The organism is Arcobacter siniprincipis (SeqCode), from assembly GCF_048571125.1.
Lineage (GTDB): Bacteria > Campylobacterota > Campylobacteria > Campylobacterales > Arcobacteraceae > Arcobacter > Arcobacter siniprincipis.
The window spans coordinates 57,672-519,044 of record NZ_CP182343.1; the positions used below are offsets into that span (position 1 = coordinate 57,672).

The window sequence follows — 461,373 nt, forward strand, 5'->3', positions numbered from 1 at the left end:
CTAAAAGTACGAAAAAAGAGGATGAAAGGATGATTGCTAGGGCTTTATTGATAATTTTTTGTTCAATTGTTCTTTTAAAAATACTTGGTTGTTGGTTACTCTCTTTTAAGATATAAATTACTGTAATAATTAAAATAGCAACAGTAGTTATTTTCATACCACCTGCTGTACTTCCTTGCCCTGCTCCTGTCATCATAAACAAAGTAGAGAAGAAAAGAGAAGACTCTTTTAATCCTGCTAAATCAATACTATTAAACCCACTGGTTCTAAAGTTAATGGAGAGAAAAAAGGCATTTAGTAATTTATCATAAACAGATAAGCCTCCAAAAGTTTTTGGGTTGTTCCACTCAATAGATAAAAATAAAACCATTCCCATAACAATTAAAATAATAGTTCCGTAAATCATGATTCTTGTATGAATAGTAAATCTTTTTGCAAATCTTCTATTTTCATAAATTTCAATTAAAACAAAATATCCCATTCCTCCTAATACTACTAAAATACAAATAGTAACTAAAGAAATAGTGTCACTTTGATATCCCATCAAACTGTTTGTAAATAAAGAGAAACCTGCATTATTAAAAGCACTTACACTATGAAATATTCCATACCAAAGGGAGTCTAAAAAATCATACTTTTTAAGAAATTGTGTAGTTAAAACAATCGCACCTAAAAGCTCAATAACTAATACAACTGCAAAAATCTTCTTTAAGAATCTTCTAACATGCATATTTGGTAAATCCAATGATTGCCTCATGGCTCTTTTTTCATCTATATCTAATCTTTGTCTAAGTGATAAAAAGAAAATGATTACCAATGACATATATCCTATCCCACCAATTTGGACTAGAATCAAGATAATGACTTCACCTAAAAAAGTAAAATTTTCAGAAGTACTTGTAACAATAAGCCCTGTTACACATGTAGCACTAGTAGCAGTAAAAATTGCATCAATAAAGGCTAAGTGACCTTTATGACAAATTGGTAAGGCTAGTACTAAGGCTCCAAAAAATATAACCAGTACATATCCTAAAAATATAGATCTTACATATTTATGTTCCACTAATTATTAATCCTAATTCTCACTATAAGAAAATCTATAGCCAATACCAGACTCAGTTTTTATATATTTGGGTCTAGTACTGTTTTGTTCTATCTTTTTTCTTAAAGTATTTACATAAGTTCTTAAATATTGCATTTCAGTTTGATAACCTGTTCCCCATACTTCATTTAAAATTTGTTTGTGGGTTAGGGTCTTGTTTGCATTTATCATAAAATATTTTAATAACTCATATTCAATAGGGGTTAATTTAAGAACTTCTTGTTTAAATTTTATAGTTCTTGAACTTATATCTAGTTCTAAGTCATTGCAAATGAATTTATTATCAATCTCTTCTTTTGCAATATTTCTTCTTAAATTTGCCCTTATTCTTGCCAATAGCTCATTTACAGAAAATGGTTTCGTAATATAATCATCTGCTCCAACATCTAAAGCTGCCACAATTTCTTTTTCATCATGTCTTGCTGTTAAAACGATAATAGGTACTTTTGATATTTCTCTAATTTGTTTTATTAAATCTTTTCCATCACCATCTGGTAGTCCTAAATCAACTATGAGAAGACTTGGGTTATGACTTAAAAACATCATTATAGCATTTTTCTTGCTTTCACTTGAAATAAAATTAAAAGCATACTCTTTAAATGTTATTTCTAATAATCTTTTTACAGAAGAATCATCTTCAATTATGTGTATTAACTCTTTCATATTAGTTTTGCTCTTTTTAATACTGGTAGGTTTATTTCTATTAGTATGCCATTATTTTGTGAAATAGCTTTTATCTCTCCACTATGAAGTTTAACTATACTTTTACAAATAGCCAAACCAATACCACTTCCTGAGATATCATTGGTATCTTCTACCCTATAAAATTTATCAAATATATTTTTTAGTTTTTCTTCATCTATAAATTCTGTTTCATTAAATACTTGAATTTTTATGTAATTATTACAATCTAAGACTTCAAAATCTATTTTTGCATTGGTAGATGAATACTTAAATGCATTATCAAGTAAATTTACTACTAATTGAGTAAGTAAAGTATTATCTCCCCAAAAGAGACCAGTCTCTTCAATATTTACTATTACTTTTTCGTCACTTTGTTTTTGAGAAAATTCATCTAAAGCAACTCCCACAATATCTTCGAAATCACACCATTGAAGTTTTAAATTAATATTGCCACTTGATAATCTAGTACTATCAAGAATATTTGTAATAAGTCTTTCCATTCTAATAGAAGCATAATTTATATCTTCTAGTAGGTTATTTTTATTTGTTTCAGTTAACTCATTGTTTGATAATATTAAATTAATACTTCCATGAATAGTTGATAAGGGAGTTCTTAAATCATGGGAAATAATATGTAATAAACTCTCTCTTAATTCATTTTGTTTCATTTGATTGCTTATGCTTTTTGCTTGATAAGTAATTATCCACCCAACAATTCCAAAAATCAAAAAACTCCAAATATAGAGTTCATTGTGCACAGAAAAGCTATATATTGGGGGAATGTATAAAAAATTTAGAAGAACTACACAAAGAATTGTCATAAAAAAAGTAGCTTTACCTTTTCCATGAATAGCTACTCCAATAACAGGAATAATATGTATAAGTGCTATGTTTATGATGTCTAAAGAGTTTCTAAACATGTGACTAATAATAGTAATGATTAATAAAATTCCTAAGGCTTTTAGTATGTAATTATATTTTCTATATGGGAAAAGTAGATTCATCATTTTAAGCTTTAAATAGTTTTATTATTAACAAAAATATTAAAAAAGATAAAATAGAAAGCATAATAATATTTGGTGTAGTCATATTTTTTTCTTTAAAATAGGTGTGACTACTATTATATGTTGTATTATCTAAAGAAAAAATCAAAAAACAAATTTAAATATCAAAATTTTATAAAGATGTTTTTTATTAATTAATATAAAAGCTTAAGCACATATATTTTCAAAGATACTTTCTTTTCCTTCAAAAGTTTTTTTACTTGTCTCTTCAACAATAGTATTTGCAATATTTGATGTTTCAGTTGCAATTTTATTTGATTTAGAAGATATTTCTGAGTTTGTATAAATTTGTTTTTCTAAAACTTTTACGGAATTGTTAATTTGAACTATACCTTCTTGTTGTTTTTTAGAAGTAATTGCTACTTCACTAATGAGTTCTATAGTTTTATCAATATCAATGTTTAAATTCGAATATCCCTCTATCATCTCATTTGCGATAGCTTTTCCTTCATTGGCTTTTTGATTTGCAGCTTCAACTAGTTTTTTTATATCTCTTGCAGCTTCTGTACTTTTATTTGCAAGATTTCTTACTTCTTGAGCAACTACTGCAAAGCCTTTTCCAGCTTCTCCTGCAGTTGCAGCTTCAACGGCAGCATTTAATGACAAAATGTTAGTTTGAAACGCTATTTGATCAATGATACTTATTGCTTCATTTATAGAATTTACTTCTTCATTAATTTCATCCATGGAAATATTGGTTTTATTTGCAAGGGTTTCTCCCTCATTTGCAGATTTTATAACTGCGTTTGCAAATTCTGACATTTGAATTGTTTTTTCATAAGTTTTACTAACATTTTGTGTGATTTCTTCTAATACAAGCGTTGTCTCTTTTAAACTTGTAGATGCTTCCGTTGAAGAACTATTTAGTTTAAAAGCATTATCTAATAAAATTTTAGATGATTTTTGTAATGTAGTACCATTTTTTTTATTTTCCAATAACATATAAGTAATAGCATTTTTAAGTTCATTAATTGAAGTTGATAGATTTATAAACTCTCCATCATCTGAAATATTTTCTAAAATTAAATCATTTGTATAGTTGTAATTAGTATATTCATTAAGAATATTATTAATAATCTCAAAATGTTTTTTTGTATTTATTATCATGTCATTAACAACTATTTTAAATTCTTCAAGTACTTTAGTTGAAGTCTTTACTTGAATAATATTATTATATGTACCATTTTTGACCTGTTCTAAGATATCTTTTGCCTCTGTAATAAATAAGAATTCTTCTTGTTCTTTGATTTTTTGTTTTTTATCTCTAGTATCAATAATATTTTTTATTTCAGAGTATTCACTTGCAAAAGAAGTATTTATTTTAAGTTTTGCATCTTTATTATCCATATTTTTAAGAAAATTTACTAATTCTTTTGATAATTTTTTACCATTTTTTCTTTCATCTAGTTCATGAAAAATTAAAGCTATTGCAATAACAATTTGAATTGTTTGTGAAGTTGTATTTGTTGTAAAAAAGAGTGCATTAATAGGTAATAATAACATTCCAAGATAATGAATTATTGTCATTCTAAAATATAATGATTTTATATTAAACATATGTGGTCCTTTTTTTAGAATATTATCTAAATAGGACAAAAACAGTATTGATTAAAATCAATACTATTCAAAAGGAGTATGTAGAGTTTTATTTATTGTTTTAAGAGGGGAAAGCGTTTAAATCTTTCCCTTTATTTTCTGTTGTTTACAGTGTTATAATTTTTTTGGAGTTATTATTTATTTAGCACTTTGATTCATCTCTTTTGCTTTAACATCATTTTTACCAATAAACTCTTTTTCATTTGCTTCTGAAACGATAAGTTTAGCAATAGTATCTGTTGTTGTTGCTATATCATGGGTTTGAGATGCAACCATTGCATTTTGTTGAGTTTGTTGATCAAGTTGGTTTACTGCTGAATTTATTTGTTCTATCCCTGTTTGTTGTTCTTTACTTGACATTTCAATATCTGAAATTAGATTTATAGTTTCTTGAATATTTTGATTTAACTCTTTATATCCTTTTATCATATTTCCAGCTATATTTTTGCCTTCATTTGCTTTTGAAGTAGCATTTTCCACTAATGTTTTTATCTCTTTTGCAGCTTCTGCAGAACGAGAAGCTAGGTTTCTTACTTCTTGTGCAACTACGGCAAAGCCTTTACCTGCTTCCCCCGCAGTTGCAGCTTCTACTGCTGCATTTAGAGATAAAATATTTGTTTGAAATGCAATTTGGTCAATTACACTAATTGCCTCATTGATAGATTTAACTTGCTCATTTATTTCATCCATTGCAACTGTTGTTTGATTTGCAAGCTTTTCCCCATTTGACACAGAAGTTGTAACATTAGTTGAATTACTTGCCATTTTTGCAATATTTTGAGTGTTGTTTCTAATATTTGCAGTTATCTCTTCTAAGGCTGCTGCTGTTTCTTCTAAACTTGCTGCTGCTTCATTTGAACTTTGATTTAATTTATCAACATTTGCTAAAAGTAAATTTGAACCCTTATCGAGCGTTAATCCATTTGCTTTATTTTCTACTAACATTTCATTTATAACATTGGCAAGATTATTTAGGCCATTAGCTGCTTCTCCTAAATTGTTTCCTTCTATTCTATGTGTAAAGTTTAACTTTTGAAAAGACAATAAAGCATCAGATATTTTATTTAAATCACCATCTACTTTAGTAGATACAATTTGAAATAAGTCATTAATACCATTTTTAAGATTTTCTATACCTTCATTTTGTGTTTTTTCTTGTATAGTTTGTTTCATAATACCTGTTTTTGCTATATCAATTGCCTTATTAGCAGCTTTTATTACATTTTTTGCATCAGTAATATCTTGCGCGAACTTAACAACACGAGTCACTTTCCCACTTTTATTTTTTACAGGAGTATATGAAGCTTGAATCCAAACAGAAGTACCATCTTTTCTAATTCTTTCAAATTCATTTATTTGAGATAACCCTTTATTTAAACTCTCCCAAAATTCAGTATACTCTTTTGTAGTTACATATGTTTTATCACAAAACATTCTATGATGCTTACCAGCTGTTTCTTCTAATTTATAACCCAAAACATTTAGAAAATTATTATTTGCATGTATTATTGTTCCATCTGGTTTAAATGAAATAATTGCATAGTTTTCATCCATTGCAGTTAATCTGGCAGATTCTTCTTCTGTTTTGCCTAAATTAAACATTATATTCCTTCTTTATTAAAATTATTTTATGTTATTCTAAATTATTTTTCTAATATACTTTAAAAATAATATCTTATGTTATCTTAAAAACAAACTATTTAGTAGTTAGTTTATGTTATTTGATATGAGATAATGAGCTTTATTAGTGTAGAATAAAGCTATAGATTTTCTACTTTGTAAAGCTTTTTTCTCTCTTTTGAAGAGGGAACATCCAACATCTTTCTGTATTTCGTAATAGTTCTTCTTACCATTTCTAGGTTAAATTTATCTTGAATAGCATCTAAAATATCTTGGTCTGTTAGTGGGGTTTCTTTATCTTCATATTCAACGAGACTTTTTATATAATTTTTTATCTCTGAAGATGATAAATCTTTATTGTTAACTGCATTTGAAAAGAAATGTTTTAAAGGAAATGTTCCCAAAGAACACTCAATATACTTATTTGCCACAGCTCTTGAAATTGTTGATTCTGCAAAACCAATTTCATTTGCTAATTCTTGCATAGAGTAGGGTTTTAGTTCACCACCCACAAAAAATGAAATTTGTTTTTCTACAATCAAAAGAACTATTTTGTATAAAGTTGATTTTCTCAAACCTAATAAGTTTACTAAATCTCTTGCTTCTTTTAATTTCTCTTTTATTCCCTCATTTTTAGAATTAAAAGCATCTTTTACTTCTAAATCTGGGTAATAAGCATGATTTATTTTGATATTGATATCTTCGCCAATATCCACAAAAAAATCAGGAATTATTTGTACATTGTCATTCATATAATTTATAGCAGGAGGATTATTAAAGTATTTTATTACCTCTTTTGCATCTTCAAACCTATGGTGTGCTGCATATTTATCCAAATGAGAAATATCTTTAATAATCTTTTTTATGAAGTTATATAATTCATCATCAATTTTTTTATCACAGGCATCTAATTGAAAAAGAAATGACTCTGATAAATCTTTTGCTCCAATTCCGCTTGGTTCTAGAAGTGAAAATCTTTGTCTTATAGACTCAACATACTCTTTATATACATTACAAGTTTGAGCTATTTTTTCTATATCTCCTTCAAAATATCCCTCTTCATTTATGTCACAAATGATTTCCATAGCTACTTTTTGAGAGTTTGGAGTCGAAAAATTTGGGGCACATATTTGTTCACTTATTACATCATTTAAAGATTCATTATAAATTGCCAAAGATTCGATAAACTCCCCACTAGTTCCTTGTGGCATAAAGTTTGCATAAAACTCTTTTGGTTTTTTTATTTCCAAAAATGGATTTTCATAAGAGACATTTTTTAGATGTTTCTCTAGGTCTTGAAGTGAAGATTGTAGCATTGGTAGCCACAATTTCAAAGATAAGTTAAGATTTTGCTTTTGTGAAGCCGAGGTTGATAATGTTTGTGCCATTATGATATTTTGCCCAAATTCAAAAAGAATTTGGACATTTCCTTGTATATTTTTTAATACTTAATTCTAATAACACCATTAGGCTTAACTATTTTCATTTGGCAAGACAATCTTGTTTTATCAGTTGCTGTACCTGCACAATTCTCTTTGATTACTTTAACTTCTTTGTCATTTATTGGAGAAATAAACTCCATACCTTGTTCAATTTCAACTACACATGTTCCACATTCTCCATCTCTACATCCAAAAGGTAAAGCTGAACCTGATGCTTCAACAACATCTTGAATTGTACTCCCTGGTTTAACATTAATTGCTAAAAAATCGTTTATAATTTCTACTCTAGTTGTCATTTATTTTCCTTTTAAATTGTCCCAATTTTAAAGGGACCTTCATTTTTTATCTACTTTTTAACAGGATTTATAAAAAATCCTTAAAAGTAGCAAAATCCTAAAGAGCGAATGAATTCGCTTTTTTATACTGATTAACTTATTGTTATTTTAATTTGTATGGTTTTACTAAAATATCACCTTTGATTAACATCATTGGTGCAATTCTAACTTTTGGACTGATTGTAAATTGTTGACATTGCAAAGCTTCATCAGAAGTGATTGCTCCCAATTTAACTAATACATCTAACTCTTCATCTTCCATATAACTTGTTGGTTCTTCATCTGCAAGATTTTCAACATAGATTAAACTTTTTGCATAATCTTTTGAATCAGAGATAAGTGGAACACCCTTTTCCTTAGCCAATCTTGAAATTGGTTCACCAATTTTTGCATTATAAATACCATCAGTAACAGTATCAAAATGCATAAAAATAACTTTTGCCATATTTTGTCTCCTTTTTTAGCTTGTTTTCTTCATACAAACCAAGCCATATGATAAAGTTCAAAAAAACTCTTTCATCTGACTTGGTTAAGAGTTTAATCTTTTGAGTAATATTTTTCTCTATGCTTACGCATAAATTCTAACTCTTCTTCAACTTCATCTCTATAATCTTCCATAGCTTCAAGTTCATGTTCTCTACACCCTACTATTTCTACTGGGACATCCAAAAGACCTAAAAAGTGAACTTCATATACACGAATTACTTGCAAGAATTCACCCATTGATTTTATATATCCAATTGCACCTGCTGGCATCAACTGTGTACCAATTGGTGCATGGGGATAGGTTCCATCATTCACTATCTCTTTTAGAAGTTTAACTTTTTGACCTATTCCAAACTTTGGTTTGTCTTCATCTTTTCCTGAACGACCTGCTGTTACACTATCATGAAGAGGTGTATTCGCATCTACGATATCTTTATGTGTAAATCCATCTTTAGCACCCACAACTTCCTCCTGTACCTGTTGGACTTGGACTACAAGAAGAACAACCTTCTAATTTCCCAGTCTCATACATATTCCAAACATCAGCTGCACTTGGAGCATGACCATTTTTATAATCACCATAAACTCTTAGTAATGAAAATTTTAAAAACTCTAAAAGTTTACTCTCATCTGATATTTCTGCTAAACCTTTTTTTATAAGTGTTCCATACTCTTTCATCATATGAAATCTTTTTACATTGATTAATTTTTGGTCAAAATCTATATCAAAAAATTTAAAAAAATCTTCTGTATCTCTTAATTTATAAAATTCTTCTACTGTTTTCATTTTATATCCTTTAAAATATTCCATTTTAAGCTGGAATTTCTTCTTTTAAAGAGTCAATCCATTTTGATACTCTTATTTCTGTTTTATCTTTTTCATTGTGTTCATCAATTGCTAAACCACAAAGTTTTCCATCTATTTCTGCTTGTGAGTATTCATACTTATAATCACTGGCATCTACAAAACCAACAACATTTGCTCCAGCACCTGTAAAGGTTTTATATAATTTCCCTAAAGCTGAACAGAAGTGTTCACCATGTTTTACACTATCTCCTGCACCAAATAAGGCAATAGTTTTTCCAGAAAAATCTATGCCGTCTGATTCAATTTCAAGTAAAGGATCAACCCATTCAAAATATACATCACCTTGTCCCCAAGTTGAACTTCCAATAAAAAGAACATCATGTTCAAGCATTTGATCTATATCATCAAAATCTTCTTCCATATTAATCACTTCTTCTACTTCAAAAGCTTCTGCTAAAGCTTGGGCAACAATCATAGATGTTCCACCTGCTGTTCCACAAAAAATTCCAATATTTGCCATACTTATGTCTCCTTTTAATCTATACGTTTTTATATTTGTTATAAGTCTCTTCTGCTTTTAGAAGATATTTTTCACCCTCAATTAGTAAGTCATCGTAAGTTCTAAAAGAGAATCTATGAGCATCTTTAAAAAATTTCTCACATAAAACAATTTTCCCTGCAAATACTACAACTCTTCCAAAACCTTCATGACTCATTTCCATTACAACTGAACACATAACCCCTGTCATTTTTTCAAAGGCTAAAGCAACAGCTTGAAATACTAGTCTTATATCTTTGATTTGCATTTCATCTATATCTGCAATAATAGGAATATTTTTTAAATCCTCTTTTGTTCTTACATATTTCTCAACTAGTAAGTCTTCATCACTTTTATTAACCCATGTTCCAAACTGATCAAGCGCTCTTACTTGTCCAATTAGTGTTATTTTGAAAAGTTCTTTTTTATCCATTATGAAGCCTTTTTTTCTATAATTTTTTTGATAAAAGGAGGAGGATTTGTATTTAACATATCCTTTAGTTTTTTTACTTCTTCATCTATTGATACAACTTCTTTATACTTAATAGTGAAGATTCCATTATTGATAAGTTTTGCAGCTGCTATTGCTCCCACATTTGTAAAATATACAATGTCAACACCTTCTAAAAGCGCTACTGTTTTATCCGTATCTTTTTCAAGTACTTTTTTTATCTCACACATTGTTGATTGCTCTTTACTTATTTCATAAATAGCAAACTGTTTTGCACTACCAAAGTGAGAATCAATGTTCTCTAAATCAGTAGTTGCAAAAGCAACTTTTATAGTACCTTCTTGAGAGTCATTTGTTGTGATTTTAATACTGCTCATTTTTTTGTCCTAAAATAAATTTAAATAGATATATGCAAATAGTGTTCCACAAAAAATTAAGTAGTTTTTTTACTTCTAATTAGTGCCAGAAAATCTATAAGGTCACTTAGGAAAAATGCCCTATTTGTGAGCTCTGCAAAGTAAACATTTGTAAAAGTATTTTGAGATGTAAATGATTTTGCGCTTTGTACAAACTCTTTTGGTAATTGATTATTTATAGGAAGTGGTTTTATTAGTTCATCACAAACTTCTTCAAAAAGAAATAAAATTTCAGCAGGTTTTTCTTCACACAACATATAAATATCACTTCTATAAAGATCATATTTTTTATATAGTTGATGATAAGTCTCTTTACTCATTTTCCTACCGCCATTAAATATAAGATATTGTTTGAAGTGATTAAAGTATTTTGTATTTCATCATCAAAATAAGCTCCAATTCCAGTGGAGTTTATTTGCAGATTTGTTGCTCTTAAAGATATGATATGTGCTAAAAAACCACTAAGTATAAGAGCTAAAGAGTAGTTTGTTCTTATTTTTGAAGTGAAAAAAATAGTAACACTTGAAGTTCCCCCTATTTTTTGATTAAAGGCTAAAGTTGTTGAAATATCATTAAAATTACCCTCTTCTTGTAATTGAAATTCTTTATAAATCCCTTTTTTCAGTCCAATTATTAGATTGTTTATAAAAAAGATTTCTATATTATATTTTCTTGCAATTATGAAAACATCTTTTAATACAGTCTCAAATTCTTCTTTAGTGATAGCTTCTTGTTTAAAGGCTCTCACTGATCTTCTATTATTTATAGCACTTTGTAGATTCTCTTTTGATAACTCTTTTAAAAAATTTATTTTTAAGTTATCAAAACTTTTATGATAAGAGTGTGAATAAAACTCTTCAATAAATGGTTCTTTTATATAATAATCACAAGGGGGCACAAAAGGTATATTATCTCTTAGTTTGTTTGTTTCTATGTCTTTATACTCACTTGAATAAATAGAAGCTACAAAATGTTCATACTTATCAAATGAGAAGGCTTTATTTAATTGTTTCTTTTTAAACTTAAAGTTAAAAAGATGTTCCATATCTTCTAATACAAGTGAAGCATAAATAGAACCTAATTGGTGACCAGTATCAAGTAATAGATACCTTATAGCTCTTTTCTCATACTTCCATGAAGTTCTGAAATAAACATTACTAAGTAAGAAGATAAATTTTTGTTGTTTTATATTCATATAACTTTCTAAGCCATCATTACTTAATTCATGAATTAAAGTTAAAGAATCTTCAAGTGGTTCATAGTGATAAATTCCATTTAAGAATTTTTTTATCCCTCTTATTTGGATATAAATTTCACAAGGGTAAAGTCCACCAGCACTTGGATTAACTCTTAACTTTACCTCATCTTTTCCATACTTTTTTGAGTAAGTGACTTTTCCAAAGTTCTTTATAAATCTTAATTCTTCATAATCATCGAGATTATATCGTCTATAAAATTTTGGATAAGTTTTATATGCTTTTGCTTGGGTCTGCCAATTTATAAATTGGGTTTGAGTGAAAGCATTCTTTTTTGTTATGTCTGTTTGGTTATGAAACTCTTGCATTTCTTAACATTTTTACGATTTTTGGAGTTACTGCTAAATCAATAGCCTTAAAACCATCAAGGTTTTCAAAAGAACTATTGGCTCCTTTTTCTAAAAGAAGTTGTACAAAATCTTCTTTTCCTGCACTTGCACAATACATTAAAGCTGTTACATCATTTACATTTTTTGAATCAATTTCTATTCCTGCATTTACTAATAACTCAAAACACTCATAAGATGAAGCAAAACAGGCATTCCAAAGTGCAGAATTACCATCTACATTTTTCATATTTAAATCAACATCTAACTCTAGTAACTCACTTACAAGTTTATTTTTTCCTTCTCTTGCTGCTTTCATTACAGCAGAATTCCCATACTTGCCTGCTTGATTTAAATCATTCTCATCATAGTTATTCTCTTTTAACCATAGTTTTAACTCACTAGATAAGTTTTTCATACTCCCATCCAGTTCTCATGAGTATGACCTTTTACTTTGAAGTTAATAACTTCTTCCAATGCTGTTTCAAACTCATCTAAATCGAGTTTATGTTCAGCATTTGAAGGTATCTCTTTGTATTTTATTACACCCTCTTTATCTATAATGAATACGGATTTTGCAATTAAACTTTCATTTAAATTTATTCCAAATTTCAAAGAAAATTTATTAAAGTCATTTGAGAGAGTACTTTCCTCTAATCCAAATACAGATGCAACTTTTTTTATATCACTAATAGGGCTATTTGTTATCATATAAACTAAGATTTTTGATTCAAATTTTTTTAAAATGTCATGTAAACCATTGTTATAATCTTTTATATTAGGAGAGCTAAGCATTACTTGAATTTTAGGTGCCATCATTCCTATAACTTTTGATTCACCATCTAACATTTCAACTCTAACAGCTGGTGCTTCAGAGTCAATTTTTCTCTCTTTTTGCTTTAAAATATAAAACTCTTTTTTATACTTAACTTCCATTTATAATATCTCCTTATGTGTTATTTGACAATTTGTATCAATTATCATTAAAGACTTTTTTAGTTGATTTTTTTCATCTTTTATACTAAAAGTTTTTGAAAACTCTTTGTATTCCCTTGAGATTAGGCTATCTTTTAGTTCGAACTCTTTTATTATTTCTTCACATTCATCAATGCTACTCATTGTGATAACAAAAGTTTCAGCTCTATTTTTAAAAAAGCTTATTGCATCATCTAATTGTTCATTAAAGTTTTTAATATCAGGCAATGAAATTACAACTTGTATTCTGTCTTTTGGAATTCCTAATAATCTTGTACTTCCATTTATCATCTCTAAACCTAATGCTTTTACTATTGGTCTTTGTAAATTAATGCCCATGAAATGCCCCTTGATTATGATGATTTATTAGATTTGCTAACTCAAAAAGTAAGTAAGTACTTCCTTCATATAAAACATCATTTTTTAGTTGATTACCAACTCCTTCAAAATCAGGAAACCCTCTTAACATAAGAGCTTTTTTATGTCTCATTGTGTATCTTTCTCCATGAAAGTTTGATATTAATACATCACTATCTTTTAGATATTTTTCAACATCTTCAAAATCACCAATTAATATATTTTCACACTCTATATTATCTAGTAAATCATTTTTGTGGGTAGTTATTATTGCTTTTATATTTGCCCCTGCTTCAATAATTGTATTTGCAACGCTTATACACTGGTCAGGCTCAAGGGCTAATACAACAGAAGCACTTCCAATTGCAAAGTGAGAATCAAGCATGGCATCTTGTAATCTTTTTCTCCATCTAACAATACTTGGATGGGGAGTTGAGATATTTTTGATTTGGCAAAGGGCTTTGAAAAACTTATCACTATCTTCTAAGCCACCTAAAGAATCAAAATGTAGTAATTTCATATTTTCATTTTTTGCTTTTAATTTATCTCCAGCTTTTTTTACACTACTTCCTATACTAATAGCTAGTGAACAAGTTCCTAATTTCTCTATATCTTCTACGGTTATTCCTCCACTACTTAAAGCACCTTGCTTTAATCCTAAGTGACCATCTAATGAATCACTTAAATCAGGAAGAGATAAAACTTCATAACCAAATAATGCGATTGTGTCTTTGATTTTTTCTATCTCTATTGGTTTTAGATTTACATTTGGAATAATTACTGCTTTATTCACATCAACTTCACTTGCACTTGCAACAAGTTGGTCAATGATTGCTTCAATAGATTTTGCAAAACCACTTTCAATAGAACCTTCAAAATCAGGAGTATTTACATAGACCATTTTTTGTTGGTCTTGGACAAGTAAACAAGCTCCTTTTATATCATCCCCTTTTGTCTCCGTAAGACCTGTTGTAAAAAGACCTACAAGATCAGGTTGTACTTTTTTAGTGATATTTTTAATTGATTCTGAAATGGCATAATCTCCTCCATCAATTACAGCTGTTATATCATTTACAGCTGTTGTTTGAACTGCTATTGGGTCATTGAAATGTCTTGTGAAAAACACCTTTGTAAATGAAGCACAACCTTGCGCTCCATGCATAAGTGGCATACAGTTTTTTATCCCTAAAAAACAAAGCATCGCTCCCATAGGTTGAGATAGTTTGATAGGGTTTAGTTGTAGAGGTTTTGCACTTATACTTTCCATGATATTTCCTATATTATTTTTAGTATATATGCAAATAGTGTTCCTAAAATTAAAATAACCAAATAATCTCTAAAATAATCATTTTAATCTAATTTTAAGGTAAGTGTTCTTATAATTTTGTATTATTTAAATAATAATTTTGTAATTAAGGAGTAACTATGTCTGGAATTAATGATGTTGTGGATAGTTTTAATGTTGGATTTTTTCAAACAACTAATACTAACAAAAATCCGATTGATTTAAATATTCCAGAAAACACTCAATTTGGTGATTTTAGTGAAAAACTTAAAGTTATAAGCTCTGAAGCTACTTATCGCCCTCCTGAAACTGTCTATCTTGATGGATTTGATGGTTCTGATCCAAAAAATCCCATACCTATAAAAATTCCACTTACAGGTTATTTCCAACATCCTTTTTTGGATAAGGATGGAAATTGGGATGAGGAAGCAGAATATAAATCCTATGCAGAAAATGAATTGAAGTATAAAAAAGAAGTAGTAGCTAACTGGATGGAAGAGCGAGGTTATGATTTGCAAAAAAATGCAGAGTTAATGAAAGCTTTATTGGAAAAAGAAGGATAAAGATTTTATTCTTTTTAAATATTTAACATAAATTATAAGGAGTTACTTATGGCAACAATTGGGGAAATAACTGGTGGTTTTAGTTCTGGTATTTTTAAAACAGATACTAATGGTGAATTTAATATTCCAAAGGATTCTGAATTTGATGACCTAATGAAAGGAGAATTTACAGACGTAGGTTCAAGTAATCTAGAGCCTGTACCTTATGAACAAGCTCCTTTGGAGTATGATAATAATACTGAATTAACTAATAATGCAACTTTAATGAAAGCTGTATTAGGAAATCAAGGATAATTATTTTTATCCTTCTTTTACACTTGACATAAGTAGGGATATCCATTTAGTAGTTTTATTTGAATCAAAGGCAATTTTTAATGTCATTGTAATAGGTACTGCTAAAAACATCCCTACTATTCCCAATACCCAACCCCATAAAATCAATGAGAAAAATATAACTAAAGGAGAAAGACCAAGCTCTTTTCCCATAAATTTCGGTTCAATAATATTACTTATAAAAATATTTATTGCAAGATATAATACTATTAATATCAAAGTAGTATTTAAATCACTTGTTAAAAAAGATAAAAGTATTGCTGGAACTGCTGCTATTATAGACCCAACTACTGGAATAAAATTAAATAGCATTGCAATTACTCCCCAAAGTATGGGGTAGCTAATATCAAAAAAGATTAAAGTTATAGCCACTAAAAATCCTGTTAAAAAACTAGTTGCTGTTTTTACTAAAAAATATTTTTGTATATTATTTGAAAAAAGGTTGAAATGCTCTATTTTATCACTCTCTTTTCTAAAAAGTATTTTTAACTTTTTTTCAAAAGATTTTGATTCGGCTAAAATAAATCCTATACCAATGATAATAAGTAAAAATTTTGATAAAAATGTACCAATACTTCCAATTAGGTTTGTAGTAATTCCAAAAAATGAGTTTAGATTTAAAGCATCTAAAATAGTCTTTTTATCAATTGAGTAGCCATAGTTTTCTGCTAATGAAATAATATTTACAATAGTTTGTTGTAATTTCTCTTCATAAGTTGGAAGATTTGTTATAAAGTCTTTTAATGAGATATTTACAATGTAAGCTAAAAGTAATGAAATAAGTGTAAAAAACCCAAGTACTAATAAATAAGAGATGAGTTTAGGAATATGTCTTTTATCTAAAATTTTTATTAAAGTCGATATTATAGATGAGATAAAGATTGCTAAAAATAAGACAATTACAATTTCACTGGCTATTTTTACTCCGGCAATAATAACTACTATACAAGCCAAATAAAAAAAATAGTTCCTTATTTTCTCTTCATCCATATTTTCCCTTTATTTTATAAAAGTAATTATAACGGCTTTTTATATAAATCTAAGAAAATAGATTATTTTTGATCTCATTGTATTGAGAAATAAAATTTGAATATGCCTCTATAATATTTTTGTTATAGGTTTTTGGGGGTGTTTGACCTGCATTTTTAGCTGATTTTTCTACAATAGCTATAATAGAATCAAGATTTAAGGGGTTTGCATCCATTTGCTGTGTATTTGGAGAATTTTTATCTTCTTTTTGATTTTCAGCATTATCTTTGTTATCTTCATTTTTTTGAATATCACTTGGATAGAATAATAACCCATCAATTATGATGGAATCAAGATTTCCATTTTGAAGGTTTTCTATATTTTCATTAATAGCTAAATTACTCCATACTGCCACTTTAGGATCTTCTATATTTTGAAGTTTATTGTATATTGTTTCGTTTAAAGTATCATCTTTTAAGTAAGCTACTTTTTCTAATTGGGCTTTAAAAGCAAGTAGATTATCGGTATCTTTTTTATTAAGACTAGAAATATTTTTTAAAGAGTCATCTAAAATTTTTTTTAAATCTTCATAATTTTTTTTAGCTTCATCAAAAGTTATCTGTCTTAATTGAGCAGCTGAATAGGTATTATAATCTGGTTTAGTATCTTCATTTTTTATTTCTTCTGTTTTTGAATCTACTTCTGTATTCTCTTTAATTTGATTATTCTCATTTTTTGAATAATCATTATTTACACTTTTTTTGACTTCATAGAGGCTAAATGTTTTATTAGAAATTGTTATTTCTTTTCCTGAAATCATAAAGCCATGATTATAACCATATTGACTATCAAATTGTTTATCAGATGATATAAATCCATGAGCATCCATAAATTCAGTTGCATCTTCAATTGATTGTACAATTTGTTTAAGATCTGTACCTTGGATAGAGTAAGAACTTCCTGCAAAAAAACCATCAGAACCATCTAAGTCAGCAGGATCGGAATAGTCATAGAAAACTTGAGCATTATCCTCATAATTAGAATATATCGCTCTATTTATTTCGTCATTATCAAAATAATTAACAATTTTAAATTTATCATTAAAGTTAAGTAAGTCTTGTGTCTCTTTATTTACTCTTGTTACTTCTCCGTATTGCTTATCAAGCATATTATCAGTGATTTTATCTTCATTCATAAACTTTGATGTAACTTCATTCAAATATACTTCATGGTCTTTAGAACCACCTCTTATCTCAGAGGGATTACTAATAAGAGATCTTTTTTGATAATTTTTAAAAGATTCAGAATTTAGAATATCTTGAGATTCTTTCATCCTAGATTCTAATTCCTTTTTAATCTCTTCATAATTTTTCTTTATTTCATTATAAGAGAGTTCACTTAATTCTGCTGCACTATATGTAGAATAATCACCTTCAACTTTTTTAGTAAAAGCAGTAATTTGTACATTAACTTCATCTTTTTCTATTTCTAAAGTTGAACTTTTAGGATTGGTATTAAGTGTATTTGATATATTAGCAAAGGCATTGAAATTATTTATATTTGTCATATTAATCATATTTATCCTTTAACAAAGTCATAATAACATTATATTAATACTTTCTTAATATTAGATAAAATACAATTAATTAAGTGATTTTTTTTAATTCCAAGGTTCTGGACTTCCGACTACTTTAAATACCTTGTTATTAACTGCATTAGAGACATCTTTTGCTAAATTTATAAGTCCACTATATGCCCCATAACTTACTTTTTTCTCTTGATTTACATCCACAAAGGCTACTTTTTTCTTAATAGCTGTATATAAACTTCGTCCACCTGCTAATAAAATATCTATATTATGTTCATCTATTAATTTTGCTTGTTCAGTTCCTGGGTCATTCATAAGTATTTTTACATATGTTGCACAAATCTCTTTATCCTCTAAGGTTGCTTTTTTTACACTTGTTGCAACCACATCTATACCTATATCTTGTAAGGCAGATGCTATAGACCAAGTTTTATTCCCACCTGTATTTAAAATAGCTTTTTTCCCTTCAAGTATTTTTCTATATGGAATTAGTGCTTTTTCAAGTTTTGTCTCTTCCTCTTCTATGACTTCTTTTGCTCTTTTGATAAGTTTTTCATCTCCAAAGGCATTTACTATACTCATAATTGCATTTGTTGTATCACGTTTTCCATAAAATGAGATACTTATATATGGTATATTGTATCTCTCTTGCATCTTTCTTGTTAGAGAGATAAGTGATTTAGCACAAACAATTACATTAAGTTTTGCCCTATGTGCCATTTGGATATTTTCTATTCTTCCATCACCTGCTAGGGTTGAAACTACTTTTATCCCTATTTTTTCTAATATTGGAGTGTATTGCCACATGTCACCTGTAACATTGTATTCACCAATTAAATTTATTCCAAAAGGGTGAATCTCTTCAGGCTCTTTTGTTCCTATTAGTTGGTGTAAAACTGATTCTCCTCCAAGTCTTGAGCCTAAGTTTTTACCACCAACAAACCCAGGAGAGTGAATAACAACTATAGGAATACCATGTTTCTCTTCCATCCTATTACAAGTATTATCCATATCATCACCAATCATTGCAGTTACACAAGTTTCGTATACAAAAATTCCTTTTGGATTTTTATTTTCCACTATGTAATTAATAGCATCTTCTAGTTTTTTATCTCCACCAAAAATTACATCATTTGTATTTACATCTGTTGTATATCCAGTAATTGTATTATTTTCCCCATGGTGTGAAGTTAGAGTTTGTCTAGTTTCCCATGAAGCTCCTATACATGTGGCTGGTGAATGAACTAAATGTACTACATCAGCAAAAGGGAAAAGCGCGATTTGAGCCCCTTCAAAAGCGCATCCACCACTAGTAGCCCCTGGTTTTGGTTTATCACATGATGATTTTTTTTCTTTATTATGAGAGCAGGCACTTTCGCTTAATAACTCTTGTATTAGTTTTTTATTTACCATTTTAGTTCCTTTGTTATCTACTTTTGTAGGAAAACACTAAAGAGGATAATCTCTTACCCTGACATTTAATTATTATAGATGCAATAAGCGTTCCTTTTTTTATTGTGGAATGGATTTTGCATGGTAAAAATATAATGATTTAAAGGATTTAAAATGATTGCTATACCCTTAAGTAAAGAAGACTCAACGGTAATTTCTGATTTATATGGAAATGCTCCATATTTTGCCTTACTAGATTTAAGTTCTGGATATTTTAATGTAAAAGAAAATATTGGATGTGGAAATGGGCTTGAAACAGCAAAATGTGTAGAAGAGTTAGGTGCAAAAAGTACTATTTTTTATCATATGGGTGAAGGTGTTTTTAATCATCTAAATGAAAATAAAGTAAAAGTTTATAGTGCAGCAAAAACTTACTTAACAATAGAAGATATATATAGAAATATTTTAAGCAAGTCGTGCAAAGTTGTTACAAAAGACAATTGTGAGAGTTTATTGGACTCTGGAACTACATCTTGCTCATGTGAGTGTGATAAAAACTAATTGAGTTGAATATGGAAAAGAATTTAGAATATTATCTATCTTTAGATTATCCCTTTGAAACATATAGTGGAGAAAATGAAGTTGGAGATGCTTTTTTAGTAGAATTTTTTGATTTTGATATAAAAGCTTCAAGCGAAGATTTTGATGAGGCAGTTGAACTTGCACATACATATTTAGAAGAACATATAAAAAGAGAATTAGAAGCAAACAGAGAAATTCCAAAGCCAAATGAAGGAAGAAGATTTATGAAACATAGGGAAGCATTAACTGCATACAAAAACAAAGATTTTGAAAAAGCCTATAGTATTTGGGAAGAAGAAGCAAAACTAAAAAATGACCAAGCTATGACAAATCTAGGTTTGATGTACTTAAAAGGTGAAGGTGTAGAGAAGGATTATTCTATAGCCAAAGATTGGTTTGAAAAAGCTAGTTCTTATGATAATGATTCTGCAAATTTTAATTTGGCACTTATGTATCAAACAAAAATTGGTGTTGAAGAAGATATAGAAAAAGCAAAAGAGTATTTTAGAAAAGCAGTTAGAAAAAATCATACCCAAGCAGCCTTTAGATTGGCTCTTGTTTTACTTCAAGATAGACAAAATTTAGATGGGGTAAGAGAAGGTTTTGACTGTATGTTAAAAGCTGCAAAAAACGGTCATGCAATGGCAAGTATTCAATTAACAGGTATAGATAAAGATCTAGCAACCAATGTGGAATTAAATGAGCATTTTAGAGCTCAAAGCATGGAAAAACAACTAGAAATCATCAATGATACTTTAGATAGATTTATTAGACCAATTTTATTAAAAGATGGTGGGAATATTTTACTAATAGATTATGTAAATGAACCAGAAATAGAACTAAGACTTGCCTATCAAGGTGCCTGTGTTGGATGTTCGATTGCAAGTACGGGAACCTATGAAATGATAAAAGGTACTTTAGAAAAGGTAATTGACCCAAGAGTTAGGTTATATATATTATGAGAATTGCATTTGCTTCTAAAGATAATATTCATGTAAACCAACATTTTGGTTGGGCAAAAGAGTTTTATATTTATGAAATAAAAGATGATAATTATACTTTTGTAAAATCAGTTGATTCTTCAATTGAGATTGAAGATGAAATAGAGAAACTTAATTACAAAATTGAATGTTGTGAAGGTTGTGATATTTTATATGTTCAACAAATCGGACCAAAAGCCTCTTTGATGGTAAAAGCTTCAAAAATATTTCCAATGCAAGCAAGTGCTGAAAATGAAAAGATAGAAGAAATTCTACAAAAATTAATTAAAATGAAAGAGAACCCTCCCATTTGGATGAGAAGGTTGATAGGTTAATAACATGTATTCAAATAAACCTATAGAAATTGCACCAAATATTTATTTTATAGGATCATTTGATCCAGATATCAGAACTTTTGATATTATTATGAAAACAGCCAATGGCTCATCATATAATGCTTATTTAATCAAAACAGATGAAGGTGTGATTATTCTAGATACTGTAAAACTGGAGTTTCAAGATGAATTTTTCAAAAAGATTGAAGCTTTGTGTTCTTATGAAGAGATTAAATATGTCATCTCTCATCACCTAGAACCAGACCATGCAGGAGCAATTCCTGAATTAATAAATAGAGCTCCAAGGGCAAAAGTTTTAATCTCTCCCCAAGCAACACCTATGTTAAAAGCAATAACAAGAAACGAAAATATTGATTTTGAGACAGTCTGGACAAATAAAAGTTTGACCTTAGGTAATAAAACAATCAAATTTCTTACAACGCCATATTTACATTGGCCAGAAACTATGAGTTCATATGTGGTAGAGGATAAATTACTATTTTCAGGTGATGTTTTTGGAAGTCATTATCACGATAGAAGACTGTTTGATGATTTAGTTGGAGATTTTTTCTACGCTTTTAAATACTATTATGACCATATTATGAGACCCTTTAAATCTTATGCTTTAAATGCAATCAAACTTTATGACAAACTTGAAATTGATATGATAGCAACCCTTCATGGACCAATATTAAGGAATAATCCAAAACAATATATTGATTATTATAGAAAGTGGAGCCAAGATAATTATAAAGATAGTGCACATGGTAAAAAAATCTTGTCTATTTTTTATCTAACAAGTTACAAAAATACTAAAGATATGGCCGAAGCTATATTTGAAGGTGCGGAAAGTGTTGATGGAATCATCACCAATGTGTATGATTTAGCCTCTATTGAAGAATCAAATATGATAAATATACTTGAAGAGAGTGATGGTGTTTTAATAGGAACACCAACAATTAATGCAGATGCCCCAAAACCTGTTTGGGATCTGCTCTCATGTATGATGTTGTTGGAAAAAAAGGGAAAAACAGGAGGTGCTTTTGGTTCTTATGGTTGGAGTGGTGAAGCTATTGATATGATTTTACATAGATTAAAATCCCTAAACTTTAGAGTTCCTCCAATGGATTCTTTAAAAATAAAACTAATACCCACAACAGAAGAACTTGCCCAATGTTATGATTATGGAGTAGAGTTTGCAGAAATTATAAATGGAAAAATGTTAGAAATGACCATGAACTAATATGAATGAATAAGTGATGAGTATGAATTAATTGACTAAAACTAATACTCATCACCTATTTGTTTATGATAGGTCACTAAGTGTTGATACCTTATAAACTACATCTTTGAGTTCATTTAACTTTTTAATTATATCTTCATCACAGTGTTTATCCATATCAAATCTTGTCTCCATAAAATCATATATATTATCTATATTTGAAAATACTTCTTGGAGAAGTTGCTCTTTTATACTATCTTGTATACTCATCTTAACTCCCTTAGTTTAAAATCTAAAATTTTATTTAAATCAAATCCACAAAATTTATTTGTACCAATTGTTATAAGAGGTCTTTTTATTAAAATAGGATTTGAAATCATAAGATTTAGTAACTCCTCATCAGAAGTATTATCTAAATCTATCTCCTTGTTTTTTACAAGTGGGGCATTTGGATTTATGCACTCTTTTATACTTTTATTCTCAAAAAAGTTAAGTAGTTGGTTTTTTGAAAAGTTTGTTTTCAATAAATCTGTACTAATAACATTGAAGCCAAAGTCTTTTAATCTCTTCTTTTGTTTGGTGTTATTTACACATCCAACTTTTTCATAAAAAATTACTGGAATCATTTTTTCTCCTTAATAAAGAGTATAGATGCATATTTCATTCCTAATAATTTTATGGAACGCTATATGCATAAAGTAAAACAGAAATAAAAAAAGGAGATACTATGAGTTGTTCTTGTACATCTAGTAGTACACAAGAGGAATTACAACAAGAAGTTATGGATAAGATTAACAACCATCCATGTTATTCTGAGGGTGCTCACCAACACTATGCGAGAATTCACGTAGCTGTTGCACCTGCTTGTAATATCCAATGTAACTACTGTAATAGAAAATTTGATTGTTCAAATGAGAGTCGTCCTGGTGTTACTTCAGCAAAATTAAGTCCTGAAGATGCAGTTAAAAAGGTTTTATATGTTGGTGGTGATATTCAACAACTTTCAGTTGTAGGAATAGCAGGACCTGGAGATGCACTAGCAAATCCTAAAAAAACATTTGATACTTTTAGAATGCTTCATGAAAAAGCACCTGACCAAAAACTATGTTTATCAACAAATGGACTTAGACTTCCTGATTATGTTGATGAGATGGTTAAATACAATGTTGATCATGTAACAGTAACTATTAATTCAGTTGATCCAACTGGAGAAATTGGTGCTAAGATTTATCCATGGGTTCACTGGAATCATGAAAAAGTATTTGGGGCAGAAGGTGCAAAAATTCTTTTAGAACAACAACTAAAAGGTATTAAAATGCTAACTGAGCGAGGCATTTTAGTAAAAGCAAACTCTGTTTTAATCCCTGGGGTTAATGATAAAGAGTTAGTAAATGTTGCTAAAAAACTAAAAGAGCTAAATGTATTTTTACACAACATTATGCCACTTCTTTCAAAAGAAGAGTATGGTACATATTATGGACTAAATGGACAAGCAAGTGCAACTGACCAAGAAGTAATGGCAGCTCAAGAAGCATGTGGTATGGATATGAAACTAATGTCTCACTGTAGACAATGTCGAGCAGATGCTGTTGGACTGATTGGTGAAGATAGAGGAGAAGAGTTTACTCCTGATGTTTTCCAAAACATGTCTTGGGAAGAGTTACAAGATCAATATAATATGGAAGCAAGAGCTAAAAAACATGAAGTTATTGAAAACTGGAGAGCTGCACTTGATGCTGCAAATGATAGAATCAAAATAGAACAAGCAAGTAAAGAAGAATTAAGTTCTACTGGTGAGACTAAACTTGTAGCTGTTACAACAGCAGGTGAAGGAACAGTAAATTTACACTTTGGTAATGCTACAGAGTTCCTAATTTACGAAGTTGGTGACAAAGCTATCAAATTTGTAATGCATAGAAAAGTTGAAAATGCGTACTGTAAAGGTCCTGAAGATTGTGATGGTTCATATCCAATTGAAGAGATCAAAAATACTTTAAAAGATGTTGATATTTTATTAACAGAAAAAATTGGAGGATGTCCTCAAGATGAATTGGCACAAATCAATCTGATTTCTGATGATTCTTATGCTCTTCAACCAATAGAAAAATCAGTTTTTGCAGCAGCGCAAAAATATTTCTTCGCTGTTGATACAAAATCAGAGAAAGAGTTAGGATAATTCCTAACTTATTCTATGAAAAATAATCCTAAAATAATCCTTTTAAAAGGAAATGGACCCATTTCTATAAATAATGAATTACTGGAGCTTTATCCAGTAACTACTTGTCATGGAGCTATTGGTTTCCCTTTAAAATCATTGCGAGCTGATAATGTTTATATTGTAAATTCCCTTGATGAATTTTGGCAAATAGAAAAAACTATCAAAGAAAAACCTTGCTGTTTTGTATATGCTTATGAAAATCTTGAGAAAGAGGATTTATCAAAAATTCATGCACTTGATATGATAAGTGTATAAAGTAATGGAATAGATTTTGCATCTATACTTTTAATCCAACAAAAGGCAAAATAATGTTTCTTATAAATGACACAACATTAAGAGATGGCGAACAAGCACCTTATGTAGCATTTAATACAAAAGAAAAATTAGATATTGCCCAAAAACTTTATGAAGCGGGCGCAGATGAACTTGAAGTTGGAATTCCTGCAATGGGAAAAAAAGAACAAGAAGACCTAAAAGAGATTTTAGCTTTAAATCTTCCTATTCCAATCATGAGTTGGAATAGAGCAACAATGAGCGATTTGGAAGCTTCTTTAGAGTGTGGGCTCAAATCAGTTGATTTATCAATTCCTGTTTCAGATATCTTAATTGATGTGAAATTTGGTGGAGATAAACAAAAAGTCTTATCTCAACTTGAAAAGGTGATTCTACATGCAAAAAAAGAAGGCTTATTTGTTTGCATTGGAGGAGAAGATTCAAGTAGAGCTGATTTGAACTTTTTAAAAGAGATTTTGGCATTAGGAAAAAGTCTTGGTGTAAATAGATTTAGATATTGTGATACAGTTGGAATATTAACTCCTACAAAAACTTATCAAAATATTAGTGAGCTTACAAAGTTAGATTTACTTGATATTGAAATGCATACCCATAATGATTTTGGTATGGCGACAGCAAATGCTATTTCGGGTTATGAAGCAGGAGCAAAAAGTGCTAATACTACCGTTATTGGGTTAGGTGAACGCGCGGGAAATGCCTCTTTTGAACAAGTATTGATGACTTTGGCAAGACTTCTTGGAAAAGATACACAAATAAAATCTGATAAATTAAAAGCACTTATTCAAACAGTAGGATTAGCATCAAATAGAAGAATAGATACTAATTTACCTATTGTTGGAGAGTATATTTTCTCCCATGAATCTGGTATTCATGTAAATGGAATGATGAAATCAAAAAGTGCTTATGAGCCGTTTACTCCAATGGAAGTTGGATTAGAGAGATATTTCCCTATAGGAAAACACTCTGGAACATCTACTTTACTTTTTCACTTACAAACTTTAGGAATCACTCCTACAAAAGAGAGCCTACAAAAGTTATTGCCATTGGTTAGAGAAATGGTTACAAATAGAAAAAAAGTGTTAGAAATAAAAGAATTGGAAGAGTTATACTTATGTTCGTTGGATATTTAAGAAATGATTTTGAGGAAGAACTTTCTAGTATATTAGAAAGTGATACTCTTTTTGACTTGGAATTGTTAAAACAAACATATGAGATATTCCCTCAATACTGTTTTGCTGCCTATGAAGATGGTAAAATTGTGGGGGTAGTTAGTGCTTATGCTTTTAGTAAACATGTATTTATAAATGTAATTAAAGCTTTGGATACACACAAAGATGTACTTACACGACTTATTAAGTTATTAGTGCAAAATGTGTCAAGTATGAATATATATGTACTAATAGAAGATAAGTTAGCTTCATATTTTACCGCTTTTAATTTTCAAGAACATTCAAAGTTTTTAAGATATTTACATAGTGGTGAAGCTGTTGCTTTTAACTTTTCAAATTCAACTGCGAAACAAGTAAGTGGAGAAAACTATGACGATATCTCTAGAAAAATAGATAGGGAAGTCTTTTTAGATGACAGAGAAGAGTACATAAAAAAAGATTGCGTATTTACAAACTCTTTGAAACTTTCAACAACAAGTGGTTTTATGCACTCATATGTAGTAAATAAAAGATATATAAAAATCTCACCTTGGCTTATGCAAAATGAATCTTACTTAGATGCTGAAAAGCTTTTAAGAGGAGTTTTGTATTATCGAGGGTTAAAGAAAATATTTGCTTTTATCCCAAAAGACATAAAAGAGATAAGTGAACTCTATGAGAGTTATAAGTTTAAAAAAGATGGAAAATTTTCTTTGCTTTATTTAGGTGAAAAGCCTGAGCTAAAGTTAGAGAATTTATATGCACTTTAATAAACAGAAAAGGAGACTAGAAGATGGCAGATTTAACAGAAGAGCAAAAAGAGAAGAAAAAAGAGTTAGCAAAATATAAAAGAAAAGTTATAGAAAAAGCTGGTGTCGTACATGATATAGTTGAAGATACAATTTGGACAGAATATGATAAGTTGCCAAAACTTAGTGAAGAGATAGGCTTGGCTATGAAAGATGTGGAGAGTTTTTTAGAAGAACATCCTTATTTAAAGTGATATAACATGGAAGATTTAAAAAATAAACTTATTTGTGAGTGTGGACAGAAATCGATTCTTGATGCAGTAAAAATATTTGAAAATACGGATCTTCCATATAAAAAAGCTAAAAAGCTAGTAACAGGATGTAATAAAACCTGTTGTAGAAAACCTCTTATGGCATTGTTTAATATGGTCGATTTTGGTTTTGTTGATTATGAAGAGATTTCATTTTTAATAGATGCTATGAATGATAGATTAAAGGGATAAAATGAGAAGTGAAATAGAAGACTTTATTAAATGGGTAAATGTTAATGGTTTAAACTCTTATATCTCTACACATATTGATGATATAAATGGTATGACACACTTAGATTTATCAAAAAAGAAAATAAGAGAACTTCCTGAATCCTTTGGTGTATTACAAAATCTTACAGTATTGAAATTATCAAATAATAGATTAAAGAAACTACCTAATTGTATTGGTGAATTTAAATACTTAAAAAATTTACAATGTGAAAATAATCTTTTAAGTGAGATACCAAGCAGTATTGGCAAGCTTTCAAAATTGTTGATTTTAAATCTAAATGGTAATAGATTAGAAGAATTGCCAAAAGAGTTATATGATTTAAAAAGCCTGACAAGGCTAACTTTAGCAGCAAATAAGATAAAAAGACTTGATGTTGAATTAGGAAAATTATCAAAACTTTTATATTTTTCTTTAGATACAAATGAATTAGACGAATTACCTGATAGTTTTTCTAAGATGAAATCTTTGTATTATCTTGATGTTTCATTTAACAATTTAACAAAGTTACCTAAATCTATTTCCCAAATAGATGAGTTACAAACATTATTGTTAGAGGGAAATCAAATAGATGATTTACCATCTTTAGAATCCCATGATATGCTCATAAAACTTGATTTAAGTGATAATTCTCTAAAATCTTTAGATTTTAATGTAAGTAAATTAGAAGATTTAAAAATACTTATTTTGGATAATAATTTTCTAGTAAAACTTCCCGATGAGGTATGTGATTTAACTAATCTAACTAACTTAAGTGTTAGTTCAAATTCTTTGATTGAACTTCCTAAAAACATAGGAAAACTGCAAAATCTTGAAGAGTTGGATATAGAAGATAATAGTGTAGAAAAGCTACCAGACTCTTTTTTTGAATTAAAAAAGTTAAAAAACTTATATTTAGCAGATAATGAGGGATTAAAAAGACCAGAGGGAATGGATTTTGAATATTGTGATATATAAGAAAAGATATTAGAAACTTATAAAGGAGTTTGATATGAGAGATTTAGAACTTATGGAAAAAGAGGTTTTAGACCTTTTAAGTAAACATGCCAATACTGAACAAATAAAAGCTACTTTAGCTCCACTTATAGCAAAAACTTCTATAGAGATGGGACATCTTTATTCTGATTTAGGATTACCAACTAGGGAAGAGATGGGAAAACTTATGAGTGCAAATTTTAGCTCACTAGCAAAACTAAAACCCTCAGATGTAAGATGGAAAAAGTACCTATATGACTGTATTGGTAAAACTGCACCTGCTTGTGCAAAGTGCAATGATATATCTAACTGTTTTAATTGTTCTTTAGCCTCATAAAATCAGTTATCTTCTAAAAACTGCTCATAAAGATCTTTGTTTTGAGAGTAGATTTTATATAAAACGTTTTCGTAATTAAACTCCAAGTAGTTTGCATGAAGCCATAATCTATGTGAACCACTAACTTCTTCTCTTCTTTTGTCATCTAAAAGTCTATCTAAATAAGCATCTGCAAAATCATCATCAACACCATATATTGGATCACCAAAGATTGGATGACCTATTGAATAAAGATGCACTCTTATTTGGTGTTGTCTTCCAGTTACGGGAATAGCTTCTATTAAAGTCAAATCTTTTTTTTCATTATATTTTATTGGATTGATTATTGTTTTAGATTTTTTTCCTTCAGCCCCTGCCGCCATTCTTACTCCTATATTTTTTCCCTCTTTTTGTATAGAAGTATCAATAATAACGGACTCTTTTATATGACCTCTTACTATGGCTAAATATGATTTTTGATATTTTTTCTCTTCAAACATTAATTTTAGCTTAGATTCTATGTCCCTATCTTTGGCACACATGATTAATCCAGAAGTTTCTGCATCAATTCTATGTACCAAATTGGCATCAGGCCCGAAGTGATAGCGAACTTCATCTAATAAACAGTATTCAGTATTTTTACTGATTGGATGAACAACAATTCCAGAGGGCTTTTCAAAAATAGCAAAGTAATTGGTTTGAAATAGGGGTTTTAAGCCTCTTGTATGACCTTCAAATTGAGCCATATATATCAAATCAGAATCAATGATGTCTCCGTACTTTAAAGTATTGAAAGCTTCATCAAAAACTCTTCCTTTACTAATTGACTTTTGCGCGGTAGAGGTCTTTATCTTTAAATTCTTGACTAAATGCACTTGGATTTTTTCTCCAGAAAGTGCGGGGTATTCTTTTAGTATAAACGGCAAAACTATATCCTTAAATTAAGTAAAAATTAACCAAAAATTAATAAGATTCTTTGACTAAAGTAGATAACATATCATATTAAAAAAAATCGAAATTTATGATAAAAATGTAGAAAATGCTATAAGGAATTTATTAATGGTTGAAAGATACGCAAGAGAAGAGATGAGTTCAAAGTGGACTCAACAGGCAAGATATGCAGCTTGGCTTGAAGTAGAAAAAGCAGCTGTAAAAGCTTGGAATAGAATAGGACTTATACCTGATGAAGATTGTGAAAAGATAGTTAAAAATGCTACTTTTTCTGTTGAGAGAATAGAAGAAATCGAAGCTGTTACAAAGCATGATTTAATTGCATTTAATACAAGCATATCTGAATCACTTGGTTCTGAGTCAAGATGGTTTCACTATGGTATGACTTCTTCAGATGCTGTTGATACTGGTGTCGCAATTCAAATGAGAGATTCTTTAAAAATCATTATTGAAGATGTGAAGATGTTAATGGAGTCTATTAAAAAAAGAGCCGAAGAGCACAAATTTACTTTAATGGTAGGAAGAAGTCATGGTATTCATGGTGAACCTATTACTTTTGGTTTGACTTTAGCTGTTTGGTATGATGAAGTATCAAGACATCTTAAAAATCTTGAAGAGACTATGGAAGTGATTTCTGTGGGTCAAATCTCTGGAGCTATGGGTAACTTTGCCCACGCACCACTTGAACTTGAAGAGTATGCAATGGAAGAACTTGGACTTAAACCAGAGCCTTGTTCAAATCAAGTAATTCATAGGGACAGATATGCAAGACTTGCAACTGCTTTAGCATTACTTGCAAGTTCTGTTGAAAAGTTTGCAGTACAAGTAAGACACCTACAAAGAACAGAAGTTTATGAAGCTGAAGAGTATTTTGCAAAAGGGCAAAAAGGTTCTTCTGCTATGCCACACAAAAGAAATCCTATTTTAACAGAAAATATAACTGGACTTGCAAGAATGATTAGATCATATGCAGCTCCTGCTATGGAAAATGTTGCTTTATGGCATGAAAGAGATATCTCACACTCATCAACTGAGAGATTTTGGTTACCAGATGCATTTATCACAAGTGATTTTATGCTTCATAGAATGAACAGTGTAATTGCTAACTTATCAGTTATGCCAGAAAATATGATGAAGAATTTAAATTTAACTGGCGGATTAGTATTTTCACAAAGAGTATTATTAGAACTTCCAAAAGCTGGAGTTTCAAGAGAAGATGCTTATAGAATAGTTCAAAGAAATGCAATGAAAGTATGGGAAGAGATACAACAAGGTAAACCTAGCACAAATGAAAAAGGTGAATCTTTATATTTACAATATTTATTAGGAGATGAAGAGTTAAGAAATTCTTTATCAGAAGAGCAAATAAGAGAGTGTTTTAATTTTGACTACTACACTAAAAATGTAGATGCAATTTTTAAAAGAGTTTTTAAATAAGAAAATATAACTATCAAAGGTAATACGATGGCTTTAATGATCCAAAAAAGAAATGGAAGAAAAGAGGTTTTAGATATAACTAAAATCCAAAAGATGTCAATAGCAGCAACTGAAGGTTTAGAAGGGGTTTCTCAAAGTGAATTAGAACTAGATGCTCAAATTAAATTCATAGATGGAATGAGTTCATCTGATATTCAAGATGCTTTAATAAAAACAGCTATTGAAAAAATTGATATTGATGTTCCTAACTGGACTTTTGTGGCAGCTAGACTATTTATATTTAATTTATATCACAGAGTTGGTAGAACAACAAATAGTGTAAAAGGTGAAGCTTATTCTCATATGAGTGATTATATAAAAACTGCACAAGATGCAGGAAGAATGATTCCTGGACTTGAAAGAGGATATGATTTAGAAGATTTAAATAACTATTTAAAACCAGAGAGAGATTTACAATTTAATTATCTTGGTATTAAAACTTTATATGATAGATATCTAATCAAAGATAAAAATTCTGACCCAATAGAGTTACCACAACATATGTTTATGGGTATTGCTATGTTCTTAGCACAAGATGAAGATGATAAACAAGCAAGAGCAAAAGAGTTTTATGATGTTGTTTCTAAATTTGAAGTTATGTTAGCAACTCCAACATTAAGTAATGCAAGAACAAATAGACATCAATTATCATCTTGTTATATAGGTTCAAGTCCTGATAATATTGAAGGTATTTTTGATGGTTATAAAGAGATGGCACTATTATCTAAATATGGTGGTGGTATTGGTTGGGATTGGAACCAAATTAGATCATTAGGTGGAGCAATTGATGGACATAAAAGTGCTGCTGGTGGTACAGTTCCATTCTTAAAAATCACAAATGATATTGCAATTGCAGTTGACCAATTAGGTACTAGAAAAGGTGCAATCGCAGTTTATTTAGAGCCTTGGCACATGGATATTTCTGATTTTCTTGACTTGAAGAAAAATTCAGGTGAAGAGAGAAGAAGAGCACATGATTTATTCCCATCTCTTTGGATTTGTGACCTTTTCATGCAAAGAATTATGGAAGATTCACATTGGACACTATTTGATCCAAATGATGTAAAAGATTTAAGTGAACTTCATGGGGATGCTTTTGAAAAAAGATATATCGAATATGAACATGATGACTCAATAGTAAAAGATAGAATAAAAGCAAAAGATTTATGGAAGAAAATTTTAACTTCATATTTTGAATCAGGTTCTCCATTTTTATGTTTCAAAGATAATGCAAATAGAGCAAATCCAAATGCTCATGTTGGACATATCAGAAGCTCAAATTTATGTACAGAGATATTCCAAAATACAAACCCAAATAAATACAAGATAAAGCTAGAGTTTGAAGATGGTACAATAGAAGTACATGATGAAGAAGATACATTAACAGTAGATTCAGGAATCGTAAAAAAAGCTAATAAAATAACAGCTCTTGATTCTATTGGTGGTAAAAAAATCTTTATAGTTGAAAAAGAAAAAACAGATGGTGATACAGCTGTTTGTAATCTGGCATCTGTAAACTTAAGTAAAATTCATACAAAAGAAGATATTGAAAGAGTAGTACCAACTGCTATTAGAATGTTAGATAATGTTATTGATTTAAATTTCTACCCTCTTAGAAAAGTAAAAGCTACAAATTTAAAATCAAGAAGTATAGGTCTTGGTGTTATGGGTGAAGCTCAAATGTTAGCGGAAGAAAAACTTGTTTGGGGAAGTGTTGACCACTTGAAAAAAATAGATAAAGTTATGGAAGCAATTTCATATAATGCTATCAAATCAAGTGCAGAACTTGCAGTTGAAAAAGGTAAATACCCTACTTTTGATGGTTCAAATTGGTCAAAAGGTATTATGCCACATGACCATGCACCACAAGCTGTTAATGCATTAGTAGAAAAAGATTTATTTGATACAGGTTATGATTGGGATGCACTAAGAGCACAAGTTAAAAAAGATGGTATGAGAAATGGTTATTTAATGGCAGTTGCTCCAACATCATCTATTTCTATTTTAGTTGGAACTACTCAAGCTATTGAGCCAGTTTATAAAAGAAAATGGTATGAAGAGAACTTATCAGGACTTATTCCAGTAGTTGTTCCAAAACTTAGCCCTGAAACTTGGTCTTATTATACACCAGCTTATGAAGTAGATCAATTGGATATAATCAAAGCAGCAGCAGTAAGACAAAAATGGATAGATCAAGGTCAAAGTACAAATATTTTCCTTTCTTTAGATAAAGCAAGTGGAAAATATATGCATCAGATTTATACTTTAGCTTGGCAGTTAGGTTTAAAATCAACTTATTACCTAAGAAGTCAATCACCTGAAGCTTCAAATGATGTAGAAGATAGAAGTATGGAGTGTGCAGGTTGTCAATAAGATAACCTGATTTTCCTATTGAATGATAAAAATAATATAAGGTAAAAAAGTGGCTAGAAAAACAATATATAATCCAGAATCAAAAGAGAGTTTAAGCGATAGAAGAATTTTTGGTGGTAATCCAGATGGTATGATAAACTTCACAAAAATGAAGTACCAATGGGCTCTAAATCTTTGGGATACTATGGAAGCAAATACTTGGTTCCCAAGAGAAGTTCAGATGACAGGAGATGCAAAGGACTATAAGTACCTAACACCTGCTGAAAAGAGAATGTATGATTTAGTATTATCCCAGCTAATTTTTATGGATTCGTTACAAACAAATAATTTGATGGATAATATCAATCCTTATATAACAGTACCAGAAATCAATGCTTGTCTTTCAAGACAATCATACGAAGAAGCAAATCACTCAAAATCATATGCAGTTATGGTTGAGTCAATTTCTGATAATACAGATGAGATTTATGACAAATGGAAAACTGATACTCAATTAAGAGAAAAAAATAACTACATAGCAGCTGTTTATGATAACTTATCTGATGATATTACAGATGAAAAAATGGTTTTAGCAATGTTTGCAAATCAAATCTTAGAGGGATTATACTTCTATGCAGGTTTTGCAGCTATATATGCCCTTGGTAAATCAGGAAAGATGCTAGGAAGCTCACAAATGATTAAATTCATCCAAAGAGATGAAGTAACACATTTATTACTTTTCCAAAACATGATTAACTCTACAAGAAAAGAAAGACCTGATTTATTTACTCCTGAATTAGAAGTAAAAGTAAGAGGTATGTTTAGAAAAGCTGTAGAACTAGAAGCTGCATGGGGATCATATATTACTCAAGGTCAAATCCTAGGTTTCACAGATGCAATCATCACACAATATATCCAATACCTAGCAGATAAAAGATTAGATGCAGTAGGATATAAACCAGAATACAATGTAAAACACCCTATTCCATGGGTAGATGGTTATAGTAGTTTCAATGACCAAAGAACGAACTTCTTCGAAGGAAATGTTCTGAACTATTCTAAGGGTTCTATCGATTTCGACGATTTCTAAAAAGGAGATTTTCTAATCTTTCTTTTTGCCAATCTCTGCGTTGGCATTTGGATTTTATAGACTCACTTACTCTAGTAAGCTCCTCCATAAAATCCAAACACCGCCTTGACCTTAACAAAAATAAAAATCATAAAATCTCTTTAAAAACAATAAAATATCTATAATTTACACAATAAATTTAAAATTAGTTACAAAAAGTATCATTTTACTATTGTGAATGAATAAGAATTTTGCTATAATAATTAATAAGTTTATTAAATAGACTTAAAATAAAAGAGTTGGAGGTTAAAGTGGAAAAGTTAAGTAGAAAGTAAAACACACAATTAAAAAGATATTGAATGAATTTAATTGTGTGATTAATTTGTTTTGCCAAATGAATTATAACTCACAATCCTTTCAATATTCTTTAAATTAACTAAATCTTATTTGTATATAGGTGATTATTTAATAAATAATTTAAATTAAAAGTAAATTCTTAAGGAGAATTTGTTATGGAACGAAATAACTCAAAGATTATAAGAAATGATGAGACTAATGTTTTAAAAGTGTTAACAGAATATGCAAAAAATCAAGGAAGTAAAAGCCCTGAAAAATTGTATATGGTGTATACTAAATTAGTATATAAAATATTAAATATAGAAAGTGGATTAAGAGATAAATTTAATTCTTCTCAATTGTCATTGATTGCTACTAGTGAAATAATGATAAGGCAAACAGTATTAGAATTAATGAAAAAAAACATACATTACAAACTTATTTATCAAAGCGTAAAAGATAAATTACAAAAGTTTATATGTTTAATTGCAGTTGAAGATGTTTATAAAAGTAATAAAGAACAATATCAATTAAATCTTGTTTCCTAGTATAATCTAAGACACCAAAGGAATCCCAGCCTTTGTCAAAGCCGAGTAGTTTTAAATTTTTTTCGGAAAAAGTCGAGGACTGTTTGAGTGAAAAAGAGTGATAAACTCACTCTTTTTTGCGAGTTCCGCAGACTAGAAAACAAATTTAGAACTGGGAGGGAAGCTTTGCCTTTGACAATTCGGCGGGTGGCTTTTTGTCTTACTTTTTGCCACGAAAAAGTGAGAAAGCGAAGAATTTATTCTTCAAGACAAATATCCCTATCAACTACAATATTTCTCCCATTATTTTTAGCCATATAAAGTCTTTTATCAGCCCTTGCAATAATGTCATCAAGGTTTTTATCTTCTTTTTTTAAAGAAGAGACTCCACAACTAACAGTAAAATAAATATTAAGATTCTCTATTTGCACTTGCAAAGTTTCCACTTCTTGCCTTATCTCTTCAGCTATTATAGAAGCATCTTTATGTTTTGTTGATGGAAGTAAGATTACAAACTCTTCTCCACCTATTCTTGCAACTATATCCGAATCTCTTCTCTCTTTTTTGAGGATTTTTGAAAAAGCTTTTATAACTTCATCTCCTTCTTTATGTCCATAAGTATCGTTTATATCTTTAAATTTATCTATATCAAAAAGTAAGACACTTATAATCGTATTATCTCTTTTGGCAAGGCTTATTAGTCTATTACTCATCTCAAAAAGTGGGCGTCTATTTAAAAGGCCTGATAGGAAGTCTTTATTTGCAAGTATTTCTAATTTCTTTTTTGATTCTTCTAGTTCTTTTGTTCTTCTTTTTACATTTATTTCCAAGGTATCTTTTGCTTTTTGCATGATAATAAATTTTTCTTTTTCTAATATTTTGATTCTATATGCTAAAGCTAAAGAGAATAGAATCATTTCTATAAAAGAACCCGCCATTATTCCATGTCTTGAATAAAAGCTATATTCAAAGAATCCAAAAGATGATAGGGAAAAAAGTGTGCTCATGGATAAAAATCCCACTTGAGCTAAAAGATAAAAAATAGCTATTTTATTTCCACTTTTGTAACTTATATATCCCATATAAAGAAGAAAAGGTAAGACAAAAGTTGTAGTTGCATTCATAACTAAAATTGAAGGTTCAAATGCAAAAATACTACAAATAGCTAGAATTATATAAAAACCTCCTATAAAATTTAAAGTATGATAATATTTTTTAGACATAGTTTTTATATCTAAGATATGGTTTGTAAAAAAAATTAAAAATGCAACCAAAAGAGGAATACTAACACCTATAAAATAATAAGATTGAGTATCTGAAAATGTATCAAAGGGATATATTCCACTCATTGAAGTTTGCCATGATATAAAAGACAAAGAATATAAAACATAAAAAATATATGAGATGTCTTTAGTATAAAAAAATATCATTAAGTTATATAAAGCAAGTGAAAGTAATGATCCAATCAAAAATGCATAAATAGTTGTATATTCTCGTTCAAATTTATCAAGTTCATTTTTATCATAAATTTGAAATGAATTAAACATTGGATACAAAGAACTTATTTTGATATACATTATTTTTGTTTCATCTTTTTTTAAATCAAACTCTATAACTGGTCTTTCTAAATAATTCTTTTGACCCTCTTTAAAATATCCCACACCCTCTTTTTTGTGTTTAATCATTTTGTTATTTGAGTATATGTAAAAGTCAATTTTATCCATAATACTTTCTGTTAGTTTTAAATATCTTTGGATAGTTTGAGAACTTCTGTTTTTTATAGTAAGTTTGTACCAAAAGGTAGAATTTGTAAATCCATTACTTACATTGTTTCCAACTTCTTTAAACTCTTTTATGGATGTTATATCTTTAATAGTCAAACTTGAAGTTTTATCTTCATATGTAGAGATTTTAAATTTTTCTATTGTTGAATTATTATCTATTAATATAGTTTGCTCTGCAAATAAAGTAGTAAAGAACAAGGTAAGTAATAAAAGATATTTAATCAACTTTAATCCTAAGCTTTTATAGTAAGATTAGATTTTATCTAAAAAATAATATTATTTGGTTTCAATTATGATTATAATTTAGTTAAGTAATGTATTTTAATGAGAAATACTTTAAAGTTTAAAATTAAACAAATCCTAAACACATTTAGTTAAACTACTCGACTATATTTAATTAAGAGGTACAAAATGTTCACAGAACTAATAAGACCAAGATTTTTAGAAACAGATGCTTTAGGGCACATAAATAATAACACTTATGGAGTATGGTTCGAATCAGCTCGTGACCCTATTTTCCATATCTTTATGCCAAAAGTGGATATCAAAAAATGGAATCTAGTCATGGCACATAGCTCTTTTGATTTTTTAAAAGAGGTATTTTGGGGTAAGCCAGTTATTATTAAAACTGCTATTACAAAAATAGGCAATTCATCTTTAGAGATGGCTCATGCAGTTTATCAAGAGGGCAAATTATGTACAACAGGAAAAGGTGTACTTATTCATTATAATTTTGAGACAAAAGAGGCAGTTAGAATTCCAGATGACATAAGAGCTGAACTTGAAACTCATTTGTTTACTTTGCCTTGGATGCAAACACTAAAAGAGATACAAGAGTTTGAGATTAGTAACGAGGCATAAGCCTTATTACTAGTATTCAATTATAACAGGAAGAACTGATAAAACTAAAAGTATCGCCATGATTAGATTAAATTTTCTTACATGGCTATCATCTTTTATAAATCTTTTTAAAGCAACTCCACCTATTGCCCAAGCATTACAAGATATAACTCCTGCAAGTAAAAAGATAAAAGCTATGATAATCACTTGACCTATACTATTGTCTTTTGAAGTTACAAAAATAGACATTGCAGTCATCGACATAATCCAACCTTTTGGATTAACCCATTGAAAAAGTGCTGCTTGTGTGAAAGTAAAAGGTTTATGTTTCTCTTTTATTTTCATATGACCTTTACTACTTCCTATTTTATATGCCATCCAAAAAAGATAAAGTATTCCTACTATTTTTAGTATTTTAAGTACTATTGGAAATCTCTCAAAAACAATACCAATACCTAAGCCTACAAGTAAAACCATTAACCCAAAACCTAAAAATACTCCAAATACATGTGGAAGTGTTCTTTTATATCCAAAGGTTAAACCAGAAGATAAAAGCAAGACATTATTAGGCCCTGGTGTTATTGCAGCTGTTAGTGCAAAAGCTGCGATTGAAATTAATAGTGAAACTGTATATAACTCTTCCATTTAAACTCCTTTGTATTTTTTTAGAAATACTCTTTTCCCAAAAGTATTAATTAATAAGGCTAATATAATTAGCCCTGATGCTACTATTTTTATAAGTCCAATCTTTTCATCAAAAATAAAATATGACCCAGCTATTCCAAATATAGGAATGAGCAAACTAAGAGGTGCCACACTTGATACTGGATACTTGTGTAAGAGTGTATTCCATATCCAATAACCTAAAAGTGTAGTTGGATAGACTTGAAACATTATCGAAAAAATTGCCATATTGCTAAGATTATCAAAAAAGTTTGTAAACACTATTTGTCCATGGGTAATAAAAGCTAAAACAAACAATGGAATAGGTGAAAACAGACTTGCCCAAACCATAAATGAAAATAGATTTTTAGTACCAGCTTTTTTTATAATGATATTTGTAAAACTAAGTGATACAGCAGCTATTAACACAAATATCAAACCAAATGCTGTAACAGAACCATCTGTTACACTAATAATCAATAACAATCCAAATAATGATATAGCAAAAGCTATCTTTTTTGTTATATCAATAGTCTCATCTAATAATACAGCTCCTAGGATTACAGTTAAAAATGCACTCATTTGAAGTACAAGGGAAGCCATTCCCGCTGACATTCCAAAATAGATTCCTAAAGAGACCATTCCCCAAAGTCCTACTCCAAAAAGTAAACCATAAGAAATAAGCCATTTTATATGAACTTTTGGCTTTTTTACAAAAAATACTAAAGGTAAAGCGCACAATAAAAATCTCATAGCAGATAAGATGAAAGGATCAAGAGACATAAGTCCTAGTTTAATTACTGAAAAATTTACACCCCAAATGAAGGTAACCAAAACTGCTAATAATAAATCATTTTGTTTCATTAAACTACTCCTTATAAATTTTATGAAGATTTTAGCTTTTAAATCTTTTTTATTCTTTACATATATTGGTTATAAAGTTATCTATTTTTGTTCAAAATATGTGCATAATATGTTAAGATTATAAAAGATAAGGAAAAAGATGCAAAAAAGAAGTACTTATAACAAGAATGTTCAAATAGCAAATGATGCGATGTATTACATATATGAGTATATTGATACAGATATCAATATTGATGATTTAGCATTAAACTTTGGTATTAGTAAATTTCACTTGCATAAATTATTTAAAGAGGTTATGGGTATAAATATATATGAAACCATAAAATCAATAAGATTGCAAAAGGCTTCAAGTCTACTTCTTACAAATAAATACTCAACTATAACTCAAGTGGCTTCTATGTGTGGGTATTCTTCTCAAACTTCTTTTATACGAGCTTTTAAAGAGAGATTTCATCAAACACCAAAGGCATGGAGAAGTGGTGGAAGTGAAGAGTATTCTACCAACATATTAAAAAACTCTACAATGCTTTTGTATGAAAAGAAAGATTTTGAAAATATTGAACCCAAAATAGTAAAATCAAAGGCTTTAAAAACTTACTATATAAGACAAAGGGGATATTTAAAAGAAGATGTCATAAAAATCTGGCAGAAACTTCAAGCTTGGGTCTATACAAATAATATAACAAAATATGATGAAATAGGAATCTATCATGATAATCCTACAATTACTCCTCACAATGAGTGTTTTTATGTGGCAGGGATTATTCCAAAAGGTGAAGTAGATTTATCAAATACCAGTCTTCCTATATTTTATACTCCTGAGGCTTTATATGCAAGCTTTGAGATAAAAGGGAAGATGGGAGATATTCTAAGATTTATACAATGGGCTTATCAGGAGTGGCTTCCAAAAAGTGGTTTTGAAACAACAACAAATCCACCCTATGTAATATTTAAAAAGAATCATTTCCTAAATGAAGATAGACTTTTTGAAGCAACTTATTATTTACCTATTCAATATGTGTAAATGCCTTTAAAATTAAGATATATAATATTTCTATTTTATTAAAACCTTTTAGTTATATTAAGTTTCATTATTAGTTTATATGGTAATATACATAAAATTTTAATATAACTAAATTATATTAAACAAACAGGAGAAATAATGAAAAATAAATTTAAATTAATGGGACAAATTACAATAGTTTTAACTATTATTTTTTCTTTTCAAGCTTGTACTTTAAAAGTATCATTAAAAACTGTTTCAGAATCTGAAAATGTTTATGTACCTTCTTTAGAAAAAAAAGACAATATTAATGTTAGTTTTAAGGATGGGCTAGGGGAAACACCTCAAATAGTAACGGGAATCTTTGAAAAAGCAATATTTTTGGAAAAAGACGATAAAAGCCTTGAGTCATATATTTTTATGTCAAATGCAATAAAAAGTGAACTTCAAGCAAGAAAATTACCAATTAACTTTAATGATAAATCAAAAGAATCACTGATTTTAAAGAAGTTTGAAATATTTACTCATAGAAGTTCTGGATTTTCTCCTATTGTTACAATCTCTATGTTGAAAGTAACAGCAAATATAGGTAATGAAGAAAAAGTATTTACATCTGTAGTAAAAAGAGGGAAAGTACCAATTTGGGCAGCAGAAGAGATTATTGATCCTTGTTTTAATGAACCTATTATGCTTATGGTAAAAGAAGTTGTAGCAAAAATTAATAAGGCGTATTTCAATTACCAATTAAGTGATGAAAAAGTTACAGAGATAGTAAATAAAATAGAAACTGGTATAAATACAAAAGATAGTTTAAATTATATAAATATGTATGAATTAGGTTTTTCAAATAATGAAAAAGCACTTGATTTCGTAAAATCTTATAATAATAATTCTGATGAATATTTGAGATTAGCATCTATTGCAGTAGTAGGTTTATTAGGTGGAGAAAAAGAATTTTTATATTTAACAAGTATTTATAGAAATGCAAAACTTTGGCAAGATAGAGCTATGGCCTTAAAAGCTATTGCTGACATAGGAACAGAAGAGAGTAAAAAGTTTATTGAACTAGAAAATAATCTTTGGCAAACACAAGATACAAAAGAAGGAAAATGGAATAATATGATTTTAAAGTTATATGAAAAAAATTAATTTTTCATATAACTTATACTAGTAAATTAACTTATTTTGCTATAATTTTTTATGATAAAAATAAACCACTTAGACCATTTTGTACTAACTGTCAAAAATATAGATGTCACTGTAAAATTTTATACTCAAATTTTAGGCATGGAAAAAGAAGTTTTCAAAGGCTCACGAATTGCTTTAAAATTTGGAAAGTCAAAGATAAATCTTCATGAATTAGGTCATGAGTTTGAGCCAAAAGCTTTTAATGTAAAAGAAGGAAGTGCTGATTTGTGTTTTGTAGTGGATACTCCGGTTGAAGAAGTAAAAGAGTTCTTAGAATCAAAGGATATAGAAATCATAGAAGGAATAGTTTCTCGAACAGGTGCAATGGGAAATATAAAGTCTATTTATATAAGAGATCCTGATAAGAATTTAATAGAATTATCAAATTATAATAATATTTCTTTTTAAATTAAATACTAAATTAATTATTTATTATAAGAATTAGTTTATTTTGTTATTAATATTATTATTTTTTGTTGAAAAATATAATTTTTTTAGATACAATTAATAGATTTAACTAAAGAGAGTTGCATGAGTATTCTAAAACAAATAATTTTTTTGTCATTTCTTCTAATAGCAATTATGGTTGCTTGTGTATATTTATATATAAATCAAGATAAATTTGGAACAAATACTTTTTACACTCCTTCCAATATAGAAAAAATAATTCCTTTGGAAAAAATAGATAACAATAAACATGAATTTGTAGAAGAAAAACAAAAAGAAGTTGAACCTATAATAAATGAAGAGCAAAAAGATGATGCTGTTATTGAAGAAGATACAAATGAAGACCAAAAGAAAGTCGATGAATTAGAAAAACCTGAAATAGAAAATGGTGATGTTCTAATAGATGAAAAAAAAGAAGTTTCAGATACACCAAAAGTAATAATACCAGAAGATAAAAAAATAGAAGAACTTTCTCGGAAAATTCAACCTAAAAAAACAGAAGAAAAAATAATTGAACCTAAAATAAATAAAAATATAAAAACTCAAGAAGAGATAAATCAAGTCGTATCTAAAGATAAAATATATTTTAAAAGATTGGGTACAGATATAACAGATGAAAGTTTTAAAGTTGTTCAGCAAATAGCAAAGATCTTATTAAATAATAAAGATGTTAAGATAGAAGTAGGTGGACACACTGATGCTAAAGGTGAAGCTGAAGTTAATCAGTGGATATCTTTAGAAAGAGCAAAAAGTGTAAAAAAAGAGTTAGAAAAACTGGGTGTTCCTAAAGATAGAATAAGTGCTAAAGGTTATGGAGAATCTCAACCTTTAGTACCAAATAATAAAAATGGTTACTCTTCTGAGAATAGAAGAGTTGAATTTAAGATAATAGAGGAATAAGTATGTTGATAATCGCTTCAAAAATAGTTTTTTGGTTACTATCTGTTGCTATACTTGCAATGTATATAGGATTCTTAATAGGAAAACTAAGATACAAAAAAAGACAAGTCTCTTATGAGATAAATCCTATTTTGAGAAAACCAGGAAATATATATAATAAACCTTTTATTTTAGGAAACCCAAGACCTACAGGGAAAGATGATTTAAAAGCAATTGAAGGAATCGACCATCAAATGGAAAATAAACTAAATGCTTTGGGAATCTTTCATATAGAACAAATTGCTAAGTGGAGCGAAAAGAATATTGACTGGATAGAAGAATACTTTTCTATTGATAATAGAGTTATAGAAGAACAATGGGTAGAAAAAGCAAAAGAAATTATAAAAAGATAGAGCTTACTTTTCTATCTTTTCTTTTATTAGATTCTTAATACAAGTTTCAATCATCTCAAAAACTTTATCAAAACCTTCAAACCCATCAAAAAAATAAGGGTCAGGAACATCTTTTCCTTCATATCCAAAGTCACCTATTAAGAGTGGATTTTTACATCCTAATTCTCTTAACGAAGCGATATTTTTAGAATCAAGCCCTACTATTAAATCAAACTTTTTAAAGTCTTCTTTTTTTACTTGTCTGGCTTTATAATTTGAGATATCAAGACCTTTTATTTTTGCTATTTTTTGAGAATCAGGACAAGGTGCTTCCCCTATATGCCAAGAACCTGTTCCACAAGAATCAACTTCTATGTTATAATCATTTTTTTTGGCATACTCTTTTGCAATAGCTTCTGCAAGTGGTGATCTACATATATTTCCTAAACATACAAATAAAACCTTCATATTATTTTATGCCCACATCTAAATATTTTCTCATGAGTTTTATCTCTTTTAGGTCAATATTCTTAGAGATAAGTTCTTTGTTATCATCTATCGTTACATCTCCAAAAGGAGTGATAATAGCTGAACTTTTAGCACAAGAGTCATCAGAACTATCACTAGCTATTACAAAACATTGATTTGCAACAGCTAGGGCTCTACATAAAGTTTCATAATTTTCTTTTCTTTTTGAACCCCACATAGCTGGCACAAGGATAATATCAGCACCTTGCAGTTTTTGCCAATAGTCTAAAAATCTAAGTTCAAAACAGATAAGAACACCTATTTTTAAACCATCAATTTCAAATATCTTTATGTCTTCTTCTCTTCCACTTTCAAAATATTTATTTTCATCATTTATCGCAAAAAGTTTTATTTTTGACTGCTTATGTATTATTTTACCTTTATGAAAAATATAAAAAGTGTTGAAGTACTCTTCACACTCTTTATTTGTCATAGTAAGACTTATAGTTCTGTCTTTTGAGAGTTGGGTTAGCTTATCTATTGCTGTTCTTGTAAACTTTCCTGCTTCTATTATTCGTCCATAGGCATATCCTGTAAGACATAACTCAGGAGCTAAAATAAAAGAGTCCTTTGGTGTTTGTAAAATAAGTTCTTCAAGATGATTCAAATTATCTTGAAAGTTTGTACTAGGTTTAGTTTGAAGAGTTACTAAGTTCATTTTTACTTCTTATTATTAATTCATTTAGTTTTGTTTCATAAAGTTTTGCAACTTCTAGGTCTGTTGATTCAAATCTTGTAACAAGTACGGGTGTTGTATTTGATGCTCTTATTAGTCCCCAACCTTGTTCAAATATTACTCTTACTCCATCAACTTCTATGATATCTAAGATTTTAGGAAAATCATCTCCTACTGTTATTAGATTTTTTTTGATTTGGTGCATTAAATCAAATTTTTCTTCGTCTGTTGTCTCTACTTTTATCTCTTCTGTTGAATATACCTTTGGTAATGAGTCTATCTCTTTATCTATATCCATGCCATTAAAAATAAGTTCTAAAAGTCTAAATGTAGCATAAATAGCATCATCAAAACCATAATATCTATCATTGAAAAAGATATGTCCAGATACTTCTGCTGCCATATCTGCATTTAGCTCTTTTAGTTTTACTTTTAGGTTTGAATGCCCTGTTTTATACATAACAGCAGTGCCACTTTCATTGATTCTATCATACATGATTTGAGTACATTTAACTTCACCAATGATTACTGGGTTTTTCATGGTTTTTGCAAAAAGCAGTGCCATGATGTCACCTTTTACATTATGATTTTTAGTTAAAAATGCAATTCTATCAGCATCTCCATCATAAGCAAAACCATACTCATAATCACCTTTTAGTTTTTCAATTACATCTTTTAGATTTTTTTCTTCACTTGGATCTGGATGATGATTTGGAAAAGTTCCATCTGGTTCACAATATAGTGCATCATAATTTAATTCTAAGGCATCTAAAATATCTGTTAAAACAGTATCCGCAACACCATTTCCGCAATCAATAATTAGCTTTTGTTTCATACCTTTTAAGTGGGCAAATTCTGCTATCATATAGTTTTTATAGATACTTTTTACATCTATTTCTTTATATGTATTAGCATTTTCGATAATCATATTTTCATTGTTTGTGATTTCTTCACCCATAGAATAAATATCTTCACCAAAAAATGGTGCATTGTTAATAGTTATTTTAAAGCCATTATAAGGACTTGGATTGTGGCTACCTGTTATCATCACAGAAGCATTTGGTTTCTCTCCATCAAACTCTTGAAAAGAAGCAAAATAATTAACTCCTGTTGCAACCATTCCCATACCTAAAACTTTGCAACCAGCTTTGTTAAATCCAGATGTTAAATAATTAAATAGTTCAGGTGAGTGAGTTCTTGCATCATAACCAATAACTACCACTGGCTCTTGTACATTGGTTCTTTTTATAGTTTCTAATCCCAAAAAATAACCTATAAGTTTTGAACTTTGTTCATTTAGTTCAGCTCCTACAATTCCTCTAATGTCATACTCTCTAAAAATACTTTTATTTATCATTTTCTTCGCTTTTTTATTGTGATTATATCAAAAAAGTATTTATATTACATTTGCTAGTGTTTGTATTTGTTAAAGCTAAGAGTAGTTATAATTTAAAAAAGGAAATTAATGATAGAACTTACAAATCTTTACATGTTTATATTTGCTTCATTTTTATTGTGTTTGGCTCCTGGTCCTGATAATATCTATGTTTTAACCCAAGGTATGACAAAAAGTAAAAAAGCAGCTATTGTTACCACTTTAGGCTTATGCTCAGGTCTTATTATTCATACAAGTGCAGCAGCTTTTGGTATATCTGTGATTTTTAAAACTTCAGAAATAGCTTTCAATATTGTAAAATTTGCAGGTGCTGCTTATTTATTGTATATTGCTTTTCAAGCTTTCAAGTATAGAAATGAACCCCTTGATTTATCAGTGCAAAACTCATCAAATGAGCTAAAAAAACTCTATTTAAAAGGCTTCTTTATGAATATTTTAAATCCAAAGGTTTCTATATTTTTCTTGGCTTTTTTACCACAATTTGTTAGTCCTCAAAATGGAAGTGTTCCTATGCAAATGATAATTTTAGGTTTAGTTTTTATGGCTTTGACTATTATTGTCTTTTCATCTATTGGAATCGCGGGAAATCTTTTAAGTGCAAAATTAGTACAAAAACCAAGTATCGTAAAGTATATGAATATCTTGACTTCTTTTGTGTTAGGTGGATTGGCTGTAAAGTTAGCTTTATCACAAAGATAGGAGCGTTCCTATCTTATTTGTCCGTTCCCATAAACTTTAAATTTGAAAGTTGTGAGATCATTTATCCCCATTGGTCCTCTTGAGTGAAGTTTATTTGTAGAAATACCAACTTCAGCTCCTAGTCCAAAAGCTCCACCATCTGTAAATCTAGTACTTGCATTTGCATATACACAAGCAGAATCTACTTCATCTAAAAACTTATTTATACTACTGTAGTTTTCACTTATTATTGCTTCTGAGTGACCCGAACCATGTTTTGCAATATGCGTTATTGCCTCATCTATATCTTTTACAACTTTTATAGATAAGATGTTTGCTAGGTATTCTGTATCATAGTCATTTTCACTTGCACTATGTATATCAATAAAATTTCTTGTAACCGCACAACCTCTTAGTTCCGTACCATTTTGCATAAATGCCTCATGTAATGGTGGCAAAATATATGCAGCTACATCTTTATGAATTAGAAGTGTTTCTAAAGCATTACATGCACTTGGTCTTGAGCATTTTGCATTTACAGATATTGCTATTGCTTTTTCATGGTTTGCATCTTTATCAATATATGTATGGCAAACTCCCTTATCATGTTTTACAACAGGAACAGTAGCATTTTCACTTACATATTTTATTAAGGCTTCTCCACCTCTTGGAACTATTAAGTCCACATATTTATCTTGTTTTATTAAAAAAGCTACACCTTCTCTTGAAGAATCAGGAAGTAATGAAATGGCATTTTGTGGAAGAGCATTGTCATCTAATACCTTTCGTAAAATTGTTGCTATTGCTTTATTTGAATGTTCTGCTTCTTTTCCACCTTTTAGAACACAAACATTTCCACTTTTAAAACAAAGTGCTGCTGTGTCACTTGTAACATTTGGTCTGCTTTCATAAATGATACCTATAACTCCAATTGGAATAGAGACTTTTTGAATATTTAAACCATCTTCTGTAACCCAACCATCTAGTGTTCTTCCTACTGGTTCTTTTAGTGCTGCTATTTCTTTTATAGCTTTTGCCATAGCCATTACTCTATCACCTGTTAGAAGTAGTCTATCTTTTAATGCTTCATCTAGGTTGTTTACTCTTGCATTTTCCATATCTTTTTCATTGTGGCTAATTATATAATCGCAGTGTTCAATAATAGCTTCAGCCATTTGATTTAGAACTTTGTTTTTTATTTCACCACTAAGTGTAGAGATATGTCTGCTTGTTTTTTTTGCTTCTACTAAAAATTGTTGCATGAAACTCTCTTTTTTATATGTTATATATTTTGATTATTTTACCTAAAAAATCTTTAACTATTTTTCTCAATACTTAAAATTGTATTTTTTAAAGTACTAATAACATTACTTTTATCAATCTCATTTAAATCTAAAATCAGATTGAATCCACTTTGCTCTTCTATAATTGTACTATTACTACTATTTGAAAGTACTTCATAGGTTTGTATAGGATGAGATATTCCTTTTACATTTAATTCTTCTTTCTTAGTACATTTTACACTATCTTTAATAAACATGTATGTTTCTTTTGAGATCAAAATCTCATCGGGGCTTGCATTTGCTTCTAGCCTTGAAGCTAAATTTACAACTCCTCCTATAATCGTATAGTCAAGTCTATTTTTAGAACCAAAATTTCCAACTGTACAATAACCACTATTTATTCCCATTCTTATGTGAAAGGGTTTAGTTATTCCATCTTTTTGCCATTTAATTCTCAATCGTCCCATCTCTTCTTTCATCTCAATAGCCATATTTATACAAGAAACTGCATCTTCCACTTTACCATTTGAAAGTGGGTCTCCAAAGAAAATCATAATAGAATCACCTATATACTTATCTATGGTTCCTCCATGTTTTATGGCAATACTTGACATAATATCCAAGTACTCATTTAAAAGTTGAGTTAAGGATTCTGTTTCTATTGTATCTGTTAAGTCAGTAAATCCTTTGATGTCTGAGAAGAATACTGTTAGGTATTTTCTTTTTGATTCTAATTGTACATCTTGTTTTCCACTAAAAATAGATTCAAATATTTGAGGAGAGAGATATTTTGCAAGTTTATTTGATAAATTTTCTAAAATATCTTTTTGATTTTGAATATTTATTAAAGCGGTTTGTAGTTCATTTGTTCTTATTTTTATCTTTTCTTCTAGTGTATCTTGGTTCTCTTTAATATTTTTAGACATATTATTAAATGTTTTAGCTATTTCATTAAACTCTTTATCTTCATTTATGACTATGTTTACATTATAGTCTCCATTTTTCAATTTTTGTACACCAATTTTTAGCTTTTTGATTATTAATGTAAGTCTTGAAGTAATATACAAGGTCAAAATAAATGTAATTAAAATAATACTCATCACTAAAATAAACTCTAATGTTGATACTTTATTTAAGAATTGACTAGTAATCTCTTCTATTTTTGTTTCAATAGAAATAGAGACTTGTTTATTTTCTTTTAGTATAGAAATAAGTTTTTGTATTAATGTTTTTTCTTGATTTTCTATAAGGTTTATATTTATAGCTACTGTACCAACTTCTTTTACTGTCTTTTTGTAGTTATTAAATAAGTTTAATAAATCTTCTTCATCTTTATTTAATTCTTGCATGATTTTATTTATAGAATTTAGCCATTTTTTGAATCTTACTTCATCTTTGTGTTGGTAAAGAGTCTCTTTACTATAATATTTCAAGTTACCAAACTCTTGGATTAATGAAAGATTATTTGTTTGAAAGATAAGGTCTTGTAATGTATTTCGTGTATCATTTTCTTTTGGATAGATATTTTTGAATAAATTATTATTGAAAATATGTTTTTTTTGAAAATTATATACTTCATCAAAAATTAATTCAATAGTATGTTCATTTACAAATAGTTTATTTAAATAGTTTGTAATATATTTATTTTGACGAATATTAGTTAGAATACTATCTACAAAATCTTTTTCATTTTTTTTAAGAATTTCACTTTTTAAATGTTCAAAGTTTTTTTCATAAGCGTTGAAATTCTTTTTTATTTCATTTAAATTATTGCTGGAGTTTTCTACTGTTGCTAAATTAATAAGTTCATTCATATCTTCTTGGATAATGATTAATTTTGAAACTTCCTTTGCAAAACTAGAGTTCTCTTTCATGTGATATGTTGTTATTAAACTAAGAGAACTAATAGAAAGAATAAATAGGATTAAAACTATAAAACTATAAATTACTTTTTTTCTTATATTCATAGAGTCTCTTTATTTTGGAATAATTAGACTCTATAATATTATATTTTTACTAAAAATCTCCCTGAAGCTTTACCCGCAAGTAATGCATCATATGCATCTTTTATCTCATCCAAAGATATTTCATTTGTAAGTTGTGCTAAATTTTCTATTTTAAAATCACTTGCAATTTTTTCCCAAGCAGCAATTTTTTTCTCAATTTTGCATTCAACTGAATCAATACCAATAAGTCTAACACCTCTTAAAATAAATGGAAATACATTTGTATTTAATGCAAAAGAAGAAGTTAATCCACAACAAGTAACCACTCCATCATATCTAACTATTTTTAATGCTTCTGCTAAAATATTTCCACCAACTGTATCAATTACTCCATCAAACTTTTCACTTCCCATTGGTCTTTTATTTTCAACATCAAAGTCACCTCTTAGGATAACTTCACTTGCACCTAAATCTTTTAAGAATGGTATTTTATCCTCTTTACCACTAATCGCAGTTGTATTAAATCCAAGTTTATGTAATATACTTATTGCAATACTCCCAACTCCACCTGTAGCTCCTGTAACTAAAATATTTCCTTCTGTAATTCCATTATTAAGTAATTCATTTACACTTAAAGCAGCTGTTAATCCAGCTGTTCCATAAGTCATGATTTCCTTGTCTGTTATATTATCTGGAATCTTAACTACCCAAGAATCTGGAACTTTAACAAACTCTTGATGACCACCATCTGTATTCATACCAAGGTCATAACCAGTTACTAAAACTTTTTCTCCTACAGAAAATTTATTTGAGTTTGACTCTTCAACTACACCTGCAACATCAATACCTGTTACGTGAGGAAAATTTCTAGTTACTCCTGGGTTTCCAACTGAACTTAATGCATCTTTGTAATTAAGTGAAGAGTATGTCGCTTTTATTAAAACTTCATTTTCTCCAATTGAAGGGATGTCTATTTCTTTTAATCCTGATTGAAATTTTTTATCTTCTAATTTTTCTACTATATATGCTTTCATAATTATCCTTTGTTTTTTTTAGTTTATCATAAATATTATCTTCTAGCAAGAACTTACAAAAAAGAAATGTACTATCTAAAAAGATACTATTACCATTTTGTGTGTGTTAATTCACATTGAATCATCTCGCCTCTTTTCGCAGGTGTATTAGGATTTTTTGCTGATTCACACAATAATGTTGTTCCATAATCATTTCTTTTATCATTGGCATTACTTCTTGCCCAAACCGATACTATTGCTCTTTCTTCTGGTTTTGCTTCACAATTTCCATCAACTTCAAAAGCATGTATTGTATTTTGGTGAAAATACATAAGTGGATCTTTTTTATAACTACTATCTAGCCACATATCATGCTCATGTGCTTGTCCTGAATCAAATTGAACTTTTCTCATTTTGTCAGTTACTTCTACAGTTTTTAATAAAGGTGAGTCTTCTCTTATTGCAAAACTTTTAAACTCTTTTACACAAGCTGGAACTCTCATATTATAATAAATCTCTGAAATAGCATGGTTGTGATATGGGTAAAAAGTATTAACAGATTGAACTGTCATACCCACTTCTGCACCTACTTCTTGTCCATTTATTTTTTCAACTCTTAGTAAACCCCATGGTCCAAATACTTCCCCATATGCATAACCTCCTCGTATATTTAAGAAGTTTTTTTCATTTCGTTTGCTCTCTTCTGCATACATTGGAAACCAACCAACCGATGCCCAAAGATTTGGAAGTGAGTTAGCACTAATATCATAAGGGAAAACTAAAGGCATTTTTACTTCATCTCCTGTTACCATTTTATAGAAGTTCTTTGTAAATTCAAGTCCTAATTTTTTTACTTCTTTATTCTTCACTTTTTTGTTAAAAAACTCTTCATAAGTAGTTCTTTTTAGCCATTTTGCAACTGGAGATTTTTCTTCTAACTCTCCTCCTGGACTATATATCCAATTTACATCTTCCCTTGCACTAAAGCAGGCTTTTGCTTTATCTGGATTATTTATAACTTGATAAATATTTTTTACCATTAACTTCATATCTCTTCTATCCATAATACACATTTTTTTGATACCTGCACTTGTGTCATACATTGCTTCATCGGAATTTCGGCAATTATTCTCCTTAGAATTAGTTAAGGCAATTGCATAAGCATTTAAATACTTTAATGTTTCATCCCAAAGGATGTCTACATATTTTTGTTCTTCTTTCGAATACTTAGTTGTTGTTCCAAGACATTCAAAGTTTGCGTTTAAAATATCTTTTTTATCCAAGAAAGTTGGTAAATCACCTGCTTTTGCATTTGTCATTAATACAAAAGAAACTAGTATCATACTTCCCCATTTGATACAGTTGTCTTTTAAAATCTTTACATGTCCCATTTTTACTCCTTTAAAGTTAACATTTAGAAAGTTTAGTTAAAATGTGTTAAAAGGTCAAGAACTTACTAAAAGTAAATGTACTTACTAAAAAGATACTATGGAGTGAACAATGACTAAAAGAATTGATAAAGATTTTCAAGAAATTATTGAAAAATGTCCTGTAGAAACAGCACTTGATGCTTTAGCTGGAAAGTGGAAAATACTAATTTTATGGTATTTAAAAAGTGAAACAAAAAGATTTAGTGAATTACAAAGACTTCTTCCAAGAACGACACAAAAGATGTTGATACAAAAGTTAAGAGAGTTAGAAGAAGATGGAATAGTTCATCGTGAAGTTTATCCTGTCGTTCCACCAAAGGTTGAATATTCCTTGACTGATTATGGGAAAACATTAAAACCAATATTAAAACAACTATATTTGTGGGGTGAAATTCATAAAAACAAGGATTTATAAATTAGATATCTTTTCTTTTTAGTGTGAAGTATATTATTGCACTAATCCCTGCACTTGATAAAACCATAGTCATAATCATGATTTGATATCTAACCGCAATCAAAGGGTCAATACCAGAGAGTATTTGCCCTGTCATCATTCCAGGTAGGGAAACCAGTCCAACTGCAAGTAAAGAGTTTATTTGGGGTATTAAACAGGCATTAAAGGCTACTTCTCTTGCTTTCTCAAAAGAAACATCTCTACTTAGTTCTTTTTCATACCTTTCAATTGCTAAAGATAGTGCATTCATTGTATTTGCAAATATCATTCCTGCTATTGGTATTACATATCTTGGTTCATAAAGAGTATGTAAGTCAAGTACAAAAGCTATGATTAAAATAAGATGTATTATTCCAGATATTGCAATTGATAAAAATATTTTGCTGTAGTGATTAAGTGATTTATCTTGGGTATTTCTTAAAGCAATCCAAGTTGATACTGTAATCATAAAAATTATGATTAATAAACCAACAAAATCATTTTTTTCTTTAAACAAATAAATTAAGAAATACCCTATTATTAGAAGTTGTATTACCATTCTAATAGTGGAGGTGATTATCTCATATTTTTCATTTGTCCATTTTTTATAATAATACCACACAATAAAAAGGGGTAAAATTGAATAGGCTAAATGAGTAAAAGGGATTATTTGCATTTTAACTTTTTAATAAGTCTTTTAAACTATCTATTGGTTCTTTGCCATCAAGTATTTTTTTTACTTCATTTGCTATTGGCGTATAGATATTGTATTGTTTGGATAGTCTATATATAGCTTCTGCTGTTTTAACACCTTCTGCTACTTCTCCCAACTCTTCTAAAATCTCTTCAAGTTTTTTATTTTGTGCTAAGCCTAGCCCTACTCTATAGTTTCTACTCATAGTAGAACTAGCTGTTAAAAATAGATCACCTGCTCCACTTAATCCTAAAAAAGTAGATTTTTTTGCCCCAAACTCTTTACCAAATCTTGCCATTTCTACTAAGCCTCTAGAAATCAAAGAGGCTCTTGCATTATTTCCAAGTTTTAAGCCATCACAAATACCACTTGCTATAGCTAATACATTTTTATAAGCACCTGCTATTTCTGCACCAATTATATCTTTTGAGTGGTAAGTTTTTAAATATTCTGGAAAAAATTGGCTAAATTCATCATATAATTTTTTTGATTTTGAGTTTATAACTATTGCTGCTGGTAAGGCTTTTATAACTTCTGCTGCAAAAGAAGGACCTGAAATAAAACCAATATTTTTGTTTGGTACAAACTTTTCATATATTTCATTAAGAAATTTTCCACTTGATGCTTCAATCCCTTTGGATGCTACAAGTACTTTTTGTCCTTTATAAATAAAGTTTTCTTTTAACCAATTTTTTATCTCTTGGGCTGGAATAGCTATTATTAGGTATTCACATTCCATTGCAGTTTTTAAATCAACAAAGTTTTTAATATCCTTTTTTGTTCTTGATGTTATATAAACTTCTTGTTTTAAACTAAGAGCAAAATGTAAGGCTTGCCCCCATTTCCCTGCTCCTATTACTGCGATTCTTTTCATAAAATACCTTCAATAAAATTAAATAATATAGAAATAATAGCTAAATATTGCTTTTAAATATTTTTGCTTTATTTTTTAGATTAAAAAAAAATATTTAAGGTAAGTATAAAGTTGTATACGCAACTATTATGCAAGGAGTTTTAATGAAAGATATAAAAAAGGTATCTCTTCCTCACAAAGTAACACAAACTGCATATAAAATTAACCAATCTTTATCAAACGATTTAAAAGAATTTGATATTGCACCTGAACAAAGAGCAATTCTTGAAGTTATTGATAACAACAATAAAGTTTCTCAAAATGAACTTAGTCAATATCTTAAAAAAGATAAAACAACCGTATCTCGGACTTTAGATGTTATAGAAAGAAAAGGTTATATTACAAGAAAATATACGAAAGAGGACAAAAGAATAAAGTTTATTACTTTAACTTCTTTTGGAAAAGATGTTTTAAATAAAACAGAAGAAATACTTAATTTATTTAGGAAAAAGACTATAGCAAATCTCTCAGAAGAAGAGATAACTATTTTTTATGATTTATTAGAAAAACTTTTGTTAAATATTGAAAGAAGTGATGATAAATAATTTTTTTATTAGGTATTTAAATAAAATTTACAAAGTAGAGATTCCCTACTTTGTTTATGCTAATCTTTGTTTCAAAAGTTCACTTACTTTTTGAGGGTTTGCAGTACCTTTACTAGCTTTCATAGTTTGACCTACAAAGAAGGCAAACATTTTTTCTTTTCCTGCTTTGTATTCTTCAACTTTATCTTGGTTATTAGATAAAATTTCATCAATCATAGCAAGTAAAGCACCATCATCAGATACTTGTTTTAATCCTAGCTTTTCAATAACACTATCAACATTTGTATCATTTTCCATTAGATAATCAAGTACTTCTTTAGCTGCTTTTCCCGAGATAGTATTGTCTTCAATTCTTTTAACTATTGTTGCTAGTTTTTTAGCATCAACTGGTGAAGTTGTAAGTGAATCGTTTAATCTTCCTTGTAGTTCAACTGTTAACCAAGTAACTGCATTTTTACCACTAATTCCTTCTTCTAACATCTCTTCAAAAAAGTGAGCCATCTCAAGTTGACTTGTAATAACACTTGCGTCATAGTCTTTGATTCCATACTCTTTTACAAATCTAGCTTTTTTCTCATCTGGAAGTTCTGGGATTTGAGAATATTTTCCCATCATTTCATCTGTAATAATTACAGGTCTTAAATCTGGGTCTGGAAAATATCTATAATCAGCAGCATCTTCTTTACCTCTCATAGATCTAGTTTCACCCTTTTCTGGATCAAATAGTCTTGTTTCTTGTACAATCTCAGTATCATGAATTCCATCTTCCCAAGCTTCAATATGTCTATTTACTTCATAAGCAATTGCTTTTTCAATAAACTTGAATGAGTTCATATTTTTAATTTCACATCTTGTATAAAGATTTGTATCACCTTTTGGTCTAATAGAAACATTAACATCACATCTAAAGCTTCCCTCTTGCATATTAGCATCACTAATTCCAAGGTATCTTACTATTGAGTGAAGTTTTTTAAGATATAAAATTGCCTCTTGTGCAGTTCTCATATCTGGTTCACTTACTATTTCAAGTAAAGGTGTTCCAGCTCTATTTAAATCCACATGAGATTCACTTCCTGCATGAATACTTTTACCCGCATCATTTTCTAGGTGAGCTCTTGTTACTCCAATAGTTTTTTGGCTTCCATCAGGAAAATCAATAACTAATTCTCCAAGCCCTACAACTGGAACTTCAAATTGAGATATTTGGTAACCAGATGGTAAGTCGGGATAGAAGTAATTTTTTCTATTGAAAATAGATTTTTGGTTAATTTTTGATTTTAATGCAGTTCCTAGCATAATTGCTTTATGCACTGCTTCTTTATTTAAGACAGGAAGAGCACCTGGAAGACCTAAACAAGTAGGACATACATTTGTATTTGGATCTTCTCCAAAACTAGTTGCACATGAACAAAAAAGTTTACTATTTGTGTTCAGTTGTACATGTACCTCAAGACCTATTATTACTTCAAACATCTATTTCCTTTATCTTATCACTTTTATATCAGCTGTTAATTTTAATTTTTCAAAATATTCTTTTAAGAATTTTTGTTCTCTTTCACCCATTAGTGCATTAAAAATTTTCTCTTTTACTTCATCAAATTTTAGAGTTGTAACTCCACTTTTGTTTTTTACAAAAAACATTACAAAGGTTCTATCTGCTGTAAAAATTGGTGTAAAAGTACCATCTTGTGTATCATTTAAAAGGAATTTTAATTGTGGGTTTAATTTATCTTGTTCTAAAGTAAAGTCTTTTTTTACAACATCATTTAAAATTGCCATTGGGTTTTGAGATATTGTTATTAAAGATCTTTTATTCTTACTAGCATATTGTGTTACATTTATCTTTGATGCAGTCGTAAACATTGCTTGGTTATTGTCATAATAAATCTTTAAATCTTCTTCTGTAGCAACTGGAATATTCCCTCTTACTAGCTTTGCTGCAAGTTTTTTCTTCATAATCTCTTTTTTTATGTTCTCTTCAAACTTATCAAAGTCTTTATTCTTTTGTCTAAGGATTGATTTGAATGTATATAAATCCATACCATTAGATGCAGCTAATTTTTCCAAATAATCATTAACTTCAAAAATATCAACTGTTATATTTTGTTTTTCAAGCTCTTGATTATACAAAATTTCATCAATCAATTCACTAACAGCATCTGCTTTTTTCAATTTAGTTTCTGCCATTTTTTCATTTATATCATTTGTAGTTATTGGTTCATCGTTTACTGTTAAAGCTAAGGCATCTATCATTTGTGCATTTGAAAATGTAAATGTTGCCATCAAAGTAAAAAGAACTCTTTTAGCAAAAAGTTTAATTTGCTTATCTTTCATCGTTTAATCCTTTTTTATAAAGCAAATATTCTACCACAAAGTTGGTAAAATATTTGTTTGATGAAAGTTGTGTTTTTAAACTTTTGTAGAACTACATCTATTTACTAAATATAAAATCGAATTATAGTCAAGCCCTGAATGCTCACTTAAACCTATTTCACAAGTTTTTGATGTAGAAAATGCAAGTTTTGCTCTTGATGTTTGCTCTTTTAGTTTGTTAAGTGCTGAATCATTTAGTTCAGGGAAATTAAATCCTCTATCCCCTGCAAATCCACAACATTTTACATCTGTTGGAACTATTACTTCATTTGCACATAATTTTGCAAGATCAATAAATTTTTCATGTATACCCATTTTTCTTGAACTACAAGTTGAATGAATTGTTATTGGTTCATCTATTTTTGTAAGTTCTAATTCATTTACTACATAGTCTAAACAAAATTCAATAGGTTCATAAATCTTGATATCGCTAATAAAACTTTCGTGCATCTTTTTAGTACAAGGACTAGTATCACAAAGAATAGGATATTCACCGTTAGCGCTTGCATCTATTAAAGCTTGTTCTAGTTGTATTGATTTATGTTCAGCTTGTTTTTTAAATCCTTTTGAAGAAAAAGGCATTCCACAACATAACTCTTCAAGCTCTTTTGGTAATATAATTTCAAAACCTGCTTTTTGAAGAACTTCAACTGTTGTATCATATAGGTTTTTCTCTTCTTGAGAAAAACTACTTTGTCCCATAGTTCTACTTAGACAAGAAGGGAAATAGACTACTTTTTTATCACTTGCTTTATTTACAAATTTTTTATTTATACTTAAACCACTTGGTAATGTTGCACTCCATTTTGGTATTCCTAGAAGTCTTCTAAAGCTACTTGTCATTCCACTCATTAAAGAAGTACCTACTAAATTGTGAACAAGATTTGCACCTTTTAACCCTACTCTCATAGCACTTAATGTTGTAGAAAAGTTATTTGCAATAAATGTTGCAATCTTATCTTGAGTTGGAGTTATTCTTTCATGTCTTAGATACTTCGTAAGAGCTCCAGTATCAATTCCAACTGGACAAGCAGTTGAACATAAGCTACATGTTGCACAGGTTTCTAAGCCATCATATACATATGCTTCTTTTAATTCATCAGCTTCTTTTTGTTCACCAATTGATTTTAATCTACTTATTTCTCTATTTGCTACAATTCTATGTCTAGGAGTAAAAGTAATGGCATTTGAAGGACACATCGGCTCACAGAATCCACACTCAATACATGTATCAACTAAATCATTTGTTTGTGGCAATGGTTTTAGGTTTTTTAAATGGGCTTGTTTATCATGATTTATAATTACACCTGGATTTAAAATACCACTTGGGTCAAATATATTTTTAATACTTTCCATCATATTAAATGCAGCTTTCCCCCATTCTAACTCTATAAATGCAGCCATGTTTCTACCTGTACCATGCTCTGCTTTTAAGCTACCTTGGTATTTTAGGGCAACAGAATTTGTAACATCATTCATAAATTCATCGTATCTTTTAATCTCTTTTTCGTCATTGAAATCTTGTGTAAATACAAAGTGAAAATTTCCATCTAATGCATGTCCAAAAATAAGTGCTTCGTGGTAACCATGTTTTTCAAACATAGATTGAAGTTCTAATGTTGCTTCTGACAAAGATTCTATTGGATAAGCAACATCTTCAATAATAACTGTTGTTCCTATTTTTCGTACAGCTCCTACAGCTGGAAAAAGACCTTTTCTTATTTTCCAAAAAAGTGTATATTCTTCTACTTTTGAAGTGAATTCTATCTCTCTTACAGTTGTAAATTCACTTAAAAGAGTCTCTATCTCTTTTGTTTGTTGAGTTAAGTTTGTTTTTTTACTAGCTCTTGTTTCCACTAATAAAGCTGTTACTTCATTATTGAACTCTTTTAAATACTCTGGCATACCCTCTTTATCTTGTACAGATTTTAAAGCCTTATTATCCATAAGTTCAACAGCATCTACAACTATTTTTTTATCATCTTTTGCTAGTTTAAGTTTTGCTACTGCATCACAGGCATCTTTGATATTTTCAAAAAATATTAAAGCACTTGCTTTATTTGGATAATCTTCAACTGTGTTATAAGTTACCTCTTCAATAAAGGCTAAAGTACCTTCACTTCCAATTATTAAATGAGACAAAATATCAAATTCATCTTCATAATCAATAAGGGCATTTAAAGAGTAACCACAGGTATTTTTTATCTTATATTTTTTTTCAATAAGTTTACTTAACTCTTTATTATCTTTAGTGATTTTTGATAATTCTTTTAAATCATTTAAAAGTTTTCCATGCTCTTTTTTAAACTCTTTCTTTGATTTTTCACTGGCTGTATCAAGTCTTGTCCCATCTGCCATAATAAGTTTTATTGATTTTAGTGTTTTATATGAGTTTTGTGCAGTTCCACAACACATACCTGAAGCATTATTTGCAGCAATTCCACCTATCATAGCGGCATTTATACTTGCTGGATCTGGACCTATTTTTTTATTAAATTCTTTTAATATATTATTTGCTTGTTCCCCTGTAATTGCTGGTTCTAAGCTTATATAACTTTTATCTTCTGCCAATTTAAAATTAGTAAATTTTCTTGATGTAATTATCAAAATAGAATCACTAATTGCTTGTCCTGATAAAGAGGTTCCCCCTGCTCTAAAAGTGATTGGTAACTCTCTTTTATATGCTTCTTTTATGATAACTTGTACTTCATCTGAATTGTCTGCTTTTATTACAATTTTTGGAAGTAGTCTATAAAATGATGCATCAGTCCCATAAACTAAAGTATGTAGTTTATCTGTAAAAATCCTATTATGTTCAATATTTTTAGAAATGCTTTCTAAAAAATCTTTGTATTTCCCCTCTAACATTCGAAATCCTTTTTAATTTTTTATAACTTTAATAAATCAAAAAGAGTTATCTACTCTAGTCTGGGTACTGTGTATATTCTTTGTTGTGGGTCATTAATAAATGAGTGCATTATGTCACGATGCTTTAAAATTATATTTAATAACAGTTCTAAAAATTGTGACATAATCCCTCTTTGTTAGTTTGTAATACTCATTCCAAATATTTGTGGATAGAATGCAACTAGTGCTAATACAACTATTTGTATTAAAATAAATGGTAAAACACCTTTATAAATATCTATTGTCCTCACTCCATCTGGGGCACAACCTTTTAAATAAAAGAGTGCAAACCCAAACGGTGGGGTTAAGAAAGATGTCTGTAAATTCATAGCTATCAAAATAGCAAACCATACTGGGTCAATTCCTAATGTTTGTGAAACAGGAATTAATATTGGTACTATTATATATGAAATTTCTATAAAATCAATAAAAAAACCTAAAAATAATATAGCTAACATTGTAAATATTATAAATGACCATTTTCCATCACCACCTGGTAAGTTCAACATAAAGTCATGAACAATATCTTCTCCACCTGTATATGAAAATACCATAGAAAACGCTGTTGCTCCAATTAAAATAGCAAATACCATTGATGTGATTTTAACAGATTCTAAAGCGGCTTCTTTTACCATAGCAGTTGTAAAAGTTCTATACATAAAAGATAGAAAGATTGCTCCTAAACATCCAACTGCAGCAGATTCTGTTGGTGTTGCAACACCTTCAAAAATAGAACCTAAAACTAAAACAATAAGAGTAAGTGAAGGAATAATAGCAATAAGTGCCTGTATTATTTGTTGTTTTTTTGTTCCCATATCTGCATGTTTTGGAATAGCTGGTGCCATATCTTTTTTAAAATATGAAACAATTAATATAAAAAGAATATAAGCCCCAACAAGAGCAAGTCCTGGCCAAACAGCAGATGAAAACAGATCACCAACAGGAACTTGGAATACATCACCTAATATGATTAATACTAAAGAAGGAGGAATAATTTGTCCTAATGTTCCAGAAGCACATATTGTTCCAGCAGCAAGAGGAATATTATATTTATATTTCATCATAACTGGAAGTGAAATAACTCCCATAGCCACAACAGAAGCCCCAACAACACCAGTAGAAGCAGCAAGTAGTGTTCCTACAAGTACAGTAGAGATTGCAACTCCACCTCTAATCTCTCCAAATAAAAATCCCATAGATTCAAGTAATTTTTCAGCAAGACCAGTTTTTTGTAAAACAATACCCATAAAAATAAACATAGGAATAGCCATTAAAATAGTATTTTGTTGAATTGCAAAAATTCTAAAAGGCATATAATCAAACATCAAGATACCTTCATGAACACCTTCAATCAAGCTATGTAAACTACCATCAAAACCTATTTCTACTATTCCTGCTATTATTCCAAAAAATACTGAAACAGCAGCAAATGTAAAAGCAACGGGAAATCCAATCAACAGCATAAATAATGCTGTAAAAAACATGATTACACCAATCATTTAGAATCTCCTCTTTCATCGATATCAATAGTGTGAAATTTATGTTGTTCTAAATCACATTTTAGGTTTGATATTTCACCTTTTAGGTTATAGTCATCTGATGGGTGAAGTCCTTTGTAGATGTTTAAATTTTTAATAAAGTATCCAATTGATGTTATTATTAAAAGTAAGAATGATAAAGGAATTAAAGATTTAACAATCCATCTATAAGGTAATCCCCCTGGATCGCCACTTTGCTCCATTGACAAGTATGCTTCATGGGCATTATTAATTGAACTTAATCCTACAAGTATTGCGATTGGTAATATAAAAGCAATAACACCAGTCATATTAATCATAGCTTTTTTTCTATCAGTTAATCTATCATAGATTAAGTCTACTCTTACATGACCATCTTCTTTTAAAGTATATGACATTCCTAAAAGTATAACTACAGAGAATAGATGCCACTCCATCTCCTGCATTGCAATACTTCCATCTCTAAAAAAGTATCTCATGACAACATCATAAAAGACATTTAAAATCATAAGTACCATAGCAATAGAAGTAATAGTTCCAATTAAATCAGCAAATTTATCGAAACCTTTTTCTAGTTTTAACAGCATAAAATTCCTTTGGGTTTTTTAAATAAGTCAGATAAATATACTTTATAAGTACATTTATCTAAATATATAAAAGGTTTAATCCCTTAAAAAAGGGATTAAACAAACTTCTTATAAATTATCTTTTAAGTATAAGTAGTCTGACATTTTTGTCCATTCTCTAACTTTCTTTTGATAAGCATCTTGAGAATCTAAAACTTCTTTTAATAAAGGATGTCCTTTAACCATTTCTTCTCTTAATTCTTTGTTTGCTTTTTTCATAGCATCCATAACTGGTTTTGGAAAAGTTTTAATTTGAATATTTGGGTAATCTTTTTTCATTTCTTCCCAAGCTGTTGCACTCATATCATAGTTTTGGATATACATATCATATGAACTTAATTTCATTGCTGTTACTAAAATCTCTTGTAAATCTTTTGGAAGTTTATCATATGCTCTTTTATTTACTAAAAATTGTAATTCAGTTGCTGGTTCATGCCAACCTGTATAGTAATAAGGTGCAATTTTATGGAATCCCATTTTTATATCCATTCCAGGTCCAACCCATTCTAATGCATCAATTGTTCCTCTTTCAAGTGAAGTATATAGTTCACCTGGAGCAATGTTAGTAACTGTAAGACCTAGTTTTGCCATAATTTCCCCTGCAAAACCTGGGATTCTCATTTTAAGACCTTTTAGGTCATCAAGAGATTTGATTTCTTTTCTAAACCATCCACCCATTTGGTTTCCTGAATTTCCCCCAGGAAAAGATAGCATTTTATGTGGTGCATAAGCTTTTTCCATTAATTCCATTCCCCCACCGTAATAGAACCATGCATATTGCTCAGGTGCAGTCATACCAAATGGCATTGTTGTAAATGGTAAAAGATTGATATCTTTACCTTTCCAATAATATGATGCAGAGTGCCCCATCTCATATTGACCCCCTTTAACCATATCTAAAATACCAAGAGCGGCTTTATGTTTATTGGCAGCATCTACTCTAATTTGTAGTCTCCCATTAGACATTTTTTCTACCAACTCTGCCATTTTTGTAGGCGAGTCAATAAATGGATGTAGCGTTGGTCCCCAAGTTGTCGCTAATTTCCACTTATATACTTTATCAGCAGCTAATGAAGCAGTACTCATCCCCGCAAGTAGTACTGAAGCCACTATTAACTTCGTTGTTTTTCCAAACATTTTCATATATTCTCCTTTTTTATTTGTTCATATAAATTGTAACTTGTGAATATGATAATGAAATGATATTTTAAGTTTAATTTTTTAAAGTAGGCTAAAATTTATATTTTAAATATATAGCCTGTATCGACTACTGTATGGATATAATCTTTTATTAATATTTTTCTAAGTCGTCTTATCAAGCTTCTTATTGATTCAAGTGAAACAAAGTTTCCTTCCCAAACATAGTTTTCTATCGCAGCATAGGTAATTACTTCATTTTTTTTAGTTAAAAAAAGATTTAATAGAAGTCTCTCTTTTTTTGTAAGTCTTACTTCTTCTTTATCTATTTTTAATAAAGAGGATTTAAAATCAAAATAATACTCTTCATCAAACATAATAATATTATTTGTAATTTTACATAATTTTTCAATCTTTATTTCTAATTCATCTATAAAAAAAGGCTTTTTTAAATAGTCATTACATCCATAATCATATGCTTCTTTAATAATATCAAGTTCTACAGTTGAACTAATTATTATAATAGGTACTTCTATATAATATTCTCTAATTTTTTTGAGAATTTTTATTCCATCTATATTTGGAACATTTATATCTAATAAAAAACAATTATAACCATTTGATATTGAATCATATGCTTTTTGTCCATCAGAAAATGAATCAACTCTATATCCTTTTAGTCCTAGTCTTTTAGATATGGTTTGACTAAGTTTTGTATTATCTTCTAGAAGTAAGATTTTCATTGTAAAACCTTTTTCATTTTGGGAATTTTTATTGTAAATATAACTTTGTTTTCATCATTTTTGACAAACATTTGTCCTTTCATTTTATCTTCAATAATTACTTTTGCCATGTATAATCCAATCCCTGTACCATCTTTTTTTGTAGTGAAATAGGGGTCAAAAATAGAGTGTATTATTTTTTCATCTATTCCACCTGCATCATCTATTACTTCTATTATAGTGTAATTATTATTTGTGTAAACATTAACTATTATTTTGCATTTATTTTCTAAAGAATTGTCTGATATTTTATTTTTTGCATTATTTAAAAGGTTTAATAATACTTGTTTAAATTCATTTTTATATCCATATACTAGAAAATCATTATTATTTTCTTGGTAACTTATTTCAATGTTAATATTCAAATAGAAGAGTTGTTTTCCTACAATTTCTAATATATCTTCAAAAGATTGTTTTACAGAAAAATTTGTTTTTTTAGTTGAGGGTTTTAAAAAGTTTCTAAAATCACTTAAAGTTTGTGACATGTATTGAATTTGAACCATTGAATCTTTTACAAAACTTTGCACATCCTGCGTTTGCAGTTCTTCAAGCATGTGTGAAGTTTGTATATCTTGAACTAAGGCTGAGAGTTCAACTAGTGGTTCATTCCATTGATGTGCAATGGCTGCTACCATATCTCCCATTTCTGCTAATTTTGTTTGTTGTATTAAGAATTGTTTTTGTTGAACTCTCTCTGTAATATCATCCATAATACAAACAATACCCCCAACTTCTCCATTTATATTTTCATATGGAGCTTTATTTAAAATAAAATATTTCATTTGTAAGTTTGCAAAGTGTAAGACTATCTCAGAGGTATCTGTTTCTTGACTTTTTTGAATCTTTTCATCTATTTCTATGTTTTTTATAGCTATATCTTTTGGAAAAAAGTCAAAGGCAGTTTTTCCAATAACTTCTTGTTTTGTGATGTTAAATAATTTTGCAAAAGCTAAGTTTGAACCAATAAACTTACCATCTTTATTTTTATAGTATATTGCATTAGGTAGGGTGTCTAATAGAACTTTCTCAAACTTTAGTCGATTTGAAAGGTCATTTTCAAGTTTTTTTCTTCTTTGTATATTGGCTCTCATACTAATAACCATGATTGAAAGAATAAAAATTATAGAAAAAACAATAACTATAAATTTTGTATATTTTTTATAAAATGAGCTTGGTTCATTTAAAATTGTATATTTTTCATGGATATTATTCAATGAAATATCAAATTTCTTTAGTTCGTTATAATCAAAAATATATCGATTGGGAGATTTTTCTAAAATAGGAATATCTTTTATATCTTTTCCATTTAAAACTTGTAAAGCCATATTTGCAACACTATTACCTTGTGCGGTTGCTGATGTTACTAATCCACCTACAATTCCATAATTTAGATAAAAATCCCACAGTCCATAAATAGGGTTATTACTTATTTCTTTTATTTGTTTTAAACCCTCTTTATAAGTAAAGTTTTTCCCTGCTTTATCTTTAAAAAGAAGCAAAAAAAGTAAAACATCATCTTTATTTAAATTTTTAACTTTATTTTTTAAAGTCTCCATATCTAATTGATCTATGTATTCTATGTTAAATTGATCTTTGTATTTTTTTATTATAAGTCTTAAATCTCTTTTTATTGCATAACCTGTTTTTGACTTATCATTTATAATAACAAGATTCTTCATCTTAGGGTGAAGTTCATGTATCAATTTAAAGTTATTCTCTAAATCAACTTGTTCTACTACTCCTGACATATACTCTTTTATATTCTTTTTTTCTAAAAGAGTTTTATCAAAGTTATTGATACCACAAAAGAGTACAGGAGTATTAGGAAAGAGATAATCATGATACTTTATAATAAATTCAAAGGCATTATTATCGCTTACAAGGATTAAATCAAATTTTCTATTTTCAAATTGTTTTTTGTAGAGTTCAGCAAGTTCATTTAGATATATGCCTCCAACAACTCTTTTGGTATCCATATATCTAGTTGTAAGTTCTATATTACCATATGAGGCAAATTTATCTTCGATTGCTTTTGATATATCATCACTCCATTTATACCCTTTATGATACGAATGGAGTAATAAAACTTCTTTATTATTGTTCGCAAAAGAAGATGTAAGAAAGATTATAAAGTATAGTAATAAAAGTTTTTTCATATTGTTCTGATTATATCATTAATCTACAAAAATGATATATCCAGATTTTGGACCATGTGCTCCTATTACAAGTGATTGTTCTATGTCTGCTGTTTTTGAAGGCCCTGAAACAAATACACCATATCCACTATTTTCAAACTCTATTTTTGTATAAGCTTCATGCATATTATTTACAATATCATTTTTATTTACTACTATTATGATATTTTGAGCTATGAAATAAAGACTTCTATGTCTATTATTCTCATCTTTTAACCAAACTGCACCATTTTCAGCAACTGCAAAATTTCCTTTAACTATTGCTAAATCTATATCTTTTAAGTTGTGAGCATCATCTTGTGCATTTGCATCAAAATTACTTAATGAACAAAATTCCACATTTGAATAAACTTGCCCTAACTCATCTTTATATAGATCTTTTATAGTTTCATCAAGTTTCTCTTTTGTTGTTATAATAGATTCTCCGCCTACAGTTTTTATGACTTGGGCATATTTTTCTAATTTATTTTCAAAAGTTATTCCAAAATGATCATATTCAGGAAGGATTTCATCTTTTACTACATTATTTGATTTAATAGCATTTAATATCTCATCTCTACTTGACATTATGAATCCTTTCTTTGTTTATATAACTCTTTGAAAGAGTTTTTTGGCATCTTTGGAATATCCCTTTGTTTTCCCCAAACATTTGCTTTTGAGTAAATAATAGAATCAGGTAACATTGGAATTACTTTTCTCATGATTTTCCCACCTATATTAAATAGTGTAGGGTGATCCATTACCCATGAAGTTATCTTCATAGCTACTGCTTTTTTTGTGTCTATTAAATGCTTTTTAGCAAGGTCTTGTCTATGGGCGTAAAGTTGTGAATCCAAGTCAATTTTTACAGGACATACATTTGTACATGAAGCACAAAGGGTACAAGCAAAAGGTAAGGACTTGTGTTCTTTAGGATTTCTAAATGCTCCTAAATTTGAACCAATAGGTCCTGGAATTACATATTTATAAGAGTGACCACCACTTCTTCTATAGATTGGACAAGTATTCATACAAGCACCACATCTAATACAATTAAGTGATTTTTGATAAGTGGCATCTGCTAATATTGGAGTTCTTTTATTATCTACTATTACAATATGCATCTCTCCACCTTCCACTGGACCATGGTAATGTGATGTATAAGATGTAATAGCTTGACCAGTTGCACTTCGTGCTAATAATCTTGTAAATACTGATAAGTCTTTAAGTCTCGGAATAGTTTTTTCTATACCCATAGAAGCAATATGAAGTTTAGGAACACTTGCCCCCATATCTGCATTTCCTTCATTTGTACAAACAACTATTCCACCTGTTTCACTTATGGCAAAGTTTACACCCGTAAGTCCTGCTTGTGCTGTCAGGAAATCTTCTCTTAAACTAGCTCTTGCCGCCCTTGTTAAATAAGTAGGATCATCGTTTCCTTTTTCAGTTCCCAAGTGTTCATGAAAAGTATCACTTACATCAGATTTTTTAAGGTGAATCGCTGGTAGTACTATATGTGAAGGTGGTTCATTTCTAAGTTGAACAATTCTTTCACCTAAATCTGTATCAATAACTTCAATTCCTTTACTTTCTAGATAAGGATTTAAATGACACTCTTCTGTTAGCATTGATTTTGATTTTACAAGTTTTGTTACATTGTGTGAAGCTAAGATTTCATGAACTATTTTATTATGTTCTTGGGCATCTTTTGCCCAATGAACTTTTATACCTTTTTTTATTGCATTTTTTTCAAACTCTTCTAGGTAAAAATCAAGTTTATGCATAGTATGTGTTTTTATATTATTTGCATATTCTCTTAATTTTTCCCATTCAGGTATTCCTTTACTTGAGACATCTCTTTTTTCTCTTACAAACCATAATGCTTTGTCATGCCAATGCATTCTCTCATCATTGGCTACAAATTTTGCTGCTTCTTCTGGATGACTCATATCGTTTCTCCTAAAAGTATTTCACTTATATGCATAACTTTGATAGGATTTTTGTCCCTATTCATTATTCCTTGCATATGCATCAAACATGACATATCTGCACCTGTCATAATTTGAACATTTGAATCCATATGGTCTTTTATTCTATCTTTTCCCATTGCAACAGATATTGCTTCTTCTGTTACACAAAAAGTTCCACCAAAACCACAGCACTCATCTTCTCTATTTAATTTAACTAGTTCTATTCCCTCAACAAGTGATAAAAGATTTTCTAGTTTATTAAAATGTGGGATGTTAAGTTCACTTGCACTTCCAAGTTTTAAAACTCTATGTCCATGACATGAATTATGAACTCCAACTTTGTAATTAAATTTTGAATCTAATTTATCAATTTTTGCAATGTCGTGTAGAAATTCTGTTATTTCATATATTGATGTTTTGATTTTATTATAATCTTTATTGTCATTAAAAAATGGCTCATAATGCTCTTTTACCATGGTTACACATGAACCACTAGGTGCTACTACATAGTCATATTTTTTAAAAGTATTTACAAATCTGTGTGCTAATTTTTCAATATCTTGGCTACAACCTGAGTTTGCCATTGGTTGTCCACAGCAAGTTTGCTCCATTGGATATTCTACATTAAATTTTAATTTTTCTAAAAGCTTTAAAGTTGCCATACAGCTTTGCGGATAAAGCTCATTCATAAAGCAAGGTATAAATAGTCCTATAGTCATAAAAACTCCTCTTTTGATGGTAAATTATATAAAATTGGTATAACAATAATATGATATTTCTATTTTTTCATAAAAATTGAAAAGTCATTGTCTAAATAATTATCCTTTATTGTTATATCTTCTGTTAGTGTTTTGATGTGTGATAATATATCTTTTGGTTTAATATTAGTCAAGGAATCATTTTTTAAAAAGTTAAAAATAAATCCTTTTTTTGATGAATTAAAGCACTTCTTAATAAATGTTTTAATTTCATTTTTTGTTAGAATACTTAAAGCTCCACTACATACATAATAATCTGCTTCTTCTAATTCATCTAAAAGAATGTCTACAAGATAGAATTTAACATTCAAAAATCTTTTACTAGCTAACTCTATCATTTGTTTTTCACAATCAATACCAATGTAAGATTTTGGTTTTAAATTATTATCAAATAAATAGTTATAATACTCTCCAAAACCACATCCTGCATCTATTATAGTTGAGTCTTTAATTTCATCTTTTATAAACTCTGTTAAAATCTCAAACCTTTTATATTGGGAAAATTCAGAATTCCAGTGAACTCCCCTTGCACTTATGCCATATTTTTTAATGGTTTTATTATAAAATGTATTGTTGTCTTTGTGAGCCATTTAATTTATTTGTTCTATTACTACTTTGTTGTCTTTTAAGAATTTTGAAACAATATCTGAAGCTGTATGCTCATATGCTTTTTGGAAAACAATTCTTTTAATTCCTGCTGCGATTAAGTTTTTTGAGCACTCACTACAAGGCTCTAAAGTCACATAAATAGTTGCTCCTTCTATGCTTATACCTTTTCTTGCAGCCCAAATTAGTGCATTCATTTCTGCATGTATTTCATAGGTTTTTGACCAATCATGATGGTCCTTTGTATATTCATCATTCCAATGTTCTTTACAATTTATATATCCAGCTGGTGTTCCATTATAACCTGTTGATAAAATTCTTCCATCTTTTACTATTACTGCACCTACTTGTTTTGATACACATTTTGAAGCACTTGCTATCTCATGTGCAATATTTATAAAGTTTTTATCACTTATCATTTTTTATCCTAAAGCATTTTTTATTTTTCTAAAAAATCAACAATTTTTCTAAAAAATCAGTAGTTTTCTTAAAATTTTCATTAAAAATGTACAAATTATGTTAAAAATTGTCAAATTTTATAAATTTTTAATTTATTACATTTTTATAGTTATTTGTGTATTATACCCTAAAATTTTCAAAATAAAGGCTAGAGATGGAATTCAAAGATATAAAAGAATTAATTAGAGTTTTTGATAAAAGTGATTTAAATAAATTAAAAATCAAAGATGGCGAATTTGAAATTAGTATGCAAACTGGTTTTGATGGAGGATCAATTGTAACAACTACTGCACCTGCAGTTCAAGTAGCTCAAGCACCTGCACCTATTGCTGCAAGTACTTCTGTTACTAATGAAACAGCAGCACCTATTACAGGAGATACAATTAATTCTCCAATGATTGGAACTTTTTATGCTTCACCATCTCCTGAGTCTGCTGCATTTGTAAAAGTAGGGGATACTGTAAAAGCTGGACAAACTTTATGTATTTTAGAAGCTATGAAAATCATGAATGAAGTTGAAGCAGAATTTGATTGTAAAATTGTGAAAGTATTAGTTGAAGATTCTAATCCAGTAGAATATGATATGCCACTATTTGTTGTAGAAAAATTATAAGAAAGATTAAATATGGCAGAAATTAAAAAAATCTTAATAGCTAATAGGGGAGAAATTGTTCAAAGAGCAGTTCGAACTATTAGAGAAATGGGTAAGAAATCAGTTGCAGTTTATAGTGCAGGGGATAAAGAAGCTTCATATTTAAAACATGCTGATGAAGCAGTTTGTATTGGTGGTGCAAAATCAAGTGAATCATACTTAAATATTCCTGCAATTATTACAGCAGCTGAAATGACTGGCTGTGATGCAATTTTCCCAGGATATGGGTTTTTATCTGAAAATCAAGATTTTGTAGAAATTTGTAGATTGCACAATATTAAATTTATAGGTCCTTCTGTTGAAGTAATGGAAAAAATGGCTGATAAATCTAAAGCAAAAGAAGAGATGGTAAGAGCAGGGGTTCCTGTTGTTCCTGGATCTACTGGTGCTGTTCATAATGTGGAAGAAGGAAGAAAAGTAGCTCGTGAAATAGGTTATCCAATCATGGCAAAAGCATCAGCTGGTGGTGGTGGTAGAGGTATGAGACTTATTGAATCAGAAGATAAATTTGACCAACTATTTACAGCAGCTTCTAGTGAAGCTTTAGCAGCTTTTGGTGATGGTACTATGTATTTAGAGAGATTTATTAATAATCCAAGACATATTGAAGTTCAAGTAGTAGGGGACTCTCATGGAAATGCCATTCATATAGGTGAAAGAGATTGTTCACTACAAAGAAGACATCAAAAAGTTATTGAAGAATCACCAGCTATTTTATTAAATGATGAAACTAGAGCGAAACTTCATGATGTTGCAGTTAAAGCTACTAAATATTTAAAATATGAAGGTGCTGGAACTTTTGAGTTTTTAGCTGATGATAAACAAAATATTTATTTTATGGAGATGAATACTAGACTTCAAGTTGAACATCCAGTTTCTGAAATGGTTTCAGGAATTGATATTGTTGAGCTTATGATTAAAGTTGCAGAAGGAGAAGAAGTTCCTCCTCAGGAAACAATTAAATTTAGAGGTCATGCAATAGAGTGTAGAATTACAGCAGAAGATCCAAATACATTTTTACCAAGTCCTGGAAAAATCACTCAATGGATGGTTCCTGGTGGAAGAAATGTAAGAGTTGATTCTCACATTTATACAAATTATGTAGTGCCTCCTTATTATGACTCTATGATTGGGAAACTAATCGTTTGGGGAAGAGATAGAGAAAAAGCTATCAAAATTATGAAAAGAGCTTTAAATGAGTTTGAAGTATATGGAATCAAGACAACTATTCCTTTTCACATTAAGATGATGGGAAATAAAGATTTCAATGATAATAATTACGATACAAAATACTTAGAACACTACAAAGGTTTAGGTGATATTTAACAAAAGAGCATAAAACTCTTTTGTTAAAGCTTAAACTAATACAAATTTATGTATAATCCAGCAAATATACACAATTATACTTATTACTCACTCATTTAGTTACTGTACACTTTTATAACTAAACTGTTTTATCAAGTTTCAAACTTTTAGTTTTAAATATATACGTGTATATAAAATACACAAAGGTAATTAATGAATTTCTCAGATTTCAATTTTAAACAAGAACTACAAAAGGCTATTGATGACGCAGGTTTTATACAACCAAGTCCTATTCAAGAAGATGCTATTCCTGTAGTTTTAAGTGGTAAAGATATGGTTGGTCAAGCGCAAACTGGTACTGGTAAAACAGCTGCATTTGGTCTTCCAATGATTAATATGATGAAAGGTAACTCTGGTGTTGAAGCTGTAGTTATTGTTCCAACAAGAGAACTTGCAATGCAAGTTTCTGACGAATTATTTAGATTCGGTAAAAGTTCAGGAATGAACACAGCAACTGTTTATGGTGGTCAATCTTACTCTATGCAGTTAAAAAATATAGATAGAGCATCAATTATTGTTGCTACTCCTGGTAGATTAATTGATTTATTAAAAGGTAAAAAGATTGATATTAAACCATCTTTCGTAGTTTTAGATGAAGCTGATGAGATGTTAGATATGGGATTTCTTGATGATATTAAAGAAATCTTTACTTATTTACCAAAAGATAGACAAACTCTTCTTTTCTCAGCAACAATGCCTCCTGCAATTAAAAAACTTGCACAAAACATTTTAAAAGAACCAGAGTTTATTACTGTTACAAAAGCAGAAATGACTAACTCTAAAATTACTCAATTATTTTATGTAGTTGATGAATATGAGAGAGATGATGCATTAATCAGACTTTTTGATTTCAAAAATCCTGAAAAATCTATCATATTCTGTCGCACTAAAAAGGAAGTTGATAGATTATCAACTTACCTAGTATCTCAAGGACATATGGCTAAAGGTCTTCATGGAGATATGGAACAAAGACAAAGAGAAGAAGTAATTAGATCTTTCAAAAAAGGTGCTTTAGATGTACTTATTGCTACAGATGTGGCGGCAAGAGGATTAGATGTAAATGATGTATCTCATGTATTTAATTATCATTTACCATTTGATTCTGAATCTTATGTACATAGAATTGGTAGAACAGGGAGAGCTGGAAAAGAGGGTGTTGCTATTTCAATTGTAACTCCACATGAGTTTAGAATGATTCAAAAGATTCAAAAAACTACTGGTGGAAAAATGGAAGCGAAAGTTATTCCTAATATTGACTCTGTTAAAGAGAAAAAAACTAGTACTTTACGAGGTAAAATTTCTGAACAAAAAGTTTATGATTCTGGTATTTCACTAGTAGAAAGTTTAAAAGAAGAATTTGATTTATCAACTATTGCTTTTAAATTAGCGTCAATTTTATCTGATGCAACTATTGTAAAAGGTAACAATTATATTGGTAAATCAGAAATTGATATTAAAAAACTTTTCGAAAGATTAAAAGACGACAGAGGCGATGATTCAAGAGGTCGAGGTGGTCAAAGAAGAGGAAGATTTGGTGGAGGTAATCGAAACCGAAATGGTGGCGGTGGAAACCGAAACAGAAGTGGCGGTGGAGATAGAAACGGTGGAGGAAGAAGAAGAGATTAATCTCTTCTCTTCTCTTTATAGTATCTTTTAACAACTTTTGTTGCTTTCTTATAAGCTTCTTGAGTATTTCTACCAAATGCTCTAAACACTCCATTTTTACCAAAAAACTCAACACTTTCTAATTCTCCATTTTTTATACCTACAACGCTAAAAATATTAAATTTTTTTTTCATTTTAGATACTTCTGGAAATTCATTTTCTGTAATAATTCTTATAGTCATATTCTTTCCTTTATCTATAATTTATTACTATTATATATAAAAGCACTTAAATAGTACTTAAGTAAATTTTTTATTAACAATTTATTAATATAGATTTATTTTAGAATAATTTATATACTTTAATTATAAGTTAATACTAAAAGGTATAAAAATTTAAGTTTAGTTTAAGTTTTATGTAACTAGAGAGTGGGTAATATTTTAACTACTAAAAATTACAAAATGGTTACAAAAGGATATCTTTGGATTTTAATACCATAAAAAAAATGGATGATGCAAGAGACAAGTCTCTTCCTAGTTTTGCAAAACTTTCTCTTGCATTATTGTTTATAGTTATTGTATTTTTGTGGAGTTATTCTTCACATGAGGAACTACCTAATAACAGCTTTTTGATTATTGGTGCTGTATTTGGTGCTTACATGGCAATGAATATTGGTGCAAATGATGTTGCTAATAATGTGGGGCCAGCTGTTGGTGCCAAAGCTATGACACTTATGTGGGCTATTGTTATTGCAGCTATTTTTGAAGCTCTGGGTGCTTTAGTTGCTGGTGGTGATGTTGTTAATACTATAAAAAAAGGAATTATTAATCCAGCTCTAATCTCTAATCCACAAATTTTTGTTTGGGCTATGACAGCTGCTTTATTATCTGCTGCTTTGTGGCTTAATTTTGCGACATCAATTGGTGCTCCTGTTTCTACTACTCACTCAATTGTTGGTGGAGTTATGGGTGCTGGTATTGCAGCTGCTGGTTTTGACATTGTTTCATGGGAAACAATGGGTAAGATTGCCGCATCTTGGGTTATTTCACCGATTTTAGGTGGTGTTATCGCTGCACTGTTTTTATATTTTATTAAAAAAAATATTATGTTTAAAGATGAGAAATTAGATTCAGCAAAGAAATTTGTTCCTTTATTAATTGCCTTTATGACATGGGCTTTTTCTACATATATTATTTTAAAAGGTTTAAAACATCTTATTAAAGTAGATTTTGTTACTGCTTTAATTCTTGGTCTTATTATTTCAATTGTTGTTTTTATTCTTGTTAAACCTTTGATTGCAAAAAAATCATTAAAATTAACAGATAATAGAATAAGTGTAAATAGTTTGTTTAATATTCCTTTGATTTTTGCTGCTGCTTTATTATCTTTTGCCCATGGTGCAAATGATGTTGCAAATGCTATTGGTCCATTGGCTGCTATTAATGATGCTGTAATGAATGCTACAATTTCATCAAAAGTTGGTATTCCATTATGGGTTATGGCTGTTGGTGCTATTGGTATTGCTATTGGTTTAGCACTTTATGGTCCTAGACTTATAAAAACAGTTGGTTCAGAAATTACTGAGCTTGATCAAGTAAGAGCTTTTTCTATTGCAATGGCAGCTGCAATTACTGTTATTATTGCTTCTCAACTAGGACTTCCAGTCTCTTCTACTCATATTGCTGTTGGTGGTGTATTTGGAGTTGGTTTTTTAAGGGAATGGTTAGATTCATCTGAAGAAAAATTCTTAAAAGAAATCAGAGGTAAGTTTAAAAAAGATAAAAATCAACTTGATAAATATCAATTGGAATTAAATCAACTTGCTGCTAAAGATTCTAAGTCAAAAATTGATTATAAAAGAATAGTTGAATTATACAATTTGATTGATGAAAAAGATGAAAAAGTTAAACTAGAGAGAAAAGAGTTCAAATCAGCTAAACGAATAAAATATGTTAAAAGAGATGCAATTAAAAAAATTATTGCAGCTTGGATAATTACTGTTCCTGCTGCTGCTTTTGTATCTGCTACCATCTTTTTTATGATAAAAGGTATGATGCTTTAAATTTTAAATTTTCTTAATTAATGTTCCTTATGATAACATTTCATAAATTATCATGAGGAATATTTCATTCAAGCTTTAATCTCAGTTGCTACTATTTATTTGTTTATTTTAATTGGTTTTGTTTTTAAAAAATCTTTTAAAGGTGAAGTAAATGAAAGAACTTTAGTATTATTAAATTTATATTTTCTTCAGCCTTTACTTGTGTTTTGGGGATTAACTAGAGCTCCTATTAGTAAAGATTTTCTTCTTACACCTGTAGTTAGTGGAATATCTCTTTTACTTGTTTTAGTTATTGTATATTTTTATTCTTTGAAGTTTTTTAAAAAAGATGTTCAAGATAAATCTATTTTTTTGGCTTCATCTTTAGTTGGTAATACTGGTAATTTAGGTATTCCATTAGGAATAGCTATTTTTGGTTTACAAAGTGTTCCTTATACTTCTATTATTAATATTGTTAATATATTTTATATGTATATATTTTCTGTTTATTTTTTTACAGGAGAAAAATTTAATATAAAATCTTCTCTAAAAGCAATTTTTAAAATGCCTGCAATTCATGTAACTTTTATTGCCATACTATTCAATTATTATGATTTACATATTAATGCAGACTTTGAAAAATTTTTCACAATGGGAGCATATACAGCTATTGTTATGCAGTTAGTAATATTTGGAATCTTTATGTCCGACGTTAAAATCAAATCGGCTAATTGGCATTTGGCACTTAATATCTCTTTGTTTAAACACTTTATTTTACCTTCTGTTGGTCTTTGTGTTATCTTTTTATTTGATTTACCAGCTATGGTTAGTGCGATTATATTTATGGAATTACTTGTTCCCCTTGCTGTTAATAATGTAAATCTTGCTTCTTTATATAAGTGTAAACCCATTGATGCAACTTTTTCTGTTTTAGTTAGTTCCCTTATCTTTGTGATTTTAACTTATGTTTATATACTTTTAATCAATTCTTTTTTTGGATTATAATATGTGTGGAATATTAGGCTCTAATTTTATTTCAAACAATTTTGACTCAGCCTTAACTATTATGAATAATAGAGGGCCAGATTATTCTAAGGTTTTCAATCATAAGAATTATCAATTTGGTCATACAAGATTGTCTATTATTGATGTTGATGATGAAGCCAATCAGCCTATGATATTTGATGATATTTTGATTGTTTTTAATGGTGAAATTTATAATTACAAAGAGTTAATAAAAGTTGAAAATCTTATTTGTAAAACATCCTCTGATACGGAAGTGATTATTAGGTTATATCAAAAGTATGGAATTGAGTTTTTAAATAAATTAAATGGTATGTTTTCCTTCGCAATTTTTGATTTAAAACTAGAAAAGTATTTTTGTGCTAGGGATAGATATGGGAAGAAACCATTTTTTTATTATTTCAAAGATAATAAATTTATCTTCTCTTCTTCTATTAAATCTATAATAGAAATATTGGGTTTTACTCCAAAATTAAATAAAGTTGCTTTATCTCAATATTTACAATATTTTGTTTCATTAAATGATTTAACTTTTTATAATGATATTAATAAATTAGAAGCCTCTTCTTATATGCTTGTGTCTAATAATGAGTTATTTATCAAAAAATATTATAAAATCAATACTTACAAAAAAGTTGTTGATGAAAAGCAAGCTTTAAATGATATAGAAGAGCTTTTATTTAAAAGTGTTGAGTCTAGACTTGTAGGAGATGTGGAAGTAGGGAGCTTATTAAGTGGAGGAATTGACAGTTCACTTATATCTTCTTTGTATACAAATATTACAGGAAAGCGTATCAACACTTTCTCTGTAGGATATAGTGACCATATAAGCTATTCTGAGCTTGATTATGCTTCTTTAGTATCAAAAGATATTAATTCTATACATCATCCCTTAGAGGTATCTAGAAATGACTTTATTGATGTCTTTGATGAAGTTATTGATGCCCTAGAAGAACCCCATGCTGATAGTGCTGCTTTCCCTTTATATTGTCTTACAAAACTAATTAATAAAAAAGGAATAAAAGTTGTTTTGAGTGGTGAGGGTAGTGATGAACTTTTTTTAGGATATGACAATTATTCAAAATTTCTAAAATACTATAAGTTTAAAGAATCTTTATCAGCTGATCAAGATGGATTTTTAAAAGACATCATCTCTGCTTTGCAAAATAATACTAAAGAGAGTGAATACTTACGTAGAGTGGTTACTGATGAAAATATTTACAACTCTTTTGGTGAAATATATACTACTATACAAAAAAAACGTTTATTTAAACGACTTCCTACTTTCAAACAAGAAAAAGCAAAAAAAGATCCTGTTGATTGGATGAGTTATATTGATCTCAAAATTTGGTTAGGTCAGTCATTACTTTCTAAAGTTGATAGAATTTCCATGGCAAACTCTATTGAGGTAAGAACACCGTTTTTAGATTTTAGGTTAGTTGATTATTTATTTAGTGTTGATACTAAATTAAAAACTGGAGATACAAATAAATATTTGTTAAAAAAGATTGCTAGTAAATATATTCCAGAAAAAATTATCAATAGAACTAAAAAAGGATTTAACTCTCCATATAATGAATGGATTTTTAATAGTCATGGTGAAGACTTATTAAAAACTATTCTTAATGTTAATTATCAAACAAATTTATTCAATGAAGATTATGTTATTATGATTTATAATCTTGCTAAAAATAATAAATTCAAACAACATTTTTGGTCTTTGTATATTTTTTCTTACTGGTTCAACAAAAATTATCTTATTTAAAAGGTTATAAATGACACTACTTATTCCAACTGATTCTAATAATAGACATGAATGTATTATTTCAAGTATTGAAGAAAATAACTCATGGGCTTATGTAATTTTAAATGATGGACAAATAATTTCATGTGATTTTTTTGATAGAAAAGAAGATGTAATTGAATGGATTGATTATGTAATTGTTTTAAATGATAAAGAATATATTTGGCCTTTTCTTAATGAAAAAACTAAAGTTCTTATATCAAATAACGAAAAAAGTATTGATGAATTAATTGAATCTTTTCTTCTAAACAAACTTACTCTTTATACTCAAAATTAATAGCTAATATTTTATGTTTTTTAGTAAAAATTCATCAAAATATCCTATTTTTTAATTATGTCTAGATTAATTTAGATATATCTAGATATAATTATCTAGATACTATTATATAAGGTCTGTATGATGGAAAAAAGAAAAGTTGGAAGACCAATTCAAAAAATTGGTCGTGTAAAGATAGGAATGTCAATTGATGGTAAAACTAATGAATATTTGACAGAATTAAGTGTAAATAGTGGCAAAACTAAAAGCAAAATTATAGAAGAATCTATTGCTTTGTATTATGAAAATAATAAAGAATTACAAGATAAAATTATATTAGCTAATAAGATGAAAGATGATCCTTATTTCCATTTTAGAGATGTTTTAAAAAAATCTTTAGACAAATAATTAAAAAGAATTTGGATTAAATCCAGTATCAAAATCATTATAATTATTGAACTCATTTAAGAAATCATTACTTTGAATTGTTGGATCTGAATATCCATTTTGAATCGACTTCATTCTTAGATTCATAATGTCAGTTTTAGAATCTATAAATTGAGGACAAGAAATTGTACAATTTCCACATAAGGTACAATCCCATATTCCATTTACTTGAATAGCATCGAGTTTTTGGGCTTTGTTCGCTTCTTTTTTATCATTTACATATCTAAGTACTCTTGTAAGGGCAAATGGACCTAGAAAGTCCTTATTTACACTATATACTGGACAAGTACTATAACAACTTTGACATAAAATACAGGTACTTTGTAAATCTATTAGTTTTTCATCTTCTTTTTTTATATTAATATCTTGAAATTTTTCAATAAATGCCTTACTTTTATATAAAAGTTTTGCTGTTTGTTCTAAATCTACAACTAAATCCTTTATAATAGTGCCATTTTTTAGAGGTTTTATTGTGATATCATCATTTAATTTGCATTTACAGGCTAAAACTTCTTTATCATTTACCAAAATACTACATGAACCACAAATTCCACTTTTACATCCACTTCTGTAAGTTAAGGTAGAATCTATGTTTTCTTTTATATATTCTAGGGCTTCAAGAGTAGAAATATTCTCTTTATCAATTTTATATTGTTTCATATAATTTTCTTTATCATTTCTTCTCTTTATACTTATTATCATAATGCTTCTTCAAGCTTATATTCAAATCTCTCTTTAATATTTTGAAAAGTTGATATCTTTTGATATTCTTTATTTATTTGTTTATAGTCTTTTCTAAAATGTGAACCTCTTGATTCTCTTCTTTTTAGTGCAGATTGGCATACAAGTTTTGATAAAATTAATAAATTACCTAATTCAATATAATCAACGATATTTTTATTATATTTTTTGCTTTTATTTTCTATTCCAGTATTTTTATATTCTTCTTCAAATTTTTTAATCAAAAGATGAAGTTTTTTTAAATCATTATCTGTTCTATATAATCCTGCATAATTAAACATTGCTTCACTTAAATCATTTTTTATTTTATAAATAGACTTTCCAAGCTTTTTTTCTAGTATGAGATTTATTACATTGAATTCTATTTTATTAGGAATATTTGTCTCTTTTTTTAAGGATATTTCAGCAGCATTATTTCCCGCTATTTTGCCAAAAGTTATAATTTCTAATAGGGAATTTCCTCCTAGTCTATTTGCACCATGTGTATTATTCTGCGCGACTTCTCCACAGGCATAGATATCTTTTATTGATGTTTCACATGAAACATCAGTTAAAATGCCACCCATTGTATAATGCACTGCAGGAACAATAGGAATCAAATCCTTATGAACATCTAGATTCATAATGTCTTTTATAAGTTTATGTTCTTGGGGCATTTTCTCTTTTATTATATTAGCATTAATATGTCGCATATCTAAATATACATTTTCCCCATTATCTATTTTTATCTTAATAGCTCTTGCTACTTCATCTCTTGTAGTTAATTCATCTACAAATCTATTTCCTTCATCATCAATCAAAAAAGCACCTTCTGCTCTAGCACTTTCACTAATTAAAGTATTAGTACCTTTAAGTGCAGTAGGGTGAAATTGTATGAATTCTAGATTTGATAGTGTAATTCCATGTTTAAAAGCAATTACAAGCCCATCACCTGTAGTTGAGACACTATTTGTTGTATGGGTCGAATATATATTCCCATAGCCTCCTGTTGCAACTATAAGAGTTTTGGAATATAAATCAATTACTTCACCACTTAGTAGATTAAAAACCTTTATTCCTAAGTATTTATTTTCATTTATAATTAGATCAATTAAAGTGTGTTCATTTAAAAATTCTATATTATTTTTAATACAATTATCATATAAAGTATGAATAATTTTAAGACCAGTATAATCAGAAGAATAACAAGTTCTTTTGGCCTTTGTTCCACCAAAATATCTTTGCGCTACTTTCCCACTATTATCTCTTGAAAATGGTACTCCTAATTCATCTAACCAAGTTATAGTTTTTTGAGCACTTTCACACATTTTTTTTATAGTATTAATATTGCCTAATTCTTTTGAAGATTTGTAAGTATCATTTATATGATTAGAAATAGAATCATTTTCATAGTCTAAAACACAATTTATTCCACCTTGTGCTTGAACTGTTTGTGAGTGAGTAGGGTAGGTTTTTGATATAACAAGTACTTTATTTGTTTTTTCTTTAGCACTTAATGCTGCACTTAATCCAGCACCACCAGAACCTACAATTATTACGTCATACATGTTATTCCCAAAAGTCTTTTAAATTCTCTTGTACATCTGTTTTATCGTTGATTATTATTCCCTCAATGCTATCAAGTTTTTCTAACAGAGATGATTTTTTTTCTTCTTTTACTTTATTAAAAGATTTATTAACTTCTTTAGGTAAATTTATCTCTTTATTTACAGTTGTGATTTCTTCTAACATATCTAGTTCATTATCAATACTTATATTATTATTTAAAAAGTAATTAACAATTTCTTCATATTTTTTAAAGTCCATTAAAATAAAAGATGGTTTCCCATCTCTTAATATAACAGCTTTTTCTATCTTATCATTGTGTATAGAATCAAATACTAGTTTGCTTTTTCTTATTAATTGTGTTGAAGGAATCATTTCATTTGACTTATATTGTAACAATGATTTTAAAGTATCTTTATTCATCAATAAATCCTTTTATATTATTATAAATACCTTCTATAAGTTTTTTTCTTGATTCAATAGAAGACCAAGCAATATGTGGTGTAATAATTACATTATCATTTTCAAGAACTTCATTAAGAGGAGAATCTTCTTCTATTGGTTCAGTTGTAACCGTATCTATTGCAAAGTAAATATTTTTTTCCTTTAATATTTTTACTATGTCATATTCATTTATTATTCCACCACGGGCAACATTTATAACAATTGCATCATTTTTTAATAATTTCATGTTTTCATAGTTTAACAAATCTTTTGTTTTTTCATTTAATGGTGAGTGAATTGAAATAATATCTGATTCTGATATTAATGTTGTGAGATTAGTTGCATCATAATTCGCATTATAATTCATACCAGAAGTTGAGTAATATTTTATGTTACAGCCAAATGCACTTGCAATCTGTGCGACTTTTTCACCAATATTTCCTAAACCAATAACTCCCCAAGTTTTTCCATCAAGTTCCATGAATGGGTTATCTATATGAGTAAAAATCTTTGATTTATGCCAATTACCATCTTTTACATAAGAAGAATAATAATCCATTTTTTGTATAAAGTTAAGTGCAAAAGATATTGTTAATTGTGCAACACTTGACGTTGAATACCCAGCTACATTTTTAACTTCTATACCTTTATGTTTAGCGTACTCTACATCAACATTATTCATACCAGTTGCACTTATGCAAATCAATTTTAACTCAGTAGCATCAATAACTTCTTTTGTTATAAGAACTTTATTGGTAATTGCAATATCACAATCCTTCAATCGTGCTATTGTTTCTTCTTCATTTGTGTAATCGTAGCAAACGAGTTCCCCAAATTGATTTAAAACACTTAAGTCCATATCTGAACCTAAAGTAGATCTATCTAAAATTACAACTTTCATTTTGTATACCTTTACATATTATAGTATGTAAAGGTATCAAAATTAAGCTAAAAATTTGATTATTTATTTTTAGTAGAAAATATGTTTTCAGCCCATTCAGTAATAGGACCTCTAAGTACTTTTTGTAACTCAATAGCAAATATATTTACTAATGAAGATTCTGTTTTTGTAGACTTTAAAAGTGTAGTTAGTGAGTTGGTATATTTATTTACATAAAAGTTATCTATTTGTTTGTTACTTCCAAGTATTACAACTTTGCAAGTATTGTCTATTCTTGAAAGAACCATTTGCATTGTTTTATTTGACATGTTTTGTGCTTCATCAATAATTACAAATGCATTTGATAATGTTCTTCCTCTCATTTCTCCTACCCACATAGTTTCAATAAAATAGTTTTGTATCATTTGATCAACTCTAGTTTTTAGTTCTTGCTCATCTATTTCTTGCTCTTCTTTACTTTTAGTTGCTCTTCTTTTTTTGTATTCAGAACGAACTATATGATCAATACTATCCATTAGTGGATGATTGTAAATTTTGAACTTTTCTTCAAGCCCTGGTAAGTATCCAACATCTTCACCTTTGTCTAATGATTCAATTGAATTTCTTATATAGATGATTCTTTGGTATTGTTTATTTTTTACTAATTTTAATGCTCCACTTAATGCTAAAAGTGTTTTACCAGAACCAGCTTTGGCTTCTATAATTAAAACATTAAAGTAGTGTTGAATAATTGCATTTGAAAAAAATAGTTGCTCTTTATTTAATGGAGCTATTATTTGATTTCTTACTTCATCTTCATTTAATACTCTTATCTTTTCATTTTGAATTGATGCAAGTACAACTTGATCTGAACCTTTAACTTTAAAGCAATAAGAGAAATTTGAAACTTTATATTCATTATCAAGTTCTTTGATATCTCTATTTTCTATAGTCTCTAAATCTTCAAATTTTATTTGAATAGTTTTTATAAATTCATGAATAAATTCATCTTTATTTGAACCAATTAATGATTCAGCTTTTATATCTAAAGATATTGCTCTAGTTCTTGCCATGATATCCATAGAGAGAAATGTTGAATTTTTATTATAAAATTTTGTAGTAAACTTTGCTATTTCTAATATTCTTCTATCATTTGCAATATTAGGAGCTGTTGTTTTTGTAACAAATTGATATTCAAGTTTTGAAATTACATCTATAGAAATAGGAGATTCGTTATCTATTCTTAATCTTACAATTTTGAAGTCATCTTCACTTTTTGTAAAAAGAATAGTTGAGTTTTCTAAGATTCTTGCAAACTCTCTAGCTTGAAAATTTATCTCGTCAAAACCACTTTTTTTAGCATCAATTTCGTCCAAAACTGTTTCAGGAAGGATAATAAGATTTTTATTATCATCAGATAATTTAAATATATTATTTGCATCTTCTAATAATATATTTGTATCAAGTACATAATATTTATCAAAGTTGTCATTATGCATTTTTTACTCTTTTTGGTTTCATTATCATATAAATTATAAATGAAAATAAAAGTATCATAGCTAGTGTAAATGTAATTGAAACAACTTTTACAATTACATAAGTTACAATAAGTATTGATAATAAAGTTGGTATTTCATTGTAAGCTCTAAAAAATTTACCACTTCTTTTACACTTGTTTTCTTCTAATTGTTTTCTAAAATACTCTAAAGAAAATGAGTACATAATAAGTAAAAATACGACAGTTAATTTAGCATGTAACCAAGGACCTGATTTAAAAAGTTCTGGAGCTAAATATATCATTGCAGCACCACTTATAATAGTTGTCCACATTGCTGGCATACCAATATATTTATATATTTTATATTCTTGAATTTTTACTACATCAACAAAGTCTTTTTTTTCACTGTTTTCAACATGGTAAACAAAAAGCCTAGGTAGATAAAACAACATTGCCATCCAAGACAAAACTGATATAACATGAAACGCCAATATCCAACTATAATATTCCAATTACTTATCCTTTATTTTTTTTATCCAATCATCAAGGGTTTTTTCAAAACCTATACCTTTTGATTCATATAAGCTCAAAGGTTCACTTAAATACTTTTGTTCAACATAACCACCAAAGTTATGGGGATACAAATAATCTTTGTGAAAAGAGTCTATATTTTTTGGTATATCTAAGATTTTACCATTTTTAACTTCACTTATTCCTTTATTTATTGCTTCATATGCTGAATTTGATTTTGGGGATGAAGTTAAATAAATAATACATTGAGACAATATAATTTTACTTTCTGGATAACCAATTTTTGAAGTTGCAAGCATAGTGCTAACAGCAAGATTTAGTGCATTTGGATTTGCATTTCCAATATCTTCACTGGCATGTATGACCAATCTCCTTGTGATGAACTCTACACTTTCTCCACCCTCTATTAGTCGTGATAGATAATAAAGCGCTGCATCAACATCTGAACCACGAATTGATTTAATCATTGCACTTGCTAAGTCATAATGTGTATTTGAAGATGATACTCCATCTCCTATTACATTCTGTCTTAATTCTTTTAATGTTTCACATGAAACACTAGTATCAACTTTAAAAGCAAATTCAAGAAGATTTAGCATAGCTCTTGCATCACCTGATGAACTATTTATTAAATACTCTTTTGTTTCATCATTAAGTTTTGTATCTAGTTTTATTTGTGCAACTTCTAATATTTTTGTTAAATCTTCTCTTGAGTGAGGTAAAAATTCAAATAAGAAACTTCTGGACCTTATTGCACTTGTTAAAGTGAAAAATGGGTTTTCTGTACTAGCTCCTATAATTATTGCTTGATAACTTTCCATAATTGGAAGTAAGACTTCTTGTTGATTTTTTGATAATCTATGTACTTCATCTATAAATACAATTGGTTTAATAAGACTATTATCATATTTACTAAATACTTTTCTTAAGTCTTCAATTTTTAAAGATGTTGCATTGAAATAGAAGTAATCTGTGTTGATAGTTTTTGCGATAATTTTTGCTAAAGTAGTTTTTCCAGTTCCAGGTTTACCATAAAAAAAAAGGTGAGGAATCTCACCTTTTATGATTAGTTTATATAAGACTTTATTTTTTGATATTATATGATCTTGTCCTACAAAGTCTTGAAGAGTATTTGGACGAAGAATAGAACTTAGATTAGTCATTATCTTTTGAATGCAAATAATCTTTTAAGTTTTTGTACTCTTCTCTTGTAAGATATCTGCTTTTACCAGTGGGTAAATTATTTAAACTAATTCCACCGTACTCAACTCTTTTTAAATCCATTACATCAAGTCCAAAGTGAGCAAAGAATCTTCTCAATTCTCTATTTTTACCTTCTGTAATTGCAACTTTCAATTTAGAAAAAGTATCTTTAACCGAATCAATTTTATATCCTAAGAAAGGTGCAAAGTTCATTGATTTTACTTTACTATCTTTCCAAGCACCTTTAGTTGCATCTTCAAGTTCAAGGCCATGTAACATCGCATCTTCAACTTGTTTATTTATAGGACCACTTACTTTTATTTTATATACTCTTTGTAAGTCAGAATGCATAAGCCCATTTGCAACGTCTACGCTGTCCGTGAGAAGCAGAACTCCCTCACTTGTATAGTCAAGTCTACCTATTGGTAAAAAGTGTTTATATTTAGCTCCTAGAGTATCAAATATAATTCTTCTACCTTGGGGATCATTTTTAGTTACAAGTTCACCTTTTGGTTTGTTATAAACTAGAACAGTATACATCTTGTTTTTTTCAAATTTGATAGGTTTATTATCTATTGCAACAATATCAGTATCTAATACTTTTGTTGATAAGTCAGTAATTGTTTTCTTATTAACCTTTACTCTACCTTCTGCAATAATTGCATCAGCTTCTCTTCTTGAGTATTTACTATTGTGTGATATAAATTTGTTTAATCTCGTATTGTCTTCTTTTATTTCTGTTTGATTTTTCATGGTACCTACTTTATTCCTGCTTCTATTAAATCATGAATATGTAATACACCAACAAGTTTATTACTATCATCAACAACAACTAAAAGTTGTATCTTATAATCTTCTATAATTTTCAATGCATCGCTAGCCAATAAATCTTTATTGTTTAAAACTTTTGGATTTATAGTTGCAATCTCTTCAACTTTGCACTCTAATGAAAAATTATCATTCATTAAAGCTCTTCTTAAATCTCCGTCACTTAACACACCAATGACTTTATTATCATCTGTAATTATAACATTTCCAAGTCTACCTTCACTCATTTTTATAATAGCATCTTTTAATAGAGTTCCACGTGAAACAATTGGTAATTCTTCTGTTCTAATTAAATCAGAAACTTTAATAAATAGTTTTTTCCCTAAACTTCCACCTGGGTGAAATGAAGCAAAATCACTTTTCTGAAAATTTCTTTTTTTCATCAAACAAACAGCTAATGCATCACCCATAGCCATTGTTAAAGTTGTAGAAGAAGTTGGAGCTGTGTCTAATGGACAAGCCTCTTTTGTAACATTTATATCAAAAAATATGTCAGCATATTTAGCTAAAGTAGAGTTTGGATTTTTTGCCATAGCAATCATTGGTATATCAAATCTTTTTAGATGAGGAAGAATTTGAATTAATTCTTCACTCTCCCCAGAGTATGATATAGCTAAAACTGTATCATCTTTGCCAATCATTCCTAAATCACCATGCATAGCTTCTGTAGGATGTAAGAAAAAAGAACTAGTTCCTGTGCTTGCTAGTGTTGCAGCTATTTTTGTACCAACTAATCCAGATTTACCAACACCTGTAACGATTAGTTTACCTTTTGTATTATAAACAAGTTCAACTGCAGCATTCATATCAAAAGAATTATCCCTAGAGGCTCTTTCTAACTCCTTCGCTTCAGTTAGTAAAACCTCTTTTGCAATCTCGTTATAATTCATTTTATTTCCTTAATAAACAAAAATAGTAGGAACAATCATAGGGTATTTTTTGAACTTTCTAACACAATGTTTTCTCACAACTTTTCTAATCTCATCTTCCAAATATTTATTATTTTTAAAGATGCCTTCTTTTGCATTAGTAAAGAAAGTTTCTAATAAGTCTTCAATCTCTTTTGCAAAGAATCTATCCTGATTATCTGGAACTAAACCAAATGATGTAACTCTAGTTTTATCTGAAAGTTTTCTATCATTTTCATTGATTTGTGCAACAATCATAACAACACCTTCGTTTGCCATTGTTTGTCTATCAAGAATAATGTCATCTGCAATTTTATTGTTAAGTTGATTATCTATATAAGTTTTACCACTTTTTACAGTTTTAACTTTTTTAAGATATTTTGGAGTAACTTCTATTTGTTCACCATCACTCATAATATAAGTATTTCTCTCTAAAACACCACATGAAATACCTGTTTGCTGATGTTTAACAGCATGATTATATTCACCATGAATTGGCATAAAGAACTTAGGTTTAACAAGTCTTAGCATAAGTTTTTGTTCTTCTTGAGCAGCATGTCCTGAAACATGTATTTCTGAGAAGTTTTGATATGCAACTTCAGCACCAGCTTTTAACAGATGATTAATGATTTGAGAAACACTTGCTTCATTTCCAGGAATTGCTTTTGCAGAAAGTATAATTTGATCACCTGGCTTAATTTTAATATGTCTATGTTCATGTATTGACATTCTATAAAGAGCACTCATAGATTCACCTTGAGAACCAGTTGTTACAATTAAAATTTGGTTGTCATCATATTTATGAACTTCATGTGGCTCAATAAATTGATCTCTTGGGAATTTGATATATCCTAATGCCATTGCTAACTCTAAGTTTTTCTCCATAGATCTTCCAATAACACATACTTTTCTACCATATTTTAATCCATGTTCAATTGCTTGTGCAACTCTGTGTGTATTCGAAGAGAAAGTAGACATAATAACTCTACCTTTTGCTTTTGAAAATAGAGTATCAAAAGTTGGACCAACAGTTGATTCAGATTTTGTAAAACCAGCTGTGTGTGAGTTTGTAGAATCAGACATTAAAAGTAAAACACCTTTTTCACCATAATGTGCAAATCTATGTAAGTCTGATGGGAAACCATCAATTGGAGTATGGTCAATTTTAAAATCACCCGTATGGATAATTGTACCAGCATCAGTAGTAATTGCTAAAGATGAAGCATCAATAATTGAGTGAGTTATATGCATCCATTCTATTTCAAAATCACCAATTTTTATAGGAGTTCTTTTTTGAATTGCATGGAAATAACCTCTATGTTGTCTCATTTTATGCTCATCAAATTTTGAACCAATCATTTCTAATGGAAGTGATGTTCCATAAATAGGAAATTGCATCTCTTTAAATAAATAAGGCATTGCACCAATATGATCTTCGTGTCCGTGAGTGATAATAACAGCTGCAATTTTATCTTTGATTTCTCTAATATAAGTGAAATCAGGAATTAAAATATCAACTCCATGCATATCTTCATCAGGAAAACTCATACCAACATCAACAATAATTGCACTTTTTTCAGTTTCAATTACCATCATATTTCCACCAATTTCACCTAATCCACCAAGTGGAGTGATTCTAACTTTTTGAGTAGAAGAAAGGTTTAATTTATTATGTGGATTTAATCTTTCTTTATGAATTCTTTCATTGATAACGTGAGCTTTTCTAAGGTCTGTTATCCAACCTTCACCTGATTTATCTTCCATTTTAGGAACAACTGTTTTTTTTCTTTTATTAACTGGTCTTTTTGGTTTTGGCTTTTTAGGGCTAGGTCCTGTAGTTTCTTGTTTTGCAGTAGTATTATTATTTGCTTCTGGAGCAGTTTTTTCTACAACTTGAGTATCATTCTGTACTGTTTTGTTCTCTTCCATCTATTATTGCCTTTGTATATATTTGGCTATACAAAGATGCACTAAGCTCATGAGGTCGAATGTTATCATTAATTTCAAGCTCTTCAAATAAAGAAGAAATAGTCTCTTTAGGAACAATAGATGAGACATTTTTAGATAGTTTTTTTCTTGGCTGTTGAAAACAAGCCTTTAGAAAACTATTAAAGTTCTTATCCATTGTTTTTGACATATCCTTTTTTATATAAAGAATAGAAGATGTAACTTTAGGAGGTGGATCAAAAGATTCTGGTGGAACATCAAATAAAATCTTTGACTCTATTGAGCAAAGTTTTGATATCACACCCAATGCAGAGAACTCTTTATCCCCTTCATTGGCAGAAAACTTTTCAGCTACCTCTTTTTGAACCATTACAATAATGTGTTCACAAGCTTCATCTTCAAATGCTCTTAGTATTATATTTGTCGCAATATAATACGGTAAATTAGCGATAAGATCATATTTACTATTATGTAAACTTTTTTGCTTTGTCCATGACTCTAAAACATCAGCGTGGATGAGTGTTAGAGAACCATTATCTATCGGGATAGCAAATTTAGTTTTTAGTATAGCAAATAGATCTGTATCAACTTCATAGGCCGTTACATCTTTGCATTTGACTAAATTTTTTGTCAAATCACCTAATCCAGGCCCAATTTCTACAATATGATTATTGTTGTTGGGCATCGATTGGATGATCATTGATAAGACTGTGTCATCTTTTAAAAAGTTTTGACCATATTTTTTTTTAGCTTTTATTTTTTCCATAAGAGCAAAGATTATATATGAACTTAACTTACATTTAGATAAGATAAAAACTTAATAATGAATAAGGACAAAAAGTGAGCAATTTTGCAAAGAGAATAATTCCATGTTTAGATGTAAAAGATGGAAGAGTTGTAAAAGGTGTTAATTTCGTAGGATTAAAAGATGCAGGTGACCCTGTAGAAGTTGCAAAACGATATAACAATGAAGGTGCAGATGAAATTACTTTTTTAGATATAACAGCTAGTCATGAAAATAGAGATACAATAGTTCATATAGTAAAAGATGTGGCAAAAGAAGTCTTTATACCCTTAACTGTAGGTGGTGGAATAAGAACTTTAGATGATATTTATAAACTTCTAAATGTAGGTTGTGATAAAGTTTCTGTAAACTCAAGTGCAGTTGTAAATCCAGGATTTATAGATGAGAGTTCTAAAAGATTCGGTAGTCAATGTATAGTTGTGGCAATTGATGTTAAAAAAGTTTCTGATGGCTCTTACCATGTCTTTGTAAAAGGTGGTAGAGAAGATACAGGACTTGATGCACTTGCTTGGGCAAAAGAGGTTTACAATAGAGGAGCAGGAGAAATACTTCTAACTTCTATGGACACAGATGGTGCAAAAAGTGGATTTGAATTAAATATTACACAACAAATTTCAAGCATAGTTGATATCCCAGTTATTGCAAGTGGCGGTGCTGGGACTATGAAGCACATGAAAGAAGCCTTTGAACATGGAGCAAGTGCTGCCTTAGCTGCTTCAATTTTCCACTTTAAAGAAATAGATATTATGGATTTAAAACACTATTTAAGAGATAATAATATACCAGTAAGGATTTAATATGAGAAAGATTTTATTTTTATTTTTACCATTTTTTCTTTATGCATTTGAAGTTGATTTTAGTAAAGAATTTACAAAAGATTTGATTCCCAATGTTTTGAGTGCAGATATTTCAATAATAATTGAAGATGAAAAAGAAAAAAATGTTATAGAAAGATTAGAAGTTTTTAACAAAGAGATAAAAGCTTACAATAAAGTTGAAAAGCAACTAGGAACATTTAATGTAAGACCTTTATACCAAAAAGCTAGTAATACACCAAAAATATATGGATATAGTGGAGAACTTAGTTATAAAATAGAAACAGATGATGCTTTTTCTATGGGAGAATTCATCTCTATGATAACTAATATGAAAGAGAATAGAGATACTTCTGTTACTTTGAATAATTTATCGTGGAGAGTTAAAGATGATAGTTATAATGTAATTTTAGACTTAGTAAGACTTGAAGCAATTAATTGGGTAGAAAATTATGTAAAAGTCCTTTCAAATGATTTACACAAGGACTGTGAAATAAAAACTATAAGTTTAGAAAATAATATTATGCATACTTATAGAGCCCAAATGACCTCAATGAAACTTAGCTCATCTTTAAAAAAAGAAGATGTACCCGTCCCTGAAGTATCACATCAAAAGCTTTCTATAATTACAAATTACAAATTGGAGTGTAAATGATTATTTGTGCTGGAAACATCGAAAGTTTCAAATTCGCAGAACCTATGGGAATAGGGCTAGTTGATATGGCTATAAATCTTACTAGAAGATGTCTGTTTAATAAGCCAGAATTTATTTTATTTATAGGAACAGCAGGTAGTTATGGTAATCATAATATTTTAGATATTCTCGAATCAAAGCGTGCTGCAAATTTAGAATTGTCTTTTTTGGAAAACAACTCTTATACTCCACTTGATAATGTATTAGAGTCAGAAAACAAGATGACTAGAAATGACACTATAGTAAATAGTTCAAACTATATTACTACAAATGAAGAAATAGCGAAAAAGTATAATGAATATGGAATAGGAATTGAAAACATGGAGTTCTTCTCTGCTGTAAAAGTTGCTCGTGAGTTTGAAATACCAGTTGCAGGGATATTTGCTGTGACAAACTATACAAATAAAAATGCCCATGAAGATTTTAAACAAAATCACCAAAAAGCAATGGAAACAATCACGAAGTATTTATTAGAGAAAAATATAATTAAATAAAAAATGTTTCATGTTTCATGTGAAACATTACAAAAAAGGAAAAATTTGCAATCAATATATGACTTTACTTTAGATGAATTAAAAGAGAAACTTAAACCATCATTTAGAGCAAAACAGGTTTATAATTGGATATATAAAAAATATGCTACATCTTATGATGAGATGAGAAACATACCAAATGACTTAAAAGAAGATTTAAAAGAAAACTATGCAATTGATATATTAAAAATTATAAAAAAAGAGAAAAGTAGTGATGGAAGTATAAAATATCTTTTTAAACTTCATGATGGACATACTGTAGAAACAGTATTTTTACTAATGCGTGAAAAACAAATTGGTGATGATGGTGTTGTTGAAAAAGGTGAAAAGCATACAGTTTGTATATCTACTCAAGTTGGCTGTAAAGTTGGCTGTACTTTTTGTTTAACAGCAAAAGGTGGATTTGTTAGAAATCTTACAGTTGGTGAGATAGTAGCTCAAATTGTAAATATGAAAAGAGATAATAATATTGATGAAAACAAATCACTAAATATAGTTTTCATGGGGATGGGTGAACCATTAGACAATTATAAAAATTTTGTCCATTCTGTAAAAGTGTTCTCAGAAGAAGAAGGTCTATATATAAATAGAAGAAGACAAACAGTTTCTACTTCAGGAATCTCTTCAAAAATAGAGAAACTAGGAAATGAAAATCTAGGAATACAACTTGCAATTTCATTGCATGCAGTTGATGATGAACTAAGAAGTGAATTAATTCCTATGAATAAAGCTTACAATATAAAATCAATTATTGATGCTGTTAAAAAGTTCCCAGTAGATGCAAGAAAAAAAGTGATGTTTGAATATCTTGTTATAAAAGATAAAAATGATGACATAGCAAGTGCTAAGAAACTTTTATCACTACTTGATGGAATAAAAGCTAAAGTAAATCTTATATACTTTAATCCATATCCAGGTACTACATATCAAAGACCAGAAAGCAAAAAAATGGTAGAATTCCAAAACTACTTAATAAGTAAAGGTTTGCTTTGCACAATACGAGAATCAAAAGGCTTAGATATCTCAGCTGCATGTGGACAACTCAAAGAAAAGGACTCAAATGAGAGTAGCTGATTATGCAATGGTTATATTTTTGGCAGTATTTGTTATCGCATCAGGAATATTTTTTTTAAAAAATTTTAAATAAGTAAGGAATAGATTAATGACAGTTACAAGATTTGCCCCAAGTCCAACAGGATATTTACATATTGGTGGATTAAGAACAGCTTTATATAGCTATTTATGGGCAAGAAGAAATAAAGGTGAATTTAGACTAAGAATTGAAGATACAGATACAGCAAGAAATAATGAAGATGCCTTAAGTGCTATTATGGAAGCTTTTGAATGGGTTGGTTTAGATTATGATGGAACAGTAGAATATCAATCAAAAAGAAATGATATTTACAAAAAATATATAGATCAACTATTAGATGAAGGTAAGGCATACCTTTGTTATATGAGTAAAGAAGAATTAGAAACTTTACGAGAAACTCAAATGGCAAATAAACAAACTCCTAGATATGATGGAACTTGGCGACCAGAAGATGGAAAAGTTTTACCTCCTATTCCTGAAGGCATAGAGCCAGTTGTTAGAATAAAAGCACCAAAAGATGGAATTATTACTTTCATTGATGGAGTTAGATCTATTATGAATTTTAGCAGTAATGAAGTTGATGATTTCGTTATAGCTAGAAGTAATGGAGTTCCTACATATAATTTTGTTGTTGCAATTGATGATGCACTAATGGGAATGACTGATGTAATTAGAGGTGATGACCACTTAAGTAATACACCAAAACAAATAGTTATCTATGAGGCATTAGGATGGAAACCACCAAAGTTTTACCATATCCCTATGATAAATAATCCATCAGGTAAAAAACTATCTAAAAGAGATGGTGCTATGGATGTAATGCAATACAAAAGAGATGGTTTTCTTCCAGAAGCACTTCTAAACTTCTTAGTAAGACTTGGTTGGTCAAATAAAGATCAAGAGATCTTTTCTATGGAAGAGATGCTAGAACTGTTTGATCCAACGCATATCAACAAATCTGCTTCTGCATTTAATGAAGAGAAACTTTTATGGCTAAATTCACACTATATAAAGAATGTATCAAATGAAAGATTAGCAAAAGAGTTAGAATTTTTTGATTGCCATATTAGTGGACATGATAAAAAAGAGATAATCTTAGACTTGACAAAAGAGAGAGCCCAAACTTTAGTTGAATTAAAAAATGCAATTGGAGCTATCTTAGATGCACCAAGTGAGTATGAAGCAAAGGGTGTTAAAAAGTTTATCAAAGATGAAACTATTTTAAAAATTTTAGATAATTATGTAAAATTACTTGAAGAAAATGCGGATAATTTAAATATTAGCATTGATTATGAAGGAGTTACAAAACCATTTATTGAAGAGTTTGAATTAAAATTCCCACAACTTTTTCAACCAATAAGATTGGCACTAACTGGTTCTACTCAAGCTCCATCAGTATACGATATTATGGGTGTACTTGGTGTTGAGGTTGTTTGTGAAAGAATTAAAATAGCATGCGAGAAAAACTTTAACAAAGAGTAAGATACTCTTTGTTAAATATCTACTACACACTGTTTCCATACTTTGATGTTAAAATATAACAAAAAGGATATAAAATGAAAAAAACATATAAATCAGACAAAATAAATTGTGCAAAATGTGAAAATCTAATAAAAGTTTCTTTAGAAGATGACTTTGGAACAATAGATGTTGATTTAACAAAAACTCCAAAAGAAGTAACAGTAGAGATAACTTCTGATGAACAAGAGAATAATTTTAAAGAAGAGATGAAAGACTTAGGATTTGATATATTAGATTAAAGGCTAAATTATGGCAAAGGAAAAAATTAATTTAAATATATCAGGTATGACTTGTGTTAACTGTTCAGGTGGGATAGAAAAATTTTTAAACAAAAAAAAGGGAGTAATCTCTGCTAACGTAAGCTTTGCTTCAAGTGAAGGGGAGTTTATTATTGATGATTCCCTTTATTCAAAAGAAAAACTAACTAGTGATATACAAAAATTAGGTTATAAGCCAGAAGAAGATCTAAAAGCTCTAGAAGAAGAGCAATTACTCTCTTTTAAAAGACTAAGAAAGATATTTTTCACTTCTATTACTTTAACTCTTATTATGTTTTGTCTAATGTTTCTGAATATATTTAATGAACAAATGACAAAATATTTAGTATTTTTAATAGCTTCAATTGTTCAGTTCTATTGTGGACTACGATTTTATAAACTTGGAATAAAGTCAGTTATAAATAGAAACTATGATATGAATGTTTTAGTTGCTCTAGGAACTAGTGCTGCATACTTTTATTCAACTGTTGTAGTCTTTTTTCCACACTTATTCCCTGAGAATTTAAGATTTCTATATTTTGATGGGGCCTCTGTAATTATTACCTTTGTACTTTTAGGAAGATACTTAGAAGAAAACTCAAAACTAAAAGCGAGTGATTTTTTAAAAAAACTTATGAATTTAGCCCCTGTAAATGCTAATTTGATAGATGAAAACAAAAATATAAAAACTGTGCTAGCAAGTAGTTTAAAACCAAAAGATATAGTACTTGTAAAAAGTGGAGAGAAAATACCAACAGATGGTATTATCATCGAAGGAAATGCCGATATTGATACTTCAATGATAACAGGTGAATCAATGCCTGTTTTTAAAAAACTTGCTGATGAGGTATTATCTGGAACTTTAAATAGCAATGGAACTATAAAAATAGAAGTTAGCAAAGAATCCTCTGATACAACACTATCTAAGATAATTACACTTCTAAAAACTGCACAAAGTAAACAAATACCAATTAGTAGATTTGCAGATAAAGTAGCAAATATCTTTGTACCTTCTGTTATTTTTATCTCTATTTTAGCATTTTTAGTTTGGGGTTTTGTATTTGGAGATTTCCAAAAAGCAATAATAGCCTCAATTAGTGTTTTGATTATCTCATGCCCTTGTGCTTTAGGACTAGCAACGCCAATTGCAATAGTAAGTTCTGTTAGTCGTGGTGCAAAAGAGGGGATTTTGATTAAAAATCCAGAAATACTAGAAGAGATAAAAGAGATAAAATATGCAGTATTTGATAAAACAGGTACCTTAACTAAAGGTGAAATAACTGTTTCAAAAACAAATATTGATGAAAAATATTTTGAACTAATAGGTTCAATTGAAAACTATAGTGAACATCCTATTTCAAAAGCAATAGTGAGTTTTATCAAAGATAAAAAGTATGATATAAACAAAGAGATAAAAGATATAGATATTATCCCTGGAAAAGGTATAAAAGTATCTTTTGATAGTGATGAGATAGTTTTAGGTAATAAAAAGTTATTAGATGAAAACAGTGTTCAAATAGACAAAAACCATGAAGAGTTCTATTTAGAAGAGTTAGAAAAATCAAATGGGCTAATTTATGTAGCCATAAATAAAAAAACAATAGGTTCTTTTTCTTTAGAAGATAAATTAAAAGAAGATGCGGTAAGTGTTATAAAAGAGCTAAAACAGCTAAATATAGAGCCTATTTTATTAACAGGTGATAATAAAATCACAGCTGCTAAAATAGCTGATAAATTAGGGATCAAAAAGATTTATAGTGAAGTTTTACCAACTGAAAAATATGAAGTGATAAAAGAGCTACAAAAGAAGTCAAAAGTGATGTTTATAGGCGATGGAATAAATGATGCTCCTTCTATAAAACAAGCAAATATTGGGATTACTTTAAACTCTGGTTCTGATATCACTAAAGATGCTGGAGATATAATTTTAGTACATAATGAACTAAGTTCTATTATTAAAAGTATTAATTTATCTATTGAGACGATGAAAATCGTGAAACAAAATCTATTTTGGGCATTTACTTATAATATATTAGGAATACCACTTGCAGCAGGGATTTTATACCCAATCTTTGGACTTATGTTAAATCCAATGTATGCAGGTATTGCTATGAGTTTTTCTTCTGTGAGTGTTGTTTTAAATTCATTGAGATTAAAAATTAAAAAGTTGTAAATTATATTTACAACTTTTTTTAATGTTTTTCATAAATTCCTTGCGAACCATCTTTTTTTACATAAATAATATTGTAGTGTTGTTTAATATTATCTTGTTCCATACCTGGACTTCCCAATGGCATCCCCGGAGTAGAAATTCCTAAAATATCAGGTTTCTCAGCCAACATTTTTTTAATAGCAGAGTAATCAACATGCCCTTCAATAAAGTAACCATCTACAAAGGCTGTGTGACATGAAGTTTGTCCAGCTTGAAGACCTGCTTTCTTCTTGATTTCATTCATATTGTTTGTTTGGTGGACTTTTATATCAAAGCCTTTTGTTTTCATAATATTAATCCAATTCTCGCAACACTCACAATAAGGTGATTTATAAACAGTCATTGTTTTATTTCCATTTGCAAAAGTAGATATGGCAATAAATATTAAAGATAATATTGCTTTTTTCATTCATTCTCCTCCAGTATTTTTTTTCTTGATTTATACTCTTCTTCTGATATGTCACCTCTTGCAAACTTTTTCTTTAAGATATCAATGGGAGTATCATTTTCACTTTTTGTATCTTTATTACTAAAAATTGAAAATATCAAAAAAACAATAATTGCCCAAAAAATAAGCATTCCAAAGCCATGAAATAGTGTCATATTCATATTCATAAATCCAAACATAATATATCCTTTCTTTGTAAAAGTTTATCAAGACTATGTGTAAAAAGTGTGCAGGAGAGATAAGAGAAATAAAATGCAAAAAAATATATTATGCTACAATTACTTTTGTAAAAGGAACTAGATGAAAATACTTTTGATGGAAGATGATTTGATTTTAAATGAAATTATAGAAGAGCATTTATTAGAAAAAGGACATGAAGTTGTAAGTACTTTTGCCGGTAATGAAGCAGAAGAGTTATTATATTCTCAAAAATTCGATTTACTACTTTTAGATGTAAATGTACCAGAAATAAGAGGTTTCGATTTACTTTCTGATTTGAGAAAAAACAATATTAAAACTCCTGCAATCTTCCTGACATCACTTAACTTAACAGATGACATAGAAAGAGGTTTTCAAAGTGGCTGTGATGACTATATAAAAAAACCTTTTGAACTAAAAGAGCTTGATTTACGAATTAATAATATTAAAAGGATTTTTAATATCTCTTCTTCAAATCAAATTGAGTTATCAACTACTATGGTACTAGATGCAGATAATTTACTAGTGATAAAAGAGAGTGAAGAGATTCATTTATCAAAAAAAGAGATAGAAGTTCTGTTGTATTTTATAAGAAATAAAAATAAAATAATAAGTGTAGAAGAGTTGTCTTCAAATGTTTGGGTATATGAAGAGAGCCCAAATGCTTCCACTATAAGAACATATATAAAAAATCTTAGAAAAATTCTAGAAGAAAATATGATTACAAATATAAGAGGAGTAGGTTATAGATTTAACAGTAAATGAGAAAAATACTTTTTATAAGTTTTTATCTTTATATCTAGGCTCATCTTTTATATTAATGGCTTTAATAGCATTTTTGTATTTTGAAAATCAACAAAAACTCTATTTTGATTTGACAAAATCAAGAATGCAAAATATTGCTTCAAAAATTGCTTCAAAAATAATAGTTGCACATATGAATGGAACAAAAATAGATATATCAGGAGACTTTGAAGCAAAAGATTATAAATTGGCTTTTTATGATAATAGTGGGAAAAAAGTTTATGGCAATATTGATGAAAAAATAGATTTAAAGAAAGATATTATAGAGGAACATAATAGTTTTATATTAGTTGACAAGTCTACTTTTGGGCACTTAGGAATATATGCTATTGCCATAAAAGAGCATTTTTATTCAAAACAAATAAAAGAGTTAGAAATAAACATAATAGTGCTTTTTTTTCTTATATATTCAATTATTGCTTTTATTGGATTTTATTTAGCAAAACTTTTTATTAAGCCAATAAAAGAAGAAAGAGATAAGTTAAATAACTTTATAAAAGATACAACCCATGAATTAAATACTCCAATTAGTGCAATACTAATGTCTACAGAAGGTAAAGATTTAAACCCAAAACAAATTGAGCGTGTAAGATTAAGCGCAAAAAGAGTCTCTGAGATTTACAAAGACTTGACATATGTTTTTTTACAAAAAGATTTTGAAAAAGAAGATTTAAAAGAGATATCTCTTGGTGAAGTTATAAAGGAACAACTACTGTATTTTGAACCTTTAGCAAATAAAAAGAAGATAAAAATCAATTTAGATATCCAAGAATATAGTTATAAAATACTCAAAGAAGACTTTATTAGAGTATTTAATAATTTAGTTTCAAATGCAATAAAATATAATAAAATAAATGGAACAATCTTTATTACTCTAAAGAATAATAAACTTATTATAAAAGATACTGGTATAGGTATAAAACAAACAAAGATAAATGATATATTTAAACGATACTATAGAGCAACAAGCTACCAAGGTGGCTTTGGTATTGGATTAAGTATAGTTAGTGAAATAAGTAAAAAATACAATATAAAAATAGATATTAATTCTATTTATGATGAAAGTACAACAATAACTCTAAACTTCTAATCTCCACACATACTCCACACTATATAGCTAGAATTCCCAAACTTAAAATTTAGGAGTTCAAAAATGAAAAATATCTTTAAACTATTCGCTGGTTTGATAGTAGCATTTAATTTAGTTCATGCAAATCCACTACTTCAAGAAGGAAGTAAAGATGGGTATGATGTAAAACTAAGTAGTGAGAAATCACTGGTAATGGGAAGCAATGAAATCATCATAGAGTTATCAAAAGATGGTGCAAAGTTATCAAATACAAAAGTAAAAATAAAGTTCTTTATGCCAGAGATGCCTGGAATGCCATATATGGAGAGTGAAGTAAAAGGAAAAATTGTTGATGGTAAATTTAAAGCAAGTGTAAATTTTGCTATGGGTGGAACTTGGCAGTACCAACTAAAATTTAAAACAGAAGATGGGAAAGTTCATACTGTAAGAGGGAGCGTAAACATCTAATGTTAAGAAATAGCTTTATTCTAACTTGTTTGATAATTACAAGCTCATTTTCTACAAGCTTAGAAAATATAATAAATAGTGCAATAGTAAATAATAAAAACCTACAAGCTATTGAAAAATCTATACAAATAGCAAATGAGCAAATTAAGCTATCAAATAAGTGGGATAATCCTATTTTGACCATTGGTGCCAACGACTTGCAGTTTGACACTTCTCGAAGAGATTTGGAGCCTATGCAAGGACAATATATAGGTTTCTCACAGAATATACCTATAAATGGGAAAATCAAGCTACAAGAAGAGATAGCTATGAAAGATAAAGCTATCTCAAATCTAAATTACGAAGATGCAAAACTAAAATTAAAATCAAAACTTATAGAGTATTTATATAGTATAAAAATACTAGAAAACAAATATTTACTACTTAATCAATATCAAAAAAATATAAAAAGCCTAGAAGATTTAACTACTTCTTTATATGAAAGTAATAAATCAAATCAAAGCATGATTATAAATCTAAAAACAGATTATTTAAAAATAGAGATTCAAAAAGAGAATTTACAAAATATTATCAAAAACAATTACTTAAAATTAGAAGAGATAACATATAAAAAAATCACAAGTATAGATGTCTCTTTAGATGTAAAAGAGCTTATTCTTTCAAAGGATATTTCTACACACCCAATAATAAAGATACTAGAACAGAATAATGAAAAATTTAATAAACAAGCCCAACTTGAAGATGCAAAAAAACTATCAGATATAAAAGTAAGTGCTGTATATTTTCAAAGGGATGACAAGTATAAAGATTATGCAAATGTATCACTTAGTATTCCCCTTGCTTTTTATGGAAAAGAGAATATAAAGATATTACAAGCAAAGATTAAAGCAAGAGAATTTAAAGATAAACTTGATGATAGTAAAAAGAGATTTGAGATAAAAATTGCTTCTTTGCAAAATGACTTAGATAGCTCAATCAAGAAATATAAACTTTTAAAAGATCTAATTATACCTTTACAAGAAGAAAATCAAAAAACAATAGAAAAATACAATAGTCTAGAACTTATAAAATCAGATGAAATACTAAAAAATCTAAACAAAATCATACAAAACAAAATTGCTCAATATGACGAGGTAAAAAACTACTTTGATGCTTATTCGCAAGCTTATTATTATACTCAAGGAAAAATTAGATGAAAAATATATTTAAATTACTTTTATTATTGTTATTCATAAGTTCACTAGATGCGAAGATTTTAGATGCAAATCAACTATTCAATAAAAAGATTGTTAAAGTAAAAGATGAGAGTGTTTATGAGACAAAAAGCTTTTATGGGGAAACTTTATTTGCAGAAGAGAGTATAAAGGACATAGTTCTTAGATTTGATGGTTATATCACAAAGCTAGATGCAAATAAAAATCTTATGGAAGTGAAAAAAGCAGATAAACTTTTTTCTTTGTACTCAGATAAAATCCAAAGCATAAAAAAAGAGATAGAAGTCACAAAATCTATAAATAAAGCTATGTATAAAAGTTCCCTTGAAAAGCTTGATTCTTTAGATGTCAACCTTTCTCAACTAAAAAGTAAAGATATATCTTTTTATGCTCCTTTTGATGGAATAATCTTAAATAAGAAGATAAATGAAGGCTCTTATGTCAAAACAGGCTCACTTATTATGCAAATTGCAAATATAAATAAACTCTGGTTTATCTCAAAAGTTTATCAAAGTGATTTGGCATTTTTAACTAATAATATGGATGCTAAAATCAAAATTGATGGAAGAGATATGACCTTTAAAACAAAAGTTGACTATATCTATCCTTATGCAAATAAAGAGAGTAAAACTATAGATGTACGATTTGTAATAGAAAACAAAGATAAAACACTTTTTCCTAATATGTTTGGTAAAGCTATAATTAAAACAAGTTCTAAAAAGGTATTAACACTTCCTAAAACGGCGGTTTTAAGAAAGGGTGCAAAGTATTATGTATTCAAATACATATCAAAAGATGAATTTGAACCAGTATTAATAGACGCAAAACAAATAAGTTCTGGAAAATATGAGATAGAAGATGGCCTAAAAGTTGGTGATGAGGTAATAGATAATGCCTTATTTTTACTAGATTCAGATGCTGTGACAAATAATTTGTATGAAGATGAAGACAATGATTGGTAAAAAATAATGGTTGAATATATAATAAATAAAAGCGTACAAAATAAGTTTTTAGTTCTTTTTTCTGTGCTAATTTTAACAGTTGCTTCTTTTTGGGCAGTAAAAAATAGTTCTTTAGATGCTTTACCTGATCTTTCACCTCCTCAGGTAATTGTACAAGTAAAATGGGCAGGACAAAGTCCAAAGACAATAGAAGAGCAAGTATCTTATCCTCTAATATCAAATTTGATGAGTTTACCAAATATTGATACAGTAAGAGCTATGAGTTCATTTCAAAATGCTCTTATTTATATCATATTTAAAGATGGTACGGATATTTATGATTCTAGAAATAGAATATTAGAGCAGTTGTCTCAGCTTCAAGGAACTTTTCCTGATGGTGTTAATGTGGCAATTGGTCCTGATGCAACAGGTGTTGGTTGGGCTTATGAATATGCTTTAAAATCAAAAACTAAGTCATTGGATGAATTAAAAACACTTCAAGATTATTATTATAAATATGCTCTTTTAGGAGTAGATGGAGTATCTGAAATAGCTTCAGTTGGTGGATTTATCAAAAACTATGAAATAACACTAAATCAAGATAAATTAGTGCAATATAATTTAAGTATAAATGATGTAAAAAAGGCTTTGACCTCTAATAATGATGAAAAAGGTGGTCGAATCATTTTAGAAAATGGTTATGAACACATGATTCAAGCAAGGGGTTATTTAAAAAGTGTAGTTGATATAGAAAATATTACAGTTAAAACTTTTGGTTCAACTCCTTTAAAAATAAAAGATATAGCAGATGTAAATATTACTTCATCAAACAGACGAGGAATGGCTGATTTAAATGGTGAAGGTGAAACTGTTGGTGGAATCGTAGTTGTAAGATTTGGCGAAAATCCATACAAGGTTATAAAAGCAGTAAAAGAGAAGTTAAAAACACTTCATGTGGATGATGTTGAAGTAGTTGAGACTTATGATAGAAGTTCATTAATAGATAAAGCTATAGATACATTAAAACACACTTTACTGGAAGAATCAATTATTGTCATAGTGGTTACTGCTTTATTTTTATTTCATTTTAGAAGCGCCTTGATTATAATTATAACTTTGCCAATAACTGTGCTATTTACTTTTCTTTGCATGAAGTTTTTTGGAATGGGTTCAAATATTATGAGTCTAGGGGGAATTGCCATTGCAATTGGTGCGATGGTTGATGCAACTATTGTGATGGTAGAAAATGCCCATAAATATCTACAAGGCAAAGAAAATATTAGTAATAAACAAAGAATAGAAATAATTATAAAATCAGCAAAACAAGTAGGTCGACCAATCTTTTTTGCCTTGCTTTTAGTTGTAGTTTCATTTTTACCAATTTTTGCTTTAACAGGACAAGAGGGAAGATTATTCTCTCCCTTAGCTTTTACTAAATCCTTTGCTATGATTTCAGGTGCCATTTTATCTATTACACTGGTACCTATTCTTATGATATTCTTCATACGCGGAAAAATTATGGATGAAAGAAAGAATTATTTAAATAAATTTTTTATAGCTCTATATTCTCCCTTGTTAAAACTTTCACTTAGATTTAGATATATAGTAGTTGCCTTATTTATAGGAACCCTGATTTTAGCATATCCAGTTTATAAAAAACAGAATTGGGAATTTATGCCAATGATGAATGAACAAACTTTTATGTATATGCCAGTAACTCCTTATGGTATTGGTATTGATTTAGCAAAAGAGCTTACACAAAAGACAGACAAGATTTTAAAATCATTTCCAGAAGTACAAACAGTATTTGGGAAAGCAGGGCGAGCAGATAGTGCAACAGATCCTGCACCACTAGCTATGATAGAGACAATAGTACAGTTTAAACCTCAAGACCAATGGCGAGAGGGAATGACTTATAAAAAATTAATGCAAGAGATGGATGACAAGTTAAGAGTTACAGGATTAGTTAATTCCTGGACATATCCAATTAGAGGAAGAATTGATATGCTTTTAACTGGTATTAGAACTCCTTTAGGAATAAAACTATATGGAAACGATCATCAAGAATTAGAATCTGTAGCTTTAAAAATAGAACAAAGGCTTAAAAAGTTTGATAAAACACTCTCTGTATCTTCTGATAAAATAAATTCAGGATACTATTTAAATATAGATTTAGATGAAGAGATGTTATCAAGATATGGAATTACAAAAAATGATATTTTGTCAACAGTCTCTTTAGGTGTTGCAGGAGCTAAAATATCTACATATTTTGATGCCTTAGAGAGATATCCTATTAGCTTGAGATATGAAACAACTCAACGGGAAGATATAACTTCTTTAGAGAATCTTCAAGTAAAAACAAAACTAGGTTTTCAACCCTTAAGAATGTTTGCAAAGCTTCAATATGAAGAAGGACCATCTGTGATAAAATCAGAAAAGGGATTAAATGTAAACTTTATATATATTACTCCTAAAAATGATGTATCAGTTAAAGAGTATAAAGATAAAGCTCAAGAATTACTAAAAGAGATAAAATTACCAAGTGGTTTTTATTATGAGTGGGCAGGTCAAAGTGAGTATTTGGAATCAGCAATGAAGAAGTTAAGTTATATTATTCCTTTAACTTTTGTGATTATATTTATACTTATCTTTTTTGCACTAAGAAATATCACATATACAGCAATAATATTTTTTACACTTCCTTTTGCCCTAACAGGTGGGATATTTTATTTGGATTATTTAAATTTTAATATTTCTATTGCTGTAATTGTTGGATTTTTAGCTTTACTTGGAGTTGCAGCAGAAACTTCAATTGTGATGCTTGTATATTTACATGAAGCAATGCTTGAGTTAAAAGATAAATGTATTTCTTTGGATGATGATAAACATATCTTTCATGCCATATATAAAGGGGCAGTATTGAGACTTCGTCCAAAGCTTATGACTTTATTTGCTATTTTAGGAGGCTTAGTTCCTATTATGTATATAGATGGTGTAGGAAGTGAAGTTATGCAAAGAATTGCAGCACCTATGATAGGAGGAATGATAAGTTCAGCCTTTCTTACACTTATAATTATTCCATCTGTATTTTTTATATTAGCATTAAAAAAAAGAGATAAAATATTAGAACAAGAGTTGTCACATTAAAATAGATAACTCTACACATAAATTACACAAAGATTTTATAAAATAAAAAAACAATAAAGGATTTAAGAATGAAAAATATTATTATGTTAGTAGCTGGACTACTATTTACAGCTGGTGTATCTTTTGCAGATGGTAAAACTGGTTCTTGTGGGGCGGGTAAATGTGGAGACTCTAACAAAACTATGATGAAAAAAGGCATGAGCTCAGAAGAGATGAAAAAAGTTGGTTCTTGTGGAACTGGTAAATGTGGTGATTCTAAAAAACAGATGATGAAAAAAGATCATATGAATAATGATATGATGAAGAAATCTGGAAATAAAGCTACAGGTTCATGTGGAGCAGGTAAATGTGGTGGTGAAGATATGAAAGGTATGAAGAAAAAAGAGATGAAATAATAAATTCTATTTTTTTTAAAGAGTGTAGTCTTCTACACTCTTATATTACATAATACTCTTAACTTATACATAGTATAAAAATAAGCAAATATAGCTGCACTATAAATCATAAGTAACATACCCACAAACAAATAAATATAATCAAGTTTAAAATAGCTTACAATGATATATGAAACTATTGCTTTAGCTATAAGTTGTCTATATATTCCTATATAAAATATCATCTTAGGTTGTTTTATAGCTTGAAGAGTTGATACACAAATAAATAAAATAATATAAGCATAAAATATCCATACTTCAACAAGTAAGTAATTAAAGCCATATTCTATAACTGTTATATCATCATCAAATTGAGCAACTATAATTTTCCCAAAAATGTATAAAAATATAATCCCAAATGTTGATATCATAAAGCCATATTTTAATGACAACATAACAATCTCTTTTACTCTATTAAATTGTTTTGCTCCATAATTATTTGATACAAGTGAAAGAACAGCAGTACTAAGTCCAAGTGCTGGTAGTAACATAAGTTGTTCAACTCTAAATCCAATTCCATATCCTGCAACTGCTTTATACCCGTATTGTGTTACAAAGTAAGTCAGAATAATAGAACCAAAAGCCATGGTTAGCATATTTAAACTAGAAGGTATTCCTTGCTTAAAAAAAGCCTTATAAACTCTTAAATTTGGTAAATAGTACTCTAACCTGTCAAAATGGATTATTTTTGTTTGTAGAACTTTGTAGAGCATATAAAACATGTTTATGAATTGAACTAAAACAGTTGCGAAGGCAATACCTGCTATTCCCATTTCTGGAATAATCCAAAAACCATACATAAACAAAGGATTTAATATTAAGTTTGCAAAAAAACCAAAAATCAAAGAGTTTCTATATGTTTTTGTATCTCCTTTTGATACAAGTATTGCATTAAGTGCAAAATTGGCCATAAAAAAAATAGTACCAAAAAGTATTACATTGATATATTGTAAACAAATATCAAGATAAGCATCTGTTGCTCCAAGTAGTTTAAATAACATAGGAGAAGCAAAATATCCAAGTATAGAGAATATAACTCCTAGAATAACTAAGAAACCAATTCCTTTATGGGCATAGATTGATGCAAGGTGATTTTTCTTTTTTCCAAAAGAGTTACCAATTAGTGCGCTAATTGCTGATGAAAAACCATATCCAAAACCTGTAATTAAAAAATATATCATAAATGATAGGGATAATGCAGCAATTGCTTCTGTAGAAATTAAACCTGCGTAAAATGTATCTACTACATTGTACATAGTATTAAAAAACATACCAGTACTTGCAGGTATTGCTAATTCTTTTATAAGTTTTGGAATAGGTTCTTCAATCAAATATTGAGGTTTATTCAATTGAAGCCTTTAATTTAAATTTTATTAATCTTCTATTCTGATCATAACTGGTTTAGTAGTTGCAACACCAGAATTTTCTATTTCTTTTAATGCTTTATTTATATTTTTCTCTATACAAACATGAGTAGAAAGTAAAAGATGGGCACAAGTTGTATTGTATGGTTTTTGAATCATTTTTTCAATAGAAATCTCATGTTCACCTAATATTTTAGTAACTTTTGCTAAAACACCTACTTTATCTTCAATTCTAAGTCTTAAATAGTATTTTGTCTCAATTTCATCTTTTGGCATGATTGTTAGGTTTGCTTTATAATCAAACTCAAATCCTAACATTGGTGCACCTTTACCTCTTCTTGCAATATCTACAATATTTGCAATAACGGCACTTGCAGTTGCATTTCCACCAGCTCCTGGTCCATAATACATAGTTTCACCAACTTTATCACCAATTACAGATATACCATTCATTACTCCATCAACTTTTGCAATCATTTCACTTTTTGGAATAAATGCAGGATGAACTCTTAGTTCTATTTGTTTACCAACTCTTTTTGCAATAGCTAATAGTTTGATAGAATAGTTAAACTCATTGGCAAAATCAATATCTGGAGTATCAATATCTTGAATTCCTTCTATTAATATATCTTCAGGTTTAGCATCAACATCATAAGCAATTGAAGCTAAGATTAGAAGTTTATGGGCTGCATCAAATCCACCAACATCAAAAGTTGGATCAGCTTCTGCATAACCTAACTCTTGAGACTCTTTTAATATAGAATCATAATCAACACCATCATTTATCATTCTAGTTAGCATATAATTACAAGTACCGTTTAGAATACCTCTAATTGATTCTATATTATTTGCAGATAATCCATCTCTTAAGGCATTAATTATAGGAATTCCCCCAGCAACTGCTGCTTCATATTCAAATGGAATATCACCAGCTAGTTTTTCTAAATCATATCTATGATATGCAAGAAGAGCTTTATTAGCTGTAACTACTGGTTTTCCTTTTAATAGTGCTCTTTTAATGATTTCATATGGTCTTTCAACCCCACCCATAAGTTCAACAATAATATCAATAGAATCATCATTTAAAGCTCTATCTAAATCATCTGTTAATTCAATAGTTACATTTCTTTTTTTGCTTAAATCATTTACAACACCAATAGTAGGAACAATTTCAATTCCAGCACGCGAAGTAATAATATCTTTATTATCTTTTAATATGTTTGCTACACTTGCTCCAACAGTTCCTACACCAATAATTGCGATTTTTAACATTTCTTATCCTATAAACTATTTAAATATTTCTTTATATTTTTTGCTGCTTGTCTAATTCTTTTTTCATTTTCAATTAAAGCAATTCTTACATATTGGTCTCCATACTGACCAAATCCAATACCAGGGCTTACTGCCACTTTCGCTTCTGTAAGAAGTTGTTTAGAAAACTCCATACTTCCCAGATGTGCAGCTTTTTCTGGGATTTTTGCCCAAATAAACATAGAAGCATTTGGCACATCCATATTCCAACCTGCATCTTTAAAGGCTTCAATCATTACATCTCTTCTATAATGATACTTTTCAATATGTTGTGCAACACATTCTTGTGGTCCATCAAGTGCAATAGTTGCAGCTACTTGAATAGGTGTAAACATACCATAGTCAAGCCATGATTTGATTCTTTTTAAAGCACCTACTAGTTTTTCATTTCCAACAATAAAACCAACTCTCCATCCTGCCATATTGTATGATTTACTTAAAGTAAATGACTCAACAGCAACATCTAAAGCACCTTCAGCTTGGAAGATTGACGGTGTAACATATCCATCAAAAGTAATATCAGCATAAGCAATATCAGAGATAATATAAAATCTCTCTTTTTTAGCAAGGTCAACCAATTTTTGGTAAAATTCAGGTGTAACGGTTGCACAAGTTGGATTATGTGGGAAATTTACCACCACATATTTAACTTTTGGAATTGATTCTCTTAATGTTTTATTTAATCTTGCAAAAAACTCATCTTCATCAACTTTAAAGTCTCTACCAAATGGTAATTCAAAATTATGAATACATCCACCTGCAAGCATAAAAGCATATGAGTGAATAGGATATGTAGGATCTGGAACAACTGCTACATCTCCTACATTTACAATAGCTTGCACTAAATGAACATATCCCTCTTTACTTCCCATTGTTGCAACGGCATGTTTATTTGGGTCTAAATAATCAACCCCATATTTTCTTTTATACCAATTACAAATAGCAAGTCTTAGTTTATAAATACCTGCACTTGCGCTATAACCATGGTTTTTTGGTTTATCTGCTGTCTCTTTTAACTTGTCAATAATATGTTGTGGTGCTGGACCATCAGGATTTCCCATAGAAAAATCTATGATATCCTCACCTTTTCTTCTAGCTTCCATTTTTATATTATTTACTTCTGCAAACACATAGTTTGGAAGTCTTTTCATTCTTTCAAATTCAATTTCTGGGAACACGACTACTCCTTGATTAGTACGGTTAATCCACGCTTTATGTTAAATAGCGTGTACAAATCTGTTATTTTAATATATCTTGTATTTTCTGGTATAGAAAGTGTTAAATTTCTATATACTTTTTCTTCTTTTGAAACCTTTAGTATATTCAAATGTTCATCATAAAATACCACATAAGGAAGCCAACTATTAAGTGTTTTACTTGCTATGAATATTGTACTTGCTTTATCAATTTTTATAAAATATGGAGATAAAGGTTTAGAAAAAGATACTTTTTCATTTGTTGATACATATGTCGCATCATATAAAGATGCATTTGTTGTATCTAATTCATATACCCATTTATCATTTTCTTCTTTTGTTATATTTAATACTTTACAATCATGTTGAAATAGCTCATTTGATAAGACTAAAGGATCAATGGCGGCTTCTGTTTTTAACTTTATTGTCCAAGTTAAAGTTTCAGTTCCATCATAAACCGTATGCTTTGTAAAATAGTAGTAGTATCCAAGTGACTTTAATGTATCTTTTAAAATTTTTAAAGATTTAGTTGGGCTACTATTTATTTTAAAAGTAACTTCTATATCTTTAGGTGCATTAAATGCAAGAGTTAATAAACCATTTTCTTTTAAAGTTTTTAAAATAGTTTGATAGTTAAGTCCATCAACTGTAGTAAACAAGTACTCTTTTTTAAAAATAAAATTTACTAAATTTTTATGTGTAAGATAGCTATGAGTACCAATGAAGTTTTCAATTTTTTGATTTAACAATTCATTTGCATTAAGACTTATCACTAAAAAAACAGAAATTAAAATTTTTTTTATCATCAGTTTACTCTTTTACTTTATTTCATTAAATTATATATTAAAATACCAGCTGCAACAGATACATTTAAAGAATCAAAATTATTTTCCATACCAATTGATACTTTTAAATCCAATTTACTAATAATTTTATTAGATAAACCTTCCCCTTCACTTCCTAAGAAAAGAGCAACTTTATCTTCTTTTGTTATCGTTCCATATTTTTTTAAATCTGTCCCATTCATAGTTGCACCAATAAGTGCGTAACCACATTGCTTTAGCTCATTTGCAAGATCCAAAGAGTTGGGATACAAAGAAAAGGGCATGTCAAGCATAGCACCAGAACTAGTTCGTATAACCCCTGATTCATTAAGAGATTTTACTCCAGCTGCAACTATTCCATCTACTCCAAGTGCATAAGCAGTTCTTGTAATTGCTCCTATGTTACCTACATCCGTAAGACCATCAAGTACTACTATAAAATTATTTTGCTTCATTTCGTTTATAGGTGTGTAATCGAATTCTTCTTTAAGTTTTAGAAAAAATCCTTGATGATTCCCACCTTTTGCCAAAGATTGGGCTTTTTTGTTATCAAGTCTGATTATTTTTTTACCAAGTTTTAAAAACTTTGAAAAAATCTTTTTATCTAATTCTTTAGAAAACATAACCTCTTCAATGATTGAAGGGTGATTGTCTAAAACGTATAAAACTATTTGTTTGCCATATATTATCATAGGGGGATTTTATCTAAAATATGTTAATAAATATCTTTTGTAAAATTATTTTAACATTTTGTTCCAATCAGGCCATATAATTAGGGTAAAGTTGAAATAAATAATGAAGACAAAAAATGGAAAAAGAAAAGAAGAATTTTATAAAAAGATTTTAAACTTAATTTTCATCTAAAAGTTTTTGATAGATATCTTTGATTTTTTCACCAGTTAATTTAGATAAAAGTTTTGCTTTTACTTTTGGTGCTAAATCAAGCTCTTTTATATCTTCTAAACTTAGATTTTTTCCAGTAGTTGAAATGGGTTCAATGATTACTACCCATTCACCTTTTATAGTTGTTTCTTTAATTTTAGTATAAAGATTTATTGCACTATCTTTAAAAGTTGTTTGGTATTGTTTTGTTAACTCTTTTGCTAAAAAAATAGTTCTATTTTCATCAATATCTTTTAACTCTTCTAAAAGTTTCAAAAGTCTATGTGGTGATTCATATAAAATTGGTAGAATTTCACTATTCATTACTTTTTGTAGTTTCTCTTTTCTCTCAACACCTTTATGGGCTAAGAAACCAAAAAAAGTAAATTCTGTATGTTCAAATCCACTCATGGCAAAGGCTGTTAAAACTGCATTGGCTCCTGGGATAACATCATATTTTATATCATTTTGTATGGCATATTCTACTAAAGTTGCTCCTGGGTCTGAAACACAAGGCATACCAGCATCACTTACATATACAATATTTTTTTCAAAGATATCTTTTGATAATGTTTTTAAAACTTGTTGTTCATTATGTGAATGAAATGATTTAAAATCAGTACAAGGAAAATCTAGATTGTATTTTGAAGCAAAAAGTGTTAGAAGTTTTTTTGTTACTCTTGTATCTTCACAAAAAATAAGTTCCGCTTCCAATAGGGCATCAAGTGCACGCTTAGAAATATCTTCTAAGTTTCCTATTGGAGTTGGAACTAAAGTTAGCATTATAAGACTTGTTGTCTTATTTTTGTGCGTATTTAGCTTTGAATTTCTCTACTCTACCCGCAGCATCAACGATTTTTTGCTCACCTGTAAAGAATGGGTGACAAGCTGAACAAATATCGATTCTCATTGTTTCAACATTTGATTTTGTTTCGAAAGTATTTCCACAAGAACAAGTTACAACACAAGCTTTGTAGTCTGGGTGAATTTCTTTTCTCACTTTGTTTCCTTTTAATTATGTAATATTTAACAAAAGGTCGAGTCTCGTTTGTCGCCCTTTATTAGATATTTAAAATAAGATTGGGATTATACTGTAAAATACTTAAGAATATCTGAATTTAAGTTCTCTATAATATTTGTCTCTTGTAATTGATTAAATTGTGATTTGTTAAAAGTATTTTGTCTTTTTGCTAGTTTTGAAGTATTTAAGGATATCTTTTCTTCTAGTTGTTCTTTTGTAAGTTTACCATCAATGAATTCTAATGTCTCAAGAATACCAATAGAACTCATCGCATTTGGTTTTCTTGTATATTTTTTTTCTAAAAAAAGAACTTCATCTATTACTCCATCTTTTATCATCTGTTTTGTACGAAGAGCTATTCTTTTTTTTAACTCTTCTCTATCCCAATATATCTCAAAAAGTTTAAGCTTTGGGGAAATTGGTTTTTTTGGATTTTCTATGAAATATTGGCTAGGAGTCAAGCCACTTTTTTTATAAATAGAATAAGCTTTTTGTATACGATATTTATCATTAGAAGCTATTTTTTCCATATATGTTTTATCTAAGTCAAAAAGCATTTTATAAATATTTTCATGGGGCATATCAAGTTTTACATCTTCTCCTACACCTTCACTTATACCTTCAATTAATATTTTAAGGTAAAAGCCTGTTCCACCTACGATAATAAGATTTTTGCCCTTTTGTCTGGCGAATTCTTTAGCTTTTTTATAACATTGCAAAAATTCAACCACATCAAAACTTTCATTTACAAAAACTTCATCTATGCCAAAATGGATGATTCCATCTCTCTCTTTAAGTGTAGGTTTTGCAGAGGCTATATCTATTTCTTTATAAACAGAAAGTGAATCTAAAGATAAGATTATAGAGTTTGTTTTGTGGGCCATATCTATTGATAAGCCCGTTTTACCTGAAGCTGTTGCTCCTATGATTGCTATTTCTTTCATAAAACTCAAATTTCCTAGTTTTTTTCTACTTTTATAACATCATAAATATCTGTTCTTCTATCTTTTAGATTATTTACACTTCCTACACTATGAAGTTCTGTTAAAAGCTCTAAATCCACATCAGCTATAAGTATCATCTCAGTATTTGGTGTTGATTCAGCTTTTACACCATTTGCAGGAAATGCAAAATCACAAGGAGTGAATACTGCTGATTGGGCATATTGAATATCCATGTTCTCAACTTTTGGTAAGTTTCCTACACAACCTGCAATTGCTACATAACACTCATTTTCTATAGCTCTTGCTTGGGCACAAATTTTAACTCTTGAGTAACCATTTTGAGTATCCGTTAAAAATGGTACAAATAGTATATCCATCCCTTCTTTTGCAAGAAGTCTACTTAACTCTGGGAACTCACTATCATAACAAATTAGTACTCCAATTTTTCCACAATCTGTATCAAAGGCTTTGATTTTATCAGAGCCTTTTAGTCCCCAAACTTTTTGTTCATCTGGAGTTACATGTATTTTGGCATATTTTTCTATCTCACCATCTCTTTTACACACAAAACCTACATTGTTTAGTGTTCCATCAACAAGTTCTGGCATACTTCCCGTGATAATATTTATGTTATAAGCAATGGCAAGTCTTGAAAAGTCTTCTTTAAATCTTTCTGTATATTTTGCAAGTTCTCGTATAGCATCTGCTTCACTTAAGTGATTAAACTCAGCCATTAAAGGAGCATTGAAAAACTCTGGGAAAAGTGCAAAATCACTTCTATATCCAGATACTGCATCAATAAAGTATTCAGCTTGTTCGATTACTTCTTCATAGTTTTTATAAAGTCTCATTTGCCATTGAATAAGTCCTAATCTTATGACTTTTTTTTGTGCCATTGGTTTTATGGTTGGTTTTGCATAATATATGTTGTTCCAAGCTAGTAAACAAGCATACTCTTTACTATCAATATCACCCTCGAGATAATTTTTTATTACTCTTTTTACAAAAAAGTCATTTGATAGTTGAAAATTAAGTACGGGATCATAAATCTCTCGCTCTTTTACTTTTTGTATATACTCTTTTGGTGTGATTTTGTCTGCATATTTAGAATAATTTGGGATTCTTCCTCCAAAAATTATTCCTTTTAGATTAAGCTCTTCACAAAGCTCTTTTCTAAAGTCATATAATCTTCGACCAAGTCTTAGTCCTCTGAAATTTTTATTAATAAAAACATCTACACCATAAAGCATATTCCCATTATCATTATGTGTGTCAAAGGTATAGTTACCAGTAATATCTTTATAACTGTGAGTATCATCAAATTTTGTATAATCAACTATAATACTAAGTGCAAAACCTGCAAACTCACCATCAATTTTTATTGCAACTTGTCCATTTGGAAATTTCTCAATTAAAGCTTCAAACTCCTCTTTACTCCAAGATGATTCATCAAGATGACGATATTCATCTTCCATCAAAGAGCAGATAGAGTTGTGGTCTTCTTTTTTTAAATATACTAATTCAATTTTATCTATATGTTTTGGATCCATTATTATTTCCGTCCTTTTATTATGAAAAGATTATATTATAATATTTGATTGTTACTCATAAAACAATTAAATATAAAATATCTTTCAAATAATTTATTTGATAAAATACGCCACATGAATAATATAATGAAAAAACTTAATGATTTTAGTGAACTGGTTATGTTCAAACACTCGATTTTCTCACTACCTTTTATATTTATAGCGATGGTTGTAGCAGCAAATGGGTGGTTTGGATGGAGATTGTTTTTTTTAGGAATTTTAGCAGCAGTTACAGCTAGAAATTTTGCAATGGCATTTAATAGATATCTAGATAGAGATATTGATTCTTTAAATCCAAGAACAGAAAATAGACCAAATGTTGATGGAAGATTATCTGCTAAGTCAATTTTGACTTTTACTCTTCTTAATGCAGCAGGATTTATAATTGTTGCAGCTTTTGTAAATAAACTTGCTTTAATCTTATCTGTTCCTATTTTACTAGTGATTGGTTCATACTCATATTTTAAAAGATTCTCTTACTTTGCTCACCTTATTTTAGGGGTTTCTTTAGGACTTGCTCCCATAGCTGGGGTTGTAGCCGTTAGTGAAACTATTACATTATGGTCAGTTTGTCTAAGTATTGGGGTGATGTTTTGGGTTGCTGGTTTTGATTTACTTTACTCACTTCAAGATATAGATGTGGATAAAAAGCTAGGACTTCATTCTGTTCCAAGTGTTTTTGGTGCAAAAAATACAATGCTATTTTCAAAGATAGCACATAGTTTTACAGTTTTATTTTGGCTTTTATTTGTAATAAACTCTAATAGTGGGGCTTTTGCATACTTAGCAGTAATAGTTAGTGCAGTGATGTTAAGTTATGAACATTACTTAGTAAATAAAGATTTTAGAAAAATAGATAAGGCATTTTTTACTGTAAATGGTTATTTAGGTATAATATTCTTTATATTAATAATAATCGATACTATCACAAAATAGGCTTATAATTATTTTATAAAACAATTATAAGCTAAGCTGTGATACTATTCCAATCCATTTTTAAATGCGTCTGTGGCTCAACTGGATAGAGCTCCCGGTTTCGGCCCGGGTGGTTGTGGGTTCGAATCCTACCAGGCGTGCCATAAAGAAGCCCGATATAATCACTTATTTGAGTGTTTATATCGGGCTTTTTTTATTTCTTTAAAAATTAACTTCACACTTATTTCTCGATTTTGCTGTTTATCTTCATTAAATAATAGATATCCTTCTTGCAGTTTTTGATTGATTTAAATTTTACTATCATTTTAACAACTCCTTTGAGTTATTAAAAAAACTCAAAAAATTTTAGAATCTTAATCTAAATGAAAATTGAATTTCATTCTACTTGTAAAAGGAGACTGTGCCCCTGTTGAATCCTATAATTTTTTTATATACTTTTTGTTATGATAATGTAATTAATATAATGGAGAAAAGTATTGCGAAAAGCAGTCCCTTATTATCTTTTACTTACTTATTCCATAAGTGCATTTTTTATGTTTAGTAGTTGGAATTCTGAAATTATAGATTGTTACTTATTTACTTGTCTACAAATTCTTGTGTCAATTATATTTTTTGCTTTATTCATTTTTATAAAAGTAAATCTTTTTAAAAATAATCGGGTAATGTATTTGAAACGAAATCAACCATTATATTTAGAAATAAATAGAGAAGACAATTTGTATATTATAAGTATAATTGTATTTACAATTATTGGATTTTCTTTGCCAAAATATTTAAATAAAAATTATGATAGCAATATAATAAGTAAACAAATATATAAAGTATCGTCAAAAGGTGTTCATGATTTTACATCAACTGCAAGAGGAGATTATCTTATTTTAGTTAATTTAAAAACTAAAAAAACTAAGAGATACTATACTGAAACATCAAAATTTAAAGTAAATGATGAACTAAAACTTATAAAGAAATCAGGTTTTTTGGGTTTTGATTATTTTGAAATGATCAAACTAGAAACTAATGATAATATATAATTATTCTATAAATACTTTTTGAGATTCATTTTTTTATTTTTCTTACATTTTGTAATATTTCCAAGAATCCATTTTTATTTTTGTTAATATTTATCATCAAAAAATTTATTTGGAAAAAGGATATAAGATGATAAATATATTAGGTAGTTCCTTGTTTATTATATGTATAGTAGGAATATATTTTTATGCGAAGAATAAATCAGAGCAAAGTAAAAAAATACCTTTTAAAATACGATATGAAAAAAATAGAAAGCTTTAATTCTCACAAACTCTTTTAAAATAAATTCCTCTTCAAAAAATCTTTAAATAAACAATTTCAGAAATAAAATCAATTTTATAATGGCATAATTATTTTGAGTATTTTCAACAATATAAAAAATTATTTATTATTTCTTGATTTAACATTGCTAAGTAATTAATGCTTTTAAATGTATAAAATTAGTATCATTTAAAGATGTAACAAAAACATTAAAAATATTTTATTGAACATTTTATTGTAAATTTATTGAATATTATAAAATATTAAACCCCTTAAATAAGGGATTTTACAAAAATAAAATAAAATAAAATATTAGTTTAAGTATAGTTTTATTTATATGATTTTTAATTATATTTAAATAACTTAAATGTAATTAAATTCTTATATTGTATAAAAAATATACAGTATAAAATTATTATTTTATTATAAATAATGATAGGATTTCTCAGTTTAAATTATCTATTGTTTGAATGATTTATGTTGTTTCGAGGACATAAGTATTTTTATCATAAACAATATCTACTAGAAGTCTCGATTAAAATTTATATAAATTAAGGAAAAAGAATGACTAAGAATAGAAGAGATTTTATTAAAAAAACTGGTTTAGCAGGAATTACAGCAGCAGTAGCAATTCCATCAGTTGCTAGTGCAGATTCTTCAAAAAAGTTTAGATGGAAAATGACAAATTGTTATGGAGCAGGGGCTCCTTTTTATTCTACTGGACCTGGAAGTGCAAGTTATTTTTGTAAAAGAGTTGAAGAGTTAACTAATGGAAGATTGAGAATCAAACATTATCCAGCTGGTGAATTAATTCCTGCAATGGAAGGTTTTGATGCTGTATCAAAAGGTACGATTGAGATGAACTGGGGTAACTCATTTTTCTGGGCAGGTAAAACATTTGCAGCTCAATATTTCACGGCAGTTCCTTTTGGTATGACTTTTGAAGGTACAAATGCTTGGTTACAATTTGGTGGTGGACAAGAGCTTTGGGATGAGGTTTATAAACCATTTAATGTGATTGGTTTAGCAGCTGGAAATACAGGTACTCAAATGACTGGTTGGTTCAAAAAAGAGATAAATGGTGTTAAAGACTTAGATGGTTTAAGAATGCGTGTTCCAGGACTTGCTGGAAAAGTTCTTGAGCAATTAGGTGTTAGTGTTAAGTTATTACCAGGTGGAGAGATTTTCCCCGCCTTAGAAAGAGGTGTAATTGATGCAGCAGAATTTGTTGGACCGTTCCAAGATAGAAGAATGGAATTCCAAAAAGCTGCTAAATATTACTATACAACAGGATGGGGAGAACCAAGTAATACAACTGAGTGTTTGATTAATAAAGATGCTTGGGCAACACTACCAAAAGATATTCAAGCAATAGTAAAAACAGTTGCAGCTGAGTGTAATCTTATGGGACTTTCTTGGTCTGAAGCAAATAACTCAGAAGCATTAGATGATTTGGTAAAAAATCAAGGTGTTATTGTAAAAACATTACCAAATGAAGTTATTAAAAAACTAAGAGAAGTTACTTTTTCAACTTATGACAAGCTTACTGCAAAAGATCCTTTGGTTAAAAAAGTTCATGAGAGTTACTTTAACTTTAAAACTATTCATGATGGTTGGCAAGATAAAAGTGAATTAGTGGTTATGACTAAGTTGAAATAATGAAAGAGTTAGCACTTTTAGCAAATAGACTTGATACGCTTATAATGCGTATCGGTCAAATAACTTCTTGGCTAATTTTTATTTTAGTTTTATTAGTTGCTGGGGATGTTCTTTTTAGATATTTTTTTCATATAAGTTCTATTGCCGAACAAGAGTTTCAATGGCATCTTTTAGCAGCAATTGCAATATTTGGTTCTGCTTATACTTTCCAACAAAAAGAACATGTAAGAGTTGACCTTTTTTATCACAGTTATAGTAAAAATGTAAAAAGATGGATGAATATTTTAATTCCTTTAATAATAATTCTTCCTTTTTCTGCTTTTATAATTTATTTATCAAGTGATTATGTATTGCAATCTTATGCAAATAATGAAGTCTCACCTGATCCTGGGGGATTACCTTATAGATACTTAGTAAAAGGACTTATACCTTTAGGTTTTATACTTATTTTTATTCAAGGATTAGCAGTTTTATTAAAAGCCATAACAAAAACAGAAAGCGAGTTATAATTTATGGATCCACAAATATTAGCAATTTTAATGGTTGTATCTCTTTTTACATTGATTTTAGCAGGAGTTCCAGTTGCTTTTGCAATAGCAGGTGCTGGTTTGTTTTTTGGAGCAATTGGGGTAGATATGAATCTATTTAATTTACTTCCTGCAAGAATCTTTGGAGTTTTGACTAACTATACACTTTTGGCAGTACCTTTATTTGTTTTTATGGGAATACTTTTAGAAAAATCCCGTATAGCAGAAAAGATGCTTGATGTATTAGGACTTTTATCTGGTAAAAAGCCTGGAGGAATGGCTATCGCAATTATTGTTGTGGGTATTCTTATGGGTGCATCAACAGGAATTGTAGGGGCAACAGTTGTTACTCTAACAATGATTTCACTTCCTACACTTTTACGAAGAAATTATAGTCATAGTGTTTCATGTGGTACGATTTGTGCTTCAGGAACATTGGGACAAATTTTACCTCCTAGTTTAGTTCTTATATTATTGGCAGATATTAGTGGAGAAGCCATAGGGCCTCTTTTTGCTGCTGCTTTAATCCCAGGATTACTTTTAGCTTGCATGTATATTTTATATATTGTTTTTTTGAGTTGGTTTTTCCCTCAACATGTGCCACCAATTGATATTGAAGAGAGAGAATCTTATTCAAGAAAAGAGTTATGGATAGAGTTTATAAAATCAGTTGCACCACCTTTTCTTTTGATATTTGCAGTTTTAGGTTCTATCATTGGAGGACTTGCAGCTCCTACTGAAGCTGCTTCAATGGGAGCAATAGGTTCACTTGTGATAGTTTTCTTGAGTAAAAGACTTAGCATGGATGTATTAAAAGAAACCTTATACGAAACTATGAAAGTAACTGGTATGATTATGTTCGTTTTATTGGCTTCTCAAATATTTGGGCTGAGCTTTAGAGGATTAGAGGGAGATTATTTAGTAGAAGATCTTTTCGCCGCAATTCCAGGGGGAATGTGGGGTTCTATTATTTTTATGATGTTTGTACTTTTTGTATTAGGTTTCTTTTTAGAATGGATTGAAATATCTTATATTGTATTGCCATTGGTTTTACCTATATTTCATGCTTTGGATATAAATATGATATGGCTAGGTATTTTAGTTGCACTAAATTTACAAACTTCATTTTTAACTCCACCTTTTGGTTGGTCTTTATTTTTCTTAAAAGGGGTTGCTCCTAAAGAGATAAAGACTATGGAGATATATAAAGGTGTTTTACCTTTTATTGGAATTCAGATTTTTGTTATTGGGCTAGTGATGCTTTTCCCAGATATTGCTTTATGGTTACCAAAAGCAATTGGATGGATGTAAGAAAAATATAAACTAATTATAATAAAATTCTAAAAAGGATATTTAAATAAATATGAATAAATTACTTAAAACACAAACTTCACAAAAAGGCATGGTAGTATCACCCCACCATGCAGCTTCAGATGCAGGACTTGAGATACTAAAAAAAGGGGGCAATGCAATTGAAGCTTCAATTGCTGTTGCTTCTTCTTTAGCAATACATTATCCTCACATGACAGGTATTGGAGGAGATGCCTTTTGGTTAGTTTATGACCCAAAAGAGGGTGTTTCTTTTATAGAAGCCTCTGGGTATTCTGGATTTGATGTAAAAAAAGAGTTATATGAAGGATTAAATGAAATACCTTTTAGGGGAAAATTAGCTGCAAATACAGCAGCTGGTGCTGTTTCTGCTTGGGATTTAGCTTTTGAAAAAAGTAAAACTTGGGGTGGGAAAATGACCCCTTCAAATCTTCTTAGTGAAGCTATAAATTCTGCAAATAGTGGTATTAAAGTAACTAAATCATTAAGTGATACATTAAATGAAAAACAAGCTGAACTTCAAGCTGATAGTTTTTTTGCAGATGTTTATTATCCAAATAAAGAAGTTCCAAAAGAGGGTGAGATTTTAGTTCAAAAATCATTGGGTGAAACATTAAAAAGGATTTCCCAAGAAGGCTTTGACACTTTTTATAGGGGCTCTTTATCAAAAGATATTGCAAATGACTTTTTAAAAAGGGAAGGATTTATAACTCTTAATGATTTAAATAATCATCAGGCAAGTTGGAATAAGGCACTAGAATTGCAAACTTCTCAAGCAAAATTATTTAATGCTTCAGCTCCTACACAAGGGGTCGCTTCTTTGATGATATTGGGATTATTTGATCGTTGGGTAGAAAAGTTACCCCAATTGGATTCTTCTAATCATGTACACTTGTTAGTAGAAGCTACAAAAATAGCTTTTTCTCATAGGGCAAAAATGGACACTTCAGCAAGTCCAGAAAAACTACAAGCTTGGTTGGAACCAGAATATTTAGATAAATTAAGTGAAAAAATTGATTTACAAAAAGCTAAAGCTTGGAGTAAAGAAACAGCGCCTGGTGATACTACTTGGTTTGGAGCTGTTGATTCCCAAGGTAGAGTTGTAAGTGCTATTCAAAGTATTTATCATGAGTTTGGTAGTGGTTTGATGTTACCTAAGACTGGTATCGTTTGGCAAAATAGAGGTTGCAGTTTTTCTTTGGATTCTTCACATATTCAAACTTTGATGCCACATAAAAAACCTTTTCATACTTTAAATCCTGCTATTGCTTTATTTAATGATGGAAGAGTAATGGCGTATGGAACAATGGGCGGAGATGGACAACCTCAAACCCAAGCCGCTGTATATTCAAGATATGCATACTATAATGATGATTTACAAACTACTATTAATAAACCAAGATGGTTATTAGGTAGAACTTGGGGAAATTCATCTGAAAGTTTAAAATTAGAATCTCGTTTTCCACTTGATTGTCAAGAAGATTTGATAAAAAAAGGACATGATGTAGAAATCTTATCATCTCTTGATTCTGCTGTTGGGCATGCAGGTGCAATAGTATGGCATCCTAATGGAAAAATAGAGGGTGCAAGTGACCCTCGAAGTGATGGAAAAGCATCAAATTTATAAAAATAAATAAGGATAAAAATTAATGAATGAATTATTAGTTCTGTTGCCGATTCTTTTAGCATCTGGTGTAATAGCAGGTTTGTTAGCAGGTTTATTAGGAGTTGGTGGCGGTATTGTTATAGTGCCAATGCTTTATCATATATTTATTTATTTAAATATTGATATTACAGTTGCAATTCCACTATCAATTGGTACTTCACTATCTACAATTGTAGTAACTTCTATTATGTCTGCAAGATCACACCATAAAAAAGGTGGAATAGATTGGGATTTGACTAAGAGATGGGTACCTCTTGTTATCATTGGAGTACTTATAGGTTCTTTTTCTTCTAAATATATTGATGCTTCAACTTTGAAATTTATGTTTGGCATCTTATTATTGGTAGTTTCTATTCATATGATAATAAGTAGTTTCAAAAGTATAATTATAGCTAAGCAGTTACCTGGTAATTTTGGGCAATCAACTTTTGGATTATTATTAGGTGGTTTTGCTTCACTTTTGGGTATAGGAGGAGGAACTCTTATGGTTCCTCTACTTACTCTTTTTTCTTATCCCATACATAGAGCTGTAAGTACAGCTTCAATATTTGGTTTGGTTATTAGTATTCCAGCAACTATTGGTTATATAATTGTTGGTTGGGGTGCTCCAAATCTACCTGTAGGATCTACTGGATATGTGAATTGGATTGGATTTATCGCACTTGTTCCTATGACTATGTTATTTGCTCCTTTAGGAGTAAAATTAGCATATAGACTTAATGTAAAGCAATTAAAAGTAGCTTTTGCTGTTTTTTTAGCTTGCGTTGGAGTAAAAATGCTTTTAGTTTAAGTATTTAAATAAAGATAAAGAAGAGAGTTCTCTTATTTATCTTTATTTTCAATTCTTTGCTTATAATACCCAAAAGCAATTATTGCAATTGCAACAAATACAAATCCAATAATCTCATTTTGTAAATCTGACATCAATAAATCCTAAATAAAAATTTAATCTTTTGTAAAAATAAAGGCAAAATAACCAAATGCCATCTCCCCTAAACTAACTATTCCCCACATGGGAGCGTAAAAAATACCAATTGCAATAGAGATAATTAAAGCAATTAAAAAAGCCACTTTAGGTTTCTTTATAAATTTTGCAAGGACAAATCCAAGAATAACAAAGATAATAAGATAAATTAACATAATAAACTCACTTTTTTAGATATCACAAAAATTATTGAATGTAATTTGAAAATATGCACCGGTGTATTGTTTTTTGTTATAAGTATAAGTGCTATTAAAGACTTCTATAGAGGCATCATGATATTCTGTAATTATTTGGTGTGACATAGATAATCCAATACCTGTACCTATACTTTTATGTTTGGTTGTAAAATATGGTTCAAAAACTTTATGCATGATAGTATCATCTATTCCCCCTGCATTATCTTTAATTACTAATATAAGTTGATTATTTATTTTCTGTGTTTCAATAAAAATAAGCTTCTCTTCATTGTCTTTTAGTCTTTCTTTTATCGCATCTTTTGCATTATTGATAATATTAATAAATGCTTGAATAATTTGATTTTGAAACCCTTCAATTTTACAATCATCTTTAAAATTTGTAATCAAATTTATATGATTGTTATTTATCGATGGTTTTAAAATAGTTAATGCTTTTTCAAGTGTTTCTACAATTGAGATTTTTTCTTTTTGATTTGTATTTTTTATAAAATTCCTAAAATCATCTATTGTTTGAGATAAATAATTAGTTTGTCCCATAATTTTTTCCATATCAGAAACTATTTGGGGAGAAATCTTTTCAACTAATTCATTTCTTACTAGTATCCCACTTGCAATTGTTGAAATCATACTAAGTGGTTGTCTCCATTGATGGGCGATATTTCCTATCATTTCACCCATTGAAGCTAGTTTTGATTGAGATTCTAATAATTTTCGTTGGGATATATCTTGACAAATTCCTATGTATCCATAGGTTTCATTATCTTTATTTTTTAAAGCAGTAATTGTTATAAGTACTGGAATATGTTCTCCGTTTTTAGAGATAACTGTCCATTCATTTTCATTCTTTAATCCCAAATCTGTTTTGGCTGAAAATACTTCAAAACTTGATGTTATATTAATGTTTAACTCTTTTGATAGATATGTTTTTCTTTGTTTAATTTCTGATTTTAGATGAAAAAGTAAGGGAGTATGAATATTTACAACTTCTTTTGCCTTATATCCTAAAATTCTTTCAGCTTCTTTATTAAACTGTTGAATAACTCCATCTATATTTGTACTTATTATCATATATCCAGAGTTATCAAAAATAGTAGTTTGTAATTCTAATGCTTTGTGCAAGTTTGCTTCATTTTCTTTTTCATTTGTTATATCATAAAACCACCCAATAATTGCATTTTCACCATCATATTCAATATTCATATAAGAAGCTAGTACATAAACTTGTTTATTGTTTATTTTTACTTCCATTGTCATATTATAAATACTATTTCCATTGAGTAGTTCTTTTTCAATATTTTCATAAGCAGTTTTATTTATATAATAATCTTTTGGATTCATTCCATAAACATTGTCTTTATTTACTTGTAATAGTTTAGAATAGGCATCATTAGCAAAAATTACATAATCTTTATTTTTTTTAGTTTTTTTTGTAATTCTTATGGAAATAGGACTAAGATCAAGTAGATATTCAAGGCGATGTTGACTTTTTTCTAAAACAGTTCTAGAATCTTTTATAGATAAAATCATTTTATTAATACTTGAAGAGAGTTCATTTATTTCTGTACTCTTAGAATAAGGAATAGGCTTATTTGGTATTCCATGACTATTATCATTATTAATTGCATCAATAATATTTGAAATAGGTTTTAATATATAGTATTTTATACTTAGATATAAAAATAAAATCAATAATATAGATAAGAAGATAGTATTTATAATAGTATCATATATTATTGCATCTAGCTCTTCATTTAAAGCTGAATCACTAAGGTAAATGGTAATGGTACCAAGGAGATTATTTGAAGAGTCAGTAATGTTTGAACTATTAGAAAAAAATGAATTTGCTAATTGTTTATTTTGTTCTTCATCTTTATCATCATAGTCCTCGATAATAGAGTTTTTGTCTTTTATTCTTCCACTTATATAAACATTTTTACCTAATACTTTTCCTAAATTATAATCTTTTATCACAATTGCAAAAATATTTTTATCTTTAAGTTCATTAGTTACAATTTTTTCATATTCATTTGGAGAATAAGACGCAAGTAGTATTGAAATATTGTTTTTTAATGAAAGCATAGACTCTTTTGAGTCATCTTTCATCTCTTTTAAAATAGAATTTTTTGTTTTTTGATAGTTATATGTTGAATTAATTAGCATAATACTTACTACAAGAGTAATAATTATTAATCCAAGTTTTGTTAATAATGAATATTCTGTATTTTTCATCTTTTAGTTACTTTCAATGCCCAAAACATTGTGTTCAATAAAATAAGTTTTTTGTTTTATGTTATCAGCTGTAATTATATTCACTGGAAGTTGTATCTCTTTTTGAACTTTTTTTCCTTTTATATAATTATTTATTTGTTCTAAGGCTAACTTCCCCATAATAAAAGGTTGCTGTACTGCTGCTGCTAATATTATATTTTTAGGGATTAATTCTAAAAATTCAGGTTCTAAATCAAAAGTAATTAGTGATATTTCATTTTGTTTATTAAAATCATTTATTGCTTTAATAGCTGCTCTATAAGTTTTTGAAGATTGCAACCAAATTGCATGTAAATCTGGATAACTTTTTATCATATCTTTTACCAAAATGTAAGTTTCTTCTTCTGTTCTTGTCTTAACTTGTTTTAAATCAGCACTTTTAAATGGAGATTCTTCTAATGCTTCTATAAAACCAGCTGTTCTGGCTTGGGTAATGAGCTTTTTTTGTGGAAGAGCTATAATTCCAACTTTTGCATTTTTGTAACCTTTTTTAGATAATTCATTTGTAAGATATATACCAAGATTATATGCTCCAAGTTTATTATCTGAAGAGATATAAGATACATAGCTCTTATTTTTTGTTCCGGCATCAGAAACTACAACTGGAATATTTGCTTCTTTTGCAAGTTTTAGAATTATTTCTGCAGAGTATGAATTTATGGGAGAAAGTATAATTCCATCAACTTTATCTGTTATAGCTTTTACAGTATTTTCTAATTCTTTTTTATGATTATTATGAGAATCAAGTACACTTAATTTGTAACCCAAGTCTTCACAACTATTTTTAATTCCCTTTTCCATGATTTGCCAAAAAGGAATTTCTAGATTATCAACTATATATACTATTCTTTTGGTTTGAGTGTTTTTTTCATATGCATTTGCCCATGATATGAAAGTAAATAAAAAGACAATTAAAAATTTTTTCATATGCATTTGTTTGGTTCTTTTTCTAATTAAAATAATAGTAGCAAATTCTATCATAACATTTAAAAAAGTAATATTTTATTAATTATTGTAGAATATAAATAAATTTTTTTTGTATAATTATAGATTGTATAAAATTTATACAGACAAAACTTTAAATTAAATATAAGGATAAGATATACTAAAGTAATGTTACAAAAAGACACTAAAACGGACTATTTAATTTTTACAGATTTAGATGGAACACTTTTGGATCATAAAACTTATGAGTTCAATGAAGCTAAAGAGATGCTTGATTTTATAAGAGAGCAAAAAATACCATTAATAATCGTCACAAGTAAAACAAAAGATGAGGTTGTTGAATTACAAAAGAAATTAGATATTTCTTTTCCTTTTGTTATAGAAAATGGTGCTGGAATATTTATTCCAAAAGAAAAAACTTATGAGCTTATTTCTTTAGGGAAAAATTACGATACTACAATTAGTGCATTTAAAGAATACTCAAAAAAGTTTCCCATCCAAGGGTTTCATGAAATGAATGATGAAGAGGTTTCTTTATATACGGGACTTCCCAAAAATAAAGCAAAAAAAGCAAGAAAAAGAACTTTTAGTGAGCCTTTTATTTTAAAAGATGAAACAAAAGCTAAACAGTTGAAACAATTGGTTTTAACTGATGGTTTTGATGTGGTAAAAGGGGGAAGATTTTATCATTTAATTACTTTTGGACAAGATAAAGCAAAAGCTGTATTGGAGATGAAAAAGTATTATGATAACTTATATAATAAAAATTTTAAAACAATTGCTTTAGGTGATGGCGAAAATGATATCACTATGTTAAAATGTGTAGATATTCCAATTTTAATAAAAAAATATGATGGTTCATTTATCAAGTGTGAAATAAATAATCTCACCAAATCAAGATTTATTGGGCCAAAAGGCTGGAATAATAGTTTAAAAAGGATTTTAAATGTTAAATAAAGAACAACTAGAAAATATATTTTCATCAATACTAGAAGAGATTCATCCAAAAAAACTTATTAAAAAACAATGTAAGTTTGTAAATGATAAGTTTTATGTGAATAGTGAATTCTTTGAGATACCAAAAAATAAAAAAATTCATATCTTTGGTTCTGGAAAAGCAGTTCTTAGTATGGCTGAAGCATTATATGAAATCATGGAAGAAAAAATAGATAAAGCACTCTTAGTAGGAGCTTATGAAAATAATTTCAAAAAACAAAATCTCACATATATAAAAAGTACCCATCCTCTACCAAGTCAAAAGAGTGTAAAAGGTGCAAAGGCTTTAATAAAAGAGTTTGAATCCCTAGATGAAGATGATTTTTTTATATATTTATTATCAGGTGGAAACTCTGCTTTAGTAGAACTCCCTGCAGATGAAATAAGTCTTGAAGAATTTCAAGAAACAACAAAACTTATGTTAGAAAATTCAATGCCAATAGAATCAATAAATTGTGTAAGAAAACATATTTCTCAAGTAAAAGGTGGAAGATTAGCTAGATTTACAAAAGCAAAAGGAGTAGTTTTAACTCTGAGTGATGTTTTAGGGGATAATTTAGAAGCTATTGGTTCTGCACCACTTTATTTTGATAGTACAACTTTTCAAGATGCTTTTGATGATTTGAAAAAATATAATATATTTGAAAAAGTACCAAATTCTGTGCAAAACTATCTTCAAAAAGCTATTAAATCAAAAGATTTAGAAACCCCTAAAAGTGAATCTTCAAATATAAAACATTATTTAATAGGTTCAAATGATATTTTGCTAAATGAGGCAAAAAATATTTTAGAAAAGAAAAATCTAAATCCAATCATAGTAGATGAAAAAATAGATGATGATGTTGAACTTGTATGTAAAAATCTTTTGCAATTTTGTAAAGAAAAAAAAGAGGGTTGTTTTATTTTTGGAGGAGAAGCAACTGTAAATGTTAGTGGAAATGGTAAAGGTGGAAGAAATCAACACTTAGTTTTATCTTTTCTAAACTCTTATCCAAAAGATGAAAATATAATATTTTTAAGTGGTGCAAGTGATGGGATAGATGGAAATTCTGATGCTTGTGGTGCAATAATTGATAAAGATACAGTAAAAAAAGTGCAAGAGTTAAATTTAGATATAAAAAAATACATGGAAGATTTTGATTCAAATATCTTTTTTGATAAATTAAATCAACTTTTAAAACCAGGTCCCACCCATAATAATATGCTTGATATTGTGATTATATTAAAAAATTAAGGAGATAAAGATGTCTGATTTTTTTCAAAATGGTGTAATAACTACTTTACAAAAGTTAGGTAATAGAACACTTGAAGATATGGAAAAAGAGCTTTTAAAATTTAGTCAAAGAAGAAGAATGGTTCTTTTATTGCCTGCTTTATATTCAGAGTTTCAAACTCCAGCTATGCATAGAATCATAGAAGAATTAAAAAGTGTGAAATATCTTTATAAGATTATTTTAGGACTTGATCAAGCTACAAAAGAGCAGTTTGAAGAGGTCAAAGAACTTATGTCAAAACTTCCTTGTGAAGTTGATATTTTATGGAATGATGGGCCAAAGATAAAAGAGCTTTATTCTGATTTGACAAAAGAGGGATTTCCTGGACTTGAAACACCGGGAAAAGGAAGAAATGTCTGGACAATGATGGGTTATGGATTAGCAGACAAAGATGCCTATGCTTTTGCTCTTCATGATTGTGATATTGTAAATTATAATAGAGAAATTCCAGCAAGACTTTTTTTCCCAATAGTTCATCCAGCACTTGATTTTGAATTTAATAAAGGTTTTTACTCAAGGGTTACAAATAAGCTTCATGGTAGAGCTACAAGGTTGCTTTATACTCCTTTGATAAATTCACTTAAAAAGGTTTATGGAGGCAATAGGTATTTGGATTATATGGAGAGTTTTAGGTACTCTTTATCAGGTGAGTTTTCATTTATAAGATCTCTTGGTCGAGGTATTGGTATTTCTCCCACTTGGGGGTTAGAAGTTTCTACATTAAGTGAAGTATATAAAAATACTTCAAATAAAAGAATCTGTCAAACAGAGATAATGGAAACTTATGAACATAAGCATCAAGAACTAAGTAGTCAAGAAGAGGGTGGTGGTATTTATAAGATGGCAAATGATATTGCTAAGACCCTTTTTAGAGTTATGGCTCAAGAAGGAGTGGTTTTTTCTTCTAGTTCTTTTAAAACTCTACTTGCAACATATTTTCAAGAATCAAGATTTGAAATATCAAAATTCAATGCTTTGAGTAAATTAAACGCACTAGATTATAATAGGGAAAAAGAAATAGAGGCTGTAAAGACCTTTCAAGATGCTATAAAAGCTGCAGCAGATGAGTTTTATGAGGATCCCATGGGAATTCCATCTTTATCTCCTTGGATTACAGTTCGTTCTGTTATGCCTGATTTTTCTGCAAAATTTAATAAATATGTAAAGGAGGATAATGAATGAAAGGTCCAAAACATATATCAGATCCTAAACATACAATAAATAAAAGACTTCATAAACTTTATCCAGAAGAGATTGCCCAAAGGGCTGTTAATGATATCATTGATTTGATTTTTAAATATAAACAAAGAATTAAATCAACAGATTATCGTTTAAGTCAAAAAGATATTATTTTAATAACCTATGGCGACCAAGTATCAAAACTTCATCAGCCATCATTAGAGACTTTGAATAACTTTATGAATGACCATCTAAAAGGTGTAATAAATTCTATTCATATTTTACCTTTTTACCCATATTCAAGTGATGATGGATTTTCTGTTGTAAATTATAATGCAGTTGATCCTCATATGGGTTCATGGAGAGAAATAGAATCAATAAGTAAAGATTATAGACTAATGGTAGATGGGGTTATAAATCACATCTCACAATTTTCTGATTGGTTTAAAGCATATTTAGCAGGTGATCCATATTTTCAAGACTTTTTTATCAATGTTGATCCTTCAATTGATTTAAGTAAGGTTGTTCGTCCTAGAGCAACGCCGCTATTAAGTGAATTTATTGATGATGAGGGAAAGATAAAAAATATCTGGACAACCTTTAGTAAAGACCAAGTTGATTTAAATTATAAAAGTCATAGGGTTTTACGAAATGTTTTAGATGCTCTTTTTTATTATATTGAAAAGGGAGCTACTTTAATAAGGTTTGATGCCATAGCTTTTATTTGGAAAGAGATAGGAACCTCATGCGTTCATCTTCCTCAAACCCATGAGTTAATACAACTAATGAGAGAAGTTCTTCATGAAGTTGCACCCGAGGTTATAATTATCACAGAAACAAATGTTCCACATAATGAAAATATTTCATATTTTGGAAGTGGTGACGATGAGGCTCAGATGGTATATAATTTTGCTTTACCTCCTTTATTACTTCACTCAATATTAAACTCAAATACTACAAAATTAACAGCATGGGCTAAGACCTTGACCTTACCAAATGATAAGGTTTGTTTTTTCAATTTTACAGCAAGTCATGATGGAATAGGAATGCGTCCAGTAAAAGGGATTCTAGAAGATGAAGAGATTGAGTATCTAGTAAAAACTGTAAAAGAGCATGGAGGATTAGTATCTTATAGGGCAGAAGAAGATGGAAGTGAAACGCCATATGAACTAAATTGTTCTTATATTGATGCTTTGACAAACCCTAATGAAGATCAATATTTAAGTATAAAAAGAATGTTAGTAACCCAAGCAGCTGTTTTATCAATGCCTGGTGTTCCGGGTATTTATTTCCACTCTCTTGTTGGTTCTAGGAATTATCATGATGGAGTTAAACATACAGGAGTAAATCGTACAATAAATAGAGAAAAATATAATATTGATTGGTTAGAGAATGAACTTTCAACTCAAGGAACTCTTGCAAAAACTATGTTTGATTCCTATAAAAGACTTATTTCTATAAGAATAAGTGAAGAAGCATTTAATCCATTTGGAGAGTTTGAAATTTTAGATTTAGATGATAGACTTTTTGTTATAGACCAATCATGTTGTGGCAATGAAAATAGAATAGTTGCAGTGCACAATTTCTCAAATGAAGAAGTTATATGTAAGTTACCTGATTCTATTTCCTTACCACTTTGTGATATACTTTCTTCAAACTGTATGCCAAATAATGAAGAAAAAGCAGAAAAAATAAAAGAAATAAAATTAGAGCCATACCAAATTATGTGGCTAAAAGGCAAAATTTAAAAAAGAAAAAAGGATAAATAAATGAACAATAAAGATAAAACAATAACAACTTGTCTATTTCCAGCAGCTGGATATGGGACAAGATTCCTTCCAGCAACAAAAGCTATGCCAAAAGAGATGTTACCAGTTCTTACAAAACCACTTATTCAGTATGGAGTTGAAGAGGCTATGGAAGCTGGTTGTAATATCATGTCTGTTATTACAGGACGAGGTAAAAGAGCTATAACAGACCATTTTGATATTTCTTATGAGTTAGAACATCAAATACAAGGTTCATCAAAAGAGAAAATGTTAGCTGATATTAGAAATATTATTGATAAATGTACATTTACTTATACTAGACAAAATGAGATGAAAGGTTTAGGAGATGCTATTTATAAGGGTAAAGTTTTAGTAGGAGACATTAATCCTTTTGCAGTAATTTTAGCAGATGACCTTTGTGTAAATCCAAAGGGTGATGGTATTTTAGCTCAAATGGTAAAACTTTATAATAAATATAAGTGTTGTATCGTAGCTTGTATGGAAGTACCCAAAGAAGATGTACATAAATATGGGGTAATAGAAGGTAATCAAATAGAAGATGGTGTTTTTATGGTATCAAATATGGTTGAAAAGCCTGATAATGATAAAGCTCCATCAAACTTGGCAGTTATAGGAAGATATATTTTAACACCAGATATTTTTGAAGTAATTCAAAATACAAAACCTGGTAAAAATGGAGAGTTACAAATTACTGATGCTTTATGTACACAAGCAAAAAAAGGCATGGTAATGGCTTATAAATTCCAAGGAAAAAGATTTGATTGTGGTAGTGTTGATGGTTTTGTTGAAGCTACAAACTATTTTTATAATTTAGAGAATAAAAAGAAATAAAATGAATACAAAAAATAATCTATGTGATTTTATACTTTTTGGTGGACATGGTGATTTAGCATTTAGAAAACTTATGCCTGCACTTTATCATCTATGTAAAGATAACTATATCTCAAGTGAAAGTAGAATAATAACAGTCTCAAGAAAAGAGATAAGCATAGATGAACACATAAAGCTTATAGAAGATAAATTAAATGAATTTTTAAGTGAAGAAAAGATTGATGAAGAGTTTTTCAAAATCTTTAAAAAACAACTTCTTATGGTAACTATAGACTTTGCAGATGAAAAATCATATGAAAAATTGCAAACTATTTTAAATGAACATAGTGATAGAGAGAGAATAAATTATCTATCAACTTCACCTGATTTTTTTGGAACTATTTGTAAGTCATTAAATCACTGGAATTTAATAAGTCAACAAACAAGAGTTGTACTAGAAAAACCTTTAGGTAGGGATTTAAAATCATCACAAGAGATAAATAAAGAGGTTTTAAAATATTTTGAAGAGGACCAAATATATAGAATTGACCACTATTTAGGTAAAGACACCGTTCAAAATATCATGGCTTTGAGATTTTCAAATAGACTTTTTGTTCCACTTTGGAACTCTAACCACATAGACCATGTACAAATAACAGTTGCAGAAAGTGTTGGTGTTGAGAATCGTTGGGGTTATTATAATGAGTATGGAGCCTTGAGGGATATGATTCAAAATCACCTTATGCAACTACTTTGTTTAATCGCTATGGAGCCTCCTTGTTCACTTGAAGCAAATAGTGTAAGGGATGAAAAAGTAAAAGTATTGCGTTCTTTTAGAAATATAAATGATGAAGATATCAAAACAAAAACGGTAAGAGCTCAATATAAAGCTGGTTCTTCAGATGGGAAAACAGTTCCAGGGTATCTTGATGGAAAAGAGGAGGGGAGTAATACAGAAACTTTTGCAGCTATTAGAGTTGATATAGATAATTGGAGATGGAATGGAGTACCTTTTTATATAAGAAGTGGAAAAAGACTTCAAAAAAGAAATTCTGAGATTGTAATTCAGTTTAAAACTATTCCACACTCTATATTTGGTGAAGATGAGACTTCAATAAATGCAAATAGATTAGTAATAACTTTGCAACCAAAAGAGAGTATTGAGTTAAAGCTTATGAATAAAATCCCAGGATTAAGTGATAGTATGAAACTTCAACAAGTGGATTTAGAACTAAATTCACCCCATAATAGTGATAGAAAACCTGATGCTTATGAAAGACTTATTTTAGATGTGGTTCGCTCTAATCCTACGCTTTTTATGAGACTTGATGAGGTAGAAACTGCTTGGAAATGGGCAGATAAGATTATAGAGGGTTGGGAAAAGAATCTCTCACCTATGAAAACATATACAGCTGGAAGTGATGGACCAAGTGCCGCTATTCAATTAATCGCAAAAGATGGAAGAAGTTGGAACGATGAATGAATTTAAAGAATTTTTTTCAAGTGAAGAGTTAGCTCAAAATCTAGCTTCTGATATTGCTTTAATATTAAAAAATAGTATAGAAACTGAGGGGAAAGCGACGCTTTTAGTATCAGGGGGAAATACTCCAAAACTATTTTTTCAAAAACTTTCAAATATAAATATTCAATGGGAAAAGGTAACCATAGGATTAGTAGATGAAAGATGGGTTGAAAATGATTCTAAAGATAGTAATGAGGTTTTAGTAAAAGAAAACTTACTTAAGAATCTTGCTAGAAAAGCCCATTTTATTGGACTTTATGTAAAAGGAATAAGTGCAGAGTCTGCCCAAAATATCTCTTCAAAAATATATGAAAATGAGTTTGAAAAAGTAGATGTTTTGGTTTTAGGTATGGGTACTGATGGACACACTGCCTCATTATTTCCTAATAATGAAAGGTTAAAAGAGGCTTATGATTTAACAAATGAAAATTTTTGTATTTCAATTGAACCAACAACAGTTCCTTATACAAGAATGAGTTTAATATTAAAGAAAATTTTAGAAGCTAAAAATATAATATTACATATAGAAGGAAAAGAAAAACTTGAAGTATATAATAGTGCTATAAATACAAATGATATTTATAAATATCCAATTAGTTCAGTTTTAAATCAAACTGATAAAAAAATAAAGGTTTATTACTCATGAATAAAATAATAGAAGAAGTAACAAACAAAATAATAAAAAAATCACAAAAAAGTAGAAAGATTTATCTATCTAGAATAAATGAAGCTAAAAAAAATAGTGTAAATAGAGCAACTTTAGATTGTGCCAATTTAGCCCATGCTATTGCTCCAATGACCAATGAAGAAAAAGCTTATTTAAGCGATATGAAATCTTTTAATATGGGAATTGTAACTGCTTATAATGATATGTTATCAGCCCATGAACCCTATGCTGCATATCCTGATATCTTAAAAAAAGAGCTTTTAAAGCATAGTTCGACTGCTCAAGTTGCAGGTGGAGTTCCAGCAATGTGTGATGGAGTAACTCAAGGACAAGCAGGCATGGAATTATCACTTTTTTCTAGGGATAATATAGCTATGGGAACTGCAATTGCCCTGAGCCATAATACTTATGATGGAGCATTTTATTTGGGAATTTGTGACAAGATAGTACCTGGATTAATGATTGGAGCTTTGAGTTTTGGACATTTACCAGCTATTTTTGTACCATCAGGTCCTATGCCTTCTGGTATTTCAAATAAAGAAAAAGCAAAAGTGAGACAAGAGTTTGCCCAAAACAAAATAGATGAAAAAGCACTTTTTGAAGTGGAAAAGGCATCTTATCATAGCTGTGGAACCTGTACTTTTTTTGGAACAGCAAATTCAAATCAAATGCTTTTGGAGATGATGGGGTTACAACTTCCTAATGGCTCTTTTGTAAATGCAAATACACCTTTAAGATATGCTTTGACAAAAAAATCAGCCCAAACTCTTATAAACCTATGTAAGAAAAAAATATCAATATCAGATATTGTAAATGAAAAAACTTTTGTAAATGCAATTATTGGACTTATGGCAACAGGAGGTTCAACAAATCATACCATTCACTTAATTGCCATGGCAAAAGCAGCTGGGATAGTTCTTACTTGGGAAGATTTTGATGATATTTCAAAAGTTACGCCATTACTTTGTAAAATGTATCCAAATGGAAGTGCAGATGTAAATCACTTTAGAGATGCGGGTGGAATGAGTGTAGTTATAGCCCAACTTCTTGACTTAGACTTAGTTCATAATGATGTTCAAACAGTTGTTGGATATGGTTTAGATAATTTTATAAAAGAGCCAATTTTACAAAATGATGAACTGATTTTTAATGATGGAAATAAAACTTCTAAGAATATAGAAGTAATCTCAAGTGCTAAAACTCCTTTTTCAAAAGAGGGTGGATTAAAACTTTTAGTGGGAAATCTTGGTAAAAGTGTTATAAAAACTTCAGCTTTAAAAGAAGAGTATCTTTATATAAAAGCACCAGCAGTTGTATTTAATTCACAAGAAGAGTTACAAAAAGAGTTTGTACAAGGAAAATTAGAAAAAGATTTTATTGCAGTTATAAGATATCAAGGGCCAAAGGCAAATGGAATGCCAGAACTTCATAAACTAATGCCTCCCCTTGGAGCCTTACAAGATAAAGGTTTTAAAGTAGCAATTATAACAGATGGTAGAATGTCAGGTGCTTCTGGAAAAGTTGCCTCTGCAATACATCTTTATCCTGAGGCTATTGAAGGTGGACTTATAGCAAAAATTGAAAATGGTGATATGATAGAGATGGATGTAAAAAATGGCACAATAAAACTTCTAATTGATAAAGAAGTTTTAGAAAAAAGAGAAGTTAAACAGATAAATTTAGAAAAAAACAGACATGGTTTCGGACGAGAACTATTTTCAAGTATTAGAGAAAATGTAAGTTCAAGTGAAACCGGAGCAACTATTTTTAAACTTGTAGGAGAAGAAAACTTATGAATGCAAATGATGTAATGAAAATATCACCAATAGTACCAGTTATTGCCCTTGATGATATAAAAGATGCATTGCCTTTAGCAAAAGCTTTAAGTGAGGGTGGAATAAATATTATGGAGATAACTTTAAGAACAAAAGCTGGACTTAAAGCTATTAATCTTATCTCAAAAGAGATGCCATCTATGAATGTGGGAGCTGGAACAGTTTGCAATAATGTTGATTTGATGGAAGCAAAAGCAGTGGGTGCAAAATTTGTATTTTCTCCTGGAATTTCTCAAGAGTTAATAGATAGTGCAAAAAAATATAAGATGACAATTATTCCAGGAATTGCAACTGCTTCAGAAGTTATGCTTGCTCAAAATAATGGTATTTATAATTGTAAATTATTCCCTGCAACAATAAGTGGAGGAGTTGATATTTTAAAAGCTTTTCAAGGACCTTTCCCAAAAATGAAGTTTTGTCCCACAGGTGGAGTAAATCTAGAAAATCTAAATGACTTTTTATCTTTAAAAAATGTTTTATGTGTTGGTGGAACATGGATTATTCCAAAAGATATTATAAAAAGTGGTGATTTTGATAAGATTACTAAGTTATGTATTGAGGCACTGGCAAAAATAAAATAAAAGGAGATTATTTTGGCGAATGAATTAGCAGGAAAAAAAGCACCCAAAGAGATATTAGAGGATATCCCAAAACTACTTTCATCTTATTATGAAAATAAGCCAAATATAAATGAGGTAAGTCAAAAAGTTAGTTTTGGTACATCTGGACATAGGGGAAGTTCTTTAAAAAAGAGTTTCAATGAAGACCATATTTTAGCTATTTCTCAAGCCTTATGTGAATATAGAAAAAATGCAAAAATAACTGGAACTTTATATATAGGAATAGATACTCATGCCCTCTCAACTCCTGCTCAAACAACAGCATTACAAGTATTTGTAGCAAATAAAGTAAAATGCAAAATTGCCCAAAATAAAAACTTTACTCCCACTCCTGTAATTTCCTTTACTATTTTAGAAGCAAATAAAAATAGTGAAATTTTAAATGATGGAGTTGTAATAACTCCTTCCCACAATCCTCCAAGTGATGGTGGCTTTAAATACAATCCACCAAATGGTGGACCAGCAGATAGTGATATTACAACTATCATAGAAAATAGAGCAAATGAGATTTTGGCAAATGGTTTAAAGGATGTAAAAAAAGTCCCAATTGAAGAGTTAGATGGTTCTTTGTTTATAGAAGAGTTTGATTTTATAACTCCTTATGTAAAAGCTCTTGATACTATTATTGATATGGATTGTATTAAAAAAGCAAATCTTAAAATTGGCGTTGATCCAATGGGCGGTTCTGGAATAGAAGTTTATAAAAAGATAAAAGAGATTTATGGTTTAAATCTTGAAATTGTAAATGATAAAGTTGATCCAACTTTTTCTTTTATGACTTGCGACCATGATGGTAAGATTAGAATGGATTGTTCATCAAAAGATGCGATGGCTTCATTAATAGGCTTAAAAGATAAGTATGAATTAGCTTTTGCAAATGATCCTGACTTTGATAGACATGGAATAGTAACTCCAAGTGTTGGGCTTATGAATCCAAATCATTATCTCTCTGTTGCTATTTGGTATTTATTTTCAAATAGACCTTGGAGTGATGACTTAGGCATTGGGAAGACAGTAGTTTCAAGTTCTATGATAGATAGGGTTACAAAGATGCTTAATAAAAAGCTTTATGAAGTACCTGTTGGCTTTAAATGGTTTGTTGATGGTCTTTATGAAGGAACTTTAGGCTTTGGAGGAGAAGAGAGTGCTGGAGCTTCATTTCTAAGATTTGATGGAAGTGTTTGGTCAACTGATAAAGATGGAATAATTTTAAATTTATTAGCAGCTGAGATTACTTCAAAACTAAAAAAAGACCCTGGAACTATTTATAAAGAGTTAGAAGAGAAAAATGGAACTTCATACTATAAAAGAATCGATGCCCCCGCAACGATAGAACAAAAAGCTAAACTAAAAAGTCTAAGTGTTGAAGATATAGTATCAAAAGAGCTTGCAGGGGAACTTATCGAAAATATTTTTACCAAAGCAGAGGGTAATAAAGCATCCATTGGAGGCTTAAAAGTGGTTACCAAAAATGGTTGGTTTGCTGCGCGTCCTTCAGGTACAGAAGATATATATAAAATCTATGCTGAGAGTTTTATAAGTAGTGAGCATTTGGAGCTTATTTTAGCTCAAGCTCAAGAGATAGTAACACAAAGTATAAAAGGATAAAAGATGAATTATAGTGCAAATTTTAGTCCAAGAGTTTCTGATAGTGAGATTTTCGAAAGTATAAAAAAAGAGAAGCAAGATATAGGTTATTATAATTTACCTTTTCAAGATACAACTTTAATAAAAGAGTATGCTCAAACTGTCAAGCAAAAAGATATAGCAATAATTGGAATAGGTGGAAGTACTTTAGGAACTTTTGCTATTTATAGTTTTTTAACTAGAACCCATAACTTTGATAAAAAGCTTTATTTTTTTGAATCAACTGATCCAATTGATATAAATACAAGATTGGAAAGATTAGATTTAGACAATACACTATTTATCGTTATTAGTAAATCAGGAACAACTATTGAGACAATAAGTGTTTTTAAATATCTTTATTCAAAAGTTAAGATTGATAAAAATAATTGTTTGATAATAACAGAGACGGATAGTAAGCTAAATGATTTTGCCCAAAGTAATGATATAAAAACATTTGAAATACCAAAAAATGTTGGTGGAAGATTTTCTGTATTTTCAACTGTAGGACTTGTACCTTTAGCAATTGTTGGAATTGATATTGATAGATTATTAGATGGTTGTAAAGAGGCTTATAGCGAATATTTTGAACAAGAAGCTTTATATAAAAGAATAATGACAAAAGCTAGATTTATGGCAGAGTACAAACATAAGTTTAATAACAATGTAGTTTTTTCTTATGCTTCAGAACTTGAGGGATTTAATAAATGGTATGTGCAATTATGGGGAGAAAGCTTAGGGAAAATTGACAAAGATAATACTCATCAAGGTTTGACACCAATTGGTTTATTAGGACCTGTAGATCAACATAGTTTTTTACAGCTAATTATTCAAGGGAAAAGGGATAAAACGGTTACTTTTATTAAAATAAAAGATTTCGCTGATAACTCAAAAATTCCTGATGTAAAATTAAAAGGTTTAGAGGAACTTGATTATATCAATAATTTAAAATTCTCCGAGCTTATAAATCACCAAGCAGACGCAACAATAGAAGCAGTACATGATTTACAAGATATTCCCTGTGATACTATCACTATGGATAAAGTTGATGGATTTAGTTTAGCAAAACTAATGTATGTATATGAACTACTAACTTCAATAGTTGGAAAATTTTTATTTATAAATGCCTATGATCAACCAGGTGTTGAAAGTGGTAAAATAATTTTAAAAGAGAAACTAAAAAAGAAAAAATAGGGCATAGAGTGTTCTTATAGACATATGAAAAACTTTTGAATTAATGTATAATCTTTTATAAAAAGGTAAGGAAAGATTATGAAATTAGGAATATCATCATGTTTGATAGGAAATCTCTGTCGTTATGATGGAGCTCATTCAAGAGATGCTTTTGTGGTTAATATACTTCAAAAATATTTTGAAATAGTGCCTTATTGTCCTGAGAGTATTATTTTTGGTACACCAAGGGAGACTATTAGATTGGTTCGAAATGGTGAAGATATAAAAGTTACTACTTCAAATGGGGAAAAAGATGTAACTAAACAATTAGATGATATCTCTGTTTCTTGTGCAAAACAAATAGCCAATGATGATATTTGTGGATTTATTTTAAAATCAAAATCACCTACCTGTGGAATGGAAAGAGTAAAAGTTTACCAAGAAAAAAATGCCCCAAGTAAAAAAGAGGGTGTTGGACTTTTTGCAAAAAGAATAAAAGAATTTTATCCTTATTTACCCCTAGAAGAAGAGGGTAGACTTAATGATGCTTGGTTAAAAGAGAACTTCTTAATGCAAATTTTTGCTTATAGAGATTTACATGAGTTATTAAAAAAAGAAGATATTGAGTTTAATGATTTAGTAGAGTTTCATACTTCATATAAATATTTAATTTATGCAAAATCTCAAGAATTTTATAAAGAATTAGGCCATATTGTTGCAAATCATGAGAAAAAGCCTTTAGAAGAAATTTTAGCTGAATACAAACAAAGTTTTTTAAAAGCAATAAGCGAAAAAAGTACTATTAATAAAACTTACAATGTCTTGCTTCATATTTTTGGATATTTTAAAAAGCATATTTCAAAAGAAGAAAAAGAGTTATTACTTGTAAGTATGGACGAGTATAAAGATGGAATTATTCCTCTTATAACCATAGTTAAGATGTTCAAAATATATATAAGTAGATATGATATCGAATACTTAAAAAAACAAAAATTTTTAAATCCTTATCCAGCTGAACTAGCTTTGAGATCTGATTTAAAAGCCAATAAATAGGACTTAAATGGAAACTGTAAGTAATAATATAATACCACTTCATATGAATGTGATGTTAGTCTTTTTTTCTGTATTGCCCTTTCTTGTGATGGGTAGTATATTTCTTGCTAAAAATAAGCAGTATAAATTACACTTTTATTCTCAAGGTTTTATTTTAGTTTTGACAATTTTGGTATTGGTATTTTTTGAAATTATGATTAGAATTGATGGTGGCTTTTTTGAGTTTGCCAAACAAAGTGATATGCCACATGGCTTTTTAGTAGGATATTTAATTTTTCATATAATAATTGCTTTGATTGCTGCTGTTTTATGGATAAGATTATTTATCAAATCTATGCTTTTATATCAAAATGGAAAAATAGAAGAGATAAAAGCTTCAAATCATATACGAGAGGGAAAGATTACTTTTATATTTTTACTACTTAGTTGTATAACTGGAGTATTTGTTTATCTATTTTTGTTTATTTTTTGAAAAAGATGTTAAAATACGAAAAAAGAATAAGGAAGTTTAATGAGTATAGAGAAGGATCTTTTAGATAGAAGTGGTAGTGTTTGCGAACTTTGTGGAGCAAGTGATGGTCTTGAGGCAATTGAAGTTGCACCAAAAGATGAGAAAATCGTAGTATGTTCTACATGTAAAGAGCAAATTGAAGATGAGTCAAAAATGGATTCAAATCACTTTAGATGTTTAAATGATTCTATGTGGAGTGAAACTCCAGCTGTACAAGTTGTTGCTTATAGATTATTAAAGAACTTATCAATTGATGAAGGTTGGGCTCAAGATTTAGTTGAGATGATGTATTTAGAACCTGAAACTTTAGAGTGGGCAGAAGCAGGACTTACTACTGGTGAAGTTGTAAAAGATAGTAATGGGGTTACTTTAAACTCAGGTGATAGTGTAACTATTATAAAAGACTTAGAAGTAAAAGGTGCTGGATTTACTGCAAAAAGAGGAACAGTTGTAAAAGGAATATCTTTAGGTGATGATCCAACTCACATTGAAGGTAAAGTAAATGGAGTTAGAATTTTTTTAAAAACTTGTTTTTTGAAAAAATCTTAATATTAACTCTCTACAAAAGTAGAGAGTCTTTTAGCAATCAGAGAAATTTTTTATAATCTCTTTTGCATTTTTAAGGGCTTTATCACTTGAATCTTTATCAAAAGTAAGTGCTACAGCCATTCTTCTTCCCACATGTGATTGTGGTTTTCCAAAAACTCTTACAAATGAATTATCACTGAATGCTTCATCTTTAATATCAATAATAGGATTAAAAGTATCAGCTACAGCTTTATATGCAGCACTTGCCCCTGCTCCATATTGAATATAATTTAAAGGCAATCCTAATACTGCTCTTACATGAAGTGCAAATTCACTTTGAGATTGAGTAATCATAGTTACCATTCCTGTATCATGGGGTCTTGGGCTTACTTCAGAAAAATAAACTTCATCACCTTTTACAAATAATTCAACTCCAAAAATACCTCTACCACCTAAACCATCAGTGATTTTTTTAGCTATCTCTTCTGATTTTTTGATTGCTTTATCACTCATTTTCATTGGTTGCCATGAAAAAATATAATCACCATCTTTTTGAATATGTCCAATTGGTGCACAAAAAATAGTTTGTTTTTCATTTCTTACTGTTAAAAGAGTTATTTCATAATCAAACTTTATAAACTCTTCTACAATTAATTCACTAGCATCACCTCTAGCTTCTTTTGCAATTTCCCATGATTTTTCTAATTCTTTAGTACTTTTTGCAATACTTTGACCATGTCCAGAACTACTCATTACTGGCTTAATAACACAAGGAAAACCAATATATTCTGCTGCACTTTTTAGCTCATCAAAACTTTTTACAAATTTATATTTACTTGTAGGTATTTCTAACTCTTCAGCTGCAAATTCTCGTATGTTTTTTCTATTCATTGTTTTATTTACAGCTTCGGCATTTGGGATTACATGAAATCCTTCTTTTTCAGCAGTAAATAAAGCATCAATATTAATAGCTTCAACTTCAGGCAAAATATAATCAGGTTTTTCTCTTCTAATTACATCTAATATTTCATTTTCATTTTTCATATTGATTGTATATGCTTTATTCGCCACAAGTTGTGCAGGAGCATTGTTATAACTATCAACTGCAATAGTTTCAATACCTAATCTTTGAGCTTCAATTATAACTTCTTTACCAAGTTCACCACTTCCAAGTAGCATTATTTTAATTGAATTAGATTTTAAGGGAGTTCCAAATTTCATTATTATCCTTTTTTAAGTTTTTGTAGAATTTTTTATCATACTCTTCTAGGTCATTTCTTTCTATTACACTTTTTAATATTTTTAGATATCTTTCTTTTATTTGAGAGTAGTTTATTAAGGTTTGGCTTAAAACTAAACCAGATAATTTTTTTCTCATTTTTTGGAAATGAGAACGCAACATTCTAAATGAAGTATAGGCATTTGTTCTATTTAAATTTAACATATATGAATAGATTGAATTTTCAAATGAATCAAATATTCTTACCATATGTGTAGCATTAGGATCTCTATTTAGAGGAACCATTCCTTTTTCTCCATTTTTACCATATGTCCAATGTCCAAATAGATTATTTCCTTCTCTAACAAATCTACTTGTTCCCCAACCACTTTCAACAGCAGCTTGAGCTAAAGCTAAAGAGGGTGGTATAATATTTACTCTAAGTAAAAGTTTTTTATAATCATAAATATTATCCACTCTGTATCTTTTAGCTATTAAATCAAGCCTCTGTATATTTTCAATTCTTCTACTAAAATGTTTATCTAATCTCATTTTTAAGATAAATTTTCTATTTTTTAATATCTTTTTGTTAGCATGTTCAATGTATGGATATAAGTAGTCAAAAAAGTAGTCTTGCTTTTTAGTAGTTGCTCTCATATCATAATATTCATCTGGGAAACCAGTAGTTGCAGCATAACTATTGATTAGAAAGAAAGTTGAAAGTAAAAATAAGATTTTTTTCATATTATTTTTTATATCTCTGTTACAAAAACTTTTTTTACTGCACCTTTGAAAAAGAGCTCACCATCTTTTATACTCACTGTTAATTCTTCTTTACTTTTTGGATAAACGAAAGATTTACTATCTACCAATCCTAAAGTATTTGCTCTTAAAAAACATGCAACCATTCCTGTTCCACATGCTAAAGTTTCACCCTCAACACCTCGTTCATAGGTTCTAACAAATATTTTTTCATCTTCAATTTTTGCAAAATTTACATTTGCATTATGTTCGTATCTCATTTTTGCGCATAAGTCATGGGCATATTTATCCAAATCATCAACGATTGTTACTAAATGAGGAACTCCTGTATCAATTAAATACCAAGTCAAACCCTCTTGTTCAAACTCTTCTTTTATTACAATTGGTTTAGTCATTTGTGTTTCCACAATATTTCCATCAACAATTGATTGTATAAATCCAGCTTGTGTTAGAAATTTCATATTTGAAGGAGCTAAGCCATTATTATAAGCATAGTGTGCCACTGCTCTTGTACCATTTCCACACATAGCAGCATCGCTACCATCACTATTATAAAAAAGCCATTCAAAATCAGCTGTTTGATTTGGAACAATAACAATTAGTCCATCTGCACCAATACCCTCAGTTCTATTACATAGATTTATAGCATCTTGTGAATAGTCTTTTTTTATTAGTGTGTGAAATATTACAAAGTCATTTCCACTGGCGCTGTATTTTGTATATGTCATATAAGTTCTCCTATAACTCGTTCAACTTCTTTTTGAAGATTTCTTAAATTTGTTGAATTATCAATTACTAAATCTGCTAATTTCTTTTTTTCTTCTATATCCATTTGATTTGAAATTTTTAATTTCGCTTCTTCTTTGTCTATATTATCCCTTTGCATCAATCTATCTATTTGTATCTCTTTTGGTGTATAAACTACTAAAGATTTTTTGATAGGATAATTCATCTTTTCATAAAATAAAGGAATATCTATAAGATATGGTTTACCCTGTTCTTCAAATATTTTAGACTCTTTTTCTATCTCTTCTTTTATTAAAGGATGAATAAAACTTTCCAATTTTTCTTTATTTTTTTGATTTGAAAATATGATTGGTCCTAGTTTTTTTCTAAGAACCTTTCCATTTTCTACATACTCTTGCCCAAACATTGAAGCTATTTTACTACTATGTCTGTCTAAAAGTTTATGTGCTATTTTATCTGCATCAATTGTTAAAAAACCATGTAGCTTAAAAAGACTACAAACTGTACTTTTACCTGTGGCTATACCACCTGTTAATGCCACAGCATATTTAAATGTTTCATTATTCATTATTAGATTTTACAATAAAATTGATTAATTTAAAAGGGGAAGGAGTTTTGTACTACAAAGCTTATCGCTTTGCAATACCTGTTAACTCTTTTTGAATATGAGTTGGAAATACAAAAGATGCATGTTGAATCTCTGTAGAATAGTAGTTTAAGTCCACAAGTAAATCAGATCTTTGTAAAATAATATCAGCTGTTGGATGATATTTTTTAGATGCTAATACACAAGTTGTATGTCCAAAACTATAGGGCATACAAATCCAAAAGTTAGCTCCTGTGATTGTTAAATCATTTTTTAATCTATCTGCATCTTTAGAATAACTATCAGTTTTATATGAAATTAATCCATCATCTTTTAAAACTCTTTGAATATTTGCTAAAACTATTTCATCAATATTTATATCAGTTAAAATTATTACATCAATATTTTTTTCATTTTTAGAGTTTAATAAAGAAATATCCCCATATTCTACATTTACTTTATGTTTTGCAACTTCTTGTTTTAATTCTTCGTCACAGTTTCCTATAACTAAAATATTTTCAGGTTCTTTGTGCGTACACAGGGGAACATGAACAATCATTTCATTAAAAGCAAAGTTTTTGTTTTCAACACTTGACATTATTAGTCCTTTTATTTTATTAAATTTTCGTTATAATAGCGAAAAATTTTTAAATTAATAAAAGATAATTACTTTAATTGTAAAAATAAAAAAAAAGGTGAAGAATGAGCACAGTTAGTTACAAAGATGCTGGTGTAGATATAGACGCAGGAAATCAATTTGTTGAAAATATTAAACCATATGTTAAATCAACAATGATCCCTGGAGTACTTGGAGGAATAGGTTCTTTTGCAGGTGCCTTTGAGTTACCAAGTGGTTACAAAAAACCAGTATTACTTTCAGGAACTGATGGTGTTGGAACAAAACTAAAATTAGCAATTGATTCTAAAAAGTTTGACACAGTTGGTATTGATTTAGTTGCTATGTGTACAAATGATTTATTATGTAATTTTGGTGAGCCACTATTTTTCTTAGATTATTATGCAACAGCAAAACTAGAAGTTGAAGAAGCTACACAAGTTGTAAAAGGAATAGCTGAAGGTTGTATTAGAAGTGAATGTGCCCTTGTAGGTGGGGAAACTGCTGAAATGCCAGGAATGTACAAAGAAGGTGATTTTGATTTAGCTGGTTTTTGTGTTGGGATTGCTGAAAAAGATGAGTTAAATAGAATAGATAAAATCTCTATTGGAGATACTTTGATTGCACTTCCATCTTCAGGAGTTCACTCAAATGGTTTTTCACTTGTAAGAAAACTATTATTAGAAAAACTTGCTATGTCTTTAGATGATGATTTTCAAGGAAAACCATTAAAAGACGTATTATTAGAGCCAACTAGAATTTATGTAAAAGAGTTCAAAGCAAACAAAGAGAACATAAATGCTTTAGCTCATATCACAGGTGGTGGGATTACTGAAAACTTGCCAAGAGTTTTACCAGATAATTTTAAAGCAGTAGTAGATAGAAGTAAAATAAAAGTACTACCAATCTTTGAATTTATGTCTAAACATGTTGAAGTAGAAGAGATGTATAGAACATTTAATATGGGTGTTGGTATGGTTTTAGTTGTAAACCCTGCAAATGTAGATGCCGTTTTAGCTAATACTGATGGATATGTTATTGGTGAAATTGCAGAAGGTGAAAAAGGCGTAGAATTTATATAGTTTTGTAAGATACAATAATTAATTAAAAATTATAAAGGAGAATAAATGTCTAAATCATATTTTAGAAAAATAATTTCTGTGGGGTTTTTGTTTTTTTTAAATTCAACATTATTTGCAGGAAGTGCAATTATCCCAAACTGGATGCATTACCCAACAGCAAATTATTGTTTAAATGTAAGTAATATTAATAATATTGGGGCTAGCGTAACCATTAAACTGTATAAGAAAGATGGAACGATTTATGATGGTACATATAGTTCAAGTGGAGCAGAACTTAATACTCCTTTTTTGTTACAAGGAAATAGTACTGCAGGTTTTTGTTTACAGAAAATTCCTGGAGATGCTAATATGGGATATGGAGTTATTACTAGTGAAGCAAGTGATGGAAATGGAACTGTTCAGTTAGTTGCTTTTGCCACTTATTCAGATGCTAAAAACTACAATAGATGGTATTCAATTAATATTAATGGTGGATTGCCATTTTAATTAATAGAGAAAGAAGCTTAATAAAATAATTATGCTTCTTTCATCTTAATAAAAAGAAAATGAGAGTTCTCAATTGCTTTTTGGATATTACTCTCTTTTGTTATTTCCATAGTATCTCTTTCGTTTATTTCTATACTATTTATAGTAGAAGAGCCTTCAATTTGTACAAAATATACTTGTCTACCTTTGTTTAATGTAAAATCTAAACTTTTTTTTATGACTTTTAAAAAGTGTATGAGTCATCTTTTAATGAAGCATGGGAATAATCACAAAAGGGTTTATTCTCTGATGCTCCACAACGGCATAAGGTAAATTTAGTTTTATTAGCAAATGATGACCAGTGTTCAATTTTTAAATCAACTGCTCCAACTACGCTAATTGGACCATTTTTTAGTATATTGATATTTTCTTTCTCATAATCTTGCATAATTTGTTCATTTTCTATTGAATAGGATAAGGCACTAGACGGACAGGCTTCAATTGACTTGATTATTTCTTCTGTTGTTTCTGCATCTAAGTTAATCCAGTCTTGTGAACTCTCCGAGCTATAAATGGTCGGAAACTCTTTAACACATTGTGCACTTCCTGCACAAATAGAGCGATTAAAAGTTACGGTTACATCTTTTGAATTATAAACTTGAATAATCTCTTCATTTAATTTTTTTTCTGAAGTAAAATTATCTTTTAAGTGAGTTCCATCACAAGAAGGTTGGTTTTTAGATTTTCCACATCTGCAAATAAAAATGCTTTTTTCTAATGTAATGGGCAAAGTGTCATAAAATATTATATTTTTTAAAGTTTTATTACTTAAGTTTGAAATTTTCAAAGGGCCATTTTCTATAGGGATAATTGATAATTGATTCATATGTACTCCTTTTATATAATAAATAAGAACCTAAAACTTGTTATTCTAAAAACCAACAATAAAAGTCTACAATACTATTATTAATCGATTATTTCTTAAATATTATTGTATCCATAGATTGGTTTCCATACATATAAATGTTATGTAAGGATTCTCCAATATGATTATTTGAGGCACCAAAAGTTACAAATAAAGGTAAAAAATGCTCTTTTGAGGGATGATTCTTTTGTAAATTTGGAGCTTCTTTTTCATAATTTAATAAAGACTCAACATTGCCTTTTTGAATATTTTCAACAACCCAATCTCTAAATTCTTTTGCATACGAAGTAGGCTTTGCATTTTCATCTTCCCAATTTGAGTTCATAATATTATGAGTCATAGCACCACTTGCAATAATTAGGGTATCTTCTCTTAATTTATTTAAAACAACTCCTAGTTCAAAAAGTTTTTTAGAATCAAAATTTAAAGGTAAAGACAGTTGAATAATTGGAATATTTGCATTTGGATATATTAAACTCAGAGGTGACCATACTCCATGATCAAATCCACCTCTTGAAGTATCTTTTTCTATTTTTATTCCAGAGCTTTCAATTAAATTTATTATTTCATCACATTTTTTTAAGTCACTTTTTGCTTCATATTTTAACTCGTATAATTCTTTTGGAAAATTATAAAAATCATGTATTGTATGAGGACTTTCTTCATATAATATTTTCAAATCTTTAGTGAGCCAATGGGCTGAAACAACTAAGATAAATTTAGGTTTATCAAAATTTGATGATAAATTTTTTAAAAATGAAGTAGTACTGTTTTCCATTATTGATAAGGCAGGACTTCCATGTGATACATATAAACTTGGGAACATTATTTTCCTTTAATTCGCTTTGTAAACTTTATTAACTAAGTTGTATAAAGTATCTAATTCTTCGTCACTTAGTATTTCCATATATTTATATAAATTTTTTGAATGTTCCGGAAATACTTTTTCTATAATTTCTTTACCTTTTTGTGTAATTGTTAAAATTGATGCTCTATTATCATTTGGATCTTTTATTGAAGTAATCCATTCATCTCTTTTTAAATTTTTTACTACAACAGTTATATTTCCAGGAGTACTCATAGTAAGTTTTGTTATAGAACTTATATTTAAATCACCCCTATGGTATAGGACTTCTAGAACTTTAAATTGATTAAAAGTAAGTCCATGTTGAGATAAGTAAGAAAGAGTTTTATTTGTTATTTTGAGTGATGCTTTTTCTAATCTAACAACCGTTCTCATCGATTTATCTGTTCTTTCTCCATAAGTTTTTACCATTCTTTTTCCTTTAATTTTAATAAATAAAGCCTAGGCTTCCTTCATTTCTATAAATAAGAAATGAGAATTTGAAATAGCACTAATAGTAATTTCATTTTCTTTAGTGATTTCCATAGCATCACCATAATTTAATTCAATGCCATTAATTGTTGAAGTACCTTCAATTTGTACAAAATAAACTTGTCTATCTTTATCGATTTTATACTCAATTGTTTTATCTTTTTCTAATTCACTTACATAAAAATTTACATCTTGGTGAATTTTAATTTCTGCATCACCTTTTTCTGAAGAGACTATATTTAATAATTTGTTTTCTCTATCTTCTTTTAAATATCTTTTTGAACCGTAAAGTCTTGGTAAAGAACTTTTAGGTGGGATAATCCAAATTTGTAAAAGTCTTAAATCTTTAGTTTTGTTAAGATTATATTCACTGTGATAAATACCATCTCCTGCACTTAAATATTGGACTTCTCCTCTTTTAAGGGTCTCTTCATTTCCCATAGAATCTTTGTGAGTAATCTCTCCATCAATAACATAAGAGATTATTTCCATGTTTGTATGTGGATGAGTACCAAAACCACTATCTGGATGTATAATATCATCATTTATCACTCTTAGAACTCCAAAATTTACATTATCTGGATTTCTATATTCTGCAAAACTAAAATGGAAACGACTCTCCAACCAACCAAGATTTGATGTTCCCATATTCTCTTTTAAGAGTTTTTTTAACATAATTTATCCTTTTACTACACTAGCAAACTGACTAATAATTCTTTGTGAACTCTCAAGATTTAATGCTTTTGTATATGTTGTTAGAATTTCTCTTGGTAATACAATTGCATTAAGTCTTGTAAATTGTGTTCTCATAGCATTTAAAGCATCTTGCCCACCACTACCTGCATGTGTTGCTAATTGTATTTTTTTAAGAGTAAAAAGTGCTCTAAAGTCATCACCTATTCTTGAAAGCCAAGCAATGGTATTTACTAATACTGGTGGTAGTGAAAAATTGTACTCAGGTGAAATAAATATAAATCCTTCTGCCTTATTCATTCTTTCTGATAATTCATTAATCTTTGTGGGAATACCATCATTTTGTTCTTTTAATGTATCATACATAGGTAGATTTAATTCAACTAAATTAATTATTTCACTATTTAGATTTTCATTTTTCAATTGTTCTTGTAAATTTTTTGCTAATTTCATATTTTCATTTAAACTTGCTACAAATATTAATATCATAATTTATTCCTTAAATATTATTATATATTTTAAACTCTTTTAAAAAGTTCGACTATTTAGATGTTACCAAGTAAATAACCTGGTAACATCTGGATGCTTTATTTTGCTAAAACACCTTCTAATTCGATATTGATTTTAACAGTTTCTCCAACTAAAACTCCACCAGCTTCTAATGCTTTGTTCCAGTTAAGACCAAAGTCTTTTCTATTGATTTTTCCTGATAATTCTAAACCAACTCTTTTATTTCCCCAAGGATCGGTAACTGTTCCATTATTGTCATAATCAAATTCTACAGATTTAGTAATACCTCTAATAGTAAGTTTCCCATATGCTTTATCACCTTCAATTTTTTCTAAATCAAATGTTAATTCTGGATGGTTTGCAGCATCAAAGAAATCAGCAGATTTTAAATGTCCATCTCTTTTTGCATCTTCAGTATTGATAGAAGCAACTTGAGCTGTACCTTTTAAACTTGTCAATGTATTAGATTTTTCATCAAAAACAAAAGAACCATTAAACTTATCAAATTTTCCAGTTACATTTGAAATCATTAAGTGTTTAACTTTAAATCCAAGGTTTGAGTGAGTTACATCAACATTATAAGTTCCTGCAAATAATGCACCTGCTGTTAAGATAGAGATTAGTCCTAATTTTACAATATTCATTTTTTTCCTTTTTAATTACTAATTAGTAGTATTTGTATTTAACTTTTTTCAAAGCAACAACTTCTGAAAACATTATAAGAATTTTATAATTCATAGTTATGAAAGATTACAAAATAAAATCTAGTTCATTTTGAATCCATGTGAGAATTATACTACTAATTAGTAATAAATGTCAAGTAAAATTGCCTAAAAAATATAAATTCTTTAGGCAAATGTTATTTAAGAGGCTTTTTTAGCGATTTTTTTAGCAGCAGTTTTAGCTTTTTTTGGTTTTGATAGTTTTAAATTTGTTACTTTCTTAGTAATTTTTTTAGCTAATTTTTTAGCATCTGCTTTTTTCTTTGTAGCTTTTGTAGCAACTTTTTTTGCTATTTTAGCAACTTTTTTTTCTTTTAATACTTTTGACATGTTTATCCTTTAATTTTATCTATTACTTTTTAAAAAAAGTAATATTATATATAGATTGTATAGAATAATATTAGCTTTGTCAAGTTTTTTTCACAAACTTTAATATAAATTTCCTAATTTGTGTTTAACCAATTAATAATATATTTTTAGATAAAATCTATCGTTTTACTCAAATGAAAGAAAATTAAGGAAAATAAATGTTATTGACTCCAGGTCCTACTCCAGTACCAGAATTTGTAAGAAAAGCTATGGCTGATATTACTATTCATCACAGAACACCAGAGTTTGAATCTATTTTTGGACAAACTAGAGAATTATTATTAGAATTATACGGAATGGATGAGGTTGTGATGCTTGCTTCTAGTGGAACAGGTGCAATGGAAGCTTGTATTTTAAATTTAGTGAATAAAAAAGCTCTTACAATTAACTCAGGTAAATTTGGTGAGAGATTTGGAAAAATTTGCAAAGCTTATGACCTACCATATACTGAAATAAAAAATGAATGGAACACCCCTGTTAGTGTTGAAAAAGTAATGGAAACACTAAGAAATGACAGTGAAATTGATGCCATTTTTATACAAATATGTGAAAGTGCTGGAGGACTTAGACATCCAGTAGAAGAACTAGCAAAAAAAGTAAAAGAATTTAATAAAGATATTATGATTGTAGCTGATGGAATTACTGCCGTTGGTGTAGAAAAAATTGATACAACAAATCTTGATGCTGTAATTACTGGTAGTCAAAAAGCACTAATGCTTCCTCCTGGTCTTGCAATGATTGGATTAAGCAATGCAGCTGTTGAAAAAATCCAAACTCTTTTAAAAGGGTATTATTTTAATTTAGCAACAGAGATAAAAGTACAAAAAACGAATACAACAGCTTGGACAGCAGCAACAACTTTAATTATTGGATTAAAAGAGATTTTAACACATATAAAAAGTAATGGTGGATTTGATGATTTATATAAGAAAACAGCCTTAAGAGCAAAAGCTTCAAGAGAAGCTTTAAAAGCCATTGGTTGTGAAATATATCCAAAAACACCAGCTGATGCTATGACAACAGTTTATACAGAAAATGCACCAGCTATTAGAAAAATTTTGAAAACAAAATATAATGTAAATATTGCAGGTGGTCAAGATCATATAAAAAATTCTATTTTTAGAATCAATCATATGGGACTTGTAGAAGACTTTGAAGCTGCTTGGGCCGTAAATGCAGTAGAGTTAGCAATGGATGAATTAGGTCTTAGAGAATTTGATGGGACGGCAAATAAAGTATTTGCAATGTTTACTTTTAAAGGTAATGAATGATTTATGCTCATGAGATACCAAAAGGAAGTCGTCTTTATTTTGGAAAAACTGCAAAATTAAAAAGAGAATTAGAAAGTAAAATTAGTGATATACTATATTCTAATAACTTTGAAGAGATAGTTACTCCTAATTTCTCATATTCTCAACATCAATCAATAGAAGATGAAAAAAAATTAATTAGTTTTTCAGATATTCAAAATAATCAAGTATCTTTAAGAGCAGATTCTTCTTTAGATGTGGTAAGAATTATTACAAAAAGATTAGGAAGAACTACAAAGCACAAAAAATGGTTTTATATTCAACCTATATTTTCTTATCCATCAAAAGAGCAGTATCAAATAGGATGTGAATGGATAGACCATGATAACATAAGTGATATTTTAAATTTAACAGCAGATATTTTAAAAAGTATTAATGTTCAACCTATTTTACAGTTATCAAATATCAATATTCCAAAGCTTGTAGCAAAAGAGTTAAAAATAGATATTGAACTTTTTAAAAATGGTGAAATAGCGCAATTATTTGATTTAGATATACCTTGGTTAAACTCTTTAATTAGAGTAAAAAGTATTGAAGATTTAAAACAAAGTATATTATTAGTTCCAAGTGAAATAAAAATTCATTTAGAAAAACTTTTAAATACTGCATCTCAAATTGAGTATGATAATTTAGTAATTGCTCCATTATATCATGGAAGTTTAAAGTATTATGATGATGTTTATTTTAGAGTTATACACAATAACTTTGTAATATGTAAAGGTGGGAAATATAGTGATGATGGAATAAGTTCACTAGGTTTTGCACTTTATACAGATAATTTATTAAAAATTTTAGAGGATTGAGGAAGATGAGTAAAGCTGATTTAATAGTAGGAATCCAATGGGGTGACGAAGGTAAAGGTAAGATGGTTGACATGCTTGCCCAAAATTATGATGTTGTTTGTAGAAGCCAAGGTGGACATAACGCAGGACATACAATTTGGGTTGAGGGAGTTAGGTATGCCTTACATTTGATTCCTTCTGGTGTTTTAAATCCAAAAGCAATAAATATAATTGGTAATGGTGTCGTTTTGTGCCCATCATCAATTATAAAAGAGATGGAACAATTTAAAAACTTAGAAGGAAGACTTTTCATTTCTGATAAAGCACATTTAAATCTTCCCTATCATGCTATGATTGACCAAGCAAAAGAGAGACTAAAAGGTGATAAAGCTATTGGAACTACAGGAAAAGGAATTGGTCCTGCTTATGCTGAAAAGATTAGTAGAACTGGTTTTAGAGTAGGGGAACTTTTAAATCCAAGTAAATTAGCAAGTGGAATAATTGATTATTTTGCACAAAGTAAAGCTATCTTTGATGTTTTAGAAATAGCTACTCCAAATAAAGAAGAATTAATAGAATTATTAACTTCATATAAAGAAAAATTAGAACCTTTTATTGCAAATACTACAAATATGATTTGGGATGCAATTGATAATGACAAAAAAATATTATTAGAAGGTGCTCAAGGTACTTTATTAGATATTGATCATGGAACCTATCCTTATGTAACTTCATCTTCTTGTGTAAGTGCAGGAGCTTGTACAGGACTTGGAATTTCACCAAAAGATATAGGCATTGTAACTGGTATTGTAAAAGCATACACAACAAGGGTTGGAAATGGACCTTTCCCTTCAGAAGATTTTACTGAAGATGGACAAAAAATTGCTGATATTGGTAAAGAAGTTGGTGTTACAACAGGACGGGGAAGAAGATGTGGTTGGTTCGATGCTATTGCTGTTAAGCATGCTGCTAGATTAAATGGTTGTGATCAATTGTCTTTAATGAAACTTGATGTTTTAGATGGTTTCCCAAAAATTAAAATCTGTGTTGCTTATGATTTAGATGGAAAAAGAATAGATTATATGCCATCTGATTTAAATAATGTAAAACCTATTTATGAAGAGTTTGAAGGGTGGGATAAATTAGCAGGTGCTAGAAAATTTGAAGATTTACCTGAGAATGCAAAAAAATATATAAATAAAATTGAAGAATTAACTGGTGTAAAAGTAGGTATAATCTCTACATCACCAGAGAGAGACGATACTATAATTAGAGGATAACATTTATGAAAATGAAATTACATCATACACCTTATATCGCAAGAAGAATATCAAGAGATTTGGTAAATTGTGAATTTGTAGAAGTAAGAAAAACTAAAGAAGAAATCACACGAGAAGTGGAAAGAATTTTAGATATAGATATCGAAAAAGAGCATGATTTAGATGAAAAAGTTGATGAGATACTAGCAGAACAAGCAGAAGAAATAGAGTTCTTAAATGCTGATTATAGACAACTTTTTTGGATGACTAAAAAAAGACTTGCAAATGAGTTTGGAGTGATATTAAATAATGAAGATAGATATTCAGATATCTCACATCAATTATTAGACTTTCTTTGGGAAGAGGATTATATTCATTATACTGTTTCAGATAATAAAGTAAAAAATGTAATTTTTGATTCTATTAGTCAGTTCTTAGATGGGTTTGAAAAAGCAGATGATGCAGTGTATGAAAAAATTAAAAACTATAAAAGAAAATTGATACAAGGCACAGATGAGTATGATATTGTTTATCATAGATTATATGAAGAAGAGTTAATAAAAAGAGGGTTAATGTAATATGCAAAAAGTATGGATATATTTAGAAAATGGGACATTTCTAGAAGCAAATTCTTTTGGTGCAAAAGGTACAACAGTTGGTGAAATTGTATTTAATACATCTTTAACTGGATACCAAGAAATAATCACAGATCCAAGTTATGCTGGGCAATTTGTTACTTTTACTATGCCAGAAATTGGGAATGTAGGAGTAAATAAAGATGATATGGAAAGTAGTACAGCTTTTTGTAAAGGTGTAATAGTTAGAAATTATCATCACGAATACTCTAATTATAGAGGTGAAAGTGATTTATGTTCTTTATTAGAAGAGCACAATGTTTTGGGAATTAAAGATATTGATACAAGATATTTAACAAAAATGATTAGAGATGAAGGTGCAATGATGATGATTGCATCTACAGAAATTTCTGACAAAGAAGAATTAGCTAAACAATTAGCTGCAAGTCCTAGAATAGAAGATATCAATTATATAGAAGAAGTTAGTACAAAAGAGCCATATATACATAAAAATGGAGCTTGGAATCATCAAGTTCTTTCTTACAATAAAGCAGTAATGAGTGATAAAAAAATAGTTGTTATAGATTTTGGTGTAAAAAGAAATATTTTAAATGAGTTAGTTGAATCTGGTCTTGAAGTTGAAGTTGTACCTTCATCATTTAAAGCTGATGATTTAATAGCTAGATATGAAGCAAAAGAGATTGGTGGAATATTTTTATCAAATGGACCAGGTGATCCCCTTACTTTAGTAAAAGAAAAAGAAGAAGTTCAAAAATTAATTGCGACTGATATTCCTATCATTGCAATTTGTTTAGGACACCAAATGCTTTCTATTGCACATGGTTTTGATACATATAAATTAAAGTTTGGACAACATGGTGGTAATCATCCTGTTGCAAATAATGGTGTAGTTGAAATAACTGCACAAAATCATAATTATAGTGTTCCTGATGATATTGTAAAAATAGCTCAAGTAACTCATAAAAACTTATTTGATAATACAATTGAAGGTGTGAGATATAATAATAAGAACATTTATTCAATTCAACATCACCCAGAAGCTAGTCCTGGACCACATGATTCTAAGTACATCTTTAAACAATTTGCAGAGATGATAAAGTAAATTTTATTCTTCACTTTTTGTGAAGAATAAAAGCAATAAAATAAACTGTATATTTAAGGATGAAAATGGAAACTCTAGAAAATAATACAGATGTTACTAACAAAAAAGAAATTGATGCAATGAAAATGTTACTTAAAATAAGTAAAAAAATACCGTTTTTTTCTATTTTAAGCAAAGATGAGATTGAAGAGATAATCACAGAAGCAAAAATCATAACATACAAAAATAAAGAAATCATATTTCAAGAGGGTGAAACTACTAGAAATTATATATATTATTTATTAAAAGGTAAACTTTATATAAATAGAAAAAAACAAATAGATGCAAGATCAAGTGTTAGAATTGCTACCATTGATAAACCAGCGCTATTTGGTGAAATGATGAGACTTACAGGAGAACCTAGAAGTGCTACTGTTGAGTCAGGAGAGTCTAATACATTAGTATTGGCCTTTCGAATTAAAGACTTTAAAGAACAAACTAGTATTTCAAAATTTTATAAAAATGTTATTATAGAACTATCTGCAAAAATTGTGCAGATGAATAAAAAACACTATTAATTAAAGAACAAACTTTAATAATAGTTGATACACTCCAGCAGAAGCAATACCAGCTGCAAGACCAGCAACTAAATCATCACCCATAACTCCCCAACCACCTTTTACATTTTTATCAATTTTACCAATAATAGATGGTTTCCAAATGTCAAAAAGTCTAAAGAACAAAAATGCCAAAGGTGCTAGATATGCCATGTTTTCATTTGTAATACCACAGATAGAAAGAGCAAGCCACATTCCAGCTAATTCATCTATTACTATCTCTTTTCCATCATGCATACCAACTTCTTCTTCATAGATATTGATTTGTTTAATAGCAATAACTGAAATTAAAAGAGAGAGTAAAAAAAGTGTTGATACATGGATATATTGTAGAAGAGCAAGACCCATAATCAAGGCAACAAAGCTACCAACAGTACCTGGAGCTTTAGGAGATAATCCACTGTAAAAAAGAGTTAAAAAGGCTTTTCTCATTATTTCTTCTTCTCAATTCCTAATTTTTTTCTTTTTTCCCAAAGTGATTTCCTTGAAATTCCAAGTTTTTTCGATAATTCTGTATCAGGATATTTTGATTGAAATGATATAACCATCATCTTAACATAATCATTTATGGTCATAATATTATTATTTAACATAAACATATCAGGTCTCATAAATTCAATTTTAGGAAAAGGAAAATCAACTTCTTTTTCTAAAGAGCTAATAATACAGTTTTTATGCTCTATTGCAATACAAACATTATCCTTCGCACTTTTCTTTAATGAATGATAATCAGTTAGGTAAACTACTTCTTTGTTAGTAATTGTTGATAATTCTTTTTGCCAAGTTGGACTATCAAGGGCTATAAATCTAATTGGTAATTTTAAAGATTTTGATATTTCAAAAGCTAATTTATCAGTACATCTTTGTGAATTTGTTTCCACAAGCATTGGCAAAGAATGTGATATATTAACGCCAGTTGTATCTATCTCTTCAAGTAAAAACTCAACATATGTTTTAAGAGTAGATAACTCTTGTTTCATCTGTCTACACTCTTTATAGTGGTAAATCTTTCTTATTAATTCATCCATAATAAATGGCTTCATAATATAATCTTTTGCACCTTCATTTATTGGCTCAGTAACAGTTTCATCACTAATATAAGAAACAAGCAAGATTATAATAGAGTTTTTATATTTTTGAATAGTTTTTTTTACCATTTCACTAGGAAGTGAAGTTGATAATAAAACCATATCGTAATCTTTGGTTAAATTATTATTTGGCATCTCAACAAAATCACAAGAATGACCATCATCAAGTATTCTTGAAACAACTTTTTGTGCTAGATAAATTTCATTTTCTATTATCAATATATTCATTTATTTTTCCAATCAAAATATTTTAGTGTTGCAACACTATGGACTGTAACACCCTCACTTCTTCCTACAAACCCAAGCTTTTCAGCAGTTGTTGCTTTAACATTAACATATTGCATATCAATATTTAATAGTTGTGCCATTAACTTCTTAATTTCAAATTTAAAAGGGTTTATTTTAGGTTTTTGTGCAAGGATTGTAAAATCTACATTTACTATTTCATATCCAACATTATAAATAAAGTTTACTATTTTTTCAAGCAATACTTTTGAGTCAATATTTTTATATGTATTATCAGTATCTGGAAAAAATTCTCCAATGTCACCTGCTCCACATGCACCTAACAGTGCATCAATCACAGAATGAATTAATACATCTCCATCACTATGAGCTTTAAATCCCACATTACTATCAATTTTAACTCCACCAAGTACCATTTGTTTATTCTCTTCAAAAGCATGAATATCTATTCCAAATCCTGTAAAGAAATTATTTGAAGGTCCTTTAAGACAAGGGGTTAATTTAAGATCTTCTTGAAAAGTTAATTTATTACTTTCTATACTTCCCTTTACATAAAAAATTGATTCATTTATATTTTTTATTGCTGAACTGTCATCTGTAAAAAAAACATCAGTATCAAGAGCTTTTTTTAGAATTTTTGTATTTGAAAGCTGGGGAGTTTGTATAAGTTTTACTTCATCTCTATTAATTGTTTCATTTTTGAATACAACAGTATCTGTTACATTTAAAACAGGAACAATACAAGAAGCTTTTTCCTTATTTGAAATAAGATCTAAAATAACACCTTTAGGAATACAAGTTCTTGCAACATCTGTAACCATTACATAGTTAGAATCAATTGTTTTTAAAGCATTTATCATAGACTCTTGTCTTGTATCTCCACCTAAAATAAATTTGTATTCATCAGAAAAATTTTTCATATAAGATAGTTCATCTTTTGAAGATGTAATAACTACATTATCAAAATTATAGTAAGAAGTAATTCTTTTAGTAACAAATAGCCATAGTGGAATATCTCCCACTCTTAGCCACTGTTTCTTACAATTAAGTCCAAATCTAGTAGAATTTCCGGCACATAATATTAATAAAGTAACTTTAGACAACAATACCCCTTGTGTAAAAAAGTTACAAATTATAACTAATGTTACTTATGAAAAATTTAAGTTAGGAAATTAGTTAATTTTAATTAAAATTATTGTTCACTCATCTTTTCTTTGATCCTATCAATAGCATTTACTAAAGGTTCAATTTCAAGATTATATTTAGTCGCTAATTGTAAAGCTCTTTCAATATGTTCATCGCCCAATGGATTTCTTATATCAGTTAAAATTTTTACTACTTCAAGTATTTTAACTTTTCGTTGATATTCTTCTGGGCATTGTTCAACATTACCTACAAATCCAATAGTAAAAATAAGATTATGACTTAAATTCCAATGTTTAAAAATATTTGCAGTAATTCTTGAACAAGAAAATCCAGTAAAGGCTTCTTCAATACTAGATAAGCTTCCTTCTGCTGTTTTTAATGCTTCTTGAAACTCTTCAGTTTTATTTTGTTCTTGAATTATTTCAGAAATAATAAACTTACCCGTTTCTTGTAAAAACGCAGGTAATAATAGGTCTTCTTTTAGTCCAAAGTCAATTTCACCTACCCAATTATTTATGATATTAGATGCCAAATTTGATGCCATTAAAAAATCATCAGTTGATATATTATAGGCATTTAAATTTGATTTTATTAAATCTTGAACAACTGAACCAAGGGCAATAGAAATAGTAAAGTTTATTCCAAGTAAGTTTACAGCTCGGCTTGGAGTTTCCACTTCACTTCTAAAACCAAACATTGCAGAGTTGGCAACTCTTAAAAGAGTTGTAATAATAAGTGGATCTTGCTCAATAATCTTTAGCAGTTCCACAGGTTCTTTTTCTGGTCGTCTTCTAAAGTTTTCTAACTCAATAACACTATTTGGTAAAGGTGGTAGCGATTCTATTTTTTCTTTAATATCAAGTTTTATAATATTACTAACAAATGTGTTAATAAATTTTTTATTATTATACATTATACCAATTTTTTTTCATTTAATGTAGTATATTAAATTATCTTGTGCATATAAAATATACATTTTATTAATTATTTCTTTCTGTGATAAAATTAATTTAATAGATTAAGTTTTTATAAACTTAACTTGATATAATCAGGGAAAATTTTAGATAGGAATATTTTATGAGAGATTGGTTAGATAATCATAAAGATGATGAAGTAAGAACACAGATGTATTATGCAAAAAAAGGCATGATAACACCTGAAATGGAATATGTTGCAAAAGTAGAAAAAATTGAACCAGAATTGGTTAGAAGTGAAATTGCAAGGGGAAGATTAATTATTCCTGCAAATGTAAATCATAGACATTTAAAACCAATGGCAATAGGAATGGCATCAAGTTGTAAAATTAATGCAAATATTGGTTCTTCTGCTTTAGCTTCAGATATAGCAGGGGAAGTTGAAAAAGTTGATGTTTGTTTAAAACATGGTGCTGATACTATTATGGATTTAAGTACAGGTGGTGACCTTGATTCTATTAGAAGTGCAGTAATTGAACATTCTACTGTACCTATTGGAACAGTTCCAATTTATCAAATTTTGCATGATTGTAAAGATAAAATAGAAGATTTATCTATTGAAGTTATGTTAAAAGTTTTAGAAAAACAAGCTTTACAAGGTGTTTCATATTTTACTATTCATGCAGGATTTTTATTACAATTTATGCCTCATGTTGCAAAAAGAAAAATGGGAATAGTTTCAAGAGGTGGTTCACTTATGGCTGCTTGGATGATGCATTATCACAAAGAAAATCCTTTTTATGATGCTTTTGATGAGATTTTAGATATTTGTAGAAAACATGATGTTTCTTTATCATTAGGTGATAGTTTAAGACCAGGATGTCTATTTGATGCTTCTGATGAAGCACAATTATCTGAATTAAAGATTTTAGGAGAGCTTACAAAAAGAGCTTGGGAAAAAGATGTTCAAGTTATGATTGAAGGACCTGGGCATGTGCCTTTAAATCAAATAGAGAGAAATATGAAATTAGAACGAGAGTATTGTCATGAAGCTCCTTTTTATATTTTAGGACCACTTACTACTGATATCGCAGCTGGTTATGATCATATTTCATCTGCAATTGGTGCAGCTGTTGGTGGATGGCATGGAGCAAGTATGCTTTGTTATGTTACACCAAAAGAACACTTAGGTTTACCAAATGCCCAAGATGTTAGAGAAGGTATTATTGCGTATAAAATAGCAGCTCATAGTGCTGATATTGCAAGAGGAAGAAAAGGTGCAAGAGATATAGATGATGAAATGTCTGATGCTAGATATGCCTTTGATTGGAATAAACAATTTGAATTATGTTTAGACCCAGATCGTGCTAAAGAATACCATGATGAAACACTTCCACAAGATGTATTTAAAGAAGCAGAATTTTGTTCAATGTGTGGACCAAAATTTTGTTCATATAAGATTACTCAAAAGATTGTTGAAGAACATGGTGAAGCTATGAAAGCAGCTATATAAAGCTAATTAATGAAAGTAAAAGTACTTAAACCTTGTCATTGTGTAAGAAGATTTAAGTTTGATGAAGAATTTGAATACTATAATAGAGAAGTTGCTTTAAAAAAAGCAGAAGAAATTATCGAAATAATGAATAAAAAAAGTTGTCAAAGCCATGAATTTTCATTAAATGAAAAGGATGATGGCTTTGAAATATCTAGTAAAATTAATTATAAATCATGGTAAAAAAACTATGATTTACAATTAAGATAAAAATTATCCTATTTTATCTATAATGCGAAAAATTGAATAATAAGTTTAAGGAAATCTTGATGGCAAATATAGCTGATATAAAAAAAGAATTAGAAAAAGTAATTTATCCAGGTTTTACAAAATCAATTGTAGAGTTTGGATTTTTAAAAAATGTTGAAGTAAATGGTACTGCTGTAAGTGTACTTGTAGAAATAACTTCAAGTGCACAAGAAGTGGAACATGAATTAAGAACTAATATTAAAAAAGTATTAGAAAATATTGGTGTTACAAATTTAGATTTACAAGTAAAAAAACCAGAAGCTCCTAAGCAAACTAGTAATAGTGTTAGTGGAAAAAATATTGCTCCACAAATTAAAAACTTTGTAATGGTATCTTCAGGAAAAGGCGGAGTTGGAAAATCAACTACAACTGTTAACTTAGCAGTAGCTGCTGCAATGCAAGGTAAGAGAGTTGGTATTTTGGATGCTGATATTTATGGACCAAATATTCCACGAATGTTCGGATTACAAGGTAAAGAAGTTGAAGTAATAGGAAATAAAGCAAAACCATTCCATGCTTATGGAGTAGATGTTATGTCTATGGGATCACTTATGGAAGAAGGACAAGCTCTTATTTGGAGAGGTGCTATGATTATGAAAGCAATCCAACAACTTCTAAGAGATATTTTGTGGGAAGAATTAGATATTTTATTTATTGATATGCCTCCAGGAACTGGTGATGCACAATTAACATTAGCTCAAAGCGTTCCTGTAACATGTGGTGTAAATGTTACAACTCCACAACATGTAGCCCTTGATGATTCAAGAAGAAGTTTAGATATGTTTAAGAAACTTCATATTCCAGTTGGTGGGATTGTAGAAAATATGAGTGGATTTATTTGTCCTACATGTAGTACAGAGTCTGATATCTTTGGTATGGGTACTTGTGAGGCTTTAGCTAAAGAGTATGGAACGACTGTTTTAGGAAATCTTCCAATTGAACCTGCTATTAGAGAAGGTGGAGATAATGGAAAACCAATCGTTTATTTCCATCCTGAATCAATTTCTGCAAAAAGATATATGAAAGCAACTGAAACATTAATTGAATTTATTGATAATGTAAGCGAAAAAGCTGAAAATGCTTCTATTCAACCAACTACACCTCCTGGTGTATCTGCTTGTTCAACAGCAAAATAATTATTAAGAATATTTAGAGTTATTAACTCTAAATATTCCTCTTCAAAACTACTCATTTTATAACATCATAATAAAAAATTAATTAACTTATATCAAATGATTATAAATCCTTAGATATAATAAACAAAAAATTATTAGGCTTATTATGAAAAAACACTTAGAAACAAAACTTTCTCATCTACAAGATTTTGCTACAATTCAAGATCCGTACGGTGCTTCACACTTTCCTATATATAATACAGGAACTTTTGATTTAAAAAAACAAGATGGTGAAAAGATATATGATTATACAAGAAGTGATAATCCTACAAGAGAAGCTTTAGAAAATCTTTTTACAGAAGTAGAAAATGGAGCAGGATGTGTATGTACACATACAGGAATTGGTGCAGTATCACTTTTATTTGAAACAGTTTTAAAAGCAAACTCTCAAGTTTTGGTAGAATCTGATTGTTACGGAGGAACTTTTAGATTATTAAAAGTTTTTCAAGGCAAATATAATATAAAAGTACATTTTGCTGATTTCTTAAGTGAACCAGAATTGGAAAAAATTCTAAAAAATAATAAAATCGATTTAGTGTTATGTGAGTCACCCACAAATCCTGGTCTTAAAATAATTGATATAGGTATGGTATCTGTTTTGGCAAAAAAATATAATGCTCTTTTTGCTCTTGATAATTCACTCGCAACTTTTATTTCACAACGGCCACTTGATATGGGTGCTGATTTTTCTCTTTTCTCTACTACTAAATATATCTCAGGACATGGAAGTGTAGTAGCTGGTGCGATTGTTGCAAAAACAAAAGAATTGGCTGATGAACTTCACTATTATGCAAATGCCCATGGAAGAAGTCAAAATCCAATGGATGTATTTTTAATAAGCTTAGGAATACCAACTCTTAAAATAAGAATGAAAGAACATCAAAAAAACTCTATATTGATAGCTGAATTTTTAGAAAAACAAAGTTTTATAAAAGCTGTTATGCATCCAGGTTTAAAATCGCACCCTCAACACAAACTAGCAACTTATCAAATGGATTATATTCCAGGAGTTTTTTGTGCAGAGTTTATAAATAAAGATTTTGCAGAAAAATTTATTGAAAATACAAAAATCTTTGGTGAAAAATGTTCTTTTGGAAGTCCTGATTCTAGAGTAGAAATTCCTGCAAAAATATCACATGCATCATTTTCAAAAGAGGAACTAGCTGCCATTGGAATAAGTGATGGTACAGTTAGATTCTCTATTGGATTAGAAAATGTTGAAGATTTAATAGAAGATATTGAGCAAGCCTTAAAATAGATGAAGAATAGTTTGTTTAAGCCTATAGATTGTGGTGAAACACTACCACAAAATAATGTTCATGCGGTAAGTGTAAGTATGCCAAAACTCAAAGATGTTATTGATTATGAAGAGGGTTTTGGCGAAGCGATGGAAAAAATAAAGTCTGGTTATCCCAGATTTACTATGCATCCATATTTAAGAATTCTTGCAAAATATATAAAAGAAAAATATAAAATAAGTGATTCTTATGAAGTGGTACTTTTAAGCTCCCAAAAAGCTGTAGATATTTTAAGTGATAAATATTATATACATAATAAAATAGAGATTACAGAGCCTTTTGGTGTAATTTTAGTAAGAAATGGTACTTGTCAACTCCAAAGAGTTTTGATGTTTATACAACATGTAGGTTATAATTTATCATCTAGACTTGCAGAAGATTATTTATATAATATTGGATTGATAAATTCAAAACATATAGAAGAAAAAGAAAAAGAAAAAATTGCTTTTGATTTAGTAGTTTCAACTTTAGCAAAAGCTTATAATCAACCAAAAGAAAATATTACCTTAGCCCCTTCAGGTATGAACGCAATGTATGGTGTTGTTAAAGGTATAAAAAATATTCAAAGAAGAAATGGAAGAAATATTCTAGTTCAACTTGGTTGGTTGTATTTAGATACTATGAATATAGTAAAACACTATTATGAACAATCAAAAGTCTTTTGTGATGTAAAAAACTTAGACTTATTGGAAGAGTATTTAAAAGAAAACGGCTTTAAAGTAAGTGCAATAATCACAGAAGTTCCTACAAATCCTCTTTTATTATGTGTTGATATGAAAAGATTAAACTCTCTTTGCAAAAAATATAATATTCCTTTGGTTGTTGATTCCACATTGGCAACACCATATAATGTAAATTTAAATGATTATGCAGATATATATGTAGAGTCTCTTACAAAATTTGCTTCAGGTAATGCAGATGTTCTAATGGGTGCAATTATTTTGAATCAAAAATCAAAACTATCTCATATGAATGTTGAGTTTTTTAAACATTGCGATAAAGCATATATAAAAGATATCCAAAGAATGGCTTTTGAAATAAAAGATTATGAAAGACGAGTTAAAAGAATTAGTTCAAATACAAAAGCTTTAGTTGAATACTTTAAAAAGTGTTCTTATATAGATAAGATATATTATTGTTTAAATGATGAAAATGAATTTGAGTATAAACAAATAATGAAAGATGATAATTCATATACAGGACTTATTTCTGTAACTTTTAATAAATCATTTGAAACTATATATGATAATTTAAATTTTGCAAAGGGACCTAGTCTAGGAACAGAGTTTACTCTTCTTATGCCGTATACATATCTTGCTCACTATGATTATATAAAAAGTGAAGAGGGTGAAAAATACTTGGATGAGATTGGATTACCTAAAGATATACTTAGAATTTCTGTTGGTAGTGAAAACATTAATGACATAATAGAAGAATTCAAAAGATTAGAGGAATAATTATGGACATGAACAAAATAAAAGAACTGATTTTAAAATTCTCAAAAGAAAGGGATTGGGATAAAATTCACAATCCAAAAAATTTAGCAATGGCACTTAGTGTAGAAACAGCAGAACTAGTTGAAATTTTTCAATGGCTAAATGAAGACCAAAGCTTAAATTTAGATAAGGCAAAAAAAGAGCATTTAGAAGAAGAAATTGCAGATATTGCAGTTTATTTGCTAAGAATTTGTTATTCGCATAATATAGATTTAGAAAAAGCAATTATTTCAAAAATGAGTAAAAATGAAATAAAGTATCCCTTATATGATAAAAATGGCGATAAAATCGAATATGGGAAGAAAAATTAGTGCAAAAAATATTTTTTTTCAAAATTTAAGCTAAATTTAATTCCCAGCACTTGACAAAGGCAAAAAAACCTATTATAATTCCCGTCCAATTTGAGTGACAAACGTCGCAAAGGGTTGATGTTCTTTAACAAACTACGGTTTTAAGAAGTAAGTAACTTTTATAAACCGAATATGATATAAAACAAGAGAATTTATACAATTCTCGTCTATTAAAAAAACAATGAGTAATGTCAGTAAACAATTGCAATTAATCTTTTTAGGAAGATTAGATAAAAGAGTTAGACACTAGTCATGATTAAACTAAACATTTATGGAGAGTTTGATCCTGGCTCAGAGTGAACGCTGGCGGCGTGCTTAACACATGCAAGTCGAACGAGAACGGGTTAAAGCTTGCTTTAACTGTCAGCTAAGTGGCGCACGGGTGAGTAATATATAGGTAACATGCCCTAGAGAGGGGGATAACAGATGGAAACGTCTGCTAACACCCCATATGCCTTTAAGACCTAAGTCTGCAAGGGAAACATTTATGGCTCTAGGATTGGCCTGTACGGTATCAGCTAGTTGGTGAGGTAATGGCTCACCAAGGCAATGACACCTAACTGGTTTGAGAGGATGATCAGTCACACTGGAACTGAGACACGGTCCAGACTCCTACGGGAGGCAGCAGTGGGGAATATTGCACAATGGACGAAAGTCTGATGCAGCAACGCCGCGTGGAGGATGACACATTTCGGTGCGTAAACTCCTTTTATATAGGAAGATAATGACGGTACTATATGAATAAGCACCGGCTAACTCCGTGCCAGCAGCCGCGGTAATACGGAGGGTGCAAGCGTTACTCGGAATTACTGGGCGTAAAGAGCGTGTAGGCGGGTAAATAAGTTGGAAGTGAAATCCTATGGCTCAACCATAGAACTGCTTCCAAAACTGTTAACCTAGAATGTGGGAGAGGTAGATGGAATTTCTGGTGTAGGGGTAAAATCCGTAGATATCAGAAGGAATACCGATTGCGAAGGCGATCTACTGGAACACAATTGACGCTGAGACGCGAAAGCGTGGGGAGCAAACAGGATTAGATACCCTGGTAGTCCACGCCCTAAACGATGTACACTAGTTGTTGTGAGGCTAGACCTTGCAGTAATGCAGTTAACACATTAAGTGTACCGCCTGGGGAGTACGGTCGCAAGATTAAAACTCAAAGGAATAGACGGGGACCCGCACAAGCGGTGGAGCATGTGGTTTAATTCGACGATACGCGAAGAACCTTACCTGGTCTTGACATAGAAAGAACTTTTTAGAGATAAATTGGTGCCTGCTTGCAGGAGCTTTCATACAGGTGCTGCACGGCTGTCGTCAGCTCGTGTCGTGAGATGTTGGGTTAAGTCCCGCAACGAGCGCAACCCTCGTCGTTAGTTGCTAACAGTTCGGCTGAGAACTCTAACGAGACTGCCTACGCAAGTAGGAGGAAGGTGAGGACGACGTCAAGTCATCATGGCCCTTACGACCAGGGCTACACACGTGCTACAATGGGGTATACAAAGAGCAGCAATACGGTGACGTGGAGCGAATCTCAAAAATGCCTCCCAGTTCGGATTGTAGTCTGCAACTCGACTACATGAAGTTGGAATCGCTAGTAATCGTAGATCAGCTATGCTACGGTGAATACGTTCCCGGGTCTTGTACTCACCGCCCGTCACACCATGGGAGTTGAATTCATTCGAAGCGGGGATGCTAAAATAGCTACCTTCCACAGTGGATTTAGCGACTGGGGTGAAGTCGTAACAAGGTAACCGTAGGAGAACCTGCGGTTGGATCACCTCCTTTCAGAGTAATGAGATTAGATTCGTTTCTAATCTCAAGAAATAAAATAAAATGGGTAAATATCCAATATCATATTCGGTTTGTAAAGGTTATTGAAAATAATAGGTGAAGAATGGGCCTATAGCTCAGCTGGCTAGAGCGCTCGACTGATAATCGTGAGGTCCCAGGTTCAAGTCCTGGTAGGCCCACCATGAGAAGAAGATAATCTTTGTTGGGGAATTAGCTCAGCTGGGAGAGCGCCTGCCTTGCACGCAGGAGGTCAGCGGTTCGATCCCGCTATTCTCCACCAACATTAGCACCTAAACCAAAGTAGAATAGAAATTAGTAAATTTTAATATTAGTACTTAAGAGAAGTATTAATATTAGGATTTATCCTAAATGTTATTTAAAAATTTAATGTTAAAGTCTTTAAAATTTTTTCGAATTAGAATAAAGAGATTTATTTTAATACAAAATAGAAAACAATTTAAACACACAATTACTGTTTTATTAAATATTGTATTTAATAAGATAGTAGCCAAGGAATAATTATCAAAAAGGTAACTATAGAAATATAGTTATACAAATTATAAGCTATTAAGGGCTAATGGTGGATGCCTAGACTGTAAGAGGCGATGAAGGACGTATTAGGCTGCGATAAGCCTCGGGGAGCTGCCAAAGAGCTTTGATCCGAGGATTTCCGAATGGGACAACCCAGCATATAGAGATATATGTTACCCTGCGGGGAGCTAACCTGGTGAAGTGAAACATCTCAGTAGCCAGAGGAAGAGAAATCAAACGAGATTCCGTAAGTAGCGGCGAGCGAACGCGGATTAGGACAAACCCAATGCTTGCATTGGGGGTTGTAGGACCATAATGTGAGACTTAAAAGAGTAGTAGAAATATCTGGAAAGGTATAGCATAGAAGGTGAAACTCCTGTATACGAAACTCTTGAGAGCTCTATTGGTATCCTGAGTAGGACGGAACACGTGATATTTTGTCTGAATCTGGGGGGACCACCCTCCAATCCTAAATACTACTTACAGATCGATAGTGAACAAGTACCGTGAGGGAAAGGTGAAAAGTACTCCAGCGAGGAGAGTGAAATAGAACCTGAAACCATTAGCTTACAATCATTCGGAGCCCTATGTTGCTTGCAACAGGGTGACGGACTGCCTTTTGCATAATGAGCCTGCGAGTTGTGGTGTCTGGCAAGGTTAAGTCAAGTACGGAGCCGTAGCGAAAGCGAGTCTTAACAGGGCGACATAGTCAGATGCTGCAGACCCGAAACGAAGTGATCTATCCATGAGCAGGTTGAAGCTGGTGTAAGAGCCAGTGGAGGACCGAACCCGCTGACGTTGAAAAGTCTTGGGATGACTTGTGGATAGGGGTGAAAGGCCAATCAAACTTCGTGATAGCTGGTTCTCTCCGAAATATATTTAGGTATAGCCTTATGTCGTAACATATAGGGGTAGAGCACTGAATGGGCTAGGGCTGCTTACCGCGGTACCAAACCCTATCAAACTTCGAATACTATATGCGTAATCATAGGAGTCAGGCGGTGGGTGATAAAATCCATCGTCGAGAGGGGAACAACCCAGACTAACAGCTAAGGTCCCAAAGTTACATCTAAGTGGAAAACGATGTGAAGTTACTGTGACAACCAGGAGGTTGGCTTAGAAGCAGCCACCCTTTAAAGAAAGCGTAACAGCTCACTGGTCTAGTGATTTTGCGCGGAAAATATAACGGGGCTAAGATGTACACCGAAGCTTTAGACTTGTACTTGTACAAGTGGTAGGAGAGCGTTCTATTCAGCGTTGAAGGTATACCGACGAGGAGTGCTGGAGCGGATAGAAGTGAGCATGCAGGCATGAGTAGCGATAATTGAGGTGAGAATCCTCAACGCCGAAAACCCAAGGTTTCCTACGCGATGCTCGTCATCGTAGGGTTAGTCGGGACCTAAGTCGAGTCCGAAAGGGGTAGACGATGGCAAATTGATTAATATTTCAATACCAACAAATAAGCGCGATGTGGGGACGCATAGAGTTAATCGAGGTCACTGACGGAATAGTGGCTCGAAGGATGTAGGTTGTATCTTAGGCAAATCCGGGACACATTCGACCGAGATCTTACAGGCTGTTGCGATTTTTCGGAATCAATTCAGAATCGATGATACTGTCGTGCCAAGAAAAGCCACTAAGTATATTATTTGTTGCCCGTACCGTAAACCGACACAGGTGGGTGGGATGAGTATTCTAAGGCGCGTGGAAGAACCCTGGTTAAGGAACTCTGCAAACTAGCACCGTATCTTCGGTATAAGGTGTGCCTACTTCTGTATAGAGATTTACTCTCAAAAGCGGAAGAGGTTGCAACAAAGAGTCCCTCCCGACTGTTTACCAAAAACACAGCACTTTGCTAACTCGCAAGAGGATGTATAAGGTGTGACGCCTGCCCGGTGCTCGAAGGTTAACTGATGATGTCAGCGTAAGCGAAGCATTTGATTGAAGCCCGAGTAAACGGCGGCCGTAACTATAACGGTCCTAAGGTAGCGAAATTCCTTGTCGGTTAAATACCGACCTGCATGAATGGCGTAACGAGATGGGAGCTGTCTCAACCAGGGATCCAGTGAAATTGTAGTGGAGGTGAAAATTCCTCCTACCCGCGGAAAGACGGAAAGACCCCGTGCACCTTTACTACAGCTTGACACTGTAGCTTGGATATTCATGTGCAGGATAGGTGGGAGGCTATGAACTATGGACGCAAGTACATAGGGAGCCACCCTTGAGATACCACCCTTGAATATTTGAGTTACTAACTGGGACGAGTTATCCTCGTTCAGGACAATGTCTGGTGGGTAGTTTGACTGGGGCGGTCGCCTCCTAAAAAGTAACGGAGGCTTGCAAAGGTTGGCTCAAAGCGGATGGAAATCGCTTGTTGAGTATAATGGCATAAGCCAGCCTGACTGTAAGAGATACAACTCGAGCAGAGACGAAAGTCGGTCATAGTGATCCGGTGGTTCTGTGTGGAAGGGCCATCGCTCAAAGGATAAAAGGTACGCCGGGGATAACAGGCTGATCTCCCCCAAGAGCTCACATCGACGGGGAGGTTTGGCACCTCGATGTCGGCTCATCGCATCCTGGGGCTGGAGCAGGTCCCAAGGGTATGGCTGTTCGCCATTTAAAGCGGTACGCGAGCTGGGTTCAGAACGTCGTGAGACAGTTCGGTCCCTATCTTCCGTGGGCGTAGGAAAGTTGAAGAGATTTGTCCCTAGTACGAGAGGACCGGGATGAACGTACCACTGGTGTACCAATTGTTCTGCCAAGAGCATCGTTGGGTAGCTACGTACGGATGTGATAAGAGCTGAAAGCATCTAAGCTCGAAGCCAACTCTAAGATGAACTTTCCCTGAAGATCCCAGCAAGACTAGCTGGTTGATAGGCTAGATGTGTAAGTGAAGTAATTCATTTAGCTGACTAGTACTAATAGATCGTTTGGCTTATTTTATATATTTCTTGGTTTACTATCTTATTAAGTACATACTTAATAAAAGTTGTGTAAAAGACTTTAACATTAATATACACTCAAGACAATTGAGTTGAGTATTAAGAGCATTCTTTGCTTTTAATACTCAACTTTGTTGGTGATTATTGAGAAGTGGAAATACCCGGCTCCATTCCGAACCCGGAAGTCAAGCACTTCATCGCTGATAATACTGCAGGGTCCCCTTGTGGAAACGTAAGTCGTCGCCAACTCTTGAGTAATTTTTAAGCTTAGTTCTATTTAGACATCGTCTTTTTAGCACTGAGCTTTTTTTTTGCACCTTTTTTTATTGTTATTTATTTCTTCTAACAGGATTCTTTGATATTATTTTCTATTACTTTTATCAGAATTTATTTCTTTTATTCTCTTCTCTCCTATTATGCTTTTTTCTATATATCGTAGTTTGATATTAAATTATTCTATCTTTCTTATTTAGAAGCTCTTATATTTGTTTATAACACTATATTAAGTTGATTTATTTTCTTTCTTGTTATACAATTAGGATATTTATATAAAGGATACAAAATGTATTTAGATAAAATTGGGATTCTTGTAGGAATTGGGTTAATAATATTTATGGTATTAAGTTTTGTAGTAAAGTATTTTATACGAAACAAAGAGTAGAGACTACTCTTCTTTTCTTGAATTTTTTTCGTCAATTCCTGACATACCAAATCTTCTAGCAAGTTCTTGTTTAATTCTATCAGGAGATATGTTTTTGCTTGCTAATGCAACCATTGTGTGGTAAACTAAATCTGCTGCTTCATAAATCATTTCTTCACTATTATCATCTTTAACTGCAAAAGTAAATTCACCTGCTTCTTCAACAATTTTTTTAAGCATAGAGTTTTCTTTGCCATTTAATAGTTTAGATGTATAAGATTTTTTAGGGTCATCATTTTTTCTATCTTGTATAACATGAAATAAATTATCTAAAATAGAGTATTTATTAGTTGTATTAACTTCTATATCGCTAATAATTTCATTTGTTTCTAAATTTGTAAAGAAGCATGATTTTCTACCTGTATGGCAAGCTACACCTTCTTGTATAACTTTTATCAATATTGTATCATTATCACAATCAAGCATTATTTCTACAATTTTTTGTGTATGACCAGACTCTTCACCTTTTTTCCAAATTCTTTGTTTACTTCTTGAAAAGTAGTGCGCATATCTAGTTGTAAGAGTTAGAGATAACGCTTCTTTATCCATATAAGCTAACATCAAAACTTCATTTGTTATTGAATCTTGTGTAATAACAGGAATTAAACCATCCATCTTTTTCCATGCAATATTTTCTATATTATTCATATTCTTACCTTAAAAATTTTTGCCTAAATTAATTTTTACACCATCAATAGATCTTTCTTCTGTATTTACATCAACATTACCATCTATTTTTATTTTATCTTTATTTTTAGGAGTTAAATCAACTTTTTTATTTATTGGTTTAGTCAATAAATCTTCTTTTTTTTGATAATCTTTTTTAGTTTTTAGTTTTGGCTCTTTACTTGGATTTACTAATTTAAGATTATTTAAATCAATATTATTTTTTGGATCTTTTGCTTTTAATAAAACTATAGAATTTAACAGAATAAAGATTGATATAAATATTTTATATAACATGTGTATTTAAATATAAAGAGTAGAAATCTACTCTTTATAAAATTACTTGTTTATTGCAGAATTAATAGCTCTATCTTTAGTATCTACCCAAATATTTGGAGTAGAACCACCAGGAGTTAAGAAAATCTTAGCGTCTTTATTTTCTCTAAGCGCGTCATTAAATTTCCCTTGAACTTGAATTTGTTGCATTTTAAGTAGATTTGAAGTTAAAGACTCAGCGATAGCTTTATTTGCTGCTGCTTGTGCTTTAGCTTCAATAGTTACAGCGTCTGCTCTACCTTTTGCTTCAATTCTATTTGCTTCTGCATCTCCAGTTGCTTTTGCTGCTCTTTTCTCAGCTTCTTGTTTAGTTCTTTGAACTTCATATTTAACTCTTTCAGATTCTTGATTTGCAATTTGAACTCTTTCAATTTGTTCTTTAATCTTAGGAGGAAGACCAATTTCTCTTAATTGAACTGATAAAAGTGAAACAGGTTTACCTTCAAGTTTCTCAATATTCGCTCTAATACCATCTTCGATTTTAACAGCTATTTCATTTCTTTTCGTTGGTAATTCTTCAGCTGTATATGTTCCAACAACATTTCTAACTATATCTCTAACAACTGGGTTGATAATTTTTTCTTCCCAAGAAAGACCCCAGTTAGCAATTGTAGTTGGAGCCCCATCAGCAGTAAGTCTATACTGAACAGTTAGTTCAATAGACACAGGTAATCCTCTTGCATCAAGAATATTAATTGCAGGATTTAGTTTAATACCTGAATCATAACCACCCATTTGCTCAACACTACTATAGTTAATAAGCCTAACTTTTGTGTCTATTACAATTACTTTTTGGATAACAGGAATATAAAGATGAAAACCTGGATTTAAAGGCATACTTTCATATTTACCAGCAGTTACTTTAATACCTACTTGTCCTGATTCAATAATTATAAAGGGTCTAAATACAAATAACATAATTACTACAATTATAATTGCATAAATGAAACCTGCTTTTTTCCCAAAGTTTTTAAAGAATTCAGGTGGCTCAAAAGGAGGTTGATAACCTCCCCCATTAGAGCCCCCACCGCTGTTTTTGTTTTGTTGTCTATTTTTAAAATAATCATTATCTATTGGCATTAATATCCTTAAATATTTTTAAATTTCTTTGCTCCATTTTATGAAACACAAAAGATAAAACTACTATGTTTTATCTTTTGTATTTCAACTAAGTAGAAAATTCTACTTAGTTAATATATGTTAAATATTTAGCATACTTTTCATTTTTACCTTGAACAATATCAAAATATCCACTTTGAAGTTTTTCTGTTATAGGACCTCTCTCTCCAGCTCCTATAATTCTTGCATCAACTTCTCTAATTGGTGTTACTTCCACAGCCGTTCCTGTGAAAAATGCTTCATCTGCAATATAGATCTCTTCTCTTGTAATTCTTCTTCTTTCTACTTTATAACCTAAATCTTGTGCTAGGTCAATAACAGTAGCTTGTGTAATAGATTCTAAAGAAGTGTCATTTGGAGGAGTAATAATTATACCATCTCTTACAATAAAGAAACAAGCCCCAGATGCCTCAGCAATATAACCTTGGTCATCTCTTAAAAGTGCTTCATCATATCCAGCTTCAACTGCTTCATATTTTGCCATTTGAGAGTTTAGATAATTAGCAACTGCTTTTGCTTTTCCCATACCTGAAGTATTTGGAGTTCTTGTCATTGATGTTATTTTAACTCTAACACCTTTTTTAAGACCTTCTTCTCCTAAATATGCACCCCATTCCCAAGCAGAAATAGATACATTCACCGGAGCTTCTTTATGGTAAAGTCCCATAACTCCATATCCTAAATAAACCAAAGGTCTAATATATGCACCTTCGTTTAATCCATTTTTTTGTAATAATTCAACTTGTGCTTTGTTTAACTCATCTTCACTAAATGGCACATCCATTAATGTCATTTTTGAAGAGTTCAATAATCTTTTTGTGTGTTCTTTTAATTTGAAAATAGCACATCTTCCATCAACAGTTTTATATGCCTTTGTACCTTCAATTGCACCATTTCCATAGTGTAAAGTGTGGCTTAATACATGAACTTTTGCATCATGCCAATCAACAAACTTACCATCCATCCAGATGTATTTTGCTTCTGTCATCTGATTTTTCCTATTATAAATTTTGATAAATAGTCTATCCAAGTTTTGATTAAATAAAAGTGAATCTATTAGTATAAAAAATATCTATAATATATAATAAGTTTATTTATGATTAAATACGGTTTAAAAAATATATATTGACGAGAAGATAATGAATCAACAAGAGTTATGGAATAAGAAATTTTCAAGGGATGGGTATTTATATGGAACTAATCCAAATCAATTTATTAAAAATAGTTATGTTAACTTCAAAAAAGATCAAACAGTCTTGTGCTTAGGAGAAGGAGAAGGTAGAAATGCAATTTTTCTGGCAAAAGAAGGTTTTGATGTTGAGGCAATAGATGCTTCAGATATCGGTTTAAATAAACTTTTTGAACAAAGCAAAATAGAAAATGTAGAGATAAAAACTGCTTGCATGGATATAAATGATTGGCAAGTGTCTAAAAAATATGGGGCTATACTATTTTCTTTTTTACATTTAAAAATAGATGAACTAAAAACTTTGATTAAGAAAATAGAAACATCTTTAGAAAAAGATGGTTTTTTTGTATGTGAGGTTTTTTCAAAAAATCAAATTGAAAATAATAGCGGTGGACCAAAAGATTTAGAGTTACTTTATAGTATGGATGATTTTAAAGAGAACATAAAAGAATTAAAGATTCATAAATTAGAAGAAGTAATTACAAATTTAGAAGAAGGAACTGGTCACCAAGGTGAAGCTAGCGTGATAAGATTAATAGCACAAAAGTCCTAAATTTAACAGGGATTTAACAATTTTTTTAGTAGAGTAAAAACTTAAAAATGAATAGAAAATAATAAGAGATATCAAAAAAAATGAAAAATAAAATAAATAAAATAATAAAAAATAAAGTATTGATTATCGATGGAGCGATGGGAACTCAATTACAAAATGCAGAGATAAAACCTGAAGCATGGAAGTATGAGAACCAAGACTTAGAAGGGTGTAATGAACTTCTTAATGAAACTGCTCCTGAAATTTTGGAAGGAATTCATGATGCCTATGCAAAAGCAGGGGCTAATTTAATTTCAACAAATACTTTTGGAACTATGCCTTGGGTACTTGATGAATATGGAATCTCTTCAAAAGCCTATGAATTATCTAAACTAGGTGCCGAACTTGTAAAAAAATCTTGTAAAAAGTATGAGACAGAAGATGAGCCAAGATTCTGTTTAGGTTCAATTGGACCAGGAACTAAACTTCCATCATTAGGACATATTAGATATGATGAGATGTATGAGGGGTATAAAGAAGTAGCAAATGGATTAGCTGATGGTGGATGTGATATATATTTACTTGAAACTTGTCAAGATCCACTTCAAATAAAAGCAGCACTTCATGCTCTAACGGATACTCATCCTGAAATTCCAGTAATGGTATCTGTGACTATTGAGTTATCTGGAACTATGTTAATAGGAACTGATGCTATGACAATAGCAGCTATTATGAGCCCTTTTAATATCTTATCTTTAGGTTTTAACTGTGGTACTGGACCAAAACAAGTTCATAAACATGTAAAAACATTAAGTGAAGTTTGCAAATTCCCTATTTCAGTTCATGCCAATGCAGGGCTTCCTCAAAATAAAGGTGGAGTTTCATATTATCCAATGGGTCCAGAAGAGTTTACTCAACTACAAAGTAGTTTTTTAGAAGTAAATGGAGTCTCATTTTTAGGTGGTTGTTGTGGAACAACTCCTGAACATATTGAAGCTTTGGCAAATAAAGTAAGAGGCATAAAACCAAAAGCACCAAGTGGATTTTTGAAAGCTTCTTTGGCTTCATTATTTAATACAGTTCCCCTAAAACAAGATCCAGCTCCTTTATTAATAGGGGAGAGAAGTAATGCGACTGGGTCAAAAGCTTTTAGGGATTTATTAAAAGATAATAATTATGAGGGAACATTATCTGTTGGTCAACAACAAGTGCGAGCAGGTGCTCATATTATCGATGTGAGTGTTGGATTTGCTGGACGAGATGAAACTGGTGATATGGATAAAGTAGTTGAACTTTATTCTCAAAAAGTTTCACTTCCTTTGATGCCAGATTCTACACAAATAAAAGCCTTAGAAGCAGCACTTAAACAAATAGGTGGAAGATGTATCATCAACTCTGTAAATCTTGAAGATGGAGAAGAGAAGTTTGATGCAGTTTGTAAGTTAGCCAAAAAATTTGGTGCAGCACTTGTTTGTTTAGTTATTGATGAAGTTGGAATGGCTAAAACAAAAGAGGACAAAATCAGAATTGCGCAGAGAATTTATGATTTATGTGTAAATAGACATGGCTTTAATCCTGAAGATTTAGTATTTGATATGCTTACATTTACTATTGGTTCTGGTGATGATGAGTATAGAACAGCTGGAATTGAAACTATGGAAGCAATTAGAGAATTTCAAATACTTCATCCAGAAGTTGGAACCACTTTAGGTCTTTCAAATATCTCTTTTGGGCTTGATATAAAAGCTAGGGTTTATCTAAACTCTATCTATCTAGACCATTGTGTAAAAGCAGGGCTTACAAGTGCTATTGTAAATGTTAAACATATTTTGCCACTAAATAAAATCACAGAAGAGGATAGAAAAGCTTGTGATGATTTGATTTTTAATAATCAAGAAGATGGTGACCCTTTATTTAAATTTATTGACCACTTCTCAAATGTTGATGCACAAGAAGATCAAAGTGATGAAGAGTACCAAAAATTAGAACCAATAGAGAAAGTTAAAAAACTTCTATTGGATGGGGATAAGGATAGACTTATACCATTAGTTGATGAGTTAAGACACAAAGTAAATCCAGAAATTATAGTAAATGAGTGGCTAATTGATGGTATGAAAATCATAGGGGAACTTTTTGGTTCAGGTCAAATGCAGTTACCATTTGTACTTCAAAGTGCTGAAACTATGAAAGCAACAGTTGATGCTTTAAATCCATATTTACCAAAAGAAGAAAAAGCTAGTGAAACAGTACTTGTAATTGGAACTGTAAAAGGCGATGTTCATGATGTAGGTAAAAATTTAGTAGATATTATTTTAAGTAATAATGGATTTAAAGTAATAAATATAGGAATAAAAGCTGATATCAATGAATTTATAATAGCTGTTCAAAAGCATAAAGCACAAGCTATTGGAATGAGTGGATTACTTGTAAAATCAACTGCTGTAATGAAAGAAAATCTAGAAGAGCTTAAAAGACAAGGTATAGATATACCTGTACTTTTAGGTGGAGCAGCACTTACTAAATCTTTTGTAAATGAGTATTGTAGACCTTTATATGATGGACCGATTTTTTATTGTAGGGATGCTTTTGATGGTGTTGTTTCTATGCAAAGAATAGAATCAGGTGATTCATTTAATACAAAACTTGCAGCTGATTTGATAAAAGATGAAGATGATATTAAAAAAGAGAAAAAAGAGGTAATAATTCCTCCTTATGAAGAGATAGAATTACCTCCAAAAGCTGAATTTACCTTCCCTCCACTTTGGGGAAGAGTTACTCAAAGTCCTGCAATGTTAAATAAAGATTTGATTTTTTCTTGGATAAATCATAGAGTTTTATTTAGACAAAGATGGGGATATAAAAAAGGTGCTATGAAAGCAGATGAGTTTTTGGCCCATGAAGAGAATGTGGTAAAACCATTATATGAAAAATATAAAGAAGAGTTTTTTGAAAAAGATATTTTTGACCCAATAGCTATTTATGGATATTATCCTTGTATTTCCCATGATAATAAGCTTTATATTTTTGGAAATGAGTACGCTTTTAATAGTCTAAAAGAAGCACAAAATGTTCCACCACTTGAAAAAGCTAAAAAAGTCTTTGAATTTCCAAGACAAACAAAACCACCACATAGATGTATAGCTGATTTTTTTGCGAATGATAGATTAGATGTAGTTGCTTTTACACTTGCTAGTTCAGGATTAAAAATAACTTCATATGAAAGTGAACTTTATCAAAATAGTGAGTTCTCAAAATATCATCAAGTCCATGGATTAGGAGTTGAACTTGCAGAAGCATTAGCTGAGGTAATTCATAAGCAAGTAAGACTTGACCTTGATATAGTACCAAAAGAGGGGCATACTTTGAATGATGTTCAAATGAAACAATATGTAGGATGTAGATATTCTCCTGGATATGCAGCTTGTCCTGATTTAGAACAAAGTAGGGATATCTTTGATTTATTAAAACCAGAAGAGTTTGGAATAACACTAAGTGAAACTTTCCAAATAGACCCAGAGCAAAGTACCTGCGCCATAGTAGTGCCGCACAACAAAGCCAACTATTATAACATTTAGAAAGAAATAGCCACTTTTTACGCGTAAAGTTTTCCCCTATTTTTTTCTGCGTTGAAATTGTAAATTTATAAACTCACTTACTTATAGTAAGCTCCTTCATAAATTTACAACTTCGCCTTGAATTAAACCAAAATTGACTATTTTAATCTTTAATTAAATAGGTCTCTTTTCGTTTTTTACGAAATTAAAATTAAATCAATATCGAGAATATATGAACAACAACACAAAAGGTATAACAATAACCGCTTTGGGCGTTTTACTAATGAGTTTTGAATCTTTATTTATAAAACTAACTAGTATTTCACCTTTTACATTTTCTTTTTATCTTGGAATATTTATGTTTATTTCAATGCTTTTATTACTAATAATAAAGCAAAGAGATATCATAAGAGAGGTCACCAAGACATCTTTTTATATCTTTCTTTTATGTGGGATATTAATGGGGAGTGCAAATATTTTCTTTATTTGGGCAATAAAGAGTACAACTGCTGCAAATGTAGTTCTTATCATAGGAACAGGGGCTTTATTTACATCTTTCTTTGCGTATTTATTTTATAAAGAAAAAATAAGAATAAATGTTCTTATTGCATCTTTCTTTTTATTTATTGGCCTTTTTATTATCTTTAATGATAAGGTCGGTGCGGGTAATTTAAAAGGTAACCTTTTAGCTATTTTATGTACAATGACATTCTCTTTATCTTTTGTTTTAATGTCAAAATATACTAGAATAAATCGTGTAGCACTAACTGCAATCACAGGAATATCATTGGCCATAATAGCTTATTTTGCAAGTGACACAATTAGTATTGACTTTTATAATTTATTTGTAGTAGGCGTAATGGGATTAATTATAACTCCATTTTCAAGGGTTTTAATATTTAGTGGAACAAAATTTATAAATGCAAGTGAAGTAAGTCTTTTAATGATTATTGAAACAGTTATGGGACCTATTTGGGTGTGGATGGTTTTAAATGAAGTACCAAGTTCTTATACTTTTATTGGTGGAGCAATTATACTTCTTACCCTAATAGTAAACTCAATCTATTTTATAAGAAAAAATTAACTTGATATAGTTTTGTTAATTTTTATAGGTTAAAATATAAAAAATAAATAGGAAACTAAAAGTGTTAACAAAAATAAAAGAAAAAACTACAGGTTTAGTAGATATAACAAAAGAGCAATTTGACAAATCTTTTGATTTTGCAAAAATACAAAGTGACAAAGTAAAAAATAAAATAGATTTAAAAATACAAGAGAAAGCACTTTTAAACTTAAAAGCTGAACTAGCTATGAGACATAAAACCTTTGAGGATTATACCGATGAAGAGTTAGAGATAATGCTTTCAAATGAAAAAAGAAAAGTTATAGATGATTTAAAAACAAAAACCTTGGTTGGCGCCTTAGCTATTTTAGGTTTAGACTTTTTGGTATAAGATATGTTTAGACAAGTTAAATCAGCCATTTTTTGGACGCTACTTTATAAGTTTAGAAGAAGATTTACTATTGTTGTTGTACTACTCTCTATAGTTTTATTGTCACAATGGATTTATGCAGATATAGTTGAGTATCTAAAACTAACTAATCAATTACAATATCTTTCTTTTTTACTACCTATTAAATGGGCAATTATTTTATTTAATATTGCCTTTTCTGCCTCTTTGATTATTACAATTTTTAAACCTCAAAAAGAAGATAAAAAAAAGGCTGAAAAAATCATAAAGGAACAAAGTAAAAAAAACAATGATAAAGAGATAAAAGAAAATGATTTAAGCCCAAAAGAAAAAGAGTTTTTAACAAAAAAACTAAGAAATAAATCTGAAATATTAATGGATAGATAATTTTAATCTATCCAACTGTTTATCATGATATTTACTAAGTAAAACTAAGGCTAGAATACTTCCTAAAAGGGCAAAGCCCATATCACTTTGAGTATCCCAAATGTATCCTTGAGTTCCTAAGAAAGCTTCGGCATCTTCACCACTTAGTAAGGCTACCCACCATTCTATTAATTCATAAAAGGCTGAAAAGGCTAAGCAAAAGCAGACTATGAAAAAGTTTCTCCATTTAGAAAAAGGAATTATATTTTTTCTTATAAGAATTTCTCTTGCAATAATTGCTGGAATAAAACCTTGGGCAAAATGTCCTACTTTGTCGTAGTTATTTCTACTTTGATTTAATACTTCTTTAATCGTATCAAACAAAGGTACTTCTGCATAAGTATAGTGACCACCTACCATTAAAATAATACAATGAATGAGAATAAGAGTATAAGTAAGGGATGTTAATTTAAAAGATTTATATGTATAGGCAAGTATTATAAATCCAATAATAGCTGGAAATACCTCTAAAGCCCAAGTAAATTGATCTTTGGGATTAATTCCTGACCAAATTAAAATAGTAATAAAAATAAAAAGCCATAAATATTTCATAAAATATTATATCAAATTAATATATCTATTTATGCTTTTGTATATAATTACATATGAAAAAAATATTTACAAAAACATTTAAAAATAAAAATCTTCCTTTTTTAGAACTGCGATACTCTAATTCAAATACTCACTATAAAAAGCATTTTCATGATAGCTTTTCTTTGGGGGTAAATAAAAAAGGAGAAAGTCTATACACAAATAGTGATAAATCATATAAGTTAACTAAAAACAAATTAAGCATAATGAATCCACATGAAGTACACTCTTGTAATGCAAGTAGTGAAGTTCTAAATGAATATTATATGATGCACTTGGACACTTCTTGGTGTAGAGATATTCAGAAACTTATTGATGAAAAGATTACAAGTTATATAAATGTACCAACACATATATTAGAAGATGAATCTTTTTACAATGAATATCTATTTTTATGTAGATATTTATTTGAAGAACACTCAATTGTGGATAAAGAAGATGCGTTGATAAACTTTTTTATAAAGTTTTTTTCACTTTTTTTAGAAGAGAGTCAAACTCCATTAATTGATAAGAAGTTTGAATTGATTATTAAGTATATGAATGATAAATATAAAGAAAATATTAGTTTAGATGATTTGGCTAAATATTTTGAATTAAATCCTTTTTATATTATTAGACTATTTAAGTCTAATATGAATCTTACACCAAGAGCATATTTAATAAATGTTAAAATAAATAAATCAAAACAATTTCTTCAAGATGGTTACTCAATTGTTGATACTGCTTTAGAGTGTGGATTTTTTGATCAAAGCCATTTTCATAAAAACTTCGTAAAAATAGTTGCAACAACTCCAATGGAATACAAACTCAATTTTGTACAATAAGTTATTTTAAAAAAGATATATACTTTTTCTAAATTTAATTTAGGAAAATATATGAGTTTTACAATTTTTTTGACAATGTTCTCTTTTTCATTAGTGATGTCAATTTCTCCTGGTCCTGTAAATATGATGATTATAACTTCAAGTATAAATAATGGATTTGCAAGAACTTTTAGTTTTATCTCAGGGGCAACTATTGGTTTTATTCTTTTGTTATTATGTATTGGGTTTGGATTATCAAAGATAATAAATACATATCCAGATATTTTATTGTATATAAAGGTTTTTGGATTTTCATTTATTATATATTTGGGGCTTAAGATTTTGAGTTCAAAAGCAAGTTTAACAATAAACAAAGAGGAGAAGATAAATCTAAAATTTTACGAAGGCTTTTTACTCCAATGGTTAAATCCAAAAGCATGGATAGCTTGTATCTCTGTTGTTTCTATGTATTCGTCATCTGAATTATTTACTTTTTTTGTCATAATTTATTTTATTGTTTGCTACTTATCTTTGTCTTTTTGGGGAGTTTTAGGAAGTAAAGTCACTAGATTTTTTAATACAGATTTTAAATTAAGATTATTAAATATTATTATGGGACTTACTCTTATACTTTGTGCTATCTCAATGATTTTTGTAAATATTTTTTGATAATGAAGAAATTTAAATTGGTATTAGTAAAATTTGGGTAAAATCAGCACAATATATAAATAAAAAATAGGAAAGAACTTGTTAGATAAAATTTTAAATTTTTGTTTTAGTGTATCTAAACAACCGGTTTTATTAAAAGATTTATTAGTAGCAAATGTTCAACATAATGAGAAAATGCATGTGGATGCTGCAAAATTAGGATTTAGACTTAGTATAGGAAAAGCATATATTGTATATATTATGATTGTTTGTATTCCTGTGATACCTTTATCTTTATTAGCACATGCTATTTTTGCAAAAATTGATGCTCATGCTTCTATTGTAGTTTCTATTATTTTTACTGCAATAATTTTTATTTGGTTCAATTTCTTTAGAATTTGGATAAAAGACAAAATGGCAAATAGAGTTATAAGAAAAGCTTGGATGATTCATTTTCCATATTTTCCTTATGATGAGTATAGATATAAAATAGAAGAGATTTTTCATAAAGCTATGAAAAATGAAATTCCAAGAAAAGACTTGGAAAGATATATACTAGATAGTTTAGTTCAAAACTAAATTATCTAATCATAAAATGCTTTAGCCTCTTTATTTCTACTTTTCTTTAATTCCATATCAATATATTTTGCTTCTATATCTTTTTTACTTTTTAAAGCAATAGTTTGTTTTCTATTTCCACTTGGATTTATTTCATAGATAAAAAAACCAGCTTCATACATAGATAATCTGACATTTGAAGAGATAGAATAAGTAGTCATAATCGCATTATCTTTACAAAGTTTAAAAATATCTTGAAAATATTCCACACTCCACAGCTCTTTATTTACTTCGCTTGAAAAAGCATCTTGATATACGATATCTATATCATTTAAAGTTTTGATATATTTTCTTGCATCTCCAATAAAAACTTCTATTTTGATTTTTTCATCTTCATAGAAAAAGTTTTTGGCTATGGAATTTATTATATGTTTGATTTTTTCAAACTCTTTTGGAAAAGTAAATTTATCCAAACTTTTTATTAAATCTTCATCTAACTCAGGAGAATAAATCTCTAGGTTTATATCTAAATTGTTTTCTAAAATATAATAAATAGTAGAAAAAGTGTTGTAACCAATCCCAAAACAAATATCTAAAATCTTTAGTTTTTTTAAATCTTTTTTTAGCCTAAGTGCAGGTATTACATGCTTATTTAAAGACTCTTTTATGGCTCCAGTTTTAAGGTCATGAAAGTGTTGATTGTATTTAGTAGAAAATAGGGTGTTAGAACCATCTATTGTTTGAATTTCTTTATTCATATAAGTTTTAAGAGATATCTCTATCTCTTAAATTTTCTTTCTTAGTTTCCTAAAGATGATAATTTATCATCAGATAAATAAAGCTCTTCGTTTGACATTACGCCAATTTTGTGAGATAAAATATCTTTTGCAATATCTTTTGCTTCTTCTAATGAGTGCATATTACATGTACCACATTGATAAATATTCAGTTCTGGGATATCTTCTTGTTTTGCTACATTTAAAACATCTTCCATAGCAGCTTTCCAAGCAGCAGCTACAACTTCTTCTTTTGGACTTCCAAGTAAACTCATATAAAAACCAGTTCTACAACCCATTGGTGAAACATCAATGATTTCAACAGTAGGAGAATTTAAATGTTCTCTAATAAAACCAGCAAAAAGGTGTTCTAATGTATGAATACCTTTTTCACTCATCATATCTTTATTTGGTACATAAAATCTTAAATCAAATACTGTAATAATATCACCAGATGGTGACTTCATTGTTTTTGCAACTCTAACTGCAGGTGCTGGCATAATTGTATGATCAACTTTAAAACTATCTAATAATGGCATATAATATCCTTCTATTTTGTTATAAAAGGGATTTTAACTTAAAGTTAATAAATTGATGATTATATATTATAATTAATAAAGATTTTCTCTAACCATTTTTTTAAATGCTTTCATATGAACTTTGAGCATATTTGGTATGATATCTTCTTTACAAGCATGAACTATATTTGCAAATTCTGGTTTAGAATAAATTGTTGCTCTATCTCGTGCAAGAAGTATAAGTTTATTCATATCATCATCTAAAGTAATATCTTCTCTATCTGTTATTGCATCATACACATAAAAAAACATTCTTCTCTCTTCGCTTGACATTTGACAAGAATCATCAAGCATCTTAAGTGCTAGTTTTCCTGCATATTCTATCTCTATTGGTGTAAATTCATATGTGTATGCCCAATCATAAGCTTTTTTAAGTATGTCCATTTTATATCCTTTGATTAGTGCTCAAATTTATTTAAGTGGCAAACTAAATCACTATCCATATTTGTTAAATGAAAATCAAACCATTCGGGTAATTTTTCTATAAAGTATGATTTCAACATCTTTTTACCAAATACTGAGTGGGAATTTTTTATAAAATATTCCATCTCTGCTAAGGCTTTGTAATGTTCATCTTTATGCTCTTTTATAGTTGGATAATTGTATCTTTCCATAAGAAACTCTTCTTCTTGGAAGTGTCTTTCGCTATGAAGTAGTAATTCTTTTGATTTTTGTATTATACTTTCCAAAGAGTTTATATCAGCACTTGCATATATATCAAAGAACTCTTTATGTAAAGTATCTATTTTTTCATGATTAAGTATATGTGTACTTTGATTAAATTCTTTTATTGTATTCATGTCCTGTTATATGCAAGTTCCATTCCAAGTTTTTTGTAAGTAATATTTTGATAAAAAGTTCTAAAGGATAATTATGAGATTTGAAAAGCTTTATAGGGGCAAATTGATAAAAAGATATAAAAGATTTTTGGCTGATATTATTTTAGATAGTGGGGAAAAAATAACAGCTCATGTACCAAATAGTGGCGCGATGACTTCTTGTATAGAAGAGAACTGTCCTGTATGGGTAACTTTTCACGATAACCCAAAAAGAAAATTAAAGTATACCTTGGAACTCACAAAGATGCAAGATATTTTGATTTGTACAAATACAGGTGTTGCAAATAAGATTGCTATAGAAGCTATAAAAAATGGTATTATCAAAGAGTTACAAGGATATAGTTCTCTTACTCCTGAACAAAAATATGGAGTAAACTCTAGAATTGATATTTTATTAGAAAATAAAGATGAAAAGTGTTATGTGGAAGTAAAAAGTGTAAGTTTAAAGATTAATGATTCTTTGGCTTTTCCAGATGCTGTAACAACAAGAGGGAAAAAACATCTAGATGAATTGGTTTCTATGGTAAAAGAAGGACATAGGGCTATAATGTTATATGTGATTCAAAGAACTGATAAATTGCCATTTACAATTGCAAAAGAGATTGACCCAAAATATAATGAAGCTCTAAAAGAGGCTATGAATAGTGGGGTTGAGGTTTTAGTTTACCAATCAAACATTACACTTGAAGAGATAAATTTAAAAAAGAAATCAAGTCTTCAAATTTAAGAAATATTTATTCTAATTTTTTTGCAAAGATATTAGCTAAATTCATCACTAAAAAAAGTCTAACTATATGATGAATAGCGATATATGGAACATTTGCTCCCACAATAATGGCTATCAGGTTTATATCTGCTTGCCCACCAGGAGCAAATGCTAATAAAATAGACATAATTGGGAAGTCAAAAAAATAACTAACTGTTAAAGTAAAAGCTGTTGTGATACAAGCTAGGATAATAAAATGTCCAAAGGTAGAAAGTAAAGTTTTAATAACTTCATCTAATTTTATACCTTTAAAGGTAAATCCAATGATTGTTCCAAAAATTACTTGTACAAATTTAAGTAATTCATCTGGTGGTCTTGAATCAACAAAACCAATACTAAATGCAAAAATACTTAAAAACATTGGTCCCATTAAGAAAGCAGCAAAAAGATTTAGTTTTTTTCCCACAATTGCACCAATTGTTCCTATACAGACAAGATAAAAAAGCTGTTTTAAATCAATTTGGCTTAATGTTTCGGTAATTACTTGGTTACCACTTACATCTACATTAAAAACATAATGAATAATAAAAGGCAAACTTAGAATTATAAATAAAAGTCTAGAAGATTGCACAAGTGTGATTTTTCTTGTATCAGCTTTTATTTGTTCTCCTAAAATCACAAGTTCGATTAAACCACCGGGAATAGAGCAGAAGTAGGCTGTTCTTTTGTCAAAATTCAATATTTTATAATAATAAAACATCCCAAATAAAATTGTGATAATTGTAAAAGGTATAACAAGAAGTAAAGAGAAAAAATAAACATTTAAGTAGTTTAAAATCTCAGGACTAAAAGCACTCCCAATGGTTACCCCTATTATGACTCTTGCTGGGCTAGAAAATATTTTTGGACTTTTTAGTGGAAGAGTATCATATCTTACTGCAAAAGAAGTTGCACAAATAGCACCTAAAAGCCAAGGAATGGGTAAATTTAAATATATGAAAATGATAGAACCTAATGCTCCAATGCCAAGTGTTAATACTATTTTTAATAAGTCATTAATTGCATTTGTAAAGGAGGTTTTATCTATATTCATTTATATCCTTATATTCATTATTAATGTGATCATAAAACTCTATTGAGCCATCAATTAAATTATAATACCAACCATGAATAGTAATCTCTTTGGTAAGAACTTTTCTTTTTATTGCTGGGTATGTTAGTAGATTTTCTAATTGGCATATTATAGAGTTTTTTTCCGTTGCTTTATATAAATCTTCCTTGTTTTTATATAGATGCTTGGTTTTTAATGTCATATCTTTTGCTTTTTTACCCAATTCTAGCCATTTTTTTATATTTATATATTCATTTGTATTTGGAATATCTTCATATAAACTTTGGCATGCTCCACAATATGAATGTCCACAAACAATTATATTTGATACTTTTAAGACTGAAACTGCATATTCTATAGCAGAGGCATTACCATGAAAGTCTCCATTTGCACTATATGGAGGTACAAAATTGCCTATGTTTCTAAGAGTAAATAAATCGCCTGGTTTATTTCCTACCATAAAATCAGTTGTTATTCTACTATCACAACAACTTATAAATAAGATTTTAGGTTTCTGACCATTTGTGATTAGCTCTTGTAGGTCATCTTTAAACTCTTCAAAATGATATTTACGAAATAGCTTATTACCTCGTATTAAATTTTTTATTGGATTCATAAAATATGATATCTATAAAAAATGTAATTAAAATCAAATTATTTATATCTCTATTGAGAATATTGCTCCATTAGTAGAATTTTTTACTCTAATTGTTCCGTTCATTTTTTCTTCAATAATCATTTTTGTCATATATAGTCCAATACCTGTACCATAATCATATTTTGTAGTGAAGTAAGGATCAAAAATCTTATTTATAATAGTATCATCGATTCCTCCTGCATTATCTTCAATGTGTAAACATAACTTTTCATTTTTTTGTGCATAAATTTTTATTTGTGGATTTTGGATATTCTTTTCTAATAAAATATCTTTTGCATTTGATATGATATTCATAATTGCTTGAGAATATTCATTTTTATACCCATTGATTTTATAATCTTTCTCAATATTTATAATAAGTTCTATATGGTGAAAAGTTAGAGTGGATTTTACTATTTTTAGTGCATTGTCTATTGCTTCATTTAAAAAAAAGAGTTCTTTTTTTGAATTAGGATTGAAAAAGTTTCTAAAGTCATCTATTGTTTTTGACATATATTCAAGTAAATCATTTGCTTCATCAACTCTATTTTGAAGATACTTTTTATCTAATTCTTTATAATCATAAGCAGATTCAATATCAAAAAATAAACCTGAGACTTGAGATAAAGGTTGTCTCCATTGGTGGGCAATATTGCCTATCATTTCACCCATTGCTGCCATTTTTGATTTTTGGATTAATATATTTTGTTGTTTTACTTTCTCTTCTTTTAGAATTGTTCTCTCTGTAATATCCCTCAATGAAGCAAAAAGTAAATTTTGATTTTCATAGGAATAGATAATTGCATTTAGTTCTACCGTTCTTGTTTGTTTATCTTTTGTAAATAATTTTACTGTTTTGACTAAAGATTTTGATTGTTTGATTTCTTCTAAACTCAATTGATCAAATAAATTAAAAAAGTCTTTATATAATATTTCACTTAACTCATAACCTATAGTTTTAAGGGCAGTATTATTTAGACTTAAGATACGAGTACTATTATTGATTATTTCAGAGATTATAAAACCATCATTGCTATAGTTGAAAAGTAGGGCATATTTCTCTTCATTTTGTTTAACTTTGCTTCTGTACTGATTAAATAGTTCCTCTATTTTTCTTGTAAAAAGTAAGGAAAAAAAGAAAAAGACTATGGTCATAACTATAATGATGATGATTAGTTTTAGAATATTTCTGTAAAGGTTATCTAAAGATATTTTAGTCTCTTTTTTTACTATTTGATTGATATTTGATAGGTTTACTCCCACCGCTATAAAATATCTATACTCTTTGATATATGTAGCATAAAACAACTTTTGATTATAATCATAATAAGTTGCTTCGTTTGCCTCATAATTTGTGTTTATAAGAAGTTTTTTTACTGCTTCAAGTTCTTTGTCTGAAGTTATGATATTTTTTTGTATTAGAAGTTTACTTTTGTTCATAATATTATTTAAACTATTTATTTTATAAATAAAAATAAACTCATCATTATTGAAACCTTGCAAGGTGATTTTTTTTAGAAGTTTATTTGTTAATTCCGCATGATTACTCTCTAAATTACTTGCAGAACCTATTATTAGCCCCAACTCTTTTAGGTGTCTTGAATAAGTGATTCTTTTATTTGGTCTGTACCAATTATAGTCCAAGAAGTTTTGAGTATTAGGATTTGCATTTATCATTTTGTTTATAAATTTCACCCCATCCAAATCTTCAAAATCAAGGAAATTTATTCCTTCATTTTTAGGATAATCAGTATTTAAGAGTAGAGTTCCTTTTGTATTTAAAATAAAGTAATTAATATCATTTTTTTCTTGGGCAATCTCTCTTAATGATTTTGATATTAGATCTATTTGGTCTTCTTTTGAGAGGTTTTTTGAAGATTTATATAAAGAATATGCTAAATTATATGCGATGATTGATTGATTTTTTATTCTTTGTTTTTTGCTATTTAGTATTGAAAGAGATTCAAAGTCTATGTCATTTTTAAGATTTTGAACTGATGTTTTAATATAAAACATCTCCCTTTCTATTAATGTATTTTTGAAACTTTTTATATGAGTTCTAAAATTGCTATATTCGGTTTTTATTAGAACTATACCAATTATAGTTGCGACAATTAATATAATAATTGTAGAACTAAGTAAAGTAGTCTTTTTTATTCCTTGTTCTACTGTTTGATTATACTTATTTTTCAAGATTTAGTTTGTACCCCATATTTGAAATATTTTTAATACAATTAAATGGAATCTTTTTTCGTAAAAATCCAAGGGAAGTTCGTAAAGAATTTAAACTCATATATTCTCCATCCCAAACATGTTGTTCAATCTCTTGATAAGAGACTATTCTATTTTTATTTAATACTAAAAGTTTCAAAAACAATAACTCTTTTTTTGTTAGATTGATTACTTGACCTTTATTATAAAATAAAGAAGTATTGTTGTCAAAATAAAATTTATCACCCAAGATTATTTTAAAATCTTTCTCTTTTTCTAAAGCTTCTACTGCTTTTGAAAGAGCAGGAAGGAGGTTTCTACTTGTAAGGGGTTTGATAATATATTTTTCTAGGTTTAACTCAATTGCATCCATCAAATAACTTTTTTCACTAAATGCTGTTGAGATTATGATTTTTGTAGTTGTGTCTTTTTGTCTTATTTTTTTTGCTAAAGATATGCCATCGAGCTTTGGCATTTTTATATCTGTTAGAATAATATCTGGATGATATTTTTTATAAAACTCATATCCCTCTTCTCCATCTTTTGCTTCATATAGTTCATTAAACATACGATTTAAAAATCGGGAATTGATAGTTCTTACGCCTTCATCATCTTCAATATATAAAATAGTATATTTTTTAAAATCATCCATTACTACCTCTTTTAAAAGAAAAGAGAAATTTAATTCTCTTTTTTCTTTCTAATTTTAGCTGAAAATTCACTAAATAAAGGAACTAACAATAAAATTATCGTGATGATTAATATTGATAAAGTAATAGGTCTTTCCCATAGAAAAGATAAAGAACCATCACTAATAGTCAATGCTCGTCTTAAATTGTTTTCCATCATTCCACCTAAAATAAAACCCAAAATCATAGGTGCCATTGGAAAGTCAACGATTCTTAAAAACAGAGCAACAACTGCAAAAACTGTCATCATATAAATATCAAAGTTATTAAAGGTAACCAAATAAACCCCAACAAGTGAGAAGAATATAATCAATGGCAACAATAACTGCTTAGGCAATGTTAAAAGTTTCGCAATATATGGAATCAAAGGTAAATTTAAAACTAAGAGTACTATATTACCAATATACATAGAAATAATAACTGACCAAAATAATTCTGGATTATCCACATACATAGTAGGTCCTGGTTGAATTCCATAAGAAATCAATGCCCCTAAAATAATAGCAGTAGTTCCACTTCCTGGAATACCTAAAGTAAGTAAAGGTACAAAAGAACCAGAACAAGCTGCATTATTTGCACTTTCAGGAGCTGCAAGTCCTTTAATACTTCCTTTTCCAAAATTTAGTTTTTCTTTTACACTTGCAATTGATCTCTCCATCCCATAAGCTAAAAATGAAGCAATTGTTGCACCTGCTCCTGGAAGAACTCCAACAAAAAATCCAAGTACAGAAGACCTACCAATAGTTGGAATCATCTCTTTTACTTCTTCTCGTGTAAGTTTTAGACTTCCAATATCTTTTTTAAGCTCTTCTTCTTCCTCTTTTGTAGTTTGGTGACTTTCTAAAACATTCATTAACGCTTCAGATAAAGCAAAGGCTGCCATTGCTAAAAGTAAAAATGAGATTCCATCAATCAAATCTAATCTTCCAAAAGTAAATCTAGCAATACCAGAATCAGAATCACTTCCAACAGTTGCTAACATAAGACCAAAGATAGTCATAATAGCAGCTTTTAAGAATTTACCTTTTCCAGCAAAGGCTGCAACCGCTGTAAGACCTAATACCATTAAGGCAAAATAATCAGATGATTGGAAACTCAAACTTACAGATGCTAAAGCAGGTGCTGCAAAAAGTAAGAATACAGCTGCAATAGTTCCCCCTGAAAATGAAGAATAAGCAGCGATTGCTAAGGCTTTTCCTGCATGTCCATTTTTTGCCATTGGGTAACCATCAAATGATGAAGCAACTGTTCCTGCGACTCCTGGAGCATTAATCAAAATTGATGAAGTAGAACCTCCAAATATAGCACCATAATAAACTCCCGCAATCAAAATAAGTCCAGAAGATGGTTCCATCCCATAAGTAATAGGAATCATCAAGGCAATTGCAGATATTGGACCTAGTCCTGGAAGCATACCAATGAATGTACCAGCAAAACACCCAATTGCTACCATTAGGATATTATATGCGCTAAGAGCCGTTCCTGCTCCTTGTAATATACCATCTAACATTAGTTTACTCCTAATAAATTATTGATAAACTCACCTGCATCTATATATACCCCTAAAACATTGTTTAGTAATACATAAAATCCCACAGATACTCCAACTGATATTAAAAATATTCTTTTTATATTTCTCTCTTTTAAGATAAAAAATCCTATTGCTAAAAATATCATTGTAGAAAAAATAAAACCTAATGGTCTTATTGTAAACCCATAAAAAATCATAAGTATAATAAAAAGTGTCGTAGTTTTTAAATCTAAACTTCTTAAATAAGTTAATGATAGGTTTTCTTCATTTTTTTCTAATAGTGATAAAATTAATAAAATTATTGATACGATAATTCCTGTTAATCCAATATAATAAGGAAATGTAGAAGCGGTCATTACTTCAAACTGTGCCATTGGCATCTTTTTTATACTAAATACAGAATAAAAATAGAAACTTGAAAAAGCTAAAAAAAATATTGAGCCTATTGTATTTTTTGTCATTTGTTGTCCTTTATATAAATAGAGCAAAAGCTCTATTTATCCTATAGAAATCCCATTTCTTTCATCAAAGATGAGATTGTTTTTTCTTGATTTTCTAGGAATGTTTTAAATTGAGTTGTTGGTTTATATAAATTTGCCCAACCATTTCTTGATCTAACTGTTTCCCACTCTTTTGTTTTGTACATATCCCCAAGAACTTTTGCAAAAGCATCGATTTTTTCTTGTGGTAAGTTTGGTGCTCCAAAAAAACCTCTCCAGTTAGCAAAATATGCATCTACACCCATACTTTTGAAACTTGGGATTCCATCAATTGATTCATCAGAAGTAATACCTATGATTCTTACTTCACCTTTTTTATGTTTTTCTAAAACTTCTCCAAGTCCTGTTGATAAAATATCAACTTCACCTGTTAATAATCCTGCAAGCGCTTTTCCTCCCGCATCATAAGGCACATATCTTACATTTGTTGGGTTTCCACCTGCTGCTTTAAAGATTTGTGCAGCTACAAGGTGATCCATACTTCCTCTTGAACTTCCACCTGCGATTTTTATTTTTCTTGGATTTTTATCAAAAGCAGCTTTTACATCAGCCCAAGTTTTATATTTAGAGTCAGTTCTTACAACTAAAGCTCCATAATCAGCAACAACCGCAGAGATTAAAGATAAGTCTCTAAATGATTGAGGAAATACACCTTGTAATGATCTAATTACGATTGGAGTTGAATTTACCATTAATGTCTCTTGTTGTTTGTCAGCAGTTTCTATTAAGTAAGCGATAGCTTTTCCACCACCACCTCCTGACATATTTTCAAAAGAAGTTTCGTCAACTAAACCAGAATTCTTAAGAGCTTCCCCAACTCCTCTAGCAGTCCCATCCCAACCACCACCGGCACCACCAGGGATTAGGAAATGGATTTTTTCAACTTCTGAAGCAACAGAAGTCATAGCTAATCCAGCAACTAAGCAACTAGCCAATGCAACATTTTTGCAAATTTTTGAGATTTGTAATTTCATTTTTCGTCCTTTGTTTGTTTCTATCTAAATATTAAATGAAAAAAATGTAAGAAAAATAAAATAAATATTTATTTTGGAAATTTTGTAAAAGACAAAAGTAAGGGAATTTTTAGGCAAAAAAAAAGAGGCTTCGTGGACCTCTTTTTTTGGAGAACAAATGAAAAAAGACGTTCGCATTCGTCTTATAAAGAAATTATAACGGTTTATGATAAATGAATAAATAATCAAAGGTTAACAAAAAGATAACTTAACTAAAAGTTTATAAATTTGTAAAAAAATGTAATAGTAAAGTTTGAAAATAGATTTTGAGTTTGTAGATTTTTGGGCAAAAAAAAAGAGGGTTCGCGACCTCTTTCTTTAGGAGAACAAATGAAGACGTTCGTATTCGTCTTATAAGATAAGTATAACAGGTGATGATGAATGGATAAATAATCAATAGTTAATGGATAGATAACCTGATGGGTAAATTTCTCTTGAAGACCTAAAGGTCTCCGCTTTCTTACTTTTTGGTCTCGAAAAAGTAAGCAAAAAAGACTGCCGAATTGATGAAGGCAGAGCTACCTAAGATTTCAGTCTTTTTTTTCTGCGTTGTGGAACTCGTCAATAAAGTGCATTTAGCACTTTATCTCCTCAAACAGTCCTCACTGTTCCCCGAAAAAAAAGCCTAAACTCTTAGCTTCATCAAAGGCAGGATTTAGTGCCATACGGTTAAAATAGTGACTATAAATAAAAAGTTAAAGAGTTGTTATGCATAAAAATATATGGGATAATGATAAATTAAATAGAAAGAGTGAATCAGAATACTTGATTAAGTATTTGACAAATGTTTATAAAGCAAATAAAGAATCATCATTTGTTTTAAATATAAATTCTGAATGGGGTTTTGGTAAGACTTATTTCTTGAAAAATTTAAAATTAGAACTTGAAAATGCAGATCATAAAGTAATGTATTTTGATGCATGGCAAAATGATTATACTAAAGAGCCTCTACTCGCATTTATTGCAGAGATAAATGAGAGCTTTAAATCATTTTTTACTGCAAAACAAACTAAATCAAAAAAGTTTCTTACTGATTTGTTTAAAAGTTCATTACCAATATTAGTTGCAGCTCTTAGTAAAAAGCTTACAGGTTATTCATTAGAAGATTTAAAAGAACAACTTGAATTGGATGAGAATGAAGGCAGTGAAAATTCTGCTGATGAAATTGATGATGACAAGGATTCAATTAAAACTTCTATTTCTACTTTAATGTCAAAAGCAACTGAAATCGCATTAGAAGAACATATGACTGCTAAAAAAAGTATTTTAGAGTTTAAAGAAAATATGAGAAAACTCATTTCTTATATTGATTCTTTATCAAATATTGAACTACCTATATATATTTTAATTGATGAATTAGATAGATGCAGACCAAATTATGCAATAGAATTACTTGAAAGTATTAAACACTTGTTTGATATACAAGGCTTAGTTTTTATTATTGCAACTGATTCAAAACAGTTATCACATTCTATAAATGCAGTTTATGGGAGTAAATTTAAATCAGAACAGTATTTAAAAAGATTTTTTGATAGAGAGTATACTTTAGATGAACCTTATGTTTATGATTATATTTTATTTTTATTAGAAAAATATAATATGTTAAAAGATGATAATTTTTATGTTGCACTGGATGAATATGCGTATAATGATGTAAATAAAAATGCTAAGATTATTGAGTTATATGCTAAATTTTTTAAATTAAGTCTTCGAGATATTGAACAGTGTATCATTGTATTGAATGCTATTATTTTTACTTGGGATATAGAAAATAAAATTCATTTAGGATATATGATTTTTTTGATTATGTTAAAACAAAAAAATTCAACTATATTTGAATCTTACATAATTTATAATAAAAAATCATCTTTGGGAAACAAATTTAGTGAATGGTTTAAAGAAGATGAATTAAATAGGAAAATCAAAATTAAAATAGATAATGGTAATACTGAATCTACTTTAGAGGCTTTATTAGGAGAGTATTCGAGTTTTGAATTTTTAACAGATAGTGAACATAGTCAAACACGTGGAAAAGAAAATAATTTTAATTATCGGAATATTAGAAAAGGACTTCCAAAATATATAAATAGTTATGATGATAATGAGATAGCTTTTAAAGAATTTAAAGACTACTATAAATATGTTTTAAGAGGTTTTAGAATTAATTAAATCATAAAAAAGCTAAAGTTTTGTTTTTAGGCAAGGCGAAGAGTGATTTTAAATTCAAGGAGCATAGTAAACTATGTGACTGATTTAAAATCGCTATTCAACGCAGTATAAAAGCAAAAATTTTGCTTTTATACTCTTGCTTCTTCTCTTTTTTGTAGATACTCCCATTTGGCATCTACTCTTTTTTGCCATTCTTCTATGATATACTCATTTTCTGGTTTAAACAAGTGTTTAAATCTTGGTTGGAAACCTAAATAATCTCTTACTGGCACTATATTTTTTGGTCTGTATGTTATATTTAACTCTGTTCCATCTATGATTTCGTATAGTGGGAAAACTAGTGAATCAACTGCTAAGTCTGAGGCTTCTATTGTCTCATGTGGTTGAAATTTCCACTCTGTTGTACAGGCACTCATTGCATTTATAAATACAGGTCCTTTTGTATCAAATCCTGTTTGGATTTTTTTAATCATATCTTTCCATTTGTTTGGTGCAACTTGTGCCACATATGGTGAACCGTGTGCGGCCATGATTGCTAGCATATCTTTTTTATTTCTTTTTTCACCATACGAAGTACTTCCAGCTGGTGCTGTTGTTGTACTTGAACCAATAGGAGTAGAAGATGATCTTTGACCTCCTGTATTTGCATAAACTTCATTGTCTAAACAAACATACATAAAGTCATGTCCTCTTTCAAAACATCCTGAAATCCATTGGAAACCAATATCATAAGTTGCTCCATCTCCACCAAATGTTACAAATTTTGGTTCAGGAGTTGATGGATCGATTCTTCCTTTTTTTCTTAACACTTTATTCATAGTCTCAGCCCCTGCTATTGCAGTTGAGGCATTTTCAAATCCTATATGAATCCAAGAACAGTCCCATGAAGTATGAGGATATATAGCTGTACAAACTTCTAAACATCCAGTTGCTGCTGATACTACTAAGTTATCATTTGTAGCATTTAGTACTTCTCTTACAATAATTGAGTGTGCACAACCTGGACATAAAACATGAGAACCCTCAAATCTTTCAGCCGCAGTTGAAAATGTTTTTAAGTTTTTGATTACTTTTTGATTACTCATATTTTCTCCTTAGTGTTCATAAAAACTTAACTCAGGACCTCTTACACCGTGTAGTGTTTGAATTTTCCCATTAAGTTTTCCATTTTTTGCTTCTTCATTTAAAGAAACAAAAATCTCTTTTAATTCATTTACAATAATATCTCTTCCACCTAAACCATATACTAAGTTTTTAAGTACTGGTCTAGCTTGGGTATTAAATAAGGCTCCTGCAACTTCATTGTATAAAGTTCCAACCGTTCCACCAGGTGCACTTCTATCCATACATGCTATAGCTTTTACATTTTGTAATTTTTCAGCCAATTGTGTAAGAGGAAATGGTCTAAAAAGTCTTGGTGCTAAAACACCAGCTTTTATTCCGCTTTCTTCTCTTATGGCATCAACTGCTATCATTGCTGTTTCATAAGTAGTTCCTAAACATACAATTACAACATCTGCATCTTCTACTTTATATGACTCTACTAGATTATATTTTCTTCCACTGATTTTTTCAAACTCTTCAAAAACTTCTTCAACTACAGTTAATGAACCCATTAGGGCTGCATGTTGTTTAGCTTTATGTTCAAAGTGCCAGTCATGTTCTGTTTGAACTCCATGAGTAACTGGATTTGTAAAATCAAGCATTGCATTAACTTGCAAATAATCACCTACAAAATCATAAGCCACTTTATCTGATAGTGGTCTTACTGTTTGAGCTGTATGAGAAGTCAAAAATCCATCTTGATTAGAGATAACGGGAAGTCTTACATCTTTGTGTTCTCCGATTTTAAAAGAGCATAAAGTTAAGTCATAAGCTTCTTGAGCATTAAATGAGTCAAGTTGAATCCATCCTGAATCTCTTGTAAGATACATATCTGAATGGTCTCCATTTACATTTAAAGGTGCGGCTAAAGCTCTATTTACTAAACATAAAACAACAGGTATTCTCATACCAGAACATTGATATAAAACTTCGACCATCAAAGCACAACCTTGTGATGAAGTAGCAGTTGCAACTCTTCCCCCCGCAGCTCCTGCACCAACACAGCCAGACATTGCAGCATGCTCAGATTCCACCATAATGATTTCGCCATCTACATATCCATTTGCATGAAAAGAAGCATAAGTTTCAACTGTATTTGTTGAAGGTGTTATAGGATAAGCAGCAAGTACATCAACAGCTGCTTGTCTAAATGCTTGAGCATTACAGGTATTTCCATCCCAAACTTCTACTTTATTTAGTTCCATTTCTTTGCTATTCATTATTTCTCACCTTTTTCTTTTTTAAGAGGCCACTTTGTAAGTGCTAATTCATTTTTTTCTGTTTCATTAAACATCATCAATGATTTTGGATTTGTAGGACATACTTCAACACAGATTCCACAACCTTTGCAGTGGGTATAATCTATACCTTGAATCTCTTTATTTCTTGAAATCACTGCACTATCTGGACAATAAATCCAACAGTTTTGACAGTCAATACACAATTCAGTATTCCATACTGGCTTCATTACTCGCCAATCCCCCACATAAAGATTTTTAGAGCTTGTCTCGGCATATGTTCTATCTTCTGGATTTGTTTGGGCTAGAACAGATTCAACTGCTTGATCAAATGAAAAAAGTGCCGCCCCAGGTACTAATTCATCCCATCCCATATCTTTTATTGATTTACTCATGATTTACTCCTTAATGTACTTCATTATATGCTCTCTCAATAGCAATCATATTTGCATCGATTATCTTTTGAGGAAGTTTTTTAAGTACTGATTTCATTGCATTTTGGAAATACTCTAATTCAAACATACCACTTACTTTCATAAACGCCCCTAGCATTGGTGTGTTTGGAATAGGTCTTCCTATTGTCTCTTGAGAAATTTGTAAACAGTCTAATGTAAAAGTTCTACTTTCTCTACCATGTAAAGCTGGAATAGCTTCTATTAACTCTTCTTTACTAAGGTGTGTTGTAATTATGTACTTAGTATCTTCCGTTTCATTAGCTGTAAAGTCATCTGTAAATGCTAATGCTGGGTCTAATATAAATACAAAGTTTGGTTGCATGAATTTCTCATGATTTATGATTTGCTTGTCATCTATTCTGTTATAAGCAGTCATAGAAGCACCTCTTTTTGCAGATCCATAAAATGCAAAAGCTTGAACTTCTTTCCCCGTTTCTGCTACAACTGAACCTAGACCTTTTGCTCCAGTAACTGCCCCTTGTCCTGCTCTACTGTGCCATCTAATTTCTAACATTATTAGCTCCTATAATATTAACTATAAGTATATTTTATGACTAAAATTTTCGTAAAGTCACAATAACTGTAAGTATTCTATCCCTATAAATCTTTAGTGAATTTTAAATCAATATATATAATTATATATTTTAAGTAAGAGTAAAGAATATCTACCTTTTTACTTACATTTTTGTAGAAAATAAATAGAGCAAATGACCATTAAGTCATACATAAGCTTGTATTTATATTCATTAAGTGTGTATATTTCTTGTTTTAAATGGTTATTAGCCCTATAAAAGGGGCTTGTGAGTACTATAAAAGAGTAAAAGTACAAAAAATGGCTTTTAATCTTAAATTTGGCTTAAAATTAGTAAATTTTCAGCAAAATCTATTTTAACTTTTGAAAAAAGAGAAAAAAAGAGAAAAAATTGTTTTTTTTCAAGAGGCTATTTTCTAAAAAATAGCCAAATTCTTAAAAGTGGGTAGAATTGAATTAAATAAAAAATTAATAATTCAAGTTAAATTAGAACTAAGCTTTTAGAGTGTATTTTTGGATTAGTTCAACTGCTTCAAAAGAATTTGCGGTAATATGACTAGTAAGTTCACATAAGTCTTCTTCTTTTCCATATCCACATAATACTCCGACACAATTTATCTCAGCTCCATTTGCAGAAATCAAATCTAAATGGGTATCTCCTACCATCCAAACATTTGAGCCCTTTTGTATATTCATTTGATTTAATGTTTTTAAAATAGGTTCTGGATGAGGTTTTGGATTTTCTACATGTTCTCTTCCTGTAATTACTTCAAAATATTTTAAAATATCAAAATGTTCTAATAAAGGAATAGTGTAAGCTCCTGTTTTAGTTGTAACTACTGATAATCTTGCAAATTGACTAGCTAACTCTAAGGCTTCTTTTGCCTTTTCAAGTAACAGAGTTTTTTTAGTTGATATGACTTTATACCTCTCTTTATACGCAGCAACATAGTCCCAAGCTAGCTCTTTTTCAATACCTAATTCCATGTACATTATTTCTAAAGGATATCCAATGAGTGATTTGATATCTTCATCAATTCCTGTAAATTCGTAATTCATAGTTTTAAATGAGTGATGAAATGTAGATACAATAGCATCTGTTGAATCAATCAATGTTCCGTCTAAATCAAATAATATTACATTTTCCAATATTTTTTCCTTATTATTCATCTTCTTTTATCCAATCTTTTTGATTATGAGTTATTCCTATAAAAGATGGTTCTATATTTTTTATTTTTTTGCTTACTACTGTTATTGAGTTTGGAATGTATAAAAATAAATATGGTGTATCATGGGCAATTATACGAAATATTTTTTTGTATATTTTACTTAACTCTTTTTTATCAATTGTAGTTGAACCTTTGACAATAAGGTCATCAACTTCTTTATTTGAATAACCCACTAAATTAAATCTTCCTTTTTTCATAGAATCACTATGCCATAAAGGATAAGCATCTGGCATAAGAGCTAAACTCCAACCTAATACGATAGCTTCAAAATTTCTAGGATGAAAAACTGTATTTAAAAAAGCTTGCCACTCCATGACTCTTATTTTCATCTTAACACCAATCTTTGCTAATTGGTATTGAATGATTTGAGTGGTATTTATTCTGGTGTCATTTCCTGTATTTGTAATCACTTCAAAACTCAAGGGATGATTTTCATCATAACCTGCAAGCTTTAATAATCGTTTTGCTTCAACAATATTTTGTTTTATAGGTTTAACTGTATTATCATAAGCAAATGTTCCTGGCAAGAAAGGACCATTACAAACTTGTCCATGTCCAAAAAATAAAATATCTATTATCTCTTTTCTATCTATGGCTAAGGATAAAGCTCTTCTTACTTTTATATCTTTGAATTTCTTCTTCTTTAAATTAAAGCCCAAGTAGTCAAAAGCAAAAGCTGGTTTTTCTATGATTTGATAATTTTTTTTAAACTCTTTATCTATTTGTCTATCTATTTGTAAGGGAGTCAAGCTTCCAAGGTCAAGTTTGTTTTGTTTTAAATATAAAAATGAAGTACTAGGATCTGGTAGGAATTTAAAATTTAATTCATCAATTTTAGGTTTTCCTGCAAAATATTTATCAAAGGCATAAAGTCTTATATCACTTCCTAATTTAAAGCTATCAAGTCTATATGAGCCTGTTCCTATTGGATGTTTATTAAATGAACTAGTCATTAGGTCTTTTTCATCTTTTAAAATATGTTTTGGTATTACTCCAAACATCCAAATTTCTAAAGCTTTAAAGTAGGGTTTTTTATAAACAACTTCTACTGTGTAATCATCTATTTTAGATAGGCTTTTTACTTCTTTAAAGTTTGATTTGATTGTAGTAAAAACTTTTGGGTCATTGATTTTTTCATAGGTAAAGATTACATCATCAGCTGTGAACTTTTCCCCATCATGCCATAGTACATTCTTTTTAAGTTTTATTATTAAGTGAGTATTATCAATAAATTCATATGAAGAGGCTAGGTCAGGGACTACATTTGCATTTTTGTCATATTTAAATAATCCATTAAATAACCAATCAGCAATTTCACTACTTGCACTATCATTAGCTAAAATAGGGTTTAATCTAATAGGTGAACTACTTATTGATAAGTTTAAGGTACTAGCACTTAAATAAGTGAATAAGCAATAGTGAATAATGAATAATAGAAGGACTAACTTTTTCATGGTGTATTGTAATATCTTTTTATAAAAAAGTGCATAAAAAAAGGAGCAACAAATGTTGCTCCTTTGAGTTTGATAATAAAATACCAATTATCTTTTTGAGAATTGAGTAGATTTTCTTGCTTTTTTCTTTCCGTATTTTTTTCTCTCTACAGATCTTGCATCTCTAGTTAGTAATCCATAAGGTTTTAAAACAGCTCTAAATTGTTCATCAAATGCAACTAATGCTCTTGAAATACCATGTTTAGCAGCATCAGCTTGTGCAGAATACCCTCCACCAAGAGTTTTAACAACGATATTTACAGAAGATTCTTGTTTAGATACTTCTAAAGGTCTCATTACTCTTTTTTTGATAGCTTCGTGTCCACCTAACCATGCGTCTAAAGTTTGACCATTAATAGAAACTTGTCCATTACCAGCTTCTAACCATACTTTTGCGATAGAAGATTTTCTTCTTCCAGTTGCGTATACTTTTGCCATTAGTCTTATCCTTTAATTTGCGCAGTGTGAGGGTGTTCGCTACCTGCGTATACTTTTAATTTTTTTAACATTGATTTACCAAGTTTAGTTTTTGGTAACATCCCTCTTGCTGCTAATTTATATAGCTTTTCAGGATTTTGTTCAAACATATCAGACATTTTGTGAGTTTTTGTACTACCAAAATAACCTGAGTGTGTATAGTAATTTTTAGTTTCTAGTTTAGTTCCAGAAAATTTTGCTTTTGTTGCATTTATGATAATTACGTTATCTCCACAGTCTACATGAGGAGTATAATTAGTCTTATTTTTACCTCTTAAGATTGTAGCAACTTCAGTAATGATTCTACCAAATACTTTATCAGTTGCATCTATAATAACCCAATCTCTATCAATTTCAGTGGCTTTTGCCATTTGAGTGAATTTCATCTACGTTCTCCGATTTAATTAATGAGCTGGAATAATAGTGTAGTAATACTTACAAATGGCTTAAATTAAGTGATTTTTAATATTTAATTATAAATTCAGAACCTTGAGCATAAACTGAGTGAATTTCAAGTTTAAAATTATGTAAAACTAGAATAGAATTTACTATAAATAATCCAAGTCCTAAAGAGTTATTCCAACCATTTTGTGAGACTCTGTAAAACTTATCTGTGATTTTTAGCAGTTCCATCTCAGATATTCCAATACCTAAATCTATAACTTTTAAATATTTATCAGTAATTTCTATAGTAACTGTATCTTCTGAATATTTTAAAGCATTTTCTACTAAATTTGATATTGCCATAGAAAGCAGAGTCTCATCAGCTTCAAGAAGATGATTATCACCTTTTACTTCAATAGTTCTATTTGGGTACTTGTCTTTTAAATCAATACATAAAGAAGTACAAACATCTTTTAAGTGTATTTTCCTTTTTTCAATGTGCTCTTTTCCTTCTTCAAGTTTTAAAGCAAGTCTTAGTTTATCAATTATTTGAGTCATTTTATTTGCATTTGAATCAATCTTGGACAAAAATTTATCTCTCATTTGTTCAGGCAAATCTTTGTCATTTTGTAAAGTTTGAACATAACCTGTGATAATAGCAATTGGATTTTTAAATTCATGGGAAATTGCACTAATTATTTCATCTTTTTGTTTATTTGCAAGTCTTAACTTAGCTGTATGTTTAGCTTTTGTTTTTTCTTTTTTTTGAAGTCTAAGGGCAACTTTATTTAATAATCTATTAATAGTAAAAAACTCTTTAGTATGAAATACACTTAAGCTTATAGACTCTCTTTTTTTTGTAAGGCTAATTAAAAAATGTAAGATATTATCTGTTTCTTTTTTTATTTCATTAGAAATATAGTATGAAACTACAAAAGCTAAAAGTAGAAAAATAGAAAAAATAGCAATAAGTTGAAGACTTAATTTTATAAAATACTCTTTTATAGTACTTATATCGCTAGACATTCTTATGTAATAATTCTTACCATCGATTTCAACTTCTTTTGCAATATAAAGTAAATCTTTATTTAAAGTATTTGAGTATCTTGATATTTCACCATAATCACTAATTTTAGCATCAATTATTTCTTCTCTATTTAAGTGATTTCCCATAAGCGTTTTATCTTTGTCTGTTTCAGCAACTACTTTTCCTTTTGAATTGATAATGGTTACTCTAAGATTAGTTGCTTTCTTGATCTCTTGTACTTTTTTATCAATATTATCTAAGTTTGGAAGTACAATTGAAAGGGTATTGATGTTTGCTAATATATTTTTCTCAATTTGTTCTAAATATATTGTCTTAGACCAAAAATAAATTACAATTGAAATTAGTATAAGTATTGATAAAAAGATAAGTATAAAACTTCTAAGGAAAAACTGGTGAATTTTTAACAAAACATATATCCTTCACCACGAACAGATTTTATATATTTTTTATCACCTTTTGGGTCGATTTTAGTTTTTAATCTTTTTACTGCCACATTTACAGTTTTTAGTTTTTTTTCTAATGAGTCTTCCCATACAGTATCTAATAAATACTCTCTACTTAAAAGAATATCTTTGTTTTTAAAAAATTCTAAGAATAAATCATGTTCTAATGTTGTCAAATCTATTTTTAAATCATTTATAAAAAAACTTTTACTAGATTTTTTATAAGTAATATCTTTTATTTTTTCTATTTCAATATCTTTTTTTGTTCTTTTTATTACAGCTTTTACCCTAGCAATTAACTCTTTTAGATTAAATGGTTTAGTAATATAGTCATCCGCGTGTTTATCAAAACCTTCTAAAATATCTTCATCTTGGTCTTTTGCGCTAACATAAATTACTGGTATATTGTAACCTTTATTTTTTATGTCATTTATAAATGAAGTTCCTTCTATTCCTGGTAAATTTCTATCCATAAGTATTAAATCAATCTCTTCTTCATTTAAAACTTCATAAACTTTATCAGATGCATTTAAAAACCCAATTGTCTCAAAACCCTCTTTTTGTAGGGTATATTCTAAAAGTTCTAAAATATCAACTTCATCTTCAATTATCAATATTGTTGTATTATTCATCTGATTTCTCACTTATGTTATCAATTTTATGTATTCCTGGAGAGTATTTTATTGACATTATCCTAAAAATAAAAAATATAAATATAACAATTAGTAAAAAAACAATATCAACATAGTCCATTTTGGGATGTGAAGCTTGTATTATTACATCTCGTATTAAAAATATTATAAATAAATCAATTATAAATCGAAGTCTTAATTTCTCTTTTTTTATAAAATCAGAAATCATTTTAACAACTTCCATTATAACAATAAATTCAAGCATATAGATAATTGCTTTTGAGAATTCTAATCCCGAGATGATAATAGCAATGAATAAAATCATTGCTATTAGAACTTCATAGTTACTTCTAAAGTATCTGTTTATTTTTGCTAGAGCTCTTTTCATAAGTTAAAAAATAGTGTGAAGACTATTTTCTTTCTATCTCCCCACCTCTTTCAGCAAAAAGTAATAAGTGTGCAATTGAAACTGATCTATCAGAAATTTTTTCTAATTTTCTTAATGAAGTTAGAATATCAAAGTACTCTTTTGATAAATCTAAATTTTTAGCAATTAGTTTTAATATATTTTTTTCTATCATTGAGTATAAATCATCAGTTTTACTCTCTTCTACTACAACTCTTTGATATTTTTCTTCAATATGATTTACAGTAGACTCTTTAATAATCGATATTGATGTTTGAAGAGAAAGTAGTGTTGATTTTAATAAAGGAATTGCATATTCTAAAATTGTTTTAGTATTTAAATCTTCACTAAAAGAAGTTCTAAATATTTTTATAAAACCTTTTGTATTTCCCCCAGCTCTTACTAATTCATTTGTAATTTTAAAATAAGATACTAACTCTCTTAAATCTCTTGCTTCTGGTTGATATAAAGCAAGTGCTGTTACAATTGAATTGTCTATATTGTTTGAACTAATTGTAAGTTTTTTTAATGATAACTCTGCATCTTTTAAAGCCTTGAAATCTTCATCTTTTAGAGCTTTTAAAGCTGCATTTAATGATTCGATTACCACATTACCTATTTCTAGCAATTCATTTTGAATTTGCTCTCTTCTTGTCTCATAAACTTTTAACATCATTTAAGCCTTCCCATTGTGTATAACATCTATTTTGTCGCACATTATAGTTTATAATAATTACAAGATGATTACATTTTAAAATGAAGCACTTATAGGTCTATCTAAATTCTTTGAGTATTTTTTCATTACATTTAAAGTGTAGTCAAAATTTGCTTTTTTTGAATTACTTGAAATCTCAATGATAGCACAAGAACAAGATAAAAGTTCAAATATTCTATCTTCTCCAAATCTATCTTTTCCTTTTATATGACCATTTTTCTTATCTGTTTCACTATATAAGTTTTTCACAGACCATTTAAATTCATCTAAGGCCTCTTTTGTAGTTAGGTAAACCTCTTCTATATCATTATTTTTTATACCTATAAAAAAGTCATCTCCACCAATATGTGCTATAAAAGTGTCACTAGGATATTTTTTTTGTAAAAGTTCTGAAAATAAAAGTATTGCTCTATCACCTTGCCTAAATCCATATGTATCATTAAAAGGTTTGAAATTATCAAAATCAAAATATAAAATATGTGATTTATAAATATTCTTATTCTCTAAACTATTGTAAATAAATCGTTCGATTTGATTATTACCTGGTAGTCTTGTTAGTGGATTTTGGTTTTCTGCAATTTCTAAAGTTCTTTTATGGGATAGTTGCAAAAGAGATCTTAAATCAATAAATCCATGGTATTTATTTGCTTTTGTAATAAATATCCCAGATGAGTTTGGGTCTTGATTAAAAATTTGTAGGGCTTTGTCAATTCCCCATGATGCTTCTATTGAAATAACAGGTTTAACATATTTACTTATTTTAGAACTGTATGATTTATTTTGTGCTAGGGCTAATCCATACTGTGAGTATGAAATTTGTTTAATATCAACTTCATAAATTACACCAATAAAGTTATCATAATCGTCTATTATAGGAACAAAACTACTGTGTGTGTAATCTTTAAAGTATAAAAATAAAGAGTGCAAAGATGAATCAATATTAATAGGAACAATATTTTGAATAAATTCTTGTTCTATTGGGGCATTGTCATCTGCTCTTTTTTCAGTTAGTAAGTATTTGACTATATCTTTATATATTGGCTTTATTTCATCAATTAGTGTAGTTGGTTTTTGTACGAAAAAACCTTGAATAAAATCTGCCCCAATATTTTTACATGTGTAAAACTCTTTTAGTGTTTCAACACCTTCTGCGACAACTTTCATTCCCATAATATGTGCCATATTTATAATAGATGAACAAAATAGTCTTTTTTTAGCATCACCATTGATATTTTCTATAAAAAATCTATCTATTTTTATTATATCTGCTTGTGAGAAATATAATAGTTTTAAACCTGAAACTCCAACTCCAAAGTCATCAATAGCAATATTATAATTACTACTATTGTAATTATGTATCATATCAATTAGGTCATTTTGCTCTTCTAATGTGCCTCGTTCACTTAATTCAAAACAGATTATACTTTTAGGTAGGTTGTATTTTTTTAAGATCTTTTTTGTATTACCTTTAGTATAGTTTTTCGCATGAATAGTTCTATTATCAAGGTTATAAAAAAGTTGTAAGTTTTCAATACTTATTCTCGAAAATTTTTCAATTGCTTTTTCTCTTAGAAGTAGGTCAAACTCATACAAGTAGTTTTCTTTATAAGCTAAATCAAAAATATCATGAATATAGTTTATATTTGGTATTTTCTCTACATTTCTAAGTAGTGCTTCAACTGCAAAAATTTTACCAGAATGAGCATGTATAATAGGCTGAAAAGCGTAATCGAGTTTTTCAACAATTGAATTCCATTTTATTTTCATATTTTAATCCTATTTATAGCCTTTTCTCTAATCGTTCGCGTAAAAAGATAAAGGGCTATAACTAAAATCAAAAAAAGTTATAACTCTCTTTTTAATTTTTCAATTTTTGGAATATTTTCATTACTGTATTTTAATAGGTGAAAGTGTAGTTTAAAATGATTACATTTTGATTACGAAAGTAGATAAAAAAGTGAAACTAATGGATTATAATCCATTAGCCTCAATTGCTTTTGATTGTGCATCTGTGATTAATGGGTCTATGATTTCATCAAATACTCCATCATTCATAACTGCTTCAAGTCTGTATAATGTTAGGTTAATTCTATGGTCACTTATTCGGCCTTGTGGGTAATTATAAGTTCTAATTCTACCACTTCTATCACCAGTTCCAACTTGCTCTTTTCTGCTGGCACCTTCTGAGTCCATTTTTTCTTGCATTTGAATGTCATAAAGTCTAGCTTTTAAAACTTTCATTGCTTTATCTTTATTTTTATGTTGAGATTTTTGGTCTTGGTTGGTTACCACAAGTCCTGAAGGAATATGCGTAATTCTAACCGCAGAGTCTGTTGTATTTACAGATTGTCCACCATTTCCACTAGCTCTCATAACATCAATTTTTAAATCACCTGGATCAATTTCAACTTCAACATCATCAACTTCTGGCATAACTGCCACAGTAATTGCTGAAGTATGAACTCTTCCTTGAGATTCTGTTGCGGGAACTCTTTGAACTCTATGTGTTCCACTTTCATATTTTAGTCTTGAATAAACCTGTTCACCTTTAAATAAAGCTACGATTTCTTTGTATCCACCTGCTTCATTCTCACTTTGGTTCATTATCTCAACTTTCCACCCTTTTAGTTCCGCATATCTTAAGTATGCTCTAAATAGGTTTCCTACAAATATTCCTGCTTCGTCCCCACCTGCACCAGCTCTTAATTCTATAAAAATATTTTTATCATCATTAGGATCTTTAGGTATCATAAGAACTTTTATTTCTTCTTCAATAGCAGGTTTTCTAACCTCTAAATCTCTAAGTTCCTCTTTTGCTAATTCACCTAACTCTGGATCATCATATAACAATCTGTTATCTTGAATATCCTTTAATACACTTATATATTCTTTAGCTTTATTTACGATTGGTTCAATTGCTGACTGCTCTTTTGAAAGTGAAGTCATCCTTTTTATGTCTGAAGAGATATCTGGAGAAGCTAATAATCCATTAATCTCCTCATATCTATCAATAAATAGTTGTAATTTATCTTGTAACATATTTTATAGTATGTATAAGCAAATAAATAAAATTAACTACCATATTTTTATGATAGTAAAATTTTATTAAAGTGCGTTAACTTTAACTTGTAGTCTACTAACTTTTCTAGCAGCAGTTCCTTTTTTAAGGATACCTTTTGCAATACAATGGTGCATGTATTTATTAGCAGTTTTCATAGCAACAGTTGCTTTTTCTTTGTCATTAGCCTCAACTGCAGATAATACATCTTTAGTTATGTTTTTAATTCTTGTTTTATAAAATCTGTTTCTCTCAGTTTTTACTAACGTTTGTTTAGCTCTTTTAGCCGAAGATTTGTGGTTTGCCATTTTTAACCTCTTTATAATTTTTTTAAGGCTAGAATACTAGCCAAATAACTTTAAAGTAAGTTTAAATTAAGTTTAATTTTAGGATTTTTCATGAAACTATTTGGTACTGATGGTGTAAGAGGACAAGCGGGGTCATTTTTAGATGCAATGACTGTAATGAAACTAGCAATGGCTGCTGGAATATTTTTTAGAAAGAATTCATATACAAACAAAATTTTAGTAGGAAAAGATACTAGAAGAAGTGGGTATATGATTGAAAATGCACTTGTATCAGGACTGACGGCCGTAGGATATGATGTTATACAAATAGGACCAATGCCAACTCCTGCTATTGCATTCTTAACAGAATCAATGAGATGTGATGCTGGAATTATGATATCTGCTTCACATAATCCTTTTGAAGATAATGGAATCAAGTTTTTCGATCATAATGGAAATAAGCTAGGACTTGATTGTGAAAAAGCAATTGAAGAACTATTTTTTGACGAAGAAGCGATAATTCAAGCTCAAAAAACAGGAAAAGAAATAGGGGCATCAAAAAGAATTGATGATGTTATTGGAAGATATATTGTATCAATTAAAAGTTCATTTCCAAAAGATTTAACATTAAGTGGTCTAAGAATTGTTCTTGATTGTGCAAATGGTGCAGCTTATAAAGTAGCACCAACAATCTTAGAAGAACTAGGAGCTGAAGTATTTACAATAAATGCAAAACCAAATGGATTTAATATCAATGAATTAAGTGGTGCAATGTATCCAGAAAATGTTGCAAAAGTTGTAAAAGAAGTGAGAGCTGATATTGGATTGGCATTAGATGGAGATGCAGATAGACTTGTTGTAATAGATGAAAATGGTGATACTGTTGATGGGGATAAACTATTAGGTGCCTTATGTGTCTATCTAAGCAGTAAGGGACTTTTAAAAGGTGAAGCTTGTGTTGCAACAGTTATGAGTAATAAAGCCTTAGAGGACTACCTAGACTCATTTGATTTAAAACTAAATAGAACAGATGTTGGTGATAAAAATGTTTTAGTAAATATGAAAGAAAATCATATCAATTTTGGAGGAGAGCAAAGTGGACATGTTATTTTCTCTGATGTTTCAAAAACAGGAGATGGTCTTGCAACTGCACTTCAAGTATTATCATATGTTTTAGAAAGTGGTAAGAAAGCTAGTGAGGCTTTAAATAAATTTGAACTTTATCCACAAGTGTTAAAAAACATAAAAGTAAATGAAAAAATCCCATTAGATAAAATTGAAGGTTTGAAAGAACTTCAAGCAGAAATCAAATCAAAGGGAATGAGAGATTTAATTAGATACTCTGGAACTGAAAATAAATTAAGAGTTCTAATAGAAGGTCGAGATAAAAAGTTAGTAAATGAATATATGGATAAATTAATAGAGTTTTTAACTAAAAAATTATGAATAAAAAATTAATTGTTTCACTAGTAATTTTTGTATTATTAGTTTTAATAGACCAAGCTATTAAATATGGTTTTGTATTTTTAAATTTTGGTTTTGAAAGTGATTGCATATCTTTAGTTCTTGCATACAATTATGGTGTTGCATTTTCTATGTTTGAATTTTTGAGTGAATATTTAAAATTTATACAATTAACACTTATAGCTTCTATATTGATTTATTTATATTTAAATAAAGAAATATTTGTGAAATACTATATTCCTGTTTCAATACTACTAGCAGGTGGTTTGTCTAATATTTTAGATAGATTTACTTATGGAGCAGTTGTTGATTATGTTTATTGGCATTGTGGTTTTGATTTTGCTATATTTAATTTTGCAGATGTAATTATTGACTTTGCTATTGCAATAATTTTATATATGCAGTATAAACAATATAAAGAAGATAAAAAAAGAGCTTAATAGAGTTTTTGAAAGCTAAACAGATTTTAGCTATAATCGAGCAAATTAAAAAAGATAAGTTTAATAAAGAGAGAAAAGATGGGTCAAACAATTACAGAAAAGATTTTTAGCGAACATGTAGGACATGAAGTTTACGCAGGTGAGATTGTAAGAAGTCCAATTGATATGGTTATTGGAAATGACATTACAACTCCTATTTCTATTAGAGCATTTGAAGAGGGTGGTTTTGAAAAACTAGCAAATCCAGATGGTTTTGCAATAGTACTTGACCACTTTATTCCTGCAAAAGATATTGCATCGGCAAATCAAGCAAGAATTTCAAGAGACTTTGCTGAAAAACATGATTTAAAACTATTTTTTGATGAAAAAGACATGGGAATCGAGCATGCACTTTTACCAGAAAAAGGATTAGTATTACCAGGTGATGTTATTATTGGTGCTGATTCACATACCTGTACACATGGTGCATTAGGTGCATTTAGTACAGGAATGGGGAGTACTGATATATCTTTTGGAATGATTACTGGTGGAAACTGGTTTAAAGTACCTGAGTCTATTAAAGTAGTATTCAAAGGAAAACCAGGTCCTTATATTACTGGAAAAGATTTAATCTTAGAGATTATTAGAATACTTGGAGTTGATGGAGCTTTATATAAAGCTTTAGAATTCACAGGTGATTCAATTAAATATTTAAGCATGGATGATAGATTCTCTTTATGTAATATGGCTATTGAAGCAGGGGCTAAAAATGGTATTGTTGCATATGATGAAGTTACAAAAGAGTTCTTAGATAGCAGAGACAGTTTAAGAGCTGAACCTAAAATTCATTATTCTGATGATGATGCAACATATTGTCAAGAGATTGTTATAGATGTAGAATCTTTAAATCCAGTAATTGCATATCCATTTTTACCATCAAATGGACATAGTGTGAATCAAGCTGTTGAAGATAATATTAGAGTTGACCAAGTATTTATTGGAAGCTGTACAAATGGAAGATTATCTGATTTTAAAGTGGCTGCCCAATTACTTGAAGGTAAAAAAGTTGCAAGACATGTAAGACTTATTTTAACTCCAGGAACTCAAAAGATATTAAGAGAAGCTACAAAACTTGGATATATTGATACTTTAGTTGATGCAGGTGGAGTTGTTTCTAATCCTACTTGTGGAGCATGTTTAGGTGGATATATGGGAATCTTAGGTGATGATGAGGTTTGTATTTCTACTACAAATAGAAACTTTGTTGGAAGAATGGGATCTCGAAGTTCAAAAATATATTTATCAAATACTGCCGTTGCAGCTGCAAGTGCAATAAGTGGATATATTACAGATCCTAGAAGTTTATAAATGATAACACCACAATTTGATATACCTTGTGTAATCCTTTGTGGTGGGAAAAGCTCACGAATGGGAGAAGACAAAGCACTTCTTCCTTTTTCTAATTACAACACTCTTACTCAATATCAATTTGATAGATTAAAACCCCATTTTAAAGATATTTATTTATCTTCAAAAACTAATAAATTCGATTTTTTAAAAAGTCATGAAAATATTATATATGACAATATTAGTGATGAAAGTTCACCTTTGATAGCTTTAAAAAGTATTTTAGAAACTGTAAAATCAGATAAAGTATTTGTAATAACTGTAGATACTCCTTTTGTAAAAATTGACTCAATTGAGAAATTAATAGATGAAAGTTTGAGTAATAGTACAATTGCAACAACATCAAGAGAGCATAATTTATGTGGAGTTTATAATAAGGCTTGCCTGCCAATAATAAATGAAATGATAAAAGAAAATAATCATAAAATAGGCTTTTTACTAAAAAAAATAGAACTTAAAAAAATCGAGTTTTTTGATGAAAATGAATTTTTAAATTTAAATAAAAAAGAAGATTACCAAAAAGCACTTTCTCTTATATAAAAATTGTCCATAAAAAAAGGGATTTGAAATTAATCAAACCCCTTTTTTATTTTTGCAAATTTAAAATTATTTTGCTAATGCTGCTTTAGCTGCTGTTGCAACTGTTGTAAATGCTGCTGCATCATTCATTGCCATATCAGCTAATATTTTTCTATCTAGTTCAATTCCAGCTAATTTAACACCGTTCATGAATCTTGAATAGTTGATATCATTTAATCTACAAGCTGCATTAATTCTGATAATCCATAGCTTTCTAATATCTCTTTTTTTCTGTCTTCTATCTCTGTATGCGTATACTAAAGATCTTTCTAATTGTTCTTTCGCTTTTCTAAAGTGTTTGCTTCTACCTGCGAAGAAACCTCTTGCCGCTTTTAGAACTTTTTTATGTCTTCTTCTTCTAACTATACCAGTTTTAACTCTAGGCATTTTATTCCTTTCTTAACCATATATTTGTTTAATATTGGTGTCGGCTTTTGCCGAACTTGTCCACATACTTGTGGAGGGACTTGTAATTAAATCTAATTAATTACGCTTTACACAACATTCTTCTAACTCTTGTAGCATCAGTGCTATCAATAGTTTGAGGTCCTCTTAATGCCACTTTTCTTTTTCTTGACATTTTTGTTAAGATGTGACTTCTAAATGCTGAACCACATTTAATTGAACCATTTTTTTTCACTTTAAATCTCTTTAAAGCTCCACTAACTGATTTCATTTTAGGCATGGATTTCTCCTTTCTTAAATTTGCATTCTTCTTCGATATTAGAAAAAGTTTGTGATTATAGTAAAAATAAGCTTTAGATAAGTTTAAGTTAGTTTGAAGTTTTTGTAGAAAGAGGAATTATCTCTTTCTACTTAAGTGGAAATTAGTCTTTTTTAGGAAGAACCATCATGTTTACAAATCTTCCTTCAAGTTTTGGTTCAGAATCTCTATCACCATAATCTTCTAGCATAGGCCATACTTTTTCAAGTACTTCTGCTCCAGCTTCAGGATGAGCCATCTCTCTACCTTTTAGAAATACTCTACATTTTACATGAAATCCTTTTTCAAGGAATTCAATTGCATGTTTAACTTTATAGTTAATATCATTTTCAGCAATTTTAACAGAAAATTTCACTTCTTTTAGAACAATCACTTTTTGATTTTTTCTAGCTTCTTTTTTCTTTTTTTCTTGTTGATATTTGAATTTACTATAATCCATTATTTTTGCAACAGGTGGTTTACCTTCTGGCGCAATTAGAACTAAATCAAGACCTTGTTCATCCGCAGTTTTTAAAGCATCTGCTGTTGAGATGATACCATAGTTAGTACCATCGTCACCCATACATCTAACTTCCTTAGCTGTAATGTCGTCATTCATTATAACATCGTCTTTTTTATTTCCTCGACTCAAATTTCACTTCCTTTATTAATTTCATTTAACATTTGGATAAATTCATCTTTACCCATGTTTGATTGTTCTCTTTTTCTTCTATCTCTTAGTGCTACAGTTTTGTTTTCAACTTCTTCATCTCCAATTACTACAATCATTGGAACTCTTTGTTTTTCTGCCATTCTGATTCTTTTGTTTAAACTTTCATTCATACTGAAAATTTTAGAATCGATGCTATTTTGTAAAAGCTCTTTTTGTAGCTCTTTTGCATACTCATTATGAGTATCCGCAATTGGTACAAAAATAACTTGTGTAGGAGCAATAACAAATGGAAACTCACCTGCACAGTGTTCTGTTAATATACCAATAAATCTTTCAAAAGAACCTAGAATTGCTCTATGAATCATAACTGGTTGTTCTTTCTCACCTTTTTCATTGATAAATTCAGCATTGAATCTTGAAGGTAAGTTCATATCAACTTGAACAGTTCCACATTGCCATTTTCTTCCAATAGCATCTAGAATTTTAATATCAATTTTAGGACCATAAAATGCTCCACCACCTTCATCAATACCATATGTGATATTGTTTTCATCAAGTGCATCCATGATACCTTTTGTAGTTTTTTCCCAAAAAATATCATCACCGATTGCTTTTTCCGGTTTTGTAGAAACTTCGATTTCATATTTAAAATCAAATAGTTTAAGTAATGCATCAACGAATTCTAAAACTTCAAAGATTACTGATTTTATTTGATCTTGTGTACAAAATATATGTGAATCATCTTGAGTAAATTCTCTAACTCTAAATAATCCATGCATTGCACCACTCATCTCATGTCTATGAACAACCCCATACTCAAAAAGTTTTTTTGGTAGGTCTTTATATGATACCAAATTATTTTTGAATATTTGAATATGTCCAACACAGTTCATTGGTTTGATACCATATTCTTGTTCATCAATAGTAGTAAAATACATATTCTCTTTGTAGTTTGCATAGTGACCTGATATTTTCCACATCTCAGATTTTAAGATTTCTGGACCACGAACTGGTTCATATCCTCTTATTCGGTGAGCTTTGTATAAGATATGCTCTAATTTTGATCTAAGTCTTGCCCCATTTGGTAGCCACATAGGAAGACCTGCTCCTACTTCATCACTAAATGTGAAAAGTTCAAGTTCTGTTCCTAGTTTTCTATGATCTCTTTTTTTAGCTTCTTCTAGCATTTTCACATAATCAAAAAGTTCTTGTTTATCAAAAAATGCAATACCATAAATTCTAGTAATCATCTCATTTTTTTCATCACCACCAAGATAAGCACCAGCTACTCTTGTTAGTTTAAAACTTCTTATCATTCTAGTATTTGGTAAATGTGGACCTCTACATAAATCCTCAAAATCACCTTGTTTGTACATCGTCAGAGTCTCATCTGTAATTCTTGATAATACAGCTTGTTTTAGTTCGTCACTATTAAATTTTTGTGAAATCTCTTCTCTTGATGCTTCGTATCTTTCAATAGGTAGTTTAGCATTTGCTAACTCTTTCATTTTCTTTTCAATTTTAGGTAAGTCTTCATCTGATATTTTTGATTCAACTTTAAAATCATAGTAAAAACCTTCACTTACAACAGGTCCTACAAAAAATTTAGCTTCTGGATATAACTCTTTGATAGCTTGTGCCATAAGATGGGCACATGAGTGTCTTAAAATCTCTAAAGATTCTTTAGAGTTATCGGCTTTTATTACCTCTCCTTGAATATTCAAAGCTTCCGCAGTTTGAAGGTCATAAATTTGACCATCATTTAATACGCCAATCGGTTCCAATAATTTCCTTTTTCATTAAGTTTTTTATAAAATTTATATATTTTAACTTAATTAGACTTAAAAAACTTTAGAGTTGTGCTTATTTAGAATACTTTAGATAAAATTGTGTATGATTATTAACTTATCTAAAATAAAAACAGAAGCACTCTTACTCTTGTGTAAGGACATTATAACATCTTATGAAAATATTGAAGATGAAAAATTTGAAATTGATGATGAAATAAATATTTATATAAAAGATACTTCTAAAGATATTTTAAAAGAGTTAAAAAGAGTTACAAAAGAAAATGACTATTATTTAAATAATAAAAATTCATATACAATTTCTGCCATATTGCAAGCTTATAATTTTTTAAATTTAGAGTTATCAAAGGAGTTAAAAGAAGGTGTATCTTTCAATCCCTCTATGCTTTATATATCACTTTTATCGATGTGGTTTAAGGAGCTAGGAAAAGAATCAAAATCAAAAGAATATATCTATTTTTTGCTATATCCTTATTCTATAACTTATGATAAATTATTATTAAATATAAAAGATGAGAAATTTAAAGTTTTAAATATAAAAATGATAGATATAGCAGAACGAGTAATTTTAAAATATAACAAATACACACTAAAATAAATTGGAACCAAATGAAATATTATGCTATAAAAAATATTGTTGAATATTTAAATGCAAATTGTAAAATAATAAGACAAATAAGAAGAGTAGAAAACAACACTATTTTTATTGAGTTTAATGACAGAAATGTAATATATTTTGATATGGCAAAAAGCAATAGCTTAATATATAAAAAAGATGAAAAGATTTCATCACAAAAAGATTTTATCGCACCTTTTGATACTATTTTACAAAAAAGATTTAATAACTCAAGAATAAAAAATATCACAATGCACAATGATGATAAGATTATTCGAATCTATGTAAATTCAAAATCTTCATATAAAGAATTAACTACAGTTTTACAGTTTGAATTTACAGGGAAACATACAAATATCATCATTTTGGATGAAAATGAAATAATCCTAGAAGCCCTAAGACATATAGATGAATTCAGCTCTTCTAGGGTTGTAAAAGTTGGTGAAAAATTAGATGAAATCCCAAAACAAACCTTTATACCCAAAATGGAAGAGATAAAAGACACAGAAGAGTTCTTACTTAATAATTATCTTCAAAAAGAACAAAGTTTATTAGCCAGTTTAAAAAAACAAAAAATATCACAAATAGAAAAAAATCGTGCCAAATTATTAAAAGTCTTAAAAACTTTGCCACAAAAAGATGAATTAGAAAAAGAATCAGAACTTTTATACGAAAAAGCAAATTTGATTTTGAGTAATTTACACCTAATAAAACCATATGAAAAAAGTGCAAAACTAAATAATTATGATGGAAGTGTTGTAGAAATTGATTTAAGTGAGTGTAGTAATCCTTCTATTTATGCAAATAGCCTTTTTAAAAAAGCAAAAAAACTAAAACAAAAAAGTTTGCATATTTCTATAGAAAAAGAGAATTTAGAAAAAAAATCTGAATTTTTAAATAGAATGATTTCAAATATAAAACTTTGTAAGTCTATTGATGAAGTAGAATTTTTACTTCCTAAAAAACAAAGAAATCAAACAAAAACAAAAAAACAAGAACCATTTGAGAGTTTTTTCTTCGATGGGTATAGAATACTTCTAGGAACGGATGAGCGTTCAAATATATTTTTACTTCAAAATTCAAAAGCAAGTGACTTTTGGTTTCATATGCAAAGTACAAATTCTTCCCATGTAATAGTACAAAATACAAAAAAGACCCTTCCCATAGATGTTATATATAAAGCAGCAGAATTATGTGTAAAATTTTCAACAGATTTTAGTGGAAAATATTTAGTTGATTTTACTCAAAGAAGAAATGTAAAAGTTCAAAATGGGGCAAATGTTTTATATAATCCTTATGATACAATCGATGTACATATTTAAATAAAATATACTCAAAATAAGCCTTAAAAAGTTTATTTACAAAATAGAAAGAAAACTTAAGATAAAATATGAAAAAATCAAAGGTTTTCAATGTATGAGTTAATTTCTTCAAGTTCAACGAGAATAAAAACAGCACTTGTTTTATTTGCCGTATTTATTCTAGTAAGTTATATAAATACTATGTTTGTAACTTGGCTTTTTCTTGGTGCTTTTATGATCGTGGGTATTGATGAAGCGATGAATCTTTTTAAAGTAAAAGATTCAACAGTCTTTCAATATGCCGCTATTACTTGGATTATCGCTTATTTTTATCCTTATCCTGAAATATTAGTTTTAATAGCTTTAGTAATTTTTGCTTCTAATTTAGCTTACAAAAGAGATATGGATAAAAAAGTATTTCTTCCTTTCTTATATCCACTTATCTCATTTCTAACACTTTTAACTTTATATAATGAGTATGGAATAGGAGTTCTTTGGTGGATGTTATTTGTGGTAGCTTCTGCTGATGTTGGAGCTTATTATGTGGGTCGTGCTTTTGGGAAAACAAAATTTTGTGAAACAAGTCCAAATAAGACTCTAGAGGGTGTAGCTGGAGGTATCATTTTAGCAGCTATTTTAGGTCCAATATTTGCAATTGATGGAATAACTTATATGGGGACTTTAGTTATTTCTATAGTAGTTGCTATTTCATCTATTTTTGGTGACTTATTTGAAAGTTATCTAAAAAGAGAAGCAGATGTTAAAGATAGTGGAAGTATTTTACCAGGTCATGGTGGAGTATTAGATAGAACAGATGGTTTCTTATTTGCTTCTGTTGTGATGTTAGTTTTATTAAGAGCTATACTTTGATAATATTAGGAAGTACTGGTTCTATTGGAGTTAATACTCTAAATATCGCACAAAAATTTAACCTAAATATTGATGTTTTAGTTGCAGGGAAAAATATAGAATTACTCAATGCTCAAATAAAACAGTTCAATCCAAAAACCGTAGTAATTGCTTCAAAAGATGATATTTCAAAAGTAAATCATACAAATGTATTTTATGGGGAAGAAGCAGTTCTAAATGCGATTGAACAATCAGATGCAAAAACAGTTGTAAATTCACTTGTAGGATTTTTGGGACTTAAACCCACACTAAAAGCAATAGAGTGTGGTAAAAAAGTAGCTTTGGCAAATAAAGAATCATTAGTAGTAGCGGGTGCTTTTATAGACCAAAATAATCTTATTCCCATAGATAGTGAACACTTTGGATTATGGTACTTATTACAAGATAAAAAAATAGATTCTATGACAATAACTGCTAGTGGTGGATCATTTAGAGATTATCCATTAGAGAAGTTAAAGAATGTATCTATAAAAGAGGCTTTAAATCATCCAAATTGGTCAATGGGGAATAAAATCACAATAGATAGTGCAACCATGACAAATAAGGTTTTTGAACTACTTGAAGCAAAATGGCTTTTCGATACAACAAAACTAGATGCAATCATAGAGACAAAATCGCTAATTCATGCACTTATCAATTTTACTGATGGAAGTACAACTGCTCATATTGCAAATGCAAATATGCAACTTCCTATTTCATACGCTGTTTTAGGTAGAGTCGATGAAAATATACTTAAACATATAGATTTAGTAGAAGTTGGAACTTTGGAGTTTAAAAAAATAGAAGAACAAAGATATCCAATCTGGGGCATAAAAGATGAAATTCTAACAAATCCCAATTTAGGTGTAGTAATAAATGCTGCAAATGAAGTTGCAGTTTCAAAATTCTTAAATGAAAAAATAGGATTTTTAGATATCTCAAAAATTACCCTTGATGCAATAAATCATTTTCACAATGTAAATCCAAGTTCATTAGAAGAAATCTTTGCTTGGGATAAAGAAGTTAGGGCTTATTGTGAGTCTTGATTTAATGATTCCTTTTGGAATACTTTTAGTTTTAGTTGTATACTTAATCTTTACAAGAACAAAGTTTGAAAAAGAGACAATTAAAGATTATGAAGCAAAGTTTGAAAACTGGAAAGTCCATGCAAAATCAGAAGAGAAAGAAGTTCAAGAGTCAAAAAAAGAGTTAGTTGGACTTGTGTTTAAAAAAAATGGTAAAATAGACATAGAACTTTTTGATGAACTTACAAATGATAGAATTCAAAAAGGAAAATTTAACTCAAAGATAAGAGAATGAAATATTTACTACTCATAATATCGTTAATAGCAGTTTTAAATGCAGCCTCTTTACATAGAGACAATGATAGAAATATCGTAATAGATGATGCAAATAAATTAGTTTGGATGGATAGTGAACAAAATGTTACAAATTATCTAACTCATCCAGATGCCCAAGATTATTGTGATAAGTTATCTTATGCAGGCTTTGATGATTGGCGTTTGCCAGATATTGAAGAGTTTGCTCTAATAGTTGATAAAAAAAATACCAAAAAAAATATAAATAGAGCTTTTAAATATAGTCTAAGTGACGGTTATTGGGCAAGTACAGCTCACTGGAGAACTTTGTGGTTTTATGCTGATTATATGTATTTTGTAAGTGGAACAGCATATTATGATAGTAGACACAAACTAAAATTAGTTAGATGTGTAAGAAGTAAATAAAAAAGGTAGAAAGTGAATAAAAGAGTTTTGATATTACATGGTTTGGGAGGAAGTGATTTCCCCCATTGGCAAGCACATTTAGCAAGTGATTTGATAAAAGATAATTATATTGTATCTTTTCCTGCTTTTCCAAGTAGAGATAACCCTGATTTAAGTGAGTGGAAAGAGTTTTTAAAAAAAGAGATTAAACATTTCAAGCCTGATATTGTAGTTTGTCACTCTTTGGCAAATGTACTTTGGTTTTATACTTGTAGTGAACTTGACATAAGTCTTGATAAACTTATGTTAGTAGCCCCTGTTAGTAGAAATAGAATCGTAAAAGAAGCACAAAGTTTTTATCCATATCCTATTGTAAAAGATTTAAAAGCAAAAGAGATAATAATGGCAGCTTCAACAAATGATCCATATATGGAAATAGAAGAAGCAATAAAATTACAAACAGAGTTAAATGTTGGTATGAAAATAATGGAAAATGCAGGACATATAAATGCAGCTTCTGGATTTGGAAAACTTGACTGTGCACTAGATTGGATAAAAAGAGAAGAGACTTGTGAGGAAAATGCTAAATGATTCTTAGTATCGAATCTTCTTGTGATGATAGCTCTATAGCCATAACTGGAATAGATACAAATAGACTTGTTTATCACAAAAAAATATCCCAAGAACTTCAACATAGTGTTTATGGTGGAGTTGTACCTGAACTTGCTGCAAGACTTCATGTGGAAGCTTTACCCAAAATACTTGAAGAGTGCAAAGAATATTTCCCAAAACTAAAAGCAATCGCAGTTACAAATGCCCCAGGACTATCTGTTACACTTATGGAAGGTGTAACTATGGCAAAGGCTTTGGCTATCTCTTTAAATCTTCCTTTAATAGCTGTAAATCATCTAAAAGGACATATTTATTCACTTTTTATTGAAAAAGATTCAATTTTGCCTTTAACTGTGCTTTTAGTTTCTGGTGGACATACGCAAATTATAGAAGTGAACTCTTTAGTTGATATGAAAATCTTAGCTAGTACTATGGATGATAGTTTTGGTGAGAGTTTTGATAAAGTTGCCAAGATGTTAGACTTAGGTTATCCAGGTGGTCCTGTTATTCAAGAACTCTCTTTTAATGGAGATGCTCAAAAGTTTGATTTTCCCGTACCTCTTAGACAAAGTCCTAAAATAGAGTTTTCATATTCAGGTTTAAAAAATGCAGTTAGAGTTGAGATAGAAAAACAAGGAACTTTAAGTGATGAGATAAAAGCAGATATTTGTGCTTCATTTCAAAAAACAGCAGTTGAACATATCATGCAAAAGTTAAAAAAACTCTTTAAACAAAATGCTCCTAAAAACTTCGCAATAGTAGGAGGAGCAAGTGCAAATACTTGCTTAAGAGGTGAAGTTGAAAATCTTTGTGGAAAATATGGAACAACTTTGATGTTAAGTGAACTTAAATATTGTAGTGATAATGCAGCTATGATAGGAAGAGTCGCAGTTGAGCAATATAAAGTGAGTGATTTTATATCTATAAATGAACTTGATGTTCAAACAAGAGTAAAGGTATTTTAGAGGTGACAATATGATATTTGAAATGGGTGCAAAATTAGGTGGCGATAGTTTTGATACAAAAAAAGAAGGTAAGAAAAAAAAGCCATCAAATAAAATAGAGCCAAAAAATTCTCATCAATTGGTATTTACCTATGAAAAAAGAAAAGGTAAACCAGTTACTTTAGTGGGTAGGTTTTATGTAAGTGAAGATGAGAAAAAAGAGGTACTAAAACTTCTAAAGAAAAAGCTTGCCTGCGGTGGAGCTATTAAAGAAGAGTGGATAGAGTTACAAGGTGATGTAAAACAAAAAATAATAGAAATCTTATCAAAAGATGGATGGAAATTTAAAAACAAATAAAGAAGTATGCCATGAAAAAAGTATTTGATGAAGTTGGAACTTTAGATAAAAGATGTTACGAAGAGTTTGGTTTAACAGAAGATATACTAATGGAACATGCTGCATCTAGCATGGCAAGATTTTGTGAAGAGAAGTTTGAAGATGAAAGTACTATTTTTGTTGTCTGTGGTCCTGGAAATAATGGAGCTGATGGGATAGCCTTAGCTAGACTTTTATATAAAAAATTTGATGTAAAGCTTTATCTTCCTTTTGGTGCAAAATCTCAAATGGCACAACTACAGCTAAAAAGAGTAAAACTTTTAGGCATAGAAGAGTTAGATTTTGTGTGTAGTTGTGATGTTGTTGTTGATTGTTTATTTGGAAGTGGTTTAAATAAAGACTTAGATGAGAACTCAATTGAACTTTTGAAAAGAGTAAATTATCTTGATGCTTATAAAATAGCTTGTGATATTCCAAGTGGAATAAACAGTTTGGGACAAATAAATAGTGTGGCTTTTAAAGCTGATACAACTATTACTATGGGTGCTTACAAAAAGTCTTTATTTTCTGATATATCTAAAAACTATGTGGGCGAAATTATTGTCGCTAATTTAGGAGTTCAAAGGGAAGTTTATGAAGCTAAGAGTAATACTTTTTTATTAGAAAAATCTGATATGAAACTTCCTTTTAGAAAAGATAAAAATTCGCATAAAGGAACTTTTGGTCATGTTGGTATTATCATGGGTGAAAAGTGTGGGGCAGGAAGAATAGCTTGTGATGCTGCTTTTAAATTTGGCGCTGGTTTAGTAACTGCTGTTTGCCACAAAGAGTTGAACTTGCCATATCATATTATGCAAAGTCATTTTTTACCTGAAAACTGTACAGCAGTAGCTCTTGGTATGGGACTTGGAAATTATGAAATTGAAGAGATAAGAAGTATTTTAGCTCTTAAAATCCCAAAAGTTATAGATGCTGATTTATTTTATGAAGAGTTACTTCTTGAGTTTTTAAATAAAGAACTTGTTTTAACTCCACATCCAAAAGAGTTTTGTGCACTTTTAAAACTTTGTAATATTGCTGATATTAGTGTAAATACTTTACAACATGATAGATTTAAATATGTAGAGATGTTTACAAAAAAATATGCAAATGTCACTTTACTTTTAAAAGGTGCAAATACGATTATCGCAAAAGCTGAAAAAAGATATATAAATAATCATGGCACACCAAATTTAAGCAAAGGTGGAAGTGGAGATGCTTTATCTGGACTTATAGTTTCACTTTTAGCACAAGGTTATAACTCTTTAGATGCAACAATAACTGCATCTTTGGCACATAGTTTTGCAGCAAGTAATTTTGCTAAAAACTCTTATGCCTTAACTCCACAAGATATTATCGATGAGGTTACAAAATTATGAAAATGTGTATTATTCAAACAACATGTAAAGATATCCAAGAAGCCAAAACTATAGCAAAAATTTTACTTGATAAAAAACTTGCAGCTTGTATACAAATAAGTAGTATTGAGTCTTTATATATTTGGAAAGATGAACTTTGTGAGGATAAAGAGAAGCTTCTTTCAATCAAAACTAAAAAGAAAAACTTTAAAAAAATCCAAAGGGAAATAAAAGAAAATCATAGCTATGATTTGCCTGAAATTATATCTATTGATATAGAAAATGCTAGTAAAGAATATAAAAATTTTATAGGTGAAAGCTGTAAATAAGAAGTGAACTGCTTCACTTTTTAAAGCTTGGAACCGTAAATTATATTGTAAAACAAAATTGAAGGAAAAAAATGAGTGATATTTTAAAAATTGGTAATTATGAATTTAATAGTAGATTAATAGTAGGAAGTGGTAAATATAAAGATTTTCAAACTACAAAAGATGCAACACTAGCAAGTGGAAGTGAACTAATTACTGTGGCTATTAGAAGAGTTAATATTATGAACCCAAATGAAGAGAACTTATTAGATTATTTTAAAGATACAAATGTAAAACTTCTACCAAATAGTGCAGGGTGTTTTACAGCAGATGAAGCAATCACAACTTTTAGACTTATGAGAGAAGCTACTGGAATAGACTTGATTAAACTTGAAGTTATAGGTGATGCACAAAAAACTCTATATCCAGATGTAATAGAGACAATCAAAGCTTGTGAAATCTTAAAAAAAGAGGGTTTTACAATTATGGCATATACAAATGATGACCCAATCATTGCAAAAAGATTAGAAGAAGCAGGGGCTGATGCAATTATGCCATTAGCTGCACCCATAGGAAGCGGTCTAGGGATTCAAAACAGATATAACATAGCATTTATCAAAGATGCAGTAAAAGTTCCTGTAATCGTTGATGCAGGTGTTGGTTGTGCAAGTGATGCAGCCATAGCTATGGAATTAGGAGCTGAAGCTGTTTTAACAAATACTGCAATTGCAGGGGCAAAAGATCCAATAGCAATGGCAGAAGCTATGAAGTATGCAGTACTTGCTGGAAGAATGGGTTATAAAGCGGGAAGAATCCCTAAAAAACCTTATGCAACAGCTAGTTCACCTATTGATGGATTGATTCAATTTTAGGGTCTGAAACTAAAAATTAGCTAAAATTGAGAAATTTGTACACATTTCTCAATTTTACTCTTGACAAATGTTTAAAAACTTAATATAATTCCGTCCACTTTTCGAAAGATTAGTGTTGTTTCGGGGCGTAGCGCAGTCTGGTTAGCGCACCTGGTTTGGGACCAGGGGGCCGGAGGTTCGAATCCTCTCGCCCCGACCATTTTTTAAATTGGTAGGTATAGCTCAGTTGGTTAGAGCATCTGGTTGTGGTTCAGAGGGTCGTGGGTTCGAGCCCCATTACTTACCCCATTTTTATTTTTAAGTGCTTCCTTAGCTCAGCTGGATAGAGCAACGCCCTTCTAAGGCGTAGGCCAATGGTTCGAATCCATTAGGGAGTACCACTTTTAGATTTTTGTTAAATTAACATAAATCTTTTTTTTGTCTTATTTAGACGCTTATGTGCGCGGATGTGGTGAAATTGGTATACACGCCAGACTTAGGATCTGGTGCCGCAAGGTGTGAAGGTTCAAGTCCTTTCATCCGCACCATCTACTTTAAAATAAATTCAATATTTATAAGCTCTTTAATTTTTAAATACTCCCTTGGGACTTTAATCTTAATTTTACTTTATATAATATTTACTTAGCGCGGAATAGAGCAGTCCGGTAGCTCGTCGGGCTCATAACCCGAAGGTCGTAGGTTCAAATCCTGCTTCCGCAACCAAAACAATAATACAAAGATTTAATACCCTAATTTAGATTTTTAAAATTAAATAAAAAATGAAAGGAATACATGTCAATAACGAACATAAAATTAACAGATAAAGTTGAAGTTTTTATTAGATTAATACAAAATAATGAAAACATAAAAGATGCTTGTAGCAAAGCTGGAATAAAAATATCTACTGCTTCAAAATTAAACCCCTCAAAGTAAAAAAATACTAATTCAAATGTAAATTAATTATGTACATTGGTTCAATGATAAATAATCATTAAACTAATAGTATTTAATTACTTTGTTAAAAAATAGTAAAATCTCTTATTTTAAAACTTTTTCATCAAGAAATGAATTCTTAGGAAGTGTAATATTATATTCCAACCCTTCATTATTTTTGCAATTAATTTTTCCATTTAATTGAAAAGAGATAAGAGTTTTAATAAGACTAAATCCAAAACCACTTTCTACTTTATCAATATTTGCACCAATACCATTATCTTTGTAGATAAAATTTATATTTTTATCATCTTTAGAAAAGCAGATACTAATTTTTGGATTAGCTGTTTGTTTAAAAGCATATTTAACACTATTTAATATTAGCTCATTCATCACAAGCCCTATTGGGATTAGACTATTTTGGTTTAATAAGATTTTGTGAATCTTTAAATCATATGAGATATTTAAAGAAGAATAACTATTTTTGATCTCAGATATGATTTTTTCAATATACTTTTTTAACTCAATTTTATTTGGATTTTCTATTTCTAAGAAATTCTCATATAATATAGATATGGATTTGATTCTTTTTATATTTTCATCCAAAATATCTTTATCTTTTTCATTAAGCATTTTGTCCTTATCCATATATAATAAGGCACTTATTATTTGCAAATTATTTTTAATTCTATGTGATAACTCTTTCAATAATACTGTTTTATTTTTTACTTGTATATCTAACTCTTTTGTTCTCTCTTCAACTTTTTTCTCTAAGTTTTTATTTAGTAGAGTTACTTCTTTTTTAGTATTTTCTAAAATAAGGTTCAAGGAAGTATATCTATATGCTAAAGCAATAGAAAAAAGAATAGAGTCTATACTTACTCCAATATCCACTCCTTTAAACAAGTACCAATTATAATCAATCATAGAAGCTGCAATTGAAGCTGTTAAAAAGGCACCAGTACAGCCAAAAATAGTTGCTAAAGTAAAGAATACTGCTTTTTTATTTCCCTTTAAATAAGAGTAAACTCCTAAAAATAACATATAGATACTAAATAATGGAGTAATACAAGAGGCATAAAAAATAGTATATTTATATCCTAAAATAGAAGCAAGAATACATATTCCAATATGCCCAATCAAAATATAATTTGTGTAGGAATTTATTTTAGGAAAGTTATCTTTTAACTCTAAAAATGATTTAGCAAAGAGTAAACTAAAAATCAAGTAGAAAAGGATAGTAAGAGATTGCATCCAGTTTTGAATATTTGGGTAGTCGTAGAATATATATTTAAAAGTATGGCTATCATAACTTAAACTCATCAAAAGATATGATAATAAATATAAAGAGTAATAAAAATATGGCTTATATCTTGCAATAATAAATATTAAAATATTAAAAATAAAAATAGCAAAAACAATACTATAAGTACTTATTACTATCAAATCCATATTCATTATTTTTTTATAAAAGTTCTTTTCACTTAAAATTGAAAAAGGTATTATAAAAGGATCTCTTGTTTTTATTTGTAAATATACAGTTGATTTACCTTTAGAGAAGTTATGGGCTTGATTTAGAAGATTAATCTTCATTGATCTCTCTTTAAAAGGTAATAAGGTACCCAATTTATAAGTTGTCAATCTATTTTGGTTATCATATATATAAATATTAATGGTATCTATCCAAGGTGTATCAAATACAAAATATCTTTTTAATTTATTATTTGTTTCATTTAATGCATCGAATTTAAACCAATAAGTAGAGTCAGTAAAAAACCTAAGAAAAACTTCTTTTTCTTGTTTTGTAAAGCTTTTATTATTTAGCTCTTTTATTTTATTTATAGTATAAGATGAGTCTTTATCTTCAAAATAACTCATCTTTTTACCTTCATAAGTTAAATTTTTATTTGATAAATCAATTTCTGTTGCAAAAACAGAAGAAAAACTAACAAGTAAAATAATTAAATAGTATATTCTCAAAATAAACCTTTCTCGTATTTTATGTGTAATATAATAATAAAATAAGTATTATACTGTTTTAAGTTATGAATATATATTATAAAAAACAGAAGAATAAAGAAAGAGATTAGCGTTTGAATATTATTATTTTAGAAGATGAAGCAATTATGATGATGTTTTTAAAAGACTCCTTAGAGAAAAAAGGACATACTGTAAAAGCTACATTTAATAGTTATTTAGGTTTTTTTGAATTTATTAAAAAAGAAAATATTGATTTAGTTTTTATGGATATTTTAATAAAGGGGTCATTAGATGGCACTCAAATAGCCAAAAGACTAAGAGAAATAAACAAAACCATAAAAATTGTATTTATTACTTCATATAAAGATAGTCAAACCTTACAAATGGCAAAACTATCAAAACCCAATGGATATCTTATTAAGCCCGTATCAAAAGAGGATTTGGAAGCTATCTTGATGGTTTGTGAAACAAATATTGAAGTAGAAGAAAATAATGATTATATAACAATAGCCACTTATAAATATCATATAATAAATAAAACAGTAGAAGAGAATAATGAGTTAATAAAACTTACAAAAAATGAATTAAAATGTTTTGAGTTATTACTTCAAAATAAAAACACCTATATCTCTCCTGAAATCTTAATAAATCACTTATGGAATGTGGAGGCATCTATAAAATTTAATTCCTTAAGAGAACTTGTATATAGAATAAGAAAAAAACTACCAAACTTACATATAGACAATAGTATAAATATAGGCTATATCCTAAAAGATTAATAAAAAAAATTATTTTCTAACGCCATTCTAATTTCCATGTTTTATAATTTATGTATAAAAAGATATATAGGAAATAAGAATGAATCAATCGCTAGAATATAAATCAAGATTTATAAGAAAGATAAGTATGATAGTATCAGCTCTTTTAGCTGGAGTTACTATCTCATATGCTGCTCCTAGCGGAGGAGTAGTTACAAGTGGAACTGCAAATATTTCCCAAAATGGAAATACCACAAATATAAACCAATCCACCCAAAAGGCAACTATCAATTGGCAAAAGTTTGGTATTAAAGCTAATGAAACAGTAAACTTCAAACAACCAAATAGCTCTTCAATTACATTAAATAGAGTAATAGGAAATGAAAAATCTGTTATTAATGGAGCACTTAATGCAAATGGTCAAGTTTGGATATTAAACTCAAATGGAGTTTTATTTGGTAAAAATGCTAGTATTAATACAGCTGGTCTATTAGCAACAACTGCAAAACTCTCTGACAATGATTTTAATATAGGAAACTATAACTTTAAAAACTCTTCTTCAAACTCAGTTATAAACTTAGGAACAATAAATATCTCAAATGAAGCCTATGCAGTTTTAGCTGGAAAAGAAGTAACAAATGAAGGAAGTATAAAAGCAGTAAAAGGAAAGATCCATTTAGTAGGAGCAGATGAATATAGTATTAATCTAAATGGTAATTCTTTATTAAACCTAACAGTAAAAAAAGGAATCTTAGATTCTATTGTAAAAAATAGTGGTTCAATAAAAGCAGATGGTGGAGAGATTTATCTTACAACAAATGCAGTAAATGAATTACTTAAAGGAGTAGTTAATAACACAGGTGTTATTGAAGCTGATTCTTTGAATGGATTAACTGGTAAAGTTGAACTATTTGCCCATGGTGGGGAAGCACAAGTTGGTGGTACTATAAGTGCTACTGATGGGTTTGTGGAAACTTCTGGAAAAGATTTTACTATAGATAAAAATACAAATATCAAAGCTAAAACTTGGTTAATAGACCCAACAAACTTAACAGTAAGTGATGCAACAGCTTATGAAACAGCTTTACAAAATGGAACAGATACTTCAATTCAAACAGATAATGCAACAGGAAGTGATGAAGGAAATATTTATATCAATGATACTATTACTTGGAATACCACTGCAAAACTAACTCTTAATGCATACAATGATATTTTTATCAATTCAAATATTAATGCCAAAAGTGATGGAAAACTTGCTCTTTATTATGGGCAAGGTTCAAATGATGGAGGAAATTCTGATTATCATATCAATGCACCTGTTAATCTAAGTGCTGGAGATAATTTCTTTACAAAAAAAGGAAGCGCTGGAAGTGAGATTACTTGGAAAGTTATCACTGACCTTGGAAGTGCAGGTTCAACAACAGGAACTGATTTACAAGGAATGCAAGGAAATTTATCAGGTCATTATGTATTAGGAAGTAATATTGATGCTAGTGATACAAAAAATTGGGATAGCGGAAAAGGATTTAATCCTATTGGAAATGGTTCAAACAGATTTACAGGAAGCTTTGATGGTCTAGGTCATACTATTGATTCTTTATATATAAATAGATCTTCTCAAGATGGTGTAGGTCTATTTGGATATACACGAAATTCAACTATTCAAAATGTAGGATTAACAAATATAAATATTACAGGAACAGATTATGTAGGAGGATTGGTTGGATATAATTATAATTTTGAGGGAACTTCAACTATCTCTAACTCTTATGCCTCTGGTTCTGTTAAAGGAAGATATAGTATAGGAGGATTGCTTGGAAATAATTATAATATTGATGGAAATTCAACTATCTCTAACTCTTATGCCTCTGGTTCTGTTAAAGGAAATTATTATGTAGGAGGATTGGTTGGAGAGAATGATTCTACAAATAGCAATTCAACTGTTGAAAACTCTTATGCCTCTGGTTCTGTTTCTTCTGAAAGTGGAAATTATGTAGGAGGATTGGTTGGAAAGAATCATAAATCAAATATCTCTAACTCTTATGCCTCTGGTTCTGTTTCTTCTGAAAGTGGAAATTATGTAGGAGGATTAGTTGGAAAAAACTCTTCTTATTCCACAATTACAAATTCATTTTATAATAAAGAAACATCTAGTCAAATAAATGGTATAGGAGAGGATGAAAACAATCAAACTGTAACAGGTTTGACAACTGCTCAAATGCAAGATATAAATACCTTTAAAGATGCTGGATGGGATATAAAACTTGATGAAACTCTTCCTAAAAACAATTACCCAATACTCGTAACAAAAGATGGTGTAACTACTTGGGTAATAGGAAAATATGTTTCAACACCAAACAACACCAATACGAATGCAAATACCAATAATACTAATATACAAAAAATAATAACAACAATAGATAATAAAACTAGTACTCAATATAATCTACCAAAAAAAGTTGCTTTTAAAAATAGTAGTTTAACTACTACAACAGCAAATAAAAGCAATAATTTCATAGCTTCAGCAGTAGAAACAAACACAAATAAAAAATTAGCATCTTTGTCTGAGATTCAAGAACAAACAGGTTCTTCTGAGGTTAGAATTCCTCTTAGTGAAAATTCTATTATCACATTAGTGAATAATGCTGTTAATTTACCTTCTGGAGTAGAAGAACAATTTTATATCAATGATAATAAGAAATAAGGAAAATAAATGAAATTTTTAACTAAACTAATAACATTATCACTAATAACAACAAGTTCACTTCTAGCAGCAACACCAAATATAGGAGATGCAGTAAAACAAATAAAAGTTCCAAAAGAAGTAAAACAAAAAAAGACTCCTTTAGTGCAAATTGGTGGAGTAAAAAAATATGCTCCTGTTATGAAAGATGATAAAAGTGGTAAAACTATATTTGTAAAGGGGTTTGACTTTCATGGAAACAAAGTTGTTAGTTTTAGAAAACTACATCAGTTAACAGATAAGTATAAAGGAAAGAATCTAAACTTTAATCAACTACAAGAAGTAACAAGCATAATCACAAAATATTATAGAAGTAGAAACTACTTTGTAGCAAGGGCATATTTACCTGTACAAGATATAAATAAAAACAATGGAATTATTAAAATTTCTATTATTGAGGGTAATTATGGAAAGTTTAATTTAAAAAACAACTCTTTAGTTAAAAATAGTATTGTTCAAGGTATGTTAGATGATGCTAAAAGAGATAATATAGTTTCTACTAATACTTTAGAGAGAGCAATGTTAATCATCAATGATACCCCGGGTGTAAAAGTAACAAGTGCTGATGTTATGCCAGGAGCTGATGTAGGAACTTCTGATTTCTCTATTACAACAGAAAAAACAAAAAGATTTGATGGATATATTTTAGCTGATAATTATGGAAGTAGATATACAGGTAAAAATAGAGTTATGGCTGGGGTTAATATTAACTCTCCTTTTAAAATAGGAGATAAAATCTCATTAAGTGGTCTTTTAAGTAATAAGAGTGATTTAAAAAATGGTAGATTAGCTTATTCAGCTCCTTTGATGTCAAATGGATTAAGAGGAGAACTAAGTTATTCTAAAACAACTTATGCCTTAGGAGATAAATATTCAAATCTTGATGCAAAGGGTAACTCTACATCTTTAGATGCTACATTAACTTATCCAATTATAAGAACAAGATTGGAGAATTTAAATGCTTCATTAAATATTGCTAAAAAAGATTTAAAAGATGAGATTAATGTTCAAGATGATACTACTAAAAAAGATGTTAAATCTTTAAGATTAGGATTAGACTATGACAAGAGTTATTTAGCCTTTAATCTTCCATCATCTTCTAAAGTTAGTTTTAATTATACCTATGGGAAGTTAAGCTTTGATGATGCTAGTAAAGAAGCTGATGATGAAGCAGGAGCTAATACAAATGGTAATTATTCTAAGATTAATATAGATTTATCACATAGTATTAATTTTACTGAAAAACTTTCATTAGATACTTCATTAAACTTACAATATGCCCTTTCACATAAAAACCTAGATGGAAGTGAAGATTTATCTATTGGGGGAGCTTATGGGGTTAAATTATATCCAGATAGTGAAGTTAGTGCTGAGAATGGATATATATTTAATATAGAAGGAAAATATAGATTGCCTGATATAAACTCACTAACAAACACTGTTGGAATCTTTTATGATAGGGGAAGAGCATTTATGGCAAATAATAATGTAGGCTTTGAAGCTAAATCTTTACAAGATGTTGGTGTTGGATATTATGCTTCATATAAAGACTTCTTTGGTCAAGTTCAAGTTGCTTGGAATGTAAATAGTGCTCCTGTTACTAGTGAACCTGATAGAAATAGTAGAGTTCTTTTTCAAGGTGGGTGGGTCTTTTAAACCCCCTGCCTTTGCTTAGAAGAGGTTTATTTAATAAACTTCTTTTGTATCTCTTCCTCATTTAGTTCTATATTCTCTTCATTTAAAAAACCATAATAATAAGTATCATTTTTATCACTTATTTCGATTATTAGAATATTTTCATCCGAGTGATTTTTTACAAATTTTTCTATTGCTTCTATTGCTGAGTCTTTCCAATATCTTTCTATCTCATCATTATTTCCTGCATCAAAGAATAAGCAATCTTCACACATTGAAAATAAATAATTTCCTGCCCCTTCGTATATTTCAAAAGAGTTATTATCATTATCAAGTTTTTCATTTGTAAAAGGGCAATATAAACTAAACTTTTTGTTTTCATTTGATTTTAATACTATTTTATTCATAAAATATCCTTTATTTTTGATTTTTGAATTATACTATTTGATTCTTTTATTTATATCAAATGGACTTGTTTATTAATTATACAGACTATGATAACAGAAAATAAAAGAAATTTTGAAATTTACTGTATAGCCTTTATCATGGGTATTAGCTATACAAATAATTTTCTTAATAGAACCCCGTCTTATTGTAGCTTAACCTAGTTTTTGTTAATTTGTTAAAGTAGGTGAAAATTATTTTTAAAAGGAGCTAGTTATTAGTTTGGAAAAAAAGAAAAAACTCACAATAAAAAATGTATATAAGGTTTTTGGAGAGAAACCGAAAAAAGCTTTAGAAATGCTCAAAAATGGTCTTTCAAAAGAAGAGATTTTTGAAAAAACAAATATGACTATTGGTGTTCAAAATGCAAGTTTTGAAATCAATGAAGGTGAAATATTTGTAATCATGGGACTATCAGGTTCTGGAAAATCAACACTAGTAAGACTGCTAAATAGACTAATAGAGCCAACTTCTGGGCAAATAATTATCGATGAAACCGATATTACAAATTTAGATGACAAAGAGTTGATTGATATTAGAAGAAAAAAAATATCAATGGTATTTCAATCTTTTGCACTAATGCCACATATGAACATTATAGATAATGCGTCATTTGGTCTTGAGCTAAGTGGAATTAGTAAAGAAGATAGATATAAAAAAGCACAAGCTGCACTAGATCAAGTTGGATTATCACATCATACTTTATCTTATCCAGATGAGTTAAGTGGTGGTATGCAACAAAGAGTGGGATTGGCAAGAGCTTTAGCAAATGATCCAGATATTATGCTAATGGATGAAGCTTTTTCAGCCCTTGACCCACTTATAAGAACTGAGATGCAAGATGAACTTCTAACGCTACAAAGTGAACACCAAAGAACGATTGTATTTATTTCCCATGATTTAGATGAAGCAATTAGAATCGGTGATAGAATTGCAATCATGCAAAATGGGGAGATATCTCAAGTGGGAACACCTGAAGAGATTATTAATAACCCTGCAAATGATTATGTAAAATCATTTTTTAAAGGCGTTGATGTGACGACAGTATTAACTGCATCACATATTGCTAAAAAAAGTTATCCTACAATTATAAAAAAAGATGGTTTTGGAATCAATTCAGCAATTCAGTATATAAATGATTATGATGTAGATTTTGCATATTATCTTACAAAAGATAATAAGTACTTAGGTGTACTTAGTCTTGATGCTTTAAAAGAGCAGAAAAAAATAGATGGAAATATTGATGACTCTTTGATAAAACAAGAAGTTGTAAATGAAAATGACTCTAATCTTTTATTTGCTACAAAATACTAAAGAAGGCAACCATACTTTCATCATTTATTGGTTTTCTTAGTATACTGTGACACGAATTGTGTCACGCGATTACAACTCACTTATTACGCAAACCCTATACCGCTTCCATTATAATTAATAGAATACAATAATTTATATCAGTTATAAAAAAAGGCATGACTTCGGTTGTGCCTTTTTTTATGCTTGATAAATAGTGTAACTTAACTATTTGTTATCATAAAAATAATATAATCACGATACCAAAGGAAAAAAGATGTCAGAAAAAAGAGTATTAGAAACTATTGAAATAGAGAGTGGCTTTGAGGTGGATTGTATATTACCAGAGTTTTACTCTATAGAAGAGTTTAAACAAACTATTAAAAATGAGCTGTTTAAAGTTTATGATACTATTGATGTAATCAAAAAAGATTTGATAATTATTGAAGTCATTATTGATGTTGAACCTATTATTTACTTTTTTACAAAGTATACTGTTAAAGAAAGATATTTAGGAGATAAAGGGAATTTTTTCAGATTTAAAGCAGGAATAGCAAAAGAAAATATTATTGGTTCGCTAAGAAAAAAAGAAGTACAAGGCAATATTGTAAAAAAAGTTTGTGAAGAACTTTCCTTGACTCCAAAACAGTTAGCTGAGGAAATAGGAATAAAAGAACAAAGCTTACGAAATATGAATTCTAATGGTAGAATTACTGAACAAGTAGAAAAATCAATTAACCTTTTAATAAAAAACCACAATTTGAAAACTGAGTTAAAGAATTATCATATACTTAAAGAAGCCCTAAAAAATCTTACTAAAGAAGTATGACGGTTTTAAACCGATGTACTTTTTTAGTATAAACAAATAAATATCTATAATAATTAATTACAATATTCTTGACAAATATAATTTTTTAGTATATCATTCTTTTAAATTTATACTTTAAAAGGATAAAAAAATGGAAAATATACTTGAATTTACAGATGGTCAAATAACAGTTTCGACATTAATTATCGCAAAAAATGTTGATAGGCAACATAAAAATATAATAGAATTGATAAGAGATAATATTTATGATTTTAAAGAATTTGGTAGACTAGATTTAAAATCCGAGCTATCAAGAGGGCAAAAAGGTTATGCTACATATTATAAGTTAAATGAACAACAATATAGTTTACTTATGACTTATTTTAGAAATAATCCAAAAGTTAAAGAATTTAAAAAAAATATGGTAAAAGCATTTTTTTTAATGAAAAATCAACTGGAAACTTTGCATAAAGGCAAAGACCTACAAAAAGTAATATCAGGTCTTAAAAGTGGTATGAGTAGAAAAGATAAGAAAATCCAAAGATTAGAAGACGAACTAGAGCAGTTAAAAATAGAACATAAAAAAATGTTAGCCTTACCAAATTTCACTAAGGATGAAAAGCTAGAAATCATTATGAAAAAAGCAGATGATTTGTTAAAGCAAAACTATGATAGTGGTTATTATGGATTTCTTCAAAATAATTTAAAATTTTATAAAGAGTATATTGAAGTTTTAAAATCAGGTGGAAGTGCTTTAGAAAAATTCGCAGTCAATCAAATAGAAGAAGAGCGAAGAAAAAGAAATGAAGCAAGAGATAAAGAAGTAACTGTAACTATGAAATATAATAACTTAGTTGATAGAATACAAGGCTTTATTGAAGCTTCAAATAAAATCACACTTTTAAAGAAGATATAGACAAGGTGGGTCAATAAAGACCCTTGCCTAATAAAAAGAATCTCGAATCTTCTTAGTTAGAGCCACTTGCCCTTTCCCTGTTATTTTTGTAGTAACAGTTATTCTCGTAGAGCCATCTGGATTATTAATTGTTCTTTCAATAACTTCAAAATAGCCATTATCAATATGTTGTTGTAAAGGCTGATTAAATCTAGTTCCAGAAGATATTAAATACTTATTATGTCTTAACCATTTAAATAGTTTATTTTGACCTATTTTAAAATCATCAGAACTTATTGCTTTAGCAAACTCTCCTATTAAAATAGATGTATAGCTTTGAGAAACACTATCTGCAAATAAGACTTTTGGCTCATTCTTCTCAACTTTGTGTTCTAATATAACGACTTTGTTTTGTAGATTATCAATCATTTTTGCATTTTCTAAAAGTAATTGTTCTACTGTTAAAGGTTTATTAGCTTCTTTTTCTACTTCAATAAAGTATCTTCTTACTTGCTTACCTTTAGGAGTATTTGAAACCATACATAACTCTTTTGCCATATCCATAGTTACTATGTAGTCTATTTTGGGGTTACTACCATTCTCCCCATTTTTGAGGAGTATATAATCTTCACTTTCAACAAAGTCATATTTATCTATTGCTCTTTTAATCCATGTGTTGTAATCTGTACTTATTCCCAAATACTCATATAACTCTCTACTATTAACAGAATTTAACTCTTCTGTACCAATATCTGTTTTAAGAATTTTGATTAATTCTTTTTTCTCTACTACACTCATGAATTTCCTTTACATTAAATCGTGTGAATTCACACTGTTAAGCTTTTAAAAAGCTTCGACATATCCTTTGAATTTCAATTTTTTTTTATTTATATTTAGCACATTTAAATTATTATATTAAAAAAATATTTTAAATACTATTTTTATTGCAATTTGTAATATCTACTTTTAGAAGTTTTAAATTACATAATATTTATTCTTTCACCAAAGACTTAACTCTCTCTAACTTCTCTTTACAACTATTCGCAACTTCCCAAACATCAGTTAATAATGTAGCAGTATCACTTTGCATGGCATAGTTTTCTTTTTTATTTGGCAAGTCTTTACAATCTAATAGTTCACCTGGTATTGTTTGTTTGACATAGATAGTTTTAGTTACTGTTTTTGTTGTTTGAATTTGTTTGGTCCCACAACCTGTTAATAGTATCAATAAGGATAGGGGCAGTAGGTGCATCATCATTTTTTTTAACATGGGTTATTTCTCCTTTTATTTTTTCATATATTATTGCATCGTTTAACTCTTTTTTATGTTGTTCACTAAGAGCTGTTAAACTTTTCTCCTGATCTAGTTTATATTTATCAAATTCTTTTTGATTTTCTTCATTAGTTAGAATTGTTTTATTTAGTTCTGTTCCTGTAAATGTTAAAGCATCTTGAAACTCTAATATTGTTTTATCTTTTTGTTCTATCTTATAATCCATATAATAAAATCCACTACCAATAGCAGCTATAAAAACAACTATTGCTAAATATAGATATATAGAAGAACCACTAAAAAATCCTACAGCACTTTTGACTATTGTTCCCCACATCTTCACTCCTTACCAAAATATATATTTACCATCTGAAAAGAGTTTATATTTTTGTCCGTATTTATAAACCTTTTCAGAATACTCATAGTTAATGTCACATGCGTTTATCTTTTGACCATTATTAAAAGTGATAGTTTTTCTTTTACAGTACTTTTTTGCTATATCATGTGGTATTTCTCTTATACCTAATTCATTTCTTGCCCTTGTAATCTCTTTGTTTACTAGACTTCCACCATTATAAACTTGGTATGCAACCCAAAGGTGCGAACTATATGCTTGTTTTTTAGCATCTTTCATAATATAGGCTTGGGCTAGAAGCTGATTTTTTATTGAACTTATATTGTCAATACCTTTTTTGGATAAAAAGCCTTGCCACCATCTATAAGTAATTTGAGCAACTCCTTGACTTCCTACTCCATCACGACTGATAACATCACGACAATTGCTCTCTTGTCTAAGTTGACCTACTGCATACCAATATGGGTAATCAAGCCCAAAAACTTTGTAGTGGGCTCTTCTTACTTCTTGAACATAACTATTGCATCTATCCGCCGAAGCAGTAACACAAAGGAATAACAATATATAAAGCAATCCTCGCATAATAAGCTCCTGTTTGTTCTACTAAGGGTTTATCCCAATCTATCTTTGTAAAAAAAGCTTTTCCCATGTAGTGTGCATGAAGTCCACCCCAACTTGCTAATAACATTTTTAATATAACTAGCTGAATTGGATTAGGAAATGAGTTATAAATCCCTTCCATAAAAATTGTCATTGTTATTACAAAAATAATTAAGTCAAATAAAACTCTAGTTATGTTTTTAACTGTACAGCCATTAAGTCCACATGAGATATATTTCATTTTTTATCCTTTAGTCAATTAACTTATAAAATTTCTCAATAAACTTTCTTATCTTATGGGTAAGTTTGTTTATTAAATCAGGTTTTTCAATCTCTTCGCCACTATAAATACTTATTGCATTTAGTAAAATACTTATTGTTTCAGCTATTATCAAAAGCTTTATAATAGTACTTACATATCCACCAAATACATCAAATAACTTTATTCCAATGAACATAAAAGAAATAGATATAGGGATGATTAAGATAACTACCTTAGCAACTATTCCACTTATCATTACTTTGTATTGAAAGGTTTTGAACTTAATAGACTTGATAAGTCCTAAACTATAGTCTATAGCTATTAAGACACATAATATAGTGACCATTTCAACATCAAGTTTTAAATAAGCTAATAACCACATAAATGGAACATACGCTGAGTTACTAGCTATTAATTTTGTCTCCATCATCCTCATACTCCCCAATCAATATCATCAATCAAAGTTCCATTACTCTCAGCATTATTGCTTATGTCTCTGATATTATCTATCCAAGCATAATCATTTGCAAAAGCACTATCCATTCTAGGATTGTTAAGTTGCCAAAAGATTGGATATTTTGCTTCAATAATTTCTCTTGCTTTTTCTTTTATTGCAGATACTCTCATTTTTTCTTTTAAGTCTGTATCTTCTACCCATGTATTAGATTGAGCATCCCATTTATCAAACTCTTTTGGTGTAAGAAGAGTAAATCCCTCTTTAATGTCGCCAATATAATCTACTAATGAGATAGATTTATCAGCAGTTGAATAGACAGTTTTATTTCTATAGTCTTTTTTGGCTAACCATTTATTATTATTCTTATCAAAAATAGCTACTTCATCATTTAATAAATTACAAAGTTCTATCTCTGTTGAGTTATCAGGTAAATCAAAAAGGTCACTATCTTTTAATTTAAATTCATCAACTTTATTGAGATATTCAAAAGTATCTACATCATATATATATCTTGTTTTTGGAAGTGGTATTTGTTTCCATTCATCATTTACTAATACTAACTTTGTATCTTCAATTAATATTGGCAATGGTTTTGTTGTTTTATTTGGTAAATCATTACCCAAAAATTTTAAATCTAGTTTTTCAGTATAAAGATATTCTTTAGTGACTGCATCTACTGTATGTACATTTGTTTTCATAATTATTTTCCTTTACTTAGCTACTATTAGAGGTAAAGCCCCTATACTTCGAACTGTGTTATATGTGTTTCCTGTGTTATTAATTGAAAGAGTATGACTATGATTCCCTGTAGTACTAGTATTAGAATTAATATCATTTTCATATCCACCATTACCAGAACCAGTATTTCCAGTATAAGCTTTATGTGTATAATTATGACTATGATTCCCAGTTGTATTAGTACTACCACTATGATTATGACTTTTAATACCATCAGGATGATAAACCCCAGCATTTGTATCACCTATTAAGGTAGCATCAATCAAATTCATAAGTCTAAATGTTGTACTTCCATTACCAGTACTAAAATAACCACACATACCATTTGCATTTTCTGTTTGCCAATCTGTATCACTTTTTAATAGTGTTGTTTGAGTTTGAATAAAAGCCCATAAATCAGGATAATCAGTTCTATTAAAAGTACCACCACTTTGTATAAGTTGGTTAGGTCTTGGAGATTCTAAAACTTCCAATGATTGTGTACCTATGGGGATTGCTTTTGAGATAGATTCAGTTAAATCTTTTTTTAATGTTGCTATCGCTCCACTAGTTTGATTTAAATTATAGGCTAAGGAATCATTTAATACTTCATTCAATGCTTCATTCAATGCTTCATTCAAACTATCTATCTTATTACTAGAATAAGTAGTAGTACCACTAGCTGTAGTATCATTAATAGAACCCTCAGGCATACTTGCCATTGTGGTTGTTATTATTTCTTTTGATTCTAAAACATACTGTTTATTTTCTGCTACTTGTAGTGCACTATTATTTATCTCTGTTGCTACTGTATTTGCTTGGGTCCTAAAAGTATTTAGGTTTAAAACTATACTTCTTAGTTTCCCCCAAACATATCCTGCATTTGATCTAAAGATTTCAGGGTCCTGCCCTTCAACAGGAATTTTAACAGGGTCTAATTCTGTTATGGTTTCTGTTATTTGTGATGCTGCCATTATTATGATACTCCTTCGATTTCAATTTGATACTCTGACATTTGATAGCCTATAGGTATGTCAAAGTCTTTAAAAAACCCATAAACCAACAATGATGAAAAGCCTTTTTCTCTTTCATCTACGATAAATAAGCAAGGAACCCCGTTATAAATCTCTACAAGTTCAAATACACTATCTACTCTTTTATTATCTACTAAGACATTTGCTGTGATTCTTTTCCAAGTCAAGGAATTATCAGTCTTAACACTTCCGTCTGATTCTTTTGATTTAGAGATTAGATTTCTAGTACCTAAAGTTGGACTTGAATTTATAAGTGTTATTCCCCAATCCATACTCGTACCAAATGCCATATGAGTGCATTTAGCATCTGCTAAATCGTTATCAATAGTTATTTCCATCGTTGCATTATAAATCATAGGTAATTTTGTAAAATGCACTGCAGCTCTTCTTTGTGCTTTGACATAAGTCCAATCATACCAATTAGATACAGGTCTTACAGTTGCTTCTATAGTATGATTGTATCTCTCATCGCCATTTGCATCTTTAACAACTATATTTATAAACTTTGCTTGTATTCCAAAAAAAGCTACAGTATCAACATCACCTACATTTAGTGTGTATTTTATACTTTGAGCATTTATCGTTGAGTAACTTCTTCTTGGGTCAAAGATTTTATATCTATTTGTTTTTCTTTCTGCCTTCCAAATCAGATTATTAGTACCAGGTGTTATATCTTGTGTAGCTGCTTTTAGACATTTCCAAACAGTATCACCCAATTGTGTTAATTCATCTACTGCATATACTTTTGAAGCTGACTCATCATATACATCAATATCAGCTTCATATTCTGATACATTTGTACTTTTTATATCAATAGTTGCTTGTGGTGCTATTAACATCTATGCTCCCTGTTCGTTTGTTGATAAATATGATGATTCTATATTTTCAGTCATTTTTCTTAGTTTTTTTATTTCATTTGCTTGTGCTCTTATGATATATCTTGTTTCTTTTAACTCATTTATTACCCCTGACATATCCACAGAAATATTCCCACCACCTGTTGGAATACCATATCTTCTAAGACTATCTGAGAAGTTTTTATCAAGTACCATTTCCCCTTGATGTATTTTTGCCACTTGATCATATGGTACATATGAAGTTCCCACATCATAACTTGGTAAATCAACTAGTTGGCCATTTACCATTACTTGATTATTTGAGATTGCTCCTATTGAATTAAAGAACTCAATCATATTTCCAAAGGCATTTTCATCTAGTGATTGTAGTTTTGTGAAAAAGTCTCCTGCATCTACTGTGCTTAAATTTATATATGATAGATTTGTTCTTAATTTTGCTAATTCATCTGCATAAGTCAAAGCACTTTGTGCTTCAAATGATGTTCTAAAAGTAATTTCATTAGCTGCTGTTAGATTTCCACCATTTGAAAAATTAGAAATATCAAGAGGATTAGAATTTGTTCCTGCAAGTGCCTGAGCTAATGCAGTTATTACTCCTACACTTGCTACATCTGTTGCATTTCCACCTGAGTCTAAAACTTTTACTTTTAATATAGAATTATCAAGGTCAAGTCCATCTTGCAATGATTGAAGTTCATTTACTAAAGTATTTGTAATATCTGTATTATCTCCATTTTGTGCACTTTGTATTGAAGTTGAAAGAGAATTAATATCAGAAATAAGAGAAGATAAATTTGATGCTTCACTATCTGTTAGATTTCCATCTTTTGCTAAAAGAGTATCAATACTTGCTCTTTTTTGCCAAAATGATTTTATAAGCTCTTCTTGTGCATTTGCACCATCTGAGTTTGACAATAGTTTATTTACTGTAGTTTCTACACTTTGAGTTAGCTGTGTAAACTTATCAGACATTTTCTGAACAGCACTTACTGCTGTATCAAAGAGTTCAAGACTTAGTTTATCAAGGTCAAGTGCGTTTTGTACTTGCGTATAAAATAGTTCTTCTGTATTATCAATCAAACTTTTATAATCATCACTAAGTAAAACTATTCGACCTAACAACTCTTGACCTTCTGCAGTTGATATATCAATACCTTCTATAAGTTTTTTAAACCCTTCAATACTAGAAGGCATACTTATATTTAGGTTATCAAACTCTTTTTGCATCTGTTGAGTATAAAAAGTTAGCTGTTCTTCACCATTTAGAAAGTTTTTAAAATAATCCTCTAATGCCCCTGAAAGTTCATCCGCTCCCCCTGCTCCTAAAAGCATGTCAGATGTCAAATATTTAGACTCTTTTCCTACAAGAGACAACATATCTCTTACATCTTCAAAAGTTGTATATAAAGTATAAAGTTCTTCTGTAGTGCCTGAGAAGTTTTCTATCATCTGAACTACACCATTGTTAGTTCCGTATACTGCTTCATCAAGTTTTTTAATTGACTGAGTTAAAACTTCAACTCCAACATCACCTTGTTTATTTACAATATCTTTATAATTTATATCTTCAAAGCTATTACCCAGTCTATTTATATAATACTCAGCAACTTCCATACCTGATGCAACTCTTGTGAGAGTTTCAAACAGTCCTTCTCCTATACTCTGAAACTGTGTCAATGCAGGGAAAGCAGTTTGAGCTATATCATCACCTATCTTTGAAAATATATTTGATATTTGTTCTTGTAATTGTTCCCCTGATTTTCCTTTTGTAGAGATTTTCCCAATACTTACTATAAAATTTGACAAACTATTTTCTATATCAGCCGAGCTTGTATCAAGTGCCTCACCTGCTTGTAAGGTACTATCATATAGATTGCTCAAAACTAAACTAAACTGTCTTTCTACTTCATCGTCTAAACCTTGAAAGTATGTTTTTACTTTTGTTTTTGTAGAACTATGAAACCAAGACTTTTTTTTGATTTTAGTTGTTATCGTTTGATAAGCTTGTCCGTTTATTTGCTCTATTGCATCTGATAATAATGCATTGTTAAAATTTATACCATAATCTGTAAGCTTCTGTTTAACAGATGTCTTACCAAATAATCCACCAAGTATCGCACCTGTCAATTTATCAGTTGCTCCACCTAAAAAATTAGATACGGGATCTATTGCAGTTGCTATTTTGTCAAGTTGATTTTGAAAAGTTATTCCTAATCCCTTATCATCAAAACTTACCTCTGTATAACCTTCCCCAAAAGCAAAACCACCATTTTGGATAAGTAAAGCTGAAACTCCACCTATCTTTTCATCTATTGATAAAAGGCTTTGATTCATACTTGATAAAAGTTGGAATTCAGGTCTTGCATAATCTTCTAAAATCCCTAAAGAGTTCGTAATAGATTCACTTGCTTTACTTGTATCACCTAAGACACTTCCTGTACCTATATTTTCAACTTGTGCTGAAAAAGAATCAGAAGATGAAGAAACACTATCACCACCAAAAGCAATATTTGCAGAACTTAAAAGTGAAGCTACACTTGCAGCCATTGCAGCCATACGAGCAAAAGCAGTATAAGGGTCACCACTTCCTTGTGTAAGAATCGCTCTAATACCTGCAACCATAGCAAGTCCACTCTCAACGACATGAAATGCAGCAGCATCTTTTGAACCTTCATCAAACATTTGACTTACAGCCCCTGCTAATGTTCCATATCCTACTATTTGCGATTGGATTGAAGCTTCATTTATAGCTTTTGTTTTTTTAGTAAGATTTATCTCAGCAGTTTTGTATTGTTCTGAGTCTTTTGATATATCTTTAGTAAGTTTATAAAACTCATTTTGTGCTTTTAATTTCTCTTTTTCACTTTTCTTTTCTATGGTACTAAGTTGCATAGATGATTTAGCAATATTTTGAATAGTATTAGCAACACCTTCTAAGTTTGCATTCCAATCAAGAGCAGATTCACTTAAAGAGATTTGTGAGTCTAGTAAGCTCATATACTCTTCATTTGCTGTGATTAGATTATCTGTTTTATATTGGTTTTCTAAAGTATCATATACATTTTGTAACTCTTGTGCAGTTAGTATCCCTGTACTTGAAAGCTCTATGAGTTTTTGATTTACAGTTTCAATCCATTTATCATAACCCGTTCCCATTATCTGAGTATATGCACTTTGAGTTTTTATAAGATTGTCTAAATTTTTATCTTGTTCTTTTTTAATTTCTTCTATTGTATTGAGTCGTTCTAATTGCAAATTTCTTAAAGTAGACTCTTTAAATCCCATTACATCAGCTAAAGATAATGCATCTTCTGTATATTGTAGATGATTTTTTAATAACTCTATATTTGATTTATCAGTACTATTTATATTACTTTTTATCTCTTCTAATTTTAATTGATGTAATATTTCTGACTCTGTATCTGGTTCTTTTATTGAGGTTTTAACTTTTGGAGTAGTAATATCTTTTACTTTATTTTCTTTTAAAATACCCTTTAAAGCATCTTTTACCTCAATACTTGATTTTCTTAGATTGTTAAATCTATTTCTTACTTCATTAAGATATTCTAAGTCTTTTCTTTTCTCATTTTCTGATTCAAAGAAACCATTATTTGCTACATCTGCTTTTGCATTGGCTAAATTTAAACTTGCTTGTGCTAATTCTGTAGCTATCAGTGATTTTCTATATTCAAGTTGTTTTTTAGTAAGTTGTTTTAAATTTTCATTCAATCCACTATATGCATCGTCTAATATTTCTGATTTTTCTGCATTTTCTATAAATGCCTGTGTTAATTCATATACTCCAAAAGCTACAATCCCAAATATAGAAGCTCGAAGAACAATATTTAATGCTTTCATAGATATTGTACTTAACACTATACTTCTATTTACAGCTCCAAAACTTCCACCAAATGCCAAGTTATAAGCTGTCGCCATTTTTACAACACTATTGTATGTTTTATATGCGACTACTGTTGTTCCAACTGCAGTTGATACTTTAAAAATCTCATTTGCGATAAACCCTATTGTTTCAGGACTTTCGTTTAATGTATCAATACTTTGTGAAAGCTCAGTAAATCCATCAGATACAACTTTTGTAATACCATAAGTTTTATCAAATGTACCTATTATCATAGTTGTTGAGTTATTTAATTGTGAAAGTGATTGTCCAACAGTTTTATTTACACTAATAAACTCTTTACTTACCCCTTCTGCTTGATTTTGTAGGGCTTTTACTATGGCTTCACTTGTTATTTTACCTTCTGCTCCTAGCTGTCTTAGTTCTCCAATAGTTACACCCATACCATCAGCAATTGCTCTTGCTAGTCTTGGAGATTGTTCCATAACAGAATTTAACTCTTCACCTCTTAAAGTACCACTTGCCAAACCTTGTGAAAGTTGAAGAACAGCAGCATTCATAGAGTCACTACTTCCACCACTTATAATCATTGATTTAGAAATAGTATCAGTAATATTTATGAGGTCTTGTTGACTTACATTTAAGGTCTCTGTACTTCTTGCTAACCTCGAATATAAATCAACATTGCTTAATAAATCAGTTCTTGTATTTTGTGATATTGCAAATAGTGCAGCCTGCACTTCTGATAGTTGCTTAGTATTATCTGTAACTAACTTTAGCTTACTATTTACAGCTGTCATATCATCAGCAACACGAGTAAAACCTTTTGCTGATTCCAAAGATATATAAGCTGCTGCAAAACCTGCAACTGCTCTTTTCATAGATGTAGTAGTTTTAGTAACAGCATTTTCAGCTCTATCGAATCCAGATATTAATTTTTGTGTATCAGCTTTTACATCAATTAAAACTGTTCCTATTGTATTTCTACCCATTTTTTACTCCAAAAATAGCTTTTATTTTTTCTTCTAGTTGATCCTCATTAGAAGAACTACTATCACCTATATCTCTTATTAGGAACTGATTCCACTCATTATTTCCACCCATTACACTTGAAACTATATAAGTCAGATTTGCCATTTGATATTCAAGCCTATCTGCCATAAATGGTTCTTCTCTGTAATATTCAAACCATTTTATAAACTCATCATAAGACATAGTATTTTTCAACTGAGCAACGGTCTTACCTAAGTTCAATGCTAATTTAAAGAGAAACTTTTGTTCCTCTTTTACTTTTTTTCAATATCTTCTTCACTTAACTGCTTTTTAGCAGTCTCTTTTATTTGGATTTCTAATTGCTTTTTATAATCTTCTTTTTCTTTTTTTGATTTTCCAATCATAGGAATCTCACTATAAATCTCAAAAATTAAAGCTTGTCCAACACTATTAAGTTTTTTCAACTCTTCATCTGTAAAAAATGTAGGTTCAACCATAGAACACTCAACAGCATAATGAACTGCTTCTTTTTGCTTTTTTTCTCTCATTAGTTTTTCTACTATTTCAACTTCTGATATTAAAAGTTGTCTAATTTTAAAACTTTTTTTGCCACCAAGAACTTGAGGCTTAATAACTTCATCTTTTAAAAAACAATCACTTAACATACTTCTATCTGACATAATATTTTCCTTGTAGTTTTTTTATGTAGTATTTGGGAGGGGAACTACTAAAACCCCTCTTTTATACTCCTGCTGTTGCAGCAGCAACTGTTGCTAAACCAATTCTTTCAGCATTGAAAGATGATTTAAGTTTTCCGTTTTTCTCACCATCAACTTTGAAGTTAGATACTCCACAAATTTGTTTGATAGTTGTACCTGTTCCTGTTGCATCTATCTTATTATTTAACTCAATAATAATTTGAACATCACTATTTGCATCAATTGCATCTTCAAGAATATTAATCCCTTCACTTCCCTCAGGATCATATAATACACTCATAGAAAAAGCAGCTTGTGATAATGAACCAAGAGCAATAATCTCATCATATTGAGTATCATTCATAGGAGTATACTTTGTAGTATCTCTTGACTTATCTACAATTGTTCCAACTGAATCTACATGTCCAATTGCTACTGGTGAACCATCAGCTACACCTGCTGTAACTGTATCTACTAAAATTTTAATCCCACTTGCGTTAGGTGCTTTACTTTTAGCCATCTTTTTTCCTTATATATTAAATTTAAATTCAATCATCTGTCTATAAAGTTTTGTATCATCTTCATAAGGCATATCCCTAGAAACTAAATCATATGGATAATGCTTAAACTCATACAAAGCCTTTTTAACAGCAACTTTTAACTCAAAAGCTTCGCCGTATTTGAAACTGTAACAGTCCAACTGAATTGCTACATCTTCATAGCTTACTTCCCCTTGTAATGACTGAATATCTTCATCATTGACAATGGTATAAACAATCGCAGGTTTACTACACCCTTGTGGCATCACTTTTGGATATATATTTTCTCCAATAAGATTGCTTATATCAGCGTCATTTTCTAAATGCGTTACTAAATCATTTATAAAATTCATCTTCTTTTAGCCTTTTCAATTTCTCTTGGAAGTCTTTCTTCTATATATTTACCTGTGGCTTCTATTGACTGTCTACTTTGTTGTTCATATGCAGGTCTCATAAATGGAGAAGGAACTGATGTTGAACTTCCATACTCTTTTCGTGCCCAATTATTTCCTTTTCTTCCTTCTTCAACAATATTTGAGTAGTTATAATGTTTTTCATTTTTCCTATCTTGAATCTTATGCATTTTTTTTGTTAAAGGAGCAACTGCAAAACTAATAATATTTTTATTTTTAGAATTGATTTTTACAACACCTATTGCTTTTTTTAATGTGCCTGTATCATCATTTTCAATATTTGAACGAGCATCATCAACAATAGGTTTACACCCTGCTCTAACTGCACCATTCATTACATTTTTTTGAATATTTTTAGGAAGATTTTTAAGCCCTTTTAAAACTTCTTCTAGTCCTTTAAATTCTGAATCAATCACAATATTTCCTTTGCTATGATTTCTAGTTCTTTACTTCTCTCACCTACATTTATTACTGAAATAATGTCAAATGTTCTATCACCATATTTAATACTCATCTTCGTATCTATACCAGGTATGTATCTGCATTTGATTTTATGAGTTGATTCAGAATAACGCTGATTACTCATATATTTTTCACTTCCAGATATTGGAATAATATTTGACCAAGCCATTTCAAATGATTCTGGGATTTGAGTTGGTGAGCCATAATCATCCCGTCCACTTTTCATTGATATAAACTCAATTTTATGTTTTAAAGAACCTGCTCTCATCACAAACTTCTTATCTTATATCTATCAAGTACATTATTTACATGATTTGTTTTAGCAACAATTGTCCCTATTACTAACTCTTCTTTGTACTCATTTAATGTAGATACTCTAACATTGAGCCAATTTCTTAAATCCTCAGGGAAATTATCCCCATAACCACACTTAAAAGTGATTTTTACTGCTTTTTTATGTGTTTTCCCAAGAGAAGGGATTGTTTCAAAATAAATAATCCCAACTTCATGTTTTTCATAAAGATAATAAGTACTTGAATCCACCTCTTGATAAACTCCATCTAGGTCCATTGTCTCAATTTTATCTACTGAGATAATCGGATTTTTTGGAAGTTTTATTTCATGAGAATGAATACAAGGCAAATATAGCTCATAAGTAGCATCTGCAAACTGTCTATTTGTAATATCCTCAGCCTCTTTGATTGCTGATTTAATTAGTTCTTGTATATTTGCATCATCATTATTTCCAATAGCTTTTAAAAAAGATTTTGCATCATCTAGTTTTAAAACTTTGTCAAGTGATATTGGTGCTACTATTTGAACTAACATCTATTTACCTTCTCCCTCATTGTTATCTTTTGATAAATCATCTTTTTTATTGTCATTAGCATTATCATTATTTTCACCTAATCCTGCATATGATTTATAATAGTTTTCACCATCACCTAAAGAGTGAGTGATTTCATCCACTCTTATTTGAAGTTTTGATCTCTCAGCTTCAAGTTCATCTTTATGTAGTATTGCTGCAGCTTGTTCTTCTTTTTCTTTTTGAATAGTTTCTTCTTCTTCAATTTCTTTAAGAGCTGTCTCATATGCTTTTTTATTAGTTGGTTTTGCAATACCTGCTGCAACCAATCTAATAGCTTCTTTGTTTCCAAAGTCATGTTTAGAATTGACTTTGAAAACTTTTTCACCACTCATTCCCTGTAAAAATTCGACATTCAACATGATTTATCCTTACGCTGCAGCGTTTTGTCCTACAACAAATGCTTCATCTATCATTCTTTTTGCATCAACTCTAACTCTAACTTTAAACCCTACCATACCTTGGTCTGCATATTTTTCATTTAATCTTTGAATAGACATATCACCTCTATCAGCAATGTGATAAAATGTAAAATCTCCAAATACTAAGAATTTAGCAGATGCACCCATATCAGGCATATTTTCATCAATAATATATGGTCTACCTTCTAAAGTTCCATTTTTAATTTCATCTTTGAAAACTTTTTGACCATTTCCGTTTTCAATAGCTCTAATCTTTTTAAGAGTTTTACTATTAAATCTCCAAGTTGCTCTTTGTCTATATGCTTCACCAAGTGCATAAAAAATAGATGAGATTTCATCTTCTGTGATTGCATTAACTGCTGCAGTTGTTGTTTCAGTTGTTGCAACAAGACCAGTTGAATAACCATATGGTTTTTTTGTACCATCACCACTACAAAAAGCAGGTGCTTCTGCTTTATCAATCCCAATTGCAATTTGTCCAGACATATATGCATCAAAATCAATCATATTGTCTTGAAGTAACTCTTCTGATACTTTAATAATACCACCTAGTTTCCATGCTCCAATTTGTTTATTTCCAAATTTTGAGTCAGTTACACCATAGTCATTTCCCTCATCAATCCATGTAAATGCAGGAGCATCACCTTCAACTGGAATATTTTTTGTTGATTCAGTTGCATATACTGTTGAAATACTTCTTGTTCTTGAAAATGTAATTAACTTTTGAAGGACAGTTTTTTGATATGTTTCAGGAACAATATAACCACCATCGGCATCAACTCCAACAGTCATTGTTGCTCTAAAATCACCTAATTCAGCACCAGTAATATATGCGTTGAAACCTTTTTTATACTCAGGAGTTGCAATAGCTCTTGCAGTGGCAGCAGGTAAAACACCCTCTTCTTTAAAAGAATCCATATCCCCTTTTGCTTTTGAAATATCAATATCTCTTGATAATGCATCAAACTCTTGTTTTGTTTGGTTATATTGAGCCTTTACAGTCTCATCCATAGTTGGGTTGTTTTTTACCAACGATTCCATTGCTTCAAATTTTTCTGCTCTCGCAGCTATTAACTTAATTAAACTCATAGGTTCATTCCTTTTTTTATGATTTCTATTTCTCTTAATCTATTTTCGTGTTCAGCAGTATCTGCCACCTGATTCCCCAAAACTTCAACATCATCTTGCACTTGTGCAAGGAATCCATCTTTAGTGAGTTTTGCAGCCATTTGCACGAACTCATCTTTATTAAAATTTTCCGACATATGTTTACTACACCCTTTAAACTGCTCTTTACTTAATGAAATAGCCTCCTGCTTTGTAGTATCTGTTTCTGTTGATATAATACTGTCACAAAAACCATTTTTTAAGATTTCATCACCATAAAAGTACGATTCATCATCCATAAGTTTTTGAATCTCTTCTTTTTTCTTACCTGTTTTAGAAATATACTTTTTAGCTAGAATAGAAGATAAACCTTCTAAAATATCAGCAGTATGTCTCATAGCTCTATGATCTCCTACGCAAAAAGACCAACCGTTATGGATCATATATGTTGCATTGTCATATACTGAAATAGTATCTCCTGCAAGTGCAATATATGAAGCCATTGATGCAGCTAAACTTGTAATAACTACATGGATTTGACCTCTATCGTATGATTTAAGAGCGTTATATATTTCTATTCCTTGAAAAATATCCCCACCAGGACAAGAAATCTTAACTGTTACATCTCCATCCATCCCTGCTAATAGAGAAATAAATCTTTGTGCAGATATTCCCCAATCACCAATTTCATCATTAAGTAATAATTCATTCATTATTCTGACCTTTTTTTATAATATTTTTAACTGTGTTATATGATGTTTGCATGAAGTACTCATCGCCACCTTCATATCCGTTTTCATCCTCAAAACCTCTTATCTCATTTGAGCTATAACCTGCTATTCCATGCATAGTTTTATAAAACTCACCTCTTGTTTTTGTATCTGCTCTCATAAGTGCGTTATATTTAAATTTGATTGATATTTCATCTTCTTGTTTTTCTGTAAGTAAAAAGTTTAATCTAAATCTCTCTTCACATAAAATAATGATTGGTAATAATGTACCCGTATAGAGTCTTTGTGATTTTTCTTCAAGATTTCCATATGCTGTATTTGTAGAATCATTTAACATATCAACAGGTACACCAAAAAGTACTCCTATCTCTTCTCTATTTAATTTTTTTGATTCAATCCATTGGGCATCTGTATTTTTCATCTCAACTGGTGTAAATTTTAAACCCTCTTCTAAAAGCATAGTTTTACCTGCGTTTCCTACACCTTCAAATTTATCTTCTAAATCATCTTTTAATCTTTTAAATGCAGGTTCAGTAAGAGTTCCAGTCTCTTTAGTAAAAATACCACTAATAGATACACCATTTTTAAATACTCTATTTCCATGTTTACTTGTGTTATCTGCATATTCTAAAGTTTCTCTTGCTATTTCAACTCTTGTAAGACCAATAAGTCCTTCTGAATCAGGTACATCCATAAGATGTAATATCTGATAATCAGGAACTTTTTTATTATCATAGGTATAGATTTTAGTTCTATTTGGTCCCCATGTTACTTTCATCAAGTCAGCTTTTAAAGGATAAAGTGCTTTTACACTTGCATCTCTATTAAATATGATTTGGCAGTAGTGATTTCCTCTTAGGTCTAAATCTTGACTTAACATCTTTTTCCACTCAAAAGCTGTTAAGTTAGGATTTGGTTTATATCTTAGGATTTTATATAAAGGATTTTTTCTAGCTTCTACTTTTCCTGTTTCTGTTCTTCTATAAACTTTTATAGGTATAACTGCTAAGGCATTTGCTTTTATATTTACACAGCCAAAAACATTTACAAGTCTTTGTGCTGTTGCAGGAGAGATTCTACTTGAACGACCAAATAAACTTCTAATCCCTGATGTATCACTTGTACTAATATTTACATTTTCAGCTCCTAAAAATGAGTTTAAGAATTTCTTCATTCTGTAACCTCTGCTTTATTAGCAAAAGTCAAAAATAAAACTACCAATAAAACTGAAACAATTAATGATATACCTAACACATAAGTACATGCTTTAGCATAAATAAAAAATGTTCCAATACTAAATACTATTGAAAGGAGAACAAACAAAAAAAGTAATGCGATTGATAGTTTTATTTTTTCCATGAGAGAATCATACAAAATTGCCGTCCATCCCGATGGACATTGGAAAGTTTTGGAAAAGAATTTGTAAATTTGTCTAAAGAGACCGTAATCCCCTAGTTTCATAAACTGATTCTTTGTTTTCTTCTGTGGCTTCATAATAAGAAAGTGCATTTATAATAGCAGCTGGTCCGTCTATTTTTCTATTTGGGTCTGTTTTATCAGGTTTGATATTTCCTGCAGCATCAAATAAAATAGTAAGATTTGAAATCATCCAAGTAGTAACAGGGTCTCCATTATGTATAAGCTTTTTACTCTTAACAAGATCCAATAAAAACTTAGTAGGAGAAGTTAAAGAGATATATCCTTGTCTTAATGGGATGCAATCTTCAAAACCATTATCAACTATACGCTTTACTAGATGTTTTGCTTTGTATGCATCATATACAACTGCATTGGTATCAGGGATATCTTCTTCAATATCATTATAAATATAATCATAGTCAATAGTACTACCAGGTGTTGCTGTTATATATCCTTGATTTACCCATGATAAAAGTGGCACTTTAAGAGTTCGCTCTCTTTCAAGTACATTATCTTTTGGTATATAGTAATTCATCTTTAAATAGTAAATATCATCTATCTTATAGATTTTAGCTTTTGCTGTAAAATCATCTGTAACAGATAAATCAAACCCTTGTACTTTTTTGATATTTGTTTCATCTGCTAGTTTACCCTCGCACTCTTTCCATTCATGGATAGGAATATAAGATTCTGCTGCATTGGTCCATATATTTAGATTCTTTACTAAGAAGTTGTTTTTTGTCTCTGGTCTTTCGTATGCTCTCTTTGCTTGTCTTTGCATATAATCCTTTGATACAGATACTCCATAGTTTGGATTTGCTTTTATCCAAGTCTTTTCTTCAAATGGATCATCATCTTTATCAGGTTCTGCAATAAAAGCAAAAAAGGTATCATCTTCAATTGCACCATCTAATATCTTTTTCCCATATTCATACATATTGAAAGCAGGGCTCATAAGTTTAAATCCACCTGTAGTAATTGATAACATAAGTGGTTGTATTCTTGAACCCTGACCACTTTCTACAACTTCAAACAAACTATTATCAGGATGGGCATGATATTCATCTGCTACACCTATTGTTGGATTACTTCCATCTTCTGTATCGCTATCTCTTCCAAGAGTTGAAAATGTAGTATCAGTTTTTTTCATAGTAATAACACCATAAGAAGTCATGCAATCCTCTTTTAAATCCTTATGAGCATTTACCATTTTTTCTACACCCGTCCATGCAAGTTTTGCTTGTTTGTTTTTTGTAGCAAATATAATAACTTCCCCACCTATTTCAAATCTTATTATACTATCTGCTATTGTAATAGCTGAGGCAAGAAGGGTTTTACCATTTTTCCTAGGTATAAAGAAAAAGACTGTATTAAATCTTCTTACCCATCTGTTTTTGTCATTTAATCTTTCCCAACCAAAAGCAATCACAATAGCTTTCTTTTGCCATGCTTCAAGTTTTATATTTTGTCCTGCGAATTCACCTTTATAATGATTTAGCTGCTCTATGATTTTGATATAAGCTATTCCTAATTTCTTATTAAATCTAAGATGTGGTTTTTCTCCATTTTCAACAGCTAAAAGGTCCTTTTGATGTCGTTCAAAAGTTTTTTCATAATATGGTTTTAACTCTTCACCATCAAATATCATTTAGATCCTCATCATCCATATTTAATTCAGCAACTACATCAAAGATACTTTTTTGTTCTTGTCCTGGTCTGTCAAATTTGAGTCCAAGTTTTTTTCTAGCTGATATTGAAAGCCCAAGTTGATTTGATACTGTTATAAGATTTTTTTGTACAGCTTGATATGCATTAAATGTTGGATTTAGATATGTTCCACCTGTCTTAAGACTTCGTAAAGTATATCCTTCTATTTGAACTTGTTCTGCAAGATAAAGATATTCTTCATAACTCTTAGCAACCATTATTATCATAGGTTCATCTGTCGGTGAGTACTGATTCCCTAGTTCATTTTTTATTTCATCCATTTTTCTTAAGGCAGTTTTACCAAGTATTTTTTCATGCTTTTTTTCTTGTAAATTGGAAACTTTTTTGGAATTTCGATGTGATGTATCCCAATTATATTTTTTGACAAAATTTGCGATTTGAGTGTGACTAGTGTTATAATCTTTAGCTATGGCACGATAAGAGTCTTTTGTTTTTTCAACTCTATCTTTGATTTTGTCTAAGTTTTCCATTTATACCCTACCCCTCGAGAATGGTTTGTGTAAAAAGTTGTGAGGATGCTCGGTGTTCAGACAGTTCTTACTGTAGAAAAAAGACCACCCCCCTCTTACTTGTTCCATCTATTTCCCTCTTGATTTTCTTTAATATTATGGCAACTATTACACATCGGTTGTAAGTTATCATCATCTAGTTTACTTCCACCATCTTTTATTGCAATTATATGATCAACCATTTCAGCAGGTCTTTTACAACTAACACAAAATGGACTATTATTTAATACTTGTTCTCTTTTATTCTTCCATACTTTACTATGATAAAATTTATTTGAGTCTTGATTTCTTTGAGTTTTATCATAAACTTTTGCACTAGTTTTTCTACATTGTGGACAGCCTTTATAATTTGCTTCTTGTTCAAATAATCCATGTATAGGACATATTCTTTTACTCATTTATAAAATCCTAACAATGTATTTTTAGTCAACCAAACAGTATGAATAAAACTATCAGCTTCTTCTTGTGTTATCTTGCAGCAGATATAGTTTTCATCTAATAACTTTTTAATATCACAATCCAATTTGACAAAAAGAAAAGTTCCTTCTTTGATAATATCAGCTTTAATATCTATGTTTCTATTATGTGCTTTAGAAAAATATCCACAACTTAATCCTAATTTTTGTTGAACAACAAAAGCTAACTCATATGCTTTCTTATCTATCTTTTGTGGAGCATTTTCTAATATCTCCAATACAATCTTCTTTGATACCTCAGGATACTTTGCAGTTATCTCTCCTGCATAGTCTAATAAGTCTTTTGGTAAATTATTCATGCACTTCTCGCTTTGATTTGTTCTAAGATTTTTTGGTCTTGTGTTTTATTTTCTATTTGATTTCGTGGATCATACTTGATAAGAGTTTGTACTGTTATCACTTTCAATAACTCACTTTCAAACTTTGGTTTATTTCTCTTAACTAAATTAAATATTACAACCTTATCTCCAATCTTAAAAAGATATTTTAAATCAGATTCAGAAAAATATAATTTATCACCTGCCTTTGTTTTTTCCATACAGAAATCTCTAATATCTTTACCTTCTGCCTCAATCTGCCAAGCTATTCTATCCATCAACCAACATGTTTTTTTAAATAAATATTCTGAATAATTTTCTACTTTCTTTTTAGAACTATCAGATAATCTAGGTCTTGTGTAATAATCAAAGTCTTGTTTCAAACTATTAAACTTTTGAACACCATTCATAAAATTGTACTTTTCCATTCTAAAATTATTTTTAATAAAGTCTTTAAACTTTGGTAAATCATCGACAGGTATTGTCTTAATATCCTCAATCATATCTGCAATTGTAAATTGGCTTTCTGTTTTTATATTCAACAACTCTGCTATATATATTACGAAATCATCTGGTCTTATACTCATGATATTATCCTCGCTTCTTCTATATCTTTATCAGATTGGTTATGATTATTAAAATAACTTTTAATCATGTCATTGGTTTTATTATTACCTTGTGTTGGTTTCAATTCTTTAGCTACTTGATAATCTCTATAAGCTCTATCTTGAATAAAATTTAAAAGTGATTTAATATATTTTTCATCAACTGGTAAAACTTTAGAATAGTTTTCTAATCCGATTAAAAGCATTTGAAGATTATCTTCAGGTGGAAGTAATGCCATTGCATTTATCGATTTTATTTCTTTTATTTTTTCTTGTAGTTGTGAGATATTTTTATAATAAAAAGTGATTATGTCTTTAGGCTTAATTTCATAGTGTGATAATATAGTAGAGGGATAATGTATAGTAGTAGGATATGTCGGATTTATTTCCGAGTTATTTTCGGATTTATTTCCGAGTTTATTCGGATTTATTTCCGACATAGTGTCATTTTCATTATTCGGATTTATTTCCGACATAGTGTTTTTGTCTATATTTAGATTATTACTATCGTTATAATAGTCATTTTTACTATTTTTAGTTATATCGTTGTTATTATCTTCTTCAATTTTTTCGGATTTATTTCCGAGTTTATCATTTGTATTGCTTGAGTGATATTTTTTTCCCAATTCAGTTATCTTGATACAGTCTCTTTTTCCACTTTTAACATAATCAATAAGTCCTAAAGTTTCAAGACTTTTTAAGTGTCGATAAGTTGTATCAGGTTTTAAATTTAAAAGAGGCAATTCACTACATATAGTTTGTCTTGCTACCCAATAATATATTTCATTGTCTATTGCTACAGCTTTTGCCCAAACAGCAGATGTAGTCAATAAGTCAAATATATGTGCTTGATTTATATTCTTTATACCTAATTGTATGGCTTGGTCTTGGCTAACTTGGATTTTATACTTCATATTTCCCTCTTAAAAATTTCTTCTTTTTTTTAGCTTTTTTTATAAACTGCTTTATCCTCCTGTGTTAGTATCAACACAAGAAGGACTTGATTAAAAATCAACGGTATGATTAAATAGTTTTTAGATACTAATTATTTACACTGCATCACCTCTTTTGGAATTGTTAAAGCCTGTATCATCTTCGTTCTCATTTTAGTTATAAGTTGAGTTAGTTTCTTTAACTCTTTTGTTTCTTCACAAGGAATCCAAACCCTACCATGACAAGTTCTATACCACATGACTATTCCTCCTCTGTTTCTTTGTTTTCAAAGTCTTGTTTCAGCTGTTGAAGTGCTTTTATTGCTTCGTCTATTTCTGTTATACTTTTGATTTTTTCTTTCATAGTTACTTTTTCATCCATAAGAGATTCTTTTGACTCTTTGAAAGCTTCACCAAACTCTATCATTGCAACATCTACTTGAATATTTATTTCATTTGTATTTTTACTATGTTTTAGTACATCTAGCTTTTTAAGTTCAAAGCCATGTTTTCCTGCAAAATACTCCAAAGTAGAAAAATCTCCACATAGCTCTAAGTGTTGATTCCATTCGCTTACTGTTATATCATTCTCGTTGTTCGAGGGTTTCAATTTAGCTTCATAAGTTGATTCACTCATGCCTAACTCATGAGCAGCTTCTGCTACTGTAAAACTATTATTTAATCTATCTTTATTAAAAGATTTTCTAAATAGTGATAAAAACCTAGAATCCTTAGAATCTTTTTTAAATTTATATTCTTTCATGACACCTTTTCCTTGCTTGGATATTTACTTTCTTTTTCTTCATCTGTTATAGTTTCATTAATATATGATTTAATATCTTTCCATGAATCAAATGGGATATTAAAATCATTATTAAGAGTTAAGATAATCTCATAAGAAGGTTTTCTTTCACCCCTAACAATTGCATTAACAGTTGAAGTTTTGTAAAAAATTTGCAAAATTTCTTTTAATTTATTTTTTTCCATTAAGAATGATACGATATGTATCTTTAAAGAAAGTTTAAATTAATACATAATGTATTTTTAAAATTGATACAATTTGTACTTTATAAGAAGGAATTATTTTGAAAAAAAAATTAGAAGATTTTCAATTTGCATATAATTTGAGAAGAATTATGAATCATAAAAATATTACTGGGGAAAACTTAGGTGAACTATTAGGAGTAACAAAAGGTACTGTTATTCACTGGGCAAATGGTACTAGATTTCCAAAAGAAGAATCAATAAGAAAACTTGTTGAAGTTTTAAAAATTTCATATGATGATTTATTTTGGGGAGAAGAAAAGTTAACTATGAATAAAAAGATTCCATTAATTGGTCTTGCTCACTGTGGCGAACCTGCAATTTATGATTTAAATGGATATGAGCCTATTAATGTTCCTGACAATATTTATAAAGAAGGAATGTATGCAGTAAAAGTAGAAGGTGATAGTATGCTTCCTAAAATAGCGAATGGTGATATTTTATATTGTTTATCAGAATCTAAAGTACATATAAATAGTGGAGATATTGTACATTATAAATTAGATGAAGATAGCGGTGTTAAAAAATATAAAATAAATGAAAATGAAACTATTATTTCGCTAATTCCCTTAAATAGTGATTATGAAGTTATTAATATACATTGTGATGATATTATAGAACTTTCTATGGCAAAAGTTATTGGTTCATACCGAGAATTTTAATAATATATAGGTTGAAAAGGATTATATACTTGAACTTCCATCACTTAAAATATAGATTTATGATAAGTGCTATACTTTGGATTATTTTGATTGTTTGGTGGTGGACAAGTAACTAAATATCAAGAAAAGAATCCAATAAACTCACTTACATTATTCTTAATACTTAGTAAAAAACCCATCACTTTATTAAGCTCTTCTACTTTTTTATAAACCTTTTCTAACTTATACTGTATCTCTTTACTCTTTATACTTGAAAGTTCAATTTTGTACAGATAGATTTTCCCAAGAAGTATCTCATAAAGTTTTTTAATTGCATTATTTCCAGTTATTGAGTGCTCTTTTTTTGCTGCATCCACTGCATCACAAATCCCAAATATGATAACTCTTTGTTCATCAGTGACTTCGGTATCGTTTTCAGCTTCATCTCTAAGTTCATCAGAAAATTTAACTATGTCTTCAACATCATGTGGTCTTTCAATATTTTCAAAAAATGCAAATACAGTTGATGCGTGATTTGCATCTTTAGTAGCTAAGATAGGTTTTACATCTCTTAATCTCAAATTTAAATTTGGAAAAGAAAGCACTTCATATATATCTTTTAAACTATCTTCATCTGCCCCAATCACTCTTAAGACTCTCTCACACTCTTCTATTATAAGAGCTCTTTTCTTCAAAAGTTCTATTTGGTTCTTTTCTTCAAAAATTTTTTTAAACACTTCATGGAGTGATTCATCTTTATTTTCATATTTACAAAGATTTCTTATAATTTCAACTGTTTTATTCATCTGTTTTTACCAATCTTGTTATGGCATCTAATTCATTTATTTTGATTTTAATCATATTTATTATAACTTTGCTCTCTTTATTTATTTTAAAATCACCTTTTAACATATGCTTTTTTAATATATCTATTTTAGCATCAATATCTTTAATTATTATTTTATCTTGTTCTCTCATTACTTTACCTTTATTAAATATTTTTTAAATTATATCATAAAAAATATTTATTAATACATATTGTATTAATTTAAGTTTACTCAAAGAATACAAATTGTATTATTTCATTATCACTAATATTTAAAGTGAAGTTCTTAAAACAATCCAATGTTAAAAATCCCCAACTATAAGATGAAGATAAACATCATCTAGGAGGTATCATTCGCCCAAAGAGGTTAAAGAGTGATTTTGTTTATTGAGGTTATGTACAGCTCACCAAGAAAAAAAAGAGTTGGAATATTTATATATTTGAGTTATAGATTTTATAGTTCAATTATATAAATATAAAGGAGAAATTATGACCATAGGAGATGGAATTGCTGCATTTGGTATAGCAATGTTTGGTATTGCTTTTATGATAGCAATTAGTAATGGACACAAAAATGATGGAACAATTGTATATGAAAAAGAAGAAGAAACATCAACTAATAAACCCTATAAAAAGAAGAAGAATTCCAATCATGACAAAGCAAATACCTAAAAATCTGTTATTTCTAGGATGACCTGATGTAATGCCACCTGTTGGCATGAATTCATTTGGTGTGTGGAGTTTGGTTTGTAGTGGATGATTTATCCATTCGCCAAGACCAATTAAAAAACAACCTAATGAAACAAGTTGTACTAAGCTATTACTTGTTTCTTGAATTTCAATAAAGAGAGAGAAAAAAAGTATAACTCCTGATAATACTGTTACTGCATGGTACCAGTAATCAATATTTAATTTAGCCAAAGGATTATCCATAAGTGAGCCTTTATATATAAGTTTGTAGCAAAATAATTATATCAAAGGTTCTCTTATGTGTAATACATAAAGAAAAGAAAAGTGCTGGAGCTATTTATATTTGAGTTATTTATATATTAGATAATTCAATAGTGGATATAAAACCCGACCGAAGTCGGGACAGTTATAAATAATTGTGAAGAAAGTCTATAACTGTTTTAATCAAAGCACTAGCTAGTGATTTGTTTGTTACTTTTCCTACATAGCGAGTAAGACAAGTACCTAAAATTAATGGTAATCCGATATACGAACACCACGCTATAATTATACAGATTAAAATTAGGGCAATATTTCTATTCCCTAAAAATGTTGGTAAATTAATCATTAGTTATTTTCCTTTAAAAAACTAATTCAGCCTTATAAAGGCACACAAGCTGAGCGACTGAACCTTGCAACGACCTACATTCCCACTCTTGAAAAAAGCAGTATTATCGGCGATGTATTGCTTAACTTCTAGGTTCGGAATGGAGCTAGGTGTTTCCAATACTCAATAATAACAAGGCAAAAAAAAAGCCATTCTTTCGAATGGCCCTTTAGTCGCTTTTTTGTGTGTTCTAAATGATTAAATACCTCTGTATCTGTAAGATCTTCACTTCTTACATTCCTAGGAGTTTAAAAATGAACTAACATGAACAACAAGTTAATTCCACGAAAATATTAAATAATAATCTCTAAGAAATAACTTCTGATGTACACGGATTATATAGAATTTTGTGTGCACTGTCAATACATTTGTTATAACACACTGGGTAACTTTATAAAATCATTCATTTTGTGAAGTATTTACACAGAAAAATTACAAAAAGTAATACTATTTATAAATATTTATACATATTTATAGAAGAACTTATTTAAAAAAAAGACTCTATTCTATATATAAGCCACCACAAAACTACAAATACAAAGGATGATTTCGATTTTTTTTAATACTGTGGTGGTTTTTATATGGAATAAAACTTGGTAGCGACATGAATGTCGGGACCAAAAAAATAAAGGATAAATATGAGTAAAAAAAATAAAATCTTATGCCCTGATAAGTAGGTATTAATTAGAAAAAGAAAAACAAGAGAATTAGAATTTAAACCAGTTATAAAAATGAAAGGATTAAATTATGCTAAGAAAGAATTACAATGAAGATTTAAGAAAATTAGATAATTTGGAAAAGACTTATCAATTAATTAAAAACAGAGCAGAAACAATAAGACAACAGTTTTTAAATGATGAAATTTATGAAGATACAATAGAGGGCAAAAAGCTAGGAAAAGAATTAGACACATCAGAAGAACTAGAAGAGTTTTTAAATGATGAAGTTGTAACTTTTGAAAGGGATAAAGATTTTAAAATTATTAGAGATAAAAAATTCGGAGCATGGGAAAATTATGTAACTGATATTTTATTTGATATGAAAGATATTAAATCCGATAAATTATATTTCTATGATAAATATAAAGATGATGATAGATTGTATGAATTGTACTTAAACTCAATGTCGATTTGGGATAAGGTCTTAGATGTTAAACATTTCAAAGAGCTTTTAATATATCTTGATAATGAAAAGTATATTGATGAAGTAAAAACAGCAAAATTTGAGTTCACTATTTTAGATAAAGAGCATGAAGATAGAAGAGAATTTAATGAGTACAAATTTATTATCACTTGTAATAATGGTTTAGAACTTGATTTGTTTGCAAATGGTAGAACAGAAACACATGAGAAAGTAAAAATCTATTCAAAAGATTATGAAGAGGATTACAGTTTTATAGGTACACATATTAAAGAGATAGTAAATAAATTTAGTCTTCTTAAAATGATTAGAACTGCAATAACTGGAATCGAAAATAAAAAATACAAAATGTATTTAAAGAAAGGATAAACCATGTGCAAAGCAATCATAATAAAAAGTAAACCGATCACAAAACCATATAAGCTGCAGGAACTAAAGAGAACAAATGAAGAGGAAGATTTAGAAAAACAAAATCCATTATTAATACCAAATGGAGTCAGATTAGGAACATTAAAAGATTTATATATAAGGAGAGTGAATGGATAAGCAAAAGCTATTAAATCTTTTATTACTAAAGATTGAAAATGTAAAAAATCAACCTGATAATACACTTTTTAATGTTGATATTAGAATAAAAGAAAAATCAAAATGCCCAAAGTGCAGTTCTTATAACTTTCTTTGTGGTGGAGTTACCATCTATGAAGAAGAGTGTAAAGACTGTGGTTATATATTTAGAGATGATTATTAAAAAAAAGGGGAAAAACTGTAAATGGAAAAAATAGAAATAACAATAGATGATGCAGTAGGTAGAAGAGTAAAAAGACTAAATAGACAAAAAGATTTTTTCAATATGCTCTTTAGCATACTTGTTATCTTACTTGTCGTAAAAGTAGCAATGGAAGTATCACAGTTTGAAAAAGAATATAAGCAAACTAAAGAGCTAATTAAAGTTACAAAAGAAAACACCAAAACATATACTAAGTTGTTGAATGTACTTGGTTATTTTGATATTGAAAAGGATGGGAAATAAGATGTGTAAAAAAGTGGATTTAAAAATAGAAGTAAACATTGAGTTTCAAATAAAAGAAGGGTTCTTAAGTGAAGAGTTAATGGATGCATATGAAGAGCATTTCCATGAAGTTTCTAATGATTTGGATTTCGATAGGTTTGAAACTAGAGAAGAAAAACACGAGGCAAATATTGGTTGGTACTTGATAAGAGGAGAAACTGATTTCATAGAAGGATATGGGAAGGTTGATGATTTTATTGAAAAATCGAATATCACTCTAACGGATGCAGAAAAATATTAAAGAATTAAGTAAAAAATATAAAAGGAAAAAGTATGAAAAAGTCAGTAGAAAAAGCTTTAAAAAAAAGTATTCAAAGTCTATTTGAATGTAGAGAAGAGGTTAAAGGTAAAAGAAGAGTGCAAATAGATAGAGCGATAGGACACTTATTAATGGCTACGAAAAAGAAAAAATAATAGTGAAATAGAAAGAATTATGAAGAGCCATAAACTCTTCATATTCTTAACTTTAAATCTGTAATTTACACTAAAAAGTGCTTGAAGATTATATCAAATGTAGTTTAAATTGAGTTTTGAGTATCAAGGCTTTGTTTAGATTATATAAGGAGAGGATTATGACTATAAATAAGTTTTTAGAAAAAGGTAAATTTTATTACCACATCTAAATTTGAACAAATTTCATTTTTTTAAGGCAACTTTTTAAAAGCAAATCTTTTATTATGCCATAGTTTTGAAGGCCCATATTTCATATTTTTAAAACCAAATGATTATAACAAAAATGAAATTCTCAAAATTATTAAAAAACACATTTTGTTTATTTTAATCCATATCTTTACATGATAGCTCCTTTCAAAATATTTACTACATTCTAAATTCACTTAGTGAAAATTGAAGGTAAGGTGTAAATTAAATTTTACAAAACTCCGAAACAATTTGGGGGTAGGGGATTTGTTAAATTTTAAAAAATGATAGGTGTCTTAATTGAAAACTAGCTTAAGCAGTTCATATTTTTACTCTAAATTTTAGAAAATACAAGTACCTCTTTCGCTTCCCTTCCCATTCGCCATGGCGAAACCCAACTTTATAAAACAATCAAGGAACAAACTATGAGTATAAATGAGAAACCAAATCTACCACTAAGAGTTGCAACTGCTTTTAGTGGTGGACTTGCTGCTGTTGAATTTGCTCTTAAATATGAGAATACAAAGCATGAGATAATCTTTGCTTGTGAGTGGGATAAATATGCAAGGCAACAGTATCTTAAGTTTCATGGTAAGCCTAAAACATTTTATAATGACATCAAAGAACTATGTGCAAAAAAGTATTTATTCTTTATTGATTTATTTGTTTGGGGTAGTCCTTGCCAAGATTTATCACTTAGTGGAAATCGTGAAGGTCTTACAGGAAGTAAATCATCACACTTCTTTCATGGTGCAAGAGTTCAAGAAGAAATGAAACCAAAAGTTTTCATCTTTGAAAATGTAGTCGGGCTTTTATCCTCAAATGGTGGAGCAGATTATAAACTTGTATGTGACACTTTTAGAAAACAAGGTTATTATATTCATTTATCAAGAATGAATGCAAAAGATTATGGAGATCCACAAAATAGAGATAGGATTTTTATAATTGGTTTTCTTGATGTAAATGCTTACCATAGATACAAAACACCTGAAAAAATACCACTTGAATTAAGACTTAAAGATGTTCTTCAAAAGTGGGTACCGGAGAAATACTTTTTATCTCAAAAAATGATTGATGGGTTTATTGCACATAAAGAGAGACACCAGGAAAGAGGTAATGGATTTGGTTTTAATCCCACAAGTGGAGACAAAGTTGCTGCATGTTTAAATACTGTATCCGGTAATCGATCAACTGATGATTATATAAAAGTAGGATATATAAATCAAAATACACAAGCGAGTAGCGTAGTGAGTGTAGATGGTGTATCAAATACATTAACAAGTGGCACTCATGGATATGCACAAGGCTACTTTATCAACTCAAATACAAAATCAGGATATGAAACTGCAAAAGACTATGACTGCATAAACTTATCAAGACCTACTTCAACTATAAGAAGAGGAAGAGTAGGAAAAGGTTATGCACAGACTTTAGAGTGTAGTGGGAATATTGGAGTTATCTATAACTTTATGATTAGAAGATTAACACCATTTGAAACATTTAGACTTCAAGGGTTAAAAGATGAAGATATTATATTAATAGTATCAGATACACAAGCATACAAAATATCAGGAAATGCAATCAATGTAACAGTTATGAGACATATATTAAGAGCATTGTATCAAAAGCAAGAGGTAGTTAGTCCAACTAGCTTATTTGACTTTATTTAAGGAGAAGATATGAACTTATTTGGAGAAAATCCCAAACAAAAAAGAAATATCCCAGAAGTACCTCAAAACTCAAAGCCATACTTTCCAAGTAATGGAAGTGAGGGCTTGTATTTTGAAGATATTAATTGCTTAAAATGTTCAAAGTATTCTAAGTGTTCAATACTAAGACGGACTTATGAAGGTAAAAAAGTTAAGCAATGGATTAAAGAAGAAGGCAAAGAGCCTAGATGTATAAGTTTAAGGAGAAAGTAGCATGAGCCTAAACCTATCAACAGATTTAGAAAACTACATCAAAAAAAGATATGAAGAACACAAAAGTTCAAGTTATAGACCTCTTGCTTTTGATGTTTTTAGAGAAAATATACTTTCAAATAAAAGTATAAAACAGCAGTTACATATAAAAGAACAGCAAAATAACAAAGAGTTTTATATATGTACTGGTAAATGTGGCAATACACTCCATAAGAGCAATTATACTTATATAAATGGCAAAAGAGACACAGAGTGTAAAGACTGCAAAAAAGAGCGAATAAGAGCAAGTAAAAGAGAGTATGCAGCAAAAAGAAGAGAAAGACTAAGAGAACTTAAATTGAAAGGGAGAGGAAGATGAATTTATTAATTGAAAAAATAATAAGAAAAATGTTTGAGGAAAATTGGAGTGGAGAAAGTACACTTAAAAGTATAGATACTATGAAAAAGCAATTACATAAAAATCTTAACGACCAACTTAATGGATATTGGAGTGGTCATACTGCATATTACATAATGACTAAAGGTGGATTTCTTATTGATGGCAAAAGTAGTACCAATAAACAATTAACACCATTAGGGGAAGTGTTTATAGAACAATATAACGAGGAAAAACAATGACACCAATAAAATTCAAATACATATTCAGTAATGGCAAAGAGTTTAAAAACACAATACTAACTCTTAAAGAGATTGAAAACGGGCAATTAAAAGCCTTTACAAATAATATACCATGTAGTTTTGAGTTGGTTGCTGTTTGTCAGTTTACAGGACTAAAAGTTAAAAATGATATTGAGATTTATAAAGGTGATATTGTTATTTATTATAAAGGATATGTTGATGATTCATGGACAGATAATATCCAAGGAAAACATGGAATTGTTGGACAAGATGAAGAAAATGGATATATATGGTATGCAACATTTATAAGAAATAAATTTAGTGGAGTTGGCAAATTAATACCTAGTGGAGATAATTTTGAAGTAATAGGCAACATCTACGAAAATAAAGAGTTATTGGAGGAATAAAACTATGAGCTATTATGACATTAAACAATTAAGCCAAAAAACACACTATTCAGTTAATACATTATATAAAAAAATCAAACACTTAAAACAAGGCGAGCACTATTTTAAACCAAATGGTGGTAAACTAATATTTGATGAAAGTGCGGTTGACTTCTTAGTGAAAGGAGAAAACAGCAATGGCAAAAGCATACCTACGGAAAGACAGCCAATTTGTTTGGATAAGTTTCTCTCATAATAACAAAAGATATAGAAAAAAAACTAAGTATGAAAAAAGCCAAAAGAATCTTAAATTAGTACAAGAAGAAATCATACCTGTAATGATGCATAAAATCAAAACAGGTGAAATCATACTTGAAAAAGTAAATAAAAAGTTATTCAAGTATTATAGCGATTTGTTTTTGAAATCTAAAAGAGATTTGAAGCCTAACTCATTAAAAGAGTATTCAAGGTATATTGGATTTTGGAATAGTTTTTTTGCTGATCGTGACATAAAAGAGATTAAAGCATCTGAAATAAAAGAAGCTATCTTTACTAAAGATATAAAAGTTCAAGGGATGAAGGACCATTTAGTTATTTGTAAAGGCATTTTTAATGAAGCCTTTATTGATGATGAGATTAATTCTAATCCTGTTGATAAAATTAGTTTACCAAAGGCAAAGAAAAAAGAGATTTTACCATTTACCAAAGAAGAAGTAAAAGCTATTCTTGATAATGCAAATGGTTTTTTCAAGGCTTATTTAGCAGTTGCTTTTTATACAGGAATTAGAACAGGTGAGCTACTTGCTCTAAAATGGCAAAATATAGATTTTAAAAATAAGAGAATCTATATTAATGCAACAGTAGGAAACTACAAAGAACAAACAACAAAAACAGGTACATCAACTAGATATGTTCCTTTATTTGATATTTTAGAGCCTTATCTAAGAGAACAACAAAAGAGAACAGGATTGAATAAAAATGTTTTTTGCACAAAGAATGGGAGACATTATTCATCATCTAATCTAACCATTTATGAATGGAGACCTTTATTAAGACGGATTAAAATCCCTGAAAGAAGAATGTACGAGACAAGACATACTTTTGCAACAAATATGATTGAGTCTCAACAGTTTAGTTTGAATCAAATAGCAGCATGGTTAGGTCATGCAAATATTCAAACTTTAATCAATAGATACAACAAATTTATTCCCTCAGAAATTGCCAAGTTTGATGGTCAATTTGATGTATTTAAAGGCGAAAATGACACAGAAAATGTCACGCAAAATATTACAAGTGCTTAAAAGCTTTATATAAAGGGCTTTTTAGATTATCTAGCCAAAAGGTATTTATTGCTGATTTTATAAATATTATTGCAGAATCAGCTTTTCCTATTGCAGTTATAGCTGAAAATGGAAAATATAAAGGGGTCATTTCAAAACGAACCCTATTAAAAACAATTGATGAAGGAGCTATAAATGGCTAGTGATCCATGGGGAAATGCCTCAACAGCACAAGCAGATAAAGCATCAAGTGTAGATTGGTCAAATGTTGCGCCTGATACAACTCCAATCCCATCTTTTGATATAACAAATCCCTTTGACCATAGTATTATTCCTTTTGGTTCTTGGGTAAATGATGGTATTAATTGGACAGTAGAAAACTTTAGGGAATTCTTTTTATCTGCAAAAGCACCTGTTGACGTGATTTTGAGATTTATTGAAACTTTTTTACAATCTCTTTCACCTTATGTAGTGATTGGATTTTTTGTTTTATTAGCTTTACAAGTATCTAGTAAAAAAATGGCACTTGGAACTTTTCTTTCACTTACATTTATTGGATTTATTGGGGCTTGGGATGCTAGTATGACTACTTTGGCATTGGTTATTACTTCTGTACTGTTTTCAGTTCTGATTGGCTTACCACTTGGAATATGGAGTGCAAAAAGTGATATGGTAGAAAAAATATTAAGACCTATTTTAGATGGTATGCAAACAACACCTGCCTTTGTATATTTGATTCCTATTGTTATGTTATTTGGAATAGGAAATGTTCCTGGTGTTATAGTTACTATTATTTTTGCTTTACCACCACTTATAAGACTTACAAATTTAGGAATTAGACAAGTGCCAGAGGACTTGATTGAAGCTTCAAGATCATTTGGGGCTAGTTCGTCTCAAATGCTTTTTAAAGTTCAACTTCCAGTTGCTATGCCTACAATTATGGCAGGGATAAACCAAACATTAATGCTTTCATTATCAATGGTTGTAATCGCTTCTATGATTGCAGTTGGAGGATTAGGTCAAATGGTTCTTAGAGGTATTGGAAGACTTGATATTGGTCTTGCAGCTGTTGGTGGTATAGGAATTGTTATCCTAGCAGTAATACTAGATAGAATCACTCAAGAGATGGGTAAAAAAGATAAAAAGAAAAAAAATAAATGGTATGAACAAGGACCAATTGGTTTAGTTTATAACTTAATAAATAAGGGAAAATAAATATGAAAAAAATATTAGTTAGTTTAATGGCTATTTTTTTAGCATCAAATCTATTTGGTGCAAAAGTTACATTTTTAAAGACAAGTATTGCAGAAGAAGGTTTTCAAATGTATATTGCTGCTGATGCAGTAAAAAAATTAGGTTATGATGTAGAAATTACAAATGATGTTAGTTATGAAGTTGCTTTTCAAACAATTGCTCAAAATGCAAAAAGTAAAGATGCTTATATTATGGCAGCAGCATGGGTTCCTCTTCATGATGAAAAAATAAAAGGTGCTGGTGGAAGTGAAAAAATTGCTGTTATTGGGTCGTATATTGAAAATTGTGCTCAAGGTTATCTAATAGATAAAAAAACAGCAGATAAATACAATATCAAATATATCAATGATTTAAAAGATCCAAAAATCGCAAAACTATTTGATTCAAATGGTGATGGTAAAGCTGACTTATCAGGGTGTGATGCTGGTTGGGGTTGTGAAAAAGTGATTGAGTATCAATTGGATGCATATGGTTTAAGAGATACAATTACACATAATCAAGGACAATATGCTTCAATCATCACTGATACAATTGCAAGATATAAAAGTGGAAAACCAATTTTATATTATACTTGGACTCCATATTGGGTAAGTGGAAGATTAGTTCCTGGTAAAGATACAGTATTTTTGCAAGTAACTCATTCAGCTCATCCCGTAACTAAGTCTACAAAACTTCCAAATGGTGCTGATTATGGATTTAATGTAAATACTCAAAAATTTGCAGCAAATGCCTCTTTACTTAAAAACTATAAAGATATCGCTAAATTATTAGAAATAATGAAATTAGATGTAAATGATGTAAGTGGTGAAAATATGCTTATGGCACAAGGTCAAAATAAAGAAACTGATATTAAAAGACACGCTCAAATGTGGCTTAAAAATAATGCTGACAAAATAAATAGCTGGGTAGCAGAAGCTAAAAAAGCTAAATAATTTACAAAGTATATCATTCCTATAAAAATTATTTATAGGAATGATAATAAAGTTAAGTTGCTATTTGGTTTGTTTGTAATACACTGAAAAAAGTTTAGAAGAACACTTAAAATATTCATACCGCGGAATAGAGCAGTCCGGTAGCTCGTCGGGCTCATAACCCGAAGGTCGTAGGTTCAAATCCTGCTTCCGCAACCAATCACTTAGACAATATCTATATCAACTAATAATTCTATTAACTCATTTTTTAAAGGTCTTTTTAACTATAATAACATTTCAAAAAAATTATATAATTATATAGGATATTATGTTGGAAAATGAAATCAATAAAGATATAGCTACAACCTTCTTAAAAGGACTTAGTGTTATTGAAGCCTTTGACCACGAAAATCCTAGCATGACACTAACTGATGTTGCAAAAAAAGTTAATATTACTCGTTCAAGCGCAAGAAGATTTTTACTTTCTCTTGAATCTTTAGGTTATGCAACTCAAAATGATAAACTTTTTTCTCTTACTCCTAAAATTATAAATTTAGGTTATAGTTATTTTGCTTCATTATCATGGACAGACTTAGCCTATAAATATGTAAAAATGGTCGTAAAAGAGTGCAAATTGTCTTGTGCAGTTTCTATTTTAGATGGAGAAAATATTACTTGTATTATGAGAGTAAATTCTTCTAAAATTTTAAAAGGTGGTATTCATGTAGGTGGTAAATTACCTGCACCATACACTGCAACAGGAAGACTGTTTATGGCAGAAATGAATGATAAAGAATTGCGTGAATACTTAACAAAAACTCCTTTGCAAAGATATACTTCCAAAACAATCACAGATCCTAATAAACTTTTTGAAAAAATCAAATCAGAAAGAAATCAACCCTATCAAGTAATAGAAGAAGAGTTAGAAGATGGCCTTTTAGCTATTGCTGCTCCAATTTATGACTCTCACCATAAAATTCTTGGCTGTATGACTATTGGTACTTATATGAGTGAGGAAAATGCTAAATACTTAAAAGAGTATGTATTACCTATGTTAATTGATGCAGCAAATAATGCTACTGAAGCAATAGTACTTTTAAAACACTAAAATTTAATTCATAATCCTTTTAACACATTTTATTCTACTTTCTTTTGTAAATATTTTAATATATTTATAAAATCTATTTTTCTTATTTTTTAGATAAATTTAGAAGTTACTATATTTAGGCTATTTTGGACATAAAAATCTATTTTTCTTTTAAAAATGTTCATTTATCGAACTTTTGCAAATTAAGCGAACTTTTATTTTGCCAATGTTATAGTTTCTAATCACAATAAAGGAGTGAAAATGAGAAAATTTGATTATTTATCAAAAATGATATTAAGTGCAGCTGCTTTTTTAGCATTAACTGCAACTGTTGCTCTGGCAAAGTATCCAGATAGACCGATTACAATGATTGTTGCTTATAGTGCTGGGGGTGGTACTGATATAGCAGCAAGAACCCTTGCCCCATATATTGAAAAATATATTGGAACATCAATTACTGTTATAAATAAAGCAGGTGCTGGGGGACAAATTGGTTTTACAGAGCTTGCTCATTCAAAACCAGATGGTTATACAATTGGATTTATTAATACACCGAATGTATTAACAATCCCAATTCAAAGAAAAACTAAATATTCTTTAAAAGATTTAGCACCAGTTGCTAATGTTGTCTATGATCCAGGTGCTTTTTCTATGCTTGCAACTAGTAAAATTAAGACTTTAAAAGATCTTATTGCCTTTGCAAAAGAAAATCCAGGTGCTGTAACTTATGGAACTACAGGAATAGGTTCAGATGATCACTTAGCAGCTTTACAATTTGAAAGACAAAATGGAATTGTAATGACTCATATTCCATATAAAGGTAATAACAAAGTAAGAGCTGCATTATTAGGTGGACATATCATGATGGCAAGTATGAATATAAGCCAGTCAATTGATGACTTTAAAGATGGGAAAATAACAATATTTGGACAAATGTCAGAAAAAAGATGGGAAGGAGCACCTCAAATCCCTACTTTTAAAGAACAAGGGTTTGACATAATTATGGGTTCAGATAGAGGTATAGGTGCACCAGCAGGAATAGATCCAAAAATTGTTTCAACAATTTCTGATGCTGTTGCTAAAGCAATAGCTGATCCAGAATTTCAAGAGAAAGCAAAAAAACAAAGTCTTCCTTTAACATATATGTCAGCTAAAGAGTTTACAGAGCATTTAGAAAAATCAGAAAAAAACTTTCAAAAAATTTGGGATGAAACCCCTTGGGCCAAAAAATAGTTTTTTTACAATAGAAGATATTTAATATCTTCTATTATTACTTTAAATTTAGGGGAAGGGAAATGATAAAGAAAATTTATTTAGAAATTATTATATCAATAAGTTTGGTAGGAATATGCTTAGCGGGATTAATATTTGAAGTAAGTACTTATAGTGGAACATCATCAATTATGCCTTATGGTGTATTAACTATAGCAGGTGTGCTTTCGTTATTTTGGTTTATTCAATCAATTTTAGAATTAAGAAAAACTCAAGTATTAGAAAAAGATGTATTTGAAGGTAGTATTGAAAGTAAAAGATTTTTTGTATTTTTTTGTATTACTTTAATATATGTAATTGGTATTACCTTAATTGGATTTTTTACAGCAACAATTATTGCCATACCAATTATATCTATAAGTATGGGATATAGAAGTTTGGTGGGAATTGCTGTCACAACAGTTTTATTTACTGCAATTATATTTATTGTATTTAGTTTATTTTTAAAAGTTCCTCTTCCTCTTGAGATTTGGAACAAATTATTGGGGGCTTCATAATGGATATTTTAAATCATATTTTGGCAGCTATTCCATTAGTCTTTACAGTAGAAGTTTTTATAGCAATGATTGTTGGTACAACTATTGGGATTGCAGTAGGGGCATTACCAGGACTTTCTGCGACAATGGGGATTGCGGTACTTATTCCTATTACATTTACAATGCATCCTTTGACTGCATTAGGAATGATTGCAGGTATTTATAATGGTGCCATGTATGGTGGTTCTATTCCTGCAATTTTGTTAAGAATCCCTGGAACTCCAGCGGGTGTTGCAACTGTATTTGATGGTTACCCAATGGCGCAACAAGGAAGAGGACCTTTGGCTTTAAATATTTCATTGGCTTCTTCTGCCATAGGTAGTGGGTTTAGTGCAATTGCCTTATTACTTTTAGCTCCACCTTTAGCATCAATTGCCATAAATTTTGGTCCTGCTGATTATTTTTGGTTGGCATTGTTTGGACTGACTACTATTTCTGTATTGATGAGTAATAATCCAGTAAAAGGTTTGTTAAGTGCTTGTTTTGGATTAGTTGTAGGTATGGTAGGGATTGATTTTACAACAGGAGATCAAAGATTTGTATTTGATACAACTGAACTACTAGGAGGAGTTAATATAATTATTATATTAACAGGTCTTTATGCTATTCCTCCAGCAATAGAATTAGCTATAAAATCTAGTTCAGCAGATGCCAATGGACTTAAACTTGAACAAAAGAAAGAGAACTTTCGTTGGCTTTCATTGACAATGGTTTGGTTAAAGTCTTCTGCTATTGGTATTGTAATAGGGATTATTCCAGCATTAGGTGGAAATGTAGCTGCTTTATTAGCTTGGAATGAACAAAGACGATCAGATAAAGATAAATCAAAATATATGAATGGGGCACCAGAAGGTGTTGCAGCAGCTGAATGTGCAAATAATGCAGATACAGCAGCTACACTAATTCCTGCAATTACACTTGGAATTCCAGGAAATGCAGTTGCAGCAGTTATTCTTGGAGCTTTATTGGTTCATGGATTAAGACCTGGACCTGATTTATTTACTGAAAATGGTGATATTGTATATGGCTTTATGCTTACTATGTTTATAACAGCTATTCTAATGTTTGTTATAGGTAGAATCGGCGCAAAAGCTTATATCCATGTATTAAAATTACCCTCAGCCTTATTAGCACCAATGATATTATCATTGACTTTAATTGGAGTGTATGCAGTACATAATAGCATGTTTGAAGTAGGGTTAATGTTGTGTTTTGGGTTAATCGGATTTATAATGGAAAAATTATCAATTCCAACTGCACCTGCTGTACTTGCAGTAATTCTTGGACCAATGGCTGAAGAGTCATTGAGAAGAGCGATGTTAATATCAAGAGATTCAATCGGGTATTTATTTCAAAGTTATATTTCATGGATTATTATTGCAATGATTGCAATTACACTTATTACACCTATATTGAAATATTTTAGAAATAGATCTAAAAAAACTATAATTAATGAAGAGTAATAAATGAATAATGATAAGTTAAAAAAACTAGAAAATATAGCAACAACCTTAATTAGTGATACTCGTTCGAGAATGTCAGGAATTGTTGGATTAAAAAGAATAGATAGTGGTTTTAGAACTGTGGGGCGTGCTTTTACAATAAAGACGCGACCCTCTGATAATCTTGCTATTTATGAAGCTCTTACAAAAGTAAAGCCAGGTGATTTTTTAGTAGTAGAATCTGGTGATAATTGTACTAATGCTCTTGTAGGAGAATTAATAACTTTACAATTAGAAAAATTAGGTGGTGTGGGAATTATTGTTGATGGGGCAATCAGAGATTATGACAAACTACATGCTTCTACAACTTTGGCATGTTATGCTAGAGGAATATCACACAAAGGACCATTTAAAACTGGACCTGGTTTTTTAAATGTTCCAGTAAGTATTTGTGGACAAATAGTAAATCCTGGAGATATTGTTGTGGCTGATGATGATGGAATTGTTACTTTTCCAGAAGAAGAATTAGAGGCAGTTTTATTAGCAGTCCAAGAGAGAATAAAAATAGAAGAAAAAGTCATGGATGAAATAAATACAACACCTCATTCAATGGTATGGATTCAAGATATTATAAATGTAGCAAAAAGTACTAGTAAATAAAAGTTAAATCTTAGGAGTAAATAATTATGAATGATAATTTAAAAAATGGAGAACTATTTGATATTGAATTATTGAAAAAAATAAGAAAAAAGTTTTCACATATAAATATTGATCCTAAATCAAAAGAAAAAAGACTTTTCTTTGATAATTCTGGCGGAGCTTTTAGATTAAAAGCTGCCAGTAAAGTATTTAAATACATCGATGAGTACCCAGATTGTCCAGAGCATGGAAATAAAACTGCAAAATGGTTGATGGAAATACAAGAAAAAGGATATGAGTCAATTAAAACTATGTTAAATTTTGATTCAGGAAGTATTATTACTTCATATACTGCATCAACTGTTATGTTTAATATGATAAGAGCAGTGATTGAAAATGTTGCAGGAAAAAATATTGTTACGACTGCTTTAGAACATCCTTCTTCTTATGATGCTGTAGTAAGTTATGCAAATAAAAATAATAAAGAAGTAAGAGTTGCTAAAACAAACCCCAAAACAGGTGGAGTAGATGTCCAAGAGATAGTGAAACTTATTGATAAAAACACTTCTCTTTTAGTATTTATGTATGCTTCAAATATATCAGGAGCCTTATTAGATGCTCAAAAAATAGTAAAAGAGTGTAGAAAAATAAAGCCAGACCTTTTTATCATAGCAGATGCTGTTCAACATGCACCCCATGGAATAATTGATATAAAAAAAGTTCCTGTAGATGGTCTAAATTTTGCACCTTATAAGTTTTTTGGTCCAAGAGGTTTTGGAGTGGGATATGCTTCTAAAAGATTAGCAAAACTCTCACATGATAAATTAATAGCAAAGCCAGAGGATTTCTGGGAATTGGGAAGTCCATCTCCATCACATTTTGCAGCTTTAACAGAAGTACTTAATTATGTTTGTTGGATAGGTAAGCATTATTTAAAAAGTAAAAATAAAAGAGAACTTTTTGAAGAGGGAATGACTCGTATAAAATTACATGAAAGAGCATTAATGTATTTTATGTTAGAAGGAACTTCAAAAACACAAGGATTAAGAAGTATTAATGGAGTAAAAGTTTATTTAGACTGTGAAGATTTAAGAAAAAAAGATTTTATCATGGCAATTGGTTTTGATAAGTTAGGATTTAAAAAAGCAGTAAAAGAGTATGAAAAACAAGGGGTGATTACATTTGAAAGAGTTATTTCTAGTCCATATTCTTCTCGTATGCTTGAATCCTTTGATTTAAAAGGAAGTATAAGAGTTTCTCCTCTTCATTGTCATAGTTTAAAAGATATAGAAAAATTCTTAAAAATCACAAGAAAAATTTCTCAACTATTATAATAGAGATCCTTAATATTTGATTTGAAATTCACCACTATATAAAGCACCAATTGAGCTCTGCTTTATATGGCTTATTTTACTATGTTGACTACCACTTTTTAATATAGTGATAAATTCATTTAATCTATTCTCTTTGCAAGTTACAACAGCTTCAACATCTCCATTGGCTAAGTTTTTAATGTAACCACTAAATTTAGCTCTATTGGCATTGGTTGTTACACTTTTTCTATAAAATACACCTTGTACTTTTCCACTTATTATAAATTTGTAGCTTTTCATTAGTATTTACTTTATTCAAGAATTTTGTTTTTAGAGTATAACCTTATTCTTGATATTTTCTATTTAACTTATAAAGATAACCTTGAGTTTAAAATTACAAAAAAATCAGGTAAAATTAAGTTATGAAAAAAATATCAAATAAATTAAAAGAATTCTTTTTTATATTTTTATTATTCTCCTTTATATTAGCTTTTGTAAATATTATTGTAGAAAAATTCTTTTTTTTAGATAATGTTCAAAAAATAGCTATGGGAGTTGCTTTAAACAAAGTAAAAGAGAGAGAACACACTTTACAGGAATTTTTAAATGAATCAAAACATTTAATAATATTTCTTAGAAAAATAAAAGCCTTCAATGATTTTTTGGAAAATAGCAATTCAAAAAATGAAGTAGAAGAGATATTTTTAAAATATATTCAAAGCCACAAAAGGTTTATGCAAGTTCGATATATTGATAAAAATGGTTTAGAAAGAATAAGAGTACAAAGAGATAAGCAGAACAGTATTTCTTATAAAGTTTCAAATGAAAAACTCCAAAATAAAGCCAATAGAGATTATTTTATTACTTCAAAAACAAAACCTTTGGAAGAAGTCTGGTTTCCAAAGATTGATCTAAATATAGAAAATAATGAAATTGAAATTCCATTTAATCCCACTCTAAGAGTAATTTTACCTGTAAAATATAAAAATAAATTTGATGGTATTATAATTATAAACTATTTTTTTAACGAATTTCTAAATGATTTTATGAATACTTCCTTATATGATATGATTCTTTTTGATGGAAAAGGCTTTCCTTTAGTACATTATGAAAAAGATAAAAGTTGGGGTTTTTATAGTTCTGGGATGTATAATATTTCACAAGAGTACCCAAAAGATTATAAAAGAATTTTAGGCAATGAAATCATTGTAACTAACACTTATGTTTCAAAAAAGATAGAGACATCTATGTCTGATAATTTATTCTTAGTATTAAAATTAAAACAAAAGTATATAGAAGAACAAAATAAAAATTTAGCATATAAATATACTATTATTTCTACTTCTATAGCTATTCTTACATTTCTTTTAACATTAATTTTAATTAAATTATTTGGGGATAGATTATTTAATCTAAAAGAAATCTCACAACTTAATAATAATTTACAAACAGTATCAAATATTGCAAAGGTAGGCTTTTGGGAAGTTGATTGGAAAACAAATAAAATTACTTTTAGTGATGAACTTTATAATATCTTTGAAATAGAAGATAAAAGTACTGTTATTACTTTAGAAAAACTTTTTACATATTTTCCTACAAATATGTTAAACGAATATAAACAGGAGATAGAAAATTCTATAAATGAAAAAAGGGAATACTTTATCACTCAATCAATTATTACCGAAAAGGGTAATATAAAATATCTTCAAAGAAGAGGTAAACACTATTTTAATCATAACTCAGAGCTTATAAAATCTGTTGGAAGTAGTTATGATATAACAGAACAATATTTATCTGAAAAAAAGTATAAAGATTTGTTAGATTATGCATCAGATGGTATTCATATTTTAGATAAAGAAGGAAATATTGTAGAATTTAGTCAATCTTTTGCCAAAATACTTGGATATACGAATGAAGAGATGTGGGAATTAAATATTGTAGATTGGGATATCTTTATTTTAGAAGTAGAGGTAAAAAATAGAATAAAAGAGCTAATAGATTTTCCAAGTTCTTTTGAAGCAAAACATAAAAGAAAAGATGGCTCGATTATTGATGTTCAAATCAATGCAAAAGGAATAGAAATAAATGGAGAAGAATACCTTTATGCTTCCCAAAGGGATATAACAAAACAAAAAAAACTAGAAAAAGAGATTCTTAGTGAGAAAGATTTTATTTCAACTATTATTGATAATGCAAATGCAATTATTGCAGTAATTGATAATACTGGAAGAATGATTAAGATAAATAAATATGCCCAAGATTTTGTAGGATATACAGAAGAAGAAATAAGCAGTGAGCCATATTTTTGGTCAAGATTTCTACCAAAAGAAAAAGAACAAAATGTTTTAGAAATAGTAAAAAAAGCAAATAAAGGTGAGATAGTAAAAAACTTTAAAAATAGTTGGATTTCTAAAGATGGCGAAGAAAAAGTATTTGAATGGTCAAATATGCTTGTTCAAAAAGCTGATGGAAGCATGGATTATATTGCTACTATAGGAATAGATGTCACAGAAAATAACAAATTATTGGAAGAATTAAAAGGCGCTAAAAAAAATGCAGAAAAAGCCAATGTAGTAAAATCTGAATTTTTGGCAAATATGTCACATGAAATAAGAACTCCTATAAGTGGAGTAACTGGGCTTATATCTCTTATATTAGATATGCCATTAGAACCACTGCAAAGAGATTATTTAAAGAAAGCAAAAAGATCTTCAAATGCCTTGTTGAGTATTATTAATGATATTTTAGATTATTCAAAAATTGAAGCTGGAAAATTAGATATCATTGAGCAAGATTTTAGTTTAGAAGAAATTTTTAAAAATATTTCCAATCTTTTTGGATATGAAACATATAAAAAACAACTAGAATTTACTTTTGTATTAGATGGAGATATCCCTTCTTTAATAATTGGGGATTCTCTTCGATTAACACAAATATTAAATAATCTTGTGGGAAATGCTATAAAGTTTACTGAAAATGGATATATTGCATTAAAAAGTGAAATAAAAGAGATAAATGAAGATGAGGTTATTTTAAAATTTTGTATTGAAGATACGGGCATTGGGATAAGTAAAGAAGGTCAAAAAAAGCTTTTTAATACCTTTGAACAACTTGATACTTCAAATAAAAGAAAATATAGTGGCTCAGGATTAGGACTTTCTATTACTAAACAATTAATTGAACTTATGCATGGAAAGATTTGGGTTGAAAGTGAAGAAAGCATTGGTAGTAAGTTTTATTTTGAGATAAAGTTTAAATATATCAAGAAGTTTTACAAAAAGAAGAAAAATAAAGCTGTCAATAATGACAAATTTTTGATTATTGATGATAATAAAATAGAAAGTGAGTATATAAAAAACATATTAAATTCTTGGAAATTAGACTCTATTATTGAGTCTAATGAAGTAAATGCTTTAGAAATAATCAATAAACAAAAAATAGATTGTTTGATTATTAATTGGAATACTTCAACTACAAGTCGATTGATATTTTTAGAAAAATTAAAAAATATCAAGAAAGAAATAGATTATATTGTTTTGGTGACACCATATAATAAAAAGCTTATTTTAGATCTTTTTGAAAAACAAGAATTTAAAGTTACAAAATTACTGGAAAAACCTTTTACTCCATCAACTTTGCATAATACAATTTTTGATAAAAATAATAAAGATCTTACAAATAAAGAAGTATCAACACAAATTATATTAGTAAATAAAAAAAGAGCTTTATTGGTTGAAGATAATGAGACTAATCAAATCGTTTCAAAAGCAATTTTAGAAAAATTGGGGTTTATTATAGATATTGCAAATGATGGAGAAGAGGCTATAAAAAGTGCTAAAGATTTTTCTTATGATATTATCTTTATGGACTTGCAAATGCCAAATATTGATGGCTTTGAAGCCACACAAAGAATTAGAGAGTTTGACAAAAAAATACCTATTATTGCATTAAGTGCAGCTGTAATGCAAAAGGATAAGATGTTAACTAAAGAAGCTGGTATGAATGCTCATATCCCTAAACCAATCGTAGAAGAAGAATTAGAACGTGTAGTAACAGAATTTTTTGAAGTAACTTATAAAGAGACACATATAAAAAAGATACATGATAATAAGTTAGATAAGATATATGGAATAAATTTTAGAAAATTGATGGAGATATTGTCATTTGATGATAAAGAGGCTTTGTCTTTAATAAAAAAATATTACAAAAACTACAGTAATATAGAATCACAACTTGAAATCTTTAGTCTAAAAAGTGATGATTTTAATAGCTTTATTCATAAACTAAAAGGTGTAAGTGGAAATATACAAGCAGTGAAAGTTTATGATATTTGTTTTGAAATAGAAAAAGTAAGTGATGTAACAAAAGTATCTGAATTGATAAGTAACTTAAAAAATGAAATGAAAAAAATATTTGAATCTATAGAATTCAATGTCTTAAAAAAGAAAAATGAAGATAAATTAAATCATAATAATAAACAGATTGATAAAATGATAGAAGAGTTAATAAACGATGTCAACGAGGATAATTTTATTAAAAACTCGATAGTAGAAGAACTAATTAATTCTCTAAGAGATAAGATAGAAGAGAATCTATTAGAAAAAGTTGATAATAGTTTTTCTAATTATGAATATGAAAATTTGATAGAAGATTTAAAAAGTATTCAAAATATACTCAAGAAAGGCTAAAGATGGAAAAATTAACTATTTTAGTTGTAGATGATGAATCTATAAATATTCAAATAATATCTGAAATATTAACTGATGTGTATAATATAAAAATCGCTAAAAATGGGAAAAGTGGATATGAAGCCTATGAGAAGTATTCTCCTGCTTTAATAATCTCAGACATAAATATGCCTATTATGAATGGAATTGAAATGGTTTCAAAGATTAGACAAAAAGATCAAAATACAAAAGTGATATTTACAACATCCCATTCAGACTTAGATTATTTACTTCAATCAAGTTCATTAAAACTTACAAAATATATTTTAAAGCCAATAAAAAGAGAAGAGTTACTTGAAGCTGTAAATATAGCAGTTGAAGAGTTACAAAAATATAAAATAGTTTCAAGTCATATTTTACAGTTAAATAAAGAGTATGTCTGGCATTTTAAAACCTTAAATTTAATGAAATCAGATCAAGCTATCTCCTTAACACCAACGGAGAGAAAAATATTAAATTACCTTTTTTCAAATGTTGGCTCTATGGTTACTTATGATGATATTCTTTATGAAGCCTGGGAAGATTATGACATGCCAAGCAAACAAACACTAAAAACAATGATAACAAATCTTAGAAAAAAAATCCCCGAAAATATAATTCACAATATTTATGGCATAGGCTATAAAATCTTGACTACTCCTTGACTATCTAATTTTATACTTTCATTATAACTTGTATTTCCTATGAGAAATACAAATTCTTAAAATAAGGATTTATAATGAAAAAGTATGTAATTAGTCTACTTGTAAGTGGGATTTTATTAGCAGCAAATGCTAGCGAAAATGGTGAAGCAAAAACTTCTAGTGAAACACATAAGAAACATGAATCTCATGCATCTTGGAGTTATGTAGGTAATAATGGTCCTAAATTTTGGGGGACAATTAATTCTTCTTTTCAAACTTGTGAAAATGGAGAAAGACAATCTCCTATAAATATAGCAAAAGAAGCAACTGTTGCTACAAACTCTTTAGGAAATCTTTTCTTTGATTATAAAGATACAGATATTAGTATAGTAAATAATGGACATACTATCCAAGTAAATTCTGATAATCAAAGTTCTGCACTGTTTCAAGGTAAAAAATTCAAACTTTTACAATTTCATTTTCACTCAAAAAGTGAACATACTGTAAATGGAGAATATTATCCCTTGGAATTACACTTGGTTCATCAAGCAGAAGATGGTGAGTTGGGAGTTGTGGGAGTATTCTTTAAACTAGGTGATTATAATAGTTCATTACAAAAAGTATTAAAATTTATGCCTAAAGATGCTGGAGCTAAAAATGCGAGTGATAAGTTTAGTATTAATCCAAATGATTTTTTACCAAAAGATAGAGGTTATTATCATTATTTAGGTTCTCTTACAACACCTCCTTGTACACAAATCGTAGAATGGTATGTGATGAAAAATCCAATAACTTTATCACAAAAACAATTGGAACAATTTCAAAATTTATATAATGGAAATTTTAGACCAACTTATCCTCTTAATAAGAGAATAGTATTAGAAAAGTAAGGAAAAACAATGATTAACAATATGAAAATAAAAATAAAAATCTTTTTACTATTAGCAATAACATTAACTTCTTTATTAATAGTATCAGTAAGTTCATATGTTGGAATAAGTGCTGTAGGGCATGAAATTGAAGAGTTGGCAGAATCTCATATTCCATTAAATAGAGTAATTACAAATATTGAAGCTGGTATTTTAAAAGAAGAGGTTTTAACTTATGAGTTAATAATTGCTGCTGAAGATGTATTTAGTGAAAAGTTTCAAGAGGTCAAAGTAAGAATTGAGAAAATTGAAAAAACTTCAGAAAAAAATATAAAAGAGTGTGAAGAAATAGCATCAAAGGCTATAAATAAAAGTAGTGATGATGAAATCAAAAAAAGATATGAAGAGTTTTTAAAAGAGTGTATAGAACTTGAAAAAAGACAAAAAATGTTTGAAATCGGTATATCAAAATTAGTGCATGACTTAGAATCTGGAAATATTCAGGATATAGAAAAAGAGAAAGAAGAGCTTCATGAGTTGCTTTTAGGTTTAGATAAATTTGTAATAAATTTGACAAAACAAATTCAAGATTTAGTTAAAAAAGCAACAGCAAAAGCTAAAGATGATGAACATAGTGTAACTCTAACAATAGAGATAATCTCTATTTTAGCATTTATTATTTCGATTACATTTGGAATTTATTTAGCAAATAATATTAAAAATATGATAAACACTTTTCAAATTGGTTTATTAGGATTTTTTTCTTATCTTAACCGTGAAACTGCTGAGGTAAAACCTATAGCAATAAGCTCAAATGATGAAATAGGTCTTATGTCAAAAGTAGTAAATGAGAATATCATTAGAACAAGAGATTTATTAGAAGAAGATAGAGAACTAATTGATGAAGTTAAAAAAATAGTTACAAAAGTAAATAGTGGGATATTTAAACAAGAGATAACAAAAAATACATCAAATGAGAGTTTAAATGAATTGAAATCTCTTTTAAATGAGATGTTAAAAGTTTTGACGGCTAATGTTTCTGAAGATTTAAATAAGATTCAAGTAGCTCTTGATCACTACCAACAGTTAGACTTTAGACATAGAATTGAAGGTTGTAGTGGAAAAACAAGTGTAGGATTGACAAAATTAGCAGAAATAATTAATACAATGTTAGTAGAAAATAAGAAATCAGGAGTTTCATTAAATATTTCTGCACAAGCCCTATTAGGTAATATTACAACATTAAATAGTTCTTCAAATCAAGCTGCAGCTTCACTAGAAGAAACAGCTGCTGCTTTAGAAGAGATTACAAGTACAATAGTTAGTAATACCGAAAATGTAGTTAAGATGTCAAACTATGCAAATGAGTTGTCAGTTTCTGCAAATGAGGGTCAATCATTGGCTACTCAAACAACAACATCGATGGATGAGATTAATGCACAAGTAAGTGCAATAAATGAGGCAATTAGTGTAATTGATCAAATTGCTTTTCAAACAAATATTCTTTCATTAAATGCAGCAGTAGAAGCAGCAACTGCAGGAGAATCAGGAAAAGGATTTGCAGTAGTTGCTGGAGAAGTGAGAAATCTAGCATCAAGAAGTGCAGAAGCTGCTAAAGAGATAAAACTTTTAGTTGAAAATGCTACTATAAAAGCATCTGAGGGTAAAGAAATAGCTACAAGAATGATAAATGGATACTCTGGACTTAATGATAATGTTGATAAAACATTAGCTATTATAAAAGATATCGAATTAGCATCAAAAGAGCAACAAACTGGAATAGTACAAATAAATGATGCAGTAAATCAGCTTGACCAACAAACTCAAGCAAATGCAAGTGCCGCAGCAGAAGCGCAAGAAGTTGCAAATAATACATCAACAATTGCTAACAAAATAATTGAAGATGCCAATGAAAAAGAGTTCATTGGAAAAGAAGACATCTAAAAATACAATAAATAAGAGAGTTTTTACTTCTCTTATTTATCTTAAAACTTTCTAGAAACACCTATTACAAGTATCTTATAAATCCTTTTTTGTTACAATCTTAAAAATAAATAAACAAATGAGATAAAAGATGAAACAAAAACTTATTAGAAAGTGTCTTTTTCCAGCTGCTGGATATGGGACTAGATTTTTACCTGCTACAAAAGCAACACCTAAAGAGATGTTACCAATACTTACTAAACCACTTATTCAATATGGAGTAGAAGAAGCAATTGCTGCTGGCATGGATACCATGGCAATAGTAACAGGACGAGGTAAAAGAGCTATAGAAGATCATTTTGATATTTCTTATGAGTTAGAACATCAAATAAAAGGTACAAGCAAAGAACACTACTTAACTGAAATAAGAAGTGTAATAGAAAAGTGTACATTTTCATATACAAGACAAATAGAGATGAAAGGTTTAGGTCATGCTATTTTAACAGGTGGGGAAACTTTAATAGGCAATGAACCTTTTGCTGTAATACTTGCAGATGATTTATGTGACCATGAAGGAAGTGGAGTTTTAGCGCAAATGGTAGAGCTTTATGAAAAGTACAAATGCTCAATCGTAGCCATTGAAGAAGTGCCAAGAGATGAAACATATAAGTATGGAGTAATAGAGGGTAAAGAGATAGAAGATGGTATTTTTATGATAAGCAATATGGTAGAAAAACCAGATCCTAAAGATGCTCCATCAAATCTTGCAATTATTGGAAGATATATTTTAACACCTGATATTTATGAAATAATAAAAAATACAAAACCAGGTAAAAATGGAGAACTTCAAATCACTGATTCTCTTATGATACAAGCAAAAGAGAATATGGTAATAGGATATAAGTTCAAAGGTAAAAGGTTTGATTGTGGAAGTATTGATGGTTTTGTAGAAGCTACAAATCATTTTTATAATAAAGCGAAATAAGATGAAATATAATAAAAACTTTTATCAAATAAAATCAAATAAAGAAATATTTGAAAAAATAGAAAAAGAGAAGGGTTATATAGGCTATTATAATCTTCCATATCAAGATACAAGTGAAATAAAAGAGTTTGCAAAAACGGTAACTCAAAAAGACATAGTTGTTGTAGGTATTGGTGGAAGTTCTTTAGGAACTTTTGCTATTCATAAGTTTTTACAACATAAAGAAAATGATAAAAAACTTCACTTTTTAGAATCTACAGACCCTCTAGATTTACAAAGAAGAATTAGTAAAATAAATCTAAATGATGCACTTTTTATAATAATAAGTAAGTCAGGAACAACAGTTGAAACAGTTAGTATTTTAAAATACTTACACACACTTATAAATATAGATTCTAAAAATACCATATGCATAACAGAAAATGATAGTAAGCTAAAAACTTTTGCAAACTCTAGGGATATTAAAACTTTTGAAATCCCAAAAGATGTGGGTGGTAGGTTTTCTGTATTTTCAACTGTAGGACTTGTACCATTAGCAATTATGGGTTTAGATATAGATGAGTTATTAAGTGGTTGTAAAGAAGTAAGTGATAGCTTTTTTTCTAAAGATGAATATTATTCTTTACTTATGGAAAAAGCTAGATTCTTAGTTGAAAATAAAAATAGATTTAATATAAATGTTGTATTTTCTTATTCCCTTTTACTTGAGGGTTTTAATAAATGGTATGTTCAACTTTGGGGAGAGAGTTTAGGAAAGATAAATATAAATGGAACAAAACAAGCCTTAACACCTATTGGATTAGTAGGACCGATTGACCAACACTCTTTTTTACAACTAATAGTTGAGGGTAAAAGGGATAAGACGGTTACCTTTATAAAAATAGAAGATTTTCAAGATGAGATGACCATTCCTGATTTATCTTTGGAGGGGTTGGAAGAGTTAGATTATTTAAATGATATTAAATTTAAAGATTTGATAAACAAACAAGCTGATGCAACAATTGAAGCAATAGGAACATTAGATGATATCCCTTGTGATGTGATAACTATCCAATCACAAGATGAATTTAATATAGGAAAACTAATGTTCTCTTATGAGTTATTAACTTCAATTGTAGGAAAATTTGTACAGATAAATACCTATGATCAACCAGGTGTAGAAACAGGTAAAATCATTCTAAAAGAAAAACTAAAATAAAGTGAATTCTCTTATTACAAATGGGTCTAATAGTAATTTTTATACCCATTTAACAAAACTTTTAAGAACATGTAAAAGCTACTATTTCTCTGTAGCTTTTATAAACTTCTCAGGGGTGCAACTTTTACTTGATAGTTTGGAGTTTTGTCAAAAGAATGCAATTAAGGGCAAAATCCTAACTTCCACATATTTAAACTTCACCCAACCAAAAGCCTTAAAAAAACTACTTGAATATGAAGATATTGAGCTTAAAATCTATGATACAAGTCATTTTCAAAAAGGTTTTCACACTAAAGCATATATCTTTGAGTTTGAAGATGATTATAAGATACTTCTTGGCTCTTCAAATATAACAGCAAGTGCTTTTAAAAGCAATGTGGAATGGAATATAAAAACTATCTCAAAAAAAGATGATATTTTTACAAATGAGGTATTAAATGAATTTGATACTCTGTTTAACCAAAGTTTTGAAGTGAATGATTCATTTATAAGTGAGTATGAAACTTTTTATTTTAAAAACCAAATAGAAGAGTTCACATATAAAAGTAGTTTTACACAAAATAGCATGCAAGAAGAGGCTTTATATAATTTACAACACCTAAGAGATAAGAGACAAACAAAAGCCTTAGTGCTTGCAGCAACTGGTACAGGGAAAACTTATCTTGCAGCTTTTGATGTAAAAGCATATGAGGCTAAAAGAGTTTTATTTATAGTTCATCGGGAAAATATTTTAATAAAAGCAAAAGATAGTTTTGAGAAGATTATTCCAAACAAAACTATGGGTCTATATACGGGAAATAAAAAAGAGCTTGATAAAGAGTACCTTTTTACTACTATTCAAACGCTCAGTTCAAATTATGAAAACTTTTTAAAAGATGACTTTGATTATATAATAGTTGATGAAGCTCATCATATCACAAGTCCTAGCTATGAAAAAATTTGTGATTACTTTGAGCCTAAATTTTTATTAGGACTTACAGCTACTCCAAATAGAAGTGATGAGGGAAATATTTATGAAGTCTTTGATGAAAATATCGCTTGTGATATAAGGCTTAGTGATGCTTTGGAGCATAGTTTAATCTCACCTTTTCATTATTATGGAATATGCGATATTGAATCAATTGATTATGAAAATATTGATATTTTAAATATATCACAGTTATCTAAAGCTTTGATGGTAAATAAAAGGGTCGATTATATTATTGAAAAGATGGATTTTTATTCCTTTGATGGTAAGAAAAGAAAAGCTTTAGCTTTTTGTGCTTCAAAAGAGCATGCAAACTTTATGGCTGAAGAGTTTAGCAAAAAAGGAATCATGTCTATTGCCTTAACAAGTGGTGACTCCATAGAAAAAAGAGAAGAGTATATAAAAAACTTAGAAGATGATAATCATGACTTAGAAGTGATTTGTAGCGTGGATATTTTTAATGAAGGAATTGATATTCCCTCAATCAATAGTGTACTTTTTTTGCGACCAACAAACTCTTCAATAGTCTTTGTGCAACAACTTGGTCGAGGTTTACGAAAACATAAAAACAAAGAGTTCGTGACTATTTTAGATTTTATTGGTAATCACAATAGAGCCTATATGGTAGCCTTTGGATTATTAGGTGATAAGATTATAGATAAAGAGAGTTTGAAAATTGCACTTTCAAATGATTTTGCAAATATTGCTCATGCTTTTATTAGCATGGATGAGATATCTAAAAAAAGAGTATTGGAACAAATTGAAAAAGAGAATTTCTATTCGATGAGGTATTTAAAACAAAAATATTATGAATTTAAATCTTTGCTTTCAAATAAAATTCCTATGCTTGAAGATTATATTGCTTTTAGTGGCCACATTACTCCACTTGATTTTATTTCCGAGTCAAAATCATATATCGAGTTTTTACAAAAAGTTGAAGATAAAGATGAGATAAAAGCTTTATGCCAAGATGAAAATTTTATAAAAGCAATAAGATTTTGTGAGTTTTTATTACCCATAAAAAGAGTTTATGAGTTTGTTATTTTGAAGTATTTATTGACTCATAAATCCTGTGATGAAAAACAGATTTTTGATTTACTAAATAAAGAGTTAGATTTTGTTTGTAAAGATACAATAAAACACTCTTTTAGATATCTAAATCAAGAGTTCTTTGATAAGTTACAAGTGCAAAGATATCTAAAACTTGTAGATTTAAAAGATGAAAAACTTTTTATTACAAAAGAGTTTGAAAAGATATTAGAAAAAAAAGAAGCAAAAGTTTTCCTAGAACATAGTTTAAATTATGGAATTATAACTTACAAACAAACTTTCAAAGAAAAGAATTATGGTTTACCATTTTTAAAACTTCATGAAAATTACAACATGCTAAATATAGCTTTAGTATGTAATCTTGACAAAATACATACTTCCTTTAGAGGAAGTGGTTTTCTAAAGCATAAGGACGATTTCTTTTTGTTTATAACCCTACAAAAAGATAAGATATCAAAGTCATCAAAATATAAAAACAATTTTTTAAGTAAAAACTTAATCACTTATGTAAGTAAACCAAATATGAGTAGTGATAAAAGTGATGGATTAAGGCTAACTCAAAATATAAAATACAAAACAAGGTTACATCTGTTTGTAAGAAAGATCTCCCATGAAGATAAAAAGGTTCAACCCTTTATTTATCTGGGACGTTGTAATAGTAAATCTTATGATGGTAATAAACCTATAAATATAACTTTAGAGCTTGAAAGAGAAGTTCAAAATGGACTTTATGAAGAGTTTACAAAGGTTTTAGAAGAGTAGATTATACTCTTCTAAATAAAACTATTTTAATAAGTGCTCATACTTTTTATCAGTAAGTAGTTTTAGAAATGCCACAAGTGCATCAACTTTTCTATCAGTTAATTTTTGTGCTTTTAATTCTTCTTTCGCAATAGTTTCTTCAACTTCTGGATCAGCCCATTTTTTACCAGTTTCTGGATTTATTGTTCGTTCTTGATTATTATATTTATCATAAAACTCAATAACAGTTCTTAAATCTTTAAATACACCATTATGCATATATGGACCTGTAACTGCCACATTTCTTAGTGTTGGAACTTTAAATTTCCCTTTTTGATTTACATCTGTAACTGTTGGATTTGCCAATAATCCTTCATCAGCACTTTTTGTACCACTTTTTTTATTTAAAGCATGATTTACAGGTACTCCAATATTGTGATATTGAAAGTTTGTAAATGTCTCACCTTCTTTATCTTCACCTTTTAAAACATGACAAGTTGAACAAGAGTTATTATTATTTGAGAAAAATAGAGCTTTCCCTAAATCTTCAAGTGGAGTTAAGTCATATTCATCTCTTAAATATCTATCATATTTAGAATCAAATGGTGAAAATTCTGTTGTTCTTTCAAAACTTGCGATACTTTTTGTCAAAGCCACAAAAGCTTTTTTAGGATCTTTGAATATGTCTTTTCCATAAATATCTTTGAAAGCACTTACATAATATGGATTTTCTAGTACTCTTTTCATAACCTCATTTTCATTTGGCATTTCCATTTCTACTGGATTTAAAGGTGGTCCTCCTGCTTGGTCTTCTAAAGTACTAGCTCTCCCATCCCAAAATTGTCCACCAACATAAGCTTTTTCTTTTTTGTCATAATGAAAGCTTGGTGTTTGATTCGCATATGATGCTGTTGGTGCATTTCTTCCACCAACTGATTTACCATTATCTCCCAATGATGCCATATTTGAAACACCATTTCCTCTATGGTCACTAAATCCCATATCAGGATTGTGACATGTTGCACAAGACATAGTTTTATTTTTTGATAGGTTTTTATCAAAAAATAGGCTTTTACCTAAGGTTTCTTGTGGGGTTAATTCACTACTGTACATGCTTACAAAAAGTAAACTTGCAATTAAAATCGATTTTGTCATAATTGTCTCCTATTAAATAAGTTTCTGAAAGGAAAAAATAAAATACCTCTAATAGTTGTGTATTCTTTCATTTGTTCTTTTCTAAGTCCGAATTTTAAAACTTTTACATCTTTTGAGAGTTTTAAACTTCCAAACATATAATCCCAAATAGCCAAATATCCTCCATAGTTTTTATCAAAGTGTTTATTACTATGGTGTATTTGGTGCTGCTTTGGGGAAATAAATATTTTTTCTAAATATTTACCATATGAGATTGGTACATGTGTATGTCTTAAGTTTGACCCTAAAAGGGAAAAAATAACAATAAATACATTTGCACCAAATATCATATAAATATCAATCATAGCTCCAAAAAAATATACAAATATACCAGTTACAAAACCAACACTTAAACTATATCTTAGTCCAAAAAGTATATTTTCAACTGGATGAACTCTGTAAAAAGTAAGTGGGTTTAGAACTTTTGCACTATGATGAACTTTGTGAAATTCCCATAAGAATTTTACTTCATGTAAAAGTCTATGTAATATATACCTTGTAAAGTCACTACAAACAAAAAGAGCTAAGGTATATAAAAGTAGGGTTTCTTTATATGAAAAAAAAGTGTTTTGAACCATTCCAAAATTTAGATATAAAAATCTTGAAACAGCAAAAGCCACTGATTTTGCACTTAAAATAAATGGTATTAATAAAAAAACATTTATAAAGTATCCCAAAAAAAAGTAAGAGTAATCAAGTTTTGCACTTGGATGTAACCATAACTTTGATGACAATATTACTTTATTACTTTTTTTTGTATAGATAAAATATATAAATGTTATTAAAATCGATGAAATAATATAAACCCAAAAGATTCTTTTATTTGGGTTTATAAGATATCCAAATACCATTAAATCGTTCAACTTAGTCTCCATCAGCCTCTAAAATTTTAGCTGTGATACTAAGTTGTTCAATCAAAGATAAAAAGTAAGATACATGAAGTTCATTTACTGCATCATACAAATCTTTTGAATTATTTTTTGCGCTTTTAAGAGCTTTGTTTAATAAAGCTTGTGCTTCTATAGTCTCTTTTTTTGCTCCATTTTCTTTCGCCATATTTGCAAAATTGTAATATTTTTGTTCACCTATAATCTCTTCATTTGCTTCTAATATAGCTACAATTGCTGCATTTGTATTATTACTTAAAATATACTCTTTTTCTTTATGGGGAACCTTTATTCTCCACTCTTTTAGTTTATAAGTACTAGCAATTAAAGTATTCATAACTAAACTATTTTCCCATAGGTCATCTTTTTTAGTTCTAGTTAAATAACCCTCATAAACTTCTTTTATATCATCTAACTTAGAGATAATAGAATCAACAATAACATCTGCTATTGCTTTTTCTCTTTTTGTAATTGTTTTATCATTAAATAAAACATACTCTAAAGCATTTACCGTTTTAAATGAGTTTTTAAAAAGTGCAATTTGTGGTTCATCTTTTGAGTCAATAACTCTTTGCATTTGAACACTAAGATCTTCTTTTAGATTATGAAATACATCAATATATCTTGGAGTATCAATATAATTATCATCAATATCTCCTGCAAAATAAAATGCTTCAACTTTTTTCCATGATTTTATGAAAGTAGTAAAGTTTTGTGCAGAATAATCTTTTTTTAGAATTTGTGCATTTTTTATAGTATTGTCAACATTTACTATTGAAACATTTTTTAAAATAGAATCAAGCATAGTATCTTTTGCAAATAATGACATGAAACTTATAATAAGTATCAAAAATATTTTTTTCATTATAATCCTTTTAGAAACTCAATTAAAAGTTTCTTTTCTTTTTTATTTAAAGCAACATAATTTTCTTTTGCCTTTGTTGCTTCTCCTCCATGCCATAAAATAGCCTCTTGAAATGTATTCGCTCGTCCATCATGTAATAATCTATAAGCTTTTTTTTCAACAGTATATCCCCACAATGGAGTTGTTCTAAATTCATTTTTTGAAGCTTGAAACTCACTTCTTCCATCACTTAAACCCTCTCCCATATCATGTAATAAAAGATCCGAAAAAGTATAAATATCTGTACCGTCATTTGCTTTTAATGAGGGCACATGACAAGAAGTACATCCAATCTTAGAAAATACTTCTATACCTTTTTCAAAGTTTTTACTTTTTGTTGGAGTATAAGTTGGAAGATTTTCTAAATAATAAGTAATTGCATCTAATCTTTCATCTGTAATATCTATCTCATCTCTAGCTTTTGGAGCTTTTAAACAAGCAGTTTGAGATTTAGTACAATTCTCACCTTTTAAAAGACTTGTTGTCAATCCCATATCATTAAATGCTGCATTTGCTATTTGTTCTTTTACAAAAGCAACACTTGCTTTATATGTAAATCTCCCTAACTCTTCTTTTTTTGTAATTTTTGAATAAACATAATTTGCTCTTCCACTTATTCCATCATGATTTGAATCATTTTCATCCACATTTGCAAGAATTGATTTTTCATCTATTTTTGAAAGCAAACCCATTCCATAAAGCGTTGGAGCAATTTTGTATGATATATTTGTTGAATTAGTAAGATGACCATAATTTAGATTTTTTAAAGTATATTTTGGTTTATAAATATAGTGTTCTTTATTGTCAAAAAAAAGTTTTATTTTCTCAAAGTCAATATTTACATTTGCTTCATATGGAACACCTTGTACCCCACTTATAGATATTTGAGCACCATAAATTGGATCAGGAATAAAACCATCTCTTTTTAAAATATTTTTATGCAATTTTGAATTATCTGAGTCAATTGAAAGTTTTGGAATTAAAGACTTTGAAGCTTCATTTTTTTTATTGTATAAAACACCTCTTGCAGTGTTTGGGTGACATGCTATGCAAGCATTTGCATTAAACAAAGGTCCAAGACCATCCCTTGCAGTTGTGGCACTAGGTGCCTCAACCCAAGGAATAGTAAAAAAACTTCTTCCTAATATATATTTATCATAATCTTCATTATTCATCTCTTGTTGAGTTGAATATAGAGTTGTTGTAAATAATAGTAAAAATGCTAAGAGATTAAAGTTTAGTTTCATCTGCGTCTGTTACATCATCTTTTGTTAAGCTTATTCCATTTGCACTAGCAACATCAACCATAGTATCACCAAGTTTTCTCATTTCATTTTTAAGTTTTACAATCACTTTTGACATAGGACTTGTTGGTCTTATTTGATAATCAAAATGTTCTTTTGTTTTTGCAGTTTCGTCTACTAAGGCAATTTTTTCTTCAATTGATTTCATAAGTTTTTCAATTTTTGCTTTAGAATCTCCATCCACTTTATCTAAAAGAGATGGGCCATATTTTTTCCCATTATAAGTTGAAGTTAAAATGTTTTTGAAACCTTGATAATTCATAGCGATATCTCTATGCGTATTATCAGAGAAACAAGAATGCTCATCTTCTTCAGATGGTGTTAATACAGCAACTGCAATTCTTTCATTTGCTAATTCTGATTTCATAAATACACCCATACCTGCAATGATTTGTTTTAAAGCATCATTTTGAGAGATGTTTTTTGATGCATTATCACCTTTTAATTGATCTAAAATAGCAGCTCTATATAATCCTTTAGTTCCATCAACATTTTTTGCCCAAGCAGAAGTTACAACTTCTAAGTCACTTACTATTTTTTGTGAAGCAGCTTTTAAATACTCTAATCTTCTTGGAGCATCTCCATCACTTGTAAAATCACTTAATGGTCTTTGACCTGCAGTCATTGGGCCATTTGTAATTGAATCTTTTAAGAAATTTGAATAATCTTGATCTTGTCCCCATAATAAAAATTCTACAGCATGGTATCCACTTGCAACATTTGCCTCTCCACCATCTTCATTTAATTCTGAAATAGCATTAGCAGTAATTTTTGTTACATCAACTGGTTTTGCATCTTCTCCTCCTGGATTAAATACTCCAACAGTATCAATAATATTACCTGCGGTTTTTTTACCATTTGCATCAATTGTATAATCAATCATATTTTCATCTAATGGCCAAGCATTAATTTGTCCTTCTAAGGCATCATAACTTTTTGCAACCCATCCATCTTCTGCATCAATTGGACCATTTGATAATCTAAATGCTTCAGTTTGACCATAACTTTCTCTTGAAGTTAACCAAGCATTTTTTGCATTTTGTAAACTTTCTTCTGTAGGATTAGAAGCAAATTTATCAATTGCTGTTACCAAAGCTTTTGCATCATTTAATGCATCTGTATAATTATCAATTGCAATATTAGCATAAGCTTCTAATATTGTTTTTGATTTAACAACTTCTTGTTTAGTGCCAGTATTTGATTCCGTAACGCAACCAGTTAGTGCAATTGCAGTTACAACTGAAAGTGAGATTAGTAGTTTTTTTGTGTTATTCATATTTTATTTTCCTTTTAAAATGCGTAAGTTACGCTTGGTTTAGATTTTATTATAATTGTTATACCATCATAATCAACATAAGTCAGATGTCAGAGAAAAGCGCAATATCTCATGATTCTGTATCTTTTTCATTTATTCCTTTCTTTAGATTAAGCAAGCAACTCTTTTGCAAATAAATGTGCTTTAGTTGAATCAATATTCTTATGTTTCATATTCAAAACTTTAACTATTGAACATACCATTCTTGAACTCTTTTCAAGACCAGATTCTCTAAGTACTTTTCTAATTTCTCTTTTCAAAAGTAAATCAGACATGAATTAATCCTTTATGATAATAATTCTCATAATCCTACAAAAAGAAAACTTAATTTATGATAAAATGATAATTATTATCATTAAAATTTAAGATATTTTATGTTTTTTTTGCTAAAAGGTAGAATATCTTATAATATTAATAATGATTATCCAAATTGATTATGTTAATAAACTATTAATTAATTATTTATATAATACAAATAAAAAAAGGTAACTTTTGTATAAACTAATTATTATGCTAGTTCTCTGTTCATTACTTAATGCAAATGAATTAGAAGTGTTAAAAGATAGCAAAAAAGTACTAAGACAAACAGAAAAGAAGATAATACAAAAGAACTATGAATCTTCAAAAAATGATTGGATAGCTCCAATTACTATTAGCTCAGGATTAAACAGAAGTCATTCTTTTAATTCTGAAAGTGATAGTTTAACAAAAAGTGTTTCAATTGGATTTTCTCAATCAATATATAAATCAGGAGGAATAGAGTTTACAATCAAGAATGCAAAAGATGTGCTAAACTCTGATCTAATAGCTTGGGAGATTGAAAATAAAGCAATTTTAGAGACAATTTACGAGACTTTATTAGAAATTAAAAAAGTAAAACTGCAAATTGAACAAAGTGAATACTCTTTAAAAAATAAAGAAATAGAGTTAATCTTAAAAAAAATTCAATATGAAGCTGGAAATGCAGATATTACAGAATTAAATGATGCAATTATGTCAAAAAATACTCAATACAAAGAGAATATATCTTTAATAAATTCACTAAAAGACAAAGAATATGAATTGTCTAAATATACAAATTTAAAATATAACCAAATAGATTTGATTGACTTTAAAATAATAGACAAAAATAAATTTTTGAAAAATAATTTGAATATTAAATATGAAAATTCTAAAGTGAAAGTTTTAGATAGTTCTTATAAAAAGTTAAAGAGCTCGTATCTTCCTCAACTTTCAGTGGGAACAAATTATTCATATTCAAGAAATGAAAATCTTCAAAGTGATACGCAATCAACTTCAAAAAATGGTTCTATTTCTTTGAATTTATCTATGCCTATTTATGATATAAATAAATCTAGTACAGTAGAAAAATCAAGATTAGAACTTCTTAAACAAAAAATTGCACTTAATGATATAAAAGATGAAACTTTGTATGAGTATGAACAAATATTAACTCAAATAGATACTTATGAACAACAAAGTAAAATTATAAAAGAAAATTTAAATTTATATGATGAATTAATAAATGCTAATCGGAATTCAAATGAATCAGGAATGAGTTCTGATTATGATTTAGAGATATTGGAAAATACAAAAAAAATTAATGAATATGATTTGACAATAAATAATATTGATATAAAACTTCAATATTCTAAATTATATTTTAAAACAAAGGTATAAAAAGATGAATGAAACTTTACAAAATGATTTAGATAAATATAAAAGTAAAAAAGGAAAGAAAAGTAATCTTTTTATAGGAATATTTTTATTATTGATTATTGTTGGACTTTGTTTTTATTTTTTTATGTTTAATCAAAATGAACAAAAAGAGTTTCATTATGATACTTCCAAAATCAAAAAAGGTGATTTAGAAGTAGTAGTTTCAGCTACAGGAAATTTAAAACCAACAAATAGTGTAGATATTGGAATTGAAGTTTCAGGAACAATAAAAGATATATATGTAGATTTTAATGATGAAGTTAAAGTAGGGCAAATATTAGCAAAACTTGATACTACAAAATTACAATCACAAGTAGATAGTTCAAAAGCATCATTAACTATTGCAAAAGCAAATTTAAAAGAAAATGAAGTAAATGTAAAAAGTAAAAAATTAACTTATACTAGAACATTAAGAATGTATGAACAGTCAGGTGGAAAATATCCTTCTCAAAATATACTTGATGAATCAAAATTTGATTATGAAAGTGCTCTTTCAAGCTTTGATTCAATGGAAGCAAAAGTAAAACAAGCAGAGTTTAATCTAAAAACTGATGAACAAAATCTTGATAAAGCAGTTGTAAAATCATCTATTAATGGAATAGTTTTAAATAGAGCAGTAGAAGTAGGACAAACAGTTGCTGCATCTATGTCAACACCTGTATTATTCACTTTAGCAAAAGATTTATCAAAAATGGATTTAGTAGTAAGTATAGATGAAGCAGATGTTGCAGATATAAAAAAAGGGCTAAATGTCACCTTTACAGTTGATGCTTATCCAAAAGAGACATTTAAAGGAAAGATAAAACAAGTAAGACTAAATCCTGTAGAAGTAAATGGGGTAGTTACATATGAAACTGTAGTTTTAGTAGACAATGAAAAACTATTTTTAAGACCAGGAATGACTGCTAGTGCAGAGATTATTACAAAAGAATCAAAAGATAAATTACTTGTACCAAATAGTGCTTTAAGATTTAAGCCTACTTTGATAAATAAAGATAACAAAAATGGGGCTGGAATAGTTGGTCCTAAAAGACCAATGGTAAAAAGAGAAGCAAAAAGTGTAGGGAAAATAGAATTTGGGAATGTTTGGATATTAAAAGACAATAAACCACAAAGAATAAGAATAAAAATTTTGGATACAAACGGTACGGTTACAAGTGTTGAATCAAAAGACTTAAAAGTAGATGATGAAGTAATTATTTCTCAAAGTAGTGATGATGAATGATAATGAAGTAGTAATTGAGTTTAAAAATATAGTTAAGACCTATGGAAAAGGGGAAGCTATAACTCATGCCTTAAATGGTATAGATTTTTCTATAAGAAGAGGAGAATTCATATCTATAATGGGAGCAAGTGGAAGTGGTAAATCAACTTCTATGAATATAATAGGCTGCTTAGATTCTCCAAGTAGTGGAGAGTATTTATTTAATAACATAAATGTAGAAAAACTAAATAGAAACCAATTAGCAGTAATAAGAAAGAATTATATTGGTTTTGTTTTTCAAGGCTTCAATCTTTTAGGTAGAACAAGCGCTTTAGAAAATGTGGAATTACCATTAATTTATAGAAAGGTTCCAACAAAACAAAGAAAAATCTTAGCAATGGAAGCTTTAAAAAAAGTTGGTTTAGAAAGTGTTGCAAATAATGCACCTTCTCAACTTTCAGGTGGACAACAACAGCGTGTTGCAATTGCAAGAGCATTAGTAACCGATCCTTTAATACTTTTAGCAGATGAGCCAACTGGAAATTTAGACAGTATAAAAAGTGTTGAAATATTGAATTTATTAAAACAGTTAAATGAAGAGTTAAATATCACAATTATTATGATAACCCATGAAGAGGAGATGGCAGCTTATTCAAATAGAATAATTTATTTTAGAGATGGACATATCGATGATAGTTTGAAAAAAGGATTTAAATAATGTTATTTAAAGCCTTTTTAATTGCCATAAAAGAGATAAGAAGAAATATCTTACGCTCTATTTTAACAGTTTTGGGAATAGTAATTGGAGTTGCTTCTGTTATAGGAATGGTTATGCTAGGTGATGGAACAACCGCTAGTGTAAAAGAAAATATTGAAAAACTTGGAACAAATATGTTAATCCTTCGTGTTGGACAAGAAAGAAGAGGAGGGCCTAGAACTGATAACAGTGCAAAAGCTTTCAAGATTGATGATGTTACTGCAATAAAGAATCAAATTGATAATATGAAAGCAGTAGCACCTGATAATAGTACAGGAGTCAATTTAATCTATTTAAATAAGAGTTATACCTCAAGTGTTGTTGGTACAAACAATGATTATTTTGTAATAAAAGATTGGAAACTAAAAGAGGGAAGATATTTTGATGAAAGTGAATTAAATAGTGGAAAATCATCTTGTATTTTAGGTACCACAATTGTCAAACAACTATTTGGAAGTGAAAATCCAGTGGGAGCTAAAATAAGACTAAAAAACTTTTCCTGTAATGTCATTGGAGTATTAGAGTCAAAGGGAGCTTCAACTTTTGGACAAGATCAAGATGAGATAGTAGTTGTTCCTTTACGAATGTTACAAAGAAAGATTCAAGGAAATAAAGATGTAAAATCTATAATTATTTCTGTAAATTCAAATAAAAACATCAAAAAAGCCAAAAAAGATATTACACTTTTGATGCAAGATAGAAGAAGTATAAAAGTAGGGGAAAGTGATAACTTCTATATAAGGGATATGGAAGATTTACTTTCTTCTATGACTTCTACAACACAAATGTTAACTTATTTATTAGGTTCAATCGCAGCAATTAGTTTACTTGTGGGAGGTATTGGTATTATGAATATTATGCTTGTATCTGTAACTGAGAGAACAAAAGAGATAGGAATAAGACTTGCTATTGGTGCAATGGAGAGTGAAGTTTTGCTTCAATTCTTAGTTGAAGCTATAGTTTTATCTACACTTGGTGGAATTATTGGAATAATATTAGGTATTAGTATAGGTTATATTGGTGTTTCATCTTTTGATTTACCCTTTATAATAAACGAAAAAATAATTTTAATAGCATTTTTCTTTTCTACTCTTATAGGTGTTATTTTTGGATATTTTCCTGCAAGAAAAGCTGCAAGACTTAACCCAATTGATGCATTAAGATATGAATAGATTATAATTATAATAACGATTATCAATTTTAATTGAAACTTAAGCTTCTCTTTGTTAATATCCCATTAACTTTTAGTTAACCTCATTAACTCTGTGTTAACTAAATGAAAATGGAGTATTAGCATGAATGGAAACAAAGATAGAAAGATTGAATCAAAAGAGATATTTCAAAAAGAAAACTCTATTCAAATCATCCATGATGGACAAGCTTATTATCTAAAAATAACAAAATCAAATAAACTAATACTTACCAAATAAACAAAGTCTAGCCAGCAAAAGTAATTTTTCTACATATAGCCAGCCAAAAAATCAAATCAAATCTTTTTAAATAGTCAAATTATTTTCTATTTAAAACTTTTATTTCTTGGAGGAAATGAGTGGAAAAATATATCGTAAGTAAAAAACATAAAACTACAAACTATTTAGGTGCTTCAGTTGTAACAGCTAGTGTATTATTATCAAGTCCAGTTATTCTAAATGCGGATACAACTATGTCGAATCCTACAGTTTTACCCATAAATGTAGTAGAGACAAAAGAAAAAGAACAAAACTATACAAATAGTTATAAAGTAAATAAATCTTCTTCATCAAAAATCACACAAGATTTAATTGATACTCCCCAAACAATTTCTGTAGTAACTGAAAAAGTATTAAAAGAACAACAAGCAACAACTCTACAAGAAGCTTTGAGAAATACTCCTGGTATTACTTTAAACTTAGGTGAAAATGGTAATACAAATGAAAAAAATAATATCATGATGAGAGGTTTTGATACTCAATCAAGTATTTATAAAGATGGAGTAAGAGATAGTTCAAACTCTGTAAAAGATATGTATAATACAGAAGCTGTAGAGATTACAAAAGGTGCAGTTGGAGCTGATAATGGAAGAGGTGTTTCATCTGGATATATAAATCAAGTAACAAAATCACCTAAAAATAAAGATGCTGCTGAGGTTAGTCTGGGTTATAGTACAGGTGAAAATGGAAGGGTAACAGCTGATTTAAATAAAAAATTAAATGAAACAACTGGTTTAAGAATAAATTTACTAAAACATAAAGGCGATGTAGCAGGAAGAGATGTTGTAGAGATAGATAGAACAGGAATAGCTGCTTCATTGGGGTTTGGAATAGGAACAAACACTAGAACTACAATCAATTATGAAAGATTTAAGCAAGATGATATCCCTGATGCAGGAGTACCTACTATTGGGCTTAATAGTGTACCTTATTTTGCATTAGAAGCTGCAGGTATAAGTCCTAAAAAAGCTGATAGAGAAGACTTTTATGGTAGTAAATCTGATTTTGAAAAAGCTACTTCAGATACATTTGGTTTATTATTTGAACATGATTTCTCTGATTCTACAACAATAAGTAATATTACGAAATATTCAAAAACGAAACAAAGAATGATAACAAGAGGATTAGCCTCTGCTGATGTAACAGATGTAAATAATCCTAATTCTTGGACTGTTAATAGGTTTTCTAATCAAAAGTGGGAAGAAAATGAAATAATTGTAAATAAAACAAATCTTTCGTCAAGCTTTGAAACAGGGAGTATTTCACATAGTTTGAGTACAGGATTAGAGTTTATAAAAGAGAAAAAGACATCAAAATCTTATAAAAATGTAGGAGCTATGTCAGCTGCAAATTTGTATAATCCAAATCCAAGTGATTCACTTACAGGAAGAGATTTATCATTTACTCCTAAAAATCTTAAAGTTGAGGTTGAAACTGCAGGTGTATATTTATTTGATTCTATTTCCTTAACTGATAAATTTATGTTTATAGGGGGAGGAAGACTTGATAAATATAAATTAAAAGAATCAGGTATTAACAGCTCAGGAGGAAGAAGAGGAACTCCTGTTACATATGGTCCTGTTGATGAAGAAGATAAAGGTACTTTAAAAAGTTGGAAATTAGGTTTTGTTTATAAACCACTAGAAAATGGAAGTATATATATATCACATGCAACTTCACAATTGCAACCAGGTGGAAAAACATTAACTTTATCTACAGGAGATACAAGTTTAGATAATCCAAATAAAGACCCAGAAGAGTCAACAACAACTGAATTAGGTACAAAGTGGGATTTCTTAGATAATAGATTATCTTTAACAGCGGCTATTTATAGAACTTTAGCAAAAAATCAAATAACTGAAGAAGATGATGGAACATATACACAAGAAGGTGAAAAAGAGGTAAAAGGTATCGAAATTGGAATTGTTGGTCAAGTTACTGATAAATTTTCAATTAGTGCAGGGTTTGCTAAAGATAAAACAAAATCTAAAGCAAAAGGTAGAAGTGATGATGGTGCAGCTTTAAGATTTACACCTGATTGGAGTGCAACTTTATGGAGTACTTATAACTTTACGCCAGCCTTTACTGTTGGGTTAGGTGCCACATATATGGGTGAACAAAAAGTTTCATCATCAAAATCAGGACAAGATACTCCTGTAAATGGAAGAATGACAGTAATAGAAGACTTCTTAGTATTTGATGCTATGGCTTCATATAAAATAGATAAACATTCATCTTTGCAGTTAAATGTTTACAACATTGCAGATGAAGAGTATGTCGCAAATACCAATAAAGATGGATTTAGATATACACCAGGAGCTGCAAGGTCAGCTTTATTAACTTATAGTTATAAATTTTAATCAAAATTAGTCCCCCTTTTTGGGACTAGTTTATAAAAAGGAATAAAATGCTTTTACACATACCAAATGTATTAACAAAGGAACAAATAAAAGAGTGTAGAAAACTCTTAGATGAAGCTATTTGGATTGATGGAAAACTAACAGCTGGTAGTCAAGCTGTTAATGTAAAAAGTAATCTACAACTAGCCGAAAATGATCCTTTGTTAAAACATTTAAGAGATATTATTACTTCTACTTTAAAATCAAATCCTCTTTTTGTCTCAGCTGCCTTGCCAAATCATATAATTTCACCTTTTATAAATAGATACGAAAATAGTGGTGCCTATGGGAATCATGTTGATAATTCAATTTTATATGATACAACAGTTGGTAAAAACTTTCGTACTGATATTTCTTGCTCTTTGTTTTTTACAGAACCTGAAGAGTATGAAGGTGGAGAAATGATTATAGAAGATACTTTTGGAACACATGAAGTGAAACTTCCAGCAGGTGATCTGATACTCTATCCTTCTACTAGTTTACATAGAGTTGAACCAGTTGTCAGCGGTGTAAGAATGGTAAGTTTTATGTGGACTCAAAGTATGATTAGAAGTGCATGGAAAAGAAGTATATTATTTGAACTTGATAATACAATTCAAAGTTTAAGAGCTAAGTATGGAGAGACACAAGAAGCTGTAAATCTATCTATTCATTACCATAAGTTAATTCAAGAATGGGCGGAACTTTAAAGTGAATACTATAGAGCCAAAATTAGATTACATACCAAATGAAATTGTTAGTGTTGATGATTATGAAAGCTTTGCAAAATCTAGAGTAGATGCAAATGCTTGGGTTTATATTTCAAGCGCTTCAGCAGATGAAATCACTTATAGAGCGAATAAGCAAGCATTTGATAAAATACATCTTCTAAGTAGAACTTTAGAAGATGTAAAAGCTGGGAATACAAAGTTAAATCTATTTGGGCAAGAGTATGCCCATCCTATTTTTTTAGCTCCGGTTGCATATCAAAAATTAGTTCATGGTGATGGTGAAATTGCAAGTGCTCAAGCTGCTAATGCCATGGAAGCCTGTATGATGGTAAGTGGTTTTTCAAGCACTTCTTTGGAAGAAGTAAGCTCCCATTCCAATTCACCTTTATGGTTTCAATTATATATGCAAATTGATATGAATGAGAATTTGTTTTTAATAAAAAAAGCTGAAAACTTAGGATATAAAGCACTAGTAATTACAATAGATGCTCCAATTGCAGGAATTAGAAATAAAGAACAAAAAGCAGGCTTTTGTTTACCTTCTCATATAGAAGCTATAAATTTACGAGGAATGAAACAATTAACTTTAGATTTAAACTCAACTCAAAGTAGCATTTTTGATGGGGTTATGGCACATTCTCCTACTTGGGCAGATATAAAATTTATAAAAGAAAATACGAAACTACCAGTTATTTTAAAAGGTATTACTCACCCCTCTTATGCAAGAAAAGCACTTGAACTTGGGATTGATGGTATTATTGTCTCAAATCATGGAGGAAGAACTTTAGATACTCTTATTCCGACAATTGATATTTTACCAAAGATTGTTGAGGCAGTTGGTGGAAAAATCCCAGTTTTACTAGATGGTGGAATTAGAAGAGGAACTGATATTTTAAAAGCTCTTGCTTTTGGAGCAAGTGCTGTTTTAATTGGTAGACCAATTATGTTTGCCCTTGCTACATCAGGAGCTTTAGGTGTGGCACATATTTTAAAAATACTAAGAGATGAGTTAGAAATATCTATGGCACTTACGGGATGTAAAACCCTTAAAAATATTACAAAAGAAATTTTATTTTAGAAAAAAGGATTTAAATGCATAAAAAATTTTTATTTAAAGTGCATATGGTTTTGGGTTTAACAGCTGGAGTTATTTTACTAATTATGGGAATAACGGGAGCAATGTTATCTTATCAAAAAGAGATATTAAAATATATAAATAAAGATAGTTATTTAGTAGAAGTTCCAAGTACAAAAAGACTATCTTCAAAAGAGATATTAGAAAAGTTTGAGCAAAAATTTCCTGATGCAAAAATAAATGCATTTAGTTTTTCAAGTGATGAGAATAGATCTGTAGCTATTAATGTAAAATCTAATGGGGAGGGAAAACTAGCAAGAAGAGGAATAAATTATTATGTAAATCCTTATACGGCAGAAGTTTTACCAAGTACCCAAGGATATTCATTTTTTAAACTTATCGAAAGAATTCATAGGGGATTAATAATTGGAGAAGTAGGGAAACAACTAAGCGGAATCTCTACCTTTGCACTTTTAGTACTTATGTTTAGTGGGATATATGTTTATTGGAAAAGAATAAAAAACTCATTTTTCAAAAGTTTTACTTTTAGTTTTAAGGATAAAAAAAGAGCATTTTTATCTAATATGCACTTTGCAATTGGAATGTGGGTAATACCTTTTTATTTATTATTATGTATTACAGGTGTTGCTATGACATATGATTGGGTAAAAGATGGCTTATACAAAGTCTCAGGAGTTGAAAAACCTATACGACAAAAAAGAATGCCAGCACCAAAAAATAACGAAGCTGAAACTATAGTTTATCTATCAAATAATGATGTAGAAAAAACAATTCAATTATTTAATAAAAATGTTAAAGAGTATGAAAATGCTACTTTGCAAATTGGCAAAAAAAGTGATGTAGTAAAAATAAGTTATTTTGCAAAAAATGCCATTCATGATAGGGCAAGAAGTGAAATAACACTAAACACAAAAACAAATGAAGTAATAAAAAATGATAGATTTGAAGATAAAGCCTTAAATGATAGGTTGATGAGAAGTATTATTCCTCTTCATACAGGAGAATATTTTGGTCTTTTAGTTCAAGGAATATTAGGACTATCATCTTTAATGATGGCACTATTTACAATAACTGGTTTTATGATGTATTTCAAAAGAAAAAATAAAAAATCAGCTAAAAAAATATAATCTAACAAAAAACACCTACTAACTAGCTATTTTTCTTAGTAATATAAATAAAAACTAGGAAAATAGCTTTGAAACAAATCCTTTGGTTTAGACGAGATCTAAGAACACAAGATAATAAAATCTTAGAAAAAGCATCCAATGAAGTACTGCCCATATTTATTTTTGACAAAAATATTTTACAAAAACTAGATATTGATGATAAAAGAGTTACTTTTATTTATGAGGCAGTATTAGCTTTAAAAAAATCACTTCAAAGCCTTGGATTAGATTTATATATATTTTTTGACACTCCTAAAAATGTTTTTATGAAGCTTAAAAAAGAGGGCTTTGATGAAGTATTGTGTTCAAGTGATTTTGACTCATATGCTATAAAAAGAGATAAAGAGATAAATGAAATATTGCCTTTAAAAAGATATTTTGACTCATATTTGATAAATCCAAGAAGAAATCTAAAAAAAGATGGAACACCTTATAAAGTATTTACTCCTTTTTACAAATCATTATCTTGGTTGAGTTCCTCAGATAAAATAGGAGAAGCCCAAATAAATCAAAATCAAAAACTATATAAATATGAAAATAAAACTCCTTCTTTAGAAGAGTTAGGATTTAAAAGAGCTGATTTACCAGAGTTTTTAAAAAAAACACCACAAAACAGGCTAGATGATTTTAAAGAAAAAGTAGAAGAGTATGAAAAAAACAGAGATATATTTTATAAAGATGGAACTTCAAATTTAGGAGTTGATTTAAGATTTGGAACTCTATCTCCTAGAATGATTTTTAATGAAATAAGAAAATCAAATAAAAGAAATAGTGAAATATTTATAAGACAGCTTTTTTGGAGAGAGTTTTATAACTATATTTTATTTCATTTTCCAAAAAGTGAAAATGAAAACTGGAAGAACATAGAAATAACTTGGAGTGAAGATGAAGAAGATTTTCAAAAGTGGTGCGAAGGTAAAACGGGAATTCCAATAATAGATGCGGCAATGAGACACTTTAATAAAACAGGAATGATGCACAATAGACTTAGAATGATTGTCTCTTCTTTTTTATGCAAAAATCTACTTATTGATTGGAAAAAAGGTGAGCATTATTTTGCAAAAAAATTGCTTGATTATGATGCAAGTTCAAATATAGGATCATGGCAATGGGCGGCAAGTACAGGGGCTGATAGTGTGCCATATTTTAGAATCTTAAATCCATACTTACAATCAGGAAAGTTCGATAAAGAAGCTATTTTTATAAAAAGTGTGATTCCTGAACTTAAAGATGTGGATGCAAAACTAATACATGTAGAGGGTGCATTAAAAGATAAATATATAAGTCCAATAGTACAGATGAAATATTCAAGAGATAGAGCAATAAGAGTTTTTAAAGAGGCAAAAAATGCAAAAGTATGATTTAGCAATAGTTGGCTCAGGAATTGGTGGGGCTTTAATAGCAGCATTGAATAAAGATAAAAATCATATTCTTTTTGAAAAAGATTCTAATCTAGGAGGTTGTGCTAGTACTTTTAAAAGATTTGGGAATTATTATAATGCAGGAGCTACAACTTTTGTAGGATACGAAGAAAATCATATTATAAAAAATATGTTTGATAAAATCAAATATGTTCCAGATATTTTTGAATCAAAAGTTGCAATAAGAACAATACAAAATAAAAAAGTAGTAGATAGAGTTAGAAATTTTGAAGAATTTTTGTTACAAATACAAGAAAACTATCCAAATGAAAATAATAGAATTTTTTGGAAAAAGATAAAAGATATTGATGAAAAGTTTTGGCAAATCAAAGATATACATTTTGCAAAATATAGTCTAAAATCTTATATAAAATCTTTGGCTACTTTTAAAGATATGATAAAAGTTTTTAAGATGGATTTACTTAAAAGTGCAAGTTCATTTATTAAAGAGACTTTAGGAGACATAACACAGGAGTATCAAAGTTTTATAGATGCTCAACTTCTTATTACCGTTCAAAGTAAATCAAAAGATGTTTCTTTATTATCCATGGCCTTAGGATTAGCCTACCCTTTTCATAAAGTATTTTATGTAAATAATGGCATGGGTTCAATTATAGAAGAAATACTAAAAGAGGTAAATGTTCACAAAAATGAAGAGATAATAAGAATCAAAAAGTTAAAAGATTATTATTTGATTAATTCATCAAAAGGTGAATATCAAGCAAAAAATATTGTGCTAAATACAACTATTTATGATAGCAAAAATCTTTTTGATAAAAAAATAAAAAATTATTATGAAAAGTTTGAATTTAGTGATCAAAGTGCCTTTACAACTTATCTTACAATTGATAGTAAAAAAGAGTTTTTAGAACACTATCAAATCATTTTAAAAATTGATATTCCAAATTGTATCTCTAACTCATTTTTTATCTCTTTTTCAAAACTAAGTGATAAAAAAATGAGCCAAAATGGATATAGTATAACTATCTCAACTCATACTAAAGTTAGTACTTGGAAAGTTTTGTCAAAAGAAGATTATAAAAAACAAAAAGAGTTAACGCAAAACTTTATATTAGAGCATTTTTTAGATTATTTTGATAACATAAGTTCAGAACAAATAACAAAAATATTTTCTGCGACTAGTTTGACTTTTCAAAGATTTATTGGAAGAGAAAATTGTGGAGGAAGAGCTATAAATGTAAAGTCAGCTTTGCAAGTTCCCTCTTGTCAAACACCTTTTAGTGGTTTATATAATGTGGGAGATACAATCTTTGCTGGTCAAGGTTGGCCAGGTGTTGCTTTGGGTGCTAGTATATTAAACAAGGAATTAAATGAAAAGCTTTGAATTACAAATTTCTTACAAAGATTGGCTTTATATAATCATTATAGGAATATTCTTTGGTTTTTTGATTTCTTTAGTTTTTTATTATATAAATGAAGAGATTAGATATTTTTCAACTATAGCTTTTAGTACTTCATGTGCTTTTTTTATCTCTTTTTTTTCCTTTTTATTTATCTCTATTTCAAACTTTTATATTTTGCCAAATATTCAAAAAAAGTATTGGTATTTTATTAGTTTCATTTTCTCTTTTTTAGCTGGTTGGTGTGGTTTTTCTTTAACATTTTTTCTATTTGATGATACATACCCAATAGTAAAACTCATATCTTTTTATTGGTTAGATATAAGTTTTACTATTGGACTATTGACTTTTTTGATTGGTTTAATATTGCATCAGTTCATCTCAATGAAATATAAAAATGAAATAGCCCATAGTGAAGTTTTACAGACGAAATTAGAAGCTTTGGAGAGTGAGTTAAATCCTCACTTTTTATTTAATGCTTTAAATTCTATTTCTGAACTAATTTATCAAGACCAGAAAAAAGCAGAAGAATCAGTTTTAAAATTATCAAAGTTTTTAAGAAATGCAATTACAAAAAAAGGTTTGATTGATTTAAAAAGTGAAATTGATATGTTAAATACATATTTGCATATAGAAAATATAAGATTTGATGAAAAAATAGTTTTTAATTTAAATTGTGATGAAAAATACTATGATATGCTTTTACCCAAATTTTCAATACAACTCTTGGTAGAAAATGCAATAAAACATGGTTTTACAGGTGGAAGTTTAATTATTGATGTAAATGTAAATGATAAAAAAATAGAAGTAACAAATAGTGGAAAGATTACTTCAAAAGTTATTTTTGGAGTAGGATTAAATAACTTGCAAAAAAGATTACAAATACTGAAAATTGGGTATTTAAAAAGTTCAATAGAAAATGATAAAATGAAGTTTACAATATATAGGAGTAATAGATGAAAGTAATGATAGTAGATGATGAGAAGCTAGCTCTTAGTAGATTAACAAGACTTCTAAATGAAGAGGGAATAGAAGATATTGTAAGTTTTGATTCTCCAAGTCTTGCTTTAGTGGAAGCTACAAAGAATAAATTTGATGTAGTCTTTTTGGATATATCAATGCCACAAATGAATGGTTTGGAACTTGCAAATATTATTCTGTCAATGGAACCTAAGACTTTTATAGTATTTCAAACAGCGTATAGTGAGTATGCAATAGAGGCTTTTAAAATTGGTGGAATAGATTATTTAATGAAACCCATAGAAAGTGATGATATAAAAAGAGTAATAGAAAAAATTAAAAGTTTTAAACAATCAAATGAATCAAGTGATGAAAAACTTTTAGGAAAAAGAGGAAATAAGATATATCTAATCAAGCTTGATGATATATATTTTATAAAAGCAGACCTTGATGAAGTCCTTGTTCGTATAAAAGATGCAGATGTATATGTAAAAAGAAAGATTGGTGATTTAGAAAAACTTTTAGATAAAAAGAAGTTTTTTAGAATCCATCGTTCAATCATTGTAAATGTGGACAAAATAAAGTCAATGGAGAGTGTAGAACAATCAAAATTGACTATTAGCTTTGAACATATTGATTCAGTAGTTACAAGTTCTAAAGATGGAGCTAAAGAATTTAGAGAATATTTAGAAAGAAGAAGTCTTTAAACTGACAAAAAACTACTACTAATCCTTTTATTTTGATGATAAACTTTCCAAAATAGAAGGATTATTATGAATAAATTATTATCAACACTACTTTTTTTTATTCCAATACTGGGAATTTCACAAACATCAATTTATGATATTAAAGTTAAAACCATAGACAATAAAGAAATATCTTTATCAAAATATAAAAATAGAGTTATGTTAATAGTCAATGTTGCTAGTAAATGTGGCTTTACTTATCAATATGAAGGTTTAGAAAAGTTACATGAAAAATATTCTTCAAAAGGTTTAAGTATTTTAGGTTTTCCTTGTAACCAATTTATGAATCAAGAACCAGGAACAAATGAAGATATAAAAGAATTTTGTTCATTGACTTATCAAGTAAAATTTGACATGTTTTCTAAAATAGATGTAAATGGTGATGATACTTCACCTTTATATAAATATCTAAAATCATCTCAATCAGGTCTATTTGGTACAGGTCTTATAAAATGGAATTTCACAAAGTTTTTAGTTGATAGAAATGGAAAAGTAATAAAAAGATACTCTCCTTCAACAAATCCAAGTGAAATCGAAGATGATATAAAAGAGTTATTATGAAAAGATACGAAAAAACATCACTCATCTCTTGCTCATTAGATGAATTATTTGAGTTTCATTTAGATTCAAATAATATAAAAAAGATTACTCCAAAAGATACAAAAGTAGAACTTCTAAGTAAAGACTTTGTGCCAGCTGAAGGCAAAGTTTTACAAATAAAAACTACGAAATTTTGTGTACCAACTCTTTGGGCTGTTGAAATTAGTCTGATTAAAAAACCAAATATGTTAGTAGATACAGCTGTTAAGTCGCCTTTTGAATTTTGGAGACATTCTCATATATTTACAAAAAAAGGTAATGTTTGTGAACTAAAAGATGTGATTGAGTATGAAATGCCTTTTGGAATTATAGGTAATATTTTTTCTGGTTTTATGCAAAAGCAACTTGATAATATGTTTTCATATAGACATAAACAAACAAAAATGATATTAGAAAAGAAGGATAAAGCTTGAAAAAAGCAGTTGTATTGATGAATATGGGTGGACCAAATAATTTAGATGAAGTAAAAGTTTTTTTGACAAATATGTTTAATGACAAATATATAATAGGCGCTCCTCAACCAATAAGAGCAATGATAGGATTTTTAATTACAAGTTTAAGAACAAAAGAATCACAAAAAAACTATGCTTTGCTTGGTGGAATATCACCAATAGTTGGACATACAAAAAGACTTGTTAGAAGATTAAATGAAAGAATGGAAGATAAAGATATATTTTATGCCATGAGATATACTCCTCCTTTTTCAAAAGAAGTAGTAAAACAACTAAGAGAGTATGATGAAATTATTGCTTTTCCTATGTATCCACATTACTCAAGTACAACGACAAAGTCTTCAATTGAAGACTTTCAAAAGGCTTTAAAAAAGGCAAAGATAAATACTCCTGTTAAGACTATAAATAGTTATTATGACAATGAAAAATACAATAAAGTAATAGTTGAGAGAATAAAAGAGAGATTAGTTGGAGATAACTCAGAAGAGTTTGAATTGGTTTTTTCTGCCCATGGACTTACCCAAAGGGTTATTGACAAAGGTGATTTATATCAAAAACATATTTTAGCAAATGTTGAATGTGCAAAAAAAGAGTTAGAAAAACAAGGAATAAAATTCAAAGATATCCATGTAGCTTATCAATCAAGACTAGGACCTATGGAGTGGCTTAGACCTTATATGGATGACAAGTTAAGAGAACTTGGAGATAAAGTTTTAGTTTATCCTATCTCATTTACAGTAGATAATTCAGAAACAGAATTTGAACTTGTAATGGAGTATAAAGAGATAGCTGATGAGGTAGGAATAAAGGATTATAGAGTTGCCCGTGCTCCAAATCATCATCCACTTTTTATGGAAGCGTTAAGTGAGCTTTTTGAGCAGGCAGTATAAATTACTTGTAAAAAAGTTTTATAATACCTGCTAAAAATAATACTAAAGCAAAGCTTTTTAAATCTTTGTCATATAAAAGAATAAAAAAGCTAGATAGAATTAGAATTAAAGAGTTTGTGATTCCTTTTACATAACTTTTTAACTCTTTTGCTAAATACTCAATTTGATTATTTGAAACTTCAATTTGTAAAGTTCCCTCACTAGCTTTTTTTACTACATTCTTTAACTCTTTTACAAAAAATGGTAAATCTTTTACTTCATCAATAATTGTCTCCGTTATTGTATCTTTTGCCCCAAGGGCTTTTGGAAGATTATTTTGCAAGATTGGTAGGATGTCTTTTATTCCATTGAAATTTTCTATATAAGTAGTCCCTAATCCTTCTACAATAGCACTAACTCTTAAGATATAAATAGCATCACTTGGTAGTTTAAAAGGCATATTTCTAGTTGTTTCTAAAATCTCAAAGGCAAGTTTTTGCATAGATTCACTACTTAAATTATCATTTGAAAATATATCAAACATATTTGAAGTAAATTCTGCAAGTTCTGAAGTAGGAGCTTCATATGATATGGTTCCAAGCCTTTTACTAGCAGCAATATAGAGTTCATAATTTTGTTCATTGGCTGCTTTTATTAACTCAATTATTGCTATTCTTTTATCATTTGGTACAGTTTTTACCATACCAAAATCAAGTAAAATAAGCTCACCTTTTTTATTTACAAGTAGATTTCCAGGATGTGGATCTGCATGGAAGTATCCATTTATAAGCATTTGGGTAGTATAAAAATCAACTAATTTTGCAATAATATTTTTAAAGTCAATTTTGTGTTTAAAGATATTTTCTTTATCATCAAATCTAAATCCTTCTTCATAACTCATAACAATAGCATCATCACTACAATACTCTTCATATGGTTTAGGAAACTTTATACCACTATTCTCATATACATGGGAAAATTTCTTTAGATTTGCTAACTCTTTATTTAGTGAAACTTCTTCTTTAATCATTTTTGAAAATTCTACAATAACAGCTTCTATAGAGTTTTTAGTATAGTGTGAAAATAGGGGTTTAAATAAAAAATTAAAAAAGCTTATGATTTTTATATCAGCTAAAATTTGTTTTTTTATGCCATCTCTTCTTAATTTTACAGCAACTTTTTCTCCACTATTTAAATATGCCACATGAACTTGTCCAATTGAAGCAGAAGCTATGGCATTTTTATCAAAGCTCTTGAAAGTAAGATTTTTAAAGGCTTTATTATAAATCTTTCCATAACTTTTTTCATTCATTGGTGGGATTTGATCATGAAGATTTTTTAACTCATCAAGATAGTCTTGTGAGAAAAAATCAGATCTAGTAGCTAATACTTGAGCTAATTTTATAAAACTAGCTCCCAAATCAACAATAGTATTTTTTAATTTTTTTGGTTTAAGGGGTTTTAAAAATAAAAAGCTATCTTTTCTTTTTATAACTAAATAAATAGTTAATAAAAAAAGAAATACACTTAATACTCTTTTTGGTGAATAATTATTTATTTTAAATCCTCTTTTAGTTTTTCTAAGTCTTGTTTTGTCGCAAGTCCTAGTTCATCAATTACTTCTTTTAATATTCTTTTCATTTCATCTTTTGCTTTTTGTTCTTCATCTTTACCTTTTTGTTCAAGGGATTCTAAAAAGCTTTTTGCATCATCTTTTTTTAATTTACCTTTTTCTTCTAAGGCTTTTATCTCTTCTTCAACTTTTTCTCTGATAATGGCTGCTGCTCCAAAGCCTGTATTTAATAACTCTTTTAGCATTTTGATATCCTTTTAGATTTTTATTATTGTATATTATAAAATAATAATATATACCTTGGTAGTAAAAAAATGTTAATTAGTATTTTAAAGTTAACTAAATACTAATAATTTTACCTGCTAACTTATGGGCAATTGGACCTTTCCCTGCACCTAAATTTGGTGCATTTTTTATTGCATGGAAAATAAATTCTTTCGAGATACTAATTGATTCCTCAAGTGTTTTTCCAAGAGCTAAATTTGCTGCAATTGCACTTGAAAAACTACAACCTGTACCATGGGTATTTGAGGTATCTATAAAATCAGATTGAAAAATCTTTTTTTGCCCACTTTTATAAAATAATATATCTATAGAGACTTTTTTATTATCAATTTGTTCTGTATGATTTTTTATTAAAACTTTACAAGGTATATTAGAAATACTTTTTAAAGCATCCTTTCCAAAAAGTTCTTTTGCTTCATATAAGTTTGGAGTAGTAACTTTTGAATATGGAAATAGAGTTTTTAAATTTTCAATTGCATCCTCATTTAAAAGTTTTGAACCAGCTTTTGATATAAAAACAGGATCAAAAACTATAGGTATGTTTAAATCTTTTATAGAATCTCTGACAATATCAATAATATCATTTGAAAAAAGCATACCAATTTTTATGCAAGTTACATCAAAATCATCCAAAACTGCATCAATTTGGTCTTTTATAAAAGATGGACTTACTTCTTGAACATTTGTCACACCTTTTGTATTTTGTGAAGTTAAAACTGTGATTACACTACATCCAAAAACTCCAAATGCTTCAAATGTTTTTAAGTCAGCTTGAATTCCAGCTCCTGCACTACAATCACTTCCTGCTATGGTTAATACTACTTTCAATTTAATTCCTTTATTTAGTTCCTAATTCTATTGGATTTATCATTATGTTAGGATAATTAAGTACAAAAAATAAAGAAAATATAGTAAGAATAATCATTAAAGTTATTTTAATAAAAGGAAAGGTTTTTATGCTACAATTTGGCTACAAATTATGAAGAAAGATTAAAAGGGGATTTAATGTTAAAATCATTATCGATAAAAGCAAGACTTTTACTTATAGTTATAAGTTCAATAGTTATTGTTTCTGCTGTTATGCTTGTGCAATCAGTTATTTCTTTACAAGAAACATCTGCTACAGTAATAGAAAAATTTAAAGAAAGTGCATATGCTACTAAAGAAGAAGAATTAAAAAACTATGTCTCTTTAGTCATGAAAACAGTAGAATCTTATCATGAAAGAACAGCTCCTGAAAAAATAAAAGTTGAAGTTCAAGCTAAATTAAAAGAACAAACTGAATTTATGTTATCAATCATGCAAGGGGAGTATGACAAGTATAATGGAAAAGTTTCACAAGAAGAACTTAAGAGTATTGTTAAAACTTCTGTAGAAAAAGCAAGATACGGAAGTACAGGTTACTTTTGGATAAATGACTTAGATGCAAAAATTATTATGCATCCAATAAAACCAGACCTAGATGGTAAAGATATGTCTGAATATAAAGATCAAGGTGGAAAAAGAATTTTTTACGAATTTGCACAAGTTGCAAAAAAATCAGGATCTGGCTTTGTTGATTATGTTTGGCCAAAGCCAGGTTTTGAAAAACCTCAAGAAAAGGTATCTTTTGTAAAACTTTTTGAACCATTTGGTTGGGTTGTAGGAACAGGTGAATATGTTGATAATGTTACTGATAAATTAAAAAAAGAAGCATTAAAAGCAATAGGACAAATGAAATATGGTAAAGATGGTTATTATTGGATTAATGATTCCAACCATGTCATTGTTTTACATCCTAATAATCTAGGTGCAGTGGGTAAAAGTATGTATGATTTAAAAGATACGACTGGTAAATATTTGTATCGAGAAATTGTAAAAGCTGCTAATGCAAAAGAAGAGGGTGGATTAGTTAAATATACATGGCCAAAACCAGGTAAAAAAGCTGCACAACCTAAATTCTCATATGTTCAAAAATTTGGTCCTTGGGATTGGATAATAGGAACAGGTGCTTATGTGGATGATATTGAAGATAAAATTTTACAAATGCATGATGAAACTGAGGCTCAAATTAAATCAGTAATTATAAGAAATTGTGTAATTATTTTTATTATTATGATTATCTTAGCGACAATTATGGGAATGCTATCTAACAAATCTATTTTTGTACCCTTAAATAAATTTCAAGATGGATTATTAGGATTCTTTAAATATTTAAATAAAGAACAACCTGATGTTGATAATCTTGATGACTCAGCAAATGATGAGATTGGTGCAATGGCTAAGATAATAAACCAAAATTTAGATAAAACAAAATCTTTAATAAGACAAGATGATGAGTTAATTCAAGATGTTACAAGAGTAGTTGGAGAGATTGAAAAAGGGTATTTATTCAATAGAGTTGAAAAAAGAACAGAAAATGAGTCTTTACAAAAACTTCAAAATAAATTAAATGAAATGTTAGATAATCTTGAAACTAATATAGGTAAAGATACAAATATTATATTAGATTGTCTAGCAAATTATGGAAAACTTGACTTTAGAGATAATATACAAAATGCTCAAGGAAAAGTTGAAGTAGCTATAAATGAGCTGTCAGAAATTATTAACAATATGTTAAAAGAGAATAAACAAAATGGTTTAACACTAGATGCAAGTTCTGATGTTCTACTTAAAAATGTTGATATATTAAATAGAAACTCTACTTCAACAGCAGCATCACTTGAAGAAACAGCAGCAGCACTAGAAGAGATAACTTCTGCAATTGTTAGTAATACAAATAATATTTCTACAATGGCAACATATTCTAATGAATTGGTTGAATCAATTAATGTAGGTAAAACTTTAGCTGAATCAACTGTTGTTGCAATGGATGAAATTAATACTCAAACAGAAGCAATTGCTGACGCAATTGTATTGATTGACCAAATAGCTTTCCAAACAAATATTTTATCACTAAATGCTGCAGTTGAAGCTGCAACTGCAGGTGAAGCTGGAAAAGGGTTTGCAGTTGTTGCAGCGGAAGTTCGAAATCTAGCATCAAGAAGTGCAGATGCAGCTAAAGAGATAAAAGCCTTAGTTGAAAATGCAACACAAAAAACAAATGCTGGTAAAGAGGGAACTGATAAGATGATTAAAGGTTATGAAATCTTACATCTAAATATCAACAAAACAACAGAAACAATAAAATCAATTGAAGAATCATCAAAAGAGCAAAGAGCTGGTATTGAGCAAATAAATGATGCTGTTAACAGATTAGACCAACAAACACAAGAAAATGTTGCTATATCTAATACAACTCACTCAATTGCTGTTGAAACTGATGAGTTAGCTAAACTTATTGTTACAGTTACAAATGAAAAAGAGTTTAGAGGGAAAAATGATTTAAAAGCAAAAATTTCTAATTATGAGACACCAAAAGTTACTGTGCCTGTAAAAAAAATAGAAGTAAAAAAAGTAGAAAAATCTTCTGATAAAAATAAAGAAGTAAAAAAAGAGACTACTACTTTAAAAGAATCTAAACCAAAAGTTGAAGTAATCAAAAGTCAGAGTAGTTCTGATGATGAATGGGAAAGTTTTTAATAACTAATAATTACGAAGAGATATAGATCTATTTTATATCTCTTCTGATATTATTGTGCTTATTTTTTGTGATGAACCAAAGTGTGGAAATAGTTTGAATTTTATATTTGGATATTTATTTTCTAAGGCTATTAGTATATTTGGAATATCACTTACCACATGTTTTCCAGAATTTAAAAAATAAGGATAAATACTAATTTCAATAACATTTTCTATAGAGAGTTCTTTTACAACTTCTTCAATAGAAGGTTCTGCAAATTCTAAAAAAGCACTTTTTATTTTTTCATACTTGTTTGAATTAAGTACTTTTATTTCTTTTACTAAATGTCTAAACTCTTCATTTGATTTGTCTTTTTTACTGCCATGCGCTACTAATAATAATGCTCTCATTGTTTTCCTTTTTTAATAATAGATGTTTTGTAGCAAGTTTTATTTATTTGCTAAATATGATAAAATAAATTCATATAATATGTATTAAAGCTTAGTGTTAAATTAATAGGCTTGTTTAATTTCATTAATTACATTATAAAAGATATTTGATATAATTTGTACCTTTAAATGCTTCCTTAGCTCAGCTGGATAGAACAACGCCCTTCTAAGGCGTAGGCCAATGGTTCGAATCCATTAGGGAGTACCACTTTTAGATTCCCAAAACTTATAAAATATATTGTTGATAATTGTTTAATTTGATTGTATTAAAATGTAGATTGAACTAGTGGTGGCGCGGGGCAGTTTCATTTGTTTTAAAAACCCATATAAAAGGGTTTTCTATGAATAGTTTAAATAAAAAGGCAACAAAAAGGCACTAATCATTTTTATTATTTTCTAATTTGCCTATTTCTTCTTGAATTTTTTTAAGATTTTCTCTATGTTCTCTAAGTTTAATCTCTCTAAATACATTTGATATTTTATCAGTAGATTTTGATATTTCTTCAACAAGATTATTTATAAATAAAGTTTCAGTCATTTCTTCAATTAATAACAGAAATTTTGGTTTAAGGTTAGAGCTCATTATAGATGATTTTCTAATTGATGAGGAAAAATCATTAGTACTTTCTAGAGATAGTACACCACTTATATCAACATCTTTTATAGCATCAGTTAAACTTTTATTTTTACGAAAAGAAATATTTTCTTCTGCTTCATTTAATGATTTTTCTGTTATATCTAAAGAAAAACTAGTTTTTCCTAGTTCCATAAATTTAGTAGTACTAAGTATTTCAAAATTACTAATATCTGCTTCTTTTTGTATCTCTTGTCTTAATTCTGCTCTTGCACCAATTTTTTTCTTTCCACCTGAATCTATTTCATAAATCCAATCTTCTTTTTCATCATCTGTTATAAATACTATTGACTTAATATTTTCATCTTTTGCTTTTTCAATTATTTGTTTCCATATAATTAAATCTCCATACATTGGAGTATACTCTATATTTTCAAATGAAAAATTTGGATAACCTTTTTTATCTTTTTCATCCATATATCCAGGAGGAACTTTGTTAGAATATCGGGTTTTACCATCTTCTATGATTTCTTTAATAAAGTCATTAGTAGGCTTAACTCCAACCTTATTTAAGAAATATTTATCTAATTCTTTTCTTATTTCATCTGATGAGTTTACACATGGTTGTTTTTCATCAAACTCAGAGACATCTTCTTGATAATTATCAATTAATTCTACAATATTCTTTTTAAGTTTTTGAGTTAAATCAGATAATTTAGGTTCTCTTATATTTAAGTTTAATTCTTTTAAATCTTTTTCAAATATTTTTTTAACACTATCAAGGTGTGTATTAATTTTTCTATAAATAGCTTTTTCATCTCTTACTATTCCTAATCTTTTTCTTTGATATTCAAGTCCCACATGATAAGGTAACCATATTTTACCAGATAATTTATCTAATATTTTAAAAAAATTATCTCTAGTTTCTTTTGTATATGAGTATAAATATAATAATACATTTGTATCAAAAATAAATAAAATATTATCTTGATTAACTAATTCAATTAAATCTTCTTGACTTGTAGTATAAAACCCTGAAAATACATCTTTCATATATAGCCCTTAAATATTGTCTTAATGTCTTAATCTCATGCTTTAAAATAGTTTTAGTAAAAAAACTTATTAATTATGTCTTAATTGTCTTAATTTCGTCTTAATCTCATATACCTTTATAGATACCTATATATAGGAGAAAAGATATTATTTATTTATTATTAAGACATTAAGACACTACACTTCTATATTTTTATATATATGCCTTTTTCGTTAAGACATAGTTAAGACAAAATGTCTTAATTGTCTTAATCTCATTTATTTAAAATATTCTAACAATCGAATCAAATTATTTTTATTTAGTAAGAAAAACTTTTCTAGGTGTTTAACTTTTTATATAAAATATAGAAATATACTTTTTTATTGATGACAATTAAAAAATGGAATATATTTTTAATTTATTGTTCTGCTTCTGTCCTATTACAGCACATAAACAAAAAGATAGGAGAGAATACAAAAGAGACTAAAAATGGCACACCCGCAATACTATTGCAGAACTAACAGAGAGTTTAACAGAGAGCAGGGAGCAGGAAGTCGGACAGAGAGCAGCAGGAACTTAACAGAATAAAAAATGGAATTCAATTTTCTCATTTCCTCTTCCCATTTCCTCTTCCTTTCCCTCATACAATTTCATTTCTCATTTCCTCATATCCCACAATTGCACTCATTTGAGCTTATTCTGTAGTGATTTGAGGTATTTAGATTAAATCATGCATTATGTTAGTTGTTTTAACTAATTCTTCATTATCAATATGAGTATAAATCATTGAGGTATTTATATCACTGTGTCCTAAAGCATTTTTTACTAGTACTACATCTCTATTTTTTCTATACAATTGTGTAGCAAATGTATGTCTTAAAAGATGAGTACCTTTTTTGGCTTTTTTAATTTTTGCCATTGTTAAAACTTTCTCAACGGCTCTTGATATATATGCTTGAGTTAGTTTCTCTTCTTTATCACTTTTAAATACTAAATCATGAGTTTTATTATCCAAATACTTTGTATTTAAATACTTTTCTAAATATATCTTTTGAAGTAAGACTTCTCTATATTTATTGCCTTTTCCAACAACTCCAATTTTATAAAATTCGTTGTATTCTTCAATATCTGAATATTTAACATTTATGGCTTCTTGTGATCTTAATCCCGTCAATAAAATTAGCTTTAATATAAAACTATTTCTATAAGTACTATTGTTTTGTTTTTTATAAATTTCTAAAGAACTAAAAAACTCTTTTAATTCACTTTCATTTAGATATATAGGCATTTTTTTACCTGGAGTAATACTATTTCTTTCCCAATTTTTTAGGTCAATATAATAGCTATATCTTTTATCCTCTTCATCGTAATTATATTTATCAATAAAATTAAAAAAGATAGTTATTACTGTTCTATAATTTTTCTTTGTTGCATTACTAAAGGATTTTGTACTTTGATTTAAATATTCAATTAAAAATGAATTATCTATCTTTTTAAGAGATTCGATATTTTTTAATTTTATAAAATCATATAGTTTTTTTAATGTTTGATGATATATATTAAAGCCACTAAAGCCATTGTTACGCATTAATTTAAAGTAATGTTCTAATTCATCAATAGTATTTGAACATTCTATTTGTGCTAATATATCTTTTATCTTTTCTTTGTCTTCTACTTGTCTTTGTGAAGTTGTATTAACTTTATTAATAGTAAACTTTTTAAGCCAAAAAATAAAAGACTCTGTAGTTTCTTCTTTTATATCTAATAAGTATTTCATATTAATTTTCCTCCGTAATAAATGTAGTTCTATCAATCTTTTCTAATCTAAATAAGCCTTGTTCTACAAGCTCATCAATCTTCTCTTTATTTAATCCTCTAACGCTATTTGTTGCTTCACTTCTTGATATTCTTTTTTCTTTGGTATTTCTAATCTTTTTTTGTAGTTTGACAGTGATACTATCAATCTTATAGTTCAACATCTTATTTCTTTGAAATAGTTCTAGGACCTTATGACTTTCATTAGTAAATATTGTCATAATATATATAGCTTCTTTTACATACTCTAAAGAAACTTCTAACATATTATCACTCTTAATAATATCCATCTTTTTATATGCACTATTAAAGATATAACTAACTAAAGCAAATTTGAGTACATAGGTAGTTAATCTATATGTTGCGGTTATCTCTTCATCTGTTTCAGTTTCATAAGCACTTATACTATATTCATTGAACCATTTTATATAATACTTTTGTGCTTCGTTATTCAATCTAAATAAAATAGGCTCTTCTCTATCTATTTCTAACATATCAATTACAAATTGTCCTATCTCTGAATATTGATGAGTATTGATATTGAAGTCTTTTATTTGGAGTGGTTTAAAATCATCCCTGGTGTTATAACTAAATAAATATCTAGCCATAAATCCACTTGCTATGTCATTTTTATTTGCAACTTCTAAAAGCCATTGTTCTGTTATTAATCCAACCTCACAAAGTACAGGTCTTTTTAATATGATACTTCCACCATTTACTAATCTTTTATGTAATAACTCACCCTCAAATGCGGATGTTTTTAATGCCTTGTAAGATTTATCATTATTTGTCTTTTCAAGCTCTGCTCTCATTTCATCATAATAGATAATTCCACCATTTTGATTGTCTTGTAATGATTTTATTTTAGCCTCTGGTGTACCATCATTTTGAAATACTAAAAGTTTAGGTTCTGGTCTATCAGGTTCAACTTCATTTCTTCTATCTTCTTTTGCAAGTTCTCTAAAGTTTTTAATATCTATTTTGTATTGTTCAAGTTTCCCTTCATACTCTTCGTATAATTCATTTTGTATATTTCCAAAGATACATTTTTTAGTATATTGGTATAAAGTTGATTTAGCAGCTAGACTTGATGGGGCAATAATAATACTCCAAATTACAGGAAATACTGTTATATTTTTGCCATTTGTGATTTTAGCTCTTGCTCCAATTAATCCAGCCATTGAAGATAAGACGGTTGATAATGCCATACTTGATGGGTAGTCATTTATTTGCATTAAATCTTTAACCAAATTACTTAAAAAGGGAGATAACTTTGTAAAGTCTATTTGACAACTATTACTCTCTTTATGTTCTTTTTTTTCTTGATAAAGGTTTTGAATCTTTGATAATTCTTTTTCTAATATTTTTCCAAAAGCAATGCTATTTAAGTTTTCTTTTACTTTTCGTTGGTGTGCTTTGCTTAGTGCTGTATCAACTTCTCTTTGTCTATGATTTTCTTGTAGTGTTTCTATATATTGGGATAAGTTGGTTATTGGATTTGATGACAAAATATCTATAAGGATATGATCATATTCATCAGAGTTCAAATCTTTTTTTATAAATTCTTCATCTATTGGTTTATTTTGTTTGTGAAGCCTTAACATAGATTCAAAAATCTTTTTGTGACCATCTGCATAAAATGATTCTTTGCTTAATTTAGAATGCATTTTGTCAAATTGTTTATAATCAAATAAAAAGCTACATAAAACAGTTTTTTCAATATTTATAGTATGAACTGTATCAATTGTACTTTTATTATTTGGTATGTTATAATTACTCATGTCCAACCTTATTGTTTGAATATTTTAGAGAGCTTTTTAAGAGAGCTCTCCAAAGTATGTTTATACTCCTAATAATTAAGAGTTTGTTTGTTCCCTACATAATTTAAGCCAAGTAATAAAAGCCCACCTATAAAGACTGTTTTTTCTATTTTAGATGTTCTTTTGGTTTGTCCTGTAAATTCATTTTTTAGGATATTAATTCCTACACTAATTATTGAACTTTTTATGATGTTATTTACATCTAAAGTTTTCCCATTTTGTGCATTTTTATATGCAGTTAATACAATATTTGATATATTGTTACTTATATTTTTATTCATGTTGAGCCTTTCTCATATGATAAATTTAATTCATCTTGCTAATTGCAGTTAGTAAGATGAACACCTAATATTTTTCATTGCTGTCCTTTTATATACAAATTCTACTTTTTAGTTACACCTCCTAATTTAGATTATAATTCGAATATAAACTCACGTATAAGTCTTTTCTTTGTTGCGTGTCTAATATTTATACTTTGTGCATAATGTTTTGTGATTATTGTATTTGTTCTATCAAAGTCACAAATAACATATTCAACTAAATTCTCAATTGTTTGTCCATTATCAAGTTCAATTCTCAATTTATTTTTTAATTCAAATAAATCCATTATCTGTCACCTTGATTTAGTTCAACTTTTCCATTCTCAATGATTGATACAATTTCTGATTTTTTATATAAGACTTTTCTCCCTCTTTTATAAAAAGGGAAAATTTCTTTTGTAGAGCGCCAATTTGCTAAGGTTTGTTTTGAATAGCCAGTTAAGTTAATAACTTGTTCTATTGTCAAGAATTCATCATTTTGTAACATTTGATGCCCCTTGATTTACTTCTACTTTACCACTTTCAATAATGGCAAGAATTTCAGTCTTTTTATAAAATATTTTTCTACCAACTTTATAAAAAGGGAATTTTTCTTTTTTTACTCTAAGGTTTGATAATGCACTTACTGTATGTCCTGTTAAACATGAGACTTCTTGTGGGGTGATAAAATTGTCATTCATAATTACTCCTTTTAATAAACATTTTATAACACTTTAAAACACTTATGAAATTTTAGCAGTAATTATTGCACTTGTCAATAGTTTAAAACACTTTGAAACACTTATATTAAGATTTTATTATTGTATGAATATGTATTTTTCCCACAAAGTACCATTTATACGTTCATCTGCTTCTTTGAATGCACGTTGTACTTGTGTTAAATTTTTAGAGTTATAGATATAATGAGATAACAGTTCTTCTATGTCTGATGTATCAGAAAAAACTTTTTCAATTTCTTCCTTTTCTTTGGGTTCAATCATTGAAACAAATGTTTTAAAAAACTTAGGAATTATTCTTAAAGTATCATATATAAATAGCCGTTTTATTTCAGCATCTTTTCTAAATTTAATATTAACTTTATCTCCTATTTTATAAAACCTATTAAACTCTTTTATTAAGGAGTCTGAAGATGCAGAATTAAATAAAATATCTTTTAGAGCTTTTATATCATTTTCACTTAAAATTTTGTCATCAAGAGTTCTAACTTTATAATTTTCATAAAGTTCTTGAGATATTTCTAATAAATTTTCTTTTCTTAATATGTATTGGAATGTGTCATTTCTTAATAAATATAATAGTCCAAAATCTTTAGCTTCAATATAATTCATATATTTAAATACATTTTTGAAATGAACTTGCCAATCAGTAACATCAAAATCAGCTACCATGTCCATAAATAAGTTATAAGAACTCATAATTAAGTTTATTTTTTTATCACTAGAAAATTGTTCTATTTTATTTATAGAACTATTACTTGAATTTTCTTTTATTAGATTCCAATCTTCTATTTTAACAATGACATGTGTTTTATTTCCATTACCATCAACTATATAATTTACATCCATATTTATAACTTTTTAATAAATTTAGGTTATTTTACTCAATTTATAGTTAGTTTTTGCTCAATCATGTTTAAATCATCTATAATCTCTTTATCTGCTAAATCAATGTATCTTTGAGTGGTTTTTATATCTTTGTGAGTCATCATCTTTTGTATTTTAAAAGCATTTAATCCATGTCTGGCAAGTAGTGTACCAAAATGATGTCTAAGACTATGAAGAGGTCTATAGTTATCAGGTAATTGTGCCTTTAATTTCATCTTATTAGCATGAAATGCTAGTTTACTTATAGTTATTTGTATCCCTGGTGTTTCTTCAAAGATATAGACTTTTGTAGTTTCTCTTTGAGATTCTATTATATCTTTTGCACTATTTGATAAAAAATAGGTTTCATCATGCCCACTTTTTGCGTCTATGATTTTTATTGTACTATTTTCATAAGAGTAGTTTTCCCATTTTATCTTTAATGGCTCAGCTCTTCTCATGCCAGTACAAAATATAAACTTAACAATTTTAGACATTAATCTATATGGATAATTATCAATTACATTTAAGTATCTAGCTATCATCTCATCAGAATAGGTTTCTGTTACCTTTTTTTCTTTAATAGATATGTTTAATTTTATGTTTGGAGCAGATGTAATATATTCATGTTCTATTGCATGATTAATCACTCTTTTTATGACAGAGAATATCTTTTTAAAAGTTGTTTCACTCAAGCCTTTAGCTAATAGGTTGTTATATATATCTTTTATATCATTTGTATTAATATCATTAACCTTTTTATTATAAAGGTGTGAGCAATAGTTATCTAATCTTTGAAGATCAGTAGTTATTGCTTTCAGTTTATTTTTTTTATCATCTTCCCATTTATCAATTATGTTTTTAAAGGTTATATCTTTTTTAGTATGATTGTTTATACCATGTCTAATTTCATAGAGAATATCATTTTTAATTTGAAATGCTTTAGCAGCTGTCATCATCTGTGACTTTTTACCAACCGATTTTTTTAGTTGTTTTCCATTACTTCTATAAACTACATAAAACGATAAATCAAGCTTACCATTAAATAAAGTCTTTAACTCTTTATAATATATTCCATCATACTTTGTACTATGTAAAAAATCATTATTCATTACTATTCCTAAAAGGCAACATTATATTTAACAAAAAGGCAACAAATAGGTAACATTTGAAAAGTATTTGTTAGTAATGAAGTATATCTTAAAGTATTTAACATATCAATAGGGATTCGGTGAAATGGGTCTTATAGTATTGAAAGGTATTGAATAGTATTTAGTGACTAGTGGTGGCGCGGGGCAGAATCGAACTGCCGACACAAGGATTTTCAGTCCTTTGCTCTACCGACTGAGCTACCGAGCCACTAGTGGTGGTGAGGGAAGGATTTGAACCTTCGAAGCCGTAGGCGGCGGATTTACAATCCGCAGGATTTGACCACTCTCCAACCTCACCTTTTGTTTGAAGAGCGTAATAATATTCAAAAAAAGATTAAAGTTATATGAAATTTGAGTATAAGTTCAGTCTTTTTTCGTAAATTTTAACCATTGGTTCAAAAAATCATCTCTTTTTAGTATAATAGAGCCTAAGTCAAGCTTATATTGCAAACATGCATGACCTAAATTCCAAAACTCATAGTTCTCTTTTTCAAGTAGTTGTCCTAAAAGAACTAATTGCAGTTTACCATAATTATTGTACTTTTTATCTCTACTTGAAAACCCACTTAGACTTGTATACACTTTGCCAACTTTATACCCGATTTCACCTGCAATTAATGTATCATTCTTGCTATCATATAATTCAAAAGTCAATAATTCAAAATTCTCATGCTTATTAGAAAATATATCTAAAAGCATATTTTTATAATCTTGATTTATCCATGAATCTTTGTGAAATTGATTTATTTTTTCTATAATTTGATTTATATCTTTATTTTTGACAAATAAATAAGTATTCTTTTTTAATAACTTCTTTATTTTTTTACTTATATGAAGATTTTCAAAGTACAAAACGGCATATTCAAACTGAAGTTCTGGAAGTAAATAGCTTTTATTGTTTGCTAAAGTAGCTATAGTGCTAATAAAACCTGCTTGGGCTAACTTTATATATAAAGAAGGAGAAAAGTGCTCACAGGCATAGTAATTCTCTTTCATATTTGGATAAATATGATTTCTTAATATTTGTTCATTGGAAATTATTTCCTCATCTATTAGATAAATAATAAAATCCTTTTATGTGATTAGAAAAGGGGAAATTCATCAGTTAAGACTTTTTCCTTAAGAAAGAAGTCTTAATACTGATTGTTGATTGATATTATTAGCTTGTGATTGTCCAAAAGAACCAATTTGAGCCAAAATATTTTGTTTTGAGAAGCTTGATACTTCTTTTGCAAAATCTACATTTGAAATAGTAGATAATGCTGAACCATTATTTACAACTTGCGATGACATTGAAGTATATGAAGATTCTAATTGTTGTGCAGTAGAACCAATATCACTTCTAAAATCTTGAAGTTTTGAAGATGCTTGATCAATTGTATCTAAGAATGTTCTTGCATCATCAGCTGAAAATGTTCCACCTTGCAAAAATCCATCTAATCCTAAACCTTGGGTATTTGATTGAAGTGGATTGAGTGTTGTATTGTCTTGAGAATCAGTGCCTGTTTGAACATCAAAAGTATCACTTTCCCCTTTATCATCTCGACTATTTTGCAAAATAGAGTTATCACCATAACTAGTACTTGAGGCAATGTTATCAAATTGTTCTAAAAGTTTAGTAATATCATTTCTAATAATATTTCTTTGATCATCACTTGTTGTATCAGTTGCTGCTTGTAAAGTTTTTTCTCTAATTGTGTCTAAAATATCAGATTGTTCCCCTAGTGCACTATCTCCTATTTGTAAATAAGATAAAGCACTATTGATATTTTCAACACCTTGAGTTAATCCACTTTGTTGATAATTTAATTGTTCAGAAATAGCTAAAAGTGCAGGATCATCTGATGCTTTTGTTAATTCTTTATTTGTTGCAATCTTTTCTAAAGGATTACTTGACCTGACTCCTTGAAGCTCTTCTGGTACATATAAATAATTAGTATAATCATTTGATATAGTCATTGAGTCTCCTTTCTTCAGTTTTTCTTTATTTTACAACTACTAGTATTAAACCAACTTTAAGCATTAATACTAATATAATCTTTTGTTAACCTTTTGTTAACCTTTTGTTGTTTCATAGTTAACTCAATAATCGTATAATAAATTTATAAGTAAATAGGAAGCGCGAACACTAGGCTTGTTTACTAAGATTAAAGTTCTCCTTGAAATAAAATTAAATCAGTTAAAAAAGGCACTCTAAAGGGTTAGGTGCCTTTTTTTATGTCTAAAATCTTTTTAAATCAATAATAATTTGGGTATTATGTCAAAATTATTAAAAAGGTTAGAGATGAAAAGAGTTTTTTTACAAAATTATAAGCCCCTAGAATTTAAGTTCTACCAAAACAAAGAAGATTTTATTGTTACAGAAAATCCAATAAAATTTACAAATAGAGGTAATTTTATAATTTTAAAAATAGAAAAAGAGAGATTGGGAACTTGGGATTTAATTGATTCACTTGCTAGAAATCTAAATATATATGATAATGAAATAGGTTATGCTGGATTAAAAGATAAAAATGCAACTACCACTCAACACATCTCAATACCTAGAAAATATGCAAAAGATATAAAAAAATTTAAACACCCAAAAATAAAAATATTAGAGACCTTTTTACACAGTACAAAACTAAATATTGGTGATTTGATTGGTAACTCATTTGAAATAAATCTTCACGAAGTTGAATCTTGTGATGTGGGTATTATTGAAAAAAGATTGCATGAACTTGGGAAAAATGGTATGCCAAACTTCTTTGGGTATCAAAGATTTGGTAAAGATGTGAAAGAAAACCTTGAAAAAGCCAATAAGATTATTTATGGTGATTTGAAAATTAGAGATAGAAAACTAGAAAAGATGTTAATTTCTATTTATCAAAGTGATTTATTTAATAAATGGCTTGCCAAAAGAGTTGAAATGTCTGATGGTAAATTTAAATTATTAGATGGTGAAGTAATGAAGTCACTTGATGATTTGAAGTTTTTTACACCAAATAAAATAAATGAAAAGATAATAAAAGACTTTGAAGATAAAAGAATTGTTCCTACAGGACTTTTATGTGGAAGAGAAGTTTATAGAGCAAGAAATGAAGCACAACTTATTGAAAAAGAGTTTGATGATACTTATATTCAAGAAAAAGGTTTAAGAAGAGATGCTATTATATTTCCAAAAGATATTTTTGTAAATTATGATGTTGAAAATAAAAAGTGTAAACTAAAATTTACACTTCCCAAAGCTTCATATGCTACAGTTGTAGTGGAGAATATTGCAAATCAAAATCTAAGAGTTTAAACTAATTGGTATTTTTATTTTAAAATTTGCTCCAAAGTATTCTTTGTCTTTATATAAAAAGTTTATATTTTGAACATTAATTTCACCACCAAAATGTTTTGTGATAATTTGTTCACTCATATAAAGACCAATACCAGTTCCTTGAGATTTGTGTTTAGTTGTAAAATAAGGTTCAAATACTTTTTCAATATCTGATTCTTTTATCCCTCCTGCATTATCTAGAATAGAAAATGTTATATTGTTATTAGTTTTTTCTATTTCTATTTTTATTAGTTTATTAACACTTTTTGTAGTATTTAAAATATCTTTAGCATTACTGAAGATATTGAGAAATACTTGAATTAATTCGTTTTTATACCCAAGAATTTCGCAGTCTTCATAAACTGTAACTATTTCTATATCGGTATTTTTAATGTTGGCTAATTTTATAGAAGTATTTATCAGTGTAGAAAGTTTAAAATTTTCTTTGTTTTTACTTTGTTTAAAGAAGTCTCTAAAATCATCAATTGTTTGTGAAAGATAAGTTGCAGCCCTTATTATTAAGTCAACTGAATCATAAAAGAATTCATCATCTAAGTCTCCAAATTCTTTTTTTATTTTTGCACCACTTGCGGCTGTTGTTATTGTTGAAAGTGGTTGTCTCCATTGGTGTGCAATATTTTCAAGCATTTCACCCATTGAGGCCATTTTTGCTTGTTGATAAAAGAGTTTTTGTTTTTTATTAAACTCATTTTTTTCTTTTAATTCATCTGTTATATCTCTGATAATAGAATAAACAAAAGTCTTTTTATCTATTTGTATTGCAGAAGCATAAATCTCCACATCTTTTATTTCTCCATTAGACAAAATATTTTTAGAAATAAAGACATTTTGTCTATTTTCTAATATATTAATGAATTCTTTTTTTTGTTTATCTACTGTAGACATTGATATGTCATTTGCTTTTAAATTTATAAAATCTGCTCTTTTATAACCATAAAAATTAATTGCAGAAGCATTAATATCAATTATATTTAATGTTATTGGATCATATATAATTTTTATTGCTTTTGAGCCTTCAAAAATTTGGTGATATTTTTTTGTTAGTTCGTTTAATTCTTGAGTTCTTCTTTTTACATTTTTTTCTAATTCAGTTGTATACTTTGATTTATTATAAAAATGAATTGAACTAAAAATAGCAATTACTGCTAAGGTTAAAAGAATACCAATAAATTTAATAAATTTGTCAAACTCATAGATATCATTTAAGTCTATCTCTTTTTTTTGCTTAAAGATTATGAAATATCCAATATTGGATTCTTTTTCATTTTTTAATGTAAATGTAGTGGCTATGTGATTATCAATTAATTTATAATCTTTTATTGATAAAAATTCATCAATATTTTCCTTTACGGTTTTTTTTAATTCACTTTTAGCATCTAAATTTGCTACATAATAATCGCCTATAAAATCTTTTGTAAAAGGTTTTTTAATTTGATTTTTAAATTCTTTATCTGCAAGAATAATTAAATCAATTCCTTTTTCTTTAAACTCTTCTGCAATAGAATTCATTTTTGTAATTACTTCAACTAAACCTAAAAATTGATTTCCATCATAAATTGGAACAATATTTTTAAAAGTTATATCAAATATACCTACACTTATTATTGAGACGACTTTTGGGTTCTTTAATAAAGTTGGTAACTCTTTTCTTATTGTTGAAACATTATCATTTTTTTCTTTTGTCCAACTTCTATATTTACTTATTCCATTCTTATCTATTAAATGTATCCATAGATTTTTGAAGTTGCTATATTTTTTTATTTTTTCAGATACAACATTTAAACTAGGATAAGGAACTTTTTCATTTTTTAAAAACTTTTTGAAGTTATTATCTTCTGATAGTGCTAATGCAACATTAAAAGTTGAATTCTTTTTATTAAATATTGCTTCTTTAATTTGATTTTTTAAACTATTTGAAGTTTGCAAATATTTATTTTTAGTCAATCCTTCTATCTTGTTTGATAGAAAATAGTTAACACATGAAAAAGCAGAAATTAAAAGTATAATTAATAAAAGTAGATAAATTGGTTTTGTAGAATATTGCACTAAAAGTCCTATTTAATTGTTAATCATCTAATAATTTTATATATAAATCAATTAATTATACTCTATTAATATTAAAATATGAACAAAGTAAGAAAAATGAATTTTTGGTGTAATTAAATTATTTTATATAAATAAGAGGATTTAGAAGAGATATTTACATGATTAAATTAAAGTAGAAGTTTCTACTTTAATTTAACATATTCATTGTTGATATACATAGTATCTCCAAAAACTATTACTTTATCTTCTTCGTCAAAAGAAAAATCATATATTTTATCAGTTTTAAAATCATCTGAGATATTTATCATATATCCTTGAGATTCTAAGGCATATAAAGAATCACCATAAGCTAAGGCATAAAATTTAGCAAATTTGTATTTTTTTCTATTCATTACATTTAGTGAAATATCAGTTTTAATAATTTGACCATCAATTGTTGCTAAATAGATATCTTTTCCATGTGCAATAATATCACTTAAATCATATTGTTTGATATTTAAAATACCATCTCCAACAGAGATAACTTTTTTTGAACTTGCTGCTATAAGAGTGTCATTTACTACATTTAAGTAAATAATATTATTAAATTGACTATCTGCATCAACAATGATATTTCTAACTACTTTGTAGTTTTGTGCAGAAACAACTAAAATCTTACCATCTAATGTTGGAAATAAAATAAGATTTTGCATAAAATAAGGCGCTGCAATTCTTGTATCATTTGCTAAAGATTTTGTTAAATACTCTTTAAAAATGATTTTCCCATCTCTTAAGTCATAAGCCATAATTGAATTATCACTATTTACTATTGCTAAAATATCATCTTTTAGCGATGCTGCAACAACAGCTGTATTTGTAACTATCTCTTTTTTATCAACATAAATTTTATCTTTTATATTTGTTGAAAGTACTTTTCCTTCACTTAGGTTTAAGAATTGAAAACCTTCAGGCATTTTTATACTTGAAACCCCTTGTGCACTAATAAATTGCCCATTATCTAAAGTTGCACCATCTCTATTAAATGAGACAATGTCTGAATCAATAGATTTAGTACTTTTATTAAAAGACAAAGTATCTTCTGGTTCAAAATATTGCTTTTTAGAACAAGCAGAAAATAGAATGATTGCTGAAATTAAAATTAATAAATGTCTCATTATATACCTTTATTTTGTGATTAAGTAATGATTTAGTAAAGCAACTAAATCTTTAACTTGTGATGTTTCAGGGATCAATTTTAAAGCATCTTTTGATTCTTTATATTTCCCATTCTCTGCTAGAATTAATGCTTTATTAAATATTGCAAACTCTTTTAATAAAAAATTATTTTCCATTGAAAGATCACCTAATTTATTTACATTTTGTTCTTTCATGGCTTTTTCATATGCATATAATTCTTTAAAAAATTTAGCATTGATAGAAATATCTTTTTTATTATCTCTTTGACTATAAAGAACTATATCATGCAGATTTGTATTAAGCCCTTTTAGCGTCTCTAATGCTTTCTCATCATTTGGATTTTTCAATAATTCTTGAAAAACAATGTTTGCTTTTGCCGTATTTTGTTCTTTAAAATATGAAGTAAGATACATAGCTACTATTGCAAGTATAATTATCACAACAGCCGATATTATTATAAGTTTATATTTTTTGAAAATTCTTTCAACTCTAACAAAGCTTTCTAGGAATTTTTCTTCACTACTAAGCCCCTCTTTTACGAAATCCATATTGTCTTTTAAACTCATTGATTAACCTTATAAAAAATTAGTTATAAGTGTACAAAAATTTTCATAAAATCTTACTTTTATAAAAAGTTCTATATAATACAAACCTATTAAAGCACTGGGGTTAAAATGAATAAGTTTATATTATCAATTATAGTTTTAGTTATTTCACTGAATTTTTTGCACGCTGATGTAAAAGCAGATAAAAAAGAAGAACAAAGTAGATTTGAGTCTTTGTCTAAATTAACAAATGTTATTGGCACTGTAGAAAAATATTATGTAGATGATTTAAAATTACAAGAAATCGTAAATAAGGCATTAAAAGGTTTAATGCAAGAATTGGATGCACATTCAACATATATGGATAAAAAGTATTTCAAAGAGATGCAAATCCAAACTGATGGTGAATTTGGTGGATTAGGAATTACTGTTGGAATGAGAGATGGAGCATTGACTGTTATTTCACCAATTGATGGAACTCCTGCATATGAAGCTGGTATTAAATCAGAAGATATTATTTTAAAAATTGATGATAAATCAACTTTAAATATGAGTTTAGATGAAGCGGTAAGTTTAATGAGAGGAAAACCTAAAACTCCAATAACACTTACTGTTGTTAGAAAAGCAGAGAGAAAACCTTTAGAAATAAAGATTGTAAGAGATATTATTAAAATAGAATCTGTAAAAACAAAAACTATTGGAAAAGATATTTTATACCTAAGAGTTACAAGTTTTGACAAAAATGTTGTAGATGGATTAACTAAGGCAATCAAAGATGCTAAAGCTACTAAAGGAATTATTTTAGACTTAAGAAATAATCCAGGTGGATTATTAACTCAAGCAATAGGAACAACTGATTTATTTGTAGACAAAGGAATCATAGTTTCACAAAAAGGTAGAGATGCTTCAAGTGAAGAAACTTTTAATGCAAACTATTCAAAAACATTGACAAGAGTACCATTAATAGTTTTAGTAAATGGTGGTAGTGCATCTGCTTCAGAGATTGTAAGTGGTGCGTTACAAGATCATAAAAGAGCAATTTTAGTTGGAGAAAAAACTTTTGGAAAAGGTTCTGTTCAAGTTGTATTACCAATTACTTCTGATAAGAGTGAAGCTATTAAATTAACTATTGCAAAATATTACTTACCAAGTGGTAGAACAATCCAAGCAACAGGTATTACTCCTGATGTTATTTCTTATCCAGGTGAAGCTGTAAAAGCTCCAGATATGGATTTTATGATAAAAGAAGCTGATTTAAAAAAACATTTAAAAAGTGAATTAGAAAAAGTTGATGGAAAAGAAAAAGAAGTAAAAAAAGAAGTAAAAAAAGATGATACAAAAATCATTACAGATGAAGATCTATTTAAAGATAATCAACTAAAAACCGGTGTTGATATATTAAAAAGTTTAATAATTACAAATAAATAGAAATGAAAAATAAGTAAAGGAAAATAAATGAATATTAGTGATATTGTAGCTCTTGGTCTTTGGCCACAATCAAAGAAAACAACTACGCAAAAAGGTATTGCACAATTAGAAGATTTAGGTTATAACCTATTTTATATTGGAAAAAATGCTGATCTTTATACTTGCCCAGGAGATGAAGCAAAAGTATTACTTGTGAGAAGTGATAGATGCTCAGTTTTTGATATTCCTTTAAATTTAGAGATTGAAGAAAAGGGAGTTTGGCAAACAGCTATTTCAAATAGTGGGGCTAAATTTGCAAACAAAGCAGGTATAAGAACAGCTGTTTTATCTGAAAATGTAGACCCTACTTTAAGTATAGCACCAAGATGCCAAATAATGGAGTTATGCAAAGCCTTAGAAGCTGAAATCAATGGAGATGTTGTACAGTTTGAATTTATTTTTAGAAACTATTTAACAGGTTCTTTATTTGAAGCTACAAAAAGTGGTAATGATCCTTATGGTTTAAATTTACCATCAGATTTAAATGAGTGGCATAAATTTGAAACTCCCATCTTTACTCCAACTACAAAAGGTGTAAAAGATATTCCTCTAAATTCTCAAAATGTAAGAGAAAAATTTCCTGAAATTATCTCTAGTTTAGAAAGACTTTTTAAAGAGTTTACTCAATATGCGCAAGATAATGGCATAGTTGTTGTAGATACAAAACTTGAAGCATTTGTGAATGCAAAAGGTGAATGGATTTTAGGTGATGAGATTTTAACTCCAGAGAGTTCAAGATTTATCTCAAAAGAGAACTTTGATGCTAAAAACTTTATCTCAATGGATAAACAAATTCTTAGAAACTTTGCTAAAGAAAACAATTGGAAAGAAAAAGCAAAAGATTTAAAAGCTGGGGAAAAATTGAATGTTGAAGTTCCTGATTCTATAAAGAATGAGGTTTTAAATGGATATAAAACTATCCATAACAGATTAAACAGTAGCATTATTAAGAAATAGTTTTTTTAGAAAAACTACTTCAGCTAGTTTTAGATATAATCGCAAAAATATAAATTGAAGGTAATAAATGAAAGCAATCGTAAATGTAGCGTTAAAACAAGGTGTTTTAGATGATCAAGGTAAAGCAACACACCATGCGTTAGACACTTTAGGATTTAAAGAAGTTGTTAAAGATGTAAGAATTGGAAAACAAATTATTTTAGAATTAAATTCTAGCTCAAAAGAAGAAGCACAAATTGAAGTTACAAAAATGTGTGAAAAATTACTAGCTAATACTGTAATTGAAGATTACAATATTACAATTACTGAGTAGAATTATGAATGTAGCAGTATTACAATTTCCAGGTACAAATTGTGAGTATGATACAAAATATGCATTTGAAAAATTAGGTGCTAATGTTCAAATTATATGGCATAAAGAGAATGTATTACCTGAAAATGTTGATTTAATAGTTATTCCAGGTGGATTTTCTTATGGTGATTATTTAAGATCAGGTGCGATTGCAAGATTTGCAAATATTATGGAATCAGTAAAAGAGTATGCAGCAAATGGTGGAAAGATTTTAGGTATTTGTAATGGTTTCCAGATTTTACTTGAAGCTGGACTTCTTCCCGGTGCTATGAAAAGAAATAGTTCATTACATTTTATTTCAAAATATAACCATTTAAAAGTAATAAACAATAACAATAAATTTCTTAATAAATTAAAAGTAAATGATGTAGTTAATATTCCAATTGCACATCATGATGGAAATTATTTTATAGATGAAGCTGGTTTAAAAGAGCTTGAAGAAAATGATCAAATATTGTTAAAATATTGTGATGAAAAAGGGAACCTTTCAAATGTAAATGGTTCTGTTTCAAATATTGCAGGTATTTGTAATAAAGAAAAAAATATTTATGGACTTATGCCTCATCCTGAAAGAGCAATTGAAATACTTCTTGGATGTGATGATGGTGTTAAGATGCTAGAAGGTTTTTTAAATAATTAAGAAGTAGTTTTCTACTTCTTAAAAATAGGAAAAATATGAAGAATATTTTTTATTTACTACTCATTTCACTTACATTATTCGCAAATGAATCACAAAATAGTACTGAGCTAACTAACACTGAAACTTCGGTTTTTGATGCTAATAATAGCACTAAAGCAGAAGAATTAAAACCAGATTATTATCAAGAAATAATAAAGCCAGATGCACAAGATATATCAGCAGAAAAAAATATATACCTAAGTTATAAATCTTTTCCAAACAATATTTTCAAAAATCAAAGATTTGAAATTATTTTAAAAGCAATAATAACAAGTGATGATTATGACAGAATAGAAACAAGGTTTATTAATTCAAAAAATATGAATGTAATAAATCCTCAATCTCCTTGGACAGAAGTTGAAGATAAAACCTTTGAAAATATGTTCTATTTCAAAGCAAGTCAATCAGATTTTGCAATACCAACTTTTCAAGTTGCGATATATAAAAGTAATGTTTTAATTGAAGTTGAGAATATACAAGCAAAAAAAGTTTCTTTCACAGAAATTGGTAAAAATATAGAAAATTTTTCTTCAATAATTGCAAAGAATTTAGTAATAAATGCTTATAAAACAAAACAATATAATAATGATGAATTAATCACGATTATGGATATCAATGCAAAAGAGTCTAATCTAGAAGATTTTTATATAAAAAATGTGAAAGAACAAGGTGTTTCAACTATTGATGATAACTATCCTGAACAAAATCTATTATACTATTTAGTTCTACCTGTTCATACTAAAAAGATTGATTTTTCTTATTATAACAGTGATCAGAAAAAATTTATAACTATCAATATTCCAATTGTATTGGAAAATGAACTAGTAAGTACACAAACAGATTTAAATCCAAATAAAAGTAATATCTTATTTTACAAAAGAGTCGTTTTTGGAAGTTTATTTGTATTGTTTTTTATAATATATATTTGGAAGAGAAAAAAAATTTATTTAATTATTGCATTAATAAGTGCCATTATATTACTTCTTTATTCTATTCCTAATAAAACAAAAATATTAAAAAAGGATAGTTATATTTATATTCTTCCTACAAAGAAATCAACTATTTTCCAAAAAACTGATAAAGAATATGAAGTGAAAGTTTCTATTAAAAGAGGTGACTTTGTAAAGGTTATTTTAGGAGAAGGTGATAAAAGTATGATTGGATGGGTTAAAGAAAATGATCTTAGCAAGAATTAGAGGAATAATTGTATTAATACAATTTACAATTAGTGTTGCATTTGTTGTTATTGGGATGTATACTTTTAGAAATCATGTACACAAAATTATAAAACTTTGGATGAGACTTCAAATATATTTTTTAGGTATCACTTTTGAACAAGTTGGAAAAATGGATGAAACATGTGATATGGTAATTATGAATCATCAAAGTTTATTAGACATCATTGTAATAGAACACCTTCATAATAAACACTTAGCTTGGGTAGGTAAAAAAGAGATTACAAATCTAATCTTTTTTGGTCATATTATGAAAGCTCCAGACATGATTACTATTGATAGAGAAAATAAAACTGGTTTGTTAAAACTAATAAAAGATGCAAAAGATAGATTATCTAAAAATAGACCAATCGCTATTTTCCCTGAAGGTACAAGAGGTGATGGTAAAACTATGGGCTCTTTTAAACCAGGAGCTGCAATGGTTGCAAACAAGTTAAACTTACGCGTACAACCATTAATAATAATAAATACAAAAAATATTCTTGATTCCCAAAAACTTGATGCAAATCCTGGTATTGTGAAGATTATCTATTTAGAACCAGTTCAAGCAGATAAATCGACTAATTGGTACAAAGACACAGAAGAAAAAATGAGAGAAATATTATCAATAGAAATGAAAAAAGAGCTCTAATGACATTATCATGGCAAACAATTTTAGCAGTTGGATGTGGAGGCTTTTTTGGGGCAATTTCTAGGGTTTATATAACTCATAATATGAATTTATCTATGAAGTCAGAATTTCCTTGGGGCGTTTTAACTGTAAATGTTGTAGGAAGTTTCATCATTGGCGTTTTATTTGCAATTTTTTTACATTATACAGTTTCAGATACTTTAAAATCTTTTTTAACTACAGGTTTTTTAGGAGCCTTTACTACTTATTCAACTTTCGCAATTGAGAGTTACTTTTTACTTAATACTTCAATTTTTCTTGCAACTACAAGTATGTTCTTAAATCTTTTTGGGACAATCGTAGCAGCTGGTGGAGGATATAAACTTATTCACTTTTTGCTTAGATAAATAAGTACAATTTATTTAAGGATTAAGAAGATATAATATCCTCTTAATTTTATGACAAGTTCAATATAGGAGAATACTATGGGTATGCCAGGTGGTATGGAATGGATATTAATTGCGTTGGTTGTTTTATTGCTTTTTGGTGGTAAAAAAATACCAGAATTAGCAAAAGGTTTAGGTTCAGGAATCAAAAACTTTAAAAAAGCAGTTAAAGAAGATGATGAAGAAGAAGTAGTTAAAACTGATAAAGCAGATGAAATAGAAGATAAAAAAGCTGAAAAATCAGTTAATGCAGAAGATACAAAAAAAGTTTAGGGATTAGTAGTTGCAAACCTTAGTTAAAAAACATATAGAAGAAATACTAAAATTAGAAAATTTAGTTTTAGAAAAACCTAAAGATATATCTTTAGGTCATTTTGCAACACCTGTTGCATTCTCTTTGGCTAAAGAATTACGAAAAAATCCAATGCAAATTGCACAAGAATTAGCTGATAAGTTTAATGACTCAGAGATTTTTGATAATGTAACAGCAGTAAAAGGATTTGTTAATTTTAAACTTTCTAATGCATTTTTAGAAAATCTTATTTCAAAACTTTTTGAAGATGAAAACTCATTTGCAAAAGGTGAAAATAAAAATGAAAAAATTCTTTTAGAATATGTAAGTGCAAATCCTACTGGACCACTTCATATTGGTCATGCAAGAGGTGCAATTTTTGGAGATACACTTGCTCGTGTTGGAAGACACTTGGGTTATGATGTGCAAACAGAATATTATATCAATGATGCTGGTGCTCAGATGGATATGCTTGGTCTTTCTGTATCATTAGCTGGACGTGAGTTTTTATTAAATGAAACAGTTGAGTATCCAGAGTCTTATTATAGAGGTGAATATTTAGTTGATATTGCAAAAGAGATTCAAAAGAATTTTGGCGATGACATCTTTAATGATGAGTCAAGATTTAGAGAAATGGCAATGTTTGCTAAAGATGAAGTTCTAAAAATCATAAAAAAAGATTTAAAAGATATTGGAATAGAGTTTGATACTTTTATCTCAGAAAACTCTTTATACTCTTCATGGGAAGATACAAAAAATGTTTTAGAAAAAAATGGTTCTTTGTATGAAAAAGATGAGAAAATATTTTTAAAATCAACAGCACATGGTGATGATAGTGATCGAGTTGTCGTAAGAGACAATGGGATCCCTACTTATCTTGCTGGTGATATAATTTATCATAAAAATAAATATGATAGAAACTTTGATAGATACATAAATATTTGGGGTGCAGATCACCATGGATATATTACAAGAGTAAAAGCTGCAATTGAGTTTTTAGGAAATGATTCATCTAAATTAGAAATTATTCTTTCTCAGATGGTACAACTTTTAAAAGGTGGAGAGCCTTATAAAATGAGTAAGAGAAAAGGTAACTTCATTCTTATGAGTGATATTTCTGATGAAATTGGTGCTGATGCTTTAAGATTTGTATTTTTGACAAGAAAAAGTGATACACACTTGGAATTTGATTTAGAAACTTTAAAAAACCAAGATTCTTCAAATCCAGTATTTTATATAAATTATGCCCACGCTAGAATAAATCAAGTATTTGTAAAAGCAAACTTAACTCCAAAAGATGTAATAAATGAAAAATTTGGAGATTTAAACGAAGATAGTATAAACTTAATTTATGAAGCTTTACTTTTACCAACAGTTATAAATGAAGCTTTTGAAAAAAGGGATATGCAAAAAATAACTGATTATTTGTATAATCTTGCATCTTCAGTTCATAAGTTCTATAATGAACATAAGATATTAGAGACACAAGAACAGAATAGTTATTTAAAAGTACTAAGTGTAGTTTCTTTATCAATAAGAACAGGTTTAAAATTATTAGGAATCGAGGCCAAGGAGGTAATGTAATGAAATGGATTATTATTATTTTCGCCGCAATACTTACTTTAGCAATAGTTACAGGTTACATGGGTGGAGCAAAAGAGGCCACAGGTAATTATGGAAAAGTTATGAGAGGAGGGTGAATTAACCCTCTCTTGTAATCTCTAGTTCACTTAAGAACTCTTCTAATGAATATTTTTCTCTTGTTTTTTCTGTCATTAGGTGTATAAAAGCATCTCCTAAATCAATAACAGTCCAATCATCATTATCATCAACTCTTAAAAATTCTTCACCAGCTGGTTTTAATTCTTCTTTTAAATAGTTTAATAAAGCAAATCCATGCTTAGCATTTAATGTTGTTGCAATAACAACAAAATCTACAATATAATCTTTGTCTTTAAGATTGATAAGTTCAACATTTACTGCTTTCTTATCTTCTAAGACTTTTACAATTGTTTCTTCTCTAGTCAATATATGTACCTTTTTAGTGCCAAAATTTTTTGACATCATCTTTTATTTTATTTGGAACAAACTCTAAGTCCAAATTATTTCTTAATTCAGTAGAGCTTATATCAATATCTACTTCTAAAGTCAATATATTATCATAAATATCATTACAAAATCCATTTCTTGTAACAACAACCAATTCTACTTCATTTAAAATCTTATCAACTTTATACCAAGTATTTAATTTTTCATAATTGTCCGCACCAATAATAAAATATGTTTTATCAGGGTTGTAGTACTCTTTTAAATATTGTATTGTTTCTATAGAATATACAGGTCTGTTTTTATTTATTTCATAATCACTAACTATAACTTTTTCACAATCTTTGAAATTTTTACTCAATAAATACAATCTTTCATTTGGGCTTAAATGTGAAGTTATCTTTTGAGGATTTAAAAAAGTAGGAACTAAAATAATTAGATCTAAGTCAAGTTTGTCTAAAGCTTCTATTACGATAGTTTCATGGGCGATATGCACCGGGTCAAAACTACCACCAAAAATTGCAATTTGCACTTAATATAATCCTTTGTATTATACTTAAATTATATTATAGCAACTTTTAGATAAAATGCCTAAAATATATATAAAAATAAGAGGGACGAAATGGCTATAAAAGTTGCTATAAATGGTTTTGGAAGAATTGGTAGATGTGTTGCTAGAATTATTGAACAAAGAGATGACGTAGAATTAGTTGCGATTAATGATACAGCTTCTGTTGAGATGCTAGAGTATATCACGAAATATGATACTGTTCATGGAACTTTTAATGGAGATGTAAAAGTTGTAAATGGATTTTTAAAGATGGGAAAAATCATTGCAAAGCTTTATTCAACAAGAGATGCTAAAGAATTAACTTTTACAAAAGATTGTGGAGCAGATGTAGTTTTAGAATGTACTGGTGCATATTTAACACAAGAATCTTGTCAAGTACATCTTGATAATGGTGCAAAAAAAGTAGTTATGTCTGCACCTGCAAAAGATAATACTCCAACTTTTGTATTAGGTGTTAATGAAAAAGAGTATAAAGGGCAATTAATTGTTTCAAATGCTTCTTGTACAACAAACTGCTTAGGACCAATAGCTAAAATTATTGATGATGCTTATGGGATTGAAAAAGGTTTAATGACAACAATTCACTCATATACAAATGACCAAAATATCTTAGATGTAAAACATAATAAAGATAAAAGAAGAGCAAGAGCAGGGGCTCAAAATATGATACCAACTACAACAGGTGCAGCAAAAGCAATGAAATTAATTATGCCTCAACTTGATGGAAAATTACATGGTCAAAGTGTAAGAGTTCCAACACCAAATGTTTCTATGGTAGATGTAAACTTTGTAGTTAGAAAAGATACAACAAAAGAAGAGTTAAATGCTTTATTTGAATCAAAAGCAAAAGAGTTTGCTGGAATAGTAGCCGTTGACAATGAAATGATGGTATCAAGTGACTTAGTAGGAAATACAAACTCTACAATTATAGCTTCAGATTTAACACAAGTAATTGGTGGGAATATGATAAAAGTTATGAGTTGGTATGATAATGAGTGGGGATACTCTTCAAGATTAATAGATATGGCTGTTTACGTAGCTAAAAACTAAGGATATAAATGAAATTACAAGAGCTTAAGAATATTGACATATCTGGTAAAAAAATATTTATTAGATGTGATTTTAATGTTCCAATGGATGAAGATAATAATATAACTGATGATAGAAGAATAAGAAGTGCACTTAATACAATAAGATATTGTATTGATCACGATTGTTCAGTTATTTTAGCTTCTCACTTTGGAAGACCAAAAGAGCCTTTTGATGAAAGATATTCTTTAAAACCTATTGCTAAAAGATTACATACACTTTTAAAGCAAGAGATAAAAATGGCTAAAAATATTGTTCAAGATGATACTTTAGAGATTGCAAAAAATTTAGAAGTAGGTGATATTTTACTTTTAGAAAATCTTAGATTTCATGAAGGTGAAACAAAAAATGATGAAGAGTTTGCAAAAAAACTTGCATCTATGGCAGATGTTTATGTAAATGATGCTTTTGGAGTATCTCATAGAGCTCATGCTTCTGTTGAAGGTATTACAAATTATTTTGATATGCAACATAAAGCAGCTGGATTTTTACTAGCAAAAGAGATTAAATTTTTCCATCATATTGTACATAACCCAAAAAGACCTTTTGTATCAATAGTAGGTGGATCAAAAGTTTCTGGAAAACTTGAAGCCTTACATAATCTTGTACCAAAAGTTGATAAAATACTAATTGGTGGTGGTATGGCATTTACTTTCCTAAAAGCTTTAGGATTGGAAGTTGGAAAATCTTTAGTAGAAGAGCATTTGATTCCTGAAGCTATTAAGATTATGGATGAAGCTAAAGCTCTTGGTGTAAAACTTTATTTACCTGTTGATGTAGTTGCAGCTGAAGCATTTGATGCAGAAGCAATTGCAAAACTTGTAACTGTTCAAGAGATACCAAAAAACTGGTTTGGATTAGATATTGGACCTGCAACGGCACAACTGTTTAAATTAGCACTAAATGATGCAAATACAATTCTTTGGAATGGACCAATGGGTGTTTATGAAATGGATAAATTTGCAAAAGGAAGTACAAGAGTTTCCCATGCGGTTGCTCAATCATTTGCTACAACTGTTGTTGGTGGTGGAGATACTGCTGATTTAGTTAGAATAACTGGTGATGAAGATGAAATGACTTTCATCTCAACTGGTGGTGGAGCTTCTTTAGAATTAATCGAAGGTAAAATCCTTCCAGGTGTAAAAGCCTTACTTTTAGAGGATTAATATGATTATTGCAGCAAACTTCAAAACAAACCATACAAGAGCTAGTACTAAAGAGTATATCTCTTTTGTAAATGAGTATTTAACTAAAGAAAAAGATGTGGAAGTAATTATCTTCCCAACAGCTACATCTTTGGATAATTATGAAACAAGTTCTAATTTAACTATTGGGGCACAAAATGCTTATAGTGTAAACAAAGGTTCTTTTACAGGTGAAATAGGAACTCAACAACTTGATGAATTTGATATCAAAACTATTTTAATAGGACATAGTGAAAGAAGACATATTTTAGGTGAATCTCAAGAAGAGATTGCTAAAAAATATGCTTTTTATAAAGAGCTAGGATATAAAATAGTTTATTGTATTGGTGAGCCTTTAGAAGTAAAAGAGCAAGGATTAGAAAAAACTTTAGAGTATATTTATGAGCAATTTGTTGGAATAGATACAAATTATGAAAATCTTATTTTAGCTTATGAGCCAGTTTGGGCAATAGGAACTGGAGTTACTGCTACAACAGAAGATATAAAATCAGTTCATAGTGTAATAAAAAGTAAAATAGATAAACCACTTCTTTATGGGGGAAGTGTAAAAGTAGAAAATGTTGCACAAATTTGTTCACTTGATGGAGTTGATGGGGCATTAATAGGGACAGCTTCTTGGGTAAAAGAAGATTTTGTTCAAATTTTAGAAAACATAAAAGGGTTATAAGATGATAATGAATGGTAAAAAAGGTGTAATTTTAGGTGTTGCAAATAATAAGTCTATCGCTTATGGTATTGCAAAAGCGTGTGCTGCACAAGGTGCTAAGATAGCTTTTACATATTTAAATGATTCTTTGAAAAAAAGAGTTGAGCCTATTGCTGCTGAATTTGACAGTGAAGATTTAGTTTATCCTTGTGATGTATCAAATCCTGATGAAATCAAAGCACTAAAAGTTTCTTTAGAAAAAGACTTAGGTCAAATAGATTTTATCGTTCATTCTATTGCTTTTGCTCCAAAAGAGGGATTATCAGGAAGATTTTATGATATTACAAAATCAGCTTTTGATATTGCTATGGATGTATCTGTTTATTCACTTATTGAAGTTACAAGAGAGTTAAAACCATTAATGAGTGAAAACTCTTCTATTTTAACTCTTACATATTATGGTGGGGCAAAATATATTCCAAATTATAATCTAATGGGAATAGCAAAAGCTGCTTTAGAGATGACTACAAAATATCTTGCTGAAGATTTGGGAAAAGATGGAATTAGAGTAAATGCAATAAGTGCTGGTCCTATTAAAACTTTAGCAGCAGCTGGAATTAGTGATTTTAGATTTATGTTAAAATGGAATGAAGCTCACTCACCACTTAAAAAGAATGTAACAACTGATGAAGTTGGAAACTCTGGGATGTATTTGTTATCTGATTTATCAAGTGCAGTTACTGGGGAAATTCATTATGTGGATTGTGGTTATAATATCATGGGTATGCCAGCGGTTGAGTTCAATGAAGAGGGTCGTCCAACAATTGCATGGAACGGTACAGATAAATAGGTTATAAGCGTCAGCTTTTAACCGATACCTGCGTTGTCAAGTAAATTTTAGATACTCACTTACTTTAGTAAGCTCCTACCTAAAATTTACTTTCCGCCTTGGTCTAGGATAAAATCTAACACTTCTAAGCTATTTATTAAAAATAAAAGTTTTAGATTTAAATTCTTGGAATTTAGATTTAAGATTTTAGAAAACATAGGAATGAAATGAATATTAATTTTAAAGAATTAGCAAACAAATATAAAACACCTTATTATGTGTACGATTTTGATCATATTACAAGTCAATATACTGAATTAAAAGATGCTTTTAAAGCTAGAAAATCATTGGTTGCATATGCTGTTAAAGCAAACTCGAATTTATCTGTTATTAAACACCTTGCAAATCTTGGTGCTGGGGCTGATTGTGTATCTATTGGTGAAGTAAGAAGAGCCTTAAAAGTTGGAATTGCTCCTTATAAGATTATTTTCTCAGGTGTTGGGAAGATAGATGATGAGATAAGAGAGGCTCTTAATTTAGATATTTTGATGATAAATGTTGAAAGTGATGCTGAGTTAAACAGAGTAGAGATGATTGCAAAAGAGTTAGATAAAATTGCTCGAATTTCTATTAGAGTTAATCCAAATATTGACCCTCAAACTCATCCATATATTTCAACTGGTTTACATGAGAATAAATTTGGAGTTGATATTGATACAGCAAAAAGAATGTATATCCAATGTAAGAACTCTAATAATCTAGACCCTGTAGGAATTCATTTACATATTGGTTCTCAACTAACTCAATTAGACCCTATAAAAGAGTCTGTAAAAATTGTAGCTGATTTAGTTAGAAACTTAAAAGCTATAAATATAGAATTGTCTTTTATGGATATTGGTGGTGGTCTTGGTATTGTATATGATAATGAAAAACTTATTGATACAAAAGAGTATGCACAATCAGTACTAGAGACTATGTTTGGACTTGATATAACAGTTGTATGTGAACCAGGTAGATTTATGGTTGGAAATGCAGGAACTTTTATCACAAAAGTGTTATATGAAAAAGTAAATGGTAATAAAAGATTTGTAATAGTTGATGGAGCTATGAATGACTTAATTAGACCAGCTTTATACAATGCCCATCATAAAATTGAAGTTATTGATAAGAGTTCAGATATATCTGATTGTAATTTAGTAGGACCTATTTGTGAAAGTGGTGATTTTTTTGCAAAAAATATTGAACTACCGAAAACTGAACATAATGATTTAGTAGCAATTTATAGTGCAGGGGCTTATTGTTTTACAATGGCATCTAACTACAATACAAGAGGTAGAGTTGCTGAAATTGCTGTGGAAAATGGTCAAGATAGACTTATAAGAAAAAGAGAAACTTTCGAAGATATAATTGCACTTGAAGAGGAATTTATAAAATAAATGAATAAGGCTTATTTCATTGATGTACAAGGTACATTAATTGATGATATTAATAAAGACCCAATAAATGGTGCAATAGAATTTATTGATACTTTAAATGAAAAAAACATACCTTATGTCGTAATTACAAACAACACTAAATTTAAAAGTGAAGACTTTAAAAAGTTTTTAAATGACAAGGGTTTTAATATAAAAAACTATATTGACCCTTTTTATATCTTAAACACTGTAACAAAAGAAAAAACAGTTGCAGCTTTTGGAGCAGATGAATTTTTAAAAACTATGGTTGATTTGGGCTATATTTTAGATTATGAAAATCCAAAAGAATTAATAGTCTCTATTAAAAAAGATTACACAAATGAAGATTATGCTTCTATGATAGAGATTGCTTTAAGAGTAAATAGCATAATTGGGATGCATGATACTTCTATATACTCAAAAGATGGAAGAAGATATCCAGGTGTTGGGGCAATTATGAAGATGATAAAATTTGCTACAAATAAAGATTATAAAGTAGTTGGAAAGCCTTCTATTGGATTTTTTCAAAGTGCTAAAAATATTATTAATGTAGATTTTAAAGATATAATGATAGTCTCTGATGATATGATAGGTGATTTAATAGGAGCTCAAAATTTGGGTATGAGTTCTTGTTTGGTATTAAGTGGAAAAATAAAAAGTGAAAAAGAGATACTATCTACTTTAGATGAAAAAGATAAACCTAATTTTATATGTAAAGATATAGGTGGAGTTTTGAATCTTTTAAATAAAGGTGAAATATGAGTGAAGCTGGATTATTAGAGTTAAGAAAAAAATTAGATGCAATTGATGATGAACTTTTAGAACTTATTAATAAAAGAATGGATTTAGTTCATGAAGTGGGACTTTTAAAAGCAAAAAGTGGTGGAGCTATTTATAGACCTGAAAGAGAAAAAGCTATTATTGATAGACTTGATACTCTAAATAAAGGTAAATTAAATAGAGCTGCGATTGAAGCATTTTTCTTAGAGATATTTGCAATAAGTAGAAATTTTGAATTACCAGAAAATATTGCTTATTTAGGGCCAGAAGGAAGTTTTACTCACCAAGCAGCAGAAGCAAGATTTGGGGCTATGAGTTCATATATTTCAATTGGTTCTATTAAAGGTGTATTTAGAGAAGTTAGTACAAAAAAAGCTAGATTTGGAGTTATTCCTATTGAAAACTCTTCTAATGGAATAGTCTCAGACACAATAAATTGCCTAAGCACTTATGATTTAAAGATTATCGCAGAAGTTGTTCTAAATATACATCATACTCTTGCAACTACTTGTGATAAAGTAAAAGACATTAAAAAGATATATTCAAAAGATATCGCCTTTGAACAATGTAGAAGATTTTTAGAAAATTTTGGACTTGATGAGGTGGAGCATATTCCAGTAGAATCAACAACAAAGGCTGCAAAGTTAGCTCTAAATGAACCAAATAGTGCTGCTATTTGTTCACATGTTGGTGCAAAACTGTATAATCTTCCAATATTATTTGAAAATATAGAGGACAAAGACAATAATAAAACTAGATTTTTTATTATAAGTGACTTTGAAAATGCTCAAAGTGGAAATGATAAAACATCTATTTTAGTAAAATTACCAAATTTACAAGGTGTTTTAGTAGAATTTTTAACTGATTTTGATAAGGCTAAAATCAATTTAACTAAGATAAAATCACATATTGTTGAAGGTGACTCTATCTTTTTTATTGATTTTAACGGGCATAAAGATGATGAAAATGTAAAAGAGATATTTAAAAAACATAAAGAATCTATCAAATTCTTAGGTTCATATGTTAAAGAAATAGACGATATTTAATTTTAGGAAAATAAATGAAATTTAATGAAGTTTTAGAAAATGTTACAACTTATGAAGCTGGAAAACCAATTGAATTAGTTGTTAGAGAGTATGGTGTAAATCCAAAAGATGTTATAAAATTGGCTTCAAATGAGAATCCATATGGAACAAGTCCAAAAGTTACTGCTAAAATTCAAGAGTTAGCAAAAAATATGTTTGTTTATCCAGATGATTCTATGTATGAGTTAAAAGAGGCTTTAGGTAAAAAGTTTGATGTAGACTCATCTAGTGTAATTATAGGTTCTGGAAGTGACCAAATTATAGAGTTTTGTGTACATGCAAAATGTGAAAAAGATTCAAAATTACTTATGGCAAAAACAACCTTTGCTATGTATGAGATTTATGGTAAACAAACAGGTGCAAAAATAATAAAAACAGAATCACATACCCATGATTTAGCACAATTTTTAGCTTTATACAAAGAACATGGTGCGGATGTTATATTTTTATGTCTACCAAACAATCCTTTAGGAGAAGCTGTAGATACAAAAGATGTATATGAGTTTTTAGAACAAATTAATAGTGAAACTTTAGTAGTAGTTGATGGAGCTTATCAAGAGTATGCAGCATTTAAAGATGAAAATAAAAAAATAGTACCAAAAGATTTAATTACTAAATTCCCAAATTGTATCTATTTAGGTACTTTTTCAAAAGCTTATGCTTTGGGTGGGATGAGAGTTGGATATGGTATTGCACAACCTGAGATTATAAAAACTCTTTATAAATTAAGAGCACCATTTAACATCACAACTTTAACTCTAGCAGCTGCTATTGAAGCTTTAAAAGATGAAGAGTTTGTAACTACTTGTATTGCTAAAAACTTTGAAGAGATGACAAGATATGAAGAGTATGCTAAATCAAGAGGTTTTGAATATATTCCTTCTTATACAAACTTTATAACTATCAAGATGGCTGATAAGTTTGTATCTAAAGAAGTAGCTCAAAAGCTTTTAGAACTGGGTATTATAGTTAGAGATTTAACTGGATATGGACAAAATGCAATAAGAATTACAATTGGTACAAATGAACAAAATACAAAAGTATTTTCTATGTTGGATGAAGTGTTATAAAAATTAAAATAGATTAAGAAGAGATATGAAAATAAAAAACAAATCGCCAAAAGAATTAGAAGAAGTAAGTCAAAAAATCAGAGATAGAATAATAGATGTTGTATCGAGAAAAGGTGGACATTTTTCTTCAACTCTTGGTGCAGTTGAATTAACTGTTGGTATGCATTATGTTTTTGATTCAAGTAAAGATCCCTTTATTTTTGATGTATCTCATCAATGTTATCCCCATAAACTTATAACTGGTAGATGGGAAGAGTTTGAAACTATTAGACAATTTAATGGTCTTAGTGGTTTTACAAAACCAAAAGAGAGTGATGCTGATTATTTTGTAGCAGGGCATAGTTCTACTTCTCTTTCCCTAGCAGTAGGGGCAGCTAAAGCTATCAAACTAAAAAAAGAAGATAGAGTGCCAGTTGTTATGATTGGTGATGGTTCTATGACTGCTGGAATGGTTTATGAGGCACTAAATGAAATAGGTGATTTAAAACTCCCTATGGTAATTATATTAAATGATAATGAGATGTCAATAGCAAAACCAATTGGTGCGATTTCTAAGTACTTATCTAAGTTATTAGCTGGAAAATATTATCAAGGTTTTAAAACAAAAGTTGATAAATTTATAAAAAATAATATGCCAGAAGGTACAACATATATAGCTAAAAGAATGGAAGAAGCTATGAAGTTAATCACTCCTGGAATTTTATTTGAAGAGATGGGTGTTGATTATATTGGACCTATTGATGGACATGATATAAAAGAAGTAATTGAAACTTTAGAAATAGCAAAAGCTATGAAAAAACCAGTTATCGTTCATGCACATACTGTAAAAGGAAAAGGTTATAAAATAGCTGAAGGTCAACATGAGTGTTGGCATGGAGTTGGGCCTTTTAATGTGGAAGATGGAGCATTTGTAAAAAAAGAAGCACCAAAATCAGCAACTGCTGTTTTTGCTGATGCTTTATTAGACCTAGCTTCAAAACATGAAAATGTAGTTGGAGTAACAGCTGCAATGCCAAGTGGTACAGGTATAGATAAACTTATGAAAGAGTTTCCTGAAAGATTTTGGGATGTTGCAATTGCAGAGCAACATGCTATTACTTCAATGGCAGCTATGGCAAAAGAGGGATTTAAACCTTTTATTACTATTTATTCTACTTTCTTACAAAGAGGATTTGACCAAATTATTCATGATGTTTCTTTGATGAATATGCCAGTTGTTTTTGCTATAGATAGAGCCGGGATAGTTGGGAATGATGGAGAGACGCATCAAGGTGCTTTTGATATTTCATTTTTAAGATTTATTCCAAATATGGTTTTATTTGCACCAAGATGTAATGAAACTCTAAAATTAGGTCTCGAATTTGCTTATGATTTAGAAAGTCCATGTGCTATTAGATATCCAAGAGGTGCATTTAAAGAAGTATGTGCACCAGCTTCACCTTTTGAGTTAGGTAAGGCAGAACTTCTAAAAGAAGGAACTTCAAATAAACTTTTCATAGCTTATGGAGCAGGAGTTGGAAGAGCCTGTGAGACAGAAAAACTTCATAGTGAAGATATTGCAATCTTAGATTTAAGATTTGTAAAACCATTAGATAAAGATACTCTAAAAGAGTTAGCTAAAAAATACGATGACTGGTATGTTTTCTCAGACTCACAAAAACAAGGTGGAGTAGCTAGTGCTATTTTAGAGTTTTTAAATGAAGAGAAAGTTTGCGTAAAATTGACAAGCTTTGAATATGAAGATGATTTTATAGTGCATGGGGATACGAAAGTGGTGGAAGAGTCTTTAGGATTACTACCTGCTCAACTAGCTGATAAAGTAAAATAAAAACTCCATCTTTTTCACGGACTCTGCGTTGAAGGACTTTTTTTGCTCAGTCACTTACTAGTTGTAAGCTCCTTCACAAAAAAATTCCTTCGCCTTGATTTCGTAAAAAATATGAAGTTTTGGGCTTTTATGAATTCTTGTGATAAAATATCTTAATAATTATAAGGTATTAAATGGTTACAGAATTTTTGACAACAACTTTATTAGGTGGAATTATTTATGATTTAATGAAAATAGGTGTTTCAAACTCTTATGAACTTGCTAAAAGATCATTAAAAGATTTTACAACATCAGAAGATGAAATCAGATATTTAAAATTAATTTTAGAAAAAGATATTTTAACTAAATCAGCTTTGTCAAAAGAAAAAATAATTGATATATTAGATAATAATGAAAAGATATCTTTCTTAATTAAAAAAGTAAAAAGAATGAATGTAAATTATGCGGAAACTATAAATATAAATACAATTAATAAAATCAGTGAGTTACCACATGTAGATGAAAAATTTCTTATATATAATAATAGAGGAGTAAGTTTTTTTCTAATAGGGATTGTATTAATTTCTATATTCTTACCTATACTTAAAACACCATACGTAATAGTAATAATAGGTATTCTTATGATAATTTTTTATCATTATATTGATAAAAAATTATCAAAATTTGTTACTATATATAATAATAAACTCGTAAATAATGGTGATGAGATAAAATATAAAGATATTAGTAGTCATTCAATGTATAGTGCTAATATTATTACATTGAAACTATATAATACTGGAAAACAAATAGATTATAAGGTGAAGTTACAATATCCTAGTGATATTGAGTTTTTAATTCATTGTATTGAGCAGTTTAGAGATTATAATAGGAATATGCCAATTTAGAGATTTATAGTTTATTTAATACAACACTATATGTTTATTTGTAAATCTATAACATAAGTTTAACCCAAAAACACCTTCAATTTCTCCACACATAATCCCATTGCAGTACTTTCATATCCTATCACTTCTTTGATATATGGCTTACAAAATCCCTCTACCATAATAGCTCCTGCTTTTCCCTTCCACTCATTTGAGTCTAGGTAGTTTTGCATGTCTTTTTTATCGAACTTTTCAAAGATATAAGTTGTGATGGATATGTCTATTAATTCTAGGGTTTTGCTTTTGTATTTCATACAGCTTATTACTGAGGTTTGGTTTCCGCTTTGTAGTTCTAACATTCTTTTGGCGTCGTTTTTATCTTTTGCTTTTCGTAGTAATAAATTATTTGCTGTTACTACTGAATCAGATACTAAGAGAGGGTACTCTTCTATACCATATCTTTTGTATAGTTCATCAAACTTTCCTAAGGTTGCTTGATAGGCGAAACTTTTTGGGTTTTGGGTTGTGATTGTATCTTCATCAAACTCTCCTCCACTTTGGATAAACTCTATATTATGAGCTTTTAGAATCTTAGCTCTAGTGGGTGATTTTGAACCTAATCTTATCAATAAACTTCCTTTTTAATTCAATTATGATATTTTACGCAAATGAAACAAAATATTAAATATAACTTACCAAAAGGTTTCGTTTTTATACTTGCAATTTTGGGTTCAATTACTCCTCTTGCTATTGATGTATATCTTCCAGCTTTTAAAAATATTGCAAATTATTTTTATACTTCTATTGATGAAGTTGAAATTACTTTAAGTATTTATCTTTTAGGTTTTTCTCTTGGACAACTGATTGGTGGTCCTTTATCAGATAGATATGGAAGAAAAATTTTTATATTTACAGGTTTATGTATATATATTACTTTTTCTTTATTGATATCCCAAGCTTCATCTATCCATGAACTTTGGACTTTTAGATTTTTTCAAGCTATTGGAGGTGGCTTTGCTGTTGTAAATACAAATGCTATTATTAGAGATATTTATCATGGAAAAGAATCAGCAAGAGTATTTTCTATCATCTCTATGATTATGATGGTGGCACCTATGATTGCTCCTATTATTGGAACTACGATTTTAAGTTTTTATTCGTGGAAGTATATCTTTATATTTTTAGCTATTTATACATTTTGTATAATTTATTTTATTACAAAATTACCAGAGACTTCGCCTAAAACAAAAAATAAAAATATCTTTAAAAGTTATGGAAGAATCTTTTTAAATAAAAAAGCGATACTTCTTATTTTAGCTGGTGGATTTGGTTTTTCTGGGATGTTTGTTTATATTACTAAGTCTTCATTTATTTATATGGATTATTTTGGAGTTGATGCAAAACATTTTACACTTTTATTTGGATTAAATGTATTTACTTTGATTATTTTTAGTAGATTAAATATGCACTTCTTAAAAAAATATGCAACCTTTACTTTACTTCGTTTTGGAGTATCTTTACAGTTATTAAGTGCCATAGGTTTATACACTTTTAATGAACATAATACCATAATAAGCGTTGCGATTTTTATTATGATATATGTAGGTGCATTAGGATTTATTTTTGCAAATGCTATTGCTTTGGTTCTTGAAGATTTTGGGGATATAAGTGCTACAACAAACTCTTTATATGGAGTGATAGGTTTTATTATTGCCTCATTTGTTGGATTTTTAGCAAGTTATTTCCATGATGATACTTTAAGCCCAATATTTATTTTGATGGCTACTACCTCTACTTTATCATTTTTGATATTACTATATATAAAAAAATTCAAAGTGTGATTTATGAAATATTATATTTATTTGGTTTTGGCAGTTTTATTTTGGTCAGGAAATGTTGTTGTAGGTAGATATGTTTCTACAGATATTTCACCCATGGAGTTATCATTTTTCAGATGGTTTTTTGTGGTGTTGATACTTTCACCTTATACTATAAAAAATAGCAAAAGATTAATAGCTATATTCAAAAAAAATCCACTATTATATTTACTTTGTGGGACCTTGGGTATTAGTGCTTATAATACTTTTATTTATTTGGGAGTAGAGCATTTAACAGCTACAAATACTTTATTAATAAACTCTTCAATTCCTATTTTTATAATTATTTTATCTTCAATATTAATAAATACAAAAATAACAAAACTACAAGGTTTTGGAATATTCCTATCGACTATAGGAGTTATATATTTACTATTAAAAGGTGAATACGAAGCCTTAATGAAATTAGAGTTTACAAGATATGATTTGTGGATTATTTTAGCTTGTATTACTTGGGCTATATATTCTATATATTTGAAGTTTAAACCAAAAGATATAAAGCCTTTAGAGTTTTTATCTATTATTACTTTTATTGGGGTTGTGATACTATTTTTAGTTTGCGTAATATTTGGATTTAAATTTGAGTATGGATTTTTGCATGATGATAAATTATTATTTACTTTAATGTATGTATCAATCTTTCCTTCTGTATTGTCATTTTATTTTTGGAACAGTGCAACATATGAAGTTGGAGCTACAAAGGCTGGTCAATTTATTCATCTTATGCCAGTTTTTGGATTTATTTTGGCATACATATTTTTAAATGAGTCTTTACATCCTTATCATATTGTAGGAATTGCTTTTATTGCTACAGGTATTTATTTATCAATCTTTTTTAAAAGGGTTCCAGTTGTTAAATAGTATTTCTGGAGTATTGATATTTTTATCTTTTCTATTTACAAATATTGCATATTTTATAGATAGTAATCTTTTGATTTATGCAAGTTGTTTTGCTTGGATAGCTTTTTTATTACTTTTTATTACCTTAGGTAAAAAGAAGATAATAGTTACACTTTTGGTTTTAAGTTTATTGTGCTTTTTATTTTCATACATAAAAGGTTTTGATATAAATATTATAAAAGCTTTGAGTATAAATCAGTATCTGCTTACTTTACTTATAGGAGTTACCTTTTTAAAACTTATTGCCACACCAAAGTTTGAAAAAAAAGCAAAAGTAGAATCAGGTAAAAGCTCTTTTTTTAAAACCTATTTAGGAGTGCATCTTTTTGGTTCAGTGATAAATCTTTCATCTTTGATTTTAATAGCAGATAAGATGTATAAAAAAGGTCCACTATCTAAACTACAGTTAATAGTACTTACAAGAGCCTTCTCTTCGGATGCTTATTGGTCACCATTTTTTGTAGCCTTTGCAGCTGCTTTAACATACTTGCCAAACTTTGATAAATCAACAATCTTTTTTACTGGAATCATACTTGCTTTTATAGCTTTAATAGTAACTTACTTAGAAGTTGGTAAAAAGTTTGAATTGGAGAGTTTTCAAGGTTATCCTATCTCTTTAGAGACACTTTATATCCCTGTGTTATTAGTTATATTTATTTTGATTACAAAATATTATGAAGAGAACTTGAAAGTTATTATTTTAGTGAGTATCTATTCTTTATTATTGACTATTTTTATTTCACTAATAAAAGTAAATTTTACAAAAACACTTCACTTATTTAAACAACATATTACAAGTGATTTACCTAAGATGAAGATGGAGATATCACTATTTTTGGTTGCTGGTCTATTTGGAGTTTCTGTAAGTACGATTTTAAATGGATACCATGTAAGCGTTCCATTTACGCAGTTTACTTATATAGAAGCTTCTATTACATTATTTACTTTTATAATATTATCTTTTATTGGAATCCATCCTATCATTACTATTGCTGTAATTGCTAGTTTTTTACTTCAATTCAATCATACTTTATTGGCAGTTACTTTTTTAATGGCTTGGGCGATTACGGTTTCTTCTTCACCTTTTAGTGGATTAAATTTGACTATTCAAGCAAGATATAATGTAGAAGCAAAAGAGGTATTTTTATTAAATCTTCCATTTGTAATAAAGATGTATATAGTTTGCGTAATAGCACTTTATATTTTAGATAAGTTTATACTATAAGATAATATCATACATATTTCATACATAATTTATATACTTAATAAAACTAACAATAAGAAGGGCAAATAAACTATGAGTCTATTTTTTTTAATTTTACTAAAAGTATTCCCTATTTATATCAATGTTATTTTGGGATATTTATCTACAAAATATCTTCATGTAAAAAGAGAATCAATAGCAGCTCTACTTATTTATATTTTAGGTCCTATTGTAGTTTTTTCAGCTACTTTGAGTGTGAAGATTAACTTTGCAGTTGCTTTTTTACCTATATTTTTATATATATTTTGTTCAGTTTTAGCTTTTGGTTCACTTTATTTGTTTAAAAATTCTTGGTCTGATCCTACAGGAAATATCTTAGCCTTTTCAGCAGGGACAGGAAATACTGGATATTTTGGTATTCCCCTTGCAATTATATTTTTTCCTCCTGCTTTAGCAGATATTTATATTTTTACAGTATTGACTTCTTTATTATATGAAAGTACGACAGGTTTTTATGTAACAGCAAAGGGTAATTTTACAGTTTCTCAAGCTTTAAAGAAAATGTCAAAGTTACCAATTCTTTATGCTTTTATTTTAGGAATTATATTAAACTTAGTAGGTTTTGAAATACCTCAAGCTATAAGTTCTTATACTGCGCAATTTAAAGGTGCTTATGGAATCTTAGGAATGATGATGCTTGGTATGGGATTAATTGGTTTAAAAAATAGTGATGATAATTTTGATGTGAAATTTATCTCTATAGCATTTTTTATGAAATTTATTTTTTGGCCTTTATCAATTGTAGGATTTATCTATTTAGATAAAACATTTTTTATGTTTTTAAATGAAGATTTATATAAAGTTTTATTTCTTTTTGCAATTGTACCTCTTGCTGGTAATACGGTAACTCTAGCAGTGTTATTAAATGCTAAACCAGAAAAGGCAAGCTTGGCTGTGTTTTTAAGTACAGTAGTCTCTGTTATAGCAATACCATTATATATATTTTGGTATGGAGGGTTTTAATTAGTATTTAAAATTCTTCTTGCTTTCCAATAGTGAACTCTCCAATATGGATTGGATAAACTAGATATCATCACTCCATTTGATGTTGATACATGCATAAAATCACCATGGCTTAAATATATTCCCACATGTCTAGAGCCCTTTTTACTTGTAAGAAAAAATACTAAATCCCCAGTTTTTAAATCTTTTTTATTGACACTTTTCCCACTTATTGACTGATAATATGTAGTTCTTGGAATATTTTTTCTAAGTTCTTTTCTATATACATCATAGACTAAATAAGAACAATCAATTCCACTTCTAGTTTGACCACCATATTTATATCCTACTCCTTGCCATTGTCTATAATGAGCAAGCAGAGCATCTGAAATATTTATATTATTATATGTCATAGTATTTTTGTATGTAGATAGGGGTTTTGTCGGAGTATAAGGATTTTTTGTAGAACAAGCAGTTATGAAAAATAATAAGAAAATTGAAAAGATTATAGTTCTCATGATATATCCTAAAAGAATTATGTAATATATCAAAAAAGAGCTAAAGAGTAAAGAGGATTAAAACCCTCTTAGTGTAACTCCTATAAAAATTGCAATAACTCCCAATATGATATTTGTAGGTATAAATATTTTTGCTATTGGCTCTAAAGTAGCTTTTGCAAGAGCTAATTCACCCTTATCAAAATACTTTTGAGCTTTGTTTCTTTTTATATAAATATAAATAAAGATTAAAGTCATAATAGTCCAAATAATCTCTTTTGCCATTGCAAACTTATATAAAGGAGTTGCTTTTAATTCAAGTCCTAAAATCATCATAATAGCTGTGATTAATAAAATTAAAATAGCAGGAATAACTAGATTAAAAAATCTTTGTAGGTTTTCTAAGGTTCTTGCTAATTTTATTTTAGGCTCTTCTATATTTTGCATAGAGTAATGAATAGCAAATCTAATAGCTATCATTCCTCCTACCCATAATACAGCAGAAATTACATGTAAAAATATAATTATATTTGGCATTGATAAAAACAACTCTTTCATTTTAAAGCCTTATAAATTTTCTTTTGCATAAGCTAGTGCTTTTGCTTTTGCCTCATCTACTTTTGATACATCTTTTCCCCCAGCTTGTGCGAAGTCAGGTCTACCACCTCCACCTCCGCCTACGATTGGAGCAATTTCTTTTATCCAATTACCAGCTTTGATATTTGTATTTTTACTTCCAGCTACAAGCATTACTTTGTCATCTTTTGCTTGGATTAAAAGTATTGCTACTTTTTCATTTCCATTTTTTGCATCATCAACTATTTTTTTGATATCACCATTTTTAACAATATCAACGATTACTTTTGTATCACCAATCATCTCTTCAGCTATTGGTGTAGTTGAGGCACTTTGAGCTTCAACTACTTCTTGTTTTAAAGTTTTTATTTGCTCTTTTAGTTTTTTAATACCAGAGATTACATCAGTGTTTTTGATTTCACTTTCTATCTCATTCATTTTAGAAATTATAGAATTAGTATATCTAATAGCAGCAGCTCCACAAACAGCTTCTATTCTTCTAACCCCTGCACTTACCCCTGATTCTTTTATAATATAAAAACTCCCGATATCAAGAGCATTTCTTACATGTGTTCCACCACAAAATTCCACAGAAACATCGTCAAAGTTTACAACTCTAACCATATCTCCATATTTTTCACCAAACATTGCAATAGCACCTTTTTGTTTAGCTTCTTCAATAGGAAGTTCTTCAACACTTCCTTTTAATCCTCTTGTAATCATAGAGTTAACTAAGTCTTGTACTTCTTCTATTTGTTCATTTGTCATAGCTTTTGGATAAGTAAAGTCAAATCTTAATCTTGAAGAATCATTTAATGAACCAGCCTGTGAAACAGTATCACCTAAAACCATTTTAAGTGCACTTTGTAAAAGGTGAGTAGCACTATGGTGTTTTGCAACTTCATATCTATTTACTACAACTGCACTTACAACTTCACCTTTTTGTAAACTTGAAGTTTCTACTTTTATTTTAGATAGATTTATTCCATGGAATTTTGAAGTCTCTTCAATAATCGCAATATGTTGTTTATCTTCTAAAGCTCCAATATCCCCACTTTGTCCACCACTTGTAGCATAAAATGGTGTTTTATCAAGCATTATCCAACCAGTTTTCCCTTTTTCTAAAGAATCAACTTCCTTGAATTTTTCATCAAGTAGAGTAACGATAGTACTTTTATATGAAGTATTTTCGTATCCAACAAATTCATTTACCCCGTATTTTTCAAGTAACACTTTAAAATCACCTTCACTAGCTTCATCTCCACTACCTTTCCAAGCAGCTTTAGCCTTAGCTTTTTGGGCATTCATAAGCTTATCAAAGGTTTCAATATCTACTTTTAAATCTTTTTCTCTTAACATATCTTCTGTTAAATCTAAAGGGAATCCATAAGTATCGTATAGTTTAAAAGCAACTTCACCTGAAAATAGTTTTTTTGTATTTACTAACTCATCATTAAATAAAGTCATTCCTGAAGCAATAGTTTTGAAAAATCTCTCTTCTTCAAGTTCTATTTGCTCTTTTATAAATGAACTTTGCTCTTTTAAATCTGTATAGTGTTCACCCATCATAGATATTAATACATCAACAAGTTTTGACATAAATGCTTCTCTAAAACCTAATAAATAACCATGTCTAACAGCTCGTCTAAGAATTCTTCTATTTACATAAGGACGACCTTCATTTCCAAATAAAATACCTTGAGAAAGCATAAATGATACAGCTCTTAAGTGGTCAGCAATTACTCTATATGAACCAATAGTCTCTTTTGTTGGTTGTTTCTTAGCTAATTTTGCTACTTCATTTACAAGTGGTTTAAAATTAGACGAATCAAAATTATTTAAAACACCTTCTTTTATGGCAATAACTCTCTCTAATCCCATTCCTGTATCAATTGATGGTTTTGGAAGTGGAGTTCGAACACCATTACTTTGTTCATATTGCATAAATACTAAGTTCCAGATTTCTAAAAATCTATCACCATCTCCACCTAAATAGTCTTCATCACTTCCAAAGTTTTCAACACCTTGGTCATAAAAGATTTCACTACAAGGACCACAAGGACCTGTATCACCCATAGCCCAGAAATTGTCTTTATCTCCAAATCTTTTGATTCTTGTAGGGTCAATATGTTTTTTCCAAATATTAAAAGCTTCATCATCAGTTTCATGTATAGTTACCCATAATTTATCAATAGGTAAGGCTAGATTAACTGTAATAAATTCCCAAGCATAAGCTATAGCATCTTCTTTAAAATAATCACCAAATGAGAAGTTACCTAACATTTCAAATAATGTATGATGCCGTGCTGTATATCCTACATTTTCTAAGTCATTATGTTTACCACCAGCTCTAATACACAACTGACATGATGTTGCAGTTGGGTTTTTTGGGGCTGGAATAGCACCTGTAAATATGTCTTTAAATTGAACCATACCTGCATTTGTAAAAAGAAGCGTTGGGTCATCTGGGACTAGTGGCATAGAAGATATTACTTCATGTCCTTTGTTTTTAAAAAAATCTAAATACTCTTTTCTAATATCCATGTAAATTTCCAATTATAATTTAAGAGCAAATATTCTAGCTAAAATATAATTTATTAAAGATTATATGCAAAAAAGTACAAGTTTATTTAAAGTTTAAGTATGTATAATTTTTGAAATAATACACATAAAGGAACGTTGATGGGTAAATATATAGAATTGACACAAGATAACTTTGAAGCAACAGTAAAAGAAGGAATCTCAATGGTAGATTTCTGGGCACCATGGTGTGGACCTTGTAGAATGTTAGCTCCAGTAATTGACGAATTAGCTGGTGATTTCGAAGGAAAAGCAAATATTTGTAAAGTAAATACTGATGAAGAGCAAGATTTAGCTGTTAAATATGGTGTTAGATCTATCCCTACAGTAATTTTCATGAAAGATGGAGAAGTTGTTGATCAAATGATTGGTGCTGCTTCAAAACAAGCTTTCTCTGATAAGATTAACTCTTTATTATAATAAATAATAAATACTTTTAAAAAGGGCAAGAGATTTTTTCTTGCCCTTTTTTTATTTCTAATATTAAATTTCCTTTAAAAAAAGATTCTAAAAAATAAATCAATTGCATACTTAATCTATATTAGTGTTTAATACGACAAATATTATTAAAGGATAAAAATTATCTTTTAAAGAATTAACTAAAAGGAAAGAAGAAGATGTTAGATTTAGCGATAATCGGAGGCGGACCAGCAGGATTAACAGCAGGTTTGTATTCAACAAGAGGTGGATTAAAAAATGTAACGATGTTTGAGATGGGTATGCCAGGTGGACAAATCACAGGAAGTAGTGAAATAGAGAATTACCCAGGACAAGTAGAAATAATAAGTGGGATGGACTTGATGGAATCATGGCCAATTCAAGCTATGAGATTTGGCTTAAAACATGAGATGAATCAAGTAATTAAAGTAACAAAAACAGGTGAAGTGTTTACAGTAGAATTAAGTGATGGGACAAAACAAGAAGCAAAATCAGTATTGCTAGCAACAGGATCAGTTCCAAAAAAAGGTGGATTTAAAGGAGAAGATGAATTTTTCGGAAGAGGAGTATCAACTTGTGCCACTTGTGATGGGTTCTTTTATAAAAATAAAGAAGTAGCAGTAATAGGAGGAGGAGACTCAGCTTTAGAAGAAGCAGTTTACCTTTCAAAGATGTGTTCAAAAGTATATTTAGTGCATAGAAGAGATACATATAGAGCAGCACCAAGTACAATAGAACATATGAAAGCTTGTGAGAATATAGAAGAAGTAAGTAATGTAACAGTAGAAGAAGTATATGGAGATGTTACAGGAGTACTAGGAATAAAAGTAAAAAGTAAAGAGACAGGTGATATAAGAGATTTAGCAGTACCAGGAGTATTTACATTTGTAGGAAGAGATGTATTAAGTGATAGCTTAAAACAAGAAGATGGAAGTTACCTATGTGAAGTAAATGAAGCAACAGAAGTAGTGGTAGATTTAAAGATGAGAACAAATGTACCAGGATTATATGCCGCAGGTGATGTAAGAATAGATGCAGCGAAACAAGTAGTATGTGCAGCTGCTGATGGTGCTACTGCTGCTGTTAATATTATTGAATATGTTGGTTAAAATAAGTATTTATATATTAAATGACTCTCAAAAGGAGATAAAGTAGACTTTCTTTATCTTCTTTCTTCCTTAAATTATAAAATTAAAGAAATAAATTTAAAAATGTCACACTAATGCCATATCAAACATATATCATTTCATAAATAACGAAATGAAAGGTTTATTATGAGCAATAATATGAAAATGGCGCTTCCAATTTTAGTCGCAATTATTGTCGCACTTCTTCCTACACCTGAAGGTTTAGCAGTAGATGCACAATATTTCTTTGCAGTATTCTTAGGAGTAATTGTTGGTTTAATCTTAGAACCAATTCCACCTGCACTAATAGGTTTAGTGGGTGTTGCTTTTTCTGCAACATTTGGATTAGTTGGTGATAGTGCAAAAGCTTCAGCAAAATGGGCTTTAAGTGGTTTCTCTAATGGGGTTATATGGTTAATTTTTGCAGCATTTATGTTTGCTCTTGGTTACAAAAAATCAGGACTTGGTAAAAGAATCGCATTGATTTTGGTTAAAAAATTAGGTAAAACTACTTTAGGATTAGGATATGCAGTAGCATTTGCAGATGGAATCCTTGCTCCTTTTATGCCTTCAAATACAGCAAGAAGTGCAGGAACAATTTTCCCTATTGCTATTAATATTCCACAAATGTTTGATTCATTACCAGATCATGAACCACGAAAAATAGGATCATATATCTCTTGGGTAGCTATTGCTGCAACTTGTGTGACAAGTTCTATGTTCTTAACAGCACTTGCACCAAACTTACTTGCAGTCTCACTTGTTGAAAAAAATATTGGTGTCTCAATTAGTTGGGGTAGTTGGTTTGGTACTTTAGCAGTTATTATGATTCCATTGTTTTTATTAGTACCATACCTTGCTTATTTAGTATATCCACCAGAACAAAAAGTATCACCAGAAGCTCCAACATGGGCAGCTAAACAACTTAAAGAAATGGGTTCTATTACTAAAAAAGAAATCACAATGTTATGTTTAGGTATGTTGGCTCTTGCAATGTGGATTTTTGGTGGTCAAATTGGTGTAAATAGTACAGTTGCAGCTATTGCTGTACTTTGTTTACTTGTATTATTCGATGTAATTAATTGGGAAGATGTTATTACGAATAAAGCAGCAATAAATGTATTTATTTGGTTTGCAACACTTGTAGCTATGGCTTCTGGTCTTAAAGAAGTTGGTTATCTAAAATGGGCATCTGGATTAATTTCTACTTGGTTAGTTGGAATGGATCCAATAATGATTGGAGTTGTACTATTAGTATTATTCTTCTTATTCCATTACTTATTTGCAAGTGTTACAGCTCACACAGTAGCATTATTACCACTATTTTTAGGAATAGCAGCAAATTTAGTTCCAGTTGAAATGCTTCAACCACTAGCTATTCTTTTTGTAGGATCATTAGGTCTTATGGGTATTATCACTCCATATGGAACAGGTCCATCACCTATTTGGTATGGAGCTGGATATATATCACAAGCTACTTGGTGGAAATTAGGTTTTATTTTTGGAGCTATATATTTAGGAGCTTTAGTTGCTCTTGGATTTGTAATCCTATAAAACAGTTATCTTTAAAAATGGTGTCACACTTTGGCACCATTTTTTAGAAATTTTGACTATAATTTCTACTATGAAAAAACTTCTAATATTTTTAGTCTTCCAGACATTCCTTTTCTCAAATAGTTCGATATTGATAATTAATTCATATCACAAAGGTTATGAATTTAGTGATAGCATTATAAATGGCATTGAAAAAGTCATATATCCCCATTCAAATATTGATGTAAATATTTTGTACATGGATTCTAAAAGAGTTACTTCAAAAGAGTATTACGAAAGTCTAGAAAAGCTTTATCGAGTGCAATTAAAAAATAGAAAGTATGATTTAATAATTGCAGTTGATAGATTTGCTTATGATTTTGTATTAAGTATTTATAAAGAGTTTTTTAAAAATGAACCAATTCTTGCCGTTGGAATAGAAAATTTTTCTGTTAAAAAAGCAGAACATTATGGCGTAAAAGATAAAGTATCAGCTCTTTTAGAAAAAAGAGATTTAAAAGGTAATGTAGACATTATAAGAACGATTTTTCCAAGTATTAGAAAATTATATATTATAAATGACAAAAGTCCAAATGCACAACATACTGAACCACTTATTGAAAAGTTAATAAAGGACTTTAACAATAAGTTTGACATTGAATATATAATTGAAGATAATTTAGAAATTCTGAAAAAGAAATTTTCTAAAAAAGAAGAAAATAGTGCGGCACTTTTTATAAGGTTTTATAAAAATAAAGATGGGAAACTATATAAAAATCAAGAGATAGCAGATTTTATAAAAAATGCACAAATACCTATTTTTGTAACAGATTCTATTTTTATAAAAAAAGGTGCAACTGGTGGTAAAGTAATTGATTTAAATGATTTTGGTAGACTATCAGGGGAAATGGCCTTAGATATATTAAATAAAAAATCTCATAAGATAATTACTTATAAAGATTTAACTTATATATTTGATTCTCAAAAATTAAGTGAGTTTTATCTTCCTGTTGACGGCTTATCAATTCCTTACAAATTAATTAACAAAAGACCTACCTTTTATGAAAGACATAGGGGATTTATAAATTTTGTATTTACAATTTCACCTTTTTTGCTTTTTTTAATATTAGGACTTGCTCATAATATTTATATGAGAAAACAAGTTGAAAAAGACTTAAGAAGAAGAATTGACTTTGATGAAGCACTTTTAAATGCAATTGAAAGTCCAATATTTTGGCAAGATTTTAAGGGAGTAGTTGTTGATTCCAATAAAACTTTCTGCAATCTTTTAGGTGTGAAATGTAATGATTTATATGGAAAAAAACTTGAAGATTTTAATGAAATTAGAAATGTTCAGAAAATTATAAAAGCAATAGATAATTATAATTTAAACATAGAAGAAAATAATGAATTTAATTTTATTGATAGTAAAAGAAAAAAGAAAATTTTTCTTATAAAACAAGAAAGATTTAAAGATGAAAAAACAAAATCTGAAGGTTTTGTTACTATTTTTACAGATATTACAAAAGAAAGAGAAGTAGCTATAGAAAAACAAAAAAATAGACAATTTATTATACAGCAAAGTAAATTAGCTGAAATAGGTGAAGTCTTTTCTTCAATTGCACACCAATGGAAATCTCCTCTTGTAGAAATAACAGCAATTGCACAAGAACTTTTTTATACAAAAAAATGTGAGCAAGTAAAAGAAGATGATAGTTTTGTAAAAGATATTATGAATCAAGTATCATATATGACAAATACTATAAATGAGTTTCAAAAATTTATTATGCCCTCTAATAAAAAGGTTGAGTTTAATATAAAAGAAGCTGTTGAAAGAATGCTTGAAATAATACATCACAATATTAAGTATAATAGTATTAATATAAATTTGGATATAAGAGAAAATACAAACTTAAATGTATATGGCTATAAAAATGAGTTTATGCAATCATTTCTAAATATTGTAAATAATGCAAAAGATGCTCTTTTAAATAATGATTATAAAAATAGAAAAATACAAATAAAAGTTTTTAATGAAGATAAAAAGTTAATAATAACAATAAAAGATAATGCGGGTGGAATAAATGCTAAAAGTATGGATAAGATTTTTGGAGCATATTACACAACAAAAGAAGATGGACATGGTATTGGATTGTATATGACAAAAGTGATCATTGAAGATAAAATGAATGGTCAAGTCTCTGTTGAAAATATAGATGGTGGTGCTATGTTTACTATAAAACTGGAACAAAATTGATGAAAATATTAGTATTAGAAGATAATGAAAGACTTAGCAATGTGATAAAACAAGCCTTAGTTAGTGAAAACTATAAAGTTGATTGCTTTTATGATGGCGAGGAAGCTGCTGAAGCTTTAGGTAATGGTTATTCTTGCTTTATTTTAGACATAAATGTTCCAAATTTAGATGGAATAACTGTTTTAGAATATATTAGATTTAATCATGCAAAAACACCTGTTATTATTATAAGTTCTAATCATGATTTGGAAAAAATACAAAAATCATATGAAGGTGGATGCAATGATTATTTAAAAAAACCATTTTATATATTTGAACTTGTTCAAAAAGTAAAAAAACTCTGTTCTCTTCCTAAAATGTTTTTAAAATTTAGTGAAGATTGTAAATATGACTTTATAAATCGTCGATTATTTAAAAATGAAATTGAACATGAACTTACAAAAAAAGAGATACTTTTTTTGGAATTATTTTCAAATAATTTACATCGTGTCGTAACCTATGAAGAGCTTGAAGAATACGTATGGGAGGGCGAAGAAACAACCCTCGTAAATATAAGATCAATGATAAAAAGGTTGAGAAAGAAACTCCCTGAAAACAGTATAATTATTATTAAAGGAATAGGATATTCTTTAAGTAAAGCAGTTTTTATTTCATAAAATTATTGTTGTTCTGGAATTTGACTTGCATCTATTGAGTATCCAATTCCTTTTACGATTTTGATAGCTTTTTCTGGAATTTTTCTTCTAATTCTTTTTACAAGTGCACGAACATTCATAAGGGATGTTTCTTCTCCTTCCCATACATAGTCTTCAATTTCATTAAAACTAAAAACTCTATGAATATCTTTAGCAAGTAACTCTAAAAAAAGAATCTCTTTTTTTGCTAATTGAATTTCTTCTTCATCTTTAACTAAAAAATGTTTATTATAATCAAAAATATAACCATTGCCCAAATCTAACAATGTAGATTTAACTTGACAAAGTTTTTGTACTTTTTGAATAAGCTCATACATGAAAAAAGGTTTTTTTAAATAATCATCACACCCAATTTCATATGACTTTTGAATCTTTTCTAAATCATGATTAGAGCTAATTATTATTGCAGGTACCTCGCTATGATACATTCTTATGGATTCCAAAATTGTAATTCCATCTATTGTTGGAACATTAATATCTAGAATAAAACAGGAATAACCATTTGTAATCATTTCTAAAGCTTCTGCTCCATCATAAGTAGTATCAACTTGATACCCACTTTTACTTAATGCTTGTTTTATTAAATTGCATAATCTTTCATTATCTTCTAAAACTAGTATTTTCATTTTTTTAACTCCAGTATAATGCTAAATTTTGCACCACCACTTACATTCTCAACCGTGATTTGACCATCCATTTTATCTTCAATAATTAATTTTGCCATATATAGTCCTATACCATGTCCATCTTTTTTTGTAGTAAAATATGGTTCAAATAGTTGATTGATGTATTTAAGAGGAACGCCACCACCATTATCTATTATATCTATTTGAATATTATTGTGAATATTTTTTATGTTTATAAATATTTCCCCTTGTGTAATTTTGCCTTTAGATTTTTGTTTTATAATAGAGTCTTTTGCGTTATTAACAATATTTAATAAAGTTTGCATTAGTTCATTTTTATACCCAAAAATTATTAAATTAGTTTCTGGTTCCACATTTATTTTTACATTAACATAATTATATTTCATGTTATGACGAATTATTTCTAACATATCTTCAACTGATTCGTTTATATCAAATACAATTTTTTGGGTTGATGGCATTATAAACTCTTGAAAGCTATTAATTGTATCTGTCATATATTTAACTTGGACCATAATATCACTTGCATAAGTGTTATTTACTTCGTCAAAATCATTGTTATTATCATAATAAAGTCTTTCTTGTGCAATTGTTGCAATTTCAATAAGTGGTGTTTTCCATTGATGTGCAATTGAAGAAAACACTTCTCCTATTTCTGCTAATTTGCTTTGTTGAATAGCAAATTCTTGATGTTTTCTTTTTTCTTCAACAGCTTGTTTTTCTTTTGTGATATCAGTAAAAACAGTAACTATCCCTTTTGTTTTAAAAATATTTTCTGTATAGTTTGTTTGATCGATTAGATATGTATGCTCTTTATCATCATCTCCTTTGATTACCATATGATTACCCTCTACCGTATTATTTATAAATGGTTTTAGTATTTTAAAAATAGGTTCTGTATTATGTTCTTGAAAATAATCTTTTAATTTTTTACCTTTTTCTTTTGGAGATGGAAAATTCATAAAATCACAAAATCTTGAATTAGAATCAACTACTTTACCCTTTTCATCTTGCCAAACAATTGGAGCTTTTATTGCATCTAATAAAACTTTATCAAACTCCATTCTTTGTTTAAGAAGTTTTGTACTTTTTATTCTAAGATAAAGGTTATGAATGAGTCCTAAAATTAAAAATAGTAAGAAAGGAGACATTAAAAAAACAAAATCAACAAATTGTCTATTTCTATCTAAAAAATCTTTTGGATAGTTTACATATTTATAATCAATTTTTAAAATATCTGGATGAAGATTAAACTTTTTGATTTTTTCAAAATCGAAAATATATTCAAATTTATCTGCTGTTCGAATAGTAGGGGTAGTAATGGTATTATTTAAAATTCCTAAAATATCTTCTCCTGATTTAATTCCTACTTCTTTTACTGGAACTAATTTTCCACCTGTTGATCCTTTTTTTATAAAAAGTGTATCTGTTGAAAAAACTGGAATTTTACTAGAATTTATCATTTGAGAAATTTCGTTATTAGTATATAATTTTCCATATTTATCATTGTAAAATCGAATAAAAAAGACTGCTTCATTTGGAGTATATTTGGAAAATTTTTCTTTTAAATCATCTAATGTTGAGCTTCTTATATATTGAACTTCAAATTTATCATTTAAATTATATATTTCATTTTGAATAAAAGGATCAGAGTCATCTCCATTTTCACTTTTATCATTTATAATATAAAGTTTTTTTAGATTTGGTATTAATTTATGTATTATTTCTAAGGTATCACTAATTGCTCTTTTTTCAAGCAATCCAGAGACTTTTGATTGTAAATTATATTTTTTTACTTCATCTTGAGAGAACTGTTCGAGTCCTATGAAAAATATAGGTTCATCTGTAAATAGTTCATTATAATTTTGTAAAATAAATTCATATGAAAATTTATCAATTGCAACAATTAAATCATATTTGCTTTTTGAAAGTTGTAACTTATAAAGATCTTTTAGTTTTTTGTAATACTTTGAGGATGTAATTCTTTTTGAGTCCATGTATAAAACTGTAGAATTAACTTTTTTATCATTTAAAGCCGATTCTATTCCATTTAATACATCATCACTCCATTGAAATCCTCTATGATATGAATTAATAATGAGTATATTTTTATTGTTACTTGCAAAAAGATTAATATTTAATAATGTAAGGCTTATTAAAAATAAAAAAACTTTTAATTTCATGGTACTATTTCCTTATTTTAAGCAAGGGATATTATCTAAATATATAAAAAAGAGGAATTAAATTCCTCTTTTTATATTAATATTTAAAGTACATATCCTGTAATTCTTTTTTGTCATGGGTTTTTGTAAGACCTAACATTAATAAAATTCTTGCTTTTTGTGCATTTAAATTATCTGTTACAATAAATCCATATTTTTGATCGTCAACTTCACCATGTAGATTTGTTCTACCACTTCCAACTCTTGAAGTTCTAGCAACAACAACATTTTCTTTAACTGCTTGTGCTAATTCATCTTGAGTTGTTGGATATGGATTTCCATTTCCCATACCTGCATATATGATACCTTTTGCTCCTGCTTTAACTGATGCTTTTACAAAAACATCATTTCCACCAGCATGACCATATACAATATCTACTCTTGGTAAAAAGTTGATTTTTTCAATATCAAATTCTGTATCAAATGTATTTTTTCTTGTACTAGTCATATAATAATGTACATCACCATAATAAACAGTACCAATTCTTCCAGTGTTTGGAGATGCAAATGCATTTACCATAGAAGTATTTACTTTTGTAACTTCTCTTGCACTATGAATTTCATCATTCATTACAACAACAACACCTTTTTTATATGTGTCTTTATTTACTGCTACACTAACTGCATTAAATAGATTCATTGGTCCATCAGCACTCATAGATGAACCAGATCTCATAGCCCCAACAACAACGATAGGTTTTTTACTTTTTACAGTTAAATCAAGAAAGTATGAAGTTGCTTCCATTGTATCTGTACCATGTGTAATAATCACACCATCAATATCATCTTTTTTAAGTAATTCGTTTACTCTTTTTGCTAATTTTAACCAAACTTTAAAGTTCATTTCTTGTGAACCAATATTAGAAATTTGTTCACCTTTAATATTTGCCATTTTTTTGATTGAAGGAACTGCTGCTATTAATTTATCAATAGTAACTGAACCTGCTGAATATTCACTCTTAATAGCAGAATCACCTGCTCCTGCTATAGTTCCACCAGTAGCTAATATTACAATATTAGGTTTAGCTAAAAGTACCGATGTTCCAATAAATGCAAATAGTGCAACTGTTCTTAATAACTTTGTCATTTTGTTCTCCTTATATAAATTTAAATTAGATTAAAACTTTCGTGTAAGTTTGATCTTACACGAAGTCCATAAATTTTTTAATTAGAGTACCATTCCTGATACGATGAATCCAAATACAACACTTAATGCAATTGCTAAGACACCAGGAACAATAAATGGGTGATTGAATACTAGTTTTCCAATTCGTGTAGAACCTGTATCATCCATCTCAACTGCTGCTAATAATGTAGGATAAGTTGGTAATACAAATAATGCACTAACTGCAGCAAATGATGCAATTGCAGTACCAGGATCAACACCTAAAGCTAAGGCAGCAGGCATTAAAGCTTTTGTAGTTGCACCTTGTGAATATAAAAGCATACTTGCAAAGAATAATGTAACTGCTAACATCCAAGGATATTGACTTAATAATGTACTTGCAAAACCTTTGATTTCATCGATATGTGCACCAACAAAAGTTGTACCTAACCAAGCAACTCCTAATACACAAATACAAGCACTCATCCCTGATTTAAAAGTAGATGCACTAATAATTTTACCAGAGTCAATTTTTGTAAATAATACAATCAATGTTGCACAAGCTAACATAAATACCATAATTGCTTCATTTCTTGGCAATGTTGGATTCGTAATGATTCCAACTTTATCACTAATTAATGTTGCATAAGTCACAACTGAGAAGATAGTCATACAAAAAATTGCAACAGAAAGTTTTGCACCTTCTTTAATTTCTACTTTTGTTTCACCTCTTAGTTTTACTAAGCCTTTTTTCATTCTTTCTTGATAAACAGAATCATCTTTTAAATCTTTTCCCAAAAAGTTACTTACGAAAGCTGTAATCATACATGCAGCAAATGTTGTTGGAATTACAATTGCTAATAACTCAATATATCCAACACCAAGAGGTTCTAAAATTCCACTAAAAAATACAACGGCAGCAGAAATTGGAGATGCAGTGATTGCAATCTGAGAAGCAACAACTGCTACTCCTAATGGTCTTGATGGTCTAATCCCTTGTTCTTTTGCAACTTCTGCAATAACAGGCAAAGTTGAATATGCTGTGTGTCCTGTACCTGCAAGTAATGTCATAAAATATGTAACAGCTGGTGCTAAATATGTAATATGTTTAGGGTTTTTTCTTAAAACTTTTTCCGCAATACTAACCATATAATCAAGTCCACCAGCAACTTGCATCGCAGCAATTGCTGCGATAACTGACATAATAATTAGGATAACATCAATAGGAATACTTCCTGGTGTAAGACCAAAAAATAAACATAATACAAGTACCCCTAATCCACCTGCATAACCAATCCCAATACCGCCCATTCTGGCACCTAAAAATATAGATCCTAATACAACTGCTATTTCTAAAACTAACATAATGTCTCCTTTTGTTATTTAGATATTTTTTTATTAACTATTAATACATCTTGGTTTAATCATATTTTTTGGTTCAATAATTTCTTCTAACTGATCTTTTGTTAATAATTCTCTTTCTAGAATAATTTCATATACAGATTTCCCTGTATCCAATGCTTCTTTTGCAACAATTGTTGAGTTTTCATAACCAATATATGGATTTAATGCAGTTACTAACCCAATACTATTTAAAACTAAAGTTCTACAGTGTTCTTCATTTGCTGTAATGCCATCAATACATTTTGTAGTTAATGTTTGAAAAGCTTTTATCATCATATTCATTGAATTAAATAAGTTAAATGCAATTACTGGTTCAAATACATTTAATTGTAATTGTCCACCTTCACTTGCCATTGTAATAGTAACATCTGCACCAATTACTTGGAAAGCTACTTGATTTACAACTTCAGGAATAACAGGATTAACTTTACCTGGCATAATTGATGAACCCGGTTGCATTGGTGGTAGATTAATTTCGTTAAATCCAGTTCTTGGACCTGAACTTAATAATCTTAAGTCATTACAAATTTTAGAAATTTTAGTCGCAACTCTTTTTAATACACCAGAAATTTGTACATAAGCACCTGTATCTTGTGTAGCTTCAATTAAATCTTTTGCTGTAACAAAAGGTCTTCCTGTAACTTCTTGTAATCTTTGTTCAACTTCATGTGCATAATCAGGATGAGAACAAATACCTGTTCCAATTGCTGTTGCTCCTAGGTTCATCTCTCTTACTAATTGTTGAGATTCAATCAATCTTTGTATATCTTCAGCAATCATTGTTTCATATGAATGAAATTCTTGACCTAATGTCATAGGAACAGCATCTTGTAATTGTGTTCTTCCCATTTTAATTACATCTTTAAATTCAATTGCTTTTTTTGCAAAAGAATTTTGCATTATTTTCATTGCATCTGTTAATTCATAAATTTTTTCAAATAATGCAATTCTAAATGCTGTTGGATATGAGTCATTTGTTGATTGTGATTTATTTACATCATTATTTGGGTGTAGATATTGATATTCACCTTTTTTATGACCAAGTAATTCTAATGCTCTATTTGCAATAACTTCATTTGCATTCATATTAACAGAAGTACCAGCTCCACCTTGAATCATATCAACAACAAACTGATCATGTAATGCTCCTCCCATAATTTCATCGCAGGCTTCACAAATTGCATTTTTTTTATGTTCATCTAATAAATTTAAATTAAAGTTAGCAAGTGCAGTAGCTTTTTTTACTTTTGCTAACGATACGATAAATGTAGGAAATTGTGATAAAGTCACACCAGTAATATTAAAGTTCTCTTGAGCTCTTTTAGTTTGCACTCCATAATATACTTCATCAGAAATTTCTCTTTCTCCAAGTAAATCATGTTCCAATCTTGTTTTCATTTTTGTTGTCATTTTATTTCCTTTTATTATTATTAGAAACTTAACTTTAAAAATTAATATTTCTTTTTAATATTGAAATTGTAATCCTCTAAAATGAACTAAAAGTTATGTTTTTAATAAATTCTAGTAAATTAGCTATATTTATAAGAGAAAACTATTTTTATTATAAGAATAATAGAGGTTAAAAATCTAAAATATTATTTTGGAGTGTTTGTATAGAGATATTGGTATTAATTAATAGTTAAGTTATAAAAGAAAAATTCCTTTATAACTTAAGAGTTATTTATCGATATTTTCGATAAATCTTTTTTCATTTACAGAGTTCAAAATCGTTTTAGCAATGGTTGCTGTGTAAATAGCTATATCCTGTGTTTTTGAAGCTACAGAAGCATTGTTTTGTGTTTGTTGGTCTAACTTATTAACTACATCATTAATTTGTTCTATGCTTACTCTTTGTTCGTGAGATGATTCAGAAATATTTTGAATCATTTTTTCTGCTTTATCAAGATTTTCTTTTAAACTGATATATCCAATAATCATATCATCAGTAGTTTTTTTACCATCATTTGCTTTAATAGTTGCATTTTCAACTAAATCTTTTATTTCTTTAGCTACCTCTGCACTTCGTGAGGCTAAGTTTCTTACTTCTTGTGCAACAACTGCAAAACCTTTTCCTGATTCTCCAGCGGTAGCTGCTTCAACAGCTGCATTTAAAGAAAGTATATTTGTTTGAAAAGCAATTTGATCGATTAATTTGATAGCTTCTGAAATAGACTTAGTTTGTTCATTGATTTGATTCATTGATTTTACACTTGAGTTTGCAAGTTCATGACCTAAATTGATTGACTTAGACAATTCATCAGAATATTTAACCATTGTTGATATACTTTGAGTATTGTTAATTATTGTAGATGTAATTTCTTCTAAAGCTGCTGCTGTTTCTTCTAATGACACTGCTGTATTATTAGAAGATTTATTTAATATTTCAACATTTTCGAGTAACTCTTCAGAACTTTTATTTAAGGATAAACCATTAAGTTTATTTTCTTGTAACATTTTATTAATAATATTACTCAAGTCATTTAAACCTAAAGATATATTACCAGTAGGATTTTTAATATTATCTGTAAAATCTAATTTTGAATATTTTTTTAATGATTCCAAAATAGAATTAATGTCTTTATCGACATTTATACTTATTGTTTTAATCATTTCATTAAAAATCTCTTTTAATTCATTTAAAGATTTATTAGAAGTAGTACTCTCAACAAAGACATCCAATTTACCTGCATTAATTATTTTTACAACATCTTTTACATTATTTATAAAATTTCTATCTTTTTCTAAATTATTTTCAACTAGTTCCATCTCTTGGTTGATTATACTAGCCATATTCCCAAATTCATCATTAGTAGTAATATTTAATTTTGTTATGTTAGTTACTTCTCCTTTTAAGTAATTAAAAAAATTCAATAATCCATTTTCAAGAACTTTTAAAGGCTTTAGTATTTTTATTAAAGATATAAATAAAAAGAGAAGAATAGCTATTAAAAGTACAAGATAAAGAATTATTTCATATGTTATATTTTTATTGATTTGTTTAAAAATTGATTCTTTGTCTAATTCAACTACTAAGTACCAAGAAACAACAGGAATTTTACTGTAAGCCAGAATTTTTTTTGTATCATTTGCTAATACTTCACCAAAATTATTATCTGATTTTGTTTTTATTTGTTTAAACAAAATATTTTCTTTATTTAAAAGTTTTCTATTTTTATGAATTAAAGTTTTTCCATTTTCTCCTATTAAATATGCAAAGCCTTCATTTCCCATTTTTAGATTTAAAATAGTATCAACTACTGTGTCTAAAAATATATCTGCACCAACGATTCCAATAGTTATTCCTTCTTTTTTTAAAGGAGCAAAAACTGTTATTATTAACCGTTTTGTTGTATTATCAATAAAGGGCTCAGTTATTCCAGCTTTATTAACTTCTATAGCTTTCTTGTACCATGGTCTAAGCCTTGCATCATAATTTGTATTTACAATATTTTTTAATATACCATTAGATTTAATTAAATCTCCATTTTCTTCTAAGCCCACATAAGTGCTTGCAAAATCACCTGCTTTTTCACCTAATAATAATTTACTAACTAAAACTTTATTTGAGATATCTAAATTTTCACTTGTTATTCCATCTGTAGTAGCTTGAATAATTTTGATTTTGGATTCTAAATAATTATTTATAAATTTAGATGTTTCTTGTGAGATATCAAGTTCTTTTTGTTTTACTAAGTTATATTCTGAGGTATATTTATTTCGTGTATTGTAAAAACCAAGGATTAAGAAGGAACAAGAGATGCTAACTAAAACTAGTAGCAACAACTTAGATTTTATGTTATTAATTTTCATTTTTTTTCCTTAAGAATACAAAGATTTAAGACTCTTTGTATTCATATTATTTAAGAGAAATATCTTTCTTAAGAACCTTTAACAGTAGCTAATTTTCTTCTCATATAAGCGATTTTAGTTTGAAGAGGTAAGTGTTTAGGACAAGTATCTTCACAACCAAGAAGAGTCATACAACCAAATATACCATTATCATCACCAACTAATTCATAATAATCTTCAATTGTTCTCTCATCATGTGGATCACATTCAAATCTAGCAATTCTATTTAATCCAACAGCACCTACGAAATCTTCTTTAATAAGTTTTGTACCACAACCAGCAACACAACATCCACATTCAATACATCTATCTAATTCAAATACAGCATCAGCAACTTCAGGCTCAATAGGCATTTCAATATTTGCAATATCTACTTCATGAGAAGAGTGAACCCAAGATTCAACTCTTTTACTCATCTCATCCATCCAAACACCAGTATTTACAGATAAATCTTTGATAAGATTAAATGTAGGAAGAGGAAGTAAAATAATCTCTTTTGGTAGATCTCTTGTTAAAGTTCTACAAGCAAGTTTTGGTCTTCCATTTATCATCATCGCACAAGAACCACAAATCCCAGCTCGACATACAAAGTCAAAGCTCAATCCCGCATCTTGACTCTCTCTAATTTGAGTAAGAGCAATATAAATTGTCATACTAGGAGCTTCTTGAATTTTAAATTCTTCAAAGTAAGCTCTAACATTTTTTTCATCTTGTGGATCATATCTAAGTATTTTAAAAGTTAATTCTCTAGACATTACAAATCTCCTAATCTAATATTTTTTCTTTTATATTCATCTTGAAGTGGAAATGGCATAAGCTTATCTTGGATTTCATATCTATCTTTACCATCTAATTCCATTTTTTCCACCATCTCATCAACTTGCGCTTGTCTTTGAGCACTAATAGGATTTTCAATTAAATTACCTTTTGCTCCATACCCTCTAAATCCAGGAGGTATTTCCATTTTCATAATATCTAATGGTTCATACTCAACTGTTGGCATAGTATCTCCTTCATTCCATGAAGTAAGAGTTCTTTTTAACCAGTTCGCATCATCTCTTTTTGGATAATCTTCTCTTGTATGAGCACCTCTAGATTCAGTTCTATCAAGTGCACCTTTTGCAACACAAAGAGCTACTTTTAACATCATTGGAACTCTATATGCTTCTTCAAGTTCTGGATTTGCAGTAAGTTGTTTATTTCTTACAGCTACATTTTTAGATTTGATATATAACTCTTCAAGCTCTTTTACTGCTTTTTCTAAACCTTCTCCATCTCTAAAAATTCCAACATAATCTTGCATAATTTTTTTCATTCTATTTTTGATTTTAAATACATCATCTCCACTATTTTTAGAAACTAAGTTTTTCATATAAGCTTCTTTTTCATGGACAAATTTTTCAATAACATCTGTTTGAATATCTATTTGAGTATTTATACAATAATCTGCAAAGTAATTCCCAACAATCATACCAGCAACAACTGTTTCAGAAACAGAATTTCCTCCAAGTCTATTGAATCCATGCATATCCCAACAAGCAGCTTCTCCACAAGAAAATAATCCTTGTAATGTTTGTGATTCTCCTGTTGGTTTTGTTCTAATACCACCCATAGAGTAATGTTGCATTGGATGAACTGGTGCCCAACCTTTTTGACCTTCATCTGCTGGATCTATTCCTGCAAATGATTCACAGATTTCTTGAACATCTCTTAGATTTTTTTCAATATGTTCTCTTCCTAAAATAGAAATATCTAACCAAAGGTGTGTTCCATAAACTGAATCAATACCTTTTCCTTTTCTCATATGTTCCATCATTCTTCTTGATACAACATCTCTTGAAGCTAGATCTTTTTTCTCAGGTTCATAATCTGGCATAAATCTATGTCCATCAACATCCCTTAGAACACCACCATCACCACGACAACCTTCAGTTAATAAAATACCAGATGGGAAAAGTGGAGTAGGGTGAAACTGTACAGCTTCCATATTTCCAAGTTTTGCGATACCTGTTTCTAAAGCAATAGCAGTTCCTATTCCTTCACAAATAACTGCATTAGTTGTGATTTCATAAATTCTTCCATATCCACCAGTCGCTATTAAAGTACCTTTTGAAACATAAGCTACAATATCACCAGTAATTAAATCTCTAACAATAGCACCATAACATTTATTATTGTGGTGAATTAATCCAATTGCTTCTTTTCTATCTTCAATATTTACATTTAGTTTTAATGACTCATTAGCAACGGCAAATAACATAGTATGACCTGTTGCATCAGAGGTATAACAGGTTCTCCATTTTTTTGTACCACCAAAGTCTCTTGAGTTGATTAAACCATGTTTATCATCTTCTTCAAATATATTAGTTTTTTTTGTATTGATAACTGCTTCATGGTTCCCTTTTTTGATTCTAGACCAAGGAACACCCCACGCTGCAAGTTCACGAATTGCTTTAGGTGCAGTTGTAACAAACATTCTTGCTACTTCTTGATCACATCCCCAATCGCTTCCTTTTACAGTATCACTAAAGTGTACATCTTCATTATCACCTTCACTCATTTTTGCATTACCAAGACTAGCTTGCATACCACCTTGAGCTGCTGCACTATGAGATCTCTTAACTGGAACTAAACTTAAAACTGTTGTACTTAAACCTTTTTGCGCAGCTGCAACTGCTGAACGAAGTCCTGCAAGACCTCCACCAATTACTAACGCATCACAATATTTAATTTTCATATTAAAACCTTTATTTTTTCATTAGTTGTATAGAATCATTAGGATTATATTTCATTGGTGCATGGTCAATTCTGTCCATACCAATTTTTATATAAGCAAATAGTGTTACTACTCCTAAAGTTAGAAAGAAAATACTTACAATTTTTTTTGCTTTCATCATTTTTTTTCTCGTCTCTTTAGGATTTTTTCCATCAAACCAACCCCATTTCATAGCCGCACGATACAATCCAATTGAACCGTGAAGCTCAACACAGATTAATAAAACCATATATAAAAGCCACATGTGTTGATTTACAACTCTATATGCACTTGAATATGGACCGATGTTTTCAGGTTGTGTAAACATAATATATAAGTGAATTGTTGCTATGAACATCATAATTAATCCACTTATCCATTGAAACATCCACATTGATGTATCAGAGTGTTTCATCATTTTTGAATGTTCTCTTATTTTTATATATGCTTTATATGAAGTAGGGAACTTTCTAATTCCTAAAAGTGCATGGCCAACAAATATCACTGTAATAATTCCAACAAATATACTTACAATAAATGGAAGACCACCATCAAATATAAAATCTAGTTCAAACATTTTAGTTACTGTATACATTACATTTTCACCAAAAAGTATTGTTGACACAAAAAACATATGTGCCATCATAAAAATTGCAAGTATTACTCCTGATGCTGTTAATGCTTTATCAAGTTTAGCAGGAATTCTACTCTTATTGCCATCAGGATTTTGCCCTGTATAAGCCTCAATAACTTCATTCATTTTCTCTCTCCTTAATTGAATTCATGTTGAGGAATTTTAGTAAGTGAAAATGAACTAAAAGTGATATTTATCAGTTTTAATGAAAAATATTAAAAAATTATGAAGAAAAAATTGTTTTATTTTTTTTTAAGTAGAATTACAGATTAAAAGAAATAAGCCTTAAGAGATAAAATACTTAAGGCTTATATTTTATGTTTAAAGCTTAGATAGTTCTCCACTTAGCAGGACCAGTAGTGTGAATAGAAACACCCTCAGTATCAACAGCTACAGTAACAGGCATGTCTTTAACCTCAAACTCATATATAGCTTCCATACCAAGTTCTTCAAAGGCTAATACTTTTGCTGATTTAATTGATTGTGAAATCAAATAAGCAGCTCCACCAGTAGCTATTAAATACATTGATTTATACTCTTTGATTAAATCAATTGTTGGTTGTTTTCTCTCAGCTTTTCCAATCATTCCCATGATTCCTATTTCCATCATATCTTTTGTAAATTTATCCATTCTTGTTGAAGTTGTTGGTCCCGCAGGTCCTACTGCTTCATCTCTTACAGGATCAACTGGTCCAACGTAATAAATAAATCTATCTTCTAATTTAACTCCATTAGGAAGATCTTTACCTGCATTTTTATATTCAACTATTTTTTTATGTGCTGCATCTCTAGCTGTTAAGATTTTTCCAGATAATAAAAGTGTATCTCCTGATTTAAATTGAGATAAATTCTCTTTTGTTAAATCTTCTATATTTACTCTTTTAATTGTATCCATTGGTAATTCAATATCTGGCCATAAATCTAAATCTGGTTTATTAAATACAGCTGGTCCATCACCTTTTAGTTTAAAGTGAATATGTCTTGTTGCTGCACAGTTTGGAATCATAGCAACAGGAAGTGATGCTGCATGACATGGATAATCTAATATCTTAACATCAAGTACAGTTGTAACTCCACCAAGACCTTGAGCTCCAATTCCTACTTTATTAATATCTTCATATAATTTAAGTCTTAATTCTTCTAGTGCATTTTGAGGACCTCTTGCTTTAAGTTCATGAATATCAACATGACTCATTAAAGACTCTTTTGCTAAAAGCATAGCTTTCTCAGGATTTCCACCAATTCCAATTCCTAATATTCCAGGAGGACACCATCCAGCTCCCATATTTCTAACATTTTCCATAACCCAATCATAAATACTATCACTTGGATTTAATACAGCAAATTTAGATTTATTTTCACTTCCTCCACCTTTTGCTGCAACTGTAATATCTATCTCATCTGAATTATCTACACTTACATGAATAACTGCTGGTGTATTATTTTTTGTATTTACTCTTTTTCCAGCAGGATCAGAAACTACTGAGTATCTTAAAGTGTTATCAGGATCTGTATACCCTTTTGCAACACCTTCATTTAATAAATCAACTAACTCTTTTTTAATATCTAAAGGAGCATTTAATCCAACCTTTACAAAGATATTAACACTTCCTGTATCTTGACATAAAGGTCTATGACCCATTGCACACATTTTTGAATTAATTAATATTTGTCCAATTGCATTTTTTGCAGCTTCACCTTTTTCTACATTATAAGCTTCTACCATCCCTTTTACAAAATCTTCTGGATGATAAAATGATATGTATTGACATGCGTCTGCTATACTCTCGATTATATCTTGTTCGGTTATTTTTTTCATAATGTCCTCCTTAAGAACCTTTAACAGTAGCTAATTTTCTTCTCATATAAGCGATTTTAGTTTGAAGAGGTAAGTGTTTAGGACAAGTATCTTCACAACCAAGAAGAGTCATACAACCAAATATACCATTATCATCACCAACTAATTCATAATAATCTTCAATTGTTCTCTCATCATGTGGATCACATTCAAATCTAGCAATTCTATTTAATCCAACAGCACCTACGAAATCTTCTTTAATAAGTTTTGTACCACAACCAGCAACACAACATCCACATTCAATACATCTATCTAATTCAAATACAGCATCAGCAACTTCAGGCTCAATAGGCATTTCAATATTTGCAATATCTACTTCATGAGAAGAGTGAACCCAAGATTCAACTCTTTTACTCATCTCATCCATCCAAACACCAGTATTTACAGATAAATCTTTGATAAGATTAAATGTAGGAAGAGGAAGTAAAATAATCTCTTTTGGTAGATCTCTTGTTAAAGTTCTACAAGCAAGTTTTGGTCTTCCATTTATCATCATCGCACAAGAACCACAAATCCCAGCTCGACATACAAAGTCAAAGCTCAATCCCGCATCTTGACTCTCTCTAATTTGAGTAAGAGCAATATAAATTGTCATACTAGGAGCTTCTTGAATTTTAAATTCTTCAAAGTAAGCTCTAACATTTTTTTCATCTTGTGGATCATATCTAAGTATTTTAAAAGTTAATTCTCTAGACATTACAAATCTCCTAATCTAATATTTTTTCTTTTATATTCATCTTGAAGTGGAAATGGCATAAGCTTATCTTGGATTTCATATCTATCTTTACCATCTAATTCCATTTTTTCCACCATCTCATCAACTTGCGCTTGTCTTTGAGCACTAATAGGATTTTCAATTAAATTACCTTTTGCTCCATACCCTCTAAATCCAGGAGGTATTTCCATTTTCATAATATCTAATGGTTCATACTCAACTGTTGGCATAGTATCTCCTTCATTCCATGAAGTAAGAGTTCTTTTTAACCAGTTCGCATCATCTCTTTTTGGATAATCTTCTCTTGTATGAGCACCTCTAGATTCAGTTCTATCAAGTGCACCTTTTGCAACACAAAGAGCTACTTTTAACATCATTGGAACTCTATATGCTTCTTCAAGTTCTGGATTTGCAGTAAGTTGTTTATTTCTTACAGCTACATTTTTAGATTTGATATATAACTCTTCAAGCTCTTTTACTGCTTTTTCTAAACCTTCTCCATCTCTAAAAATTCCAACATAATCTTGCATAATTTTTTTCATTCTATTTTTGATTTTAAATACATCATCTCCACTATTTTTAGAAACTAAGTTTTTCATATAAGCTTCTTTTTCATGGACAAATTTTTCAATAACATCTGTTTGAATATCTATTTGAGTATTTATACAATAATCTGCAAAGTAATTCCCAACAATCATACCAGCAACAACTGTTTCAGAAACAGAATTTCCTCCAAGTCTATTGAATCCATGCATATCCCAACAAGCAGCTTCTCCACAAGAAAATAATCCTTGTAATGTTTGTGATTCTCCTGTTGGTTTTGTTCTAATACCACCCATAGAGTAATGTTGCATTGGATGAACTGGTGCCCAACCTTTTTGACCTTCATCTGCTGGATCTATTCCTGCAAATGATTCACAGATTTCTTGAACATCTCTTAGATTTTTTTCAATATGTTCTCTTCCTAAAATAGAAATATCTAACCAAAGGTGTGTTCCATAAACTGAATCAATACCTTTTCCTTTTCTCATATGTTCCATCATTCTTCTTGATACAACATCTCTTGAAGCTAGATCTTTTTTCTCAGGTTCATAATCTGGCATAAATCTATGTCCATCAACATCCCTTAGAACACCACCATCACCACGACAACCTTCAGTTAATAAAATACCAGATGGGAAAAGTGGAGTAGGGTGAAACTGTACAGCTTCCATATTTCCAAGTTTTGCGATACCTGTTTCTAAAGCAATAGCAGTTCCTATTCCTTCACAAATAACTGCATTAGTTGTGATTTCATAAATTCTTCCATATCCACCAGTCGCTATTAAAGTACCTTTTGAAACATAAGCTACAATATCACCAGTAATTAAATCTCTAACAATAGCACCATAACATTTATTATTGTGGTGAATTAATCCAATTGCTTCTTTTCTATCTTCAATATTTACATTTAGTTTTAATGACTCATTAGCAACGGCAAATAACATAGTATGACCTGTTGCATCAGAGGTATAACAGGTTCTCCATTTTTTTGTACCACCAAAGTCTCTTGAGTTGATTAAACCATGTTTATCATCTTCTTCAAATATATTAGTTTTTTTTGTATTGATAACTGCTTCATGGTTCCCTTTTTTGATTCTAGACCAAGGAACACCCCACGCTGCAAGTTCACGAATTGCTTTAGGTGCAGTTGTAACAAACATTCTTGCTACTTCTTGATCACATCCCCAATCGCTTCCTTTTACAGTATCACTAAAGTGTACATCTTCATTATCACCTTCACTCATTTTTGCATTACCAAGACTAGCTTGCATACCACCTTGAGCTGCTGCACTATGAGATCTCTTAACTGGAACTAAACTTAAAACTGTTGTACTTAAACCTTTTTGCGCAGCTGCAACTGCTGAACGAAGTCCTGCAAGACCTCCACCAATTACTAACGCATCACAATATTTAATTTTCATATTAAAACCTTTATTTTTTCATTAGTTGTATAGAATCATTAGGATTATATTTCATTGGTGCATGGTCAATTCTGTCCATACCAATTTTTATATAAGCAAATAGTGTTACTACTCCTAAAGTTAGAAAGAAAATACTTACAATTTTTTTTGCTTTCATCATTTTTTTTCTCGTCTCTTTAGGATTTTTTCCATCAAACCAACCCCATTTCATAGCCGCACGATACAATCCAATTGAACCGTGAAGCTCAACACAGATTAATAAAACCATATATAAAAGCCACATGTGTTGATTTACAACTCTATATGCACTTGAATATGGACCGATGTTTTCAGGTTGTGTAAACATAATATATAAGTGAATTGTTGCTATGAACATCATAATTAATCCACTTATCCATTGAAACATCCACATTGATGTATCAGAGTGTTTCATCATTTTTGAATGTTCTCTTATTTTTATATATGCTTTATATGAAGTAGGGAACTTTCTAATTCCTAAAAGTGCATGGCCAACAAATATCACTGTAATAATTCCAACAAATATACTTACAATAAATGGAAGACCACCATCAAATATAAAATCTAGTTCAAACATTTTAGTTACTGTATACATTACATTTTCACCAAAAAGTATTGTTGACACAAAAAACATATGTGCCATCATAAAAATTGCAAGTATTACTCCTGATGCTGTTAATGCTTTATCAAGTTTAGCAGGAATTCTACTCTTATTGCCATCAGGATTTTGCCCTGTATAAGCCTCAATAACTTCATTCATTTTCTCTCTCCTTAATTGAATTACTTATTCTGAAAAGGAGTTTATATCAGGAAAATGTCATTAATATGACTTTATTAAAAAAATATAATATTTTTTATTCAGAAATATTTAATACTTTTTAAATGTGAAGATAAACTTAATGCATAGAATTAAGTTTATTAAATTAATCTTCTACTTAATAAAAATTGAGTATTATTGTGCCTTTATAAATATATGATAATATATATAGTTTGTGTGATTTTAAAAGTACTTGATTACTAAAGGAAAGAAGAAGATGTTAGATTTAGCGATAATCGGAGGCGGACCAGCAGGATTAACAGCAGGTTTGTATTCAACAAGAGGTGGATTAAAAAATGTAACGATGTTTGAGATGGGTATGCCAGGTGGACAAATCACAGGAAGTAGTGAAATAGAGAATTACCCAGGACAAGTAGAAATAATAAGTGGGATGGACTTGATGGAATCATGGCCAATTCAAGCTATGAGATTTGGCTTAAAACATGAGATGAATCAAGTAATTAAAGTAACAAAAACAGGTGAAGTGTTTACAGTAGAATTAAGTGATGGGACAAAACAAGAAGCAAAATCAGTATTGCTAGCAACAGGATCAGTTCCAAAAAAAGGTGGATTTAAAGGAGAAGATGAATTTTTCGGAAGAGGAGTATCAACTTGTGCCACTTGTGATGGGTTCTTTTATAAAAATAAAGAAGTAGCAGTAATAGGAGGAGGAGACTCAGCTTTAGAAGAAGCAGTTTACCTTTCAAAGATGTGTTCAAAAGTATATTTAGTGCATAGAAGAGATACATATAGAGCAGCACCAAGTACAATAGAACATATGAAAGCTTGTGAGAATATAGAAGAAGTAAGTAATGTAACAGTAGAAGAAGTATATGGAGATGTTACAGGAGTACTAGGAATAAAAGTAAAAAGTAAAGAGACAGGTGATATAAGAGATTTAGCAGTACCAGGAGTATTTACATTTGTAGGAAGAGATGTATTAAGTGATAGCTTAAAACAAGAAGATGGAAGTTACCTATGTGAAGTAAATGAAGCAACAGAAGTAGTGGTAGATTTAAAGATGAGAACAAATGTACCAGGATTATATGCCGCAGGTGATGTAAGAATAGATGCAGCGAAACAAGTAGTATGTGCAGCTGCTGATGGTGCTACTGCTGCTGTTAATATTATTGAATATTTAGGATAAACAAATATGATAAATGTAGGGATACTAGGTAGTACAGGAAGAGTTGGTTCTCTTTTAATAGATGATTTACAAAATGATGAACAAGTAAAGTTAAGTGCTTGTCATGTTTCCAATAAATTGAATAAAACTGTTCCCGAAGGTACAGTTGTAACAAATGATATAAATATACTTTTAGAAAGTTCAGATGTTGTTATAGATTTTTCAGTACCAGCTGCAACAGAGCTTCTTCTTACTGAAGTTATTGAAGGGAAAAACAAAAAACCTTTGGTAATAGCAACTACAGGATTTTCAAAACATCAACAAAATTTACTTATAGAAGCTAGTAAATTAGTACCTATTTTATATGCAACTAATATGAGTTTAGGAGTTGCAGTTTTAAATAAACTTGTAACTCTTGCTTCTAAGACATTAAAAGATTTTGACATAGAAATTGTAGAGCAACATCACAGAAATAAAGTTGATTCTCCTTCAGGTACAGCTTTAACACTTGCAGAACATGCAGCAAGTGCAAGGGATCTAAATCTTGACGATGTAAGAGTTTCAGGAAGAGATGGAATTATTGGTGCAAGATCTAAAGATGAGATTGCAGTTATGAGTTTAAGAGGTGGAGATATTGTAGGGCGACATACTGTTGGCTTATACAATGATGGTGAATTTATTGAATTAAATCATACAGCAACTTCTAGAAATACTTTTTCAAAAGGTGCTATTAAAGCTGCTAAATGGCTTGTAAATAAAGAAGCTGGTTTATACTCAATAAATGATTGTTTAGGTCTATAAGGAAATAAAATGTGCGCAATAGTTGGAATTTTTGGTAATGAAAAAGCTTCTAGGTTAGCCTCTTTGGCTCTATTTTCTATGCAACATAGAGGGCAAGAAGCAACAGGAATATCTTCATCAAGTGATGGTAAAATTTATACAATTAAAAATAGAGGTTTAGTTTCTGAAGTTTTTGATAATACTGCCTTGGAATATTTAAAAGGTAATATGGCAATAGGTCATAATAGATATTCAACTGCAGGTGGAGATTCTATTTTAGATGCTCAACCAGTATTTGCAAAATATAAATTAGGTGAAATATCAATAGTACACAATGGAAACCTAATTAACAAAAAAGATGTAAGACAAGACTTAATCGACAATGGTGCTATTTTTCAAACAGGAATGGATACTGAAAATCTGATTCATTTAATTGCTAAAAATTCTAAAGATAGATTAAGAGATAGAATAAAAGAGGCTTTAGATAAGACTATTGGGGCATATTGTTTTATAATTCAATCTCGTTCTAAACAGTTTGTTATTAGAGATAGATATGGAATTAGACCATTATCAATTGGAAAATTAAAATCTGGAGGATATATAGTTGCTAGTGAAACTTGTGCATTTGACTTAGTTGATGCAGAGTTTATTAGAGATGTAAGACCAGGTGAAATGTTGATTTTTAGTGAAAAAATAGAAGAACCAGAATCAATTCAATTATATGAACCAGAATATAGACCTTGTGCTTTTGAATATGTATATTTTGCAAGACCAGATTCAGTAATTGATGGTAAAAGTGTATATAGAGCAAGAGAAGATATGGGAAAAACTTTAGCAATCAATGATAAAGGTAATAATATCAAAATAGATATGGTAATTCCAGTACCTGATTCAGGTGTTCCAGCAGCTCTTGGTTATGCAGCTGAAAGTGGAATTCCTTTTGAGCTTGGAATTATTAGAAATCACTATGTTGGAAGAACATTTATTGAGCCAACACAAGAGATGAGAGATTTAAAAGTTAAGATGAAATTATCTCCTATGAAATCATTAATTGATGGGAAATCTCTACTTGTAATTGATGATTCTATTGTAAGAGGAACTACATCTAGAAGAATCGTAAAAATTCTAAAAGAAGCAGGAGCAAAAGAAGTACACTTTAGAGTTGCAAGTCCAGAAATCAAATTTCCTTGTTATTATGGAATTGACACACCTACAAAAGAAGAATTAATTTCTCATCGTATGAATAAAGAAGAGATTAGAAAACATATCCAAGCTGACACTTTAGAATATCTTTCAATCGAAGATTTAAAGAACTCTATTGGAAATGATAGAAACTATGCATTAGAAAGTTTTGATGGTGACTATTTCGTTACAAAATAATAAAGTAAAAGAAAAAAGACCTTTAAAAGAGATATTTACTATTGGAAAATATTTCCGTAGTAAGTTTGGTGAAACTATTTATAAAGTTCCAATCTCAATATCTGGATTTACTTGTCCAAATATTGATGGAACTGTAGCAAAAGGTGGTTGTAGTTTTTGTGAAAACGACTCTTTTTCTCCCAATTTACAAGAAAAAAAAGCTAAATTTAAACTGCATCCATCAAATCCATCAAATCCCTATTTAGATAGACAATTAAAACAACTAGAAATGCAATTTAATGCCACAAAAGAAAGGCTTGGTAATAAATTTGGTACAAAAAAATTTATAGTTTATTTCCAATCTTTTACAAATACTTATGCACCTTTTGAGACTTTAAAAGCTCTTTATACCAAAGCTTTGTCCTTTGATAATGTAATAGGTTTAAGTATTGGTACAAGAACTGATTGTGTTACTGATGAGATACTAGATTATTTAGCTGATTTATCAAAAGAAAAAGAGATTTGGATAGAGTATGGAATACAGTCTTTTTATGATGAAACATTAGAAAAGATAAATAGAGGAGATAATTCTTCTAATATCAAAAAGTGGATTACTAAGTCAAAAGAAAAAGGCTTGAATGTTTGTGGACATTTGATTTATGGATTGCCAAATGAAACTCAAGAGATGATGCTTGAGACATTAAGACAAACAATTGAGTTAGATATTGATTCTATAAAATTCCATCCTTTATATGTAGTTAAAAATACACTTTTAACAAATGAATATAAAAAAGGAAGATTTGCTCCAATAAGCGAAGAATTATATATAGATACAGTTGTTAAATCTATTAAAATGCTTCCTCATAATATCTCTATTCAAAGAATAACAGCTGGAATTTCTGATGAAAGTTTATTGGCTCCACAATGGTGTAAAGATAAAAATGCACAAATACAAAAGATAAAAAAAGCTTTACTAAAAGAGGGATTACGCTATTAATTTGTATCTATTTAAGATACAAATTAACTTTTAATTTTGAGAAGATAATCAACTACATTTTCAATAAACGCATCATGTTTTCTATCTTTTCTATAGGCAATATATAGTTTTCTAGTCATTCTATTGTTACCTATTCTTGATTCAAATAAGGTATTTGATTTAAGAAGTGAATCAATAGCATTTCTTGAAACTATAGAAACAGTTGGTGTTCCTGTGATCTCAGAGTGTAAAACAGTCTGTATAATAGTTGTAGCACTTGTAACTTCGCTAGTAACATCAAATTGATCACAATCAGGAAAGTTTGCTTTGTCGAGATTTTCTTTAAATATCATTCTTGTATTTGAATCAGGGTTTCTACATACCCATTTGTATGACAGTAAATCTTCTGGTTTCGCTCGAGATGGAAGTTTTTGATTTGAAAATATTACAATCTCATCTTCCATCCATTCTCTATATATAATATCATCATTTGCAATATAGTTTTCAACTAAAGCAATATCAATTTTTTTATCCAATAAGTCTTCTATTGTCTTATGTGAAACAGAGACATTTATAGACACATCATTATGTATATCTCTTTTTAGTTGATTTAAAAATCGTGGTAGGATATAGTTACCTATGATAAATGAAGCACCAAACATAAATGTAACATCTTTATTCATTATTTTTAATAGTTCTTTTTCGCAATTACTTACCGTTCTTTCAATTTTTTGAGCGATATTATAAAGCATCTCACCTTCTTTGGTTACTTTAATACCATTTTTTTTTCTATCAAGTAATTGTACTTCTAAATATTCTTCTATAAATTTCATCTGCTGAGTAACCGCAGGCTGTGAAATACCAAGCTTAGCAGAAGCTTTTGAAAAAGACTTTTCTCTAACAACCGTTAAAAATGTATTTACTTTTGCAAAATCATTTAACATTGATTTAAAACCTTTAATTTTTATTGACATTATAATAACATTTATTTATAAACATAAATATTAAAGATTATAGTTTTATTTTATTTTTGATATAATAAAAGCTAATTGGAGTTAAAATGTCAGAAATTTTTTTATCAGCTTTAAATGAATCACAACAAAAAGCAGCTAAACACATAGATGGTTCTTTATTAATTTTAGCAGGGGCAGGCTCTGGAAAAACTAAAACTATCACAACAAGATTAGCGTACTTAATATCAATAGGAATAGATCCTACTTCAATTTTAACACTAACTTTTACGAATAAAGCAGCAACAGAAATGAGAGAGAGAGCTTATGCCATGATTGGCTCAAATATGAATACTCCTCCAATTCTTTGTACCTTTCACAAATTTGGTTTACTCTTTTTAAAATTTTATATGAGTGAATTAAATAGGAAGAATAACTTTATAATCATAGATACAGATGACAAAAAAAGAATACTAAGAACCATAGAAAAAGATATACCTGTTGCTATGCTAGTTTCAGAAATATCAAAATATAAAAATACACTATTGACTCCGACTCAAGTGAAAGCAGGAGCTGAACTTAAAATTTATCAGCAAGTAGCAGATGTATATGAAAAATATGAGAATTATTTGTTAAAAAATAATCTAGTTGATTTTGATGATTTACTTTTATTGCCATATAAAATACTATCAAACAATGAATCATTGGCAAAAGAGACAAGTGCTAAATATCAATATATAATGGTAGATGAGTATCAAGATACAAATGAATTACAATACAAACTATTAAGACTTCTTTGTGTGACACATAGTAATTTATGTGTTGTTGGGGACGATGACCAATCTATTTATGGATGGCGTGGTGCAACTATTAAAAATATTTTAAATTTTACTGAGCATTTTGAAAATACTTTAGTTGTAAAACTTGAAGAAAATTATAGATCAACAGATACAATACTAGATCATGCAAATCAGTTAATAGAGCATAATCGTGATAGATTGGGAAAAAGATTAATAGGAACAAGATCAAAAGGTGATAGTGTAAGAGTTTACGAATCACATGATGAAAATGAAGAAACAAGAAAAATCATTGAAGATGTTAAAAAGCTTTTAGATAGTGGAATAAAAGGTAGAGATATTGCTGTATTATTTAGGGTTAATGCACTTTCTAGATCATTAGAAGAAGGTTTTAATAAAGCAGGATTAAATTATAAACTTGTAGGTGGTATGAAGTTTTATGAAAGAGCAGAAATAAAAGATTTGATTGCTTATTTTAGAATTATAACAAACTCATATGATAATTTTTCTTTTAAAAGAATTATAAACAAACCAAAAAGAGGAATAGGAAAAACTACAGTTGATAAACTTGAAGCAAAATCAGTTGAACTAAAAAAACCTATTTTTGAGATAATAGATGAATTTTCACCTGATGAGTTGAGTGCTATTGTTGGGAAGAAAAATTCAAGAACACTAAAAGTATTTTTAGCTTCTATTTTAGATTTAAAAGATACTTTAGAAGAGTCTAAAATGAGATTTTTGGATATATTTGAAGATACTTTTGATTTTAGAGCTTCATTCGAAAATCTTCCAGATGGATTTGAAAGACAAGCAAATATTGATGAGTTTTATGGATATGTTAGAGATTATTTTATTCAAAATCCTCTTTTAGAATTGGATAATTTTTTAAGTGAAATTGCCTTAGGTAGTGAAGACACTGAACTTGAAAATGAAGCAATATCAATGATGAGCATTCATGCTTCAAAAGGTTTGGAATATAAAAATCTATTTATTATAGGTATGGAAGAGGGCTTTTTCCCAATAGTTGGAGATGGAAGTGATACAGAAGAAGAGAGAAGGTTAGGATATGTGGCATTTACAAGAGCTATGGATAATCTTACTTGTAGTTTTGTTCACTCAAGATTTTACAAAGGAAAAAGAACTTCTTTATTAAAAAGTAGATTTTTAGCAGAATCAGGACTAATAAAAGGTTCACTAATGATTCAACAACAGTCATCATCATATAAAAAAGGTGATTTAGTACAACATAAAATTTTTGGTATGGGAAGAGTACAAAAAGCTGTAAAAGCTGGAAAAGACTTTAAGCTTACTATTAACTTTGGTGGAACTAAAAGAGATATTCTTTCGTCATTTGTAGAAAAAGCTTAAGAGTTACATGCAAAAAAGAATTTATAATAAAGAAGCATTAAATAAGTTAATTGTTGTAAATAAACCCATGTTTATGAGTTCAAATTCTTATTTAAACAGAATAAAAAGAAAATACAAAAATAAAAAAGCTGGATTTTCAGGGACTTTAGATCCTTTTGCAAAAGGCTGTTTGATTGTTGCTTTTGGGCAATACTCAAAGCTTTTTCAATTTTTTAAAAAGACTCCTAAAACTTATAGAGCAGTTATTTGGTTGGGGGCTATTTCTGAATCACTTGATATAGAGAATGTCACTTCAATAGATGAACACTGTGAATTAAGAACTGATGATATCAAAAATGAGTTAAATGATTTACAAAGAGAAATAGAATATTATCCTCCAAAATTTTCTGCTAAAAAAATTGATGGAGAGAGAGCATACACTCTAGCCCGTGAAGGTAAAGATGTAGAGATGAAAAAAAGTGTCATGAAAGTTTTTGACACAAAATTTATTTCATACAATCATCCTTTTATTACTTTTGAAGCAAGTGTTAGTGAGGGAAGTTATATAAGAAGTTTAGCTCAAATCTTACTTGAAAATTTGAATTCAAAGGGTACTTTATCTTATTTGAATAGATTAAATGAAGGCGAGTTTTTTTATGAAAATGAAAAAGACTTAAATCCTTTGGATTATTTAGATATAAAAGAGATAAACTATAGTGGTGATAAATCATATTTTGAACAAGGTAAAAGAATCTTGTGTGAATATTTGGATGAAAAAGAAGATGGAAAATATTTAGTAAAATTTGATGATTTTTTTTCTATAATCGAAATAATGAATGGTGAAGTAAAATATATATTAAACAAGGTAATGATATAAATGAATATAAGCGTTAAATCATATGCAAAAGTTAATATCTTTTTAAAAATTGCGGGAAAAAGAGATAACTACCATGAATTAGTCTCTAGATTTGTAAGAGTAAAAAATTTATATGATACTATTACTTTTATTCCTGAAAATTCAACAAATGAGTTTAATCTTATTGGTGACTTTGGATGTGAGACACAAAAAAATACAATATATAAAGCATTTTTGGCTTTAAGAGATAATTGTCCTAAAATAGATGCTTATTTTAGAGTTTATAGTATTAAAGTTGATAAAAGAATTCCAGAGTTTGCAGGACTTGGAGGTGGAAGTTCAAATGCTGCGACATTCTTAATAATGGCAAATAAATTATTTAATTTATACTATTCAAAAGAAAAATTAGCAAAAATAGGGGCAAAAATAGGGGCAGATGTTCCATTTTTTGTATATGAATATGATAGTGCAAATGTAACAGGTATTGGTGAAATAGTTGAAAAGTATGAAGAAGAAGCACTTGATATAGAAGTTGTAACTCCTAAAATTGAGTGTAATACTGGAAAAATATTTACTTCATTTAGAGAAAGTTTCTATAAAGTGACTTCAAGTGAAATGAAAAACAAACTTTTAAGTATGGATTCAAAAGATATTTTAAAAGAGTTTAATATATTTGAAGCAAATGATTTATATGAACCAGCATTGAAAAGTTATCCACAACTTGTAGATTATGCAAAAAAAGATTGGTTTTTTAGTGGAAGTGGAAGTAGTTTTTTTAAGGTGAAAGATAATGGCTAAGAAAGAAAAAAATATTAATTTAACATTTAAGAATAAAAAGGCATTTCATGATTATTTTATACTTGAAAGTTTTGAGGCAGGTATAGAACTTCTAGGAAGTGAAGTAAAATCTATAAGAGAAGGAAGGGTAAATTTAAAAGATTCTTACATAAGAATCATAAAAAATGAAGTCTTTGTTTTGAATATGCATATTTCATATTTAGAGACTACTCATGCCATGTATAGACCTGAAGAAACAAGACCTAGAAAACTGCTTTTACATAGAAAACAAATAGATAAACTTTTTGAAAAAGTAACTAAAGAAGGAATGACTGTAGTTCCCTTAAAACTGTACTTCAATGCTAAAAATTTTGCTAAATTACAAATAGCATCTGCACAAGGTAAAAAGCTTTATGATAAAAGAGCTGATTTAAAAGAAAAAAGTTTAAAAAGAGAATCAGAACAAGCAATAAAGAATTGGTAACTTTACCAATTCTTTTAGACTTTTTTCATTAAAAAAGTCTAAATAATCAAATTAGTTACTTTTGGTAATATTAAATGATTCTTAAAAAATATTACTAAACTAAAAAATAATGTTTAAGCTAATATTTATGCCTAATTCGTTAGTATCTTTTCATAAGTGACAGTTCTGTGACTTGTATAAAAAAATTAGTAGGAGGAGATTGATGCAAAACGGTGCACAAATCGAGTACGATTACTCAATTGCAAAAGCCTTTACATTTGCAACAATTCTGTTTGGTATCATTGGTATGTTGGTTGGTGTTATTCTAGCGTTCCAAATGGCTTTCCCACAGTTAAATGATTTAGCTGGGGAATACGGTACTTTCAGTAGGTTAAGACCTTTACACACAAATGGTGTTGCGTTTGGTTTTACTATGAGTGGTATTTTTGCAGGATGGTATTACATCTCTCAAAGAGTTCTAAAAGTTTCTTTGAAAGAATCACCATTTTTAATGTTTATTGGTAAATTACATTTTTTACTTTTCTTCATTACAATTCTTTTAGCAGTTGTTACACTATTAGCTGGTATTACAACTTCAAAAGAGTATGCTGAATTAGAGTGGCCTATAGATATCCTTATCACAGTTTGGTGGGTTTTATGGGGTGTTGGAATTTTCGGATTGATTGGAATAAGAAGAGAGAGAACATTATATATCTCGATTTGGTATTTTATTGCATCATTCTTAGCAGTTGCTATGTTACATTTATTTAACAGCATGGAAGTTCCTACTGCATTATATTCTGGATATGGAGAATGGTATCATTCTGTTTCTATGTATTCAGGTTCAAATGATGCATTAGTGCAATGGTGGTATGGACATAATGCGGTTGGTTTTGTATTTACAGTTCCAATTATTGCTTTAATTTACTACTTTTTGCCAAAAGAGTCAGGACAAAATGTTTATTCATATAAGTTATCTATATTAGCTTTTTGGGGATTAATGTTTGTTTATTTATGGGCTGGTGGACACCATCTTATTTATGCAACTGTTCCAGATTGGATGCAAACTATGGGTTCTGTTATGTCAGTTGTTTTAATTTTACCATCATGGGGATCAGCTATTAATATGCTTTTAACAATGAAGGGTGAATGGCAACAATTACAATCTAATACATTAATTAAATTTATGATTTTAGCATCGACTTTTTATATGTTATCAACAATTGAAGGTCCAATTCAATCAATTAAATCAGTTAATGCGATTGCTCACTTTACAGACTGGATTCCAGGACATGTACATGATGGTACATTAGGTTGGGTTGTATTTATGATTATGGCAGCTTTATATCATATGGCTCCAAGAATGTACGGTAGAGAGATTTATTCTAAATCGTTAATGGATACACAATTTTGGTTACAAACTACAGGTATCGTATTGTACTTTACATCTATGTGGATAGCTGGTATTACACAAGGTATGATGTGGAGAGCATATGATGAATATGGTTCATTAGTTTACTCTTTCATAGATACAGTAAATGTATTAAAACCATACTATACAATTAGAGCTGTTGGTGGATTATTGTACTTAATTGGTTTCTTTATGTTTGCATATAATATGTATAAAACGGCAACTGCAGGAAGAGTTCTTGATAAAGAACCAATCAACGCAACGCCAGTAGCTGCATAAGAAGGAGGAATTATTATGTTTCATTGGTTCGAACAAAGACCGTTTTTCTTTGCGGTATTAGTATTTATATTTATAGCATTTGCAGGTATAATAGAAGTTATACCAGACTTTGCAAAACAAAGTAGACCAACAGTTGGTACAAAACCATATTCAATTTTAGAGTTAACAGGTAGAAATGTTTATATTAAAGATTCATGTAATGCTTGTCACTCACAATTAATTAGACCATTTAAATCAGAGACAGATAGATATGGTATGTATTCACTGTCAGGTGAGTATGTATATGATAGACCATTTTTATGGGGATCAAAAAGAACTGGACCAGATTTAATGAGAGTTGGGAATTATAGAACAACAGATTGGCATGAGAATCATATGATGGATCCAGCATCAGTAGTACCAGGTTCAATAATGCCATCATATGCACATCAGTTTACAAATATGGCAGATGTAGAGACTGCATATGGAGAAGCTGTAACAGTAAAAGGTGTGTTTAATACTCCTTATGATGTAGATTTAGATGGAGATGGGAAAGTTGATGTTCCATTAGGGACTTTTGAAGAAGCGAAAGCAGAGGCTTTAAAAGAAGCGAAAGCTATTGCTGCTGATATGAAAAATCAAGCTGTAAAAGATGCCGTAGCAAACGGTCAGATTCCTGAGATTGTAGCGCTTATTGCGTATTTGAATTCTTTAAAATAAGAGGTTATTATGAGTCATGAAGAACTAGTTGATTTACAAGGGTATTTGAAATTTTTTCTTTTACTTGTAGTATTTATTATATTTTACTCTTACGCTTATTCTATATATAAAAGGGATAAAAAAGGTAAGAGAGATTTTGAAAAATATTCAAACTTGGTACACGATGATTCGATTGACTCTGAACCTCTTGAAGATAGAAACAACAATTTAGACGAAAAAGAGAAGGAGAAATAGTATGAAATCTATGGTAATAGGTGGAATTATTCTTATCGTCGCTTTATTAGCAGGAACTTACTTCGTTGCAGGTGATGCTTTTAATAGTGATGATTATATCAATAGTTTAACAATGCTTGGAGCAGTTGCAATTATTACAATTACAGTATTTGTTGCTCTTAAGTATATTAATCAAATGAAAAATGATACTGCTGGTGGTGATTTAGCAGAAGAAAAATGGGATGGTATTGGTGAGTATAAAAATCCAATTCCTACAGGTTGGGGTTTAGCATTTATAGGAACAATTGTTTGGTTATTTTGGTACATGACAATTGGTTATCCAACAAATGGATTCTCACAAATTGGTCAATGGAATGAAGAAACTATTGAATTTAATAAAAAGTTTGAGTCAAAATGGGAAAACCCATCTAAAGATACTTTAACTGCAATGGGTGAATCTGTATTCTTAGTACAATGTTCTCCTTGTCATGGTGTTGATGCAGAAGGTATTAATGGAAAAGCTCAAAACTTAACAAAAAGAATGTCACAATCTTCAGTTGAGTATGTGATTAAAAATGGTGCAAATAACCTTAAAACAGTATACCCAGGTGGTATGCCTCCTATGATGTTAACAGATGAAAAAGATATTAAAGATGTATCTTCATATGTTGCAGGTGGGTTTAAGGGTGAACAACCAGCTTCATTTGGTGTGTGTGCAGGTTGTCATGGTGCAGATGGAAAAGGTATGGCATATGTCGCTCCTAATATCAGAAACTATACAGCAGATTTAATTTCAGCAGTATTAGAAAATGGTAAAAAAGGTGAAATTGGTCAAATGCCAGCATTCAAAGGTAGATTAAATGCTACTCAAGAAAAAGCAGTTGCTGCTTATATTCAAAGTTTAGGAGAGTAATATGGCTGGAAATTCTCAAATGAACGAAAATGAGAGAGGTATCTTTGCTCTTAGTGGAATTACTGGTATGTTGATTGCTACAGTTTTATTACTGTCAATTCTTGCTTTTTTAACTATAAATGCAATAGGTGTTCAACAGAATGAAGCGCAAAACTTCTATAAAATCAACCAAGACTTAAATGGTCTTAAAGCTAATAGTCCTGATAATTCTAGTCAGTACGAGCTTGTTGGTAAAGTGAAGTAAGGAGTAAACAATGGATAAAATTATCGGACTATTATTATTAGGTTCAGCTTTACTTACTGCCTATTTATCATTCTTTGATTCTTCAAGAATTTTTGTAGGATAAATGAAAGCTTTCAATATCTTAAAAATAGCAGTGTTATCACTGCTATTTTTTTTAATCCCACTAAATGCAAGCATAAACAAGTATGTATTATCAGATGATGTTGTAATTGATCCAAGAACAGCACAAAAAATACTTGAAATTGGATCTGAAGTAAAAGATAAAACAAATGTAAATTTATATGTATATGTAAAAACTGATTTAGGAATAGATAAAAATATACCTATAAAAGAAAAAATGCAATTAATTAAAAAAGAAGAGGCTGAATTAACTTCAACTCTAAGTGAACCTTATGCAGTATTAACAATAGCAGTGGAACAAATGCATGTTAATCTACTTATGTCTGAAAAACTCAAAAGTATAATTAATAAAAATGATATTCTAGATGGTTATGTTGTGCCATTACTTGCTTCAAAAGATAAAAATACACTTTTTACAAAAATTAGTGCTGCTGTACTAAATGGATATTCTGAAATGGCTGATGATGTTGCTCATGCCAATGGAATTGAAAAACTTGAATCCGGAATTCCAAGTTCAGGCAAAACAGCTGGAACTATTTGGAAAGTATTTATGTATACTTTAGTTATACTTGGTGTGTTTTTATATACTTTTGCAGTATTGAAATCAAAAAAGAAAAAATAGGTAATAAATGAAAAAAAGAAATTATTGGCCGTTATTTTTTATAGCTATATTTACATTTACACTTTCAATGGTAATTTGGACCGTTATGTCAGCTATAAAAACACCAGTACATGAGGATAAATCATTTTTAAGTTCATATCATATTATGGATGTGGAGTTTAATGATATAGTTGATTATAATGAAAAATTTTCTAAAAAATATAATCTAAAAATGAAAATCAATGATAAAGAGTTTGACTCTTTAGTATTAAATGATGTCTTTTTATCACAAAGAGTGATTGATCAAAAATCAATGCACAAAGACATTTTCAAAAAAGGCATGAACAATATCTCTTTTGATTTAACAACTAAAGATGGAGTAAAAGTTCCAAATTTTAAAATTAGTTTTAAAGTTACAAGAACTACAAATAGTTATTCTGATATTGATATAAACAATGATGAAAAGAAGAATGAAAAATTTACTTTCAATCTAGAAAAAGCAGGTAATTGGAATATTACTGGAATACTTGATACAAATGATGGAGAAAAAGGTTTCTTTTATATAAAATCAAATGCTACAGACAAGTAAAACCCTTATAGTATTTCCAACTTCTAGGGCTATAAGAGAATCTATAAAAAGAAGAAGCAATGAGAATTTATTGCTTCCTTCTTATTTAACAATCGATGAATTCTTAAAAAAATCCATATCCATAAAAAATAAAAAATATATTGATGAAGAGCAAAGATTCTTGTACTTGAAAGATGCTTCAGATATAAAAAATCTTAACAAACTTGGTATTTCAAATAATTTCACCTCATTTTTAAAACAATCAGATTATTTATTTAGATTTTTTGGCGAATTAGCTGCTGAAAAAGTATCAATAGACAGTATTGATGAAGTTGATACCTATGAGTATTACAAAGAACACATAGCTATATTAAAAGAGATATATAATAACTATGTAGCATTATTAGATGCAAACAATGTTATTGATAAAATAAATCTTCCTACTAACTATGAAATCAATCAAAACTTTTTAAATAGATATGAAAGTATAGAAATATATTTTGAAGGATATTTTACAAATTTTGAATTAGAAATTATATTAGAAATATCAAAATATACTAAAATAATAGTTAATCTATTTTCAAATAAATACAATCAAAAATCAATACAAAGTTTTATAAATTTTGGTTTTGAATTAGAAGAAGGTTATGAATATAAAATCGATTTAACAAATAAATCTATAATAGAAAAACATAAAGAAATATCAAACTTGAAATATACAAAAGCAGTTGCATTTACAAGTAGAATAAATCAAATAGCTTTTATAAAAGAATCAATAACAGATGCAGTAAGTAGCGGAATAAAACCAGAAAATATAGCATTAATAGTTCCTGATGAAAAGTTTGTAGAGATACTAGAACAGTTTGATGATGAGCAATATTTTAATTATGCTATGGGTAAAAGTATAAATAATAGCAAAATTTATAAAGTAGTAAATTCCATATACTCTTATTTAAATGAAAATGAAAGAAAAACAAAAGAATCAATAGAGTTTTATAAAATTAATTCAGAAATGATTGATAGTATTAAAAAAATATGGAATAAAAAACTAGATAAGATAAATTTTGATATTTTAATTGAGTATTTAAAATCAATAGAACATAATAAAGAGTTAATAGAAAAATTTGATGAATTGACTTATAAATTAAATCATCTATTTTTTAATAGTTCACAAAATATACTTTTCAAAGAAGCTGTAAAAATACTTATTCAAAAAATACAAAAAATAACGCTTGATGACATTAACTCTGGACTTATTACTGTAATGGGTTTATTAGAAACTAGAGCTGTTGAATTTGAAGCAGTTATAATCTGTGATTTCAATGAGAACTATATACCAAAATCTAGTATTAAAGATAAATTCTTATCATCAATTATTAAAAAAAGAGTTAAACTTCCTACTCAAAAAGATAGGGAGAATTTACAAAAGTACTACTATTATAGATTGATGAATAAAGCTAAAAATCTTTATATTTCATATACACAAAATGAGACGATGCAAGTAAGTAGATTTGCAGATGAATTGTTTAAAGATGAAATCACACCATCTACAAAAGATAAACAATATAAACAAATACTTTATAAAAACAGATTAATAAATCATTTTAATGAAAATATTGAGTATGAGATTGATTTATCAAAGCAAGAATGGTCAGCTACTTCACTAAAAAAGTATTTAGAATGTAAAAGAAAGTATTACTTAGAGTATATATGCAAAATAAAAGACCATAACATAAGCTTAAAGCCAAAAGGTTTTGAATTGGGAAGTATGGTTCACAAAACACTAGAAAGTGCATATAAGAGCTTTGAGGTACAAAATATTAACTATGAGCTTATAAAGTCACTCTTTGAAAAACAGATGAATGAAAATCCCTTTTTGCTTTTGGATAAAGAGATATTTTTAAGAAAATTAAATACTTTTGTAGAGTTTGAAAATAAAAGATTTGAAGATAAAAGTTTGAGTGTATTAGAAATAGAAAAAGACTTTAAATTTGATTACAATGGAATAGTTTTAAAAGGAAGCATTGATAGAATTGATAAACAAGATGATAAGTATTTATTGATTGATTATAAAACATCAGCAAGTCTAAAAATTGATAGTATTAAAACTTATGAAAATAGTGTTGACTTTCAATTGGAATTTTATTATTTAGCTTGTTTAGAACTATTTGGATATGACAAAATAAAAGCTTATTATTATGATTTAAATAGTTCAAAGTTATTAGAAGAAGTTGTTTTATTTGAAAAACTTGAATTACTAAAAGAGATATTTATAGAGCTAAAAACAAAAAAAGTAAACTTTGAAAAATGTGGAAAAACATCAACTTGTCAGTACTGCGAGTTTAAAACTATTTGTGATAGATAAAAGTACAAGATAATTCTTGTACTTTTATCTTGCTGTTGCTATTAAAACATCCTCAATCATTTTTGTAATATCTCCATCTAAAATTGCTTCCACATTTGAATATCCAATATTACTTCTTGTATCTTTTATTTGTTGATATGGTTGCATTACATAAGACCTAATTTGATGTCCCCAACCAATTTCACTTTTTTCAACACCATCTTTTACAGCTTGTTGTTTTTCTAATTCATATTCATAAAGTCTAGATTTTAACATCTTCATGGCACTTGCTTTATTTTTATGTTGAGATCTATCATTTTGACACTGTACGACAATATTTGTAGCAATATGAGTGATTCTAATAGCACTTTCTGTTTTATTAACATGTTGCCCACCAGCACCACTTGATCTATATGTATCTATTCTTATATCTTTATCTTCAACAACAATATCAATATTATCATCAATTTCAGGACTTACCATTACAGAGGCAAAGGAAGTATGTCTTTTAGCATTTGAATCAAAAGGAGAGATTCTAACAAGTCTATGAATACCATTTTCAGCTTTTAGATATCCATAGGCATTTTCACCTTTTATGATAAAAGATACATCTTTTAAACCAGCTTCTTCGCCATCTTGATAATCAAGAACTTCAATTTTGAAATCCATTCGTTCAGCCCATCTTAGATACATTCTATAAAGCATACTAGCCCAATCTTGAGACTCAGTACCACCTGCTCCTGGATGAATTGATATAATAGCATTAGATGAATCATCAGGATTACTTAGCATTACAGATATTTCAGTAGACCGTATAAGATTGTCTAATTCTTCAGCTTCAGCATGAAGTAATTCAAAAGTATCTTCATCTTTTTCATCTATTGCCATCTCATAAAGTTCATTAGTACCACTTAAAGACTCATTAGCTTTATTAAATTTAGATAATTTACTCAATATTCTATTTTTTTCAATACCAATTTTGGTAGCTGTTTCAACATCATTCCAAAAGTCTTGAGAAGATTCTAACTCTTCTATCTCTTTAAGTCTTGATTTCAAAACATCAGGTTTGAGTATATCTTTTATATTTTGAAGTTTTTTATTTAATAATTTTAGTAATTCAGAGTATTCGTATGTATCCATTTAATTTGTCCTTTAAAATGGAATTATACTAAAAATAAGTATAAGAAGCGTTTAGACTAAACTAAGAGTAGACTCTTAGTTAGATTTTGGTTTTTTTTCATCTTTTTGATTAATTGCTTGAAGATATACATATACATTATTTATATCATTATTATCCATAATCGATGCATAAGGTGCCATTTGAAAAGCAGTTCCTCTATCATAACCACTTCCATTTACATAGTCTCTAATAGTAGCAGTAAAATCAAATAGATTTAATTTATTTATTGCTCTTGATCTTCCAGGAAGTTTTTCACCATTGATTCCATGACATGTTTCACATTTTTTGATATATAGATTTTTACCAGAAATAGACATTTTAACTCTTTTTTCTTCTTTTGAAGCTATTTGTGATTCAACATCTTTTTGTTCTAATCTTTTTATGATTTGACTTTCTAAAGCCTGCATATCAATATTTTGCATATTAACTTCATCTTTTTTTAATATATAAATATAATTATTCCCATCAATTTTTATATCATCAGTTTTCCAACCATCTTTTTTCATATCTTTTAATGATTTATTTCCATTACATAGACCACCATCTAAATTAATAGACTCTATAGTAGAAAAATCAGAATGATTTTGTTTATAGCACATTGTTGTTTGTGCAAAACTTGATGTTATTAGAAATGTCAACAGCGAAAATGGTTTTATTAGATTCATTTTTATCCTTTAAAATAATTGGAACATTTTAGCGTAATTTTATAAAAAGTGCATAAAAAAAGGCTGGAATATTATTCCAGCCTTTAATCACATAAAATAATTAAATTCTAAGATTAGAATTTGTATTGAACGTGAATTCTTCCTCTAGTACTATCATTATTTTCTGTAGAACCAGTGTCTTTTGTATATTGTCCATATCTTAAGTATGCACTTAAGTTTTTACTCATAGAGTAATTAAATTGTGCATAATATTCTTCTTCTTCTATGTTACCAGCATAATCTACATCAGCATAGTTAGCAGAGATATTTAAAGAAGGTAATACTTGGAAACCAAGTCTTACTTGCCAGTAATCAGCATCAGCTTTATTATTTGCATCTACAGTCCATGCAGAAATTTGAGTAGCAGCATCAGCATCTAAAGCAACTACACCACCCTCATCATCAGTAGTAGCATAAGCAACTTTTGCATCAAAGATACCAGCTTTTGCAGTTAAAGTAAGTTTTAATAAATTATTGTCAAGATCATGTTTCTCTAAATCAAGAGATGTATATCTAATGTCTCCACCTAAAGTTACAGCATCAAAGTCAAATGAAGCATTTGCACCAAGTGTATATGAATCAAATGTATCTTCCATATCTATGTACCATGCATCTAAAGCTACAGGACCAACTTTACCCATTACACCAATAGTATAAACATCTCTAGAACCAATTGCAGCACTATTACCATAAGTTAAAGCAGTAAGTGTTGATGCTGCATTTCCACTTTCACCAACATTTGTTTGGTTAAAGTATGCACCAGCAATAGTAACAGGTCCAACAGTAGTTAATGCTAAGATACCTGTACCAGTTTGCTCATTTCCAGCAGCATCAACAGCTACAGTCCAAGGAGTAGTTAAACCTTGTTTACCAACGATAACTGTAGTATTTGCAATACCAGTGTATGCGAAGTTAGCATTAGTTAATTCTACATTTACGTTTTGATCCCCAATAGCTTGAGTGTCAAGTGTTGCTTTATCTCCTGTATTACCATCTTTACCCATTACAAATCTTGTATTTGCAGTAACATCATCATTTACTTTTGATTTTAAGCTTACACCAATTTTGTAGTAATTATTTGTATCTGAATGTCCAGTACCTGCTTGTTGTTTATCATCACCATAGTCATTATATCTATATACCATAGTTCCTGATACATCTACATTTTTGATAGCTTCTGTTAAAGGTTGAGCACTAGCAGTTGTTCCAGCTACAGCGATTGCAGCTATTAAACTCATTTTTACGAATTTTTTCATTTGATCTCCTGAAAGGGTTATTTTTAAATCAGTTCCTCGGACGCGCGAACAATCTTCTTGTATAAATACTTGAAAGATACTTTCCGATTCACCGTTGCGAAAATTTTACATGCTTTAAAATTAAAGTTTTCTTAATTTGAAGGTTTTTGAGTAATTTAATCTATTATTTTAAGTTTTATTTATAAAAAGCCCATATTTTATAGGCTTACACTTACTTTACAATTAGGCAAAATATCTGGTTTTTGAATGCTTATTTTTAGGTTTTTTATAGAATATTTTTTATTTAAATGTTTTTTTAAGTTTAAAAGAGCATCTTCAATTAGTTCAAATTTATTTTTTATCATTATTTTTTGAATGTTTGATGCTACTTTTGAATAATCTATAAATTCAAAATTTGAGTATTTATAAGAAAATGAGCAGTTTATTATTACCCTTTGTTCGTTTTTTCGCTCAAAGGGTAAAATTCCAATTATGCAATCAAAAGTAAGATCTTCAATTTTTACTTTCATTATACAGCTTTTAACTCTTCTTTTTTGATAAGTCTTATTATATTTGGAATATGTTTATAAAAAATTATAAATGAAATCAAATACATAGGTGCATTTGAATTTACTCCTAATCCATTGTTAAATACAATTGCAGCAATGATTACAGCAATCAGTCCTAAAAGTGAAGATAAAGAAGAGATTTTTAATACTTTTGCACAAAATCCCCAAACAACAGCACCAATAAGTGTAGGAATAGGAATTAGTACTAAAAATACACCAAGTCCAGTTGCTACTCCTTTTCCACCTTCAAGCCCTAAATAAATACTATAACAATGCCCAACCACAGCTAACACTGCAATAGTCCAAAGTGTAGCTTCACTTACTCCATAGGCTTGTGCGATAAGAAGGATGATTGTACCTTTTATGGCATCAAGAATAACAGTTGCAAGACCTAGTTTTTTTGCTAAGCTAGGATTTGTTTGCTTTACTACTCTTAGAACATTTGTGGCACCTATTGATTTACTTCCATGCTTTTTTATATCTACCCCTGCAAAGGTTTTAGCTAGAAGTAAACCAAAGGGAATAGACCCAATTAGATAAGCTAAAATATAAAAAATAAGATTTGTATTTAAAAAATCCATTATGACCTCAATTAATTTTTTTGATTATGTTTAAATGGATTATAACAAAAATTTTGTTATATTCCCGTTAAATGTTAAATATTATAAACCTAAGGGTAAATTTTGAATTTAAAAGATGAAATAATAAAATTAAAAGAAGAACTTGATGTAACTTTAGTAGCTCACTTTTATCAAAGAGATGAAGTGTTTGAACTAGCAGATATCACAGGAGATTCTTTAGAATTAGCTAAAAAAGCTATGGAAACAAGTAGTAAATATATAGTATTTTGTGGTGTTGGATTTATGGGTGAGAGTGTAAAAGTTATGAGTCCACAAAAAAGAGTTCTTATGCCAAAAATCGCATGTTGTGCGATGGCTAGAATGATTGATGTGGATTATTTTGATGAATCATTGGCCAAACTAAATGCAATGGGCGTATCAAGTGATGAACTTCTTCCTATTACATATATCAATTCAAGTGCAGCAGTAAAAGCTAGAGTTGGAGAAATGGGTGGTATGGTTTGTACCTCTTCAAATGCATATAAAATCATAGAAAAAGGTTTAAAGTCTGGTAAAAAAATATTTTTTGTACCAGATAGATGTTTAGGACAAAATTTTGCAAAAAGTCTTAATCTAAAATCAACTGTTATAGGTGATGGAACTGATCCAAAAGAAGCAGATATTATTTGTTATGATGGTTTTTGCTCTGTTCACCAACTCTTTTCAACTGATGATATTGAGTTTTATAGAAATAAATATCCAGATATTTTAATTGCAGTTCATCCTGAATGTGATCCAAAAATTTGTGATATGGCTGATTTTGTAGGTTCTACTTCTCAACTTATCAAATTTATAAAAGAGTTACCAGCTGAACAAAAGGTTGCAGTTGGAACTGAGTATAATATGGTAAATAGATTAAGAGAGAAAAATACATATATATTAAGCTCAACTAAACCAGAATGTCCAACTATGAATGAAACAACTTTACAAGATGTTTATAACTGTTTAAAAGAGATAAAAGATGGTAAAGAAGTATTTTCAAATGAGATATTTGTAAATGATAATGTAATCAAATGGGCAAAAGTAGCACTACAAAGGATGTTTGAAGTATGATTAATATTAAAAAGTTTGTAAAAAATGCTATTATTGAAGATAATGGTAGAGGGGATTTATTCTTTGATGTTGCTCCTAAGGGGAGATTTACAGCAAAAGTTATTTCAAAAGATGATGGAATCTTAGCTGGTGAGATTTATGCAAAAGCCTTATCAAAAACTGAAAAATTTGATTGTAAGTTTTTAAAGCATGATGGGGAAGTAATCAAAAAAGGTGATATTATCGCAAAGCTTGATGGGAAAGCAGCTGTTTTACTCTCAAGCGAGCGAACATTTCTAAATATGCTTCAACATGCTTCGGGAATAGCTACTATGGCTAATTCATATGCTTCTTTGATAAAAGATTTAGATGTAGTTTTACTTGATACTAGAAAAACAAGACCACAACTTAGAGATTTTGAAAAATATGCAAGTAGAGTAGGAGGAGCTATTAATCACCGACTTGGACTTGATGATTGTCTGATGTTAAAAGATACTCACCTTCGAACAATTATGAATCTAAAAGAGTTTATTCAAAGAGCAAGAAAGAGAATCTCTTGGGTTACTAAAATAGAGATTGAGTGTGAAAGCTTAGAACAAGTAAAAGATGCAATGGAAGCTGGTGGTGATATAATTATGTGTGATAATATGACTCCAGATCAAATAAGAGAAGTTGTAAAATATAGAAATGAAACCCATCCTCATATAGTATTAGAAGCTAGTGGAAACATTAATTTAAATACTGTAAGAGATTATGCTTTAACAGGGGTTGATGCATTGAGTTCTGGAAGTATTATACATCAAGCAACTTGGTTAGACTTTTCTATGAAATTTGATTAGTGGTTAACTTTTGATTAGTGTTATTATGATAGGATTAAAATGATTTTAAAAAGGAGCGTATTTGAGTAAAGATTTTATAACAAATAATAAAGTAAATACTGCCTCTTTTGTGAGTGCTTTAAAATTGATTGAGAAATCAAAATATATTTTAATAATCACTCATGTAAATCCCGACCCTGATACTATTTGTTCAGGACTTGCACTTTCAAACTATTTATCTGAAAATAAAATTAAACATAAAGTTTTTAATGCAGGAAAAAATCTTCCTGCGAAATGTGATTTTATAAATAGATATGAAAAAATAACGGATCAAATCCCAAAATTTTATGATTTGGTTATCTCTGTTGATTGTGGTACTTCAAATAGATTTGGAATAACACTTCCTGAAGATATACCTTTGATAAATTTTGACCATCATAAATCAAATGATGATTTTGGAACAATAAATATAGTAGATATTAATAAGTCTTCAACTTCTGAAATAATATATGACTTTTTTAGATTTAATGGATTGTATATTACAAAAAATACAGCAGAAGCACTTTATGTGGGAATATATGATGATTCATTGGCTTTTACAACTCCAAGATGTGATGAATTTACTTACGAAAAAATTAATTTTTTAGTTAAATGTGGAGCTAGTCCTGTTTATATTGCTGATAAGTTTATAAAAAGAGATTCTTTAGCAAAATATAGAATTTTGCCTAAGATTTTCAATAGTTTGGAACTTCTTGATGAAGGTAAAATAGCAACAATATATGCAACAAAAGAGTGGTTTGAAGAGAGTGGGGCAACAACACTTGAAACAGAAGTTGCACTAGATATGGTTTTAAATATTGCTATTGTAAAAGTAGCAATTTATTTTAGAATTGTAAATGATAAAGTTAGAGTCTCTCTTAGATCAAAAGAGAAAATAGATGTTTCAAAAGTAGCTTCTACTTTTGGTGGAGGTGGGCATTTAAATGCCGCAGGATGTGTTATACAAACTGATGATATTTTTGAAGCAAAAGAGATTATATTAAAGGAAATTCTTGAGAAATAAAAGTAGTTTTGGGAAAGTAGTATTATTTATATTTATAATAGGTGCCATTGTAGCTGGTTGTTTTGTTTATTTATCGCCTATGTTTGAGAAAAATCCCCCGAAAGTAGATTTTAAAGATAATATATATTGGAATTTAAAAAGCAAACTAAACCTTGGTATTAGTGATGATAGTGGTGTTAAATTTTATAAAGTAATATTTAAAGATGGAAATAAAGAGATAGTATTAGATTCAAAAGTATTATTAGAACCAGAAAAAAATATCAATTTGGAACTAAAATCACCAGAACTTGATATGTTCTTTAAAAGTAATGATGTTGAAATCATTGTTGAAGCAGTTGATAGTAGTAAATGGAACTTTTTAGAAGGAAATAAAGTTGTTGATACTTTTCATCTAAAAATTGATAGAAAAAAACCTGTAGCTTCAGTTGTTGCTAACTCTTTTGCAGTTAGAAGAGGTGGAAGTGCTTTAGTTATAGTAAAAGTTGAAGATGAAAATTTAAAAGACTCATATATAACATTTAACAATGAACAAAGATTTGATTTGGTTCCTTTTTATAAAAAGAATTATTATGCAGCATTAATTGCTTGGCCAATAAAAATAGAAAAATTTAATATTGTAAATTTAGTTGCAATCGATAAAGCAGATAATAAATCAATAATAAAAGTGCCTTTATACATAAGAAATAGAAAAGATGATAAATCCAAAATAAAAATTAGTGATACCTTTATTCAAAATGTAAGTACAAAAGTTTTAGAACAAAGTGGAAAAGATGTACCTGATAATCTAGCTGATATTTTTTTAAAAGAAAATGAAGTTTTAAGAAACCAAAATGTACAAAAGATAGAAGAAACATCTAAAAAATTTATGGATAGAGACTTAGTAAGTGGTTTTAACCTTATTCCATTTAAAAGATTAGAAAATGCTGCAACTGCTGGGCGATTTGGACAAGAAAGATCATATTATCATAATAACATAAAAATAGATGAAGCTTGGCATTTAGGAATTGATTGGGCAAGTGTTAAAAAAGCTGATATTTTTACTACAAATAAAGGTAGAGTAATATTTAATGACTATTTAGGAATTTATGGAAATGTTATTATAATAGATCATGGGTTTGGTTTACAATCACTTTATGCTCATACAAGTTCTTCAAATGTAACTGTAGGTGAAGAAGTTAAAGAAAATCAAAAAATCGCTAATACTGGTGCAACTGGTGCTGTTTTAGGAGATCACTTACATTTTGGTGTTTTAGTTCAAGGTTTAGAAGTAGATCCTTTAGAATGGATGGATAAAAATTGGATAAAAACAAGAATAACAGATATCATAAGTGATGCAAAAAAGGTAATAGATAGCAAATGAAACAAAGAACAATAGCAAAAGCAGTAGAAATAGTTGGAATTGGACTCCATAAAGGTGTTCCTGTAAAAATGAGATTAGAACCTTTGGAAGCTAATCAAGGAATAATCTTTTATAGGTCTGATGAAGCTTTGACAATTCCTCTAAAAATAGAAAATGTTGTTGATACAAAAATGGCGACAGTTATTGGAAAAGATGGAATTGTTATTTCAACTATTGAACATCTTTTGTCTGCTGTTTATGCTTATGGCATTGATAATTTGCGAATTGTTCTTGATAATGATGAGGTTCCAGTGCTTGATGGTAGTTCATCTGGGTATTGCATGCTAATTGATGAAGTTGGCATAAAAGAATTAAATGAATCAAAAAAAGTAATTAAGATAAAAAAAGAAGTTGAAGTTACAACTGAAGATGGCAAAAGAGTATCTTTAAAGCCCTCTAATCATATTGTTTATGATTTCTCTATTGATTTTGAAAATCCTGTAATTGGACAACAAAATTATCATTTTGATTATAGTATAGATGAGTATAAAGAAAATATCTCAAAAGCTAGAACTTTTGGATTTTTACATGAAGTGCAATATTTACGAAGTATAGGATTGGCTCAAGGTGGTAGCATGGAAAATGCTATTGTTGTAGATAATGATAAAATCTTAAATCCAGAAGGTTTAAGATATGAAAATGAATTTGTAAGACATAAAATTCTTGATGCAATAGGTGATATGTCACTTTTAGGTTATACATTAATAGGTGAATATGATGCCCATGCTGGAAGCCATCATTTAAATCATTTATTGACAAAAAAAGTTTATGAATCAGAAGAAAATTATGAAATTTTAGATTTAGAAGAAGCACAAAAAGAGAGTTATGTTTTCCAAAAAGCATATGCTTTAGTTGATGCAAATTAAGGGATTATTTGATAGATATTATAGTTATTTCAATTTCGACTCCAATAAAGATTGGAATTTATGAAAATCAGCTTTTGATAAAAGAGATTGAACAAGAGGGAAAAACATCTGATATTTTGCCAATAATTTTTAAAAAATTATTGCAAGATTATGATATAAAATCTATAACTTATGTAAATACACCAGGTTCTTATATGGCAATAAAAGTAGCTTATGTATTTTTAAAAACTGTTTGTATTGCTAGAAATATAGAGTTAAATGCTGCTAGTGGATTTTTATTTAATGAGAATTCACCAATAAAAGCTTTGGGGAAAAAGTACTTTTTTAATAAAAATGGTGAAATAATTATAGATTTTTTAGAAGAAAAGAGTATAATTTCGGATTTTAAATTACCAAAAAGTTTAGATAAAACAAAATTTTCATCTAATACTTTGCCAATTTACAATTTACCAGCAGTATAAAAGGAATATAATTGAGAATTAGTGTGCCAGCTACGAGTGCAAATCTAGGGCCAGGTTTTGATACCCTAGGATTAGCTTTAAAAATAAAAAATCAAGTAACAATAAGACCAGCAAAATTTCATAGTGTATCTTTAAAAGGTGAGGGTTCAAATAATCCTATACTAAAAGATAACAATATGTTTATTGCTATTTTTAATGATTTTTATAATAATTTATCACAAAAAAAGAGATCTTTTAGATTTGAATTTGAAAATCAAATTCCACTATCAAGAGGTTTAGGAAGTTCGTCTGCTGTAATTGTTAGTGCAATTGCATCAGCTTATGCTATAGAAGAGATGGAATTGCCAAAAGAAAAATTACTTAATTTAGCGCTTGCTTATGAGTCTCATCCAGATAATATTACGCCAGCCGTTATGGGTGGATTTACAGTCTCATCAGTTGAAGATAATGAAGTAAAATTTATAAATAAATCTATTCCTAAAAGTTTAAGTGCGGTAGTTGTTGTTCCTAATAGACCAATTTCTACACAACTTTCAAGAAAAACTTTACCATATAAATATTCTAAAGAAGATGCTATATTTAATCTATCTCACTCTTCATTATTAACAGCTGCTTTTATGAGTGAAAATTGGGAAATGTTAAAAATAGCTTCTCAAGATAAATTTCATCAAAGTTATAGAATGAGACAAATGCCAGAGCTTTTTGAGGTTCAAAAATGCTCTTTAAATAGTGGTGCTTTAATGAGCACTTTATCTGGTTCTGGTTCTACACTTTTTTCTATTTGTTATTTTGAAGATGCAAAGAAAATTGAGAAAGAATTAAGAGCAAAATTTCCACATTTTAAAGTTTTTATTTCTGGTTTTGATAACTATGGAATTAAAGTTGAAGCATAAAAATTGGAAATTTAATAAATTTTGGATATAATCATTGCCTAAATTAGAAAAACCTATAAGAACTTGTATAGTTTGTCGTAGTAAACTAAGTAAAGAAAACCTAGTGAGACTTCAATGTAAGGATTACAAACTTATCAGTTTTGATGGAATAGGTAGGAGTTTCTATATTTGTAAAGAGTGTCAAGAGAAAACTCTTTTAGACGAAGAAACAAAAAAAATTGAAAAAGCACTTTTTAAACAGTGTAAAAAAAAAGACGAGTACTTGGTACAACTTAAGGAGATAATAACGCATGTCAGATAACGTAAGAGTATATGAAATTGCAGAAGAAGCTGGGGCTAGCAGCAACCATGTCATAAATAAAGCAAAAGATTTAGGAATTGAACTTAAATCACCTCAAAGTCAAACAACTGTTGAGGATGCAGAAGAGATAGTAAACTATATAATGACTGGAAAAAGTAAAAAACTTCCACAAAAGAAAAAAGTAGTTAAGAAGGTTGAACCTAAAATAGTCAAAGAAGAACCTGTGGTAAGCGAAGAAACTAAGCCAAAAGAAGAACTTACTGTTAAAGAAACTAAGGTTGAAGAACCAAAAGAAGAAATTAAGCCAGTAATTGAAAAACCTAAAAAAACTGAAGATACTAGCCCTAAAAAAACTGATGATACTCAAGAAGTTACTGATACTTTATCTGTTAAAAAAGTTGTACCTAAAAGAAGAGGTTTAAAAATTGTTAAAAAGAAAAAACCTGAAGAACCAAAAATAGAAAAAAAAGAAGAACCAACTTTCTCTTCAGCTGATTCTTCTCAAGTAAAAAAACCTATGAAATCTCTTAGTGAAATTCTAGGTGGAAATAATAATCAAGAAAATCAATCAGAAGCGGCAAAAGCAAAAGCTAAAGTTCAAAAGAAAAAAGCACCACCACGAGCTCATGAGCATGGAAAAGTATTAGAAATATCAAAACAAGAGTTTAAAGAGTCTGATGATTCATTATTAGGTGAAGAAGTTGTTTTACTTGATATGGGATTAACTGATACATCAAAACTATTTGATGATCCACATAAACCAGCAAAAAATAATAATGATAAACAAACTAGAAGTTCAAAACCTGCTGCCTTTGGAAATAGACCTCAAGGTTTAAAAAGAGGTAGAAGAAAGAAAAGAATTAAAAGAGAAGTTGAAGCAGCAGAAGTAACTGAAATCACAATACCTGAAGATGTTAGGGTTTATGAGTTTGCAGAAGCTTGTGGGAAAAGTGCTTCAGAAGTAATTACAGTACTATTTTCTTTAGGAATGATGGTTACAAAAAATGACTTCTTAAAACAAGATGAATTAGAAATTCTTGGTGAAGAGTTTGGTATTGAAGTAACTGTAAAAGATGCTTTAGAAGATGTTAATTATGTAGAAGATTTCGATGAAGAAATTGATAAATCTAATTTCGTAACTAGGCCACCAGTTGTAACAATAATGGGACATGTTGACCATGGTAAAACTTCATTATTAGATAAAATTAGAAGCGCAAAAGTTGCAAAAGGTGAAGCTGGTGGAATTACTCAACATATTTCTGCTTATACAGTTGAACAAAATGGTAAAAAAATCACTTTCGTGGATACTCCAGGACATGCTGCTTTTAGTGAAATGAGATCAAGAGGTGCAAGTGTAACTGATGTTATTATTATAGTTGTTGCAGCTGATGATGGTGTTAAACCACAAACAGAAGAAGTAATAGCACATGCAAAAGCAAGTGGTTGTCCAATCATTGTTGCAATGAATAAAATGGATAAAGAGACAGCAAATCCTGATATGGTTAAATCACAAATGGCTGAGAAAGATATGCTTCCTATTGATTGGGGTGGAGATATTGAATTTATTGGTGTTTCAGCTCATACAGGTGAGGGTATTGATGATTTACTTGAAAATATTTTAATTCAAGCAGAAATGTTAGAATTACAAGCAGACCCTAGCTCAAAAGCAAAAGCTACAGTTGTGGAAGCTACACTTGAAAAAGGTAGAGGTCCAGTTGCAACTGTAATCGTGCAAAGTGGTACGTTAAGAGTTGGTGATAATATCGTAAGTGATACTACATATGGTAGAGTAAAAGCTATAACTAATGATATGGGACAACCTGTAAAAGAGTTAGGACTTTCAGAAACTGGTAATGTATTAGGACTAAATGATATTCCTACATCTGGTTCAGTTATGGTTGTTCAAGATAGTGAAAAAGAAGCTAGAGATATCGCTACTACTAGAGCTGAACATGCAAGAGCAAAAGAGTTATCAAAATCAACTAAAGTATCTTTAGAAGAGATGAGTGGATTAATTGCAGAAGGAAAAATCAAACAACTTCCAGTAATTATTAAAACTGATGTTGGTGGTTCTTTAGAAGCAATTAAAGGTTCATTAGAAAAAATCCAAAATGATGAAGTAAAAGTTAAAATTTTACATGCAGCAGTTGGTGGAATCACTGAGTCTGATGTGGTTTTAGCAGGAGCTAGTGAGGGTTGTATTATCTTAGGATTTAATGTAAGACCTACTGGTTCTATTAAACAAAAAGCTAAAGCTGATGGAATCACAATCAATACTTATAGTATTATTTATGATTTAATTGATGATATCAAAGCTACATTATCTGGTATGATGAGTGCAGTAATAAGAGAAGAAAATACTGGTCAAGCAGAAGTTAAAGATACATTTGTTGTACCAAAAGTTGGAACTGTTGCTGGATGTTTAGTAACTGATGGTAAAGTTATCAAAGGTGGACATGCAAGAATCATTAGAGATGGTGTTGTTACATATACAGGTAAAATTTCATCACTTAAAAGATTCAAAGATGATGCAAAAGAAGTTGTTAATGGATTTGAATGTGGTATTATGTTTGAAAAATTCAATGATATAAAAGTTGGAGATTTCATCGAAACATTTATTCAAATTGAAGAAAAAATCAATATAGATTTATAATATGAAAAGTGTAAACCTACAAAGAACAGAGTCTCTACTTATGGAATTAATTCCAGAGGCTCTTGCTACTTTAAATGATAATAGAATAAAATCACTTGGAATTACTGAAGTTAATTGTCGAAACGGTAAATATGATGCAATAGTTTATTATGATGGAAGTGACTATGATAAAAAAGAGCACCAAATATTAAATAATTTATTAAGTAAAGCAAATGGACATATCAAAACTTATTGTTTAAATGCAACAGGTTGGTATAAATGTCCAAACTTTAAATTTCAAGCGGATGATAAACTAGAAAAAGACTTAAAAATAGAGTCTTTATTTGATAAAATAAAAAAAGAGAAAAAAGAGGACTAATGACTTTAGAAGAATCAATTGAAATGACTGTAAAAGGTTGTGGAGTTGAATTATATGATATTTTGACTACTAAAGAAAATGATAGAGACATATTTAGAATTTATATAACATCTAAAGATGGTGTTTCGCTTGATAAATGTGCAGAAATCTCAAGATTAGTTTCACCTATTTTAGATACAAATGAACCAATGTATGGAAAATATAACTTAGAAGTAAGTTCTCCTGGAATTGAGAGAAGACTAAAAAGAACAGCTCATTATATATCTTCTATTGGTGAAAAAGTTAAAGTAAAAGATTTTGATAAAAATGTATTAAAAGGTGAATTGGTTTTTGCTGATGAAAATGAAATAAAAGTAAAAACTCAAGAGGGTGAAGAAACTATTGCTTATGATAAAATCTCTTCAGCTTCAACTTACTTTGAATGGTAATATAAGGAAATATGTATGAGTTTTGAAAGCTCATTAACTTTTTTCTTAGTAATATTTATTTTTAGCATTACTCCAGGACCTGGAGTTTTTGCTCTTTTGGCAAGAGGAATGACTCTTGGCACTAAACAATGTATTCCCCTAGCTTTTGGTATGTCTATGAGTGATATTATTTACTTAATCTTCGCATGCCTAGGATTAGCAACAATCGCACAAAATTATGCTTTATTGTTTGAATTTATAAGAATATCTGGAGCACTTTATCTGTTTTATTTGGGTTATAAGATGTTTACCACACCTATTAAAATTGAAACTGTTTCAAAAGATAAAGCAGCTAAAAAAGATTTTTTCTTAGGTTTTATGCAAGGCTTTTTAATCTCGGCTTCTAATCCAAAAGTTATACTATTTTATATAGCTTTCTTACCAACATTTTTAGATATAAAATCCCTAAGTGCTTATGACATTTTTCTAGCTTCTACTTTAACACTCTTTTCATTGATGATTGGGTTAATGTTTATATCAATTTTAGCAGCCCAAGCAAAACAAGTTTTAAAATCTCAAAAAGCATTAAAAAGATTAAACTATACAGCTGGATCAATTATGATTGCAGCTGGAAGCTTTTTATTATTCAATAGGCAAACATAATGATAATAGACGATAAATTTTATATGAAACTTGCAATCGATGAGGCATGGAAATATCAACTTCTAACTTATCCAAATCCAGCAGTTGGTTGTGTTGTTGTAAAAAATGGTGAGATTATAGCAATAGAAGCTCACAAAGAAGCAGGTATGCCACACGCAGAAGTAAATGCCCTAAAAGCTGCATATTTAAAAAAACATGCAAATGATACCTTAAAAATAAAAAAGAGTTCCCATGAGATTCATGAGTATTTATTAAAAAATCATAATAACTTTTTCAATGATTGTGAAATTTATGTAACCCTAGAACCATGTAATCACATAGGAAAAACTCCCTCATGTGCAAATTTATTAAAAGAGTTAAAACCAAAAAGAGTAATCATAGCCCATGAAGATACAAACAAACAAGCCTCAGGAGGCATACAAACTCTAAAAAGTGTAAATATAGACATAACACTAGATTGTATGAAGAAAGAAGCCTATGACCTTCTATATCCTTTTATAAAGTGGAGCAGTGGAACATTTATATTTTATAAAATGGCACAAACCCTAAATGGCTGTATAGATGGAAAAGTATCATCTACAATGGCTCAATTATATGTACATACCTTAAGAGATAAAATAGACCTAATGCTAATAGGTGGAAACACAGTAAGAACAGACAAACCAACCCTAGATGCAAGATACATAGCAGGACGGGCTCCAAGTGTAATGATTTATAGCAAAAACAAAATCTTTGATAATAATATCCCACTATTTAAAGTACCAAATAGAGAAGTAATAATAAGTGATGACTTATTTAAACTATTAGATTACAAGTTTGTAATGGTAGAAGGTATTTATAATTTAATGGATGCATTAAAAGAAAGAATTGATTATATTGTTTTACTTGTAAGTCCTAAAATCAGAAAAGGTGTAAATGCTTTAAATGAGATTGATATGGATTTTGAGATTGTTCATGAAAATTATATAGGTGAAGAGAAAATAGTCTTTTTAAAGAAAAAATCAAATTAAATAAATTAAAGTCTTAAGGATATTGATGAATGACGATAATTTAAAAGTAGAATTTAATGAACAATTGAATGGGGCTAAAAACACTTTTTTTGGATTATTACAAGGCATTAATAATAAAATAAATATTGATATTCCTGATTATATCTACCATTATACATCATCAGAAAGTTTTGAATTAATAATGAAAAGTGAAACTCTTAGATTGTACACAATAGAAAATTTTATTGATAAAAATGAAAGAAACTTAAAATTTAATGTTGAAGATAGAATTAGAGGAAACCTTGTTGATAATATAAATAATACTAAGCATGATATAACAAGCATAATAAAGAATGAATTATCTAATGAGTTTGTATTTATACAATCAAATACAAGTTCGAATAAAAATAAATATTTGTGGAATAATTATGCTAATAATCAAAAGGGCGTATGCTTAAAATTATCAACAAAAAAATTTATAGATTATGTCAATTCAAAAATTGATGAATATGAATTATTACCTGACTATTATAAATGTTGTTATATACAATATGATATACATAGTTTTAATAAGTTTTTGGAAATCATATTTGACTCAATAAATAATTTACAAAATGATTTGAAAAATAATTTATATTTAGCTTGGTTCTTTTTAATTGAATATTGGAGAAGTTTTTTCAAAAATGAGAACTATAAGCCAGAAGAAGAAATAAGATTCATTATTTCTGACAATTATGCACTTTTTCTTTTTATCTACCATTTATTATTAAAATGGAAAGTTGCTAAATCAAATAATCCAGAGAAAATTTCAAAACTATTTTTAAATGAATATAATAAAAGAAAGATTAGAGTTTATAGTGAATTCAAATTAAATACCTTAGGTAATAAAAAATATTTAAATATTCCATTATATGAAATATTGGATTCTGTAATTATAGGTTCAGACTGTAAACTATCTAAAGAATTTATAAGTAAGGTGAGTGATAGAAAAATTAAAAAATCAAATATAATAAAATCTTCTAAAATATAAATATTTATTGATAGAAACAAGAGAGAGGTTTTTTTGAGGAAGGAGCTGACAAGTGTCAGTGACTGAAGAAAAGAAATCTCTATCGCAGTTTATAGCGATAAAGATTTATATTTTTATTTTACTTTTTCTATGTACTCACCGATTCTTGTGTCACATTTAATAATGTCACCTTCAACTAAGTGAAATGGTATTTGTACAACTGCACCTGATTCAAGAGTTGCAGGTTTTTTACCACCTTGAGAGTCACCTTTGAAGTTAGGTGGAGTATCTACAATTTTAAGTTCAACTGTCATTGGTGGTTCAACTGTGATTGCACTTCCATTGAAGAACATCATATCACAACTCATACCATCAATAATCCAATCAAAAGCTTCCCCAACTTGGTCATAAGTTAAACCAATTTGTTCGTAAGTATTGTTATCCATAAATTGAAGTAATTCACCATCATCATATAAAAACTGCATAGTTTTTTGTTGTAAGTCAGGAGTTTCACATTTATCACCAGCATGGAAAGTTTTTTCAATAACTTTTCCATTTAAAAAAGATTTGATTTTACATCTTACAAATGCTGCACCTTTTCCAGGCTTAACATGTTGATATTCAGTAATTTTGTAAGGGATTCCATCAAGTTGGATTTTCATTCCCTTTTTTAATTCACTCATTCCTATATTTGCCAAAGTTACCCCTTATTAAATTTCTACATAAGAAACTGAAATTGCAGCTTCTAAGTTTTCTAATTGTTTTAAAACATCGTGAGAAACAAAAGTATCAACTAATATAACAGCCAATGCAGAATCTTTTCCACGAGATAATCTAAAGTCAGCGATATTGATATTATTATCACCTAAAGTTTTTCCAACTGTTCCAATTACTCCTGGGATATCAGAATTTCTTAAAAATATCATATTCCCTTTTGGAGCAATATCAAATACGAAGCCATTAACTTCTACTATTCTTTGAACATCTTCATCAAATACAGTTCCTGAAATAGTATTAACACCTTTTTCAGTAGTGATTTTTACAGTTACTTTATTGCTATAGCCACTGCCATTTACGATTTCGCAAGTATCAACTTTGATGCCTTTTTCTTCAGCCCAAAATTTTGCATTTACATAATTAACTTCATCACCGCCAGCAACTTTTAAAGCCCCAACAGTTGCAAAAGTTAAAAGTGAATCTAAATACTCTTTGATTTCACCTTGTCCACTAACAGTTATTGATCTAATAGCGCTTTTGTCAGTTTGTGCACTTAAGAATGCAATTTTTTGAGTTAATTCAATATATGGTTTTACAAAAGAAGGAATTTTGCTTTCATCTATTGGAAGGTTTAGAGCATTTGGGTATGAAATACCTCTTGCTGACTCAATTGCATTTCTTGCAGCTTGAACTGCTATTTCTTTTTGTGATTCTCTTGTATTTGCACCTAAATGTGCAGTTACAGTTATATTTGGTAAATCTAATAATGGATTATTTATTGCTGGCTCTTTTTTGAAAACATCAATTCCTGCCATTGCAATTTTACCTGATTTTAGGTTGTTAAATAATGCTTCTTCATTATATAATCCACCTCTTGCACAGTTGATTAGAATTACTCCATCTTTCATCTTAGCAATTTCAGCTTCACCAATCATATCAATTGTTTCTTGATTTTTTGGTGTATGTATAGTAATAATGTCACAAGCTAAAATATCATCAAAGTTTGTAGTGTATTTAATACCTAAATCAGTCGCTTTTGTTGAAGGGATATACGGGTCATAAGTAACTACATCCATCTCAAATGATTTTGCTCTAAGTGCTACTCTATGTCCTATATTTCCAAAACCAATAACACCTAGTTTTTTACTAAATAGTTCATTACCATACCAATCTTCTCTTTTCCATACTCTCTCATTTTTTAATTGATTGTGAGCATACGGAAACTTTCTCATACAAGAAAGCATGTGTGTCATTGTAAGTTCAACTGCTGCTATAGTATTTGCAGTTGGAACATTCATAGCAATAATACCTCTTTTGCTACAACCTTCCATATCTACATTATCATAACCAACACCAGCTCTTATAATAGCTTTTAAGTTTACTGCTGCATTTAAGAATTTTTCATCAACATCAGTTGAAGATCTTGTAATTGCGATGTCAGCATCTTTAATTACATCTAATAATGCAGTTTTATCAATATCAGCTGCAAAAACATAATTAATGTCTTCAGCAGCTTTAAGTATATTTAGTCCATTTTCATGGATATGATCACAAACTACAATTGTATGTTTACTCATTCTTCTAAATCCTTGAATTATTTCATTTGGTCTTTTAATAAATCACCTAAAGTCATAGACGAATCATCGTTTACAGATTTTAAGATTTCTCTTTCTTGTTGTTGTTCTAATCTTTTGATTGATAATCGAACTCTATTTCTATTAGTATCAATATTTACAACAACAGCTTCAATTTCTTTTCCAATTTCGATATTCTCAGCAGTAGTAGGAGCAAAATCTTCATTTCTAACTAATCCATCTAAATTGTCTTCAAGTTTAATGAATAATCCGAAATCTTTAAGATCTTTAATTGTTCCTTTAACTATATCACCAATTTTATGAGTTGATTGAAAATTTTTAGCTGGAGAGTCTGTAATATCTTTGATTGATAATGAAATGTTTTCTTTTTCTCTATCAATTTTGATAATTTTAACTTCAAGCTCATCACCTTTTTTATAAAGGTTTTTACATTTTGCATTACCTTCCCAAGAAGCTTCTTCGTTGTGTAATAACCCATCAACATCACCTAGAGTAACAAATGCTCCAAATTCAGTTAAAGTTGCTACTTTACCAGTAACGATATCTCCAACTTTATGCTCTTTTGTAAATTTTGCAAAAGGTTTTTCTTGAAGATTTTTTAAAGATACTCTTAATCTTTTTTTATCAACATCTAATTCAATAACTTCAACATTAACTTCATCACCTAATGTTAAAAGATCTTTTGGATTTTTAAGATTTTTATTCCATGAAATTTCAGAGATATGTAATAAACCTTCAATATCATTTCCTAAGTCAACAAATGCACCATAAGATTCAAAGTTAGAAATAGTAACAGTAATAGTATCACCTACATCTAATTCGTCTCTGATTTCTTCCCAAGGGTTAGAAAGTGCAGCTTTAACTGATAATGATAAGTGTTGTTTAGTTTTGTCATAAGATAAAACTTTAACAGTAACTTCGTCACCTTCAGCATAATAATTAGATGGATTAACAGGACCTTTGTAAGAGATTTCATTATAGTTTACTAAACCATCAATTCCACCTAAATCTACAAACATTCCATAAGATGTGATTTTTTTGATTGTTCCATTGATTAGACCATCATTTTCTAAAAATTGTGCAACTTTTGCATCTTTTTCTATTTTAGATTCTTCAATAAGTTTTTTTCTTGAAACTATGATTGAGTTTTGTGCTTCATTGATTTTTAAAACTTTCGCTTTAACTTTTTTACCAAGTGCACCTTGAGCTTTTAAGTATGATTGAGCCATTGGCATAAAATACTCACAACCATTATCATCTTCAATTATAAATCCACCTCTAGGTTTAATAGAGATAATTTTACCTTCAATAGTAACATCTTCTAAATCTTCAGTATGTTCTTTTACAAAAGCATCAAATTTTTCTTTTTGTAAAACTTTTTTGTGAGAGATAGAAGGTTTTTCACCTCTAATACCAGTTAATATAACAGGGATTGTATCACCTACTTTATATTTAACTTCACCACCAATAGTAATTTCAGAGATATGTAGTCTTCCTTCAACTTTTTGACCAACATCAACAGAAACGTTTTCACCAGAAATTTCAACAATAACACCATCAACTACAGAGTTGTTCTCTGCATTTTCGAAAGACTCATTAAGCATTTGCTCAAAGTCAAAGTCTTCACCAATTTCAATATCTTCGATACCCATATTTTTCCTTCGTATAACCATTATTTATAAAATGCAGTGATTATATCGAAGATTGGCTTAAACAAATTAATTTTAAAAATTGGTTAGTATGCTTCTACTTGGTTTACAACTTTTTGAATAACCCAATCAGGCGTTGAAGCACCCGCTGTTATGCCACAAAGTTTTTTATCTTTGAACCATTGAGGGTCTAGTTCTCTTTCATCTTCTAAAAGATAACTATCTATACAATTTTCTTTTGAGATATTTAGAAGCTGTTTTGTATTTGAAGAATTTTTTCCACCAATTACAATCATAATATCTACTTCTTTTGATAATTCCCTTGCGGCATCTTGATTTTCAAATGTTGCATCACAAATTGTATTAAATACTCTTACTTCTTTATTTTTTGGAATTAAGGTATTTACTATTTCAAGATATTTTTCTTTTTTCTTTGTTGTTTGTGCAATTGTTGCAATTTTTGTATATTTAAATTTTATATTTTTTAAATCTTCTGGTTCTAGTATTACAAATACATCATCTTGATCTTTTGCATAAGATTGTACCCCTAAAACTTCTGGATGGTCTTTATCACCAAAAATAACAATTGAATACTCTTCTGCTGACATCTTTTTTACTATTTGTTGAGGAGTTGTAACAAATGGGCAAGTTGCATTGATAACTTTTGCATCTTTTGCTTTTAGATTTTTTAAATCAAATTTTGGAATACCATGTGTTCTAATAATTATTGTATCGTTATCTTTTACTTCATCTAATGAGGTATATAATCCTACATTATAATCATTTTTAAGTCTATCTATTTCATTTGTATTATGAATAAGAGGTCCCATAGTTGCAGAGTTTTTATACTCTTCTGCAATTTTAATTGCTCTTTTTACTCCAAAACAAAATCCATAAGATGATGCTAATTTTACTTTCATAAATTGTCCTTAAAAATGTCCCTATCTTTTGAGGGACATTTTTTTATAATTTCTTTTATCAAGATAACAAAGCTAGCTCTAAAAAAGTAAATCCTAAAGAGAATAACTTGTTGTCCTTTTAGGCTTTTAGTGTGTCTAATATTTCTTTGAAGTTTGGAAATGATGTTAAAATACAATCTACATCTTGGATTTGCATACCTGAATTTAATCCAGCTATTGCAAAGCTCATTGCAATTCTATGGTCACCATGAGAATTTATTGTTGCTTTTTTTAACTTTCCACCAATTATTTCATAACCATCTTCAAATTCTGTGTAATTTACTCCACAAAGTTTTAGATTATTTACAACTGAGCTTATTCTATCACTTTCTTTTACTCTTAGTTCTTTTGCATTTGATACTTTTGATTTTCCATTTGCCAAACTCATAGCAATACTTAATGCTGGAAGCTCATCAATAAGCCATGAAATATTTTCGCTAACATCTACCCCATTTAACTTATTTGCAGATACTACAATATCTCCCATAGGTTCATAGACATTCTCTTTTTCGATAAATTCAACATCTGCACCCATTCTTTTTAAAACTACATAGGCTTCTGTTCTTGTTGGGTTTAATGTCACATTTTTAATTGTTACTTTTGCATTTGGAGTAATAGCAGCTGCAACTGCAAAGAAAAATGCAGAACTAGGATCTGTTGGAACGGTTATATTTAAAGGTTTTAAAGGTGAAGTTAAAGGATAAATATTTATAAATCCTTCATTATCAGTTTCTACTTTTGCGCCCATTCCTTTTAACATTCTTTCCGTATGATCTCGTGTTAGTTCATTTTCTTTATATTTAGATACTCCATTTGCTCTTAAAGCTGCTAAAATCATTGCTGATTTTACTTGTGCTGAATCAACAGGTGAGTGATAAGTAAATGCCTTTAACTCTTTTACGCCTCTTATAAAAAGTGGTGCTTTATTACCATCTTCTCTACCATCAATTTTAGCTCCAATGCTTCTAAGTGGATCAGCAACTCTTTTCATCGGTCTTGAGTGAAGATATTTATCTCCTACAAGGGTAAATGCTCCATCAATAGATGCTAAAAAACCACAAAAAAGTCTTATTGCAGTTCCCGAATTCCCACAATCAAGTACATTTGCTGGTTCACTTAATGTACCTTTTGGAGTAATTGTAACTGTTGAACCATCTCTTTTAACCTCTGCACCTAATTGCTCTACAATTGAAAGCGTATTTAGAGTATCTTCTGCTGTTAAAAAATTCTTGATATGTGATGTTTTATTACTCAAAAGTGAAAACATAGCACATCTATGTGAGATTGATTTATCACTTGCAATATTGTCAATAACAATATTAAATGGTTTTGTTAAAGCATCTATATTAAAGCTTTGCATTTATCTTATTCCTATTCCTAATGCCAAATTCAATTTTTCTAAAATAGAGTTTATAGTAGCATTGATATCATCTTCTTCAAGTGTTTTATCAAAGCTTTGTAGAATAAATCTTATTGTTAAACTCTCTTTATCACCTAATCTTTCATCACTATATGTATCTACTAAATTAAATTGTTGGATTGTAACATCTTCAATACTATTAATTACATTTCTTATTTTAGAATAGGGAATATCTTTAGGTACGATTAAGCTTAAATCTCTTTTTGAAGCTTGAAACTTAGAATATTCATTTGCTTTTATTAAATTATTTGCAATTTTGTCAAAATCAATTTCAGCAATAAAAGTATTAGGTAAGTCATAATCTTTTGCAACATTTGGATGAAGTTTTGAAATAAATCCAATTTTTTTATTATCAACTATGATATGTGCATTTTGATATGGATGAACTAATAAATTATTGATTTCATTCATTGGCTCTAAATCAAATTTACCAATAGTATTAGCAACTTTTTTTGAGAATCCAAAAAACTCTATGTTTGCTGGTTTTCCATTATTTGTAAATGATTCATACTCGCTATCACCACTAAAGATAAATGAAATTTTTTGTGATTCTATTCTTTGGTTATCAAATACTGTTCCAATTTCAAAGAAAGCAACTTTTTTGAATCCTTGTTTAAAATTATTTGAACAAGCTTCAATAAGATTTGTCAACATTGTAGTTCTAAATGTATTTAGCTCATTTACTATTGGATTTAAAATATCTAGTTTTTCATTTACAGTTTCAAGATTATATTTTTCAAGAGTCTCTTTATTTGTGAAAACATAAGTTAGGGTTTCAAAAAAACCATTTTCTATGGCTTTTGCTCTTACTTTATTTTTTTTAGTAATTTTACTTGATGCTTCATTTAATCTATTTACTTCTTCGATTTGTAAGGGAGTTGATTCAATATTATCAATACCTACTATTCTCACAATTTCTTCAGTTATGTCAGCGATATTTTTAATATCATGTCTAAACAGTGGAACTTGAACAGATAATACACCTGACCCACCATCTTTAACAATAAATCCTAAACCACTTAATATTTTTTCAATTTTAACTTTTGTAAAAGTTTTTCCAACAATTGAACTAACTCTTTTAATACTTACATCTATAGATAATCTTTCTTTATCTTCTGTAAATACTTCATATCCTCTATAAAGTTTTGCACCAAATTTTGAAATTAAAGTAGTAAAATACTCCATTCCTGATTCAATATTTGGCTCACTTCCCCTTGAAGTTTTATAATAAACTTCTCCTGTTTTTATTCTTTTATCAAATACATTTTTTGATAATTCTTCAGGATTATTATATGAAGCTTCTAAGATATAAGTTACATCATCTTTATTTATAGCCTCATTTTTTATACTAATTGTGCTTAATTTTTCTTTTCCATAAACTTCATCAAATCCATCTTTAGATTTTTTAATATGAAGAACAGATAAGTCATTTAAAGTATCACAATCAGCTTTTGCATAAGCGTGCATTGTTACACCAGTAGCATGTGTCGCATAAGATAAAATATTTTCTATGTCACAATCTTTGTATAAATCTATAGTTGCAACTCTTAATTTATATAATAAGGGAACTTTTAATTCTGTAAAATCTCCAGCTTTATAAATTAAAGATGATGAGATAGAACTATCACTTTCTATTTCAAGAAGTTGCCCAATACCAATATCATTATATTCTAAGTTTTTTTCTTGTTCACATAAAGCTACACCATAACAAACACTTAATTCTCTTGCAACTCCATGAATACTTAAACAATCACCCCTATTAGCTGTTAATTCTATTTCGATGACATCGTCATTGATAAGTCTATATTCATTTAGTTCTTTCCCAATAACTAACTCGCCAATAGACTCATCAAGTTCTAGTATTCCATCATTTAATTTTGGAAGACCAATTTCAGTTGAAGAACAAATCATACCATTTGATTCTAAACCTCTTAGTTTTGCTTTTTTTATTTTAAAATCAGCTCCAAGAACACATCCAACAGTTGCAACAGGTACATATTGACCAGCAGCAACATTTTTAGCTCCACAAACGATTTGTGTGATTTCATTACCAATATTAACTTGACAAACAGATAGTTTATCAGCATCTGGATGTTTTTCTTTTGATTCCACATATCCAATTACAACACCAGAAGGTATTCTAATCTTTTCTAATGAATCAACTTCTAATCCAATTGAATTTAATTTTTTGCAAATATCATTTATATCAATTTTAGAGATGTCTATAAAATCTTCTAACCATCTTTTTGTAACTATCATTTGAACTGTCCTAATAATCTTAAATCACTCTCAAAAAGAGATCTTAAATCTCCAATATTATGAATTAACATTGCAAATCTCTCAACACCTAATCCAAAGGCATAACCAGATACATCTTCATAACCAACAGATTTAAATACATTTTCATCAACGATTCCACATCCTAAAACTTCAAGCCATCCTGTATGCGAACAAACACGACAACCATCACCTTTACAAAATACACATGAAATATCAACTTCTGCAGATGGTTCTGTAAATGGAAAAAATGAAGGTCTAAATCGCACTTCAACATCTCCAAACATATGTTTTAAAAACTCTTCAAGTACATGTTTTAAGTTTGAAAATGAGATTTTATCAGAACTATCTACCACTAGCCCTTCTATTTGATGGAACATAGGTGTATGTGTAAGGTCGAAATCTCTTCTAAATACTGTTCCTGGTGCTATCATTCTAATAGGAGGCTTTTGAGCTAACATAGTTCTAATTTGCACAGGAGAAGTGTGCGTTCTTAAAAGTGTATAATCTTTATTGTAAAAAGTATCTTGCATATCTCTTGCAGGGTGATATTTTGGAAGATTTAAAGCTTCAAAGTTATGGAAGTCATCTTCTACTAAAGGTCCTTCTTCAACTGCAAAATTTAAATTTTGAAAATAAGAGATAATTTTATCCATAGTATCAACAACTGGATGAACAGCACCACAAGTTAATTTGTTATTAAATCTTGATACATCAATTTTTTCTTCTTCAAGTTTTTTATTTAATTCAATTTTTTCTAAAATTTCTTTTTTTGACTCTAAGGCACTTGTTGCTTCAATTTTTTTTGTATTTAGATTTTGTGCAAATGCTTTTTTCTCTTCATTTGGAATATCTTTTAATCTTGCAAATTCTTTAGTTAAAAAACCTTTTTTACCAAGTATCTCAATTCTTAGATTTTCTAAGGTTTCTATAGAATCAGCAGATTCTATTTTTTCGATCCACTCTTTCACTTATTTCCCCTGTTTTCATTTATATAAAAGGTGATTATTGTACTTAAGTTTTTATTAGAGTTTGGTTATAATAAAAATTAATACTATTAAAAGGAACGGGATATGTGCATTTTTTGTAAAATTGTGAATGGGGAAATTCCAAATAAAACTATATTAGAAGATGAAAGATTTTTAGCCTTTGAAGATATAAATCCAGCTTGTAAAGTTCATGCCTTAGTTATACCAAAGGAGCATTATACTTCATTTGATGTTGTACCTCCAAAAATAATGGCGGGAATGACTGAATTTATTCAAAAAGTTGCTTCAAAATTAAATCTAAGAGATGATGGATATAGACTTATTACAAATATTGGAGATCAAGGTGGACAAGTTGTACATCACTTGCATTTTCATATTTTAGGTGGAGAATATGTAGGGAGTTTAGTTGGGGAAAAAACCAAACAATAAAAAAGAGGTTTTCCTCTTTTTATTATTTTTGAGAGTAACTACCTAATGACATAAGTTTTTGGTATCTTTTTTCATATCTTTGTTCTTTGGACATATCTCTTAACTCTTTTACTGATGTTAAAAAATAATCTGCTAGAGCTTTTATAGCTTCATCTTTTGACCTATGTGCACCAATTAATGGTTCATTTATTACATCATCAATTAAATCAAGACTTTTTAAAGATTCAGCAGTAATTTTTAAAGAATTTGCAGCAGTTTCAGCTTGTGCAGGGTCATTCCATAGAATTGCAGCACAACCTTCAGGAGAAATAACAGCATAAACTGAATATCTCATCATTGCTAATTTATCAGCAACAGAAATAGCTAGTGCTCCTCCTGAACCACCTTCACCAATTACAACAGAAATTGTAATAGTATTTAAATCAGAAAATTCATATAAGTTTCTAGCAATAGCCTCTGATTGATTTCGCTCTTCTGCTCCAATACCCGGATATGCACCCGGAGTGTCTACTAACATAAGAATTGGTAAATTAAATTTTTCAGCTATTTTTGCAGCTCTTAGTGCTTTTCTGTAGCCTTCAGGACTTGGCATTCCAAAATTTCTTTTTAGTTTATTTTTAGTACCTCTACCTTTTTGTTCACCTATTACTACTACTTTTTCATCACCAATTTTACCTAAGTAACAAATTATCGCATTATCATCATTGAAGTGCCTATCACCATGAATTTCATAAGCATCAGTTAAAAGACCTCTAATATAATCTAAGGCATAAGGTCTATCTGGATGACGTGCTAATTGAAGTTTTTGATAATCAGTTAAATTCTTAAAAGTTTTTTCAACTTCTTTTTCTAGCTTTTTATCTAATATTTCAACTGCATGTTCATCTGACTTTGATTTTGCTACTACTATATCTTCTTCAATAGCTTTTATTTTTTCTTCAAATGTTAAATAAGTTGACAATTTATTCCTTTATTAAAAAGATTTAATCTTTTAATATAAATTATTTTGTAAATTTTTTAAATATGATTGAACCGTTTGTTCCACCAAAACCAAAGTTATTACTCATAACCGTATTTAATTCTATTTTTCTTGCAACATTTGGTACATAATCCAAGTCACATTCTTCATCAGGATTAATCATATTAATTGTTGGAGGAATGATACCTTCATTTAATGATTTAATTGTAAAGATTGCTTCAATTGCTCCAGCAGCTCCTAAACAATGTCCAATTTGACCTTTTGTTGAAGTTACAGGAGGACAATTTTCTTTTCCACCAAATAATTCTTTTATTGCTTTAGTTTCATTTGCATCTCCTACAGGAGTAGAAGTACCATGCGTATTTATATAATCAATTTTTGGATATTCACCTGTGTTTGATTTTACCATTTCAAATGCAGCTCTCATAGCTCTTAATGGACCATCCATTACAGGAGCAGTGATATGATTTGCATCAGCACTTTCTCCAAATGCAATTATCTCTGCATAAATTTTAGCACCTCTTGCAAGTGCAGAATCTAAAGTTTCTACAACTAAAGCACCAGCACCTTCACCCATAACGAAACCATCTCTTTCTTTATCAAAAGGTCTTGATGCTGTTTGAGGGTCATCATTTCTAGTAGATAGCGCTTTCATTGCAGCAAATCCACCAATGCCTGCACCACAAATTGCAGCTTCAGCACCAACTACTAAAATATTATCAGCACCACCTAAAGCAATAGTTTTAACAGCATCTGATAAAGCATGAGTTGAAGCAGAACAAGCAGTTACATGAGATAAATTAGGTCCTTTTAAACCATGTTCAATAGAAATAAATCCACCCAGCATATTTACTAATGATGAAGGAATAAAAAATGGAGATATTCTTCTAGGTCCTTTTGTATCACAAACTACAGAATTTTTTTCAATTGTTGATAATCCACCAATTCCAGAAGCAGAAATTACTCCAAATCTTGGAGCAAGTTCATCATTCACTTTATTATTATCTTCACTTGCAAAACCAGAGTCAATCATAGCTTCTTTTGCAGCTTTAATACCTAATTGGATAAATCTATCAGCTTTTTTTACTTCTTTTTTATCCATAACTGTTGTTGGGTCAAAATTTTTTACTTCTCCTGCAAACTTTACTGAATATTCAGTTGAATCAAAAAGAGTAATATCTCTAATTCCACATTTACCTGCAACTACTGCATCGAATGATTCATTTACATTATGTCCTAAAGAATTTATAGTACCTAGACCAGTTATTACAACTCTTTTCATCTATTTAAGCTCCATTTGTGATTATAATTTAATTATTTAAATTGTTCAATTTTCTTCTAAAAATTCAAAAATTTAAATAAAGAGTTAAAAGTAACTCTTTATTTGAGTCAAGAATAATGTCTTATTACTTGATTATTTATTATCTTCGATGTATTTGATAGCATCTGAAACAGTTAAGATTTTTTCTGCATCTTCATCAGGTATTTCGATGTCAAATTTTTCTTCTAAAGCCATAACTAGCTCAACAACATCTAACGAATCTGCCCCTAAGTCTTCAATGAATTTTGAATCTTCTTTAACTTCAGCTGGATCGCAATCTAATTGCTCAACTACTACTTCTTTCACATCATCTAATAATGCCATTTTCTTTCCTTTTTTAAAATTGTCCTAGAATTATACCTAAAAGCCTTTAAATATTCTTTTAAATAAAAAATTTTAACTTTTTAAACGTATAAGCCACCATTAACTTTTAATATCTCTCCTGTTATATAAGAAGAGTGATCACTTAATAAAAATGCAACCGCATCAGCGATTTCACTTGGTTTCCCAAATCTACTTAATGGGATATTTTTTTCATATTCTGCTTTTACTTCATCTTTTAATTCATCAGTCATATCTGTTTGAATAAAACCAGGAGTAACTGCATTATATCTTATACTTCTTGAAGCTGCTTCTTTTGCAAACGATTTAGTCATAGCATTTAATCCACCTTTAGAAGCTGAATAATTAGTTTGACCAGGATTACCCATTTCTCCAACTATTGATGAAATATTAACAATTGAACCAAATCTTTTTTTACCCATTATTTTTAATGCAGCTTTACAACCAATAAATGCTGATGTTAAATTTGCACTGATTACATCATTGAAATCTTGAACAGACATTCTAAGTGCTAATTTATCTTTTGTAATACCAGCATTGTTAACTAAATATGATAATTCACCATCAGAATCAATAATTGTATTAATTGCACTTACAAACTCATCTTCATTTGTAACATCTGCTTTTATAATTGCAGCTTTTCCACCAGCAGCTTCAATCTCTTCTTGAATTTTAGAAGCTTCATCTGCTTTACTTCTATAATTAATCCATACTTTAAGTCCATGACTTGCAAGAGTTTTGGCAATTTGGGCACCTATCCCTCTGCTAGCACCAGTAACTAGTACATTTGAACCTGTAAATTTCATCTTTATCCTTATGTTTATTTTATGAAAATAGCTTTAATAATATCAAAATTTTAATTTAATTTCTATTTATACGCCTCTTTTATTATCCCAAACCCTTATATGTAGTCTATCGCAATATTTATATCCTGAGTTAATTGCCATGTTTATAACGCTCTCAGAATGTTTATTTATCTCATAAGCACTATCACCCATTGGCATAAGATAAATGTCACAATTTGGTATTATTGAAGAGATTAATTCAATTTCTTCTTTTGCTTTTGTAATAAATTCTTTGCTAATAACAAATTTTAAATATGACTCTTTTGTATTTGTGATAATTTTTTTTAGAGTCTCTTCATTAACCCTTTTTTTAAGTGGTTCAAGTGAATTAGAAAGTTTAACGCTCATGGAAAATATTAATTCTTTTTGATACTCTTTTGTAAAATCTATATTTAATGAGCCATTTGTCTCTATTGTTACTTTATAACCATTTGATATATAATATTTCAAAATTTCTTGGAACTCTTCATCTTTCCAATATAAGAGTGGTTCACCACCTGTGATTACTATATCTACTTTATATGAAGGTTCTAACTTTTTAACTTGCTCTATGATTTCATTTTTATTCATCTTATGCCATTGGTCTTTAAATGCAGGATCAACTGCATAAAATGAATCACAAGAACATTTTTTCACTCCACTTGGAGTCTCATATTCAACCGCAAAGCCTTCGCATCTAAAATTACATTTTCCAAATCTTATAAAAATAGATGGATTTCCAACATACTTTCCTTCTCCTTGTATCGTTGGTCCAAATATCTCATTTACTTCAAGCATATACTGTACTTTTACTTTTGGGAGTCTCTAAAAATTCTACATGTGATACTTCTATTGGTAATTCATTCATTTTAGTTTGAATAATTTCTAAAAGCCAAGCAGAAAGGTTTTCACTTGTTGGAACAAAATCAACAAGTACATATCCTTCATACAATTCACGAATATGTATTGGTTCATCTTTTATACTATTTAAATCAAAAGTATAAAATCCTTCTTCATGGAAAAATAACTCTTCTTTATTTTTAAAATGAGGTAATAGAGTTTCAAATAAGGGATCATTTAAATCTAAAACAAATTTATGATCTAAAGTATCATCTAAAAATTTTTTGAACCAATTTAAGTGCTTAAAATCAGTTACCATTCCATTTTTTAAACTTGAACTCTCTAAGTGAACTATTACTTTTCCTTGATGTCCATGTAGATGTCTACACATCAAACAAGTATCTAGTGAAAAGTCTGGGTTTAATTCTTGTGACCAAACTCTATGACCATAACAAAAATCAAACTCTTTTGAAATATTCCATTTCATCAAGAACCTTTATATGGTATTGGATCTTTTGAATTTGCTTGTTCAAATCCATTTAATCGCAATCTACAAGAATCACAAACTCCACAAGCTTCTTTTTCTTCCTTATAACAAGACCAAGTAAGCTCAAGTGGAACATTTAGTTTAAGAGCTTTTTTTACAATCTCACTTTTGTGAAGTTTAACTAAAGGAGTTTTAATATTTATATGTGTTGCTTCTTTTGTCCCTTCATTAATTGCATTTTTAATTTGATTAATAAATGAATCTGTACAATCAGGATACCCACTACTATCTTCTTCAACAACTCCAATAAACATTGCTTCTGCATTCTCTTTTTCTGCAATTGCAGCTGCAATTGAAAGAAAAATACCATTTCTAAATGGTACATAAGTAACGGGAACTCCGGGTTTAACCCCATCAATTGGAACATCGATATTGGCATCTGTTAGTGCACTTGCTCCAATTTGTGTGAAAAATGGAATATCAATTTCATATTTATTTTTCACTTTTAAATCTTCACAAACATCTCTAAATGCTTTTAATTCTCTGTTCTGTGTTCTTTGTCCATAATTAAAATGAACAGCAATTATTTCATATCCTTCATTTTTAGCAATATATGAAGCAAGTGTAGAATCCATGCCTCCACTTAAAATACAAATAGCTTTTTTACTCATAAGTTATATAGTCCTTTTTTTCATCGCAAAAGAATTTCCAATTTATTGGAATAACTTTTACTTCTTGCTTTTTATTTAGTTTTGATACATTTTCATCTAAAACAATAAATGAATTACATTCACTTAAAATAGATACCATTCCAGGGCTTTTTTTATCAGAAGGAGTGAAGTTTTCTCCGTTAAAGAAGCCTGGAATAAAAGTAAATTTCCCTTTTTTATTTATTAAATCATCACTTATTTTTGTATAAATAAAGTTATGATAAAAATCTTTTGCTCCAATTAATTTTTGAATAATTATTTTCCCAAGCATTTCAAAAATCAAAGCAGAGGCTAGAGGATTACCTGGTAAATTTAAAATAAAAGTATCTTTTATTTTACCAAAAATTGTAGGTTTACCTGGCTTTGCATATACTCCATCAAATAAAGTTTCTAAACCAACTTGTGTAAATGATTCTCGTGTAAAATCAGCTTCTCCCACTGATACTCCACCTGATGTAATTATTAAATCTGCATTTAAAGAGTTGTATATATGTTCTTTTATTGATTCAATAGAATCTTTTGCTTGTCCTACAAAACTCACATCACAGCCTAATTCTTTAGCTCTTGCTATAAAAGTAGGAGTATTAGAGTTATATATTTGATAATCTTTGATTGATTGATAATGGAGTTTCAACTCTTCACCTGAAGCAAAAACTACAATTTTTGGTTTATTATAAACTTTTATATGAGAAATACCTTGAGAAGCAAGAAGAGTAATTTTTGCAAAATTTAATTCTTCTCCAACTTTAATTAATAAAGAATCTTTTAGAATATCTTCACCAACAAATTTTATGTGTTGCATTTTTTTTACAACAGAGGTAATTTTAATTTTATCATTAATTATTTCAGTATTTTCTTGTGGAACAACCGCTTCACAGTTTGGAGGAACCATAGCTCCTGTCATCACTTTTATTGTTGTACCTGATTTTAAAAGGTTTTTATTATTATCTCCTGCGAATATTTTGTCAGATAAAGTCAGTTCTTTTTCTTTATCATCTAAAAGTATTGCATATCCATCCATTGCAGAGTTGTTAAATTTTGGTAGAGAGCTTGTTGCGTAAATGTTTTGGGCACTTATTCTTGATGTCGCATTTTCAATAGGAACTATTTCAAAATCTTTTACTTGAATTGAGTTAATGATTATTTCTAATGCTTTTTCAATTGATACACTCATATTAAATCCTTTTACTTCAACCTATGCTTAAGTTTGATATAATAGCAAAATTTCTTAAAAGTGAGATAAACATGGATTTTAGTAGTTCAACAATTGATACACACGTTTTTTTTGTATACCTTTTTATATCGGTTATGCTAATTAATTTTTATAGTGTTTATAATATAAATAATTTTATAAAACTAGCAAAAAGATTAAAATTTTTTACCCCTTTATATCATACTTTAAATGCAATTATTATTTATACAGGAACAATTGTTGCTTTTTATCAAAAAACATTTTCTTTTACTATATTTATAATGATAGCAGCAGCAATTGCAGTTATGGTGTTGGAGATAAAAAGATTTAAAAAGATGAGAGTTATAAAAAGTGATGATACACAACTGCAAGAAGAGTTTTTTAAATTTTCTAGAAAGATTTATCTTATTGAGATTATTATAATTATTTTAACATATATTATAAGTAAGATTTTTTAGTGCAGTTTGTTTATCTACCTGAGGCCTCCCTTGAAACAATTAAAGTTGAAGGTGATATTTATAAATATCTTTTTAAAGCAAGAAGAGAAAAAATTGGTTCAACTGTTTTTTTTAGGAATTTAAAGAATAATTTTATTTATTCCTATGAAATATTTGATATTAGTAAAAAAGATGCAAATTTAAGACTTATAAAAAAAGAAGAAAAAATGGTTGAGGCTAATAATAAACTTCATATTATTTGGGCAATAGTTGATCCAAAAACAATTGAGAAACAACTTCCTTATTTAAATGAAATAGGAGTTGATAAAATTACCTTCTTTTATGCTGATTATTCACAGAAAAACTTTAAACTAAATATAGAAAAGTTTGAAAAAATATTGATAAATTCATCACAACAATGTGGAAGAAGTTCAATTATAAAATTAGAAATAATAGCTTCTTTAGATGAGGTTTTAACTTCATACAAAGATAGTTTTGTTTTTAATTTTTCTAATAATCACATAAATGATAAAAAAGATATAAAAAGTATAATTGTGGGGTGTGAAGGTGGTTTTTCTCCTAAAGAATTGGAAAAATTCACAGAAGAAAAAACTGTTGGAATTAATTCTAATTTGATTTTAAGAAGTGAAACAGCAGTTACAACTATTGCTGCAAAATTGATAGTTTAAAACTAACACTTAATTAACACTAATACTTTATAATTACAATGTTTAAACAAAAAGAATTAGATAAACTCCTACTAATTTTTATCTATTCACAAGAACGCTAAAGCCTTTAAACACCAATTGGCTTTAGCCTATATCCTCTATTTTTTTGTGATTCTATAATATCAACTCCCAATATTTTTCTTAAATGCCAAATATGATATCGAATAACATCTGCTTTTGAATTACTATTGCTTGGATAAACATTTTTTTCCAAGCTTTCTTTGCTTACAAAATTTCCTCTATTTTTAATTAAGTAATTTAATACTAATAGGGTTTGTGGTTCCATTTCTAAGGGTTCTTGATTGTAAAAAAGTTCTTTTGAAAAGATATTGTATGAAAGATTTTCACTTATAATTATATCTTGGTGATATGTTCGATATGATCTTTTGATTAGAGATTGTATTCTTAAAATTAGTTCTTGATTATTTCCTGTTTTATTTAAAAAACCATCACATCCACTTTTAAATGATCTAATTATACTATTTGAAATAGAAGTTAGTACTAATCTTAAAGTCTCATCTTCATATTCATTTAAAATTCTCATGATTTCATAACCATCAATTTGTGGGACATTTATATCAAGAATATATAAGTCATATATATTGTCATATATTTTGTTTAAAAATTTTTCACCATTTGAGCAAGTATCAATTATAAAATTTTCTTCTTCAAGTAGATCTTTTATAGTTTCTTGATAGAGTTTATCATCTTCCAAAAATAGTATTTTAGTGCCAATCATAGTTTACTCCAATTATAAAAAGCTAAAGAGAAAAACTCTTTAACTTTTTAGTTTTTAAATATTAGAGTATATTCATAAAGAGTATGGTCATACCCCAACCAAAATAAACAACCATCCATAAAACCATTATAGATAAGGTATAATTACCTAGTTTTGTAACAGCTTTATCTTTTGTACCATCAAAAACACCTTGGTTTTTTCCAACTTTCCAAGCTAATGTTAGAAGGTAAGCAACTCCTACTCCTCCTAAAACTAAGAAAGTAAGTAAGAACATTACAATAGTAGGGATTTCTAAATTAACTGGATATTCATAAATACTATATCCCAGTTTTGCCATAATGTCAAATCTTATAAGTTCTCTCATAGCAGAGATTAATAAAGCAACAACAACTAATACTATAGTTGTAATATAACTATTACTGTTTTTCAAAATCATAAATAATAAAACAACAACACCTATTACAATAGCAATAGATAATGGATGTAATAAATATCCAACTTGTAGCATCCATGCTACAAAGGCAACTGCACTTATAATTAAACCTACTACTCCAATTTTTGTTCCAAGGCTTGCAGTATACTTTACAAATGTCTCACTAAAATCTTCCCTTGTACTTAAAAATCTACTATAGTTTTGTAAGAATAATCCAACAACTGGAATTGATAAACTTAACATAAAAATCAATCTTACAGTATCTACATTAAATGTCCATCCACTATTGTCAACTATTCCATTTGGTGCATACATATTCATCCAATCATTTGGCATAAGAGAAGTTACTGCAAAATTATGCATTAAAGTTCCTGCAAATATTAAAATTAGAAATGAAATAATACCTATTAGTTTTCCTCCACCTTGATTTTTCTTATTTGCAAAATAATACCAATAATAAAGAATATAACCAAGAACTAGTGTATATATAAATATAAATACCCACATTCCAGATAATGTATTTGTTACATACCAATTTGGATCATAAATAACTTGTGTAAATAATAAAGGTGCAACCCCTAAAACTATAAGTATAGAAATACTTATTTTCCCTGTTTGGATTAAATGGGGTGTTAATATCTTCCAATTGTCATCACTTTTTTGTTTAAAAGTACCATATAATGAAAGTCCCATTGAACCTAATGCAAGAAAAACAAAGGCTGCATGTAATGCCCATGTTAAAACATACAGCGCTTGGAATACTACCGGATAAAAAGGTACTCCTGCTGGATCTCTTAGAGCTAATAATATTGATGCGTCCATAATTCCTCCTAATATTTCATTGATGCAAAATATTGGGCAATTGCATCAGTTTCATTTTCTGGTAATTTTAATGTTGGCATGTAAGGCATACCACCTGCACCTATTGCATATAAAATAGACTTGATAGCTTCTTTATCCATACCGGCTAATCTATCTTTTAAAGGTCTATATTTACCAGTTTTTTCTAAAGAGTGGCAATTTGAACATGCCATTCTTGCTAAAAGTTTTCCAACTTCATGTTTGTTCTCTTCTGTAATGACTTTTAAATTTTTTGGAACAAATGGATTAACTTGTAAAAGTCCTTTTTCGGCGATTATTGGAAGTTCGCTTTTTATTCCTTTCCCTGGTACATCACGACTAATTATTTGATTTGAATAAATATATTGACCCGCAACATAAGGTTTTCTCATAGATTCTCTTAGTTTCTCACCTGGCCATATTCCTGCAATTAATATTATAAAAACCATAACTCCTGCTAATGGAGTACTTATAAATTGTGGTTTTACAATTGCAACTAAAAAATAAATAGAAAAAACAACTGTAAGAATAATTCTACTTTGAATAACATCTGCTTTTGTTATATTAAATACAGCATGTGCATTGTCAGGTAGAGTTCCCATATACCACATAAAGAAGAATAGAACTAAAAATCCTCCAAGCATACTTACATAACCCATTTTTTTAGTTAATTCACGTGAAAGTTCTAGATTGTCTTTTTTCATTGCACTTGAAATAATAAGTCCAATTACACCTGATAACATAATCATAAAACCAATTCGTAAAAACATATGAGGGAAGGTATTTGTACCAAAAAATGCATCACTTGCACTTCCTGTTGTATAGTATTCTTGAGTACCTGGCCACATCATAAAACTAATAATCCCAATGATCAATGCTAAAGTACCAACTGAAGCCATTGCAAATGAGAATGTAAGTTTTAAATGAGTTTTCTTATCGATTTTATCTATAAAGTAAACAAGAACAAAGACTCCTATTACTTCAAAAACAAAAAATACCCACTCAGTCGCCCAAACCCAAACAAAGTTATGTATTAAAGCACTAATACCCCTTGGACTTGCTGCAGTTGCCGTGTACCAAATACCTGGACCGGTAATTGAACCTATTACATACGAAAAAATCAACAAAAACATACCGTATTTTTTCATATACGGATATAAATCAGTTCTATTTTCTTTATATGCTTTATATGACAAATATGCAAATAGCATTGCTGCACCAACAGAAGTATGTGATGCTAAGATGTGTATAGTTCCTGTCATACCCATCATCCAAGCACTTCCGTATTCTGGAAAATAAAACAACGGAAATTGTCCTATAATATCCATGTAGCCTCCTTAATTTAATTAGAGGTTAGTTTACTCTTAGTATGTTAATTTAATGTTAGTTTTTGAAATTTTTGTAGTATTTAATATTAAGAAAATTTTTATATAAAAAAGGGGACTAATAAAAACTAGTCCCCTTTGAAGTTAAATGAAAAGATATTGCTTAGTGCATATCTCTCCATTGTTTAGATTTCCATAACCAAGCAAAAATTGCAAAAATTGCTAAGTAAATTAAGAACTTAGGCCCTAATTCTTCTCTTTGTGCTTTTTTAGAATCACCAACTTCTTCTAAATAACCAACAACTTGTTTTTCAGATTCTAGCGTTAAACCAACTCTTGGCATAGCAGTACCTTCTAAATGTTTTTGAGGGTCATTAACAAGTTCATGAATATATTCATGTCCTCTTGATTTAATGTATTGAGATAAATCAGGTGGAATTTTACCCATGTAAGTTTTTATATCTTTGTCAGGTGTATATGCTTGCATAGTTCCACCTTTCATATCTCCATATTTAATAGAGTGACATCTTTGACAAGCATTGTTAAATACTTCTTTATCTGTCATAGTTTTTGGTGCAATTGATTGTAAGTATGCAACCATATCAGCTATTTCTTGTGGTTGCATCCAATCATAACCTGGCATTGGATGAACTCTTCCATCAACAAATTTATGTGTAACTTTAGAAGCTCTAGCAGGATTCATAATAAAACCAGCAAGATATTCTTTAGTATATAATTTACCAGCAGTTCCTAAATCAGGTGGTACTACACCATAAGCTGCAGCAGCACTTGCATCATCCATAACTTTTGGAAAACCTTTTGACTCAATAGAGTGACAAGCAGTACAGTTACTAGTAACTAATACTTCACCATTTGCTACATTACCTTTGTCAGAAACTGCTTCTTTAGTTGTTGCCCAAAAAGCATTAGTGTCTTTTTCAAAGTTTTCAGCATTTGTTAAATCAGCAGTTGCACTTTTAATTGCTTTTTTATCATCTGATTTTTTTGCATTTTCTAATGCAACTTTTGCTTTTTCTACATTTTCCGCAGTTATCATTTTGTCTGCTTGTGCAAAATCATAATTTGGTGCATCTACATGAGGGTGCATTTGAGAGTGAGCAAAAGGTTCAACTCCCCAGTAAGTTATTAGTGTTAAAGCTACAACTACTGCTAATATTTTTAATTCTCTCATACATCACCCCTTTTCTTAGCATCAGATTTCGAAACAATTGGTAATGCTAAGAATATTAAAATAAATGAAAGTGCAGCTGCAAATCCAATATATGCATTTGTACCTGTTGGAGGTAATTTACCAAAAACAGTTAATACAATTAAGTCAATCATTAAAATCCAGAACCAAATAAAGAATTTAGGTCTTTTATGTGCTGGTAAGATTTTAGGATCTCTATCTAAAAATGGTAATAATAAGAATATAACATTTGCAAATCCAAATGCCATTAATCCAATATCAAATGCTTTTAAAGGACCAACATTAAAGAAGAAACCTCTTAATACTTCATATGACCATAAGAAATACCACTCAGGATAAATGTGAGTTGGAGTAACCATATTATTAGCTGGATCAAAGTTAACTGGATCCATAGCAAAGTCATAATGGAAAAATACTAAGTAAAAGTAGAATATTAAGAAAATTCCCATAACTGCTAAATCTTTAGAGATAAATACAGGCCAGAAAGGAATAACTTTTGATTCTTTTTTATTTCCAGAAAGATATTTTTCAGCTTCAGCATCAAAATCTAACTCTTCTGAATCTTGATTATTAACATGAGGAACTCTTAAAGTATAGAAGTGTAATGCAATTATTCCCATTATAATAACAGGTAATAAGAATACATGTAGCATAAAGAATCTAGTTAATGTAGCATCAGCAACATTAAAGTCACCTCTAATCCATACAACTAAAGCATCACCAATAAAAGGAATACCACCAAATAAGTTTGTAATAACCATTGCAGCCCAATAAGACATTTGTCCCCAAGGTAACATATATCCAGAGAATCCAGCAGCACTAAATGTCATAAATAATAACATTCCAGAAATCCAAATCATTTCTCTTCCTTGTTTATAAGAACCATAATAGATACCTGTAAACATGTGAATATAAATAATTAAGAATACAACAGAAGCTGCAACACCATGCATATGTCTAAATAGCCAACCATATGCAACTTCTTGCATAATTGTATAGTTAACAGAATCAAATGCTAAATTAATATCTGGTTTGTAGTACATCATCAAGAAAATTCCTGAGATAATTAAAATACCAAATGTTGTAGCTAAAAGTACACCCATAGCCCATAGAAAGTTAATATCTTTTGGAATCCAATATTCAGTCATCATAACTTTATTGAATGCTGTAAGATTTAATCTTTGATCTAACCACTCACCAACTGAGTTTGCTTTTTCAAATTTTGCCATTTTATTTCCTTCCTACGCTTCTGTTGCTACAAAAGCAGCAATTTCTTTGTATTCAGGACTAGATTCACCTAAAACAACTTTAGTACCTTCTACTTTAAATGGAGGCACATCAAGTGGTCTTGGTGGTGGTCCAAAAACATTTTCAGCACTTGCATTAAACTCACCACCGTGACAGGCACATTTCCAATGAGTTTTTTTCCATGCAGGAATACATCCTAAGTGTGTACATAATCCAATAGCAATAATAAATCTATCGCTTCCTACAATTAAATCTCTTTTTGATTGATCCATATCTGCTGTTTTTTTAAGAACAAATACTGGTTTACCTCTCCATACGAAAGTTTCTGGTTCACCTGCTTTTATAGTAGATAAATCTACAGTTGTAAATCCACCAGCTAAAACACTAGGAAGTGGATCCCATGCTTGTTTCATCCCAACAAGCGAAGCAGCACCACCTACTGCAGCAACTGCAGCAAATGAATAACCAATAAAATCTCGTCTATTAGTTTCGTTAGACATAATTTGGTTTCCTTTTAAAATAAAATCTTCCCATTATATTTAAAGATGTCTTAAATTTTTATGACTAAGGTCAAAACTAAGGTATAAAATAGCAAATTGTCTCATATTTACACAAAAGATTAGCTACATTGAGCTTCTAAGGTTAAAAATAACCTCAGAATTATAAGTTTAAGTTATATTATTTAGTAATAAATTCGATTATTTTTGATTCTATTTCTTCTTTTTCTACTACTTCATCATGCAGAATTTTTGAGTTAAATAGTTCTGAAATTGAATCAGGAATTTTCACTTTACAATCTTTTGAGATATTTTCTAGAGCAGTTTTATCATCATATTTTTCATTATTTTGTGAAATAGCATTTAGAACTGTTGGTGAAAATTTTGTCCATTCAGCAGTTGAATACATAACTGTTTTTAAATCTTTTTCTCTTAAAGTCTCATATGCTTTTAAACAAGTTGCAGTATGGGGATCCATAATATAATCTTTATCTGTATATCTTTTTATGATTTTTATTCCATATTCATCATCAGAGTTTACGGCAGAAAAATATTTTTGTAGTTCTTTTGTCTCTTCTTTAGTCATTTCAAAAAATAGATTTTCATTTAGTGCTTCCATTAATTCTTTTGTTCTTTTAGCTCCATAAAGACTATAAATAACTCTTTCTATATTAGAAGATTTAAGGATATCCATTGCAGGAGATTTTGTAAGTTGTAGCTCTTTTCCTCTAATATCATAGATACCTGTATTAATCCATTGAGTTAAGATATTATTTTTATTTGAAGCAACTAAAAGTTTTTCAATTGGTACACCCATATTAAGTGCATAAAAGCCACCTAAAACATTTCCAAAGTTTCCACTTGGAACTATTAAGTAAATTTTTTCTCCAAATGTTATTTCATTTTGTTTAAGCAATTGAATATATGACCAAAAATGATAAATAATTTGGAATATGATTCTTCCAAAATTAACTGAATTTGCCGCACTTAATTTTATGCCATCCTTTTTCAACTCATCTCTAAATGTATTTGATGCAAGCAATTTTTTTAATGCTGTTTGTGCATCATCAAAATTTCCTTTTATCCCTATTACTTTTAAGTTTGCTCCATCTTCTGTAACCATTTGAAGTCTCTGTACATCACTAGTACCACCACTTGGATAAAGACAAGCAACTTGAATATTATCTTTATTTTTAAAAGTATTTAAGGCAGCTGGTCCTGTATCTCCAGAAGTTGCAGCTAAAATTAAATATTTTTCATCTTTGCTTTTTGCAATTGAACTTAAAATAGAACCAAAAGGTTGTAGTGCCATATCTTTAAAAGCCCTTGTTGGTCCATGATATTGTTCATGTACAAACAAGTCATTTTCTATTTTAACTACAGGGCAGGGATTTGATGCATCATCAAAACTATCATATAAATCTAAAGCTTTTTTTATTTCACTTTCATCTATATCAATATCAAAAGCTTTAAGTATGTCATACGCTAGTTCTTTATAGCTTGAGTTAATATGATTTTGTAAAAAGTCATCTTCAAGTTTTGGTAAACTTTTGGGTACATAAAGTCCTCCAAAAGAAGCACTCGGGCTTAAAATTGCTTCGCTAAAACTTACTTCATTAGCTTTAACACCATCATTTCCTCTTGTTTCTATAAAATTCATATTAGTCCTTACTTTTAGTCATTTAATAATTTTTCTAAATTTATTCCATTATTTGGATTGTCTTTTCTTACAAATTGTGTACCAATTCCATCACTTGTAAATAGTTCAAGAATAATTGAATGTTCAACTCTTCCATCAATTATGTGAGCTTTGTTTACACCATTGTAAATAGCTTCTATGCAAGAGTCAACTTTTGGTATCATACCACCAGCTATTGTTCCATCTTTTTTATAAGACTCAACATCTGATTTGTCTAGTGAGTTTAATAGATTTTTATCTTTATCAAGAACTCCTACTGTATCAGTCAAAAATAGAACTTTTTGTGCTCCAAGTGCAATGGCTATTTTACTAGCTGCCACATCTGCATTTATATTAAATCCAGGGTGTCCAGGCTCTTTTGCATCGGCAATTGGTGCAATAACTGGAACAAATCCTTCATTTATAAGATTTGTAATCATTTTTCCATTGATTTGAGTAATAACACCTGTATATCCAAACTTTCCACCATCTTTTGCTTGGGCTTGTATAATAGAAGAATCTTTTCCTGAAATACCTATGGCTTTTGCTCCATGATAGTTTAAAAGTGAAGTTATATTTTTATTGATTTCTCCACTTAAAACCATTTCCACAACTCTCATACTATCACCACAAGTTACCCTATGTCCATCAATAAACTCAGAGTGAATTTCAAGTTTTTTCAATAATTCAGAAATTCTAGCTCCTCCACCATGTACGATTACAGGTTTGATTCCCACAAGTGAAAGTAGGGCAATATCTTGAGCAAATTTTTCTTGTAAATCAGGAGAAGTTTGCGCGCTTCCCCCATATTTGATAACAATTATTTTTCCATAGAATTTTTTAATATATGGAATGGCATCAAGTAGTGTTTCTACAGTTGTATTTTTTCTTTGCATAATTTTAAAACCTTATTAAAAAGTGAGGCATTATACAACAAATTTTCTTTTTGTAATATAATGCAATATTTGGTAGATTTTTAGTATCATTTTTCATGAAAAATTATTTGGCATTAAAAGCTAGTGCAGGAAGTGGAAAAACCTTTGCATTAACTGTACGATACATATCATTATTATTAAAAGGAGCTAGTCCCACTGAAGTTTTGGCTTTAACTTTTACTAATAAAGCTGCAAAAGAGATGAGTGAAAGAATCTTTAAGACTTTGAAGAGTTTGGGTGAAGATAAGATTTATCTTGAGCAGATTTCAAATGTATCAGAACTATCAGTTGAGCAAATACTCAATAAAAAAGATTATCTTATAAATTTATATTTAAATTCCGAACTCTCTATTTATACAATTGATAAATTTGTAAATAAAATCTTAAGAGAGTTTAGTGGATATATAGGCGTTGATGATGATTTCTCAATTAAGCAAGATAATATAGAAAATCTTGAATATAAATTCTTACAATCACTAAATTTAGAAAATTTTGATAAATTGATTAACTTCTCATATTATGAAGCTAAAAAGTTTAACTCTATATTTGATATTTTTTTAAATTTAAATGAAAAGAATGAAGATTTTAAAATAGTTCCAATAGAAGAAAATTTAATAAATTTACAAAAAAACTTAGCTTTAGAAATCGCATATAAATTAAAAAAACATATTCAAAACTGTCCAAGTGCTTCAAACGCGGCTTTAAAATCTGTTGATTTTGATAACTTTGAAGAGTTGTTGCTTAAAGGAAAAACTTGGCTTACAAAAGAGGTATCTACAGATTCACGGGATTTTAAAAAGTGTTCTAATGAAGAGTTTGAACAAAACTTTCAAGAATTAAAAATGCAAATAAGTAATTACTATAAATTAAGATCTTCTTATTCCCTTAGCTCTTTATATGAGTTATACAAATTGTTTAAGGATTTTAAAAAGAGTTATAATAAAAATAAAAACTATTTCACTTTTAATGATATTTCAAATTATGTATATGAACTACTCTCAAGTAAAATTGATAAGGACTTTTTATACTTTAGACTAGATAGTAAATATAACCATATTTTAATAGATGAGTTCCAAGACACTTCACTTTTACAATACAAAATTTTAGAACCACTTATAGAAGAAGCACTTTCAGGTAATAGTGAAAAGTTCAAGTCATTTTTTTATGTGGGTGATATTAAACAATCAATTTATAGATTTAGAGGTGGAAAAAGGGAACTTTTTGATTTCGTAAGTAAAAAACACAATCAAATAGAAACAGAGATTTTAAATACAAATTTTAGAAGTGCTAAAAATATAGTTGAGTTTGTAAATAGGGCCTTTATAAATTTAAATAATTATGAATACTATGAACAATTAAGTAATATTGAAAATGGCTATGTGGAAGTAATAAGCGATGATAAACTAAAAGAAGAGGAAAAATATCAAACAATAGCAAGTACAATTGCTAAACTTATTAGAAAAAATATTGATCCAAATTCAATTGCTATTTTAACATATACAAATGATGATGTTCTGGAACTTTATTCATACTTAAGTAAGATGTTTCCAACCCTTAAAATCTCTACAGAGATGACTTCAAAACTTATTAATCAAGAGAATGTAAAAGCTTGTATAAATGCTATAAAATATCTTTATTATAAAGAAAATATTTATAAAGAGAATTTAAATGCAATAATTGGAAATGCTCCAAATACAAAATTAGATTTTGATTTCGACTTAGAAGAAAATAGGGTATTTGAACTTGTTTTAAAAGTGGCAAAATATTTTAATATCTTAGATGACAATGTAATAAAATTTGTTGAAGAATCAAAAAACTTCACTGATATTGTTGATTTTGTTTATGAAGTTGATTTAATGGAAACCCCAATTGAAAATAAAGAACAAATTGGTTTACAAATTTTGACTATCTTTAAATCAAAAGGGTTGGAATTTGATACTGTAATTTTACTTGATAGAATTAAAAATAAAAATGCCGATAGAAGTTCATTATTGTTTGAATATAGTGGAGTTTATTTGGATAATGTATATTATAAAATCTCAAATCTAGAAAACTTTGATGAAAACTATAAACGTGCATTAAATAAAGAAAAAGCACTGCAAGCAGAAGATGAGATAAATATTTTATATGTGGCTCTAACAAGGGCAAAAAGTAATTTGTTTATTTTCAAAAAAGAGGAAAAATCTGTTTTTGATTTGCTTGGATTAGAGTCTTGTAAGATAGGTGAGTTAGTTATAAATCAATTTACAAAAGATTCTAATGAAGAAATAGAAAAAGTAGAGTATAAACCTTTGAGTTTAGGAAGACAAACAAATAAATCTGTAAAAAATTATGAAGAAGATTTTGAATTAAAAGCAAGATATTTTGGAATAACAACGCATTATTGTTTAGAGATGATGAATGACTTTACAATTGAACAATTAGAATACTCTTTAAATCTCACTAAAAGTAGATATTCTGTCTATTTAAAGGATAAAGAGTTTGATGATATAAAACAAAGGATATCTTTATTAATTCAAAATGAAGAGTTTAATAGCTTTTTAGATGATGCAAATTTTTTAAGGGAGCAATCTTTAATTTATAATGGTGAAATCAAAATAATAGATTTACTTATAGAGAAAGAAAATAAATATTATATTTTTGATTATAAGACAACAGTTCAAGAAAATAAAGAACACGAAAAACAAATATCATTTTATAAAAAAGCAATTAAAGAGATAATCAACAGTGATGAGGTGTATGCTTATTTAGTGTATTTAGGAAATGAAAAAGCTTATTTAAAATCTATTTAAATAAAGTATCTAATTGAGGCGAAACCAAAAACTTTGCAATCTTGTACTTGTTTTATTTGTGAATCATCAATAATACCACCAAGTGCTATTATTTTTATATTATAATTTTTTTGCATATCTTTTAATACTTTAACTCCCTTTGCTTGACCTTTATTTGGGGTATAAAAAATAGGAGAGTAAGTTATTGCATCTGCTCTTTCTTGTATTGCTTTTTTTATATCTTCTTCATTGTGGCAAGAGATTATTGTGTATAGATTTTTTTCTTTTGCAATTTTTATTTTATCAAATTGTTGTGAAGTGAGGTGAATGCCACAATTTAGATTTATTGCTAATTCTAAATTTCCATTTAGAATAATTTGTTTTACATTAAATCTTTTGCAAGTGTTTATAAATATATTTGCAAGCTCTTCATAATTTGATGATTCCTTATCTCTAAAACATGCCATATCAACTCTTTTATTGGTTAATACATCTTCTAGTTTTTCTTCAAATATATTTTTATCATTTGTATAATATTGGGGGTCAGTAATAAGATAATAGTTAAAAATTTGATTCATCTTTAGCCTAATTATTGGATATAAAAAAAGGGAAGACTTTTTGTCTTCCCCTTTTTTAGGAGTCATTTATTAATGATTCTCAGACCATAGTGCTTTCAGATCATTAAAAGTGACCTTAGTCACTTATTAATGGTCTTCATGCTCCATCATGATAGAACCTGCGATATATACGTAAGTTAAAATCATGAAAATAAACGCTTGTAAAAATGCAAACGCTGTTAATAGGAAAAATCCTGGAAGTGGTAATAACCAAGGCACTAACATTAAAAGTACCATTAAGAACATATCATCCCCTCTAATTGAACCAAAAAGTCTGAATGATAATGAAATAATTCTTGACAAATGAGAAATAATTTCAATAGGGAACATTAAAGGTGCTAGTATTGGCATAGGTCCCATAAAGTGTGCAAAGTAACCTACAAAACCATTTTTCTTAATACCTAAGTAGTTGTAATAAACAAATACTATTAATGCTAACGATAAAGTAAAGTTGATATTACTAGTAGTAGATTCAAAACCTGGAATTACACCCATTAAGTTTCCAACAACAACAACTAGACCTAATGAGCCAATTAATGGTAAATATTTTCTAGCATTCTCTTCACCCATAGTATCTGCACCCATAGATACAACACCACCAATATATGCTTCCATTACATTTTGTGCACCAGTTGGGACAAGTTGCATCTTTCTTGTTGCCGCTCTAGCAACTAAAAATATAATCGCAATTACTAAAACATAATGCGACAGGATAATCCATTCTTGACTATGACCACCGATAGCGCCTAAGAATGTAAATAATCTTCCTTCCATTTTCTTCCTTCTATGTGATTTCTTCTATTTTATTATGGTGCCTATTATATACTGAAATTTCTAAATTTTTTATAAATAGTATAAAAAATAATCAGATTTGTTTAAATCTGTAACCATTTTGTTTCAAATTTTCTCTTATTACTTTTTGATGTTCTTCACCTTTTGTTTCTAATGAAACAGTAAGATAAGCTTCCCCAAACTCCAGTTTTATAGAGCTTCTATCGTAATCTATTTGAACAATGTTTGCATCACTTGATTGAAAAATTGATGTTAGATGCATCAAAGAACCTGGTTTATCAATAAGTGTTACCATAAGATTCATTTTTCTATAAGATTTTACTAAACCTTTTTCAATAATCTGAGATAACATAGTTACATCAATATTACCCCCACTAATAATTGCACAAACTTTTAAATTTTCTACTTCTATTTTCTCATGCATAAGTGCTGCAACTGAAACAGCACCTGCTCCTTCAACTACAAGTTTATGTTTTTCAAGTAAAAATAAAATTGCATTTGCAATTTCATGCTCTTCTACATCTATTATTTCATCAACATATTCTAAAGCATAGTCAAGTAGCTTTGGTGTTACAACTTTTACGGCAATTCCATCTGCTATAGTTTTTACAGATGTTGAATCAATAGGTAGTCTTGCTTCAAAAGAGTCTTTCATCCCCCTAGCACCACTTGCAACAACTCCTACAATTTTAATATTAGGATTTATTGATTTTGCAGCAACAGCAGCACCTGCAATCAATCCTCCTCCACCAATTGGGATTACTAAAACATCTAAATCTTCAATTTGTTCTACTATTTCTATTCCAATAGTTCCTTGTCCTGCAATTACTTTATCATTAGCAAAAGCATGAATAAATGTTTTACTCTTCTCTTCGCAAAATTTAATTGCAGCTGCATATGCTTCATCATAGTTTTGTCCAGTTAGAACAACATTTGCTCCATATTGTTTAACACCACTTACTTTTGTAAGGGGTGTAGCTTCAGGCATAAATATAGTTGCATCACATCCAAAATAGTTTCCTGCATAAGCAATACCTTGTGCATGATTTCCAGCACTTGCTGCTACTATTCCTATATTTCTAGTCTCTTCATCTAGTGATGCAACTTTATTAAAAGCACCTCTTATTTTGAAACTTCCTGTTAATTGTAGATTCTCTTTTTTTAAGAAAACATTACTATTAAGTTTCTCACTTAAAAATGGCGCATATGTAAGGGGCGTTTTTAATATGATTCCTTCTAGTTTTGTTTTTGCTTCTTGTATATCTTTTAATGTAATCATTTTATATCTTTTCATATTTTTTGTTTGAAATGTTATCTAAAAATAGTTTTTACTATTATTATTTGAGTAAAAACTATTTTTAAATAAGGGGTAAATTACCCCTTATTTATTCTCCTTATTTATAATTTCTACTGCTTTTACCATATTTTTTAGGCTAGGAATTACTTCTTCCCATTTTCTAGTTTTTAAACCACAATCTGGATTAATCCAAAGTTGTTCTTTGGGTAAAACTTCCAAAAGTGCTTTGATTTGTTTAACAATTTCTTCCACACTTGGAATTCTTGGGCTATGGATATCATAAACACCAGGTCCAACTTCTTGTTTATAACCATGTTTTTTAAATATTTTTAAAAGTTCATTTCCACTTCTAGCTGTCTCTATTGAAATAACATCTGCATCCATGTTTTCTATTGTTTCAATAATATCATTGAACTCACTATAACACATGTGAGTATGAATTTGAGTCTCTTTTTTTGCACTACTTACACAAATTCTGAAATCTCTAACTGACCAATCTTCATAAATTTTAATTTTCTCTTTTCTTAGTGGATATCCTTCTTTAAATGCAGCTTCATCTACTTGAATTATTTTGATACCTGCATTTTGTAAGTCATTTACTTCATCACTTAGTGCAATTGCTATTTGTTTTGATACTTCATCTCTTGGTTTATCATCTCTTACAAATGACCAGTTAAGTATAGTAACAGGACCTGTTAGCATTCCTTTCATGATTTTTTTAGTTTTACTTTGAGCATAAGTAATCCAATCAACTGTCATAGCTTTTGGTCTAGATATATCTCCATATATAAAAGGAGGTTTTACACATCTACTTCCATAACTTTGTACCCAGCCATTTAAAGTAAAGCCATAACCTTTTAGTTGTTCACCAAAATATTCAACCATGTCATTTCGCTCAGGTTCTCCATGAACTAAAACATCTAAATTACACTCCTCTTGAAAAGCTACACATTCATCAATATAATCTTTCATAGATTTTGTATAATCTTCTTTTGTGATTTTATTTGTTTTAAAATCACTTCTTGATTTTCTTATTTCACTTGTTTGTGGAAAAGAACCAATAGTTGTTGTAACAAGAGCATCATACTTTAAAGCCTCTTTTTGTATCTTAATTCTCTCTTCATACTTTCCTTCTCTATTAAATGTTTTAAAGTTTTCAACTCTAGTTTGTACTTCTTTATCATGTATTAAAGGAGAAGTTTTTCTACTTTTGTTTGAATCTTTATTTTTATTTAACTCTTCAAGTTCTTTATTGTCTAAATTCCCAATTCCTTTATAAAAAACTTTTGAAAGAAGTACAACTTCATCAAGTTTCTCGCAAGCGAAACTCAACCAATTTTTAATTTCTTCATCAAGTTTATTTTCATATTTTAGTGTAAAAGGAGTATGTAGAAGTGAACAAGATGATGAGATTATGATTTTATCTTTATCAATTACTTCTGATATCTTAGTTAATAAATCAAAAGATCTTTTAATATCGTTTTTCCAAATATTCCTTCCATCAACTACTCCTGCAATTAAGTTTTTCCCTGAATTTGCAATGATTTCTAATGAGTCTATATTTTCACTTCCATATAAAAAGTCAAGTCCTAATCCCCATATTGGAGTATTAACTAAAATCTTTGTTGCTTCATTTGAGTGTTCAAAATATGTAGTAACTATTAGTTTTATATTGTTTGTTGTAAGGCATAGTGCATCATATGTTGGTTTTATAAGACTTAAAATTTTTGCCTCATTGTCTTTTACAAAGATTGGTTCATCTATTTGAATAGTCACAACTTCATCAAGTTTTGATAACTCATAAAATAGCTCTATATAAATTGGTAATATTTTGTGTAACAACTCAAAAGTATCACCCCTATCAACTCTTTTTGATAAAGCTAAAAATGTAATAGGACCAATAAGGTTTATTTTTGTTTTTATTCCTAGTTTTTTTGCTTCTTTGTATTCATTAATTATTTTTGAAGCATTTAGTTTATACTCATCTGCTAAACTAAGTTCTGGAACTATATAGTGATAATTTGTATTAAACCATTTTGTCATCTCCATAGCAACTGAAGATTTATTTCCCCTAGCCATTGCAAAATATAGTTCTTCACCTCTTAAGTCTTTAAATCTTTTTGGAATAGCATTTAACATAATTGCTGTGTCTAAAACATTGTCATAAAGACTAAAGTCATTTGAACTTATATATGAAATACCAGCTTCTTTTTGATAATTCCAATGTCTTTTTTTAAGTTCACTTGCAACTTTTTGCACTTCATTAAATGAGCAGTTTTTTGCCCAATAACTCTCTAATACTTTTTTTAACTCTCTTTGTTCTCCAATTCTTGGAAAACCTACGATATATGTGCTTTCTAGCATTTTATTATCCTTAATATATTTTATGTTTATGATTTTTTGTTTGTTGATTAAAGAGTAATAAGTGGGGGATGAACGCCAGTACGTCTAAAGGCAAAATGCGTTGAATAGTATGGACATCTTGGAATAAATTTAAAGTTTGAGATTGCTAGTTTTGTTTTTAATCTAAAGACACAATCACAATAACAAGGTTTTGAATATGCAGCATAAGTTGCAGTGTTTAAAATGAGTTCTTCTAAAGGAGGGGATTCTTCTTCATCTTCATCGCAAAGACTTGAGTAGATAAAAGCAGTTTTTTTAGAGCGTACTTCATTGTCATTAAGTTTTTTTGCAGTCGAATATGCAGTGATTGCTGATAATGAAAAGTAGTTTTTTCTAAAACCTTTTAAATGTCTCAATTGTTTTTCCCTTTTTAAAAATAGAATATATGTTATTAAAGCTTAATTACAAATAAAAATTATTATGCTAGACTTTCAAAAAAGAAAAGGGGTAACATACTTTTTTAAGTATGAAAATAATAATTTGAAATTTACATTTGTAACACTGTTTCCAAATCTTATTGAGCCTTATTTTTATGATTCAATATTAAAAAGAGCAGTAGAAGATAACTTTATATCATATGAATTTTATAATCCAAGGGATTATACAGAAAATAAACATAAAAAGACAGATAAACAAATGGTTGGCGGAGGAGCAGGGATGTTAATGACCCCCCAACCACTATTTGATTGTTTAGATGAAATAAAAATCAAAAATCCTGATGCTTACATTATTTTTCCATTAGCTGCTGCAAAACCTTTTAATCAAAAAGATGCAAAAAGATTAGCAAAGAAAAAAAACATAGTTATTGTAAGTGGAAGATATGAAGGAATTGATGAAAGAGTTATAGAAAAGTATGCAAATGAAGTATTTAGTATAGGTGAATATATACTAACTGGTGGAGAATTACCTTCATTAGTTATGGCAGATGCAATTTCTAGAAATGTTGAAGGTGTACTTGGAAATGCTGACTCATTAGTAATGGAAAGTTATGAAAATAATCTTTTAGAGGCTCCATCTTTTACAAAACCTGAAAATTTCCAAAAATTAAGTATAGTTAAAGAATTTTTAAAGGGAAATCATAGTAAAATTGCCGACTTGAAAAATAATCTGGCTATTTGCAAAACAAAATATTATAGACCAGGTTTAATCACGAATAAAAAAATAAAATAGAAGTGTGATACCCCGCAACTTGCAAATGCGGGCACTTTCACCAAAGGGAAATACAATGAAAAATAGATACATTGCGAGCTTTGAAGCAGCGCAAATTGCAGAAAAAGAGATTCCTCAATTTAGAGCGGGTGATACTGTTAGACTTGGTATTGAAATTAAAGAGGGTGAGAAAAAAAGAGTTCAGTCTTTCGAAGGTATTGTTATTGCAAGAAGTGCTGAAGGTGTAAGCGCTACTCTTACAGTAAGAAAAATTGGAGCTAACTCAGTTGGTGTTGAAAGAATTTTCCCATTATATTCAGAGTCAATTAAAACTTTTGAAGTAATAAGAAGAGGTAGAGTAAGAAGAGCTAAACTTCATTACTTAAGAGGATTAACTGGTAAAAAAGCTAGAATTAAAGAGCTTAAAAAGTAATCTTTTATTAGTCGAAGTTTTTACTTCGACTTTTTCTTCTTATGCTTGACTTTAAAGTCTTAATTCATACAGCACTTCAACCAGAAGCACAATATTTAATCAACTACTATAAACTCAAACAAGACATTTCTGTTCAAAATTTCAAACTATTTTTTAATGATAATATTATTTTAATAGTTTCAGGTATGGGTAAAAAAAATACTATAGATTCTTTAAAATATGTATTTGAAAACTATAATATTAAAAAAGCTATAAATGTTGGAATTGTAGGGTGTTGTGATGAAAGTGTAAAAATAGGGACACTATTTTGTACAAATAGAATACTACTAAATATAAATTTTGCACCAATTACTACAGTTGAGGAACCTCTTAATAGTGATGAAAACTTAGAAACACTCTTAGTAGATATGGAAAGTTCACATTTTAAAGAAATTTGTTTAAAATATATAAAAGATGTATATATTTTTAAGGTGGTTTCTGATTATTTAGATGTAACAATTCCTAAAAAATCATTTGTTATTGAGCTTATTCAAAAAAGCTTTAAATCGTGGGAAAAATATATATGAGTATAGAAAAATTTAATGAGCACATTACAAAAACTAATTATGAAAATCTAAAAGAGAAAAATAAAGAGTTTATCAAAGAGATATATTTAAAATATCTTTTTTCATATCAAGAGTTAAAACAACTAATCGATTTTGCAATTGATTTTAATATGTGGAATGAAAAAGAGCTTTATGAAGTTTTTGAAGAAAAGTATCCTTCAAGA

The 461,373-nt window shown here is 29.0% G+C and carries 472 protein-coding genes, 12 tRNA genes and 4 rRNA genes (2 of these 488 running past the window's edge); 245 read left to right on the plus strand and 243 right to left on the minus strand.

Going from position 1 to position 461,373, the window contains the following annotated elements:
• The 19 genes from ACNI3D_RS00265 to nifN form a co-directional block, all read right to left on the minus strand.
• Positions 1-1,063, minus strand: the 5' portion of a protein-coding gene (locus ACNI3D_RS00265; RefSeq protein WP_419767863.1) for a TrkH family potassium uptake protein. Its footprint begins 263 nt before the window's first position; 1,063 of the gene's 1,326 nt are visible here — the first part of the coding sequence; the start codon lies at positions 1,061-1,063; the stop codon falls past the left edge of the window.
• A 12-nt stretch (positions 1,064-1,075) separates the two neighbouring features.
• On the minus strand, positions 1,076-1,765 hold the full coding sequence (locus ACNI3D_RS00270) for a response regulator (RefSeq protein ID WP_419767864.1): 690 nt from the start codon (positions 1,763-1,765) through the stop codon (positions 1,076-1,078).
• Complete coding sequence (locus tag ACNI3D_RS00275) at positions 1,762-2,793, minus strand: sensor histidine kinase (protein ID WP_419767865.1); 1,032 nt, start codon at positions 2,791-2,793, stop codon at positions 1,762-1,764. Before ACNI3D_RS00275 ends, ACNI3D_RS00270 begins: the two co-directional genes overlap by 4 nt.
• A 204-nt stretch (positions 2,794-2,997) precedes the next feature.
• A complete protein-coding gene (locus ACNI3D_RS00280) occupies positions 2,998-4,407 on the minus strand; it encodes a methyl-accepting chemotaxis protein (protein WP_419767866.1) in 1,410 nt (469 codons plus the stop codon).
• Between the two features lie 177 nt (positions 4,408-4,584).
• Positions 4,585-6,048 carry a methyl-accepting chemotaxis protein gene (locus ACNI3D_RS00285; RefSeq protein WP_419767867.1) on the minus strand — a complete coding sequence of 488 codons (1,464 nt, stop codon included), beginning with the start codon at positions 6,046-6,048 and terminating at the stop codon, positions 4,585-4,587.
• 158 nt (positions 6,049-6,206) lie between these two features.
• The gene (locus ACNI3D_RS00290) at positions 6,207-7,454 is read right to left on the minus strand and encodes an RNA polymerase factor sigma-54 (protein WP_419767868.1); all 1,248 of its coding nucleotides are present in this window, start codon (positions 7,452-7,454) and stop codon (positions 6,207-6,209) included.
• Positions 7,455-7,507: 53 nt separating this feature from the next.
• Positions 7,508-7,804: a 2Fe-2S iron-sulfur cluster-binding protein gene (locus ACNI3D_RS00295; protein ID WP_419767869.1), complete on the minus strand. Its 297-nt coding sequence runs from the start codon at positions 7,802-7,804 to the stop codon at positions 7,508-7,510.
• Between the two features lie 142 nt (positions 7,805-7,946).
• A complete protein-coding gene (locus ACNI3D_RS00300; RefSeq protein ID WP_419767870.1) occupies positions 7,947-8,288 on the minus strand; it encodes a hypothetical protein in 342 nt (113 codons plus the stop codon).
• 92 nt (positions 8,289-8,380) lie between these two features.
• On the minus strand, positions 8,381-8,791 hold the full coding sequence (locus ACNI3D_RS00305; protein ID WP_013133873.1) for a nitrogen fixation protein NifZ: 411 nt from the start codon (positions 8,789-8,791) through the stop codon (positions 8,381-8,383).
• Complete coding sequence (locus ACNI3D_RS00310; protein WP_013133874.1) at positions 8,781-9,116, minus strand: nitrogenase-stabilizing/protective protein NifW; 336 nt, start codon at positions 9,114-9,116, stop codon at positions 8,781-8,783. Before ACNI3D_RS00310 ends, ACNI3D_RS00305 begins: the two co-directional genes overlap by 11 nt.
• A 25-nt stretch (positions 9,117-9,141) precedes the next feature.
• Positions 9,142-9,657, minus strand: a complete 516-nt coding sequence (locus ACNI3D_RS00315; protein ID WP_419767871.1) for a flavodoxin domain-containing protein — start codon at positions 9,655-9,657, stop codon at positions 9,142-9,144.
• Positions 9,658-9,676: 19 nt separating this feature from the next.
• Positions 9,677-10,108 carry a NifX-associated nitrogen fixation protein gene (locus ACNI3D_RS00320; RefSeq protein WP_013133876.1) on the minus strand — a complete coding sequence of 144 codons (432 nt, stop codon included), beginning with the start codon at positions 10,106-10,108 and terminating at the stop codon, positions 9,677-9,679.
• On the minus strand, positions 10,108-10,503 hold the full coding sequence (locus ACNI3D_RS00325; protein ID WP_129100339.1) for a NifB/NifX family molybdenum-iron cluster-binding protein: 396 nt from the start codon (positions 10,501-10,503) through the stop codon (positions 10,108-10,110). Before ACNI3D_RS00325 ends, ACNI3D_RS00320 begins: the two co-directional genes overlap by 1 nt.
• Positions 10,504-10,559: 56 nt before the next feature.
• Entirely contained in the window at positions 10,560-10,862 is a 303-nt protein-coding gene (locus ACNI3D_RS00330) for a hypothetical protein (protein ID WP_129100338.1), read from the minus strand.
• Positions 10,859-12,106, minus strand: a complete 1,248-nt coding sequence (locus ACNI3D_RS00335) for a SagB family peptide dehydrogenase (protein ID WP_419767872.1) — start codon at positions 12,104-12,106, stop codon at positions 10,859-10,861. The genes ACNI3D_RS00330 and ACNI3D_RS00335 overlap by 4 nt, the downstream gene beginning before the upstream one ends.
• Positions 12,090-12,542 carry an ankyrin repeat domain-containing protein gene (locus ACNI3D_RS00340; RefSeq protein WP_419767873.1) on the minus strand — a complete coding sequence of 151 codons (453 nt, stop codon included), beginning with the start codon at positions 12,540-12,542 and terminating at the stop codon, positions 12,090-12,092. The genes ACNI3D_RS00335 and ACNI3D_RS00340 overlap by 17 nt, the downstream gene beginning before the upstream one ends.
• On the minus strand, positions 12,539-13,060 hold the full coding sequence (locus tag ACNI3D_RS00345) for a thioredoxin domain-containing protein (RefSeq protein WP_419767874.1): 522 nt from the start codon (positions 13,058-13,060) through the stop codon (positions 12,539-12,541). Before ACNI3D_RS00345 ends, ACNI3D_RS00340 begins: the two co-directional genes overlap by 4 nt.
• Complete coding sequence (locus ACNI3D_RS00350; RefSeq protein WP_419767875.1) at positions 13,061-13,438, minus strand: hypothetical protein; 378 nt, start codon at positions 13,436-13,438, stop codon at positions 13,061-13,063.
• The gene (nifN, locus tag ACNI3D_RS00355) at positions 13,428-14,723 is read right to left on the minus strand and encodes a nitrogenase iron-molybdenum cofactor biosynthesis protein NifN (protein ID WP_013133883.1); all 1,296 of its coding nucleotides are present in this window, start codon (positions 14,721-14,723) and stop codon (positions 13,428-13,430) included. The genes ACNI3D_RS00350 and nifN overlap by 11 nt, the downstream gene beginning before the upstream one ends.
• A 158-nt stretch (positions 14,724-14,881) precedes the next feature.
• Here nifN and ACNI3D_RS00360 point away from each other — a divergent pair, with 158 nt between their 5' ends.
• Both ACNI3D_RS00360 and ACNI3D_RS00365 read left to right on the plus strand, forming a co-directional pair.
• Complete coding sequence (locus ACNI3D_RS00360; RefSeq protein WP_419767876.1) at positions 14,882-15,304, plus strand: hypothetical protein; 423 nt, start codon at positions 14,882-14,884, stop codon at positions 15,302-15,304.
• A gap of 48 nt (positions 15,305-15,352) precedes the next feature.
• Positions 15,353-15,598 (plus strand): hypothetical protein, encoded by a 246-nt coding sequence (locus ACNI3D_RS00365; protein WP_419767877.1) that lies wholly within the window; start codon positions 15,353-15,355, stop codon positions 15,596-15,598.
• A gap of 6 nt (positions 15,599-15,604) precedes the next feature.
• Here the strand turns inward: ACNI3D_RS00365 and ACNI3D_RS00370 are convergent, their stop codons facing one another.
• The 3 genes from ACNI3D_RS00370 to ACNI3D_RS00380 form a co-directional block, all read right to left on the minus strand.
• Positions 15,605-16,627 carry an AI-2E family transporter gene (locus tag ACNI3D_RS00370; protein ID WP_013133886.1) on the minus strand — a complete coding sequence of 341 codons (1,023 nt, stop codon included), beginning with the start codon at positions 16,625-16,627 and terminating at the stop codon, positions 15,605-15,607.
• A 49-nt stretch (positions 16,628-16,676) separates the two neighbouring features.
• Positions 16,677-18,182, minus strand: a complete 1,506-nt coding sequence (locus tag ACNI3D_RS00375) for a hypothetical protein (protein WP_419767878.1) — start codon at positions 18,180-18,182, stop codon at positions 16,677-16,679.
• Positions 18,183-18,266: 84 nt separating this feature from the next.
• Positions 18,267-19,607, minus strand: coding sequence for a nitrogenase component 1 (locus ACNI3D_RS00380; RefSeq protein ID WP_419767879.1), 1,341 nt, complete (start codon positions 19,605-19,607; stop codon positions 18,267-18,269).
• Between the two features lie 153 nt (positions 19,608-19,760).
• On the opposite strand from ACNI3D_RS00380, the gene ACNI3D_RS00385 reads away from it, so the two are divergent.
• From ACNI3D_RS00385 to ACNI3D_RS00400, 4 genes are read left to right on the plus strand one after another with little or no spacing between them, the layout of a single operon-like run.
• The gene (locus tag ACNI3D_RS00385; protein ID WP_375725154.1) at positions 19,761-20,147 is read left to right on the plus strand and encodes a NifB/NifX family molybdenum-iron cluster-binding protein; all 387 of its coding nucleotides are present in this window, start codon (positions 19,761-19,763) and stop codon (positions 20,145-20,147) included.
• An 11-nt stretch (positions 20,148-20,158) separates the two neighbouring features.
• Positions 20,159-21,130: a NifU family protein gene (locus ACNI3D_RS00390; protein ID WP_419767880.1), complete on the plus strand. Its 972-nt coding sequence runs from the start codon at positions 20,159-20,161 to the stop codon at positions 21,128-21,130.
• Complete coding sequence (locus ACNI3D_RS00395) at positions 21,127-21,483, plus strand: NifB/NifX family molybdenum-iron cluster-binding protein (RefSeq protein WP_375725155.1); 357 nt, start codon at positions 21,127-21,129, stop codon at positions 21,481-21,483. The genes ACNI3D_RS00390 and ACNI3D_RS00395 overlap by 4 nt, the downstream gene beginning before the upstream one ends.
• Before the next feature lie 4 nt (positions 21,484-21,487).
• A complete protein-coding gene (locus ACNI3D_RS00400; RefSeq protein WP_013133892.1) occupies positions 21,488-22,726 on the plus strand; it encodes an FprA family A-type flavoprotein in 1,239 nt (412 codons plus the stop codon).
• A gap of 63 nt (positions 22,727-22,789) precedes the next feature.
• Here the strand turns inward: ACNI3D_RS00400 and ACNI3D_RS00405 are convergent, their stop codons facing one another.
• Positions 22,790-22,975: a hypothetical protein gene (locus tag ACNI3D_RS00405; protein WP_129100323.1), complete on the minus strand. Its 186-nt coding sequence runs from the start codon at positions 22,973-22,975 to the stop codon at positions 22,790-22,792.
• The gene (locus tag ACNI3D_RS00410; protein ID WP_013133894.1) at positions 22,972-23,331 is read right to left on the minus strand and encodes an arsenate reductase family protein; all 360 of its coding nucleotides are present in this window, start codon (positions 23,329-23,331) and stop codon (positions 22,972-22,974) included. Before ACNI3D_RS00410 ends, ACNI3D_RS00405 begins: the two co-directional genes overlap by 4 nt.
• Before the next feature lie 101 nt (positions 23,332-23,432).
• On the opposite strand from ACNI3D_RS00410, the gene nifB reads away from it, so the two are divergent.
• Genes nifB through ACNI3D_RS00450 form a run of 8 tightly spaced genes read left to right on the plus strand, consistent with a single transcriptional unit; the run spans position 23,433 to position 28,966 of the window.
• Positions 23,433-24,881 carry a nitrogenase cofactor biosynthesis protein NifB gene (gene nifB / locus ACNI3D_RS00415; RefSeq protein WP_419767881.1) on the plus strand — a complete coding sequence of 483 codons (1,449 nt, stop codon included), beginning with the start codon at positions 23,433-23,435 and terminating at the stop codon, positions 24,879-24,881.
• Between the two features lie 15 nt (positions 24,882-24,896).
• Complete coding sequence (locus ACNI3D_RS00420; RefSeq protein ID WP_013133896.1) at positions 24,897-25,178, plus strand: hypothetical protein; 282 nt, start codon at positions 24,897-24,899, stop codon at positions 25,176-25,178.
• Between the two features lie 53 nt (positions 25,179-25,231).
• Positions 25,232-26,347, plus strand: a complete 1,116-nt coding sequence (nifV, locus tag ACNI3D_RS00425; protein WP_419767882.1) for a homocitrate synthase — start codon at positions 25,232-25,234, stop codon at positions 26,345-26,347.
• A complete protein-coding gene (locus ACNI3D_RS00430) occupies positions 26,329-27,135 on the plus strand; it encodes a hypothetical protein (RefSeq protein WP_419767883.1) in 807 nt (268 codons plus the stop codon). The genes nifV and ACNI3D_RS00430 overlap by 19 nt, the downstream gene beginning before the upstream one ends.
• 23 nt (positions 27,136-27,158) lie before the next feature.
• Positions 27,159-27,368, plus strand: a complete 210-nt coding sequence (locus ACNI3D_RS00435; protein WP_013133899.1) for a CCE_0567 family metalloprotein — start codon at positions 27,159-27,161, stop codon at positions 27,366-27,368.
• Between the two features lie 6 nt (positions 27,369-27,374).
• Positions 27,375-27,617, plus strand: a complete 243-nt coding sequence (locus tag ACNI3D_RS00440; protein WP_013133900.1) for a hypothetical protein — start codon at positions 27,375-27,377, stop codon at positions 27,615-27,617.
• A 1-nt stretch (position 27,618) separates the two neighbouring features.
• Positions 27,619-28,611, plus strand: a complete 993-nt coding sequence (locus tag ACNI3D_RS00445; RefSeq protein WP_013133901.1) for a leucine-rich repeat domain-containing protein — start codon at positions 27,619-27,621, stop codon at positions 28,609-28,611.
• A 34-nt stretch (positions 28,612-28,645) separates the two neighbouring features.
• A complete protein-coding gene (locus ACNI3D_RS00450; RefSeq protein WP_041660105.1) occupies positions 28,646-28,966 on the plus strand; it encodes a nitrogen fixation protein NifQ in 321 nt (106 codons plus the stop codon).
• A 2-nt stretch (positions 28,967-28,968) separates the two neighbouring features.
• On the opposite strand, the gene ACNI3D_RS00455 is transcribed toward ACNI3D_RS00450, so the two are convergent.
• Positions 28,969-29,871 (minus strand): RluA family pseudouridine synthase, encoded by a 903-nt coding sequence (locus ACNI3D_RS00455; RefSeq protein ID WP_013133902.1) that lies wholly within the window; start codon positions 29,869-29,871, stop codon positions 28,969-28,971.
• 133 nt (positions 29,872-30,004) lie between these two features.
• Between ACNI3D_RS00455 and purB the strand changes: the two genes are divergently transcribed.
• From purB to ACNI3D_RS00475, 4 genes are all read left to right on the plus strand, one after another.
• On the plus strand, positions 30,005-31,333 hold the full coding sequence (gene purB / locus ACNI3D_RS00460) for an adenylosuccinate lyase (RefSeq protein WP_419767884.1): 1,329 nt from the start codon (positions 30,005-30,007) through the stop codon (positions 31,331-31,333).
• A gap of 27 nt (positions 31,334-31,360) precedes the next feature.
• Positions 31,361-33,745, plus strand: a complete 2,385-nt coding sequence (locus tag ACNI3D_RS00465) for a ribonucleoside-diphosphate reductase subunit alpha (RefSeq protein ID WP_375725164.1) — start codon at positions 31,361-31,363, stop codon at positions 33,743-33,745.
• 49 nt (positions 33,746-33,794) lie between these two features.
• The gene (locus ACNI3D_RS00470; protein ID WP_419767885.1) at positions 33,795-34,814 is read left to right on the plus strand and encodes a ribonucleotide-diphosphate reductase subunit beta; all 1,020 of its coding nucleotides are present in this window, start codon (positions 33,795-33,797) and stop codon (positions 34,812-34,814) included.
• Between the two features lie 491 nt (positions 34,815-35,305).
• Complete coding sequence (locus ACNI3D_RS00475) at positions 35,306-35,677, plus strand: hypothetical protein (protein WP_419767886.1); 372 nt, start codon at positions 35,306-35,308, stop codon at positions 35,675-35,677.
• 236 nt (positions 35,678-35,913) lie between these two features.
• Here the strand turns inward: ACNI3D_RS00475 and ACNI3D_RS00480 are convergent, their stop codons facing one another.
• Entirely contained in the window at positions 35,914-37,665 is a 1,752-nt protein-coding gene (locus ACNI3D_RS00480; RefSeq protein WP_419767887.1) for a sensor domain-containing diguanylate cyclase, read from the minus strand.
• A gap of 186 nt (positions 37,666-37,851) precedes the next feature.
• Here ACNI3D_RS00480 and ACNI3D_RS00485 point away from each other — a divergent pair, with 186 nt between their 5' ends.
• A complete protein-coding gene (locus tag ACNI3D_RS00485) occupies positions 37,852-38,301 on the plus strand; it encodes an acyl-CoA thioesterase (RefSeq protein ID WP_419767888.1) in 450 nt (149 codons plus the stop codon).
• A 9-nt stretch (positions 38,302-38,310) separates the two neighbouring features.
• On the opposite strand, the gene ACNI3D_RS00490 is transcribed toward ACNI3D_RS00485, so the two are convergent.
• The gene (locus ACNI3D_RS00490; RefSeq protein WP_375725169.1) at positions 38,311-38,925 is read right to left on the minus strand and encodes a LysE family translocator; all 615 of its coding nucleotides are present in this window, start codon (positions 38,923-38,925) and stop codon (positions 38,311-38,313) included.
• Positions 38,926-39,807 carry an EamA family transporter gene (locus ACNI3D_RS00495; protein ID WP_419767889.1) on the minus strand — a complete coding sequence of 294 codons (882 nt, stop codon included), beginning with the start codon at positions 39,805-39,807 and terminating at the stop codon, positions 38,926-38,928. It abuts the gene before it with no gap.
• A 139-nt stretch (positions 39,808-39,946) separates the two neighbouring features.
• Here ACNI3D_RS00495 and ACNI3D_RS00500 point away from each other — a divergent pair, with 139 nt between their 5' ends.
• The 5 genes from ACNI3D_RS00500 to ACNI3D_RS00520 all read left to right on the plus strand — a co-directional run bounded on the left by ACNI3D_RS00500 (position 39,947) and on the right by ACNI3D_RS00520 (position 43,737).
• A complete protein-coding gene (locus ACNI3D_RS00500) occupies positions 39,947-40,831 on the plus strand; it encodes an AraC family transcriptional regulator (RefSeq protein WP_419767890.1) in 885 nt (294 codons plus the stop codon).
• Between the two features lie 138 nt (positions 40,832-40,969).
• Entirely contained in the window at positions 40,970-41,959 is a 990-nt protein-coding gene (locus tag ACNI3D_RS00505) for a hypothetical protein (protein WP_419767891.1), read from the plus strand.
• Between the two features lie 51 nt (positions 41,960-42,010).
• Positions 42,011-42,406, plus strand: a complete 396-nt coding sequence (locus ACNI3D_RS00510; RefSeq protein ID WP_419767892.1) for a VOC family protein — start codon at positions 42,011-42,013, stop codon at positions 42,404-42,406.
• Between the two features lie 123 nt (positions 42,407-42,529).
• Positions 42,530-43,345, plus strand: a complete 816-nt coding sequence (locus ACNI3D_RS00515; RefSeq protein ID WP_419767893.1) for an OmpA family protein — start codon at positions 42,530-42,532, stop codon at positions 43,343-43,345.
• A 2-nt stretch (positions 43,346-43,347) separates the two neighbouring features.
• On the plus strand, positions 43,348-43,737 hold the full coding sequence (locus tag ACNI3D_RS00520) for a helix-hairpin-helix domain-containing protein (RefSeq protein WP_129100302.1): 390 nt from the start codon (positions 43,348-43,350) through the stop codon (positions 43,735-43,737).
• A gap of 3 nt (positions 43,738-43,740) precedes the next feature.
• On the opposite strand, the gene ACNI3D_RS00525 is transcribed toward ACNI3D_RS00520, so the two are convergent.
• From ACNI3D_RS00525 to ACNI3D_RS00535, 3 genes are read right to left on the minus strand one after another with little or no spacing between them, the layout of a single operon-like run.
• Positions 43,741-44,184, minus strand: a complete 444-nt coding sequence (locus ACNI3D_RS00525) for a low molecular weight protein-tyrosine-phosphatase (protein ID WP_419767894.1) — start codon at positions 44,182-44,184, stop codon at positions 43,741-43,743.
• A gap of 1 nt (position 44,185) precedes the next feature.
• Positions 44,186-44,902, minus strand: coding sequence for a carbon-nitrogen hydrolase family protein (locus ACNI3D_RS00530; RefSeq protein ID WP_129100300.1), 717 nt, complete (start codon positions 44,900-44,902; stop codon positions 44,186-44,188).
• On the minus strand, positions 44,877-46,277 hold the full coding sequence (locus tag ACNI3D_RS00535; protein ID WP_419767895.1) for a phosphomannomutase/phosphoglucomutase: 1,401 nt from the start codon (positions 46,275-46,277) through the stop codon (positions 44,877-44,879). Before ACNI3D_RS00535 ends, ACNI3D_RS00530 begins: the two co-directional genes overlap by 26 nt.
• 108 nt (positions 46,278-46,385) lie before the next feature.
• On the opposite strand from ACNI3D_RS00535, the gene ACNI3D_RS00540 reads away from it, so the two are divergent.
• Positions 46,386-47,015 carry a LysE family translocator gene (locus ACNI3D_RS00540; protein ID WP_129100298.1) on the plus strand — a complete coding sequence of 210 codons (630 nt, stop codon included), beginning with the start codon at positions 46,386-46,388 and terminating at the stop codon, positions 47,013-47,015.
• An 8-nt stretch (positions 47,016-47,023) separates the two neighbouring features.
• Here ACNI3D_RS00540 and ACNI3D_RS00545 read toward each other — a convergent pair whose 3' ends face one another.
• The 4 genes from ACNI3D_RS00545 to dddY all read right to left on the minus strand — a co-directional run bounded on the left by ACNI3D_RS00545 (position 47,024) and on the right by dddY (position 52,627).
• Positions 47,024-48,256: a glutamate-5-semialdehyde dehydrogenase gene (locus tag ACNI3D_RS00545; protein WP_419767896.1), complete on the minus strand. Its 1,233-nt coding sequence runs from the start codon at positions 48,254-48,256 to the stop codon at positions 47,024-47,026.
• Between the two features lie 53 nt (positions 48,257-48,309).
• On the minus strand, positions 48,310-50,244 hold the full coding sequence (locus ACNI3D_RS00550; protein WP_419767897.1) for an adenylate/guanylate cyclase domain-containing protein: 1,935 nt from the start codon (positions 50,242-50,244) through the stop codon (positions 48,310-48,312).
• 38 nt (positions 50,245-50,282) lie between these two features.
• Positions 50,283-51,257 carry a YhdH/YhfP family quinone oxidoreductase gene (locus ACNI3D_RS00555; RefSeq protein ID WP_419767898.1) on the minus strand — a complete coding sequence of 325 codons (975 nt, stop codon included), beginning with the start codon at positions 51,255-51,257 and terminating at the stop codon, positions 50,283-50,285.
• 89 nt (positions 51,258-51,346) lie between these two features.
• A complete protein-coding gene (gene dddY, locus ACNI3D_RS00560; protein WP_419767899.1) occupies positions 51,347-52,627 on the minus strand; it encodes a dimethylsulfoniopropionate lyase DddY in 1,281 nt (426 codons plus the stop codon).
• A gap of 109 nt (positions 52,628-52,736) precedes the next feature.
• On the opposite strand from dddY, the gene ACNI3D_RS00565 reads away from it, so the two are divergent.
• The gene (locus tag ACNI3D_RS00565) at positions 52,737-53,081 is read left to right on the plus strand and encodes a winged helix-turn-helix transcriptional regulator (protein WP_419767900.1); all 345 of its coding nucleotides are present in this window, start codon (positions 52,737-52,739) and stop codon (positions 53,079-53,081) included.
• A 1-nt stretch (position 53,082) separates the two neighbouring features.
• Here ACNI3D_RS00565 and ACNI3D_RS00570 read toward each other — a convergent pair whose 3' ends face one another.
• Together ACNI3D_RS00570 and ACNI3D_RS00575 are read right to left on the minus strand one after the other, a co-directional pair.
• Positions 53,083-53,775 carry an ABC transporter permease gene (locus ACNI3D_RS00570; protein WP_419767901.1) on the minus strand — a complete coding sequence of 231 codons (693 nt, stop codon included), beginning with the start codon at positions 53,773-53,775 and terminating at the stop codon, positions 53,083-53,085.
• A gap of 1 nt (position 53,776) precedes the next feature.
• On the minus strand, positions 53,777-54,667 hold the full coding sequence (locus ACNI3D_RS00575; protein ID WP_419767902.1) for an NAD(P)H-dependent glycerol-3-phosphate dehydrogenase: 891 nt from the start codon (positions 54,665-54,667) through the stop codon (positions 53,777-53,779).
• 143 nt (positions 54,668-54,810) lie between these two features.
• Here ACNI3D_RS00575 and ACNI3D_RS00580 point away from each other — a divergent pair, with 143 nt between their 5' ends.
• Positions 54,811-55,251, plus strand: coding sequence for a MarR family winged helix-turn-helix transcriptional regulator (locus ACNI3D_RS00580; RefSeq protein ID WP_164969741.1), 441 nt, complete (start codon positions 54,811-54,813; stop codon positions 55,249-55,251).
• A 54-nt stretch (positions 55,252-55,305) separates the two neighbouring features.
• Here ACNI3D_RS00580 and gatB read toward each other — a convergent pair whose 3' ends face one another.
• From gatB to ACNI3D_RS00645, 13 genes are all read right to left on the minus strand, one after another.
• Entirely contained in the window at positions 55,306-56,724 is a 1,419-nt protein-coding gene (gene gatB / locus ACNI3D_RS00585) for an Asp-tRNA(Asn)/Glu-tRNA(Gln) amidotransferase subunit GatB (RefSeq protein WP_419767903.1), read from the minus strand.
• Positions 56,725-56,733: 9 nt separating this feature from the next.
• The gene (locus tag ACNI3D_RS00590) at positions 56,734-57,585 is read right to left on the minus strand and encodes a peptidylprolyl isomerase (protein WP_419767904.1); all 852 of its coding nucleotides are present in this window, start codon (positions 57,583-57,585) and stop codon (positions 56,734-56,736) included.
• A gap of 75 nt (positions 57,586-57,660) precedes the next feature.
• Positions 57,661-60,492: an FAD-binding and (Fe-S)-binding domain-containing protein gene (locus ACNI3D_RS00595; RefSeq protein WP_419767905.1), complete on the minus strand. Its 2,832-nt coding sequence runs from the start codon at positions 60,490-60,492 to the stop codon at positions 57,661-57,663.
• A 176-nt stretch (positions 60,493-60,668) separates the two neighbouring features.
• Positions 60,669-62,030, minus strand: coding sequence for a TRAP transporter large permease (locus ACNI3D_RS00600; RefSeq protein WP_419767906.1), 1,362 nt, complete (start codon positions 62,028-62,030; stop codon positions 60,669-60,671).
• Complete coding sequence (locus ACNI3D_RS00605) at positions 62,027-62,635, minus strand: TRAP transporter small permease subunit (protein WP_129100286.1); 609 nt, start codon at positions 62,633-62,635, stop codon at positions 62,027-62,029. Before ACNI3D_RS00605 ends, ACNI3D_RS00600 begins: the two co-directional genes overlap by 4 nt.
• 108 nt (positions 62,636-62,743) lie before the next feature.
• Positions 62,744-63,817 carry a TRAP transporter substrate-binding protein gene (locus tag ACNI3D_RS00610; RefSeq protein WP_129100285.1) on the minus strand — a complete coding sequence of 358 codons (1,074 nt, stop codon included), beginning with the start codon at positions 63,815-63,817 and terminating at the stop codon, positions 62,744-62,746.
• A 95-nt stretch (positions 63,818-63,912) separates the two neighbouring features.
• Positions 63,913-64,554 carry a response regulator transcription factor gene (locus ACNI3D_RS00615; RefSeq protein WP_129100284.1) on the minus strand — a complete coding sequence of 214 codons (642 nt, stop codon included), beginning with the start codon at positions 64,552-64,554 and terminating at the stop codon, positions 63,913-63,915.
• On the minus strand, positions 64,551-66,749 hold the full coding sequence (locus tag ACNI3D_RS00620) for an ABC transporter substrate binding protein (RefSeq protein ID WP_419767907.1): 2,199 nt from the start codon (positions 66,747-66,749) through the stop codon (positions 64,551-64,553). The genes ACNI3D_RS00615 and ACNI3D_RS00620 overlap by 4 nt, the downstream gene beginning before the upstream one ends.
• An 18-nt stretch (positions 66,750-66,767) precedes the next feature.
• On the minus strand, positions 66,768-67,355 hold the full coding sequence (locus ACNI3D_RS00625; RefSeq protein WP_419767908.1) for a LutC/YkgG family protein: 588 nt from the start codon (positions 67,353-67,355) through the stop codon (positions 66,768-66,770).
• Complete coding sequence (locus tag ACNI3D_RS00630) at positions 67,355-68,719, minus strand: lactate utilization protein B (protein ID WP_419767909.1); 1,365 nt, start codon at positions 68,717-68,719, stop codon at positions 67,355-67,357. Before ACNI3D_RS00630 ends, ACNI3D_RS00625 begins: the two co-directional genes overlap by 1 nt.
• Positions 68,716-69,459: a (Fe-S)-binding protein gene (locus tag ACNI3D_RS00635; protein ID WP_129100280.1), complete on the minus strand. Its 744-nt coding sequence runs from the start codon at positions 69,457-69,459 to the stop codon at positions 68,716-68,718. Before ACNI3D_RS00635 ends, ACNI3D_RS00630 begins: the two co-directional genes overlap by 4 nt.
• 59 nt (positions 69,460-69,518) lie before the next feature.
• On the minus strand, positions 69,519-70,088 hold the full coding sequence (locus ACNI3D_RS00640; RefSeq protein ID WP_419767910.1) for a class I SAM-dependent methyltransferase: 570 nt from the start codon (positions 70,086-70,088) through the stop codon (positions 69,519-69,521).
• A complete protein-coding gene (locus ACNI3D_RS00645; protein ID WP_129100278.1) occupies positions 70,089-70,523 on the minus strand; it encodes a deoxycytidylate deaminase in 435 nt (144 codons plus the stop codon).
• A gap of 194 nt (positions 70,524-70,717) precedes the next feature.
• On the opposite strand from ACNI3D_RS00645, the gene accB reads away from it, so the two are divergent.
• From accB to ACNI3D_RS00660, 3 genes are all read left to right on the plus strand, one after another.
• Entirely contained in the window at positions 70,718-71,176 is a 459-nt protein-coding gene (accB, locus tag ACNI3D_RS00650; protein ID WP_419767911.1) for an acetyl-CoA carboxylase biotin carboxyl carrier protein, read from the plus strand.
• Positions 71,177-71,188: 12 nt separating this feature from the next.
• A complete protein-coding gene (locus ACNI3D_RS00655; RefSeq protein ID WP_419767912.1) occupies positions 71,189-72,541 on the plus strand; it encodes an acetyl-CoA carboxylase biotin carboxylase subunit in 1,353 nt (450 codons plus the stop codon).
• A 192-nt stretch (positions 72,542-72,733) separates the two neighbouring features.
• Positions 72,734-74,206 carry a DEAD/DEAH box helicase gene (locus tag ACNI3D_RS00660; protein ID WP_129100275.1) on the plus strand — a complete coding sequence of 491 codons (1,473 nt, stop codon included), beginning with the start codon at positions 72,734-72,736 and terminating at the stop codon, positions 74,204-74,206.
• Here the strand turns inward: ACNI3D_RS00660 and ACNI3D_RS00665 are convergent.
• Positions 74,203-74,427 carry a hypothetical protein gene (locus ACNI3D_RS00665; RefSeq protein WP_129100274.1) on the minus strand — a complete coding sequence of 75 codons (225 nt, stop codon included), beginning with the start codon at positions 74,425-74,427 and terminating at the stop codon, positions 74,203-74,205. The genes ACNI3D_RS00660 and ACNI3D_RS00665 overlap by 4 nt on opposite strands.
• Before the next feature lie 263 nt (positions 74,428-74,690).
• Between ACNI3D_RS00665 and ACNI3D_RS00670 the strand changes: the two genes are divergently transcribed.
• The 5 genes from ACNI3D_RS00670 to ACNI3D_RS00690 all read left to right on the plus strand — a co-directional run bounded on the left by ACNI3D_RS00670 (position 74,691) and on the right by ACNI3D_RS00690 (position 79,717).
• Entirely contained in the window at positions 74,691-76,247 is a 1,557-nt protein-coding gene (locus tag ACNI3D_RS00670; protein ID WP_258238655.1) for an inorganic phosphate transporter, read from the plus strand.
• A 78-nt stretch (positions 76,248-76,325) separates the two neighbouring features.
• Positions 76,326-77,231, plus strand: a complete 906-nt coding sequence (locus tag ACNI3D_RS00675) for an AEC family transporter (RefSeq protein WP_419769006.1) — start codon at positions 76,326-76,328, stop codon at positions 77,229-77,231.
• A 1-nt stretch (position 77,232) separates the two neighbouring features.
• Entirely contained in the window at positions 77,233-79,014 is a 1,782-nt protein-coding gene (gene asnB, locus ACNI3D_RS00680) for an asparagine synthase (glutamine-hydrolyzing) (protein WP_419767913.1), read from the plus strand.
• Between the two features lie 10 nt (positions 79,015-79,024).
• Positions 79,025-79,330 carry a hypothetical protein gene (locus ACNI3D_RS00685; RefSeq protein WP_013133951.1) on the plus strand — a complete coding sequence of 102 codons (306 nt, stop codon included), beginning with the start codon at positions 79,025-79,027 and terminating at the stop codon, positions 79,328-79,330.
• A 123-nt stretch (positions 79,331-79,453) separates the two neighbouring features.
• Positions 79,454-79,717: a ribbon-helix-helix domain-containing protein gene (locus tag ACNI3D_RS00690; protein ID WP_419767914.1), complete on the plus strand. Its 264-nt coding sequence runs from the start codon at positions 79,454-79,456 to the stop codon at positions 79,715-79,717.
• Here ACNI3D_RS00690 and ACNI3D_RS00695 read toward each other — a convergent pair whose 3' ends face one another.
• Genes ACNI3D_RS00695 through rsmA form a run of 11 tightly spaced genes read right to left on the minus strand, consistent with a single transcriptional unit; the run spans position 79,718 to position 91,047 of the window.
• Positions 79,718-80,458 carry a succinate dehydrogenase/fumarate reductase iron-sulfur subunit gene (locus ACNI3D_RS00695; RefSeq protein ID WP_419767915.1) on the minus strand — a complete coding sequence of 247 codons (741 nt, stop codon included), beginning with the start codon at positions 80,456-80,458 and terminating at the stop codon, positions 79,718-79,720.
• The gene (locus tag ACNI3D_RS00700) at positions 80,455-82,044 is read right to left on the minus strand and encodes an FAD-dependent oxidoreductase (RefSeq protein WP_419767916.1); all 1,590 of its coding nucleotides are present in this window, start codon (positions 82,042-82,044) and stop codon (positions 80,455-80,457) included. Before ACNI3D_RS00700 ends, ACNI3D_RS00695 begins: the two co-directional genes overlap by 4 nt.
• 1 nt (position 82,045) lies before the next feature.
• Positions 82,046-82,465: a hypothetical protein gene (locus tag ACNI3D_RS00705; protein WP_419767917.1), complete on the minus strand. Its 420-nt coding sequence runs from the start codon at positions 82,463-82,465 to the stop codon at positions 82,046-82,048.
• A complete protein-coding gene (locus ACNI3D_RS00710) occupies positions 82,458-83,387 on the minus strand; it encodes a D-2-hydroxyacid dehydrogenase (RefSeq protein WP_129100265.1) in 930 nt (309 codons plus the stop codon). The genes ACNI3D_RS00705 and ACNI3D_RS00710 overlap by 8 nt, the downstream gene beginning before the upstream one ends.
• Positions 83,388-83,446: 59 nt before the next feature.
• The gene (locus tag ACNI3D_RS00715; protein ID WP_419767918.1) at positions 83,447-84,865 is read right to left on the minus strand and encodes a PhoH family protein; all 1,419 of its coding nucleotides are present in this window, start codon (positions 84,863-84,865) and stop codon (positions 83,447-83,449) included.
• The gene (hemJ, locus tag ACNI3D_RS00720) at positions 84,858-85,376 is read right to left on the minus strand and encodes a protoporphyrinogen oxidase HemJ (RefSeq protein WP_129100263.1); all 519 of its coding nucleotides are present in this window, start codon (positions 85,374-85,376) and stop codon (positions 84,858-84,860) included. The genes ACNI3D_RS00715 and hemJ overlap by 8 nt, the downstream gene beginning before the upstream one ends.
• Positions 85,377-86,558, minus strand: coding sequence for a replication-associated recombination protein A (locus ACNI3D_RS00725; protein ID WP_129100262.1), 1,182 nt, complete (start codon positions 86,556-86,558; stop codon positions 85,377-85,379).
• The gene (locus ACNI3D_RS00730) at positions 86,551-87,351 is read right to left on the minus strand and encodes a pseudouridine synthase (protein ID WP_419767919.1); all 801 of its coding nucleotides are present in this window, start codon (positions 87,349-87,351) and stop codon (positions 86,551-86,553) included. The genes ACNI3D_RS00725 and ACNI3D_RS00730 overlap by 8 nt, the downstream gene beginning before the upstream one ends.
• Before the next feature lie 5 nt (positions 87,352-87,356).
• Positions 87,357-88,316 carry a KpsF/GutQ family sugar-phosphate isomerase gene (locus ACNI3D_RS00735; RefSeq protein WP_419767920.1) on the minus strand — a complete coding sequence of 320 codons (960 nt, stop codon included), beginning with the start codon at positions 88,314-88,316 and terminating at the stop codon, positions 87,357-87,359.
• 9 nt (positions 88,317-88,325) lie between these two features.
• Positions 88,326-90,263: a ribonuclease J gene (locus ACNI3D_RS00740; RefSeq protein WP_419767921.1), complete on the minus strand. Its 1,938-nt coding sequence runs from the start codon at positions 90,261-90,263 to the stop codon at positions 88,326-88,328.
• Entirely contained in the window at positions 90,235-91,047 is an 813-nt protein-coding gene (rsmA, locus tag ACNI3D_RS00745) for a 16S rRNA (adenine(1518)-N(6)/adenine(1519)-N(6))-dimethyltransferase RsmA (RefSeq protein ID WP_419767922.1), read from the minus strand. Before rsmA ends, ACNI3D_RS00740 begins: the two co-directional genes overlap by 29 nt.
• A gap of 74 nt (positions 91,048-91,121) precedes the next feature.
• Between rsmA and hisF the strand changes: the two genes are divergently transcribed.
• The 7 genes from hisF (at position 91,122) to ACNI3D_RS00780 (ending at position 98,172) form a co-directional block, all read left to right on the plus strand.
• Positions 91,122-91,883, plus strand: a complete 762-nt coding sequence (gene hisF / locus ACNI3D_RS00750; protein ID WP_419767923.1) for an imidazole glycerol phosphate synthase subunit HisF — start codon at positions 91,122-91,124, stop codon at positions 91,881-91,883.
• A gap of 1 nt (position 91,884) precedes the next feature.
• Positions 91,885-92,556: an SIMPL domain-containing protein gene (locus ACNI3D_RS00755; protein WP_419767924.1), complete on the plus strand. Its 672-nt coding sequence runs from the start codon at positions 91,885-91,887 to the stop codon at positions 92,554-92,556.
• Complete coding sequence (locus ACNI3D_RS00760; RefSeq protein ID WP_419767925.1) at positions 92,553-93,089, plus strand: phosphorylase family protein; 537 nt, start codon at positions 92,553-92,555, stop codon at positions 93,087-93,089. Before ACNI3D_RS00755 ends, ACNI3D_RS00760 begins: the two co-directional genes overlap by 4 nt.
• 3 nt (positions 93,090-93,092) lie before the next feature.
• Positions 93,093-94,202 carry a dual-specificity RNA methyltransferase RlmN gene (rlmN, locus tag ACNI3D_RS00765; protein ID WP_419767926.1) on the plus strand — a complete coding sequence of 370 codons (1,110 nt, stop codon included), beginning with the start codon at positions 93,093-93,095 and terminating at the stop codon, positions 94,200-94,202.
• 88 nt (positions 94,203-94,290) lie between these two features.
• Complete coding sequence (gltX, locus tag ACNI3D_RS00770) at positions 94,291-95,703, plus strand: glutamate--tRNA ligase (RefSeq protein WP_419767927.1); 1,413 nt, start codon at positions 94,291-94,293, stop codon at positions 95,701-95,703.
• A 74-nt stretch (positions 95,704-95,777) separates the two neighbouring features.
• Positions 95,778-95,981, plus strand: a complete 204-nt coding sequence (locus ACNI3D_RS00775; RefSeq protein WP_419767928.1) for a heavy metal transport/detoxification protein — start codon at positions 95,778-95,780, stop codon at positions 95,979-95,981.
• A gap of 10 nt (positions 95,982-95,991) precedes the next feature.
• Positions 95,992-98,172: a heavy metal translocating P-type ATPase gene (locus tag ACNI3D_RS00780; RefSeq protein ID WP_419767929.1), complete on the plus strand. Its 2,181-nt coding sequence runs from the start codon at positions 95,992-95,994 to the stop codon at positions 98,170-98,172.
• 19 nt (positions 98,173-98,191) lie between these two features.
• On the opposite strand, the gene ACNI3D_RS00785 is transcribed toward ACNI3D_RS00780, so the two are convergent.
• Entirely contained in the window at positions 98,192-98,620 is a 429-nt protein-coding gene (locus ACNI3D_RS00785) for a DUF411 domain-containing protein (protein ID WP_419767930.1), read from the minus strand.
• Positions 98,617-98,838, minus strand: a complete 222-nt coding sequence (locus ACNI3D_RS00790) for an SHOCT domain-containing protein (RefSeq protein ID WP_419767931.1) — start codon at positions 98,836-98,838, stop codon at positions 98,617-98,619. Before ACNI3D_RS00790 ends, ACNI3D_RS00785 begins: the two co-directional genes overlap by 4 nt.
• Before the next feature lie 121 nt (positions 98,839-98,959).
• On the opposite strand from ACNI3D_RS00790, the gene ACNI3D_RS00795 reads away from it, so the two are divergent.
• The 7 genes from ACNI3D_RS00795 to ACNI3D_RS00825 all read left to right on the plus strand — a co-directional run bounded on the left by ACNI3D_RS00795 (position 98,960) and on the right by ACNI3D_RS00825 (position 106,895).
• Positions 98,960-99,622, plus strand: a complete 663-nt coding sequence (locus ACNI3D_RS00795; RefSeq protein ID WP_419767932.1) for a response regulator transcription factor — start codon at positions 98,960-98,962, stop codon at positions 99,620-99,622.
• A gap of 55 nt (positions 99,623-99,677) precedes the next feature.
• On the plus strand, positions 99,678-100,751 hold the full coding sequence (locus ACNI3D_RS00800; protein ID WP_419767933.1) for a sensor histidine kinase: 1,074 nt from the start codon (positions 99,678-99,680) through the stop codon (positions 100,749-100,751).
• Between the two features lie 63 nt (positions 100,752-100,814).
• Positions 100,815-101,198, plus strand: a complete 384-nt coding sequence (locus tag ACNI3D_RS00805; RefSeq protein ID WP_419767934.1) for a FixH family protein — start codon at positions 100,815-100,817, stop codon at positions 101,196-101,198.
• Complete coding sequence (locus tag ACNI3D_RS00810) at positions 101,198-102,394, plus strand: TolC family protein (protein WP_419767935.1); 1,197 nt, start codon at positions 101,198-101,200, stop codon at positions 102,392-102,394. The genes ACNI3D_RS00805 and ACNI3D_RS00810 overlap by 1 nt, the downstream gene beginning before the upstream one ends.
• Positions 102,391-103,374 (plus strand): efflux RND transporter periplasmic adaptor subunit, encoded by a 984-nt coding sequence (locus ACNI3D_RS00815; RefSeq protein WP_419767936.1) that lies wholly within the window; start codon positions 102,391-102,393, stop codon positions 103,372-103,374. The genes ACNI3D_RS00810 and ACNI3D_RS00815 overlap by 4 nt, the downstream gene beginning before the upstream one ends.
• A gap of 6 nt (positions 103,375-103,380) precedes the next feature.
• Positions 103,381-106,500: an efflux RND transporter permease subunit gene (locus tag ACNI3D_RS00820; RefSeq protein WP_419767937.1), complete on the plus strand. Its 3,120-nt coding sequence runs from the start codon at positions 103,381-103,383 to the stop codon at positions 106,498-106,500.
• A gap of 68 nt (positions 106,501-106,568) precedes the next feature.
• On the plus strand, positions 106,569-106,895 hold the full coding sequence (locus tag ACNI3D_RS00825) for a hypothetical protein (RefSeq protein ID WP_129100243.1): 327 nt from the start codon (positions 106,569-106,571) through the stop codon (positions 106,893-106,895).
• A 32-nt stretch (positions 106,896-106,927) separates the two neighbouring features.
• Here ACNI3D_RS00825 and ACNI3D_RS00830 read toward each other — a convergent pair whose 3' ends face one another.
• The 9 genes from ACNI3D_RS00830 to ACNI3D_RS00870 all read right to left on the minus strand — a co-directional run bounded on the left by ACNI3D_RS00830 (position 106,928) and on the right by ACNI3D_RS00870 (position 116,026).
• A complete protein-coding gene (locus ACNI3D_RS00830) occupies positions 106,928-108,283 on the minus strand; it encodes an MATE family efflux transporter (protein ID WP_419767938.1) in 1,356 nt (451 codons plus the stop codon).
• A gap of 24 nt (positions 108,284-108,307) precedes the next feature.
• Positions 108,308-109,570: a homoserine dehydrogenase gene (locus ACNI3D_RS00835; RefSeq protein WP_419767939.1), complete on the minus strand. Its 1,263-nt coding sequence runs from the start codon at positions 109,568-109,570 to the stop codon at positions 108,308-108,310.
• Positions 109,571-109,578: 8 nt separating this feature from the next.
• On the minus strand, positions 109,579-110,787 hold the full coding sequence (locus ACNI3D_RS00840; protein WP_375725236.1) for an LL-diaminopimelate aminotransferase: 1,209 nt from the start codon (positions 110,785-110,787) through the stop codon (positions 109,579-109,581).
• 2 nt (positions 110,788-110,789) lie between these two features.
• On the minus strand, positions 110,790-111,611 hold the full coding sequence (locus tag ACNI3D_RS00845) for a hypothetical protein (protein WP_419767940.1): 822 nt from the start codon (positions 111,609-111,611) through the stop codon (positions 110,790-110,792).
• 17 nt (positions 111,612-111,628) lie between these two features.
• The gene (gene rlmB / locus ACNI3D_RS00850) at positions 111,629-112,321 is read right to left on the minus strand and encodes a 23S rRNA (guanosine(2251)-2'-O)-methyltransferase RlmB (RefSeq protein ID WP_129100238.1); all 693 of its coding nucleotides are present in this window, start codon (positions 112,319-112,321) and stop codon (positions 111,629-111,631) included.
• Positions 112,322-112,478: 157 nt separating this feature from the next.
• Positions 112,479-113,294 carry a 16S rRNA (cytidine(1402)-2'-O)-methyltransferase gene (gene rsmI, locus ACNI3D_RS00855; RefSeq protein WP_419767941.1) on the minus strand — a complete coding sequence of 272 codons (816 nt, stop codon included), beginning with the start codon at positions 113,292-113,294 and terminating at the stop codon, positions 112,479-112,481.
• A gap of 16 nt (positions 113,295-113,310) precedes the next feature.
• The gene (rpmE, locus tag ACNI3D_RS00860; protein ID WP_129100235.1) at positions 113,311-113,511 is read right to left on the minus strand and encodes a 50S ribosomal protein L31; all 201 of its coding nucleotides are present in this window, start codon (positions 113,509-113,511) and stop codon (positions 113,311-113,313) included.
• 86 nt (positions 113,512-113,597) lie between these two features.
• Positions 113,598-114,476 (minus strand): tRNA (adenosine(37)-N6)-dimethylallyltransferase MiaA, encoded by an 879-nt coding sequence (miaA, locus tag ACNI3D_RS00865; protein ID WP_419767942.1) that lies wholly within the window; start codon positions 114,474-114,476, stop codon positions 113,598-113,600.
• A gap of 14 nt (positions 114,477-114,490) precedes the next feature.
• A complete protein-coding gene (locus tag ACNI3D_RS00870) occupies positions 114,491-116,026 on the minus strand; it encodes a carbon-nitrogen hydrolase family protein (protein ID WP_375725242.1) in 1,536 nt (511 codons plus the stop codon).
• Positions 116,027-116,140: 114 nt separating this feature from the next.
• Here ACNI3D_RS00870 and mqnP point away from each other — a divergent pair, with 114 nt between their 5' ends.
• The 9 genes from mqnP to ACNI3D_RS00915 all read left to right on the plus strand — a co-directional run bounded on the left by mqnP (position 116,141) and on the right by ACNI3D_RS00915 (position 124,262).
• Positions 116,141-117,001 (plus strand): menaquinone biosynthesis prenyltransferase MqnP, encoded by an 861-nt coding sequence (mqnP, locus tag ACNI3D_RS00875; protein ID WP_419767943.1) that lies wholly within the window; start codon positions 116,141-116,143, stop codon positions 116,999-117,001.
• A gap of 66 nt (positions 117,002-117,067) precedes the next feature.
• Positions 117,068-117,144, plus strand: a tRNA-Arg gene (locus tag ACNI3D_RS00880).
• Between the two features lie 525 nt (positions 117,145-117,669).
• A complete protein-coding gene (locus tag ACNI3D_RS00885) occupies positions 117,670-118,032 on the plus strand; it encodes a hypothetical protein (RefSeq protein ID WP_419767944.1) in 363 nt (120 codons plus the stop codon).
• Positions 118,033-118,159: 127 nt separating this feature from the next.
• Entirely contained in the window at positions 118,160-118,291 is a 132-nt protein-coding gene (locus ACNI3D_RS00890) for a hypothetical protein (protein WP_419767945.1), read from the plus strand.
• 564 nt (positions 118,292-118,855) lie between these two features.
• On the plus strand, positions 118,856-119,950 hold the full coding sequence (locus tag ACNI3D_RS00895) for a TRAP transporter substrate-binding protein (RefSeq protein WP_419767946.1): 1,095 nt from the start codon (positions 118,856-118,858) through the stop codon (positions 119,948-119,950).
• Positions 119,950-120,459 carry a TRAP transporter small permease subunit gene (locus ACNI3D_RS00900; protein WP_419767947.1) on the plus strand — a complete coding sequence of 170 codons (510 nt, stop codon included), beginning with the start codon at positions 119,950-119,952 and terminating at the stop codon, positions 120,457-120,459. The genes ACNI3D_RS00895 and ACNI3D_RS00900 overlap by 1 nt, the downstream gene beginning before the upstream one ends.
• A 3-nt stretch (positions 120,460-120,462) precedes the next feature.
• Positions 120,463-121,788 (plus strand): TRAP transporter large permease, encoded by a 1,326-nt coding sequence (locus ACNI3D_RS00905; protein WP_419767948.1) that lies wholly within the window; start codon positions 120,463-120,465, stop codon positions 121,786-121,788.
• Positions 121,789-121,840: 52 nt separating this feature from the next.
• Entirely contained in the window at positions 121,841-123,433 is a 1,593-nt protein-coding gene (locus ACNI3D_RS00910) for a gamma-glutamyltransferase family protein (protein ID WP_375725263.1), read from the plus strand.
• A gap of 22 nt (positions 123,434-123,455) precedes the next feature.
• On the plus strand, positions 123,456-124,262 hold the full coding sequence (locus ACNI3D_RS00915) for a sulfite exporter TauE/SafE family protein (protein WP_419767949.1): 807 nt from the start codon (positions 123,456-123,458) through the stop codon (positions 124,260-124,262).
• A 155-nt stretch (positions 124,263-124,417) separates the two neighbouring features.
• Here the strand turns inward: ACNI3D_RS00915 and ACNI3D_RS00920 are convergent, their stop codons facing one another.
• Genes ACNI3D_RS00920 through ACNI3D_RS00930 form a run of 3 tightly spaced genes read right to left on the minus strand, consistent with a single transcriptional unit; the run spans position 124,418 to position 127,849 of the window.
• Positions 124,418-124,612: a hypothetical protein gene (locus ACNI3D_RS00920; RefSeq protein ID WP_419767950.1), complete on the minus strand. Its 195-nt coding sequence runs from the start codon at positions 124,610-124,612 to the stop codon at positions 124,418-124,420.
• A gap of 15 nt (positions 124,613-124,627) precedes the next feature.
• Complete coding sequence (locus ACNI3D_RS00925) at positions 124,628-126,883, minus strand: sensor histidine kinase (protein ID WP_419767951.1); 2,256 nt, start codon at positions 126,881-126,883, stop codon at positions 124,628-124,630.
• A 3-nt stretch (positions 126,884-126,886) separates the two neighbouring features.
• Positions 126,887-127,849 carry a substrate-binding domain-containing protein gene (locus ACNI3D_RS00930; protein WP_419767952.1) on the minus strand — a complete coding sequence of 321 codons (963 nt, stop codon included), beginning with the start codon at positions 127,847-127,849 and terminating at the stop codon, positions 126,887-126,889.
• 186 nt (positions 127,850-128,035) lie between these two features.
• Between ACNI3D_RS00930 and ACNI3D_RS00935 the strand changes: the two genes are divergently transcribed.
• The 14 genes from ACNI3D_RS00935 to ACNI3D_RS01000 all read left to right on the plus strand — a co-directional run bounded on the left by ACNI3D_RS00935 (position 128,036) and on the right by ACNI3D_RS01000 (position 143,472).
• Positions 128,036-128,824 (plus strand): HAD-IIB family hydrolase, encoded by a 789-nt coding sequence (locus ACNI3D_RS00935; RefSeq protein ID WP_419767953.1) that lies wholly within the window; start codon positions 128,036-128,038, stop codon positions 128,822-128,824.
• Positions 128,814-130,097: a glycerate kinase type-2 family protein gene (locus ACNI3D_RS00940; protein ID WP_419767954.1), complete on the plus strand. Its 1,284-nt coding sequence runs from the start codon at positions 128,814-128,816 to the stop codon at positions 130,095-130,097. The genes ACNI3D_RS00935 and ACNI3D_RS00940 overlap by 11 nt, the downstream gene beginning before the upstream one ends.
• Before the next feature lie 10 nt (positions 130,098-130,107).
• Positions 130,108-131,319 (plus strand): glycosyltransferase family protein, encoded by a 1,212-nt coding sequence (locus tag ACNI3D_RS00945; protein ID WP_419767955.1) that lies wholly within the window; start codon positions 130,108-130,110, stop codon positions 131,317-131,319.
• The gene (locus ACNI3D_RS00950; RefSeq protein ID WP_419767956.1) at positions 131,316-133,064 is read left to right on the plus strand and encodes a sugar phosphorylase; all 1,749 of its coding nucleotides are present in this window, start codon (positions 131,316-131,318) and stop codon (positions 133,062-133,064) included. Before ACNI3D_RS00945 ends, ACNI3D_RS00950 begins: the two co-directional genes overlap by 4 nt.
• A 21-nt stretch (positions 133,065-133,085) precedes the next feature.
• Positions 133,086-133,937: a UTP--glucose-1-phosphate uridylyltransferase GalU gene (gene galU / locus ACNI3D_RS00955; protein ID WP_419767957.1), complete on the plus strand. Its 852-nt coding sequence runs from the start codon at positions 133,086-133,088 to the stop codon at positions 133,935-133,937.
• 1 nt (position 133,938) lies between these two features.
• Positions 133,939-135,399, plus strand: a complete 1,461-nt coding sequence (gene zwf, locus ACNI3D_RS00960) for a glucose-6-phosphate dehydrogenase (protein ID WP_419767958.1) — start codon at positions 133,939-133,941, stop codon at positions 135,397-135,399.
• Positions 135,392-136,084: a 6-phosphogluconolactonase gene (gene pgl / locus ACNI3D_RS00965; RefSeq protein WP_419767959.1), complete on the plus strand. Its 693-nt coding sequence runs from the start codon at positions 135,392-135,394 to the stop codon at positions 136,082-136,084. Before zwf ends, pgl begins: the two co-directional genes overlap by 8 nt.
• The gene (gene edd, locus ACNI3D_RS00970; RefSeq protein WP_419767960.1) at positions 136,081-137,901 is read left to right on the plus strand and encodes a phosphogluconate dehydratase; all 1,821 of its coding nucleotides are present in this window, start codon (positions 136,081-136,083) and stop codon (positions 137,899-137,901) included. Before pgl ends, edd begins: the two co-directional genes overlap by 4 nt.
• A complete protein-coding gene (eda, locus tag ACNI3D_RS00975) occupies positions 137,898-138,521 on the plus strand; it encodes a bifunctional 4-hydroxy-2-oxoglutarate aldolase/2-dehydro-3-deoxy-phosphogluconate aldolase (RefSeq protein WP_419767961.1) in 624 nt (207 codons plus the stop codon). Before edd ends, eda begins: the two co-directional genes overlap by 4 nt.
• Positions 138,522-138,533: 12 nt before the next feature.
• The gene (gene pgm, locus ACNI3D_RS00980) at positions 138,534-140,168 is read left to right on the plus strand and encodes a phosphoglucomutase (alpha-D-glucose-1,6-bisphosphate-dependent) (RefSeq protein ID WP_419767962.1); all 1,635 of its coding nucleotides are present in this window, start codon (positions 138,534-138,536) and stop codon (positions 140,166-140,168) included.
• Between the two features lie 3 nt (positions 140,169-140,171).
• The gene (locus tag ACNI3D_RS00985; protein WP_375725277.1) at positions 140,172-141,380 is read left to right on the plus strand and encodes a glucose-6-phosphate isomerase; all 1,209 of its coding nucleotides are present in this window, start codon (positions 140,172-140,174) and stop codon (positions 141,378-141,380) included.
• Between the two features lie 78 nt (positions 141,381-141,458).
• Positions 141,459-142,412, plus strand: a complete 954-nt coding sequence (locus tag ACNI3D_RS00990; protein ID WP_419767963.1) for a YbgA family protein — start codon at positions 141,459-141,461, stop codon at positions 142,410-142,412.
• 7 nt (positions 142,413-142,419) lie between these two features.
• A complete protein-coding gene (locus ACNI3D_RS00995; RefSeq protein ID WP_419767964.1) occupies positions 142,420-142,884 on the plus strand; it encodes a DUF420 domain-containing protein in 465 nt (154 codons plus the stop codon).
• Positions 142,885-142,923: 39 nt separating this feature from the next.
• Positions 142,924-143,472 (plus strand): PhnA domain-containing protein, encoded by a 549-nt coding sequence (locus ACNI3D_RS01000; RefSeq protein WP_375725280.1) that lies wholly within the window; start codon positions 142,924-142,926, stop codon positions 143,470-143,472.
• 30 nt (positions 143,473-143,502) lie between these two features.
• On the opposite strand, the gene purT is transcribed toward ACNI3D_RS01000, so the two are convergent.
• The 5 genes from purT to ACNI3D_RS01025 form a co-directional block, all read right to left on the minus strand.
• Positions 143,503-144,672: a formate-dependent phosphoribosylglycinamide formyltransferase gene (purT, locus tag ACNI3D_RS01005; protein ID WP_419767965.1), complete on the minus strand. Its 1,170-nt coding sequence runs from the start codon at positions 144,670-144,672 to the stop codon at positions 143,503-143,505.
• Complete coding sequence (locus ACNI3D_RS01010) at positions 144,644-145,414, minus strand: glucosaminidase domain-containing protein (protein ID WP_419767966.1); 771 nt, start codon at positions 145,412-145,414, stop codon at positions 144,644-144,646. The genes purT and ACNI3D_RS01010 overlap by 29 nt, the downstream gene beginning before the upstream one ends.
• Positions 145,415-145,422: 8 nt before the next feature.
• On the minus strand, positions 145,423-146,160 hold the full coding sequence (gene dapF / locus ACNI3D_RS01015; protein ID WP_419767967.1) for a diaminopimelate epimerase: 738 nt from the start codon (positions 146,158-146,160) through the stop codon (positions 145,423-145,425).
• Positions 146,157-146,747: a dephospho-CoA kinase gene (gene coaE, locus ACNI3D_RS01020; protein ID WP_419767968.1), complete on the minus strand. Its 591-nt coding sequence runs from the start codon at positions 146,745-146,747 to the stop codon at positions 146,157-146,159. Before coaE ends, dapF begins: the two co-directional genes overlap by 4 nt.
• Before the next feature lie 61 nt (positions 146,748-146,808).
• Positions 146,809-147,363, minus strand: coding sequence for a spermine/spermidine synthase domain-containing protein (locus ACNI3D_RS01025; protein WP_375725285.1), 555 nt, complete (start codon positions 147,361-147,363; stop codon positions 146,809-146,811).
• A gap of 104 nt (positions 147,364-147,467) precedes the next feature.
• Between ACNI3D_RS01025 and purM the strand changes: the two genes are divergently transcribed.
• Together purM and ACNI3D_RS01035 are read left to right on the plus strand one after the other, a co-directional pair.
• Entirely contained in the window at positions 147,468-148,463 is a 996-nt protein-coding gene (gene purM / locus ACNI3D_RS01030) for a phosphoribosylformylglycinamidine cyclo-ligase (protein ID WP_419767969.1), read from the plus strand.
• Positions 148,464-148,508: 45 nt separating this feature from the next.
• Positions 148,509-148,949: a hypothetical protein gene (locus tag ACNI3D_RS01035; protein WP_419767970.1), complete on the plus strand. Its 441-nt coding sequence runs from the start codon at positions 148,509-148,511 to the stop codon at positions 148,947-148,949.
• 29 nt (positions 148,950-148,978) lie between these two features.
• Here ACNI3D_RS01035 and ACNI3D_RS01040 read toward each other — a convergent pair whose 3' ends face one another.
• From ACNI3D_RS01040 to ACNI3D_RS01075, 8 genes are all read right to left on the minus strand, one after another.
• Positions 148,979-149,185, minus strand: coding sequence for a pirin family protein (locus ACNI3D_RS01040; protein WP_419769007.1), 207 nt, complete (start codon positions 149,183-149,185; stop codon positions 148,979-148,981).
• On the minus strand, positions 149,173-149,814 hold the full coding sequence (locus ACNI3D_RS01045; RefSeq protein ID WP_419767971.1) for a CDGSH iron-sulfur domain-containing protein: 642 nt from the start codon (positions 149,812-149,814) through the stop codon (positions 149,173-149,175). Before ACNI3D_RS01045 ends, ACNI3D_RS01040 begins: the two co-directional genes overlap by 13 nt.
• An 88-nt stretch (positions 149,815-149,902) precedes the next feature.
• Positions 149,903-150,679 carry a DODA-type extradiol aromatic ring-opening family dioxygenase gene (locus tag ACNI3D_RS01050; RefSeq protein ID WP_375725288.1) on the minus strand — a complete coding sequence of 259 codons (777 nt, stop codon included), beginning with the start codon at positions 150,677-150,679 and terminating at the stop codon, positions 149,903-149,905.
• Positions 150,680-150,688: 9 nt separating this feature from the next.
• Positions 150,689-151,129, minus strand: coding sequence for a MarR family winged helix-turn-helix transcriptional regulator (locus ACNI3D_RS01055; RefSeq protein WP_375725289.1), 441 nt, complete (start codon positions 151,127-151,129; stop codon positions 150,689-150,691).
• Between the two features lie 30 nt (positions 151,130-151,159).
• Complete coding sequence (locus ACNI3D_RS01060) at positions 151,160-151,864, minus strand: pirin family protein (protein WP_419767972.1); 705 nt, start codon at positions 151,862-151,864, stop codon at positions 151,160-151,162.
• A gap of 3 nt (positions 151,865-151,867) precedes the next feature.
• Entirely contained in the window at positions 151,868-152,371 is a 504-nt protein-coding gene (locus ACNI3D_RS01065) for an NADPH-dependent FMN reductase (protein ID WP_419767973.1), read from the minus strand.
• Between the two features lie 98 nt (positions 152,372-152,469).
• On the minus strand, positions 152,470-153,036 hold the full coding sequence (locus tag ACNI3D_RS01070) for a YceI family protein (RefSeq protein WP_419767974.1): 567 nt from the start codon (positions 153,034-153,036) through the stop codon (positions 152,470-152,472).
• Between the two features lie 219 nt (positions 153,037-153,255).
• On the minus strand, positions 153,256-153,444 hold the full coding sequence (locus ACNI3D_RS01075) for a hypothetical protein (protein WP_129101661.1): 189 nt from the start codon (positions 153,442-153,444) through the stop codon (positions 153,256-153,258).
• 197 nt (positions 153,445-153,641) lie between these two features.
• On the opposite strand from ACNI3D_RS01075, the gene ACNI3D_RS01080 reads away from it, so the two are divergent.
• From ACNI3D_RS01080 to ACNI3D_RS01105, 6 genes are all read left to right on the plus strand, one after another.
• A complete protein-coding gene (locus tag ACNI3D_RS01080) occupies positions 153,642-154,754 on the plus strand; it encodes a pyridoxal-phosphate-dependent aminotransferase family protein (RefSeq protein WP_419767975.1) in 1,113 nt (370 codons plus the stop codon).
• The gene (locus ACNI3D_RS01085; RefSeq protein WP_129101659.1) at positions 154,751-155,596 is read left to right on the plus strand and encodes an ATP phosphoribosyltransferase regulatory subunit; all 846 of its coding nucleotides are present in this window, start codon (positions 154,751-154,753) and stop codon (positions 155,594-155,596) included. The genes ACNI3D_RS01080 and ACNI3D_RS01085 overlap by 4 nt, the downstream gene beginning before the upstream one ends.
• A 5-nt stretch (positions 155,597-155,601) precedes the next feature.
• Positions 155,602-156,855, plus strand: a complete 1,254-nt coding sequence (locus tag ACNI3D_RS01090; RefSeq protein ID WP_419767976.1) for an adenylosuccinate synthase — start codon at positions 155,602-155,604, stop codon at positions 156,853-156,855.
• 5 nt (positions 156,856-156,860) lie between these two features.
• Entirely contained in the window at positions 156,861-157,412 is a 552-nt protein-coding gene (locus ACNI3D_RS01095; RefSeq protein WP_129101657.1) for a DUF507 family protein, read from the plus strand.
• 1 nt (position 157,413) lies between these two features.
• A complete protein-coding gene (gene carA, locus ACNI3D_RS01100; RefSeq protein WP_419767977.1) occupies positions 157,414-158,532 on the plus strand; it encodes a glutamine-hydrolyzing carbamoyl-phosphate synthase small subunit in 1,119 nt (372 codons plus the stop codon).
• 65 nt (positions 158,533-158,597) lie between these two features.
• A complete protein-coding gene (locus ACNI3D_RS01105; protein ID WP_419767978.1) occupies positions 158,598-159,089 on the plus strand; it encodes a Crp/Fnr family transcriptional regulator in 492 nt (163 codons plus the stop codon).
• On the opposite strand, the gene ACNI3D_RS01110 is transcribed toward ACNI3D_RS01105, so the two are convergent.
• The 4 genes from ACNI3D_RS01110 to ACNI3D_RS01125 form a co-directional block, all read right to left on the minus strand.
• Positions 159,090-159,560, minus strand: a complete 471-nt coding sequence (locus tag ACNI3D_RS01110) for a phosphatidylglycerophosphatase A family protein (protein ID WP_419767979.1) — start codon at positions 159,558-159,560, stop codon at positions 159,090-159,092.
• A complete protein-coding gene (locus ACNI3D_RS01115; RefSeq protein ID WP_129101653.1) occupies positions 159,560-160,444 on the minus strand; it encodes a response regulator in 885 nt (294 codons plus the stop codon). Before ACNI3D_RS01115 ends, ACNI3D_RS01110 begins: the two co-directional genes overlap by 1 nt.
• Positions 160,441-161,565, minus strand: a complete 1,125-nt coding sequence (locus tag ACNI3D_RS01120) for a bifunctional 2-C-methyl-D-erythritol 4-phosphate cytidylyltransferase/2-C-methyl-D-erythritol 2,4-cyclodiphosphate synthase (protein ID WP_419767980.1) — start codon at positions 161,563-161,565, stop codon at positions 160,441-160,443. The genes ACNI3D_RS01115 and ACNI3D_RS01120 overlap by 4 nt, the downstream gene beginning before the upstream one ends.
• Positions 161,566-161,654: 89 nt before the next feature.
• A complete protein-coding gene (locus ACNI3D_RS01125) occupies positions 161,655-162,521 on the minus strand; it encodes an HDOD domain-containing protein (protein ID WP_419767981.1) in 867 nt (288 codons plus the stop codon).
• 164 nt (positions 162,522-162,685) lie between these two features.
• Here ACNI3D_RS01125 and thiC point away from each other — a divergent pair, with 164 nt between their 5' ends.
• From thiC to rrf (ACNI3D_RS01180), 11 genes are all read left to right on the plus strand, one after another.
• Positions 162,686-164,035 carry a phosphomethylpyrimidine synthase ThiC gene (gene thiC, locus ACNI3D_RS01130; protein ID WP_129101650.1) on the plus strand — a complete coding sequence of 450 codons (1,350 nt, stop codon included), beginning with the start codon at positions 162,686-162,688 and terminating at the stop codon, positions 164,033-164,035.
• A 9-nt stretch (positions 164,036-164,044) separates the two neighbouring features.
• Positions 164,045-164,257: a hypothetical protein gene (locus ACNI3D_RS01135; RefSeq protein WP_129101649.1), complete on the plus strand. Its 213-nt coding sequence runs from the start codon at positions 164,045-164,047 to the stop codon at positions 164,255-164,257.
• Positions 164,258-164,343: 86 nt separating this feature from the next.
• A complete protein-coding gene (locus tag ACNI3D_RS01140; RefSeq protein WP_419767982.1) occupies positions 164,344-165,459 on the plus strand; it encodes an Mrp/NBP35 family ATP-binding protein in 1,116 nt (371 codons plus the stop codon).
• Positions 165,460-165,604: 145 nt separating this feature from the next.
• Positions 165,605-166,756: a trans-sulfuration enzyme family protein gene (locus ACNI3D_RS01145; RefSeq protein WP_419767983.1), complete on the plus strand. Its 1,152-nt coding sequence runs from the start codon at positions 165,605-165,607 to the stop codon at positions 166,754-166,756.
• Between the two features lie 12 nt (positions 166,757-166,768).
• Positions 166,769-168,253 (plus strand): PLP-dependent transferase, encoded by a 1,485-nt coding sequence (locus ACNI3D_RS01150; protein ID WP_419767984.1) that lies wholly within the window; start codon positions 166,769-166,771, stop codon positions 168,251-168,253.
• A 2-nt stretch (positions 168,254-168,255) separates the two neighbouring features.
• Positions 168,256-168,603, plus strand: a complete 348-nt coding sequence (locus ACNI3D_RS01155; RefSeq protein ID WP_419767985.1) for a nucleotide pyrophosphohydrolase — start codon at positions 168,256-168,258, stop codon at positions 168,601-168,603.
• A gap of 307 nt (positions 168,604-168,910) precedes the next feature.
• A 16S ribosomal RNA gene (locus ACNI3D_RS01160) occupies positions 168,911-170,427 on the plus strand.
• Positions 170,428-170,538: 111 nt separating this feature from the next.
• Positions 170,539-170,615: transfer RNA gene (locus ACNI3D_RS01165), tRNA-Ile, on the plus strand.
• A 22-nt stretch (positions 170,616-170,637) separates the two neighbouring features.
• Positions 170,638-170,713 (plus strand) — tRNA-Ala (locus ACNI3D_RS01170).
• Between the two features lie 277 nt (positions 170,714-170,990).
• A 23S ribosomal RNA gene (locus ACNI3D_RS01175) occupies positions 170,991-173,907 on the plus strand.
• A gap of 132 nt (positions 173,908-174,039) precedes the next feature.
• Positions 174,040-174,155, plus strand: a 5S ribosomal RNA gene (rrf, locus tag ACNI3D_RS01180).
• A 415-nt stretch (positions 174,156-174,570) separates the two neighbouring features.
• Here the strand turns inward: rrf (ACNI3D_RS01180) and hisIE are convergent.
• The 4 genes from hisIE to ACNI3D_RS01200 all read right to left on the minus strand — a co-directional run bounded on the left by hisIE (position 174,571) and on the right by ACNI3D_RS01200 (position 177,715).
• A complete protein-coding gene (gene hisIE / locus ACNI3D_RS01185) occupies positions 174,571-175,254 on the minus strand; it encodes a bifunctional phosphoribosyl-AMP cyclohydrolase/phosphoribosyl-ATP diphosphatase HisIE (RefSeq protein WP_419767986.1) in 684 nt (227 codons plus the stop codon).
• 9 nt (positions 175,255-175,263) lie between these two features.
• Entirely contained in the window at positions 175,264-175,569 is a 306-nt protein-coding gene (locus ACNI3D_RS01190; protein ID WP_419767987.1) for a hypothetical protein, read from the minus strand.
• 42 nt (positions 175,570-175,611) lie between these two features.
• The gene (locus tag ACNI3D_RS01195) at positions 175,612-176,688 is read right to left on the minus strand and encodes a prohibitin family protein (protein ID WP_129100886.1); all 1,077 of its coding nucleotides are present in this window, start codon (positions 176,686-176,688) and stop codon (positions 175,612-175,614) included.
• A gap of 106 nt (positions 176,689-176,794) precedes the next feature.
• Positions 176,795-177,715, minus strand: a complete 921-nt coding sequence (locus ACNI3D_RS01200; protein ID WP_419767988.1) for a branched-chain amino acid transaminase — start codon at positions 177,713-177,715, stop codon at positions 176,795-176,797.
• A gap of 151 nt (positions 177,716-177,866) precedes the next feature.
• Here ACNI3D_RS01200 and ACNI3D_RS01205 point away from each other — a divergent pair, with 151 nt between their 5' ends.
• From ACNI3D_RS01205 to ACNI3D_RS01225, 5 genes are all read left to right on the plus strand, one after another.
• Complete coding sequence (locus tag ACNI3D_RS01205; RefSeq protein ID WP_419767989.1) at positions 177,867-178,469, plus strand: class I SAM-dependent methyltransferase; 603 nt, start codon at positions 177,867-177,869, stop codon at positions 178,467-178,469.
• A gap of 80 nt (positions 178,470-178,549) precedes the next feature.
• Positions 178,550-182,023, plus strand: a complete 3,474-nt coding sequence (gene metH, locus ACNI3D_RS01210; RefSeq protein ID WP_419767990.1) for a methionine synthase — start codon at positions 178,550-178,552, stop codon at positions 182,021-182,023.
• A 211-nt stretch (positions 182,024-182,234) separates the two neighbouring features.
• Complete coding sequence (locus ACNI3D_RS01215; protein WP_419767991.1) at positions 182,235-183,086, plus strand: DMT family transporter; 852 nt, start codon at positions 182,235-182,237, stop codon at positions 183,084-183,086.
• Between the two features lie 61 nt (positions 183,087-183,147).
• Positions 183,148-183,456 carry a hypothetical protein gene (locus ACNI3D_RS01220; protein WP_419767992.1) on the plus strand — a complete coding sequence of 103 codons (309 nt, stop codon included), beginning with the start codon at positions 183,148-183,150 and terminating at the stop codon, positions 183,454-183,456.
• A gap of 3 nt (positions 183,457-183,459) precedes the next feature.
• Positions 183,460-183,861, plus strand: coding sequence for a hypothetical protein (locus ACNI3D_RS01225; protein ID WP_419767993.1), 402 nt, complete (start codon positions 183,460-183,462; stop codon positions 183,859-183,861).
• Here ACNI3D_RS01225 and ACNI3D_RS01230 read toward each other — a convergent pair.
• Positions 183,847-184,452: a DUF2238 domain-containing protein gene (locus tag ACNI3D_RS01230; RefSeq protein ID WP_419767994.1), complete on the minus strand. Its 606-nt coding sequence runs from the start codon at positions 184,450-184,452 to the stop codon at positions 183,847-183,849. The genes ACNI3D_RS01225 and ACNI3D_RS01230 overlap by 15 nt on opposite strands.
• A 53-nt stretch (positions 184,453-184,505) precedes the next feature.
• Here ACNI3D_RS01230 and ACNI3D_RS01235 point away from each other — a divergent pair, with 53 nt between their 5' ends.
• The 3 genes from ACNI3D_RS01235 (at position 184,506) to ACNI3D_RS01245 (ending at position 186,521) form a co-directional block, all read left to right on the plus strand.
• Positions 184,506-185,315, plus strand: a complete 810-nt coding sequence (locus ACNI3D_RS01235; protein ID WP_419767995.1) for an AraC family transcriptional regulator — start codon at positions 184,506-184,508, stop codon at positions 185,313-185,315.
• 51 nt (positions 185,316-185,366) lie between these two features.
• Positions 185,367-185,963: a LysE family translocator gene (locus ACNI3D_RS01240; RefSeq protein ID WP_419767996.1), complete on the plus strand. Its 597-nt coding sequence runs from the start codon at positions 185,367-185,369 to the stop codon at positions 185,961-185,963.
• A 78-nt stretch (positions 185,964-186,041) separates the two neighbouring features.
• Positions 186,042-186,521 carry a hypothetical protein gene (locus ACNI3D_RS01245; RefSeq protein WP_129100900.1) on the plus strand — a complete coding sequence of 160 codons (480 nt, stop codon included), beginning with the start codon at positions 186,042-186,044 and terminating at the stop codon, positions 186,519-186,521.
• Between the two features lie 5 nt (positions 186,522-186,526).
• Here ACNI3D_RS01245 and ACNI3D_RS01250 read toward each other — a convergent pair whose 3' ends face one another.
• From ACNI3D_RS01250 to ACNI3D_RS01265, 4 genes are all read right to left on the minus strand, one after another.
• Entirely contained in the window at positions 186,527-187,258 is a 732-nt protein-coding gene (locus ACNI3D_RS01250) for an MnmC family methyltransferase (RefSeq protein WP_419767997.1), read from the minus strand.
• A 41-nt stretch (positions 187,259-187,299) separates the two neighbouring features.
• Positions 187,300-187,815, minus strand: coding sequence for an S-ribosylhomocysteine lyase (gene luxS / locus ACNI3D_RS01255; RefSeq protein ID WP_375722529.1), 516 nt, complete (start codon positions 187,813-187,815; stop codon positions 187,300-187,302).
• Between the two features lie 72 nt (positions 187,816-187,887).
• Entirely contained in the window at positions 187,888-188,238 is a 351-nt protein-coding gene (locus ACNI3D_RS01260; RefSeq protein WP_419767998.1) for a hypothetical protein, read from the minus strand.
• 14 nt (positions 188,239-188,252) lie between these two features.
• Positions 188,253-188,654, minus strand: a complete 402-nt coding sequence (locus ACNI3D_RS01265) for a bacteriohemerythrin (protein ID WP_419767999.1) — start codon at positions 188,652-188,654, stop codon at positions 188,253-188,255.
• A 73-nt stretch (positions 188,655-188,727) separates the two neighbouring features.
• Between ACNI3D_RS01265 and sfsA the strand changes: the two genes are divergently transcribed.
• The gene (gene sfsA / locus ACNI3D_RS01270) at positions 188,728-189,420 is read left to right on the plus strand and encodes a DNA/RNA nuclease SfsA (protein ID WP_419768000.1); all 693 of its coding nucleotides are present in this window, start codon (positions 188,728-188,730) and stop codon (positions 189,418-189,420) included.
• Positions 189,421-189,427: 7 nt separating this feature from the next.
• Here sfsA and ACNI3D_RS01275 read toward each other — a convergent pair whose 3' ends face one another.
• From ACNI3D_RS01275 to ACNI3D_RS01305, 7 genes are read right to left on the minus strand one after another with little or no spacing between them, the layout of a single operon-like run.
• Positions 189,428-190,492 carry an AbrB family transcriptional regulator gene (locus tag ACNI3D_RS01275; RefSeq protein WP_419768001.1) on the minus strand — a complete coding sequence of 355 codons (1,065 nt, stop codon included), beginning with the start codon at positions 190,490-190,492 and terminating at the stop codon, positions 189,428-189,430.
• The gene (locus tag ACNI3D_RS01280) at positions 190,479-191,126 is read right to left on the minus strand and encodes a carbonic anhydrase (RefSeq protein WP_419768002.1); all 648 of its coding nucleotides are present in this window, start codon (positions 191,124-191,126) and stop codon (positions 190,479-190,481) included. The genes ACNI3D_RS01275 and ACNI3D_RS01280 overlap by 14 nt, the downstream gene beginning before the upstream one ends.
• 42 nt (positions 191,127-191,168) lie before the next feature.
• Positions 191,169-193,340, minus strand: coding sequence for a cache domain-containing protein (locus ACNI3D_RS01285; protein ID WP_419768003.1), 2,172 nt, complete (start codon positions 193,338-193,340; stop codon positions 191,169-191,171).
• A complete protein-coding gene (locus ACNI3D_RS01290) occupies positions 193,330-194,010 on the minus strand; it encodes a response regulator transcription factor (RefSeq protein ID WP_419768004.1) in 681 nt (226 codons plus the stop codon). The genes ACNI3D_RS01285 and ACNI3D_RS01290 overlap by 11 nt, the downstream gene beginning before the upstream one ends.
• A gap of 29 nt (positions 194,011-194,039) precedes the next feature.
• Positions 194,040-195,557 (minus strand): tripartite tricarboxylate transporter permease, encoded by a 1,518-nt coding sequence (locus ACNI3D_RS01295; RefSeq protein ID WP_419768005.1) that lies wholly within the window; start codon positions 195,555-195,557, stop codon positions 194,040-194,042.
• Positions 195,557-196,039, minus strand: a complete 483-nt coding sequence (locus ACNI3D_RS01300) for a tripartite tricarboxylate transporter TctB family protein (protein WP_419768006.1) — start codon at positions 196,037-196,039, stop codon at positions 195,557-195,559. Before ACNI3D_RS01300 ends, ACNI3D_RS01295 begins: the two co-directional genes overlap by 1 nt.
• Before the next feature lie 41 nt (positions 196,040-196,080).
• Positions 196,081-197,052: a tripartite tricarboxylate transporter substrate binding protein gene (locus ACNI3D_RS01305; protein ID WP_419768007.1), complete on the minus strand. Its 972-nt coding sequence runs from the start codon at positions 197,050-197,052 to the stop codon at positions 196,081-196,083.
• A 747-nt stretch (positions 197,053-197,799) separates the two neighbouring features.
• Here ACNI3D_RS01305 and ACNI3D_RS01310 point away from each other — a divergent pair.
• The gene (locus ACNI3D_RS01310; protein WP_419768008.1) at positions 197,800-199,260 is read left to right on the plus strand and encodes a KAP family P-loop NTPase fold protein; all 1,461 of its coding nucleotides are present in this window, start codon (positions 197,800-197,802) and stop codon (positions 199,258-199,260) included.
• 128 nt (positions 199,261-199,388) lie between these two features.
• On the opposite strand, the gene ACNI3D_RS01315 is transcribed toward ACNI3D_RS01310, so the two are convergent.
• The 15 genes from ACNI3D_RS01315 to rpsT form a co-directional block, all read right to left on the minus strand.
• Complete coding sequence (locus tag ACNI3D_RS01315) at positions 199,389-200,345, minus strand: thiamine pyrophosphate-dependent enzyme (protein ID WP_419768009.1); 957 nt, start codon at positions 200,343-200,345, stop codon at positions 199,389-199,391.
• 9 nt (positions 200,346-200,354) lie between these two features.
• A complete protein-coding gene (locus ACNI3D_RS01320) occupies positions 200,355-201,584 on the minus strand; it encodes a 2-oxoacid:ferredoxin oxidoreductase subunit alpha (protein WP_419768010.1) in 1,230 nt (409 codons plus the stop codon).
• A complete protein-coding gene (locus ACNI3D_RS01325) occupies positions 201,584-201,997 on the minus strand; it encodes a 4Fe-4S binding protein (protein ID WP_375722542.1) in 414 nt (137 codons plus the stop codon). Before ACNI3D_RS01325 ends, ACNI3D_RS01320 begins: the two co-directional genes overlap by 1 nt.
• 10 nt (positions 201,998-202,007) lie before the next feature.
• Positions 202,008-202,571, minus strand: coding sequence for a pyruvate flavodoxin oxidoreductase subunit gamma (locus ACNI3D_RS01330; RefSeq protein WP_375722543.1), 564 nt, complete (start codon positions 202,569-202,571; stop codon positions 202,008-202,010).
• A 510-nt stretch (positions 202,572-203,081) separates the two neighbouring features.
• Entirely contained in the window at positions 203,082-203,738 is a 657-nt protein-coding gene (locus tag ACNI3D_RS01335) for an HAD family hydrolase (protein ID WP_419768011.1), read from the minus strand.
• 13 nt (positions 203,739-203,751) lie between these two features.
• Positions 203,752-205,272: a peptide-binding protein gene (locus ACNI3D_RS01340; protein ID WP_419768012.1), complete on the minus strand. Its 1,521-nt coding sequence runs from the start codon at positions 205,270-205,272 to the stop codon at positions 203,752-203,754.
• A gap of 87 nt (positions 205,273-205,359) precedes the next feature.
• Entirely contained in the window at positions 205,360-205,749 is a 390-nt protein-coding gene (gene rpsI / locus ACNI3D_RS01345; protein ID WP_013134101.1) for a 30S ribosomal protein S9, read from the minus strand.
• A 5-nt stretch (positions 205,750-205,754) separates the two neighbouring features.
• Positions 205,755-206,174: a 50S ribosomal protein L13 gene (gene rplM / locus ACNI3D_RS01350; RefSeq protein WP_013134102.1), complete on the minus strand. Its 420-nt coding sequence runs from the start codon at positions 206,172-206,174 to the stop codon at positions 205,755-205,757.
• 76 nt (positions 206,175-206,250) lie between these two features.
• On the minus strand, positions 206,251-207,627 hold the full coding sequence (locus ACNI3D_RS01355; RefSeq protein WP_419768013.1) for a sensor histidine kinase: 1,377 nt from the start codon (positions 207,625-207,627) through the stop codon (positions 206,251-206,253).
• Positions 207,621-208,295, minus strand: coding sequence for a response regulator transcription factor (locus tag ACNI3D_RS01360; protein ID WP_419768014.1), 675 nt, complete (start codon positions 208,293-208,295; stop codon positions 207,621-207,623). The genes ACNI3D_RS01355 and ACNI3D_RS01360 overlap by 7 nt, the downstream gene beginning before the upstream one ends.
• Positions 208,288-208,683 (minus strand): phosphate-starvation-inducible PsiE family protein, encoded by a 396-nt coding sequence (locus ACNI3D_RS01365; protein WP_375722548.1) that lies wholly within the window; start codon positions 208,681-208,683, stop codon positions 208,288-208,290. Before ACNI3D_RS01365 ends, ACNI3D_RS01360 begins: the two co-directional genes overlap by 8 nt.
• A gap of 22 nt (positions 208,684-208,705) precedes the next feature.
• Positions 208,706-209,374 (minus strand): phosphate signaling complex PhoU family protein, encoded by a 669-nt coding sequence (locus tag ACNI3D_RS01370; RefSeq protein ID WP_375722549.1) that lies wholly within the window; start codon positions 209,372-209,374, stop codon positions 208,706-208,708.
• Between the two features lie 78 nt (positions 209,375-209,452).
• Positions 209,453-211,183: a GGDEF domain-containing protein gene (locus tag ACNI3D_RS01375; RefSeq protein ID WP_419768015.1), complete on the minus strand. Its 1,731-nt coding sequence runs from the start codon at positions 211,181-211,183 to the stop codon at positions 209,453-209,455.
• A gap of 204 nt (positions 211,184-211,387) precedes the next feature.
• Positions 211,388-212,455, minus strand: a complete 1,068-nt coding sequence (prfA, locus tag ACNI3D_RS01380; protein ID WP_375722551.1) for a peptide chain release factor 1 — start codon at positions 212,453-212,455, stop codon at positions 211,388-211,390.
• A 66-nt stretch (positions 212,456-212,521) separates the two neighbouring features.
• Positions 212,522-212,782, minus strand: a complete 261-nt coding sequence (gene rpsT / locus ACNI3D_RS01385) for a 30S ribosomal protein S20 (RefSeq protein WP_129100925.1) — start codon at positions 212,780-212,782, stop codon at positions 212,522-212,524.
• A gap of 90 nt (positions 212,783-212,872) precedes the next feature.
• On the opposite strand from rpsT, the gene glmM reads away from it, so the two are divergent.
• From glmM to mobA, 4 genes are all read left to right on the plus strand, one after another.
• The gene (glmM, locus tag ACNI3D_RS01390) at positions 212,873-214,207 is read left to right on the plus strand and encodes a phosphoglucosamine mutase (RefSeq protein WP_419768016.1); all 1,335 of its coding nucleotides are present in this window, start codon (positions 212,873-212,875) and stop codon (positions 214,205-214,207) included.
• Positions 214,204-214,665, plus strand: coding sequence for a signal peptidase II (gene lspA / locus ACNI3D_RS01395; RefSeq protein WP_419768017.1), 462 nt, complete (start codon positions 214,204-214,206; stop codon positions 214,663-214,665). The genes glmM and lspA overlap by 4 nt, the downstream gene beginning before the upstream one ends.
• Before the next feature lie 78 nt (positions 214,666-214,743).
• Positions 214,744-216,012: a 3-isopropylmalate dehydratase large subunit gene (locus ACNI3D_RS01400; RefSeq protein ID WP_375722554.1), complete on the plus strand. Its 1,269-nt coding sequence runs from the start codon at positions 214,744-214,746 to the stop codon at positions 216,010-216,012.
• Complete coding sequence (mobA, locus tag ACNI3D_RS01405; protein WP_375722555.1) at positions 216,013-216,591, plus strand: molybdenum cofactor guanylyltransferase MobA; 579 nt, start codon at positions 216,013-216,015, stop codon at positions 216,589-216,591.
• A 66-nt stretch (positions 216,592-216,657) separates the two neighbouring features.
• Here the strand turns inward: mobA and rplT are convergent, their stop codons facing one another.
• From rplT to thrS, 4 genes are all read right to left on the minus strand, one after another.
• A complete protein-coding gene (gene rplT / locus ACNI3D_RS01410; RefSeq protein WP_013134114.1) occupies positions 216,658-217,017 on the minus strand; it encodes a 50S ribosomal protein L20 in 360 nt (119 codons plus the stop codon).
• Between the two features lie 100 nt (positions 217,018-217,117).
• Positions 217,118-217,315, minus strand: a complete 198-nt coding sequence (gene rpmI, locus ACNI3D_RS01415; RefSeq protein ID WP_013134115.1) for a 50S ribosomal protein L35 — start codon at positions 217,313-217,315, stop codon at positions 217,118-217,120.
• Positions 217,316-217,457: 142 nt separating this feature from the next.
• Positions 217,458-217,952: a translation initiation factor IF-3 gene (gene infC, locus ACNI3D_RS01420; RefSeq protein WP_164969761.1), complete on the minus strand. Its 495-nt coding sequence runs from the start codon at positions 217,950-217,952 to the stop codon at positions 217,458-217,460.
• Between the two features lie 29 nt (positions 217,953-217,981).
• Positions 217,982-219,790 carry a threonine--tRNA ligase gene (gene thrS / locus ACNI3D_RS01425; protein WP_419768018.1) on the minus strand — a complete coding sequence of 603 codons (1,809 nt, stop codon included), beginning with the start codon at positions 219,788-219,790 and terminating at the stop codon, positions 217,982-217,984.
• Between the two features lie 109 nt (positions 219,791-219,899).
• Between thrS and ACNI3D_RS01430 the strand changes: the two genes are divergently transcribed.
• From ACNI3D_RS01430 to ACNI3D_RS01515, 18 genes are all read left to right on the plus strand, one after another.
• Positions 219,900-220,412 carry a hypothetical protein gene (locus tag ACNI3D_RS01430; protein WP_129100932.1) on the plus strand — a complete coding sequence of 171 codons (513 nt, stop codon included), beginning with the start codon at positions 219,900-219,902 and terminating at the stop codon, positions 220,410-220,412.
• Between the two features lie 11 nt (positions 220,413-220,423).
• Positions 220,424-221,752: an NFACT RNA binding domain-containing protein gene (locus tag ACNI3D_RS01435; RefSeq protein ID WP_419768019.1), complete on the plus strand. Its 1,329-nt coding sequence runs from the start codon at positions 220,424-220,426 to the stop codon at positions 221,750-221,752.
• A gap of 90 nt (positions 221,753-221,842) precedes the next feature.
• Positions 221,843-222,601, plus strand: a complete 759-nt coding sequence (locus ACNI3D_RS01440) for a phosphatidate cytidylyltransferase (protein ID WP_375722558.1) — start codon at positions 221,843-221,845, stop codon at positions 222,599-222,601.
• The gene (gene dxr, locus ACNI3D_RS01445) at positions 222,598-223,665 is read left to right on the plus strand and encodes a 1-deoxy-D-xylulose-5-phosphate reductoisomerase (protein ID WP_419768020.1); all 1,068 of its coding nucleotides are present in this window, start codon (positions 222,598-222,600) and stop codon (positions 223,663-223,665) included. The genes ACNI3D_RS01440 and dxr overlap by 4 nt, the downstream gene beginning before the upstream one ends.
• Positions 223,655-223,939: a hypothetical protein gene (locus ACNI3D_RS01450; protein WP_129100936.1), complete on the plus strand. Its 285-nt coding sequence runs from the start codon at positions 223,655-223,657 to the stop codon at positions 223,937-223,939. Before dxr ends, ACNI3D_RS01450 begins: the two co-directional genes overlap by 11 nt.
• Positions 223,936-224,364, plus strand: a complete 429-nt coding sequence (locus tag ACNI3D_RS01455; protein WP_129100937.1) for an Lcl C-terminal domain-containing protein — start codon at positions 223,936-223,938, stop codon at positions 224,362-224,364. The genes ACNI3D_RS01450 and ACNI3D_RS01455 overlap by 4 nt, the downstream gene beginning before the upstream one ends.
• A 12-nt stretch (positions 224,365-224,376) precedes the next feature.
• Positions 224,377-224,934 (plus strand): RBBP9/YdeN family alpha/beta hydrolase, encoded by a 558-nt coding sequence (locus tag ACNI3D_RS01460; RefSeq protein WP_419768021.1) that lies wholly within the window; start codon positions 224,377-224,379, stop codon positions 224,932-224,934.
• The gene (gene tsaD / locus ACNI3D_RS01465; RefSeq protein WP_419768022.1) at positions 224,931-225,920 is read left to right on the plus strand and encodes a tRNA (adenosine(37)-N6)-threonylcarbamoyltransferase complex transferase subunit TsaD; all 990 of its coding nucleotides are present in this window, start codon (positions 224,931-224,933) and stop codon (positions 225,918-225,920) included. Before ACNI3D_RS01460 ends, tsaD begins: the two co-directional genes overlap by 4 nt.
• 10 nt (positions 225,921-225,930) lie before the next feature.
• Positions 225,931-226,257 (plus strand): translation initiation factor SUI1, encoded by a 327-nt coding sequence (locus ACNI3D_RS01470; protein WP_375722564.1) that lies wholly within the window; start codon positions 225,931-225,933, stop codon positions 226,255-226,257.
• Between the two features lie 11 nt (positions 226,258-226,268).
• On the plus strand, positions 226,269-227,654 hold the full coding sequence (locus ACNI3D_RS01475; RefSeq protein ID WP_419768023.1) for an NAD(P)H-hydrate dehydratase: 1,386 nt from the start codon (positions 226,269-226,271) through the stop codon (positions 227,652-227,654).
• Positions 227,651-227,962, plus strand: a complete 312-nt coding sequence (gene cutA / locus ACNI3D_RS01480) for a divalent-cation tolerance protein CutA (protein ID WP_419768024.1) — start codon at positions 227,651-227,653, stop codon at positions 227,960-227,962. Before ACNI3D_RS01475 ends, cutA begins: the two co-directional genes overlap by 4 nt.
• 71 nt (positions 227,963-228,033) lie before the next feature.
• Positions 228,034-228,813, plus strand: a complete 780-nt coding sequence (locus tag ACNI3D_RS01485; RefSeq protein ID WP_375722567.1) for a thiazole synthase — start codon at positions 228,034-228,036, stop codon at positions 228,811-228,813.
• Positions 228,814-228,934: 121 nt separating this feature from the next.
• A tRNA-Pro gene (locus ACNI3D_RS01490) sits at positions 228,935-229,012 on the plus strand.
• 12 nt (positions 229,013-229,024) lie between these two features.
• Positions 229,025-229,101, plus strand: a tRNA-His gene (locus ACNI3D_RS01495).
• Positions 229,102-229,116: 15 nt separating this feature from the next.
• A tRNA-Arg gene (locus tag ACNI3D_RS01500) sits at positions 229,117-229,193 on the plus strand.
• 62 nt (positions 229,194-229,255) lie between these two features.
• Positions 229,256-229,340 (plus strand) — tRNA-Leu (locus ACNI3D_RS01505).
• A 98-nt stretch (positions 229,341-229,438) separates the two neighbouring features.
• Positions 229,439-229,515, plus strand: a tRNA-Met gene (locus tag ACNI3D_RS01510).
• A gap of 69 nt (positions 229,516-229,584) precedes the next feature.
• On the plus strand, positions 229,585-229,725 hold the full coding sequence (locus ACNI3D_RS01515; RefSeq protein WP_164969762.1) for a hypothetical protein: 141 nt from the start codon (positions 229,585-229,587) through the stop codon (positions 229,723-229,725).
• A 105-nt stretch (positions 229,726-229,830) separates the two neighbouring features.
• Here the strand turns inward: ACNI3D_RS01515 and ACNI3D_RS01520 are convergent, their stop codons facing one another.
• Complete coding sequence (locus ACNI3D_RS01520; RefSeq protein WP_419768025.1) at positions 229,831-231,705, minus strand: 7TM diverse intracellular signaling domain-containing protein; 1,875 nt, start codon at positions 231,703-231,705, stop codon at positions 229,831-229,833.
• 113 nt (positions 231,706-231,818) lie between these two features.
• Between ACNI3D_RS01520 and ACNI3D_RS01525 the strand changes: the two genes are divergently transcribed.
• The 3 genes from ACNI3D_RS01525 (at position 231,819) to ACNI3D_RS01535 (ending at position 236,865) form a co-directional block, all read left to right on the plus strand.
• Positions 231,819-232,484 carry a response regulator gene (locus ACNI3D_RS01525; RefSeq protein WP_419768026.1) on the plus strand — a complete coding sequence of 222 codons (666 nt, stop codon included), beginning with the start codon at positions 231,819-231,821 and terminating at the stop codon, positions 232,482-232,484.
• A 79-nt stretch (positions 232,485-232,563) separates the two neighbouring features.
• Complete coding sequence (locus tag ACNI3D_RS01530) at positions 232,564-235,170, plus strand: two-partner secretion domain-containing protein (RefSeq protein ID WP_419768027.1); 2,607 nt, start codon at positions 232,564-232,566, stop codon at positions 235,168-235,170.
• A gap of 9 nt (positions 235,171-235,179) precedes the next feature.
• Positions 235,180-236,865 (plus strand): ShlB/FhaC/HecB family hemolysin secretion/activation protein, encoded by a 1,686-nt coding sequence (locus ACNI3D_RS01535; protein ID WP_419768028.1) that lies wholly within the window; start codon positions 235,180-235,182, stop codon positions 236,863-236,865.
• A 26-nt stretch (positions 236,866-236,891) separates the two neighbouring features.
• Here ACNI3D_RS01535 and ACNI3D_RS01540 read toward each other — a convergent pair whose 3' ends face one another.
• Entirely contained in the window at positions 236,892-237,251 is a 360-nt protein-coding gene (locus tag ACNI3D_RS01540; protein ID WP_419768029.1) for a hypothetical protein, read from the minus strand.
• Between the two features lie 259 nt (positions 237,252-237,510).
• Between ACNI3D_RS01540 and proV the strand changes: the two genes are divergently transcribed.
• The 3 genes from proV to ACNI3D_RS01555 all read left to right on the plus strand — a co-directional run bounded on the left by proV (position 237,511) and on the right by ACNI3D_RS01555 (position 240,302).
• Complete coding sequence (proV, locus tag ACNI3D_RS01545; protein WP_419768030.1) at positions 237,511-238,602, plus strand: glycine betaine/L-proline ABC transporter ATP-binding protein ProV; 1,092 nt, start codon at positions 237,511-237,513, stop codon at positions 238,600-238,602.
• Positions 238,603-238,855: 253 nt separating this feature from the next.
• Positions 238,856-239,407: a hypothetical protein gene (locus ACNI3D_RS01550; protein WP_419767228.1), complete on the plus strand. Its 552-nt coding sequence runs from the start codon at positions 238,856-238,858 to the stop codon at positions 239,405-239,407.
• A 130-nt stretch (positions 239,408-239,537) separates the two neighbouring features.
• On the plus strand, positions 239,538-240,302 hold the full coding sequence (locus ACNI3D_RS01555; protein WP_419767229.1) for a Rha family transcriptional regulator: 765 nt from the start codon (positions 239,538-239,540) through the stop codon (positions 240,300-240,302).
• A 27-nt stretch (positions 240,303-240,329) separates the two neighbouring features.
• Here ACNI3D_RS01555 and ACNI3D_RS01560 read toward each other — a convergent pair whose 3' ends face one another.
• From ACNI3D_RS01560 to ACNI3D_RS01705, 30 genes are all read right to left on the minus strand, one after another.
• A complete protein-coding gene (locus ACNI3D_RS01560) occupies positions 240,330-241,079 on the minus strand; it encodes a phage antirepressor KilAC domain-containing protein (protein WP_419767230.1) in 750 nt (249 codons plus the stop codon).
• Between the two features lie 193 nt (positions 241,080-241,272).
• Entirely contained in the window at positions 241,273-241,509 is a 237-nt protein-coding gene (locus ACNI3D_RS01565; RefSeq protein WP_419767231.1) for a hypothetical protein, read from the minus strand.
• Complete coding sequence (locus tag ACNI3D_RS01570) at positions 241,451-241,891, minus strand: hypothetical protein (protein ID WP_419767232.1); 441 nt, start codon at positions 241,889-241,891, stop codon at positions 241,451-241,453. The genes ACNI3D_RS01565 and ACNI3D_RS01570 overlap by 59 nt, the downstream gene beginning before the upstream one ends.
• A gap of 9 nt (positions 241,892-241,900) precedes the next feature.
• Positions 241,901-242,470, minus strand: coding sequence for a hypothetical protein (locus ACNI3D_RS01575; protein WP_419767233.1), 570 nt, complete (start codon positions 242,468-242,470; stop codon positions 241,901-241,903).
• The gene (locus ACNI3D_RS01580) at positions 242,436-242,750 is read right to left on the minus strand and encodes a hypothetical protein (RefSeq protein ID WP_419767234.1); all 315 of its coding nucleotides are present in this window, start codon (positions 242,748-242,750) and stop codon (positions 242,436-242,438) included. Before ACNI3D_RS01580 ends, ACNI3D_RS01575 begins: the two co-directional genes overlap by 35 nt.
• A 10-nt stretch (positions 242,751-242,760) precedes the next feature.
• Positions 242,761-243,198, minus strand: a complete 438-nt coding sequence (locus ACNI3D_RS01585) for a phage holin family protein (RefSeq protein ID WP_419767235.1) — start codon at positions 243,196-243,198, stop codon at positions 242,761-242,763.
• A gap of 5 nt (positions 243,199-243,203) precedes the next feature.
• Complete coding sequence (locus tag ACNI3D_RS01590) at positions 243,204-243,926, minus strand: hypothetical protein (protein WP_419767236.1); 723 nt, start codon at positions 243,924-243,926, stop codon at positions 243,204-243,206.
• 12 nt (positions 243,927-243,938) lie between these two features.
• Complete coding sequence (locus ACNI3D_RS01595; RefSeq protein ID WP_419767237.1) at positions 243,939-244,919, minus strand: hypothetical protein; 981 nt, start codon at positions 244,917-244,919, stop codon at positions 243,939-243,941.
• Between the two features lie 2 nt (positions 244,920-244,921).
• Positions 244,922-245,818, minus strand: a complete 897-nt coding sequence (locus ACNI3D_RS01600) for a hypothetical protein (protein ID WP_419767238.1) — start codon at positions 245,816-245,818, stop codon at positions 244,922-244,924.
• A complete protein-coding gene (locus ACNI3D_RS01605) occupies positions 245,819-250,687 on the minus strand; it encodes a tape measure protein (protein ID WP_419767239.1) in 4,869 nt (1,622 codons plus the stop codon).
• Entirely contained in the window at positions 250,680-250,922 is a 243-nt protein-coding gene (locus tag ACNI3D_RS01610) for a phage tail assembly protein T (protein ID WP_419767240.1), read from the minus strand. The genes ACNI3D_RS01605 and ACNI3D_RS01610 overlap by 8 nt, the downstream gene beginning before the upstream one ends.
• A gap of 59 nt (positions 250,923-250,981) precedes the next feature.
• On the minus strand, positions 250,982-251,368 hold the full coding sequence (locus ACNI3D_RS01615) for a hypothetical protein (protein ID WP_419767241.1): 387 nt from the start codon (positions 251,366-251,368) through the stop codon (positions 250,982-250,984).
• 61 nt (positions 251,369-251,429) lie between these two features.
• A complete protein-coding gene (locus ACNI3D_RS01620) occupies positions 251,430-251,906 on the minus strand; it encodes a hypothetical protein (RefSeq protein ID WP_419767242.1) in 477 nt (158 codons plus the stop codon).
• A gap of 9 nt (positions 251,907-251,915) precedes the next feature.
• Positions 251,916-252,278: a DUF3168 domain-containing protein gene (locus ACNI3D_RS01625; protein ID WP_419767243.1), complete on the minus strand. Its 363-nt coding sequence runs from the start codon at positions 252,276-252,278 to the stop codon at positions 251,916-251,918.
• Complete coding sequence (locus ACNI3D_RS01630) at positions 252,275-252,754, minus strand: HK97-gp10 family putative phage morphogenesis protein (protein WP_419767244.1); 480 nt, start codon at positions 252,752-252,754, stop codon at positions 252,275-252,277. The genes ACNI3D_RS01625 and ACNI3D_RS01630 overlap by 4 nt, the downstream gene beginning before the upstream one ends.
• On the minus strand, positions 252,751-253,068 hold the full coding sequence (locus ACNI3D_RS01635) for a phage head closure protein (protein WP_419767245.1): 318 nt from the start codon (positions 253,066-253,068) through the stop codon (positions 252,751-252,753). Before ACNI3D_RS01635 ends, ACNI3D_RS01630 begins: the two co-directional genes overlap by 4 nt.
• Positions 253,068-253,628, minus strand: coding sequence for a head-tail connector protein (locus ACNI3D_RS01640; RefSeq protein ID WP_419767246.1), 561 nt, complete (start codon positions 253,626-253,628; stop codon positions 253,068-253,070). The genes ACNI3D_RS01635 and ACNI3D_RS01640 overlap by 1 nt, the downstream gene beginning before the upstream one ends.
• On the minus strand, positions 253,629-254,027 hold the full coding sequence (locus tag ACNI3D_RS01645) for a hypothetical protein (RefSeq protein WP_419767247.1): 399 nt from the start codon (positions 254,025-254,027) through the stop codon (positions 253,629-253,631).
• Positions 254,028-254,036: 9 nt separating this feature from the next.
• Positions 254,037-255,176 (minus strand): phage major capsid protein, encoded by a 1,140-nt coding sequence (locus ACNI3D_RS01650; RefSeq protein WP_419767248.1) that lies wholly within the window; start codon positions 255,174-255,176, stop codon positions 254,037-254,039.
• Positions 255,173-255,907: a head maturation protease, ClpP-related gene (locus ACNI3D_RS01655; RefSeq protein WP_419767249.1), complete on the minus strand. Its 735-nt coding sequence runs from the start codon at positions 255,905-255,907 to the stop codon at positions 255,173-255,175. The genes ACNI3D_RS01650 and ACNI3D_RS01655 overlap by 4 nt, the downstream gene beginning before the upstream one ends.
• Positions 255,900-257,099 carry a phage portal protein gene (locus ACNI3D_RS01660; protein ID WP_419767250.1) on the minus strand — a complete coding sequence of 400 codons (1,200 nt, stop codon included), beginning with the start codon at positions 257,097-257,099 and terminating at the stop codon, positions 255,900-255,902. The genes ACNI3D_RS01655 and ACNI3D_RS01660 overlap by 8 nt, the downstream gene beginning before the upstream one ends.
• 258 nt (positions 257,100-257,357) lie before the next feature.
• Positions 257,358-258,992, minus strand: a complete 1,635-nt coding sequence (locus ACNI3D_RS01665; RefSeq protein WP_419767251.1) for a terminase large subunit — start codon at positions 258,990-258,992, stop codon at positions 257,358-257,360.
• A complete protein-coding gene (locus ACNI3D_RS01670) occupies positions 258,982-259,542 on the minus strand; it encodes a P27 family phage terminase small subunit (RefSeq protein WP_419767252.1) in 561 nt (186 codons plus the stop codon). Before ACNI3D_RS01670 ends, ACNI3D_RS01665 begins: the two co-directional genes overlap by 11 nt.
• Before the next feature lie 95 nt (positions 259,543-259,637).
• A complete protein-coding gene (locus ACNI3D_RS01675) occupies positions 259,638-259,979 on the minus strand; it encodes an HNH endonuclease (RefSeq protein ID WP_419767253.1) in 342 nt (113 codons plus the stop codon).
• Positions 259,976-260,356 (minus strand): hypothetical protein, encoded by a 381-nt coding sequence (locus ACNI3D_RS01680; RefSeq protein WP_419767254.1) that lies wholly within the window; start codon positions 260,354-260,356, stop codon positions 259,976-259,978. Before ACNI3D_RS01680 ends, ACNI3D_RS01675 begins: the two co-directional genes overlap by 4 nt.
• The gene (locus ACNI3D_RS01685; RefSeq protein ID WP_419767255.1) at positions 260,353-260,961 is read right to left on the minus strand and encodes a hypothetical protein; all 609 of its coding nucleotides are present in this window, start codon (positions 260,959-260,961) and stop codon (positions 260,353-260,355) included. Before ACNI3D_RS01685 ends, ACNI3D_RS01680 begins: the two co-directional genes overlap by 4 nt.
• Entirely contained in the window at positions 260,958-261,893 is a 936-nt protein-coding gene (locus tag ACNI3D_RS01690; RefSeq protein ID WP_419767256.1) for a hypothetical protein, read from the minus strand. The genes ACNI3D_RS01685 and ACNI3D_RS01690 overlap by 4 nt, the downstream gene beginning before the upstream one ends.
• 131 nt (positions 261,894-262,024) lie before the next feature.
• Positions 262,025-262,171, minus strand: a complete 147-nt coding sequence (locus tag ACNI3D_RS01695) for a hypothetical protein (protein WP_419767257.1) — start codon at positions 262,169-262,171, stop codon at positions 262,025-262,027.
• A 2-nt stretch (positions 262,172-262,173) separates the two neighbouring features.
• Positions 262,174-262,674, minus strand: coding sequence for a phage regulatory CII family protein (locus ACNI3D_RS01700; protein ID WP_419767258.1), 501 nt, complete (start codon positions 262,672-262,674; stop codon positions 262,174-262,176).
• Complete coding sequence (locus ACNI3D_RS01705) at positions 262,671-262,898, minus strand: hypothetical protein (RefSeq protein ID WP_419767259.1); 228 nt, start codon at positions 262,896-262,898, stop codon at positions 262,671-262,673. Before ACNI3D_RS01705 ends, ACNI3D_RS01700 begins: the two co-directional genes overlap by 4 nt.
• A 98-nt stretch (positions 262,899-262,996) precedes the next feature.
• Between ACNI3D_RS01705 and ACNI3D_RS01710 the strand changes: the two genes are divergently transcribed.
• Positions 262,997-263,617 carry a S24 family peptidase gene (locus ACNI3D_RS01710; protein WP_419767260.1) on the plus strand — a complete coding sequence of 207 codons (621 nt, stop codon included), beginning with the start codon at positions 262,997-262,999 and terminating at the stop codon, positions 263,615-263,617.
• Between the two features lie 119 nt (positions 263,618-263,736).
• Here ACNI3D_RS01710 and ACNI3D_RS01715 read toward each other — a convergent pair whose 3' ends face one another.
• On the minus strand, positions 263,737-264,402 hold the full coding sequence (locus ACNI3D_RS01715) for a hypothetical protein (RefSeq protein ID WP_419767261.1): 666 nt from the start codon (positions 264,400-264,402) through the stop codon (positions 263,737-263,739).
• Positions 264,395-264,574: a hypothetical protein gene (locus tag ACNI3D_RS01720; RefSeq protein WP_419767262.1), complete on the minus strand. Its 180-nt coding sequence runs from the start codon at positions 264,572-264,574 to the stop codon at positions 264,395-264,397. The genes ACNI3D_RS01715 and ACNI3D_RS01720 overlap by 8 nt, the downstream gene beginning before the upstream one ends.
• A 337-nt stretch (positions 264,575-264,911) precedes the next feature.
• Between ACNI3D_RS01720 and ACNI3D_RS01725 the strand changes: the two genes are divergently transcribed.
• On the plus strand, positions 264,912-265,094 hold the full coding sequence (locus tag ACNI3D_RS01725; protein WP_419767263.1) for a hypothetical protein: 183 nt from the start codon (positions 264,912-264,914) through the stop codon (positions 265,092-265,094).
• 686 nt (positions 265,095-265,780) lie between these two features.
• Here the strand turns inward: ACNI3D_RS01725 and rrf (ACNI3D_RS01730) are convergent.
• Positions 265,781-265,896 (minus strand): 5S ribosomal RNA (gene rrf / locus ACNI3D_RS01730).
• Positions 265,897-266,505: 609 nt separating this feature from the next.
• On the opposite strand from rrf (ACNI3D_RS01730), the gene ACNI3D_RS01735 reads away from it, so the two are divergent.
• The 22 genes from ACNI3D_RS01735 to ACNI3D_RS01840 all read left to right on the plus strand — a co-directional run bounded on the left by ACNI3D_RS01735 (position 266,506) and on the right by ACNI3D_RS01840 (position 281,287).
• Entirely contained in the window at positions 266,506-267,267 is a 762-nt protein-coding gene (locus ACNI3D_RS01735) for a hypothetical protein (RefSeq protein ID WP_419767264.1), read from the plus strand.
• A gap of 3 nt (positions 267,268-267,270) precedes the next feature.
• The gene (locus ACNI3D_RS01740) at positions 267,271-267,444 is read left to right on the plus strand and encodes a hypothetical protein (protein ID WP_419767265.1); all 174 of its coding nucleotides are present in this window, start codon (positions 267,271-267,273) and stop codon (positions 267,442-267,444) included.
• The gene (locus tag ACNI3D_RS01745; protein WP_419767266.1) at positions 267,437-267,646 is read left to right on the plus strand and encodes a hypothetical protein; all 210 of its coding nucleotides are present in this window, start codon (positions 267,437-267,439) and stop codon (positions 267,644-267,646) included. The genes ACNI3D_RS01740 and ACNI3D_RS01745 overlap by 8 nt, the downstream gene beginning before the upstream one ends.
• A gap of 21 nt (positions 267,647-267,667) precedes the next feature.
• Complete coding sequence (locus tag ACNI3D_RS01750; RefSeq protein WP_419767267.1) at positions 267,668-267,928, plus strand: hypothetical protein; 261 nt, start codon at positions 267,668-267,670, stop codon at positions 267,926-267,928.
• 1 nt (position 267,929) lies between these two features.
• On the plus strand, positions 267,930-268,208 hold the full coding sequence (locus tag ACNI3D_RS01755; RefSeq protein ID WP_419767268.1) for a hypothetical protein: 279 nt from the start codon (positions 267,930-267,932) through the stop codon (positions 268,206-268,208).
• A 32-nt stretch (positions 268,209-268,240) separates the two neighbouring features.
• Positions 268,241-268,381, plus strand: coding sequence for a hypothetical protein (locus ACNI3D_RS01760; protein WP_419767269.1), 141 nt, complete (start codon positions 268,241-268,243; stop codon positions 268,379-268,381).
• A 650-nt stretch (positions 268,382-269,031) separates the two neighbouring features.
• Positions 269,032-270,276 carry a DNA (cytosine-5-)-methyltransferase gene (dcm, locus tag ACNI3D_RS01765; RefSeq protein ID WP_419767270.1) on the plus strand — a complete coding sequence of 415 codons (1,245 nt, stop codon included), beginning with the start codon at positions 269,032-269,034 and terminating at the stop codon, positions 270,274-270,276.
• 9 nt (positions 270,277-270,285) lie between these two features.
• Entirely contained in the window at positions 270,286-270,528 is a 243-nt protein-coding gene (locus ACNI3D_RS01770) for a hypothetical protein (protein ID WP_419767271.1), read from the plus strand.
• 1 nt (position 270,529) lies between these two features.
• Entirely contained in the window at positions 270,530-270,886 is a 357-nt protein-coding gene (locus ACNI3D_RS01775; RefSeq protein WP_419767272.1) for a hypothetical protein, read from the plus strand.
• The gene (locus tag ACNI3D_RS01780) at positions 270,883-271,146 is read left to right on the plus strand and encodes a hypothetical protein (RefSeq protein WP_419767273.1); all 264 of its coding nucleotides are present in this window, start codon (positions 270,883-270,885) and stop codon (positions 271,144-271,146) included. The genes ACNI3D_RS01775 and ACNI3D_RS01780 overlap by 4 nt, the downstream gene beginning before the upstream one ends.
• Positions 271,143-271,553, plus strand: a complete 411-nt coding sequence (locus ACNI3D_RS01785) for a YopX family protein (RefSeq protein WP_419767274.1) — start codon at positions 271,143-271,145, stop codon at positions 271,551-271,553. The genes ACNI3D_RS01780 and ACNI3D_RS01785 overlap by 4 nt, the downstream gene beginning before the upstream one ends.
• Before the next feature lie 4 nt (positions 271,554-271,557).
• Positions 271,558-271,788, plus strand: coding sequence for a hypothetical protein (locus ACNI3D_RS01790; RefSeq protein WP_419767275.1), 231 nt, complete (start codon positions 271,558-271,560; stop codon positions 271,786-271,788).
• The gene (locus ACNI3D_RS01795) at positions 271,730-272,833 is read left to right on the plus strand and encodes a tyrosine-type recombinase/integrase (RefSeq protein ID WP_419767276.1); all 1,104 of its coding nucleotides are present in this window, start codon (positions 271,730-271,732) and stop codon (positions 272,831-272,833) included. Before ACNI3D_RS01790 ends, ACNI3D_RS01795 begins: the two co-directional genes overlap by 59 nt.
• 174 nt (positions 272,834-273,007) lie before the next feature.
• A complete protein-coding gene (gene proW / locus ACNI3D_RS01800; RefSeq protein WP_419768031.1) occupies positions 273,008-274,027 on the plus strand; it encodes a glycine betaine/L-proline ABC transporter permease ProW in 1,020 nt (339 codons plus the stop codon).
• Positions 274,028-274,029: 2 nt separating this feature from the next.
• A complete protein-coding gene (proX, locus tag ACNI3D_RS01805) occupies positions 274,030-274,998 on the plus strand; it encodes a glycine betaine/L-proline ABC transporter substrate-binding protein ProX (RefSeq protein WP_419768032.1) in 969 nt (322 codons plus the stop codon).
• A gap of 121 nt (positions 274,999-275,119) precedes the next feature.
• A tRNA-Met gene (locus ACNI3D_RS01810) sits at positions 275,120-275,196 on the plus strand.
• Between the two features lie 112 nt (positions 275,197-275,308).
• Positions 275,309-276,085 (plus strand): IclR family transcriptional regulator domain-containing protein, encoded by a 777-nt coding sequence (locus tag ACNI3D_RS01815; RefSeq protein WP_419768033.1) that lies wholly within the window; start codon positions 275,309-275,311, stop codon positions 276,083-276,085.
• A gap of 240 nt (positions 276,086-276,325) precedes the next feature.
• A complete protein-coding gene (locus ACNI3D_RS01820; RefSeq protein ID WP_419768034.1) occupies positions 276,326-277,297 on the plus strand; it encodes a tripartite tricarboxylate transporter substrate binding protein in 972 nt (323 codons plus the stop codon).
• A gap of 62 nt (positions 277,298-277,359) precedes the next feature.
• Positions 277,360-277,833: a tripartite tricarboxylate transporter TctB family protein gene (locus tag ACNI3D_RS01825; protein WP_129100953.1), complete on the plus strand. Its 474-nt coding sequence runs from the start codon at positions 277,360-277,362 to the stop codon at positions 277,831-277,833.
• Positions 277,833-279,335: a tripartite tricarboxylate transporter permease gene (locus tag ACNI3D_RS01830; RefSeq protein WP_419768035.1), complete on the plus strand. Its 1,503-nt coding sequence runs from the start codon at positions 277,833-277,835 to the stop codon at positions 279,333-279,335. Before ACNI3D_RS01825 ends, ACNI3D_RS01830 begins: the two co-directional genes overlap by 1 nt.
• 3 nt (positions 279,336-279,338) lie before the next feature.
• Positions 279,339-279,974, plus strand: coding sequence for an RraA family protein (locus tag ACNI3D_RS01835; protein ID WP_375722576.1), 636 nt, complete (start codon positions 279,339-279,341; stop codon positions 279,972-279,974).
• Positions 279,975-280,000: 26 nt separating this feature from the next.
• Complete coding sequence (locus ACNI3D_RS01840; RefSeq protein ID WP_419768036.1) at positions 280,001-281,287, plus strand: aminotransferase class V-fold PLP-dependent enzyme; 1,287 nt, start codon at positions 280,001-280,003, stop codon at positions 281,285-281,287.
• A 9-nt stretch (positions 281,288-281,296) separates the two neighbouring features.
• Here ACNI3D_RS01840 and ACNI3D_RS01845 read toward each other — a convergent pair whose 3' ends face one another.
• Complete coding sequence (locus ACNI3D_RS01845) at positions 281,297-281,566, minus strand: acylphosphatase (protein WP_419768037.1); 270 nt, start codon at positions 281,564-281,566, stop codon at positions 281,297-281,299.
• Positions 281,567-281,688: 122 nt separating this feature from the next.
• Between ACNI3D_RS01845 and ACNI3D_RS01850 the strand changes: the two genes are divergently transcribed.
• The 7 genes from ACNI3D_RS01850 (at position 281,689) to ACNI3D_RS01880 (ending at position 294,370) form a co-directional block, all read left to right on the plus strand.
• Positions 281,689-285,954 carry a PAS domain S-box protein gene (locus ACNI3D_RS01850; RefSeq protein ID WP_419768038.1) on the plus strand — a complete coding sequence of 1,422 codons (4,266 nt, stop codon included), beginning with the start codon at positions 281,689-281,691 and terminating at the stop codon, positions 285,952-285,954.
• A gap of 2 nt (positions 285,955-285,956) precedes the next feature.
• A complete protein-coding gene (locus ACNI3D_RS01855) occupies positions 285,957-286,637 on the plus strand; it encodes a response regulator transcription factor (RefSeq protein WP_419768039.1) in 681 nt (226 codons plus the stop codon).
• A 74-nt stretch (positions 286,638-286,711) separates the two neighbouring features.
• Entirely contained in the window at positions 286,712-287,506 is a 795-nt protein-coding gene (locus ACNI3D_RS01860; RefSeq protein WP_419768040.1) for a carbonic anhydrase, read from the plus strand.
• Positions 287,507-287,515: 9 nt separating this feature from the next.
• Entirely contained in the window at positions 287,516-289,429 is a 1,914-nt protein-coding gene (locus ACNI3D_RS01865; RefSeq protein ID WP_419768041.1) for a methyl-accepting chemotaxis protein, read from the plus strand.
• 130 nt (positions 289,430-289,559) lie between these two features.
• Entirely contained in the window at positions 289,560-290,393 is an 834-nt protein-coding gene (gene galU / locus ACNI3D_RS01870; protein WP_129100962.1) for a UTP--glucose-1-phosphate uridylyltransferase GalU, read from the plus strand.
• A gap of 1 nt (position 290,394) precedes the next feature.
• The gene (locus tag ACNI3D_RS01875; RefSeq protein ID WP_419768042.1) at positions 290,395-291,591 is read left to right on the plus strand and encodes a glucose-6-phosphate isomerase; all 1,197 of its coding nucleotides are present in this window, start codon (positions 290,395-290,397) and stop codon (positions 291,589-291,591) included.
• A 1-nt stretch (position 291,592) separates the two neighbouring features.
• Positions 291,593-294,370, plus strand: coding sequence for a DEAD/DEAH box helicase (locus tag ACNI3D_RS01880; protein ID WP_419768043.1), 2,778 nt, complete (start codon positions 291,593-291,595; stop codon positions 294,368-294,370).
• Between the two features lie 21 nt (positions 294,371-294,391).
• Here ACNI3D_RS01880 and ACNI3D_RS01885 read toward each other — a convergent pair whose 3' ends face one another.
• The 6 genes from ACNI3D_RS01885 to ACNI3D_RS01910 all read right to left on the minus strand — a co-directional run bounded on the left by ACNI3D_RS01885 (position 294,392) and on the right by ACNI3D_RS01910 (position 300,228).
• Entirely contained in the window at positions 294,392-295,504 is a 1,113-nt protein-coding gene (locus ACNI3D_RS01885; protein WP_419768044.1) for a cytochrome-c peroxidase, read from the minus strand.
• Positions 295,501-296,406, minus strand: coding sequence for a sterol desaturase family protein (locus ACNI3D_RS01890; RefSeq protein ID WP_419768045.1), 906 nt, complete (start codon positions 296,404-296,406; stop codon positions 295,501-295,503). The genes ACNI3D_RS01885 and ACNI3D_RS01890 overlap by 4 nt, the downstream gene beginning before the upstream one ends.
• Before the next feature lies 1 nt (position 296,407).
• Positions 296,408-297,295, minus strand: coding sequence for an imelysin family protein (locus ACNI3D_RS01895; protein WP_419768046.1), 888 nt, complete (start codon positions 297,293-297,295; stop codon positions 296,408-296,410).
• Positions 297,295-298,581, minus strand: a complete 1,287-nt coding sequence (locus ACNI3D_RS01900) for a di-heme oxidoredictase family protein (RefSeq protein ID WP_419768047.1) — start codon at positions 298,579-298,581, stop codon at positions 297,295-297,297. Before ACNI3D_RS01900 ends, ACNI3D_RS01895 begins: the two co-directional genes overlap by 1 nt.
• The gene (locus tag ACNI3D_RS01905) at positions 298,565-299,914 is read right to left on the minus strand and encodes an imelysin family protein (protein WP_419768048.1); all 1,350 of its coding nucleotides are present in this window, start codon (positions 299,912-299,914) and stop codon (positions 298,565-298,567) included. Before ACNI3D_RS01905 ends, ACNI3D_RS01900 begins: the two co-directional genes overlap by 17 nt.
• Positions 299,915-300,063: 149 nt before the next feature.
• The gene (locus tag ACNI3D_RS01910; protein ID WP_164969764.1) at positions 300,064-300,228 is read right to left on the minus strand and encodes a hypothetical protein; all 165 of its coding nucleotides are present in this window, start codon (positions 300,226-300,228) and stop codon (positions 300,064-300,066) included.
• Positions 300,229-300,445: 217 nt separating this feature from the next.
• On the opposite strand from ACNI3D_RS01910, the gene ACNI3D_RS01915 reads away from it, so the two are divergent.
• The 16 genes from ACNI3D_RS01915 to hemH all read left to right on the plus strand — a co-directional run bounded on the left by ACNI3D_RS01915 (position 300,446) and on the right by hemH (position 316,903).
• The gene (locus tag ACNI3D_RS01915) at positions 300,446-301,633 is read left to right on the plus strand and encodes a TolC family protein (protein ID WP_419768049.1); all 1,188 of its coding nucleotides are present in this window, start codon (positions 300,446-300,448) and stop codon (positions 301,631-301,633) included.
• A gap of 4 nt (positions 301,634-301,637) precedes the next feature.
• Complete coding sequence (locus tag ACNI3D_RS01920; RefSeq protein WP_419768050.1) at positions 301,638-302,897, plus strand: efflux RND transporter periplasmic adaptor subunit; 1,260 nt, start codon at positions 301,638-301,640, stop codon at positions 302,895-302,897.
• Positions 302,890-303,594 (plus strand): ABC transporter ATP-binding protein, encoded by a 705-nt coding sequence (locus ACNI3D_RS01925; RefSeq protein WP_258238675.1) that lies wholly within the window; start codon positions 302,890-302,892, stop codon positions 303,592-303,594. Before ACNI3D_RS01920 ends, ACNI3D_RS01925 begins: the two co-directional genes overlap by 8 nt.
• On the plus strand, positions 303,594-304,805 hold the full coding sequence (locus ACNI3D_RS01930) for an ABC transporter permease (protein WP_419768051.1): 1,212 nt from the start codon (positions 303,594-303,596) through the stop codon (positions 304,803-304,805). The genes ACNI3D_RS01925 and ACNI3D_RS01930 overlap by 1 nt, the downstream gene beginning before the upstream one ends.
• A gap of 123 nt (positions 304,806-304,928) precedes the next feature.
• Positions 304,929-305,063 carry a hemin uptake protein HemP gene (gene hemP, locus ACNI3D_RS01935; protein WP_419768052.1) on the plus strand — a complete coding sequence of 45 codons (135 nt, stop codon included), beginning with the start codon at positions 304,929-304,931 and terminating at the stop codon, positions 305,061-305,063.
• 119 nt (positions 305,064-305,182) lie between these two features.
• A complete protein-coding gene (locus ACNI3D_RS01940) occupies positions 305,183-307,462 on the plus strand; it encodes a catecholate siderophore receptor Fiu (RefSeq protein WP_419768053.1) in 2,280 nt (759 codons plus the stop codon).
• A gap of 47 nt (positions 307,463-307,509) precedes the next feature.
• On the plus strand, positions 307,510-308,190 hold the full coding sequence (locus tag ACNI3D_RS01945) for a Fe2+-dependent dioxygenase (protein ID WP_419768054.1): 681 nt from the start codon (positions 307,510-307,512) through the stop codon (positions 308,188-308,190).
• 1 nt (position 308,191) lies between these two features.
• On the plus strand, positions 308,192-309,289 hold the full coding sequence (locus tag ACNI3D_RS01950; RefSeq protein ID WP_419768055.1) for an alpha-hydroxy acid oxidase: 1,098 nt from the start codon (positions 308,192-308,194) through the stop codon (positions 309,287-309,289).
• 14 nt (positions 309,290-309,303) lie between these two features.
• Positions 309,304-310,434: a PepSY-associated TM helix domain-containing protein gene (locus ACNI3D_RS01955; protein WP_419768056.1), complete on the plus strand. Its 1,131-nt coding sequence runs from the start codon at positions 309,304-309,306 to the stop codon at positions 310,432-310,434.
• Between the two features lie 68 nt (positions 310,435-310,502).
• Positions 310,503-311,834 carry a cryptochrome/photolyase family protein gene (locus ACNI3D_RS01960; RefSeq protein WP_419768057.1) on the plus strand — a complete coding sequence of 444 codons (1,332 nt, stop codon included), beginning with the start codon at positions 310,503-310,505 and terminating at the stop codon, positions 311,832-311,834.
• The gene (locus ACNI3D_RS01965; protein ID WP_419768058.1) at positions 311,821-313,239 is read left to right on the plus strand and encodes a phytoene desaturase family protein; all 1,419 of its coding nucleotides are present in this window, start codon (positions 311,821-311,823) and stop codon (positions 313,237-313,239) included. The genes ACNI3D_RS01960 and ACNI3D_RS01965 overlap by 14 nt, the downstream gene beginning before the upstream one ends.
• Positions 313,226-314,215, plus strand: a complete 990-nt coding sequence (locus ACNI3D_RS01970) for a sensor histidine kinase (RefSeq protein WP_375722618.1) — start codon at positions 313,226-313,228, stop codon at positions 314,213-314,215. Before ACNI3D_RS01965 ends, ACNI3D_RS01970 begins: the two co-directional genes overlap by 14 nt.
• Positions 314,212-314,922 (plus strand): LytR/AlgR family response regulator transcription factor, encoded by a 711-nt coding sequence (locus tag ACNI3D_RS01975; RefSeq protein WP_375722619.1) that lies wholly within the window; start codon positions 314,212-314,214, stop codon positions 314,920-314,922. The genes ACNI3D_RS01970 and ACNI3D_RS01975 overlap by 4 nt, the downstream gene beginning before the upstream one ends.
• Positions 314,923-314,988: 66 nt before the next feature.
• Positions 314,989-315,522: a glutathione peroxidase gene (locus tag ACNI3D_RS01980; protein WP_375722620.1), complete on the plus strand. Its 534-nt coding sequence runs from the start codon at positions 314,989-314,991 to the stop codon at positions 315,520-315,522.
• Positions 315,519-315,974, plus strand: coding sequence for an SRPBCC family protein (locus ACNI3D_RS01985; RefSeq protein ID WP_419768059.1), 456 nt, complete (start codon positions 315,519-315,521; stop codon positions 315,972-315,974). The genes ACNI3D_RS01980 and ACNI3D_RS01985 overlap by 4 nt, the downstream gene beginning before the upstream one ends.
• Positions 315,971-316,903 (plus strand): ferrochelatase, encoded by a 933-nt coding sequence (gene hemH / locus ACNI3D_RS01990; RefSeq protein ID WP_419768060.1) that lies wholly within the window; start codon positions 315,971-315,973, stop codon positions 316,901-316,903. Before ACNI3D_RS01985 ends, hemH begins: the two co-directional genes overlap by 4 nt.
• Before the next feature lies 1 nt (position 316,904).
• Here the strand turns inward: hemH and ACNI3D_RS01995 are convergent, their stop codons facing one another.
• From ACNI3D_RS01995 to thiD, 3 genes are all read right to left on the minus strand, one after another.
• Positions 316,905-318,440, minus strand: a complete 1,536-nt coding sequence (locus ACNI3D_RS01995) for an ABC1 kinase family protein (RefSeq protein ID WP_419768976.1) — start codon at positions 318,438-318,440, stop codon at positions 316,905-316,907.
• On the minus strand, positions 318,437-318,700 hold the full coding sequence (locus ACNI3D_RS02000) for a hypothetical protein (protein ID WP_129100985.1): 264 nt from the start codon (positions 318,698-318,700) through the stop codon (positions 318,437-318,439). The genes ACNI3D_RS01995 and ACNI3D_RS02000 overlap by 4 nt, the downstream gene beginning before the upstream one ends.
• A 94-nt stretch (positions 318,701-318,794) precedes the next feature.
• Positions 318,795-319,568, minus strand: a complete 774-nt coding sequence (gene thiD / locus ACNI3D_RS02005) for a bifunctional hydroxymethylpyrimidine kinase/phosphomethylpyrimidine kinase (RefSeq protein WP_419768061.1) — start codon at positions 319,566-319,568, stop codon at positions 318,795-318,797.
• Between the two features lie 177 nt (positions 319,569-319,745).
• Between thiD and ACNI3D_RS02010 the strand changes: the two genes are divergently transcribed.
• Positions 319,746-322,301, plus strand: coding sequence for a methyl-accepting chemotaxis protein (locus ACNI3D_RS02010; RefSeq protein ID WP_419768062.1), 2,556 nt, complete (start codon positions 319,746-319,748; stop codon positions 322,299-322,301).
• Between the two features lie 33 nt (positions 322,302-322,334).
• Here the strand turns inward: ACNI3D_RS02010 and ACNI3D_RS02015 are convergent, their stop codons facing one another.
• Positions 322,335-322,691, minus strand: coding sequence for a sirohydrochlorin chelatase (locus tag ACNI3D_RS02015; protein WP_419768063.1), 357 nt, complete (start codon positions 322,689-322,691; stop codon positions 322,335-322,337).
• Positions 322,692-322,861: 170 nt separating this feature from the next.
• On the opposite strand from ACNI3D_RS02015, the gene ACNI3D_RS02020 reads away from it, so the two are divergent.
• Positions 322,862-322,938: transfer RNA gene (locus tag ACNI3D_RS02020), tRNA-Arg, on the plus strand.
• Between the two features lie 168 nt (positions 322,939-323,106).
• Here the strand turns inward: ACNI3D_RS02020 and ACNI3D_RS02025 are convergent.
• From ACNI3D_RS02025 to ACNI3D_RS02085, 13 genes are all read right to left on the minus strand, one after another.
• A complete protein-coding gene (locus tag ACNI3D_RS02025; RefSeq protein WP_419768064.1) occupies positions 323,107-324,357 on the minus strand; it encodes a PIN-like domain-containing protein in 1,251 nt (416 codons plus the stop codon).
• A gap of 698 nt (positions 324,358-325,055) precedes the next feature.
• Positions 325,056-326,114, minus strand: a complete 1,059-nt coding sequence (locus tag ACNI3D_RS02030; protein ID WP_419768065.1) for a tyrosine-type recombinase/integrase — start codon at positions 326,112-326,114, stop codon at positions 325,056-325,058.
• Between the two features lies 1 nt (position 326,115).
• Positions 326,116-327,933, minus strand: coding sequence for a DUF3987 domain-containing protein (locus tag ACNI3D_RS02035; RefSeq protein ID WP_419768066.1), 1,818 nt, complete (start codon positions 327,931-327,933; stop codon positions 326,116-326,118).
• Positions 327,934-328,001: 68 nt separating this feature from the next.
• Positions 328,002-328,253 carry a hypothetical protein gene (locus tag ACNI3D_RS02040; RefSeq protein ID WP_419768067.1) on the minus strand — a complete coding sequence of 84 codons (252 nt, stop codon included), beginning with the start codon at positions 328,251-328,253 and terminating at the stop codon, positions 328,002-328,004.
• A gap of 131 nt (positions 328,254-328,384) precedes the next feature.
• Positions 328,385-328,579, minus strand: a complete 195-nt coding sequence (locus tag ACNI3D_RS02045) for a hypothetical protein (RefSeq protein ID WP_419768068.1) — start codon at positions 328,577-328,579, stop codon at positions 328,385-328,387.
• Positions 328,579-328,779, minus strand: coding sequence for a helix-turn-helix transcriptional regulator (locus ACNI3D_RS02050; RefSeq protein ID WP_419768069.1), 201 nt, complete (start codon positions 328,777-328,779; stop codon positions 328,579-328,581). Before ACNI3D_RS02050 ends, ACNI3D_RS02045 begins: the two co-directional genes overlap by 1 nt.
• The gene (locus ACNI3D_RS02055) at positions 328,766-328,972 is read right to left on the minus strand and encodes a hypothetical protein (protein ID WP_419768070.1); all 207 of its coding nucleotides are present in this window, start codon (positions 328,970-328,972) and stop codon (positions 328,766-328,768) included. The genes ACNI3D_RS02050 and ACNI3D_RS02055 overlap by 14 nt, the downstream gene beginning before the upstream one ends.
• Before the next feature lie 117 nt (positions 328,973-329,089).
• Entirely contained in the window at positions 329,090-329,857 is a 768-nt protein-coding gene (locus ACNI3D_RS02060) for a hypothetical protein (protein ID WP_419768071.1), read from the minus strand.
• Positions 329,858-329,892: 35 nt separating this feature from the next.
• A complete protein-coding gene (locus tag ACNI3D_RS02065; RefSeq protein ID WP_419768072.1) occupies positions 329,893-330,987 on the minus strand; it encodes a tyrosine-type recombinase/integrase in 1,095 nt (364 codons plus the stop codon).
• 171 nt (positions 330,988-331,158) lie between these two features.
• A tRNA-Phe gene (locus ACNI3D_RS02070) sits at positions 331,159-331,234 on the minus strand.
• A gap of 5 nt (positions 331,235-331,239) precedes the next feature.
• Positions 331,240-331,324: transfer RNA gene (locus ACNI3D_RS02075), tRNA-Tyr, on the minus strand.
• 65 nt (positions 331,325-331,389) lie between these two features.
• Positions 331,390-332,022, minus strand: coding sequence for a hypothetical protein (locus ACNI3D_RS02080; protein ID WP_419768073.1), 633 nt, complete (start codon positions 332,020-332,022; stop codon positions 331,390-331,392).
• Positions 332,023-332,145: 123 nt separating this feature from the next.
• Positions 332,146-332,985, minus strand: a complete 840-nt coding sequence (locus ACNI3D_RS02085; protein WP_419768074.1) for a flagellin — start codon at positions 332,983-332,985, stop codon at positions 332,146-332,148.
• Between the two features lie 325 nt (positions 332,986-333,310).
• On the opposite strand from ACNI3D_RS02085, the gene ACNI3D_RS02090 reads away from it, so the two are divergent.
• Positions 333,311-334,309, plus strand: coding sequence for a tRNA pseudouridine(13) synthase TruD (locus tag ACNI3D_RS02090; protein ID WP_419768075.1), 999 nt, complete (start codon positions 333,311-333,313; stop codon positions 334,307-334,309).
• Here the strand turns inward: ACNI3D_RS02090 and ACNI3D_RS02095 are convergent.
• From ACNI3D_RS02095 to ACNI3D_RS02105, 3 genes are all read right to left on the minus strand, one after another.
• Entirely contained in the window at positions 334,298-336,397 is a 2,100-nt protein-coding gene (locus tag ACNI3D_RS02095) for a PAS domain-containing sensor histidine kinase (protein WP_419768076.1), read from the minus strand. The two genes, ACNI3D_RS02090 and ACNI3D_RS02095, sit on opposite strands and share 12 nt — an antisense overlap.
• Before the next feature lie 182 nt (positions 336,398-336,579).
• Positions 336,580-337,551 (minus strand): PQQ-binding-like beta-propeller repeat protein, encoded by a 972-nt coding sequence (locus tag ACNI3D_RS02100; RefSeq protein WP_419768077.1) that lies wholly within the window; start codon positions 337,549-337,551, stop codon positions 336,580-336,582.
• Positions 337,552-337,560: 9 nt separating this feature from the next.
• Positions 337,561-338,139 carry a hypothetical protein gene (locus ACNI3D_RS02105; protein WP_129100994.1) on the minus strand — a complete coding sequence of 193 codons (579 nt, stop codon included), beginning with the start codon at positions 338,137-338,139 and terminating at the stop codon, positions 337,561-337,563.
• Between the two features lie 108 nt (positions 338,140-338,247).
• Between ACNI3D_RS02105 and ACNI3D_RS02110 the strand changes: the two genes are divergently transcribed.
• The 9 genes from ACNI3D_RS02110 to argS all read left to right on the plus strand — a co-directional run bounded on the left by ACNI3D_RS02110 (position 338,248) and on the right by argS (position 345,740).
• A complete protein-coding gene (locus ACNI3D_RS02110; protein ID WP_419768078.1) occupies positions 338,248-339,546 on the plus strand; it encodes a S41 family peptidase in 1,299 nt (432 codons plus the stop codon).
• A gap of 27 nt (positions 339,547-339,573) precedes the next feature.
• Positions 339,574-340,542 (plus strand): phosphoribosylaminoimidazolesuccinocarboxamide synthase, encoded by a 969-nt coding sequence (locus ACNI3D_RS02115; protein WP_419768079.1) that lies wholly within the window; start codon positions 339,574-339,576, stop codon positions 340,540-340,542.
• A gap of 67 nt (positions 340,543-340,609) precedes the next feature.
• Positions 340,610-340,855 (plus strand): phosphoribosylformylglycinamidine synthase subunit PurS, encoded by a 246-nt coding sequence (purS, locus tag ACNI3D_RS02120; protein WP_129100997.1) that lies wholly within the window; start codon positions 340,610-340,612, stop codon positions 340,853-340,855.
• Positions 340,856-340,859: 4 nt separating this feature from the next.
• Positions 340,860-341,534: a phosphoribosylformylglycinamidine synthase I gene (gene purQ, locus ACNI3D_RS02125; protein ID WP_419768080.1), complete on the plus strand. Its 675-nt coding sequence runs from the start codon at positions 340,860-340,862 to the stop codon at positions 341,532-341,534.
• Between the two features lie 35 nt (positions 341,535-341,569).
• On the plus strand, positions 341,570-342,769 hold the full coding sequence (locus ACNI3D_RS02130) for a hypothetical protein (RefSeq protein ID WP_419768081.1): 1,200 nt from the start codon (positions 341,570-341,572) through the stop codon (positions 342,767-342,769).
• On the plus strand, positions 342,750-343,439 hold the full coding sequence (locus ACNI3D_RS02135; protein ID WP_129101000.1) for a lysophospholipid acyltransferase family protein: 690 nt from the start codon (positions 342,750-342,752) through the stop codon (positions 343,437-343,439). The genes ACNI3D_RS02130 and ACNI3D_RS02135 overlap by 20 nt, the downstream gene beginning before the upstream one ends.
• Positions 343,439-343,825 (plus strand): fluoride efflux transporter FluC, encoded by a 387-nt coding sequence (locus tag ACNI3D_RS02140; RefSeq protein WP_129101001.1) that lies wholly within the window; start codon positions 343,439-343,441, stop codon positions 343,823-343,825. Before ACNI3D_RS02135 ends, ACNI3D_RS02140 begins: the two co-directional genes overlap by 1 nt.
• 78 nt (positions 343,826-343,903) lie before the next feature.
• Complete coding sequence (gene tatA / locus ACNI3D_RS02145; RefSeq protein WP_129101002.1) at positions 343,904-344,137, plus strand: twin-arginine translocase TatA/TatE family subunit; 234 nt, start codon at positions 343,904-343,906, stop codon at positions 344,135-344,137.
• A gap of 10 nt (positions 344,138-344,147) precedes the next feature.
• The gene (argS, locus tag ACNI3D_RS02150; protein WP_419768082.1) at positions 344,148-345,740 is read left to right on the plus strand and encodes an arginine--tRNA ligase; all 1,593 of its coding nucleotides are present in this window, start codon (positions 344,148-344,150) and stop codon (positions 345,738-345,740) included.
• A 117-nt stretch (positions 345,741-345,857) separates the two neighbouring features.
• Here the strand turns inward: argS and rsfS are convergent, their stop codons facing one another.
• Positions 345,858-346,184 (minus strand): ribosome silencing factor, encoded by a 327-nt coding sequence (rsfS, locus tag ACNI3D_RS02155; protein ID WP_258238677.1) that lies wholly within the window; start codon positions 346,182-346,184, stop codon positions 345,858-345,860.
• A 13-nt stretch (positions 346,185-346,197) separates the two neighbouring features.
• Positions 346,198-346,734, minus strand: coding sequence for a nicotinate (nicotinamide) nucleotide adenylyltransferase (gene nadD, locus ACNI3D_RS02160; protein ID WP_129101004.1), 537 nt, complete (start codon positions 346,732-346,734; stop codon positions 346,198-346,200).
• 90 nt (positions 346,735-346,824) lie between these two features.
• Between nadD and gap the strand changes: the two genes are divergently transcribed.
• The 10 genes from gap (at position 346,825) to ACNI3D_RS02210 (ending at position 357,646) form a co-directional block, all read left to right on the plus strand.
• Complete coding sequence (gene gap, locus ACNI3D_RS02165) at positions 346,825-347,823, plus strand: type I glyceraldehyde-3-phosphate dehydrogenase (RefSeq protein ID WP_419768083.1); 999 nt, start codon at positions 346,825-346,827, stop codon at positions 347,821-347,823.
• Between the two features lie 8 nt (positions 347,824-347,831).
• Complete coding sequence (locus ACNI3D_RS02170; protein WP_375722644.1) at positions 347,832-349,028, plus strand: phosphoglycerate kinase; 1,197 nt, start codon at positions 347,832-347,834, stop codon at positions 349,026-349,028.
• Position 349,029: 1 nt separating this feature from the next.
• Positions 349,030-349,734 carry a triose-phosphate isomerase gene (locus tag ACNI3D_RS02175; RefSeq protein WP_419768084.1) on the plus strand — a complete coding sequence of 235 codons (705 nt, stop codon included), beginning with the start codon at positions 349,030-349,032 and terminating at the stop codon, positions 349,732-349,734.
• Position 349,735: 1 nt separating this feature from the next.
• Entirely contained in the window at positions 349,736-350,563 is an 828-nt protein-coding gene (gene fabI, locus ACNI3D_RS02180) for an enoyl-ACP reductase FabI (protein ID WP_375722646.1), read from the plus strand.
• A 206-nt stretch (positions 350,564-350,769) separates the two neighbouring features.
• Positions 350,770-351,978 (plus strand): diaminopimelate decarboxylase, encoded by a 1,209-nt coding sequence (lysA, locus tag ACNI3D_RS02185; protein ID WP_375722647.1) that lies wholly within the window; start codon positions 350,770-350,772, stop codon positions 351,976-351,978.
• Positions 351,979-352,758, plus strand: coding sequence for an HAD-IIA family hydrolase (locus ACNI3D_RS02190; protein WP_419768085.1), 780 nt, complete (start codon positions 351,979-351,981; stop codon positions 352,756-352,758).
• Positions 352,755-353,822 (plus strand): chorismate mutase, encoded by a 1,068-nt coding sequence (gene pheA, locus ACNI3D_RS02195; protein WP_419768086.1) that lies wholly within the window; start codon positions 352,755-352,757, stop codon positions 353,820-353,822. The genes ACNI3D_RS02190 and pheA overlap by 4 nt, the downstream gene beginning before the upstream one ends.
• Before the next feature lie 14 nt (positions 353,823-353,836).
• Positions 353,837-354,931, plus strand: a complete 1,095-nt coding sequence (hisC, locus tag ACNI3D_RS02200) for a histidinol-phosphate transaminase (protein WP_419768087.1) — start codon at positions 353,837-353,839, stop codon at positions 354,929-354,931.
• Positions 354,932-354,956: 25 nt separating this feature from the next.
• Positions 354,957-356,759, plus strand: a complete 1,803-nt coding sequence (dxs, locus tag ACNI3D_RS02205) for a 1-deoxy-D-xylulose-5-phosphate synthase (protein ID WP_419768088.1) — start codon at positions 354,957-354,959, stop codon at positions 356,757-356,759.
• A gap of 173 nt (positions 356,760-356,932) precedes the next feature.
• The gene (locus ACNI3D_RS02210) at positions 356,933-357,646 is read left to right on the plus strand and encodes a hypothetical protein (RefSeq protein ID WP_419768089.1); all 714 of its coding nucleotides are present in this window, start codon (positions 356,933-356,935) and stop codon (positions 357,644-357,646) included.
• Positions 357,647-357,705: 59 nt separating this feature from the next.
• On the opposite strand, the gene maf is transcribed toward ACNI3D_RS02210, so the two are convergent.
• Positions 357,706-358,254, minus strand: coding sequence for a septum formation inhibitor Maf (gene maf, locus ACNI3D_RS02215; RefSeq protein WP_419768090.1), 549 nt, complete (start codon positions 358,252-358,254; stop codon positions 357,706-357,708).
• Positions 358,255-358,293: 39 nt separating this feature from the next.
• Here maf and ACNI3D_RS02220 point away from each other — a divergent pair, with 39 nt between their 5' ends.
• The 4 genes from ACNI3D_RS02220 (at position 358,294) to ACNI3D_RS02235 (ending at position 362,629) form a co-directional block, all read left to right on the plus strand.
• Positions 358,294-359,466, plus strand: a complete 1,173-nt coding sequence (locus tag ACNI3D_RS02220; protein WP_419768091.1) for a multidrug effflux MFS transporter — start codon at positions 358,294-358,296, stop codon at positions 359,464-359,466.
• 3 nt (positions 359,467-359,469) lie between these two features.
• Positions 359,470-360,363, plus strand: coding sequence for a DMT family transporter (locus ACNI3D_RS02225; protein ID WP_419768092.1), 894 nt, complete (start codon positions 359,470-359,472; stop codon positions 360,361-360,363).
• On the plus strand, positions 360,353-361,627 hold the full coding sequence (locus ACNI3D_RS02230; RefSeq protein ID WP_419768093.1) for a tellurium resistance protein TerC: 1,275 nt from the start codon (positions 360,353-360,355) through the stop codon (positions 361,625-361,627). Before ACNI3D_RS02225 ends, ACNI3D_RS02230 begins: the two co-directional genes overlap by 11 nt.
• A gap of 72 nt (positions 361,628-361,699) precedes the next feature.
• The gene (locus ACNI3D_RS02235) at positions 361,700-362,629 is read left to right on the plus strand and encodes an AEC family transporter (RefSeq protein WP_419768094.1); all 930 of its coding nucleotides are present in this window, start codon (positions 361,700-361,702) and stop codon (positions 362,627-362,629) included.
• Here ACNI3D_RS02235 and ACNI3D_RS02240 read toward each other — a convergent pair.
• The 3 genes from ACNI3D_RS02240 to alaS are packed head-to-tail and all read right to left on the minus strand — an operon-like array spanning position 362,626 to position 366,225.
• Positions 362,626-363,126 (minus strand): C40 family peptidase, encoded by a 501-nt coding sequence (locus tag ACNI3D_RS02240; protein WP_419768095.1) that lies wholly within the window; start codon positions 363,124-363,126, stop codon positions 362,626-362,628. The genes ACNI3D_RS02235 and ACNI3D_RS02240 overlap by 4 nt on opposite strands.
• Before the next feature lie 57 nt (positions 363,127-363,183).
• Positions 363,184-363,663, minus strand: coding sequence for a hypothetical protein (locus ACNI3D_RS02245; protein ID WP_419768096.1), 480 nt, complete (start codon positions 363,661-363,663; stop codon positions 363,184-363,186).
• Between the two features lie 9 nt (positions 363,664-363,672).
• Positions 363,673-366,225 (minus strand): alanine--tRNA ligase, encoded by a 2,553-nt coding sequence (alaS, locus tag ACNI3D_RS02250; RefSeq protein WP_419768097.1) that lies wholly within the window; start codon positions 366,223-366,225, stop codon positions 363,673-363,675.
• A gap of 138 nt (positions 366,226-366,363) precedes the next feature.
• Between alaS and trxA the strand changes: the two genes are divergently transcribed.
• The 5 genes from trxA (at position 366,364) to ACNI3D_RS02275 (ending at position 372,272) form a co-directional block, all read left to right on the plus strand.
• Positions 366,364-366,681, plus strand: a complete 318-nt coding sequence (trxA, locus tag ACNI3D_RS02255; RefSeq protein WP_129101022.1) for a thioredoxin — start codon at positions 366,364-366,366, stop codon at positions 366,679-366,681.
• A gap of 197 nt (positions 366,682-366,878) precedes the next feature.
• Positions 366,879-367,808 (plus strand): thioredoxin-disulfide reductase, encoded by a 930-nt coding sequence (gene trxB / locus ACNI3D_RS02260; protein ID WP_419768098.1) that lies wholly within the window; start codon positions 366,879-366,881, stop codon positions 367,806-367,808.
• A gap of 165 nt (positions 367,809-367,973) precedes the next feature.
• Positions 367,974-369,380 (plus strand): DASS family sodium-coupled anion symporter, encoded by a 1,407-nt coding sequence (locus tag ACNI3D_RS02265; RefSeq protein WP_419768099.1) that lies wholly within the window; start codon positions 367,974-367,976, stop codon positions 369,378-369,380.
• A 130-nt stretch (positions 369,381-369,510) separates the two neighbouring features.
• Positions 369,511-371,616 carry an ABC transporter substrate binding protein gene (locus ACNI3D_RS02270; protein WP_419768100.1) on the plus strand — a complete coding sequence of 702 codons (2,106 nt, stop codon included), beginning with the start codon at positions 369,511-369,513 and terminating at the stop codon, positions 371,614-371,616.
• Complete coding sequence (locus tag ACNI3D_RS02275; RefSeq protein ID WP_419768101.1) at positions 371,616-372,272, plus strand: response regulator transcription factor; 657 nt, start codon at positions 371,616-371,618, stop codon at positions 372,270-372,272. The genes ACNI3D_RS02270 and ACNI3D_RS02275 overlap by 1 nt, the downstream gene beginning before the upstream one ends.
• A gap of 2 nt (positions 372,273-372,274) precedes the next feature.
• Here ACNI3D_RS02275 and ACNI3D_RS02280 read toward each other — a convergent pair whose 3' ends face one another.
• From ACNI3D_RS02280 to ACNI3D_RS02340, 13 genes are all read right to left on the minus strand, one after another.
• Entirely contained in the window at positions 372,275-372,937 is a 663-nt protein-coding gene (locus ACNI3D_RS02280) for a response regulator transcription factor (protein ID WP_419768102.1), read from the minus strand.
• Positions 372,934-375,141 (minus strand): sensor histidine kinase, encoded by a 2,208-nt coding sequence (locus ACNI3D_RS02285; protein ID WP_419768103.1) that lies wholly within the window; start codon positions 375,139-375,141, stop codon positions 372,934-372,936. The genes ACNI3D_RS02280 and ACNI3D_RS02285 overlap by 4 nt, the downstream gene beginning before the upstream one ends.
• A gap of 76 nt (positions 375,142-375,217) precedes the next feature.
• Positions 375,218-376,267 carry a type II asparaginase gene (locus ACNI3D_RS02290; RefSeq protein WP_129102034.1) on the minus strand — a complete coding sequence of 350 codons (1,050 nt, stop codon included), beginning with the start codon at positions 376,265-376,267 and terminating at the stop codon, positions 375,218-375,220.
• Between the two features lie 81 nt (positions 376,268-376,348).
• Positions 376,349-377,650, minus strand: a complete 1,302-nt coding sequence (locus ACNI3D_RS02295) for an anaerobic C4-dicarboxylate transporter (RefSeq protein WP_129102033.1) — start codon at positions 377,648-377,650, stop codon at positions 376,349-376,351.
• Between the two features lie 33 nt (positions 377,651-377,683).
• Positions 377,684-379,087, minus strand: coding sequence for an aspartate ammonia-lyase (gene aspA / locus ACNI3D_RS02300; protein WP_129102040.1), 1,404 nt, complete (start codon positions 379,085-379,087; stop codon positions 377,684-377,686).
• 279 nt (positions 379,088-379,366) lie between these two features.
• The gene (locus ACNI3D_RS02305) at positions 379,367-381,499 is read right to left on the minus strand and encodes a methyl-accepting chemotaxis protein (RefSeq protein ID WP_419768104.1); all 2,133 of its coding nucleotides are present in this window, start codon (positions 381,497-381,499) and stop codon (positions 379,367-379,369) included.
• 68 nt (positions 381,500-381,567) lie between these two features.
• Positions 381,568-382,293: a fumarate reductase iron-sulfur subunit gene (locus ACNI3D_RS02310; protein WP_129102107.1), complete on the minus strand. Its 726-nt coding sequence runs from the start codon at positions 382,291-382,293 to the stop codon at positions 381,568-381,570.
• Positions 382,293-384,275, minus strand: coding sequence for a fumarate reductase flavoprotein subunit (locus ACNI3D_RS02315; protein ID WP_419768105.1), 1,983 nt, complete (start codon positions 384,273-384,275; stop codon positions 382,293-382,295). The genes ACNI3D_RS02310 and ACNI3D_RS02315 overlap by 1 nt, the downstream gene beginning before the upstream one ends.
• A gap of 10 nt (positions 384,276-384,285) precedes the next feature.
• Positions 384,286-385,053, minus strand: coding sequence for a fumarate reductase cytochrome b subunit (locus ACNI3D_RS02320; RefSeq protein ID WP_129102109.1), 768 nt, complete (start codon positions 385,051-385,053; stop codon positions 384,286-384,288).
• Between the two features lie 202 nt (positions 385,054-385,255).
• Positions 385,256-386,746 carry a fumarate hydratase gene (locus ACNI3D_RS02325; protein WP_419768106.1) on the minus strand — a complete coding sequence of 497 codons (1,491 nt, stop codon included), beginning with the start codon at positions 386,744-386,746 and terminating at the stop codon, positions 385,256-385,258.
• A gap of 10 nt (positions 386,747-386,756) precedes the next feature.
• Entirely contained in the window at positions 386,757-387,482 is a 726-nt protein-coding gene (locus ACNI3D_RS02330) for a fumarate reductase iron-sulfur subunit (RefSeq protein ID WP_129102107.1), read from the minus strand.
• Positions 387,482-389,464, minus strand: a complete 1,983-nt coding sequence (locus ACNI3D_RS02335; RefSeq protein WP_419768105.1) for a fumarate reductase flavoprotein subunit — start codon at positions 389,462-389,464, stop codon at positions 387,482-387,484. Before ACNI3D_RS02335 ends, ACNI3D_RS02330 begins: the two co-directional genes overlap by 1 nt.
• A 10-nt stretch (positions 389,465-389,474) precedes the next feature.
• Complete coding sequence (locus tag ACNI3D_RS02340) at positions 389,475-390,242, minus strand: fumarate reductase cytochrome b subunit (protein ID WP_129102109.1); 768 nt, start codon at positions 390,240-390,242, stop codon at positions 389,475-389,477.
• A gap of 274 nt (positions 390,243-390,516) precedes the next feature.
• Between ACNI3D_RS02340 and trxB (ACNI3D_RS02345) the strand changes: the two genes are divergently transcribed.
• From trxB (ACNI3D_RS02345) to mnmL, 4 genes are read left to right on the plus strand one after another with little or no spacing between them, the layout of a single operon-like run.
• Positions 390,517-391,446: a thioredoxin-disulfide reductase gene (gene trxB, locus ACNI3D_RS02345; RefSeq protein WP_419768107.1), complete on the plus strand. Its 930-nt coding sequence runs from the start codon at positions 390,517-390,519 to the stop codon at positions 391,444-391,446.
• 6 nt (positions 391,447-391,452) lie between these two features.
• The gene (gene dapB / locus ACNI3D_RS02350) at positions 391,453-392,226 is read left to right on the plus strand and encodes a 4-hydroxy-tetrahydrodipicolinate reductase (RefSeq protein ID WP_419768108.1); all 774 of its coding nucleotides are present in this window, start codon (positions 391,453-391,455) and stop codon (positions 392,224-392,226) included.
• A 9-nt stretch (positions 392,227-392,235) separates the two neighbouring features.
• Positions 392,236-393,585: an amidophosphoribosyltransferase gene (gene purF, locus ACNI3D_RS02355; protein WP_419768109.1), complete on the plus strand. Its 1,350-nt coding sequence runs from the start codon at positions 392,236-392,238 to the stop codon at positions 393,583-393,585.
• Complete coding sequence (gene mnmL / locus ACNI3D_RS02360; protein WP_419768110.1) at positions 393,560-394,561, plus strand: tRNA modification radical SAM protein MnmL/YtqA; 1,002 nt, start codon at positions 393,560-393,562, stop codon at positions 394,559-394,561. Before purF ends, mnmL begins: the two co-directional genes overlap by 26 nt.
• Before the next feature lie 23 nt (positions 394,562-394,584).
• On the opposite strand, the gene ACNI3D_RS02365 is transcribed toward mnmL, so the two are convergent.
• The gene (locus tag ACNI3D_RS02365; RefSeq protein ID WP_129102088.1) at positions 394,585-395,484 is read right to left on the minus strand and encodes a LysR family transcriptional regulator; all 900 of its coding nucleotides are present in this window, start codon (positions 395,482-395,484) and stop codon (positions 394,585-394,587) included.
• A gap of 116 nt (positions 395,485-395,600) precedes the next feature.
• Between ACNI3D_RS02365 and ACNI3D_RS02370 the strand changes: the two genes are divergently transcribed.
• The 12 genes from ACNI3D_RS02370 to ACNI3D_RS02425 all read left to right on the plus strand — a co-directional run bounded on the left by ACNI3D_RS02370 (position 395,601) and on the right by ACNI3D_RS02425 (position 407,143).
• Complete coding sequence (locus ACNI3D_RS02370) at positions 395,601-397,655, plus strand: ATP-dependent helicase (RefSeq protein WP_419768111.1); 2,055 nt, start codon at positions 395,601-395,603, stop codon at positions 397,653-397,655.
• Positions 397,656-397,662: 7 nt separating this feature from the next.
• Positions 397,663-398,511: a tRNA pseudouridine(55) synthase TruB gene (gene truB, locus ACNI3D_RS02375; protein ID WP_419768112.1), complete on the plus strand. Its 849-nt coding sequence runs from the start codon at positions 397,663-397,665 to the stop codon at positions 398,509-398,511.
• Positions 398,512-399,288 (plus strand): 4-(cytidine 5'-diphospho)-2-C-methyl-D-erythritol kinase, encoded by a 777-nt coding sequence (locus ACNI3D_RS02380; protein ID WP_419768113.1) that lies wholly within the window; start codon positions 398,512-398,514, stop codon positions 399,286-399,288.
• Positions 399,281-399,751 (plus strand): SsrA-binding protein SmpB, encoded by a 471-nt coding sequence (gene smpB / locus ACNI3D_RS02385; RefSeq protein WP_258238740.1) that lies wholly within the window; start codon positions 399,281-399,283, stop codon positions 399,749-399,751. The genes ACNI3D_RS02380 and smpB overlap by 8 nt, the downstream gene beginning before the upstream one ends.
• A gap of 202 nt (positions 399,752-399,953) precedes the next feature.
• A complete protein-coding gene (gene ccoN / locus ACNI3D_RS02390) occupies positions 399,954-401,420 on the plus strand; it encodes a cytochrome-c oxidase, cbb3-type subunit I (protein WP_419768114.1) in 1,467 nt (488 codons plus the stop codon).
• Positions 401,421-401,435: 15 nt separating this feature from the next.
• Positions 401,436-402,119 carry a cytochrome-c oxidase, cbb3-type subunit II gene (gene ccoO / locus ACNI3D_RS02395; RefSeq protein WP_129102122.1) on the plus strand — a complete coding sequence of 228 codons (684 nt, stop codon included), beginning with the start codon at positions 401,436-401,438 and terminating at the stop codon, positions 402,117-402,119.
• 9 nt (positions 402,120-402,128) lie between these two features.
• A complete protein-coding gene (locus ACNI3D_RS02400; RefSeq protein ID WP_129100434.1) occupies positions 402,129-402,353 on the plus strand; it encodes a CcoQ/FixQ family Cbb3-type cytochrome c oxidase assembly chaperone in 225 nt (74 codons plus the stop codon).
• Position 402,354: 1 nt separating this feature from the next.
• Positions 402,355-403,245, plus strand: a complete 891-nt coding sequence (locus ACNI3D_RS02405) for a c-type cytochrome (RefSeq protein WP_129100435.1) — start codon at positions 402,355-402,357, stop codon at positions 403,243-403,245.
• A gap of 1 nt (position 403,246) precedes the next feature.
• The gene (locus tag ACNI3D_RS02410; RefSeq protein ID WP_129100436.1) at positions 403,247-403,489 is read left to right on the plus strand and encodes a DUF4006 family protein; all 243 of its coding nucleotides are present in this window, start codon (positions 403,247-403,249) and stop codon (positions 403,487-403,489) included.
• A 103-nt stretch (positions 403,490-403,592) separates the two neighbouring features.
• On the plus strand, positions 403,593-404,231 hold the full coding sequence (locus tag ACNI3D_RS02415; protein ID WP_129100437.1) for a hypothetical protein: 639 nt from the start codon (positions 403,593-403,595) through the stop codon (positions 404,229-404,231).
• A gap of 7 nt (positions 404,232-404,238) precedes the next feature.
• The gene (locus tag ACNI3D_RS02420) at positions 404,239-404,799 is read left to right on the plus strand and encodes a hypothetical protein (protein ID WP_419768115.1); all 561 of its coding nucleotides are present in this window, start codon (positions 404,239-404,241) and stop codon (positions 404,797-404,799) included.
• Positions 404,783-407,143 carry a PD-(D/E)XK nuclease family protein gene (locus ACNI3D_RS02425; RefSeq protein WP_419768116.1) on the plus strand — a complete coding sequence of 787 codons (2,361 nt, stop codon included), beginning with the start codon at positions 404,783-404,785 and terminating at the stop codon, positions 407,141-407,143. The genes ACNI3D_RS02420 and ACNI3D_RS02425 overlap by 17 nt, the downstream gene beginning before the upstream one ends.
• Positions 407,144-407,167: 24 nt before the next feature.
• On the opposite strand, the gene prfB is transcribed toward ACNI3D_RS02425, so the two are convergent.
• From prfB to plsY, 5 genes are all read right to left on the minus strand, one after another.
• On the minus strand, positions 407,168-408,262 hold the full coding sequence (prfB, locus tag ACNI3D_RS02430; protein WP_419768117.1) for a peptide chain release factor 2: 1,095 nt from the start codon (positions 408,260-408,262) through the stop codon (positions 407,168-407,170).
• A gap of 75 nt (positions 408,263-408,337) precedes the next feature.
• A complete protein-coding gene (locus tag ACNI3D_RS02435) occupies positions 408,338-408,967 on the minus strand; it encodes a c-type cytochrome (protein ID WP_419768118.1) in 630 nt (209 codons plus the stop codon).
• A gap of 113 nt (positions 408,968-409,080) precedes the next feature.
• On the minus strand, positions 409,081-410,262 hold the full coding sequence (locus tag ACNI3D_RS02440) for a porin (RefSeq protein ID WP_419768119.1): 1,182 nt from the start codon (positions 410,260-410,262) through the stop codon (positions 409,081-409,083).
• A gap of 197 nt (positions 410,263-410,459) precedes the next feature.
• Positions 410,460-410,771 carry a dihydroneopterin aldolase gene (locus ACNI3D_RS02445; RefSeq protein ID WP_419768120.1) on the minus strand — a complete coding sequence of 104 codons (312 nt, stop codon included), beginning with the start codon at positions 410,769-410,771 and terminating at the stop codon, positions 410,460-410,462.
• Complete coding sequence (plsY, locus tag ACNI3D_RS02450) at positions 410,771-411,391, minus strand: glycerol-3-phosphate 1-O-acyltransferase PlsY (protein ID WP_419768121.1); 621 nt, start codon at positions 411,389-411,391, stop codon at positions 410,771-410,773. Before plsY ends, ACNI3D_RS02445 begins: the two co-directional genes overlap by 1 nt.
• Positions 411,392-411,493: 102 nt before the next feature.
• Here plsY and nadA point away from each other — a divergent pair, with 102 nt between their 5' ends.
• From nadA to ACNI3D_RS02520, 14 genes are all read left to right on the plus strand, one after another.
• Positions 411,494-412,483 (plus strand): quinolinate synthase NadA, encoded by a 990-nt coding sequence (nadA, locus tag ACNI3D_RS02455; RefSeq protein WP_129100445.1) that lies wholly within the window; start codon positions 411,494-411,496, stop codon positions 412,481-412,483.
• Positions 412,480-413,301, plus strand: a complete 822-nt coding sequence (gene nadC / locus ACNI3D_RS02460; protein WP_419768122.1) for a carboxylating nicotinate-nucleotide diphosphorylase — start codon at positions 412,480-412,482, stop codon at positions 413,299-413,301. The genes nadA and nadC overlap by 4 nt, the downstream gene beginning before the upstream one ends.
• 61 nt (positions 413,302-413,362) lie before the next feature.
• A complete protein-coding gene (locus ACNI3D_RS02465) occupies positions 413,363-414,343 on the plus strand; it encodes a DHH family phosphoesterase (RefSeq protein ID WP_419768123.1) in 981 nt (326 codons plus the stop codon).
• Positions 414,333-415,703, plus strand: a complete 1,371-nt coding sequence (locus ACNI3D_RS02470) for a M23 family metallopeptidase (RefSeq protein WP_129100448.1) — start codon at positions 414,333-414,335, stop codon at positions 415,701-415,703. Before ACNI3D_RS02465 ends, ACNI3D_RS02470 begins: the two co-directional genes overlap by 11 nt.
• Complete coding sequence (gene lpxC / locus ACNI3D_RS02475; RefSeq protein WP_419768124.1) at positions 415,700-416,608, plus strand: UDP-3-O-acyl-N-acetylglucosamine deacetylase; 909 nt, start codon at positions 415,700-415,702, stop codon at positions 416,606-416,608. The genes ACNI3D_RS02470 and lpxC overlap by 4 nt, the downstream gene beginning before the upstream one ends.
• Before the next feature lie 8 nt (positions 416,609-416,616).
• Positions 416,617-417,069, plus strand: a complete 453-nt coding sequence (locus ACNI3D_RS02480) for a hypothetical protein (RefSeq protein ID WP_419768125.1) — start codon at positions 416,617-416,619, stop codon at positions 417,067-417,069.
• 11 nt (positions 417,070-417,080) lie between these two features.
• Positions 417,081-417,962 carry a homoserine kinase gene (gene thrB, locus ACNI3D_RS02485; protein ID WP_129100451.1) on the plus strand — a complete coding sequence of 294 codons (882 nt, stop codon included), beginning with the start codon at positions 417,081-417,083 and terminating at the stop codon, positions 417,960-417,962.
• A gap of 34 nt (positions 417,963-417,996) precedes the next feature.
• Positions 417,997-418,263 (plus strand): DUF448 domain-containing protein, encoded by a 267-nt coding sequence (locus tag ACNI3D_RS02490; RefSeq protein WP_129100452.1) that lies wholly within the window; start codon positions 417,997-417,999, stop codon positions 418,261-418,263.
• Complete coding sequence (infB, locus tag ACNI3D_RS02495) at positions 418,253-420,916, plus strand: translation initiation factor IF-2 (RefSeq protein ID WP_419768126.1); 2,664 nt, start codon at positions 418,253-418,255, stop codon at positions 420,914-420,916. The genes ACNI3D_RS02490 and infB overlap by 11 nt, the downstream gene beginning before the upstream one ends.
• A 1-nt stretch (position 420,917) precedes the next feature.
• Positions 420,918-421,274: a 30S ribosome-binding factor RbfA gene (gene rbfA, locus ACNI3D_RS02500; RefSeq protein WP_419768127.1), complete on the plus strand. Its 357-nt coding sequence runs from the start codon at positions 420,918-420,920 to the stop codon at positions 421,272-421,274.
• The gene (gene rimP / locus ACNI3D_RS02505; RefSeq protein WP_375722705.1) at positions 421,274-421,702 is read left to right on the plus strand and encodes a ribosome maturation factor RimP; all 429 of its coding nucleotides are present in this window, start codon (positions 421,274-421,276) and stop codon (positions 421,700-421,702) included. Before rbfA ends, rimP begins: the two co-directional genes overlap by 1 nt.
• 15 nt (positions 421,703-421,717) lie before the next feature.
• On the plus strand, positions 421,718-422,344 hold the full coding sequence (locus ACNI3D_RS02510) for a LysE family translocator (RefSeq protein ID WP_419768128.1): 627 nt from the start codon (positions 421,718-421,720) through the stop codon (positions 422,342-422,344).
• A complete protein-coding gene (gene ribD / locus ACNI3D_RS02515; RefSeq protein WP_419768129.1) occupies positions 422,344-423,354 on the plus strand; it encodes a bifunctional diaminohydroxyphosphoribosylaminopyrimidine deaminase/5-amino-6-(5-phosphoribosylamino)uracil reductase RibD in 1,011 nt (336 codons plus the stop codon). Before ACNI3D_RS02510 ends, ribD begins: the two co-directional genes overlap by 1 nt.
• A 25-nt stretch (positions 423,355-423,379) precedes the next feature.
• Positions 423,380-424,363, plus strand: coding sequence for a DUF2971 domain-containing protein (locus tag ACNI3D_RS02520; RefSeq protein WP_419768130.1), 984 nt, complete (start codon positions 423,380-423,382; stop codon positions 424,361-424,363).
• Positions 424,364-424,476: 113 nt separating this feature from the next.
• On the opposite strand, the gene efp is transcribed toward ACNI3D_RS02520, so the two are convergent.
• The 7 genes from efp to pheS all read right to left on the minus strand — a co-directional run bounded on the left by efp (position 424,477) and on the right by pheS (position 433,930).
• Positions 424,477-425,040 carry an elongation factor P gene (efp, locus tag ACNI3D_RS02525; protein WP_375722708.1) on the minus strand — a complete coding sequence of 188 codons (564 nt, stop codon included), beginning with the start codon at positions 425,038-425,040 and terminating at the stop codon, positions 424,477-424,479.
• A gap of 12 nt (positions 425,041-425,052) precedes the next feature.
• Positions 425,053-426,636 (minus strand): phosphoglycerate dehydrogenase, encoded by a 1,584-nt coding sequence (gene serA, locus ACNI3D_RS02530; protein ID WP_419768131.1) that lies wholly within the window; start codon positions 426,634-426,636, stop codon positions 425,053-425,055.
• Positions 426,637-426,653: 17 nt separating this feature from the next.
• On the minus strand, positions 426,654-428,306 hold the full coding sequence (locus ACNI3D_RS02535; RefSeq protein ID WP_129100460.1) for a 30S ribosomal protein S1: 1,653 nt from the start codon (positions 428,304-428,306) through the stop codon (positions 426,654-426,656).
• An 83-nt stretch (positions 428,307-428,389) separates the two neighbouring features.
• On the minus strand, positions 428,390-429,223 hold the full coding sequence (locus tag ACNI3D_RS02540; RefSeq protein ID WP_419768132.1) for a 4-hydroxy-3-methylbut-2-enyl diphosphate reductase: 834 nt from the start codon (positions 429,221-429,223) through the stop codon (positions 428,390-428,392).
• Positions 429,224-429,341: 118 nt separating this feature from the next.
• Positions 429,342-430,622: a 3-phosphoshikimate 1-carboxyvinyltransferase gene (gene aroA, locus ACNI3D_RS02545; RefSeq protein ID WP_419768133.1), complete on the minus strand. Its 1,281-nt coding sequence runs from the start codon at positions 430,620-430,622 to the stop codon at positions 429,342-429,344.
• Complete coding sequence (pheT, locus tag ACNI3D_RS02550; protein ID WP_419768134.1) at positions 430,623-432,941, minus strand: phenylalanine--tRNA ligase subunit beta; 2,319 nt, start codon at positions 432,939-432,941, stop codon at positions 430,623-430,625.
• The gene (pheS, locus tag ACNI3D_RS02555; RefSeq protein ID WP_419768135.1) at positions 432,938-433,930 is read right to left on the minus strand and encodes a phenylalanine--tRNA ligase subunit alpha; all 993 of its coding nucleotides are present in this window, start codon (positions 433,928-433,930) and stop codon (positions 432,938-432,940) included. Before pheS ends, pheT begins: the two co-directional genes overlap by 4 nt.
• Positions 433,931-434,032: 102 nt before the next feature.
• Between pheS and ACNI3D_RS02560 the strand changes: the two genes are divergently transcribed.
• Entirely contained in the window at positions 434,033-434,377 is a 345-nt protein-coding gene (locus ACNI3D_RS02560) for a histidine triad nucleotide-binding protein (RefSeq protein ID WP_129100465.1), read from the plus strand.
• A gap of 22 nt (positions 434,378-434,399) precedes the next feature.
• On the opposite strand, the gene accA is transcribed toward ACNI3D_RS02560, so the two are convergent.
• The 8 genes from accA to ACNI3D_RS02600 form a co-directional block, all read right to left on the minus strand.
• Positions 434,400-435,338 carry an acetyl-CoA carboxylase carboxyl transferase subunit alpha gene (gene accA / locus ACNI3D_RS02565; RefSeq protein ID WP_419768136.1) on the minus strand — a complete coding sequence of 313 codons (939 nt, stop codon included), beginning with the start codon at positions 435,336-435,338 and terminating at the stop codon, positions 434,400-434,402.
• A gap of 40 nt (positions 435,339-435,378) precedes the next feature.
• Complete coding sequence (locus ACNI3D_RS02570; protein ID WP_419768137.1) at positions 435,379-436,638, minus strand: beta-ketoacyl-ACP synthase II; 1,260 nt, start codon at positions 436,636-436,638, stop codon at positions 435,379-435,381.
• 132 nt (positions 436,639-436,770) lie between these two features.
• On the minus strand, positions 436,771-437,001 hold the full coding sequence (gene acpP / locus ACNI3D_RS02575) for an acyl carrier protein (RefSeq protein WP_013134306.1): 231 nt from the start codon (positions 436,999-437,001) through the stop codon (positions 436,771-436,773).
• An 80-nt stretch (positions 437,002-437,081) separates the two neighbouring features.
• Entirely contained in the window at positions 437,082-437,825 is a 744-nt protein-coding gene (gene fabG, locus ACNI3D_RS02580; protein ID WP_129100468.1) for a 3-oxoacyl-ACP reductase FabG, read from the minus strand.
• Between the two features lie 66 nt (positions 437,826-437,891).
• The gene (locus ACNI3D_RS02585; RefSeq protein WP_419768138.1) at positions 437,892-438,641 is read right to left on the minus strand and encodes a 7-carboxy-7-deazaguanine synthase QueE; all 750 of its coding nucleotides are present in this window, start codon (positions 438,639-438,641) and stop codon (positions 437,892-437,894) included.
• Positions 438,634-439,170, minus strand: a complete 537-nt coding sequence (locus tag ACNI3D_RS02590) for a 6-carboxytetrahydropterin synthase (RefSeq protein WP_013134309.1) — start codon at positions 439,168-439,170, stop codon at positions 438,634-438,636. The genes ACNI3D_RS02585 and ACNI3D_RS02590 overlap by 8 nt, the downstream gene beginning before the upstream one ends.
• Positions 439,170-439,841, minus strand: coding sequence for a 7-cyano-7-deazaguanine synthase QueC (queC, locus tag ACNI3D_RS02595; RefSeq protein WP_129100470.1), 672 nt, complete (start codon positions 439,839-439,841; stop codon positions 439,170-439,172). Before queC ends, ACNI3D_RS02590 begins: the two co-directional genes overlap by 1 nt.
• A complete protein-coding gene (locus ACNI3D_RS02600) occupies positions 439,834-441,054 on the minus strand; it encodes a molybdopterin molybdotransferase MoeA (protein WP_419768139.1) in 1,221 nt (406 codons plus the stop codon). The genes queC and ACNI3D_RS02600 overlap by 8 nt, the downstream gene beginning before the upstream one ends.
• A 71-nt stretch (positions 441,055-441,125) precedes the next feature.
• Here ACNI3D_RS02600 and ACNI3D_RS02605 point away from each other — a divergent pair, with 71 nt between their 5' ends.
• Both ACNI3D_RS02605 and ACNI3D_RS02610 read left to right on the plus strand, forming a co-directional pair.
• Positions 441,126-441,530, plus strand: a complete 405-nt coding sequence (locus ACNI3D_RS02605) for a hypothetical protein (protein WP_129100472.1) — start codon at positions 441,126-441,128, stop codon at positions 441,528-441,530.
• Positions 441,530-442,198 (plus strand): 16S rRNA (uracil(1498)-N(3))-methyltransferase, encoded by a 669-nt coding sequence (locus ACNI3D_RS02610; RefSeq protein ID WP_419768140.1) that lies wholly within the window; start codon positions 441,530-441,532, stop codon positions 442,196-442,198. Before ACNI3D_RS02605 ends, ACNI3D_RS02610 begins: the two co-directional genes overlap by 1 nt.
• 106 nt (positions 442,199-442,304) lie before the next feature.
• Here ACNI3D_RS02610 and ACNI3D_RS02615 read toward each other — a convergent pair whose 3' ends face one another.
• From ACNI3D_RS02615 to argB, 8 genes are all read right to left on the minus strand, one after another.
• Positions 442,305-442,976, minus strand: a complete 672-nt coding sequence (locus ACNI3D_RS02615) for a response regulator transcription factor (RefSeq protein WP_419768141.1) — start codon at positions 442,974-442,976, stop codon at positions 442,305-442,307.
• 61 nt (positions 442,977-443,037) lie between these two features.
• Positions 443,038-444,231 (minus strand): hypothetical protein, encoded by a 1,194-nt coding sequence (locus tag ACNI3D_RS02620; RefSeq protein ID WP_419768142.1) that lies wholly within the window; start codon positions 444,229-444,231, stop codon positions 443,038-443,040.
• A gap of 8 nt (positions 444,232-444,239) precedes the next feature.
• On the minus strand, positions 444,240-445,577 hold the full coding sequence (locus ACNI3D_RS02625) for a c-type cytochrome (protein ID WP_129100476.1): 1,338 nt from the start codon (positions 445,575-445,577) through the stop codon (positions 444,240-444,242).
• 160 nt (positions 445,578-445,737) lie between these two features.
• Entirely contained in the window at positions 445,738-446,766 is a 1,029-nt protein-coding gene (locus ACNI3D_RS02630; protein WP_419768143.1) for a c-type cytochrome, read from the minus strand.
• Entirely contained in the window at positions 446,763-448,013 is a 1,251-nt protein-coding gene (locus ACNI3D_RS02635; RefSeq protein ID WP_419768144.1) for a cytochrome b, read from the minus strand. The genes ACNI3D_RS02630 and ACNI3D_RS02635 overlap by 4 nt, the downstream gene beginning before the upstream one ends.
• A 12-nt stretch (positions 448,014-448,025) precedes the next feature.
• The gene (gene petA, locus ACNI3D_RS02640; RefSeq protein ID WP_419768145.1) at positions 448,026-448,532 is read right to left on the minus strand and encodes a ubiquinol-cytochrome c reductase iron-sulfur subunit; all 507 of its coding nucleotides are present in this window, start codon (positions 448,530-448,532) and stop codon (positions 448,026-448,028) included.
• A 178-nt stretch (positions 448,533-448,710) separates the two neighbouring features.
• Positions 448,711-450,189: a threonine synthase gene (gene thrC, locus ACNI3D_RS02645; protein WP_419768146.1), complete on the minus strand. Its 1,479-nt coding sequence runs from the start codon at positions 450,187-450,189 to the stop codon at positions 448,711-448,713.
• 14 nt (positions 450,190-450,203) lie between these two features.
• Positions 450,204-451,103 (minus strand): acetylglutamate kinase, encoded by a 900-nt coding sequence (gene argB, locus ACNI3D_RS02650; protein WP_129100481.1) that lies wholly within the window; start codon positions 451,101-451,103, stop codon positions 450,204-450,206.
• Positions 451,104-451,198: 95 nt separating this feature from the next.
• On the opposite strand from argB, the gene ACNI3D_RS02655 reads away from it, so the two are divergent.
• A complete protein-coding gene (locus tag ACNI3D_RS02655; RefSeq protein WP_419768147.1) occupies positions 451,199-453,934 on the plus strand; it encodes a RecB-like helicase in 2,736 nt (911 codons plus the stop codon).
• Here the strand turns inward: ACNI3D_RS02655 and ACNI3D_RS02660 are convergent.
• The 5 genes from ACNI3D_RS02660 to ACNI3D_RS02680 form a co-directional block, all read right to left on the minus strand.
• Positions 453,931-454,491 (minus strand): thiamine phosphate synthase, encoded by a 561-nt coding sequence (locus ACNI3D_RS02660; protein ID WP_129100483.1) that lies wholly within the window; start codon positions 454,489-454,491, stop codon positions 453,931-453,933. The genes ACNI3D_RS02655 and ACNI3D_RS02660 overlap by 4 nt on opposite strands.
• 126 nt (positions 454,492-454,617) lie before the next feature.
• Complete coding sequence (locus ACNI3D_RS02665; RefSeq protein WP_129100484.1) at positions 454,618-455,304, minus strand: F0F1 ATP synthase subunit A; 687 nt, start codon at positions 455,302-455,304, stop codon at positions 454,618-454,620.
• A 91-nt stretch (positions 455,305-455,395) separates the two neighbouring features.
• A complete protein-coding gene (gene ilvA / locus ACNI3D_RS02670; protein ID WP_129100485.1) occupies positions 455,396-456,601 on the minus strand; it encodes a threonine ammonia-lyase in 1,206 nt (401 codons plus the stop codon).
• Between the two features lie 102 nt (positions 456,602-456,703).
• A complete protein-coding gene (gene metE, locus ACNI3D_RS02675) occupies positions 456,704-458,983 on the minus strand; it encodes a 5-methyltetrahydropteroyltriglutamate--homocysteine S-methyltransferase (RefSeq protein WP_419768148.1) in 2,280 nt (759 codons plus the stop codon).
• Between the two features lie 47 nt (positions 458,984-459,030).
• Positions 459,031-459,378, minus strand: coding sequence for a hypothetical protein (locus ACNI3D_RS02680; RefSeq protein ID WP_129100487.1), 348 nt, complete (start codon positions 459,376-459,378; stop codon positions 459,031-459,033).
• A gap of 124 nt (positions 459,379-459,502) precedes the next feature.
• Here ACNI3D_RS02680 and trmD point away from each other — a divergent pair, with 124 nt between their 5' ends.
• The 4 genes in view from trmD to ACNI3D_RS02700 are tightly spaced (at most 55 nt apart) and all read left to right on the plus strand, a layout consistent with a single transcriptional unit that may run on beyond the window.
• Positions 459,503-460,192, plus strand: a complete 690-nt coding sequence (trmD, locus tag ACNI3D_RS02685) for a tRNA (guanosine(37)-N1)-methyltransferase TrmD (RefSeq protein ID WP_129100488.1) — start codon at positions 459,503-459,505, stop codon at positions 460,190-460,192.
• Positions 460,193-460,247: 55 nt separating this feature from the next.
• The gene (gene rplS / locus ACNI3D_RS02690) at positions 460,248-460,604 is read left to right on the plus strand and encodes a 50S ribosomal protein L19 (protein WP_013134329.1); all 357 of its coding nucleotides are present in this window, start codon (positions 460,248-460,250) and stop codon (positions 460,602-460,604) included.
• A gap of 41 nt (positions 460,605-460,645) precedes the next feature.
• Positions 460,646-461,170: a nucleoside phosphorylase-I family protein gene (locus ACNI3D_RS02695; protein WP_129100489.1), complete on the plus strand. Its 525-nt coding sequence runs from the start codon at positions 460,646-460,648 to the stop codon at positions 461,168-461,170.
• Positions 461,167-461,373 carry the 5' portion of an SPL family radical SAM protein gene (locus ACNI3D_RS02700; RefSeq protein WP_129100490.1) on the plus strand. It continues 1,035 nt past the right edge of the window, so 207 of the gene's 1,242 nt are visible here — the first part of the coding sequence; it begins with the start codon at positions 461,167-461,169; its stop codon lies beyond the right edge, outside the window. The genes ACNI3D_RS02695 and ACNI3D_RS02700 overlap by 4 nt, the downstream gene beginning before the upstream one ends.

What these genes read in the sequence shown, in the direction of transcription:
- ACNI3D_RS00600 (WP_419767906.1), bottom strand. Translation starts at nt 62,030, where the DNA reads ATGATTGGTGTAATCATGTTTTTTACAGCATTATTTATGCTGTTGATT.
- ACNI3D_RS01440 (WP_375722558.1), top strand. Translation starts at nt 221,843, where the DNA reads ATGTATGAGTTAATTTCTTCAAGTTCAACGAGAATAAAAACAGCACTT.
- ACNI3D_RS00465 (WP_375725164.1), top strand. Translation starts at nt 31,361, where the DNA reads ATGGCTTTAATGATCCAAAAAAGAAATGGAAGAAAAGAGGTTTTAGAT.
- ACNI3D_RS02030 (WP_419768065.1), bottom strand. Translation starts at nt 326,114, where the DNA reads ATGAAATACTTATTAGATATAAAAGAAGAAACTACAGAGTCTTTTATT.
- rplS (WP_013134329.1), top strand. Translation starts at nt 460,248, where the DNA reads ATGAAAAATAGATACATTGCGAGCTTTGAAGCAGCGCAAATTGCAGAA.
- ACNI3D_RS00665 (WP_129100274.1), bottom strand. Translation starts at nt 74,427, where the DNA reads ATGACTATAAGAATTATTACAGAAAATGAATTTCCAGAAGTATCTAAA.
- gltX (WP_419767927.1), top strand. Translation starts at nt 94,291, where the DNA reads ATGACAGTTACAAGATTTGCCCCAAGTCCAACAGGATATTTACATATT.
- ACNI3D_RS02420 (WP_419768115.1), top strand. Translation starts at nt 404,239, where the DNA reads ATGAAAAAAAGAAATTATTGGCCGTTATTTTTTATAGCTATATTTACA.
- ACNI3D_RS01615 (WP_419767241.1), bottom strand. Translation starts at nt 251,368, where the DNA reads ATGTCAGATAGAAGTATGTTAAGTGATTGTTTTTTAAAAGATGAAGTT.
- ACNI3D_RS01970 (WP_375722618.1), top strand. Translation starts at nt 313,226, where the DNA reads ATGAAAAGCTTTGAATTACAAATTTCTTACAAAGATTGGCTTTATATA.
- ACNI3D_RS02285 (WP_419768103.1), bottom strand. Translation starts at nt 375,141, where the DNA reads ATGAAATTAAAAGTTTTTTTATTTTTAATAAGCCTTACATTATTAAAT.
- ACNI3D_RS00670 (WP_258238655.1), top strand. Translation starts at nt 74,691, where the DNA reads ATGGATGATGCAAGAGACAAGTCTCTTCCTAGTTTTGCAAAACTTTCT.
- ACNI3D_RS01680 (WP_419767254.1), bottom strand. Translation starts at nt 260,356, where the DNA reads ATGAATAATTTACCAAAAGACTTATTAGACTATGCAGGAGAGATAACT.
- ACNI3D_RS00800 (WP_419767933.1), top strand. Translation starts at nt 99,678, where the DNA reads ATGGCTTTAATAGCATTTTTGTATTTTGAAAATCAACAAAAACTCTAT.
- ACNI3D_RS00310 (WP_013133874.1), bottom strand. Translation starts at nt 9,116, where the DNA reads ATGAAAACAGTAGAAGAATTTTATAAATTAAGAGATACAGAAGATTTT.
- dapB (WP_419768108.1), top strand. Translation starts at nt 391,453, where the DNA reads ATGATAAATGTAGGGATACTAGGTAGTACAGGAAGAGTTGGTTCTCTT.
- ACNI3D_RS01840 (WP_419768036.1), top strand. Translation starts at nt 280,001, where the DNA reads ATGAATGATAATTTAAAAAATGGAGAACTATTTGATATTGAATTATTG.
- ACNI3D_RS00895 (WP_419767946.1), top strand. Translation starts at nt 118,856, where the DNA reads ATGACTAAGAATAGAAGAGATTTTATTAAAAAAACTGGTTTAGCAGGA.
- ACNI3D_RS01715 (WP_419767261.1), bottom strand. Translation starts at nt 264,402, where the DNA reads ATGAATAAAACAGTTGAAATTATAAGAAATCTTTGTAAATATGAAAAT.
- ACNI3D_RS01000 (WP_375725280.1), top strand. Translation starts at nt 142,924, where the DNA reads ATGAGTATAGAGAAGGATCTTTTAGATAGAAGTGGTAGTGTTTGCGAA.
- ACNI3D_RS00395 (WP_375725155.1), top strand. Translation starts at nt 21,127, where the DNA reads ATGAGAATTGCATTTGCTTCTAAAGATAATATTCATGTAAACCAACAT.
- ACNI3D_RS01865 (WP_419768041.1), top strand. Translation starts at nt 287,516, where the DNA reads ATGATTAACAATATGAAAATAAAAATAAAAATCTTTTTACTATTAGCA.
- ACNI3D_RS02050 (WP_419768069.1), bottom strand. Translation starts at nt 328,779, where the DNA reads ATGTTACAAAATGATGAATTCTTGACAATAGAACAAGTTATTAACTTA.
- ACNI3D_RS00825 (WP_129100243.1), top strand. Translation starts at nt 106,569, where the DNA reads ATGAAAAATATTATTATGTTAGTAGCTGGACTACTATTTACAGCTGGT.
- rpsT (WP_129100925.1), bottom strand. Translation starts at nt 212,782, where the DNA reads ATGGCAAACCACAAATCTTCGGCTAAAAGAGCTAAACAAACGTTAGTA.
- ACNI3D_RS00685 (WP_013133951.1), top strand. Translation starts at nt 79,025, where the DNA reads ATGACACTACTTATTCCAACTGATTCTAATAATAGACATGAATGTATT.
- ACNI3D_RS01770 (WP_419767271.1), top strand. Translation starts at nt 270,286, where the DNA reads ATGAACTTATTTGGAGAAAATCCCAAACAAAAAAGAAATATCCCAGAA.
- ACNI3D_RS01590 (WP_419767236.1), bottom strand. Translation starts at nt 243,926, where the DNA reads ATGAAAACAAATGTACATACAGTAGATGCAGTCACTAAAGAATATCTT.
- ACNI3D_RS01625 (WP_419767243.1), bottom strand. Translation starts at nt 252,278, where the DNA reads ATGAATTTTATAAATGATTTAGTAACGCATTTAGAAAATGACGCTGAT.
- ACNI3D_RS02130 (WP_419768081.1), top strand. Translation starts at nt 341,570, where the DNA reads ATGAAGAATATTTTTTATTTACTACTCATTTCACTTACATTATTCGCA.
- ACNI3D_RS00400 (WP_013133892.1), top strand. Translation starts at nt 21,488, where the DNA reads ATGTATTCAAATAAACCTATAGAAATTGCACCAAATATTTATTTTATA.
- ACNI3D_RS01215 (WP_419767991.1), top strand. Translation starts at nt 182,235, where the DNA reads ATGAACAACAACACAAAAGGTATAACAATAACCGCTTTGGGCGTTTTA.
- ACNI3D_RS02605 (WP_129100472.1), top strand. Translation starts at nt 441,126, where the DNA reads ATGGATTTTAGTAGTTCAACAATTGATACACACGTTTTTTTTGTATAC.
- ACNI3D_RS01955 (WP_419768056.1), top strand. Translation starts at nt 309,304, where the DNA reads ATGCATAAAAAATTTTTATTTAAAGTGCATATGGTTTTGGGTTTAACA.
- ACNI3D_RS00815 (WP_419767936.1), top strand. Translation starts at nt 102,391, where the DNA reads ATGAAAAATATATTTAAATTACTTTTATTATTGTTATTCATAAGTTCA.
- ACNI3D_RS02235 (WP_419768094.1), top strand. Translation starts at nt 361,700, where the DNA reads ATGAGTCTATTTTTTTTAATTTTACTAAAAGTATTCCCTATTTATATC.
- ACNI3D_RS00905 (WP_419767948.1), top strand. Translation starts at nt 120,463, where the DNA reads ATGGATCCACAAATATTAGCAATTTTAATGGTTGTATCTCTTTTTACA.
- ACNI3D_RS00780 (WP_419767929.1), top strand. Translation starts at nt 95,992, where the DNA reads ATGGCAAAGGAAAAAATTAATTTAAATATATCAGGTATGACTTGTGTT.
- ACNI3D_RS01140 (WP_419767982.1), top strand. Translation starts at nt 164,344, where the DNA reads ATGGCAAATATAGCTGATATAAAAAAAGAATTAGAAAAAGTAATTTAT.
- ACNI3D_RS01945 (WP_419768054.1), top strand. Translation starts at nt 307,510, where the DNA reads ATGCTTTTACACATACCAAATGTATTAACAAAGGAACAAATAAAAGAG.
- ACNI3D_RS00715 (WP_419767918.1), bottom strand. Translation starts at nt 84,865, where the DNA reads ATGCATAATGACAACTTTGATAAATATTATGTACTTGATACAAATATA.
- ACNI3D_RS01105 (WP_419767978.1), top strand. Translation starts at nt 158,598, where the DNA reads ATGGAAACTCTAGAAAATAATACAGATGTTACTAACAAAAAAGAAATT.
- queC (WP_129100470.1), bottom strand. Translation starts at nt 439,841, where the DNA reads ATGAGTAAAAAAGCTATTTGTATTTTAAGTGGAGGCATGGATTCTACA.
- fabI (WP_375722646.1), top strand. Translation starts at nt 349,736, where the DNA reads ATGATAATGAATGGTAAAAAAGGTGTAATTTTAGGTGTTGCAAATAAT.
- ACNI3D_RS01515 (WP_164969762.1), top strand. Translation starts at nt 229,585, where the DNA reads ATGTCAATAACGAACATAAAATTAACAGATAAAGTTGAAGTTTTTATT.
- dcm (WP_419767270.1), top strand. Translation starts at nt 269,032, where the DNA reads ATGAGTATAAATGAGAAACCAAATCTACCACTAAGAGTTGCAACTGCT.
- ACNI3D_RS00495 (WP_419767889.1), bottom strand. Translation starts at nt 39,807, where the DNA reads ATGAAACAAAATGATTTATTATTAGCAGTTTTGGTTACCTTCATTTGG.
- ACNI3D_RS02560 (WP_129100465.1), top strand. Translation starts at nt 434,033, where the DNA reads ATGTGCATTTTTTGTAAAATTGTGAATGGGGAAATTCCAAATAAAACT.
- ACNI3D_RS01195 (WP_129100886.1), bottom strand. Translation starts at nt 176,688, where the DNA reads ATGCCAATAGATAATGATTATTTTAAAAATAGACAACAAAACAAAAAC.
- ACNI3D_RS01855 (WP_419768039.1), top strand. Translation starts at nt 285,957, where the DNA reads ATGGAAAAATTAACTATTTTAGTTGTAGATGATGAATCTATAAATATT.
- ACNI3D_RS00940 (WP_419767954.1), top strand. Translation starts at nt 128,814, where the DNA reads ATGTTAAATAAAGAACAACTAGAAAATATATTTTCATCAATACTAGAA.
- pheA (WP_419768086.1), top strand. Translation starts at nt 352,755, where the DNA reads ATGAGTGAAGCTGGATTATTAGAGTTAAGAAAAAAATTAGATGCAATT.
- sfsA (WP_419768000.1), top strand. Translation starts at nt 188,728, where the DNA reads ATGAGATTTGAAAAGCTTTATAGGGGCAAATTGATAAAAAGATATAAA.
- ACNI3D_RS01045 (WP_419767971.1), bottom strand. Translation starts at nt 149,814, where the DNA reads ATGAATCAATTATCAATTATCCCTATAGAAAATGGCCCTTTGAAAATT.
- ACNI3D_RS02305 (WP_419768104.1), bottom strand. Translation starts at nt 381,499, where the DNA reads ATGAAAATTAATAACATAAAATCTAAGTTGTTGCTACTAGTTTTAGTT.
- ACNI3D_RS02190 (WP_419768085.1), top strand. Translation starts at nt 351,979, where the DNA reads ATGAATAAGGCTTATTTCATTGATGTACAAGGTACATTAATTGATGAT.
- ACNI3D_RS01790 (WP_419767275.1), top strand. Translation starts at nt 271,558, where the DNA reads ATGAGCTATTATGACATTAAACAATTAAGCCAAAAAACACACTATTCA.
- ACNI3D_RS00475 (WP_419767886.1), top strand. Translation starts at nt 35,306, where the DNA reads ATGGAACGAAATAACTCAAAGATTATAAGAAATGATGAGACTAATGTT.
- ACNI3D_RS02045 (WP_419768068.1), bottom strand. Translation starts at nt 328,579, where the DNA reads ATGGATTTATTTGAATTAAAAAATAAATTGAGAATTGAACTTGATAAT.
- trxB (WP_419768107.1), top strand. Translation starts at nt 390,517, where the DNA reads ATGTTAGATTTAGCGATAATCGGAGGCGGACCAGCAGGATTAACAGCA.
- ACNI3D_RS00700 (WP_419767916.1), bottom strand. Translation starts at nt 82,044, where the DNA reads ATGTATGACGTAATAATTGTAGGTTCTGGTGGTGCTGGATTAAGTGCA.
- ACNI3D_RS01265 (WP_419767999.1), bottom strand. Translation starts at nt 188,654, where the DNA reads ATGAATACAATAAAAGAATTTAATCAAAGTACACATATACTTAATCAT.
- ACNI3D_RS01560 (WP_419767230.1), bottom strand. Translation starts at nt 241,079, where the DNA reads ATGAGTGTAGTAGAGAAAAAAGAATTAATCAAAATTCTTAAAACAGAT.
- ACNI3D_RS01785 (WP_419767274.1), top strand. Translation starts at nt 271,143, where the DNA reads ATGACACCAATAAAATTCAAATACATATTCAGTAATGGCAAAGAGTTT.
- ACNI3D_RS00580 (WP_164969741.1), top strand. Translation starts at nt 54,811, where the DNA reads ATGAAAGATATAAAAAAGGTATCTCTTCCTCACAAAGTAACACAAACT.
- infB (WP_419768126.1), top strand. Translation starts at nt 418,253, where the DNA reads ATGTCAGATAACGTAAGAGTATATGAAATTGCAGAAGAAGCTGGGGCT.
- gap (WP_419768083.1), top strand. Translation starts at nt 346,825, where the DNA reads ATGGCTATAAAAGTTGCTATAAATGGTTTTGGAAGAATTGGTAGATGT.
- rsmI (WP_419767941.1), bottom strand. Translation starts at nt 113,294, where the DNA reads ATGCTAACTTTAGTTCCAACTCCAATAGGAAACTTAGAAGATATTTCT.
- hisIE (WP_419767986.1), bottom strand. Translation starts at nt 175,254, where the DNA reads ATGAATAATATAGAAAATATTGCATGGAAAAAGATGGATGGTTTAATT.
- rbfA (WP_419768127.1), top strand. Translation starts at nt 420,918, where the DNA reads ATGAAAAGTGTAAACCTACAAAGAACAGAGTCTCTACTTATGGAATTA.
- ACNI3D_RS00775 (WP_419767928.1), top strand. Translation starts at nt 95,778, where the DNA reads ATGAAAAAAACATATAAATCAGACAAAATAAATTGTGCAAAATGTGAA.
- ACNI3D_RS01320 (WP_419768010.1), bottom strand. Translation starts at nt 201,584, where the DNA reads ATGAATAGCAAAGAAATGGAACTAAATAAAGTAGAAGTTTGGGATGGA.
- ACNI3D_RS00710 (WP_129100265.1), bottom strand. Translation starts at nt 83,387, where the DNA reads ATGAAAGTTGTAATTTTAGATAGATCTACTTTAGGTTCAGATATGGAC.
- ACNI3D_RS01310 (WP_419768008.1), top strand. Translation starts at nt 197,800, where the DNA reads ATGCATAAAAATATATGGGATAATGATAAATTAAATAGAAAGAGTGAA.
- ACNI3D_RS00570 (WP_419767901.1), bottom strand. Translation starts at nt 53,775, where the DNA reads ATGCAAATAATCCCTTTTACTCATTTAGCCTATTCAATTTTACCCCTT.
- ACNI3D_RS02310 (WP_129102107.1), bottom strand. Translation starts at nt 382,293, where the DNA reads ATGTCTAGAGAATTAACTTTTAAAATACTTAGATATGATCCACAAGAT.
- ACNI3D_RS02435 (WP_419768118.1), bottom strand. Translation starts at nt 408,967, where the DNA reads ATGAATCTAATAAAACCATTTTCGCTGTTGACATTTCTAATAACATCA.
- ACNI3D_RS00990 (WP_419767963.1), top strand. Translation starts at nt 141,459, where the DNA reads ATGAAATTAGGAATATCATCATGTTTGATAGGAAATCTCTGTCGTTAT.
- ACNI3D_RS01835 (WP_375722576.1), top strand. Translation starts at nt 279,339, where the DNA reads ATGAATAATGATAAGTTAAAAAAACTAGAAAATATAGCAACAACCTTA.
- ACNI3D_RS00380 (WP_419767879.1), bottom strand. Translation starts at nt 19,607, where the DNA reads ATGGTAAATAAAAAACTAATACAAGAGTTATTAAGCGAAAGTGCCTGC.
- rlmN (WP_419767926.1), top strand. Translation starts at nt 93,093, where the DNA reads ATGTTTCATGTTTCATGTGAAACATTACAAAAAAGGAAAAATTTGCAA.
- ACNI3D_RS01090 (WP_419767976.1), top strand. Translation starts at nt 155,602, where the DNA reads ATGAGTAAAGCTGATTTAATAGTAGGAATCCAATGGGGTGACGAAGGT.
- ACNI3D_RS02540 (WP_419768132.1), bottom strand. Translation starts at nt 429,223, where the DNA reads ATGAAAGTAAAATTAGCATCATCTTATGGATTTTGTTTTGGAGTAAAA.
- ACNI3D_RS01580 (WP_419767234.1), bottom strand. Translation starts at nt 242,750, where the DNA reads ATGAAATATATCTCATGTGGACTTAATGGCTGTACAGTTAAAAACATA.
- ACNI3D_RS02665 (WP_129100484.1), bottom strand. Translation starts at nt 455,304, where the DNA reads ATGGAAGGAAGATTATTTACATTCTTAGGCGCTATCGGTGGTCATAGT.
- ACNI3D_RS02445 (WP_419768120.1), bottom strand. Translation starts at nt 410,771, where the DNA reads ATGAAAGTAAAAATTGAAGATCTTACTTTTGATTGCATAATTGGAATT.
- ACNI3D_RS00640 (WP_419767910.1), bottom strand. Translation starts at nt 70,088, where the DNA reads ATGGCTCACAAAGACAACAATACATTTTATAATAAAACCATTAAAAAA.
- ACNI3D_RS01685 (WP_419767255.1), bottom strand. Translation starts at nt 260,961, where the DNA reads ATGAGTATAAGACCAGATGATTTCGTAATATATATAGCAGAGTTGTTG.
- mobA (WP_375722555.1), top strand. Translation starts at nt 216,013, where the DNA reads ATGATAACACCACAATTTGATATACCTTGTGTAATCCTTTGTGGTGGG.
- ACNI3D_RS00390 (WP_419767880.1), top strand. Translation starts at nt 20,159, where the DNA reads ATGGAAAAGAATTTAGAATATTATCTATCTTTAGATTATCCCTTTGAA.
- luxS (WP_375722529.1), bottom strand. Translation starts at nt 187,815, where the DNA reads ATGCCATTATTAGATAGTTTTAAAGTTGATCATACAATTATGCCAGCA.
- lpxC (WP_419768124.1), top strand. Translation starts at nt 415,700, where the DNA reads ATGAAACAAAGAACAATAGCAAAAGCAGTAGAAATAGTTGGAATTGGA.
- ACNI3D_RS01115 (WP_129101653.1), bottom strand. Translation starts at nt 160,444, where the DNA reads ATGAATATATTGATAATAGAAAATGAAATTTATCTAGCACAAAAAGTT.
- ACNI3D_RS00405 (WP_129100323.1), bottom strand. Translation starts at nt 22,975, where the DNA reads ATGAGTATACAAGATAGTATAAAAGAGCAACTTCTCCAAGAAGTATTT.
- ACNI3D_RS02110 (WP_419768078.1), top strand. Translation starts at nt 338,248, where the DNA reads ATGAATAAGTTTATATTATCAATTATAGTTTTAGTTATTTCACTGAAT.
- ribD (WP_419768129.1), top strand. Translation starts at nt 422,344, where the DNA reads ATGATAATAGACGATAAATTTTATATGAAACTTGCAATCGATGAGGCA.
- ACNI3D_RS00950 (WP_419767956.1), top strand. Translation starts at nt 131,316, where the DNA reads ATGAAAGGTCCAAAACATATATCAGATCCTAAACATACAATAAATAAA.
- ACNI3D_RS00360 (WP_419767876.1), top strand. Translation starts at nt 14,882, where the DNA reads ATGTCTGGAATTAATGATGTTGTGGATAGTTTTAATGTTGGATTTTTT.
- ACNI3D_RS02600 (WP_419768139.1), bottom strand. Translation starts at nt 441,054, where the DNA reads ATGAGTGTATCAATTGAAAAAGCATTAGAAATAATCATTAACTCAATT.
- ACNI3D_RS01375 (WP_419768015.1), bottom strand. Translation starts at nt 211,183, where the DNA reads ATGAAAATAAAATGGAATTCAATTGTTGAAAAACTCGATTACGCTTTT.
- ACNI3D_RS00345 (WP_419767874.1), bottom strand. Translation starts at nt 13,060, where the DNA reads ATGGAAGTTAAGTATAAAAAAGAGTTTTATATTTTAAAGCAAAAAGAG.
- ACNI3D_RS00270 (WP_419767864.1), bottom strand. Translation starts at nt 1,765, where the DNA reads ATGAAAGAGTTAATACACATAATTGAAGATGATTCTTCTGTAAAAAGA.
- ACNI3D_RS00820 (WP_419767937.1), top strand. Translation starts at nt 103,381, where the DNA reads ATGGTTGAATATATAATAAATAAAAGCGTACAAAATAAGTTTTTAGTT.
- plsY (WP_419768121.1), bottom strand. Translation starts at nt 411,391, where the DNA reads ATGGATTTTTTAAATACAAATCTTATTTTTTATATTTTAGCTTATCTA.
- ACNI3D_RS00445 (WP_013133901.1), top strand. Translation starts at nt 27,619, where the DNA reads ATGAGAAGTGAAATAGAAGACTTTATTAAATGGGTAAATGTTAATGGT.
- ACNI3D_RS02405 (WP_129100435.1), top strand. Translation starts at nt 402,355, where the DNA reads ATGAAATCTATGGTAATAGGTGGAATTATTCTTATCGTCGCTTTATTA.
- ACNI3D_RS02170 (WP_375722644.1), top strand. Translation starts at nt 347,832, where the DNA reads ATGAAATTACAAGAGCTTAAGAATATTGACATATCTGGTAAAAAAATA.
- ACNI3D_RS01875 (WP_419768042.1), top strand. Translation starts at nt 290,395, where the DNA reads ATGAAATATAATAAAAACTTTTATCAAATAAAATCAAATAAAGAAATA.
- ACNI3D_RS01535 (WP_419768028.1), top strand. Translation starts at nt 235,180, where the DNA reads ATGAAATTTTTAACTAAACTAATAACATTATCACTAATAACAACAAGT.
- ACNI3D_RS01080 (WP_419767975.1), top strand. Translation starts at nt 153,642, where the DNA reads ATGTTATTGACTCCAGGTCCTACTCCAGTACCAGAATTTGTAAGAAAA.
- ACNI3D_RS02370 (WP_419768111.1), top strand. Translation starts at nt 395,601, where the DNA reads ATGTCAGAAATTTTTTTATCAGCTTTAAATGAATCACAACAAAAAGCA.
- ACNI3D_RS00315 (WP_419767871.1), bottom strand. Translation starts at nt 9,657, where the DNA reads ATGGCAAATATTGGAATTTTTTGTGGAACAGCAGGTGGAACATCTATG.
- pgl (WP_419767959.1), top strand. Translation starts at nt 135,392, where the DNA reads ATGAATGAATTTAAAGAATTTTTTTCAAGTGAAGAGTTAGCTCAAAAT.
- purB (WP_419767884.1), top strand. Translation starts at nt 30,005, where the DNA reads ATGGTTGAAAGATACGCAAGAGAAGAGATGAGTTCAAAGTGGACTCAA.
- aspA (WP_129102040.1), bottom strand. Translation starts at nt 379,087, where the DNA reads ATGAAAACAAGATTGGAACATGATTTACTTGGAGAAAGAGAAATTTCT.
- ACNI3D_RS00370 (WP_013133886.1), bottom strand. Translation starts at nt 16,627, where the DNA reads ATGGATGAAGAGAAAATAAGGAACTATTTTTTTTATTTGGCTTGTATA.
- ACNI3D_RS02585 (WP_419768138.1), bottom strand. Translation starts at nt 438,641, where the DNA reads ATGCTTGAAGTAAATGAGATATTTGGACCAACGATACAAGGAGAAGGA.
- ACNI3D_RS00605 (WP_129100286.1), bottom strand. Translation starts at nt 62,635, where the DNA reads ATGCTGTTAAAACTAGAAAAAGGTTTCGATAAATTTGCTGATTTAATT.
- ACNI3D_RS01205 (WP_419767989.1), top strand. Translation starts at nt 177,867, where the DNA reads ATGAATCAACAAGAGTTATGGAATAAGAAATTTTCAAGGGATGGGTAT.
- ACNI3D_RS00805 (WP_419767934.1), top strand. Translation starts at nt 100,815, where the DNA reads ATGAAAAATATCTTTAAACTATTCGCTGGTTTGATAGTAGCATTTAAT.
- rpmI (WP_013134115.1), bottom strand. Translation starts at nt 217,315, where the DNA reads ATGCCTAAAATGAAATCAGTTAGTGGAGCTTTAAAGAGATTTAAAGTG.
- ACNI3D_RS00335 (WP_419767872.1), bottom strand. Translation starts at nt 12,106, where the DNA reads ATGCAAGAGTTTCATAACCAAACAGACATAACAAAAAAGAATGCTTTC.
- ACNI3D_RS01830 (WP_419768035.1), top strand. Translation starts at nt 277,833, where the DNA reads ATGGATATTTTAAATCATATTTTGGCAGCTATTCCATTAGTCTTTACA.
- ACNI3D_RS01110 (WP_419767979.1), bottom strand. Translation starts at nt 159,560, where the DNA reads ATGAGAAAAGCCTTTTTAACTCTTTTTTACAGTGGATTATCTCCTAAA.
- ACNI3D_RS01530 (WP_419768027.1), top strand. Translation starts at nt 232,564, where the DNA reads ATGAATCAATCGCTAGAATATAAATCAAGATTTATAAGAAAGATAAGT.
- ACNI3D_RS02010 (WP_419768062.1), top strand. Translation starts at nt 319,746, where the DNA reads ATGTTAAAATCATTATCGATAAAAGCAAGACTTTTACTTATAGTTATA.
- ACNI3D_RS02225 (WP_419768092.1), top strand. Translation starts at nt 359,470, where the DNA reads ATGAAATATTATATTTATTTGGTTTTGGCAGTTTTATTTTGGTCAGGA.
- purS (WP_129100997.1), top strand. Translation starts at nt 340,610, where the DNA reads ATGAAAGCAATCGTAAATGTAGCGTTAAAACAAGGTGTTTTAGATGAT.
- ACNI3D_RS00935 (WP_419767953.1), top strand. Translation starts at nt 128,036, where the DNA reads ATGTTACAAAAAGACACTAAAACGGACTATTTAATTTTTACAGATTTA.
- ACNI3D_RS02330 (WP_129102107.1), bottom strand. Translation starts at nt 387,482, where the DNA reads ATGTCTAGAGAATTAACTTTTAAAATACTTAGATATGATCCACAAGAT.
- ACNI3D_RS01745 (WP_419767266.1), top strand. Translation starts at nt 267,437, where the DNA reads ATGGATAAGCAAAAGCTATTAAATCTTTTATTACTAAAGATTGAAAAT.
- rplT (WP_013134114.1), bottom strand. Translation starts at nt 217,017, where the DNA reads ATGCCTAGAGTTAAAACTGGTATAGTTAGAAGAAGAAGACATAAAAAA.
- rimP (WP_375722705.1), top strand. Translation starts at nt 421,274, where the DNA reads ATGACTTTAGAAGAATCAATTGAAATGACTGTAAAAGGTTGTGGAGTT.
- ACNI3D_RS01055 (WP_375725289.1), bottom strand. Translation starts at nt 151,129, where the DNA reads ATGGTAAAAACTTATGGAGAAAGAACAGATAAATCGATGAGAACGGTT.
- ACNI3D_RS00620 (WP_419767907.1), bottom strand. Translation starts at nt 66,749, where the DNA reads ATGAAAAAACTTTTATTACTATACTTTATAATCTTTCTTACATCTTCT.
- ACNI3D_RS01665 (WP_419767251.1), bottom strand. Translation starts at nt 258,992, where the DNA reads ATGATATTTGATGGTGAAGAGTTAAAACCATATTATGAAAAAACTTTT.
- proW (WP_419768031.1), top strand. Translation starts at nt 273,008, where the DNA reads ATGGCTAGTGATCCATGGGGAAATGCCTCAACAGCACAAGCAGATAAA.
- ACNI3D_RS01085 (WP_129101659.1), top strand. Translation starts at nt 154,751, where the DNA reads ATGATTTATGCTCATGAGATACCAAAAGGAAGTCGTCTTTATTTTGGA.
- eda (WP_419767961.1), top strand. Translation starts at nt 137,898, where the DNA reads ATGAATGCAAATGATGTAATGAAAATATCACCAATAGTACCAGTTATT.
- tatA (WP_129101002.1), top strand. Translation starts at nt 343,904, where the DNA reads ATGGGTATGCCAGGTGGTATGGAATGGATATTAATTGCGTTGGTTGTT.
- ACNI3D_RS02660 (WP_129100483.1), bottom strand. Translation starts at nt 454,491, where the DNA reads ATGAATCAAATTTTTAACTATTATCTTATTACTGACCCCCAATATTAT.
- ACNI3D_RS00520 (WP_129100302.1), top strand. Translation starts at nt 43,348, where the DNA reads ATGTTGATAATCGCTTCAAAAATAGTTTTTTGGTTACTATCTGTTGCT.
- petA (WP_419768145.1), bottom strand. Translation starts at nt 448,532, where the DNA reads ATGTCTAACGAAACTAATAGACGAGATTTTATTGGTTATTCATTTGCT.
- ACNI3D_RS01850 (WP_419768038.1), top strand. Translation starts at nt 281,689, where the DNA reads ATGAAAAAAATATCAAATAAATTAAAAGAATTCTTTTTTATATTTTTA.
- dddY (WP_419767899.1), bottom strand. Translation starts at nt 52,627, where the DNA reads ATGGGACATGTAAAGATTTTAAAAGACAACTGTATCAAATGGGGAAGT.
- prfA (WP_375722551.1), bottom strand. Translation starts at nt 212,455, where the DNA reads ATGTTACAAGATAAATTACAACTATTTATTGATAGATATGAGGAGATT.
- ACNI3D_RS02105 (WP_129100994.1), bottom strand. Translation starts at nt 338,139, where the DNA reads ATGAGTTTAAAAGACAATATGGATTTCGTAAAAGAGGGGCTTAGTAGT.
- ACNI3D_RS01910 (WP_164969764.1), bottom strand. Translation starts at nt 300,228, where the DNA reads ATGTCTGATTTACTTTTGAAAAGAGAAATTAGAAAAGTACTTAGAGAA.
- ACNI3D_RS02625 (WP_129100476.1), bottom strand. Translation starts at nt 445,577, where the DNA reads ATGGATATTATAGGACAATTTCCGTTGTTTTATTTTCCAGAATACGGA.
- ACNI3D_RS00435 (WP_013133899.1), top strand. Translation starts at nt 27,159, where the DNA reads ATGGCAGATTTAACAGAAGAGCAAAAAGAGAAGAAAAAAGAGTTAGCA.
- ACNI3D_RS01330 (WP_375722543.1), bottom strand. Translation starts at nt 202,571, where the DNA reads ATGTTAGAAATTAGATGGCACAGTAGAGCAGGACAAGGGGCAGTTACT.
- ACNI3D_RS00285 (WP_419767867.1), bottom strand. Translation starts at nt 6,048, where the DNA reads ATGTTTAATTTAGGCAAAACAGAAGAAGAATCTGCCAGATTAACTGCA.
- nifB (WP_419767881.1), top strand. Translation starts at nt 23,433, where the DNA reads ATGAGTTGTTCTTGTACATCTAGTAGTACACAAGAGGAATTACAACAA.
- ACNI3D_RS00845 (WP_419767940.1), bottom strand. Translation starts at nt 111,611, where the DNA reads ATGATAAAAAAAATTTTAATTTCTGTTTTTTTAGTGATAAGTCTTAAT.
- ACNI3D_RS01290 (WP_419768004.1), bottom strand. Translation starts at nt 194,010, where the DNA reads ATGGATGATTTTAAAAAATATACTATTTTATATATTGAAGATGATGAA.
- ACNI3D_RS00645 (WP_129100278.1), bottom strand. Translation starts at nt 70,523, where the DNA reads ATGATAAGTGATAAAAACTTTATAAATATTGCACATGAGATAGCAAGT.
- ACNI3D_RS02065 (WP_419768072.1), bottom strand. Translation starts at nt 330,987, where the DNA reads ATGAATAATGATTTTTTACATAGTACAAAGTATGATGGAATATATTAT.
- ACNI3D_RS01550 (WP_419767228.1), top strand. Translation starts at nt 238,856, where the DNA reads ATGTCAGAAAAAAGAGTATTAGAAACTATTGAAATAGAGAGTGGCTTT.
- ACNI3D_RS00550 (WP_419767897.1), bottom strand. Translation starts at nt 50,244, where the DNA reads ATGAATATAAGAAAAAAAGTAATTTATAGTTTTATAGTTTTAATCCTA.
- ACNI3D_RS00740 (WP_419767921.1), bottom strand. Translation starts at nt 90,263, where the DNA reads ATGGAAGAGAACAAAACAGTACAGAATGATACTCAAGTTGTAGAAAAA.
- ACNI3D_RS01300 (WP_419768006.1), bottom strand. Translation starts at nt 196,039, where the DNA reads ATGACAAAAAATACAATAGGCTCAATATTTTTTTTAGCTTTTTCAAGT.
- hisC (WP_419768087.1), top strand. Translation starts at nt 353,837, where the DNA reads ATGAAATTTAATGAAGTTTTAGAAAATGTTACAACTTATGAAGCTGGA.
- smpB (WP_258238740.1), top strand. Translation starts at nt 399,281, where the DNA reads ATGGCTAAGAAAGAAAAAAATATTAATTTAACATTTAAGAATAAAAAG.
- ACNI3D_RS02015 (WP_419768063.1), bottom strand. Translation starts at nt 322,691, where the DNA reads ATGAGAGCATTATTATTAGTAGCGCATGGCAGTAAAAAAGACAAATCA.
- ACNI3D_RS01825 (WP_129100953.1), top strand. Translation starts at nt 277,360, where the DNA reads ATGATAAAGAAAATTTATTTAGAAATTATTATATCAATAAGTTTGGTA.
- ACNI3D_RS01145 (WP_419767983.1), top strand. Translation starts at nt 165,605, where the DNA reads ATGAAAAAACACTTAGAAACAAAACTTTCTCATCTACAAGATTTTGCT.
- ACNI3D_RS02210 (WP_419768089.1), top strand. Translation starts at nt 356,933, where the DNA reads ATGGTTACAGAATTTTTGACAACAACTTTATTAGGTGGAATTATTTAT.
- ACNI3D_RS01475 (WP_419768023.1), top strand. Translation starts at nt 226,269, where the DNA reads ATGAAAAAAGTATTTGATGAAGTTGGAACTTTAGATAAAAGATGTTAC.
- ACNI3D_RS02240 (WP_419768095.1), bottom strand. Translation starts at nt 363,126, where the DNA reads ATGAGAACTATAATCTTTTCAATTTTCTTATTATTTTTCATAACTGCT.
- ACNI3D_RS00835 (WP_419767939.1), bottom strand. Translation starts at nt 109,570, where the DNA reads ATGTTAAAAATCGCAATTATTGGTGTAGGAACTGTTGGAGCAAGTGTA.
- ACNI3D_RS01650 (WP_419767248.1), bottom strand. Translation starts at nt 255,176, where the DNA reads ATGAGTTTAATTAAGTTAATAGCTGCGAGAGCAGAAAAATTTGAAGCA.
- ACNI3D_RS01670 (WP_419767252.1), bottom strand. Translation starts at nt 259,542, where the DNA reads ATGGAAAACTTAGACAAAATCAAAGATAGAGTTGAAAAAACAAAAGAC.
- rlmB (WP_129100238.1), bottom strand. Translation starts at nt 112,321, where the DNA reads ATGATAATATATGGCAAACAAATAGTTTTATACGTTTTAGACAATCAC.
- ACNI3D_RS01570 (WP_419767232.1), bottom strand. Translation starts at nt 241,891, where the DNA reads ATGTGGGGAACAATAGTCAAAAGTGCTGTAGGATTTTTTAGTGGTTCT.
- ACNI3D_RS00735 (WP_419767920.1), bottom strand. Translation starts at nt 88,316, where the DNA reads ATGAATTATAACGAGATTGCAAAAGAGGTTTTACTAACTGAAGCGAAG.
- dxs (WP_419768088.1), top strand. Translation starts at nt 354,957, where the DNA reads ATGAAAATAAAAAACAAATCGCCAAAAGAATTAGAAGAAGTAAGTCAA.
- fabG (WP_129100468.1), bottom strand. Translation starts at nt 437,825, where the DNA reads ATGAAATTTACAGGTTCAAATGTACTAGTTACTGGTGCTAGCAGAGGG.
- ACNI3D_RS01860 (WP_419768040.1), top strand. Translation starts at nt 286,712, where the DNA reads ATGAAAAAGTATGTAATTAGTCTACTTGTAAGTGGGATTTTATTAGCA.
- ACNI3D_RS02175 (WP_419768084.1), top strand. Translation starts at nt 349,030, where the DNA reads ATGATTATTGCAGCAAACTTCAAAACAAACCATACAAGAGCTAGTACT.
- ACNI3D_RS02440 (WP_419768119.1), bottom strand. Translation starts at nt 410,262, where the DNA reads ATGAAAAAATTCGTAAAAATGAGTTTAATAGCTGCAATCGCTGTAGCT.
- ACNI3D_RS02630 (WP_419768143.1), bottom strand. Translation starts at nt 446,766, where the DNA reads ATGAGAGAATTAAAAATATTAGCAGTAGTTGTAGCTTTAACACTAATA.
- ACNI3D_RS00375 (WP_419767878.1), bottom strand. Translation starts at nt 18,182, where the DNA reads ATGATTAATATGACAAATATAAATAATTTCAATGCCTTTGCTAATATA.
- ACNI3D_RS01640 (WP_419767246.1), bottom strand. Translation starts at nt 253,628, where the DNA reads ATGTTAGTTCAAATAGTAGCACCAATATCACTTGACAAAGTTTTAAAA.
- ACNI3D_RS01755 (WP_419767268.1), top strand. Translation starts at nt 267,930, where the DNA reads ATGTGTAAAAAAGTGGATTTAAAAATAGAAGTAAACATTGAGTTTCAA.
- ACNI3D_RS01695 (WP_419767257.1), bottom strand. Translation starts at nt 262,171, where the DNA reads ATGTGGTATAGAACTTGTCATGGTAGGGTTTGGATTCCTTGTGAAGAA.
- ACNI3D_RS00985 (WP_375725277.1), top strand. Translation starts at nt 140,172, where the DNA reads ATGAATTATAGTGCAAATTTTAGTCCAAGAGTTTCTGATAGTGAGATT.
- rplM (WP_013134102.1), bottom strand. Translation starts at nt 206,174, where the DNA reads ATGAAATTCACTCAAATGGCAAAAGCCACTGAAATTGATAGAGATTGG.
- hemP (WP_419768052.1), top strand. Translation starts at nt 304,929, where the DNA reads ATGAATGGAAACAAAGATAGAAAGATTGAATCAAAAGAGATATTTCAA.
- ACNI3D_RS00695 (WP_419767915.1), bottom strand. Translation starts at nt 80,458, where the DNA reads ATGATAATAAGTATAAAGAGAAGAAATGATAAAGAAAATTATATGAAA.
- nadC (WP_419768122.1), top strand. Translation starts at nt 412,480, where the DNA reads ATGATTAATATTAAAAAGTTTGTAAAAAATGCTATTATTGAAGATAAT.
- ACNI3D_RS00995 (WP_419767964.1), top strand. Translation starts at nt 142,420, where the DNA reads ATGGAAACTGTAAGTAATAATATAATACCACTTCATATGAATGTGATG.
- miaA (WP_419767942.1), bottom strand. Translation starts at nt 114,476, where the DNA reads ATGAAAGAAATAGCAATCATAGGAGCAACAGCTTCAGGTAAAACGGGC.
- ACNI3D_RS01470 (WP_375722564.1), top strand. Translation starts at nt 225,931, where the DNA reads ATGATATTTGAAATGGGTGCAAAATTAGGTGGCGATAGTTTTGATACA.
- glmM (WP_419768016.1), top strand. Translation starts at nt 212,873, where the DNA reads ATGAAACTATTTGGTACTGATGGTGTAAGAGGACAAGCGGGGTCATTT.
- coaE (WP_419767968.1), bottom strand. Translation starts at nt 146,747, where the DNA reads ATGAATAATGAAACATTTAAATATGCTGTGGCATTAACAGGTGGTATA.
- ACNI3D_RS01235 (WP_419767995.1), top strand. Translation starts at nt 184,506, where the DNA reads ATGAAAAAAATATTTACAAAAACATTTAAAAATAAAAATCTTCCTTTT.
- ACNI3D_RS02035 (WP_419768066.1), bottom strand. Translation starts at nt 327,933, where the DNA reads ATGAGTAATTATAACATACCAAATAATAAAAGTACAATTGATACAGTT.
- ACNI3D_RS01895 (WP_419768046.1), bottom strand. Translation starts at nt 297,295, where the DNA reads ATGAAAAAAATATTTTTGATACTTATTATAAGTTTCATGTCATTATTT.
- ACNI3D_RS00630 (WP_419767909.1), bottom strand. Translation starts at nt 68,719, where the DNA reads ATGAGTCATCCAGAAGAAGCAGCAAAATTTGTAGCCAATGATGAGAGA.
- ACNI3D_RS01705 (WP_419767259.1), bottom strand. Translation starts at nt 262,898, where the DNA reads ATGGAAAAAAATAAATTAAAAGAAATTTTGCAAATTTTTTACAAAACT.
- ACNI3D_RS01900 (WP_419768047.1), bottom strand. Translation starts at nt 298,581, where the DNA reads ATGAAACTAAACTTTAATCTCTTAGCATTTTTACTATTATTTACAACA.
- ACNI3D_RS01365 (WP_375722548.1), bottom strand. Translation starts at nt 208,683, where the DNA reads ATGAAAAGAGCTCTAGCAAAAATAAACAGATACTTTAGAAGTAACTAT.
- ACNI3D_RS00870 (WP_375725242.1), bottom strand. Translation starts at nt 116,026, where the DNA reads ATGGATCCAAAACATATAGATAAAATTGAATTAGTATATTTAAAAAAA.
- ACNI3D_RS01735 (WP_419767264.1), top strand. Translation starts at nt 266,506, where the DNA reads ATGCTAAGAAAGAATTACAATGAAGATTTAAGAAAATTAGATAATTTG.
- ACNI3D_RS02040 (WP_419768067.1), bottom strand. Translation starts at nt 328,253, where the DNA reads ATGAATAAAAATATAAGTAACAATATATCAAATATTGTATTAACTGCA.
- ACNI3D_RS00525 (WP_419767894.1), bottom strand. Translation starts at nt 44,184, where the DNA reads ATGAAGGTTTTATTTGTATGTTTAGGAAATATATGTAGATCACCACTT.
- ACNI3D_RS01370 (WP_375722549.1), bottom strand. Translation starts at nt 209,374, where the DNA reads ATGTTAAAAGTTTATGAGACAAGAAGAGAGCAAATTCAAAATGAATTG.
- ACNI3D_RS02115 (WP_419768079.1), top strand. Translation starts at nt 339,574, where the DNA reads ATGAATATTAGTGATATTGTAGCTCTTGGTCTTTGGCCACAATCAAAG.
- ACNI3D_RS00420 (WP_013133896.1), top strand. Translation starts at nt 24,897, where the DNA reads ATGAAAAATAATCCTAAAATAATCCTTTTAAAAGGAAATGGACCCATT.
- ACNI3D_RS02100 (WP_419768077.1), bottom strand. Translation starts at nt 337,551, where the DNA reads ATGAGACATTTATTAATTTTAATTTCAGCAATCATTCTATTTTCTGCT.
- ACNI3D_RS01965 (WP_419768058.1), top strand. Translation starts at nt 311,821, where the DNA reads ATGCAAAAGTATGATTTAGCAATAGTTGGCTCAGGAATTGGTGGGGCT.
- ACNI3D_RS02275 (WP_419768101.1), top strand. Translation starts at nt 371,616, where the DNA reads ATGAAAATATTAGTATTAGAAGATAATGAAAGACTTAGCAATGTGATA.
- galU (WP_419767957.1), top strand. Translation starts at nt 133,086, where the DNA reads ATGAACAATAAAGATAAAACAATAACAACTTGTCTATTTCCAGCAGCT.
- ACNI3D_RS01795 (WP_419767276.1), top strand. Translation starts at nt 271,730, where the DNA reads ATGGCAAAAGCATACCTACGGAAAGACAGCCAATTTGTTTGGATAAGT.
- zwf (WP_419767958.1), top strand. Translation starts at nt 133,939, where the DNA reads ATGAATACAAAAAATAATCTATGTGATTTTATACTTTTTGGTGGACAT.
- ACNI3D_RS00625 (WP_419767908.1), bottom strand. Translation starts at nt 67,355, where the DNA reads ATGTCAAGTAGAGATGAGATATTAAATGCTATTAAATCAAATAATGTA.
- thrC (WP_419768146.1), bottom strand. Translation starts at nt 450,189, where the DNA reads ATGAATTTTATAGAAACAAGAGGAAATGATGGTGTTAAAGCTAATGAA.
- ACNI3D_RS01325 (WP_375722542.1), bottom strand. Translation starts at nt 201,997, where the DNA reads ATGAGTAAATCAATAAAAGATATGGGATGGGATGAATTAGTACCTGGG.
- ACNI3D_RS00615 (WP_129100284.1), bottom strand. Translation starts at nt 64,554, where the DNA reads ATGAAAATCTTACTTCTAGAAGATAATACAAAACTTAGTCAAACCATA.
- ACNI3D_RS00930 (WP_419767952.1), bottom strand. Translation starts at nt 127,849, where the DNA reads ATGAAAAAATTTTTAATTGTCTTTTTATTTACTTTCATATCATGGGCA.
- ACNI3D_RS01455 (WP_129100937.1), top strand. Translation starts at nt 223,936, where the DNA reads ATGAAATATTTACTACTCATAATATCGTTAATAGCAGTTTTAAATGCA.
- ACNI3D_RS00300 (WP_419767870.1), bottom strand. Translation starts at nt 8,288, where the DNA reads ATGGCAAAAGTTATTTTTATGCATTTTGATACTGTTACTGATGGTATT.
- ACNI3D_RS00810 (WP_419767935.1), top strand. Translation starts at nt 101,198, where the DNA reads ATGTTAAGAAATAGCTTTATTCTAACTTGTTTGATAATTACAAGCTCA.
- rsmA (WP_419767922.1), bottom strand. Translation starts at nt 91,047, where the DNA reads ATGGAAAAAATAAAAGCTAAAAAAAAATATGGTCAAAACTTTTTAAAA.
- ACNI3D_RS00890 (WP_419767945.1), top strand. Translation starts at nt 118,160, where the DNA reads ATGATAAATATATTAGGTAGTTCCTTGTTTATTATATGTATAGTAGGA.
- ACNI3D_RS01540 (WP_419768029.1), bottom strand. Translation starts at nt 237,251, where the DNA reads ATGAATAAAATAGTATTAAAATCAAATGAAAACAAAAAGTTTAGTTTA.
- mqnP (WP_419767943.1), top strand. Translation starts at nt 116,141, where the DNA reads ATGAATAATATAATGAAAAAACTTAATGATTTTAGTGAACTGGTTATG.
- ACNI3D_RS02655 (WP_419768147.1), top strand. Translation starts at nt 451,199, where the DNA reads ATGAAAAATTATTTGGCATTAAAAGCTAGTGCAGGAAGTGGAAAAACC.
- tsaD (WP_419768022.1), top strand. Translation starts at nt 224,931, where the DNA reads ATGATTCTTAGTATCGAATCTTCTTGTGATGATAGCTCTATAGCCATA.
- ACNI3D_RS02085 (WP_419768074.1), bottom strand. Translation starts at nt 332,985, where the DNA reads ATGACTATATCAAATGATTATACTAATTATTTATATGTACCAGAAGAG.
- ACNI3D_RS01155 (WP_419767985.1), top strand. Translation starts at nt 168,256, where the DNA reads ATGGACATGAACAAAATAAAAGAACTGATTTTAAAATTCTCAAAAGAA.
- ACNI3D_RS02140 (WP_129101001.1), top strand. Translation starts at nt 343,439, where the DNA reads ATGACATTATCATGGCAAACAATTTTAGCAGTTGGATGTGGAGGCTTT.
- trxB (WP_419768098.1), top strand. Translation starts at nt 366,879, where the DNA reads ATGTTAGATTTAGCGATAATCGGAGGCGGACCAGCAGGATTAACAGCA.
- ACNI3D_RS01655 (WP_419767249.1), bottom strand. Translation starts at nt 255,907, where the DNA reads ATGAATGAATTATTACTTAATGATGAAATTGGTGATTGGGGAATATCT.
- ACNI3D_RS01820 (WP_419768034.1), top strand. Translation starts at nt 276,326, where the DNA reads ATGAGAAAATTTGATTATTTATCAAAAATGATATTAAGTGCAGCTGCT.
- ACNI3D_RS02380 (WP_419768113.1), top strand. Translation starts at nt 398,512, where the DNA reads ATGAATATAAGCGTTAAATCATATGCAAAAGTTAATATCTTTTTAAAA.
- ACNI3D_RS01985 (WP_419768059.1), top strand. Translation starts at nt 315,519, where the DNA reads ATGAAAAGATACGAAAAAACATCACTCATCTCTTGCTCATTAGATGAA.
- ACNI3D_RS01485 (WP_375722567.1), top strand. Translation starts at nt 228,034, where the DNA reads ATGAGTGATATTTTAAAAATTGGTAATTATGAATTTAATAGTAGATTA.
- ACNI3D_RS00385 (WP_375725154.1), top strand. Translation starts at nt 19,761, where the DNA reads ATGATTGCTATACCCTTAAGTAAAGAAGACTCAACGGTAATTTCTGAT.
- ACNI3D_RS00575 (WP_419767902.1), bottom strand. Translation starts at nt 54,667, where the DNA reads ATGAAAAGAATCGCAGTAATAGGAGCAGGGAAATGGGGGCAAGCCTTA.
- ACNI3D_RS01780 (WP_419767273.1), top strand. Translation starts at nt 270,883, where the DNA reads ATGAATTTATTAATTGAAAAAATAATAAGAAAAATGTTTGAGGAAAAT.
- ACNI3D_RS00690 (WP_419767914.1), top strand. Translation starts at nt 79,454, where the DNA reads ATGGAAAAAAGAAAAGTTGGAAGACCAATTCAAAAAATTGGTCGTGTA.
- ACNI3D_RS00545 (WP_419767896.1), bottom strand. Translation starts at nt 48,256, where the DNA reads ATGCAACAATTTTTAGTAGAAGCAAAAAAAACAAGCAGACATATCTCT.
- ACNI3D_RS02520 (WP_419768130.1), top strand. Translation starts at nt 423,380, where the DNA reads ATGAATGACGATAATTTAAAAGTAGAATTTAATGAACAATTGAATGGG.
- ACNI3D_RS01190 (WP_419767987.1), bottom strand. Translation starts at nt 175,569, where the DNA reads ATGTTATATAAAATATTTATATCAATCTTTATTCTGTTAAATTCTATA.
- ACNI3D_RS01585 (WP_419767235.1), bottom strand. Translation starts at nt 243,198, where the DNA reads ATGGAGACAAAATTAATAGCTAGTAACTCAGCGTATGTTCCATTTATG.
- ACNI3D_RS00635 (WP_129100280.1), bottom strand. Translation starts at nt 69,459, where the DNA reads ATGACTATAGGACTATTTATACCTTGCTTTATGAATGAGCTTTATCCG.
- ACNI3D_RS00555 (WP_419767898.1), bottom strand. Translation starts at nt 51,257, where the DNA reads ATGAAAGCATATATAGTAGAAAAATTAGAAGATAAAAAATTTCAATCA.
- infC (WP_164969761.1), bottom strand. Translation starts at nt 217,952, where the DNA reads ATGAATGACGACATTACAGCTAAGGAAGTTAGATGTATGGGTGACGAT.
- ACNI3D_RS02510 (WP_419768128.1), top strand. Translation starts at nt 421,718, where the DNA reads ATGAGTTTTGAAAGCTCATTAACTTTTTTCTTAGTAATATTTATTTTT.
- ACNI3D_RS01750 (WP_419767267.1), top strand. Translation starts at nt 267,668, where the DNA reads ATGGAAAAAATAGAAATAACAATAGATGATGCAGTAGGTAGAAGAGTA.
- ACNI3D_RS01295 (WP_419768005.1), bottom strand. Translation starts at nt 195,557, where the DNA reads ATGTTAGATGGTATATTACAAGGAGCAGGAACGGCTCTTAGCGCATAT.
- ACNI3D_RS02320 (WP_129102109.1), bottom strand. Translation starts at nt 385,053, where the DNA reads ATGAATGAAGTTATTGAGGCTTATACAGGGCAAAATCCTGATGGCAAT.
- ACNI3D_RS00275 (WP_419767865.1), bottom strand. Translation starts at nt 2,793, where the DNA reads ATGATGAATCTACTTTTCCCATATAGAAAATATAATTACATACTAAAA.
- ACNI3D_RS00500 (WP_419767890.1), top strand. Translation starts at nt 39,947, where the DNA reads ATGCAAAAAAGAAGTACTTATAACAAGAATGTTCAAATAGCAAATGAT.
- ACNI3D_RS02335 (WP_419768105.1), bottom strand. Translation starts at nt 389,464, where the DNA reads ATGAAAATTAAATATTGTGATGCGTTAGTAATTGGTGGAGGTCTTGCA.
- ACNI3D_RS01260 (WP_419767998.1), bottom strand. Translation starts at nt 188,238, where the DNA reads ATGGACATACTTAAAAAAGCTTATGATTGGGCATACACATATGAATTT.
- ACNI3D_RS02295 (WP_129102033.1), bottom strand. Translation starts at nt 377,650, where the DNA reads ATGTTAGTTTTAGAAATAGCAGTTGTATTAGGATCTATATTTTTAGGT.
- ACNI3D_RS02325 (WP_419768106.1), bottom strand. Translation starts at nt 386,746, where the DNA reads ATGAAAAAAATAACCGAACAAGATATAATCGAGAGTATAGCAGACGCA.
- ACNI3D_RS00565 (WP_419767900.1), top strand. Translation starts at nt 52,737, where the DNA reads ATGACTAAAAGAATTGATAAAGATTTTCAAGAAATTATTGAAAAATGT.
- ACNI3D_RS00795 (WP_419767932.1), top strand. Translation starts at nt 98,960, where the DNA reads ATGAAAATACTTTTGATGGAAGATGATTTGATTTTAAATGAAATTATA.
- ACNI3D_RS02535 (WP_129100460.1), bottom strand. Translation starts at nt 428,306, where the DNA reads ATGGGTATCGAAGATATTGAAATTGGTGAAGACTTTGACTTTGAGCAA.
- ACNI3D_RS00440 (WP_013133900.1), top strand. Translation starts at nt 27,375, where the DNA reads ATGGAAGATTTAAAAAATAAACTTATTTGTGAGTGTGGACAGAAATCG.
- ACNI3D_RS01095 (WP_129101657.1), top strand. Translation starts at nt 156,861, where the DNA reads ATGAAAATGAAATTACATCATACACCTTATATCGCAAGAAGAATATCA.
- ACNI3D_RS00655 (WP_419767912.1), top strand. Translation starts at nt 71,189, where the DNA reads ATGGCAGAAATTAAAAAAATCTTAATAGCTAATAGGGGAGAAATTGTT.
- argB (WP_129100481.1), bottom strand. Translation starts at nt 451,103, where the DNA reads ATGCAAAGAAAAAATACAACTGTAGAAACACTACTTGATGCCATTCCA.
- ACNI3D_RS01620 (WP_419767242.1), bottom strand. Translation starts at nt 251,906, where the DNA reads ATGGCTAAAAGTAAAGCACCTAACGCAAGTGGGATTAAAATTTTAGTA.
- ACNI3D_RS02425 (WP_419768116.1), top strand. Translation starts at nt 404,783, where the DNA reads ATGCTACAGACAAGTAAAACCCTTATAGTATTTCCAACTTCTAGGGCT.
- nifV (WP_419767882.1), top strand. Translation starts at nt 25,232, where the DNA reads ATGTTTCTTATAAATGACACAACATTAAGAGATGGCGAACAAGCACCT.
- ACNI3D_RS01340 (WP_419768012.1), bottom strand. Translation starts at nt 205,272, where the DNA reads ATGAAAAAGTTAGTCCTTCTATTATTCATTATTCACTATTGCTTATTC.
- ACNI3D_RS01600 (WP_419767238.1), bottom strand. Translation starts at nt 245,818, where the DNA reads ATGTTAATAGCACCACAAGCAACTATTGATATAAAAAGTACAAATGTA.
- ACNI3D_RS02245 (WP_419768096.1), bottom strand. Translation starts at nt 363,663, where the DNA reads ATGAAAGAGTTGTTTTTATCAATGCCAAATATAATTATATTTTTACAT.
- ACNI3D_RS00725 (WP_129100262.1), bottom strand. Translation starts at nt 86,558, where the DNA reads ATGACTAATCTAAGTTCTATTCTTCGTCCAAATACTCTTCAAGACTTT.
- ACNI3D_RS00330 (WP_129100338.1), bottom strand. Translation starts at nt 10,862, where the DNA reads ATGAGTAAAGAGACTTATCATCAACTATATAAAAAATATGATCTTTAT.
- edd (WP_419767960.1), top strand. Translation starts at nt 136,081, where the DNA reads ATGAATAAAATAATAGAAGAAGTAACAAACAAAATAATAAAAAAATCA.
- ACNI3D_RS02090 (WP_419768075.1), top strand. Translation starts at nt 333,311, where the DNA reads ATGAAAAGAGTTTTTTTACAAAATTATAAGCCCCTAGAATTTAAGTTC.
- ACNI3D_RS01070 (WP_419767974.1), bottom strand. Translation starts at nt 153,036, where the DNA reads ATGAATATTGTAAAATTAGGACTAATCTCTATCTTAACAGCAGGTGCA.
- ACNI3D_RS02400 (WP_129100434.1), top strand. Translation starts at nt 402,129, where the DNA reads ATGAGTCATGAAGAACTAGTTGATTTACAAGGGTATTTGAAATTTTTT.
- mnmL (WP_419768110.1), top strand. Translation starts at nt 393,560, where the DNA reads ATGGTGACTATTTCGTTACAAAATAATAAAGTAAAAGAAAAAAGACCT.
- ACNI3D_RS00365 (WP_419767877.1), top strand. Translation starts at nt 15,353, where the DNA reads ATGGCAACAATTGGGGAAATAACTGGTGGTTTTAGTTCTGGTATTTTT.
- ACNI3D_RS00485 (WP_419767888.1), top strand. Translation starts at nt 37,852, where the DNA reads ATGTTCACAGAACTAATAAGACCAAGATTTTTAGAAACAGATGCTTTA.
- ACNI3D_RS00705 (WP_419767917.1), bottom strand. Translation starts at nt 82,465, where the DNA reads ATGAATAAAGATACTTTAAAATCATTGTTACAATATAAGTCAAATGAA.
- ACNI3D_RS00320 (WP_013133876.1), bottom strand. Translation starts at nt 10,108, where the DNA reads ATGGATAAAAAAGAACTTTTCAAAATAACACTAATTGGACAAGTAAGA.
- ACNI3D_RS01280 (WP_419768002.1), bottom strand. Translation starts at nt 191,126, where the DNA reads ATGAATCCAATAAAAAATTTAATACGAGGTAATAAGCTATTTCGTAAA.
- ACNI3D_RS02415 (WP_129100437.1), top strand. Translation starts at nt 403,593, where the DNA reads ATGAAAGCTTTCAATATCTTAAAAATAGCAGTGTTATCACTGCTATTT.
- ACNI3D_RS01775 (WP_419767272.1), top strand. Translation starts at nt 270,530, where the DNA reads ATGAGCCTAAACCTATCAACAGATTTAGAAAACTACATCAAAAAAAGA.
- ACNI3D_RS01975 (WP_375722619.1), top strand. Translation starts at nt 314,212, where the DNA reads ATGAAAGTAATGATAGTAGATGATGAGAAGCTAGCTCTTAGTAGATTA.
- ACNI3D_RS01605 (WP_419767239.1), bottom strand. Translation starts at nt 250,687, where the DNA reads ATGGGTAGAAATACAATAGGAACAGTTTTAATTGATGTAAAAGCTGAT.
- ACNI3D_RS00430 (WP_419767883.1), top strand. Translation starts at nt 26,329, where the DNA reads ATGTTCGTTGGATATTTAAGAAATGATTTTGAGGAAGAACTTTCTAGT.
- ccoO (WP_129102122.1), top strand. Translation starts at nt 401,436, where the DNA reads ATGTTTCATTGGTTCGAACAAAGACCGTTTTTCTTTGCGGTATTAGTA.
- alaS (WP_419768097.1), bottom strand. Translation starts at nt 366,225, where the DNA reads ATGGATATTAGAAAAGAGTATTTAGATTTTTTTAAAAACAAAGGACAT.
- ACNI3D_RS00540 (WP_129100298.1), top strand. Translation starts at nt 46,386, where the DNA reads ATGATAGAACTTACAAATCTTTACATGTTTATATTTGCTTCATTTTTA.
- ACNI3D_RS01980 (WP_375722620.1), top strand. Translation starts at nt 314,989, where the DNA reads ATGAATAAATTATTATCAACACTACTTTTTTTTATTCCAATACTGGGA.
- ACNI3D_RS01930 (WP_419768051.1), top strand. Translation starts at nt 303,594, where the DNA reads ATGTTATTTAAAGCCTTTTTAATTGCCATAAAAGAGATAAGAAGAAAT.
- ACNI3D_RS00660 (WP_129100275.1), top strand. Translation starts at nt 72,734, where the DNA reads ATGAATTTCTCAGATTTCAATTTTAAACAAGAACTACAAAAGGCTATT.
- ACNI3D_RS02590 (WP_013134309.1), bottom strand. Translation starts at nt 439,170, where the DNA reads ATGAAATGGAATATTTCAAAAGAGTTTGATTTTTGTTATGGTCATAGA.
- aroA (WP_419768133.1), bottom strand. Translation starts at nt 430,622, where the DNA reads ATGCAAAGCTTTAATATAGATGCTTTAACAAAACCATTTAATATTGTT.
- ACNI3D_RS00340 (WP_419767873.1), bottom strand. Translation starts at nt 12,542, where the DNA reads ATGAAAAACTTATCTAGTGAGTTAAAACTATGGTTAAAAGAGAATAAC.
- ACNI3D_RS01845 (WP_419768037.1), bottom strand. Translation starts at nt 281,566, where the DNA reads ATGAAAAGCTACAAATTTATAATAAGTGGAAAAGTACAAGGTGTATTT.
- ACNI3D_RS01645 (WP_419767247.1), bottom strand. Translation starts at nt 254,027, where the DNA reads ATGTTGAATGTCGAATTTTTACAGGGAATGAGTGGTGAAAAAGTTTTC.
- thiC (WP_129101650.1), top strand. Translation starts at nt 162,686, where the DNA reads ATGAGAGATTGGTTAGATAATCATAAAGATGATGAAGTAAGAACACAG.
- carA (WP_419767977.1), top strand. Translation starts at nt 157,414, where the DNA reads ATGCAAAAAGTATGGATATATTTAGAAAATGGGACATTTCTAGAAGCA.
- ilvA (WP_129100485.1), bottom strand. Translation starts at nt 456,601, where the DNA reads ATGATTACATTAAAAGATATACAAGAAGCAAAAACAAAACTAGAAGGA.
- ACNI3D_RS01050 (WP_375725288.1), bottom strand. Translation starts at nt 150,679, where the DNA reads ATGTTCCCAAGTTTATATGTATCACATGGAAGTCCTGCCTTATCAATA.
- ACNI3D_RS00915 (WP_419767949.1), top strand. Translation starts at nt 123,456, where the DNA reads ATGAATGAATTATTAGTTCTGTTGCCGATTCTTTTAGCATCTGGTGTA.
- purT (WP_419767965.1), bottom strand. Translation starts at nt 144,672, where the DNA reads ATGAAATTTGGAACTCCCTTAAAATCTAATTCAATTAAAATAATGCTA.
- ACNI3D_RS01700 (WP_419767258.1), bottom strand. Translation starts at nt 262,674, where the DNA reads ATGAAAGAATATAAATTTAAAAAAGATTCTAAGGATTCTAGGTTTTTA.
- ACNI3D_RS02000 (WP_129100985.1), bottom strand. Translation starts at nt 318,700, where the DNA reads ATGCTAAAAGAGTTATTAAATACAGGCTTTGGAGCAGCAGCCATTATC.
- ACNI3D_RS01125 (WP_419767981.1), bottom strand. Translation starts at nt 162,521, where the DNA reads ATGTATAATAATAAAAAATTTATTAACACATTTGTTAGTAATATTATA.
- ACNI3D_RS01720 (WP_419767262.1), bottom strand. Translation starts at nt 264,574, where the DNA reads ATGAGAGAACAAGATAAAATAATAATTAAAGATATTGATGCTAAAATA.
- ACNI3D_RS01065 (WP_419767973.1), bottom strand. Translation starts at nt 152,371, where the DNA reads ATGATATTAATATTTGTAGCAAGTTTAAATGAAAATATGAAATTAGCA.
- ACNI3D_RS00730 (WP_419767919.1), bottom strand. Translation starts at nt 87,351, where the DNA reads ATGAAAAATCAAACAGAAATAAAAGAAGACAATACGAGATTAAACAAA.
- ACNI3D_RS01920 (WP_419768050.1), top strand. Translation starts at nt 301,638, where the DNA reads ATGAATGAAACTTTACAAAATGATTTAGATAAATATAAAAGTAAAAAA.
- ACNI3D_RS00595 (WP_419767905.1), bottom strand. Translation starts at nt 60,492, where the DNA reads ATGTTAGAGGGGAAATACAAAGATTTTTTAGAAAGCATTTCTAAAAAT.
- ACNI3D_RS02290 (WP_129102034.1), bottom strand. Translation starts at nt 376,267, where the DNA reads ATGACAAAGTTATTAAGAACAGTTGCACTATTTGCATTTATTGGAACA.
- trxA (WP_129101022.1), top strand. Translation starts at nt 366,364, where the DNA reads ATGGGTAAATATATAGAATTGACACAAGATAACTTTGAAGCAACAGTA.
- ACNI3D_RS00450 (WP_041660105.1), top strand. Translation starts at nt 28,646, where the DNA reads ATGAGAGATTTAGAACTTATGGAAAAAGAGGTTTTAGACCTTTTAAGT.
- ACNI3D_RS01230 (WP_419767994.1), bottom strand. Translation starts at nt 184,452, where the DNA reads ATGAAATATTTATGGCTTTTTATTTTTATTACTATTTTAATTTGGTCA.
- ACNI3D_RS00280 (WP_419767866.1), bottom strand. Translation starts at nt 4,407, where the DNA reads ATGTTTAATATAAAATCATTATATTTTAGAATGACAATAATTCATTAT.
- cutA (WP_419768024.1), top strand. Translation starts at nt 227,651, where the DNA reads ATGAAAATGTGTATTATTCAAACAACATGTAAAGATATCCAAGAAGCC.
- ACNI3D_RS02410 (WP_129100436.1), top strand. Translation starts at nt 403,247, where the DNA reads ATGGCTGGAAATTCTCAAATGAACGAAAATGAGAGAGGTATCTTTGCT.
- ACNI3D_RS00900 (WP_419767947.1), top strand. Translation starts at nt 119,950, where the DNA reads ATGAAAGAGTTAGCACTTTTAGCAAATAGACTTGATACGCTTATAATG.
- ACNI3D_RS01740 (WP_419767265.1), top strand. Translation starts at nt 267,271, where the DNA reads ATGTGCAAAGCAATCATAATAAAAAGTAAACCGATCACAAAACCATAT.
- ACNI3D_RS01760 (WP_419767269.1), top strand. Translation starts at nt 268,241, where the DNA reads ATGAAAAAGTCAGTAGAAAAAGCTTTAAAAAAAAGTATTCAAAGTCTA.
- purQ (WP_419768080.1), top strand. Translation starts at nt 340,860, where the DNA reads ATGAATGTAGCAGTATTACAATTTCCAGGTACAAATTGTGAGTATGAT.
- ACNI3D_RS02620 (WP_419768142.1), bottom strand. Translation starts at nt 444,231, where the DNA reads ATGGACGCATCAATATTATTAGCTCTAAGAGATCCAGCAGGAGTACCT.
- truB (WP_419768112.1), top strand. Translation starts at nt 397,663, where the DNA reads ATGCAAAAAAGAATTTATAATAAAGAAGCATTAAATAAGTTAATTGTT.
- proX (WP_419768032.1), top strand. Translation starts at nt 274,030, where the DNA reads ATGAAAAAAATATTAGTTAGTTTAATGGCTATTTTTTTAGCATCAAAT.
- ACNI3D_RS01035 (WP_419767970.1), top strand. Translation starts at nt 148,509, where the DNA reads ATGTCTAAATCATATTTTAGAAAAATAATTTCTGTGGGGTTTTTGTTT.
- ACNI3D_RS01675 (WP_419767253.1), bottom strand. Translation starts at nt 259,979, where the DNA reads ATGAGTAAAAGAATATGTCCTATACATGGATTATTTGAACAAGAAGCA.
- metE (WP_419768148.1), bottom strand. Translation starts at nt 458,983, where the DNA reads ATGCTAGAAAGCACATATATCGTAGGTTTTCCAAGAATTGGAGAACAA.
- purM (WP_419767969.1), top strand. Translation starts at nt 147,468, where the DNA reads ATGAGCACAGTTAGTTACAAAGATGCTGGTGTAGATATAGACGCAGGA.
- ACNI3D_RS00760 (WP_419767925.1), top strand. Translation starts at nt 92,553, where the DNA reads ATGATTATTTGTGCTGGAAACATCGAAAGTTTCAAATTCGCAGAACCT.
- ACNI3D_RS00790 (WP_419767931.1), bottom strand. Translation starts at nt 98,838, where the DNA reads ATGTTTGGATTTATGAATATGAATATGACACTATTTCATGGCTTTGGA.
- accB (WP_419767911.1), top strand. Translation starts at nt 70,718, where the DNA reads ATGGAATTCAAAGATATAAAAGAATTAATTAGAGTTTTTGATAAAAGT.
- ACNI3D_RS01225 (WP_419767993.1), top strand. Translation starts at nt 183,460, where the DNA reads ATGTTTAGACAAGTTAAATCAGCCATTTTTTGGACGCTACTTTATAAG.
- gatB (WP_419767903.1), bottom strand. Translation starts at nt 56,724, where the DNA reads ATGTTTGAAGTAATAATAGGTCTTGAGGTACATGTACAACTGAACACA.
- ACNI3D_RS01200 (WP_419767988.1), bottom strand. Translation starts at nt 177,715, where the DNA reads ATGACAGAAGCAAAATACATCTGGATGGATGGTAAGTTTGTTGATTGG.
- prfB (WP_419768117.1), bottom strand. Translation starts at nt 408,262, where the DNA reads ATGGATACATACGAATACTCTGAATTACTAAAATTATTAAATAAAAAA.
- ACNI3D_RS01315 (WP_419768009.1), bottom strand. Translation starts at nt 200,345, where the DNA reads ATGAGTAATCAAAAAGTAATCAAAAACTTAAAAACATTTTCAACTGCG.
- ACNI3D_RS01025 (WP_375725285.1), bottom strand. Translation starts at nt 147,363, where the DNA reads ATGTCAAGTGTTGAAAACAAAAACTTTGCTTTTAATGAAATGATTGTT.
- ACNI3D_RS00410 (WP_013133894.1), bottom strand. Translation starts at nt 23,331, where the DNA reads ATGATTCCAGTAATTTTTTATGAAAAAGTTGGATGTGTAAATAACACC.
- ACNI3D_RS02570 (WP_419768137.1), bottom strand. Translation starts at nt 436,638, where the DNA reads ATGAAAAGAGTTGTAATAACTGGTCTAGGTACTATAAATTCTTTAGGA.
- ACNI3D_RS00515 (WP_419767893.1), top strand. Translation starts at nt 42,530, where the DNA reads ATGAGTATTCTAAAACAAATAATTTTTTTGTCATTTCTTCTAATAGCA.
- ACNI3D_RS01250 (WP_419767997.1), bottom strand. Translation starts at nt 187,258, where the DNA reads ATGAATAAAGAAATTCAAACAATAGATGGTTCTAACACCCTATTTTCT.
- ACNI3D_RS02635 (WP_419768144.1), bottom strand. Translation starts at nt 448,013, where the DNA reads ATGGCAAAATTTGAAAAAGCAAACTCAGTTGGTGAGTGGTTAGATCAA.
- purF (WP_419768109.1), top strand. Translation starts at nt 392,236, where the DNA reads ATGTGCGCAATAGTTGGAATTTTTGGTAATGAAAAAGCTTCTAGGTTA.
- ACNI3D_RS02055 (WP_419768070.1), bottom strand. Translation starts at nt 328,972, where the DNA reads ATGAATGACAATTTTATCACCCCACAAGAAGTCTCATGTTTAACAGGA.
- ACNI3D_RS01595 (WP_419767237.1), bottom strand. Translation starts at nt 244,919, where the DNA reads ATGGCAGCATCACAAATAACAGAAACCATAACAGAATTAGACCCTGTT.
- ACNI3D_RS02060 (WP_419768071.1), bottom strand. Translation starts at nt 329,857, where the DNA reads ATGGATGTAAATTATATAGTTGATGGTAATGGAAATAAAACACATGTC.
- ACNI3D_RS01435 (WP_419768019.1), top strand. Translation starts at nt 220,424, where the DNA reads ATGAAATATTATGCTATAAAAAATATTGTTGAATATTTAAATGCAAAT.
- ACNI3D_RS01885 (WP_419768044.1), bottom strand. Translation starts at nt 295,504, where the DNA reads ATGACAAAATCGATTTTAATTGCAAGTTTACTTTTTGTAAGCATGTAC.
- ACNI3D_RS02280 (WP_419768102.1), bottom strand. Translation starts at nt 372,937, where the DNA reads ATGAAAATACTAGTTTTAGAAGATAATGAAAGATTATGCAATTTAATA.
- pheT (WP_419768134.1), bottom strand. Translation starts at nt 432,941, where the DNA reads ATGATAGTTACAAAAAGATGGTTAGAAGATTTTATAGACATCTCTAAA.
- ACNI3D_RS01430 (WP_129100932.1), top strand. Translation starts at nt 219,900, where the DNA reads ATGATTATTAACTTATCTAAAATAAAAACAGAAGCACTCTTACTCTTG.
- asnB (WP_419767913.1), top strand. Translation starts at nt 77,233, where the DNA reads ATGTGTGGAATATTAGGCTCTAATTTTATTTCAAACAATTTTGACTCA.
- rpsI (WP_013134101.1), bottom strand. Translation starts at nt 205,749, where the DNA reads ATGGCAAAAGTATACGCAACTGGAAGAAGAAAATCTTCTATCGCAAAA.
- ACNI3D_RS00920 (WP_419767950.1), bottom strand. Translation starts at nt 124,612, where the DNA reads ATGTTAATTTATCTTATTATCTTTGTTATTCTTGGATTTGTCCTTGCA.
- ACNI3D_RS02365 (WP_129102088.1), bottom strand. Translation starts at nt 395,484, where the DNA reads ATGTTAAATGATTTTGCAAAAGTAAATACATTTTTAACGGTTGTTAGA.
- ACNI3D_RS02025 (WP_419768064.1), bottom strand. Translation starts at nt 324,357, where the DNA reads ATGAAAGATGTATTTTCAGGGTTTTATACTACAAGTCAAGAAGATTTA.
- ACNI3D_RS01400 (WP_375722554.1), top strand. Translation starts at nt 214,744, where the DNA reads ATGGGTCAAACAATTACAGAAAAGATTTTTAGCGAACATGTAGGACAT.
- ACNI3D_RS00490 (WP_375725169.1), bottom strand. Translation starts at nt 38,925, where the DNA reads ATGGAAGAGTTATATACAGTTTCACTATTAATTTCAATCGCAGCTTTT.
- ACNI3D_RS01635 (WP_419767245.1), bottom strand. Translation starts at nt 253,068, where the DNA reads ATGAGAGCAGGTTCTTTAAAACATAAAATTGAGTTTATATCAATGAAA.
- ACNI3D_RS00350 (WP_419767875.1), bottom strand. Translation starts at nt 13,438, where the DNA reads ATGGGCATTAATTTACAAAGACCAATAGTAAAAGCATTAGGTTTAGAG.
- ACNI3D_RS00505 (WP_419767891.1), top strand. Translation starts at nt 40,970, where the DNA reads ATGAAAAATAAATTTAAATTAATGGGACAAATTACAATAGTTTTAACT.
- ACNI3D_RS01240 (WP_419767996.1), top strand. Translation starts at nt 185,367, where the DNA reads ATGAGTTTTACAATTTTTTTGACAATGTTCTCTTTTTCATTAGTGATG.
- nifN (WP_013133883.1), bottom strand. Translation starts at nt 14,723, where the DNA reads ATGGAAAGTATAAGTGCAAAACCTCTACAACTAAACCCTATCAAACTA.
- ACNI3D_RS01660 (WP_419767250.1), bottom strand. Translation starts at nt 257,099, where the DNA reads ATGAAGAAATTCTTAAACTCATTTTTAGGAGCTGAAAATGTAAATATT.
- ACNI3D_RS02615 (WP_419768141.1), bottom strand. Translation starts at nt 442,976, where the DNA reads ATGATTGGCACTAAAATACTATTTTTGGAAGATGATAAACTCTATCAA.
- dapF (WP_419767967.1), bottom strand. Translation starts at nt 146,160, where the DNA reads ATGACATATACAAAATACAGCGCCAGTGGAAATGACTTTGTAATATTT.
- ACNI3D_RS00785 (WP_419767930.1), bottom strand. Translation starts at nt 98,620, where the DNA reads ATGAAAAAAGCAATATTATCTTTAATATTTATTGCCATATCTACTTTT.
- serA (WP_419768131.1), bottom strand. Translation starts at nt 426,636, where the DNA reads ATGAGTAAACATACAATTGTAGTTTGTGATCATATCCATGAAAATGGA.
- ACNI3D_RS02080 (WP_419768073.1), bottom strand. Translation starts at nt 332,022, where the DNA reads ATGAAAGAGAATTACTATGCCTGTGAGCACTTTTCTCCTTCTTTATAT.
- lysA (WP_375722647.1), top strand. Translation starts at nt 350,770, where the DNA reads ATGAATATTAATTTTAAAGAATTAGCAAACAAATATAAAACACCTTAT.
- ACNI3D_RS01135 (WP_129101649.1), top strand. Translation starts at nt 164,045, where the DNA reads ATGAAAGTAAAAGTACTTAAACCTTGTCATTGTGTAAGAAGATTTAAG.
- ACNI3D_RS02135 (WP_129101000.1), top strand. Translation starts at nt 342,750, where the DNA reads ATGATCTTAGCAAGAATTAGAGGAATAATTGTATTAATACAATTTACA.
- ACNI3D_RS01305 (WP_419768007.1), bottom strand. Translation starts at nt 197,052, where the DNA reads ATGAAATTACAAATCTCAAAAATTTGCAAAAATGTTGCATTGGCTAGT.
- ACNI3D_RS01360 (WP_419768014.1), bottom strand. Translation starts at nt 208,295, where the DNA reads ATGAATAATACAACAATATTGATAATTGAAGATGAAGTTGATATTTTA.
- ACNI3D_RS00510 (WP_419767892.1), top strand. Translation starts at nt 42,011, where the DNA reads ATGATAAAAATAAACCACTTAGACCATTTTGTACTAACTGTCAAAAAT.
- ACNI3D_RS01275 (WP_419768001.1), bottom strand. Translation starts at nt 190,492, where the DNA reads ATGAATATAGATAAAACCTCCTTTACAAATGCAATTAATGACTTATTA.
- ACNI3D_RS00925 (WP_419767951.1), bottom strand. Translation starts at nt 126,883, where the DNA reads ATGAAAAATACAGAATATTCATTATTAACAAAACTTGGATTAATAATT.
- lspA (WP_419768017.1), top strand. Translation starts at nt 214,204, where the DNA reads ATGAATAAAAAATTAATTGTTTCACTAGTAATTTTTGTATTATTAGTT.
- ACNI3D_RS00325 (WP_129100339.1), bottom strand. Translation starts at nt 10,503, where the DNA reads ATGAGCAGTATTAAAATCACAACAAATGACTCTCAAGAAGGTACTATA.
- ACNI3D_RS00535 (WP_419767895.1), bottom strand. Translation starts at nt 46,277, where the DNA reads ATGATAAATAAAAGTATTTTTAGAGAGTATGACATTAGAGGAATTGTA.
- ACNI3D_RS02695 (WP_129100489.1), top strand. Translation starts at nt 460,646, where the DNA reads ATGCTTGACTTTAAAGTCTTAATTCATACAGCACTTCAACCAGAAGCA.
- ACNI3D_RS00910 (WP_375725263.1), top strand. Translation starts at nt 121,841, where the DNA reads ATGAATAAATTACTTAAAACACAAACTTCACAAAAAGGCATGGTAGTA.
- ACNI3D_RS02220 (WP_419768091.1), top strand. Translation starts at nt 358,294, where the DNA reads ATGAAACAAAATATTAAATATAACTTACCAAAAGGTTTCGTTTTTATA.
- ACNI3D_RS01905 (WP_419768048.1), bottom strand. Translation starts at nt 299,914, where the DNA reads ATGAATAACACAAAAAAACTACTAATCTCACTTTCAGTTGTAACTGCA.
- ACNI3D_RS01060 (WP_419767972.1), bottom strand. Translation starts at nt 151,864, where the DNA reads ATGTTAAAAAAACTCTTAAAAGAGAATATGGGAACATCAAATCTTGGT.
- ACNI3D_RS01555 (WP_419767229.1), top strand. Translation starts at nt 239,538, where the DNA reads ATGGAAAATATACTTGAATTTACAGATGGTCAAATAACAGTTTCGACA.
- ccoN (WP_419768114.1), top strand. Translation starts at nt 399,954, where the DNA reads ATGCAAAACGGTGCACAAATCGAGTACGATTACTCAATTGCAAAAGCC.
- ACNI3D_RS02340 (WP_129102109.1), bottom strand. Translation starts at nt 390,242, where the DNA reads ATGAATGAAGTTATTGAGGCTTATACAGGGCAAAATCCTGATGGCAAT.
- ACNI3D_RS00610 (WP_129100285.1), bottom strand. Translation starts at nt 63,817, where the DNA reads ATGAAAATGTTTGGAAAAACAACGAAGTTAATAGTGGCTTCAGTACTA.
- galU (WP_129100962.1), top strand. Translation starts at nt 289,560, where the DNA reads ATGAAACAAAAACTTATTAGAAAGTGTCTTTTTCCAGCTGCTGGATAT.
- ACNI3D_RS01725 (WP_419767263.1), top strand. Translation starts at nt 264,912, where the DNA reads ATGACCATAGGAGATGGAATTGCTGCATTTGGTATAGCAATGTTTGGT.
- ACNI3D_RS00290 (WP_419767868.1), bottom strand. Translation starts at nt 7,454, where the DNA reads ATGGCACAAACATTATCAACCTCGGCTTCACAAAAGCAAAATCTTAAC.
- ACNI3D_RS00755 (WP_419767924.1), top strand. Translation starts at nt 91,885, where the DNA reads ATGAGAAAGATTTTATTTTTATTTTTACCATTTTTTCTTTATGCATTT.
- ACNI3D_RS00295 (WP_419767869.1), bottom strand. Translation starts at nt 7,804, where the DNA reads ATGACAACTAGAGTAGAAATTATAAACGATTTTTTAGCAATTAATGTT.
- ACNI3D_RS01925 (WP_258238675.1), top strand. Translation starts at nt 302,890, where the DNA reads ATGAATGATAATGAAGTAGTAATTGAGTTTAAAAATATAGTTAAGACC.
- ACNI3D_RS00530 (WP_129100300.1), bottom strand. Translation starts at nt 44,902, where the DNA reads ATGAACTTAGTAACTCTTCAAACTAAACCTAGTACAAACTTTCAAGAT.
- metH (WP_419767990.1), top strand. Translation starts at nt 178,550, where the DNA reads ATGAAAAATAAAATAAATAAAATAATAAAAAATAAAGTATTGATTATC.
- ACNI3D_RS00945 (WP_419767955.1), top strand. Translation starts at nt 130,108, where the DNA reads ATGTCTGATTTTTTTCAAAATGGTGTAATAACTACTTTACAAAAGTTA.
- ACNI3D_RS01010 (WP_419767966.1), bottom strand. Translation starts at nt 145,414, where the DNA reads ATGAAAAAAATCTTATTTTTACTTTCAACTTTCTTTCTAATCAATAGT.
- ACNI3D_RS01075 (WP_129101661.1), bottom strand. Translation starts at nt 153,444, where the DNA reads ATGTCAAAAGTATTAAAAGAAAAAAAAGTTGCTAAAATAGCAAAAAAA.
- ACNI3D_RS02315 (WP_419768105.1), bottom strand. Translation starts at nt 384,275, where the DNA reads ATGAAAATTAAATATTGTGATGCGTTAGTAATTGGTGGAGGTCTTGCA.
- ACNI3D_RS00590 (WP_419767904.1), bottom strand. Translation starts at nt 57,585, where the DNA reads ATGAAAGATAAGCAAATTAAACTTTTTGCTAAAAGAGTTCTTTTTACT.
- ACNI3D_RS02265 (WP_419768099.1), top strand. Translation starts at nt 367,974, where the DNA reads ATGAGCAATAATATGAAAATGGCGCTTCCAATTTTAGTCGCAATTATT.
- ACNI3D_RS01690 (WP_419767256.1), bottom strand. Translation starts at nt 261,893, where the DNA reads ATGAAGTATAAAATCCAAGTTAGCCAAGACCAAGCCATACAATTAGGT.
- acpP (WP_013134306.1), bottom strand. Translation starts at nt 437,001, where the DNA reads ATGGCATTATTAGATGATGTGAAAGAAGTAGTAGTTGAGCAATTAGAT.